At 64.5% G+C, this 461,373-nt stretch carries 422 protein-coding genes, 9 tRNA genes, 3 rRNA genes and 5 pseudogenes (1 of these 439 only partly in view); 274 read left to right on the top strand and 165 right to left on the bottom strand.

All coding sequences use genetic code 11. The features are described from left to right. From log to B4394_RS02155, 4 genes are all read left to right on the top strand, one after another. On the top strand, positions 1-455 hold the 3' portion of the coding sequence (log, locus tag B4394_RS02170; protein WP_078309646.1) for a cytokinin riboside 5'-monophosphate phosphoribohydrolase. It extends 88 nt beyond the left edge of the window; 455 of the gene's 543 nt are visible here — the last part of the coding sequence; the start codon falls outside the window, past its left edge; the stop codon is at positions 453-455. A 70-nt stretch (positions 456-525) separates the two neighbouring features. Continuing rightward, entirely contained in the window at positions 526-2,328 is a 1,803-nt protein-coding gene (fadD6, locus tag B4394_RS02165; protein ID WP_078313985.1) for a long-chain-acyl-CoA synthetase FadD6, read from the top strand. 76 nt (positions 2,329-2,404) lie between these two features. Continuing rightward, positions 2,405-4,195, top strand: a complete 1,791-nt coding sequence (fadD6, locus tag B4394_RS02160; protein WP_078309642.1) for a long-chain-acyl-CoA synthetase FadD6 — start codon at positions 2,405-2,407, stop codon at positions 4,193-4,195. Positions 4,196-4,220: 25 nt separating this feature from the next. Further along, on the top strand, positions 4,221-4,550 hold the full coding sequence (locus B4394_RS02155) for an HNH endonuclease (RefSeq protein WP_139359864.1): 330 nt from the start codon (positions 4,221-4,223) through the stop codon (positions 4,548-4,550). On the opposite strand, the gene B4394_RS02150 is transcribed toward B4394_RS02155, so the two are convergent. After that, positions 4,547-5,527: an NAD-dependent epimerase/dehydratase family protein gene (locus B4394_RS02150; RefSeq protein WP_078313983.1), complete on the bottom strand. Its 981-nt coding sequence runs from the start codon at positions 5,525-5,527 to the stop codon at positions 4,547-4,549. The two genes, B4394_RS02155 and B4394_RS02150, sit on opposite strands and share 4 nt — an antisense overlap. A gap of 183 nt (positions 5,528-5,710) precedes the next feature. Here B4394_RS02150 and folP point away from each other — a divergent pair, with 183 nt between their 5' ends. Together folP and B4394_RS02140 are read left to right on the top strand one after the other, a co-directional pair. Continuing rightward, entirely contained in the window at positions 5,711-6,535 is an 825-nt protein-coding gene (gene folP / locus B4394_RS02145; protein WP_286141891.1) for a dihydropteroate synthase, read from the top strand. Beyond that, positions 6,532-7,467, top strand: a complete 936-nt coding sequence (locus B4394_RS02140; protein WP_078309630.1) for a glucosyl-3-phosphoglycerate synthase — start codon at positions 6,532-6,534, stop codon at positions 7,465-7,467. Before folP ends, B4394_RS02140 begins: the two co-directional genes overlap by 4 nt. Positions 7,468-7,470: 3 nt before the next feature. Here the strand turns inward: B4394_RS02140 and B4394_RS02135 are convergent, their stop codons facing one another. Next, positions 7,471-7,962 (bottom strand): pyridoxamine 5'-phosphate oxidase family protein, encoded by a 492-nt coding sequence (locus tag B4394_RS02135; protein ID WP_078309629.1) that lies wholly within the window; start codon positions 7,960-7,962, stop codon positions 7,471-7,473. Between the two features lie 49 nt (positions 7,963-8,011). On the opposite strand from B4394_RS02135, the gene B4394_RS02130 reads away from it, so the two are divergent. The 3 genes from B4394_RS02130 (at position 8,012) to B4394_RS02120 (ending at position 9,195) form a co-directional block, all read left to right on the top strand. Continuing rightward, entirely contained in the window at positions 8,012-8,326 is a 315-nt protein-coding gene (locus B4394_RS02130; protein ID WP_139359916.1) for a DivIVA domain-containing protein, read from the top strand. Then, positions 8,316-8,906, top strand: coding sequence for a DNA-3-methyladenine glycosylase I (locus tag B4394_RS02125; protein WP_078309625.1), 591 nt, complete (start codon positions 8,316-8,318; stop codon positions 8,904-8,906). Before B4394_RS02130 ends, B4394_RS02125 begins: the two co-directional genes overlap by 11 nt. A 121-nt stretch (positions 8,907-9,027) precedes the next feature. Further along, complete coding sequence (locus B4394_RS02120) at positions 9,028-9,195, top strand: DUF3117 domain-containing protein (protein WP_005059648.1); 168 nt, start codon at positions 9,028-9,030, stop codon at positions 9,193-9,195. A gap of 16 nt (positions 9,196-9,211) precedes the next feature. Here the strand turns inward: B4394_RS02120 and glgA are convergent, their stop codons facing one another. Beyond that, positions 9,212-10,423 (bottom strand): glycogen synthase, encoded by a 1,212-nt coding sequence (gene glgA, locus B4394_RS02115; RefSeq protein ID WP_139359863.1) that lies wholly within the window; start codon positions 10,421-10,423, stop codon positions 9,212-9,214. Between the two features lie 91 nt (positions 10,424-10,514). Between glgA and glgC the strand changes: the two genes are divergently transcribed. Then, positions 10,515-11,729 carry a glucose-1-phosphate adenylyltransferase gene (gene glgC, locus B4394_RS02110; protein WP_078313981.1) on the top strand — a complete coding sequence of 405 codons (1,215 nt, stop codon included), beginning with the start codon at positions 10,515-10,517 and terminating at the stop codon, positions 11,727-11,729. Positions 11,730-11,757: 28 nt separating this feature from the next. Here glgC and B4394_RS02105 read toward each other — a convergent pair whose 3' ends face one another. The 5 genes from B4394_RS02105 to B4394_RS02085 form a co-directional block, all read right to left on the bottom strand. After that, a complete protein-coding gene (locus B4394_RS02105; RefSeq protein ID WP_078313980.1) occupies positions 11,758-12,432 on the bottom strand; it encodes a methyltransferase family protein in 675 nt (224 codons plus the stop codon). 12 nt (positions 12,433-12,444) lie between these two features. After that, on the bottom strand, positions 12,445-14,067 hold the full coding sequence (locus tag B4394_RS02100) for an ABC transporter permease (RefSeq protein ID WP_078313979.1): 1,623 nt from the start codon (positions 14,065-14,067) through the stop codon (positions 12,445-12,447). Next, positions 14,064-14,969, bottom strand: coding sequence for an ABC transporter ATP-binding protein (locus B4394_RS02095; RefSeq protein WP_078309617.1), 906 nt, complete (start codon positions 14,967-14,969; stop codon positions 14,064-14,066). The genes B4394_RS02100 and B4394_RS02095 overlap by 4 nt, the downstream gene beginning before the upstream one ends. Continuing rightward, a complete protein-coding gene (locus B4394_RS02090; protein ID WP_078313978.1) occupies positions 14,966-15,610 on the bottom strand; it encodes a TetR/AcrR family transcriptional regulator in 645 nt (214 codons plus the stop codon). The genes B4394_RS02095 and B4394_RS02090 overlap by 4 nt, the downstream gene beginning before the upstream one ends. A gap of 157 nt (positions 15,611-15,767) precedes the next feature. Continuing rightward, complete coding sequence (locus B4394_RS02085; RefSeq protein WP_502688509.1) at positions 15,768-16,457, bottom strand: O-methyltransferase; 690 nt, start codon at positions 16,455-16,457, stop codon at positions 15,768-15,770. Between the two features lie 132 nt (positions 16,458-16,589). Here B4394_RS02085 and sigE point away from each other — a divergent pair, with 132 nt between their 5' ends. From sigE to tatB, 4 genes are all read left to right on the top strand, one after another. Further along, the gene (gene sigE / locus B4394_RS02080; protein WP_078309612.1) at positions 16,590-17,363 is read left to right on the top strand and encodes an RNA polymerase sigma factor SigE; all 774 of its coding nucleotides are present in this window, start codon (positions 16,590-16,592) and stop codon (positions 17,361-17,363) included. Between the two features lie 110 nt (positions 17,364-17,473). Further along, positions 17,474-17,905, top strand: coding sequence for an anti-sigma E factor RseA (gene rseA, locus B4394_RS02075; protein ID WP_078309610.1), 432 nt, complete (start codon positions 17,474-17,476; stop codon positions 17,903-17,905). Between the two features lie 9 nt (positions 17,906-17,914). Next, a complete protein-coding gene (htrA, locus tag B4394_RS02070; protein WP_078313977.1) occupies positions 17,915-19,393 on the top strand; it encodes a serine protease HtrA in 1,479 nt (492 codons plus the stop codon). After that, entirely contained in the window at positions 19,393-19,803 is a 411-nt protein-coding gene (gene tatB, locus B4394_RS02065; RefSeq protein ID WP_078309607.1) for a Sec-independent protein translocase protein TatB, read from the top strand. Before htrA ends, tatB begins: the two co-directional genes overlap by 1 nt. Here tatB and B4394_RS02060 read toward each other — a convergent pair. Together B4394_RS02060 and B4394_RS02055 are read right to left on the bottom strand one after the other, a co-directional pair. After that, positions 19,800-20,936: an Mrp/NBP35 family ATP-binding protein gene (locus tag B4394_RS02060; RefSeq protein WP_139359861.1), complete on the bottom strand. Its 1,137-nt coding sequence runs from the start codon at positions 20,934-20,936 to the stop codon at positions 19,800-19,802. The two genes, tatB and B4394_RS02060, sit on opposite strands and share 4 nt — an antisense overlap. A gap of 23 nt (positions 20,937-20,959) precedes the next feature. Then, positions 20,960-22,234, bottom strand: a complete 1,275-nt coding sequence (locus B4394_RS02055) for a lytic transglycosylase domain-containing protein (protein WP_078313976.1) — start codon at positions 22,232-22,234, stop codon at positions 20,960-20,962. A gap of 316 nt (positions 22,235-22,550) precedes the next feature. Here B4394_RS02055 and B4394_RS02050 point away from each other — a divergent pair, with 316 nt between their 5' ends. Both B4394_RS02050 and B4394_RS02045 read left to right on the top strand, forming a co-directional pair. Continuing rightward, entirely contained in the window at positions 22,551-23,501 is a 951-nt protein-coding gene (locus tag B4394_RS02050) for an oxygenase MpaB family protein (protein WP_078313975.1), read from the top strand. Positions 23,502-23,522: 21 nt separating this feature from the next. Further along, on the top strand, positions 23,523-24,476 hold the full coding sequence (locus tag B4394_RS02045) for an HpcH/HpaI aldolase/citrate lyase family protein (protein WP_078313974.1): 954 nt from the start codon (positions 23,523-23,525) through the stop codon (positions 24,474-24,476). Here B4394_RS02045 and B4394_RS02040 read toward each other — a convergent pair. Beyond that, on the bottom strand, positions 24,473-25,120 hold the full coding sequence (locus B4394_RS02040; protein WP_078309600.1) for a DUF4190 domain-containing protein: 648 nt from the start codon (positions 25,118-25,120) through the stop codon (positions 24,473-24,475). The genes B4394_RS02045 and B4394_RS02040 overlap by 4 nt on opposite strands. Before the next feature lie 205 nt (positions 25,121-25,325). On the opposite strand from B4394_RS02040, the gene B4394_RS02035 reads away from it, so the two are divergent. The 6 genes from B4394_RS02035 (at position 25,326) to B4394_RS02010 (ending at position 30,939) form a co-directional block, all read left to right on the top strand. After that, positions 25,326-25,790 (top strand): YflT domain-containing protein, encoded by a 465-nt coding sequence (locus B4394_RS02035; protein WP_199340199.1) that lies wholly within the window; start codon positions 25,326-25,328, stop codon positions 25,788-25,790. Between the two features lie 188 nt (positions 25,791-25,978). Then, the gene (locus tag B4394_RS02030) at positions 25,979-27,394 is read left to right on the top strand and encodes an ABC transporter substrate-binding protein (RefSeq protein WP_078309895.1); all 1,416 of its coding nucleotides are present in this window, start codon (positions 25,979-25,981) and stop codon (positions 27,392-27,394) included. Continuing rightward, complete coding sequence (locus tag B4394_RS02025; protein WP_078313973.1) at positions 27,391-28,305, top strand: carbohydrate ABC transporter permease; 915 nt, start codon at positions 27,391-27,393, stop codon at positions 28,303-28,305. Before B4394_RS02030 ends, B4394_RS02025 begins: the two co-directional genes overlap by 4 nt. Continuing rightward, positions 28,302-29,135, top strand: a complete 834-nt coding sequence (locus B4394_RS02020) for a carbohydrate ABC transporter permease (RefSeq protein ID WP_078309598.1) — start codon at positions 28,302-28,304, stop codon at positions 29,133-29,135. The genes B4394_RS02025 and B4394_RS02020 overlap by 4 nt, the downstream gene beginning before the upstream one ends. 2 nt (positions 29,136-29,137) lie before the next feature. Then, complete coding sequence (locus B4394_RS02015; protein WP_078309596.1) at positions 29,138-30,322, top strand: ABC transporter ATP-binding protein; 1,185 nt, start codon at positions 29,138-29,140, stop codon at positions 30,320-30,322. An 11-nt stretch (positions 30,323-30,333) separates the two neighbouring features. Continuing rightward, on the top strand, positions 30,334-30,939 hold the full coding sequence (locus B4394_RS02010) for a suppressor of fused domain protein (protein ID WP_078309595.1): 606 nt from the start codon (positions 30,334-30,336) through the stop codon (positions 30,937-30,939). A 6-nt stretch (positions 30,940-30,945) separates the two neighbouring features. Here the strand turns inward: B4394_RS02010 and corA are convergent, their stop codons facing one another. Then, positions 30,946-32,040 (bottom strand): magnesium/cobalt transporter CorA, encoded by a 1,095-nt coding sequence (corA, locus tag B4394_RS02005; protein WP_078309594.1) that lies wholly within the window; start codon positions 32,038-32,040, stop codon positions 30,946-30,948. Between the two features lie 95 nt (positions 32,041-32,135). On the opposite strand from corA, the gene B4394_RS02000 reads away from it, so the two are divergent. From B4394_RS02000 to B4394_RS01990, 3 genes are all read left to right on the top strand, one after another. Then, a complete protein-coding gene (locus B4394_RS02000) occupies positions 32,136-32,747 on the top strand; it encodes a MarC family protein (protein ID WP_078297568.1) in 612 nt (203 codons plus the stop codon). An 84-nt stretch (positions 32,748-32,831) separates the two neighbouring features. Beyond that, on the top strand, positions 32,832-33,974 hold the full coding sequence (locus B4394_RS01995; protein WP_170914962.1) for an NAD(P)-dependent malic enzyme: 1,143 nt from the start codon (positions 32,832-32,834) through the stop codon (positions 33,972-33,974). A gap of 97 nt (positions 33,975-34,071) precedes the next feature. Continuing rightward, positions 34,072-34,836, top strand: a complete 765-nt coding sequence (locus B4394_RS01990; RefSeq protein ID WP_286141871.1) for a glycine betaine ABC transporter substrate-binding protein — start codon at positions 34,072-34,074, stop codon at positions 34,834-34,836. Here B4394_RS01990 and B4394_RS01985 read toward each other — a convergent pair. Next, positions 34,833-35,468, bottom strand: coding sequence for a TetR/AcrR family transcriptional regulator (locus tag B4394_RS01985; protein ID WP_078309590.1), 636 nt, complete (start codon positions 35,466-35,468; stop codon positions 34,833-34,835). The genes B4394_RS01990 and B4394_RS01985 overlap by 4 nt on opposite strands. A gap of 131 nt (positions 35,469-35,599) precedes the next feature. Here B4394_RS01985 and B4394_RS01980 point away from each other — a divergent pair, with 131 nt between their 5' ends. The 5 genes from B4394_RS01980 (at position 35,600) to B4394_RS01960 (ending at position 42,243) form a co-directional block, all read left to right on the top strand. Beyond that, positions 35,600-37,057, top strand: coding sequence for a cytochrome P450 (locus B4394_RS01980; protein WP_078309588.1), 1,458 nt, complete (start codon positions 35,600-35,602; stop codon positions 37,055-37,057). 2 nt (positions 37,058-37,059) lie between these two features. Next, complete coding sequence (locus B4394_RS01975) at positions 37,060-37,842, top strand: SDR family NAD(P)-dependent oxidoreductase (RefSeq protein ID WP_170914958.1); 783 nt, start codon at positions 37,060-37,062, stop codon at positions 37,840-37,842. Between the two features lie 23 nt (positions 37,843-37,865). Beyond that, positions 37,866-39,446: a flavin-containing monooxygenase gene (locus B4394_RS01970; protein ID WP_078309584.1), complete on the top strand. Its 1,581-nt coding sequence runs from the start codon at positions 37,866-37,868 to the stop codon at positions 39,444-39,446. Between the two features lie 106 nt (positions 39,447-39,552). Continuing rightward, on the top strand, positions 39,553-40,824 hold the full coding sequence (locus tag B4394_RS01965) for a serine hydrolase domain-containing protein (protein WP_078309582.1): 1,272 nt from the start codon (positions 39,553-39,555) through the stop codon (positions 40,822-40,824). 138 nt (positions 40,825-40,962) lie between these two features. Then, complete coding sequence (locus tag B4394_RS01960) at positions 40,963-42,243, top strand: serine hydrolase domain-containing protein (RefSeq protein WP_078309580.1); 1,281 nt, start codon at positions 40,963-40,965, stop codon at positions 42,241-42,243. A 31-nt stretch (positions 42,244-42,274) separates the two neighbouring features. On the opposite strand, the gene B4394_RS01955 is transcribed toward B4394_RS01960, so the two are convergent. From B4394_RS01955 to B4394_RS01945, 3 genes are all read right to left on the bottom strand, one after another. Continuing rightward, positions 42,275-43,111 carry an SDR family NAD(P)-dependent oxidoreductase gene (locus tag B4394_RS01955; RefSeq protein WP_078309579.1) on the bottom strand — a complete coding sequence of 279 codons (837 nt, stop codon included), beginning with the start codon at positions 43,109-43,111 and terminating at the stop codon, positions 42,275-42,277. Between the two features lie 45 nt (positions 43,112-43,156). Next, entirely contained in the window at positions 43,157-43,987 is an 831-nt protein-coding gene (locus B4394_RS01950; RefSeq protein ID WP_078309886.1) for an SDR family NAD(P)-dependent oxidoreductase, read from the bottom strand. 94 nt (positions 43,988-44,081) lie between these two features. Then, positions 44,082-44,723, bottom strand: coding sequence for a class I SAM-dependent methyltransferase (locus B4394_RS01945; RefSeq protein WP_078309577.1), 642 nt, complete (start codon positions 44,721-44,723; stop codon positions 44,082-44,084). Positions 44,724-44,962: 239 nt separating this feature from the next. Between B4394_RS01945 and B4394_RS01940 the strand changes: the two genes are divergently transcribed. Beyond that, positions 44,963-46,117: a PucR family transcriptional regulator gene (locus tag B4394_RS01940; protein WP_078309575.1), complete on the top strand. Its 1,155-nt coding sequence runs from the start codon at positions 44,963-44,965 to the stop codon at positions 46,115-46,117. 7 nt (positions 46,118-46,124) lie between these two features. Here B4394_RS01940 and B4394_RS01935 read toward each other — a convergent pair whose 3' ends face one another. The 4 genes from B4394_RS01935 to B4394_RS01920 form a co-directional block, all read right to left on the bottom strand. Next, complete coding sequence (locus tag B4394_RS01935) at positions 46,125-47,441, bottom strand: lipase family protein (protein WP_078309573.1); 1,317 nt, start codon at positions 47,439-47,441, stop codon at positions 46,125-46,127. 351 nt (positions 47,442-47,792) lie between these two features. Beyond that, on the bottom strand, positions 47,793-49,109 hold the full coding sequence (locus B4394_RS01930) for a lipase family protein (RefSeq protein ID WP_078309570.1): 1,317 nt from the start codon (positions 49,107-49,109) through the stop codon (positions 47,793-47,795). A 99-nt stretch (positions 49,110-49,208) separates the two neighbouring features. Beyond that, on the bottom strand, positions 49,209-52,934 hold the full coding sequence (locus tag B4394_RS01925; RefSeq protein ID WP_078309567.1) for a multifunctional oxoglutarate decarboxylase/oxoglutarate dehydrogenase thiamine pyrophosphate-binding subunit/dihydrolipoyllysine-residue succinyltransferase subunit: 3,726 nt from the start codon (positions 52,932-52,934) through the stop codon (positions 49,209-49,211). Positions 52,935-53,109: 175 nt separating this feature from the next. Beyond that, complete coding sequence (locus tag B4394_RS01920) at positions 53,110-53,865, bottom strand: hypothetical protein (protein ID WP_078309565.1); 756 nt, start codon at positions 53,863-53,865, stop codon at positions 53,110-53,112. A gap of 281 nt (positions 53,866-54,146) precedes the next feature. Here B4394_RS01920 and B4394_RS01915 point away from each other — a divergent pair, with 281 nt between their 5' ends. Together B4394_RS01915 and B4394_RS01910 are read left to right on the top strand one after the other, a co-directional pair. Next, positions 54,147-55,430 carry a multidrug effflux MFS transporter gene (locus B4394_RS01915; RefSeq protein ID WP_078309563.1) on the top strand — a complete coding sequence of 428 codons (1,284 nt, stop codon included), beginning with the start codon at positions 54,147-54,149 and terminating at the stop codon, positions 55,428-55,430. Between the two features lie 22 nt (positions 55,431-55,452). Beyond that, positions 55,453-56,928, top strand: a complete 1,476-nt coding sequence (locus B4394_RS01910; protein WP_139359860.1) for a DHA2 family efflux MFS transporter permease subunit — start codon at positions 55,453-55,455, stop codon at positions 56,926-56,928. Here the strand turns inward: B4394_RS01910 and B4394_RS01905 are convergent. The 4 genes from B4394_RS01905 to B4394_RS01890 are packed head-to-tail and all read right to left on the bottom strand — an operon-like array spanning position 56,878 to position 62,623. Then, positions 56,878-57,231, bottom strand: coding sequence for a nuclear transport factor 2 family protein (locus B4394_RS01905; protein ID WP_078309560.1), 354 nt, complete (start codon positions 57,229-57,231; stop codon positions 56,878-56,880). The two genes, B4394_RS01910 and B4394_RS01905, sit on opposite strands and share 51 nt — an antisense overlap. Further along, on the bottom strand, positions 57,228-58,586 hold the full coding sequence (locus tag B4394_RS01900; RefSeq protein WP_078309558.1) for an FAD-binding oxidoreductase: 1,359 nt from the start codon (positions 58,584-58,586) through the stop codon (positions 57,228-57,230). The genes B4394_RS01905 and B4394_RS01900 overlap by 4 nt, the downstream gene beginning before the upstream one ends. Positions 58,587-58,591: 5 nt before the next feature. After that, positions 58,592-62,032 (bottom strand): TM0106 family RecB-like putative nuclease, encoded by a 3,441-nt coding sequence (locus B4394_RS01895; protein ID WP_078313972.1) that lies wholly within the window; start codon positions 62,030-62,032, stop codon positions 58,592-58,594. A gap of 36 nt (positions 62,033-62,068) precedes the next feature. Further along, positions 62,069-62,623 (bottom strand): LppP/LprE family lipoprotein, encoded by a 555-nt coding sequence (locus B4394_RS01890; protein ID WP_078313971.1) that lies wholly within the window; start codon positions 62,621-62,623, stop codon positions 62,069-62,071. A gap of 90 nt (positions 62,624-62,713) precedes the next feature. Here B4394_RS01890 and B4394_RS01885 point away from each other — a divergent pair, with 90 nt between their 5' ends. Both B4394_RS01885 and B4394_RS01880 read left to right on the top strand, forming a co-directional pair. After that, on the top strand, positions 62,714-64,510 hold the full coding sequence (locus B4394_RS01885) for a DEAD/DEAH box helicase (protein WP_078313970.1): 1,797 nt from the start codon (positions 62,714-62,716) through the stop codon (positions 64,508-64,510). Beyond that, a complete protein-coding gene (locus B4394_RS01880; RefSeq protein ID WP_078313969.1) occupies positions 64,507-65,703 on the top strand; it encodes an acyltransferase family protein in 1,197 nt (398 codons plus the stop codon). Before B4394_RS01885 ends, B4394_RS01880 begins: the two co-directional genes overlap by 4 nt. Here the strand turns inward: B4394_RS01880 and B4394_RS01875 are convergent. From B4394_RS01875 to B4394_RS01850, 6 genes are read right to left on the bottom strand one after another with little or no spacing between them, the layout of a single operon-like run. Further along, positions 65,606-66,217, bottom strand: a complete 612-nt coding sequence (locus B4394_RS01875) for a TetR/AcrR family transcriptional regulator (RefSeq protein WP_078313968.1) — start codon at positions 66,215-66,217, stop codon at positions 65,606-65,608. The genes B4394_RS01880 and B4394_RS01875 overlap by 98 nt on opposite strands. A 39-nt stretch (positions 66,218-66,256) precedes the next feature. Next, a complete protein-coding gene (locus B4394_RS01870; protein WP_078313967.1) occupies positions 66,257-67,498 on the bottom strand; it encodes a cytochrome P450 in 1,242 nt (413 codons plus the stop codon). Positions 67,499-67,547: 49 nt separating this feature from the next. After that, the gene (locus tag B4394_RS01865) at positions 67,548-68,915 is read right to left on the bottom strand and encodes an FAD-binding oxidoreductase (protein WP_078313966.1); all 1,368 of its coding nucleotides are present in this window, start codon (positions 68,913-68,915) and stop codon (positions 67,548-67,550) included. After that, on the bottom strand, positions 68,912-69,745 hold the full coding sequence (locus tag B4394_RS01860; RefSeq protein WP_078313965.1) for a mycofactocin-coupled SDR family oxidoreductase: 834 nt from the start codon (positions 69,743-69,745) through the stop codon (positions 68,912-68,914). Before B4394_RS01860 ends, B4394_RS01865 begins: the two co-directional genes overlap by 4 nt. Positions 69,746-69,755: 10 nt before the next feature. Next, positions 69,756-71,027 carry an MFS transporter gene (locus tag B4394_RS01855; RefSeq protein ID WP_078313964.1) on the bottom strand — a complete coding sequence of 424 codons (1,272 nt, stop codon included), beginning with the start codon at positions 71,025-71,027 and terminating at the stop codon, positions 69,756-69,758. 49 nt (positions 71,028-71,076) lie between these two features. Continuing rightward, positions 71,077-71,496, bottom strand: a complete 420-nt coding sequence (locus B4394_RS01850; RefSeq protein WP_078314223.1) for an HIT family protein — start codon at positions 71,494-71,496, stop codon at positions 71,077-71,079. A gap of 93 nt (positions 71,497-71,589) precedes the next feature. On the opposite strand from B4394_RS01850, the gene B4394_RS01845 reads away from it, so the two are divergent. From B4394_RS01845 to abmR, 4 genes are all read left to right on the top strand, one after another. Next, positions 71,590-72,918, top strand: coding sequence for an HNH endonuclease signature motif containing protein (locus tag B4394_RS01845; protein WP_078313963.1), 1,329 nt, complete (start codon positions 71,590-71,592; stop codon positions 72,916-72,918). A 110-nt stretch (positions 72,919-73,028) separates the two neighbouring features. Next, on the top strand, positions 73,029-74,063 hold the full coding sequence (locus B4394_RS01840; protein WP_078313962.1) for a mechanosensitive ion channel family protein: 1,035 nt from the start codon (positions 73,029-73,031) through the stop codon (positions 74,061-74,063). Between the two features lie 29 nt (positions 74,064-74,092). After that, entirely contained in the window at positions 74,093-74,299 is a 207-nt protein-coding gene (locus B4394_RS01835) for a hypothetical protein (protein WP_078313961.1), read from the top strand. A 75-nt stretch (positions 74,300-74,374) separates the two neighbouring features. Continuing rightward, a complete protein-coding gene (gene abmR / locus B4394_RS01830) occupies positions 74,375-74,899 on the top strand; it encodes an ATP-binding transcription factor AbmR (protein WP_078313960.1) in 525 nt (174 codons plus the stop codon). On the opposite strand, the gene B4394_RS01825 is transcribed toward abmR, so the two are convergent. Further along, complete coding sequence (locus tag B4394_RS01825; RefSeq protein WP_078313959.1) at positions 74,896-76,791, bottom strand: ABC transporter ATP-binding protein; 1,896 nt, start codon at positions 76,789-76,791, stop codon at positions 74,896-74,898. The genes abmR and B4394_RS01825 overlap by 4 nt on opposite strands. Then, the gene (locus B4394_RS01820; protein ID WP_176138279.1) at positions 76,788-78,512 is read right to left on the bottom strand and encodes an ABC transporter ATP-binding protein; all 1,725 of its coding nucleotides are present in this window, start codon (positions 78,510-78,512) and stop codon (positions 76,788-76,790) included. Before B4394_RS01820 ends, B4394_RS01825 begins: the two co-directional genes overlap by 4 nt. 153 nt (positions 78,513-78,665) lie before the next feature. Here B4394_RS01820 and B4394_RS01815 point away from each other — a divergent pair, with 153 nt between their 5' ends. The 3 genes from B4394_RS01815 to B4394_RS01805 are packed head-to-tail and all read left to right on the top strand — an operon-like array spanning position 78,666 to position 80,301. After that, positions 78,666-79,196: a DUF3558 domain-containing protein gene (locus B4394_RS01815; RefSeq protein WP_170914961.1), complete on the top strand. Its 531-nt coding sequence runs from the start codon at positions 78,666-78,668 to the stop codon at positions 79,194-79,196. Beyond that, positions 79,193-79,750 carry a DUF3558 domain-containing protein gene (locus B4394_RS01810; RefSeq protein WP_078309524.1) on the top strand — a complete coding sequence of 186 codons (558 nt, stop codon included), beginning with the start codon at positions 79,193-79,195 and terminating at the stop codon, positions 79,748-79,750. The genes B4394_RS01815 and B4394_RS01810 overlap by 4 nt, the downstream gene beginning before the upstream one ends. Positions 79,751-79,782: 32 nt before the next feature. Further along, on the top strand, positions 79,783-80,301 hold the full coding sequence (locus B4394_RS01805) for a DUF3558 family protein (RefSeq protein ID WP_078314221.1): 519 nt from the start codon (positions 79,783-79,785) through the stop codon (positions 80,299-80,301). Positions 80,302-80,310: 9 nt separating this feature from the next. Here B4394_RS01805 and B4394_RS01800 read toward each other — a convergent pair whose 3' ends face one another. Beyond that, a complete protein-coding gene (locus B4394_RS01800) occupies positions 80,311-80,823 on the bottom strand; it encodes a SixA phosphatase family protein (RefSeq protein ID WP_078309522.1) in 513 nt (170 codons plus the stop codon). A 132-nt stretch (positions 80,824-80,955) separates the two neighbouring features. On the opposite strand from B4394_RS01800, the gene B4394_RS01795 reads away from it, so the two are divergent. Together B4394_RS01795 and B4394_RS01790 are read left to right on the top strand one after the other, a co-directional pair. Continuing rightward, positions 80,956-82,137 (top strand): metallophosphoesterase family protein, encoded by a 1,182-nt coding sequence (locus tag B4394_RS01795; RefSeq protein WP_078313957.1) that lies wholly within the window; start codon positions 80,956-80,958, stop codon positions 82,135-82,137. After that, the gene (locus B4394_RS01790; RefSeq protein WP_078313956.1) at positions 82,134-84,758 is read left to right on the top strand and encodes an AAA family ATPase; all 2,625 of its coding nucleotides are present in this window, start codon (positions 82,134-82,136) and stop codon (positions 84,756-84,758) included. The genes B4394_RS01795 and B4394_RS01790 overlap by 4 nt, the downstream gene beginning before the upstream one ends. A 27-nt stretch (positions 84,759-84,785) precedes the next feature. Here B4394_RS01790 and B4394_RS01785 read toward each other — a convergent pair whose 3' ends face one another. Next, positions 84,786-86,003 (bottom strand): acyl-CoA dehydrogenase family protein, encoded by a 1,218-nt coding sequence (locus B4394_RS01785; RefSeq protein ID WP_078309516.1) that lies wholly within the window; start codon positions 86,001-86,003, stop codon positions 84,786-84,788. A 77-nt stretch (positions 86,004-86,080) separates the two neighbouring features. Between B4394_RS01785 and B4394_RS01780 the strand changes: the two genes are divergently transcribed. Beyond that, entirely contained in the window at positions 86,081-86,452 is a 372-nt protein-coding gene (locus B4394_RS01780; RefSeq protein ID WP_078313955.1) for a VanZ family protein, read from the top strand. Here B4394_RS01780 and B4394_RS01775 read toward each other — a convergent pair. Further along, positions 86,394-87,071 carry a TetR family transcriptional regulator gene (locus B4394_RS01775; RefSeq protein ID WP_078313954.1) on the bottom strand — a complete coding sequence of 226 codons (678 nt, stop codon included), beginning with the start codon at positions 87,069-87,071 and terminating at the stop codon, positions 86,394-86,396. The genes B4394_RS01780 and B4394_RS01775 overlap by 59 nt on opposite strands. A gap of 155 nt (positions 87,072-87,226) precedes the next feature. Between B4394_RS01775 and B4394_RS01770 the strand changes: the two genes are divergently transcribed. Continuing rightward, positions 87,227-87,604 (top strand): hypothetical protein, encoded by a 378-nt coding sequence (locus B4394_RS01770; RefSeq protein WP_078313953.1) that lies wholly within the window; start codon positions 87,227-87,229, stop codon positions 87,602-87,604. 2 nt (positions 87,605-87,606) lie between these two features. Continuing rightward, positions 87,607-89,166, top strand: coding sequence for a cytochrome P450 (locus tag B4394_RS01765; RefSeq protein ID WP_078313952.1), 1,560 nt, complete (start codon positions 87,607-87,609; stop codon positions 89,164-89,166). Between the two features lie 29 nt (positions 89,167-89,195). On the opposite strand, the gene B4394_RS01760 is transcribed toward B4394_RS01765, so the two are convergent. Next, positions 89,196-90,536: a cytochrome P450 gene (locus tag B4394_RS01760; protein ID WP_078313951.1), complete on the bottom strand. Its 1,341-nt coding sequence runs from the start codon at positions 90,534-90,536 to the stop codon at positions 89,196-89,198. Between the two features lie 158 nt (positions 90,537-90,694). Here B4394_RS01760 and B4394_RS01755 point away from each other — a divergent pair, with 158 nt between their 5' ends. From B4394_RS01755 to B4394_RS01745, 3 genes are all read left to right on the top strand, one after another. Then, positions 90,695-91,261: a YdcF family protein gene (locus tag B4394_RS01755; protein WP_078309500.1), complete on the top strand. Its 567-nt coding sequence runs from the start codon at positions 90,695-90,697 to the stop codon at positions 91,259-91,261. 129 nt (positions 91,262-91,390) lie between these two features. Further along, positions 91,391-92,614 carry an MFS transporter gene (locus B4394_RS01750; RefSeq protein ID WP_078313950.1) on the top strand — a complete coding sequence of 408 codons (1,224 nt, stop codon included), beginning with the start codon at positions 91,391-91,393 and terminating at the stop codon, positions 92,612-92,614. A 112-nt stretch (positions 92,615-92,726) separates the two neighbouring features. After that, positions 92,727-93,302: a permease gene (locus B4394_RS01745; RefSeq protein WP_078309496.1), complete on the top strand. Its 576-nt coding sequence runs from the start codon at positions 92,727-92,729 to the stop codon at positions 93,300-93,302. Positions 93,303-93,310: 8 nt separating this feature from the next. On the opposite strand, the gene B4394_RS01740 is transcribed toward B4394_RS01745, so the two are convergent. Then, a tRNA-Arg gene (locus B4394_RS01740) sits at positions 93,311-93,383 on the bottom strand. Between the two features lie 120 nt (positions 93,384-93,503). On the opposite strand from B4394_RS01740, the gene argS reads away from it, so the two are divergent. The 6 genes from argS to rho all read left to right on the top strand — a co-directional run bounded on the left by argS (position 93,504) and on the right by rho (position 102,110). Further along, a complete protein-coding gene (gene argS / locus B4394_RS01735; RefSeq protein WP_078314219.1) occupies positions 93,504-95,156 on the top strand; it encodes an arginine--tRNA ligase in 1,653 nt (550 codons plus the stop codon). Positions 95,157-95,206: 50 nt separating this feature from the next. After that, positions 95,207-96,565, top strand: a complete 1,359-nt coding sequence (gene lysA, locus B4394_RS01730) for a diaminopimelate decarboxylase (protein WP_170914957.1) — start codon at positions 95,207-95,209, stop codon at positions 96,563-96,565. Then, the gene (locus B4394_RS01725) at positions 96,562-97,866 is read left to right on the top strand and encodes a homoserine dehydrogenase (protein ID WP_078313949.1); all 1,305 of its coding nucleotides are present in this window, start codon (positions 96,562-96,564) and stop codon (positions 97,864-97,866) included. Before lysA ends, B4394_RS01725 begins: the two co-directional genes overlap by 4 nt. Continuing rightward, on the top strand, positions 97,863-98,930 hold the full coding sequence (gene thrC, locus B4394_RS01720; RefSeq protein WP_043077152.1) for a threonine synthase: 1,068 nt from the start codon (positions 97,863-97,865) through the stop codon (positions 98,928-98,930). Before B4394_RS01725 ends, thrC begins: the two co-directional genes overlap by 4 nt. Next, entirely contained in the window at positions 98,927-99,847 is a 921-nt protein-coding gene (gene thrB / locus B4394_RS01715; protein WP_078313948.1) for a homoserine kinase, read from the top strand. The genes thrC and thrB overlap by 4 nt, the downstream gene beginning before the upstream one ends. 337 nt (positions 99,848-100,184) lie before the next feature. Next, positions 100,185-102,110, top strand: coding sequence for a transcription termination factor Rho (gene rho, locus B4394_RS01710; protein WP_078313947.1), 1,926 nt, complete (start codon positions 100,185-100,187; stop codon positions 102,108-102,110). A 53-nt stretch (positions 102,111-102,163) separates the two neighbouring features. Here the strand turns inward: rho and B4394_RS01705 are convergent, their stop codons facing one another. Together B4394_RS01705 and B4394_RS01695 are read right to left on the bottom strand one after the other, a co-directional pair. Next, positions 102,164-102,652: a hypothetical protein gene (locus B4394_RS01705; RefSeq protein WP_078309485.1), complete on the bottom strand. Its 489-nt coding sequence runs from the start codon at positions 102,650-102,652 to the stop codon at positions 102,164-102,166. A 153-nt stretch (positions 102,653-102,805) separates the two neighbouring features. Continuing rightward, the gene (locus B4394_RS01695) at positions 102,806-103,021 is read right to left on the bottom strand and encodes a hypothetical protein (RefSeq protein WP_078289139.1); all 216 of its coding nucleotides are present in this window, start codon (positions 103,019-103,021) and stop codon (positions 102,806-102,808) included. Positions 103,022-103,199: 178 nt separating this feature from the next. Here B4394_RS01695 and rpmE point away from each other — a divergent pair, with 178 nt between their 5' ends. The 15 genes from rpmE (at position 103,200) to B4394_RS01620 (ending at position 115,967) form a co-directional block, all read left to right on the top strand. Then, the gene (gene rpmE, locus B4394_RS01690) at positions 103,200-103,424 is read left to right on the top strand and encodes a 50S ribosomal protein L31 (RefSeq protein ID WP_078289136.1); all 225 of its coding nucleotides are present in this window, start codon (positions 103,200-103,202) and stop codon (positions 103,422-103,424) included. Positions 103,425-103,517: 93 nt separating this feature from the next. Further along, on the top strand, positions 103,518-104,588 hold the full coding sequence (prfA, locus tag B4394_RS01685) for a peptide chain release factor 1 (RefSeq protein WP_078309483.1): 1,071 nt from the start codon (positions 103,518-103,520) through the stop codon (positions 104,586-104,588). Positions 104,589-104,593: 5 nt separating this feature from the next. Further along, entirely contained in the window at positions 104,594-105,436 is an 843-nt protein-coding gene (gene prmC / locus B4394_RS01680) for a peptide chain release factor N(5)-glutamine methyltransferase (RefSeq protein WP_078313946.1), read from the top strand. Positions 105,437-105,445: 9 nt separating this feature from the next. Further along, positions 105,446-106,117, top strand: coding sequence for an L-threonylcarbamoyladenylate synthase (locus B4394_RS01675; RefSeq protein WP_078313945.1), 672 nt, complete (start codon positions 105,446-105,448; stop codon positions 106,115-106,117). Between the two features lie 15 nt (positions 106,118-106,132). Next, the gene (locus B4394_RS01670; RefSeq protein ID WP_078289123.1) at positions 106,133-107,359 is read left to right on the top strand and encodes a glycosyltransferase family 4 protein; all 1,227 of its coding nucleotides are present in this window, start codon (positions 106,133-106,135) and stop codon (positions 107,357-107,359) included. A 260-nt stretch (positions 107,360-107,619) separates the two neighbouring features. Beyond that, complete coding sequence (locus B4394_RS01665) at positions 107,620-108,057, top strand: ATP synthase subunit I (protein ID WP_176112814.1); 438 nt, start codon at positions 107,620-107,622, stop codon at positions 108,055-108,057. Next, positions 108,054-108,812: a F0F1 ATP synthase subunit A gene (gene atpB / locus B4394_RS01660; RefSeq protein ID WP_078313944.1), complete on the top strand. Its 759-nt coding sequence runs from the start codon at positions 108,054-108,056 to the stop codon at positions 108,810-108,812. The genes B4394_RS01665 and atpB overlap by 4 nt, the downstream gene beginning before the upstream one ends. Before the next feature lie 61 nt (positions 108,813-108,873). Beyond that, positions 108,874-109,125 carry a F0F1 ATP synthase subunit C gene (locus B4394_RS01655; RefSeq protein ID WP_005059842.1) on the top strand — a complete coding sequence of 84 codons (252 nt, stop codon included), beginning with the start codon at positions 108,874-108,876 and terminating at the stop codon, positions 109,123-109,125. Between the two features lie 5 nt (positions 109,126-109,130). Continuing rightward, on the top strand, positions 109,131-109,664 hold the full coding sequence (locus B4394_RS01650) for a F0F1 ATP synthase subunit B (RefSeq protein WP_078289114.1): 534 nt from the start codon (positions 109,131-109,133) through the stop codon (positions 109,662-109,664). Between the two features lie 6 nt (positions 109,665-109,670). Then, positions 109,671-111,017 (top strand): F0F1 ATP synthase subunit B/delta, encoded by a 1,347-nt coding sequence (locus B4394_RS01645; RefSeq protein ID WP_078313943.1) that lies wholly within the window; start codon positions 109,671-109,673, stop codon positions 111,015-111,017. A gap of 46 nt (positions 111,018-111,063) precedes the next feature. Then, positions 111,064-112,713, top strand: coding sequence for a F0F1 ATP synthase subunit alpha (gene atpA, locus B4394_RS01640; protein WP_078313942.1), 1,650 nt, complete (start codon positions 111,064-111,066; stop codon positions 112,711-112,713). A gap of 20 nt (positions 112,714-112,733) precedes the next feature. Continuing rightward, a complete protein-coding gene (locus tag B4394_RS01635) occupies positions 112,734-113,666 on the top strand; it encodes a F0F1 ATP synthase subunit gamma (protein ID WP_078309468.1) in 933 nt (310 codons plus the stop codon). Between the two features lie 14 nt (positions 113,667-113,680). Continuing rightward, a complete protein-coding gene (atpD, locus tag B4394_RS01630) occupies positions 113,681-115,111 on the top strand; it encodes a F0F1 ATP synthase subunit beta (RefSeq protein ID WP_078289102.1) in 1,431 nt (476 codons plus the stop codon). 34 nt (positions 115,112-115,145) lie between these two features. Then, a complete protein-coding gene (locus tag B4394_RS01625) occupies positions 115,146-115,511 on the top strand; it encodes a F0F1 ATP synthase subunit epsilon (RefSeq protein WP_046252978.1) in 366 nt (121 codons plus the stop codon). A 39-nt stretch (positions 115,512-115,550) separates the two neighbouring features. Further along, positions 115,551-115,967 (top strand): DUF2550 domain-containing protein, encoded by a 417-nt coding sequence (locus tag B4394_RS01620; protein WP_078314217.1) that lies wholly within the window; start codon positions 115,551-115,553, stop codon positions 115,965-115,967. Positions 115,968-115,984: 17 nt separating this feature from the next. On the opposite strand, the gene B4394_RS01615 is transcribed toward B4394_RS01620, so the two are convergent. Further along, a complete protein-coding gene (locus B4394_RS01615) occupies positions 115,985-116,560 on the bottom strand; it encodes a cob(I)yrinic acid a,c-diamide adenosyltransferase (RefSeq protein WP_078314215.1) in 576 nt (191 codons plus the stop codon). Positions 116,561-116,689: 129 nt separating this feature from the next. Here B4394_RS01615 and murA point away from each other — a divergent pair, with 129 nt between their 5' ends. From murA to B4394_RS01590, 5 genes are all read left to right on the top strand, one after another. Continuing rightward, positions 116,690-117,943: a UDP-N-acetylglucosamine 1-carboxyvinyltransferase gene (gene murA / locus B4394_RS01610; protein ID WP_078309464.1), complete on the top strand. Its 1,254-nt coding sequence runs from the start codon at positions 116,690-116,692 to the stop codon at positions 117,941-117,943. Positions 117,944-118,553: 610 nt separating this feature from the next. Next, positions 118,554-120,069 (top strand): 16S ribosomal RNA (locus tag B4394_RS01605). A 297-nt stretch (positions 120,070-120,366) separates the two neighbouring features. Beyond that, positions 120,367-123,481: ribosomal RNA gene (locus B4394_RS01600) — 23S ribosomal RNA — on the top strand. 80 nt (positions 123,482-123,561) lie between these two features. Continuing rightward, positions 123,562-123,678: ribosomal RNA gene (gene rrf, locus B4394_RS01595) — 5S ribosomal RNA — on the top strand. Together the 16S, 23S and 5S rRNA genes form the textbook arrangement of a ribosomal RNA operon. A 94-nt stretch (positions 123,679-123,772) precedes the next feature. Beyond that, the gene (locus tag B4394_RS01590; RefSeq protein WP_078309369.1) at positions 123,773-124,642 is read left to right on the top strand and encodes a DUF4436 domain-containing protein; all 870 of its coding nucleotides are present in this window, start codon (positions 123,773-123,775) and stop codon (positions 124,640-124,642) included. Between the two features lie 24 nt (positions 124,643-124,666). Here the strand turns inward: B4394_RS01590 and B4394_RS01585 are convergent, their stop codons facing one another. Beyond that, a complete protein-coding gene (locus B4394_RS01585) occupies positions 124,667-126,277 on the bottom strand; it encodes an adenylate/guanylate cyclase domain-containing protein (RefSeq protein ID WP_078309367.1) in 1,611 nt (536 codons plus the stop codon). Between the two features lie 36 nt (positions 126,278-126,313). Here B4394_RS01585 and nucS point away from each other — a divergent pair, with 36 nt between their 5' ends. Continuing rightward, positions 126,314-127,003 (top strand): endonuclease NucS, encoded by a 690-nt coding sequence (gene nucS / locus B4394_RS01580; protein ID WP_078313941.1) that lies wholly within the window; start codon positions 126,314-126,316, stop codon positions 127,001-127,003. Between the two features lie 29 nt (positions 127,004-127,032). After that, positions 127,033-127,338: an Rv1322 family protein gene (locus tag B4394_RS01575; protein WP_078309363.1), complete on the top strand. Its 306-nt coding sequence runs from the start codon at positions 127,033-127,035 to the stop codon at positions 127,336-127,338. Here B4394_RS01575 and mce read toward each other — a convergent pair. Then, positions 127,335-127,808, bottom strand: coding sequence for a methylmalonyl-CoA epimerase (gene mce / locus B4394_RS01570; RefSeq protein ID WP_078309361.1), 474 nt, complete (start codon positions 127,806-127,808; stop codon positions 127,335-127,337). The two genes, B4394_RS01575 and mce, sit on opposite strands and share 4 nt — an antisense overlap. 60 nt (positions 127,809-127,868) lie before the next feature. Here mce and B4394_RS01565 point away from each other — a divergent pair, with 60 nt between their 5' ends. From B4394_RS01565 to B4394_RS01555, 3 genes are all read left to right on the top strand, one after another. Next, positions 127,869-129,047, top strand: coding sequence for an acetyl-CoA C-acetyltransferase (locus B4394_RS01565; protein ID WP_078313940.1), 1,179 nt, complete (start codon positions 127,869-127,871; stop codon positions 129,045-129,047). Positions 129,048-129,109: 62 nt separating this feature from the next. Beyond that, entirely contained in the window at positions 129,110-129,463 is a 354-nt protein-coding gene (locus B4394_RS01560) for a DUF3817 domain-containing protein (protein WP_078309357.1), read from the top strand. 34 nt (positions 129,464-129,497) lie between these two features. Next, entirely contained in the window at positions 129,498-130,427 is a 930-nt protein-coding gene (locus B4394_RS01555; RefSeq protein ID WP_078309355.1) for a tetratricopeptide repeat protein, read from the top strand. 24 nt (positions 130,428-130,451) lie between these two features. Here B4394_RS01555 and B4394_RS01550 read toward each other — a convergent pair whose 3' ends face one another. The 3 genes from B4394_RS01550 to B4394_RS01540 are packed head-to-tail and all read right to left on the bottom strand — an operon-like array spanning position 130,452 to position 136,231. Continuing rightward, positions 130,452-131,906, bottom strand: coding sequence for a neutral zinc metallopeptidase (locus tag B4394_RS01550; RefSeq protein WP_078313939.1), 1,455 nt, complete (start codon positions 131,904-131,906; stop codon positions 130,452-130,454). Positions 131,907-131,954: 48 nt separating this feature from the next. Then, positions 131,955-134,162 (bottom strand): 1,4-alpha-glucan branching protein GlgB, encoded by a 2,208-nt coding sequence (gene glgB / locus B4394_RS01545; RefSeq protein ID WP_078313938.1) that lies wholly within the window; start codon positions 134,160-134,162, stop codon positions 131,955-131,957. Next, the gene (locus B4394_RS01540; protein WP_078314213.1) at positions 134,159-136,231 is read right to left on the bottom strand and encodes a maltotransferase domain-containing protein; all 2,073 of its coding nucleotides are present in this window, start codon (positions 136,229-136,231) and stop codon (positions 134,159-134,161) included. Before B4394_RS01540 ends, glgB begins: the two co-directional genes overlap by 4 nt. 75 nt (positions 136,232-136,306) lie before the next feature. Here B4394_RS01540 and glgP point away from each other — a divergent pair, with 75 nt between their 5' ends. Further along, on the top strand, positions 136,307-138,925 hold the full coding sequence (glgP, locus tag B4394_RS01535) for an alpha-glucan family phosphorylase (RefSeq protein ID WP_078313937.1): 2,619 nt from the start codon (positions 136,307-136,309) through the stop codon (positions 138,923-138,925). A gap of 6 nt (positions 138,926-138,931) precedes the next feature. Here the strand turns inward: glgP and B4394_RS01530 are convergent, their stop codons facing one another. Genes B4394_RS01530 through B4394_RS01510 form a run of 5 tightly spaced genes read right to left on the bottom strand, consistent with a single transcriptional unit; the run spans position 138,932 to position 144,955 of the window. Next, positions 138,932-140,389, bottom strand: coding sequence for a neutral zinc metallopeptidase (locus B4394_RS01530; protein WP_078309457.1), 1,458 nt, complete (start codon positions 140,387-140,389; stop codon positions 138,932-138,934). 19 nt (positions 140,390-140,408) lie between these two features. After that, the gene (locus tag B4394_RS01525; protein ID WP_078309347.1) at positions 140,409-142,463 is read right to left on the bottom strand and encodes an ATP-dependent DNA helicase; all 2,055 of its coding nucleotides are present in this window, start codon (positions 142,461-142,463) and stop codon (positions 140,409-140,411) included. Beyond that, positions 142,460-143,014 (bottom strand): isochorismatase family protein, encoded by a 555-nt coding sequence (locus B4394_RS01520; protein ID WP_078309345.1) that lies wholly within the window; start codon positions 143,012-143,014, stop codon positions 142,460-142,462. The genes B4394_RS01525 and B4394_RS01520 overlap by 4 nt, the downstream gene beginning before the upstream one ends. Positions 143,015-143,038: 24 nt before the next feature. After that, positions 143,039-143,632, bottom strand: a complete 594-nt coding sequence (locus B4394_RS01515; protein ID WP_078313936.1) for a TetR/AcrR family transcriptional regulator — start codon at positions 143,630-143,632, stop codon at positions 143,039-143,041. Between the two features lie 18 nt (positions 143,633-143,650). Further along, a complete protein-coding gene (locus tag B4394_RS01510) occupies positions 143,651-144,955 on the bottom strand; it encodes a nicotinate phosphoribosyltransferase (RefSeq protein WP_078309341.1) in 1,305 nt (434 codons plus the stop codon). A gap of 115 nt (positions 144,956-145,070) precedes the next feature. Between B4394_RS01510 and clpS the strand changes: the two genes are divergently transcribed. Genes clpS through rdgB form a run of 11 tightly spaced genes read left to right on the top strand, consistent with a single transcriptional unit; the run spans position 145,071 to position 152,454 of the window. Next, the gene (gene clpS, locus B4394_RS01505; protein ID WP_078289020.1) at positions 145,071-145,373 is read left to right on the top strand and encodes an ATP-dependent Clp protease adapter ClpS; all 303 of its coding nucleotides are present in this window, start codon (positions 145,071-145,073) and stop codon (positions 145,371-145,373) included. An 11-nt stretch (positions 145,374-145,384) separates the two neighbouring features. After that, the gene (aosR, locus tag B4394_RS01500; protein ID WP_078313935.1) at positions 145,385-145,972 is read left to right on the top strand and encodes an oxidative stress transcriptional regulator AosR; all 588 of its coding nucleotides are present in this window, start codon (positions 145,385-145,387) and stop codon (positions 145,970-145,972) included. Next, positions 145,969-146,961: a P1 family peptidase gene (locus B4394_RS01495; RefSeq protein ID WP_078309337.1), complete on the top strand. Its 993-nt coding sequence runs from the start codon at positions 145,969-145,971 to the stop codon at positions 146,959-146,961. The genes aosR and B4394_RS01495 overlap by 4 nt, the downstream gene beginning before the upstream one ends. A gap of 39 nt (positions 146,962-147,000) precedes the next feature. Further along, on the top strand, positions 147,001-147,414 hold the full coding sequence (locus B4394_RS01490) for a M67 family metallopeptidase (RefSeq protein ID WP_078309334.1): 414 nt from the start codon (positions 147,001-147,003) through the stop codon (positions 147,412-147,414). 18 nt (positions 147,415-147,432) lie between these two features. Beyond that, positions 147,433-147,714 carry a MoaD/ThiS family protein gene (locus B4394_RS01485; protein ID WP_078289084.1) on the top strand — a complete coding sequence of 94 codons (282 nt, stop codon included), beginning with the start codon at positions 147,433-147,435 and terminating at the stop codon, positions 147,712-147,714. A 6-nt stretch (positions 147,715-147,720) separates the two neighbouring features. After that, a complete protein-coding gene (locus B4394_RS01480; protein WP_078309332.1) occupies positions 147,721-148,683 on the top strand; it encodes a cysteine synthase in 963 nt (320 codons plus the stop codon). Next, positions 148,680-149,339, top strand: coding sequence for a rhomboid family intramembrane serine protease (locus tag B4394_RS01475; protein ID WP_078314212.1), 660 nt, complete (start codon positions 148,680-148,682; stop codon positions 149,337-149,339). Before B4394_RS01480 ends, B4394_RS01475 begins: the two co-directional genes overlap by 4 nt. Next, on the top strand, positions 149,336-150,190 hold the full coding sequence (gene murI / locus B4394_RS01470; protein WP_078313934.1) for a glutamate racemase: 855 nt from the start codon (positions 149,336-149,338) through the stop codon (positions 150,188-150,190). Before B4394_RS01475 ends, murI begins: the two co-directional genes overlap by 4 nt. A gap of 42 nt (positions 150,191-150,232) precedes the next feature. Then, positions 150,233-150,994, top strand: coding sequence for a cyclic nucleotide-degrading phosphodiesterase (locus B4394_RS01465; RefSeq protein ID WP_078298315.1), 762 nt, complete (start codon positions 150,233-150,235; stop codon positions 150,992-150,994). Between the two features lie 51 nt (positions 150,995-151,045). After that, positions 151,046-151,825 (top strand): ribonuclease PH, encoded by a 780-nt coding sequence (gene rph, locus B4394_RS01460; RefSeq protein WP_078288997.1) that lies wholly within the window; start codon positions 151,046-151,048, stop codon positions 151,823-151,825. 8 nt (positions 151,826-151,833) lie between these two features. Further along, entirely contained in the window at positions 151,834-152,454 is a 621-nt protein-coding gene (gene rdgB / locus B4394_RS01455; protein WP_078313933.1) for an RdgB/HAM1 family non-canonical purine NTP pyrophosphatase, read from the top strand. Positions 152,455-152,500: 46 nt separating this feature from the next. Here rdgB and B4394_RS01450 read toward each other — a convergent pair whose 3' ends face one another. Genes B4394_RS01450 through B4394_RS25585 form a run of 4 tightly spaced genes read right to left on the bottom strand, consistent with a single transcriptional unit; the run spans position 152,501 to position 154,671 of the window. Continuing rightward, complete coding sequence (locus B4394_RS01450; protein ID WP_078309323.1) at positions 152,501-153,436, bottom strand: NADP-dependent oxidoreductase; 936 nt, start codon at positions 153,434-153,436, stop codon at positions 152,501-152,503. Positions 153,437-153,494: 58 nt separating this feature from the next. After that, positions 153,495-153,854: a DUF3817 domain-containing protein gene (locus B4394_RS01445; protein ID WP_078313932.1), complete on the bottom strand. Its 360-nt coding sequence runs from the start codon at positions 153,852-153,854 to the stop codon at positions 153,495-153,497. Next, complete coding sequence (locus tag B4394_RS01440) at positions 153,851-154,219, bottom strand: hypothetical protein (RefSeq protein WP_176112812.1); 369 nt, start codon at positions 154,217-154,219, stop codon at positions 153,851-153,853. The genes B4394_RS01445 and B4394_RS01440 overlap by 4 nt, the downstream gene beginning before the upstream one ends. 47 nt (positions 154,220-154,266) lie before the next feature. Then, positions 154,267-154,671, bottom strand: coding sequence for an LAGLIDADG family homing endonuclease (locus tag B4394_RS25585; protein WP_286141868.1), 405 nt, complete (start codon positions 154,669-154,671; stop codon positions 154,267-154,269). 411 nt (positions 154,672-155,082) lie between these two features. Here B4394_RS25585 and B4394_RS01430 point away from each other — a divergent pair. The 5 genes from B4394_RS01430 (at position 155,083) to B4394_RS01410 (ending at position 162,710) form a co-directional block, all read left to right on the top strand. After that, positions 155,083-155,168: transfer RNA gene (locus B4394_RS01430), tRNA-Leu, on the top strand. Positions 155,169-155,221: 53 nt separating this feature from the next. Next, a complete protein-coding gene (locus B4394_RS01425) occupies positions 155,222-157,033 on the top strand; it encodes a fatty acyl-AMP ligase (RefSeq protein ID WP_078313930.1) in 1,812 nt (603 codons plus the stop codon). Positions 157,034-157,169: 136 nt separating this feature from the next. Next, positions 157,170-158,621 (top strand): DUF3375 domain-containing protein, encoded by a 1,452-nt coding sequence (locus tag B4394_RS01420; RefSeq protein WP_078309316.1) that lies wholly within the window; start codon positions 157,170-157,172, stop codon positions 158,619-158,621. After that, on the top strand, positions 158,618-159,352 hold the full coding sequence (locus B4394_RS01415; RefSeq protein ID WP_078288976.1) for a DUF4194 domain-containing protein: 735 nt from the start codon (positions 158,618-158,620) through the stop codon (positions 159,350-159,352). Before B4394_RS01420 ends, B4394_RS01415 begins: the two co-directional genes overlap by 4 nt. Next, positions 159,339-162,710: an ATP-binding protein gene (locus B4394_RS01410; protein WP_078309314.1), complete on the top strand. Its 3,372-nt coding sequence runs from the start codon at positions 159,339-159,341 to the stop codon at positions 162,708-162,710. Before B4394_RS01415 ends, B4394_RS01410 begins: the two co-directional genes overlap by 14 nt. Here B4394_RS01410 and B4394_RS01405 read toward each other — a convergent pair. Continuing rightward, positions 162,707-163,492: a crotonase/enoyl-CoA hydratase family protein gene (locus B4394_RS01405; protein ID WP_078313929.1), complete on the bottom strand. Its 786-nt coding sequence runs from the start codon at positions 163,490-163,492 to the stop codon at positions 162,707-162,709. The genes B4394_RS01410 and B4394_RS01405 overlap by 4 nt on opposite strands. A 73-nt stretch (positions 163,493-163,565) precedes the next feature. Here B4394_RS01405 and B4394_RS01400 point away from each other — a divergent pair, with 73 nt between their 5' ends. Then, the gene (locus B4394_RS01400; RefSeq protein ID WP_139359854.1) at positions 163,566-164,138 is read left to right on the top strand and encodes a TetR/AcrR family transcriptional regulator; all 573 of its coding nucleotides are present in this window, start codon (positions 163,566-163,568) and stop codon (positions 164,136-164,138) included. Beyond that, positions 164,135-166,369 (top strand): molybdopterin oxidoreductase family protein, encoded by a 2,235-nt coding sequence (locus tag B4394_RS01395; RefSeq protein WP_078313927.1) that lies wholly within the window; start codon positions 164,135-164,137, stop codon positions 166,367-166,369. Before B4394_RS01400 ends, B4394_RS01395 begins: the two co-directional genes overlap by 4 nt. On the opposite strand, the gene B4394_RS01390 is transcribed toward B4394_RS01395, so the two are convergent. From B4394_RS01390 to B4394_RS01370, 5 genes are all read right to left on the bottom strand, one after another. After that, positions 166,366-167,793 (bottom strand): FAD-dependent monooxygenase, encoded by a 1,428-nt coding sequence (locus B4394_RS01390; protein ID WP_078313926.1) that lies wholly within the window; start codon positions 167,791-167,793, stop codon positions 166,366-166,368. The two genes, B4394_RS01395 and B4394_RS01390, sit on opposite strands and share 4 nt — an antisense overlap. Next, the gene (locus tag B4394_RS01385) at positions 167,790-168,362 is read right to left on the bottom strand and encodes a TetR/AcrR family transcriptional regulator (protein ID WP_078309305.1); all 573 of its coding nucleotides are present in this window, start codon (positions 168,360-168,362) and stop codon (positions 167,790-167,792) included. The genes B4394_RS01390 and B4394_RS01385 overlap by 4 nt, the downstream gene beginning before the upstream one ends. A 78-nt stretch (positions 168,363-168,440) precedes the next feature. Then, complete coding sequence (locus tag B4394_RS01380) at positions 168,441-169,958, bottom strand: FAD-dependent monooxygenase (RefSeq protein ID WP_078313925.1); 1,518 nt, start codon at positions 169,956-169,958, stop codon at positions 168,441-168,443. A gap of 66 nt (positions 169,959-170,024) precedes the next feature. Further along, positions 170,025-170,741, bottom strand: a complete 717-nt coding sequence (locus B4394_RS01375) for a siderophore-interacting protein (RefSeq protein WP_078309301.1) — start codon at positions 170,739-170,741, stop codon at positions 170,025-170,027. Between the two features lie 74 nt (positions 170,742-170,815). Beyond that, entirely contained in the window at positions 170,816-172,375 is a 1,560-nt protein-coding gene (locus tag B4394_RS01370; protein ID WP_078313924.1) for a PPE family protein, read from the bottom strand. A gap of 464 nt (positions 172,376-172,839) precedes the next feature. Between B4394_RS01370 and B4394_RS01365 the strand changes: the two genes are divergently transcribed. Both B4394_RS01365 and B4394_RS01360 read left to right on the top strand, forming a co-directional pair. Continuing rightward, on the top strand, positions 172,840-173,493 hold the full coding sequence (locus tag B4394_RS01365) for a TetR/AcrR family transcriptional regulator (protein WP_078309296.1): 654 nt from the start codon (positions 172,840-172,842) through the stop codon (positions 173,491-173,493). 396 nt (positions 173,494-173,889) lie between these two features. Continuing rightward, positions 173,890-174,342, top strand: a complete 453-nt coding sequence (locus B4394_RS01360) for an MTB12 C-terminal domain-containing protein (RefSeq protein ID WP_078313923.1) — start codon at positions 173,890-173,892, stop codon at positions 174,340-174,342. Between the two features lie 21 nt (positions 174,343-174,363). Here B4394_RS01360 and B4394_RS01355 read toward each other — a convergent pair whose 3' ends face one another. Continuing rightward, positions 174,364-174,819, bottom strand: a complete 456-nt coding sequence (locus tag B4394_RS01355; protein ID WP_030094965.1) for a MaoC family dehydratase — start codon at positions 174,817-174,819, stop codon at positions 174,364-174,366. A 134-nt stretch (positions 174,820-174,953) separates the two neighbouring features. On the opposite strand from B4394_RS01355, the gene B4394_RS01350 reads away from it, so the two are divergent. Beyond that, a complete protein-coding gene (locus tag B4394_RS01350) occupies positions 174,954-175,649 on the top strand; it encodes a sensor domain-containing protein (protein ID WP_078309292.1) in 696 nt (231 codons plus the stop codon). A gap of 7 nt (positions 175,650-175,656) precedes the next feature. On the opposite strand, the gene B4394_RS01345 is transcribed toward B4394_RS01350, so the two are convergent. Next, positions 175,657-176,397: a TetR/AcrR family transcriptional regulator gene (locus B4394_RS01345; RefSeq protein ID WP_078309290.1), complete on the bottom strand. Its 741-nt coding sequence runs from the start codon at positions 176,395-176,397 to the stop codon at positions 175,657-175,659. Between the two features lie 264 nt (positions 176,398-176,661). On the opposite strand from B4394_RS01345, the gene B4394_RS01340 reads away from it, so the two are divergent. The 5 genes from B4394_RS01340 to acpS all read left to right on the top strand — a co-directional run bounded on the left by B4394_RS01340 (position 176,662) and on the right by acpS (position 190,631). Beyond that, positions 176,662-178,431, top strand: a complete 1,770-nt coding sequence (locus B4394_RS01340; RefSeq protein WP_139359913.1) for an alpha/beta hydrolase — start codon at positions 176,662-176,664, stop codon at positions 178,429-178,431. Between the two features lie 70 nt (positions 178,432-178,501). After that, positions 178,502-179,323, top strand: coding sequence for an alpha/beta fold hydrolase (locus tag B4394_RS01335; RefSeq protein WP_078309453.1), 822 nt, complete (start codon positions 178,502-178,504; stop codon positions 179,321-179,323). 112 nt (positions 179,324-179,435) lie between these two features. Next, positions 179,436-180,158, top strand: coding sequence for a DUF1906 domain-containing protein (locus B4394_RS01330; RefSeq protein ID WP_078309289.1), 723 nt, complete (start codon positions 179,436-179,438; stop codon positions 180,156-180,158). Positions 180,159-180,972: 814 nt separating this feature from the next. Next, entirely contained in the window at positions 180,973-190,230 is a 9,258-nt protein-coding gene (locus B4394_RS01325; RefSeq protein WP_078313922.1) for a type I polyketide synthase, read from the top strand. Continuing rightward, on the top strand, positions 190,227-190,631 hold the full coding sequence (gene acpS, locus B4394_RS01320) for a holo-ACP synthase AcpS (protein WP_078313921.1): 405 nt from the start codon (positions 190,227-190,229) through the stop codon (positions 190,629-190,631). Before B4394_RS01325 ends, acpS begins: the two co-directional genes overlap by 4 nt. A 101-nt stretch (positions 190,632-190,732) precedes the next feature. Here acpS and B4394_RS01315 read toward each other — a convergent pair whose 3' ends face one another. Genes B4394_RS01315 through bcp form a run of 3 tightly spaced genes read right to left on the bottom strand, consistent with a single transcriptional unit; the run spans position 190,733 to position 193,193 of the window. Next, a complete protein-coding gene (locus B4394_RS01315) occupies positions 190,733-192,334 on the bottom strand; it encodes a DHA2 family efflux MFS transporter permease subunit (RefSeq protein ID WP_078313920.1) in 1,602 nt (533 codons plus the stop codon). An 8-nt stretch (positions 192,335-192,342) separates the two neighbouring features. Further along, the gene (locus B4394_RS01310) at positions 192,343-192,714 is read right to left on the bottom strand and encodes a hypothetical protein (protein ID WP_078309285.1); all 372 of its coding nucleotides are present in this window, start codon (positions 192,712-192,714) and stop codon (positions 192,343-192,345) included. Between the two features lie 5 nt (positions 192,715-192,719). After that, entirely contained in the window at positions 192,720-193,193 is a 474-nt protein-coding gene (gene bcp, locus B4394_RS01305) for a thioredoxin-dependent thiol peroxidase (RefSeq protein WP_078309284.1), read from the bottom strand. A gap of 83 nt (positions 193,194-193,276) precedes the next feature. Between bcp and B4394_RS01300 the strand changes: the two genes are divergently transcribed. Beyond that, positions 193,277-193,513: a DUF3618 domain-containing protein gene (locus B4394_RS01300; RefSeq protein ID WP_078289077.1), complete on the top strand. Its 237-nt coding sequence runs from the start codon at positions 193,277-193,279 to the stop codon at positions 193,511-193,513. Between the two features lie 13 nt (positions 193,514-193,526). Here B4394_RS01300 and B4394_RS01295 read toward each other — a convergent pair. Both B4394_RS01295 and B4394_RS01290 read right to left on the bottom strand, forming a co-directional pair. After that, positions 193,527-194,583: pseudogene (locus B4394_RS01295) on the bottom strand (NAD(P)-dependent alcohol dehydrogenase). Between the two features lie 98 nt (positions 194,584-194,681). Next, entirely contained in the window at positions 194,682-195,512 is an 831-nt protein-coding gene (locus B4394_RS01290) for a class I SAM-dependent methyltransferase (RefSeq protein WP_078313919.1), read from the bottom strand. A 53-nt stretch (positions 195,513-195,565) separates the two neighbouring features. On the opposite strand from B4394_RS01290, the gene B4394_RS01285 reads away from it, so the two are divergent. Next, complete coding sequence (locus B4394_RS01285; RefSeq protein ID WP_078314210.1) at positions 195,566-196,192, top strand: TetR/AcrR family transcriptional regulator; 627 nt, start codon at positions 195,566-195,568, stop codon at positions 196,190-196,192. A 101-nt stretch (positions 196,193-196,293) separates the two neighbouring features. Continuing rightward, the gene (locus B4394_RS01280; RefSeq protein WP_078309281.1) at positions 196,294-196,677 is read left to right on the top strand and encodes a hypothetical protein; all 384 of its coding nucleotides are present in this window, start codon (positions 196,294-196,296) and stop codon (positions 196,675-196,677) included. On the opposite strand, the gene B4394_RS01275 is transcribed toward B4394_RS01280, so the two are convergent. After that, the gene (locus tag B4394_RS01275; RefSeq protein ID WP_078313918.1) at positions 196,674-199,577 is read right to left on the bottom strand and encodes an MMPL/RND family transporter; all 2,904 of its coding nucleotides are present in this window, start codon (positions 199,575-199,577) and stop codon (positions 196,674-196,676) included. The genes B4394_RS01280 and B4394_RS01275 overlap by 4 nt on opposite strands. Positions 199,578-199,712: 135 nt before the next feature. Between B4394_RS01275 and B4394_RS01270 the strand changes: the two genes are divergently transcribed. Next, positions 199,713-200,927, top strand: coding sequence for a sensor histidine kinase (locus tag B4394_RS01270; protein ID WP_078313917.1), 1,215 nt, complete (start codon positions 199,713-199,715; stop codon positions 200,925-200,927). Further along, positions 200,920-201,576, top strand: coding sequence for a response regulator (locus tag B4394_RS01265; RefSeq protein ID WP_078309278.1), 657 nt, complete (start codon positions 200,920-200,922; stop codon positions 201,574-201,576). Before B4394_RS01270 ends, B4394_RS01265 begins: the two co-directional genes overlap by 8 nt. 11 nt (positions 201,577-201,587) lie before the next feature. Here the strand turns inward: B4394_RS01265 and B4394_RS01260 are convergent, their stop codons facing one another. The 3 genes from B4394_RS01260 to B4394_RS01250 are packed head-to-tail and all read right to left on the bottom strand — an operon-like array spanning position 201,588 to position 204,040. Beyond that, a complete protein-coding gene (locus B4394_RS01260; protein ID WP_078288925.1) occupies positions 201,588-202,067 on the bottom strand; it encodes a DUF1003 domain-containing protein in 480 nt (159 codons plus the stop codon). Beyond that, entirely contained in the window at positions 202,064-203,353 is a 1,290-nt protein-coding gene (locus B4394_RS01255; RefSeq protein WP_078309277.1) for a magnesium transporter MgtE N-terminal domain-containing protein, read from the bottom strand. The genes B4394_RS01260 and B4394_RS01255 overlap by 4 nt, the downstream gene beginning before the upstream one ends. A gap of 60 nt (positions 203,354-203,413) precedes the next feature. Continuing rightward, a complete protein-coding gene (locus B4394_RS01250) occupies positions 203,414-204,040 on the bottom strand; it encodes a TetR/AcrR family transcriptional regulator (RefSeq protein ID WP_078309276.1) in 627 nt (208 codons plus the stop codon). Positions 204,041-204,123: 83 nt separating this feature from the next. Here B4394_RS01250 and B4394_RS01245 point away from each other — a divergent pair, with 83 nt between their 5' ends. Together B4394_RS01245 and B4394_RS01240 are read left to right on the top strand one after the other, a co-directional pair. Next, a complete protein-coding gene (locus B4394_RS01245; RefSeq protein WP_078309275.1) occupies positions 204,124-204,981 on the top strand; it encodes an SDR family oxidoreductase in 858 nt (285 codons plus the stop codon). Continuing rightward, on the top strand, positions 204,978-206,426 hold the full coding sequence (locus B4394_RS01240; protein WP_078313916.1) for a flavin-containing monooxygenase: 1,449 nt from the start codon (positions 204,978-204,980) through the stop codon (positions 206,424-206,426). The genes B4394_RS01245 and B4394_RS01240 overlap by 4 nt, the downstream gene beginning before the upstream one ends. A gap of 6 nt (positions 206,427-206,432) precedes the next feature. Here the strand turns inward: B4394_RS01240 and B4394_RS01235 are convergent, their stop codons facing one another. Beyond that, the gene (locus tag B4394_RS01235; protein WP_078309273.1) at positions 206,433-207,248 is read right to left on the bottom strand and encodes an aldo/keto reductase; all 816 of its coding nucleotides are present in this window, start codon (positions 207,246-207,248) and stop codon (positions 206,433-206,435) included. Positions 207,249-207,369: 121 nt separating this feature from the next. Beyond that, positions 207,370-207,445: transfer RNA gene (locus B4394_RS01230), tRNA-Lys, on the bottom strand. A gap of 158 nt (positions 207,446-207,603) precedes the next feature. On the opposite strand from B4394_RS01230, the gene B4394_RS01225 reads away from it, so the two are divergent. Next, complete coding sequence (locus B4394_RS01225; protein ID WP_078309272.1) at positions 207,604-208,824, top strand: L,D-transpeptidase; 1,221 nt, start codon at positions 207,604-207,606, stop codon at positions 208,822-208,824. A 23-nt stretch (positions 208,825-208,847) separates the two neighbouring features. Here the strand turns inward: B4394_RS01225 and B4394_RS01220 are convergent, their stop codons facing one another. From B4394_RS01220 to orn, 4 genes are all read right to left on the bottom strand, one after another. Next, a complete protein-coding gene (locus tag B4394_RS01220; RefSeq protein WP_078314209.1) occupies positions 208,848-209,411 on the bottom strand; it encodes a cadmium resistance transporter in 564 nt (187 codons plus the stop codon). A gap of 75 nt (positions 209,412-209,486) precedes the next feature. After that, on the bottom strand, positions 209,487-210,374 hold the full coding sequence (locus tag B4394_RS01215; protein WP_078309271.1) for a DivIVA domain-containing protein: 888 nt from the start codon (positions 210,372-210,374) through the stop codon (positions 209,487-209,489). 550 nt (positions 210,375-210,924) lie between these two features. Further along, positions 210,925-211,000, bottom strand: a tRNA-His gene (locus B4394_RS01210). Positions 211,001-211,047: 47 nt separating this feature from the next. Further along, a complete protein-coding gene (gene orn / locus B4394_RS01205; RefSeq protein WP_030095049.1) occupies positions 211,048-211,674 on the bottom strand; it encodes an oligoribonuclease in 627 nt (208 codons plus the stop codon). 127 nt (positions 211,675-211,801) lie between these two features. Between orn and B4394_RS01200 the strand changes: the two genes are divergently transcribed. Continuing rightward, complete coding sequence (locus B4394_RS01200) at positions 211,802-213,328, top strand: helicase HerA-like domain-containing protein (protein ID WP_078313914.1); 1,527 nt, start codon at positions 211,802-211,804, stop codon at positions 213,326-213,328. A gap of 25 nt (positions 213,329-213,353) precedes the next feature. Here B4394_RS01200 and B4394_RS01195 read toward each other — a convergent pair whose 3' ends face one another. Further along, on the bottom strand, positions 213,354-214,304 hold the full coding sequence (locus B4394_RS01195) for an AurF N-oxygenase family protein (RefSeq protein ID WP_078309230.1): 951 nt from the start codon (positions 214,302-214,304) through the stop codon (positions 213,354-213,356). Between the two features lie 128 nt (positions 214,305-214,432). On the opposite strand from B4394_RS01195, the gene B4394_RS01190 reads away from it, so the two are divergent. After that, the gene (locus B4394_RS01190; RefSeq protein ID WP_286141890.1) at positions 214,433-215,092 is read left to right on the top strand and encodes a TetR/AcrR family transcriptional regulator; all 660 of its coding nucleotides are present in this window, start codon (positions 214,433-214,435) and stop codon (positions 215,090-215,092) included. Here B4394_RS01190 and cmrA read toward each other — a convergent pair. Continuing rightward, the gene (cmrA, locus tag B4394_RS01185) at positions 215,089-215,892 is read right to left on the bottom strand and encodes a mycolate reductase (RefSeq protein ID WP_078314208.1); all 804 of its coding nucleotides are present in this window, start codon (positions 215,890-215,892) and stop codon (positions 215,089-215,091) included. The two genes, B4394_RS01190 and cmrA, sit on opposite strands and share 4 nt — an antisense overlap. Before the next feature lie 109 nt (positions 215,893-216,001). Here cmrA and B4394_RS01180 point away from each other — a divergent pair, with 109 nt between their 5' ends. Further along, complete coding sequence (locus tag B4394_RS01180; protein ID WP_078313912.1) at positions 216,002-217,321, top strand: MFS transporter; 1,320 nt, start codon at positions 216,002-216,004, stop codon at positions 217,319-217,321. Here B4394_RS01180 and B4394_RS01175 read toward each other — a convergent pair. After that, positions 217,318-218,049, bottom strand: coding sequence for an MmpS family transport accessory protein (locus tag B4394_RS01175; RefSeq protein WP_078313911.1), 732 nt, complete (start codon positions 218,047-218,049; stop codon positions 217,318-217,320). The two genes, B4394_RS01180 and B4394_RS01175, sit on opposite strands and share 4 nt — an antisense overlap. 135 nt (positions 218,050-218,184) lie before the next feature. On the opposite strand from B4394_RS01175, the gene B4394_RS01170 reads away from it, so the two are divergent. Further along, positions 218,185-219,564, top strand: a complete 1,380-nt coding sequence (locus B4394_RS01170) for a cation:dicarboxylate symporter family transporter (RefSeq protein WP_078309226.1) — start codon at positions 218,185-218,187, stop codon at positions 219,562-219,564. Between the two features lie 11 nt (positions 219,565-219,575). On the opposite strand, the gene B4394_RS01165 is transcribed toward B4394_RS01170, so the two are convergent. After that, positions 219,576-221,411 (bottom strand): amino acid permease, encoded by a 1,836-nt coding sequence (locus tag B4394_RS01165; RefSeq protein WP_078313910.1) that lies wholly within the window; start codon positions 221,409-221,411, stop codon positions 219,576-219,578. A 133-nt stretch (positions 221,412-221,544) separates the two neighbouring features. Here B4394_RS01165 and B4394_RS01160 point away from each other — a divergent pair, with 133 nt between their 5' ends. After that, entirely contained in the window at positions 221,545-221,886 is a 342-nt protein-coding gene (locus tag B4394_RS01160) for a DUF732 domain-containing protein (protein ID WP_078309429.1), read from the top strand. Positions 221,887-221,908: 22 nt separating this feature from the next. Here B4394_RS01160 and cysC read toward each other — a convergent pair whose 3' ends face one another. The 6 genes from cysC to B4394_RS01130 all read right to left on the bottom strand — a co-directional run bounded on the left by cysC (position 221,909) and on the right by B4394_RS01130 (position 230,732). After that, entirely contained in the window at positions 221,909-223,786 is a 1,878-nt protein-coding gene (gene cysC, locus B4394_RS01155) for an adenylyl-sulfate kinase (protein WP_078309224.1), read from the bottom strand. After that, entirely contained in the window at positions 223,786-224,712 is a 927-nt protein-coding gene (gene cysD, locus B4394_RS01150; protein WP_078309223.1) for a sulfate adenylyltransferase subunit CysD, read from the bottom strand. Before cysD (B4394_RS01150) ends, cysC begins: the two co-directional genes overlap by 1 nt. Continuing rightward, complete coding sequence (stf0, locus tag B4394_RS01145; protein WP_078309222.1) at positions 224,709-225,512, bottom strand: trehalose 2-sulfotransferase; 804 nt, start codon at positions 225,510-225,512, stop codon at positions 224,709-224,711. The genes cysD (B4394_RS01150) and stf0 overlap by 4 nt, the downstream gene beginning before the upstream one ends. Before the next feature lie 61 nt (positions 225,513-225,573). Beyond that, positions 225,574-226,950, bottom strand: a complete 1,377-nt coding sequence (locus B4394_RS01140) for a sulfatase family protein (RefSeq protein WP_139359850.1) — start codon at positions 226,948-226,950, stop codon at positions 225,574-225,576. A 186-nt stretch (positions 226,951-227,136) separates the two neighbouring features. Then, a complete protein-coding gene (locus B4394_RS01135) occupies positions 227,137-228,336 on the bottom strand; it encodes an AAA family ATPase (protein WP_078313909.1) in 1,200 nt (399 codons plus the stop codon). Between the two features lie 41 nt (positions 228,337-228,377). Continuing rightward, positions 228,378-230,732, bottom strand: a complete 2,355-nt coding sequence (locus B4394_RS01130) for a Tex family protein (RefSeq protein WP_078313908.1) — start codon at positions 230,730-230,732, stop codon at positions 228,378-228,380. A 45-nt stretch (positions 230,733-230,777) separates the two neighbouring features. On the opposite strand from B4394_RS01130, the gene B4394_RS01125 reads away from it, so the two are divergent. Beyond that, on the top strand, positions 230,778-231,476 hold the full coding sequence (locus B4394_RS01125) for a hypothetical protein (protein ID WP_078313907.1): 699 nt from the start codon (positions 230,778-230,780) through the stop codon (positions 231,474-231,476). 5 nt (positions 231,477-231,481) lie between these two features. Here the strand turns inward: B4394_RS01125 and B4394_RS01120 are convergent, their stop codons facing one another. Then, on the bottom strand, positions 231,482-232,522 hold the full coding sequence (locus tag B4394_RS01120) for a hypothetical protein (protein WP_139359849.1): 1,041 nt from the start codon (positions 232,520-232,522) through the stop codon (positions 231,482-231,484). A gap of 54 nt (positions 232,523-232,576) precedes the next feature. Further along, a complete protein-coding gene (locus B4394_RS01115) occupies positions 232,577-233,479 on the bottom strand; it encodes a hypothetical protein (RefSeq protein ID WP_078313905.1) in 903 nt (300 codons plus the stop codon). A 95-nt stretch (positions 233,480-233,574) separates the two neighbouring features. On the opposite strand from B4394_RS01115, the gene B4394_RS01110 reads away from it, so the two are divergent. Continuing rightward, entirely contained in the window at positions 233,575-234,168 is a 594-nt protein-coding gene (locus tag B4394_RS01110) for a TetR/AcrR family transcriptional regulator (RefSeq protein WP_078314206.1), read from the top strand. A 21-nt stretch (positions 234,169-234,189) separates the two neighbouring features. Here the strand turns inward: B4394_RS01110 and B4394_RS01105 are convergent, their stop codons facing one another. Next, positions 234,190-234,534 carry a DUF732 domain-containing protein gene (locus tag B4394_RS01105; protein WP_078313904.1) on the bottom strand — a complete coding sequence of 115 codons (345 nt, stop codon included), beginning with the start codon at positions 234,532-234,534 and terminating at the stop codon, positions 234,190-234,192. A gap of 87 nt (positions 234,535-234,621) precedes the next feature. Next, entirely contained in the window at positions 234,622-235,371 is a 750-nt protein-coding gene (locus B4394_RS01100) for an SDR family NAD(P)-dependent oxidoreductase (RefSeq protein ID WP_078313903.1), read from the bottom strand. Between the two features lie 192 nt (positions 235,372-235,563). Between B4394_RS01100 and B4394_RS01095 the strand changes: the two genes are divergently transcribed. From B4394_RS01095 to B4394_RS01080, 4 genes are all read left to right on the top strand, one after another. After that, the gene (locus tag B4394_RS01095; RefSeq protein WP_078313902.1) at positions 235,564-236,397 is read left to right on the top strand and encodes a helix-turn-helix domain-containing protein; all 834 of its coding nucleotides are present in this window, start codon (positions 235,564-235,566) and stop codon (positions 236,395-236,397) included. Between the two features lie 74 nt (positions 236,398-236,471). After that, on the top strand, positions 236,472-237,362 hold the full coding sequence (locus tag B4394_RS01090) for an aldo/keto reductase (protein WP_139359848.1): 891 nt from the start codon (positions 236,472-236,474) through the stop codon (positions 237,360-237,362). 4 nt (positions 237,363-237,366) lie between these two features. After that, complete coding sequence (locus B4394_RS01085) at positions 237,367-238,203, top strand: LLM class F420-dependent oxidoreductase (protein WP_078313900.1); 837 nt, start codon at positions 237,367-237,369, stop codon at positions 238,201-238,203. A 70-nt stretch (positions 238,204-238,273) separates the two neighbouring features. Continuing rightward, positions 238,274-239,293 carry a GNAT family N-acetyltransferase gene (locus B4394_RS01080; protein ID WP_078313899.1) on the top strand — a complete coding sequence of 340 codons (1,020 nt, stop codon included), beginning with the start codon at positions 238,274-238,276 and terminating at the stop codon, positions 239,291-239,293. 11 nt (positions 239,294-239,304) lie between these two features. On the opposite strand, the gene B4394_RS01075 is transcribed toward B4394_RS01080, so the two are convergent. Next, positions 239,305-239,378 (bottom strand) — tRNA-Arg (locus tag B4394_RS01075). 73 nt (positions 239,379-239,451) lie between these two features. On the opposite strand from B4394_RS01075, the gene B4394_RS01070 reads away from it, so the two are divergent. Then, a complete protein-coding gene (locus B4394_RS01070; RefSeq protein WP_078313898.1) occupies positions 239,452-241,458 on the top strand; it encodes a bifunctional copper resistance protein CopD/cytochrome c oxidase assembly protein in 2,007 nt (668 codons plus the stop codon). Here the strand turns inward: B4394_RS01070 and atzF are convergent. Continuing rightward, positions 241,455-243,065, bottom strand: coding sequence for an allophanate hydrolase (gene atzF, locus B4394_RS01065; RefSeq protein WP_078314204.1), 1,611 nt, complete (start codon positions 243,063-243,065; stop codon positions 241,455-241,457). The genes B4394_RS01070 and atzF overlap by 4 nt on opposite strands. Positions 243,066-243,251: 186 nt before the next feature. Here atzF and B4394_RS01060 point away from each other — a divergent pair, with 186 nt between their 5' ends. The 5 genes from B4394_RS01060 (at position 243,252) to B4394_RS01040 (ending at position 251,506) form a co-directional block, all read left to right on the top strand. Further along, on the top strand, positions 243,252-243,734 hold the full coding sequence (locus tag B4394_RS01060) for a single-stranded DNA-binding protein (RefSeq protein ID WP_078309188.1): 483 nt from the start codon (positions 243,252-243,254) through the stop codon (positions 243,732-243,734). 117 nt (positions 243,735-243,851) lie between these two features. Then, positions 243,852-245,525, top strand: a complete 1,674-nt coding sequence (gene ettA, locus B4394_RS01055) for an energy-dependent translational throttle protein EttA (protein ID WP_078313897.1) — start codon at positions 243,852-243,854, stop codon at positions 245,523-245,525. 227 nt (positions 245,526-245,752) lie between these two features. Next, a complete protein-coding gene (locus tag B4394_RS01050) occupies positions 245,753-250,426 on the top strand; it encodes an NAD-glutamate dehydrogenase (protein ID WP_078314203.1) in 4,674 nt (1,557 codons plus the stop codon). Positions 250,427-250,433: 7 nt separating this feature from the next. Next, on the top strand, positions 250,434-250,862 hold the full coding sequence (locus B4394_RS01045) for an acyl-CoA thioesterase (protein ID WP_078313896.1): 429 nt from the start codon (positions 250,434-250,436) through the stop codon (positions 250,860-250,862). Further along, a complete protein-coding gene (locus B4394_RS01040; protein WP_078313895.1) occupies positions 250,859-251,506 on the top strand; it encodes a DUF8185 domain-containing protein in 648 nt (215 codons plus the stop codon). Before B4394_RS01045 ends, B4394_RS01040 begins: the two co-directional genes overlap by 4 nt. Here the strand turns inward: B4394_RS01040 and B4394_RS01035 are convergent. Then, the gene (locus tag B4394_RS01035; RefSeq protein WP_078309186.1) at positions 251,503-253,092 is read right to left on the bottom strand and encodes a glycoside hydrolase family 13 protein; all 1,590 of its coding nucleotides are present in this window, start codon (positions 253,090-253,092) and stop codon (positions 251,503-251,505) included. The genes B4394_RS01040 and B4394_RS01035 overlap by 4 nt on opposite strands. Before the next feature lie 51 nt (positions 253,093-253,143). Next, positions 253,144-253,551 (bottom strand): globin, encoded by a 408-nt coding sequence (locus B4394_RS01030; RefSeq protein WP_078313894.1) that lies wholly within the window; start codon positions 253,549-253,551, stop codon positions 253,144-253,146. Between the two features lie 237 nt (positions 253,552-253,788). On the opposite strand from B4394_RS01030, the gene B4394_RS01025 reads away from it, so the two are divergent. The 3 genes from B4394_RS01025 to B4394_RS01015 are packed head-to-tail and all read left to right on the top strand — an operon-like array spanning position 253,789 to position 255,092. Further along, complete coding sequence (locus B4394_RS01025) at positions 253,789-254,340, top strand: HNH endonuclease (protein ID WP_139359910.1); 552 nt, start codon at positions 253,789-253,791, stop codon at positions 254,338-254,340. 31 nt (positions 254,341-254,371) lie between these two features. Then, positions 254,372-254,638, top strand: coding sequence for an aa3-type cytochrome oxidase subunit CtaJ (gene ctaJ, locus B4394_RS01020; RefSeq protein WP_078309183.1), 267 nt, complete (start codon positions 254,372-254,374; stop codon positions 254,636-254,638). Next, a complete protein-coding gene (locus tag B4394_RS01015; RefSeq protein WP_078313892.1) occupies positions 254,625-255,092 on the top strand; it encodes a DUF5130 domain-containing protein in 468 nt (155 codons plus the stop codon). Before ctaJ ends, B4394_RS01015 begins: the two co-directional genes overlap by 14 nt. A gap of 62 nt (positions 255,093-255,154) precedes the next feature. Here the strand turns inward: B4394_RS01015 and B4394_RS01010 are convergent, their stop codons facing one another. Both B4394_RS01010 and pepN read right to left on the bottom strand, forming a co-directional pair. After that, positions 255,155-255,994, bottom strand: coding sequence for an endonuclease domain-containing protein (locus B4394_RS01010; protein WP_078309181.1), 840 nt, complete (start codon positions 255,992-255,994; stop codon positions 255,155-255,157). A gap of 119 nt (positions 255,995-256,113) precedes the next feature. Further along, positions 256,114-258,675, bottom strand: a complete 2,562-nt coding sequence (gene pepN, locus B4394_RS01005) for an aminopeptidase N (protein WP_078313891.1) — start codon at positions 258,673-258,675, stop codon at positions 256,114-256,116. A 117-nt stretch (positions 258,676-258,792) separates the two neighbouring features. On the opposite strand from pepN, the gene B4394_RS01000 reads away from it, so the two are divergent. Next, positions 258,793-259,410, top strand: a complete 618-nt coding sequence (locus tag B4394_RS01000) for a DsbA family oxidoreductase (protein WP_078313890.1) — start codon at positions 258,793-258,795, stop codon at positions 259,408-259,410. Here B4394_RS01000 and B4394_RS00995 read toward each other — a convergent pair. Further along, entirely contained in the window at positions 259,407-260,363 is a 957-nt protein-coding gene (locus B4394_RS00995; RefSeq protein ID WP_078309178.1) for a M48 family metallopeptidase, read from the bottom strand. The genes B4394_RS01000 and B4394_RS00995 overlap by 4 nt on opposite strands. A gap of 61 nt (positions 260,364-260,424) precedes the next feature. Between B4394_RS00995 and B4394_RS00990 the strand changes: the two genes are divergently transcribed. The 3 genes from B4394_RS00990 (at position 260,425) to B4394_RS00980 (ending at position 262,450) form a co-directional block, all read left to right on the top strand. Next, positions 260,425-260,904: a ribose-5-phosphate isomerase gene (locus B4394_RS00990; RefSeq protein ID WP_078309413.1), complete on the top strand. Its 480-nt coding sequence runs from the start codon at positions 260,425-260,427 to the stop codon at positions 260,902-260,904. Between the two features lie 6 nt (positions 260,905-260,910). Continuing rightward, a complete protein-coding gene (locus tag B4394_RS00985; protein WP_078313889.1) occupies positions 260,911-261,708 on the top strand; it encodes an Fpg/Nei family DNA glycosylase in 798 nt (265 codons plus the stop codon). 79 nt (positions 261,709-261,787) lie between these two features. After that, positions 261,788-262,450, top strand: a complete 663-nt coding sequence (locus B4394_RS00980) for a TetR/AcrR family transcriptional regulator (protein WP_078309176.1) — start codon at positions 261,788-261,790, stop codon at positions 262,448-262,450. A 6-nt stretch (positions 262,451-262,456) separates the two neighbouring features. Here B4394_RS00980 and B4394_RS00975 read toward each other — a convergent pair whose 3' ends face one another. Then, the gene (locus B4394_RS00975; protein ID WP_078309412.1) at positions 262,457-263,335 is read right to left on the bottom strand and encodes a hypothetical protein; all 879 of its coding nucleotides are present in this window, start codon (positions 263,333-263,335) and stop codon (positions 262,457-262,459) included. Between the two features lie 21 nt (positions 263,336-263,356). Beyond that, positions 263,357-263,430: transfer RNA gene (locus B4394_RS00970), tRNA-Gly, on the bottom strand. A gap of 130 nt (positions 263,431-263,560) precedes the next feature. Between B4394_RS00970 and B4394_RS00965 the strand changes: the two genes are divergently transcribed. The 7 genes from B4394_RS00965 (at position 263,561) to B4394_RS00935 (ending at position 269,301) form a co-directional block, all read left to right on the top strand. Beyond that, positions 263,561-263,634 (top strand) — tRNA-Pro (locus tag B4394_RS00965). Between the two features lie 66 nt (positions 263,635-263,700). Next, positions 263,701-265,176: a trigger factor gene (tig, locus tag B4394_RS00960; protein WP_078309175.1), complete on the top strand. Its 1,476-nt coding sequence runs from the start codon at positions 263,701-263,703 to the stop codon at positions 265,174-265,176. A gap of 168 nt (positions 265,177-265,344) precedes the next feature. Next, the gene (locus tag B4394_RS00955; RefSeq protein WP_030095101.1) at positions 265,345-265,938 is read left to right on the top strand and encodes an ATP-dependent Clp protease proteolytic subunit; all 594 of its coding nucleotides are present in this window, start codon (positions 265,345-265,347) and stop codon (positions 265,936-265,938) included. After that, entirely contained in the window at positions 265,935-266,588 is a 654-nt protein-coding gene (locus tag B4394_RS00950; protein ID WP_078309174.1) for an ATP-dependent Clp protease proteolytic subunit, read from the top strand. The genes B4394_RS00955 and B4394_RS00950 overlap by 4 nt, the downstream gene beginning before the upstream one ends. Positions 266,589-266,830: 242 nt before the next feature. Further along, positions 266,831-268,111, top strand: coding sequence for an ATP-dependent Clp protease ATP-binding subunit ClpX (gene clpX / locus B4394_RS00945; RefSeq protein ID WP_078291227.1), 1,281 nt, complete (start codon positions 266,831-266,833; stop codon positions 268,109-268,111). 9 nt (positions 268,112-268,120) lie between these two features. Next, entirely contained in the window at positions 268,121-268,741 is a 621-nt protein-coding gene (locus B4394_RS00940) for a maleylpyruvate isomerase family mycothiol-dependent enzyme (protein ID WP_078313888.1), read from the top strand. A 20-nt stretch (positions 268,742-268,761) separates the two neighbouring features. After that, a complete protein-coding gene (locus B4394_RS00935; protein ID WP_078313887.1) occupies positions 268,762-269,301 on the top strand; it encodes a GNAT family N-acetyltransferase in 540 nt (179 codons plus the stop codon). 48 nt (positions 269,302-269,349) lie between these two features. Here B4394_RS00935 and B4394_RS00930 read toward each other — a convergent pair whose 3' ends face one another. From B4394_RS00930 to B4394_RS00920, 3 genes are read right to left on the bottom strand one after another with little or no spacing between them, the layout of a single operon-like run. Further along, positions 269,350-269,580, bottom strand: a complete 231-nt coding sequence (locus tag B4394_RS00930; protein WP_078309171.1) for a hypothetical protein — start codon at positions 269,578-269,580, stop codon at positions 269,350-269,352. A 10-nt stretch (positions 269,581-269,590) separates the two neighbouring features. Further along, positions 269,591-270,760: a fatty acid desaturase family protein gene (locus B4394_RS00925; protein ID WP_078313886.1), complete on the bottom strand. Its 1,170-nt coding sequence runs from the start codon at positions 270,758-270,760 to the stop codon at positions 269,591-269,593. Between the two features lie 24 nt (positions 270,761-270,784). After that, positions 270,785-271,876: a ferredoxin reductase gene (locus tag B4394_RS00920; RefSeq protein ID WP_078309169.1), complete on the bottom strand. Its 1,092-nt coding sequence runs from the start codon at positions 271,874-271,876 to the stop codon at positions 270,785-270,787. 104 nt (positions 271,877-271,980) lie between these two features. Here B4394_RS00920 and B4394_RS00915 point away from each other — a divergent pair, with 104 nt between their 5' ends. Then, positions 271,981-272,637, top strand: a complete 657-nt coding sequence (locus B4394_RS00915; RefSeq protein ID WP_170914944.1) for a TetR family transcriptional regulator — start codon at positions 271,981-271,983, stop codon at positions 272,635-272,637. Positions 272,638-272,652: 15 nt separating this feature from the next. Here B4394_RS00915 and B4394_RS24975 read toward each other — a convergent pair whose 3' ends face one another. Beyond that, complete coding sequence (locus B4394_RS24975; protein WP_139359845.1) at positions 272,653-272,814, bottom strand: hypothetical protein; 162 nt, start codon at positions 272,812-272,814, stop codon at positions 272,653-272,655. 52 nt (positions 272,815-272,866) lie between these two features. Between B4394_RS24975 and B4394_RS00910 the strand changes: the two genes are divergently transcribed. Next, positions 272,867-273,553, top strand: coding sequence for a guanylate cyclase (locus tag B4394_RS00910; RefSeq protein ID WP_176138276.1), 687 nt, complete (start codon positions 272,867-272,869; stop codon positions 273,551-273,553). On the opposite strand, the gene fdhD is transcribed toward B4394_RS00910, so the two are convergent. Together fdhD and B4394_RS00900 are read right to left on the bottom strand one after the other, a co-directional pair. Further along, a complete protein-coding gene (gene fdhD / locus B4394_RS00905) occupies positions 273,550-274,371 on the bottom strand; it encodes a formate dehydrogenase accessory sulfurtransferase FdhD (RefSeq protein WP_078309166.1) in 822 nt (273 codons plus the stop codon). The two genes, B4394_RS00910 and fdhD, sit on opposite strands and share 4 nt — an antisense overlap. After that, positions 274,364-276,700: an FdhF/YdeP family oxidoreductase gene (locus tag B4394_RS00900; protein ID WP_078313884.1), complete on the bottom strand. Its 2,337-nt coding sequence runs from the start codon at positions 276,698-276,700 to the stop codon at positions 274,364-274,366. Before B4394_RS00900 ends, fdhD begins: the two co-directional genes overlap by 8 nt. A gap of 274 nt (positions 276,701-276,974) precedes the next feature. On the opposite strand from B4394_RS00900, the gene B4394_RS00895 reads away from it, so the two are divergent. The 6 genes and pseudogenes from B4394_RS00895 (at position 276,975) to B4394_RS00870 (ending at position 283,484) form a co-directional block, all read left to right on the top strand. Beyond that, positions 276,975-278,936, top strand: a complete 1,962-nt coding sequence (locus tag B4394_RS00895; RefSeq protein ID WP_078309164.1) for a 2-oxoacid:acceptor oxidoreductase subunit alpha — start codon at positions 276,975-276,977, stop codon at positions 278,934-278,936. Further along, positions 278,933-280,021 carry a 2-oxoacid:ferredoxin oxidoreductase subunit beta gene (locus tag B4394_RS00890; RefSeq protein WP_078309163.1) on the top strand — a complete coding sequence of 363 codons (1,089 nt, stop codon included), beginning with the start codon at positions 278,933-278,935 and terminating at the stop codon, positions 280,019-280,021. The genes B4394_RS00895 and B4394_RS00890 overlap by 4 nt, the downstream gene beginning before the upstream one ends. Before the next feature lie 146 nt (positions 280,022-280,167). Further along, positions 280,168-280,476, top strand: a complete 309-nt coding sequence (locus B4394_RS00885; RefSeq protein ID WP_078309162.1) for a hypothetical protein — start codon at positions 280,168-280,170, stop codon at positions 280,474-280,476. Between the two features lie 859 nt (positions 280,477-281,335). Then, positions 281,336-281,560, top strand: a pseudogene (locus tag B4394_RS00880) (transglycosylase family protein); the annotation flags it as partial. A gap of 92 nt (positions 281,561-281,652) precedes the next feature. After that, positions 281,653-282,219: a molybdenum cofactor guanylyltransferase gene (gene mobA, locus B4394_RS00875; protein ID WP_078313883.1), complete on the top strand. Its 567-nt coding sequence runs from the start codon at positions 281,653-281,655 to the stop codon at positions 282,217-282,219. A gap of 5 nt (positions 282,220-282,224) precedes the next feature. Then, entirely contained in the window at positions 282,225-283,484 is a 1,260-nt protein-coding gene (locus tag B4394_RS00870) for a YibE/F family protein (RefSeq protein WP_176138269.1), read from the top strand. Here B4394_RS00870 and B4394_RS00865 read toward each other — a convergent pair. Continuing rightward, positions 283,481-284,173: a VOC family protein gene (locus tag B4394_RS00865; protein ID WP_078313882.1), complete on the bottom strand. Its 693-nt coding sequence runs from the start codon at positions 284,171-284,173 to the stop codon at positions 283,481-283,483. The two genes, B4394_RS00870 and B4394_RS00865, sit on opposite strands and share 4 nt — an antisense overlap. 9 nt (positions 284,174-284,182) lie before the next feature. Next, the gene (locus tag B4394_RS00860; protein WP_078313881.1) at positions 284,183-285,337 is read right to left on the bottom strand and encodes an FAD-dependent oxidoreductase; all 1,155 of its coding nucleotides are present in this window, start codon (positions 285,335-285,337) and stop codon (positions 284,183-284,185) included. Between the two features lie 127 nt (positions 285,338-285,464). Between B4394_RS00860 and B4394_RS00855 the strand changes: the two genes are divergently transcribed. The 6 genes from B4394_RS00855 (at position 285,465) to B4394_RS00830 (ending at position 294,462) form a co-directional block, all read left to right on the top strand. Continuing rightward, positions 285,465-286,079 (top strand): DUF937 domain-containing protein, encoded by a 615-nt coding sequence (locus B4394_RS00855; protein WP_078313880.1) that lies wholly within the window; start codon positions 285,465-285,467, stop codon positions 286,077-286,079. Positions 286,080-286,254: 175 nt separating this feature from the next. Continuing rightward, positions 286,255-288,903 (top strand): valine--tRNA ligase, encoded by a 2,649-nt coding sequence (locus tag B4394_RS00850; RefSeq protein WP_078313879.1) that lies wholly within the window; start codon positions 286,255-286,257, stop codon positions 288,901-288,903. Beyond that, positions 288,900-290,336 carry a bifunctional tetrahydrofolate synthase/dihydrofolate synthase gene (gene folC, locus B4394_RS00845; protein ID WP_078309155.1) on the top strand — a complete coding sequence of 479 codons (1,437 nt, stop codon included), beginning with the start codon at positions 288,900-288,902 and terminating at the stop codon, positions 290,334-290,336. Before B4394_RS00850 ends, folC begins: the two co-directional genes overlap by 4 nt. Next, entirely contained in the window at positions 290,333-290,773 is a 441-nt protein-coding gene (locus B4394_RS00840) for a DUF4233 domain-containing protein (RefSeq protein WP_078309154.1), read from the top strand. Before folC ends, B4394_RS00840 begins: the two co-directional genes overlap by 4 nt. Positions 290,774-290,783: 10 nt before the next feature. Beyond that, positions 290,784-291,194, top strand: coding sequence for a nucleoside-diphosphate kinase (gene ndk, locus B4394_RS00835; protein WP_078298456.1), 411 nt, complete (start codon positions 290,784-290,786; stop codon positions 291,192-291,194). Between the two features lie 409 nt (positions 291,195-291,603). Next, positions 291,604-294,462, top strand: coding sequence for a ribonuclease E/G (locus tag B4394_RS00830; RefSeq protein WP_078313878.1), 2,859 nt, complete (start codon positions 291,604-291,606; stop codon positions 294,460-294,462). A 7-nt stretch (positions 294,463-294,469) separates the two neighbouring features. On the opposite strand, the gene B4394_RS00825 is transcribed toward B4394_RS00830, so the two are convergent. Both B4394_RS00825 and B4394_RS00820 read right to left on the bottom strand, forming a co-directional pair. After that, on the bottom strand, positions 294,470-294,802 hold the full coding sequence (locus tag B4394_RS00825; RefSeq protein WP_078309410.1) for a heme-binding protein: 333 nt from the start codon (positions 294,800-294,802) through the stop codon (positions 294,470-294,472). A gap of 46 nt (positions 294,803-294,848) precedes the next feature. Continuing rightward, on the bottom strand, positions 294,849-295,190 hold the full coding sequence (locus B4394_RS00820) for a hypothetical protein (RefSeq protein WP_078309152.1): 342 nt from the start codon (positions 295,188-295,190) through the stop codon (positions 294,849-294,851). A gap of 314 nt (positions 295,191-295,504) precedes the next feature. Here B4394_RS00820 and rplU point away from each other — a divergent pair, with 314 nt between their 5' ends. The 8 genes from rplU to B4394_RS00780 all read left to right on the top strand — a co-directional run bounded on the left by rplU (position 295,505) and on the right by B4394_RS00780 (position 301,499). Next, complete coding sequence (rplU, locus tag B4394_RS00815; RefSeq protein WP_078291167.1) at positions 295,505-295,816, top strand: 50S ribosomal protein L21; 312 nt, start codon at positions 295,505-295,507, stop codon at positions 295,814-295,816. A 12-nt stretch (positions 295,817-295,828) separates the two neighbouring features. After that, a complete protein-coding gene (gene rpmA, locus B4394_RS00810; RefSeq protein ID WP_030095129.1) occupies positions 295,829-296,086 on the top strand; it encodes a 50S ribosomal protein L27 in 258 nt (85 codons plus the stop codon). A 53-nt stretch (positions 296,087-296,139) separates the two neighbouring features. Then, positions 296,140-297,588 (top strand): GTPase ObgE, encoded by a 1,449-nt coding sequence (gene obgE, locus B4394_RS00805; RefSeq protein WP_078309151.1) that lies wholly within the window; start codon positions 296,140-296,142, stop codon positions 297,586-297,588. A 2-nt stretch (positions 297,589-297,590) separates the two neighbouring features. Continuing rightward, entirely contained in the window at positions 297,591-298,691 is a 1,101-nt protein-coding gene (gene proB / locus B4394_RS00800) for a glutamate 5-kinase (protein WP_170914942.1), read from the top strand. Between the two features lie 140 nt (positions 298,692-298,831). Continuing rightward, positions 298,832-299,470, top strand: a complete 639-nt coding sequence (locus tag B4394_RS00795) for a hypothetical protein (protein ID WP_078309149.1) — start codon at positions 298,832-298,834, stop codon at positions 299,468-299,470. A gap of 34 nt (positions 299,471-299,504) precedes the next feature. After that, the gene (locus B4394_RS00790; RefSeq protein WP_139359843.1) at positions 299,505-300,122 is read left to right on the top strand and encodes a hypothetical protein; all 618 of its coding nucleotides are present in this window, start codon (positions 299,505-299,507) and stop codon (positions 300,120-300,122) included. A gap of 172 nt (positions 300,123-300,294) precedes the next feature. After that, positions 300,295-300,888 carry a hypothetical protein gene (locus tag B4394_RS00785; RefSeq protein ID WP_078313876.1) on the top strand — a complete coding sequence of 198 codons (594 nt, stop codon included), beginning with the start codon at positions 300,295-300,297 and terminating at the stop codon, positions 300,886-300,888. A 68-nt stretch (positions 300,889-300,956) separates the two neighbouring features. After that, the gene (locus tag B4394_RS00780; protein ID WP_078309146.1) at positions 300,957-301,499 is read left to right on the top strand and encodes a hypothetical protein; all 543 of its coding nucleotides are present in this window, start codon (positions 300,957-300,959) and stop codon (positions 301,497-301,499) included. Position 301,500: 1 nt separating this feature from the next. Here B4394_RS00780 and B4394_RS00775 read toward each other — a convergent pair whose 3' ends face one another. Continuing rightward, positions 301,501-302,367, bottom strand: a complete 867-nt coding sequence (locus tag B4394_RS00775; RefSeq protein WP_078309145.1) for a ribokinase — start codon at positions 302,365-302,367, stop codon at positions 301,501-301,503. 56 nt (positions 302,368-302,423) lie between these two features. On the opposite strand from B4394_RS00775, the gene B4394_RS00770 reads away from it, so the two are divergent. The 10 genes and pseudogenes from B4394_RS00770 to B4394_RS00725 all read left to right on the top strand — a co-directional run bounded on the left by B4394_RS00770 (position 302,424) and on the right by B4394_RS00725 (position 311,660). After that, on the top strand, positions 302,424-303,728 hold the full coding sequence (locus B4394_RS00770) for a glutamate-5-semialdehyde dehydrogenase (protein WP_078309144.1): 1,305 nt from the start codon (positions 302,424-302,426) through the stop codon (positions 303,726-303,728). A gap of 38 nt (positions 303,729-303,766) precedes the next feature. Beyond that, the gene (locus B4394_RS00765; RefSeq protein ID WP_078309407.1) at positions 303,767-304,615 is read left to right on the top strand and encodes an AAA family ATPase; all 849 of its coding nucleotides are present in this window, start codon (positions 303,767-303,769) and stop codon (positions 304,613-304,615) included. Continuing rightward, positions 304,615-306,036, top strand: a complete 1,422-nt coding sequence (locus B4394_RS00760; protein ID WP_078309143.1) for a vWA domain-containing protein — start codon at positions 304,615-304,617, stop codon at positions 306,034-306,036. Before B4394_RS00765 ends, B4394_RS00760 begins: the two co-directional genes overlap by 1 nt. Positions 306,037-306,068: 32 nt before the next feature. Beyond that, entirely contained in the window at positions 306,069-306,728 is a 660-nt protein-coding gene (gene nadD / locus B4394_RS00755; RefSeq protein WP_170914941.1) for a nicotinate-nucleotide adenylyltransferase, read from the top strand. Next, positions 306,725-307,126 (top strand): ribosome silencing factor, encoded by a 402-nt coding sequence (gene rsfS, locus B4394_RS00750; RefSeq protein WP_078309142.1) that lies wholly within the window; start codon positions 306,725-306,727, stop codon positions 307,124-307,126. Before nadD ends, rsfS begins: the two co-directional genes overlap by 4 nt. After that, complete coding sequence (gpgP, locus tag B4394_RS00745) at positions 307,123-307,788, top strand: glucosyl-3-phosphoglycerate phosphatase (RefSeq protein ID WP_078309141.1); 666 nt, start codon at positions 307,123-307,125, stop codon at positions 307,786-307,788. Before rsfS ends, gpgP begins: the two co-directional genes overlap by 4 nt. Next, a complete protein-coding gene (gene octT, locus B4394_RS00740; protein WP_078313875.1) occupies positions 307,775-308,518 on the top strand; it encodes a diglucosylglycerate octanoyltransferase in 744 nt (247 codons plus the stop codon). The genes gpgP and octT overlap by 14 nt, the downstream gene beginning before the upstream one ends. Before the next feature lie 3 nt (positions 308,519-308,521). Next, positions 308,522-309,239: pseudogene (locus tag B4394_RS00735) on the top strand (DegV family protein). A gap of 94 nt (positions 309,240-309,333) precedes the next feature. Continuing rightward, a complete protein-coding gene (locus B4394_RS00730) occupies positions 309,334-310,128 on the top strand; it encodes a ComEA family DNA-binding protein (RefSeq protein WP_078309138.1) in 795 nt (264 codons plus the stop codon). Between the two features lie 14 nt (positions 310,129-310,142). Beyond that, entirely contained in the window at positions 310,143-311,660 is a 1,518-nt protein-coding gene (locus B4394_RS00725; RefSeq protein WP_139359907.1) for a ComEC/Rec2 family competence protein, read from the top strand. 7 nt (positions 311,661-311,667) lie between these two features. On the opposite strand, the gene B4394_RS00720 is transcribed toward B4394_RS00725, so the two are convergent. From B4394_RS00720 to B4394_RS00700, 6 genes are all read right to left on the bottom strand, one after another. Beyond that, positions 311,668-312,402, bottom strand: coding sequence for a maleylpyruvate isomerase N-terminal domain-containing protein (locus B4394_RS00720; RefSeq protein WP_078313873.1), 735 nt, complete (start codon positions 312,400-312,402; stop codon positions 311,668-311,670). A gap of 6 nt (positions 312,403-312,408) precedes the next feature. Then, complete coding sequence (locus tag B4394_RS00715; RefSeq protein ID WP_078313872.1) at positions 312,409-313,824, bottom strand: NAD(P)/FAD-dependent oxidoreductase; 1,416 nt, start codon at positions 313,822-313,824, stop codon at positions 312,409-312,411. An 85-nt stretch (positions 313,825-313,909) separates the two neighbouring features. Next, positions 313,910-315,235 carry a hypothetical protein gene (locus B4394_RS00710; RefSeq protein WP_078313871.1) on the bottom strand — a complete coding sequence of 442 codons (1,326 nt, stop codon included), beginning with the start codon at positions 315,233-315,235 and terminating at the stop codon, positions 313,910-313,912. Then, positions 315,232-315,597, bottom strand: a complete 366-nt coding sequence (locus B4394_RS00705) for a hypothetical protein (protein WP_078313870.1) — start codon at positions 315,595-315,597, stop codon at positions 315,232-315,234. Before B4394_RS00705 ends, B4394_RS00710 begins: the two co-directional genes overlap by 4 nt. Before the next feature lie 18 nt (positions 315,598-315,615). Next, a complete protein-coding gene (locus tag B4394_RS24970) occupies positions 315,616-315,774 on the bottom strand; it encodes a hypothetical protein (protein ID WP_139359841.1) in 159 nt (52 codons plus the stop codon). Next, complete coding sequence (locus tag B4394_RS00700) at positions 315,771-317,636, bottom strand: hypothetical protein (RefSeq protein WP_078313869.1); 1,866 nt, start codon at positions 317,634-317,636, stop codon at positions 315,771-315,773. The genes B4394_RS24970 and B4394_RS00700 overlap by 4 nt, the downstream gene beginning before the upstream one ends. 153 nt (positions 317,637-317,789) lie before the next feature. Here B4394_RS00700 and holA point away from each other — a divergent pair, with 153 nt between their 5' ends. After that, positions 317,790-318,740 (top strand): DNA polymerase III subunit delta, encoded by a 951-nt coding sequence (gene holA / locus B4394_RS00695; protein WP_078309132.1) that lies wholly within the window; start codon positions 317,790-317,792, stop codon positions 318,738-318,740. A gap of 73 nt (positions 318,741-318,813) precedes the next feature. On the opposite strand, the gene rpsT is transcribed toward holA, so the two are convergent. Beyond that, on the bottom strand, positions 318,814-319,074 hold the full coding sequence (gene rpsT / locus B4394_RS00690; RefSeq protein ID WP_078291125.1) for a 30S ribosomal protein S20: 261 nt from the start codon (positions 319,072-319,074) through the stop codon (positions 318,814-318,816). A gap of 245 nt (positions 319,075-319,319) precedes the next feature. Between rpsT and B4394_RS00685 the strand changes: the two genes are divergently transcribed. The 4 genes from B4394_RS00685 to gplR1 all read left to right on the top strand — a co-directional run bounded on the left by B4394_RS00685 (position 319,320) and on the right by gplR1 (position 323,552). Further along, positions 319,320-320,975 carry a circularly permuted type 2 ATP-grasp protein gene (locus B4394_RS00685; RefSeq protein ID WP_078309131.1) on the top strand — a complete coding sequence of 552 codons (1,656 nt, stop codon included), beginning with the start codon at positions 319,320-319,322 and terminating at the stop codon, positions 320,973-320,975. Beyond that, entirely contained in the window at positions 320,975-321,952 is a 978-nt protein-coding gene (locus B4394_RS00680; protein ID WP_078291117.1) for an alpha-E domain-containing protein, read from the top strand. The genes B4394_RS00685 and B4394_RS00680 overlap by 1 nt, the downstream gene beginning before the upstream one ends. A 32-nt stretch (positions 321,953-321,984) precedes the next feature. Beyond that, a complete protein-coding gene (locus tag B4394_RS00675) occupies positions 321,985-322,824 on the top strand; it encodes a transglutaminase family protein (protein ID WP_078313868.1) in 840 nt (279 codons plus the stop codon). A 62-nt stretch (positions 322,825-322,886) separates the two neighbouring features. Next, complete coding sequence (gene gplR1 / locus B4394_RS00670; protein ID WP_078298529.1) at positions 322,887-323,552, top strand: TetR/AcrR family transcriptional regulator GplR1; 666 nt, start codon at positions 322,887-322,889, stop codon at positions 323,550-323,552. Positions 323,553-323,572: 20 nt separating this feature from the next. Here the strand turns inward: gplR1 and B4394_RS00665 are convergent, their stop codons facing one another. Then, positions 323,573-324,160, bottom strand: coding sequence for a type II toxin-antitoxin system PemK/MazF family toxin (locus B4394_RS00665; RefSeq protein WP_078309129.1), 588 nt, complete (start codon positions 324,158-324,160; stop codon positions 323,573-323,575). A gap of 77 nt (positions 324,161-324,237) precedes the next feature. Between B4394_RS00665 and lepA the strand changes: the two genes are divergently transcribed. Further along, positions 324,238-326,091: a translation elongation factor 4 gene (lepA, locus tag B4394_RS00660; protein ID WP_078309405.1), complete on the top strand. Its 1,854-nt coding sequence runs from the start codon at positions 324,238-324,240 to the stop codon at positions 326,089-326,091. A gap of 12 nt (positions 326,092-326,103) precedes the next feature. Here the strand turns inward: lepA and B4394_RS00655 are convergent, their stop codons facing one another. Further along, positions 326,104-326,871 (bottom strand): DUF899 domain-containing protein, encoded by a 768-nt coding sequence (locus B4394_RS00655; RefSeq protein WP_286141866.1) that lies wholly within the window; start codon positions 326,869-326,871, stop codon positions 326,104-326,106. Positions 326,872-326,926: 55 nt separating this feature from the next. On the opposite strand from B4394_RS00655, the gene B4394_RS00650 reads away from it, so the two are divergent. The 5 genes from B4394_RS00650 to B4394_RS00630 are packed head-to-tail and all read left to right on the top strand — an operon-like array spanning position 326,927 to position 331,693. Beyond that, on the top strand, positions 326,927-327,937 hold the full coding sequence (locus B4394_RS00650) for an NAD(P)H-dependent flavin oxidoreductase (RefSeq protein ID WP_078313866.1): 1,011 nt from the start codon (positions 326,927-326,929) through the stop codon (positions 327,935-327,937). Beyond that, on the top strand, positions 327,934-328,116 hold the full coding sequence (locus tag B4394_RS00645; RefSeq protein ID WP_078309126.1) for a hypothetical protein: 183 nt from the start codon (positions 327,934-327,936) through the stop codon (positions 328,114-328,116). The genes B4394_RS00650 and B4394_RS00645 overlap by 4 nt, the downstream gene beginning before the upstream one ends. A 38-nt stretch (positions 328,117-328,154) precedes the next feature. Then, on the top strand, positions 328,155-330,125 hold the full coding sequence (locus tag B4394_RS00640; RefSeq protein ID WP_078309125.1) for a glycoside hydrolase family 15 protein: 1,971 nt from the start codon (positions 328,155-328,157) through the stop codon (positions 330,123-330,125). After that, on the top strand, positions 330,122-330,889 hold the full coding sequence (locus B4394_RS00635; protein WP_139359840.1) for a hypothetical protein: 768 nt from the start codon (positions 330,122-330,124) through the stop codon (positions 330,887-330,889). The genes B4394_RS00640 and B4394_RS00635 overlap by 4 nt, the downstream gene beginning before the upstream one ends. 15 nt (positions 330,890-330,904) lie before the next feature. Beyond that, the gene (locus B4394_RS00630) at positions 330,905-331,693 is read left to right on the top strand and encodes a hypothetical protein (protein ID WP_078309401.1); all 789 of its coding nucleotides are present in this window, start codon (positions 330,905-330,907) and stop codon (positions 331,691-331,693) included. Here B4394_RS00630 and B4394_RS00625 read toward each other — a convergent pair. Genes B4394_RS00625 through B4394_RS00605 form a run of 5 tightly spaced genes read right to left on the bottom strand, consistent with a single transcriptional unit; the run spans position 331,683 to position 336,560 of the window. Continuing rightward, the gene (locus B4394_RS00625; RefSeq protein ID WP_078313865.1) at positions 331,683-332,936 is read right to left on the bottom strand and encodes an FAD-dependent oxidoreductase; all 1,254 of its coding nucleotides are present in this window, start codon (positions 332,934-332,936) and stop codon (positions 331,683-331,685) included. The genes B4394_RS00630 and B4394_RS00625 overlap by 11 nt on opposite strands. Continuing rightward, positions 332,923-333,423, bottom strand: coding sequence for a hypothetical protein (locus tag B4394_RS00620; protein WP_078314200.1), 501 nt, complete (start codon positions 333,421-333,423; stop codon positions 332,923-332,925). Before B4394_RS00620 ends, B4394_RS00625 begins: the two co-directional genes overlap by 14 nt. A gap of 17 nt (positions 333,424-333,440) precedes the next feature. Beyond that, a complete protein-coding gene (locus B4394_RS00615; protein WP_078313864.1) occupies positions 333,441-334,598 on the bottom strand; it encodes a hypothetical protein in 1,158 nt (385 codons plus the stop codon). A gap of 1 nt (position 334,599) precedes the next feature. After that, positions 334,600-335,013: a hypothetical protein gene (locus tag B4394_RS00610; RefSeq protein WP_078313863.1), complete on the bottom strand. Its 414-nt coding sequence runs from the start codon at positions 335,011-335,013 to the stop codon at positions 334,600-334,602. After that, the gene (locus tag B4394_RS00605) at positions 335,010-336,560 is read right to left on the bottom strand and encodes a hypothetical protein (protein ID WP_078313862.1); all 1,551 of its coding nucleotides are present in this window, start codon (positions 336,558-336,560) and stop codon (positions 335,010-335,012) included. Before B4394_RS00605 ends, B4394_RS00610 begins: the two co-directional genes overlap by 4 nt. A gap of 60 nt (positions 336,561-336,620) precedes the next feature. Here B4394_RS00605 and B4394_RS00600 point away from each other — a divergent pair, with 60 nt between their 5' ends. The 7 genes from B4394_RS00600 to B4394_RS00575 all read left to right on the top strand — a co-directional run bounded on the left by B4394_RS00600 (position 336,621) and on the right by B4394_RS00575 (position 341,482). Next, entirely contained in the window at positions 336,621-336,881 is a 261-nt protein-coding gene (locus B4394_RS00600) for a hypothetical protein (RefSeq protein WP_078313861.1), read from the top strand. Between the two features lie 104 nt (positions 336,882-336,985). Continuing rightward, positions 336,986-337,144 carry an Ms4533A family Cys-rich leader peptide gene (locus B4394_RS25875; protein ID WP_353615242.1) on the top strand — a complete coding sequence of 53 codons (159 nt, stop codon included), beginning with the start codon at positions 336,986-336,988 and terminating at the stop codon, positions 337,142-337,144. A 133-nt stretch (positions 337,145-337,277) separates the two neighbouring features. Next, positions 337,278-338,333 (top strand): sulfate ABC transporter substrate-binding protein, encoded by a 1,056-nt coding sequence (locus tag B4394_RS00595; protein ID WP_078313860.1) that lies wholly within the window; start codon positions 337,278-337,280, stop codon positions 338,331-338,333. After that, complete coding sequence (cysT, locus tag B4394_RS00590; RefSeq protein ID WP_078313859.1) at positions 338,330-339,229, top strand: sulfate ABC transporter permease subunit CysT; 900 nt, start codon at positions 338,330-338,332, stop codon at positions 339,227-339,229. The genes B4394_RS00595 and cysT overlap by 4 nt, the downstream gene beginning before the upstream one ends. Next, complete coding sequence (gene cysW / locus B4394_RS00585) at positions 339,226-340,041, top strand: sulfate ABC transporter permease subunit CysW (RefSeq protein WP_078309117.1); 816 nt, start codon at positions 339,226-339,228, stop codon at positions 340,039-340,041. The genes cysT and cysW overlap by 4 nt, the downstream gene beginning before the upstream one ends. 14 nt (positions 340,042-340,055) lie before the next feature. Next, entirely contained in the window at positions 340,056-341,075 is a 1,020-nt protein-coding gene (locus B4394_RS00580) for a sulfate/molybdate ABC transporter ATP-binding protein (RefSeq protein WP_078313858.1), read from the top strand. A gap of 92 nt (positions 341,076-341,167) precedes the next feature. Then, on the top strand, positions 341,168-341,482 hold the full coding sequence (locus B4394_RS00575; RefSeq protein ID WP_078313857.1) for a hypothetical protein: 315 nt from the start codon (positions 341,168-341,170) through the stop codon (positions 341,480-341,482). A 57-nt stretch (positions 341,483-341,539) separates the two neighbouring features. On the opposite strand, the gene B4394_RS00570 is transcribed toward B4394_RS00575, so the two are convergent. The 7 genes from B4394_RS00570 to B4394_RS25870 form a co-directional block, all read right to left on the bottom strand. Then, positions 341,540-341,692, bottom strand: coding sequence for a zinc transporter permease (locus B4394_RS00570; protein WP_078313856.1), 153 nt, complete (start codon positions 341,690-341,692; stop codon positions 341,540-341,542). 77 nt (positions 341,693-341,769) lie between these two features. Further along, positions 341,770-342,465 (bottom strand): sirohydrochlorin chelatase, encoded by a 696-nt coding sequence (locus B4394_RS00565; RefSeq protein ID WP_078313855.1) that lies wholly within the window; start codon positions 342,463-342,465, stop codon positions 341,770-341,772. Further along, positions 342,458-343,738, bottom strand: coding sequence for a sulfate adenylyltransferase subunit 1 (locus B4394_RS00560; RefSeq protein ID WP_078313854.1), 1,281 nt, complete (start codon positions 343,736-343,738; stop codon positions 342,458-342,460). The genes B4394_RS00565 and B4394_RS00560 overlap by 8 nt, the downstream gene beginning before the upstream one ends. A gap of 37 nt (positions 343,739-343,775) precedes the next feature. Then, positions 343,776-344,714: a sulfate adenylyltransferase subunit CysD gene (cysD, locus tag B4394_RS00555; RefSeq protein WP_078309113.1), complete on the bottom strand. Its 939-nt coding sequence runs from the start codon at positions 344,712-344,714 to the stop codon at positions 343,776-343,778. Then, a complete protein-coding gene (locus B4394_RS00550; protein ID WP_078313853.1) occupies positions 344,711-345,433 on the bottom strand; it encodes a phosphoadenylyl-sulfate reductase in 723 nt (240 codons plus the stop codon). Before B4394_RS00550 ends, cysD (B4394_RS00555) begins: the two co-directional genes overlap by 4 nt. Then, entirely contained in the window at positions 345,430-347,112 is a 1,683-nt protein-coding gene (locus B4394_RS00545) for a nitrite/sulfite reductase (RefSeq protein ID WP_078313852.1), read from the bottom strand. Before B4394_RS00545 ends, B4394_RS00550 begins: the two co-directional genes overlap by 4 nt. 103 nt (positions 347,113-347,215) lie before the next feature. Further along, complete coding sequence (locus B4394_RS25870) at positions 347,216-347,359, bottom strand: Ms4527A family Cys-rich leader peptide (protein ID WP_353647396.1); 144 nt, start codon at positions 347,357-347,359, stop codon at positions 347,216-347,218. Positions 347,360-347,448: 89 nt separating this feature from the next. On the opposite strand from B4394_RS25870, the gene hemW reads away from it, so the two are divergent. After that, positions 347,449-348,624 carry a radical SAM family heme chaperone HemW gene (gene hemW / locus B4394_RS00540; RefSeq protein ID WP_078313851.1) on the top strand — a complete coding sequence of 392 codons (1,176 nt, stop codon included), beginning with the start codon at positions 347,449-347,451 and terminating at the stop codon, positions 348,622-348,624. 6 nt (positions 348,625-348,630) lie between these two features. Here hemW and B4394_RS00535 read toward each other — a convergent pair whose 3' ends face one another. Beyond that, the gene (locus B4394_RS00535) at positions 348,631-348,939 is read right to left on the bottom strand and encodes a type II toxin-antitoxin system VapB family antitoxin (protein ID WP_078313850.1); all 309 of its coding nucleotides are present in this window, start codon (positions 348,937-348,939) and stop codon (positions 348,631-348,633) included. A gap of 121 nt (positions 348,940-349,060) precedes the next feature. On the opposite strand from B4394_RS00535, the gene hrcA reads away from it, so the two are divergent. The 9 genes from hrcA (at position 349,061) to B4394_RS00490 (ending at position 357,298) form a co-directional block, all read left to right on the top strand. Next, on the top strand, positions 349,061-350,086 hold the full coding sequence (gene hrcA, locus B4394_RS00530) for a heat-inducible transcriptional repressor HrcA (RefSeq protein ID WP_078309109.1): 1,026 nt from the start codon (positions 349,061-349,063) through the stop codon (positions 350,084-350,086). A gap of 45 nt (positions 350,087-350,131) precedes the next feature. Further along, positions 350,132-351,283, top strand: a complete 1,152-nt coding sequence (gene dnaJ, locus B4394_RS00525) for a molecular chaperone DnaJ (protein ID WP_078309108.1) — start codon at positions 350,132-350,134, stop codon at positions 351,281-351,283. 6 nt (positions 351,284-351,289) lie between these two features. Continuing rightward, the gene (locus tag B4394_RS00520) at positions 351,290-352,078 is read left to right on the top strand and encodes a 16S rRNA (uracil(1498)-N(3))-methyltransferase (RefSeq protein WP_078313849.1); all 789 of its coding nucleotides are present in this window, start codon (positions 351,290-351,292) and stop codon (positions 352,076-352,078) included. 106 nt (positions 352,079-352,184) lie between these two features. Further along, positions 352,185-353,228 carry a PhoH family protein gene (locus B4394_RS00515; protein WP_078313848.1) on the top strand — a complete coding sequence of 348 codons (1,044 nt, stop codon included), beginning with the start codon at positions 352,185-352,187 and terminating at the stop codon, positions 353,226-353,228. Beyond that, positions 353,225-353,737 (top strand): rRNA maturation RNase YbeY, encoded by a 513-nt coding sequence (gene ybeY / locus B4394_RS00510; protein ID WP_078291054.1) that lies wholly within the window; start codon positions 353,225-353,227, stop codon positions 353,735-353,737. The genes B4394_RS00515 and ybeY overlap by 4 nt, the downstream gene beginning before the upstream one ends. Next, positions 353,737-355,053 (top strand): hemolysin family protein, encoded by a 1,317-nt coding sequence (locus B4394_RS00505; RefSeq protein WP_078309105.1) that lies wholly within the window; start codon positions 353,737-353,739, stop codon positions 355,051-355,053. The genes ybeY and B4394_RS00505 overlap by 1 nt, the downstream gene beginning before the upstream one ends. Then, positions 355,046-355,384: a cytidine deaminase-like protein gene (locus B4394_RS00500; RefSeq protein ID WP_078313847.1), complete on the top strand. Its 339-nt coding sequence runs from the start codon at positions 355,046-355,048 to the stop codon at positions 355,382-355,384. The genes B4394_RS00505 and B4394_RS00500 overlap by 8 nt, the downstream gene beginning before the upstream one ends. Continuing rightward, the gene (gene era, locus B4394_RS00495; protein ID WP_078313846.1) at positions 355,381-356,301 is read left to right on the top strand and encodes a GTPase Era; all 921 of its coding nucleotides are present in this window, start codon (positions 355,381-355,383) and stop codon (positions 356,299-356,301) included. The genes B4394_RS00500 and era overlap by 4 nt, the downstream gene beginning before the upstream one ends. Positions 356,302-356,449: 148 nt before the next feature. Further along, a complete protein-coding gene (locus tag B4394_RS00490; protein ID WP_078313845.1) occupies positions 356,450-357,298 on the top strand; it encodes a PDDEXK-like endonuclease domain-containing protein in 849 nt (282 codons plus the stop codon). A 102-nt stretch (positions 357,299-357,400) separates the two neighbouring features. Here B4394_RS00490 and B4394_RS00485 read toward each other — a convergent pair whose 3' ends face one another. Beyond that, positions 357,401-358,801 (bottom strand): amidase, encoded by a 1,401-nt coding sequence (locus B4394_RS00485; protein ID WP_078313844.1) that lies wholly within the window; start codon positions 358,799-358,801, stop codon positions 357,401-357,403. Positions 358,802-358,874: 73 nt separating this feature from the next. On the opposite strand from B4394_RS00485, the gene recO reads away from it, so the two are divergent. Genes recO through B4394_RS00470 form a run of 3 tightly spaced genes read left to right on the top strand, consistent with a single transcriptional unit; the run spans position 358,875 to position 360,938 of the window. Next, on the top strand, positions 358,875-359,660 hold the full coding sequence (gene recO / locus B4394_RS00480) for a DNA repair protein RecO (protein WP_078291039.1): 786 nt from the start codon (positions 358,875-358,877) through the stop codon (positions 359,658-359,660). Then, complete coding sequence (locus B4394_RS00475; protein WP_078309100.1) at positions 359,623-360,531, top strand: isoprenyl transferase; 909 nt, start codon at positions 359,623-359,625, stop codon at positions 360,529-360,531. The genes recO and B4394_RS00475 overlap by 38 nt, the downstream gene beginning before the upstream one ends. Next, positions 360,531-360,938: a hypothetical protein gene (locus B4394_RS00470; protein ID WP_078313843.1), complete on the top strand. Its 408-nt coding sequence runs from the start codon at positions 360,531-360,533 to the stop codon at positions 360,936-360,938. The genes B4394_RS00475 and B4394_RS00470 overlap by 1 nt, the downstream gene beginning before the upstream one ends. Here B4394_RS00470 and B4394_RS00465 read toward each other — a convergent pair. Both B4394_RS00465 and B4394_RS00460 read right to left on the bottom strand, forming a co-directional pair. After that, a complete protein-coding gene (locus B4394_RS00465; RefSeq protein WP_286141887.1) occupies positions 360,935-361,327 on the bottom strand; it encodes a Fur family transcriptional regulator in 393 nt (130 codons plus the stop codon). The two genes, B4394_RS00470 and B4394_RS00465, sit on opposite strands and share 4 nt — an antisense overlap. Positions 361,328-361,362: 35 nt before the next feature. Next, positions 361,363-361,722: an ArsR/SmtB family transcription factor gene (locus tag B4394_RS00460; protein WP_005060366.1), complete on the bottom strand. Its 360-nt coding sequence runs from the start codon at positions 361,720-361,722 to the stop codon at positions 361,363-361,365. A 489-nt stretch (positions 361,723-362,211) separates the two neighbouring features. On the opposite strand from B4394_RS00460, the gene B4394_RS00455 reads away from it, so the two are divergent. From B4394_RS00455 to B4394_RS00340, 24 genes are all read left to right on the top strand, one after another. Next, positions 362,212-363,294: a hypothetical protein gene (locus tag B4394_RS00455; RefSeq protein WP_078314197.1), complete on the top strand. Its 1,083-nt coding sequence runs from the start codon at positions 362,212-362,214 to the stop codon at positions 363,292-363,294. Then, on the top strand, positions 363,284-364,450 hold the full coding sequence (locus B4394_RS00450; RefSeq protein WP_353647395.1) for an N-acetyltransferase: 1,167 nt from the start codon (positions 363,284-363,286) through the stop codon (positions 364,448-364,450). Before B4394_RS00455 ends, B4394_RS00450 begins: the two co-directional genes overlap by 11 nt. Next, a complete protein-coding gene (locus B4394_RS00445) occupies positions 364,450-365,430 on the top strand; it encodes an SDR family NAD(P)-dependent oxidoreductase (RefSeq protein WP_078313842.1) in 981 nt (326 codons plus the stop codon). Before B4394_RS00450 ends, B4394_RS00445 begins: the two co-directional genes overlap by 1 nt. Continuing rightward, complete coding sequence (locus B4394_RS00440) at positions 365,427-366,485, top strand: fatty acid desaturase family protein (protein ID WP_078313841.1); 1,059 nt, start codon at positions 365,427-365,429, stop codon at positions 366,483-366,485. Before B4394_RS00445 ends, B4394_RS00440 begins: the two co-directional genes overlap by 4 nt. Next, positions 366,482-367,837 (top strand): aminotransferase class III-fold pyridoxal phosphate-dependent enzyme, encoded by a 1,356-nt coding sequence (locus tag B4394_RS00435; protein WP_078313840.1) that lies wholly within the window; start codon positions 366,482-366,484, stop codon positions 367,835-367,837. The genes B4394_RS00440 and B4394_RS00435 overlap by 4 nt, the downstream gene beginning before the upstream one ends. Continuing rightward, positions 367,819-369,342 carry a pyridoxal phosphate-dependent decarboxylase family protein gene (locus B4394_RS00430; RefSeq protein ID WP_078313839.1) on the top strand — a complete coding sequence of 508 codons (1,524 nt, stop codon included), beginning with the start codon at positions 367,819-367,821 and terminating at the stop codon, positions 369,340-369,342. Before B4394_RS00435 ends, B4394_RS00430 begins: the two co-directional genes overlap by 19 nt. Then, the gene (locus B4394_RS00425) at positions 369,339-370,049 is read left to right on the top strand and encodes a hypothetical protein (RefSeq protein WP_078313838.1); all 711 of its coding nucleotides are present in this window, start codon (positions 369,339-369,341) and stop codon (positions 370,047-370,049) included. The genes B4394_RS00430 and B4394_RS00425 overlap by 4 nt, the downstream gene beginning before the upstream one ends. Next, positions 370,046-370,564 carry an Rv1443c family protein gene (locus B4394_RS00420; protein WP_078309092.1) on the top strand — a complete coding sequence of 173 codons (519 nt, stop codon included), beginning with the start codon at positions 370,046-370,048 and terminating at the stop codon, positions 370,562-370,564. The genes B4394_RS00425 and B4394_RS00420 overlap by 4 nt, the downstream gene beginning before the upstream one ends. After that, positions 370,561-371,313: a hypothetical protein gene (locus B4394_RS00415; RefSeq protein WP_078309091.1), complete on the top strand. Its 753-nt coding sequence runs from the start codon at positions 370,561-370,563 to the stop codon at positions 371,311-371,313. Before B4394_RS00420 ends, B4394_RS00415 begins: the two co-directional genes overlap by 4 nt. 2 nt (positions 371,314-371,315) lie before the next feature. Then, positions 371,316-372,254, top strand: a complete 939-nt coding sequence (locus B4394_RS00410; RefSeq protein ID WP_078313837.1) for an ABC transporter ATP-binding protein — start codon at positions 371,316-371,318, stop codon at positions 372,252-372,254. Next, positions 372,251-373,021, top strand: a complete 771-nt coding sequence (locus B4394_RS00405) for an ABC transporter permease (RefSeq protein WP_078313836.1) — start codon at positions 372,251-372,253, stop codon at positions 373,019-373,021. The genes B4394_RS00410 and B4394_RS00405 overlap by 4 nt, the downstream gene beginning before the upstream one ends. Positions 373,022-373,035: 14 nt before the next feature. Continuing rightward, a complete protein-coding gene (locus B4394_RS00400) occupies positions 373,036-373,278 on the top strand; it encodes an acyl carrier protein (protein ID WP_030095215.1) in 243 nt (80 codons plus the stop codon). Further along, the gene (locus B4394_RS00395) at positions 373,275-374,957 is read left to right on the top strand and encodes a fatty acyl-AMP ligase (RefSeq protein ID WP_176138268.1); all 1,683 of its coding nucleotides are present in this window, start codon (positions 373,275-373,277) and stop codon (positions 374,955-374,957) included. Before B4394_RS00400 ends, B4394_RS00395 begins: the two co-directional genes overlap by 4 nt. 35 nt (positions 374,958-374,992) lie before the next feature. Next, positions 374,993-375,823 carry an ABC transporter permease gene (locus B4394_RS00390; RefSeq protein WP_078309393.1) on the top strand — a complete coding sequence of 277 codons (831 nt, stop codon included), beginning with the start codon at positions 374,993-374,995 and terminating at the stop codon, positions 375,821-375,823. Between the two features lie 38 nt (positions 375,824-375,861). Further along, on the top strand, positions 375,862-376,680 hold the full coding sequence (locus B4394_RS00385; protein ID WP_139359905.1) for an ABC transporter permease: 819 nt from the start codon (positions 375,862-375,864) through the stop codon (positions 376,678-376,680). 4 nt (positions 376,681-376,684) lie between these two features. After that, a complete protein-coding gene (locus B4394_RS00380; protein ID WP_078313833.1) occupies positions 376,685-378,190 on the top strand; it encodes an MlaD family protein in 1,506 nt (501 codons plus the stop codon). Further along, positions 378,187-379,263 (top strand): MCE family protein, encoded by a 1,077-nt coding sequence (locus B4394_RS00375; protein WP_078313832.1) that lies wholly within the window; start codon positions 378,187-378,189, stop codon positions 379,261-379,263. The genes B4394_RS00380 and B4394_RS00375 overlap by 4 nt, the downstream gene beginning before the upstream one ends. After that, positions 379,253-380,308 (top strand): MlaD family protein, encoded by a 1,056-nt coding sequence (locus tag B4394_RS00370; protein WP_078314196.1) that lies wholly within the window; start codon positions 379,253-379,255, stop codon positions 380,306-380,308. Before B4394_RS00375 ends, B4394_RS00370 begins: the two co-directional genes overlap by 11 nt. Beyond that, positions 380,305-381,417, top strand: a complete 1,113-nt coding sequence (locus B4394_RS00365) for an MCE family protein (protein ID WP_078313831.1) — start codon at positions 380,305-380,307, stop codon at positions 381,415-381,417. Before B4394_RS00370 ends, B4394_RS00365 begins: the two co-directional genes overlap by 4 nt. Continuing rightward, positions 381,417-382,532, top strand: a complete 1,116-nt coding sequence (locus tag B4394_RS00360) for an MCE family protein (protein ID WP_078309083.1) — start codon at positions 381,417-381,419, stop codon at positions 382,530-382,532. Before B4394_RS00365 ends, B4394_RS00360 begins: the two co-directional genes overlap by 1 nt. Further along, positions 382,529-383,728: an MlaD family protein gene (locus B4394_RS00355; protein WP_078309082.1), complete on the top strand. Its 1,200-nt coding sequence runs from the start codon at positions 382,529-382,531 to the stop codon at positions 383,726-383,728. Before B4394_RS00360 ends, B4394_RS00355 begins: the two co-directional genes overlap by 4 nt. A 3-nt stretch (positions 383,729-383,731) precedes the next feature. Continuing rightward, positions 383,732-384,628, top strand: a complete 897-nt coding sequence (locus tag B4394_RS00350) for a metal-dependent hydrolase (RefSeq protein WP_078309081.1) — start codon at positions 383,732-383,734, stop codon at positions 384,626-384,628. A gap of 94 nt (positions 384,629-384,722) precedes the next feature. Beyond that, positions 384,723-386,141, top strand: a complete 1,419-nt coding sequence (locus B4394_RS00345) for a glycine--tRNA ligase (protein ID WP_078309388.1) — start codon at positions 384,723-384,725, stop codon at positions 386,139-386,141. 13 nt (positions 386,142-386,154) lie between these two features. Next, the gene (locus B4394_RS00340; RefSeq protein WP_078309080.1) at positions 386,155-387,549 is read left to right on the top strand and encodes an aspartate aminotransferase family protein; all 1,395 of its coding nucleotides are present in this window, start codon (positions 386,155-386,157) and stop codon (positions 387,547-387,549) included. On the opposite strand, the gene B4394_RS00335 is transcribed toward B4394_RS00340, so the two are convergent. From B4394_RS00335 to B4394_RS00325, 3 genes are all read right to left on the bottom strand, one after another. Further along, entirely contained in the window at positions 387,546-388,568 is a 1,023-nt protein-coding gene (locus B4394_RS00335; RefSeq protein ID WP_078313830.1) for a 1-aminocyclopropane-1-carboxylate deaminase, read from the bottom strand. The genes B4394_RS00340 and B4394_RS00335 overlap by 4 nt on opposite strands. A 48-nt stretch (positions 388,569-388,616) precedes the next feature. Next, the gene (locus tag B4394_RS00330; RefSeq protein WP_078313829.1) at positions 388,617-389,297 is read right to left on the bottom strand and encodes a GntR family transcriptional regulator; all 681 of its coding nucleotides are present in this window, start codon (positions 389,295-389,297) and stop codon (positions 388,617-388,619) included. 70 nt (positions 389,298-389,367) lie between these two features. Then, a complete protein-coding gene (locus tag B4394_RS00325; protein ID WP_078313828.1) occupies positions 389,368-391,410 on the bottom strand; it encodes a TPM domain-containing protein in 2,043 nt (680 codons plus the stop codon). A gap of 60 nt (positions 391,411-391,470) precedes the next feature. On the opposite strand from B4394_RS00325, the gene B4394_RS00320 reads away from it, so the two are divergent. Beyond that, positions 391,471-392,760 carry a deoxyguanosinetriphosphate triphosphohydrolase gene (locus B4394_RS00320; RefSeq protein WP_078309076.1) on the top strand — a complete coding sequence of 430 codons (1,290 nt, stop codon included), beginning with the start codon at positions 391,471-391,473 and terminating at the stop codon, positions 392,758-392,760. Positions 392,761-392,785: 25 nt separating this feature from the next. Next, positions 392,786-394,690, top strand: coding sequence for a DNA primase (dnaG, locus tag B4394_RS00315; protein WP_078313827.1), 1,905 nt, complete (start codon positions 392,786-392,788; stop codon positions 394,688-394,690). A gap of 7 nt (positions 394,691-394,697) precedes the next feature. Here dnaG and B4394_RS00310 read toward each other — a convergent pair whose 3' ends face one another. After that, on the bottom strand, positions 394,698-394,946 hold the full coding sequence (locus B4394_RS00310) for a hypothetical protein (protein ID WP_030095233.1): 249 nt from the start codon (positions 394,944-394,946) through the stop codon (positions 394,698-394,700). A gap of 228 nt (positions 394,947-395,174) precedes the next feature. On the opposite strand from B4394_RS00310, the gene B4394_RS00305 reads away from it, so the two are divergent. Together B4394_RS00305 and B4394_RS00300 are read left to right on the top strand one after the other, a co-directional pair. Continuing rightward, positions 395,175-395,247: transfer RNA gene (locus B4394_RS00305), tRNA-Asn, on the top strand. A gap of 736 nt (positions 395,248-395,983) precedes the next feature. Beyond that, positions 395,984-396,337, top strand: a complete 354-nt coding sequence (locus tag B4394_RS00300; protein WP_078313826.1) for a hypothetical protein — start codon at positions 395,984-395,986, stop codon at positions 396,335-396,337. Positions 396,338-396,634: 297 nt separating this feature from the next. Here the strand turns inward: B4394_RS00300 and B4394_RS25535 are convergent, their stop codons facing one another. Beyond that, entirely contained in the window at positions 396,635-396,799 is a 165-nt protein-coding gene (locus B4394_RS25535) for a hypothetical protein (RefSeq protein WP_217697762.1), read from the bottom strand. On the opposite strand from B4394_RS25535, the gene B4394_RS00295 reads away from it, so the two are divergent. From B4394_RS00295 to B4394_RS00280, 4 genes are all read left to right on the top strand, one after another. Then, positions 396,767-399,787 (top strand): methyl-accepting chemotaxis protein, encoded by a 3,021-nt coding sequence (locus B4394_RS00295; RefSeq protein WP_353647399.1) that lies wholly within the window; start codon positions 396,767-396,769, stop codon positions 399,785-399,787. The genes B4394_RS25535 and B4394_RS00295 overlap by 33 nt on opposite strands. Next, positions 399,784-400,119, top strand: a complete 336-nt coding sequence (locus B4394_RS00290; RefSeq protein WP_078313825.1) for a hypothetical protein — start codon at positions 399,784-399,786, stop codon at positions 400,117-400,119. Before B4394_RS00295 ends, B4394_RS00290 begins: the two co-directional genes overlap by 4 nt. Before the next feature lie 106 nt (positions 400,120-400,225). Beyond that, positions 400,226-400,753: a hypothetical protein gene (locus B4394_RS00285; RefSeq protein ID WP_078313824.1), complete on the top strand. Its 528-nt coding sequence runs from the start codon at positions 400,226-400,228 to the stop codon at positions 400,751-400,753. Positions 400,754-400,973: 220 nt separating this feature from the next. Then, positions 400,974-401,159, top strand: a complete 186-nt coding sequence (locus B4394_RS00280; protein WP_078313823.1) for a hypothetical protein — start codon at positions 400,974-400,976, stop codon at positions 401,157-401,159. A 619-nt stretch (positions 401,160-401,778) separates the two neighbouring features. Here the strand turns inward: B4394_RS00280 and B4394_RS00275 are convergent. After that, the gene (locus tag B4394_RS00275; RefSeq protein WP_286141864.1) at positions 401,779-402,063 is read right to left on the bottom strand and encodes a hypothetical protein; all 285 of its coding nucleotides are present in this window, start codon (positions 402,061-402,063) and stop codon (positions 401,779-401,781) included. 324 nt (positions 402,064-402,387) lie between these two features. On the opposite strand from B4394_RS00275, the gene B4394_RS00270 reads away from it, so the two are divergent. Together B4394_RS00270 and B4394_RS24965 are read left to right on the top strand one after the other, a co-directional pair. Next, entirely contained in the window at positions 402,388-402,843 is a 456-nt protein-coding gene (locus B4394_RS00270) for an SRPBCC domain-containing protein (protein WP_078313822.1), read from the top strand. A 59-nt stretch (positions 402,844-402,902) separates the two neighbouring features. Further along, the gene (locus tag B4394_RS24965) at positions 402,903-403,172 is read left to right on the top strand and encodes a hypothetical protein (RefSeq protein ID WP_139359835.1); all 270 of its coding nucleotides are present in this window, start codon (positions 402,903-402,905) and stop codon (positions 403,170-403,172) included. Here the strand turns inward: B4394_RS24965 and B4394_RS00265 are convergent. Beyond that, the gene (locus B4394_RS00265; protein WP_078313821.1) at positions 403,162-403,878 is read right to left on the bottom strand and encodes a DUF5642 family protein; all 717 of its coding nucleotides are present in this window, start codon (positions 403,876-403,878) and stop codon (positions 403,162-403,164) included. The genes B4394_RS24965 and B4394_RS00265 overlap by 11 nt on opposite strands. 59 nt (positions 403,879-403,937) lie before the next feature. Here B4394_RS00265 and B4394_RS00260 point away from each other — a divergent pair, with 59 nt between their 5' ends. From B4394_RS00260 to B4394_RS00240, 5 genes are all read left to right on the top strand, one after another. Beyond that, a complete protein-coding gene (locus B4394_RS00260; protein WP_078313820.1) occupies positions 403,938-404,669 on the top strand; it encodes a VIT1/CCC1 transporter family protein in 732 nt (243 codons plus the stop codon). A gap of 84 nt (positions 404,670-404,753) precedes the next feature. Next, positions 404,754-406,754, top strand: a complete 2,001-nt coding sequence (locus B4394_RS00255) for an ABC transporter ATP-binding protein (protein WP_078314193.1) — start codon at positions 404,754-404,756, stop codon at positions 406,752-406,754. Next, positions 406,751-407,557 (top strand): energy-coupling factor transporter transmembrane component T family protein, encoded by an 807-nt coding sequence (locus B4394_RS00250; protein ID WP_078313819.1) that lies wholly within the window; start codon positions 406,751-406,753, stop codon positions 407,555-407,557. Before B4394_RS00255 ends, B4394_RS00250 begins: the two co-directional genes overlap by 4 nt. A gap of 459 nt (positions 407,558-408,016) precedes the next feature. After that, entirely contained in the window at positions 408,017-411,319 is a 3,303-nt protein-coding gene (locus B4394_RS00245) for a glycine zipper domain-containing protein (protein WP_078313818.1), read from the top strand. 69 nt (positions 411,320-411,388) lie between these two features. Next, the gene (locus tag B4394_RS00240; protein ID WP_286141863.1) at positions 411,389-412,492 is read left to right on the top strand and encodes a DUF7832 domain-containing protein; all 1,104 of its coding nucleotides are present in this window, start codon (positions 411,389-411,391) and stop codon (positions 412,490-412,492) included. 49 nt (positions 412,493-412,541) lie between these two features. Here B4394_RS00240 and B4394_RS00235 read toward each other — a convergent pair whose 3' ends face one another. From B4394_RS00235 to B4394_RS00225, 3 genes are read right to left on the bottom strand one after another with little or no spacing between them, the layout of a single operon-like run. Then, on the bottom strand, positions 412,542-413,804 hold the full coding sequence (locus B4394_RS00235) for an extracellular solute-binding protein (RefSeq protein WP_078313816.1): 1,263 nt from the start codon (positions 413,802-413,804) through the stop codon (positions 412,542-412,544). Further along, on the bottom strand, positions 413,804-414,619 hold the full coding sequence (locus tag B4394_RS00230) for a carbohydrate ABC transporter permease (protein WP_078313815.1): 816 nt from the start codon (positions 414,617-414,619) through the stop codon (positions 413,804-413,806). Before B4394_RS00230 ends, B4394_RS00235 begins: the two co-directional genes overlap by 1 nt. Next, positions 414,606-415,472 carry a carbohydrate ABC transporter permease gene (locus B4394_RS00225; RefSeq protein ID WP_078313814.1) on the bottom strand — a complete coding sequence of 289 codons (867 nt, stop codon included), beginning with the start codon at positions 415,470-415,472 and terminating at the stop codon, positions 414,606-414,608. The genes B4394_RS00230 and B4394_RS00225 overlap by 14 nt, the downstream gene beginning before the upstream one ends. Positions 415,473-415,513: 41 nt before the next feature. Here B4394_RS00225 and B4394_RS00220 point away from each other — a divergent pair, with 41 nt between their 5' ends. From B4394_RS00220 to B4394_RS00195, 6 genes are all read left to right on the top strand, one after another. Then, the gene (locus B4394_RS00220) at positions 415,514-417,028 is read left to right on the top strand and encodes a TldD/PmbA family protein (protein WP_078313813.1); all 1,515 of its coding nucleotides are present in this window, start codon (positions 415,514-415,516) and stop codon (positions 417,026-417,028) included. Continuing rightward, positions 417,025-418,401, top strand: a complete 1,377-nt coding sequence (locus B4394_RS00215) for a metallopeptidase TldD-related protein (RefSeq protein WP_078313812.1) — start codon at positions 417,025-417,027, stop codon at positions 418,399-418,401. Before B4394_RS00220 ends, B4394_RS00215 begins: the two co-directional genes overlap by 4 nt. A 96-nt stretch (positions 418,402-418,497) precedes the next feature. Further along, positions 418,498-419,160 (top strand): response regulator transcription factor, encoded by a 663-nt coding sequence (locus tag B4394_RS00210; protein WP_078313811.1) that lies wholly within the window; start codon positions 418,498-418,500, stop codon positions 419,158-419,160. After that, positions 419,157-420,173, top strand: coding sequence for a sensor histidine kinase (locus tag B4394_RS00205; protein WP_078313810.1), 1,017 nt, complete (start codon positions 419,157-419,159; stop codon positions 420,171-420,173). Before B4394_RS00210 ends, B4394_RS00205 begins: the two co-directional genes overlap by 4 nt. Then, on the top strand, positions 420,170-421,720 hold the full coding sequence (locus B4394_RS00200; protein ID WP_078313809.1) for a DUF4153 domain-containing protein: 1,551 nt from the start codon (positions 420,170-420,172) through the stop codon (positions 421,718-421,720). The genes B4394_RS00205 and B4394_RS00200 overlap by 4 nt, the downstream gene beginning before the upstream one ends. Before the next feature lie 50 nt (positions 421,721-421,770). Continuing rightward, positions 421,771-421,844, top strand: a tRNA-Ile gene (locus B4394_RS00195). A 377-nt stretch (positions 421,845-422,221) separates the two neighbouring features. On the opposite strand, the gene B4394_RS00190 is transcribed toward B4394_RS00195, so the two are convergent. Then, positions 422,222-423,427 carry an AlbA family DNA-binding domain-containing protein gene (locus tag B4394_RS00190; protein ID WP_139359832.1) on the bottom strand — a complete coding sequence of 402 codons (1,206 nt, stop codon included), beginning with the start codon at positions 423,425-423,427 and terminating at the stop codon, positions 422,222-422,224. Positions 423,428-423,695: 268 nt separating this feature from the next. Here B4394_RS00190 and B4394_RS00185 point away from each other — a divergent pair, with 268 nt between their 5' ends. From B4394_RS00185 to B4394_RS25980, 4 genes and pseudogenes are all read left to right on the top strand, one after another. Further along, the gene (locus B4394_RS00185) at positions 423,696-424,388 is read left to right on the top strand and encodes a hypothetical protein (RefSeq protein WP_217697759.1); all 693 of its coding nucleotides are present in this window, start codon (positions 423,696-423,698) and stop codon (positions 424,386-424,388) included. Beyond that, positions 424,385-426,364: a hypothetical protein gene (locus tag B4394_RS00180; RefSeq protein ID WP_078313806.1), complete on the top strand. Its 1,980-nt coding sequence runs from the start codon at positions 424,385-424,387 to the stop codon at positions 426,362-426,364. The genes B4394_RS00185 and B4394_RS00180 overlap by 4 nt, the downstream gene beginning before the upstream one ends. A gap of 43 nt (positions 426,365-426,407) precedes the next feature. Then, positions 426,408-428,468, top strand: coding sequence for a hypothetical protein (locus B4394_RS00175; RefSeq protein ID WP_078313805.1), 2,061 nt, complete (start codon positions 426,408-426,410; stop codon positions 428,466-428,468). A gap of 87 nt (positions 428,469-428,555) precedes the next feature. Beyond that, positions 428,556-428,802 (top strand): annotated as a pseudogene (locus B4394_RS25980) (hypothetical protein); the annotation flags it as partial. Positions 428,803-428,920: 118 nt separating this feature from the next. Here the strand turns inward: B4394_RS25980 and B4394_RS00170 are convergent. Further along, on the bottom strand, positions 428,921-429,739 hold the full coding sequence (locus B4394_RS00170; protein WP_078313804.1) for an RsiV family protein: 819 nt from the start codon (positions 429,737-429,739) through the stop codon (positions 428,921-428,923). Between the two features lie 172 nt (positions 429,740-429,911). On the opposite strand from B4394_RS00170, the gene B4394_RS00165 reads away from it, so the two are divergent. Next, entirely contained in the window at positions 429,912-432,275 is a 2,364-nt protein-coding gene (locus B4394_RS00165; RefSeq protein WP_078313803.1) for an arylsulfatase, read from the top strand. Between the two features lie 3 nt (positions 432,276-432,278). Here the strand turns inward: B4394_RS00165 and B4394_RS00160 are convergent, their stop codons facing one another. Then, positions 432,279-432,548: a hypothetical protein gene (locus B4394_RS00160; RefSeq protein ID WP_078314191.1), complete on the bottom strand. Its 270-nt coding sequence runs from the start codon at positions 432,546-432,548 to the stop codon at positions 432,279-432,281. A gap of 124 nt (positions 432,549-432,672) precedes the next feature. Between B4394_RS00160 and B4394_RS00155 the strand changes: the two genes are divergently transcribed. Then, positions 432,673-433,443 (top strand): S1/P1 nuclease, encoded by a 771-nt coding sequence (locus tag B4394_RS00155; RefSeq protein WP_078313802.1) that lies wholly within the window; start codon positions 432,673-432,675, stop codon positions 433,441-433,443. A 7-nt stretch (positions 433,444-433,450) separates the two neighbouring features. Here B4394_RS00155 and B4394_RS00150 read toward each other — a convergent pair whose 3' ends face one another. From B4394_RS00150 to B4394_RS00140, 3 genes are all read right to left on the bottom strand, one after another. Then, complete coding sequence (locus tag B4394_RS00150; protein ID WP_078313801.1) at positions 433,451-434,275, bottom strand: glycoside hydrolase family 16 protein; 825 nt, start codon at positions 434,273-434,275, stop codon at positions 433,451-433,453. 66 nt (positions 434,276-434,341) lie between these two features. Beyond that, positions 434,342-434,872 (bottom strand): cytochrome b, encoded by a 531-nt coding sequence (locus B4394_RS00145; protein ID WP_078309055.1) that lies wholly within the window; start codon positions 434,870-434,872, stop codon positions 434,342-434,344. Then, positions 434,872-435,906: a catalase family peroxidase gene (locus B4394_RS00140; protein ID WP_078313800.1), complete on the bottom strand. Its 1,035-nt coding sequence runs from the start codon at positions 435,904-435,906 to the stop codon at positions 434,872-434,874. The genes B4394_RS00145 and B4394_RS00140 overlap by 1 nt, the downstream gene beginning before the upstream one ends. Before the next feature lie 50 nt (positions 435,907-435,956). Here B4394_RS00140 and B4394_RS00135 point away from each other — a divergent pair, with 50 nt between their 5' ends. Both B4394_RS00135 and B4394_RS00130 read left to right on the top strand, forming a co-directional pair. Continuing rightward, positions 435,957-436,625, top strand: coding sequence for a M15 family metallopeptidase (locus B4394_RS00135; RefSeq protein WP_078313799.1), 669 nt, complete (start codon positions 435,957-435,959; stop codon positions 436,623-436,625). A 113-nt stretch (positions 436,626-436,738) separates the two neighbouring features. Continuing rightward, the gene (locus B4394_RS00130) at positions 436,739-437,470 is read left to right on the top strand and encodes a hypothetical protein (protein ID WP_078313798.1); all 732 of its coding nucleotides are present in this window, start codon (positions 436,739-436,741) and stop codon (positions 437,468-437,470) included. Between the two features lie 2 nt (positions 437,471-437,472). Here B4394_RS00130 and B4394_RS00125 read toward each other — a convergent pair whose 3' ends face one another. Then, positions 437,473-438,420 carry a hypothetical protein gene (locus B4394_RS00125; RefSeq protein WP_286141862.1) on the bottom strand — a complete coding sequence of 316 codons (948 nt, stop codon included), beginning with the start codon at positions 438,418-438,420 and terminating at the stop codon, positions 437,473-437,475. Between the two features lie 187 nt (positions 438,421-438,607). Here B4394_RS00125 and B4394_RS00115 point away from each other — a divergent pair, with 187 nt between their 5' ends. The 4 genes from B4394_RS00115 (at position 438,608) to B4394_RS00100 (ending at position 442,699) form a co-directional block, all read left to right on the top strand. Continuing rightward, positions 438,608-440,194, top strand: coding sequence for an ABC-F family ATP-binding cassette domain-containing protein (locus B4394_RS00115; RefSeq protein WP_078313795.1), 1,587 nt, complete (start codon positions 438,608-438,610; stop codon positions 440,192-440,194). A 94-nt stretch (positions 440,195-440,288) separates the two neighbouring features. Beyond that, the gene (locus B4394_RS00110; RefSeq protein WP_078313794.1) at positions 440,289-441,323 is read left to right on the top strand and encodes a M4 family metallopeptidase; all 1,035 of its coding nucleotides are present in this window, start codon (positions 440,289-440,291) and stop codon (positions 441,321-441,323) included. Between the two features lie 10 nt (positions 441,324-441,333). Next, positions 441,334-441,597 (top strand): protealysin inhibitor emfourin, encoded by a 264-nt coding sequence (locus B4394_RS00105; protein ID WP_030095271.1) that lies wholly within the window; start codon positions 441,334-441,336, stop codon positions 441,595-441,597. Positions 441,598-441,667: 70 nt separating this feature from the next. Beyond that, positions 441,668-442,699: a M4 family metallopeptidase gene (locus B4394_RS00100; RefSeq protein ID WP_078313793.1), complete on the top strand. Its 1,032-nt coding sequence runs from the start codon at positions 441,668-441,670 to the stop codon at positions 442,697-442,699. 4 nt (positions 442,700-442,703) lie between these two features. On the opposite strand, the gene B4394_RS00095 is transcribed toward B4394_RS00100, so the two are convergent. Beyond that, complete coding sequence (locus B4394_RS00095) at positions 442,704-443,003, bottom strand: hypothetical protein (RefSeq protein WP_078290884.1); 300 nt, start codon at positions 443,001-443,003, stop codon at positions 442,704-442,706. Positions 443,004-443,078: 75 nt separating this feature from the next. On the opposite strand from B4394_RS00095, the gene B4394_RS00090 reads away from it, so the two are divergent. Then, entirely contained in the window at positions 443,079-444,218 is a 1,140-nt protein-coding gene (locus B4394_RS00090) for an acyl-CoA dehydrogenase family protein (protein ID WP_078309047.1), read from the top strand. Here the strand turns inward: B4394_RS00090 and B4394_RS00085 are convergent. The 4 genes and pseudogenes from B4394_RS00085 to B4394_RS00070 all read right to left on the bottom strand — a co-directional run bounded on the left by B4394_RS00085 (position 444,192) and on the right by B4394_RS00070 (position 449,028). Further along, complete coding sequence (locus B4394_RS00085) at positions 444,192-444,848, bottom strand: cysteine hydrolase family protein (RefSeq protein ID WP_078313792.1); 657 nt, start codon at positions 444,846-444,848, stop codon at positions 444,192-444,194. The genes B4394_RS00090 and B4394_RS00085 overlap by 27 nt on opposite strands. Then, positions 444,845-445,471: a TIGR03086 family metal-binding protein gene (locus B4394_RS00080; RefSeq protein ID WP_078313791.1), complete on the bottom strand. Its 627-nt coding sequence runs from the start codon at positions 445,469-445,471 to the stop codon at positions 444,845-444,847. The genes B4394_RS00085 and B4394_RS00080 overlap by 4 nt, the downstream gene beginning before the upstream one ends. Positions 445,472-445,526: 55 nt before the next feature. Beyond that, positions 445,527-447,993 (bottom strand): annotated as a pseudogene (locus B4394_RS00075) (glycogen/starch/alpha-glucan phosphorylase). Positions 447,994-448,050: 57 nt separating this feature from the next. Continuing rightward, positions 448,051-449,028 (bottom strand): quinone oxidoreductase family protein, encoded by a 978-nt coding sequence (locus B4394_RS00070; protein ID WP_078313790.1) that lies wholly within the window; start codon positions 449,026-449,028, stop codon positions 448,051-448,053. A gap of 91 nt (positions 449,029-449,119) precedes the next feature. Here B4394_RS00070 and B4394_RS00065 point away from each other — a divergent pair, with 91 nt between their 5' ends. Further along, positions 449,120-449,632 (top strand): MarR family winged helix-turn-helix transcriptional regulator, encoded by a 513-nt coding sequence (locus tag B4394_RS00065; protein WP_078313789.1) that lies wholly within the window; start codon positions 449,120-449,122, stop codon positions 449,630-449,632. On the opposite strand, the gene B4394_RS00060 is transcribed toward B4394_RS00065, so the two are convergent. The 3 genes from B4394_RS00060 to B4394_RS00050 form a co-directional block, all read right to left on the bottom strand. Then, on the bottom strand, positions 449,629-451,107 hold the full coding sequence (locus B4394_RS00060; protein ID WP_176138267.1) for a carotenoid oxygenase family protein: 1,479 nt from the start codon (positions 451,105-451,107) through the stop codon (positions 449,629-449,631). The genes B4394_RS00065 and B4394_RS00060 overlap by 4 nt on opposite strands. Before the next feature lie 118 nt (positions 451,108-451,225). Then, positions 451,226-451,834 carry a TetR/AcrR family transcriptional regulator gene (locus tag B4394_RS00055; protein ID WP_078313787.1) on the bottom strand — a complete coding sequence of 203 codons (609 nt, stop codon included), beginning with the start codon at positions 451,832-451,834 and terminating at the stop codon, positions 451,226-451,228. 29 nt (positions 451,835-451,863) lie between these two features. Then, positions 451,864-452,448 (bottom strand): TetR/AcrR family transcriptional regulator, encoded by a 585-nt coding sequence (locus B4394_RS00050; RefSeq protein WP_078313786.1) that lies wholly within the window; start codon positions 452,446-452,448, stop codon positions 451,864-451,866. 80 nt (positions 452,449-452,528) lie between these two features. Here B4394_RS00050 and B4394_RS00045 point away from each other — a divergent pair, with 80 nt between their 5' ends. Both B4394_RS00045 and B4394_RS00040 read left to right on the top strand, forming a co-directional pair. Next, entirely contained in the window at positions 452,529-453,689 is a 1,161-nt protein-coding gene (locus tag B4394_RS00045; protein ID WP_078314190.1) for an acyl-CoA dehydrogenase family protein, read from the top strand. Between the two features lie 22 nt (positions 453,690-453,711). Then, positions 453,712-454,920 (top strand): lipid-transfer protein, encoded by a 1,209-nt coding sequence (locus B4394_RS00040; protein ID WP_078313785.1) that lies wholly within the window; start codon positions 453,712-453,714, stop codon positions 454,918-454,920. Here the strand turns inward: B4394_RS00040 and B4394_RS00035 are convergent. Further along, on the bottom strand, positions 454,917-456,290 hold the full coding sequence (locus B4394_RS00035; RefSeq protein ID WP_078313784.1) for a styrene monooxygenase/indole monooxygenase family protein: 1,374 nt from the start codon (positions 456,288-456,290) through the stop codon (positions 454,917-454,919). The two genes, B4394_RS00040 and B4394_RS00035, sit on opposite strands and share 4 nt — an antisense overlap. Positions 456,291-456,365: 75 nt before the next feature. Between B4394_RS00035 and B4394_RS00030 the strand changes: the two genes are divergently transcribed. Next, complete coding sequence (locus B4394_RS00030; RefSeq protein ID WP_078313783.1) at positions 456,366-457,430, top strand: GGDEF domain-containing protein; 1,065 nt, start codon at positions 456,366-456,368, stop codon at positions 457,428-457,430. Between the two features lie 6 nt (positions 457,431-457,436). Here B4394_RS00030 and B4394_RS00025 read toward each other — a convergent pair whose 3' ends face one another. Next, positions 457,437-458,525 (bottom strand): S-(hydroxymethyl)mycothiol dehydrogenase, encoded by a 1,089-nt coding sequence (locus B4394_RS00025; RefSeq protein WP_078313782.1) that lies wholly within the window; start codon positions 458,523-458,525, stop codon positions 457,437-457,439. Between the two features lie 24 nt (positions 458,526-458,549). Here B4394_RS00025 and B4394_RS00020 point away from each other — a divergent pair, with 24 nt between their 5' ends. Together B4394_RS00020 and B4394_RS00015 are read left to right on the top strand one after the other, a co-directional pair. Then, positions 458,550-459,368 carry a serine hydrolase domain-containing protein gene (locus B4394_RS00020; RefSeq protein WP_078313781.1) on the top strand — a complete coding sequence of 273 codons (819 nt, stop codon included), beginning with the start codon at positions 458,550-458,552 and terminating at the stop codon, positions 459,366-459,368. 181 nt (positions 459,369-459,549) lie between these two features. Then, positions 459,550-460,083 carry a DUF3145 domain-containing protein gene (locus B4394_RS00015; protein WP_078313780.1) on the top strand — a complete coding sequence of 178 codons (534 nt, stop codon included), beginning with the start codon at positions 459,550-459,552 and terminating at the stop codon, positions 460,081-460,083. Between the two features lie 4 nt (positions 460,084-460,087). Here the strand turns inward: B4394_RS00015 and B4394_RS00010 are convergent, their stop codons facing one another. Both B4394_RS00010 and B4394_RS00005 read right to left on the bottom strand, forming a co-directional pair. Beyond that, entirely contained in the window at positions 460,088-460,474 is a 387-nt protein-coding gene (locus tag B4394_RS00010) for a DoxX-related protein (RefSeq protein WP_078309034.1), read from the bottom strand. A 59-nt stretch (positions 460,475-460,533) separates the two neighbouring features. Further along, positions 460,534-461,367: an alpha/beta fold hydrolase gene (locus tag B4394_RS00005; protein WP_139359901.1), complete on the bottom strand. Its 834-nt coding sequence runs from the start codon at positions 461,365-461,367 to the stop codon at positions 460,534-460,536. Between the last annotated feature and the right edge of the window lie 6 nt (positions 461,368-461,373).

The following is a 461,373-nucleotide window of genomic DNA, read 5'->3' as shown; positions in this document are numbered from 1 at the left end:
CCGAACGCGGATGGACCTTGGTGTCCGGGGGAGGCAACGTCTCGGCCATGGGCGCGATAGCTCAGGCTGCGCGGGCCGCCGGTGGACGCACCATCGGCGTCATTCCCAAGACGTTGGTGCACCGCGAGGTCGCCGATACCGACGCCGATGAACTCATCGTCACCACCACCATGCGCGAACGCAAACAGATCATGGAGGACCGGTCCGACGCCTTCATCACCCTGCCCGGCGGGATCGGCACTCTCGAGGAGGTTTTTGAGACGTGGACCGCTGGCTACCTGGGACTACACCAGAAGCCGGTGGTACTGCTGGACCCCGATGGGCACTACACCGGGCTGCTGCGCTGGCTCGACGAAGTGCAGGACAAGGGTTACGTGGCAGCGCCTGCCCGGGACCGGCTCTTGGTGCACACCGATATCGCCGCGGCCCTCGACGCATGTCAACCGACGGATTGACGGGACCTGACCGTTCGTCAACAATGCGGTGAGCCATTGCCTACTGGGCGGTAAGAACAGGGAGAACCAGATGTCCGCAAGCAGCACCATTCCGTCCACCGCCCGTAACCGGGTGCGGCTGACCGAGGTGCTCGCACAGCTTCCCTCGCTGGCGCTCGACCTGCCGATCATGGCGGGTGGAGTTCTCGGCGGTATCAAGGCCAACCCCAACGGGCGCCTTTCGATCGGCGCCGTGTTCGCCGACCGTGCCGCCAAGTACGCCGACAAGGTGTTCCTGCGCTTCGAGGGCAACGACATCACCTACGCGCAGGCCAACGCCACTGCCAACCGGTATGCGGCGACCCTGGCCTCGCACGGTGTCGGCCGCGGCGACGTCGTCGGCATCATGCTGCGCAACTCGCCGCAGACCGTGCTACTCATGTTGGCCACGGTGAAGCTGGGCGCCATCGCGGGCATGCTCAACTACAACCAGCGCGGCCATGTCCTGGCGCACAGCATCGGCCTGCTTGATTCCAAGATGCTTGTCACCGACGCGGAATTCGTGGACGCCATCGGCGAATCGGGCGTCAACGTGGTCTCGCAGTTGACCGCCGACGAGCTCGACCGGATGTCGGTATTGGCACCCACCACCAACCCCAGTGCCACCGAAGCGGTGCTGGCCAAGGACCGGGCGTTCTACATCTTTACCTCGGGAACCACCGGGCTGCCGAAGGCCAGCGTGATGACCCATTACCGGTGGCTGCGCGGTATGTACGGCATTGGGAGCCTGGCCTTGCGGCTCCGGTCCAGTGACGTGCTGTACAGCTGCCTTCCGCTCTACCACAACAACGCGCTGACCCTCGCGGTGTCGACGACCATCAACGCCGGAGCCACCCTGGCCATTGGCCGCTCATTCTCGGTATCCCGGTTCTGGGATGAGGTCATTGCCAGCCGCGCAACAGCTTTCATCTACATCGGCGAACTGTGCCGGTACCTGCTCAACCAGCCGCCCAAGCCCACCGATCGCCAGCACAAGGTGCGCGTCATCATCGGCAACGGGCTGCGGCCCGAGCTGTGGGGCGAGTTCACCCGGCGATTCGGCATCAAGCGGGTGTGCGAGTTCTATTCGGCCAGCGAGTCGAACACCGCATTCGTCAACGCGCTCAACATCGATCGCACCGTGGGCATCTGCCCGTACCCGCTGGCATACGTCAAGTACGACATCGAGACGGGCGAACCACTGCGCAACGACAAGGGGTACCTGACCAAGGTCGGTGCCGGCGAGGCGGGCCTGCTGCTGAGCAAGGTCACCAGCATGTCGCCCTTCGACGGGTACACCGACCCGACCGCTTCGGAGAAGAAGCTGGTGCACGATGCCTTCAAGAAGGGCGATACCTGGTTCAACACCGGCGATTTGATGCGCAACCTCGGTTGGGGTCATGCCGCGTTCGGGGACCGGCTCGGCGATACCTTCCGCTGGAAGGGTGAGAACGTCGCCACCACTGAGGTGGAGGCCGCGATCGATCACAACAACGCGGTCGAGGAGTCGACGGTATTCGGCGTGGAGGTGCCGGGGACTGACGGGCGTGCCGGAATGGCCGCCATCAAACTGCATGACGGTGTGGAACTCGATCCAAAGGCGCTGAGCGACACCGTGTATCAGAGTCTTCCTGCCTATGCACTGCCGCTGTTCATTCGGATCGTGGACACGCTGGAGCACACCACCACCTTCAAGAGCCGCAAGGTGGAACTGCGTGAACAGGCCTATGGCGACACCGTGACCGATCCGCTGTATGTGCTGGCCGGTCGTGAGGAGGGATACGTCCCGTTTTATCCCGAGTATCCGTCGGAGTTGGCCGGCGGTCAGCGCCCCAAGGGGAGCGCGAGTATCTGAGCGCTTGACGTATTCGCATCACTCGTCAACGATTCGTTAGGCCCGGACACGGTGGTCCGGCGAACTCGGAGGACACATGGTGGTGCGCGAAGACATTCCTGCTGCAGCCCGCGAACGAGTGGAACTGGCCGATGTGCTGGTCAGATTGCCTGCGCTGCTACCGGATCTGCCGATCATCGTGCGGGGGCTGCTCAGTGCCGCCAGGGCGACGCCGGGCGCTCGCACCTCCATTGGCAGCGTCTTCGCCGAGAGCGCCGCCAAACATGCCAACCGGGTATTCCTGCGGTTCGAGGGCAAGGACATCACCTACCGGGAAGCCAACCAGATAGCCAACCGGTATGCGCACACCCTGGCCGCCCAGGGTGTGCGTCGCGGTGACGTTGTCGGCATCATGCTGCGCAACTCGCCGGAGGTTGTTCTGCTGATGTTGGCGACCGTGAAGCTGGGTGCGGTGGCCGGCATGCTCAATTTCAACCAGCGCGATAACGTGCTGGCTCACAGCATCGGCTTGCTCGATGCCAAGGTTCTGCTCGCTGATTCCGAATTCGTTCCGGCGGTGCGGGACTGCGGCGTGCAGGTCGCCGCGCTGTTCACGGTCGACGAGTTCGGCGCGTTGGCGCAGGGTGCCTCGGCGGCGAATCCGCCGGCCACTGCCGAGGTGCGGGCGAGCGACAAGGCCCTGTACATCTGTACCTCTGGGACCACCGGGCTGCCCAAGGCGAGTGTGATGACGCACTACCGATACCTGCGTGCCGCCGCCGGATTCGGCAGTGTGACACTGCGATTGCGCCCCTCTGAGGTCTTCTTCAGCTGTCTGCCGCTCTATCACAACAGCGCGCTCACGGTGGCCGTCGGCTCCACGCTGACCACCGGCGCGACCTTGGCCATCGGCCGGTCGTTCTCGGCCTCACGTTTCTGGGATGAGCTCATCGCCAGCCGCGCGACAGGTTTCATCTACATCGGGGAGCTCTGCCGCTACCTGCTCAACCAGGCCCCCAAACCCGTTGATCGTCAGCACAAGGTTCGCGTGATGGTGGGCAACGGTCTGCGGGCGGAGCTGTGGGGTGAGTTCAGCCGACGGTTCGGGGTCCGGCAGATCAGCGAATTGTATTCGGCCAGTGAGGCCAACACCGGATTCATCAACGTGCTCAACATCGATCGCACGGTGGGCATCTGCCCCTCGCCGATCGCCTTCGTCAAGTACGACGTGGAAACCGGCGAACCCGCCCGCAACGCGAAAGGCTTCCTGACCAAGGTCGGTACCGGCGAGCAGGGTCTGTTGTTGAGCAAGGTGACGTCGCTGGCACCCTTCGATGGCTACACCGATGCGAAGGCAACCGAAAAGAAGTTGGTGCGCAACGCCTTCAAGAAGGGTGATGTCTGGTTCAACACCGGCGATCTGCTGCGGGACCTGGGATGGCGTCATGCCGCATTCGGTGATCGGCTGGGTGACACCTTCCGGTGGAAGAGTGAAAATGTCGCCACCACCGAAGTCGAGGCGGCGCTGGACCAGGATGATGCGATCGAGGAGTCGACGGTTTTCGGTGTCGAGGTACCGGGATGCGACGGCCGTGCCGGGATGGCCGCCGTCAAGCTCCACGGTGAGGCGGCGTTCGATCCGGAAAGGTTGGGCCAGTTGGCTTTCAAGAGCCTGCCGGGTTATGCGCTGCCGCTGTTCGTCAGGATCGTGGACAGCCTTGAGCACACCGTGACCTTCAAAAGTCGCAAGGTGGAGCTGCGCAACGAAGCATACGGCGACGCCGTGACCGATCCGCTGTATGTGTTGGCCGGTCGCAGCGAGGGTTACGTGCCGTTCTATCCGGAGTACACCGCCGAGCTCGCCTCCGGGCAACGTCCCAGGGGATAGGTGCTCGAGGAGTTACTGTTTCACGGTGGGAGTCAGTCGTCGGGTGCGCGCGTCGCGGCGCCGTCAACGTCGGGTGAAGCTTGCCGACAACGACCTCACCGAAGAGCAGTGGTCGACTCTGGTGGAGGCGTGGGGTGGTTGCGCCTACTGCGGCGCAACCGGAACCGCGCTGCAGCGCGACTGCGTGCAAGCGATCTCGCGCGGAGGCCGCTATACCCGCTCCAACGTCGTGCCTGCCTGTGCGTCCTGCAACGCGAGTAAATGCAATGCGGAAGTGACCAGCTGGATGCGGCGCAAGCGGCTTGACGAGAAGGCCTTTCTGGCCAGGTACGTGGAGATCTCGGCCGCCGGCTAGCTCGTGGTGTAGACGCCGGTCGGCTCGTCGTGGTAACCCTTCGAACCGATCTCGCGCGCCAACGGACTGCGAAAATCAGCTTCGGCGGCAAGGCAATTGAGTACGTGCCGGTAGTCGTATCGTGGGCGCCAGCCGAGTTCGTCGCGTGCCCTGGTGTTGACGTAGACGCGATCGATCGCCGGGAACATGGACCAGCCCCGCGCCGCGTACAGGTCGGGCTGCTCGGGGAAGTGCCGAGCCACCACGCCGGGAGCGTCGGTGCGCAACTGCGCGGCATCGGCGGGGCAGAACGGCGTCGTCGCCGAAACGACGTACGTGGCCCAGCCGATAGCGGGTGCGCGATCGGCCGCCAGCAGGTGTGCCTCGACAACGTCGGCCAGATCCACCCGCCGATAGAGGTATTCGTTGACCTTCGCATTCGCGTGCGGGTAACGCGCCCGCACCGCGTCGCTGTCGTCTTGTTCGGGAAAGAAGCGTGAGGTGCGCAGCACGATGACCGGCAGGCCGCTCTCCTGATGCACCACATGCGCGATGTCTTCCGCGGCCGTTTTGGTGGCGCCGTAGATGTTCTTGGGTACCGGTGTCACGTCCTCGGTGATCCAGGCAGCCTCACCTGCGCCGACCAGGGCATGCCCGAATGCGCTGGTGGTGCTGGTGTAGACAAAGCTGCTCACGCCCGTGGCGACGGACTCTTCCAGGAGCGCGAGCGTGCCCTCGATGTTGGTCGCGATGAAGTCGGCCCGGGTATGCGATCCCACATGCGGTTTGTGCAGGGTCGCGGTATGCAGCACCGATGTCACCCCCGCCATTGCCTCGCTGACGACCGCGCGGTCGGCGATCGACCCGACGATGTCCGTGGCAGACCCGGGCGCGATGTCCAGGCCGACGACGTCGGCGCCGCATCTACTCAGCGTGCGGACCAGCGCCTCCCCGAGATGGCCCGAGGACCCGGTGACCAGGAATCGATGCTCGCCCATACGCCCATACTGCTCAGGCCCGCAAGTCATTTCGTTTGCCGAGTGTGAAACGTAGGCGGGAAATAGCAGGAAATCTCGCCTAGGTTTCACACTCGGCGCAGCCGCAGGGGCCTTGGCCTGCACAATGAGGGCGTGCGCGAGACGTTTTGTGGACGAGAGGTCCGCACCGATCGTGCCCTCATCATGGCGATCGTCAACCGCACTCCGGACTCCTTCTACGACCGCGGCGCCACCTTCACTGACGAGGCCGCCCAGTCTGCCGTGCACAAAGCGGTAGACGACGGCGCGGATGTCGTCGATATCGGTGGCGTCAAGGCGGGCCCGGGCGAGACCGTCGACGCCGAGGCGGAGATCGCGCGCGTGGTGCCCTTCATCGATTGGGTGCGCGGTGCCCACCCCGACCTGCTGATCAGCGTTGACACCTGGCGTGCCGAGGTCGCGGAAAAGGCCTGTGCGGCGGGCGCGGACTTGATCAACGACACCTGGGCGGGAGTCGACTCCGAGCTACCCGCGGTGGCCGCGGCCCACGGCGCCGGACTGGTGTGCTCGCATACCGGTGGTGCGGTGCCGCGCACCCGGCCGTTCCGGGTGAACTACGGGGCTGAAGTGGACGGTGTGGTCCAGGCGGTCATCGCCGAAGTGACCGCGTCTGCCGAGCGTGCGGTGGCTCTGGGGGTATCGAAGGACTCGATACTGATCGATCCCACGCATGACTTCGGCAAAAACACCTTCCACGGGCTCACTTTGTTGCGCCACGTAAACGATCTCGTTAATACCGGGTGGCCCGTGTTGATGGCGTTGAGCAACAAGGATTTCATCGGGGAGACTCTTGGTGTGGGACTGACGGAACGACTCGAGGGCACTCTCGCCGCTACCGCGCTGGCGGCGGCGGCCGGTGCCCGCATGTTCCGGGTGCATGAAGTCGGCCCCACACGCCGCACGCTGGAAATGGTGGGCTCCATCGTCGGGACCCGCCCTCCGGCGCGAACAGTGAGGGGGTTGGCATGACCCATCAACTTGACGGAGTGGTTGGTATCGACCCGAGCTGGCTGGACACCCACAGCTGGAACCGGCCCGATTGGACCGTCGAGCAGCTCATCGCTGCGAAGAAGGGCCGCACCGTGTCGGTGGTGTTGCCCGCGCTCAACGAGCAGGAGACGGTCGCTGCGGTTGTCGACACCATCAGCCCGCTGCTGGGTGGTCTGGTGGACGAGCTGATAGTCCTCGACTCAGGCTCCACCGATGACACCGCGATCCGGGCGGTGGCCGCGGGTGCGCGCGTCGTCAGCCGTGAGCAAGCGCTGCCCGAGGTGCCGCCCAATCCGGGCAAGGGCGAGGTGCTGTGGCGATCGGTGGCCGCAACGACGGGCGACGTGATCGCGTTCGTCGACTCGGACCTCATCGACCCCGACCCGATGTTCGTGCCGCATCTGCTCGGCCCTCTCTTGCTGGGGCAGGGTGTGCACCTTGTGAAGGGCTTCTATCGGCGTCCGCTGAAGGTGAGCGGGTCCGAGGACGCCAACGGTGGCGGCCGGGTGACCGAGCTGGTGGCCCGACCCATGCTCGCCGCACTGCGGCCCGAGCTGAGTTGTGTGGTGCAGCCACTGGGCGGCGAATACGCGGGCACGCGTGAACTGCTGTCCTCGGTGCCCTTCGCACCCGGATACGGGGTCGAGATCGGGCTGCTCATCGACACCTACGACCGTCTCGGGCTCAACGCCATCGCTCAGGTCAATCTGGGTGTGCGCAGCCACCGCAATCGGCCGCTGGTCGAACTCGGAGTGATGAGCCGGCAGGTGATGGCGAGCATGCTTTCGCGCTGCGGAATTCCGGACTCCGGGGTGGGCATCACCCAGTTCTTCGCCGATGGTGACGGGTTCACCCCGCGCAGCTCCACGGTGTCGCTGGAGGACCGCCCGCCGATGAACACCCTGCGCTGACCCTCAGCTCTTCTGGATCTCGCGCTCACCGTCGGTGGGTGACCACACGGTGATGATCATGTGGCCGTCGTCGACCCGGACCGCGGAAGCGCCCTGGATGTCGGCGACGTAGAACGGCGCGAACCGTCTTCCGCGCAGATCGAATCCGATGGTGGCATAGAGATGCTCGGCGAACGCGGCGTGCAGGGCGAGATCCTGCTCATCGTGCACCGTGCCCCAGACCTTGGCATCGCCCTCGCTGACGTGCGTGTCGGTGGTGGCCGTGTGCAGCTCGAAACGGGGGTCACGGGCAAGGTCGGCGAGCTTGGCGGTACCGGGCATGCCGCCGACGATCAGCCTGCCCTCGAAGATGCGAGGTTCCATCGGGCTGATCCGCGGGGCACCGCTGCGCCGCAGCGTCGAGAGGAAGCACAGATTGCGCGTCGCGTCGTGGCGGCGGGTGAACACGCCGGCGATCCTCGGAGCCTGCCGCGTGAACCCTTGCCAGGAGGTCATGGCCCCACGCTAGGCCCGGATGTCGGACCTCGCTGGCAAGATCGGTGTCGTGACGTTCGCACTGACGTATCTGCTGGTTCTCATCGCGGTTGCCGCCGTGCTTTTTGTGCTGGGCGCGACGCTGTTCGGTCGCGGCGAGGAGTTGCCGCCGCTGCCCACGGGCACCACCGCCACCGTCCTGCCCGCCGAAACGGTGACGGGTGCCGATGTGGACGCCGTCAAGTTCTCGCTGGTGTTTCGCGGCTACAAGGCCAGCGAGGTCGATTGGGTGCTGGACCGGCTCGCCCGCCAGATCGACGAACTGCGCGCCGAGCTCGACGAGGTGCAGGGCACCCGAGTGACCATCGAAGCAAATGCCGAGTAAGGAACCTGCACGCTGTTCCTGGGCCGTGGATCCGGCCGGGTCCACGTTGTACACCGACTACCACGACAACGAGTGGGGACGCCCGCTGCACGGGCGTGACGCGCTGTTCGAGCGGCTGTGCTTGGAGGCCTTCCAGAGCGGGCTGGCGTGGATCACCATCCTGCGCAAACGCGAGGGCTTCCGGCGCGCGTTCGACGGCTTCATACCCGAGCAAATCGCCCGCTACGGCGACAAGGACGTGGCGCGGCTGATGGCCGATGCCGAGATCGTGCGTAACCGCGCCAAGATCGAGTCGGCGATATCCAATGCGCGCGCTGTCCTCGATCTGGACACCGATCTTTCGGATCTGCTGTGGTCGTTTGCGCCGAAACGCCGCGCCCGGCCGCAGCGTCTTTCCGACGTGCCGGCAGTCACCGACGAGAGCACGGCGATGGCCAAAGAACTCAAACGCCGGGGATTTCGTTTTGTGGGCCCTACCACGGCATATGCCCTGATGCAGGCCACCGGGATGGTGGACGATCACGTGCGTTCTTGCTGGGTTCCGCGAGCCGATACTGCCCCCTCCGGAAGGCCCAGTTGAGGGTCTGCTGTCCCCAGATGTCCGCGATAGGGAAGAATGGTCCAGTGAAACGGCAGCTCAGATAGGGAACAATGGTCGGAGATGCCGAACACCCTTGGCTGGAATTTGGAGGGAGCACACGATGGCGGCCATGAAGCCCCGAACAGGCGACGGTCCTCTCGAGGCTACGAAAGAGGGGCGCGGGATTGTCATGCGCGTGCCACTGGAAGGTGGCGGTCGCCTGGTGGTCGAGCTGACCCCCGATGAGGCCGCCGCACTCGGCGACGAACTCAAGAACGTCACCAGCTAGCCCCAGCCTTTGGGCGCTAGCTGCAGACTTTTTGATAGATCTGCAGCGTCATCTCCGCGATGTGCGCCCACGAGAACTCTTCGATACACCGCGCTCTGCCCGCGTTACCGAACTTGGTGGCGCGGGTGGGGTCTGCGACTAATGCGTTGACCGCGTCGGCGAGGCCTGCCTCGAACGCCGCGGCTTCGCTGCTCTCGTATGCCACCAATGTTCCGGTGACGCCGTCGGCAACCACCTCGGGTATCCCGCCGACGCGCGACGCCACGACCGCCGTACCGCACGCCATGGCCTCAAGGTTGACGATGCCCAACGGTTCGTAGATCGATGGGCACACAAAAACCGTTGCCGCGGAAAGCACTTCCCGCAGTTTGGGTGCTGGCAGGAACTCGCGTATCCAGTGCACTCCGGGCCGCACCGCCGCCAGCTCGGTGACGGCACCGGTGACCTGCTCGGCGATCTCGGCGGTGTCCGGCTCGCCCGCGCACAAGATCAGCTGCACCTCGGGGGAGGACCGGTGTGCGGCCGCCACCAAGTGCGCGAGTCCCTTCTGCCGCGTGATCCGCCCGACGAACACGACAATCGGGCGCCCCAGATCCACACCGAGTTCGGCCAGCACCGATCCCGGTTGCGTGATCGCCTCGGCCGGATCAACCGGGTACCAGGTTGTGGTGTCGATTCCGTTGCGCACCACGTGGATCCGGCTGGGATCCAGATCGGGATAGGTCGCGATGATGTCCTCGCGCATGCCGCTGCTGACGGCGATGACGGCGTCAGCAGCGTGTATCGCGGTGTGTTCCACCCACGACGACACGCGGTATCCGCCGCCGAGTTGTTCAGCCTTCCACGGACGGCGGGGTTCCAGGGAATGCGCGGTCAGCACGTGCGGAATGCCGTACAGCAGCTTGGCCAGATGTCCTGCCATGCCCGTGTACCAGGTATGCGAATGCACCACGGTTGAGCCGGTAGCCGCGGCAGCCATCACCAGATCAGCCGACAGGGTCGTCAGGGCGGGGTTGGCGCCGTCCAATGCGGGGTCGGGCCGATGCACGAAGGCGCCGTCGCGCGGTGCGCCCATACAGTGCACGTCGACATCGCACAGTGTGCGCAGCTGAGCCACCAACTCAGTGACGTGGACCCCGGCCCCGCCGTACACCTCAGGTGGGTACTCGCGCGTCATCATTGCCACCCGCGTCCGAGATGAGCCGCGTGCGAGAAGACGGTCGGTCATGCCACGACCGTAGTAGGTGGCCCCGACGACCGCAGGCCCGCCGGGGGTGTACCGCTGGCCGCTTCTGCCGAGTGCCGATAGGTTGATTGCTATGAGGGCATCGCCACACGTTCTGGGGATCGTGCTTGCCGGCGGTGAAGGCAAGCGGCTTTACCCGCTGACCGCCGATCGTGCGAAACCGGCGGTGCCCTTCGGCGGTGCCTATCGGCTCATCGATTTTGTGCTGAGCAACCTGGTCAACGCGCGATTCTTGCGTATTTGCGTTCTGACCCAATACAAGTCGCACTCGCTGGATCGGCACATCTCGCAGAACTGGCGGCTGTCGGGTCTGGCGGGGGAGTACATCACGCCTGTTCCTGCCCAGCAGCGGCTCGGCCCGCGCTGGTACACCGGCAGTGCCGATGCCATCCACCAGTCGCTCAACCTGATCTTCGACGAGGACCCCGAGTACATCGTGGTGTTCGGTGCGGACCACGTGTACCGGATGGATCCCGAGCAGATGCTCGACTTCCACATCGACAGCGGTGCGGCGGTGACGGTGGCGGGAATCCGGGTGCCGCGCACGGAGGCAAGCGCCTTCGGTTGCATCGATGCCGACGACACCGGCCGGATTCGGGAGTTCATTGAAAAACCGGCGGATCCTCCGGGCACGCCGGACGATCCGGACGCGGCGTTCGTGTCGATGGGCAACTACATTTTCACCACCAAGGAACTCGTCGACGTCATTCGTGTCGACGCCGAGGACGATCATTCCGATCACGATATGGGCGGCGACATCATTCCCCGGCTGGTGGCCGAGGGGCGGGCCGCGGTGTACGACTTCAATACCAACCTGGTGCCCGGTGCCACCGAGCGGGACCACGCGTACTGGCGCGATGTCGGGACCCTCGACGCGTTCTATGACGCGCACATGGACCTGGTATCGGTGCATCCGGTGTTCAACCTGTACAACCGGCGCTGGCCCATCCGCGGCGAGTCGGAGAACCTGGCGCCCGCCAAGTTCGTCAACGGCGGTTCCGCGCAGGAGTCGGTGGTGGGTGCCGGGAGCATCATCTCGGCGGGCTCGGTGCGCAACTCGGTGCTGTCCTCGAATGTCGTCGTCGACGACGGCGCCGTTGTCGAGGGCAGCGTGCTGATGCCCGGGGTGCGGGTGGGCCGCGGTGCGGTGGTCCGGCACGCGATTCTGGACAAGAACGTGGTTGTCGGTGTCGGAGAACAGGTTGGTGTCGACATCGACCGCGACCGCGAGCGATTCAACGTCAGTGCGGGCGGCGTCGTCGCCGTCGGTAAGGGCGTCTGGATCTAGTGTCCCGGGCGCGAGCCCGGCCGTCCCGTCACCAGACCAGTGGCACCAGACGGCTGCGGACCTTCTCGGTGTATTCGTCGTAGCCCTGAAGGTCGTGGCGCAGCATCTTCTCCTCGTCGAGGATTCGGATGACCAGTGAGGCAGCGGCAGGGATAGCTGCCAGTAGGCCCCAATACGACCCCAGCGCCAACGGCATGCCCACCATCATCACCAGGGAACCTGTGTACATGGGGTGGCGAACCAGCCCGTACAGCCCGGTTGAGGTGACGGTCTGTCCGGACTCGACGGTGATGCTCGCGCCCGCGTAGTTGTTCTGCGCCACCACCAAGGTGGCGGCACCCAATCCGGCGATGACCAACACCTCCCCGACGATGACGAGCCAGGTCGGCACGTGCGACCAACCGAACCGGTAATCGAAGGCGCTCACCACAACCAGAGCCACGAACGAGCTCAGCAGCACAGTGACCGCGACCTTCTGTACCAGGCGAGTCTCTGCGGTGGGGCCACCATGGAGACGACGTTGCAGCACCTCGGGATTGGTTCTGGCCAAGTAGATCGAGGAGACCGTGGAGCTGATGACGAAGATCGCCAAGAAGACCCACGCCTGCCAATAGTTGAATGTTCCCGCGGGCCAAAACAGTGCCGCGGCAAAGACGGCGAGGCCGATGATTCCCGAAAGAAGAGCTTGTACACCAGTTTTCATGATATTCCTTTCTCAGATCGCGTCACGACGGCGGTAAATCTCTCCCGCGGCAGTGGTGAGCCCGACACCAATCACCATGAGGGCGACCATGGTGAGCCACGGATACTCGACGGGTGCGCTGACCCGCATCACCGGGGACAGCTTCACCATCCAGGCCGGGAGCTGCAGTATTCCGGCATAGAGCATGCCCACGGAGATTGCCACCACCAGCCAGCCAATCCAGCTGTGCTGCAACGCAACCGCGATCGCGGCGATGCCGGCGACCACCAGCAGGGCGGGAATCTGTGCCAGCGCGGCAAGGGTGAGGCGCCACACCACCTCCGGATCGTGCAATGTGGAAGCCGCGCCGAGCCCACTGCCCAGACCGGCGATCAGCATGAGAAGCGCACTACCCAGCACCGTCACCGCGACCGCGGATAACAGCCAGTTCCAGCGCGATACCGCGCGCGCCAGCACCGACTCGGCGATACCCGACTGTTCATCCTTGGCGAGTCTGACGATTGCCGAGACCACATACGCGGTGATCGCGATGGCGAGCACCTGGTTAAAGGTGGCGAAGATGCTGTCCAGACCGTGTGCCTGGAATGCGCGGGCAAGTAGCGGGTTGGTATCGATCGAATCCCGCAGGCTCTTGGCCATCGATCCGAATGCCATACCGGCCAAGAAAATTCCGGCAGCCCATCCGGTGAGCAACCCGCGTTGCAACTGCAGATTGAGTCCGAACACGGAGGTGATCTCGGGGGCATTGGCGTTTTCGCCGCGCGAGGGCAGTACTCCTGCGTCGTACTGGCGACGCCCTTCGAGCACGTGGGCGGTGAGCATGAGCGCCAGGGTGGTGCTCACCAGCAAGAGGAAGGGCCACCAGCGCAGGTCGACGAACGGTCGCATCTGCTGTGCCCAGGCCAACGGTGAGAACCAACTCAGTGCGCTGCCCGTGTTGTCGATGATGTCACCGAGGCCACGAACCACAACAGCCGCTGCGAGCGCCGCCATCGCGACGCCGCTGGCTGCGCGGGAGGTCCGCCACAACTGCGAGGTGACCGCCGCGATTCCCGCGAAAACCATGGAGGCTCCGGAGATTCCGAGACTTATTCCGAGAGTGTCGGCGACATCGAATCCCGCGGCGGACAGTGCGACCGTCATGGCCAGGGCCAGGACTGCGTTCATCAGGCCCACCACGATGAGTGCCGCGTAGGTGCGTGCTTGGTGGCCGATCACCGCGGACATCACCAGCTCGGCGCCACCGGATTCCTCTTCGGCGCGGGTGTGCCGGATGACGGTCAAGATGGACATGATGGCGGCGGCGGCGATCATGACGGTCATCAGCTCGTTGGCGACCATGACACCGATATCGGTCTCGTTGACACCAAAATTCGGGCCGCCCATGATGATCCCGGCCGGGGTCTTCATCATCGTGACTCGCGCCATCCGGTCGGCGGATGTCGGATACATCGACGTGAACGCCAGCGGCGTGTAGGTCATCAGCAGGGTCAGCCAGCCAACCCACATGCAGATCCGGAATCGATCGCGACGCAGTGCCAACAAGATCAGGGTGCCGGTTCCGGCCAATGGGTGTCGTGGGCTGCCGTCCGAAATCGGCTGGCGAATGGGGAGGGTCGCGAACTCGGTATTCACCGCGTCACCCCCTGATACTCACGCATGAAGAGTTCTTCGAGCGATGCCGGTGCCACCGTGAGATCGACGATTCCCAGGCTTGCCAGCTGTTCCATAGTGCGGTCCAGGTCGCTGCGATCCACCGTGAAGGAGGCCCGATTGCCACCGATCGTGAGGTCGCGCAACTGTGGAATCGTTTTGAGACCAGAGGGATTCGCCAGTGTGCGTACCGTCACAGACGTTCGCATGACATGGCGTAGCTCGGCCAACGATCCGGACAGGACGGTGCGCCCGGCGCGCACGATGGTCACCCGATGACAGAGCTTCTCCACCTCGGCCAGGATGTGGCTCGAGAGCAGCACAGCGCAGCCTCGCGAGGCCACTTCGGCCACACACTCTTGAAAAACCGTCTCCATGAGGGGATCCAGGCCCGATGTCGGTTCGTCGAGAATGAACAGCTCGGCGTCGGAGCTGAACGCGGCGATGAGCGCCACCTTCTGGCGGTTGCCCTTGGAATAGGTGCGCGCCTTCTTGGTGGGATCGAGTTCGAAGCGCTCGATGAGTTCGTTGCGTCTCGGCAGTGAAATATGTTCGGTGCCGCGCATTCTGGTGAGGAAGTCGATCGCCTGCCCGCCGGTGAGGTTGGGCCACAAGGTGACATCACCGGGTACGTAGGCGATGAGCCGATGGAGATCGACGGCGTTGACCCACGGATTGCCGCCGAGCAGCTGTACCGAGCCGGCGTCCGCACGCAGCAGGCCGAGAAGCACCCGGATGGCGGTGGACTTCCCCGCACCATTGGGCCCGAGGAATCCTGCCACTTCGCCGTGGGCGACCGACAGATCGAGCCCGTCGAGCGCCTTGGTCTTCCCGAAGGACTTCGAGAGGCCGCGAATTTCGACGGCGAGGTTGGGGTACATCACTTCGAATCTCCTCCGTTGCGAGAGTTTTTCTGTTGCGCTGCAAAGGCATCGAGCATGGTGGAATCGGTCATCAGGCCTTCGGTGTAGATCTCGATGGCGGGGAAGATCAGCTCATCGGAGTAGCGGCGCAAGATGGTGCCCAGGTCGTCATCGGGGTACATCTGCACGTAGATCGCCAGCGCGCCCAGGCCGTTCAGGGACACCCACAGCGCCCTGCCCTTGGGATTGCGGCTCGGCTTGATGGTGCCCGCGCGTACCCCGTCGTCCAGGTATGCCTCGGCGTCGTCGATGGAGCGCTGAAGAAATGCACGGCCGGGCTCTCCGCCCGATTGCACACTGAGCAGCAGGTACCTGACCATCGGCGCGAATGTCTCGATCTCGTCGATCGCGTCGAGCCAGACCTGGGGGTCGTTGGAGGTCAGCGTGCGCGATTTCTCCGAGCGGATGTACTCGAGCAGATATTCGTCGACTGCCTGCCGGAGCCCGTCTTTGGATCCGTAGTGATGGATGACCAGTGCGGGGCTCACTCCCGCGGCTTCGGCGATCGCTCGCACGCTGGTGTTCAGCCCCTGCTCGCCCCACAACTTGATGGCGGCGTCCCGGATGCGGGCGGCGGCGGTGAGGTCATCGACTGAACGCATGTTTAGTACACTAAACATGCGTTCAGTCCAGCGTCAAGCACCATCCCTTCGAGAATGGGTGTCGTGACGAAAACGGTGCTCAGCCAGCGCCGAAAACTACGGTTTCTGCGTCATCGATGCGAGGTCCGCGCCGAACGCGGTGTATCGGGCTGGGACGTCAGTCGCGGGTGGCGGCGAGCAGGCCGTCGCCCAGCGGGATCAGCACCGCGGTAAACCTGCCGTCATCGGCGATGATGCGCGCGGCCTCGCGGACGCCGACCACATCGGGGTCATTGGCCCCCGGATCGCCCGCACGCCCCCCTGCGGATGCCCCGTGGATGACGACCGCTCCGCCCGGGCGCAGGAGCCGAATGCCCCCGGCCAGGAACTCGGGCTGATCGGCAGGCACCGCGTCGATGACGAGCAGGTCATACGACTCGTCGGCCAGCCGGGGCAGCACCTCTTGGGCACGACCGCCGATGAGGCGGGTGCGCGACGGCGCGATGGCCGCCTCCGAGAACGCCTGTTTGGCACTGCGCTGGTGCTCGGGCTCCACGTCGATGGTGGTCAGCACGCCGTCCTCGCGCATTCCTGAAAGCAGCCACAAGCCGCTGACTCCCGCGCCCGTGCCGACCTCGACGACGGCCTTGCCGCCCGAAAGGCGTGCGAAGACACTCAGGAGTGCGCCAACCGCGGGCGTAACCGGGCCCGCGCCCAGGTCAACGGCACGCTCCCGGGCGGCGGCGACGATTTCGTCTTCGGAGATGGCGCCCTCGGCGTGGCTGACCATCGCCTCGACGCGGGATCGGTCTGCGCTGCTGGTCACGATTCGATCCTGTCGAGCGGGAGTGGATATGTCCCGCGACACGCCGGACTCGTGACCGATCGGGGCGTTTTCCTGTTCCGGAACCCCTAGTGAGATCGGATCGAGACCGCTTTCTCAGGAAGAGTTAAGTTGGCTCATACGTGACCCACACCTCGGTAGTAGAAGGTCATTGCTATGTCGCGATCCATCCTGAAAACGCGCCCCGCCGCAGAGGCCCACGCCGGGAATAACACCCCTGGCCTCCGGGTTGAGCAGGCTGACAGTCTCGCCATCGTGGGTGAGGCCGCCACAACCGAACAGGAGGAACACGCGATTTCGCTCACGCACATCAGCGACTCGGCCGAATACACCGACTTTGTCGAGGTCATCGATCCCGCAGAACTATCCGGGACCGCGGTATTCGATGCCACCGGAGATCTGGCAGCCATGCCGTCTTGGGATGAGCTGGTTCGTGAGCACGCCGACCGCGTGTACCGCTTGGCCTACCGTCTGTCAGGCAACCAGCAGGACGCCGAGGACCTGACCCAGGAAACCTTCATCAGGGTGTTCCGCTCGCTGCAGAACTACCAGCCCGGCACATTTGAGGGCTGGCTGCACCGCATCACGACCAACCTGTTCCTCGACATGGTCCGTCGCCGCGGACGTATCCGCATGGAGGCGCTGCCCGAGGACTACGACCGCGTGCCGGCGACCGATCCGGATCCCGAGCAGATCTACCACGACGCTCAGCTGGGCGCCGATCTGCAAGCCGCGCTGGACGCGCTGGCTCCGGAGTTCCGCGCCGCCGTGGTGCTGTGCGATATCGAAGGTCTGTCCTACGAGGAAATTGGCGCCACGCTGGGTGTGAAGCTCGGCACCGTGCGCAGCCGCATTCACCGCGGCCGGCAGGCGATCCGCGAGCATCTGGCTGCGCGCTCCTCGACGTCCGCGCTCGCGGCCGCCGAATAGCGCACGACACCATTGGTGCAGGTTGGTACGCAATGACTACATTCGCGCGCTATCTTCGAGTTAGGTCGGTACGAGTCCGCCGGCCGTTCCGGACCGAAGGGAGCGTTGCCGTGGTGGATAGCGGCTCGTTCCGGCGAGCGTTCTCGAGTTTCTCGTCGTTCTCGCGGCTGCCATCCCCTTTCGCCTCGCAGAGTGAGGCGCCGGTCGGTGCGCCTCGCCAGTTCGGATCGACAGAGCATTTGTCCACGGAGGCGATAGCGGCGTTCGTGGATGGCGAACTGCGGATGAGCGCGCACCTCCGGGCGGCGCACCACCTGTCGATGTGCCCCGAATGCGCCCTCGAGATCGACGCACAACGCCAAGCGCGCAGCGCACTGCGTGATTCCGGGGGTATCCGGGTGCCCGGTTCACTGCTTGGGTTGCTCAGCCAGATTCCGCATATCCCGCACGAGACGGCATCGCCACAACCGCCGTCACATGACGGCGACTTGCCGCCCGCGTTAGCCAGTGATGAGGTGCGTCGTCGCCGTAAGCGCCGGTAGGGTGGGCCGGTGACCGCAAAACAGGACACCGCTCCTCGGTTGGCGCCGCGCCCGGTTGACCGGCCGCCCGTCGATCCGGCTTCGCAGCGGGCTTTTGGCCGTCCTTCGGGGGTATCCGGTTCGTTCCAGGGGTTGGACAAGTACCGGGACCAGGGGGAGTACACACCGCGAGTGGGCCCGCCCGATCCGGTGCTGGCACAGGCCTTCGGGCGACCCGATAACACCACTACTTCCCTGCAACGGCATCCCGCCGATGCCGGGAAGCTCAACGCCGCCGATGAGGGTCCGGACGCCGCCGAGGATCCGTGGCGCGACCCGACGGCACAGGTTCAGCTGGGCAGGCCCGCGGTCACCAAGGCGCCCATCGCCGTGGACGGCACGCCCGCCCCGAAGCTGGGTGTGCGCGACGTTCTTTTCGGTGGCCGGGTCTCCATTCCGGCGCTCGGCATTCTTGCGGTCATCGCACTGCTGATCGGCCTGGTCGGCGGCATTATCGGACGTAAGACGGCCGAAGTGGTTCAGGCCTTCACCACGTCGAAGGTCACGCTGACTACCGATGACAGCACTCAGCCTGACGAGTCCCGCTTTACCGCTGTCGCCAACGCGGTCAAAGGTGCGGTGGTGACCATCGAGGCCAGCTCGGACGATGAGGTGGCTCAGGGGTCGGGAGTTGTCATCGACCCCAAGGGGTATGTGGTCACCAACAATCACGTGATTTCCGATGCCGCGAAGAATCCCGGCAAGTTCAAGATCGAAGTGATCTTCAACGACAGCAAGAAGGTGCCGGCCAACCTCGTGGGTCGTGACCCGAAGACGGACATCGCGGTGTTGAAGGTGGACAACGTCGACAACCTGTCGGTAGCGCGCCTGGGTGACTCCGACAAGGTCGCGGTGGGGGCCGAGGTCATCGCCTTCGGTTCACCGTTGGGTCTGCGCAGCACCGTGACCAGCGGCATCATCAGCGCGCTGCATCGTCCGGTGCCGCTCTCGGGCGAGGGTAGCGACACCGACACGGTGATCGATGCGCTCCAGACCGACGCCGCCATCAACCACGGCAACTCCGGTGGCCCGCTCATCGACATGAAGTCCCAGGTGATCGGGATCAACACCGCTGGAAAATCCTTGAGCGACAGCTCAAGTGGCCTGGGCTTCGCCATTCCGATCAACGAGGTCGCCGACGTCGCGCAGACGCTGATCCGTGACGGCAAGGTCGTGCACGCGACATTGGGCATCAGCAGCCGCACGGTCAGCAATGCGACCGCCACCGGCGCCGAGGTGGCCAACGTGAAGGCCGGCAGCCCCGCCGAAAAGGGCGGCATGCTGGAGAACGATGTCGTCGTGAAGGTGGGTAACCGCACGGTGGCCGATGCCGACGAGTTTGTGGTCGCAGTGCGGCAGTTGAAGATTGGACAGGAAGCGACCGTTACGGTGCTGCGCCAGGGTCGTCCCGTCGAGCTCAAAGTTACTCCCGGCCCAGACGGTTCCTGATGTTCGGCAGTGTCGGCTGGGGGGAGCTGTTGGTCCTACTGGTCGTGGGGCTCGTGGTGCTTGGTCCCGAGCGGCTTCCGGGGGCTATTCAGTGGACCACTGAATCGTTGCGCAAGGTCCGTGACTACGCCAGTGGTGCGACGGCCTCCCTGCGTGAGGAGCTTGGTCCGGAGTTCGACGATGTGCGCAAGCCGCTTGCCGAACTGCAGAAGCTGCGCGGTATGACTCCGCGTGCGGTCATCACCAAACACCTTTTGGACGGCGATGATTCGGTGCTCGATTCGCTGACCAAACCGCTCGATGACGTGAAGAAGGCAGTGTCTGAGCCGATGCCTACGCCGGTGGTGAACCCCGAGCTCACCAAGCCCGCGGAGCCCGGTCCGGCCCGATTCGACGCCGACGCGACCTAGTTGCGCCGGGTGGTGTCGATGTTCAACGACATGCCCGCCAGTCCGCGGCTGCGTGTCGAGAGTTTGTCGGCGATCGCCCGAAGTGCCTGACCGGCCGCCGAATCCGGCTGGCTGAGCACGATTGGCAGTCCCTCGTCGCCGCCTTCACGTACCGCTGGGTCCAGCGGGATCTGCCCGAGGAGAGGCACTTTCGTACCCACGACGCGGGTCAGGCTCTCGGCGACAGCATCGCCACCGCCTGAGCCGAACACCTCCATACGGGTGCCATCCGGCAACACCAGCCAGGACATGTTCTCGACCACACCGACGATGCGCTGACGGGTTTGGGTCGCGATCGCCCCCGCACGCTCGGCGACCTCGGCGGCCGCCTGCTGGGGCGTCGTGACCACCAGAATTTCGGCGCCGGGAATGAGCTGTGCCACCGAGATCGCCACGTCTCCGGTACCCGGAGGCAGGTCCAGCAGCAGTACGTCCAGGTCTCCCCAGAACACATCGGCCAGGAACTGCTGCAGGGCGCGATGCAGCATCGGCCCGCGCCATACGACCGGGGTGTTGCCCTGGGTGAACTGGGCGATCGAGATGACCTTCACATCGTGGGCCACCGGGGGCAAGATCATCCGCTCCACCTGGGTGGGACGGTCGGAGGTGCCCATCATGCGCGGTACGGAGTGGCCGTAGATGTCGGCGTCGAGCAATCCAACCGATAGTCCCTTGGCCGCCATCGCCGCCGCGAGGTTGACTGTGACGCTTGATTTTCCGACCCCACCCTTACCGGAGGCCACCGCGTAGACGCGAGTGAGGGAGCCGGGCTGGGCGAAGGGGATGATGGGCTCGGCGCTGTCGCCGCGCAGCTGCTTGCGCAGTTCGGTGCGCTGCTCGTCATTCATGACATCCAGCAGCACGCGCACGGTGCCTACGCCATCGACATCGGCCGCGGCCTGGGTCACCCGCTCGGAGATTTCAGCCTTCTTTGGGCACGCGGAGGTGGTGAGGTAGATCCCGATCTCGACGTTGTGGGCGTCATCGAACGTGATGCCCTTGACCATCCCCAATTCAGTGATGGGACGGCGAAGTTCGGGGTCGATTACCCCGGCGAGTGCACTGCGCACGGCTGTGGTGAGCTCGGATGTCACTACCCGAGTCTAGGGCGTGCCGTTTATGGCTTTGGCGCTGCCGGTCCGGGCGCGGGTCCGGGGGCCGGTCCCAGCTCCACCGGCGGCGGGGGCGGAGCGAACGGGTTGAACGGCTGCGGGGCAGGAGCAGGCGCGAACGGGTTGAACGGTTCGGCAGGGGGTGGCGGGGCGAACGGATTGAAGGGCTCGGCCGGTGGCGGCGGTGCGCAGAAGAACATGCACGGTGCCTGAGGTGCCTCGGGCGCCGGCGCGACAGCTCCGGGCGTGCCCGCCATCGCGGCCCGATCCGGTGTCAGCGGGGTGATGATGGGCAGCTGGGCCAAAGGATCGTTGGGGGAGAGTGAGGCGACGTCGGTCACCGAACCCGGCCCGAGTCCCCGCGATTCGCCGCCACCGAGATGGGCCTTGCGTTCGGGTGCGACATCGGCGGCGGTCAGCGGTGGCAGATTGAGCGGGATCACCCCAGTGGCGTAGCCGGCGGCCCAGGCGAGCACGTTCTGCGCGTAGGCCACCGAATTGTTGTAGCGCAGGATGGAGGACATCACCTGTGAGCGATCCCGCAAATTCAATCCGCCGCTGCATAAATAGCGGGCGGCGGCCAGGCTCGCGTCGAAGACGTTCTGTGGATCGGCCTTTCCATCGCCGTCACCGTCGGAGGCGTAGTGGTTCCAGGTGCTCGGCAGGAACTGCATGGGCCCCATGGCCCGGACGTATACCTGCGCACCCTGGGTGCGGGTCTGCTCATGGTCGACGATGACCTCGTTGCCCGGGAGGGTGCCATCCAGGCTCGGGCCATAGATGGGCCGGACTACGCGGCCCTTCACGTCGGTGGCGCCGTTGTTGGCGTGGCCCGATTCGATCCGGCCGATACCCGCCAGCAAGTTCCAGCTCACTCCACAACCGGGTGCGGCCTTGGCCATCATCCGCTCGGCGTTCTGGTAGGCGTCCAATGCGATCTTCGGGATGCCAAGTCCCCCAGGGGCCATCACGATTCCCGGTGGCGGCGGTGCGATCGCAGCGTTCGGCGCCACGCGGTACTGCGTCGGCGGGCGCATCACGGTCACGAGATTCAGCGGACCCGTATCCGCCTGTGCGGAGACCGCCGAGGCCAGCGGGACGGGAACGGGCACCACGGCCTGCCCGCTGACCTGTGCACTGCTGGCCGCCACGGCCGAGCCGACAACCACCAAGGCGCTGAGTCCGCCGACCCGAAGCCAGGGCACGGGGGCGCCCGTGACGCGTAGCGCCACGTCGCGGGCATGTTTCACCGACGACGCAACCCAACCCGGAAGCTTCACCGCGCCCCTATCTCTTGGGCCCCTGCTCTACGCATGGGTCCCATCTGTCGGCATCCATTCTGACGTATGCAGTCGTGACGGATGTGACCGATGTGAACCGGAGCAACCATACCGGCGAGATGACGGTCCGGTTGCAAAATGGGCAAACCCCAGCGAATCGCGGACCGCCGACGAATCCCCCCTGAGGATGCCGAGTTCGGTCGGCAAGCGCCGCGGAAAATGGGCGAGTGGCTATCTCAAGCTAGGCGGATCGCGATGAACCTGACTTACAGTCAGTATCTGGACGTAAACATAATCAATTGATAGCGTTACAGCCATGACCGCTGCACCGGACGTTGCCGTCCACTGGGAACTTGGCTCCGATCGGCCCCGTGAGGACTATGGATTCTTTGGGCCAGACTCGCCGACATGGAAGGTGTGGAGCAGCCCCACCGCCCTGATCGGTTTCCAGCGCTCAGTGGTACTGGAACATTTCGAGCCCCATCTGGCCGCCGCGGTGGCGGATTCGGCGGGTATCTATCGGGATCCACGAGGACGGATGGATGGGACCCTCGCCTACTTCCTCATCGTCGCGACCGCCGATTCACGGACCGCGGTCGAGGCCTCCGAGCACCTGCAGAAGGTTCATGCGCGTTCCAAGGGAATCGACCCGGTGACGGGAAAGCGCTATAGCGCCAACGATCCGGCCTCGCAGCTGTGGATCCATGTCACAGGGTGGCACTCGGTGCTCAAGTGCTACGAGATGTATGGGCCCGGGCCGTTGAGTCAGGCCGAAGAGGACCGTTACTGGTCCGAGTGCGTGATCGCGGCGGAGCTGCAGACCGTCAATCCGGCGGACGTGCCGCGGTCGCGTGACGAAGTTCGCGAATACTTCGCCCAGATGCGCCCCGCGCTGTGCACCTCCGAGCGCGCGCAGCACGCCATGCATTACCTTCTGCGCACCCCGCGGTCGGGCAGCAATCTGCGGTTCTGGGCGGTCAGTCGGCTGATGGCTCCGGCGACCATCGCGACGTTGCCGCGCTGGATGCGGGAACTGGGCCAATTTGACCAGCCGGGAATTGTCGATGTGGCGTACCGGCCGTTGGTATCGGCAGCCATGTCGGTCGCCAGCGTTCCTGCGATCGAAGACTCCATTGCGCGATTCGCCAAGTTGCCGATGACAGCGACGACCCTGCGTGACTTCCACGCGGCCAAGGCTCCGGTGCGTACGGTCACCGTCACACCGGCCGAGGCCAAAGAGCGGTATGGCAGGCGAGCCACCGTATAGGGCGCTTTACGCTGGCTAGCTGTGACCTATCGACCGCGCCGCACCACACTCGCCGTCCCTGGCAGCAGCCAGAAGATGATCGACAAGGCGAAAACGCTTCCCGCGGATGAGATTTTCCTCGACCTTGAGGACGCCGTCGCGGCACCCGCCAAGGTAGAGGCGCGCCAGCGCATCGTCGATGCCTTGAACGCGCCGGGATGGTCGGGGCAGCTGCGGTCGGTGCGTGTCAATGACTGGACCACCGAATGGACCTATGCCGATGTGGTGGAGGTTGTTTCACGGGCCGGCGCCGGCATCGACAACATCCTGCTGCCCAAGGTTGTGGACGCCTCGCATGTCACGGCACTGGATCTGCTGCTGACGCAGGTCGAGCGATCACACGGGCTTGAGGTGGGCGCGATAGGCATCCAGGCGCAGATCGAAAACGCCGAAGGACTCACCCACATCGACGCGATCGCATCGGCCAGCCCGCGGGTGCGGTCGTTGGTCTTCGGCCCTGCCGACTTCATGGCCAGCCTGGGCATGCGCACCCTGGTCGTGGGCGAGCAGCCTCCCGGCTATGACGGCGAGGCGTATCACCACGTGCTGATGACCATCCTGGTAGCGGCGCGGGCGCAGGGAATCGATGCCATCGATGGCCCCTATCTCAAGGTCCGCGATGTCGCTGCTTTCCGGGTCGCGGCGAGCCGTTCGGCCGCACTGGGCTTCGATGGCAAATGGGTGCTGCACCCCGCGCAGATCGAGGCGGGCAACGAGATCTTCAGCCCACGCCAGGAGGACTACGACAGGGCAGAGCTCATCCTGGACGCCTATCAGTGGCACACCTCGCTCGCGGGTGGCGCACGGGGCGCGGTGATGCTGGGAGACGAGATGATCGACGAGGCCAGCCGCAAGATGGCGCTGGTGATCGCGGGCAAGGGCCGTGCCGCGGGGATGGCGCGGCAGGCGCCGCCGTTCGAGCCTCCGACGGGCTAATACGAGCTAGAGCTGCCGCCCGATGCAATGCCGATGATCATGATCAGCACCCAGAACACAATGACCGCGGCTCCGATGATGATGCCGGCGATGGCCACACCCTTGCCGTCCTGCGGTGAGGTCTTGAGCTGGTTGAGCGCGATAAAGCCCATGATGACGCCGGCGATCGATCCGATGCCGCAGAAGACGCCGACGATCGACGCGATCAGAGATCCGATGGCCAGCGGGTTGGTGCCGCCGGTCTGCCCATATGCGCCGTACCCGTACGGGTCGGCGTACCCGGGCGCCGGGTATCCGAGATAACCGCCTGCGGCGGGATAACCCGGTGGCGGGTACGCGCCCGGTTGACCCGACGGATACGGGGGATATGCCTGGCCGTATTGAGAGGGATACGCCGGCGGTGCTGTCGGGTACGGCGGAGGCGCGGTGGGATAGCCGGGCTGCGCGGTCGGGTACGTGGGGGGATAAGCAGGATAGGACGGCGGGGCTCCGGGGGTCTCCCACGCCGGTGGAATGCCCGGCGGTACCTGGCTGGCCGTGGACGCGGCATCGGCCGGTGGGGCGGACTGTTCCAGGGACGGGTACTCGTATCCAGACGAAGCGTCGGGACCGGTGCCAGAGGATTCGTTGCCCGGGGTAGTCATGGCGCAAACTTAGCGTATCGAGGGGGTTTCTGGCCGTGCTGCGGGCGGAAAGTCGCAGGTAGCGGCCAAAGGGGCACCATCTGGTGCGGTCGGGCGTTAAATGAGTGCTAGCTATGCATCACTGACTTTCTGCAGGAGGGCCGAACTCGTGGGACAACCGCTCACCCCCGGGCAACAACAGCGCTCGACGTCACCGCGCTCGCCATTGTCTTCGTCGTTGTCCCTGCCGACGCCGCCACAAGGCTGGCCCATCGGTTCGTACCCGACATACGCGGAGGCTCAGCGCGCCGTCGACTATTTGTCCGATCAGCAATTCCCGGTCGAGAACGTCACCATCGTCGGGGTGAATCTGATGCAGGTCGAGCGGGTGACCGGGAGATTGTCGTGGCCCAAGGTGCTGGGCGGGGGCATGCTCAGCGGAGCCTGGCTGGGCCTGTTCATCGGCCTGGTGCTGGGGATGTTCAGCACAAATCTGGCCGGCTCACTCGTCGTGGGACTTACCGTCGGATTGGTCTTCGGGTTGGTCACTGCCGCGGTGCCCTACGCGATGACGAGGGGCACAAGGGATTTCGCATCGACCATGCAGCTCGTCGCGGGACGATATGACGTGTTGTGCGAGCCGGCGCAGGCCGAGGCCGCTCGCGACATGTTGGCCAAGCTAGCTATCTAGGCCCCGTCGGCTGGTGCCCGGTGGCGCTGGCCTGCGGCGTTGCCCGCGCCCTGAATAATGGGACGCGCGCACCGAACATGTTGCATGTCACCTGGTTTTAGCTCTACGGTTGCCGCGCGGGACGGGTGTGCCCGCCGTGGTCGGCACACGGAGGTGCCGACAGCGCGTCAACGGACCAGGAGGCGGTCGTGCTGGAGTCGTCGGCCGGATGGTTCCGACGGAAGGGTGTGGCGCTGGGCGTCATCTGCCTGACGCTGGCCTCGCTGACGGGATGTGCGCGCTCGGACGACGGCATCGTCATCCGCTTCTATACGCCGGCCAGTGAGGCCGGTACCTTCACCGCCGCCGCGCAGCGATGCAACAAAGAACTGGGCGGCCGGTTCACCATCCGGCAGGTCAGCCTCCCGAAGCGGGCCGACGAGCAGCGGTTGCAGCTTGCGCGCCGATTGACCGGTAACGATCGCACCCTGGACCTGATGGGCATGGACGTGGTGTGGACCGCGGAGTTCGCCGAAGCGGGTTGGGCGCTGCCGCTTTCCGAGGACCCGGCGGGCGTCACCGAGGCCAACGCGCAGCGCGACACCCTCGCGGGTCCGCTGGCGAGCGCTCGCTGGAAGGACAAGCTGTACGCGGCCCCCTTGAGTACCAATACCCAACTGCTCTGGTACCGCAAGGACCTGGTACCTGAACCGCCCGAGACGTGGGATCAGACGGTGCAGGCAGCCGAAGGTTTCGCACGTTCGGGCGGGCCTGGTTGGATTGCGTTGCAGGGCAAACAGTACGAAGGCCTGGTGGTGCTGTTCAACACCCTGCTGGTCAGTGCCGGCGGCTCGGTGTTGGGTGATGACGGTACGACGGTCACCTTGACCGATACCCCGGAGCATCGTGCCGCCACGGTCACCGCATTGCGGATCATCAAATCGATCGCGACAGCAGACGGCGCGGACCCCTCCATCACCCAAACCGATGAGGGCACAGCGCGTTTGGCCTTTGAGCAAGGTAAGGCGGCCTTTGAGATCAATTGGCCGTTCGTGATGGCCAGCATGATGGAGAACGCGATCAAGGGTGGCGTTCCATTCCTGCGTCTGGATCGGCGCCCGGACCTGACCGGTGCGATCGCCGACGCGGGACGCTTCGAGCCGAACGATGAGCAGTTCACCGCCGCGTACGAGGCGGCCAGTGCCGCACTTGGTTTCGCACCATTTCCGGCTGCGGTTGCGGGGCAGCCCGCCAGGGTCACCATCGGTGGGCTGAACATCGCGGTCGCCAAGACCACGCGCTACAAGGCGCAGGCCTTCGAGGCGTTGAACTGCCTGCGCAGCCGGGAGAATCAAAAAGTGACGGCGATCGAGGGCGGGTTGCCCGCGGTGGACGCTTCCCTGTACGACGATCCCGAGTTCCAGGCCAAGTACCCGGCGTACGCGATCATCCGGGAGCAGCTGGCCAACGCCGCAGTGCGTCCGGCCTCGCCGTATTACCAGGCCATCTCGACGAGAGTGTCGGCGGCGCTGGCGCCGATCACCGCGATCGATCCCGAGCGCACCGCCGACTTGCTGACCGATCAGGTACAGAAGGCCGTGGATGGACGGGGGTTGATCCCGTGACCGTTTCGACTGCCAAGGGGGCCGACTCGGCGGGAAAGAAGGCCGAGCGGCGCCTCGGTCTGCTGCTCATCGCACCCGCCGCGATTCTCATGCTCGCAGTTACCGCGTACCCCATCTGCTACGCCATTTGGCTCAGCCTGCAGAAGTACAGCCTGGCCAGTCCACAGGATCGCAAGTTCGTGTGGTTCGACAACTACATCACGGTGCTGACCGACAGGTATTGGTGGAGCGCCCTGGTGGTCACCCTTGCCATCACGGTGATTTCGGTGGTCATCGAGCTCGTGCTCGGCCTGACCCTTGCGCTGGTGATGCATCGGACGATCTTCGGCAAGAGTGTCGTGCGCACTGCCGTGCTGATTCCGTACGGAATCGTCACCGTCGCAGCGTCCTACAGCTGGTACTACGCATGGACGCCGGGCACCGGATACCTGGCCAATCTGCTCCCTTCGGGCAGCGCGCCACTGACACAGCAGATTCCATCGCTTGCGGTGGTGATCCTGGCCGAGGTGTGGAAGACCACGCCGTTCATGGCGCTGTTGCTGCTGGCCGGTTTGGCACTGGTTCCCGACGATTTGTTGAAGGCTGCCCAGGTCGACGGTGCTGGCGGCTGGAGCAGGCTGATCCGGGTCACCATCCCGATCATGAAACCCGCGATCCTTGTCGCGCTGCTGTTCCGTACCTTGGATGCCTTCCGGATCTTCGACAACATCTATGTGCTCACCGGGGGCAGCAACAACACGGGGTCGGTGTCGATTTTGGGATACGACAATCTGTTCAAGGCATTCAACGTCGGGCTCGGCTCGGCGATCAGCGTCCTGATTTTCCTGTGCGTGGCCGTCATCGCCTTCATTTTCATCAAGGGATTCGGCGCCTCGGCGCCGACAGCGGATGACGAGGGGACGCGACGGTGACCCGCACGAATCCATCGCGCGCCGCAGGATGGTTGATCGCCGACGTTCTGGTGCTGTGTTATGCCCTAGTACCGGTGTTGTGGGTGCTGAGCCTGTCGCTCAAACCCACCTCGACGGTCAAGGATGGCAAGTTCTTCCCTTGGCCGGTGACCCTTGATAACTACCGCGGCATCTTCAGCGGGAACGTGTTCACCTCGGCACTGGTGAACTCCATCGGCATTGGGCTCATCGCGACCGTGATCGCCGTCAGCGTGGGCACCATGGCCGCGTACGCGGTGGCGCGACTGGACTTCCCCGGGAAGAAGGCGCTCGTCGGTGCGGCCCTGCTCATCGCGATGTTCCCGCAGATCTCGCTGGTGACACCAATTTTCAATATCGAGCGTTCGGTCGGCTTATTTGATACCTGGCCGGGGCTGATCATCCCGTACATCACCTTCGCGTTACCCCTCGCCATCTACACGCTCTCGGCGTTCTTCCGTGAGATCCCTTGGGAATTGGAGAAGGCCGCCAAGATGGATGGCGCCACACCGGCACAGGCCTTCTGGAAGGTTATCGCGCCGTTGGCCACGCCGGGCATCGTCACGTCCGCGATCCTGGTGTTCATCTTCGCCTGGAACGACCTGCTGCTGGCGATCTCGCTGACGGCGACGGACCGCTCCATTACCGCGCCGGTCGCCATCGCGAACTTCACCGGCAGTTCGCAATTCGAGGAGCCCACCGGATCGATTGCCGCGGGCGCCATTGTCATCACGGTGCCGATCATCATCTTCGTGCTCATATTCCAACGACGGATCGTTGCCGGGTTGACCTCCGGTGCAGTGAAGGGTTAGCGATGGCTGAGATTGTGCTCGACCAGGTGTCCAAGACGTACGCGGATGGTTCCGCGGCGGTACAGGACGTCAGCCTGAATATCGCGGACGGCGAGTTCATCATCCTGGTCGGACCGTCGGGGTGCGGTAAGTCGACGACGTTGAACATGATTGCCGGACTTGAAGACATCTCCTCCGGTGTGCTCACGATCGCCGGTGAGCGGGTCAACGAGAAGGCGCCCAAGGACCGCGATATCGCGATGGTCTTCCAGTCGTACGCGCTGTATCCGCACATGACGGTGCGGCAGAACATCGCCTTTCCGCTGACCCTGACCAAGATGAGCAAGGCCGATGTCCATGCCAAGGTCGAAGAGGCCGCGAAGATCCTGGATCTGACCGACTATCTGGATCGCAAGCCCGCCAACCTCTCTGGCGGTCAACGACAGAGAGTAGCGATGGGCCGTGCGATCGTGCGCAGCCCGAAGGCGTTCTTGATGGACGAACCGTTGTCCAATCTCGATGCGAAACTGCGGGTGCAGATGCGTACCGAGATCGCGCGGCTGCAAAAGCGGTTGGGCACCACCACCGTCTACGTCACCCACGACCAGACCGAGGCGATGACGCTCGGGGATCGGGTGGTGGTGCTGCGCGCGGGAAAGGTGCAACAGATCGGTGCGCCTCAGGAGCTGTACGACACACCTGCCAACTTGTTCGTGGCGGGTTTCATCGGCTCCCCGGCCATGAACTTCTTTCCGGCGACACTCACCGATATCGGTGTGCAGCTGCCCTTCGGCGAGGTGACACTCGAGGCGAGCGTGTACGCGAACGTCTCTGCCAGGAAGGCCGGCGTCCTGGGCAGCGATGTGATCGTGGGCATTAGGCCCGAGCAGTTCGAGGACGCCGCCCTGGTCGACACCTACAAGCGGATCACCGGGTTGACGCTCACCGTCAGCGCCGATGTGGTGGAGTCGCTCGGTTCGGACAAGTACGTGCACTTCACCACTGAGGGCGGCGCGGCGCATTCGGAAGAGCTGACGGAACTGGCTCAGGAATCCGAAGTTGGCGAGAACGAATTCGTGGCAAGGCTTTCGGCGGCGTCGACGGTCGTGGAGGGACAGCCCATCGAGCTGATCATCGACACCGGCAAGCTGGTGATCTTCGATGCCGCGTCGGGGGAGAACCTTTCCCTGCCCGCTATCGGCGAGTGAGCAGCGCTGGAATGAACTCGGACGAAATTGTCCGTCGGGTGCTCGCGCATCTGTCCGGTCATTTCGGTACTCTCGGTGCGGGGGAGCCGGATTCGGCCTCGGTCACCTTTCTTGGGTCCGAACCGTACGAGCTGCTGCGGTTTGGCCCTGATGATGCCGGGGTGTCGCATTTCGTCTCCGTGGGGGCATCGCGGTACCCGATGAGCGACCCGGGGGAGATGTTGACCTCCGAGGAACTGGGGCCGCGTGCCGAAGTGTCGATCACCCTGCGCGGCAGTGTATTTCCCGGCCTGGCCCGATCTCTTGCCGTGCTGGCGGCGTCGCCGGCGGTGGAAGGGTTGGTGCTCAGCGAGGACGGGCTGGTCGATCTCGGCCAGCCACTCTGGGACGATCCGGCACGACAGGCGTACACCGCGGTGCTGCTGCAGGACGGTGATATTCCGGATCTTCCATTGCCCGAACCGCTCTCGCCGGTGCGATTCCTGGCAGCGGTGCCCATCACCGCCAACGAAGCGGCCTGGGTGCGGCTCAAGGGAGCAGAGGCCTTGAGAGACGCGTGGCAGCAGGCCGATATCGACGTGATGGATCCGTCGCGCGCTCACGCGCAGCCGTCGTAGCCGTCGTTACAACCAGCGGTTGCGCCGCAAGGTGCGGTACACGAACGTGCAGGCGCTGACCATGACCAGCAGCACCACCGGGTAGCCCCACGGCTGATGCAGCTCGGGCATGAAATCGAAGTTCATACCGTAGATGCCGGCGATCATGGTGGGCACGGAGACGATGGCGACCCAGGCACTGATCTTGCGCATATCGGTGTTCTGCTGCATCGCGACCTTGCCGACCGCTGCGTTCACCAGGGAGGTGAGCATCTCGTCGTAGCTAGATATCTGGTCGGCGGCATGGGTCTGGTGATCCAGCACGTCACGCAGGTAGCGACGGACTTCCTTGGCGATGAGGTCGTTGTGGTCCTGGGTGAGCTTGCTCAGTGCGACCGACAGCGGGCTGATCGCCCGGCGCAGCTCCACCACCTCACGTTTGAGCATGTAGATATGTTCGATATCGGTGGCCGACCGTGGCGAGAAGACGTTCTCCTCCATGGAGTCGATATCGTCCTCCACCAGGTCGGAGACCTCGAGGTAGGAGTCGACGACCCGGTCGGAGATGGCGTGCATCACGGCGTAGGGGCCCAGCCGCATGTGGTCGGGGTCGGCGTCCATATGCGCGCGCACCTTGGCCAGACCACTGTGGTCGCCATGGCGCACTGTCACCACGAAGTCGCCGCCCACGAAAATCATGATCTCGCCGGTCTCAACAATCTCGCGTGCCGTCGAAATCGAATCGTGTTCAACGTAATTGACGGTCTTCAGGACCAGGAAAAGGGTGTCGTCATACCGCTCGAGCTTGGGGCGGTTGTGTGCGTGGACCGCGTCTTCGACGGCCAGCCGGTGTAACCCGAAGGGCCCTGCGACGGCCTCCATCTGATGTTCGTCGGGTTCATGCAGCCCCACCCAGACGAATCCGCGATCCAGTGAGCGCACCTTCTCCAGTGCGGCAGTGGGGGTGTACTTCCCCGGCAGGCGCACCCCGTCGACGTAGACCCCGCAGTCGACGATGGCACGGGCGAGCGGGACGGGGATGCGTTTGGCATCGGGGAGGGGCGGGCGCGCACGCACGGGCGAACGCAACGATGACGGATTGACCGACGGAAATCGCGCCATGATGTGGGCTCCCTGCTCGCAACCAATCGTTCTGCGTAACCGTTCCGCGCGATGGTAACCCGCGAAGCTGTGGGGCGGCCTGGGACACTGAAGTCGTGACCTTCGACATCGCGGTGTTCACCTCAGTGTTCATCACTCTGGTGGTCATCATGGACCCCCCGGGCGCGGTACCGGTGTTTCTGTCGCTGACGGGCCGCCAGCCGGCCGCCGAACGACATCGCGCTGCCTGGCAGGCGCCGGCGGTCTCCTTGACGGTCATCTCGATGTTCGCGATAGGCGGCCAGGCGATCCTGGCCTATCTGCATATCGGGGTGCCCGCGCTGCAGGGAGCCGGTGGGCTGCTGTTGCTCATCACCGGTTTGTCGTTGTTGATGGGAGGGGCCACCAGCCATGACGCGGACAGTGGGGTCAATGTGGCGCTGGTGCCGCTCGGTACCCCGCTGATGGCGGGCCCGGGTGCGATTGCGGCGACCATCATCGCGGTCCGTCAGGCGCAGGGGCAGGTGGGTACATATCTGGCCATCGCTGCCGCGATCCTGTGCGTACACCTGGTGCTGTATCTGACGCTGCGATTCTCAACGGTGCTGATCAGGGTGCTGCGGGAGGGCGGAATCATGCTGTTGGCCCGGGTGGCCGGTCTGTTACTGGCCGCCATCGCGGTGCAGATGATCGCCGAGTCGGTGCGCGGATTCGTGGCGGGCGCGTAACACGCCGCTCACAGTTCCAGAGTCGCGAGGAGTGACCTTCACGGCGGCCAGTAGTCTCACGCTGTGACCGCATCCGACGTTGTCGTGACAGATGAAGAGATTTTCGAAGCGCATATCGATGGGAAGCTGTCGGTAGAGCTCAAGTCGCCGCTGGATACTCAGCGTGCACTGTCGATCGCCTACACCCCGGGTGTCGCACAAGTGTCGCGGGCCATCGCCGCCGACCCCAGCCTGGCCAAGAAGTACACGTGGGCGCATCGCCTGGTCGCGGTGGTGAGCGACGGCAGCGCGGTACTCGGTCTCGGCGATATCGGTCCGTCGGCATCACTGCCCGTGATGGAGGGCAAGAGCGCGCTGTTCAAGACCTTCGCCGGACTCAACTCCATCCCGATCGTGCTGGACACCAAGGATCCCGACGAGATCGTCGAGACGCTGATCCGGCTGCGCCCCACCTTCGGTGCGGTCAACCTGGAGGACATCTCGGCGCCGCGCTGTTTCGAAATCGAGCGGCGCGTCATCGAGGCACTGGACTGTCCGGTGATGCACGACGACCAGCACGGCACAGCCATCGTGGTGTTGGCCGCGCTCATGGGCGCATCGCGGGTGCTGGGCCGCGACCAGAAGTCGCTCAAGGTAGTGATCTCCGGTGCGGGTGCGGCAGGTGTCGCCTGCGCGAACATCCTGCTGGCCGACGGCATCACCGACGTCACGGTGCTGGATTCGAAGGGCATCGTGCATTCCGGCCGCGATGACCTCAACGAGTTCAAAGTGGATCTTGCCGCGCGCACCAACCCGCGTGGTCTCACTGGCGGACAGGCGGAGGCACTCGCGGGTGCCGATGTGTTCCTGGGTGTTTCGGCCGGAAAGGTCGACGAGTCACTCATCGCGACCATGGCCGACGAAAGCATTGTCTTCGCGTGCTCCAACCCCGATCCCGAGATTCACCCGCATGTGGCGGCCAAGTACGCGGCGATCGTCGCGACCGGACGTAGCGATTTCCCGAACCAGATCAACAATGTGCTGGCGTTCCCCGGCGTCTTCCGCGGGGCGTTGGACGCCGAGGCCACCAAGATCACCGAGCGGATGAAAGTAGCTGCGGCCGAGGCAATCTTCTCGGTAGTGGAACCCGATCTGGCGCCCAACAAGATCGTGCCCAGCCCGCTGGATCCGCGTGTCGGACCCGCCGTGGCCGCGGCGGTCCAGGCTGTTGCACACGAGAGCGACTAGCCGTTTGACGTTTCGCGCATGGACGGCGGGGCTGCTGATTGCGGTGTCCGTTCTGGCTGGCTGTTCGGAAAACCATGGCCCAGCACCGTATTTAACGGTGGTTACGCCGAATGAACCGCAGTACCGAGTGCTCGCGCACATCTATGCGGCGGTGGTGAAGGCGACTGGTATCGACACCACGGTGCGGGAGAGTGCCGATCCGGTAGCGGAATTGGACACGGGCATCGCGAGCGTCGCACCTGGATTCACCGGCAGGCTGCTGCGCCAGTTCGCGCCCCAGCAGCGGCCCAGCGGGGACGAAGAGGTCACGTACCAGGCCATGATCGCTACCCTGCCCGCCGGTGTGGCGGCCGCCGATTACGGGACGGCTGAAGATCGCCCGGCCGTGGCGGTTCCGTCCGCTGCGACAAGTGCATCTTCCAAGCCCACGCTGGCAGGGCTCGCGCGGCATTGCGATGAACTGGCGCACGCCGGCCAGGTGGGTTCGGGGTCTGCTCCGGTAGTCCGACTTGGCTCCTGTTCAACGGGTAATCCGCGCCAATTCCCCGATACCGCTGAGCTTTTCGCAGCTCTCAAGCGTGGAGAAGTGGCCGTGGCCTGGACGTCGACCGCCAACCCGGCTCTTCCTGCCGCCGGGGTCACGGTAGTCGACGACGAGAAGAGCTGGCTTCCGGCCAACAACGTCGTGCCGCTGTACCGGCGCAATGAGCTGTCCGAACCTCAGGTGTTGTCGCTCAACAAGGTTGCCGGCGAGTTGACCACCGGAGATCTGGCAGCGATGACTCGGGAGGTCTCGAGCGGCGCTGACGCCCAGCGTGTAGTGGATACCTGGCTCATCGACCACCAGATACTGGTGCGTTAGTCAGCGGTCTTGATGTGCTGGCTCGCGATGGTGGAGGCGAGCCGGGTTACGTGGTCGACGACCTGTGCCTCGGTGAGGGCGAGTGCGCCGGAATGCCATTCGCTCAGCATGCCGGTGAATCCGTGGAGGCCGATGGTGACGTCGACCCGGAATGCGTCGGGGTCGGCATCTGCCCGCAGATGAGGGCTACCGGTGTCGATCATGAGTTCAATCAGTTCACGCTGGGAGGCCTGCCTCTTTTTCTCGAGTGCGGGACAACCTGTGTGGGCGCCCAGGAGCACGTGCGCGCGCGGAAGATCATCCGCGACCCACGTGACGAGCGTGCGGAGTGCCTGGCTGAGGGTCTCCAGCGGAGGCCGTTCCGGATCGAGGGCGACTACGTCCAGTAGTGCTGCGAGCAGTTCGGCTCGGATGCCTTCCCACACCGCGACCAACAGGTCGTCTCTATCGGAGAAGTCCTCGTAGAAATATCGGGTGTTCAGGGTTGTCTGCGCACATACTTTGCGCATCGTCACCGCTGCCCAGCCAGACTCGCGCCAGATGTCGAAGGCGGCGCGGACAAACCGTGAACGACGTTCCTGCCGTCGTTGCGCGTGCGTTTGGCCGCCGTAGAGGTCAGACGTGCGGCGCATCTGTCGATGATCGCAAATCTTGCCGACTCCTTGAAAACTTTGACGATTAACGCTCTAATGTAAATGGTCTCACATGAGATCAGATGATGATTCGGAGATCTCGGATCTCGCATACCGGAGAGGTGAAGACAATGGCGTCTGCAGCGATCAGCACAGTGGAGGCTGGGACGGCGAAGGTCGACAAACCAGTGCTCGTCTCGGGCGCGCCGGCAAGGCGGCTGAATGGTCTCGTGATGACCCTCGATGTGGCGAGGTATGGGCTCGATCCCAACCATGGCCTGGTTCGCCGGATCGCGGGACGTGACATCACTCGATGGCGTTGCGGGAATAGAAATTTCGTCGGCCTGACTCATCCCGAGTATATCGATCACGTATTTCATGCCGGGCGGCTGAACTACCACAAGTCCTTTGAGTTTGAGCTGCTGCGTGCCCTGCTGGGTCTCAACCTCTTCACCGACGAGGAGGAATCCTGGCAGTGGCATCGCACGCTGCTCAATCCCATGTTTGCCAAACGTAGATTGAATGGATTGGTCGACTTGATGATTGAGCCGATCGACGAGATGGTGGCTGACTTGAAGTCGCAGGGTGGCAGACCTGTCGAGATGAGCCTGTCGGATGCGATGGTGAGGCTCACACTCAATATTGTTGGAAACGCCTTGTTCGGCAGGCAGTTCGGCGCCATCTCCGATGCTATGTCAGACAAGGTGACCGCAGGTCTGCGGTTCGGTGTGAAGTTCTTGCGGTTGTTCCTGGTGGCAGAGCCGCCGCGCTGGTTGTTCCGTATGGTGATGCGCGGCGCGTTCTTGCCGATACCACTGCCGTGGCCATTCCGGCGTATACAGGTCGTCGCGAAAGCATTGGACAAGGCAGTCTGGGACCTGGTGCGTGATCGTAAGACCAATCCCACCGATGGAGTCGACCTCTTAAACTACATGCTCACCACTGAGGCTGAGAATGGGAAACCGTTATCGGACAAAAGAGTTCGTGATGAGTCGATAACATTCATGCTGGCAGGGCATGAGACAACGGCCAACGCACTGTCGTGGATGTGGTACTTGCTGGCGCTGAATACGGATGCCCGTGACCGGATGCTCGCCGAGGTCGATCAGGTGCTGCAGGGCCGCACGCCAAGCGCGGACGACCTCGCAGAACTGCCGTGGACGACCGCCTGCTTCCTGGAGGCGATGCGGTACTACGGGCCGGCTTGGATCGTTCCGCGAGTCGCGGTGAAAGACGATGTTATCGGTGGGCATCGAATCCGAAAGGGCACCACCATAATAATGCCGGGACATCTGGTCCACCATGACGAACGGTGGTGGAAGGCTCCGGAGGAATTCGATCCCTCACGGTTCATGCCTGGCGCGGGCAAAGACCGGCCTCGCAGCGCGTACATGCCCTTCGGTGGCGGCAAACGCATCTGTATCGGACAGAGCTTCGCAACGATGGAGTCGGTCCTGGTGGCAGCAATCTTGAGTCAGCACTTCACGTTTGATCTCAAGCCTGGGCATCCCGTCGATCCTGAAGGCACCCTCACGTTGCGTCCTCGCTACGGCGTGCAGGTTATCGCCCGCCCTCGGTGCATCGCGTGAAGATGCCACAACGCGTCGTGGTGACGGGTGCGGCCAGCGGGATCGGCGCTGCCACCGTGGAACGCTATGCAAGCCAGGGTGCCGAGGTGATTGGCCTGGATATCAACGAGGACGCACTGCAGGCCTTCGTGGGCGTTACCCGGCACGGCGGCAGGCGGGTTTTCGGATACCAGTGCGACGTGGCCCGTGCCGAATCGGTGGATGAGGCAGCCGCGCGCATCAGAGCAGAGCACGGGCCTGTCGACGTTCTGGTCAACAACGCGGGGGTCGGCGTCGGCGGTGATTTTCTGGAGACCACGGTCGAGGACTGGGTGTGGTTGCGGTCCATCAATTTCGACGGTGTCGCCCACGGGTGCCGGGCATTCGGAGCCGATATGGTGGCGCGTGGATCAGGGCACGTGGTCAACGTGGCCTCGGGCGCCGGATACATTCCCAACCGCCGAATGGCTTCCTACTGCGCGTCCAAGGCGGCCGTCATCATGTTCTCTCGTTGTCTGAGAGCGGATTGGGCGGGCCGCGGAGTTGGTGTCAGTGTTATCTGTCCCGGGGTGATCAAGACACCGATTCTGGAGCACACTCGCTTGCGCGGATCTGTCAACGAGGAAAAGGCAATGATGGCGAGGGGCTTCAAGCTGGGGCATCCACCAGATACTGTGGCCAGAGCCATCATTCGTGCTGCCCAACACAACCTCTCGATCGTGCCCGTGGGCATCGAGTCTCGGCTCGCTTACCACGCGCTTCGCGCACTGCCGGCTTCGTTCGGCAACTTGCTTGCCCGCATGTGACCTACTCGAGAACTGGAACATCTATGACAACCGTCAACGACGACGTGGCGACCACCGAACCCCGGACATCCGCTCAGTCGGCCGACAACCAGCCGACGCCCGATCACTCTGTCATCATCATCGGCGCCGGATTCTCGGGCATTGGTACCGCGATCACGTTACAAAAGAATGGCTTTCATGACCTGCTGCTGATTGACGAGGCCGACGGCGTTGGGGGAACCTGGCATTGGAACACCTACCCCGGCATTGCGGTCGATATCCCGTCGTTTAGTTACCAGTTTTCGTTCGAGAAGCAACGCAATTGGTCGCGTAGCTACGCCCCTGGCCGGGAGCTGAAGGCGTATGCGGAGCACTGCGTTGAGAAATACGGTCTCACAGAAAAAATTCGGTTCAACACCACCGTGACCGGCGCGGTTTTCGACAAGCAGGCTTGTCTGTGGAAGATCAGCACCGCGGCGGGAGAACAGCTGACTGCCCGCTTTGTCGTCAACGCGTGCGGTGTCTTGACCCGGCCGGTCTATCCGGAGATTCACGGCATCGAGGATTTCGCAGGGCAGACGATGCACACCGCCCGCTGGGACCACAGCCAAAGCGTCGCGGGAAAGCGAGTCGGAATCATCGGAACTGGGGCGTCGGCTGTCCAGATCGTCGCCGCTATCGCTCCAGAAGTGGAGCACCTCACCGTGTTCCAGAGAACGCCTATCTGGTGCCTGCCCAAACCGGACTTCTCGTTGCGCGGTACCGTGTCGCGATTCCTGACTCGGCTACCCGGCGGCCTACAAGCCACGCGGCTGGTCAGCCAGGCGTTTGTGGAAGCAACTTTTCCGATTCCGGCGCACTATCACGGGGCATTACCCGGCATGTCACCCGTCGTGGAGTCGCTCGCGCGCAGGTACCTACACGGCCAGGTTCGAGACCCCGAGACCCGTGAGAAGCTGACACCGCGGTATGGGCTGGGCTGCAAGCGCCCAAGTTTTCACAACACGTACCTTGCGACTTTCAACCGCGATAACGTCACACTCGAAACAGACCCGATCGCCGGTGTCGACCCGCACGCCGTCCATGTGTCCAGCGGTGTCGAGCACGAGCTGGACATCCTCATCCTGGCAACCGGTTTCAAGGTAATGGACCCGGACAATATGCCGACCTATGACCTGACCGGGCGCGAGGGACTTACACAGCAGGCCTACTGGGATACGCATCGCCTACAGGCCTACGAGGGCGTGAGTGTGCCCGGATTTCCCAATCACTTCTCGATCATGGGACCGTACGGATACAACGGCTCATCGTATTTCGCGCTGATCGAAGCACAGTCCACCCATATCGCTCGGTGCCTCAGGCGCGCGCGCACACTCGATGCCAAGTACGTCGAAGTCACCCAACGGGCCAATGACCGATTCTTCGCGGAGATGCTCAGGCGCAGACGACGCCAGATCTTTTGGCAAGACAGCTGCGCACAGGCGAACAGCTACTACTTCGACAAGAACGGCGATGCCCCTCTTCGGCCGACAACCACGGTGGAGTCCGCCTGGCGCAGTCGCACGTTCAACCTCGCGGACTATCGATTCGAGCCCTGGGTCCCGAGGGCCGAGAATCCCCGGTAGTGGATGGCGGCGGGCAGGGCTGCGGTTCTCTGACCTGCAATAACATCTCTATACATCAGATCGTGACTTGACCTGGTCGTTTAAGCCGTGCTACTCACGTCTGACTATGGCGATCCCTCTGGGCCCCAATGTTGCGGCCACAGCACCTGCACGTGTCGATGAGCTGTACCCGGGGGACCTGCCCGGATTGCGGCTACCGGGCGGAGTGGAGGGCTGGGCACGGCCTGAGCTGTCCGCCGTCGTTCGGACCTTCGATTGGATGTTCACCAAGTACCGCCTGGGCGGCGGTGGTCTGAGCGTCTACGTCGACGGCGAACCGGCACTGGATATCTGGGCGGGCGCCGCGGCTGCCGGGCAGGGCTGGACTCGTGACACCGGCGCCCTCGTCTTCTCGGCGTCGAAGGGCATCGCCGCCACCGTCATTCACCGTTTGATTGATCGCGGGCTGCTTTCCTATGACGCCCCGGTCGCGCGCTACTGGCCGGAGTTCGGGGCCAACGGTAAGTCGACCATCACCGTGCGCCAGGTGCTCGATCATCGCGCTGGCCTCTCTCGGCTTGAAGGAATCGCTTACCACGCAGAGGAAATCGCCGATCATGAGTTGATGGAGCAACGTCTTGCCGCGGCCTCCGTCGACAAGTTCTACGGTAAGCGCGCCTATCACGCACTGACCTTCGGATGGCTGCTCGCGGGGCTCGCTCGATCGGTCACCGGTAAGGACATGCGCGAGCTGTTCCGGACCGAGATAGCCGAACCGCTCGGGGTCGACGGGATTCACCTCGGTCGGCCGCCGCGCACCTCGCCGACCAAGGCCGCCTCGATGTATCCCTTCCTGGAGTCGGTGGCGAACAAGCCCGTGGTGGGCCGGGTACTGCCGACGGTCATCCGTGCCATCGATCGCCTTCCCGGCTTCGAAGGTGCCATCGGCACGATGTACGAGCCCGGAATGGAGCGGATCCTCGCCGACGACGGCACGGTGAATTCGGCTCTGTACGACATGCAGGCACCCGCCGCCAACGCGGTGGCCACGGCGCCCGCGCTCGCCAAGATGTACGCGGCCCTGGCGAATGGTGGCAGCGTCGACGGCCGCGAGTTCCTCTCTCCGGAAACTGTTGCCGGGCTTGCCCGTAAGACAAATCTGACCATCGACCGCACCATCGTGTTCCCCATGGGAATGCACCTGGGATACATGTCGCTGCCCATGAACGGATTCCGCGGCGGTTTCGGCCATATCGGACTCGGTGGCTCGATGGGGTGGGCCGATCCGAAGCGCAAGATCTCCGTCGGCTTCGCGCATAACCGGCTGCCGCTGACCATGGCGCTCGACCAGATCTCGTTTACGTTCTTGTGGCCCCAGATCATCAAGGCCGTCGGCTGAGGATGAGTGCTCGCGCGAAGACCGTCGGGCTGAGTCAGTGAATCACCCCCAATCGGCACCCGCCGATTGGGTATCCGTCCTGACATCTCCTCGGCCAGTCTTGTTTTGACCTCGAGTACCTGGTACTCAGTGTTACTTATGGCACAACCTCATGGCTTCGACGACGCGGCCACTGAATCGTCACAACCCGCCCCCCTGCCCTTCGCTTACCCGTCGCCGGAACGCGGTGTGGAGCTGCCACCAGGGGTGAATGGCTGGGCCCGCCCCGAGTTCCGGGGAGTGGTGCGGGTCTTCTCCCTTGCCTTCACCAGGTACCACGTCGGCGGCGGCGCCATCTGCGTGTACGTGGACGGCGAACCCGTACTCGATTTGTGGGCAGGGCTCGCGCAGCTGGGGCAGCAGTGGACGCGGGACACGGCGCCGGTGATCTTCTCGGCGTCCAAGGGAGTCACCGCCACGATCATTCACCGGCTGGTGGATCGCGGTCTGCTGGACTACTCCGCGCCGGTCTCGCGGTACTGGCCCGAGTTCGCCGCGCAGGGCAAGGGTGCGATCACGGTCGACGAGATCCTGTCGCATACCGCAGGGTTGTCACGCCTGACGGGCATCGCGCACAACTACGAGGAGATGTTCGATCCGGACCTGATGGCGGACCGGCTCGCCGCCGCGCCCGTCGACAGATACTTCGGTAAGCCCGCGTACCACGCGCTGTCTATCGGCTGGCTGATGGGCCGGCTCGCCAAGGCCGTCACCGGTAAGGACCTCGAAGAGCTGTATCGCACCGAACTTGCCGAGCCGCTCGGAGTCGACGGAATCCATATGGGGCGGCCTCCCGAAGGTGCGCCCTCCGAATCGGCCGCCCTTACACCGTATTTGGATCGGGTCGCCAGGTCGGGCTTCATTCGGCGGGCGGCCCCGCCGGTGATGGGGGCGCTCGACAAAATGCCCGGGGCCAAGGGGGCGGCCTCGACGCTGTACCAGCCCGGTGCCGAGATGCTGCTGGCCGACGACGGGCATGCGAGTGCCCCGGTGATGGATCTGCGGTGCGGCGCCGGCAGCGCCTGCTGTACCGCGCCCGCGCTGGCCAAGCTCTACGCCGCCCTGGCGGGGGATGGCAGTGTCGACGGGATACGGCTGCTCTCGCCGGAAATCACCCAGGGACTGGCCCGTAAGAACAGCTACCGGATCGATCACACGCTGGGGCTGCCGATGGGGTGGCACCGCGGGTATCACTCGTTGACGGTGCCGATAATCGGTGGCGGTTTCGGGCACATCGGAGCCGGCGGTTCGTTCGGGTGGGCTGACCAGAAACGCAATATCTCGGTGGCGATCGTGCACAACCGGCTTCCCAGCACGATGGTCTTCGACCAGGCCATCATCGGAACCTTCCTGCCGTCGATCATTCGCGCTGCGCGATAGCCGGGCAGCGCGAATGATCAACCCCGGGAAGCTACTTCTTCGTGGGCTTGGGTAGCACGTAGCGGGTGACCAGGGAGAAGATGTCCTGGTAGCGCGCTCCGGTGACTCGAACGATCACATCGAGGATCTTGGCGTCGGGGCCGACGAGCACACGGGGCTTCTTCTTGCGGACCGCGGTGAGAATGATGCGTGCGGCCGCTTCGGGACTGGTATTCGCCAGGTACTTGTCGAACAACGCGGCCCCGGCCTTGACGTCGTAGCCTTCCGCGGCAGTGGAATTGCGTGCGATCGCGGTCTTGATGCCACCGGGGTGCACGCAGGTGACCGCGACCGGCTTCTTGCCGATGATCATCTCCTGGCGCAGCGACTCGGTGAACCCGCGTACCGCGAATTTGGCTGAGTTGTAGGCACTTTGGCCGGGCATGGACAGCACGCCGAACAGGCTGGAGACGTTGATGACGTGGCCGTCGCCGGAGGCGATCAGGTGTGGCAGGAAGGCCTTGGTGCCGTTGACCACACCCCAGAAGTCGACGTCGATGATTCGTTCGATGTCCTTGAACTGGCTTTCCTCTACCTCGCCCTGATACGCGATGCCGGCGTTGTTGTAGATCTGGTTGACCTTGCCGAAGTGCTCCTTGATCGCATCGGCATACAGCAGGAAGGCTTCGCGCTCAACAACATTGAGGCGATCGGAGCGGACCTCTGCGCCAAGGGCCTTGACCTGGCGTTCGGTCTCGGCCAGACCTTCGGCGTCGACATCGCTGATGGCCACTTTGGCGCCCGAACGTGCGAGTTCCACCGCCAGTGCGCGTCCGATTCCCGAACCCGCGCCGGTCACCACGGCGACCTTGCCGTTGAAGCCTTCCATAGATGTCTCCTTGTTAGACGACTGTCAAATAGTCAGAGTAGTGGGTCAGTGGGAACGTTTGGGCATCAGGAACCGCTCGCCGAGAAGGAACAGATCCTGGTACCGCGAGCCCGTCAGTCGGACCAAGACATCGATCACCTTGGCATCCGGCCCGACGAGTACGCGTGGCTTCTTCTTGCGGACGGCGGTGAGGATGATGCGTGCCGCCGCCTGTGGGCTGGTTCGTGCGAGCAGATCGAACAACTTCGCGAACTCGGCATGGTCGTAGCCTTCGGCGACCGTGGCGTTGCGCGCCACATTGGTCTTGATGCCGCCGGGGTGCACGCAGGTGACCGCGACCGGCTTCTTGCCGATGATCATCTCCTGGCGCAGCGACTCGGTGAACCCGCGTACCGCGAATTTCGCTGCGTTGTAGGCGCTTTGGCCGGGGCATGCCATGATGCCGAAGATGCTGGAGACGTTGATGACGTGGCCGTCGCCGGAGGCGATCAGGTGTGGCAGGAAGGCCTTGGTGCCGTTGACCACGCCCCAGTAGTCGACGTCGATGATGCGTTCGATGTCCTTGAACTCACTGATCTCGAAGTCGCCGTGGAAGTCGATGCCGGCGTTGTTGTAGATCTGGTTGACCTTGCCGAAGTGTTCCTTGACGACGTCGGCGTAGAGCAGGAAGGCTTCGCGCTCAGCGACGTTGAGGCGGTCGGAGCGCACCTCTGCGCCGAGGGCCTTGATCTGGCGTTCGGTCTCCGCCAGGCCCTCGTTGTCAATGTCGCTGATGGCCACTTTGGCGCCCGAGCGTGCGAGTTCCACCGCCAGTGCGCGTCCGATTCCCGAACCCGCGCCGGTCACCACGGCGACCTTGCCGTTAAAGCCGTCCATGAGCACTCCTGACAGATTTACGTTGTGAGGCTGACGTCAATCAGTGAGGGTAATGGATGGCGGCGCGGAGTTGTCAGGGCGGCGGTGGTGACGGTCAGGTCTTGAGGCCGACGCAGATCCAGTCGACGGAAATTAGGGGTGGTGTGATCGGCCGCGCCACCGGGCGGTGCACGACGACATCAAACCCGGCACGGGAGAACAGCCGCTCCATTTCACCGGCTGTAGGGAAGTGCGCCGGTCCACGTTCGCCGGTTCCTCGACGCAGCCACCGGCGCTCCTTTGGGCAGATCGTGGCGACCGAGGCCATGCCGCCCGGGGCGAGCACGCGGTAGAACTCCGCCAGCGCGGCCGGCTGGTCGAAGAAATGGAATGCCGATGTTGTCACCACGGCATCGAGGGTGCCGTCCCCGAACGGGAGCTGTTCTGCGGGTGCCTTCTTCCAGTGAACCTCGGTGGACCGGGCCCTTGCCTTGGCGAGCATGCCGTCGGACATGTCGACGCCGAAAACCGATGCCGGACTCAGCTCGGCCTGGATTCGGGACGCCAATATTCCTGTGCCACAGGCGATATCTACGATTCGCTGGGCGTTGTGCTCGCGTAGTTGCCGGATGGTGTCGTCTTGGGCCGGGCTGTAGACATGGCGTTGCACGAACGGGAAGTTGTAGACCTTCGACATCATGGTCCAGTACCGCGTGACCAGCTCATTGAGTGAACGCCGTGGGGCGATGGCAGTCATCTGTGAAACCTAGGAGCGGCGCGGGGGAAAGTCCGTGACTCGGCCTGATCTTTGTGAAAGATACGAGGCCCATGCCCGAAAGCTATGACTGGCCCCAATAACCCCCGTGTCGTGCCATGAACCTGTGAGCAAACCTCCGAACTCAACTGCGGGACGGTAGGGTGCGCAGGGGTCTAGCGGATGTGGTCCGCGAGGGTACGGGTATTCCACGGTGCAGTGGGAGAAGTTGGAGTCCGCTGATGACGGCGTCGCTCAGTGATCGGTTCATGCGTCGGCTGCCGGAGACGGCACGCCGCGCGGTGGACTGCTTCGCTGCCGAGGTGCCGTATTACGGGATGCTGCCACGCGAGGTCCTCGACGGTGAGATCACCGAGTTCACCAAGCAGCACTTCAGAATCTTCTCCCGGGTCATGGTGGAATCGCGGGCACCCACAGAAGACGAGTTCGCGGTGTCGATCCTGGCGGCGTCACGGCGGGCACAGGAAGACATTCCGCTTCCGGCGATCCTGGCGGTGTACAACGTCGCCGCGCGGGTCGGCATAGAGACGCTCCGGGAACTGGCCACCCCCGACGAGATCGATGAGGTGCTGGCGGTCAGTATGCAGGTGCAGCGATATCTGCAGCTGATGTTACCTGCCGTCACTGCCGCGTATCTTGAAGAGCGACAAGGCCTTTACAGTGCGACGACGGAGGCCCGGCGCGACCTTTTCGACGCGTTGGTCAAGGGGACTCCGTGGACGGAGGCCGCCGAACGCGCCAGTGTCACGTTGGCGCTGTCCTACAACGTGCTGTTCCTGTTCATGCCGGAACCCGCGGCGAACACCGTGGTGGCACGACGGCGTGCCCATCTGGTGCAGGACATCCTCGACGAGTACGCGCGCGAACCTGTCCTTACTTCGTTAGACGGCCGAGGCGGCATCATCTTGCTGCCCGCGGTGGGCAAGGTGGAATCGCTGCTGCCCTTGTTCTCCGAGGTGGCCGGGGGGCCGGTCATGCTCGGCGTCTCCGATGCCACCGATCCGGGTGAGATAGCCGCCGCTGCGGACGAGGCGCGTGAGTTGGCCATACTTGCACTAAGACTCGGTCGGGCACCGGGCGCTTACCGGCTCTCCGATCTGCTCTTGGAGTATCAGATCACCCGTCCGGGCAGAGCCCGAGATCTACTCGCCGCGACGGTCCAGCCACTGGCGGCACATCCACATTTGCAGCAGGCGCTCAGCGCGTACCTCCAGCACGAGCACGGACGGCAGCTCGCGGCCAAGTCGCTGCACGTGCATCCGAACACCCTCGACTACAGACTGCGCCGGGTCGCCGAACTTACCGGCCTGGATCCCGCGCAGCCGTCGGCCGCGCGCACTCTCGCGGCCGCGCTACTGGCCGTGAAGGCGCACTGACTCAGGTTCAGAGCCGCCCGGCGAGGAGCTTCACGATGGCCACAACCTGCCGGACGTACATGATCAGGGCGCGTGGTGAGAGGATTGTCGACAACACCGTTCGGATATCGGGTCGCGTCGGTAATGTCTTGCCGCGCATACGTTCATCGAGCCAGCCAAGGGCATCATGACCGCCGGACAGTAGCAGGAAGACGCGCTCGCTGGCACGGTCGCGCCGGTAGGTGACGTGCGCGCCACCGGCGATGTAGTCCTCGGCGAGTTGGTCAGTGCTGGAAACCGGCAGGAGTACGTCGTGGATTGAGTGGTAGAGGTAGATCGGCGCGGTGGGGGTGCGTAGCCCCAGCGTCATCGCGTCGGTGAGGGCAGCGATCTCTGGTGTGTCCATCACCTCTTCGAGGGGACGGTCGAAGATCCTGTTGAAGTTGAGAAATGGCCAATACAGCAGTGCCTGGATGACGGTAAGGCGTTCGGCCTTCTCGACCATCCGGCGGCCTCTTTTGGTGAGGTGCTTCTCCAGGAGGTCCTGGATAGATGGACTTACCCGCATCATGGCCGCCAGCACGATGATGATGAGCCCCGAAGAGTATTGGCCACTGAGATGGTGCATGAGGGGGCCGGGTTGGGGGGCGGGCGCGCCGATCAATGCCCCCACGAGGTTGAGCTCGGGCGCGTACTCACCGGCGAGCTCGGCCGCCCACGCGGTCGCATTGCCGCCGGCCGAGTAGCCCCACACCGCTGTCGGAGTGCGGATGGACAGCTGCGGGATGCGGTCCTCGCCGGAGGCCGCAATCGTGGCGCGCAGTGCGTCCAGCACGTGATAGCCAGGTTGTTTAGGCGCCATCCAGAGGCCCTTCGGCCCCTCATGGTCGCTGATGGTGACTATCCACCCTCGTTGGAGTGCCGCCACTGCGAGCAGAAACTCGTTTTGTGACTGGTTAATGCCAAAGGTTCGGTGCTGCAGATAGTAGGAGGGAAATCTCTTGGGGGTGACGGCGTCGATCGCACTTTGGAAGGCCAGCAGCGGCGCCGCCTCCGTGGCCTTCTTCGGGACGAGCACCGTTGTCACGGTCGTCTCGGGGGCCCCATGTAGGTCGGTGCTGCGATAGAGCACCTGCCACGCGTGCAGCCTCAGGGGGATGAGCCCGAACAACCCAATCCGAACTCGCCTGCGCCGCAGGGGTGTGCCGGGTGCGGTTTTGTCCCAGCCGTTGGGTGGGACAAAGAAGGGGTCGTCTGGGGACGGTAGCGGTTTACCAAGTTGCATCGGCCAGTCCTCGATCGACTGAGTCGCCGGGGTGGACGTGGGCGCAGTGCCGGCAGTCATCTGGCTCCTGTCCTTGCTCTTGTCGCTCTTATCTTCCCGGGCGACCTTGACTGGCCGTGGCGATGTCCGTAGAAGAATCTGAGGATTCGCGCAGCGTATTCAACAAGAATGATCCGTGGTCACGAATCGGCGCTGAATCGGGGTTAGCCACTAAGGCGCCAGTTCGACCTTGTGGTTCATCACCGATTAGGCAAACGGCCGAAGTGAACCTCGAAACTGTTCTCAGAATACATGGGCCGCCATCATCGCTGCCCAGACGGTTACTGGCCGGTAGTACCGGCGGCAAAAATGAACACAGTGTTCGCTCTTTGGTTAAGTTCTCGCGAGAAGGATTGGCCATTGTTGCGGTACCTACAGGCGGCCGAGGAGCAGCTTCAGGATCCCCCATTGCCAGTGCAGGTGGCTCCATGCCGCGCGGCGGGTCAGAGATGTCGAGATCACGGTCCGGACGTCCGATGCCGGCGGTAATGGCTTACCCGCTAACCGCGCCGCCAACCAGCCGAGGGCGTCGCTGCCGCCGAGCAAGGCCAGCAGAATATGTTCGGTGCTCCGGTCGCGGCGGTAGGTGACGTGAGTGCCGCCCGCGATGTAGTCCTGCGCCAGCTGATCGGAGGCCGCGATTGGTAGTAGCTGGTCGTGGACGGCGTGGTACAGGTAGACCGGCGCGCTGGGTGCGCGTTGCCCCAGTTCCATTTCTTCCGTGACGCTGGCGATTTCGGGCGCTTTCATCAATTCTTCGATGGGCCGATCGACGAGGGTGTCGAAGTTCTTGAATGGCCACCGTAAGACCGATTCCGCGAGACTTACCTCTGCTGCCTTGGCGATGATCTGACGACCGCGCTGGGTCAGGTGCCCACTGAGGAATTCGAGTGTGCCCGGATGCGCCCGCGTCATCGCGGCCAGCACCGGTGGGATGAGTCCGGACGCGAATCTGCCGCTGTGCTTCCGCACAAGCGCGCCTGGCCGAGCCGCGGGAGCGCCAAGCAGCGCTCCGACGACATTGAGTTCCGGTGCGTAGACGGGCGCCATCTCGGCGGCCCAGGTGCTCCCTGTCCCGCCTCCGGAGTACCCCCAGAATCCGACGGGGGCATTGGCCGGGAGGCGGGGTATGCCATGCGCGCCGCCTGCGTTCAAGGTTGCGCGCACTCCATCGAGGACGTGATACCCCGGCTGCCTGGCCACCATCCACAGGCCATGCGGCCCTTCGTGATCGCTCACCGAAACCACCCAGCCTCGGGCGAGCGCGGCCACCATCAACATCAGTTCGTTCTGAGTCTGGTTGAGGCCGAATGTTCGGGGAAGCAGCCCATAGGAGGGGAAGGCTCGTGGAGATACCGCATCGATGGCGCACTGATAGGCCAGGACTGGTGACGTCTCGCGGGCATCCCGGGGCACCAGCACTGTTGTCACTGTGGTCTCGGGGGCGCCGTGGAGATCGGTGGTGCGGTAGAGCAGGTGCCAGGCCTGCAAGCGCAGGGGGGCTATGCCGAACAGGGCGATACGAATTCTCCTGCGCCGCAACAGACTTCCCGGCAGCGTGTTCTCCCAGCCGGACGGGGGCCGGTAGAAAGGATCCTCGGGCGAGGGCCTGGGCTTGCCGGTAAGCGGTGGCCATTCCTCGACCGGTAGCGTGATCGGTTCGATTGCGGGTGCGGGCTTGGCCGTCATTGGTGCAGCGTATTGAACACGCGCGCAACGAGGCAGGGGTCCGGTAATGAATCAGGCCCACCCCCTAAGGGGCGGGCCTGACCTTGGGTTCGCTCACTCCTACTCGGATGTGGGAGCGAATGCCTCGTCGATGATCTCCTGCTGCTCGACGGCATGCACCTTCGAGGAACCGGAGGACGGTGCCGACATGGCCCGGCGCGAGATCTTGGTCAGGCCGGTCAGGCGCGGTACTACCTCGGGCAGGTTTAAGCCGAAGGTCGGCCATGCGCCCTGGTTCGCAGGCTCTTCCTGCACCCAGATGTACTGCGTACCATCCGGATACCGGCCGAGGGTCTCCTCCAGCCGGTAGCGCGGGATGGGATACAGCTGCTCGATGCGCACAATCGCGACGTCGTCGCGGTTGTCGGCATTCTTACGGGCCAGTAGGTCGTAGTACAGCTTGCCGCTGGTCAGCAGGATCCTGCGGACCTTGCTGCGATCGCCGACGCCATCCTCGTAGGTGGCCTCTTCCAGAACCGAGCGGAACTTGCGGTCGGTGAAGTCCTTGATGTCGCTGACGGCGGCCTTGTTGCGCAGCATGGACTTTGGTGTGAACACCACCATCGGCCGGGTGATGCCGTCCAGCGCGTGTCGGCGCAACAGGTGGAAGTAGTTGGCAGGTGTCGACGGCATTGCCACCGTCATCGACCCCTCGGCGCACAGTTGCAGGAACCGTTCGATGCGGCCCGAGGTGTGGTCGGGGCCCTGTCCCTCGTGGCCGTGGGGGAGCAGCAGCACCACTTCGGAGAGCTGGCCCCACTTGGCCTCTCCGGAGGAGATGAACTCGTCGATGATGGACTGTGCGCCATTGACGAAGTCGCCGAACTGCGCCTCCCACAACACCATTGCGTCGGGATTGCCCACCGAATAGCCGTATTCGAAGCCGACGGCAGCGTATTCGGACAGTGATGAGTCATGCACCACGAGACGCCCGCCGGTGGGGTTGCCCGTGGCGTCGACGCCGACCAGCTGCAACGGACTGAACTCGTCGCCGTTGTGGCGGTCGATGATCACGGCGTGGCGCTGGGTAAAGGTGCCGCGCTTGGAGTCCTGGCCCGTGAGCCGCACCACCTTGCCCTCGGCGACGAGGGTGCCGAGGGCAAGTAGCTCGCCGAACGCCCAGTCGACCTTGCCCTCATAGGCCATTTCGCGACGCTTCTCCAGCACCGGCTTGACCCGCGGGTGCACGGTGAAATCCTCCGGCAACGACACGAAGGCGTCGCCGATGCGTTGTAGGAGTGCCTTGTCGACGGCGGTGACCAGCTTCTGCGGCAGCTGCTGGTCCTCTTCTACCGACTCGCTGGGCCGCTGCTGGTACTTCTCCAGATCGCGGACCTCGTTGAACACCCGCTCCAGCTGGCCCTGGTAGTCGCGCAGGGCGTCTTCGGCTTCCTTCATCGAGATATCGCCGCGGCCGATCAGGGATTCGGTGTAGGTCTTGCGCACACCGCGCTTGGTGTCGATCACTTCGTACATCTGCGGGTTGGTCATCGAGGGATCGTCGCCCTCGTTATGGCCGCGCCGGCGGTAGCAGACGAGATCGATGACGACGTCTTTGTTGAACTTCTGCCGGAAGTCGACGGCGAGTCGTGACACCCACACGCACGCCTCGGGGTCGTCTCCGTTGACGTGGAAGATCGGTGCGCCGATCATCTTCGCGACATCGGTGCAGTACTCGCTGGATCGCGAATGCTCCGGTGCGGTGGTGAAACCGATCTGGTTGTTGACCACGATGTGAATGGTGCCGCCGGTCCGGTAGCCGGGGAGGTTGGCGAGGTTCAGGGTTTCGGCCACCACGCCCTGTCCGGCGAATGCGGCGTCACCGTGCAGCATGAGAGGCACCACGGTGAAGCGGCCACCGTCGGTGCCGACATCGAGGACGTCCTGTTTGGCGCGCACCAGGCCTTCCAGCACCGGGTCCACGGCCTCCAGGTGCGAGGGGTTGGCCGTCAGCGACACCTCAATGTCGTTGTCGCCGAACATCTGGATGTAGGTGCCGGAGGCGCCCAAGTGGTATTTCACGTCACCGGAGCCGTGCGCGAGCGCCGGGTTCAGGTTGCCCTCGAACTCGGTGAAGATCTGCGAGTACGGCTTGCCGACGATGTTCGCCAGCACATTCAGACGGCCGCGGTGCGGCATGCCGATGACCACCTCGTCGAGGCTGTGCTCGGCACTCTGGTCGATGACGGCGTCCATCATCGGGATGACACCCTCGGCACCCTCCAGCGAGAACCGTTTCTGTCCAACGTATTTGGTGGCCAAAAAGGTCTCGAACGCCTCGGCGGCATTGAGCTTGGAGAGGATGTACTTCTGCTCGGCGACTGTCGGCTTATCGTGCTTGACCTCGATGCGCTCCTGTAGCCACTTCTGCTGTTCGGGTTCCAGGATGTGGGTGTATTCCACCGCGGCGTGCCGGCAGTACGCGTCGCGCAGTACCGAGAGCACGTCGCGCAGCTTCATGTACTCCTGGCCCTTGAACCCCGAGACCTTGAACTCGCGGTCCAGATCCCACAGCGTCAGGCCGTGGGTGAGTACATCCAGATCGGGGTGGCTGCGGAACCGGGTCTTGTCCAGGCGCAGCGGATCGGTATCGGCCATCAAATGGCCCCGGTTGCGATATGCCGCAATCAGTTCCAGCACCCGAGCGTTCTTGTCGACGATCGAGTCCGGGTTGTCGATGCGCCAGCGCACCGGCTCGTAGGGGATGCCCAGCTCGCGGAAGATGTCGTCGAAGAAGTCGTCGGAGAGCAGCAGCTGATGCACCGTGCGCAGGAAGTCGCCGGATTCGGCACCCTGGATGATGCGGTGGTCGTAGGTGGACGTCAGCGTCATGAGCTTGCCGATGCCCAGATCGGAGATGCGCTCCTCGCTGGCGCCCTGGAACTCCGCGGGGTACTCCAGTGCGCCGGCACCGACGATGGCACCCTGACCGCGCATGAGGCGGGGCACCGAGTGCACGGTGCCGATGGTGCCCGGATTGGTCAACGAGATGGTGACCCCGGAGAAGTCCTCGGCGGTCAGTTTGCCGTCCCTGGCCCGTCGCACGATGTCCTCGTAGGCGGCGATGAACTGGCCGAAAGCCATTGTCTCGCAGCCCTTGATGGCGGCGACCACGAGTGTGCGGTTGCCGTCCTTGCCGGGCAGGTCGATGGCCAGGCCCAGATTGATGTGCGCGGGCGTTACGGCAGTGGGCTTCCCGTCCACCTCGGCGAAATGCCGGTTCATGTTTGGGAAGTCCTTGACGGCCTGGACGATGGCGTAGCCCAGCAGGTGCGTGAAGGAGATCTTGCCGCCACGGGTGCGCTTGAGGTGGTTGTTGATGACGATGCGGTTGTCGATCATCAGCTTGGCGGGAATGGCCCGGACGCTGGTCGCGGTCGGGATCTCCAGCGAAGCCGACATGTTCTTGACGACGGCCGCGGCGGCGCCGCGCAGCACCTGACTCTCGTCACCTTCGGCTGAGGGCACCGGCGGAAGGGCAGGCTTCGGGGCGGCCGCCGGCGCAGCTGCTGGGGCCGCGGGAGCTGCGGGTGCTGCGGGTGCTGCAGCTGCCGGCGCCGGTGCCGGTGTGGCAGGTACGGCTGGTGCTACAGGCGCGGCTGCCGGGGCAGGAGTGGGTGCCGCGGCGGCGTGGCCGTTGCCGGCGTCGGTCGCGGGCTCGGCCACGTAGTCGGCGAGAAATTCGTGCCAGCTGGAGTCCACCGAGGACGGGTCTTCCTTGAATCGCTGGTACATCTCCTCGACCAGCCATTCATTCTGCCCGAATTGGGGATTTGAACCGTTCACGGCAGTCTTCGCCTCGCTCCGTCTCGTTCGATATTCAGTCCGTTTAGCGACCGGTACCAGGCTAACGCGTCGCCAACGGGGGTGAGGTGTCACGGTGATATGACAGAGGCGACATCATCGGCGCCACTGATGGCCGAAGGGTGGCCGCACCGTGAACAGCCACCCCCGTGCGTTGCTAGCTTTTGGGCGCGACCAGGCGCAACTGCACCGGCCATACGGCCGGGGGAGTCCCAAAGGCATGACGTGCGTTGGTGATTATCCGTTTGCCGATGAACCGGTTACCGCCAGCGCCGATGACGGCGCCGATCCCGGCCGGCAACAGCTTGCCAAACGCCATCGCACCGCGTTTCACCGCGAATTTCTTGGTGAACCGCTTGAGCAGGGTGGCATTGAGATGGCTCAGCGCGGGCACCGGCAGCGTTGAGGTGGCCTCGGCCAGCCAGCCGCCTCCGACAGTGCGCTCCTTGCCCAGCACGTCCGACACCGTCGTCTCGCCGTCCTCACCCAGCAGGACAGCGAGCACCAGCGTGTGCCGGTGTTCGATCTTGGCGAGCTCGATGTCATGGACCGCTGCCAGCGCCAGCGTGAACAGCGATGTCGCCTCCAGGAACAACACGGCCTCTCCGGCGGTGGCCGACAATGCGGCCAGAGTGCCAACCCCGGGGAACGCGGCGGCGGCGCCGACAGCTGCACCACTGCCTATCACTGTCGCCAGGTAGCGCTTCTCCAACATGGTGATGATGTCGCTGGGTGTGGCGCCGGGATGGGTGGCGCGTAGCTTCTGGACATACGCACGGACCGCGGGTTCCTGAACCTTGGTGCTCTGGTCCAGGATGAGTGAGAGAAGCTTGCCGGAAGCCCCGAGTTTGGGTTCCTTGCCCTTACCGCTCAAGGCGAGCTGCCGCTGCGGTTCGGTGATGCGAGTGCTCATCGGCGTGTGTTCCTTCAGTGCGGTGGGCTGGATGGGGTCCACATTGTTGTGAGCGAATATTTGGCCTCACAGTAGTGAAGACGAATGACGAGCGCTTTTCGTTCCTTAACAGGTAGCCCGGCGGGTGTGTTTTCGATAACTGGCAAGCTGTAGTTCGTTGACGGCCGTCGGTCTCGTGTGACAACGGCGGGGTGGATCCGGGGGACGCGATCACATTCTGTCGCGGGGTGGAGTCGGTGAGATGCAGCTCACATTTGTTAGGAAAGGGAAGGTTTTGTCGCGTGCGCGCGCTGAAGACTGAGGTGACTGCTGCCCGGAGTGAGACGACCACGGAGGAACCGGTGGGCGTTGCGGCACCGGCCGATGCGATCTCGCCGCCCGCTACCCGGCTGGGCAAGGCGTGGCTCATCACCGTGCTGGGCGCGATGGTTGCCCTGGGGCCGCTCACCATCGACATGTACCTCCCGGCCTTGCCCGATATCGGGACGGATCTGCACGTTAACTCGACCCTGACGCAGCTGACGCTCACCGGAACGCTGCTGGGGCTGGGGCTGGGGCAGCTCCTGGTAGGTCCGCTGTCGGATTCGCTCGGCAGGCGCCTGCCGCTGATCGCGGGGGCGGCCCTGCATATCGCGGCGTCGCTGGCCATCACCATCGCCCCGAACATCGTGGTGCTGGGTGTGCTCCGCGCGATTGAAGGGGTGGGTGCCGCGGCGGCCATGGTCGTGGCGATGGCCGTGGTACGGGATCTCTATACCGATAGGGCGGCCGCCACCGTGATCTCCCGGCTCACACTGGTGATCGGCATCGCGCCGATCCTGGCCCCGTCGCTGGGTGCGGCCGTGCTCGTACACGGGTCATGGCAGAACGTGTTCGCCGCGTTGTCGTGTCTGGGGGTTCTGCTTCTTATCCTTGCGGTAGTGGCACTGCCGGAAACCTTGCCTCCGAGTGCGCGGCGTCCACTGCGGGTGAGGGGAATTCTGCAGACCTATCGCGATCTGCTGCGCGACAAGGTTTTCGTGGTCTTGGTGCTTGTTGCCGGGCTGTCGTTGTCGGGTCTGTTCGCCTACATCTCGGGTGCGTCCTTCGTGCTGCAGGGCCAGTACGGCATGAATCAGCAGGTGTTCGCGATCGCATTCGGCGCCGGCGCCATCGCGTTTGTCGCGGCCTCACAGTTGAACGTGGTGCTGCTCAAGCGGTTCGAACCGCAACAGATCGTGCAGTGGTGCCTGTCGCTGGCCCTGATTCCGGCGGTGGTGCTGCTGGTACTGGCCGGGCTCGGTATCGGTGGGCTGGTCGGCTTCGTGGCTCCGGTGTGGACACTGATGGCGTTTATGGGCTTCGTCATTCCCAATGCTCCGGCCTTGGCCCTGTCTCGTCATGGCGAGGCGGCCGGCACCTCGGCGGCAGTGCTGGGCGCCTCGCAGTTCGGCGTGGGAGCGGTGATCGCGCCGTTGGTGGGGGCATTGGGCAACAACGCACTCGCCGTGGCTGTCGTCATGACGATCGGGGTTGTGCTGGCTCTGGTGGGGCTGGCCGTCGTGAGAAATCGTGTCACCACCTGAACCACGACGAGATTCCGTAGCCGTGCAGTCTGAGTATCCGCGACCGTGGACGACGTTGTGGGTGGTGCTGTTCGGCCTGTTCATGATCTTGCTCGACTCGACGATCGTGTCGGTCGCCAATCCCGCCATCAAGATCGCTTTCGGTGCCGACTACTCGGCGACGGTGTGGGTCACCAGCGCCTACCTGTTGGGCTACGCGGTGCCACTGCTCACCACCGGGCGACTCGGCGATCAGTTCGGCCCGAGGTCCATGTACTTGGCAGGGCTGGCCGTCTTCACCGCCGCCTCGCTGTGGTGCGGGCTCGCCGGATCGATCGGCTGGTTGATCACGGCGCGCGTGGTGCAGGGGCTCGGCGCGGCGATGCTGACCCCGCAGACACTCACGGTGGTGCAACGGGTGTTCCCACCGCAGCGGCGCGGGACCGCCATGGGGGTGTGGGGCGCGGTCGCCGGGATCGCGACGCTGGTCGGCCCGGTCGCCGGCGGCGTGTTGGTCGACGGGTGGGGTTGGCAGTGGATCTTCTACGTCAATGTCCCGGTGGGGGTGCTAGGAATCATCCTGGGCGCCATCTATATCCCGCGCATGCCGACGCACCCTCATCGACTGGATCTCGTGGGTATCGCGCTCTCCGCCACAGGCATGTTCGCGTTCGTCTTCGCCTTGCAGGAAGGGGAGAGCTTCCACTGGGCGCCGGGGATATGGGGCATGATGGCGGCCGGTCTGGCGGCCCTGGGCGTGTTCGTGTGGTGGCAGTCGGCGAATCGGGGTGAACCGCTGATTCCGCTGCGGCTGTTCGCGGACCGCAACTTCTCGCTCGCCGGTGTGAGCATCGCCTCGATGAGTTTTTGTGTGATCTCCACCGGTTTACCCATGATGTTCTATACACAATTGGCGCTGGGATTTTCACCGACCAAGGCGGCGCTGACGCAGGCCCCGACGGCGATCGTGAGCGCGATCTTGGCGCCGGTGTCCGGCTGGCTTGTCGACAGGGTGCGTCCATCGGTGTTGATCGGCGGCGGCATCGCGTTGATGATCGCCTCGACGTTGTGGTGGACGGCGATGATGCGGCCGGAAACTCAGATGTGGCAGCTCATGCTGCCCGCAGCGGGTATCGGTGCTGCCATGGCGTGTATCTGGGGGCCCTTGGCCACCACCGCGACGCGGAACCTGCCATCCGCGGTGGCCGGTGCCGGGTCCGGCGTCTACAACACGCTGCGCCAGGTCGGAGGAGTGGTGGGCAGCTCGGCGATGGGCGCGTTGATGACGGCGCGGCTGGCTGCGAACATGTCCGCAATGCCGTCCTCTTCGATCGATTCCGCGCCAGATGGGGTGCTGCCGCCCGGGTTGCGCGCGCCGTACTCGGCGGCGATGTCCCAGTCGATGCTGCTGGGTGTGGCTGCGTTGGTGATCGGTTTGGTGGCAGCACTGTTCATGCGGCCGACCGGTTCACAGGTACGTGCCGTGTCCCTCGATCACGCTGTCGCCGTCGAAGATTAAGACCTCGTTGACGAGGCCGCCCTTGTGGTTTCGGTAGTTGATGACCATAGCCCTTGCGCCCACGTAGGTGCCGACGGGCTCGAAGTGCAGATCCGGGTTGCGGATGAGGGCTTCGGCCCAGTAGTCACGGATCGCTTTCTTGCCCCGAAAGATGCCCCCGGTCTCTGGCGCTATCTCGGCGCCATAGGCGGAGGTAAAGACCGCGTCCTCGTGGAAATGCGCCAGCACCGCCTCGATGTCGTGTGCGTTCCACGCCGCGTACCACTCCCGGCTGAACTTCTCGGGGTCAACGGTGAGCGTCATGACTCTCGCCCGGCAGCACCGTTTCCCTCCGGGCCGCGCCCGAACAACACCGCGGGGTTCAGGAACCCAGTGGGATCGAAAGCTGCCTTGACGGCCCGCATAGCGGCAATGTCGCCGGGGGTACGGGCCATGCTGAGGTAGTCGCGTTTGATTGTCCCGACTCCGTGCTCTGAGCTGACATTGCCGCCCAGCTCGGCGATGAGCGTCATCATGGGCTGATACAACGCGGTGGAGTCAGGGCAGCGCAACACATTTAAGTGCAGATTGCCCTCCCCGACATGACCGAACAAGACAGGTATCGCGTCGGGGACCTTCTCCGCGATCAGTGCGGTGGCACGTCGCTCGAACTCTCCGATGTGTGTCAGCGGCAGTGCTACATCGAATTTCAGCGGCGGCCCGTACGTTCCCAGCGCCTCGGCGATGGATTCGCGTACCTGCCAAAGGCGTTCACGGGAGTTGGCATCCAAACCGACGGCGGCCCGCTCGGCCACACCGGCGGCCTCGAGGGCTTCGGCGAGATCTTCGGTGGGGTCGCTATCGCGGGCGAGTTCGATGAGCAGCAGCCATGGATTGTCCACGGGGCTTGGAATGCCCAACCTGGCGTCCATGAGCTCCAGTGCGGCAATTCCGCTGAGATCACGGAAGATCCGGCTTGCCTCGACCAGCTGATCCAGGTGGTCGAACCCGGTGATCGCCGCGACGCTGTGTTTCGGGACCGGATGCAGGCGCAGTTCGAGCGCGGTGATGACGCCTAGGGTGCCCTCGGCGCCGACGAACAGGCTGGTGAGGTCGTAGCCCGTATTGTCGGCACGAACATCACTGTGGCGCTGCATGATTGATCCGTCGGGGAGAGCGACCTGCACGCCGATGACCTGCTCGCGCATGTTGCCGTAACGCACCGTGCGCAGGCCGCCGGCGTTGGTGGATGCCATGCCACCCAGAGTGGCCGAGTCGCGTGAGCCGATGTCGACGCCGAATTGCAGGTTCTCCTTGGCGGCGGCTTGTTGCAGTGCTGCCAGGGTGACACCTGATCCGGCGCGGATCCGGCGGTCGACGGTGTCGATGGCGCCGATCTCGGTGAGCCGCTCGGTGGATAGCAGAACGTCCTCATGCTCGGGAACGGTCCCGGCGACCATCGACGTGCGGCCGCCCTGGGTGGTGACGGGGTGGCCGTGCGCCTTGCAAGCCTTCAAGATTGCGCCGACTTCCTCGGCGGAGCCGGGCCGGATCAGGATGCTCGCGGTGCCGCGGTAGCGGCCGGTGTGGTCGATCGTACGGCCGGCCAGCACGTCGGCATCGGTGCTGACGTACCGATCGCCGACTATCTGGACGAGGTCATCCACAAGCGAGGACATGGACCTCAGTGTGGCACGGCGTCATTGGTCCGGTCTGGACTTAGGGCCAAGAACGCTCCGAGCTCGACGAGTCCGTCGGGGGTGGCCGGCAGATACTCGGTCAGTGCCGGCGACCTGACGATCACCGCCTGGAACTTCGCTCGGCTGATCGCCACGTTCAGCCGGTTCCTGTTCAGCAGGAACGACATACCGCGCGGCACGTCATCGACGGCCGAGGCGGTCATCGACACGAACACAACCGGCGCCTGGCGCCCCTGGAACTTGTCCACGGTCCCCACCAGCACCTCGCCTAATCCGGCAGCGGCCAGCGCGGCCCGCAAAGCCAACACCTGCGCGTTGTACGGAGCCACCACCAGCACGTCGGACTGCGCCAGCGGCCGTGTGCCGGATTCGTCGGTCCAGTCCGCCCCGATCAGTCCTGCGATTTCTGTAGCGATCGCCTCGGCCTCCTGTGGACTGCTGGTCGCGTTCCCGTCATGGTCGACCAGCAGCGTCCGTACTCCGGGATCCTGTCCAGCCAAGGTGCGTGCCGGCGCAGCGGACTCAAGTTCACCGTCGTAGGAAAGCTCCGAAACCCGTTGACATAGTGCGGGATGCATCCGGTATGAGCGCTCCAGGAAGTACCCACGGTCGATGGACAGCGCGCCATGACCTTCCACGAGCCAGCCCAGCGCGGAGGTGTCCACCGGCTCCGGATGCACACCCTGCGACACCTGCGGCAGCTGCTGCGGATCGCCGAGTAGCAGCAGGTTCTGCGCTCCCCGTGCCACCGCTAGCGTATTCGCCAGGCTGAACTGGCCGGCCTCATCAATGACCAGCAGGCGTAGCACCCCATCGGCGACACGGGTGGTGTTCGCGAAATCCCATGCGGTGCCTCCGATGACCGCGCCTTCGCGGGCGTGGGATGCGATGAAGCCCGCATAGTCGCTATCCCGAATCTGAGTCCACGCGGCATCACCGCTGTATGGCGATGCCTTCTTCGCGACTCGCTCGGGCGGTACGCCCGCCGCGACGACCTGGTCCAGGAGATGTTCCACGACGGCATGAGACTGGGCTACCACGCCAACAAGCCAGCCCTCCCGCGTCACCAGCTCGGCGATGACGCGTGCCGCGGTGAAGGTCTTACCGGTCCCCGGCGGGCCATGTACGGCAAGGTATGACGAGTCCAGATTGCGCAAGGCGGAAGTGATGGCTCCCGCATACCCGTCGTCGCCTACCGACGGCAGCGGCCCGCCACGTGGGTTGCGGCGCAACAGAATATCGAGGGATGCGGTATGGGGAAGCTCAGGGAGACGGTGGGCAACGTCCAGGGCGACTTGCTCGATCGCGGCTTCCAATGCCTTGGTCATCACCGGCGGGCCCGGTGCAAGAGCCATCGGCATCTCGGAGAACACCTCGCCGTTCTTCGGGGTGAGCTCCTGGATCGTCACCTCTACGGGTACCCCGCCGGATTCGGTGACCTCCACCACCGTCGCCGATCCAGACGCCCGCCGATCGGGGTCCCCGTCGCCGAGCCCCATCGGTGCCGGCGGTTCATAGAGCGCGTAGACGCTGTCGTCGAGGACACCCCCTGCGAGGTCGCCCGTCAGTTTCACATGTCGTCGGAGCTTGCGCTGACTTCCAGATTTATGCCAGTCCTCGACCAACTGGGCGCCCTCGACGATGAAAACCCCAGCGGTATCCGCCCATTCGTCGACTGGGTTGTTCAGTCTGTCGAAGTGGCTCCACCAGAATGGTTTTCGCTCTCGAGCGTGATATCCGCGTGCTGCCGACACCATGGCCGCCGCGGTTTGTTCGGCGCTACGATCGGCCGGACCGGCATCTCCCACGAATGCCGCCAGCGCCATGCCAATCTCATCGGGCTCCGGCTCCTCCTTGTCGCCGACAGCGGCAGAAGAGGATAGGTGGGTAATGCCGTGCTCAAAAGCCCGCACCAGTAGCCAATCCCGGAGCTTGCGCGTCGAAGCGCAGTCGTAACGGTTGTACTCGGCGATGGAGTCCAGTACTTCCTGCGCCGCCGGGTCAGCGCTATCGCGCAGTGCGCAATAGCGCGCGTATTCGTTGATCGAATCCACCGCAGTCGTGACGTCCCCGGAGCGCTTTCCGGATTCGATGAACAGCGGCTCCAATGCCTTGAGCCCGTAGCCGCTGGAACCTGATCGAATGCTCTTGCGCACCACGGGATAGAGATCGACCAGTACGTTGTCGCGCAAGAGCTCATCGATCTGTTCCTCGCCGACGCCGTACCGGCCGGCAAGGCGCAGCAATGCGGTCTTTTCGTACGCCGCGTAGTGGTAGACGTGCATCCCCGGATAACGGCGGCGGCGTTTGGCCACTAGATCCAGGAAGGTGATCAAGGCCTTTCGCTCGCTGTGGCGATCGTGAGCCCACATCGGCCGGAATTTCTCCTTGCCGGACCGGTCATACTCGAGCACGCCGAACAGGTACTCCAGCCCCCACTGCACGCCGTCCTCGGTCCACAGCGGATCTCCCTCGAAGTCGAAAAAGATGTCTCCGGGATTGGGGGCGGGCATTGTGCCCAGCGGAATCGGATCAGCAACCTGGAACTGTGGTGTGCCACTGTCTCGTTGGTGGACCTGCAACTCGGCCTGTGCCACCAATTGCTGGAGGCTGCGCGCCGACATGTCGGCGACGGTGCCGGGGCCCGCGGCAAGCTCCGCGACGGTGCTCACCCCGGCGTCCAGCAGTGCCGCCCGCTGACTGATCCGCATGCCCGCGACAAGCAGCAAGTCATCGGTGCGCTCGACCTCCGGATCGCACACGGGACAGCGAAAGCAGGCGCGGACGTGCTCATCGGACCACTGCACCGGAACACCGCCTGCCAGATGGCGATCAAGCAAGCCCTGCAATTGGATTCGCCGCTGGCGATACACGCCGACCAGATCGGCCACGGGATAGTCAACGGCGGAACGGTCGCCCAGGATCAGCCGCACTTCCGGGGACACCGGCACACCTGTTGCCATCAGGCTGTCGGCGTATGCCGCCAACTGCAGCAGGGCCGTCACCTTGGCGCTGCGGGCCAGTTTGGTGTCACAGACGCGATATGTCTGGTCCTCCCGGACCACGAAGTCCGCGAAACCGAGGAACCGGCCGTCGAACATCGCGGCCTGGTACACCACCGGAATCCCGTCGTCGAAGGCCCGTTTCGTCGCAGCGGCGACCGCATGGAGTCCGTCGAGCGTGAAGGTGGGGGGAAAGGGAATGCTGGCCACCCCGGAACCGAAGCGCTTCCTCAGCTCGGCAAGGTGGTGGGCCTCATGGGCGTCCCCCAAAATCGCGGTGCGCGCCAGGAGTTCATCATCGCGAGGGGGAGCCGGTCCCCATCCGAGCTTGGCGTCGAACGCCCGCAACAGGGCGTATTCACAGCGGGCCGCGGAGGCAAGATCCGAAGCGCTGTAGACGACCCGGCCGTCGAGGACGAACACCCGATCACTGTAGGTGCTCGCACCGACGAAGACGCCCTACTGTGCGGCCTGTTGCACCTTTTCCACGCCAGATCCGTTCCAGCGGAAGGACACCACACTCTCCAGTCCGGGGATGCCGTTGGAGAAGTTGAGCACCACGGTGTCCAAGGTGCTCGCCGATAGATCGATGGCGTTGTATCCGTAGGTGTCGGGGACACCGTGCGAGATCACGCCGCCCAGGTGGAAGAACACCGCGCGGGTAGGGGGCGCGGGCTCGTGGGTGTCCGCGGCGACGATGACTGCCGACAACGGGGCGCACTTGTTGTAGTTGCCCGCCACGGGCACCGGATTCCAGGTGGCCTCGCTATTGGGGCCGGGGGGTAGGACCGCGACGGCGGCCGCGACGGCCGGATCCTTCAGGTTGATCGCGCAGTCGTCCTTAGTTGAGGGCGGGGGTTGGGGCTTGGTCGCGGAACCCAACGGTCCGGGAGGTGGCGAGGGGGATGTGATGGTGTTGGCCGGCGTCTTGGACACCGTGCTGTCGCCGCCGGTGCAGGCCGAGGCGAGCACGATCACGGCCGGCAGCACAGTCAGCGCGCCCACCAAATCCATCCTTCGCACGGCCCCGCACACTACCGACATTTACCAAAGATGCGCTGGAGGCGGGAGTTGAGCGCGCTAGCGCCTAGACTTCTTGACGCCATGACCTCTACAGATATCCCCACGCCCGACACCGGCGACTCGACTGCACCACGCGCGGATGACGCCGTCACCTTCGCGGACCTACAGATTGCCCCCGAGGTGCTGCGTGCGGTGTCCGACGTGGGGTACGAAACACCCTCGGCGATCCAGGCTGCCACCATCCCGCCGCTGCTCGCAGGCTCGGACGTCGTGGGACTGGCGCAGACCGGTACCGGGAAGACGGCGGCGTTCGCCATCCCTATCCTCTCGAAAATCGACCTGACCTCGAAAAACACTCAGGCACTGGTGCTTGCGCCGACGCGCGAGCTGGCCCTACAGGTTGCCGAGGCATTCGGCCGATACGGGGCACATATGCCCCGGCTGAACGTGCTGCCGATTTACGGTGGCCAGTCGTATGTCGTCCAGCTATCGGGTCTCAAGAGGGGCGCCCATGTGGTGGTCGGCACGCCCGGGCGTGTCATCGATCACTTGGAGCGCGGCACGCTTGACCTCTCGCACCTGGACTACCTGGTGCTGGACGAGGCCGATGAGATGCTCACCATGGGCTTCGCCGAGGATGTCGAACGCATCCTGGCCGACACCCCCGAATACAAGCAGGTGGCCCTGTTCTCAGCCACCATGCCCGCGACCATCCGGCGACTGACCAAGAAGTATCTGCATGATCCGGTGGAGATCAAGGTCGAGGCGAAGACCTCCACTGCCGAGAACATCAGGCAGCGCTTTATCCAGGTGGCCGGGCAGCGCAAGATGGACGCCCTTACCCGGATCCTCGAGGTCGAGACCTTCGAGGCGATGATCGTGTTCGTCAGGACCAAACAGGCCACCGAGGAGGTGGCCGACAAGCTCAAGGCGCGCGGGTTCGCGGCGGCTGCGATCAACGGCGATATCAACCAGTCGCAGCGCGAGCGCACCATCAACGGGCTGAAGAGCGGTGCCATCGACATTCTGGTCGCCACCGATGTCGCCGCGCGTGGCCTGGACGTCGAGCGCATCTCCCATGTGCTCAACTACGACATCCCGCACGACACCGAGTCGTATGTGCACCGCATCGGCCGCACCGGTCGCGCGGGCCGCTCGGGTACTGCGGTGTTGTTCGTCTCTCCACGGGAACGGCACCTGCTCAAGGCCATCGAGAAGGCCACCGGGGCCAAGCTTGTCGAGGAGGCGCTGCCCTCGGTTGACGATGTCAACGCCCAGCGGGTGACGAAGTTCCGCGATGCCATCACGGCCGCGCTCTCGGCACCGGAGGTCGAGCTCTTCCGTCGGCTCGTCGAGGACTACGAACGCGATAACGACGTGCCGGTGGCCGATATCGCCGCGGCGCTGGCGGTGCTGTCGCGCGACGGCGAGCAGTTCCTGCTCAAGCCCGATCCGCCCCGTGACCCGCGCCAGGAGCGCGGGGAGCGCCCCGAGCGCGGGCCCCGCGAGGCACGTCCGGGAACTCCTGGGCTGGCGACGTACCGCATCGCCGTCGGCAAGCGGCACAAGGTGATGCCCGGCGCCATCGTGGGGGCGATAGCCAACGAAGGCGGTTTGCACCGCAGCGACTTCGGTCACATAACGATCCGGCCTGACCACTCACTTGTCGAGTTGCCCGCCAAGATGTCGCCCAAGACGCTGAAGGCGCTGGAAAGCACCCGGATCTCCGGTGTGCTCATCGAGCTGCGCCTCGCAGGCGGGGCCGACGCTGCGCGTCCCGCCCGTAAGTTCACGGATCGCAAGCACCCAGACCATAAGCACACGGACCACAAACGGTCGGAGGCGAAGCGTCCCAAGCGGTCCCCCAAGAAACCATGACGGCGGTCCCCGCGACTGACAGTGCCCCCGTCGTCCACGGTCCGGGACGCGTCGCTGCGCTCACGGGTATCCGCGCGGTGGCCGCGACCCTCGTGGTGGCCACCCATGCGGCCTACAGCACGGGGAACTATGTCGTCGACGGTGTTTCCCCGTGGCGTGCGTATCTGCACCTGATGCAGGCCCGTTTGGAGATCGGTGTACCGATCTTCTTTGTGTTGTCGGGTTTTCTGCTGTTCCTGCCGTGGGTGCGGGCGGCCGCCGACGGTACCGCCTCACCCTCGGTGAGACGCTATGCCTGGCACAGGTTTCGGCGCATCATGCCGGCCTACTGGATTCTCGTGGCCATCGCGTACATCTGGTATCACATCCGGGACCAGTATCCGAACCCCGGACACACCTGGTTGGGCTTGCTTCGAAACCTCACGCTCACCCAGATCTACACCTCTAACTATGGATATCGCTATATCCACCAAGGCATGACGCAGATCTGGAGCCTTGCCGTCGAAGCGGCGTTCTATGTCGCATTGCCGTTCTTGGCATGGCTGTTGATCAAGAAACTCTGTGGGGGACACCGGCGTCCGGTGCGCCTGCTGGTCGGTTTGGGCGCCCTGGTGTTGGTGACTCCGGGGTGGATGACCGTGGTGTACACCGTCAGTGCCTTGCCTGACGGAGCGAAACTGTGGCTTCCCGCCTACCTGTCGTGGTTCGTGGGCGGCATGATTTTGTCTGTTCTGGCCGTCATGGGCGTGCGCTGCTATGCCTTGGTGACGGTGCCGCTCGCGATCATCTGCTACCTCATCGTGTCCACGCGGATAGCAGGAGACCCGACTACCTCGCCGTGGGCGCTGCCGCAAGCGCTGACCAAATCCATCTTCTACGTTGTGATCGCGACGTTGTTGGTCGCGCCCGCCGGGTTGGGTGACACCGGCTGGTATGTCAGGTTTCTCGCATCGCGGCCCATGGTGTGGCTGGGTGAGATCTCTTACGAGCTGTTCCTCATCCACATGATCCTGATGGAGATCGTGATGGTTGATCTGCTGCACTACCACGTCTACACCGGGTCGGTGGTGATCGTGTTCCTGGTGACGATGGTGGTCAGCGTGCCTGCGTCGTGGCTGATCCACCGGGCTGCGCAGATGCTGCTGGTGTGGGGTTCACGTCTACGGAAATCATTGGCGCAACGAACTCAGTGATGAGAGTGCGCTCGTCCCCGGGGTTGTCCTCGGGGTAGGAAAGCAGCGAGATAATCATCCGGACATACCATTTGGCTCGCAGGTGAGATTCGGAATCCGCCGCTGTGCCGTTGACAAACGCCGACACCATGGCGTTCAGCACCTCCGAATGCAACGCCAGCGAGCCGCCGACATATTCGCCGGGGCGGAACCAGGCCGATAGGGCCGGGTTGTCACGGACCAAGCCGAGGCTGATGAGCACGGCGCTGACCAGACGCTCTGTCGGATCGTCGATGTCGGCGACCGCTGCGGTGACCTGCCCGGTGATGGCCCTGGCCTCGCGGTGCACATAAGCGATGTGCAGCGCCTCGCGATTCTCGAAGTACCGGTACAGAGTCGCCCGGGAACAGCCGGCGGCCTTGGCGATCTCGTTCATGCCGACAGCGGCGACGCCGTCACGCACGAACAGCTCGGCGGCCGCGTCGAGAATTTTCTCGGCGGCCACCGATGTCCTCGTGTCGGCCAACCAGCTCATGCTGGTTCGCGCTCTTCGCGCAATCGGCTCATCGCAAGATCATCGCACGCGGATGGGTACCGTCAGGGGCCTTCGCACATACGAGCCGCCCGCCCAGGTGACCCCGTCGAGGTCGACCTCGAAATCCGGTATGCGGGTGAGCAGTTCCTCGAGAGCTACCCGTGACTGCATACGAGCCGCGGCGGCTCCCAGGCAGTGGTGATTCCCGTGGCTGAAGGTGAGGATGTTGCGTGGCTTTCGGAGCACATCCAATTCGCCCGCATCTTCGCCGTACTCGCGCTCGTCCCGGTTGGCGCTGCCATAGAGCAGTAGCGCACGCCGCCCCGCGGCAATGGTGGTGTCGCCGAAGGTGACGTCGCGGGTCGCGGTTCGCGCCAGACCCTGCACCGGAGATGTCAGGCGCAGAAACTCCTCGACTGCCCCCGGGATGAGTGAGGGATCGTCGATCAGTTTCTGGCGTTGATCGGGATTCTGGTGCAGCAGTTGTATTGCACCGCCGAGCATTCCGGTGGTTGTGTCGTTGCCGCCGGTCACCATGGTGAACGCGAATCCGAGGATTTGGAGCGTTCCGCTGATGTCTCCGTCGGCTCCCACTCCGGCGGCAACGAGGTGGGACACGGTGTCGTCCTCGGGTTCGGCGCGCCGCCGCTCGATGAGTCCGGTGAAGTACATCATCAGTTCACCGATGGTCTGAGCGACCTCGCCCTGCATGGTCTCGATGTCGATCGCACCGCCGGCCGCTGCCGCGACGATGCCGTCGGTCCAGATGTCGAACTGTGCGCGGTCCTCTTCGGGCACCCCGAGATAGTGCGCGACGACCATCGAGGGCAGGGGCTTGAACAGCTCGACGACGATATCGCCCTCGCCGCGCTCCTTGAGGCGCTCAAGGCGCTCCACCACGAACTCGCGCACCTTGGGCTCCACGGCGGTGACCTGTCGCGGTGTGAATCCGCGGGAGACGAGCTTGCGGAAGTCGGTATGCGTGGGCGGGTCCTGCATGACCATGGGCGGGTTGTCGCCCATGCCGGTCTTCTCCAGATCGCCGTACATGACGGTGAGACCCCGCGCCGAGGAGAACGTTTCCCAGTCACGAGCCGCTTCGTAGACGTCGGCATGCCGGGTGAGCACGTAATAGTCGTCGGTGGGCGTGTGCTCGGGCACCACATGGTGCACCGGGTCGTGATCACGCAGCGCCGTGTACATGGGCCAGGGATTGGTCCAGTTGTCCGCGGCTCCGGGGACATAACGCGGCACAACCGTATGAGACACATCGAGTGACATGTCTTATGTGTAAGGCATGTCACCTAATGTGTCAATATCCAGTGAGGAACTAGATCAGGGTGCCGGGGTTGAGGATGCCCTCGGGGTCAAGTGCCTGCTTGATTCGGCGGTTGACCTCCAGCACCTCCGGGCCGACCTGGCCGCCCAGCCATGGCTTTTTGAGCCGCCCCACGCCGTGCTCGCCGGTGATGGTGCCTCCCAGTGAGATCGCCAAGTTCATGATCTCGCCGAATGCGGCATGGGCACGCTGTGATTCGTCGGGGTCGCTGGGGTCGTGCACGATCAGCGGATGGGTGTTGCCGTCACCGGCGTGTGCGATTACCGAGATGAGCAACCGGTGTTGTGCGGCAATGGCTTCCACGCCCTTCACCAGTTCGGCCAGCTTCGGCAGCGGGACGCCCACGTCTTCGAGCAGCAAGGTGCCCTTTGCCTCCACGGCCGGAATGGCGAATCTTCGTGCCGCGACGAATGCCTCGCCCTCGTCCTGGTCATCGGTGGAAAAGACCTCGGCGGCATGATGATCGGTGAAGATCTGTGCGATGAGCTCGGCATCCTCCGCGGCGGTTTTCCCGCGTTCATCGGAGCGGGCGACGAGCATGGCGGCGGCCTCGCGGTCCAGTCCCATTCTCAGTTTGTCCTCGACCGCGTTGATCGCCACCGAGTCCATGAACTCCAGCATGGAGGGCCGGATCAGCGCGGTGATCGCGAGCACCGCGTCGGCGGCCTCGGTCACCGAATTGAATGTCGCCACCACGGTGCACGGCGGCGGTTGCGGGGGCAATAGCCGCAGAGTGACCTCGGTAATCACGCCGAGTGTGCCCTCGCTGCCGACAAAAAGTTTCGTAAGGCTCAGTCCAGCAACATCTTTCAGACGGGGCCCACCCAGTCGCAGGATCGTGCCATCGGCTAGTACGATGTGCATACCCAGCACGTAATCGGTGGTGACTCCGTACTTGACGCAACACAGTCCGCCGGCGTTGGTCGCGATGTTGCCGCCGATGCTGCAGATCTCGAAGGATGATGGATCCGGCGGGTACCACAGGCCATGTTCGGCAGCAGTGGCCTTGACTTCCGCGTTGAGAGCGCCGGGCTGGGCGATCGCCACACGAGTGGTGGTGTCGATGGAGATGGCGCGCATCCGCTCGGTCGACAACACGATGGCGCCGTCCTGGGCGGTGGAACCGCCGGATAACCCAGTTCCCGCACCGCGGGGAACGACGGGGATGTGATGCGCGCTGGCCCATTTCAGGGTCGCCGAAACCTCTTCCGTGCTGCTGGGACGTACCACCGCGAGAGGTGTTCCGGCGTCCGGATCGAAGGCGCGGTCCTGTCGATAGGAGGCGGTGATATCGGGGTCGGTGATGACCGCGCCCTCGCCGAGGGTCGTCGCGAGCTCGTGGAGGGCGGTCTGGCTCATATCATCCGTGCTGTCGCGCCGGCGTCGATCGGCAGCACCGTGCCGGTGATGTGTGAACTGGCCTCGTCGGCCAGGAACAACACGGCACGGGTGACCTCCGCGGGCTTGAGGAAGGGTGCATACTGCAGGTGCAGCGACGCGAAGACGGATTCGACGTCCTTGAGTGTGGGCTTCTCCAGGTCAGGCCGCATGGTGCCGAATACGAAATCATTTTGGGTCATGGGAGTTTCGACGTTTCCCGGTGCGACGGCGTTGACGGTGATGCCGTAGCCGACGAGGTCATGTGCGGCGACCTTCGTCAGCCCGATGACACCCCACTTGGACGAGACATAGGACGCCTGAGCCCATGTCGCGCTGTGCCCGAGCATTGAGGAGACCGTGATGATGCGGCCGTAGTTCCGCTTGATCATGCCGGGCGCCACAGCCGCGATGGTGTTGAAGGTGCCGGTGAGATTGGTGCCGATGACCTCGTCCCACTGAGCGGAGTCAACCTCGGGCAGCAGCGCGATGGTGCTGATACCGGCGTTGGTGATGGCGATGTCGATTCCGCCGAGTGAGTCCTCGGTTTCGGCGACAAACGATTCCAGTGCGGCGCGATCCTTCACGTCGACCTTGGCCGAGATGCACTGGCGTCCGGTCTTTTCCACCATGGCGACCGTCTCGGCGAGGTCATCCTCGGTAGCCAGCGGGTACCCGACGACATCGCTGTTCTCACAGCGATCACAGATCGCGATATCGGCGCCCGCCTCGGCGAGCGCCAGGGCGTGTGAACGACCCATGCCGCGTGCGCCGCCGGTGATCAGTGCAATTCTTCCCTCGAAGTCAGCCACGGAGCCGACCCTACCGAGTTGGATCCTTGTGGGGCTGCTGTTCCTCGCGGTCCAACTCTCGTAAGACGGGCATCCGAGTGCTGGCGACGGCGATCAGGAGCATCGGTATGCCGATGATCGTCAGGGTCGAGGCAACGCCAAACTTGTCGGCGATGGGGCCGGCGAGCATGAACCCGAGCGGCCCGGCGCAGTATGCCGTGGACGTCATGACGCCCACCACCCGCCCGCGCAAGTGCTCGGGGGAGCGGGTCTGCATGACGTAGTTGGCGATCGGCGCCACTGGTCCGTAGATGAAGCCCAGGCATGCTCCGAGCATCAGCAGGACCGCGATGGGTGGCAGGAAAGACATGCCCAGCGTGGTGATGCCGGCGGTGAAGGTGGCACACAGCATGATGGTGCGGCGTTGGACGTGGCGCACCATGGTGGCGTACCCGAGAGCACCGAGCAGCCCGCCGACCGAGATGAACATGAGTATCCAGCCGAGCTGCTGGGGAGTCCCGGCATCGCTGAAGTGCTTGGGCAGCAGCACACTTTCGATGGGCAGATAGAGCGCTGTGATGGCCATGTCGATAAGCGCCAAGGTGCGCAGGATCTTGACGTTCCAGACGAATTTCAATCCCTCGACCACACCGCTGATGACGCCGGTGGGCTTGGTTTCGGCGGCCGGTTTCCCGCCACCCTCGACCTTGAGGAAGGCGATTGCCGCGACGGACACGACGAAGGTCGACGCGGTGGCCCACATGGTGTTGACGCCGCCGATGGAGGCGATCAGCAGACCGCCCAGACCCGGGCCCACGATGTACGCGACGTTGAACACCGCCTCGTACATGCTGTTCATCCGGTCGAGCGACCAGCCGGCAGCCTTCGCGGCGGCGGGCAGCATCGATTCACGTGCGGTGATTCCGGCGGGGTCGAAGATGGCACCGACCGCGGCGAGAGCCGCGAGCAGCGGCACGCTGAGTCCGGTGGTCATGGCCAGAATCGGTATGGCCGAAACGGATAACAGAGACAGGACGTCGGAGATGATCGACATCTTGCGGCGTCCGAAGAAGTCGACCGCCGTTCCCGAGATCAGGGTGGAGAAGACCAGCGGCAAGGTTCCGGCGGCGGCAACGATTGCGGCATCCGCGGCAGAGCCGGTGCGCTGCAGAACTAGCCAGGGGAGCGCGACGATCGACACACCGTTGCCGATGGCGGCCACAACAGATGCGAAGAGCAGCAGGAATACCGGCCGGCGATTCACCTGATCAATTGTCGGCGAATCCGCCGTCGGAGTGGACATGTCGCCGAAAACGTATCAGCGGATAGTGCGGGTGGTCGAGTGATTTTTGCTAGTTGGCTTGCACTGCCTCGCGAACGATGCGAGCTGTGGATTCCAGGTCGGGATCTCGACGGATCATGAATCCCTTTGCGAAGGCAAGTTTGTCGCCTCCGCGTCGTGGCACCACATGCAGGTGCGCGTGCATGACCGTCTGGAACGCGACGCGGCCGTCATTGAGGGCCAGGTTGGTGCCTTCGCTCTGCAGCTTCGAATCGCGCATGGCGTTGGCGATTCGCTGTCCCACGGTCATGATGGCGGCGGCATCATCGGGCTTCAGATCCGTGAGGTCCTGAGCGTGGGACTTCGGGATTACCAAGGTGTGTCCACGGGTGATGGGGCGGATATCGAGGAAGGCGAGTGTCGTCTCGTCCTCGTATACGGGGAACGATGGCGACTCGCCGGCAACAATGGCGCAGAAGACACAGGACATGAGCACACCGTAGCGGGTCCGCAGTGAATTCACTTCTGTCACAGTTGTTTCAGGGTGCGGTTAGTTGTCGGTGGGCACCGTTAGTATTCGAACATGAGTTCGATTGTGGTGTTGGAGGCGGCGGTTGATGCCTTCTGCGCTGACGTCTTTGATGGGCTCGCTAACCCCGAACTACTTGCGGTGCTGGCCCGCCTTGAAGTGGTTCAACGCCGGCTCATGTCCGTCTCGTTGTCCGGTACGGCCCAGCTCGTGCAACGCGGTGCGCCGATCGAGTTGGGTGGCACTTCGCATGCCGATGTGTTGTCGCGGCGCCTGCATATCAGCAGGGGTGCGGCCCGGCGCCGGATCGCCGATGCTGAACAGCTGGCGCCGCGGCAGGCGCTGACGGGTGAAGCGTTGGCGCCGCGGTTGCCGAAGGTGGCCGCCGCGCTATCTCGCGGCGATATCGGGGACGAGCATGTGCGGATCATCCGCACGTTCTTTGACCGGCTGCCGGTGGTGGTGGATGCCCCGACCCGCCAGGCCGCCGAGGCGCAACTTGCGGCTATGGCTACCGGGTTTGGGCCCGAAGCACTGCGGGTGGGCGCCGACCGGATGATGGCGTTGTTGAACCCCGACGGTGAATTCTGCGATATGGATCGGGCCCGGCGCCGAGGAGTCACGATCGGGCAGCAGGGCTTTGACGGCATGTCACCCATCTCCGGATTGTTAGATCCGGAGACGCGCGCCTACCTGGATGCGGTGCTGGCCAAACTCGCCGCACCCGGCATGTGCAACCCGAACGATCAAACACCGATGGTCGACAGCGAACCGGCACCCGAAGCCGCCGAACGAGATACCCGAACATCGGCGCAACGCAACCACGACGCGCTGCGTACCTGCCTGCGATTCACCCTGGCCTCCGGACAGCTCGGCTCCCATCACGGACTACCGGTCACCGTCGTGGTCACCACCACCCTCAAAGAGCTCGAAGATGCCGCCGGAATCGCCACCACCGGCGCCGGCACCCGGCTACCGATGCGCGATGTGATCCGCATGGCCACCCACGCCCACCACTACCTGACGATTTTCGATGACGATGGCCGACCGTTGTATCTGGGACGTTCTAAACGCATCGCATTGGCAGATCAGCGGATTGTGTTGCACGCCCAAGACCGCGGCTGCACCCACCCCGACTGCACTGTCCCCGGATACCTCTGCCAGGTCCACCACATCAACCAATGGGCCGATGGCGGCCCCACCGACATCGACAACCTCACCTTCGCCTGCGCACCCCACCACCGCCTCCTCAACCACGGCTGGACCACCCGAAAACACCCCAACGGCACCACCGAATGGATACCCCCACCACAGCTCGATCTTGGTGACCCAATCACCACCAACCACCACCTGCAGGAGACGCCTTATTCTCCTTTGCTGTAAGGGTTTTGGTGTGCGTGTTGGGATCCACGTTGAGTTCCCCACGGGGCAAACAGTTTTGGAGCCGCGCAAGGCGGCCTCTGTGCCTTTGCCCACTCGCGGGATCGTTCTCAATGGGTACCCTCGGGGTGGTGTCAGACCTAGCAATCCAATTGTCCGAGTCCGGCCGGGATTGGCTGATCCACAAGCCGGTCGACATCGCGATCTACGTCGTTCTGGCGCTGGTGGTGCGGTACGTATTTCACCGGGCGATCGATCGGCTGGTTCAAGGCGCCGAGCGGACGGATCAGTCGGAGAGCCGCAGCCGATGGTCGCTCTTCACGCGCCGCGCACCGGATACGGCGGAGAACGCAGCTCTCGACGAGGCCGAGCGGCGGCCCTCGGTCGTGCGCACACTGCGGGGACGCGCTCAGGACCCGGCCCGTGACGCGCGCAGGCGCAAACGCCGAGCACAGCGTGCGCAGACCCTTGGCTCCGTTCTCAAGTCGGCCGTCTCGTTTCTCGTGCTCGTGTGGGTGATTCTGCAGTCGCTTGCGATCCTGGGAGTGAACGTGGCTCCCTTTATCGCATCTGCGGGGATCGTCGGTGTCGCGCTTGGTTTTGGCGCGCAAAACCTGGTGCGGGACTTCATCACCGGAATATTCATGTTGTTTGAGGACCAGTACGGCGTCGGCGATGTGGTGGACGTCGGTGATGCGGTAGGCACCGTCGAGAGCGTCGGTATGCGTATCACCACGGTGCGCGACCTGCACGGCACTCTCTGGTACGTGCGCAATGGTGGGATCGCACGCGTAGGCAATTTCAGTCAGGACTATGCGGTGGCCTTCCTGCAACTGCCCGTGTCTTACAGCGCCGATGTCGACCTGGCCTGCAAGGTGGCGCTCGAGGCTGCTGAGCGGGCGGTCGCCGACGATGCGCTACGGCGGGAGGTCCTCGGAGCTCCGGAGATGCTGGGGGTGGACGCAATCACCACCGACGCGATCAGTCTGCGTTTGACGGTCGCCGTTCGTGCGAATGCGCAGTGGGCGGTGGAGCGCGAGCTGCGGCGCCGGATTCTCGTCGCATTCGACGAGAACGCTATCCGCCCGCTCTATCTCGACGGGTTACTGCGTGCAGATGCCGAGATTCTGGAGAAAGTAGACCGCTGACTGCCGCCGATGCGCAGTACGCTGGTGATATGGCTGGTAAGGAAATCGACAAGCAGCGGGCAAATGCCGCGCTGGCGGTGATCCGTCAGCACCCGGGGATGGCGCTGTTCGTGGCTGCCCCGGTACTGGCCGCTCTCGGCGCCGTGTGGTGGCTCGCCGGTCTCGGATGGGCGTTGGTCCTGGCAGTGGTCATCGTGCTCGCCGGCGGTGCCGCGGTCGTCATGCGCCGCAGCTGACGTAGCGGTCGCCGCCCCCACATTGTTCGCTGTAAGCGAACACTCTGAATTTTGTAAGCGTGTAATTTTGTAATCATGAAACGAGATCAACAGTCCGACGCCTCCGACGCCGCGGATTGGTTCGCCGGGCGCCTGCCCGACGGCTGGTTCAGTGGTGATCCCGAAGTCGTCGTCGACCGCGAAGAGATCACCGTCATCGGTCGGCTACCCGCGGATGAGGGTGACAACGAGAGCGAGGCGCGCGCCGCAGGCCGGGCCTCGCGTTTCCGGGAAGAGACCCGCTCCCATCGAATGCGCATCGCCGACGAGGCGCAGGCTCGGTACGGGCGCAAGGTTTCCTGGGGTGTCGATGTGGGTACCGCCGACGAGTCCGAGCGAATTCTGTTCACGCACATCGCGGTTCCGGTGATGACGCGGCTGCGGCAGCCCGAACGTCAGGTACTCGACACCCTGGTGGAGGCCGGAGTTGCCCGCTCCCGTGCCGATGCGCTGGCGTGGGCGGTGCGGCTGGTCGGTGAACACGCCGAGGATTGGCTGGACAAGCTGCGCGGTGCCATGACGGAGGTTCGGGACCTACGGACGCAAGGTCCGCAGCTCTAGGCCTGTGTCATCGCGAAGTAGGCGCCGCGGCGCGCCAGCAGTTCCGTGTGAGTGCCGCTCTCGACGACGCAGCCGCCGTCCATCACGACAATGCGGTCCGCATCGCGAATGGTGGAAAGCCTATGGGCGATAATGAAACTCGTTCGGTCCCGGCGCAGCTCGGCCATGGCCCGCTGGATTCGTAGCTCGGTGCGGGTATCCACCGAGCTCGTCGCTTCGTCGAGAATCAGCAGCTGCGGGCGTGCCAGGAATGCACGGGCGATGGTGATCAACTGCTTCTCTCCGGCGCTGATGTTCTCACCGTCGTCGGCGATCCTGGTGTCGTAGCCGTCGGGAAGTGTGCGCACAAATCGGTCCACGTATGCCGCACGCGCAGCCTCGCGGACCTCGTCGTCGGAGGCCTCGGGCCGCCCGTAGGCGATGTTCTCGGCGATAGTGCCGCCGAAAAGCCAGGTGTCCTGTAGCACCATCCCCATCCGAGACCGCAGATCATGTCGGCTCATCGTCGAGATATCAGTGCCGTCCAGCAGTATCCGCCCGGAGTCGATGTCGTAGAAGCGCATCAGCAGGTTCACCAGGGTGGTCTTTCCGGCCCCGGTCGGCCCGACGATCGCTACCGTTTGCCCCGGTTCGACGCGCAGCGACAGCCCTTCGATCACCGCGTTGCCGGGGGAGTAGCTAAAGCTGATGTCATCGAACTCGACACCCGGGGTCCCGCCCGGGACCGTCGCCGGAGATGCCGGATCGGGCGGCTCCTCGTCCTCGTCCAGCAGCTCGAAAACCCTTTCGGCGCTGGCGAGTCCGGACTGCAGGGTGTTGTACATCGCCGCGACCTGTGTCAGGGGCTGATTGAACTGCCGCACGTATTGCGTGAACGCCTGGATGCCGCCGAGCGTCAGGTCGCCGGAGGCCACCTTCATGCCGCCCACCACCGCCACTGCCACATAGCTCAGGTTTCCAATGAACGCCGTGGCGGGCGATACCAATCCCGAGAAAAACTGTGCCCCAAAGGCGCTGCTGTAGACCTTGGCGTTCCGATCGGCGAAGATTGCCTCTGCCTCGGCGCGGTGTCCGTAGGTCTTGACGATGGTGAAACCGCTGTAGGTCGCCTCGATGTGTGCGTTGAGTTTCCCGGTGTTAGACCACTGCGCCACGAACAGCTGTTGGGAGCGGCGGGCGATCGCGCGCGTCACCCATAGCGACATGGGCACGGTCGCGAGTGTGATCAGTGCCAGCAGCGGCGAGATGCTGAGCATCATGGCAAGTACGGCAACCAGGGTCAGCATTGAGCTCAGCAGCTGGTTGATGCTCATCTGCAGTGACGTCTGGATGTTGTCGACATCGTTGGTTACGCGGCTGAGGATTTCCCCGCGCTGTCGGGAATCAAAGTATGACAAGGGAAGCCGATGCAGTTTGTCTTCTACATCGGCACGCAGCGCCACCACCGTGCGCTGCACGGTGACGTTGAGAAGCCGTGCCTGTACCCATGCCAGTAACCCGGCCGCCAGATACATACCCAAGGCCAGGGCCAGCGTCATCCCCACCGCGTGAAAATCGACACCCGTCCCGGGGGTGACGTTCATGCCGGAAAGCATCTGTGCGAACTGGCCGTCCCCGCGGGCCCGAGCCGCCTCGATGGCCTGTTCCTTGCTGAGCTCGGCGGGCAACTCCCGTCCGATGACCCCGTTGAACAAGAGATCGGTGGCATGCCCCAGGATCCGGGGCCCGATGACCCCGATCGCGATACCGGTCATGGACAGAGTGATCACCATGGCGGTCAGAAAACGTTGCGGAGCAAGTCGTCTCACCATCCGTACGGCGGTGCCGCGGAAGTCCCGGGAACGTTCTGCCGGCCCTTGTTGCACACCTCGAAAGCCGATCGTCCCAGTCATACCGGCAGCACCGCCTGCGAATCGCAGATCTCCTGGTACATCCCACAGCGGTCCGCCAGTTCGGCGTGGGTGCCCACCGCGGCCACTCGGCCGTCCTCCAGCACCACGATCTGGTCGGCATCGACCACCGTCGATATCCGTTGTGCCACAACAATCACGGTGGCGTGCGCGGCGACCGCACGCAGCGCCTCCCGTAACCGCGCATCGGTATGCACATCCAGCGCGGAGAACGCGTCATCGAACAGGTAGACGCCGGGGCGGCGAATCACCGCCCGCGCGATCGCGATGCGCTGACGCTGCCCGCCCGAAAAGTTGATACCGCCTTGCGACACCGGCATCTGCAGCCCCGAGGCGTGCGCGTGGACAAAGTCCGCCGCCTGCGCGACGCGCAACGCATCCCACATCTCATCCTCGGTGGCATCCGACTTGCCGTAGCGCAGGTTGCTTTCCACCGTTCCGGAGAACAAGTAGCCCCGCTGCGGGACCAGACCCATAACCATCCAAAGGTCCTCAGGGTCGTATCGGCGAACATCGTGACCGCCCACACGTACCGAACCTGCGGTCACGTCGTGCAAGCGGGGGATCAAAGACAGCAGCGTGCTCTTACCGCAGCCCGTCGCGCCGACCACGGCGGTGACCGTCCCTGGTCGCGCCGTGAACGAAACCCCTTCCAGCACCGCACGCTCGGCACCGGGATAACGGAACCCGGCATCGGTGAACTCGACGGTCGGGTCGAGTGCGTCCACATGCACCGGATCGGCCGGTGCTGTAATCGATCCCACCGTTTCGAACACCTCGGTGATCCGTTCGGCACACGCTGATGCGCGCGGCACCATGACGGCCAGCATGGTGAGCATCATCATCGACATGAGGATCTGCAAGAAGTAGGACAAGAAGGCCACCAGCGAGCCCACCTGCATCTGTCCCTGGTCGATCCGCAGCCCGCCGAACCAGATCAGCGCCACGCTGGAGGTATTGATGACCAATGAAGTAGTGGGCAGCATCAGGGCCTGCCATCGTCCGGCGGCCAGCGCCGTGTCGGATACCTCGGCGACAGCGACGCTAAATCGTTTGCGCTCCACTGCTTCCCGTGTGAATGCGCGGATGACCCGAATACCGGTCAGTTGTTCTCGCATCACGCGGTTTATGCCGTCGATGAGTCGTTGCATTCGGCGGAAGATCGGCAACATCGAGCGCACGATGTACCAATTGGTCACACCGAGCGCGGGCATGCTCACGATGAGCAGCCAGGACAAGCCCGCATTCTGATGGACCGCCATGGCGATTCCGCCGACGCACATGATCGGCGCCGTCACCAGCATGGTGCAGGTGATCTGCACCAGCACTTGTAATTGCTGAACATCGTTGGTGGTGCGCGTCAGCAGGGTCGGCGCGCCGAATCGGGCGGACTCCTCGGCGGAGAACCCGGTGATGTGATGGAACAGCGCCGATCGCATATCGCGGCCGAACCCCATACCTGTTCTGGAACCGAAATACACCGCGCCGATCGAGCAGGCGATCTGCACCAGCGTCACGGCGAGCATCACCATGCCGAGCCGCATGATCATTCGGGTGTCGCCCTGTGCCACACCGTCGTCGATGATCGCGGCGTTGACGGTCGGTAGGTACAAGGAGGCCAGCGTGCTGAGGGTCTGCAGGATGACGACCACCGCGACGAGGCTGCGGTACGGGCGGACGTAGCGTCCCAGAAGGGCCCGCAACTGACCCTGAGGCATGGGCACCACTGTCGCACACCAGGCCCGCAACAAAGCCGCAGCTCAGTGGTTGACTCCGGTTTGTGCCGCTACAGTGCACATGTGAGGTTGGGCTTGGATTCGCGCAACGTGTGGGGCAAGTGTGCTGTCGCGCTGGCGATGGTTGCACTGGTGTTGGCGGGCTGTTCGGGCGGTGATAAGTCCGATGAGCCCAATGGCACCGCGCCGAACGCGACGGCGCCGGCGCAGACGAAGTCCAAGGGCGTCGAGGGGCCGATGTTCACGGAGTGCGGCGGCATCAGTGACCAGGCGATGATGCAGATGACCAAGGTCGTGGGCCTGGTCGGCACCGCCAAGAACTCTGTCGGTTGTGTCTGGCTTCGCGGTGGAAGCATCGTGGGACCGCACTTCTCCTTCAACTGGTACCGCGGCAGCCCCATTGGCCGCGAGCGCGCGACCGAAGAACGGACGCGCCCGAGCGTCGAGGACATCGAGATCGCCGGGTACAAGGGATTTATCGCCACCGACGGCTACCCGGGCACCGTGACCAAGCTGTGCGAGATCGGCATGGACTTCGGTAACGACTTCATCGAATGGTCCATCAACTTCGAGCCCGGATCAGGTGCGCCCGACCCCTGCGATGTGGCTAAGCAGCTGACCGAGACGTCCATCAAGGCGGCCAAGAAATGACGCATCGGAAAACGAAATCGCTGTTCGCGGCGGCCTGCATCGCACTGGTCACACTCACGTCGGCAGGCTGCGGCGGCACGGTCGACGGTGAGGCGGTCATGCCCGGCAAGGGCGATCTGGGTGACGGCACGCCCGCTGAGCAGAAGTACCCCAACCTGCTCAAGGAGTGTGACGTTCTCACCACGGACGTCCTGGCCAAGGCCGTCGACGCCGATCCAAGGGACATTCAGAGCACCTTTGTGGGGGCGCTATGCCGGTGGCAGGCCATGAGTAAGAGCGGCGGCCTCGTCGACATCACCCGCTTCTGGTTCGAGACCGGCAGCCTCGACGCCGAAAAGGCCACAGCGAACAGTCTGAAATACAACGTCCAAGAACGGGCGATCCAGGGCATTCCGTCGATTGTGATGAAGCCGCCGGACCAGCCGGGCGCCTGTGGAGTTGCCAGCGACGCCGCAGGTGTTGTTGGATGGTGGGTCAACCCGCAGGGCCAAGGCGGAGACTCATGCACGCAGGCAATCAAATTGATGGAGATGACGCTGTCAGTGAATATCTGACAGGTCGTGTTCGCTCGTCCCGTATCGCCGGGATACTGCTGTGTCTTGTGGTGGCCTCGGGAGTCATGTTCAGCGCCGGATGCTCTAGCCACCACCGTGAACTCGGCGGGCACGACGTCACAGCCGGGCATGACATTCGGGTCGGCCCGGTGTACTCCGAGTGCGGCAGCCTCACCACACCCGATATCTCGGCCGTTGTGCGCCGGACTGACCTCAAGCTGATTGCAAAGACCCCCGCCGGGTGCACGTGGTCTCCGAACGGATCCTGGAGTGCGCTCCCCAACGTCACACTCTCCTGGTATCGGGGCAGCCCGATCGGCCGCGAGCGGGAAGGAGAGGAACGAACGCGCGACGAGGTCAAGGACTTCTCGGCCGGAGGCAAGAGCGGCTTCATCAGTTCGACCTACGGGATGTGCGTCACCGCGTTGGAGTACGGGGACGACCAGTTCTTCGAATTGGCGGTCACGCTGCTTGGCGCGGGTCACGGCACGTCGTCGGATGCGTGCCATTGCGCGATGAAGCTGTCCACCCAGGTGGCGGAGAAGGTCTGAGGCAGCCCGCTAGCGCGGTACGTGGAACTTGGTCAGCGATCCGCCTGCCAGTTCGAGCCGTGACCACGGTGAGCGAGTCGTCAGCACCGCGATCGCCGAGGTCGGAAACTTAGTGGAGATCCGATTCGCGGCCTCGGCGTTGCTGGTGCCGGTGTTGGCCAGCGCCAGTGCTAACTGCGACGTGGTGGGCTCATGCCCGACGACGAGCACGGTAGTCGCGGAGTCCGGTACCCCGTTGATCTCGCCGAGGGTGATCCCCACCGTCGAGTCGTAGAGCTTGTCGCTGAATCTGACGAGCTGGCTGTGGACCCCGGTCTGCGTCAGCGTCGCGCGGGTCCGGGTGGCGGTCGAACACAGCACCGCGTCGATCCGATTGAAGTTGTCCTGCAGCCAAGTCCCAGCCTGGGTGGCTTGTCGGGTACCGCGCAGATTCAGCGGACGCTCGTGATCGTCGACACCGGGTGGATACGCCGACTTCGCATGCCGCATCAGGATCAGGGTGCGCTTGGCGTCCTCCGACATGATTCGTACGGTAGCCGGGGTGTGCGACGAGCGCCGGGCAAATGCCAGACCTGTGGATAAGTCATCTGGCGGGTCGCGGGGATGAGGCGCGGCGTCCCGGAGGTTGTCGGTAGACGGCCATAGACTTCGCGTGTGAAGTTCTTGCACACCGCTGATTGGCAGCTTGGCATGACACGGCATTTCCTTGCCGGTGAAGCCCAGCCGCAGTATTCAGCCGCGCGTCGGGAGGCCATCGCGTCTCTCGGCGAGGTTGCCGTGGCACAGGGTTGCGACTTCATGGTGGTGTGCGGAGACGTCTTCGAGTCCAATCAGCTGGCCCCGCGAGTCATCAGCCAGGCGCTGGAGGTGATGCGGGGCGTTGGTGTCGACATCTATCTGCTTCCTGGCAACCACGATCCCCTGGACGCCGCCTCGGTGTACACCAGCGAGCTGTTCCTGGCAGAAAAGCCCGCGAACGTCCACGTGCTCGATACCGCGGGCGTCCATCAGGTGGCCGCAGGCGTCGAGCTGGTCGCGGTGCCGTGGCGATCGAAGGCGCCCACGCATGATCTCGTGGCCGAACAACTGGAGGGTCTACCCGCCGATGGCACACGGCGCATCGTGGTGGCTCACGGTGGTGTCGACATTCTGGACCCCGATCCGACGAAGCCTGCGCTTATCTCGTTGAAGGCTGTCGAGGACGCTCTTGCCCGGGGTGCCGTCCATTACGTAGCGCTCGGAGACAAGCACTCCCGAACTCAGGTGGGTTCCAGTGGGCGGGTCTGGTACTCGGGCGCGCCGGAGGTCACCAACTACGACGATGTCGAATCCGATCCGGGGCACGCCCTCGTGGTGAGTCTGGACGAATCGGGTGCGCTACAGGTTGATGCTCATCACGTGGGCAGATGGCGGTTCGTCACGCTCCGGCGGTCGGTGGACAACGCGCGCGACATCGCCGATCTGGGGCTCAACCTGGAACTGCTGCCCGACAAGGAGCGCACCGTGGTGCGCCTGGCCCTGACCGGAACGCTGAGCGTGACCGATAACGCCGTGCTGGAAGAGTGCCTGGACAAGTACACGCGGCTTTTCGCGAGTGTGCGGACATGGGAGCGGCACACCGATATCGCGGTAGTACCTGCCGATGGAGAGTTCAGTGATCTCGGTGTCGGCGGTTTCGCCGAATCCGCGATTGCCGAGCTGAAGGAGATGGCGGCCGCGGATGGAGAATCCTCCGCGGATGCTCAGGGCGCGTTGTCGTTGCTGCTGCGTCTCACATCGAGTGCAGGGCGCGGCGGTTCGGCCAAGGGCTCATTGGCAAGAGGGTCGGCGGCGTGAAGCTGCACCGCCTGTCGGTGACCAACTATCGCGGAATCGCCCATCGCGACATTACCTTTCCTGATCGCGGGGTTGTGGTGGTCAGCGGGGCGAACGAGATCGGCAAGACGTCCATGATCGAGGCGCTCGACCTACTGATCGAATCCAAAGACCGCTCCACCAAGAAGGATGTCAAGCAGGTCAAGCCAACTTTTGCGGATGTCGGCTCCGAGATCGAGGCCGAAATCAGCTGTGGAGCTTTTAGATTCGTGTACCGCAAGCGTTTCCACAAGCGCGCCGAGACACACCTGACTGTCATCGAGCCGCGCCGCGAACAGCTCTCTGGCGATGAAGCGCATCAGCGGGTGCTGGACATGCTGGATCAGTCCATTGATATGAACTTGTGGAAGGCGCAACGCGTCCTGCAGTCGGCGGGCGCGGGCGTGCTCGACCTGTCCTCGAGCGATGCGCTCACGCGTGCACTGGATCTGGCTGCCGGGCAGTCGGTTGCGCTTTCGGGTAGCGAGCCTGATCTGGTGGAGCGGATCGATGCGGAATACGCGCTGTACTTCACCGCGACCGGGCGCCCTACCGGCGAGTGGGCCAAGGCCGGTGCGCGACTGACCGCCGCCGAGGACGCCCTGGCCGTCGCCAACGCCGCGGTGACCGAGGTCGATCAGCAGGTTCGCGAGCATGACGAGCTGACCCGGGATCTGGCCACCGTCATCGCCGATCGTGCCGAGGTCAGTCGCCGTCTGGCTCCGTTAGAGCAAGCCTCCCAAGCTGTTTCGATGCTGCTACAGCAGCGCGATAACGCGACGGTGGTCGCGGAGGCAGCGCAAGCCGCGGCGGTAGCCGCCCAGGCGAAACGCGATGAGCGGGCGCAGCTGATTGCCGATATCCAGGCGCGCAGGGCGTTGATCGCCGGGCTCGCAGAGCAGGCATCGGCCGCCAAGGAGGCGCACGAAACGGCACGGCAGCTGTCCGAGGCTGCCGAGTCCGCCGCGACCCAAGCGACTCAGGCGATAGACGGAACCCGCGCCCAATTGGAGACGGCCCGAGACACTTTGGACCGCGCGCTCGCCCGGGACGAGGTAGACGGGTTGGCGGCCAGGGTGTCGCGTATCGACCTCACGACCCGCCAGTTGACCGCGGTCGGCGCGGAGCTCTCCGGATTGGTCATCACCGCGCAGTCGCTTGGGGCGATCGAGTCCGCCGCGCGCGCTGTCGGTATGGCAGAGGTGGCTCTGGACACCGCTTCGGCGCAGGTGGAGGTCCGGGCACTCGCCGATGTCGACATCACTGTCAACGGTGAGCAGCGGCGGGTCGAGGCCGGAGAGCAGTGGGCGAGTGCGGCCACCGACACCATCGAGATCACCGCTCCCGGCGTGGCGGTCACCCGAATCATTCCGGGGGCCAACGCGGCCCAACTGCGTGGCAACCTCGACGCCGCCCGCGCGGCGCTCGCCGCCGCATTGGCCACCGTTGGTGTCGCCGATATCGGGCAGGCGCAGAAGCAGTATGAACGGCGTACCGAACTCCATGCCGAACGTGACCGGTTAACGGCGTTACTCGACGGGCTGATGGGTTCGGAGAACCTTGACATGTTGCGTGAGAAGCTCAGCCGATTGCGCGAGCTCGCGCCGGAGGCCACCGGCTTATGGGATGCGATTGATCCGGCGCAGGCGCGCGCCGAGGTCGCCCGGCTGGTGACCGCGGTCGAACGGCTACAGGCCGAAGAGGCCACGCACCGCCAGGCGGTCCAGGTGGCCGCTCAGCGGCTCGTCGAGAAGTCCACTGAGGCAACGGTATTGCGGGAAAAGCAAGCCGCGCGCGCCGAAGAACTGGCCGCTTCCGAGCAGCGTCTTGCCCAGGTGCGGGCGTCGGCATCCGACGATCTGCTGACCGAGCGCCATGAGCAGGCGGTCCAGGCGGCCGACCTGACCGCGCGCCGCGTCACCGATCTCGTGAATCAGCTGGCCGCGCTGGAAGCCGACCGGGTGCGCGCCGAGCTGGCCGAAGTCTCGGTACTGGCGCAGGGGCTGGATCAGCGGCACGAGGAGTTGCGGCATCGGCTGCGCGACATCGCGGTGCGGCTGGAGGTATTTGGCAGGCAGGGCCGTAAGGATCAACTGGATGCCGCTGCCTCTGAACGAGAATATGCGGCAACGGAATTCACGAGGATAGGCGCCAAGGCGCGGGCCGTCGACACGCTGCGATCGGTGATGTTGCGGCACCGGGACGGCATGAGGCTGCGTTATGTCGACCCATTCCGCGCGGAACTGGAGCGGTTGGGGCGCATGGTCTTCGGTCCGACCTTCGAAGTGGATGTCGACAGCGATCTGAGCATCCGCAGCCGGACGCTGGAGGGCCGGACTGTTCCCTATGAGTCGCTATCGGGCGGCGCTAAGGAACAGCTGGGCATCGTCGCACGGCTGGCAAGTGCCGCGTTGGTGGCGCCGGAGGACGCGGTACCCGTGATCATCGACGATGCACTGGGCTTCACCGACAGCGACAGGCTGGAGCGCATGGGTGAGGTGTTCGGCGCGGTGGGTACCGAGGCGCAGGTGATCGTGCTGACGTGCAGTCCCGACCGTTATGACGCGGTCTCCGGGGCGCATCGAATCAGCCTGTCGGCCTGAGCGACTCGGCAGGACCTGCCGATACCCTTAAAAATAGGCGTTCGCGGGAACCGGCGTGCCGTGCAGCAGGTTCTGGCCGATCACCCGGGCCTTGTAGTGCACCGGATTGTGCAGGCTGATGGTCCGGATGTTGCGCCAATGCCGGTCCAGGTTGCGGCTGCGGCTCGAGGCACTGGCGCCGCCCAGATCCAGCAGCTTGGTGGCGGCGTCGAGCGCGACGGCGTCGATGTGCACCTTGGCCTTGGCAACCGCCAGCTGTGCTTCCTCGGCCAGCTGCGCGTCGGGGACTCCATCGCGCACGGATGCGGTGGCGGCGTCAATGGCATCTGCCGCGGCGAGAACCGCTGCCTCGGCCGCGAAGGCGGTCGCGCTCAGCTCGCCGAGGGTGCGTTGCAGCAGGGGATCGTCGACCGGACGTTCAGTGAGGGCATGGCTGAAATTGCGTTGCCGGGAGCGCAGCAGCGCCGCACCGTCGTCCACCACCGACCGCAGCACACCGGCGATTATCGCCAGGATGTACAGCTGTAACGATGCGTACTGCGTGGTGGGCACCGGGGCAGCGTCATACGGTGTCTCGGAAAGGATTTCGTCCTCGGCGACGTCAACCTGAGTAAAGATCGTGGTGCCGGTGCCGGTACGACGCTGGCCAAACCCGTCCCAGTCGTCCACCAGCCGCACTCCGTCACGGTCACCGGGGACGATGACCGATGCCACCGAGTCGCGCTCGGTGGTCGCGGTGACCGTCAGGTAGTCCGCGAACAGTGTCCCGGTGCTGTAGAACTTCTCGCCGGTCAACCGATATCCATGCCCGGCCGGCAACAGCCGCGTGTTGAATACCAGGCTGCCGACGGCCAACACACCCTTCTCGCTGAACGCATTGGCGAAGAGGTTACCCTCGTTGACCTTGGTCAGCCAGGCGGCCGACGTCGGATCCGATAGCGTGCGCAGTCGCTCCTCGACGAACCAGAAGTGGGTGCGGAAGATGTGCGCGACGATGGGGTCGGCTTGCGCCAGATCAATGATGGTGGAAAAGAGCTGCCGCACAGAGAGTCCCGCACCGCCGAGCTCGACCGGGATTCGCAGCCGTCCGATCCCGGCTTCTTTGAGCAGGCGAACCTGGTCAAAGGGGTTCTCGTCGGCGAGGTCGCGATCCCGCGCCCCGTTCGCCACCTGGGCGAGCAGATTCCGATAGGTCTCGGTGCCGGGCAGGGCGCGGATGTCGAGGACTGACGGAGCGGAGGTCATGTCTTCGTTCTACGCAGCATGCCCCTTGGCGGCATCGCTTTGAATCAGCCAGAACCGAAGCGGCAATATGGGTCACGATGATTCGCATAGTTCAGTCCTGGTCTTGGTGCCTTCGCTGGCTCACGCTGCTAGGCGCCTTCGCGGTCGCCTGCCTGTTGCTGTTCACGCCAGGTGGCACCGTTCCGTCGGGCCCGCCCGGGGCGGACAAGGTGGTGCACGTTCTGATCTTCGCGATGTTGGCGGTGTCCTCGCGTTTTGCACGGATCGGCGAGAAAACCACGCTGGCTTGGGTTCTGACCTTCGCCGCGTGTTCGGAGGTGATTCAGGCTCTGTGGGTTCCGCACCGAGACGGGAGCCTGCTGGATCTGCTGGCCGACGCGGTCGGACTGTTTACGGGCCTGTGGTTGTGGCAGAGGATTCATGGTGAGCCTCGGCCGGTTTCGGAATGACGGTCGTGATGGTGCCGGTGTGCGCCAGACCACGGGTGACCAGGTCCAACTGGCGTAGCGCCCGATTGAGGGCCGCTTGCGCATCGGCATCGGTGGGGTGATCGGTGTCCACCAGCATGCCGATCGTGCTGAGGATAGAGCTCGCGATGAGGTCCGCCGCGATCTCCAGATCCTCGGTGGGGTGATGGTTCGTTGCGGGATTGCGCGCCAGCTCGACCACGACATCGTTGGTGAGCATGCGCATCTCGTTGTTGATGGCACGCCGCACCTGAGGTGAGCCGCCATGGCGTTCACGTACCAGAAACCGGAAGTTGTTCGCGTGCTCGCTCACGCGGTCGACCATGAGGCCGAGAATCTTGGCGGGGTTGTCACTGCCCACCTCGCGTCGGGCCTGACGAAAGGTGTCACGAAGCGCGCGAACGCTCTCCTCGGCCAGGACCGTGCCCAGGTCCTCCATCGATTCGAAGTGCCGATAGAACGCAGTGGGAACCAAACCCGCGGATCGGGCCACCTCGCGCAGACTCACGGCCGCGAAGCCACGCACCTTGAGTAGATCCAAGGTCCCGTCGAGCAATGCGCGGCGGGTGTGCAACTTCTTCTCAGCACGACTATGGCGCATACCTGTCAGTGTACGGGCGTGCTCTTATCGATCGACCAGTTTCGTTCGAAACCGCGTTGATGTCTGGTATTGACAGGTTCATCTACGTTACGCACACTGATCTCAGTGCACGATTGTTCACTATTTGGCCACCGAATTCGAAGGGGCAGTGCAGCATGGTGGGACCTGTTGAGCGCAACGTCAACGTCGTCCAGGAAGTCGTGGAGTCGGTCGGGTCGCGTGTCGGCCGGATCATCCGCATCATCACGCGGACGGTGGGGGAAGTTGCACGCGAGGTGAGCGGTGTCGTGGCTGACGGGTTCGAAATCGCAGAGGCCAGTAAGCGGGCGCGTGCTGATCAGGAACGGTGGGACGCCAAAGACCTGGCCGAGGATGACGATGTCGACCTCGTCGACGAGGATCTCGGGGCCGCTGACGACGCCGATGACGATGACACGGCCGAGGGTGAGATCGACGCCGTGGTGGAAGAGGTGACTTCCGGGCCAGAGGTTGACGAGGCGCGCGACGGCGCCTCTGAGCAGGAACGGGTCTAATCGTGTCGGCTCCAGCGGTGCAGCCAGAATCCCTCTCCGCGCCTCCCGGCGCGGCGGTCGGTGAATGTCCGGTCAACCACGACCTGTACCCGGGCGGCCCAACGTTCCTGCGGTGGCATGACACCAAGGTCGGCTATCTGAAGTCGTGGCGTATGGCTCTGGGTGCGGTCTGGTCCACATACCGGCACACCATCTCCGAGTACATCGCGGACCTGCCCGGCCAGGATGATGTCATCGTCGCCCGCGCACCGATGCGGAAGATGGTCATCGTCCGAAACCCCGAGTTGGCGCGCTACGTCTTGGTGGCGAATCAGGACAACTACATCAAGAGCGCCGAATATGACCTACTGGCAGTGGGTTTCGGCCGGGGTCTGGTGACCGACCTCAACGAAGGGCTATGGAACCGGAACCGGCGGTTGGTGCAGCCGATCTTCGCCAAGCGCCAGGTCGACCTATTCGCCCCCCAGATGGCTGAAGCGTCAGCGCGTACCCTGGCGCGTTGGGACGCTCTATACGAGCAGGGTAAGGCGGTCGATGTCACCGCCGAGATGAACTACCTCACCATGGATATCGTCGCGCAGACCATGTTCGGCATTGACCTGGCCGGTGATATGGCCGAGAAGATGCGGATCAGCTTCGCGCGGCTGCTCAAGCTCTTCGGCGTGGGCTTCATCGTCGGGGCCTCACCTCCGTTGCGCTGGCTGGTGGACAAACTGGCCACTCACGGACCCGATGAATTGTCAGCGCACACACCGCGTCTGGCGATCCGGGCATTGCGTATCGGGGCATCGGTCGTCGCGCCCCGCACCATGCGGGGTCTGCGCTGGGTTGAGCACACCATCGATCAGCTCATCGCCGATCATCACGCCGGCCGAATCACCCGACAGGACAACCTACTGGCCCTGTTGATGGCCGCCGAAGATCCCGAGACGGGCGCCAGATACACCGATCTCGAGATTCGTGATGAGCTGCTGACCTTCCTGGGCGCAGGGTTCGAGACGACGGCTGCGGCGCTTGCCTGGACCTGGTATCTGTTGTCCCGCAACCCTGATGCTCGCGCCAAGTTGGGCGAGGAAGTTGACAGGGTGCTCGCGGGCCGGCTGCCGACGGCCGCTGATGTGGAGAACCTGCCGTGGACCATGGCGGTGATCAACGAGGCGATGCGGGTCTACCCGCCGATCATCGGCCTGGCGCGGGCCGCGAAGGCCGATGACGTGTTGGGTACATATCCGATATCCGCTGGGACGACAGTCGCGATTGTCATCGACAGCATTCACCACAACGAGCGGGTGTGGGAGAACGCCAAGACCTTCGACCCCTCACGCTTCCTCAAGGAGAACCTGCAACCCGAACAGCGCAAGGCGCACATGCCTTTTGGTGCGGGCAAGCGCATGTGCATCGCTTCGGGGTTCGCCAATCTTGAAGCCGTCATCGGGATTGCTTCGCTGGCCCAGAGATATGAATTGGAGCTATTGCCGGGCCAGAAGCCGCGCCGCGAGGTGACATTCACCGGCGGCCCTGAAGGTGAGATCCTCATGCGGCTGCGTAAACGGCATCCCTGACCTGTGATGTGCAGGCGTGTCTGACGGTGTCAGCGCCGCCGCACCGTCACCAGCCCGTTGTTCTTCGGGCACGAGGCGACCCCACGTGAATGCCACTTTTCGTTGGGTGCCGTCGTGGTCTCAATGGTGAAGTGCCGCAACACGGTCCGTAGCACGATGTCCATCTCCATGTTGGCGAAGGCCGCCCCGACGCAGCGCCGGGTGCCGCCGCCGTAGGGAACCCACGAATTGCCGGGCTTGGCGCCTGTGAAGCGTTCGGGGTCGAAGCGTTCCGGGTGGGGGAAGGCGGCCGGGTCATCGTGCATGAGGTTGATACTCACGACGAGGGAGTGGCCCTGGGGGATCCGGTACGGCCCGATGTCGACGTAGGGTGCCAGCACGTGGCGGCCTGCGAAGTCGATGACCGGCCGACTGCGCTGCACCTCAAGGATTGTCGCCTGCCGGTACTCGCCGCTCTCGGTCTGAGCCTCCTGGGCCAGGCGCGACAGCACTTGAGGGTGCCGGGTGATCCGTTCGAAAGCCCACGCCAGGGTGGTCGCGGTGGTCTCGTGGCCGGCTGCCAGCAGAGTGAGTAGTTCGTCGGAGACATCGCTGCGCGACATGGTGGTGCCGTCGTCGTAGGTGGAACGCAACAGCAGGGCGAGGATATCGGTGCGATCCTCGAAATCCGGCGCGGCGAGCGCCTTGTCGATGAGTAGTGCGATCACTTCGTCGTAGCGCGCACGGTAGGCCTTCAGCCGGCCCCACGGGCTGAAACGTCCATAGTCGCGCTTGGGCTGGGGCACACGAGTCGTCAGAGAGGCCAGTACCACCCACGGTGGGATCAGTGTGCGCAGCTGGTCCAGCTCGGCTCCGTCGGCGCCGAAGACCGCGCGCAGGATCGCGTTGAGCGTGATCCGCATCATCGGTTCCATGGTTTCGAACTGCTGATCCTCGGGCCATGACGCGCACTCGCGCAGCGTCTCTTCCTCGATGATCTGTTCGTACTGGATCATGGCCTTGCCGTGGAACTTCGGTGCGAGCAACTTACGGCGGTGCCGGTGCTCATTGCGCTCCAACGCGAAGACCGATCCGGGTCCGAGCTGCTGGCTCAGGTTGGGCTGGATGTTGCCCAGAATCTCGGTACTGGTGGTGAACACCTGCCGGGTGAGATCCGGGTCGGCCACCACGACCGTGTATCCGAACTTGGGGATATTGATCGTGTAGACCTTGCCGTACTTCTTGGCCAGCCGGCTTGTGGTCCAGCGCCGGGAGGCCACGAAGGCGATGCCCTGGGCCAGCTTGGGAAGTGTCACGAGCGGGGGAGCGATCGGCTCGGGTGTATCGGCTTCTCGGTCGATGGTTGAGACCTCGGTCACGTCACCCTCCACGGCGTTGTGGTGTTAGTAGACATGTGTCTGATAGCACACTTTACATCTGTCATGTCGGTCACACCAGAGGGAATCGCGGGAGATTTGACCGGCGGGTCGACTTGACAGGGGTAACTCTGGCACCATGTATCTCGTCCGTCTCAGAAGTCACTTGGGTCTTGGAGGACGCATTGATCACTCGATGGACGACCGCGATGGTCGTCAGCGCTGTCCTCACGCTGACTACTCCCGTGACGACGAACGCCGAACCCATGGCGATGGGCAAGGACTTCTCGAAACCGGCGGTCGTCATCCTCGGGTATGGGCTCAAGCCCGACGGCTCAATGCGGGACAAGCTCTATCAGCGAGTCGCGACTGGTAGGGCGATCGCCAATATGTTCCCGAATTCATTCATCATCGTCACGGGCGGTAATCCGCAGAACGGCATATCGGAGGCCGAGCAGATGCGGAATATGCTTGTCGGCCTGGGATATCCGTCCGACCGGATCGTCGTGGAGCCGCGTGCTAACAGCACAGTGCAGAATGCGCAGTTCTCGGTGCCGCTGGCCAAGCAGGCCGGCGCCTCCGGAATCATCCTGGTGACGAACTCGACCCACCAGCAGCGTGCGGACCGGAACTTCGCCGACGCGGGCGGCAATGTGCTGGCCACCGCGAGCTTCCCTGACGGGGACGCGCCCACCAATATCGGTCAGCTCATGCGCGACATCATCAGCCCGTTCCGCTGACGACTGCTGACAACTGTGGGACGACCACAGTTCGCCTGAAGGGAATGAACCCGGCAGAATCGGTGGTTGACCGATCAGGGCGCTCATCGATGTGCGCATCTAGCCGCATATCGCACAGGAGCCCTATTCATGACTGCCGTCGTCGATTCACGCGCGCAGCCCGGGGCGCCCGTGTCTGCGCGGGCTCGCCGAGGCGCGATTCTCGCACTGGCCATAGGCGGATTCGGGATCGGGACAACCGAATTCGTGGCGATGGGGCTGCTGCCCAATATCGCGCACGGCTTCCACGTCACCGAGCCTGAAGCCGGGCACGTCATCAGCGCCTACGCGCTGGGTGTGGTCGTGGGTGCACCGGTCATCGCATCGCTCACTGCCCGGGCCTCGCGTCGGACCCTGCTCATCGCGCTCATGATCGCCTTCACCATCGGCAATGCGGCCACCGTCTTCGCACCCGGCTACGCGGCGCTGATCGCGTCCAGGTTCGTCGCCGGGCTGCCGCACGGCGCGTACTTCGGTGTGGCGGCCCTGGTGGCCGCCCACCTCGCCGGTCCCGGGGAACGCGCCAAAGCCGTGGGCCAGACGATGCTGGGTCTGTCGGTGGCCAATGTCGTGGGGGTTCCTGTGGCTACCTGGCTGGGCAACACCGTGGGCTGGCGTTCGGCCTTCGCCGTCGTCGCGGTCATCGGACTGATCACGATCGGGGCATTGCTCAAGTTCCTGCCGGGGCTGACGGATATGAAAATCACGAACCCGCTGACCGAGCTCGGCGCGTTGCGCCGCTCGCAGGTGTGGTTCACCCTGCTCATCGGCATCGTCGGCTTCGACGGCATGTTCGCCTTCTACACCTACATCAGCACCACGCTCACCAGCGTTTCCGGACTGCCCAAGGCCGCCGTCCCGCTGGCGTTGGCGCTCTACGGAATCGGCATGGTCACGGGAAACGTGCTGGGCGGGTGGATGGCGGACCGCAGTGTGGTCCGGGCCATCGCCATCAGCCTGGTGCTGGTCGCGGCGATGTTGGTGGTCTTCGTGGTGGTATCCGGAAACATTTGGGCCGCACTGGCACTGGTGTTCGCGGTAGGAGTTTCGGGAACGTCACTGGTACCCGCGTTGCAGACCCGACTGATGGATGTGGCCGATGACGCACAGACGCTGGCCGCCGCGCTGAATCACTCCGCACTCAACATGGCCAACGCCGGCGGGGCCTGGCTCGGTGGTCTGGTCATCGCCGCCGGGTATGGATACCGTGCTCCGTCTCTTGTCGGTGCGGTGCTGGCGGTCGCGGGGCTCGGGGTGCTCGCGGTATCGCTGTTGTACGCGCGGCGGCGGCCCATCGCACCGCCAGCAGGCTGAATCGGATCGATGTACGCGGATCGGTGCCCCACACAGCATTAATGCCGTACCGATCAGAGCGATCGCCGCTTTCTGGCGCACGAAGTCAATTCTCTTGGCCTAGCCTTTCGGTATGGCTGGGAGCGGCGAGGCAAGGCCTGCGGGCAAGGAGTCGTTCTGGGCGAGGTGGCGCGGGCGCGTGATAGGTGTCATCGCCTTGCTGCTGGCGTTGGTGGCCGTGTATTTCGCGCTATCGGCCTTCATCCCGCGCTGGTGGGCCCAACGCATCGCCGATATGTCGGGCCACGGCAGCTTCACCAAGGGGATAGGCAGCGGGCTCACGCTCGGGGTGCTGTGCACCGGAATTCCGCTGTTGCTCGTGTTGTGGGCGTTTCTGATGCGGGGCCGCCGCGCCGGGAAGTTCTTCGCCGGGGTGTTGACGCTGCTGGCCGTCATTATCGCGGTGCCCAACCTGATGACGCTGACGATCGTGCTGGGCACCAGTAATTCCGCGCATGCCGGTGAACGAGTGCTCGATGTCGAGGCCCCGGGATTTCGCGGAGCGACGGCCATCGGCGCCATCGTCGCGCTGTTGATCGTGCTTCTCGTTGCGTATTTCGTCGTGCGCAACTGGAGGCGGCGGGTGAAGGTCGAGAAGCAGCAGCTCCGTGACGCTGCCGCCGTGGCGGAAGCTCCTACGACCGAATAAATCGTGTGTGCCCTCGGCAGGAATCGAACCTGCGGCCTTCTGCTCCGGAGGCAGACGCTCTATCCCCTGAGCTACGAGGGCATCAGGGCTTGGAAAGACTAGCCGACAGCCTAGCGCATCCCGATCAGCGCCCCGCACACCGTTTCGGTCGCGCGTATAAGGATTCGGGGCCTGGATACCCCAGCCCATAGGATGATCGCCGTGACTCCCGTCGACCTTGCCGACCTGCTACGTTCCGCCGCTACCACGGTGCTGGACGAGCGAGGCCTGGACACGTCGGCGCTACCGGCCACCGTGACCGTCGAACGCCCCCGTAATCCCGAGCACGGCGACTACGCCACGAACGTGGCTCTGCAGGTCGCCAAGAAGGTCGGTGTCGCCCCGCGTGACCTGGCCACCTGGCTTGTCGATGCGCTCGTCGCCAACGAGGCCATCGCTGCCGCCGAGATCGCCGGGCCCGGGTTCGTGAACCTGCGGATCGCCGCCGATGCGCAGGGCACCATCGTCACGAACATCCTGGACGCGGGTCACGCCTACGGCAATTCCGATGCGCAGGGCATGCACACGATCAACCTGGAATTCGTATCGGCCAACCCGACGGGGCCCATCCACATCGGTGGTACCCGTTGGGCAGCGGTCGGCGACGCGTTGGGTCGCCTGCTGACCCGCCAGGGCGCCAAGGTCACCCGCGAGTACTACTTCAACGACCATGGCGCGCAGATCGACCGGTTTGTCCGCTCGCTCATCGCCGCGGCCGAGGGAAGGGAAGCCCCGGAGGACGGGTACGCCGGCGATTACATTGCCGATATCGCCAAGCAAGTACTCGCTCAGCGTCCCGATGCGCTCTCGCTGCCGGAGAGCGAGGCCGCTGAGGTCTTTCGGGAAATCGGCGTGGACTTGATGTTCACTCACATCAAGGAGTCACTGCACGAGTTCGGCACGGACTTCGACGTTTTCACCCATGAGGACTCGATGCACACCTCCGGCAGAGTGCAGGAGGCCATCGCGCAGCTGCGCAAGACCGGCAACATCTACGAGAAGGACGGCGCGTCCTGGCTGCGTTCGAGCAACTTCGGCGACGACAAGGACCGGGTTGTCATCAAGAGTGACGGCAACCCCGCCTACATCGCCGGTGACATCGCCTACTACCTCGATAAGCGTGAGCGCGGCTTCGACCTGTGCATCTACATGCTCGGCGCCGATCATCACGGGTACATCGCGCGCCTGAAAGCCGTTGCCGCAGCACTGGGTTACCAGGCCGATAGCGTCGAGGTGCTCATTGGCCAGATGGTCAACCTGGTGCGCGACGGCCAGCCGGTCCGGATGTCCAAACGGGCTGGCACCGTCATCACCCTCGATGACCTGGTCGACGCGATCGGAGTCGATGCCGCTCGCTACGCGTTGATCCGGTCCTCGGTGGACACCTCGATCGACATCGATCTACAGCTGTGGGCCTCCGCATCGAGCGAGAACCCGGTCTATTACGTCCAGTACGCACACGCACGGCTCTGCGCTCTGGCCCGCAATGCCGCCGAGCTGGGCCTGCAGCACTCGACCGATCATCTCGAACTGCTCACCCACGAGAAAGAGGGTGCGCTTATCCGGGGGCTCGGCGAGTTCGGCCGCATCCTGCAGAATGCCGCGGTGTTGCGTGAACCGCACCGTGTCGCACGCTATTTGGAAGACATAGCCGGTGACTACCACCGGTTCTACGACTCGTGTCGGGTGCTCCCGCAGGGTGACGAAACACCTGGGGATCTGCATGCGGCACGCCTAGCGCTATGCCTTGCCACCCGGCAGGTCATCGCCAACGGCCTGGATATTCTCGGCGTGAGCGCACCGGAGCGGATGTGAGCGCACACCCGGCAGGCCCCCGCCACGCAGAAGGGGAACAGCACACCGCCATGACCAGTGCACCACCGGCCAACCCGACCGAGTTGGCACCGAACGTATGGCCCCGCAATGCTTCTCGCGGCACTGGCGGTGAGGTTACCCTCGCGGGCCTAGCCGTCTCCGAGCTCGCCGAGAAGTACGGAACGCCGCTGTTCGTGATCGATGAGGACGATTTCCGTTCACGCTGCCGGGATATGGCGGCGGCGTTCGGTGGCGCTGAGCGCGTGCACTATGCCTCGAAGGCGTTCCTGTGCACCGAGATCGCGCGCTGGATCAAGGACGAGGGCTTGGGCCTCGATGTCTGCTCGGCAGGTGAGCTGGCCATCGCGCTGCGTGCCGAGTTCCCCCCGGAGCGCATCGCGCTGCACGGCAACAACAAATCCGAGGCGGAACTCGCGCAAGCGGTGCAGGCCGGCGTTGGGCACATCGTCGTCGATTCGATGATCGAGATCGAACGGCTGGACGCGATCGCAGGCAGCGCCGGTGTGGTGCAAGACGTTCTGGTGCGCGTCACCGTCGGTGTCGAGGCGCATACCCATGAGTTCATCTCCACCGCGCACGAGGACCAGAAGTTCGGGTTGTCCCTCGCGGGTGGGCAGGCGCTGGAGGCTGTGCGTCGCGTCTTCGCCACCGATAACCTGCGACTGGTCGGGTTGCACAGCCATATCGGTTCGCAGATCTTCGATGTCGACGGGTTCGAGGTTGCCGCGCACCGGGTGATCGGGCTGCTGCGTGACGTGGTGGCCGAGTTCGGCACCGAGAAGACCGCGCAGCTCAACATCATCGACCTCGGTGGCGGCCTTGGTATCAGTTACGTGCCTTCCGACGATCCACCCCCTATCGGGGATTTGGCGGCGAAGCTCGGTGTGATCGTGCGCACCGAGTCGGCGCTGGCAGGTCTGCCCGAGCCGCGTTTGGTGATCGAGCCGGGCCGGGCCATCGCCGGTCCCGGCACCGTCACCTTGTACCGGGTGGGCACCACCAAGGACGTGATTCTGTCCAACGGTCAGCGCCGGTACGTGAGTGTCGACGGCGGCATGAGTGACAACATCCGCACCTCGCTGTATCAGGCTGAGTACCACCCGCAGCTGGTTTCCCGTGATAGCGATGTCGCTCCGGTTCTGTCCCGGGTGGTCGGAAAGCACTGCGAAAGCGGCGATATCGTGGTGAGGGACGCGTGGTTGCCCGAGGACGTGGCCCCCGGAGATCTGCTGGCGGTCGCCGCGACGGGTGCGTACTGCTACTCGATGTCCAGCCGGTACAACCTGCTGACCCGTCCGGCGGTTATCGCCGTCAAGGACGGGGAGGCCCGGCTGATCCTGCGGCGCGAGACCGTCGAGGATTTGGTGAGTCTGGAGGTAAGTGAATGAGTGATGCGATAGGCGTAGCGATCCTGGGCCTGGGCAATGTCGGCAGCGAGGTAGCGCGGATCATCGAAAGCAGCGCGAGCGATCTCGCTGCCCGCATCGGTGCCCCGCTGGAGATCCGGGGAATCGGTGTGCGCCGTGTCGCCGACGACCGCGGGGTCCCGGTGGAACTGCTCACCGACGATATCGACGCCCTGGTTTCTCGGGATGACGTCGACATTGTGGTCGAGCTCATGGGTCCGGTCGAGCCCGCCCGGCGCGGCATCCTGGGTGCGCTCAACGCGGGTAAGTCCGTAGTCACCGCCAACAAGGCGCTCTTGGCCCAGTCTGCCGGTGAGCTCGCCGAGGCCGCCGAAAGAGCAAGAGTCGACCTCTATTTCGAGGCGGCCGTGGCGGGAGCCATTCCCGTCATCCGGCCGCTAACTCAATCGCTGGCCGGAGATTCGGTGATCCGGGTGTCCGGGATCGTCAACGGCACCACCAACTACATCCTGTCCGCCATGGACAACACCGGCGCAGGCTACGACACGGCACTGGCCGAGGCGGGGGAGCTCGGGTACGCCGAGGCCGACCCGACCGCTGATGTCGAGGGCTACGACGCCGCCGCGAAGGCGGCCATTCTCGCGTCCATCGCCTTCCATACCCGGGTCAGTGCCGACGACGTGTACCGCGAGGGCATCACGAAGATCAGTGCCGACGATTTCGAGTCCGCGCGTGCCCTGCGTTGCACCATCAAGTTGCTTTCCATCTGCGAGCGAATCACTGACAAGGAAGGCCGCCAACGTGTTTCGGCACGCGTCTACCCGGCCTTGGTGCCGTTGGCCCACCCGCTGGCAAGCGTGAATGGGGCATTCAACGCTGTCTTCGTCGAGGCCGAGGCCGCCGGCGAGCTCATGTTCTACGGACAGGGCGCCGGTGGTGCACCGACCGCGTCGGCAGTGCTAGGAGATTTGGTGATGGCAGCGCGCAACCGCGTCCAGGGTGGCCGTGGGCCGCTGGAGTCCAGGTACGCACAGCTGCCGATCGCGCCGATCGGGCTCATCCCGACGCGCTACTACGTGCGGATGCGGGTCGCGGACAAGCCGGGCGTGCTGGCCACCGTTGCCACCGAGTTCGCCAAGCGCGAGGTGAGCATCGCCACCGTGCGCCAGGAGGGCGAGGTCGACGAGACGGGTGCTCGCCTGGTGGTGCTCACTCATAAGGCGACAGACGCTGCGCTCTCGGAAACCGTTGCCGCACTTGCTGATCTCGACGTGGTGCTGGGTGTCGCGAGTGTCATCCGGCTGGAAGGAACACAAGAGTGACCGTTCACACCCCTTGGCCCGGCCTCATCGCGGCGTATCGGGACCGCCTCCCGATCGGAGAGAACTGGCAGCCCGTGACCCTGCGCGAGGGCGGCACTCCGCTGCTGCCCGCGGCGCGCCTGTCCGAGCTCACCGGTTGCACGGTGCATTTGAAGGTTGAAGGGCTTAACCCCACCGGCTCGTTCAAGGACCGCGGCATGACCATGGCGGTCACCGATGCGCTGGCTCGCGGTCAGCGCGCGGTGCTGTGCGCCTCGACCGGGAACACCTCCGCCTCTGCCGCCGCCTACGCCGCCAAGGCGGGCATCACCTGTGCGGTGTTGATTCCGCAGGGCAAGATCGCGATGGGCAAGCTGGCTCAGGCCGTCATTCACGGTGCGCGGATCATCCAGGTGGACGGCAACTTTGACGACTGTTTGGAGCTCGCACGCAAGACCACCGCGGACTACCCGACCATCGCCCTGGTCAACTCCGTGAATCCGGTGCGCATCGAGGGACAGAAGACCGCCGCCTTCGAGATCATGGATGCCCTGGGTACCGCTCCGGATATTCATGCGCTGCCTGTCGGTAACGCGGGGAACATCACGGCGTATTGGCGCGGGTACAACGAGTACTACCGTGATGGTCTCTCGGACCGGCTGCCCAAGATGCTCGGTGCGCAGGCCGCGGGTGCGGCGCCGCTGGTCAACGGGGCACCTGTGGCCAATCCGGAGACCATTGCCACCGCAATCCGTATCGGTTCGCCGGCATCGTGGTCGGGTGCTGTTGCCGCACAACAGGAGTCGGGTGGCAAGTTCCTGGCTGTCACCGATGAGGAAATTCTCAACGCCTACCGGTTGGTCGCCTCCAGCGAGGGCGTGTTCGTGGAGCCCGCGTCGGCGGCCAGTATCGCGGGCCTGCTGAAGTCGGTTGCCGACGGCTGGGTTCCGAAGGGCTCCACCGTGGTCTGCACCGTGACGGGTAACGGCCTGAAGGATCCCGATAACGCCCTGAGCGGAATGCCTGAGGTGACTCCCATTCCGGTGCAAGCGAGCGCGGTCGCCGAGGCGCTGGAACTCGCGTGAATGAGCGTCTGCCCGCGGGGTTGACCACCACCGTGGTGGTGCCCGCGTCGAGTGCGAACCTGGGGCCTGGTTTTGACAGTCTCGGTATCGCGCTGTCGCTGTATGACGAGATTGAAGTCAACACAACCGAATCCGGCCTCAAGGTGGCCGTCGAAGGTCAAGGCGCCGGTGAGGTTCCGCTCGATGGCAGCCACCTTGTTGTGCGTGCGATCGAGCGCGGTCTCACCGCCGGGGGATTTGTAGCGCCTGGGCTGATTGTCCAGTGCCACAACAAGATTCCGCACTCGCGTGGATTGGGTTCATCGGCCGCCGCGGCGGTGGCCGGCCTGGCGGTCGCGAATGGACTGCTCGTCAAGGCCGGGCGCCCGGTGCTTTCTGACGATCTGCTGGTGCAGCTGGCCTCGGAATTCGAGGGGCATCCGGACAATGCCGCGGCTAGCGTCCTCGGGGGAGCGGTGGTGTCCTGGTCGGAGACGTCGGGTGCGGCCCCCGTCTACGCCGCCACGCGTCTCGAGGTGCACCCCGATATCAAGATCGTCGCCGCGATCCCGGAGGAACAGTCGTCCACGGCGCATACTCGTGTGTTGCTGCCCGAATCTGTCACCCATGTAGATGCAAGATTCAACATTAGCCGGGCCGCGTTGCTCACCGTCGCGTTGACCGCACGGCCGGATCTGCTCATGACCGCCACCGAAGATCGTCTGCATCAGCCGCAGCGCGCCGCCGCGATGCCGGCCTCCGCCGAGGTTCTCGGATATCTGCGCCGTGAAGGGGTTGCGGCGGTACTTTCCGGTGCTGGACCTGCGGTGTTGGCGCTGACCACGGGCGATCTCCCCGATTCTGCGGTGAAATACGCTGAAGATCAAGGTTTCTCACTCGTGGCGTTATCCGTATCGGCGGGTGTGTCGGCTCGATAGCTGACGTTATGGCTGGTGAGCGGGGGACTCGCCGGGGGGGTGCTGGTTGCTTGATGCTCACCAGGGGGTTATCCTCGGTATCAGTCCCAGCAATTGCAGCTTCTGCGCACCTGCGCCGAGAACGAGGACGATCACAAATTCTCCTAGTTCTTCCCGATGTCTCCGTCGTCCTAGACAGGCGGCGATATTGCGCAAGGTCGATGGTCAGCTGCTATTTCTCCGGACCTCGCGTGGCCCTATCTCTGTGGGCCCGCAGCATGAACTTCGCGGCCAGCAACCTGACTGGCCGAAGTGAGACCCCTCGCCCCATGTTTGGCGGGGGAAGGAAAGGAAATCCGTGACCGATACGGACCTCATCGCGACCGAAGCCGCCCCGGAAACTCCGGAGGCGCCCACCACAGCCTCTTCCGATCGCTCCACCAAGGAGCGGCGGGGTGATGGACTGGGTGCGCTGTCGACGATGGTGTTGCCGGAGTTGCGTGCGCTAGCCAGCCAGGTAGGCGTCAAGGGCACCTCCGGAATGCGTAAGGGCGATTTGATCGCCGCCATTCGTGAGCATCAGGGTGCGCTCGGCGCGCCGAAGAACAACAACCAGGCTGCGCAGAGCCAGCAGCCGCAGGCCTCCTCGGCACCGGCCGAGGCCGCCCAGCAGGAATCGGGCAAGAAGGACCAGCAGGAATCGGCTCGTCCCGAGTCGGCCCAGACCGCTCTAGAGCTGCCTGTCGAGGCGCCGAAGTCCACCCCGGAGACCGGCTCCGCCGAGGTCGCCGAGGGCAAGGATGCCGAGAACAACGGCGCGCCCCGCGAGGGCCGCGGCGAGCGGCGCCGCAACCAGAACCAGAACGCCGACGGTGAGCGCAAGCAGCAGAACGGCGGCCGCGCGAATGCCGAGAACTCCGAGAATTCGGGTCGCGAGGGCGGCTCGGGCGGCCAGAACTCGGACAACCAGAACCAAGACAACAACCAGAACCAGGGCAACCGTGGTGATGACGGCGACGGCCGCGGCCGTCGTGGTCGTCGTACCCGTGAGCGCCGCCGCGGTCGCGACCGCACCACCAACGAGGGTGGCGGCGAGACCGAGCTGCGGGAGGACGATGTCGTCCAGCCCGTTGCCGGCATTCTCGACGTGCTCGACAACTACGCGTTCGTTCGGACGTCCGGATATCTGGCCGGGCCGAACGATGTATACGTCTCGATGAACTTGGTGCGCAAGAACGGTCTGCGTCGTGGCGATGCCATCACCGGTGCGGTCCGGGTGCCCCGCGACCAGGATGCCGCGAACCAGAACCAGCGGCAGAAGTTCAACCCGCTGGTGCGCCTCGATTCCGTCAATGGCGGCCCGGTTGAGGACGCCAAGAAGCGTCCCGACTTCACCAAGCTGACCCCGCTGTACCCGAATCAGCGGTTGCGGCTGGAGACCACCACCGAGAAGTTGACGACCCGTGTGATCGACCTGATCATGCCGATCGGCAAGGGACAGCGTGCGCTGATCGTGTCCCCGCCGAAGGCCGGTAAGACCACGATCATGCAGAACATCGCCAACGCGATCTCTGCGAACAACCCCGAATGTCATCTGATGGTGGTGCTGGTCGACGAACGACCCGAAGAGGTCACCGACATGCAGCGCTCGGTCAAGGGTGAGGTCATTGCCTCTACCTTCGACCGCCCGCCGTCAGATCACACCCAGGCTGCCGAGCTGGCCATCGAGCGTGCCAAGCGCCTCGTGGAACAGGGCAAAGACGTCGTGGTGCTGCTCGACTCCATCACCCGCCTGGGTCGCGCGTACAACAACGCCTCGCCCGCTTCGGGCCGCATCCTGTCCGGTGGTGTTGACTCGACCGCGCTCTACCCGCCCAAGCGATTCCTGGGCGCGGCGCGCAATATCGAGCACGGCGGCTCGCTGACGATCATCGCCACGGCCATGGTCGAGACCGGGTCCACCGGTGACACCGTCATCTTCGAGGAGTTCAAGGGCACCGGCAATGCCGAGCTCAAGCTCGACCGAAAGATCGCCGAGCGCCGGGTCTTCCCGGCCGTCGACGTCAATCCGTCGGGTACTCGTAAGGACGAGCTGCTGATGAGCGGCGATGAGTTCGCGATCGTGCACAAGCTACGCCGCGTGCTCTCGGGCCTGGATTCACATCAGGCCATCGACCTGCTGATGAGCCAGCTGCGCAAGACCAAGAACAACTACGAGTTCCTGCTCCAGGTCTCCAAGACCGCACCGGGCGGGATGAATGCTGACGAACCCCAGTACAGCTAGCACTTGGCGCGGCGTTCACCGGTAGGGACCGGTGAACCTTCGGCGCCGAACCGCTAACCGATCGACGCGAGCGGGATCCAAATGCCGAACAGCCAGAATCCCCAGGTCCGGAATCCGTCATCCCAGATTGGCTGGACCCGATATCCCCAGTAGTCGAAGGCACGGGGAGGCGGACCCCAGCGGTCGGGCAGTGGCCCGCGCCATTCCGCGCGAGGCGGCGGAGCCCAGCCCCAGGGCGGGCGCTGGTCGTAATGCCACGGATTGTCGCGCCACTCCCGGCGATCGTCCCGTCCCCTGCGGTCATCCCGCCAGTCCTGGTCGCGATCACGCCAGTTGTCATTTCCGCGCCAGTTCCCGTTGTTGCGCCAGCCGTCGTGGTCGCCCCAGTCATCGTCGTCGTCGTGCGGACGATTTGGATGATCCTGGGTGTAACCGGGCTGGCCTGCGGGCTGTGCGTACGCCGGAACGGCGCCCAATCCCACCGTGCCCATCGCCAGTGCTCCAAAGATGACACCCTGGCTCACAAGACTTTTCAGATTCATGTGCGACTCCTGTCCGATTATCTCGGCGGTTCGCCCCGACTCAACCGAATGTATTGAGATCCAACAGCGGCACGGTGTTCGTTATGCCGTGGCTGCCGTTGGGGATATCGACAGGATGTCAATGCCCGTTACATGCCCGAGCTCGGGCCTACGTCAAGGCTGCGGGATCGCCGGAATCTGAGGAATCGGCGGTGCCTGGGGAATGGGCGGTACCCCCGTCCCCTGAGGAATCGGTGGAGCCTGGGGGATGGGCGGCGGTGAGGGGGGAGTGATCGGGTCGGCGTTGGCCAGGCCCGGTGCACCCGCGAAGGCGGCTAAGCCCATCGCCGCCGCGGATGCGCTTGTCACGATCAATCTCTTGATGTTCATGCGTTTTCCCTTCCGAATCGGCGTTCCTCTCCCAACGTACGCCGGTGGGAATAGTGAGCAGGTCGGCGCCGTTTAGGTTCTACGTAACTGAGCTGGCATAATGGCCTCTCAGCCTTTTGAAGGGTTCCGGTTCACGCCTACAAGCGACCCGGCGACCACAACACGCAGAGGAAAAGCAATGAAATCGGGTATCCACCCCACCTACGTCGAGACCAGCGTGGTCTGCGGCTGCGGTAACACCTTCACGACCCGCAGCACCAAGGACAGCGGCCACATCGTGGTCGAGGTCTGCTCGCAGTGCCACCCCTTCTACACCGGTAAGCAGAAGATCCTGGACAGCGGCGGTCGCGTCGCCCGGTTCGAGGCCCGGTACGGCAAGCGCAAGGCCGCAGCCGACAAATAGCTTCCTTGCCGACGCCCGGATTTGCCTTTGTGCAGTCCGGGCGTCGGTTTTTTTGTATGACGACTGAGCGTATGAACATTGGGAGGAGGGCGCATGGGCGAGACGCCGCTGATCGACGCGATGCTGGCCGAGCACGCTGAGTTGGAGAAGCGACTGGCCGACCCGGCACTGCACGCGGATGCGGGTGCAGCACGCAAGGCCGGCCGCCGGTTCGCGATGCTCTCGCCGATCGTGGCCACCCACGGCAAGCTGGTCGCTGCTCGTGATGATCTCGCCACCGCCCGTGAGCTGTCCGAGGACGATCCCTCATTCGCCGATGAAGTGACCGAATTGGAATCGTCGGTCGCCGAGCTGGAAACGCAGCTGTCGGACATGCTGGCGCCCCGCGATCCACATGACGGTGACGACATCCTCCTCGAAGTGAAATCTGGGGAGGGAGGCGAGGAGTCGGCGCTGTTCGCTGCCGATCTGGCTCGCATGTACATCCGCTACGCCGAGCGGCACGGTTGGAAGGTCACGGTTCTCGACGAGACCGAATCGGACCTCGGCGGGTACAAGGACGCCACCCTGGCCATCGCGAGCAAGGGGGACACCGCCGACGGTGTCTGGTCGCGGCTCAAGTTTGAAGGTGGGGTGCATCGCGTCCAGCGTGTTCCCGTCACCGAATCCCAAGGACGCGTGCATACGTCGGCTGCGGGTGTGTTGGTCTATCCAGAACCCGAAGAGGTACAGGAAGTCCAGATCGACGAATCGGATCTTCGGATCGACGTCTACCGTTCCTCGGGCAAGGGTGGCCAGGGCGTGAACACCACCGACTCGGCGGTCCGCATTACCCACCTGCCCACCGGGATCGTGGTGACCTGCCAAAACGAGCGCTCTCAGCTGCAGAACAAGGCGCGCGCCATGCAGGTGCTGGCGGCGCGGTTACAGGCTCTCGCCGAGGAGCAGGCGCAGGCCGACGCGTCGGCCGGTCGTGCCAGCCAGATCCGCACCGTGGACCGCAGTGAGCGAATTCGCACCTACAACTACCCGGAGAACCGGATCACCGATCACCGCGTCGGGTTCAAGGCGCACAACCTGGATCAGGTGCTCGACGGCGACCTCGATGCGCTGTTCGATGCGCTGGCCGTGGCCGATCGGAAGGCGCGCCTGCAGGAGGCGTGAGTTAGATGAGCGGGTTGCGTCAGCTGATCGCCGAAGCGATCGAATCGCTCTCTCGGGCAGGGGTTTCCAGCCCGCAGGTGGATGCCGAAGAACTCGCCTCACATCTGCTCGGGATCCCGCGAACACGGCTGCGTTTTGCCGAGATCACACCAGGTTTTCCCGAGAGATACCGTGATCTCGTAGCCGCGCGGGCGCAGCGGATTCCCTTGCAGCACTTGACCGGTAATGCCGCCTTTGGCCCTGTTGAGGTGTTCGTGGGTCCCGGTGTGTTCATTCCCCGCCCGGAGACGGAGTCTCTGTACGCCTGGGCGACAGGGGAATTGACAACTCGCGCAATGGTTGTCGAGTTGTGCGCCGGATCGGCGGCGCTCTCCGTCGCCTTGTCGCATGACGAGCCGGCCGCTCGCATCGTCGCGATCGAGCTCGATGAGCAGGCGTTGGTCTACACGAGGCGCAACACCGAGGGAACTCCGGTCGAGGTGATCCAGGCCGATGCGACCTCGCCCGTGCTGCTGGCGGAGCTGGATGGAATGGTCGACCTGATCGTCGCCAACCCGCCCTACGTCCCTGACGGTGCCGAACTGGAGCCCGAAGTGGCGCAGCACGATCCGCCATTGGCGTTGTTCGCGGGTCACGATGGACTGGCGATCATCGCGGCCATCGTGACGACGGCCGGCCGTCTGCTAGCTCCCGGGGGCCGCATCGGTATCGAGCACGATGACACCAATGGTGAGGGAACGTGCGAGTTATTCACGGCCAGTGGTCTATTCGATGAGGTTGTGCAGCGCTACGACCTGGCGGGGCGGCCGCGATTCGTCACCGCTCGCCGGAAATCTCCGACCCCATAGACTGGGTACGTGACCGTCGTCTACGACTGCCAGGACGCTGCGACCCGCCAAGAGGGTATCGACGCGGCAGTGAGCGCGCTCAAGGCGGGTGAACTGGTGGTCATGCCCACCGACACCGTCTACGGATTGGGTTGTGACGCCTTCGATTCCAACGCCGTATCGGCGCTGCTGGCGGCCAAGGGGCGCGGCCGGGACATGCCCGTCGGAGTGCTCGTCGGGTCATGGCACACGATCGACGGGCTGGTGTTCTCGGTTCCGTCGGCTGCCCGCGAGCTCATCGAGGCATTCTGGCCGGGACCACTGAGCATCATCGTGAAGCACGCGCCGTCGCTGTCCTGGGATCTCGGAGATGCGCAGGGAAGCGTCATGCTTCGGATGCCCCTGCATCCGGTGGCCATCGAGCTGCTGCGCGCTGTCGGTCCGATGGCGGTGTCCAGCGCCAACGTATCGGGGCAGCCCGCGGCGCTCACGGCCGCTGAGGCCCGCGATCAGCTGGACGACAAAGTTGCGGTGTACCTGGACGGTGGCACGGCAGAACTGGGCGCGGCGTCGACCATCGTCGACCTCACCGGGCCGGTGCCACTGATCCTGCGGGAAGGGCCGATCACCCGGGAACAGATCGTCGATGTGATTGGCGGCGACATCGGGCCCGGCGAGTCGGGGGAGCCCACAGGATCTTGAAGTACGGTCGGATGCGTGAGTGAGCTGCTGGCCCTCGCCGATCGCGGCGCGGGCGTCCCTCTGCGTGAGCTTGCCCTGGTTGGGCTGACGGCGGCTATCACGACGTTCTTCTGCACCGGTGGCGTGCGGATGTTCGCAACCCGAGTGGGTGCGGTGGCCTATCCGCGCGAGCGTGACGTGCACCTGCAGCCGACCCCCCGGATGGGCGGTCTCGGCATGTACTTCGGCGTATGTGCGGCGATCTTCCTGGCCTCGCAACTGCCCGCCCTGACAAGGGGTTTCGTCTACTCCTCGGGTATGCCTGCCGTCGTCGTCGCGGGCGGCATCATCATGGTCGTCGGGCTCATCGACGATAAATGGGGCCTGGACGCGCTCACAAAGTTCGCGGGCCAGGTCACGGCCGCCAGCGTCCTGGTCACCATGGGGGTGGCCTGGAGCATGATCTACATCCCCTTTGGCGGGGTGGGGACCATCGTCTTGGACCAGATGTCCTCCATCCTCGTCACGCTCGCGTTGACGGTGTCGATCGTCAACGCGATGAACTTCGTGGACGGCCTCGATGGGCTGGCCGCCGGTTTGGGGCTCATTACCGCGGCTGCCATCTGCATCTTCTCGATTGGGCTGCTGCGCAGCCACGGCGGTGACGTCCTGTATTACCCGCCTGCGGTGATCTCGGTAGTGCTCGCCGGGGCGTGCCTTGGTTTTCTTCCGCACAACTTCCACCGGGCCCGGATCTTCATGGGGGACTCAGGATCGATGCTGATCGGCCTGATGCTGGCGGCCGCGTCGACGACGGCCGCGGGCCCCATCTCGCAGAGCTCGTACGGCGCCAAGGACATGTTCGTCCTCTTGTCGCCGTTCTTGTTGGTGATCGCGGTGTTGCTGGTGCCCGCGCTGGACGCGCTGTTGGCGATCATCCGGCGCACCCGGGCGGGCCGGAGCCCCTTCAGCCCAGACAAGATGCACCTGCATCACCGGCTGCTGCAGATCGGGCACTCGCATCGCAAGGCGGTGCTGATCATCTACCTGTGGGTGGCGATTATCGCGTTCGGAGCCGCCAGCACCATCTTCTTCGAGCCCCGATATGCGGGAGCGGTGGTGGTTGGTGCCATCGGTATCGCCATCGTCGCGACGGTCGTTCCCCTGTTGCGTCGTGAAGAACTCGATCAGCTGTCGGGAGCCGAATCAGGGCTCAGTCCGGCCACCGTTCCGACCGAACCGTCGGTGTACGACGAAAAGTAGTAGGGGTGCATTAACGGTCTCTACCATGTGATACGGTTCTGCCATACCCGAAAACTCACGGGTGCCGGCCACACCGGAGCGGCGGAATTTTTGGAAAGTCGGTCTAGACATTCCAGGGTCCGCCGGACCGATCAACTGACCGACAGGGAGCTGCCCATTGAGGTGAGTTCAGCGAGCCCTCCGACCTCCTATAAGGTCTGGAACCGACGAATGCAGTTTTTGTTCCGCCACCCCGACAAAGATGTGAGGTGACACTCCAGGTGACCGTGCCCCAGGCAAGCTCCGATGCTCCGCTGGTTCTTCCGGCATTGGCGTTTCGCCCGTTGCGTCTGGCGGTGTTGTGTGGCGTTCTCGGTGCCTTGGCTCTGTTGGCCTCCGCCCTGCTGGGGAATTGGCAGTTCGGCGTCTTCTTCGTTACTGGGCTTGGACTCGGATTGGTGAACGCTCTCCTCGTTCGCCAATCTGCGGAAGTGATTACCGCGCAAGACAATCCAAGCAAGCAAAAGATGGCCATCAATTCCGCGGCGCGGTTGATGATCATCACCGTCCTCGCCCTGGTGATCGCCTTCGTGTTCCGTCCCGCTGGTCTTGGGGTGTTCTTCGGAGTTGCGTTATTCCAGGTGCTGCTGGTGTTGACCACCGCTGTGCCGGTGTGGAAAGGGATCCGTTCAGTGAGCAGTGAGCAGGGCGCAGCATGATTACGACATTCCAGGCAGAAGCCGCCATCGAGGTTGGCCATCACAAGCACGCACACTGGGGCTTTCTCGGTGAGGTCAACGTCGACACCATCGTCGCCACCGCCCTGGCCGCGGTGGTCGTGATCGCGCTGGCATTGTTCCTGCGCGCGAAGGTCACCTCGACCGGCGTGCCCAACGGCGTACAGCTGTTCTTCGAGGCGGTCACCGTTCAGTTCCGCAATCAGGTCGAGGCCGCGATCGGCATGAAGATCGCGCCGTTCGTGCTGCCGCTCGCGGTCACCATCTTCGTCTTCATTCTCGTGTCCAACTGGATTTCGGTGCTGCCTGTGCAGTACACCGACGACACAGGTAAGACAGCCGAACTGCTCGCGCCGCCGGCCTCGGATATCAACTACGTGCTGGCGCTGGCGCTGTTCGTGTTCGTCTGCTACCACATCGCCGGCTTTGCGCGCCGCGGCCTGATCGGTCACCCCATCAAGCTGCTCAAGGGTCATACCTGGGTCACCGCGTTCATCAACCCGATCGAGGAGCTGGCCAAGCCCATCTCGCTGTCGCTGCGGCTCTTCGGCAACATGTTCGCCGGCGGCATCATGGTCGCGTTGATCGCGATGTTCCCGGCATGGATCATGTGGGCGCCCAATGCCATCTGGAAATCGTTCGACCTGTTCGTCGGCCTGATCCAGGCCTTCATCTTCGCTCTGTTGACTGTTCTGTACTTCAGCCAGTCGATGGAACTGGACGACGAACACCACTAACTACATAGACCAAATTGAAAGACCCTGGTAGCGCAGCTACCACTTAATAAGGAGGAAGAAAATGGCGGACCCCACAATTGTTGCTGGTGCCCTCATTGGCGGTGGGTTGATCATGGCTGGTGGCGCCATCGGTGCAGGTATCGGTGACGGTATCGCCGGTAACGCTCTGATCTCCGGTGTGGCCCGTCAGCCCGAGGCTCAGGGCCGGCTGTTCACCCCGTTCTTCATCACCGTCGGTCTGGTTGAGGCTGCGTACTTCATCAACCTGGCCTTCATGGCGCTCTTCGTCTTCGCGACTCCCGGCGCCAGCTAATCGGCATGGGTGAATTGCACAGTGTCGCCACTGCCGTCACGGCAGTAGCGGCGGAAGCAGCCGAAGAGGGTGGGAAGCAGAACAACTTCCTCATCCCCAACGGCACCTTCTTTGTCGTCTTGGCGATCTTCTTGATCGTCCTGGCGGTCATCGGAACCTTCGTGGTGCCGCCGATCCAGCGTGTGCTCAAGGCGCGCGAGGACATGGTCACCAAGACGACCGAGGACAACCGGAACGCCGCTGAGCAATTCACCGCCGCCGAGGCTGACTACAAGGATGAGCTGGCTAAGGCGCGCGGTGCCGCAACTGCGGTGCGTGACGAGGCCAGAGCCGAGGGACGCGGAATTCTCGAGGACATGCGTCAGCGGGCCAATGCCGAAGCGACCGCCGTGAATGCGACGGCCGCCGAAGAGTTGGCCCGTCAGGGCGAGGCAACCTCCGGCGAGCTGGCGGCGAACGTCGACAGCTTGTCCCGGACCCTCGCCGAACGTGTTCTCGGCGTGAGCCTTTCGGAACCAGCGAGCGCAGGGCGAGGCTAAGTACAGATGTCGACATTTATCGGACAGCTCATCGGTTTCGCTGTCATCGTGTTCCTGGTGGTCAAGTTCGTGGCGCCTCCGGTACGCACATTGATGGCCAAGCAGCAGGACACGGTGCGTCAGCAGCTTGCGGATAGCAAGACCGCGGCGGACAAGCTGGTCGGGGCCGAGGGCGCGCATGCCAAGGCCATCGAAGATGCCAAGGCCGACGCCGCCGAGATCGCCGAGGAAGCCAAGGCTGATGCCGTGCAGATCTCCAAGCAGTTGCGTGAGCAGGCCGACGCCGAGGTCGCGCGGATCAAGGTGCATGGCCAGGAGCAGATCCTGCTGCAGCGTCAGCAGCTGATCCGTCAGCTCCGCGGTGACCTCGGTGCCGAATCCGTGAACCGCGCAGGCGATTTGGTGCGTTCGCATGTCAGTGACCCCGCGGCGCAGTCCGCCACCGTCGACCGATTCCTCGATGACCTGTCGCAGATGGCCGGCAGTGTCAACACCGAACGCCGACCGCTGGCGGCCGGGGGAGCGGGATTGCACGCCGCTAGCCGCGAATCACTCGCGGAGCAGGTGTCGGCCTTCCAGGCCAACGCTGTCTCGCTCGATAGCCTGACGCTCAACGCGCTGGCCGACGACCTCACCGCGGTTGCCGAGCTCCTCATCAAGGAATTGGTACTGCGCAAGCACCTCTCCGAGCCGGTCGATGCCAGCGAGCAGTCTGCCAAGGTCGCCCTGGTCGACTCCGTGCTCGCGTCCAAGATCGGACGGCCGGCACTCGAGGTCGTGCGTGCGGCCGTGACGGCCCGGTGGTCGGCCTCCAGTGACCTGATCACCGCGATCGAACACATTGCCCGCCTCGCGCTGCTGGAACGGGCCGAGCGCGACGGCCAGATCGACGATGTCGAGGACCAGCTGTTCCGCGTCAGTCGCATCCTCGACGGCGAGCCCCAGCTGGGCGCGCTACTGAGCAACACCGCGGCGCCTGCCGCCGATCGCGTGACGCTGCTGAAGAACGTTCTCGCCGGCCGGTCCAACCTGATCGTGACCAGCCTGCTGGCCCAGACCGTGCGCCTGCTGCGTGGCAAGCGCGCCGATGTCGCCGTACTTGAGGTCGCCGAGTTGGCGGTTGCCCGCCGCAACGAGTCCGTCGCTCATGTGAAGGCGGCGGCTCCGGTCAGCGATGCGCAGATCACACGGCTGGCTCAGGTGCTCGGACAGATTTACGGACGCACCATCGCGGTGCAGCTGGATGTGGATCCCGATCTGCTGGGCGGTCTCGTCGTCAACATCGGTGACGAGGAAATCGACGGCAGCCTGTCCACCAGGCTCTCCGCGGCCGCCCTCCATCTGCCCAATTAACCCCATTAGACGCATCACCTAAAGACGAGCAGGAAGACGAAAAGCCATGACAGAGTTGACGATCTCCTCGGCCGATATTTCCGGCGCGATCGAGCAGTACGTCGCGACGTTCTCCGCCGACCCCACCCGCGAAGAAATCGGCATCGTCTCCGACACCGGTGACGGCATCGCCCACGTCGAGGGTCTGCCTTCGGTCATGACCCAGGAGCTCCTCGAGTTCCCAGGCGGCGTGCTGGGTGTGGCACTGAACCTCGACGAGCGCAGCGTCGGCACCGTTATCCTCGGTGACTTCCACGGCATCGAAGAGGGCCAGCAGGTCAAGCGCACCGGCGAGGTGCTCTCGGTACCTGTGGGCGACGCCTTCCTCGGTCGCGTCATCAACCCGCTGGGTGAGCCGATTGACGGCCGCGGCGACATCGAGGCCGAGGCCCGCCGTGCTCTCGAGCATCAGGCCGCCAGTGTGGTCGAGCGTCAAAGCGTTTCGGAGCCACTGCAGACCGGCATCAAGGCCATCGACTCGCAGACCCCGATCGGCCGCGGCCAGCGGCAGCTGATCATCGGTGACCGCAAGACCGGCAAGACCGCCGTGTGCGTCGACACCATCCTGAACCAGAAGCAGGCCTGGGAGACCGGTGACCCGGCACAGCAGGTGCGCTGCATCTACGTCGCCATCGGCCAGAAGGGCTCGACCATCGCCGCGGTGCGCCGCACGCTGGATGAGGCCGGCGCGCTGGAGTACACCACCATCATCGCCGCCCCGGCCTCCGACGCCGCCGGCTTCAAGTGGCTTGCGCCCTACACCGGTTCGGCCCTCGGCCAGCACTGGATGTACCAGGGCAAGCACGTCCTCATCGTGTTCGATGACCTGACCAAGCAGGCCGAGGCCTACCGCGCAATCTCGCTGCTGCTGCGCCGTCCGCCGGGCCGCGAGGCATACCCGGGTGACGTCTTCTACCTGCACTCCCGTCTGCTGGAGCGTTGCGCGAAGCTCTCGGACGCACTCGGTGCCGGCTCGTTGACCGGCCTGCCGATCATCGAGACCAAGGCCAACGACATCTCGGCCTACATCCCCACCAACGTCATCTCGATCACCGACGGACAGTGCTTCCTGCAGACCGACCTGTTCAACCAGGGCGTGCGCCCGGCCATCAACGTGGGTGTGTCGGTGTCGCGCGTGGGTGGTGCCGCACAGATCAAGGCCATGAAGGAGGTAGCCGGCTCGCTGCGTCTGGAGCTTTCGCAGTACCGCGAGCTGGAGGCCTTCGCGGCCTTCGCCTCGGACCTGGATGCGACCTCGAAGGCTCAGCTGGAGCGCGGTGCGCGCCTGGTGGAGCTGCTCAAGCAGTCGCAGAACTCGCCGTACCCGGTCGAGGAGCAGGTCGTGGCGATCTACCTCGGCACCGGTGGGCACCTCGATTCGGTGCCGGTCGGCGATGTCATCCGGTTCGAGCGGGAATTCCTCGACCACGTGCGCGGCTCACACGCCGACATCCTGGCCGACATCAAGGAGACCAAGAAGTTCTCCGAGGACACCGAGAGCAAGCTCACCAACGCGATCAACGTGTTCAAGAAGAGCTTCGCCGCTACTGACGGCAGCTCGGTGGAGGTCAAGGACGTCGCGGCCCAGGCTCTGGACGAGTCCGAGGTTGGCCAGGAGACCGTCCAGGTCCGCAAGCCGGCTCCGGCAAAGAAGTAGAGCAGTAGGACCTCCAGAAAATGGCTGCACAAATCCGAGAACTGCGCCGGCGGATCAAATCCGCCGGGTCGATCAAAAAGATCACCAAGGCGCAAGAGCTGATCGCGACATCGCGTATCTCCAAGGCGCAGGCTCGCGTCGTGGCGGCGCGTCCGTACGCGACCGAGATCACCAACGTGCTCACCGCACTCGCCGACGACGCCGCACTGGACCACCCGCTGCTAGTGGAGCGGGCCGAGCCGAAACGGGCCGGTGTACTCATCGTGTCCTCGGACCGCGGCCTGTGCGGTGGCTACAACGCCAACGTGCTGCGGGTCGCCGAGGAGCTGTTCGCGCTGCTGCGTGAGCAGGGCAAGACCCCGGTGATCTACGTGGTCGGCCGCAAGGCGCTGAACTTCTACAAGTTCCGCGGCCGCAAGGTCACCCAGTTCTGGACCGGGTTCTCCGAGCGACCCGAGTACGCGCACGCGCAGGAGATCGCGGGTGTGCTGGTGGATTCGTTCCTGGCGGGTGCCGACGACGACGGCGACGACCCGGGTGCCGACGGCATCCTCGGCGTGGACGAACTGCACATCGTCTACACCGAGTTCAAGTCGATGCTGACCCAGGCGGCGGTGGCCAAGCGGATCGCGCCGATGGAGGTCGAGTACGTCGGCGAGGCCACCGGACCGACGACCCAGTACTCGTTCGAGCCTGACGCCACCACGCTTTTCGCGTCGCTACTGCCTCGTTACCTGGCCACCCGGGTGTACGCGGCACTGCTGGAGGCTGCAGCCTCGGAGTCGGCATCCCGTCGGCGCGCCATGAAGGCGGCCACGGATAACGCCGATGAGCTCATCAAGGGACTCACCCTGGAAGCCAACCGTGCTCGCCAGGCCCAGATCACCCAGGAAATCAGTGAAATCGTTGGCGGCGTTGACGCGCTTGCCTCGGCCGCCGCAAGCGAACATTAGGAAGAGACGAGTAGATGACCGCACCAACTGCTAACAAGACCGTCGGGCGAGTTGTTCGCGTTACCGGCCCGGTCGTTGACGTGGAGTTCCCGCGTGACGCCGTGCCGCCGCTCTTCTCCGCCCTCAATGCCGAGATCACCTATGAGTCGCTGGCTAAGACGCTGACTCTCGAGGTGGCGCAGCACCTGGGTGACAACCTGGTTCGCACCGTGTCGATGCAGCCGACTGACGGCCTGGTGCGTGGCGTGGATGTCACCAACACCGGCAACACCATCGCGGTGCCGGTCGGTGACGGCGTGAAGGGCCACGTCTTCAACGCCCTGGGCAACTGCCTCGACGAGCCGGGCTACGGCAGCGACTTCGAGAAGTGGTCCATCCACCGCAAGCCCCCGGCCTTCGATCAGCTTGAGCCGCGCACCGAGATGCTCGAGACCGGCCTCAAGGTCGTCGACCTGCTGACCCCGTACGTGCGAGGCGGAAAGATCGCCCTGTTCGGTGGTGCCGGCGTGGGTAAAACCGTTCTGATCCAGGAGATGATCAACCGCATCGCCCGCAACTTCGGTGGTACCTCGGTATTCGCCGGCGTGGGTGAGCGCACCCGTGAGGGCAACGATCTGTGGGTCGAGCTCGCCGATGCGAACGTGCTCAAGGACACCGCCTTGGTGTTCGGCCAGATGGACGAGCCGCCCGGCACGCGTATGCGCGTCGCGCTCTCGGCGCTGACCATGGCGGAGTACTTCCGCGATGAGCAGGGCCAGGACGTGCTGCTGTTCATCGACAACATCTTCCGGTTCACCCAGGCCGGCTCCGAGGTGTCGACCCTGCTGGGCCGCATGCCTTCCGCCGTGGGTTACCAGCCGACGCTGGCCGACGAGATGGGCGAGCTGCAGGAGCGCATCACCTCGACCCGCGGTCGCTCCATCACCTCGATGCAGGCCGTCTACGTGCCCGCCGACGACTACACCGACCCGGCGCCGGCCACCACGTTCGCGCACCTGGATGCCACCACCGAGCTCTCGCGCGCGGTGTTCTCCAAGGGCATCTTCCCGGCCGTGGATCCGCTGGCCTCGTCGTCGACGATTCTGCTGCCGTCTGTGGTGGGTGAGGAGCACTACCGCGTCGCGCAGGAAGTCATTCGCGTGCTGCAGCGTTACCAGGACCTGCAGGACATCATCGCCATCCTCGGTATCGACGAGCTGTCGGAAGAGGACAAGCAGTTGGTGGGCCGCGCGCGTCGTATCGAGCGCTTCCTGAGCCAGAACATGATGGCGGCAGAGCAGTTCACCGGTCAGCCCGGATCGACCGTGCCGCTGAAGGAGACCATCGAGGCGTTCGACAAGCTCACCAAGGGCGAGTTCGATCACCTGCCCGAGCAGGCGTTCTTCCTCATCGGTGGCCTGGACGACTTGGCGAAGAAGGCCGAAAGCCTCGGCGCCAAGCTGTAATTCGTCGCTAGCGATTTTGAAGGAGGTGCATTGAATGTCCGAGATTGACGTCGAGATTGTCGCCGTCGAGCGTGAGATCTGGTCGGGTAAGGCCACATTCGTCTTCACCCGCACGACCTCCGGCGAAATCGGCATCCTGCCGCACCACATTCCGTTGGTGGCGCAGCTGGTTGACGATGCGGCGGTGAAGATCGAGCGCGAGGGTAATGACGATCTCTGGTGGGCGATTGACGGGGGATTCCTCTCGATCACCGACACCAAGGTGAGCATCCTGGTCGAGTCCGCACAGGCACGTGCGGATATCGACGAGTCCAAAGCCAAGACCGATTCCGGCTCTGAGGATCCACGAGTAGCCGCGCAAGGACGCGCGCGCCTGCGTGCTCTCGGCCAGACGGTTTAGCACTACCTACAAAGGAATACCGCTTTGAGCGTGACGGCGATGATCGAGATATCGGTCATCGCCGTCCTTGCTATGGCGGTGACCGCCTTGAGCTTTCGTCTGCTCAAGTTGCGACATGGCGGTACCGCGGCTCTGCTGCGTGACATACCGGAGGCAGGGGAGGGGCGCTGGCGCCATGGCGTCATGCGATACCGCGAATCTCAAGCCGAGTTCTATCGGCTCTCCAGTGTGCGGCTTTGGGCCGATCGCCGGCTGTCGCGGCGTGAACTCGAGATCATCGACCGGCGGATTCCGCGCGGCGACGAATACGACATCATGACCGCAGAGATCGTGGTACTGCAGCTGCGCGACGGCGCACGCGTGTACGAAATGGCGCTGGATCGTGGCGCGTTGACCGCTTTCATGTCCTGGGTCGAGTCGCGACCCTCGCGGCGTGCGGAACGGCGAACCCGCTAGCCGATCGCGTCCACCCGTTAGGCGGGCTGTGCGGGTCCGCCGGGCTTCCAGAGCGTGTCCTTACCGTCATTGGCGACTCGCGACAGGATGAACAACAGATCCGAGAGCCGATTCAGGTACTTGGCGGTCAGCACGTTGGTGGTGTCGGGATAGGCCTCGATGGCGGCCCAGGCCGAACGTTCCGCCCGACGTGCCACGGTGCGCGCCACATGCAACAGCCCGGACAGTGCGGTACCACCCGGCAGCACAAAGGAATTCAGCTTGGGCAAATCCGCGTTGTACTCGTCACACCAGCCCTCGAGACGGTCGATGTAGGGCTGGGTGATCCGCAGTGGCGGGTACTCGGGATCGGTTATCACCGGAGTGGACAGATCCGCGCCGGCGTCGAACAGGTCATTCTGGATCTGTAGTAGCACGGCGCCGATCGGCCGACTAGGGTTCCCGAGCACCATCGCGACTCCGATGGCGGCATTGGCTTCGTCGCAATCTGCGTACGCGGCGAGCCGCGGATCGTTCTTCGGTACGCGCGAGAAGTCACTCAGTCCTGTGGTTCCGTCGTCTCCGGTCCGGGTATAGATGCGAGTGAGATGCACGCCACTCGACGCTCCCCGCTCGCGCTGCGGGTGCTTGCCGACCGCCGGTGCCTCGTCGTTTCCGTTGTCTGATCGCCCGAGTGGCTCATCGGTCATGCGTCGAAACGTTACCCGGCTACGCTGTCGGGCGTGAGCGAGCATTTCTTGGTGACCGGCGGCGCCCGGCTTACAGGCAACGTGGCGGTAACCGGCGCCAAGAACAGCGTGCTCAAGCTGATGGCGGCCACTCTGCTCGCGGAGGGAACGAGCACCATCACCAACTGTCCGGACATCCTCGACGTCCCATTGATGGCGGAGGTGCTGCGGGGATTGGGTGCGACGGTGGAGCTGGAGGGTGATGTCGTCAGGATCACCTCACCCGATGAACCCAAATATGACGCCGACTTCGCGGCGGTACGCCAGTTCCGCGCCTCGGTATGTGTCCTGGGCCCGCTGGTGGGCCGGTGTCGACGGGCCAAGGTGGCGTTACCGGGCGGCGACGCCATTGGTTCCCGTCCCCTCGACATGCATCAGGCAGGCCTGCGCCAGCTCGGGGCGGAGTGCACCATCGAGCATGGATGTGTGGTCGCAGAGGCAAAGGCGTTGCACGGAGCCGATATTCAGCTCGAGTTTCCGTCGGTGGGCGCCACCGAGAACATCTTGATGGCAGCGGTGCTTGCCGACGGTGTCACGACCATCCACAACGCCGCGCGCGAGCCGGATGTGGTCGACCTGTGCACCATGTTGGTGCAGATGGGCGCCCAGATAGAAGGTGCCGGCACGTCGACATTGACGGTAATCGGCGTTCCCAAGCTTCATCCCACCGAGCATCGCGTCATCGGCGACCGAATCGTCGCTGCCACTTGGGGTCTCGCTGCCGCGATGACGCGTGGTGACGTCACTGTTACGGGAGTCGATCCGGAACATCTGCAACTGGTGCTGCACAAGCTGCATGATGCCGGCGCCACAGTTACCCAGAACGACAACGGGTTTCGCGTCGTCCAGTACGAGCGTCCCAAAGCCATCAACGTGGCAACATTGCCGTTCCCGGGATTCCCAACTGACTTGCAGCCCATGGCAATTGGGCTCGCTGCGATAGCAGACGGCACCTCCATGATTACCGAGAATGTCTTCGAGGCCCGATTCCGCTTCGTCGAGGAGATGATGCGGCTGGGGGCGGATGCGCGGACCGATGGGCACCACGCGGTGGTCCGGGGTATTCGTCAACTGTCCAGTGCGCCGGTGTGGTCATCGGACATCCGGGCTGGCGCGGGGCTGGTACTGGCAGGCCTAGTGGCGGATGGCGTCACCGAGGTATACGATGTCTTTCATATCGACCGCGGTTACCCGTTGTTCGTGGAGAACCTCCAGAGCTTGGGTGCCGAAGTCGAGCGGGTCAGCTAGCGCTGACCACCCCCAGAACCCGAAGTTGACTCAAGTTCACTGGACTTGGTACAGTGGTCGGGTTGCCCTGAAAGAGCGAGGCCGGGACAAGGAAGCAATTCCGAAATTCCGGTCTTAGGTTTGGTGCGCAGTTGACCAGCCAAAACCCGGAGTTTGACTCAAGTTCACCGAACTTGATACGGTTCCCGGGCCGCTTCCAAAGGGCGAAAGCCGAAATAGAAGAAGAAATTCAGATATCTCGGCGATCGGATGGTGCGCAAGTGACCAGCCAAAACCGGGAATTTGACTCAAGTTCACCGAACTTGATACGGTTTCCCAGCCGCCCGAAAGAGCGGAAGTCGAGATAGAAGAAGAAATTCAGATATCTCGGCGATCGGATGGTGCGCAAGTGACCAGCCAAAACCGGGAATTTGACTCAAGTTCACCGAACTTGATACGGTTTCCCAGCCGCCTGAAAGGGCGGAGGCGAGAATAAAGGAAGAAATTCCCGAATTCATAGCCACAACAAATAAATGTGTTGTTTGAGAACTCAATAGTGTGTCAGTGTTTATATAGACATTTTATGTCGATAACAATTCTTTTGACAGTTGTTTTGTCGGGATTAAATTTTTGTTTGGAGAGTTTGATCCTGGCTCAGGACGAACGCTGGCGGCGTGCTTAACACATGCAAGTCGAACGGAAAGGCCCTTCGGGGTACTCGAGTGGCGAACGGGTGAGTAACACGTGGGTGATCTGCCCTGCACTCTGGGATAAGCCTGGGAAACTGGGTCTAATACCGGATAGGACCACACACTTCATGGTGAGTGGTGCAAAGCTTTTGCGGTGTGGGATGAGCCCGCGGCCTATCAGCTTGTTGGTGGGGTAATGGCCCACCAAGGCGACGACGGGTAGCCGGCCTGAGAGGGTGACCGGCCACACTGGGACTGAGATACGGCCCAGACTCCTACGGGAGGCAGCAGTGGGGAATATTGCACAATGGGCGCAAGCCTGATGCAGCGACGCCGCGTGAGGGATGACGGCCTTCGGGTTGTAAACCTCTTTCAGTAGGGACGAAGCGAAAGTGACGGTACCTACAGAAGAAGGACCGGCCAACTACGTGCCAGCAGCCGCGGTAATACGTAGGGTCCGAGCGTTGTCCGGAATTACTGGGCGTAAAGAGCTCGTAGGTGGTTTGTCACGTTGTTCGTGAAAACCCACAGCTTAACTGTGGGCGTGCGGGCGATACGGGCAGACTAGAGTACTGCAGGGGAGACTGGAATTCCTGGTGTAGCGGTGGAATGCGCAGATATCAGGAGGAACACCGGTGGCGAAGGCGGGTCTCTGGGCAGTAACTGACGCTGAGGAGCGAAAGCGTGGGTAGCGAACAGGATTAGATACCCTGGTAGTCCACGCCGTAAACGGTGGGTACTAGGTGTGGGTTTCCTTCCTTGGGATCCGTGCCGTAGCTAACGCATTAAGTACCCCGCCTGGGGAGTACGGTCGCAAGACTAAAACTCAAAGGAATTGACGGGGGCCCGCACAAGCGGCGGAGCATGTGGATTAATTCGATGCAACGCGAAGAACCTTACCTGGGTTTGACATGCGCAGGACGTATCTAGAGATAGGTATTCCCTAGTGGCCTGCGTGCAGGTGGTGCATGGCTGTCGTCAGCTCGTGTCGTGAGATGTTGGGTTAAGTCCCGCAACGAGCGCAACCCTTGTCCTATGTTGCCAGCGGGTAATGCCGGGGACTCGTAGGAGACTGCCGGGGTCAACTCGGAGGAAGGTGGGGATGACGTCAAGTCATCATGCCCCTTATGTCCAGGGCTTCACACATGCTACAATGGCCAGTACAGAGGGCTGCGAAGCCGCAAGGTGGAGCGAATCCCTTAAAGCTGGTCTCAGTTCGGATTGGGGTCTGCAACTCGACCCCATGAAGTCGGAGTCGCTAGTAATCGCAGATCAGCAACGCTGCGGTGAATACGTTCCCGGGCCTTGTACACACCGCCCGTCACGTCATGAAAGTCGGTAACACCCGAAGCCAGTGGCCTAACCTTTTGGAGGGAGCTGTCGAAGGTGGGATCGGCGATTGGGACGAAGTCGTAACAAGGTAGCCGTACCGGAAGGTGCGGCTGGATCACCTCCTTTCTAAGGAGCACCATTTCCCAGTCGAATGAACTGGGAACATAAAGCGAGTATCTGTAGTGGATACATGCTTGGTGAATATGTTTTATAAATCCTGTCCACCCCGTGGACAGGTAGTCGGCAAAACGTCGGACTGTCATAAGAATTGAAACGCTGGCACACTGTTGGGTCCTGAGGCAACACATTGTGTTGTCACCCTGCTTGGTGGTGGGGTGTGGTCTTTGACTTATGGATAGTGGTTGCGAGCATCTAAACATAGCCTCGCTCGTTTACGAGTGAGGCTGGTTTTTGCAATTTATTAGCTAAGTTCTTAAGGGCGCATGGTGAATGCCTTGGCACTAGAAGCCGATGAAGGACGTAGGAGGCTGCGATAAGCCTCGGGGAGCTGCCAACCGAGCTTTGATCCGAGGATGTCCGAATGGGGAAACCCAGCACGAGTGATGTCGTGTTACCCACTGCTGAATATATAGGCTTTGGGAGGAAACGCGGGGAAGTGAAACATCTCAGTACCCGTAGGAAGAGAAAACAACCGTGATTCCGTGAGTAGTGGCGAGCGAAAGCGGAAGATGGCTAAACCGCATGCATGTGATACCTGGTAGGGGTTGTGTGTGCGGGGTTGTGGGAGTTGTACTTGCCGGTTCTACCAGACCGGCGGACAGTAAAAAAGTGTCGTGATTAGCGGAAGTGGTCTGGGACGGCCCGCCGCAGACGGTGAGAGTCCGGTACGCGAAAATCCGACACCTGTCTCGTACTTCATCCCGAGTAGCAGCGGGCTCGTGGAATCTGCTGTGAATCTGCCGGGACCACCCGGTAAGCCTAAATACTCTCTAGTGACCGATAGCGGATTAGTACCGTGAGGGAATGGTGAAAAGTACCCCGGGAGGGGAGTGAAATAGTACCTGAAACCATGTGCCTACAATCCGTCAGAGCCTCCTCGTGGGGTGATGGCGTGCCTTTTGAAGAATGAGCCTGCGAGTCAGGGACACGTCGCGAGGTTAACCCGTGAGGGGTAGCCGTAGCGAAAGCGAGTCTGAATAGGGCGCCCATAGTGGCGTGTTCTGGACCCGAAGCGGAGTGATCTACCCATGGCCAGGGTGAAGCGGCGGTAAGACGCCGTGGAGGCCCGAACCCACTTAGGTTGAAGACTGAGGGGATGAGCTGTGGGTAGGGGTGAAAGGCCAATCAAACTCCGTGATAGCTGGTTCTCCCCGAAATGCATTTAGGTGCAGCGTCGCGTGTTTCTTGTTGGAGGTAGAGCTACTGGATGGCCGATGGGCCCTACTAGGTTACTGACGTCAGCCAAACTCCGAATGCCAATAAGTTAGAGCGCGGCAGTGAGACGGCGGGGGAGAAGCTCCGTACGTCGAGAGGGAAACAGCCCAGATCGCCGGCTAAGGCCCCTAAGCGTGTACTAAGTGGAAAAGGATGTGTAGTCGCGAAGACAACCAGGAGGTTGGCTTAGAAGCAGCCACCCTTGAAAGAGTGCGTAATAGCTCACTGGTCAAGTGATTATGCGCCGACAATGTAGCGGGGCTCAAGTACACCGCCGAAGCCGCGGCATTCATGCAATACATTCCCTTCGGGGCAGTGGCATGGATGGGTAGGGGAGCGTCCTGCACCCAGCGAAGCTGCGAAGTAATTCAGCAGTGGAGGGTGCGGGAGTGAGAATGCAGGCATGAGTAGCGACAGGCAAGTGAGAAACTTGCCCGCCGAATGACCAAGGGTTCCTGGGCCAGGCTAGTCCTCCCAGGGTAAGTCGGGACCTAAGGCGAGGCCGACAGGCGTAGTCGATGGACAACGGGTTGATATTCCCGTACCCGTGTGTGCGCGCCCATGATGAATCATCGGTACTAACCACCCAAAAGGTTCTAGATCAATCTCTTCGGAGTGCGACGTGAACCCGCTGCGTGGGACCTTCGGTGGTAGTAGTCAAGCGATGGGGTGACGCAGGAAGGTAGCTGTACCGGTTAGTGGTTATACCGGAGCAAGCCCGTAGGGCGACGTCTAGGTAAATCCGGATGTCATTAAGCCTGAGAGGTGACGCATAGCCGATTGAGGCGAATTCAGTGATCCTATGCTGCCAAGAAAAGCCTCTAGTGAGTTCACACACGGCCCGTACCCCAAACCAACACAGGTGGTCAGGTAGAGAATACTAAGGCGTACGAGATAACTATGGTTAAGGAACTCGGCAAAATACCCCCGTAACTTCGGGAGAAGGGGGACCTCGCTTGGTGACCGGACTTGCTCCGTGAGCTGAACGAGGTCGCAGAGACCAGTGAGAAGCGACTGTTTACTAAAAACACAGGTCCGTGCGAAGTCGCAAGACGATGTATACGGACTGACGCCTGCCCGGTGCTGGAAGGTTAAGAGGACCCGTTAACCCTTGGGTGAAGCGGAGAATTTAAGCCCCAGTAAACGGCGGTGGTAACTATAACCATCCTAAGGTAGCGAAATTCCTTGTCGGGTAAGTTCCGACCTGCACGAATGGCGTAACGACTTCTCAACTGTCTCAACCATAGACTCGGCGAAATTGCACTACGAGTAAAGATGCTCGTTACGCGCGGCAGGACGAAAAGACCCCGGGACCTTCACTATAGCTTGGTATTGGCGTTTGGTTCGGTTTGTGTAGGATAGGTGGGAGACTGTGAAGCAGGCACGCCAGTGTTTGTGGAGTCATCGTTGAAATACCACTCTGATCGTATTGAACCTCTAACCTCGGACCGTATATCCGGTCCAGGGACAGTGCCTGGTGGGTAGTTTAACTGGGGCGGTTGCCTCCCAAAATGTAACGGAGGCGCCCAAAGGTTCCCTCAACCTGGACGGCAATCAGGTGTTGAGTGCAAGTGCACAAGGGAGCTTGACTGCGAGACCTACAAGTCAAGCAGGGACGAAAGTCGGGACTAGTGATCCGGCACCTCTGAGTGGAAGGGGTGTCGCTCAACGGATAAAAGGTACCCCGGGGATAACAGGCTGATCTTCCCCAAGAGTCCATATCGACGGGATGGTTTGGCACCTCGATGTCGGCTCGTCGCATCCTGGGGCTGGAGCAGGTCCCAAGGGTTGGGCTGTTCGCCCATTAAAGCGGCACGCGAGCTGGGTTTAGAACGTCGTGAGACAGTTCGGTCTCTATCCGCCGCGCGCGTCAGAAACTTGAGGAAACCTGTCCCTAGTACGAGAGGACCGGGACGGACGAACCTCTGGTGTACCAGTTGTTCCACCAGGAGCACGGCTGGATAGCTACGTTCGGACAGGATAACCGCTGAAAGCATCTAAGCGGGAAACCTATTCCAAGACCAGGTTTCTTACCCTTTTAGAGGGATAAGGTCACCCACAGACTATGGGTTCAATAGGCCAGACCTGTAAGCGTAGTAATACGTTCAGGGAACTGGCACTAATCGACCGAAAACTTACTAATAAATCGCAACCACTATTCGTCGTCATTTGACGACCACACTCCACCACCAGATAACTTGTGTGTTAATCACACGAAAGAGTTACGGCGGCCACAGCGAGAGGGAAACGCCCGGTCCCATCCCGAACCCGGAAGCTAAGCCTCTCAGCGCCGATGGTACTGTTCTTAACACGGAACGGAAGAGTAGGACACCGCCGAACATAAATTGGAAATACCCCCCAGGAAACTGGGGGGTATTTTCATATTCTGGCTGCTAGATTTCTGAAATAGCGAGACGGTAGAGATAGGAATCCTGTGCAGGCATTCAAGGGGCGCTTCAAGCTGAAGCCGGCTGCCACGACCGTGGGTGCAGTGATACTGGTGTTGGTCATCTACGTGGGTTTTCTCCTCATCTATCGCCTGCTGGATCATCATTCCGGCCCGCCGTCGGCCGATCTGGACCTGTCCCGGGACAACGAGACTGTTGTGGTCATCGACCTCCAGGACCTGCGCACGGTAAACAACCGGCTGGACGCCGAGGTAGTGGTGTTACCGGCGAAGACAACACTTGATGCCTTCGGGCTGTTGAACGCGGACATGTCCGTGCGGTTAGTGTCCTCCCTGGATTATGGGGAGCGACATTTTCCGCGGGGCACCGTCCCTGCCGCGATGGACGACACTTTGGTCGCAACGGGTGACGCTCAGTCATGGCCGTTCGACGAGTACTCCACCGGCAATTTGCGCGCAGAAGTCATGGTGGGTAATGGCGAAGGTCGGCGTCCGGTACCGGCGCGCATCGAAGTGATCGGCAGCCTGGGCGGATGGCGGGTGTCGACGGATACGTCGCCGGCACCGGCTGGCAAGGGCGATCAGACCACGGTCACGCTCGTACGGGCGCGCGGCACCCTGGCATTCGATGTGGGCATCTGCCTGGTGTTGATCACACTTCCGACGATGGCCCTGATCGTGGCGATCGAGACGGTGAAGGGTAGGAAGAAGTTCCACCCACCGCTGACGACCTGGTTCGGAACGATGTTGTTCGCGATCGTCCCGCTGCGCAATATCCTGCCCGGTGCGCCGCCGCCGGGAGCCTGGATAGACCAGGCATTGGTGCTGTGGGTGCTTATCGCACTTGTGGTGGCGATGGTGCTGTATGTCGAAGCCTGGTGGAAGCAGTCCGACTAGATTTGGGCCGCGGCCGCAGCCGCGTCAGGCCACAGGTACGGCAAGTTCGGTGGGCTCGATCCGGCCACGCAGCGTCACGGTATCGCCAGAGCGCCAGTGCAGGGCCTCGCGATGGTGTGCACGCAACACGGTATCGAGCGAGGCCACTAAGCGTCCGGGCACTGTTTTGGAGAGCTCGCAGAGCCGAGCCGCTTCGTTGACTGGATCGCCGATCACGGTGTATTCGAAGCGGTCGTGGGCTCCGACGTTTCCGGCCACCGCCTGCCCCGAGGCGACGCCGATGCCGGCCTGGCATTCGGGTACCTCGGTCCGAAGCCGCCGGGCGATGGCCCGGGCGGCAGCGAGTGCCTGGCTTTCGGGACGGTCCTGCCGGACCGGCGCTCCGAAGACCGCGAGGGTGGCGTCGCCTTCGAATTTATTGACCATGCCCTCGTATCGGTCGATTTCTTCGACCACGACGGTGAAGAATCGGTTCAGCAGCGCGACCACCTCGATGGCGGGCCGGGTGGCTGCCAGCTGGGTCGACCCGACAATATCGGCGAAAAGCACAGCGACGTGGCGTTCCTCACCGCCGAGCGCAGGTTGTTGCAGTTCGGCGGCCGCGGCGACTTCTCGGCCGACATGCTTGCCGAAGAGGTCCCGGACCCGCTCGCGTTCACGCAGGCCCTCCGCCATGGTGTTGAAGCCCGCCTGCAGCTCGCCCAGCTCGGTGCCGTCATAGACGACGAGGTTGACGTCCAGATCGTTCTGTTCGACGCGCTTGAGCGCGGCCTGCACCTCTTTGACGGGCGCGGCCGTCATCCAGGATGCGATCCAGATGAGGATCAGACCAAATACCACCGGGAATGACGCGAGGATGATGACGGCCACGGCGAGCTGGTTGACCGTGAAGTTGCCAAAGATCAGCGCTCCGACTCCAGCGAGCATGATGCCGACAGCGGGTACCCCAGATCCCAAGAGCCAGGCCAGCATCGTGCGCACCATGATTCCCGAGGCGAGCCGCCTTCGGCGATACCCCGCTTCGAGTGCTCGTGCGGCGACGGGTCGCATCGCGAACTCGGTGAACAGGTAGTTCGCCGCGCAGACCACCACACCGCTGAACCCCACCGCGAAGAAGATCTTGGGGATGTAGAGCGGATCCTGCAGCCCGTAGAGCGTGGTGAACAAGGCGGTCCCGCCAGCCCACAGAATCGCCTCGACGACGGTCAGTCGCCGGGGGACCGCGAACGCGTTGCGCTGGTCCTCCTTGGTGGGCTCGCGTTCTTCGATGGCCCACCGCACCACCTTGAAGATCCGGCGGGTACCCCACACTGCGCCGATGAGCACCGCGAGCGTCACGTACACCGGAACGACCACGAATTGGATCCACCAGGGTGCGTCGAAGACGTTGGGATCGGGCACCGCGACGAGCACCAACAGGATGACGACGGCGACACCAATCAGGTTGGCGGCCACCACGAACACGGTCAGCATCAGCTGGATCCGGATGCGCTGGACGAGCGTGCTCTCGTCATAGCGGCCCAGCAGCCACGAGCCGTACCCGTCGCCGGCCTCGAGTCGGCCGGTCTGCCCGGTGATCGCGGCCAGGGCACGGCCCACTCGCAGCGACACTGCGCGAATCGACTCGTTTGCCATAGTTGTGGTCAGCCTAACGCCCTATACAGTGAGCCGGTGCGTCTCGTCGTAGCTCAATGCACGGTTGACTATGTCGGCCGGTTGACCGCCCACCTGCCATCTGCCAAGAGGCTCTTGCTGATCAAGGCCGACGGCTCGGTGAGCGTGCATGCCGATGACCGGGCCTACAAGCCGCTCAACTGGATGAGCCCGCCATGCTGGCTCACCGAAACCGAGGGTGAGGGCTCGGAGGAGAGCGGAGCGCCGACCGTATGGATCGTGGAGAACAAGGCCGCCGAGCAGCTGCGGATCACCATCGAGAACATCGAGCATGACTCGGCACATGAGCTCGGCGTCGACCCCGGACTGGTCAAGGACGGTGTGGAGGCGCACCTGCAGGAGTTGCTCGCCGAGCATGTTGCGCTACTCGGCGAGGGATACACACTGGTGCGTCGCGAATACATGACTCCCATCGGGCCGGTGGACCTCCTGTGCCGGGACGCCGACGGTGCGACGGTCGCGGTGGAGATCAAGCGCCGCGGCGAGATCGATGGTGTTGAGCAGCTGACCCGCTACCTCGAACTGCTCAACCGTGACACCACGCTGGCGCCGGTTGCCGGTGTCTTCGCGGCGCAACAGATCAAGCCGCAGGCTCGCACTCTTGCCGAGGATCGAGGAATCCGTTGCCTCACACTGGATTACGAGGCCATGCGGGGAATGGACTCAGACGAATTCCGTTTGTTCTGAAATTGCACCGCGGCTCATAGAATCACCGCATGGGCCGCCGACATCCGCCGCGCCGCGCCGCCGCCGATCGTGCCGTTGCGTTGCCGCTCGGCGGGCATCAGGTGGAACAGGGGACCGACGGTCTGGATTACCAGGTGCGGCGCATCTCCGCAGCGCGCGCGATCAAGGTATATCGCTGCCCCGGGTGTGATCACGAGATCGCGGTGGGGGTAGCGCATGTGGTGGCCTGGCCTGCCTCGGAGGGGCAAGACAGGGGAGCCGAAGACCGCCGCCACTGGCATACGCCCTGCTGGAGCAACCGCGCGAATCGAAGCCCGACGCGGCGTTGGAGCTAGTGCGACTGCGTCGGCTGGACGAGCTCGATGAGTACGCCGCCGGTGTCCTTGGGATGCAGGAAGTTGATGCGTGAGTTCGCGGTGCCGACGCGCGGCTCCTCGTAGAGCGCACGCACTCCTGCGGCACGCAGCTGATCGGTCAGCGCGTCGATATCGGTGACGCGATAGGCCAGCTGCTGCAGTCCCGGGCCCTTCTTGTCCAGAAACTTGGCGATGGGCGAGGACTCATCGAGCGGGGCCATCAGCTGAATCTGGGCGCTGCCGGGTTCTGCTCCGGGGAAAGACAGCATCGCCTCGCGGACGCCCTGGCTCTTGTTGATCTCCTCGTGCACCAGGATCATGCCCAGGTGCTCGTGGTACCACTCGATCGCGACGTCCAGGTCAGGCACCGCGATACCCACGTGGTCGATCGCGGTCACCAGGCCGGTCGATAGGATCGAGGGAACATCAAGCGGAGACGATGTCGTCATAACGCAACGGTAACGCGTTCCAGAAAACGGCGTCCACTCGAGCAGCATTAAGGAGACTCAATGACCACGTCCGTGATTGTTGCTGGAGCGCGTACACCCGTTGGCCGCTTCCAGGGATCTCTGAAGGACTTCTCGGGCGCTCAGCTGGGTGGCATCGCCATCAAGGGCGCCCTGGAGAAGGCCAAGGTGGCGCCGTCCGCGGTCGACTACGTGATCATGGGCCAGGTTCTCACCGCTGGTGCCGGCCAGATTCCGGCGCGCCAGGCGGCGGTTGCCGGCGGAATTGGTATGGACGTCCCGGCGCTCACCATCAACAAGGTGTGCCTTTCCGGTGTCGATGCCATCGCCCTGGCTGACCAGCTGATTCGGGCCGGTGAGTTCGAGGTCGTCGTCGCCGGTGGACAGGAGTCCATGACCAACGCCCCGCATCTGCTGCCCAAGAGCCGGTTCGGGTTCAAGTACGGCGACGTGACGCTTGTTGATCACATGGCCTTCGATGGTCTGCACGACGCCTTCACCGACCAGGCGATGGGCATCCTCACCGAACAGCGCAACGTCTCCGACAAGTTCACCCGCGAGGAGCAGGACGAGTTCGCGGCGCGTTCCCATCAGAATGCTGCCCGCGCCTGGAAGGACGGCGTCTTCGCCGACGAGGTGGTCTCGGTTCAGATCCCGCAGCGCAAGGGTGATCCGATCGAGTTCGCCGAGGACGAGGGCATCCGTGCCGACACCACTGCCGCGTCACTGGCCGGCCTGCGTCCGGCGTTCAGCAAGGACGGCACCATCACCGCGGGGTCGTCCTCGCCGATCTCCGATGGTGCCTGTGCGGTCGTGGTGATGAGCAAGGAGCGCGCGGAGCGCGAGGGGCTGGAGTGGATCGCCGAGATCGGCGCACACGGTGTTGTCGCCGGCCCCGATTCCAGCTTGCAGCTGCAGCCGGCCAACGCCATTCGGAAGGCCTGTGAGCGGGAAGGGATTTCCCCCGATCAGCTCGACCTGGTCGAGATCAATGAGGCCTTCGCGCTGGTGGGCTTGGCCTCGATCAAGGACCTGGGAATCGATCCGGCCAAGGTCAACGTCAACGGCGGCGCGATCGCTATCGGGCACCCCATCGGGATGTCCGGTGCCCGGATCACCCTGCATCTGGCGCAGGAGCTCAAGCGCCGCGGCGGTGGAATCGGTGTGGCCGCACTGTGCGGCGGCGGCGGTCAGGGTGACGCCTTGATCGTGCGGGTGTGATTTACGACGCGCTGTAGTAGGTCCGCTGAGGTGTCGGGCACCGCATCGGGCAGACTGAGGGCATGACACAGCTTTTCGACCTGCGCAGCACCGCCAGCAGGTTCCGCGCCATCGCGTTGCTTGAGGCCGTCAGCTGGGCGGGTCTGCTCACCGGGATGTTCTTCAAGTACGTGCCGGATCCGGGCAATGAAATCGGCGTGAAGGTCTTCGGCTGGATCCACGGCGTCGTCTTCATCGCGTACTTAGTGGTGGGGTTCCTGGCCGGGCGCGAGTACCGCTGGAACCCGCTCACCTGGTTGCTCGCACTGTTAGCTGGGGTTGCCCCATTGTGCAGTGTGATCTTTGTCATATGGGCTGATAGGGCGGGTAAGTTGCCCGTCGCGGGGGCGGCGCCGACAGGTGACGCAGCACCGTAGTGCGGAAGCCGCGAGCCGTGACAGACTGGAGAGCGTGACCCGACCACGTCCCGCGATGGCTGCGGCCATGTCCGGAGCTGTCGACCTTTCCGCCCTCAAGCAGCGCGCGCAGGAGTCCGCAGTACCCCGCGAGCCCTCGGCCGGGGGTGAATGGACCGTCGAGGTAACCGAGGCGAATCTCGAAGCCGAGGTGCTGGCGCAGTCCAATCGCGTGCCGGTCATCGTGCTTCTGGGATCGCCGCGCAGCGAGGCCTCCGCGGCGCTCGCCGCCACACTGGGCGACCTGGTCGCAGAGGACAACGGCACGTGGACCCTCGCCAGGGTCAATGTCGACACCAGCCCGCAGATCGCGCAGGCCTTTGGCGTGCAGGCTGTGCCCACCGTGGTGGCAGTGGCGGCGGGGCGGCCCCTCACCAGCTTCGCGGGACCGCAACCGGCCGATCAGCTGCGGCGTTGGCTGGACTCGATTATTGACGCCGTCGCCGGCAAGCTGCCCGATGCCGCTGGGCCGGAGGGTGGGGACGTCGACGAGCCCGAAGACAACACGGACCCGGCGCTCGCGGCCGCGCGTGATGCTTTGGACTCCGGAGATTTCGAGGCGGCCAGCGCCGCCTATCAAGCCCTGCTGGACGGCGGCGCCACCGGTGCGGTGGCGGCCGAGGCGGCCGCGTCGGTGCGCCAGATCGAGTTCCTGATCCGTGCGACGACCCAGCCTCAAGATGCGGTGGCCGTCGCCGATGCCGCGCCCGGCGATATCGCGGCGGGGTTAGCCGCCGCGGATGTGGAAGTGCTTTCGCAGCAGCCAGATTCGGCCTTCGACCGGTTGGTCGCGCTTGTTCGTGCGACATCCGATGATGATCGGGCCACGGTGCGCGCCCGCCTGCTCGAGCTGTTCGAGTTGTTTGACCCCGCCGATCCTGCGGTGGTCGCCGGGCGGCGCAAGCTCGCTAACGCCCTGTTCTAGCTCAGTGTTGACGGGCCCCCGTAACTACGGGAAGCGCTTGGCGCAGGTCTGGTCATTGCCCAGTACGCCTATCCGATAGGCGTCGATACGGGAGAATCCAGCCGGCGCCGTCTGGCCCTTCACGTCACTGGAAGCTCTACCGCTGGAAAGCAATTCGGAGACGGCCTCGTCGAGGTCGCCGCCGGAGAGGATGACCGGCGCGCGGGGAGTCACGATGCCCCTGCCCGCGGCGCGCGAGGTGAAATATCCCGTCAGGCATGCGGTGCGCAGCCCCGTCATGATGCCTTCGGTTTCCAGCCCCGCGGCCTTCTGCGCCGCCAGCGCATAGCGCGAGACGATCACACTGAACGCCGAATAGTCGCCGTTCACTTGCGCGGAGAACAGCGCCCGGTCCGATGACGGGGTGGCCATCTTCTGCAGGGCCTTCGGGTCCAGGGCAATCGTGTTGTCCTTGGGGCAGAACGAAGCCGGTGCGGTACCCGAACCGTCCGGGCATTTCCCGTCGCCATAAACCGTCTTGGGCGGATTGTCCATGGGGAACACCTGCGAAGCCGCGGCGAGCACCGCGTCGATGGTGTCCGGGTTGATCGGCCAGTTGTCGCCGTTCGGACCCACGCCCAGCCCCTTAGGCAGTTCACCGCGGCGCTTGAGAATCTCTTGGGAATCGATGCGCTTGCATGCCATCGGGCCGTCGGTGAAACCGAACTGGAAAGCCGACACCCGTTCGAATGCCGAGCCGTGGATGGCCCACTTCTTGCTGGTGTCGTTGTCGCGGATCGCGATCATCGCGGCCGTTACCTTGTTGAGCCCGTCGGCGGTGTTCAGGGTGAACCGCGGCGAATCGCCCTGAGTGACCCAGCGCAAGTAGGCCCCGGCGAAGCAGTCGGCCTGCTGCTCCTGATTCAGGTCCATGAGGTACTCGACTTGGTCCTTGCTCATCTTCGGATCGTCGATCGGCTTGATGAGCTGGGCATGGAACTGGATCGAGTGTCCGTACTCGTGGGCCATGACGGTGTTCATGGCCATATCGCCCATTTGCTTGCGCAGGTAGGGGAACAGCTGACCGCGATCCCAGGCGAATGAGTTGTCCAGTGGGCAGAACGCGGCGTTGATGAAGTCGGTCAGGTTGCCCCCGCAGAACTCGAGGTCGCGGTTGTTCTTGCGCGAGTCGGCAGAGATGAGGCGGGACACGGGCCGGAAGTTCGCGAACGAATCGCCGTAGAACTGCGTCCAGAAGTCCTCGATGTCCGCCAGGGACACCTTGACGTAATCATCGATCTCGCCGTTGTCGGTGTTCTCGATCTTGCGCTTGGGGACCTGCACTCCGGGTTTCATGCCGGAGGGGCCATCGACCGCGGGCATGCCCGCCACACGCAGCGGATCCGCGTAGATGGATTGAGGTTGCCCACCGAGCGGACGGCCACACGATGTGATCACCAGCACCAGCCCCACCAGCAGTGCCATCCAGCGTTTGGACATCGAGCCCCCCTCGTACGCGAGTTTGCGTTTAGCGCATCCTAATGTTGTCTACAGGTCCTCTGAGACGGGTTCCAGCCAGATCGCGGCGGCGGGCGGCAGTGCCAGCGTGGCCGAGGCCGGGCGGCCGTGCCACGGGTTCGCCGCGGCGATCACCTCGCCCAGATTCCCGACCCCGCTGCCGTGGTACTGCAGTGCGTCGGTGTTGATGACCTCACGCCAGCGACCGGTCAGCGGCAACCCTACCCGGTAGCTGCTGTGCTCTACGCCCGCGAAATTGAAGATGCATGCCAGCACCGAACCGTCATCACCGAAGCGCAGGAAGCTCAGCACGTTGTTCGCCGAATCGTTGGCATCGATCCACGAATAGCCTTGGGGTGCGGTGTCTTGGGACCACAGCGCGCGGCGCTGTCGGTATGCGGAATTCAGATCTGCCGTCAGCGCCGCGATTCCCGACGAATACCCGTCTTCGCCCAGCTGGAACCAGTCGACACCGCGTTCATCGGACCATTCGGCCCGCTGACCGAACTCCTGCCCCATGAACAGCAACTGCTTTCCGGGATGTGCCCACATGTAGGCCAGCAGACAGCGCAGTCCGGCGGCCTTGGCGTGGTCGTCACCGGGGATGCGGGTCCACAGCGTCCCCTTGCCGTGCACCACCTCGTCATGGCTGATGGGCAGCACGAAGTTCTCGCTGAAGGCGTACAGCATCGAGAAGGTCATCTCGTGGTGATGGAAGCTGCGGTGAATGGGATCGCGCCCGAGGTAGCCCAGGGTGTCGTGCATCCACCCCATGTTCCATTTCATGGAAAAGCCAAGGCCGCCAAGGCTGGTAGCCCGGGTGACGCCCGGCCACGACGTGGATTCCTCGGCCACCGTGACAATTCCGGGATGCAGCTTGTGGACGGTGGCGTTCATCTCCTGAAGGAACTGCACCGCTTCGAGGTTTTCGCGGCCGCCGTGAATGTTGGGCGTCCAGCCGCCGACGGGCCGTGAATAGTCGAGGTAGAGCATCGATGCGACGGCGTCCACCCGCAGCCCGTCGATATGGAACTGATCGAGCCAGAACAGGGCATTGGCGACCAGGAAGTTGCGTACCTCCGGGCGCCCGAAGTCGAAAACATATGTGCCCCAGTCTAACTGCTCGCCACGGTGCGGGTCGGCATGCTCATACAGGGGTGTCCCGTCGAAACGCGCCAGCGCCCACGCGTCCTTGGGAAAGTGCGCGGGTACCCAGTCGACGATGACGCCGATTCCCGCCCGGTGCAGAGCATCGACCAGGTACCGAAAGTCGTCGGGCGTGCCGAATCGAGAGGTGGGAGCGTAGTACGAGGTCACCTGGTAGCCCCAGGATCCACCGAAGGGATGTTCGGCCACTGGGAGCAGCTCGACGTGAGTGAACCCTTGAGCCAGTATGTATTCGGTGAGCTCGTGGGCTAGTTGGCGGTAGGAGAGTCCGGGGCGCCACGATGCCAGATGCACCTCGTAGGTGCTCATCGGTTCGAACACGGGATTGCGGGTGCTGCGCCGGGACATCCATTCGCCATCCTCCCAGGAGTACGACGAGGTGGTGGCCCGCGAAGCGGTGGCCGGTGGCAGTTCGGTGGCGAACGCGAAGGGGTCGGCGCGATCGGTCACCGACCCGTCGGCGCCGTGCACGCGGAACTTATACAAGGCGCCGAGCGTCATGCCCGGCCAGAACAGTTCCCAGACTCCGGAGGATCCCAGGGTTCGCATGGGGGCGTCGTTGCCGTTCCACCCGTTGAAATCGCCGATCACCGAGACTCCGTGCGCGTTGGGTGCCCACACCGCAAAGGAGATGCCACTCACCTCGCCGTCCGCGGTGACGAATGAGCGCGGATGCGCGCCAAGGATTTCCCAGAGACGCTCGTGGCGCCCCTCGTTGAACAGGTGTAGGTCCACTTCGCCGAGCGTGGGCAGGAATCGATACGCGTCGGCGGTGATAAGCGACGTGCCGCCGTAGTCGACGCCGAGGCGGTAGTCGAGGAGATTCAGGAAGGGCAACGCCACCACGAATAATCCCGATCCGAGGTGGGTCATCGGGTGGAGTTCCTCGCCCACTACCGCGGCGACCGCGGTCGCGCCGGGCTTGAACGCTCGAATGACGGTGTGCCCCTTACCGCGCGGATTCGAATACTCGTGCGCCCCGAGGACCGAATGCGGGTTGTGATGGGTTCCGGCCACTAATCTGGCGATATCGGCGGCGTCGGGCTTCGCGAAGGTCGCGGGCATGGTCATGGTCGGAACACCAGGTGCGCTCGGGCCTGTTCACGAACGTGCGGCAGGTTGAGAATGTGGGCGACGGCTTTGGGCGGGTCGAGTCGCACGTAGTTGGCCTGTCCCCATCGATACTGCTCACCGGTGAGTTCGTCACGCACCCAGAAGGTTTCGTGCCAGTCCAGGCCCAGCGCGGGCAAGTCGAGCCAGATGGTGCCGTCCTCGGGGCCGAAGGGGTTGAGATTCACGATGACCAGGACGGCGTCGCCGGTTACCGGGTCGAACTTGGAATACGCCAGCAGAGCCTCGTTTTCCACGTGGTGGAAGGTGATGTTGCGCAGCTGATGCAGGGCGGGATGCAGTCGCCGGATCTCGTTGAGTCGAGTAATGAACGGCTCCAATGATTCGCCGCGCGTGACGGCGCCCTTGTAGTCGCGGGGGCGCAGCTGATACTTCTCCGAGTCCAGATATTCCTCGCTGTCCTCGCGCAGCGGAACATGTTCGTAAAGCTCGTATCCGGAGTACACGCCCCAGGTGGGGCTCAAGGTTCCGGCGAGGACGGCGCGGATGGCGAACATGCCCGGTCCGCCGTGTTGGAGGCTGGCATGCAAGATGTCGGGGGTGTTGACGAAGAGGTTCGGGCGCGCCACATCTGCCTGCGCGGCGATCTCTCTGCCGAAGTCGGCGATCTCGGATTTCGCGGTGCGCCAGGTGAAGTAGGTGTACGACTGGGTGAAGCCGAGCCGGGCCAGGCCGTAGAGCCGGGCTGGGCGGGTGAATGCCTCGGAAAGAAACAGGACATCGGGATCGGCCGCCTTGACCTCACCGATCAGCCACTGCCAGAAGTCGGGGGGCTTGGTGTGCGGATTATCCACCCGGAATATCTTGACGCCGTGGGCAATCCAGTACTGCACCACGCGCAGTACCTCGGTATATAGGCCCGCTGGATCGGTGTCAAAGTTCAGCGGATAGATATCCTGATACTTCTTCGGAGGATTTTCCGCATAGGCGATGGTGCCGTCGGGGAGCTCGGTGAACCACTCGGGATGCGCGTCCACCCAGGGATGATCTGGCGCGCATTGCAGCGCCAAGTCCAGTGCTACTTCCAGGCCCAGTTTGCGTGCCGTGGAGACGAATCGGTCGAAGTCTTTGACGGTTCCGAGCTCGGGGTGGATAGCGTCGTGGCCGCCTGCGGCGCTGCCGATGGCCCACGGTGAACCGACCTCACCGGGCTCGGCGACCGGATTATTGTTGCGGCCCTTACGGTTTATCTCACCGATCGGATGAATCGGCGGTAGATAGACCACATCGAATCCCATGGCGGCGACCCGTGCCAGATCCGCGGCCGCCGTCGCCAGAGTGCCATGCATGGCGCGTCCGTCCGGCCCCACTCCACCGGTGGAACGCGGGAACAGCTCGTACCAGGAGCCGTACAACGCGCGGGTGCGATCGACCCAGACGCCGTACTGGGTGCCGCGCGTGAGCAGGTCGCGCAGCGGGAACTCAGCGAGCAGCGCCTGCACCTCATCGGAGAGCGCGTGTTGGAACCGTGCTCCTGGATCGTCCTGGGTGCGCAGCGCTTCCGCCGAGTCCAGGAGGGGCTTGCGGCGCTTGCGCGGCACTCCGGCCGCCGCACGCTCGAACAGTCGCGCACCGATCTCCAGGTCGTTGGCCAATTCGGCGGCCCCCTGCCCGGCCTCCAGTTTGGCCTCGACGTTGTGGCGCCAGGTCGCGATCGGGTCACCCCATCCGTCGACCCGGAAGGTCCAGAGACCCTCCCGGTCCGGGACGAAGCTGGCGTGGAAACGATCGAGTGCGCCGCCCGGCCGCATCTGAACATGCAGCGGTTTGATGCGCGTCGCGCTTGTGTCCTTGTCGCGAGGGGCCGAGATGCGGCGCAGCGGGCCCTCCGCGAGCTGCGGATAGCTGGGGCCCAGACAGCGCACCACCAGGGTCGCGGCAACCGCCTCGTGACCTTCCCGCCATACGGTTGCCGCCACGGGCACGACCTCGCCCACGACTGCCTTGGCCGGATAGCGTCCACCCGAGATCGCGGGGGCGACATCGTCGATGCCTATGCGTCCGGTCACCACGTCCACCGTAGTAGACGGCCTATCTCGCCGCCGGACATGCGCTCAACCGAAATCTCAGTAAGGTTCTGAAGGGTGAAAGCCCTACGTCGATTCACGGTTCGCGCCCATCTTCCGGAGCGGTTGGCGGCGCTGGGTGAGTTATCGAACAACCTGCGCTGGTCGTGGCACCAGCCGACCCGCGATCTCTTCGCTGATATCGACCACCAACTGTGGGACCAGACCAACCATGATCCGGTCGCGGTGATGGGGTCGGTCCCGGCACAGCGGCTCGACGAACTGGCGGCCGACGACGGGTTTGTCGACAGGGTGGCCGCGCTGGCGGGTGATTTGCATGACTACCTGAACCGGCCGATGTGGTACCAGCGTCAGCTGGAGCGAACCGGCGACGACCCCGCCGAGACGTTCGACCTGCCCGCCGCAATCGCCTACTTCTCGATGGAGTTCGGCGTCTCTGAGGTGCTGCCGAACTACTCCGGCGGTCTGGGCATTCTGGCCGGCGATCACCTCAAGGCCGCCTCCGACCTGGGTCTGCCGCTCATCGCGGTCGGACTGCACTACCGGTCCGGATACTTCCGGCAGTCGCTGACCGCCGATGGCTGGCAGACCGAGCAGTATCCGTTGATCGACCCGGCCGGTCTGCCGCTGCGGCTGCTGGCGCATGAGGATGGCACCCCGATCTTGATCACGGTGCCGATGCCACAGGACAGAGTGCTCTCGGCACGGATCTGGGTTGCTCAGGTGGGCCGGATTCCGTTGTTGCTCTTGGACTCAGATATCGCCGAGAACGATCGGGAACTGCGTTATGTCACCGACCGGCTGTACGGCGGTGATCAGGACCACCGCATCAAGCAGGAGATTCTGGCCGGTATCGGCGGTGTGCGCGCCATTCGTGCGTACGTCGCCTCCGCCGGGGTGCCGGCTCCGGAGGTGTTCCACACCAATGAGGGCCATGCCGGGTTCCTGGGGCTGGAGCGCATCCGTGAGTACATCGGGCAGCACGGACTGGATGTCGAAACAGCCTTGACGGTGGTCCGGTCCAGCACCGTGTTCACCACGCACACACCGGTTCCCGCGGGCATCGACCGATTCCCCGTCGACTTGGTGCGCCGGTACTTCGGGGAGTCCGGTGATTCCACGCTGCTGCCCGGGGTACCGGTGGATCGCATCCTTGCCCTGGGCGCGGAGGACGATCCGTCCACGTTCAACATGGCCCATATGGGACTGCGCCTGGCACAGCGCGCCAACGGCGTATCGCTGTTGCACGGCCAGGTGAGCCGGTCGATGTTCAATGGATTGTGGCCGTCCTTCGATGCCGCGGAGGTCCCCATCGGGTCGATCACCAACGGCGTGCACGCGCCCACGTGGGCATCGCCGCAGTGGTTGGAGTTGGGGCAGCAGCTCGTCGGCGCCGAGGCGTTCAACGATGCCAGCGGATGGGAGCGCATTCACGAGGTGGATCCCGGGCACATCTGGTGGATCCGGTCGCAGCTGCGCGAGCAGCTGATCCAGGATGTGCGGCGGCGGATACGCGCATCGTGGCTGCAGCGAGGTGCTGCCGAGGCCGAATTGGGCTGGGTGGACAGCGCCTTCGACCCGGCTGTGTTGACCATCGGCTTCGCGCGTCGCGTCCCGACGTACAAGCGGCTCACCCTGATGCTGCGTGATCCGGAGCGATTGCGTGAGCTGCTCCTCGACGAGAAGCAGCCGGTGCAGCTGATCGTGGCAGGCAAGTCGCATCCCGCCGACGACGGTGGCAAGGGGCTCATCCAGCAGATCGTCAAATTCGCGGATCAGGCCGATGTGCGACACCGGATCACCTTCCTGCCCGATTACGACATGTCGATGGCCCGCTACCTGTACTTCGGCTGCGATGTGTGGCTGAACAACCCACTTCGTCCGCTGGAGGCATGCGGGACCTCCGGGATGAAGAGTGCGCTCAACGGCGGGCTCAACCTGTCCATCCGCGATGGCTGGTGGGACGAGTGGTACGACGGCGAAAACGGTTGGGAGATACCGACGGCCGACGGGGTCACCGACGAAGCCCGACGCGATGACCTGGAGGCCGCGGCGCTGTACGAGCTGCTGGCGCAGAAGGTCGCGCCCAAGTTCTACGAACGTGATGAACACGGCACACCGCAGCGCTGGGTAGAGATGGTTCGTCACACCCTGGAGAAGCTGGGTCCCAAGGTGTTGGCATCCAGAATGGTTCGTGACTACACCGTGGGCTACTACGCTCCCGCGGCAAAATCGCTGCGCGCCACCGTCGGTTCCGATTCTTCGTTTGCCCCGGCCAAGGAGCTGGCGCGTTATCGGGAGCGGGTGCAGCAGGTGTGGCCGTCGCTGGTCATCACCGACGTCGACAGTTCGGGACTGCCCGACACTCCGCTGCTGGGATCACCGTTGACGCTCACCGCGTCGGTTCAGCTGTCCGGGCTGGCCCCTTCGGAGGTCGCGGTGCAGGCCGTGATCGGTCGAGTTGACCTGGACGACAAGCTCTCTGACTCGGAGATCGTCCCGATGACGCACACGGGCAGCCGCGATGGAGGCGTGGAGACGTTCTCCGCCACGACCACGTTGCCGGTCTCTGGATCTGTGGGCTACACGGTGCGGGTGCTTCCGCACCATCCGCTATTGGCCGGCGACAGCGAGCTGGGCCTCTCGGTGCTGGCGGCCAGCGATCTGGAGCACTAGGAGCGGTCAGACGTAGCGCTTGAGGCAACGATCCGCCGATCCGGCCACTCCGTCGCGGAAGGCATCGATCCGGGAGAAGCCGGCCGGGATGGTGGTTCCGTTGACATCACTGGCCACGACGCCATTGGTCAGCAGCCCCGATACGGCCTCGTCAAGATCCCCGGCGGTGAGCACCATCGGGTTAGGTTTCTGGGTTGGCGTGATGGGTTTGGCCATTGCTGCCGAAGCGACACCGGTTAGGCAGGCGCTGCGTAGCGCGCTCTGCCCGTTGTCGAGCGGCAGGCCCCGTTGTTTCTCGATCGCCAGCGCATAACGGGAAATAACCATCGAATAGGCGGTGAAGTCGCCGGTTATCCGTCCCTGATCGTGGGTGGGCAGTGCCAGGTCGGCCAGTCGCGGCAGATCGAGAGCCACCGTGTTGGAGTCCGGGCAGTACACCGCAGCCGCGGATTGCCGGCGATGACCGGGCTCATCGCACGCGGCCCCCGATACCGACAGTCGCGGCGGTGCTGTGTTTCCCGCAGACGCGAACACCTCCCGGAGCACGCTCATCAGCGTGCGCAGGGTGTCGACGGTGACGGGCGTGTCTCCCGATTCGCCGGACGGCAGATTCTCGGGGAGCCCGCCGCGGCGCTTGGCGATCTCCGCCATGTCGATTCGGGTGCATTCGACCGCGCCGTCCATAAATCCGCGCTGGAAGGCCGACACCCGCTCGAATGCGGATCCATGCGCATCGAGGAGGGCGCCCGCCTCGACGGGATCGTCCCGGAAGGCGATGAGCGCCGCGATGACCTTGTTGAGACCATCTCCGGTGCTCAGCGTGAAGCGCGGTGAGCTGCCCTGGGCCACCCACCGCAGGTACGTTCCGGCGAGGCAATCGGCCATCTGCTCACCCACCAGCGTTTGGGTCCGAGAGTCAACCATCTCCGACTGGTGCGCGACGGCATGCCCGTATTCGTGGGCCAGCGTCATGGGTACCGCCATGGCGCCGAACATTCGCACCAGCCTGGGCAACAGCACGCCACGATCCCACCCAAGGCTGTTCTGGCTGATGCAGTACCCGGCATTGTCGAAGCCGGTCGTCGGGTTGCCACAGAAGTCCGCGCCACCGGGGCCCTGGCTGTTCCAGGACATCAATGATCCGACCGGATGAAACGTGGCCCAGAAGGTCTTGGGATAGGCCTCTTGCCAGAAGTCTTCGATGTCAGCGACGGCGCTTACCGCAAGCCGGTCCATCTCGCCGTCGTCGGTGCCGTGTACGGCCTTGTCGGCCGGTTTGGGATTGGAGCGTAACCCGGACGGACCGTCGACGGCAGGGAGTCCGGCGACTTGATATGCGTTGCCTAGCTGCGAAACCGGCGCGCCCTCAACGATATTGGCGCAGGCTGATAAGGCCAGGGCGGCAAGGGCGCAGCAGGCCAGGATTCGCTCCGGGGTGCGAAACCACCTGACCGGAATCGACATGGCCATCTCTCTGTCGGGGCTATCCCCGTGTGCGGGAGCCCTCTCCAGCATAAGTCGCGCTGTGCTTAGTCGTGAGCCGTTGTAGCGCCGCGGTGACCACCGACAAATCGTGTGTCGACCAGAACGGTGGCAATGATGCCCGGAGGAATCCGCCGTACCCGGCCGTCGCCATCCGTGAATCGAGCACCGCGACAACGCCTCTGTCCTGCGCGCTACGCAACAGGCGGCCGGTTCCCTGCGCCAGCAGCAGCGCTGCCTGGGTGCCCGCCACCGCCATGAACCCGTTGCCGCCGCGTGCGCTGATCGCTCGCTGCCGGGCCGCCCGGAGTGGATCGTCAGGGCGGGGGAAGGGGATTCGGTCGATGAGAACGAGCGACAACGAGGGGCCGGGTACGTCGACGCCCTGCCACAGCGACAGGGTGCCGAACAGTGAGGTTTCGGGCGCCGCACTGAATTGTTCGACCAGAACCGATGTCGCGTCGTCACCCTGGCACAGCACGGGGGTGTCGAGCCTGGAGCGCATCTCTTCGGACGCCTCCTTGGCGGCGCGCATCGAGGAAAACAGTCCTAGCGTGCGTCCCCCTGCCGCGCGGACCAGGGTCTCGATCTCATCAAGCGTCGCCGCGCCAAGTCCGTCACGTCCCGGGGCGGGAAGGTGCCGCGCGAGGTAAAGAATGGCGGACTTCTCATGCTGAAAAGGAGACCCGACATCGATGCCATGCCAGACGGTCTTGGTCTCGGTGCCAGAGTCTGTGCTGGGTTCGCGGGCGGGCAGGCCCCAGGATGCGGCCATGGTGTCGAACTTCCCCCCGAGAGCCAGGGTGGCCGAGGTGAGGATGACTGTGCGCTGTCCGAACAGCCGAGTGCGCAGCAGCCCCGCCACCGACAGCGGGGCAACCCGCAGAACTGGGCGCACCGAGCCCCGGTTGTCCTCATGATCGAGCCAGACCACGTTGGGGCGGGCCGTGATATCCGGTTCGCCCCAGCAGGCCAGCGCTAAGGAAGCGGCATCGACGATATCGTCCAGTGCGGCAACTGCTTCCGTACGTGCCGCGGCGGTGGCGGGGTCGGTGGACTGGCCTGTGGGGATCTCGGTGCGGGCCGCGGCAGCGGCGTCGCGCAGTGCGGTCAGATAGGTGACGGTTTCCTCGTCCGCGCGGTCGATGGTGCCGGGCTTGCTGTCGTGGATCAATGAGGAGAACGTTGCCGAGCTGGCCTCGAACCGGCTCGCTGTCTCGGGGGATACCAGTCGGCCGATACGCCGGATGGTGACGGTGAGGCCAACTGCCGAGAGTTCTTGGGTGGCAACGCTTGTTACCCGGTCGACGAGATCGTGCGCCTCGTCGACTATCACCGCGTCATGCTCGGGCAGGATGTTGATGTCGGCGATGGCATCGATGGCCAGCAGCGCATGATTGGTGACCACGACATCCGACTGTCCCGCGTCGAGCCGGGCCAGCTCGGCAAAGCACTCTGTGCCGAACGGGCACCGCGTAGCGCCGAGGCATTCGCGTGCCGACACGCTGACCTGTGACCACGAACGATCGGGCACGCCGGGCTTGAGCTCGTCGCGATCCCCGGTCTTGGTGGTATCCGCCCAGTCATTGAGCCGCTGTACGTCGCGTCCCAGCGCGCTGGCCGCGAAGGGTTCGAACAGCGTGTCGGGCGCTTCCTGGTCGGAAGCCGCTCCGTTATGCAATTTGTTGAGGCACAGGTAATTTCCCCGGCCTTTGAGAATCGCGAACGTTGGTTTTCGGGACAGCGAGGGGGTCAACGCCTCCGCTAACCGGGGCAGGTCGCGATCCACGAGTTGACGCTGCAGCGCGATGGTGGCCGTCGAGACCACGACCGGGGATGACTCCTCGATGGCGTGGGCGAGGGCAGGCACCAGGTACGCCAAGGACTTCCCGGTGCCGGTGCCGGCCTGGACCACGAGGTGCTCACCGCTGTGTAGGGAGTGTTCGACGGCGGTGGCCATCGTGAGCTGTCCGGCGCGTTCGGTTCCGCCAAGCGCTGTGACGGCGGTGGCAAGCAGACCTGTGGATGTGGATGCGCCGCTCGATTTCTCGTTCAGCGGATCACCTCGACGCCGGCGTCCCGGAGCTCATCCAGGGCGCGATTCACCGATTCTTCCTCAATGCCAACGGAATACTCGGAGAGCACACGAACACGAAGCCCCTGGCGAGCGGCGTCGCGGGCGGTGGCGGCCACGCAGTACTCGGTAGCGATACCCACCACGTCGACGCTGTCGAGATCCCGGGCCCGCAGCCAGGACCCCAGTGCGGTGCCCTCGGTGGAGATGCCCTCGAAGCCTGAATATGCGGCGGAGTAACCGCCTTTGGAGAACACCGCGTCGACAGGGCCAAGATCCAGGTCCGGATGGAAGTCGGCGCCGGGGGTACCGACCCTGCAGTGTGGCGGCCAGCTTGTCGCGAAGTCCGGTGTCGCGGAGAAGTGATCACCGGGGTCGATGTGAAAGTCGCGCGTCGCGACCACCGCGTCGTAGGCGCCGGACGCGGTGAGGTTGTTGATCGTCCGGGCGAGCGCGGCGCCACCGGGCACGGGCAACGAGCCTCCTTCGCAGAAGTCATTCTGCACGTCGACGACGATAAGTGCCCTGCCCATGGATCGACGGTACCCGGCCTGTGCTCAGTCGAAGATCGCCGACACCTGGCGGCCCATACGTGAGATGTAGTCGATGAGCTCGTCACGGCTGATGCCTAGATCTCCGCGCAGATAGTCGATGATGGCGCCCGAGGCCGCACCGACGAGCGATACCGACAGAAATCGGCGGCGTCCGGGATCGCCGACGTCCACCAGCGCTTTCTCCGCGAGCGAGGCGAACGCCATCGACCCCGCGAATCCGACGCTGCCGAGTGTCGGCTCGGTGAAAGGAGCCAACATCATGATGCGGCCATATTCGGGGTTGTCGACGGTCGCCCCGATGAAGGTCTCCACCGCGCGGGTTTCCAAATCGTCGCCATCGGCAGCGAATTCGGTGACGACACGCATCACGGATTCGAGGACGTCTTGGTACACGGCACGCACGAAGTCGTCTCGATCGCCGAACTCCTCGTAGAAGTTGCGTTCCGAGACACCGGAAGACCTGCATACGGTGCGGATGGTCAGCGCCGGGCCGTCGATGGCGCCGAGCGCCGCGATGCCCGCGTCGAGCAGCGCGCGTCGACGCGTCGCCCGACGCTCCTCGGGAGTGGTTCCCGCCCATTGCCTTCTGGCTGCCATGTGTCCTCCGGGCGAGAATTATCCCACCAGGCGGGTGGTAATCGCAGGATCCCCGTGGGAAAGGCCCAGTCCTTCCCACGGCAGGCTCAGCAATCCCGCGTGTACGCGGCCCCTGGCGTCGTCGAGTGAGTCGGTGGTGATGGGCGTGCCGCCACGCGCCAGTGGGGTGGTCAGCGTCCGGTGCGGCTCCTTCAGCGCAGGCTGGCCGCTGGCCGCGCGGTACACCACTTCCTCGGTAATGGTGCCGGTCGGCTTGGCGGTGCGCAGGGCGCATTTGTGACCGCCGTGGGATTCCTTATGACTGCTGCGTTTTGCCACAGGGATGCCGTCGATCTCGACGAGTTTGTAGACCATGCCGGCCGTGGGGAATCCCGAGCCGGTGACCACCGAGGTACCCACCCCGTAGATGTCGACGGGCTCGGCGCGCAGTGCCGCGATGGAGTACTCGTCGAGGTCTCCGGAGACCACAATGCGGGTTCGGTGCGCACCGAGGGCGTCGAGTTGTGCTCGAACCTGCCGGGCCAGCATGCCCAGATCTCCGGAGTCGATGCGCACCGCTCCGAGCTCGGGGCCCGCGACGGCGATCGCGTTCTCGACCCCGCGGGTGATGTCGTAGGTATCCACCAGCAAGGTGGTGGATACACCCAGCGCCTCCACCTGTGCGCGAAATGCCTCGCGTTCGGCCTCGCCGGGGCTCATGCCGTCCTTGGCGTGAAGCAGGGTGAACGCATGCGCGGCGGTGCCGCGAGCGGGCACGCCGTAACGGCGTTGCGCCTCCAGATTGGACGTGGATTCGAACCCGGCGAGATAGGCCGCCCGGGCGCAGGCCACCGCCGCCAGCTCGTGAGTGCGGCGCGATCCCATCTCGATGAGCGGACGGCCTCCGGCCGCCGACACCATTCGGGCGGCGGCAGAGGCGACGGCACTGTCGTGGTTCAGAATCGACAGCGCCAGGGTTTCGAGGATGACGCATTCAGCGAAGGTTCCCCGCACGGTCAGCACCGGGGAGCCCGGGAAGTAGAGCTCACCCTCCGGATAGCCGTCGATGTCGCCACCAAATCGATACCCGGCGAGGTACTGGAGTGCGTCATTGTCCAAAAAATCGGATAGTGACTTCAGTTCTTCGGATCCGAACCGGAACTCGGCAAGCGCTTCGAGTAATCGAGCGGTACCGGCGACCACGCCGTACCGGCGGCCGTCCGGCAACCGTCTGGCGAACACTTCGAACGTGGCTTGACGTCCCGCGGTGCCGTCGCGCAGTGCCGCGGCGAGCATGGTGAGCTCGTACTTGTCGGTGAGCAATGACGTGCGCGAGTGCGTCATGTGCGCCACGTTAGCGGGATACCGGGGTGCATGACCGGCTCCGACAGGCTTCGGGCCGACGGCGGAACTCCGAACTTCATGCTGACAGAGTTGGCGGTCCCGGTATTCTGGGGCCATGGGTGCGCCGGCGCGAGCCTTGCCAGGGACTACTGCGGAGAGGTCTGTCGAACATGTCGACCAGACCCAGTCGCCGTGGGTCACCATCGTCTGGGATGACCCGGTGAACCTGATGAACTATGTCGCCTATGTGTTCCAGCAGCTGTTCGGCTACAGCGAGAGCGAGGCCACCAACCTGATGCTTCAGGTTCACCATGAGGGTAAGGCTGTGGTGTCGTGCGGCGCTCGCGAGTCGATGGAGATCGATGTCAGCAAGCTGCACGCAGCCGGTCTGTGGGCCACTCTGCAGCAGGATCGCTGAGCCGCTGATCCGTGCGAAAGTGGAAGCGTGTCAACGCGTCTGATGGGACTCGGCTGCGTTCGGAAATGGAGCCGCACGAGGCAGCGCTCGTACAGTCGATGGTCACGTCGATGTTGGCGATGCTGGACGAGCGCGAATCGTCGGCGCCTAGTGACGAATTGGCGCAGCTGACCGGTATTCGGACGGGAAACTCCGAGGCCCCCACCGATGTCACCTTGGGGCGGCTGCTCCCGGACTTTCACCGTCCGGACCAGGACGGTACCAGCAGCATCGAGGCGGTCAGTGGACTCAACAGTGCGCTACGCAGCCTCTATGAGCCAGAGATCATCGATGCTAAACGCGAGGCGGGACAACGGTTGTTGCGCACGCTTCCTCCTGAGGGCGGACGGTTCGAGCTGACCGAGGACGACGCGCGCGCATGGCTTACCGCGCTGAATGACGTGCGATTGGCGCTGGGAGCGATGCTCGGGATCGACAGCGACGGCCCGCAGGAGCTGCCCGCCGACGATCCCATGGCCGGGCACATGGACATCTATCACTGGCTGACGGTGATGCAGGAGTTGCTGGTGCTCGCGTTGATGGGGAAATCGGCGGTATGAGTCAGTTCTCTGGGGCGATCACGGATGTCCCGGGAATACTCGTGGGGCATCACCAGCGATTGGACGCCGATGCCGCCCTTGGATCGGGCTGGGCCACCGGTACCACCGTGGTGCTGGCGCCACCGGGGACCACCGGCGCGGTCGATGTGCGTGGCGGGGCTCCGGGAACGCGTGAGTCCGATCTGCTCGATCCGGCCAATACGGTCTCGACGGTCGACGCCATTGTGCTCACCGGGGGAAGCGCCTACGGGTTAGCCGCCGCCGACGGAGTGATGCGCTGGCTGGAGGAACGAGGCAGGGGAGTGGCGCTGCCGGGCGGCACTGTTCCCATTGTCCCCGGCGCGGTCATCTTCGACCTGCCTGTGGGCGCCTGGAAAAATCGGCCCGACGCTGAATTCGGATATCGCGCAGCAGAAGATGCCCATGACGCGCCGAGTTGGGGTGCGGTGGGCGCCGGTGTCGGAGCCCGGGCCGGAACCCTCAAAGGGGGCGTCGGGTCGGCGAGTGCGGATCTGGGCAACGGGATTGTGGTGGGAGCTGTGATTGTCGCCAACCCTGTTGGGCTGGTTATTAATCCGTCGACAGGGCTGCCCTGGGACCCTGCGTGTGTGCCGGAACTGGGCGCGCCCCCGGCCAGCCAGATCGCAGCGCTGGCCGCGTTGCCCGACAAATCGGTGTCGTTGAACACGACGATCGGCGTGGTGGCGACCAACGCCCCGCTGACCAAGGCGCAATGTCGCCGAGTAGCGATCGCCGCCCATGACGGGTTGGCACGGGCGATCAGGCCCGCGCACACCCCGATGGACGGGGACACGTTGTACGTGCTTGCGACCGGGACTGGCGGGGGCGATGCCGTAGCTCTGACCGTCTCGGTGGGGATCGCCGCTGCCGACTGTGTCGAGCGGGCCGTCGTGCGCGCGGTGGTGGGCGCCGGGAGCGTCGCCGGAATACCCGCATATCGTGACGTGTTGCCAGGAGCGTTTTCGTAGTGCTCCGCCACGGCGCCAGAGGGAAGGGAAGGACTGTTGGTGCTTCGTATTCGTGCTGACCTGGTCGACGCCATGGTCAAGCATGCCCGTGCCGACCACCCCGATGAGGCCTGCGGCGTGCTGGCGGGTCCGGAGGGGTCCGATCGTCCCGAGCGCCACGTGGCCATGGTCAACGCCGAGCGGTCTCCGACTTTTTATCGCTTTGATTCCGGTGAGCAGCTTCGCGTTTGGCGCGAGATGGATGGCGCCGACGAGGTACCGGTGGTTGTCTATCACTCCCACACCGCGACCGAGGCGTACCCCAGCCGTACCGATATCAACTTGGCCGCGGAGCCCGATGCCCACTACGTCTTGGTGTCCACTCGCGATCCGGAGCAGCATGAGCTGCGCAGTTACCGGATTATCGACGGGGTGGTCACCGAAGAGGACATCACCATCGTTGAGCAGTACTAGAGAAAAGGAATGTCCACAGTGTCGATTGAAGTATCGATTCCCACGATCCTGCGTACTCACACCGGTGGCGAGAAGCGCGTCACCGCAACGGGTTCTACCTTGCAGGCGGTGATCACGGATCTGGAGTCCAACTATTCCGGGATCTCCGACCGACTCGTCGATCCCGCTTCTCCTGGCAAGTTGCACCGTTTCGTCAACATCTATGTCAACGACGAGGACGTGCGGTTCTCGGGTGGGCTGGACACCGTGATCGCCGATGGCGATTCGGTCACCATCCTGCCCGCCGTGGCCGGTGGCTAGCGGCGCATGACCCGCTACGACTCGCTGCTGCAGGCCCTCGGGAATACGCCGTTGGTCGGGTTGCAGAGGCTGTCCCCGGCCTGGAACGGCGATCCGCACGTGCGGTTGTGGGCCAAGCTGGAAGACCGCAATCCGACCGGATCCATCAAGGATCGGCCCGCGCTGCGCATGATCGAACAAGCCGAGCAAGACGGGCTGCTGGAACCGGGAGCCACGATTCTCGAGCCCACCAGCGGTAACACCGGCATCTCGATGGCGATGGCCGCCCAGCTCAAGGGCTACACGATGATTTGCGTGATGCCGGAGAACACCTCCATCGAGCGGCGTCAGCTGCTTGAGCTCTATGGCGCCCGCATCATCTTCTCCCCGGCCGAAGGCGGCTCCAATACCGCCGTCGCCACCGCCAAAGAACTTGCCGCGCAGAACCCTTCGTGGGTGATGCTGTACCAGTACGGCAACCCGGCAAATGCTGCCGCGCACTATCACGGCACCGGCCCGGAGATTCTGGCCGATCTGCCCGAGATCACGCACTTCGTCGCCGGGCTGGGTACCACCGGCACCCTGATGGGTACGGGACGGTTCTTGCGCGAACGAGTGCAGAACGTACAAATTGTTGCCGCCGAGCCGCGGTATGGCGAAGGTGTCTACGCGTTGCGCAACATCGACGAGGGATTCGTACCCGAGTTGTACGACCCCGAGGTGCTCACCACACGCTTTTCGGTCGGGTCGTTCGACGCGGTGCGCCGCACCCGTGAGTTGGTGCAAGTTGAAGGCATCTTCGCGGGCATCTCGACCGGTGCGATTCTGCACGCGGCACTCGGCATGGCCGCCAAGGCGGTCAAGGCCGGCGAGCGGGCGGATATCGCCTTCGTGGTGGCCGACGCGGGCTGGAAGTATCTGTCGACCGGTGCGTACGCCGGTACCGTGGATGACGCAGAGGACGCGCTGGAAGGGCAGTTGTGGGCATGACGGGATATCAGGGTGGCCCGGAGGGGTTCCATCCAGCCCGTCCCGAGCGGTCCGGACGTCCACAGTGGGTCACCGGGGGAATCCTGGTGGTCGCGTTCGTCGCGCTGCTCTATGTCGTCGAGGGCATCGATTCGGTCTCCGGACACCGTCTCGATGAGAACGGCATTCGCCCCCTGGAGGCGGACGGACTCGACGGCATCCTGTTCGCCCCACTGCTGCATGCCAACTGGGGGCATCTGGTTGCCAACACGGTGCCTGCGCTCGTACTGGGTTTCCTGGCGGCGGCCGCCGGGCTCGGACGCTTCCTCCTGGCAACCGCGATCATCTGGGTTCTCGGCGGAGTCGGCACGTGGCTCATCGGCAACCTCGGCTCGCCGTACGAGACCAACCACATCGGGGCTTCGGGCCTGATCTTCGGCTGGCTCACCTATGTGATCGTCAGAGGGTTCTTCAACCGGAAGGTGGGTCAGATCCTCATCGGTGTCATCGTCATCGTTCTCTACGGCGGTGTGCTGTGGGGTGTGCTGCCCGGACAGTTCGGCGTGTCCTGGCAGGGGCACCTGAGTGGGGCTATCGCCGGCGTACTCGCGGCCTATTGGCTCTCGGGTAGGGAACGCAAGGCGAAGGCCTCATCGCCACCGAGGCTGACGACATGACGAGCCCGAGCGCACCCATCGGGATATTCGATTCCGGCGTCGGAGGATTGACCGTCGCGCGGGCCGTCATCGATCAGCTGCCCGACGAGGACATCGTCTACGTCGGCGACACCGGTAATGGTCCGTATGGTCCGCTGACGATTCCGGAGATCCGCGGACATGCGCTGGCCATCGGGGACGATCTCGTCGGGCGCGGGGTGAAAGCCCTGGTGATCGCCTGTAATACGGCCTCGGCGGCATGCCTGCGCGACGCCCGCGAGCGCTACGCTCCGGTGCCGGTCATCGAGGTGGTCCTGCCTGCCGTGCGACGGGCCGTGCACACCACGCACAACAACAAGATCGGCGTCATCGGCACCGCGGCGACCATTGCGTCGGGTGCGTACCAGGACGCGTTCGCGGCCGCGCGCGATACCGAAATTACGGCCGTGGCGTGTCCACGGTTCGTCGATTTCGTCGAGCGCGGCATCACCAGTGGGCGGCAGGTGCTGCAGCTGGCCGAGGGCTATCTGGAGCCGCTGCAGCGGGCTCAGGTCGACACCGTGGTGCTGGGCTGCACGCACTATCCGTTGCTGTCCGGGTTGATCCAGCTCGCCATGGGCGAGGACGTCACGTTGGTGTCCAGTGCCGAGGAAACTGCCAAGGACCTGCTGCGGGTGCTGTCGGAGAGGGATCTGCTGCGGCCGCATCCGGATGACCCGAGCGCCTCGCGTCCGAACCGTATTTTCGAGGCAACCGGTGACCCCGACGCGTTCCGCGCCCTGGCGGCCCGATTCCTCGGCCCGGCTGTGACGGCAGTGCAAACTCGAGCTAGCGGTGTTCCGGGTTACACCGAAATTGCAACACCTCTCTAGCCCTCTGCCGAGACGCTTGCCAGGCGTGGCAAGCTAGGGGCTGTGCGAGTCACCGTGCTCGGCTGCTCAGGCAGTGTCACCGGACCGGATTCACCGGCGTCTGGTTACCTCCTGACGGCACCGGATGCGCCACCGTTGGTCATCGACTTCGGTGGCGGTGTCTTGGGCTCTCTGCAACGTTTCGCCGATCCCGGATCAGTGTCCGTTCTGCTGTCGCACCTGCATGCCGACCACTGCCTCGACCTGCCGGGTCTGTTCGTGTGGCGCCGCTATCACCCGAATCCGCCGAAGGGTAAGGCGATCATGTATGGCCCCGCCGACACTCTGGTGCGCGTGGGCGCGGCCTCCGCTGAGATCGGGGGCGAGGTCGACGATTTCACCGACATCTTCGACTTGTACGCATGGAGCGAGGGCGTGCCCGTCGAATTCGGGTCGCTCACCGTGACACCCACTCGGGTGGCACACCCGCCAGAGTCCTATGGGCTGCGGATCGAGGACACGTCGGGCGCCGTGCTGGCCTACAGCGGAGACACCGGCATCTGCGATGCCGTGGTCGAGCTGGCTCGCGATGCCGACGTGTTCCTGTGCGAGGCGTCATGGACGCACATGCCGGGGCACCGTCCGCCGGACCTTCACCTGTCGGGGACCGAAGCCGGTCAGATCGCGGCTCGAGCGGGTGTGAAGGAACTGCTGCTGACCCACATCCCGCCGTGGACCTCGCGCGAGGATGTCATCGCGGAGGCCAAATCGGCGTTCGACGGGCCGGTGCGGGCCGTGGTCGCCGGGGAGAGCATCGACCTGTAGCTCTGCCCCACTCACACTCGGCACTCCGGCGGAGACGATAAGGTCGAGGGCGTGTCCAGACGAGAAGACGGCAGACAAGACGACGAGTTGCGCCCGGTAACCATCACGCGGGGATTCACTTCCCACCCGGCGGGTTCGGTACTCATCGAGTTCGGCCAGACGCGGGTGATGTGCACCGCCAGTGCCACCGAGGGTGTACCGCGCTGGCGCAAGGGTTCTGGACTTGGTTGGCTGACAGCCGAATACGCGATGCTGCCGGCCTCTACCCACACCCGCAGCGATCGCGAATCGGTCAAGGGGCGCGTGGGTGGTCGTACCCAGGAGATCAGCCGCCTGATCGGGCGTTCGCTGCGCGCGTGTATCGATTTGTCGGCATTGGGGGAGAACACCATTGCCATCGACTGCGATGTGTTGCAGGCCGACGGCGGAACCCGCACCGCGGCCATCACCGGCGCCTACGTGGCACTGGCCGACGCGGTGACCTACCTGGCCGCGCATGGCAAGCTGGCCGATGAAGAGCCCCTGTCCTGCGCGATTGCCGCCGTGAGTGTCGGCGTCGTGGACGGCCGGGTGCGGGTAGACCTTCCGTACGAAGAGGATTCGCGCGCCGAGGTTGACATGAATGTGGTGGCCACCGACACCGGTACGTTGGTGGAGGTGCAGGGCACCGGCGAGGGTGCCACCTTCCCGCGCACAACGCTGGACAAGCTGCTTGACGCCGCGGTGGGAGCTGCCGAGCAGCTATTCGTTCTGCAGAAGGAAGCACTCGCGTTGCCCTACCCGGGTGTACTGCCTGACGCGCCACAGAAGAAGGCGTTCGGTTCGAAGTAGGCGGGGGGATGAAAATACTTGTCGCAAGCCGTAACCCAAAAAAGCTGGCGGAACTGCATCGGGTTCTCGAGTCTTCGGGGGTTACCGGGGTCGAACTGGTTTCGCTTACCGACGTCCCCGAATACGAGGAAGTGCCCGAAACGGGTGCCAGTTTCGAGGACAACGCGCTGATCAAGGCGCGTGAGGGTGCGCGACAGACCGGATTGGCCTGCGTTGCCGATGATTCCGGGATTGCGGTGGACGCGCTGAACTGGATGCCGGGCGTGCTGTCCGCGCGTTGGTCTGGACGGCACGGAGACGACGCCGCGAACACCGCACTGTTACTGGCCCAGCTTTCCGAGGTGCCCGATGAACGTCGCGGGGCGGCGTTCGTTTCAGCGTGCGCGCTCGTGACGCCGCAGGGCGAAGAGGTCGTCGTGGAGGGACGCTGGAAAGGCTCCGTCGCACGGGAACCCGCGGGACAGAACGGCTTCGGCTACGACCCCATCTTCGTACCGCGCGGGGGTCTGCGGACCGCGGCGGAAATGACACCCGAAGAGAAGGATGCGGTATCGCATCGCGGGCGGGCGCTGGCGGCGCTGCTCCCGATGCTGCGCAACCTGGTGAACCTCGGCCGCACCGCGCCCTAGCCTCCTGGAGAGCAGTCCCCGCACGCCGGGGACTGCTCGCGCAGGGTTATGGCTGCAGGATGATCTTTCCGCGGGCGTGGCCGGTCTGCACGTACTCGTGGGCCTGGCGCGCTTCGGCCAATGGATAGGTGCGGTCGACGGTGACTTTCAGTTCGCCGTTGCTCGCCAGTCGAATCAGCTCGGGACGGGAGGCGAGCCGTATCTCGGTGCCTGCGTCGGCGCCCGGGGCGCCGCCCAGCGCCTTGAAGCCATCGCTTGCGGCACGGCCAAATCCGGCAATCGTCGCGATGCGGTCTTTGTCGGCAACGAGTGCCAGGGAGACGTCGGCAGCCTCGTCGGTGCCGACGAGGTCGAGGGCGGCGTCGACGGATCCGATGGCGCTGACACGATCTTGTAAACCGGGGCCGTACTCGACGGGAATCGCGCCATATCCGCGCAGCTGGTCGTGGCGGGCAGCGCTCGCGGTGGCGATCACCGTCGCGCCACGGGCCTTTGCGAGCTGGGTGGCAAGCAGCCCCACACCGCCCGCGGCACCGTGAATCAGGACGGTGTCGCCCTCGGTGACGTTGGTGGCTTCCAGGAGGTGAACCGCGGTCTGCCCGGTGAGGAGGAACCCGGCAGCTTCGGCAAAGGATAGATTCGCAGGCTTCTTGAACACCTCATCCGCCGAGGCGATGATCTGCCCGGCGTAGCCGCCGATCTGCCCGGCGGCGATGACGTCGTCGCCGGGTTTGAGCCCGTCGACACCTGAACCGACAGCTGCGACTGTTCCGGACACCTCGAGACCGAGGCGCATCGGGAGATTCGCAGGGTCGGTACCGAAAGCTCCCGAGTACAACTTCCAGTCGATCGGATTAACGCCGGCGGCCTTGACGTCGACAAGGACTTCGCCCTCGCCGGGACCGTCGATCGGCACTTCGCGGAGTTCGAGGACATCGGATGCGCCATATGCGGTGGCGACAACTGCATGTGTAGTGGTCATACCGCTATCCAAGCCGCATCGTCATGTCAGTATTCCTGACATTGGAGATTTCTTTCGGCTAGACGCCGAACTGTTCCTTGACCTGCTTGGTGCGGTAATGCTCGACGATGAAGCCGAGCAGCGGAATCGTGCCTGCGAGCAGCGTGCCAGCGGTGCGCGGCCACGGCCAGCGCACCTTGATGGCCAGATCGGTGGTGAAGATCAGGTACACGAAGTAGATCCAGCCGTGCACGATCCCGATCCAGCTCGGCGGATGCGGAACGTGCTCAATGTATTTGAGCCACATCTCCCAGCACAGGGCGATCAGCCAGACACCGGTGGTCCACGCCAGGATGCGATAGCGCCACAGTGCGCCGCGGATCTTCGCGACCGGCGTGGTGACTACGGGCGCGTCGGACGTGGCTTCATGCTCGGTCACGGGGCGGGCTTCCTATCTTCTTCGGCCAGGGCGGCGAGGTAAGCGTTGTATTCGGTGAGTGTGCGGTCGGCGGGGTCCGGCTTCGCGGCGGCGGGGCGCTCGGGCAGCAGCCCCTCAGGAATCTCGGTCACGCGATCGATGGGCGGCGGGGGCGGACCCTCGTCCTCGTACTGGACGAAGCGCCGGTAGGCCCAGATCACAAATGCCGCGAATAGCGGCCACTGCAACGCATAGCCAAGGTTCTGGCCGTCACCGGTCACCGACTCGAAGCGCTGGAACTGCCAGTAGGCCAGGCCCAGGAACGCGAGCGCACTGACGCCGACCAGCACGATCAGTGCCGGTCTCCGACGCCGTGTAGTGGACACCTTCTGACGGTACCGCGTGAGGTGGACGCAGATGCCAATGCCCCTGGTCAGCGCTTCGGTCCGATGAACTCGTCGAGACGCGCGGTGGCCGCCTTGCGGTAGATGGAGACCACGTACTTGGTCGATCGGCTCCAGGGAATGTCGAGACTGTCGAGTGCGTTGGTGAAGAGCCCGAGGATGTCTTCGGAGCGGTTGGTGAAGTGGTATCGGATGCTGGCGACCCCGCGGTCGTTGGCGATCACCCGGCAGCCGTCGCTGTGTATCAGGCCGCGAAGAAAGTCTTCGGTGGCCTGATCGACGAGGTCTTGCTGCCACGGTTCGAGGGCGATCTTGCGATGGTGCTTGCGGCCGGGGCCGTGCTGAGGGAACAGGCAAGGCCAGTGTTTGGAGTAATGAGAGACCTGCACACATCCCTTGGGGCACTGAACAATCGCGGCATGCTGTCCAGGCATCAAAACATCGATTGCGGCTCGACACTGCTCGATGATGACCGGATAATTCCGGTCCAAGGTGATCCTGAGACGCCAGGTACGTCTGTCCCGTGAGATGCAGCCATCGCCTAGATAGAGGCCTAGCAGGTAGGCGTAGCTTGCTGCATGTAGCGAAGACTGATCGTGAGCTGCCCCACAGGCTGTCACGTTGGTAGATGCCCTAATGAGGACTCCAGGCCGGCAGCGCCAATCTCGCACCGTCGGTCGAGGTATCCCTGTGTGACGTGCGATGGCACAGTCGTTCATCCCGGTCTGGATGAGCCGTTGGACTCGACAAAACTCGTCTGCGGATCGCACGGGAACTCCTCAAAAGCAATGTGTGATCGAACATAACCGGGGTCTCTGACAGCGACGAGGTACGATCGGAGCCCTGCGGGCGTGGCGAAATGGCAGCCGCGCGGGCTTTAGGTGCCCGTGTTCGTAAGAACGTGTGGGTTCGACTCCCTCCGCCCGCACCAGGGGTCTCGTGGGCGACCCGGTGCAATCTCCATCCGCGCCTAGACTTGAAATCGTGGTTCGCGCTGACGGTTTGCTTGATATCGACGATTGCCTGGATGCCGACGGAAACGTCGCATTGCCACCCGGCACCACCCTGATATCCCTCATCGAGCGCAACATCAGGAACGTCGGTGACACCGTCGCGTATCGCTATCTGGACTTCACCACCTCCGAGGACGGCGCCCGCATTGAGCTCACCTGGTCCCAGCTCGGGGTGCGCCTGAAGGCGGTGGCCGCCACGCTGCAACGCCACATCGAACGGGGTGATCGGGTAGCGATCCTGGCTCCGCAGGGTCTGGACTATGTCGTCGGATTCTTCTCGGCGATCAAGGCCGGCGCCATCGCGGTGCCACTCTTCGCCCCCGAGCTGCCCGGCCACGCCGAGCGTCTGGACACCGCGCTGCGGGACTGCACGCCCACGGTTGTCCTGACCACGGCCTCGGTACGCGGAGCCGTTCGTGAGTTTCTCGACGGCCTCACCGAGATCCCCGCGCCGACAATCCTGCTCATCGACGAGATCCCCGACGACGCGGGGGACACCTTTGAGTACGTGCATCTCGTGGATGACGACATCTCACATCTGCAGTACACCTCAGGCGCCACGCGCCCGCCGGTCGGAGTGGAGATCACTCATCGCGCCGTCGGTGTCAACCTGACCCAGATGATCCTGTCGATCGATCTGCTGGACCGAAACACTCACGGCTGCAGCTGGTTACCGCTGTACCACGATATGGGTCTGTCCATGATCGGCTTTCCGACTGTCTACGGCGGCCACTCCACCCTCATGTCGCCGACAGCCTTTGTCCGTCGCCCGCAACGCTGGATCAAGGCGCTTTCCGATGGATGCAAGGAAGGCCGCGTGATCACCGCCGCGCCGAACTTTGCCTACGAGTACACCGCGCAACGTGGTGTACCCAAGGCCGGCGCGGACATCGACCTGGGCAATGTCGTGATGATCATCGGGTCCGAGCCGGTGCGTATCGACGCCATCCGTACGTTCGAAAAAGCCTTCGCGCCCTTCGGATTACCGGCGACCGCGTTCAAACCGTCCTACGGTATCGCCGAGGCGGTCCTGTTCATCTCGAATATCGCCCCGGATGCCGAACCCTCTGTCATCTACCTCGACCGCGACCAGCTCGCCGAAGGCCGGGCGGTGCCCACCGCCCCCGATGCGCCCACTGCCACCGTCCATGTGTCCTGTGGCCAACTTGCCCGCAGTCTCGCGGGTGTCATCGTGGACCCCGAGACGAGCAATGAGCTCGCAGACGGTCGCATTGGCGAAATCTGGTTGCGGGGCAACAACGTTGGGCGTGGGTATTGGGGGCGCCCCGAGGATACGGCGAGGACATTTCACGCCCGGCTCGGCGAGACGCTCGCGACGAGCCATGCTGATAAGGCCAAGGCGGGCGGCGACTGGCTGCGCACCGGTGATTTGGGCTTCTACCTCGACGGTGAGCTGTACGTGACCGGCCGCATCGCCGACCACCTCACCGTGGATGGGCGCGGCCACTACCCGCAGGACATCGAGGCCACCGTCGCTGATGCCTCGCCGATTGTCCGCCGCGGATACGTCACCGCGTTCACCGTCGATGACGGTCTGGTCATCGTCGCCGAGCGGGCCTCGCGTACCGCCAAGGCCGACCCGCAGGAGGCCATCGACGCGATCCGTGCGGCGGCCCACGCCCAACACGGCCTGGAACTCTCCGACGTGCGATTGCTCCCTGCGGGTGCCATCCCGCGGACCACCAGCGGAAAGCTGGCGCGATGGGCATGCCGCCGCCAGTACATGGACGGCACCCTGGGTGTCCACGGAGATCCCAGCTAACTCATTTGCCTCATTTGTCCCACGTCAGCGAGCCCATTCGCCACGCCCCCGTCGGCCCGGTAGGTTTTCCGGGCCAGCGGCTATGACGGCCGCGCTGGCCGGGGAACAAGCGCGAGCGATGTGATGGAGGTGTGCGGTGAATGACCTGACGATCGACGAGCTGTTCGCGCACAACGACGACGTGCAGAAATCCCGTGCGGTCAGGCTGCTGGCCGCCAAGAATCTGGCGCCGTACATCACGCTGATGGAGCGCCACCTGGACCGCAGCGCCAAGGTTTCCGAGCCCCAGCTGGTGGCCAAGCTGGACCGGGACGTGGTCGCGGTTGGACTGGGTGAACAGTCAGGACTCGCCCTCATCAAGAGCTGGGCAAGCGACGGCTGGCTGCACCGCGCGTCGGACGGAGCTGGTCCCGACGCCGAGAACGTCTGCTCGCTGACCGAGGATGCCCGCAGCGCGCTGGCCTTCGTCCGCCGCTTACGCCGTGCCGACAGCGTGGCCACCGGCGGATCCATCGCGGGTATCGCCGCGGGCCTCAAGAGGGTCGCCACCCAACTGGACGGCGACCCGGCCCGCCTGCGTTCCGATATCGAAGCCCAGATCGCCGAGCTGCAGACCCAGTTGCACGCCATCGATGAGGGATATCGGCCCGAACCGGACATCGTCGATCTTGAGGACGAGACCCGAGCCATCGCCTATCAGATGGAACAGGTGATCACCGACATCGTGCGTTATGGCAGCATGCAGAACGAGATCACCGCCGGACTCATCGATGCCGCAGAGGACTCCGACACCGGGTTCCGGGACCGTGCGCGACGGATGTTCGCCGACTATGACACCCTTTTCGACTCCCGGGAACGGGCCTCCTACGCCGCTTTCACGCGCACCATCCAAGACCCCGATCAGCGCGCCGCCCTGCGCGGTGATATCGCTTGTGTGGCTGAGGGATTGCCCGAGCTCGATCCGGGGCTGCGTGATGTCATGAAGAATTTCTTCAAGCTGGTGTCGCAACAGGTCGCGGAGGTCTCCCGCATCGAACAGCGCTGCGCGCAGCGCATCCGGCGATTCTTCGCCGCCGGCACCACGGAGCAGGCGCGTGGGCGCGCCCGACAGCTCAACGACGCACTGGCCGCTGGGCACGCTCTGCTCAAAGTGTCCACCGCGGACTCGCTGATTGACGCCGAGCTACCGATCGGCCGCTCGGCCGCGGCCGCCATTGGTGCTCTCTCGTTCACGATCAAGGACACCGCGCCGCCGGTGCTTGCGCAGGATGCGCCGTCCGGGCCGCTCGATTTGAGCGGGTTCTCGGCGCTGGCCACCCAGGTGGATATGGCCTCACTGGCCGAAACCGTGAACAACGCCGTCGCCAAGGGGCCAGTGTCGTTGCCCGACATGATTTCTCACGTCGAAGCGCCGTACCTGGGTGATGTCATCGTGTTGTGGTCGCTTGCCCTCAAGCAGGACAGCACTGCCGACCGCGAATCGGTAAGAGTGAAATTCCGGTCCCTGGACGGGCAGGACCGGGTGATGGAGGTGCCGCAGTTGATGTTCCGTGAACCAGTGCTGGCGAGTGTCGAGGAAGAAATATGAGCGCTGTGACCACAGGTTCCCCCTTGGGAAACATCAACTTCGATGATCTTCCCGGTGTCGAACCCGATGCTTCGGCGCCAAGAATTGTCAAGGGACCGCGGTTCGACGGCGATACCAGCGAGCTGCCGGACAAGGCGTGCTGGGCGCTGCAGAACCTGGTGGCCCGGCGTTATCTGAGCAAAGATGGCCAGCCCGAGCTGTGGGCGTCGATGATCGAGCACCGCAAGGTGCTGGCCTCGCGCCTGTCCGAATTGGACCTGCGGTTGCGGGTTTTCGACGATCTCGAGGTCGCGTACGCCGAGCCGGCTCCGCTGGAGAATCCCAGCGCATACGGCGCCCGGGTGTTGCGCCGCGAACCCCTGGGCACCTACGCATCGATCGTTGCCCTGCACCTGGCCAAGATCGCACGGACCGCACACGACGAGCACGTACTGGTGAGCCGCGACGATATCCACGAGCTCTTCGCCAACGTCAGTCACGACATCGACCGCGATGAAGCGATGCTGCGCGACCGTGTCGACGAGGCCATTAAACGACTGTCCAAGGCCGAGATCCTGCAACGCACCCGCGATGACGAGCACAGCTACACCATCAGCCCGGTCATCAATGCGCTGATGTCCGCGCAGATGATCGAGGCGTTGCAACGCCAGTACGAGCAGCTACAGCGGGGCGGCACCGCCCCAGAAGACTCCACCGACGAAGAAGATGGCGATACCGATGACGACGAATGACGACCTGAATGGCAGGCCGAGTGGCGCAGCCACCCAGCAGTTCTGGCTGTCCCGGCTGCAGGTCATCAACTGGGGTGTCTTCGACGGGTATCACAGCATTGAGTTCAGCCGCCGCGGCACGCTGATCACCGGCTCCTCCGGCAGTGGTAAATCCTCGCTGCTGGACGCGATCTCGCTGGCGTTTCTGTCGTCAAACCGCCGTAACTTCAACGCATCCAGTGATACCACTGCCGCGGGCTCCAATATGGGCAAGCGCACCGTCGATAAGTACGTGCGGGGTCTGTGGGGTGAGCTGAAGAACCCGGGGGAGCGGCCCAAACAGATGTTCCTGCGCGGTAAGGGCGGGGCATGGTCGGCGATCGCGGTCACGTATGCGGGCACCGACGGCCGGGTAATCACCGGTCTGGTACTCAAATGGCTTGCTCCGGGCTCAGATTCGGACTCCTCCAGTCGCTACTACCTGATTGACGCCGACGCCGATATCCGAGACCTGTGCAATGCCTGGGCGAGTAGGGGATATTCCGCGGCGGTCTTCGAGGGCGCGGGCTGGCGTGGACACAAGAGTGAACGCTGGTACCTGGAGCAGCTCTATGCCGCCGTCGGCATTCAGGGCTCGTCGGCGGCGCAGCAGCTGCTGGGCAAGGCCAAGTCGCTCAAGAGTGTTGGCGGCCTGGAACAGTTCGTGCGCGAATACATGCTCGACGAGCCAGAGTCCATGGCCGCGATCTCCGAGGCGCTGGGGCAGATCACCCCGCTGGTCGACGCGCGCGCCGCGCTCGCGGTCGCACAGCGCCAGCGGCAGACCCTGGGCGACATCGAACAGATCCAGCAGACGTACGCCAGCGATGCCGCACAGCTGGCCACCGTCGACGTCGTGGACCACCACACCGTGCGCGACTATGTAGACCAGCAGCGGCTTGCCCTGGCAGGGCCTGAGATCGATCTGTTGGACACCGAGATCACCCGGCTCGGCGGTGAATGCGATGAAATCCAGTCGCGCCAGGACATTCTCACCGGTGAACGGGACAAGCTGCTCGGCCGGATCGCCGCCGCCGACAGTAACCTGGCACCGCTCAAGAGCGAGTTGGCTCATGCCCGTGCCCGTGCCGAGGAGGTGTCGCGCCGGCGTACCGCCTACGACAGCGCGCTGGGGGATCTCGGGCACGATGAGGATGTCGAATCCGCCGAGGAATTCGAAGCCATGCGGGTGGAGAGCCTGCGCGCGGTCACCCGGATCAACGCGGAGCTCGAAGCCGGCCATGACGCCTACGTGATGGCCGCCGGTGCTCTGTCGACGGCGCGCGATCAATTGCGGGCGGCTTCCACCGAGCTCAAGCGCGTCGAGCATCTAGGCACCCCGGTGCCTCCCGACGAGGACCGCATGCGTGGCGAAATCGCGGCAGCGCTGGGCCTTACCGCCAAGGACCTGCCCTACGTCTGTGAACTGATGGATCTGCGTCCGGGCCAGGAGCGGTGGCGCAAGTCTGTGGAAAAGGTGCTGCGGTCCACCGGCCTGTGTCTGCTGGTACCGGACCAGCACCACCGGCAGGTGCTGCGATACGTCAACGAGCACCCGATGCGCGGTTACCTCCAGATGGAACGGGTGATTCCGTCGGGGTCGCCTCGACGCGCCGAACCCGGCACCCTCGCCGACTGCCTGCGACTCACCAACCCCAATCACGAATGCGCCAGTGCCGCCATGAATCTGGTCGCCGGCGTGGGCGATTACGTGCTCGTGGACACACCCGACGAGTTCAGTAAGCACCGCCGCGCCGTCACCGATCAGGGACTGCGCAAGGACGGCGACCGGCGCGCGGTCAAGGATGACCGGCGCGAACTGCGCGCCTCGCAGTACATCTATCAGGGCAATGCCGGCGACAAGCGGGCGGCGCTCTCCGATGATGTGGTCGAGGCTCAGCAGGCCGTCGGTGACGCCGAGAAGTTCATCGGCGAAATGGATACCAAGCGCGAGGAACTGCGCTCGGAAGTGGTGCGGTGGTCCAAACTGCACAGCCAGTACGAGTATTGGAGCCAGATCGACACGGACTCGGCGGAAGCCGCCGTGGCACGGCTGCAAGACCAATACGAGACGATGCTGGAGGCCAACCCCGACCTCACCGGTCTGCAGCAACAGGCCGATTCATATCTCGACGAGATCAAGAAGCTCTCGGAGCGCATTGGTGCATTGAGAAGACAAGAATCTGAACATGACTCGCGTCGTACCCGCCTTTTGGATCTGATGGACAACTTGAATCCGCGTGAGGTAGGCGGGCACACCAGATCCGGTATCGAGACGTATGTTCCACAGCTCTCGTCAAGCCTGGACGTGCTGGAGCCGGACTCCTACCGACTGGAGCTGTGGCGCCAGATCGAGAAGGACCAGTCGGTGCTGCGCGAGAGCGTCACCCGCTCACGAAACGAGCTCAACCGAATTCTCAACGCCTATGACCGGGACTTCCCGGACTCGATTCCCAATGACAGTGAGAACTTCGACGAGAAGATCCACGACTACGTCGCCTTGTGCCGCCGGATCGACGAGCGTGATCTGCCCGCCGCCTACGAGCGGATGCTGCGGCTGATCACCGAGCAGGCACCCACCGCGGTCCTGCGGCTGCACCAGCTCGCGGAGGAGGAGGCGCACCGCATCACCGACCAGATCGACCGGGTAAATAGCGGTTTGGGCTCGGTGGAGTTCAACCGCGGGACGCGCTTGACCCTGCGAGCCGAGCCCAAGGCGCTCGAGGCGGTGGGTGAGCTGAATGAGCGGGCCCGGCGCATCTCGGGGCGAGCGGTGGCAGTGTCGATGGGAGACGAGAAAGCCATCCACGACCAGTACCAGGACATTCTGCAACTGCGGAACCTGCTGGCGGCCGAGACTCCCGAGGCCCGGCAGTGGACGCGCGACGCGTTGGATGTACGCAACCGCTTCGTGTTGTACTGCGAGGAGCGCGATGCCACGAGCGGCGAAGCGATCCGCACCTACAGCAATGCGGGTGCGAATTCCGGTGGGGAACAAGAGAAGCTGATGGCGTTCTGCCTTGCCGGTGCGTTGAGCTTCAACCTGGCCAATCCCGAGACGGGGGATAACCGGCCGGTGTTCGCGCAGCTGATGCTCGACGAGGCGTTCTCGAAGTCGGACCCGCAGTTCGCGCAGCAGGCGCTGTCGGCATTCCGCAAGTTCGGGTTCCAGCTGGTGATCGTTGCCACCGTGCAGAACACCACGACCATTCAGCCCTATATCGACAGCGTGGTCATGGTGTCCAAGCCCGACGGCCCGGGTGTGCGGCCCGTGGCCTCGACACGCACCGTGCCCATCGGCGAGCTCGGTGACGTGCGCAGGGCGGTCACCGCGCGCTAGCGACCCACGAACTCGGCGGCGGTGCGGGTCAAGAATGCCTGCACGCCCAAGGCGGCGTCCTCGGTGGTGAACAGCTCGCGGATGGTGGGCACAAGCTGAACTTCGGCAGCGGCCTCGCCCTCGGCGAGAGCCAACCGAGCGTTGCGCAGGGTAGCTTGCACACCCAGCGGCGCTTGGCGCGCGATGGTGTGGGCGATCGCGATCGCCTTGTCGACATGCTCGCCGACAGGTACGACCTCCTGCACGATCCCTATGCGATGAGCCTCGGTGGCGTCGAAGGGCTCCGCCGTCAGCATCCACCGCATCGCGTTGCCCCAACCCGCTGTACGCGGGAAGCGAATGGTGGCGCCACCGAACGGATAGATGCCACGGTTGATCTCAAGCTGTGCGAACGTCGCTGTCTCGTCCGCGATCACGATATCTGCGGCGAGCGCGAGCTCGATGCCCAGCGTGAGTACCTTGCCATGCACGGCGACGACAAGCGGCTTGGACAAGTGCGTACCGTCGACCTGCCACGGGTTGATTCCGTTCTCGGCGGTCAATGACGCGCCATTCTGAATCTCGGCCGCCACGCTGGCCAGGTCGAGGCCGGCCGTGAACATCGTCCCCTCCCCGTACAGCACGGCGGCCCGCAGCTCGGCATCCGCATCGAATTCGCCGAACGCCCGTGATAGCTCCTGCAGCATCGCCTTGTCGAACGCGTTGCGCTTGGCGGGTCGGTTTAGGCCGATCACCAGGACGTATCCGTCGCGCCGGATGCTCAGGGTTTCGTACTCAGACATTGACTTCTCCGTGTCGTTAGCGGATTATGTAGAGCAGCATACATAGCCATGTGCACCTCGGGAAGGACGACGATTGAGCACCCCGCGTGAACGAATGGTGACCTCGGCCGCCCTGCTGATTCGCGAGCGTGGTGCCCACGCGACGGCCATCTCCGATGTGCTCGAACACAGCGGCGCGCCGCGCGGCTCGGCGTATCACTACTTTCCCGGCGGACGCACTCAGTTACTTGGCGAGGCAGTGGATCTGGCCGGTGAGTACATTGCCGGGATGATCGACTCCACACCCTCGGGGGTGGAGGCTCTGGACACGCTTGTCGCCTCTTATCGGAAGCAGTTGGTGCGCAGCGACTTCCGTGCGGGATGCCCCGTGGTGGCGGTCGCGGTCGAGGCAGGGGATCCGGAGAGTCCGGCCAGTAATCAGAAGCTTATCGAGCACTCGGCGGCCGTCTTCCAGCGTTGGATCGGCATCATCGCGGACAAGCTGGCCAGTGCCGGCGTCGCCCGTGCGCGTGCCGACGAGCTGGCGATGCTGATGACAACCTCGTTGGAGGGGGCCATCATCGTCGCGCGATCGATCCATGACATCACACCAATCGATGTGGTGCATAAGCAATTACGCACGCTGATCGAGGAGGCTTTGTCATGACCGCCACCAACTGGCTGCCCACCGCCTGCATCCTGTGTGAGTGCAACTGCGGCATCGTTGTCCAGACCGAGGGGCGAACACTCGCCAAGATCCGTGGCGACAAAGACCACCCGGCATCCCAGGGGTACACCTGTAACAAGGCATTGCGCCTGGATCATTACCAGAACAATGCCAACCGGCTGACCTCACCCATGAGGCGGCGCTCCGACGGCACATACGAGGAAATCGACTGGGATACGGCGATCGTGGAGATCGCCGAGGGCTTCAAGCACATCCGTGACAGCTATGGCGGCGACAAGATCTTCTATTACGGTGGCGGCGGTCAGGGCAATCACCTGGGCGGCGCTTACAGTGGCGCCTTCCTCAAGGCCATCGGGTCCAAGTACCGCTCTAACGCACTGGCGCAGGAGAAGACGGGCGAGGCCTGGATCGACAAGAATCTCTATGGCGGGCACACCCGCGGTGAGTTCGAGCATGCCGAGGTGTCGGTCTTCGTCGGGAAGAACCCATGGATGTCGCAGAGCTTTCCGCGGGCGAGGGTGGTGCTCAATGAGATCGCCAAGGATCCGCAGCGCTCGATGATCGTCATCGACCCGGTGGTCACCGATACCGCCAAGATGGCCGACTTTCACCTGCGGGTGCGCCCCGGTGCCGACGCCTGGTGTCTTGCGGCGCTCGCCGCGGTGCTGGTGCAGGAGAGCCTCTGTGATGAAGCATTTCTCGCCGAGCATGTCACCGGCACCGAGGAGGTTCGGGATGCGCTGCGTGCGGTACCCATCAGCGACTACGCGCAGCGCTGCGGTGTAGCGGAGGACCTCATCCGCCGGGCAGCCCGCCGTGTTGCCGCCGCCGAGAGCGTGGCGGTCTTCGAAGACCTCGGGATTCAGCAGGCCCCCAACAGCACCCTGAGTTCCTACCTCAACAAGATGCTGTGGATTCTCACCGGAAACTTCGCCAAACGCGGTGGCCAGCACCTGCATTCATGGATGGCACCACTCATGGGCGGGTTCTTCGGCAAGACCCCGGTGACCGGAGCCCCGATCATTGGTGGCCTGGTGCCCTCCAACGTGATCCCCGAAGAGATCCTCACCGATCATCCCGACCGGTTCCGCGCGATGGTCGTCGAGAGTAGCAATCCTGCGCACTCGCTGGCGGATTCGGCGCGGTGCAAAGAGGCGTTCCAGGCCTTGGAGCTCCTGGTGGTCGTGGATGTGGCGATGACAGAGACCGCCCGTCTTGCCCATTACGTGCTGCCGGCGGCCACCCAATTCGAGAAGGTCGAGGCGACCTTCTTCAATCTTGAGTTTCCGCACAACACCTTTCAGCTGAGGCACCCACTGTTCGAACCGGAGCCTGGGACCTTGCCCGAGCCCGAGATTTGGGCCCGATTGGTGCGAGCGTTGGGAGTGGTCGACGACGCGGAGCTGCAGCCGCTGCGCGAAGCCGCCGCACAGGGACGGGATGCCTACTTACAGGCCTTCTTCGCGGTGTTGGCCAATCCGGCACTCGGTCCGCTGGCACCGTATGTCCTGTACGAAACCCTCGGACCGACCCTGCCCAAGGGCTTGGAGGGTGCCGCCGCACTGTGGGGCCTGGCGCAGAAGGCCATGATGACCTATCCGCAGGCGGTGGCGCGGGCCGGGCACCCGGATGGCAACGCGCTCTTTGACGCCATCTTGAACAGTCCGTCCGGTGTGACTTTCACGATTCATGAGTACGAAGACGACTTCGCTCTCATTACGCACGCGGACCGTAAGATCGCGCTTGCGATCCCTGAAATGCTGGACGAAATACGAGGATTGGCATCCCGTCCGGCGCAGCTGACGACACCGGAGTTTCCGATCGTGCTGTCGGCGGGAGAGCGGCGGGCGTACACCGCCAACGACATCCTGCGTAATCCGTCCTGGCGTAAACGGGACCAGCAGGGCGCGTTACGGATAAGCCCGGAGGACGCACATCGGCTCGGCATCGCTGACGGCGACCGGGTTCGCATCTCCACCGCGGCGGGTAGTGCGGAGGCCACCGTCGAGATCAGCGACATGATGCAGGCCGGACACGCCTCACTCCCGAACGGGTTCGGCCTCGATTACACCGACGAGTACGGCGAAACGCACGTGCCGGGTGTGGCGCCGAACGCGCTGACGTCGTCGGCCTGGCGCGATGAATATGCGGGCACCCCATGGCATAAGCATGTTCCTGCGCGTATCGAACCGCTGGCGGTCAGCGTCTAGCGCACGCGGGCGAGATACGCGCGCAGGGTCTCTTCGGATTCGGTCATGACTCCGATGTACCCGTCTGGGCGCACTAAGACGAGTGTCGGCTCCGTGACGTCGTAATCGGTTGACGGCGTGATCCGCTGGACGCGCACGTCGTCGATGTCGATGGTCCGATCGTCGACCGTGAGCACGGTGAAGTGTGTGCCGCGCAGGACGTCGAATAGCCGATGGCCTTCCCGCAGTATCGCATCCGGTGCGCGGTCGCCGGCACGTAGCGCCCCGGGACAAGGGCGGTCGTCGACGGCCAATGATCGGCCGCGATACGTGATGTCCAGCTGATGTAGTTGTGGCGCAGGGTCCTCTGAGGGCTCGAAGTTGCGGTGATGCAGATCGGTGCTCAGCCCCAGCACCGATGCGGCGACGGGCATTCGCTCCTCTTCATAGGTGTCCAGCAGCTGCGCGGAGGCGCCTGCGATGACTGCCGCCAGTTTCCAGCCCAAGTTGTAGGCATCCTGCACGCTGGTGTTCAGGCCCTGGCCGCCTGCCGAGGAATGCACGTGGGCGGCATCTCCGGCCAGCAAGACCCGGCCCTCTCGGAACCTGTCCACCATCCGCGCGTTCACCCGATACAGCGATATCCACCGGAGGTCGGTCAGCACAATGTCTTCGCGTCCGGACCGGTGGTTCAGAAGGGTCTGTACCGCCTCAAGAGTCAGGGGCGGAACATCGTCGGTCGCCATGCTCGCGACGAACTGATAGTGAGCACTGCCCGGCAAGTTCCAGAGCGAAAAGCGTTCCGCCACCTGACCGCCGCGTGTCAACACGTGACAGAACGTGCCATCCAGCCCCTCGGCCCGAACGTCGCCGATCAGTGTTCGTTCACTCTCGAAGCTCTCGCCGGCGAATCCGGCACCGAGAACCTTGCGTACGGTGCTGCGCCCGCCGTCGGTGCCGACCAGGTACGCGGCACGTATCCGATCGGGAGTGCCGTCCCGCATCACCCTAACGCTCACTCCGTCGGCATCTTGCTCAAAACCTGCTATTTCACAGCAGAATTCCACATCCGCGCCGAGTTCACGCAATCGGTTGAGCAGGATCTCGTCGGTCCGCCATTGCGGCACCATCCAAAACCCCGGGTAGCGAACTCCCGGTCCGGACGGGATATGCGAACCCAGCATCTCGAGAAGCGTTCGCTCGGCGATAATCTCGCTTCCGGCGTAGATACGGAATGGCGGCATTTCCATACCGCCCGATCTGATCGCCTCTGCGACGCCCAGATCGTCGAAAACCTCCTGGGTGCGCGGTGACAACCCCTTGCCGCGGGAGCCCGGAAATAGGCTGGGCGCCTTGTCCAATACCCTGCACGGGACACCGCGACGTGCCAATTCACAGGCCAGCGTTAGGCCAGTGGGGCCCGCGCCGGCGATCACCACGGTCACGAGATCGTGCTCCGGATAAGCACGATCAGCACGTCGTCGACGAGTCGATCGATGAATGCGGTATCGACTGCCGCCTTCACGGTCAATCGGTGCGCGAGCATTGCCTCGGCGACATCATGAACCAGCGCGCGGTCGATTTCCGGAGATGTTTCACCGCGTGCGATCGCCCGAGACAGGGGAGCGTCGAAAGGAGACAGGCCCGGATCTGCGAGGTGCCGGTTGATGGCGTCGGCCAGCTCCGCGTCGTGCTCCATCGCGCGGATGAGATCCACGTACAGACTTGGTGGAACCGCTTCGGTTTTGCGGTGCAGCATGGTCAGCGTTGCGACAAGATCGCCCCGCAGCGAGCCGGTATCGGGAACCTGTTCGTTGTAGCCCGCGTCGTGTGCATCGAGGGCAGCCTTCACCAGTTCAGCCTTGTTTCTCCATCTGCGGTAGATGGTCGTCTTGCTGGCATGTGCCTGCGCCGCAACGGAATCCATGGTGAATCGTTCGTATCCTTCACGGACTAACACGCGTAAGGCGGTATCGAGTATTGCCGTGGTGCGTGCGACACCGCGTGGAACCATGATATTAAGTGTACGTCATACGTACACTTGAGTCATGCTCTGAATATATGAATGTCGCGTAGGCGGCTCGATCAACTCTTAGCCGCTGACGTCGGAGTGCAGGGCGTTTCCGAACCACTGGCTGAGCGCATCGGCCAACCCAGTCATGCTCGCATCCTGGCTTACCCACGCCACGTACCCGTCCGGCCGTACCAGCAGGGCCGTGACGCCTAAATCTGCGTTGTCTAGACGCACCACTTGTACTCTGCCGTTTTCGGCGACGAACTTGTTGAGTTGTTCGCGGCCAGTCAAATCCACTAGGAGGAAACGGCCGTCGCGCATATGTAGCGCTGCCAGGGGCAGCAATTCGCTCGGTACGAATCGGCCGACCATCGGATGGGCCGAGTCAGGTGCATAGTCTTGGTCCGCGCCGCTCGCCAATGCGGCGAAGTATTCGTGTGCGTCCGGGATCGCGAGCACCTCCGCCAGGATGTCCCGGAGCGCGTCAACTTGTGGACCAGGGCGCATCAACGCAACCTGGGCGCGCGTGCTGCGCAGTACGCGCGCAGCGGCGGGATGTCGCTCGGTGGTGTAGGTGTCGAGCAGCGAGTCAGGGCCGCGACCGGTGACTACGAGGGCCAGCTTCCAGCCGAGGTTCGCGGCATCTTGTAGCCCGAGGTTGAGTCCCTGCCCGCCGATCGGGGAGTGCACGTGTGCGGCGTCACCGGCCAGCAGTACACGTCCGCGCCGGTAGGTGTCGGCTTGCCTGGTGTTGTCACTGAACCGCGTCCCGGTGTGCAGGCTGTGCACTGTCACCGAGAGGCCGCCGGCCCGCAGCATGCTGTCTTGCAACTCGTCGGGAGTCATCGGCGCATCACGGTCGATTGGACCGGTGCCGTCGAACTCGACAGTCGTGATCTCGCCGGGCACCATCAAGCTGTTCACCAGGCCGTTGGGGCCGCGCAGAATCGCGGTAGGTGTGTCCCGGCTAGAAAGTTCGGCCACTGCAACCCGCCCCGTCATGGTGGGCGGTGTGCCGGGGAAGGCAAAACCAGCAGTTTTGCGAGCCACGCTTCGGCCACCATCGCAGCCAACGACGTAACTCGCGCGTATCGAACGCCCGTCGGCCAGCTCTGCCACCGCCGAATTCTCCTCGTCCCGAACGACAGTCACCCTGGTGTCAGGCTCGATGTGCACTCCCAGTCCGGTAGCCCAGTCGGCGAGGACGTTTTCCAGCATGTGTTGCTTCATCAGGTAGCAGCGACCGCTGGCGGCGGCGTCGGCCGTCAGCGGCAGTCCGCCGAAGTGGCCTGCCGCGCGTCCGTCACGCATCAGGTGAAGCACCGTCGACAGCTGGTCTGTATCGCTTGCCTGTTGTCCGGCCTCAGCCAAGCAGTCAATCCAGGCCGATTGCGCGGCCTCTAGCGCGGGAACGAGTCCGCGTAGGGACAGCGTGCGAGAGCTGCGTCCATTGACTGAGCGCTGGCCGAAACTCCTTGTGCGGGACTCAGTTCCGTCGGAAGCTTCCAATACCAGCGGTCGCGCCCCGCCGAGGATCAGTTCCCCAGCCAATAACAGTCCGACAGGGCCTGCCCCAACGATCAGTACATCGATCATGACATCTCCTAGTTAGTGCATTCGCGAATCTGCTGTTGCCTGCCCGACGGCTACTTCGGCGCAGCATTAACTCAGTCCCGGCCGCCCATGCGCCCAGTACGCGCGTGCCTTGATCCGTGGTGCAATGTCGGGCCACCGGCGCACGGCGCGGCGCACGGCGTTCACCGTGGCTGCATCGCCACTGACGATGAGGTCTTGTGGCCCACTCGCGGATTCCATCGCTTCTCGCAGCTGTTCAAGCAGTGCGCTGCGATCCTGGGATTTGGTGACGACTCGGGTGTTGTCGTTCAGCTTCAGCATGGCAAGTAGTGCACACAACGAAGCGAGATCCGTTGCCTCATAAATGCATCGGGCCGATGGGTTAACGGTGCGCAGTGCATGAGCCAGTGCGACGCTAGTTTCATCCCCGACAAATACTGTCGACTCGGCCGTTTTCGACAGATCTAGGGAGCGGCTCGGCCCGAAGGCTTCACACTCGGCGCCGATGGTGATGTTGCCGAACCAATCGGCCGCGGGGCCGCTGCCGTGAAGGAAGGCAATCAGCTCTGTGGAGCCCGCGTGATGGTCCCAGCTGATTGGCGTGTAGGCGCGCATTTGAAGAGAGCCGCGCCGTGTCCGAACCTGCATCTTGTCACCCGGGGTCCATTGTGCGCGCTGGAATGCCTGGCTGGTGATGCGAATCTTGACGAAACACGATGCTAGATAGGTGACTTCGGCAACCTGCACCGGCGTGAACAAAACATCGGAAAGCATGTCGGACAGGCGTGAGGTAATGGGGACCATCGTCGTCGCTTTCTCCGCGGTGCAGCACCGGCGGGGGGGTAGGGGTCTGGCATCTGCTGAGCATGTAGCGCCCGTCATGGGGTGTCGTCACCTGGCGGCCAGCCGCCAGGTATTAAAGGCTGCGTTGCGATCCGCTCGACAGGCCGGGCTGTGTCACGGTCCGCGTAGCCGCGAGGTGCCGCGGTCTGCTGCGTGTTGATACCTGAGCGACCTGATACGACCATGCTGCGGCGGGACGTTGGGGTCATGGTGTGGGTTGAGTCGGCAGGCGCGGATTGCGCCGGGAGTGGGCCCAGTTCGGCAGGCTCGTGCAGAGGCTCGGTGACATACATCCGGCGGTCTGCTATGCCGGGGTGCCGTTGGCGCCGCCGCCTTGCCGCGGCGGGAGCTTTCCCGGCGGTCTGGGTAGATGCTGCGGCATCAGTCGCCTGCGGCAGGGGGCTCCCCGTTCGATCTTTGATCGCGGGGCTCTCGGGCGGGCGCGGGCCGGCCGCAGCGCCGTACACGGCGTACCACCCACCCGCTGGCGCAGGGGGGCTCGTCGCCGCGGGCGTACCCGTGGCTGCCGGTGCCGCAGTCGCCGCCGGTGCGGTGGCGGGCGCGGATGCGGAGCCAGGTGCTGGAAGAACTGCCAGTGCGAGACTGCGGGGGTGGGAGGCAGGGGCAACACCTGTCGATGTATGCGGGGGTGACGGCGTCTGCCCGATGGTCGCGGCCAGCCACTCGGGGGAGGCAAACGCTATGGCCAACGGAAGGGCGATGGCAGGGGCGAAAAGCAGCAGTGCCGAACCGATCTGCAGTGTCCACAACAAAATGCTGGTGGCCACGAACTGGCCTAGCCCCAGCATCGCTGTGAGCAACGGGGCAAGTGCGCTCAGCGCCGCCGCGGGGTGGGTGATCAGCAGTGTCAGAAGCTGCCGAAGATCGAGTTTGAGGAACTCTTTGAGAACGTCAGTGAACCCCGGCGGAAGCAATGCTTTGAGGATCTCCTCCAGAAGGGACTGAACGGTGGATTGACTGTTGTCCAGCGCTATTTGACCATTAGAGGCCTGCATATGTGCTGTGGCAGAAAGGTTGGCAGTCCCGAACGGCGGCGGGGCCAATATCGGCGGCGCGGGCAGCGGGCGCGGCAGCGCCGCCGAGGCAGCCTCTGCGATGCTGGCGTAGGTCGCCATGGCGGTAGCCGCCTGAATCCACATACGCACGTAATCGGCCTCGTTCAGAGCGATCGCAATGGTGTTGATCCCGAAGAAGTTCGCGCCCACGAGGGCCCCGTGGACGGCATGGTTGAGCGCGAGTTCCGCCAGAGTGGGCATTTCCGCCAGGGCGGCCGTGTAGGCGGCTGCCGACTGTTCGAGCTGGGCGGAGTTCACAGCACTGCAGTCTGCGGCTTCCTCGAGCCAGCTCAGATAGGGCTGGTGCCCGGCGAAGTACTGGTCAGCGCTGGATCCTTCCCATGTGCCAGCGCGTACCTCGGCCAACAGTTGCCCAATTTCGGTTGCCGCCGCGCGATATTCGACGGCCAAAGAACTCCAGGTTGCGGCAGCCGCCAAGAGCGCGCCGGGCCCTGGGCCCGCAGAGAGCAGCGCCGAGTGCACCTCTGGCGGAGAGGCAAGCCAAATTGACCCGGTCATGGCCGCCGCCCCTCGTTGCCAGTCGAAATTGGCGCGGAAGGTGGGACACGCATGTGTGGACTCCTCGCTAAGGGGTGCCGAGTAACTACGGCATTTGTGGGTGGGCGGGGACCCAGGACAGCTGAAAGTCACAACAAAGAGAGCTTTAATCCATGTCCTGGCTCATCGCGCACTACATCACTGATGTAGTGGAACACTGCCAATTATCCTGCCGCAGTGAACTATTCGCTACTCGCGTTCGGTGGCGACGTTGTTGTCGGCTGCGGCGCAAGGTCTTTATCTGCGCAATGCCTGCTAGTCGTCGCGCAGCCGTGTCCGGTGTCACGCACCTGACTCAGCTTCGTCGAGCCCTACTCGCGTTTCGGCCACATCTGCGGTAGCCCCACGCAGCGGAGGACACCCGTTTGTGGCGCACCGCAGGTCTACGCTGGCGTGGCGATCAGTCAGCGAAAGGCCCGGTCACGATGAGCCAGCACCAGCTCCATCCACGTAAGCAACCCCGCCAGCAGCGCTCGGAGCGGACACGCGAACGTATCCTCGAGGCGGCCATCGCGGTATTCACTCAGTACGGCTATGGGCGAGGCACCACGAACCGGATTGCGCAGTGGGCAGATATCTCCATCGGCTCGCTGTATCAGTACTACCCCAACAAGGACGCCATCGTGGTGGAGCTGGCGGCGCGCCACCTCGATGCGGGTATCGCCGCAGCTAACGAACGCCGCCGCGCGGGGCCGGCGGAGTCCACAGAGGATGCCATGCGTTCCATAGTGGCTGCCGCGGTGAGCAACCACCTGCAGGATCCAGAGTTCCTCAGAGTTCTTATCGAACAGGCGCCGCGCTCAAGTGAGCTCATGGCCAAGGTAGCGCATGTTCAGCGTGCCGCTGTCGATGACATGTGCCGGCTCCTCGACAGATGTCCTGACGTAGCCGTCGCCAACAAGGACGCGGCGGCCCGGCTGGTCGTCACGACGATTGAGTTGGTGGTGCACCAGATGCTGTCCGCACCTGATCCCGCAGGGATTGCTGATTTCGAGAACGAACTAGTAGCGATGCTCACGCGCTACCTCACGGCGGGAGTCGGCCAGGCCGCCGCGGTAATCGATTGCCCCGCAGAATAATAAGCTCACATTGGCTGCGTCTGGCCTAGATGATGCAGCGGCCGGCGATGACTACGCGTGCGCACCGCTGCCGGACTCGATGTAACCCTGCTGCCGTGCAACGCGGTCGCAGGGTGGAAGGCGAGTATCCGATGGTGCCGCGGCTATTGGGTTCGGGCGCCAAGCCGACGTACTGGCACATCAGAGCCTGCTCGTCGGGCCCATCTTCGGTGGCTCGATAGCCCTCCAAAGACGAGTAGAAAAACAGGGTGATCTAGTTGATTATTTCCAGGTGAATTAATCGAACATGACTGGCAGCCAGCGGATTTAGAGAGCTATTGGCGAGAGTGGACGAGCTTCTGCCAGCGCTGCTCCGCCTCTCATGAGACGAACAGATCCTGAAAGGGCGAAACAACGATGTATACCGTCATTCACCGGGCCCTGGCAGCTGCGGCCGCTGGCGCCTTGACCGCCGGATTGGCTCTGGGCGCAGGCAACAGTTACGCCGAGCCGGCTCCCGCGTTGCTATCCGCCGACCAGTTGACTAGGCGGCTGGCGGTCATTTTCGACACCAATGCCGGTGCCGCAGAACGTGCCGCCTACCTTGAGGGCGGCCAGGCAGCGCTGCCGACGGCAGACGAGATCGGGGGACCGATCGCCCAGCACCGCTCAATGGTGTCCTTGCGCGTTGAGAATCCCGCACTCGAAGGCAACCACCTCACCTCCCAACTCGTTATGTCGGTGATAGGTATGGGTTCTCAGCGCCGAACCCTGGACTGGGTCGAGAGTGGCGGAGCATGGAAGCTCTCCAACGGCTCCCTTTGCGCTCTCTTCGATGAGACGGCCAAAGGTAACGGCTGCACGCTATGACGGGCGCTTGACGAGGCGTGACTACTGGTACAGGTACACGCTTTCGGCAGCGCATGGCGGCCGGTCCTTGCCCTCGATCTCGTACTTGATGCCATAGGTGGCCTCGACGGTGCCCTTATCGCGCAACTTGGCCGACAGCAGCGTGACGTGTCCGCGAACCCGCGCCCCCACATGCAGCGGCGCCGGGAACCGCACCTTGTTCACGCCATAGTTGAGCACCGCATCGTATGACGCGATCTCAAGCACCTCGTCCAGGAATGCCGGGGCGAGTGCGAGCGTCAGGTATCCGTGCACGATGGTCCCGCCGAACGGGCCGGCCTTGGCGCGTTCGGTATCGGTGTGGATCCACTGCCGGTCACCGGTCGCGTCCGCGAACTCGTTGACCTGTTCCTGGGTGATCTGAACCCAACTGCTGGTACCCAATTCGACTCTGCCCAGCGACAGCAGCTCCTGTGGTGTTGCCAGCTTGGTGGACATACCGCGCACTCCTCTTCGGGTCGTGGTGCCTGATCGCATTACCGACTTGTCGTGTCGACTGGACCCTTCTTACCCGAGATCGCATGCCTGCCACGGGACAATGCCGAAATCCGGGAGAGCGGTAGATGCGGGTAATGTTTGCCAACATGAGGTGGTCGGTGCCGGTGCTGGTCGCGTTGTTGCTCGTGGTGACGGGCTGTCAACGTGGAGTCGACGGGGAGGCCACGGCGGAGAGGGGATCCGTATCTGCCGGGCCGATCCAGCCCGCGCAGCTCGACCAACTCCTCACTCCGGCGCAATCGTTGAGCGTGACGCCGGGAAAGCCGCTGTTCGAAACCGATATGCAGTCGATTCTGTGGATCGGTGCCGAGCCCGCTGAATGTCAGGGGGTCGTCGGTTACGGCCGCTATCCGCTCTTCCCCACGAACTACACCGGACGAGAAGCGCGGACGCAGACCGATAACCAGTACCCGAATCAGCATCAGCTCCTGGAGGTGTCGGCTACCTATCCCGGCGATTTTCAGGCGGCTCGGTTCCTCGAATCGATGCGCGCGACCGTATCCAAGTGTCAGCTTCCGGTCGCTGCCTGGGGCGATGACCAGAAACGCCATACGGTCACGCCCGGTCCAGTGGTTCCTGGCTCGCCGGACATGGTCCGTTGGTCGACGAATCTCGATGGTGATCAATGGATTTGCGAGTTCGCCGTGATCGCCAAGGCGAATGTGATCGCGCAGCTGGTCACCTGCTCGGCGGATCGGTCGATCGACAACACCGCGCTGTCGAACAATCGACTCGAGAAAATCGAGGAGCTGCTCAACTCCAAGGTCTAAGCGCCGGTCAGGACGCTTCGCGTGCCGCGATGTCCTGGGAGAGCAGATGCTCGGCTCGTTCGATGATGGCATCGACGGTGAAGTCGAAGTGGGCGTCGGAGATGGACGCGATCGAATGACCGCGAGACGCCAGATCATGCAGGGTGGGGGCGAGCGTGGCGTTCGGTACCAGGCTGCGGGCCTCACCGGACGCGGGCATGACGGTGTCCATGTGCTCAAGCACCACGATGCCGCGAATATGCAAGGACAGGGCGAAATACACGTCTAGCGCGTTGTCCGGGCTGAAGCCGACACCGATCAGGGTTTGGACAAGCGATTCCAGGTTCTGAATGCTCGCCTGTAATGCCTCGTTGCTGAGCTCGCTGGTGCGCATCAGGATGAGTTCAACCAGCACTGGGCGTTCCCGAAATGCCTCGCGCATCCGGCGGGTATGGCTGCGCAGCGCGTCCTGCCAGGTTTCGTCGCCAATGAAGGGTGCAGCGAAGTGATACTGCTTGGTGGCGCGGTCGGTCATCGCGTCGAGCAGCTCGCCCTTTTTGCGGAAGTACCAGTAGATACTGGTCACACCGACATCGAGATGCTTCGCTAGCAGCGGCATGCTCAGCCCACAGATCCCTATTTCCTCGGCGAGCTCGAAGGCTCCGGCGATGATGTCCTCGGCGGTGATGGACCCGCGGCGCCGTCGTTCCCGCTTAGGGCTTTGTGCGCTGGTCGTCCTGGCCTCACGGCCGACACCGGCATGTCGCATGTGTAATCCTCGTCGTGCCCCCGTTGCATCGATCTGCCCCGCCCCACGGACAAAGAGCCCTGATAGCAAGTTCGCAGGATACCGCAGGGACCTGTGAGAGCGGTCGGCTCCCTGTCGCGCACAATTCGCTGAGCCGGTGAGATCCGGTCCGCCTCGGGGATTTGCGCAGCGCGGTCTCAGGTGGTGGTGGCGTCGCAGTGACCCACCGCACCACGTCGCCGATCTGGTAATACCTCTGTGCGGTGTGGCGACGTGCGGGCACCATTGACACGCGCAGCTGGCGGCATCAAGAAGGGTGTGGCGATGGCAATCGACAGGGATATCGACAGCGATATCGAAAAGGAACCGGCACCGGACGCCAACGAGCTGGCACCGGAGGCGTCGGTACTGAAGCCAGAGAAGACGCGCTGGTGGGTGCGGCACTATACCTTCACGGGCACCGCCGTGGGCCTGGTCTTTCTCTGGCTGTCGATGACTCCGTCGTTGCTTCCACGGGGGCCGCTTTTTCAGGCGCTGGTGAGCGGGGGCTCAGGTGCCATCGGCTACGCGCTTGGTGTGCTGGCGGTGTGGCTGGTGCGGTACATGCGGTCGAAGGATTCGAGTCCGAAGGCGCCTCGCTTCGCCTGGTGGGTCCTCATCGTGGTCGGAATCATCGGCACCGCCGCGATGATCGTGTGGTTCCACTTCTGGCAGGACCGTGTGCGTGACCTCATGGGTGTGCCGAGGCTAAGTTTCTGGGCGCACCCGCAGACCGCTGTGCTGTCGATCATCGTTTTATTCATCCTGGTCGAGATCGGACAGCAGATCCGTCGGCTGATTCTGTTCCTGATCGAACGGCTCAACCGCGTGGCCCCCAAACGAGTCTCGGCTGTGGTTGCCGTCACGCTGGTGGTGGTTCTTGCGATGGCACTCATCAACGGCGTTGTCGTCAGGGTGGCAATGGATTTCTTGAACAACACCTTCTCGGCGGTCAACAACGAGGAGAACCCGGACAATCCTGCGCCAACGACATCGCTGCGTTCGGGCGGGCCGGGTTCGCTGGTCTCCTGGGCGTCGTTGGGCAATCAGGGCCGTGCCTTCATCGGCGGCGGTGCCACCACACAGGAGCTCTCGGCGTTCAATAAGGCACGGGCGACCGAACCGATCAGGGCCTACGCGGGCCTGGAATCCGCCGATGGAATCAAGGCGACGGCCGAGCTCGCGGCCCGTGAACTGGAACGCGAGGGTGGTCTGCACCGCAAGGTGGTGGCGGTGGCCACGACGACGGGAACCGGCTGGATCAACCAGGCCGAGGCGGACGCCCTCGAATACATGTACAACGGCGACACCGCCATCGTCAGCATGCAGTATTCATTCCTGCCCAGCTGGCTCTCGTTCCTGGTGGACAAGGAGAACGCGCGTCAGGCGGGGCAGGCGTTGTTCGAGGCCGTGTCCGCGCGGGTCCGCGCCATGCCGGAGGGTGTGCGGCCCAAGCTTGTGGTGTTCGGGGAGAGCCTCGGATCGTTCGGCGGCGAGGCACCGTTTCTGTCGGTGAACAACATCGTGGCGCGCACGGACGGTGCGCTGTTCTCCGGCCCGACCTTCAACAACTCCATGTGGCTGGAGGCCACGCATAACCGCGATGACGGATCGCCGGAGGTGCTGCCCATCTACGACAAGGGACGAAACGTTCGATTCGTTTCGCGCCCAGAGGATCTCAAACGCCCCGCCGCTACCTGGGCGCGCCCGCGCATTGTGTATCTGCAGCACGCATCGGATCCGATCGCCTGGTGGAATCCCGACCTCATCCTGAGTAAGCCGGACTGGCTGCGCGAGCCCCGCGGCTATGACGTGCTGCCGAGCATGGAGTGGATACCGTTCGTGACGTTCCTGCAGGTCTCTGCCGACATGGCGGTCGCGGTCAACGTCCCCGATGGGCATGGTCACGTCTACGTACAGGCGGTCGCCAACGCGTGGGCAGACATCCTGCAGCCACCTGGATGGACAGCGGAAAAGACCGAACGGCTGCGCCCACTGCTGCACTCAGGGGCGTAGCGGGCCGACCTCATGGGCGGTTGTTCCGTACGGTGGCTGGGTGAACCACACCCTGGGGTCGAGTAACTATGTGACCACCTCCGACGGGCGCGCGTTGCATTACATGGTCGCCGGAACTGGTGATCCGACCGTGGTCTTCGAGTCCGGAATGGGCTTCTCGCGGTCGGCGTGGGGGCTCGTGCAACCCCTTGTCGCCCAGCGTTTTCGGGCGGTGGTCTACGACCGGGCGAACTTGGGGCGCAGCGATGACGATCATCAGCCGCGCACGCTGGAGCGAATCACCGAGGACCTTGGTGCCCTACTGGCGGCGCTCGGTTCGGGCCCCTACATCCTGGTGGGCCACAGCTATGGCGGAACCATCGCACTGGCCTCGACTGTGGCTGATCCGTCACGTATCGCGGGCATCGTTCTGGTCGATCACTCCGACGAGAACCTCGACGCCTACTACCGCCCGGCTTCGCCTGGCCTGCGGCTCCTCGGCGTGATCCATCGTGCGGTGCTCGACGTGATGGGGCGGGTCGGTCTGCTGCCGTATCTCATTCGCCGCATGATGCCCCGGATGCCACGCGACGTCGTCGATGACATCACGTCCGAAGATCTGACGTGGCGAGCGGGGCGTGCCGCCAACGAGGAGGACCGCCGCTTTGTCGCCGGGGTGACCGGGTTGCGCGATAACCCGCCCGTGATCAACGGAATCCCCATCACCGTCATATCGGGAGCGCGTGCGGAGTTTCTCAATGAGGAGACACGGTCAGAGCTGAACGCTGCCCACCAGTTGACGGCGCATCGGCTCGGTGCGCGTCACGTAGTTGCTCGCAAATCCGGACATCAGATCGTCCTCACGGAACCGCGATTGATCGCCGATGAGGTGTTTCGGATGGCGGACAGTTAGGTAGCGCTGTGCCGTATGTGACACGCGTGGCTGCCGTGCTTATTGAGGTAGCTGTCGTAATCTGAGGTTTGAGTTATTCAAGCGCTCGGAACGGCCTTGTGAGGTAGCAGTCGTGTCACTATCCCGTCGGGATGTCCTCAAATACGCCGCGGCCATGCCCGCCGCGGCGGTGCTGGGTAGTGCCGTCTCTTCCGCGCTGGCACCCTCGCAGGCCAACGCGGCCTCGTTGGGGACCCTCATCGATTACGCGGGCGGAGTACCGACTCCCGAGTCGATCAAGGCCGCAGGACATCTGGGAGCTATTCGGTACGTCTCCGATCCGCGCAGCCCGGGACTGTCGGCCGGTAAGCCCATCAAGCTCGCCGAAGCGCGCGATCTGTATCGGGCCGGTTTGAAGATCGTCTCCAACTATCAGTACGGCAAGCAGGACACCGCCGATTGGCTTGGCGGCCAGGAAGCCGGGATCAAACACGCGCAGCGTGGTTGGCAGCTGCATATCGCGGCCGGCGGCTCCTACAACGTGCCGATCTACGTTTCGATCGACGACAACCCGACACCTGAGCAGTACAAGAATCAGGTGGCGCCCTACCTGAGGGCGTGGGAATCAGTGGTGGGGCATGCCCGTACTGGGCTGTACGGCAACTCCAAGACCATCGATTGGGCGCTGCAGGACGGGCTGTGCTCTTACTTCTGGCAGCACAACTGGGGCAGCCCCAAGGGCTTCGTTCACCCCGAGGCACACCTGCACCAGTTCGAGATCGACAAGCGTCAAGTCGGCGGAATCGGCGTCGATCTCAACGACATTCTCAAGCCCGCCTTCGGGCAGTGGGTCTGACACCGGTCTGAGCGCAGACCTCACCGGCGCTGCGGCGCCTCCCGTGTGGATGGCAACGCCCTTGCAGTAGCCCGCGCTTCAATTCCACATCACGTGATATGGCCACTTACTCCGACCGCGATTGAGCACAGCGAACGCGTGGGTGAACTCATAGGCGGCGTCATGCGGTCATGGCGCGCCGCCCGCGGGACGGCCGACGTCCTTCGCGGTGTGCTGAAAACGGGTGGGGGACCACGGAACCACCACGCCGGGCGATTCGTGGTCTGGCGGTAGTGGGATGTCGACATTGATCCCGACATCGCGGGATAGTGGCGAGGTTCCTGCGCCCGGAGGCGTAGCTGGACAAACCTCATTGGCCACACGCGTCACAGAAGGGGGAGCCGCTCTGCAATATCAGCAAACATGTGGCACGTATTCTGGGAATTCGCGGTCTGGATGGCATTGTTGCGGCTGCTGGATGCGACACGCGCGAGCGTCGGCGGTACTATCGAAATCAAACATAACGATTCGATAACAATCGATGTCTGATCTGCGATGTTATACCTACTCGACCGTAACCACCTGCATGCAGCGCGTTTGATTCGGCGGTCAGTTGCCAGCGCCTGGCCTGCTGTTACGTAAGCGGTGGTTACTCTCGCGTAGAACTCGGCAGTAACTATTACGCCAGAAGAAATCGTCACCCCTCTTATGACACTCTTAAATCCAGACCTGCGGTGATGGTGCATATGCACGTGCCTCAACGCCCCCGATCGACAAGGACGACGACACGGGTGCGGCTGGACTCACGACTGACGGAAAGACGGGTAGCGGCGACGTGACGATCAACGAATACGACAAGGTGACCAGCGCTGAGGATCCCGACGCGAACGGCGCGGTCGATCCGGGCCCCAGTGCGGGACCCGCGCTGATCGACCGTCTGGAGTCTGGTGAGCCCTACGCAGTGGCCTTCGGAGGTCAAGGCAGCGACTGGCTGGAATCACTCGCAGAACTGGCGGCTTCGGCCGGTATCGAATCGGAGCTGGCCACCCTCGCTGGTGAGGCCGAGCTGCGGCTGGAGCCTGTCGCCAAGGAGCTCGTGGTCGTGCGTCCGGTCGGTTTCACCCCGCTTACCTGGGTGCGTGCGCTGACCGCTGAGGAGCCCGTACCCGCCGCCGCGCAGCTGACCTCGGCCGCGGTGTCCATGCCGGGTGTACTGCTGGCGCAGCTGGCCGCGGTCCGCGCGCTGAAGATCCAGGGCCTCGATGTGGCCCAGCTGCCACCGGTCGCCGTCATCGGGCACTCGCAGGGTGTGCTGGCCGTCGAGGCGCTCAAGGCCCATGGTGCCCGCGATGTCGAGCTGCTGGCCATCGCTCAGCTGGTCGGTGCCGCTGCCACCCTGGTCGCGCGCCGCCGCGGCATCGTGGTGCGCGGCAACCGCACTCCCATGGTGTCGGTGACCAATGTCGACCCCGAACGCATCAAGGCACTTCTTGACGAGTTTGCCCAGGATGTCCGTACTGTTCAGCCGCCCGCGCTGTCCATCCGTAACGGTCGCCGCTCGGTCGTCATCACCGGTACTCCCGAGCAGCTGTCGCGTTTCGAGTTGTACTGCGAGCAGATCGCCGACCGCGAGGCCGCCGAGCGCAAGGACAAGGTGCGCGGGGGCGCGGTCTTCAGCCCGGTCTTCGACCCGGTCAATGTGGAGGTGGGCTTCCATACCCCACGCCTGGCCGACGGCGTCGAGATCGCCGGTCGCTGGGCGGCGGCCGCAGGGCTCGACGTCGAACTGACCAAGGCCCTGACCGAGTCCATCCTCGTCACCCCGGTCGATTGGGTGAACGAGGTGAACCATGTCGCTGACGCCGGCGCCCGCTGGATCCTCGACCTGGGTCCCGGCGATCTCCTGACTCGCCTGACCGCCCCGGTCATCCGTGGCCTGGGGATCGGCATCGTGCCCACCGCCACCCGCGGGGGACAGCGAAACCTGTTCACCCACGGTGCGGTTCCCGAGGTCGCCCGCGCCTGGACCAGCTTCGCGCCCACCGTGGTGTCACTGCCCGACGGTTCGGTGAAGCTGTCCACCAAGTTCACTCGCCTCACCGGCCGTTCACCGATTCTGCTTGCGGGCATGACCCCGACCACCGTCGATTCGAAAATCGTTGCGGCCGCGGCTAATGCGGGTCACTGGTCCGAACTCGCCGGTGGTGGGCAGGTCACCGAAGAGATCTTCAATGCCCGCATAGAAGAGCTCACCGGTCTGCTGGAGCCGGGACGCCAGATCCAGTTCAACTCCTTGTTCCTGGATCCCTACCTGTGGAAACTGCAGGTTGGCTCGAAGCGTTTGGTGCAGAAGGCCCGTCAGGCCGGTGCGCCTATCGACGGAGTCGTTGTGACCGCCGGCATCCCCGAGCTGGAAGAGGCCGTCGCGCTCATCGACGAGCTCACCGAGATCGGCTTCAGCCATATCGTGTTCAAGCCGGGCACGGTCGAGCAGATCCGCTCCGTCGTGCGCATCGCCGCCGAGGTCCCGACCCGTCCGATCATCATGCACGTCGAGGGTGGCCGCGCCGGTGGACACCACTCCTGGGAGGATCTCGACGACCTGCTGCTGGCCACCTACTCGGAGCTGCGTTCGCGCTCCAACATCACCGTATGTGTCGGCGGCGGCATTGGCACGCCCGAGCAGGCTGCCGAATACCTCAGCGGCCGTTGGGCATTGAAGTTCGGATTCCCGTTGATGCCGGTCGACGGCATCCTGGTCGGCACTGCGGCCATGGCCACTCTGGAGGCCACCACCTCGCCCTCGGTCAAGCAGATGCTGGTCGAGACCCAAGGCACTCCTGAATGGGTTCCCGCCGGAAAAGCCCAGGGCGGCATGGCTTCCGGGCGTAGCCAGCTGGGTGCTGACATTCACGAGATCGACAACGCGGCCTCCCGCTGCGGTCGTTTGCTTGATGATGTCGCCGGTGATGAGGATGCGGTGTCCAAGCGCCGCGACGAGATCATTGCCGCGATGGAGCTGACCGCCAAGCAGTATTTCGGCGATGTCGCCGAAATGACGTACGCGCAGTGGCTGAATCGCTATGTGGAGCTGTCCATCGGTGACGGTGACAGCACCGCCGATACCGCGGTGGCGCACTCGCCGTGGCTGGATATCACCTGGCGCGATCGGTTCGAGCAGATGCTCAAGCGCGCCGAGGCCCGGTTGCATCCCAAGGAATTCGGTCCTGTCGAAACGCTGTTCGCCGACGAGTCCCTGGTGGAACGCCCGGCCGATGCCATCGCGGCACTGCTGCAGCGCTACCCCGATGCCGAGGCCATCAAGCTGCACCCGGCCGACGTGCCCTTCTTCGTCGCGCTCTGCAAGACGCTGGGTAAGCCCGTCAATTTCGTGCCCGTCATCGACAAGGATGTGCGCCGCTGGTGGCGCAGCGACTCGCTGTGGCAGGCCCACGACGCGCGCTACACCGCCGAGCAGGTATGCATCATTCCCGGCACCGCCGCGGTCGCCGGGATCACCCGGGTCGACGAGCCGGTGGGCGACTTGCTCAACCGGTTCGAGCAGACCGCTATCGACGAGGTTGTCGCCAGCGGTGCGGAGCCGTTGCCGGTGCGTTCGCGTCTGCGTCGCCGCTGGGATGTCGAGGGTCCGTTGGCCAGCGTGCTGGACGCGCCAGATGTGCTGTGGTCCGGACGCATTGCCGTTAACCCGGTGCACCGGATCGCTCCCGATGGCGCTTGGCAGGTCTTCGAGGACCGCACCGCTTCGCATCCGTCGACCGGCGCACGCCTCGAGGTCACCGGTGACGACTCGGTGCGTCTGAGCGTGCCGCTGTCGGGTATCTGGGTCGACATCGACCTGACCCTGCCTGTCACAACTCGCGACGGTGGTACCCCGGTGGTGACCACCGAGGCCGCGGCCGCCGCCATGCGGACCGTGCTCGCGGTGGCCGCCGGCGCTGAGGATCAGGCAGGCCTTCCGGCCGTCCGCAATGGCGCGGCACGCGTTGTCGCGCAGTGGGATCCGGAGCGTGTCGCCGACCACACCGGCGTCACCGCGGTGCTTCCGTCGCCGCTGGCGCCAGGGTCGTCGATCGTGCCGGATGCGCTGGTCGGCCTGTGCTGGCCCGCGGTGTTCGCCGCCATCGGTGATGCCAAGACGGAGGACGGCACGGGCGTCATCGAGGGTCTGCTCTCGCTGGTGCATCTGGATCACGCCGCCCACCTGGTCTCCGCACTTCCCGCAGAGGCCGCTGAACTTACTGTCACCGCAACGGCTTCCACGGCCACCGATACCGAGGTGGGTCGCGTTGTTCCGGTTGAGGTCACCGTGGCGACGGCCGAGGGCACGGTGCTGGCCACACTCCAGGAGCGGTTCGCGATTCTGGGCCGCACCGGGGCAGCCGAACTCACCGACCCGGTGCGTGCCGGTGGTGCGCTTTCCGAGCACGAAGAGGACACCACTCGTCGCCGTCGCCGTGATGCCAAGATCTTCGCGCCGACCGACATGCGGGCGTTCGCGGTGGTCTCGGGTGATCACAACCCGATCCACACCGACAAGTCGGCAGCGCTGCTGGCCGGGCTGGGATCGCCCATCGTGCATGGCATGTGGCTTTCGGCCGCCGCGCAGCACGTGGTGACCTCCGCCGACGCTTCCAGCACTCCGCCGCGCACACTGGTCGGCTGGACCTCTCGGTTCCTGGGCATGGTGCAGCCGGGCGATGAGGTTGACGTGCGGGTCGACCGTGTGGGAATCGATTCCGGCGCAGAGGTTGTGGAGGTCCAGGCCAAGGTCGGTACCGACCTCGTGATGTCGGCGACCGCCCGGCTCGCGGCCCCCAAGACGGTGTACGCCTTCCCGGGGCAGGGCATCCAGCACAAGGGCATGGGCATGGACGTGCGTTCACGCTCCAAGGCCGCTCGCAAGGTCTGGGACAAGGCCGACAAGTTCACCCGTGAGCGTCTCGGTTTCTCCGTGCTGCACGTGGTCAAGGACAACCCGACAAGCCTCATCGCCGGTGGTGTCCACTACCAGCACCCCGAGGGCGTGCTGTACCTGACGCAGTTCACCCAGGTGGCCATGGCCACGTTGGCCACCGCGCAGATCGCGGAGATGAAGGAGTCCGGCTCGTTCGTCGAGGACGCCATCACCTGTGGTCACTCCGTGGGCGAGTACACCGCGCTGGCCACGGTCAGTGGCGTCATTCCGCAGGATGGTCTGCTGGAGGTGGTGTTCCACCGCGGGTCGGCGATGCACGACATCGTGCCGCGAGATGAGCAGGGACGCAGTAACTACCGCCTGGCCGCGATCCGCCCGTCGCAGATCGGTTTGGAGGACGCCGACGTCCAGGCGTTCGTCGCGGGGATCGCCGAACGTAGCGGTGAGTTTCTTCAGATCGTGAACTTCAACCTGCGGGGCTCGCAGTACGCCATCGCCGGAACGGTGCGTGGCCTTGAGCTGTTGGAGGCCGAGGTCGAGAAGCGTCGCGAAGAGTTCGGCGGCCGTCGCTCCTTCATCATGGTGCCCGGCATCGATGTGCCGTTCCACTCCGAGGTGCTGCGGGTCGGCGTCGCCGAATTCCGCCGGTCTCTGGAGCGGGTGCTGCCCATGGATGGTGATCCGAACCTGATCATCGGCAAGTACATCCCGAACCTGGTGCCTAAGCCGTTCACCCTGGACCGTGAATTCATCCAGGAGATCCGCGATCTGGTTCCCGCCGAACCGCTCGACGAGGTGCTCGCTGATTACGACACCTGGCGCAACGAGAAGCCGGTGTTGTTGTGCCGCAAGGTTCTTATCGAGCTGCTTGCCTGGCAGTTCGCCAGCCCGGTGCGGTGGATCGAGACCCAGGACCTGCTGTTCACCGAAGAGGCCGCCGGCGGCCTCGGCGTGGAGCGGTTCGTCGAGGTGGGTGTGAAGTCGATGCCGACCGTCGCCGGTCTGGCCAACAACACCCTGAAGCTGCCCGAATTCAGCCATAGCTCGATCGAGGTGCTGAACGTCGAGCGCGATCACGCGGTGCTGTTCGGAACGGACAGCGATCCGGAGCCCGAGCCTGAGATTGAGGAGCCCGCGGAAAGCACTGCGGCCGCCTCCGGTTCCACCGAGGCTGCTGCTCCGGCTCCCGCTGCCGCCCCCGCGGCGCCCAGCGGTGGCCCACGGCCGGAGGACATCGGGTTCGACGCCTCCGACGCGACGCTCGCGCTCATCGCGTTGTCGACGAAGATGCGCATCGACCAGATCGAGCCGGTGGATTCGATCGAGAGCCTCACCGACGGTGCCTCGTCGCGTCGCAACCAGCTGCTGGTCGACCTGGGCTCCGAGCTGAACCTGAGCGCCATTGACGGTGCCGCAGAGGCAGATCTGTCCGGATTGCGGACGCAGGTCACCAAATTGGCGCGTACCTACAAGCCATTTGGTCCGGTGCTCTCGGACTCGATCAACGATCAGCTCAAGGCGGTCTTCGGGCCGTCGGGTAAGCGTCCGGCCGCCATCGGCGAGCGCCTCACCAAGACCTGGGAACTCGGTCCGGGCTGGGTCAAGCATGTGACCGTCGAGCTGTCGCTGGGTACCCGTGAGGGCACCAGCGTCCGTGGCGGCGATCTCGGTGGCCTGGCGCCCAGCACGCTGGCGGACGGGAACGCCGTCGACGCGGCGATCGACGCGGCCGTTGCCGCGGTGGCCGCGCGTCGTGGTGTTGGTGTGTCGCTGCCCTCGGCGGGTGGTGCCGGCGGCGCGACCGTCGACGCCGCCGCACTGAGCGAGTTCACCGACCAGATCACCGGGCGTGAAGGCGTTCTCGCCTCGGCCGCGCGTCTGGTGCTCGACCAGCTGGGTCTGTCGGCCCCGATCGTCACCCCCGAAGGCGCCACCGACACCGAGCTCGTCGAGCTGGTTTCCGCCGAATTGGGTTCGGACTGGCCGCGTTTGGTAGCGCCGACATTCGACGGCAAGAAGGCTGTGGTGTTCGACGACCGCTGGGCCAGTGCTCGCGAGGATCTGGCGCGGTTGTGGATCACCGAGGAAGACGAGATCGACAGCCAGTGGGCACAGTTGGCAGGCCAGTTCGAGGGCGCCGGGCATGCCGTTGCCACGCAGGCCAATTGGTGGCAGGGCAAGTCGTTGGCGCAGGGCCGCAATGTGCATGCCTCGCTGTTCGGACGGATCGCCGCCGGCGCCGAGAGCCCCGAGCAGGGCACGTGGGGCGACGAGGTCGCGGTGGTGACAGGTGCCTCCAAGGGCTCGATCGCCGCGGCCGTGGTCGCCGAGCTGCTGTCCGGTGGTGCGACGGTTGTCGCCACCACCTCGCGTCTTGACGAGGATCGATTGGCGTTCTACCGCAATCTGTACCGCGAGAGCGCGCGGTTCGGCGCCAGGCTGTGGGTGGTACCGGCCAACATGGCCTCGTACGCCGATATCGATGCACTGGTGCAGTGGGTGGGCACCGAGCAGTCCGAAAGCCTTGGGCCGATGTCGATCCACCTCAAGGACGCCCAGACCCCGACACTGTTGTTCCCGTTCGCCGCACCGAAGGTGGTCGGGGATCTGTCGGAGGCCGGTTCGCGTGCCGAGATGGAGATGAAGGTGCTGTTGTGGGCCGTGCAACGGCTCATCGGTGGTCTCTCGGCCATCGGCGCAGAGCGCGATATCGCCTCGCGTCTGCACGTGCTGCTCCCCGGTTCCCCGAACCGCGGCATGTTCGGCGGCGACGGTGCGTACGGCGAGTCCAAGGCGGCTCTCGACGCACTAGTCACTCGCTGGAAGGCGGAGTCGTCGTGGGCGTCGCGAGTCAGCCTGGCGCACGCGCTGATCGGCTGGACCCGCGGCACCGGGCTGATGGGTCACAACGACGCCATCGTCACCGCTGTCGAAGAAGCGGGAGTCACCACGTACTCCACCGCGGACATGGCATCCATGCTGTTGGCGCTGTGCTCACCCGAAGCACGCGTGCAGGCCGCACAGGCACCGGTGGAGAAGGACCTCACCGGTGGGCTGGCCGAGGTTGAACTCGACATGGCTGAGCTGGCCGCCAAGGCCCGCGAGGACATGGAGGCCAAGGCGAAGGCCGAGGCCGCTGCATCCGCCGATGAGGAGGACGATCCAAACCTCATCGCGGCACTGCCGTCTCCGCCACGGGGATACATCTCGACGCTGCCTCCGGAATGGGCCGACCTTGACGTCGACCCGGCCGATCTGGTGGTTATCGTCGGCGGTGGCGAGCTCGGTCCGCTGGGCTCCTCGCGTACCCGCTACGAGATGGAGGTCGACGACGAACTGTCGGCGGCCGGCGTGCTGGAACTCGCCTGGACCACCGGACTGGTCAAGTGGGAGAACGACCCCGAGGCCGGCTGGTACGACACCGAATCCGGTGAACTGGTGCCGGAATCGGAGCTGGTGGAGCGGTACCACGACAAGGTGGTCGGCAACATCGGTGTCCGCGAGTTCGTCGACGATGGCGCGATCGACCCCGATCACGCTTCGCCGCTACTGGTGTCGGTGTTCCTGGACAAGGACTTCACCTTCACGGTGTCGACCGAGGCCGAGGCTCGCGAGTTCGTGAAGTGGGACCCCGAGCACACGGTGATTCAGCCGTTGGCCGAGGGCAGCGACTGGCAGGTGACTCGCAAGGCGGGCACCGAGGTTCGCGTGCCGCGCAAGACCAAGCTGTCGCGGACTGTCGGTGCGCAGATTCCGACCGGTTTCGATCCCACCGTCTGGGGCATCACCCCGGACATGGTGAGCTCCATCGACCGGGTGGCGCTGTGGAACATGGTCGCGACGGTGGACGCCTTCCTGTCGGCGGGCTTCACCCCCACGGAGCTGATGCGTTGGGTGCACCCGAGCCTGGTGGCCAACACGCAGGGCACGGGCATGGGTGGCATGACCTCGATGCAGACCATGTACCACGGAAACCTGTTGGGCCGTAACAAGCCGAACGATATCCTGCAGGAAGTGCTACCGAACGTCGTTGCCGCGCACGTGGTTCAGTCGTACGTCGGCTCGTACGGCTCGATGATCCACCCGGTGGCGGCTTGCGCCACCGCGGCTGTCTCCGTCGAAGAAGGTGTCGACAAGATCCGCCTGGGTAAGGCGCATCTGGCATTGGCCGGTGGATTCGACGACCTGACACTGGAGGCCATCATCGGCTTCGGTGACATGGCGGCGACCGCTGACACGGAGATGATGCGGGCCAAGGGCATTGCGGATAAGCGATTCTCGCGTGCCAACGACCGTCGTCGCCTTGGCTTCGTCGAGGCCCAGGGTGGTGGCAGCGTGCTGCTGGCGCGCGGTGACCTGGCGCTCAAGATGGGTCTGCCGGTGCTCGCGGTGGTCGCGTACGCACAGTCGTTCGGTGACGGCGTGCACACCTCGATCCCGGCTCCGGGCCTGGGCGCGCTGGCGGCCGGCCGCGGTGGCAAGGATTCGGATCTGGCGCGCTCGCTCAACAAGCTGGGCGTCACCGCCGACGACATCGCCGTCATCTCCAAGCACGACACGTCCACGCTCGCGAACGATCCCAATGAGACCGAGCTGCATGAGCGGCTCGCGTCCTCGCTGGGACGCTCGGATGGTGCGCCGCTGTTCGTCATCTCGCAGAAGAACCTGACCGGCCACGCCAAGGGCGGTGCCGCGGTGTTCCAGATGCTGGGCCTGTGCCAGGTGCTGCGCGACGGCGTTATTCCGCCGAACCGCAGCCTGGACTGTGTCGACGACGAGCTGGCCACCAGCCAGCACTTCGTGTGGGTACGAGAGTCGCTGCCGCTCAAGGAGAAGCTGCCGCTGAAGGCGGGCCTGGTGACGAGCCTCGGCTTTGGCCACGTATCGGGTCTGGTGGCGCTCGTGCACCCGCAGGCGTTCATCGCGTCGCTGCGTCCCGAGGATCGTGACGACTACGAGAAGCGTTCGCGTGAGCGCGTTCTGTCCGGACAACGTCGCCTGGCCTCGGCCATGGCCGGCGGTCGCCCGATGTACGAGCGGCCGGACGGACGTCGCTTCGACCACGACCATGACGAGTCGGAGAAGCGTCAGGAAGCTTCGATGCTGCTGGATCCGGGTGCGCGCCTGAGTGAGGACGAGGTCTACCACCGGTGATTGTCGGTATCGGGATCGACCTAGTCACCATCTCCGAGTTCGGAGAGCAACTAGCTAGTCCCGGAACGGCTTTCGGGTCCGCGTTTACGCCGGGGGAGCGGCGTGACGCGTCCTCGAAGACCGGTGGTGAGGCGCGGTACCTGGCAGCCCGCTGGGCGGCCAAGGAGGCCGTCATCAAGGCGTGGTCGGGTTCGCGGTACTCGCAGCGGCCGGTGTTGCCGGAGAACATCCATCGCGACATCGAGGTCGTCACGGACACCTGGGGCCGCCCGCGTATTCGGCTCTCCGGGGCGATTGCCGAGTATTTGGCGGATATGACGATGCACGTGACCCTGACCCATGACGGTGATACCGCGGCGGCCTTCGTCGTGCTGGAGCAAGAAGGCGGGACCGAGTCCTAGCGTGGCCTCCCTTTCCGTCGAGTGCGAGTCTGACGCGGAATTTGGGTCAAAATTCCGCGTCACGCTCGCACTCGCTGCGCGCGCCTAAAGGACCTCCGGGGCTAGCGTGGCTTCTGCTCCGTGGTGAGCGTCGTGGCCGGTGTGATGAGGAATGTCGCGGCGAGTCCGGCCACCAGAAACGCGGCGGCCAAGTAGCTGCCCAACTCAACACCGTGAGCCATCGCCTGGCGTGCGGCGTCGGCGATTCCCGCGGTCTGTGGTTGACGGGCGAACTCGTCGATGGCGGCACCTGCGCTGCGGACAACCGCTCGGGTGAGTGCATCGGATTGTCCGGGAGGGATGCCCGCGGCGGCGAGAGTGTCGCTGAGCCGTGCGCTGATGGCGCTGAAGAAGGCTGTGGTCAGCACAGCGATCCCGAGGGCCGAGCCGAGCTGCCGGAAAACGCTCTGGATGCCGGAACCCTGGCCGGAGCTGCGCTCGGGAACATCGGCGAGCACCACGTTGGTCACCTGGGCGGTGGCGAAGCCGATGCCGATCCCGTACACGAACAGAGCCACCGCGAGGGCCCACCACGTGCTGTCCGGCCGGGCGATGTAGCCGAGCGCCGCTAACCCCACGGCCTCGAGCGTCAGCCCGATGCGGACCAGTCCCAGTGCCGAGATTCGTGACGTCATACCGAAACTCGCGCCGCTGGCCGCGAAGCTGCCGAGTGCAATGGGTACCAAAGCCAAGCCTGCTTGAACCGCGCTGTACCCCAACGCGAATTGCAGCCAGAGGGGGATCACGGCCACGATCCCGAATTCGCCCATCCCGATGATCAGCGTTGCGATGTTGCCGTTGCGGAAGGAGTCGATGGAGAAGAGCCGCACGTCCATCAGCGCCGCGGTCGGCTGCGCTGGATCGATATCGCGGGTCAGGGTGATCTGGCGGATGACAAAGGCGGCGAGGGACAGCACTGCCAGGACAAGTGCGGCGAACACCGGTGACAGGTCGAGCGTCCAGCGCGTGCCCAACAGCTCGAAGGGCTCAGTGGTGTGAATCCACCCGTACGTACGACCGTCGATCAGCCCGAAGGCAAGCAATCCCAGACCGAGGATCGAGAACACGGTTCCCGCGACATCGACGCGTGCCTGCGTGCGCGGTGAGCGTGGGATGAACACCATCGCACCGACGCAGATGACCGCGACGAGCGGAATGTTGATACCGAAAGCCCAACGCCACGAGGCATGTTCGGATAGCCACCCGCCGAGCAGGGGGCCCAGCGCCGTCGCGGCACCGATGGTCGAACCCCAGACGGCAAAGGCCTGGCCGCGCGCCTTACCGGTGAACTGCGCGTTGAGCAGTGCGAGCGACGTCGGCAGGATCAGCGCGGCCCCGGCGCCCTGCAGAAAGCGGGCCAGTATCAACCAGCTGCCGGTGGTGGCGATACCTGCCAGCAGGCTCGTCACGCCGAAAATCACTACCCCGGTAAGGAAGACGCGGCGGGCACCGAGAATGTCGGAGACACGTCCGACGAGCAGCAGCAGTGCCGCGAAGACGATCGCGTATGACTCCTGCACCCACTGCGCCTGTGCCGATGTGACTCCGAGATCGCGCACGATCGAGGGGATGATGACATTGACGATCGTCGTGTCGACGACGATCAGCGCCACCCCCAGCGAGATGGCGGCTAAGCCCAGCCACTTGCGGGCGGTCTCTGCCATGGGAGTCCTCAACGGTTAGGGGCTTCGTAATCGCTTTGGTCCCATGCGGCGACGGGCAAGGTCAGATACACACCCGCCGTCTGTCCGTCTTCGAGGGCGTTTCGCACCGCGTCGTGGATCGCCTGGGCGCGGTGCTGACGGTCCTCCGCTCGGTCGCTGAACCACTTCGACTTCACCTCGACGAGGACGTCGATATCGAAACGGTCGAATGGCCCGACCTCGTGGAATCGGATCAGCACATCGCCGGGCTGGAGGTGGTGGTCGTAGGGCTCGTCCGCGCACTGCACCGCCAGGGAGACCGCGTGAGGCAGAACTTCGGCCAGCCTTGCGCGGGTGCCATTTGTGACCGCGGGGCCGCAGGTGATGTCGATCAGTGGCATCTGATCTACACGGATATGTCGCGGCGCAGTTTGGCGACGTGTCCGGTGGCCTTCACGTTGTACTGCGCCACCTCAATCTTGCCCTTTTCGTCCACGACGAAGGTCGATCGGATGACGCCCTCGACGATCTTCCCGTACAGCTTCTTCTCGCCGAAGGCGCCGTACGCGGTCAGCGTCGTCTTGTCGGGGTCGGACAGCAACGGGAAGTTCACGCCATCGCGCTCCCGGAACTTCGCCAGCTTCTCGGGCTTGTCGGGCGAGATGCCGATGACGTCGAGGCCCGCGCCGTTGAGTTCGGCGAGGCTGTCGCGGAAGTCGCAGGCCTGTTTGGTGCAGCCGGGCGTCATGGCGGCCGGATAGAAGTAGATGATCACCTTGCGACCCTTGTAGGACGACAGGGATACCTTCTCGCCGTCGGCGTCGAGCAGGGTGAACGCCGGGGCCTTATCGCCAACTTCGAGCCGCTTGGTTTCCGCCATGACCGGTGCCTTTCTGTTGACCCGTACAGTTGTTGCCCTAGGGTAGTTGCTTGAGTGTCAACCGCGGACGTGGAGGAGTGCAGGTGGCCAGGGATCCCGAGGCAATCAAGGCCGATATCGACAAGGCCCGCGACCAGCTCGCGGCAACAGTCGACACCCTGAGCGACCGCGCCAATCCGCAGCGCCTGGCCGAGGACGCCAAGGCGTCGGTGCTTGCGACGCTCAACAAGCCGGCCATCAAATTCACCATCCTCGGTGTCGGCGCCGTGGTTGCCGCACTGGTGGCGCGCAAGGTTCTGCGCAAGTTCCGTCGCGACTGATTGCGCGCCTTACTCAAGCCGTAAAGCTGGCTCCGTCGATCACGAACCGGTACCGCACATCGCTCTTGAGTACCCGTGCATAGGGCCTCGTTGATCTGAGGCGCCTCAATCTTCTCTACCAGCGCTGCGATGCCCTTGGCCGCGCAGAAGTCGAGCATTTCCTGGGTTTCGGCGATTCCGCCGATTGGTGAGCCCGCCCAGCGGCGGCGTCCGAAGACCAGCGGCGAGGGCTTGAAATTGATCGGGTCCTCCGGCAGCCCCAGTTGAACCAGCGTCCCGTCCTTATCCAGGAGCCACAGCAGGCCTTCGACGTCGATCCCGTCGGAGACCGTGTTGAGGATCAGATCGAAGGAGGACGCGAGCTTGGTGAAGGTGGCCGGGTCGCTGGTTGCGTAGTAGTGGTCTGCACCGAGGCTCAGGCCATCCTCCTGCTTGCGCAGTGATTGGCTCAGCACCGTCACTTCGGCGCCCAGCGCGTGGGCGATCTGGACACCCATATGGCCAAGGCCCCCAAGGCCAATGACGCCGACACGAGTGCCGGGGCCGGCCCCCCAATGGTGCAGTGGGGAGTACATGGTGATTCCGGCACACAGCAGCGGAGCGGCCTGATCGAGAGGAAGCGCGTCCGGAATCCTCAGCGCGAATGCCTCATCCACCACGATGAGGTCGCTGTACCCGCCATAGGTCGGCCGTCCGTCCTTGCCCACCGCGTTGTACGTGCCAACAAAGCCGCCCTCGCCGTTGCAGAACTGCTCTTCGCCTGATTTGCAGTTGGCGCACTCGCCGCACGAGCCGACCATGCAGCCGACACCGGCGCGGTCGCCAACCTTGAACTTCTCGACCTCGCTGCCGACCTGGGTTACCACACCGGCGATCTCGTGCCCCGGCACCACGGGGAAGCTCGCGGGTCCCCAATGGTTGCTTACCGTGTGGATGTCGCTGTTGCAGATTCCGGCCCAAACGATATCGATGACAATGTCTTTCGGGCCGGGTTCGCGACGCTCGACCACAGTCGGGCGAAGTGGCTCCGTCGGGGAGAAGGCGGCATACGCGGGGACAGACAACGTCACGAGGAACTCCTCGCATCATGGTCGTTTGTGAATATGAGAAGCCTAGGAACTGGAGTGCGCTCCAGGTCAAGTTGGGAGCGTGCGGTGTTGCCGCAGGTCTAGAACTCGAACCGCAGAATGCGCGCGGAGCGTCTCATCGACGCGCTGTACCGCGCCAGCCGCGACGATATCCGCAGCCAGGCCGGAAACAGTTCCACCTCGGAGGCATCCACCAGGCTGAACTCTTCGACGAATCGCAGCTTGGGGTTCCAGCGCTCCGGGGTGCGCGGATCGTCGTAGCCCTCAAACCCGCGCAACTGGTTGACCTTCTTGAACATCTTCTGCGGGAACAGCTTTGAAATCCACACGCCCACCACCATGCGGCCGTAGTCGTTGAACGCCAGCTGTCCGGCGGGGAAGTGATCGGTGACAGCCCGCATGGTGGAGATGATCTGTTCCTTGGTCAGGAAGGCGAAGAACCCGTCGGCGACCACCATCGCCGGACGATCCGACGGTATGTCGGCAATCCACGCCGGGTCGGTGATGGACACCCCGATGGTGTGCTCTGCCGGGCCCGGAGGCATGACCTCATCGCGCAGTCGAGCCATCCCGGGTAGATCGATGCTGTACCAATCGACGGTGGCCGGCGGCTGGATGCGTCGATACCCATCGTCCAGACCCGCACCGAGGTCGACGACCACCGCGTTGGGGTGCTGGGTGATGAACCTCCGCACGCGATCGTCGAGAAGCTTTGCGCGTAAAGCTGATTGGCATGCTACTGGAGCGAGCACCCCCAGTGCGTCGAAGTCGTAATCGATCTGGTCGACGGCGGCCGTCGCGCCTGGATCCGGCAGGATCGGTCGCGGCCAGCCGTCGTTGACGGCCCGTGCCTTCAGGGTGAGAAAGGCGGTCTCTTCCTCCGGGGTGATGCCGCTGGTGTCAATGCCCATGCGTTCGACTATACAAGCGTGTAGTCAATTGTCCATTCGTGTAGCCTATGGCGATGAAGAGCCCGGATCCTGACGACCTCACCGCCCGCGCCCGGATTCGTGACGCGGCATTGCATGAGTTCGGTGAGAAGGGATACGACGGCGCCACCATTCGGGGCATTGCCGCACGAGCCGGAGTGTCCTCTGGGCTGTTGCGCCACCACTTCGGGTCCAAGCAGGAGCTGCGGGACGCGTGCGATGAGTACCTGGTCAAGACGATGCGGGACATCAACGAGCAGGTTCAGGCGAACGTGGAACGCGGTGACGTGCACTATGTTTCGGCCCGCATTCCGATCGGTCAATACCAGGACTACATCAGCAGGGCGCTTGTCGACGGTTCCGCGGGGCAGGTGTTCGACGAGCTGGTCGCGATGACCGAGGGCTGGCTGGCGAGTGCCGACCACAACCGCGTGTTCCCGGCCGATGTCGACGTCAAGTCCCGGGCGACCGTTATCACCGCGATGGCCTTGGCTGTGCCGCTGCTCCAGCAACATGTTTCGCGGGGGCTGGGCATCGACGTCAATTCTCCCGAGGGTGACCTGAAGATGGCGGCGACCCTTGTCGACGTCTACGCCAACCCCTTGTTGACTCCGGAGCAGGCACAATCTGCGAGGGAGGATCTCGCGCGCAGAATGAGGTAGCTATATCTTATTGAGCAATATTCGCTGCATAGGGTGGCAAGTATGTCTTCACCTGGTTACTCTGAGCGCGTGCCAGGTTTCCGTGAGCGGGCGGTACTCCGATGATTATTGTCGCTGGTCTGCGGGTGGACGCGACTGCGATGAAAGCGACAGCGATGCTGCTCTACGTCGTCGGATTCGCGTTCACGGTGTTTTTTGGCATCGACAGGGTGCGGCTTGCCGTGGTGCTTCTCGTTGGTATCGCAGCGACGTTCTTGCACTACTGGCCGGTGCGCGAGAAGTTCGACCGAATCTCCCTTGCGGTTGCGCTCGGCCTGGTGATCGCGTTCGTGCTCGACGCGTGGTCAACCAGGGTTATCGAGCAGACGATGGTGCCCAGTATCGGAATCGGCGTGGTGCGCCTGCTGGCCTGGCTGCTGTCGGTGGCCGGGATCCTAGCGTTCCCTCGTCGCTTGATCGACAGGGACGACGCCCCGGACGCCTAGGCTCCCGTTCTTTCCAGCCGCGACGGCCGCGTCACCAGGTATGAGAGCACACCGGCGGTGCGGGGCGAGCGCGCCTTTGACCATCGGAACAGCAGCCCGTGCAGCAGCGGTACCGGTGACCACCAGAACCACGTGCCGAGCAGCCCTGCCACGGCAGGTACGACGAACGTTCTGACGATGAGCGTGTCGATGATCAGCCCAACGCCAATGGCGGTGCCCACCTGCTCGATGCTCAGCACATCGCTGGAGAGCATCGCGAACATGGTGATGCCGAAGACGATTCCGGCCGTGGTGACCACGCCGCCTGTGCCGCCGAAGGCGCGGATCATCCCGGTGCGCAGGCCGGCGCCATCCAGGAATATCTCCTCACGCATACGCATGGTGAACAACAGGTTGTAGTCGGCGCCCACCGCCACCAGTGCGATGAGGGCGATCGACGGGACCGACCAGTGCAGGTCGCGCCCTAACAGGTCATGCCAGATCAGGGTGGTGATCCCGAGTGCGGACGCGTACGAGATGACGACGGTACCGATGACCACCGCCGCTGCCACCGGACTGCGCAGCATGACCAACACGATGAGGAACACCAACGCGAGCGCCACGGCCGCCAGGAGCAGGAAGTCGTCGCTGACGTATCCGCGCAATTCGGCAGTGCCGGTACCGAATCCGGCGATGTTCACCGAGCTCCCCGCGAGGGTGCCCTCCTTGGTGGCCTCACTGACCGCGAGGGTGATCTGCGGAGATCGATGTGCGCCGTCGGCGCCGAACACTTTGCCGTCTCCGAACACCAGCATGCGGGTCGAGCGGCCGTCGGGGGCGAAGTACAACCCGGCGGCCCGCTGGAAGCGCGGGTCCTGCCACGCACGCTGCGGTAGATAGAAGCCACCCTCGCCGCTGCTGCGAAAATCCTCGCGCATCGCGCGCAGGTACTCGGTGAGTCCGGAGAACATGGTGCGCGTCTCGCCGACCGCCCTGGTGAGTTGATCGGTGATCGTGCCCAGCTGCGCCACCGTCGCCCGCATGTTCTTCACCGAATCCACGGCGCCGGAGAACGATTTCTCCATTCCCTGAGCGCCGGTGCCGAACTTGGCGGTGCTGGAGGTCAGCGAGGCGGTGGCCGCCACCACGGAGTCCATCGGCTCGACGGCCTTGAGTACCAGGGAGCAGATGCCGTCATTGGCACAGTTGGGATTGCCGTTGGTGTAGTTGCGCAGCGGATCCATGTATTCCGATACCTGAGACACATTGTCCTGCAGCGCTTTCATCCCCGAATGCATGTCGCCGACGCCGCTGTTGAGCTCGCCGAGTCCGCTCACGCCGCCTGCCAGGCCCTTCTGCAGCTGCGCGATCGCCTTTGAGAACTGGCTCAGCGTCGCCGAGAGTTGGTCGACGGCTCCCAAACGCTGGCTCATGTGGGTGGTGCCGTCGTCCAGCTGATCGGCGATGATTCCTGCTTGTTCGGTCAGTGTCGCCTGTTCGGGGATGGCACCCGCCGGGCGGGAGGCCGATTGGACCATCCGAATGCCGGGAACCTCCATGAGCTTCTTGGTCACTCGCTCGATACCGATGACTCCCGCCGGGTTGCGCAAATCATGATCGGCTTCGATCGAGACGATCTCCGGCAGCAACCGGTTCGGCGGGAAATGCCTGTCCATGGCCTGATAGCCGCGGTTCGCGTGCGTGGAAAGTGGCTGCGAGGCAAGCTCATCGAAGCCAAGGCGCAGGCCGGCGACGGGCAGGGCGCACACGATGAGCGCGAGTACCGAGCCGACCAGCACCGGACCCGGCCAGCGGGCGACCATGGTACCGACTCGGCGCCACCGGCGTCCCGGCTGCCCGCGCAGCGGCCGCGGCTGGGCCAGCCCACGGCGACCGGCCAGCCCGATGAGCGCGGGGAGCAGGGTCAGGGAGGCCGCCATGCCGGTGAGGATGCCTATGGCACACGGCAACCCGGCGCTGCGCAACATTCCGACCTGGGCGAACATGAGGCAGGAGAGGGCGGCGGCGATGGTCAGGCCGGATGCGGCGATGACCGGCGCCACGCTGCGGTTGGCAGCGGCGAGCGACTGCTCGTGCTCCAGCCCCGAACGGCGCTGTTCGTGATAACGCCCGAGCAGGAAGATGCCGTAGTCGGTCGCTGCGCCGAGCACTAAGGCGGCGAGCAATGCGACCGAGAAGATGGAAACCTCAATGAGATTGCGTTCGCCCAGGAAGGCGACGATGGAACGCGCCACGCCCAGGCCCATGCCCACGGTGATCAAGGGGATCGCGGCGGTGATCGCCGATCGGTACACGGCGAATAGCAGCAGGGCGATGAGCACCACGGTGACGCCGGTGATCATGAGCATTTGCGTATCGATGGAGGTGAGCTCATCGGCGATGGTGGCGCCGGGCCCGGTGACCCATGCGTGCATGCCGACGGGCGCGGGCTCGCCGGCAACGAGCTGCCGGACGGCGTCCAGGGAAGCGTTGGCCTGCGCGCCGCCGAGCTCGCCGGTCACGCGCAGCATCGTGTACGCGGCTTTGCCGTCCGCACTGAGTGCGCCCTCGGCAGTCATGGGGTCGGCCCACAGATCCATCGCCGAGTCCAGATGGGCGGTATCCGCGCGCAGTTTTGTCAGCAGCCGATCGTGATACTGATGCTCGACAGGCCCCAGTTTGTGGTCGCTTTCCAGCACCAGGTAGTTGAGGTTGCCACCGTCGCCGTCCTGGAACTGCCTGCCCATGACGGCGCCTGCGGTATTCACGGGGGCGCTCTGCGGCAGGAAGCCACGGGCGTGGTTGTGCGCCGTGCTTTCCACCTGTGGCACAAGCAGGTTGCCCGCCGCAGCGGCGAGTATCCACACCCCGATGACGAGAATCGCGTATCGGCTGCAGAACCTTGCGATGGCTTCCCACATGCTCAGTGAAGTTACGGAGCATGTGCGGCGGCTGTCGTCGTGCTGTGGGCGAGACTTCTCCTCCTACCGTGGTAGGAGAAGAACATCCGCGCCGAGCATGATGTGCGGCGGGGCAACCGCCTCTACGCTGGCACTATGGATTGGTTCCGAGAGACCGCGTTGCAGCGCCGTGCTCTGGTGCCGTACGAATTTCCGTGGGCGGTGCCGCTGGTCATGTACAGCAGCACGCTGCTCATCGTGGGTTGTGCTGTCCTACAGCGAGGTTTTACGCGTCCGTGGCTGTTGGCCTTGGCGGGCCTGCTTGCGCTGACTCCGATATTGACGTTCATCATCGCTGGTCGCAAGCTGAACGCATTCTGGACAGTGGCGTTCGCTCTGGCGGGGGTCGGGTTGTTTCTCACCTGGCCGCCCAATGTCGTAGATGCTGCGCCCTTTCTCCTGATGTTCACGCTCGGTGAAGTGGGAGCCATTGCGTCGGTGCGTGCCGGACTCGCCGCGGTCGCCTCCTGTGTGGCGTTGCTTGTGGTCGCCGAACAGCTGCATCACCTCGGAACCTTCTCGCTCTACATGGTGTTCTTTGTGGCCTGCGGGTGGTTGATAGGGCGCATCATGCAGCTGCAACAACGTCTGCTCTTACAGGAACGCGCACAGCAGGCGCGCATGCAGGAACAGGCCGCCTCCGATGAACGGCGCCGCATCGCGCGCGAAATCCATGACGTGATAGCGCATTCCCTGTCGGTGACCATGCTTCATCTGACCGGCGCGCGGCGGGCGTTGCAGGAGGATCACGATGTCGACGACGCCGTTGCTGGCTTGCTCGATGCCGAACGTCTTGGACGTCAGGCGATGTCGGATATCCGCGGTACGGTGGGATTGTTGAGCACTGGTCCCGCCGGGGCCGAGCCGCTGCGGCTGTCTCCAGAACCCGGTATCTCCGATATACCTGATCTGGTCGCCGATTTCACGGCGGCGGGGATGGCAGTGGAGTCACACATCTACGGGTCAGGTGAGTCCGTCAGCGCTGGAGTGGGTTTGGCGTTGTACCGAGTGGCTCAGGAATCTTTGGCCAACATCGCCAAGCATTCGCCTAGGTCATCGGCTGCGGTACTCCTTGATATCAACGGGTCGGCGGCGAGTCTGACCGTGAGCAATGACCTGGCCGCGGGATTGTGTCCAGATGTGTGCTCGGGAGGCGGGCTCGCGGGCATGCGGCAGCGCATCGAGATGCTCGGCGGGGAGTTCCGTGCTGGGTGGGCGGAAGACGGCTGGACAGTTTCGGCCAGCGTCCCGTTGGAATCCCATGGGACACCGTGCCGTGCGCGGCGAAAGGTGTTATGGCTTCATGACTGACATCGAGGTGGGCGTGCTGCTTGTCGACGATCAGGAGCTGGTACGCACGGGGTTGCGCCGGATTCTGCGTCGCAAGGACGGATTCTCGATCGTGGGGGAGTGCGCCGACGGTAGTGAGGTAGCGGCGGCGGTGACGTTGAGGCGGCCCGACGTGGTGATCATGGACCTGCGCATGAAGCAGATGAGCGGGATCGAGGCGATCCGATTGCTGCACGCCTCCGATGGGCCGCCCGCGTTGGCGCTCACCACATTTGACGATGACGAACTGCTTTCCGGGGCGCTACGTGCCGGCGCCGCGGGGTTCATCCTGAAGGACTCGCCCGCCGAGGAGCTGGTCCGCGCCGTGCACGCCGTGGCCCGCGGCGAGGCATACCTGGATCCGGCGGTGACGTCGCGGGTGCTCAGCGCCTATCGGCGCGCGCCGGCCGCCACTACTGGCCATGCCGAGGAGAAGCTCACCGTGCGGGAGCTGGATGTGTTGGGGCTCATCGCTTCCGGTGCCACCAACTCCGAAATCGCTGAGCAGCTGGTGATATCCGAGGTGACGGTCAAGAGTCACATCGGACGGATCTTCGTCAAACTCGATCTACGCGACCGGGCCGCGGCCATTGTGTACGCCTATGACCACGGCATCGTGACGCCCAAATAGACCTACTGGGTTTACTTCTCGCGTAGCGCCGCGATGGCCTCGTGGAGCTCTTCGAGCTCGCGCCGCAGATAGTCGCGGGTGGTGACCTCACCCACCGCGAGTCGCAGAGCCGCCAGCTCCCGCGCCAGGTACTCGGTGTCGGCCTTGGTTTGTTCGGCCCGGCGCCGGTCCTCTTCCAGCGACACCCGGTCGCGGTTCTCCTGGCGGTTCTGAGCCAGCAGGATCAGCGGCGCGGCGTAGGCGGCCTGGGTGGAGAACGCGAGGTTGAGCAGAATGAACGGATACGGATCCCATTGCAGGGTCACCGCGGAGAGATTCAGGATGATCCACACGATGACGAACACTGTCTGCATGGCCAGGTAGCGTCCCGTGCCCAGGAACCGGGCGATGTTCTCGCTGACCCTGCCGACCGCCTCGACATCGAGACCGAGGGACAGCCCGCGGGAGGTGCGCGGGGTATCGAGCCGTTGTCGTGCCGATGCGTCGCTCATGAACGGTCACCCCCCGACACGCTTTCGGGTTCGTCGGCGCGCCAGCCGTCGGGCATCAGGTGATCCAGCACGTCGTCGACCGTAACGGCGCCGAGCAAGTGGTTCTCCCTGTCGATCACAGGACCGCACACCAGGTTGTATGCGGCGAAGTAGCGGGTTACCTCGGCCAGTGGCGCCTCGGCATCCAGATATGGCAGGTCGGTATCGAGAATGCCGCCGACTATCGCATAAGGGGGTTCACGCAGCAGCCGCTGCAGGTGCACACATCCGAGGTAGCGGCCGGTGGGTGTCGCCGTGGGCGGCCTGACCACGAATATCAGTGAGGACAGTGCCGGTGTCAGGTCCGGATCACGTACGCGGGCAAGGGCTTCGGCGACGGTGGTATTCGGGCTCAGGATCACCGGCTCTGGAGTCATCATGCCGCCGGCGGTATTGGGGGAGTGAGTGAGCAACCGTCGGACAGGTTCGGAATCTTCCGGATCCATCAGTGCCAGAAGTGATTCGGCCTCCGCGGGGGACAGTTCCCCCAGCAGGTCCGCGGCGTCGTCGGGGTCCATGGCCTCCAGGACGTCTGCGGCGCGTTCATCTTCCAGCTTGGTGAGTACCTCGGCCTGATCGTCCTCGGGAAGTTCCTGGAGGATGTCGGCCAGCCGTTCGTCGTCGAACGCGGCCAGTACCTCGTCGCGCCGCTTGGCCGGTAGTTCACGGATGGCATCGGCCACCGCAACCGGCCGCATGCCCTCGAACTGGAGCATCAGCTGGGCGACGCCCTGTCCGGGCAGGTTGAGTGCCGACGGCGTCAACCCGTGGATGTGATTCCAGCCGGTGACTTGCACACCGCTGCGCCGTCCCAGCCGCCGAGGGCTCCGCACGGCCACGCGGGTAACCACCCAGTCGCGGGTGCGCGTCTGTTCCAGGCCCAGGTCCACCACGGCGAGATCGACACCATAGAACTGTTCGAGCTCAGGGTCGTCGGTGCGCACGGTGGTGTCGAGGACCTGTCCGAGCACCAGAGCCTCGCTGGGACGCTGTTCGAAGCGGCGCAGTGAGACGTTTCCGGTGTTGAGCGTCACCGACCCGGGCTCGATGGCGGTGACCCGCAACATGGGTACGAAGATCCTTCGGCGCGTGAGCATTTCGACGACAAGGCCGATAACCCGTGGCTGTTTTCGGGTAACACCAATCGCGATTACGACATCGCGCACCCGTCCGATCGACTCGCCGTCCGGACCGAGAACCACCAGGCCTGAGAGCCTGGCTGCGAACACCTTGCTCACTGCGGCCATGACAGCAAGGTTAGGGGGTAGGCCTGTCGGCCCCCTCCGCCGGTGTCGCGCGTTGGGTGGTTAGGAGCCGATTCCGCCGTACATGAGGGCGATGACGGCGGCCGAGAATCGCTCGCTGTCCTGCACCTCGCCGCCCCGCGAGGCGTGCAAGCCGGTGGCCAGGATCATCCCGGTCACTGCTCGGGCTGTGTACTCCGTGTCGAGATCGCTACGGAGGTAACCTCTTTCGACCCCGTGGCGCAGGTAGGCCTCGGTCAGTTGGTCACTTGTGGCGAGCATTCCGAAGACGCGTTCGCGTAGCTCATTGTCGACCGACCCCGCTTCCAGCAGAAGCAGCGGCAAGTTGGGGTTATCCCGGAACAGGTCCGCGAGGGCGGCGCCGATGCGTACCGACTGCTGGCGGTACTGCTCGATGTCGTCGGCGAGCCCGGCGGCGTTCTCCGCGCCGATCGCGTGAAAGATCTGCCCGGTGACGTCGTCGATGACATGCTCGATGATGTCCCGCTTGCTCTTGAAGTACCGGTAGAAGGTCCCATGGCCGATCCCGATCCGACCGGCGATATCCGCGACGCCTGTGGCGTGGTACCCCTGCTCGGCGAAGCACGCAAAGGCGGCATCCAGGATCTCTTGCCGCAGCTCGAGCTTCTTGCGCTCGGCGCGACTAAGTGTGGACGGGCTGGACGTCATAAGCGGCGATCCTACCGACCTTGACACCCGTCGAGAATGACATATCATTCCGAAACTGACAAGCCATTCCCTTGGAGGTTGATGTGAGTCGTTACCCGAAGATTGAGCTGCCCGGCGCGGTGGTCGTCATCACCGGTGGAGCCAGGGGAATCGGTGCCGCTACCGCGCGCCTTTTCGCTGACAAGGGGGCCGATGTCTGGATCGGTGACGTCGATGATGTGGTCGCCAAAGAGACCGCGAACACGATCCCGCGTGCGCAGGCCGGCGCCCTCGATGTCACCAAGCCCGAGTCCTGGGCGTCGTTTCTTGAGCGGGTCCGCGCCGAGTCAGGTCCCGTCGACATCCTGATCAACAACGCGGGCGTGATGCCGCTGGGTGGATTCGTCGAGGAGAACGAGCGGACCACCGATCTGATTCTCGATGTGAACGTGCGCGGCCCGCTCAACGGCGCGCGAGCGGCGTTGCCGGAGATGGTGGCGCGCGGCCGCGGACACATCGTCAACGTGGCCTCGATGGCCGGCAAGCTCGCCGTTCCCGGCATGGTCACCTACAACGCGTCCAAGTTCGGTGCTGTGGGGCTTTCCGTTGCGCTACGCAAGGAGTACGGCGACAGCGGCGTGAGCATCAGCTCCGTGCTGCCGAGCGCCGTGCGGACCGAGTTGGCCTCGGGTGCGCCGCTGGGCAAGGGCATGCCGACCGTCGACCCGGAGGACGTTGCCGCCGCGATCGTGCGCAGCGTCGACACCCGCCGTGCGCAGATCTCGGTGCCGGGCTGGCTGGCGTTCGTGTGGGGACTGGTGGATCTGTTTGTGCCCGAACCGGTTGAGCGACTCGGCCGCCGACTCATCGATGATCGCCGGGCATTGACGTCGCTGGATCTGAACGCGCGTGGTGCCTATATCGAACGCATCGAGCGTCAGAGCCAGGAGCACCAGAAGTGAGTGAGCAGCGCAGCCCGAAGGTCGTCGTCGTCGGTGCGGGCATGGCTGGAATCGCGGTGGGGCACAAGCTCAAAGATGCGGGATTCGAGGATTTCACCATTCTGGAGAAGGGCGATGACGTCGGTGGCGTCTGGTACTGGAACCGGTATCCGGGGCTGACCTGCGATGTGCCCTCGCAGGCCTATCAGTACCCGTTCGCGCCACGCACGGACTGGCCGCGGCTCTTCGCCACCGGCAGCGAGATTCAGGCGTATCACCGTAAGGCCGCCGAAGATTTGGGCGTGATGGCGCATATTCGCTGCGGGCAGGAAGTCACGGCGGCGGAGTTCACCGGGGCGGGCTGGCAGGTGACCACCGCGGCGGGGGAGACACTGGAGTGCGATTTCCTGATCGCCGCCACCGGCGTACTGCACCATCCGAACATTCCCGACATACCTGGCCTCGATGGCTTCCAGGGCAAGGTGGTGCACACCGCACGCTGGGACGATTCCGTGGTGCTGGAAGGAAAGCGTGTCGCCGCGATTGGCACGGGCTCTACTGGGGTACAGGTGGTTTCGGCAATGCAACCCGTTGTCGATCAGGTGACGTCATTCATCCGGACCCCGCAATGGGTGCTGTGGGCACCGATGGCGATGCGTCAGCCAAAGTTCGTGGCCAAGTTGTTGGAGGCCCTACCCACCGAGCGCATTGTGCGATTCAGCGCGTTGACGGGCACCGATGCGCTGGTGAACATCGTGACCCGGCCCAGCTGGGGGCGGCGTTTGGTGCAGCAGTACGCGCGGGCGTGCTTGCATCTGATTCGCGACAAGGAGCTGCGTCAGAAGCTGACCCCGGACTATGAGCCGCTATGTAAGCGGCAGGTCTTGTCGGGGTCGTTCCATCGCGCCGTCCAGAAGCCGAACGTTGAGATCGTCACCGACCGCATCGACCGAATCACTCCCACCGGGATCGTGACGGTGGATGGCGTCGAACGCGATTTCGATGTGATTGTGCTGGCCACCGGATTCCAGGCGCATAACTACATGCGGCCCATGAATCTGATTGGCAAAGACGGATATTCGATTGACGAGGCGTGGGAGAAGGGGCCCAAGGCCTACCGGATGACCGCCATCCCCGGCTTCCCGAATTTCTTCACCGTGCTGGGCCCCAACTCGCCGACCGGATCGATCTGGCTTCAGCACACGGCCGAGCGCACCGCCGAGTACATCATCAGCTGGCTGCATCGCTTCGCCCGTGGCGAGATCACCACGGTGGAAGTGAGCCGTGAGGCCACCGATGAGTTCAACGACCAGGCGCGCGAGGCGATGAAACCCACGGTGTGGGCCACCGGCTGCAACTCCTGGTATCTCACCGAAGACGGATCGGTGGACCTGTGGCCCTTTGATCGAAAGACCATGGAGCGCATGCTCGCATCGCCCGAGGAGAGCCACTACATCGTGCAGTGATGCGCGTTAGCGCAAATTGAACGTCTCAGGATCCGGGCCGATGCGACCGTCGGCGGCGTCGAGCCCGGTGATGCGCTCGACCTCGTCGGTGCTGAGCTCGAATCCGAACACGTCGAAGTTGGCCGCGATGCGTGCCGGCGTCACCGATTTGGGGATGACGACATTGCCCAGCTGAAGATGCCACCGCAGGATCACCTGCGCGGCGCTCACCCCGTGGGCTTGAGCGATGGCGCCGATGGCCGGGTCGTCCAGGATGGTGCCCTGGCCGAGCGGTGACCACGCCTCGGTGGCAATGCCGTACTCGGCGTGGAAGGCCCGCAGCTCGGGCTGGGTGAACCGGGGATGCAGCTCGATCTGGTTGAGAGCAGGAACTTCTCCGGTCTCATCGATGAGCCGTTTGAGATTGTCTACGGTGAAATTGCTGACCCCGATGGCCTTGGCGCGACCGTCGGCCTGAATCCGCTGCAGAGCCTTGAAGCTCGCCACGTATTCGTCGAGCTCGGGTACTGGCCAGTGGATGAGGTACAGATCCACGTAGTCAGTGCCCAGGCGCCCCAGGGAGGCGTCAAAGGCGCGCAGGGCATTGTCGTAGCCCTGATCGGCATTCCACAGCTTCGTGGTCAGGAAGATATCGCCACGGGCAATCCCGGACTCTGCGATGGCGGCGCCGGTGCCTTCCTCGTTCTCGTACACCTTCGCTGTGTCGATGCTGCGGTATCCAACCTGTAGCGCTGTCGACACGGCCGAGCGCGCCTCGTCGTCGGGTACCTGCCAGACCCCATAGCCGAGCTGGGGAATCGTGGTACCGGAATTGAGCGTCACATTGGGAACTACCTGGGGAACCGTCACGGTCAACCCAACACGAGCCGCCGCCGAGTATTCCCGGGGACCTGGTGGTAATCGAAACGCCCCGCTCCCAAACCTGGGAACGGGGCGTTTCAGATGGTGCGCCGTCAGGGGCTCGAACCCCGGACCCGCTGATTAAGAGTCAGCTGCTCTACCAACTGAGCTAACGGCGCGTGAACGTGCGTGGAAGACCTTAGCAGCCTCAGAGCCCGTAACGAAAATTGTCATGCCCGCGATAGCCCGGTCGCGTTGATTGAGGTGGTCGTCGACCTTCACGAGCCCGTACAATCATGGCTGAAATCGCATGCACGAGATTCAAAGGGAGCAAAGCATGACCCAGGGTCGTCCACGCCTGTTGGTTGGCGCGCGTCGGCGGTGGGCGTCCGTGCTCGTTCTCCCGCTCGTGGCAATGGCCGTGCTGGCCGGATGCTCAAGTACCGCATCCCAGGAACCGCCGAAAGTCATTGACAAGGCAACGCCTTACGCGGATCTGCTGGTGCCCAAGTTGGCGATGTCGGTGAAGGATGGTGCCGTCGGCGTCCCGGTCGATGCTCCGGTAACCGTGACCGCGGGCGAGGGTGTGCTCGGAACCGTCACCATGGTCAACTCCGATGGCAAAGAGATCGCCGGGGAGGTCGGCTCCGACGGTGTGAGTTGGTCGACCACAGAGCCGCTCGGCTATGACAAGCAGTACACGTTGACCGCTGACGCCCGAGGCCTCGGCGGCGTGGCCCGCACCAATGCGACGTTCCGCACCCATTCACCGGACAACATGACGATGCCGTACGTCATGCCGGGCGACGGTGAGGTAGTCGGGATCGGTCAGACGGTCGCCATCCGGTTCGACGAAAGCATCCCGAATCGGGCCGCGGCAGAGAAGGCCATCAAGATCACCACGAACCCGCCCGTCGAGGGTGCGTTCTACTGGTTGAACAACCGTGAAGTGCGTTGGCGCCCAGAGGCGTTCTGGGAGCCCGGAACGTCCGTCGACGTGAAGGTCAACACCTACGGCGTGGATCTGGGCAACGGCGTCTTCGGGCAGGACAACGTGACGTCCCGTTTCGCCATCGGCGACGCGATCATCAGCCGCGTGGATGACAACAACAAGGTCGTCAACGTCGAGCGCAACGGCGAGATCATCAAGACCATGCCGACCTCGATGGGTAAGGACAAGGCGCCCACCAACAACGGCACCTACATCATCGGCGAGCGGTTCAAGGATCTGATCATGGATTCCTCGACCTACGGCGTCGCGGTCAATTCACCCGACGGATACCGCACCAAGGTGCAGTACGCCACCCAGATGTCCTACAGCGGGATCTACGTGCATGCCGCACCGTGGTCCGTGGGCGCGCAGGGACGTACCAACACCAGCCACGGTTGCTTGAACGTGAGCACCGCGAACGCAAAATGGTTCTACGAGAACACCAAACGTGGCGACATCGTGATCGTCTCCAATACCGTTGGCCCGGTGCTACCCGGTACCGAGGGCCTGGGTGACTGGAACATCCCGTGGTCGCAGTGGAAGGCCGGAAACGCCCGGCAGCATTAGTGGCATCGCGTCTGCGCGCGGAACTATAGGCCGAACGCCCCGCCGTCGATCAGGATCGTGAGACCTATCCCGATCAACACCAGCGGCAAGACAACATGACCCCAGCGGGTCAACAGTGCTGCGACTGCCCGACGTGACGCAAAAAACCAGCCTGCCAGGCACCACAGCGCCACACCGCACAGGAACACCACCGCATACCCGGCCATCCCGTCCGCTCCGGCAAGGGCGAACACGGACACGTACACGCCGATGTTGTCGCCGCCGTTGGCGAACGTCACCGCTGCTACCTGGAACACCCCAACGCCGCCGGATTGCGCAGGAGTAGCGGTATTCTCGCTGCCGCGATCGCGTCGCAGGTTCCAGGCTGCGCGTAGTCCGAGTATCAGAGGAAGCAGGCCTAAGTAAGGAATCGCCTTCTCCGGCAGGAGATTAGCGCCCAACGCTCCCACCACCGACACCGCCAGAATCGCGGAGAACCCCAGACATTGACCGATAACAACCCGGGCCACCGCAGAACGGGAGCGCCCGGCCCGACCGAAGAAGACTGCCAGCACCACCATGTCGTCGACGTTGGTCACCGCGAACATCGCCGCGGCGCGGCCTATCAACGCCCAATCCACCAGCACGCCAGCGAGCGTACGGGGGTTTTCCGGAGTGCAGTTTTAGCCTTCAATGACCTTCTGGTCGAGTACTCGCTTGGACGGCACCATGATGATGGACTTGGAGTTGTCGCGATCGCGGTAGGCGGACTCCAGGATCGACGGGATGCTCTCGAGCTTGCCGTGCACGCTCATGAGCTGCTCCAGAATCGAGATGCGCTGCTGGCCAACCTCTTCCACTGAGCGACGGGCCTGGTCCAGGCGGCGTTCGATCTGCTCATCCGCCAGGCGCAGACGGCGATCTGCTTCGTCCTTGGCATCGGCGAGGCGCTTCTCGCACTCGGCCTGGGTGCTGCGCCGCTGCTCATCGACGGTCGACTGCGTTTCGGTACGCAGCTTGGTCAGCTCTTCGTCCAGCTCCGTCTCGGCCTTTTCACGCCGCTTTGCCTCTGCCGAGCGTAGCCGCTCGGACTCGCTGACCGCCTGGGCGACAATCTGATTGGCTTCCTCGCGGGCCCGCGCCATGACCTCGGTGTACTCGGTCTCCAGTGCGCTCTGCCGCGCCGCCATATCGGCGAGCATTTCCTTGTGCTTGGTGCGCATGGCTTCGGCGTCGGACTTGGCGGCGGCGACCAGCGCGGCCGACTCGGTGCGTGCCTCGCTCTGCATCTCGGAGACTTCGTCGACGGCGATGCGGAGCATCTTGGCCATCCGGTCGGTCATCGCGTGTGCGGACGGGGACGTGTCATTCAGGTTCGATACCTCGTCCTTGAGGGACGCGACCTGCTTGGTGGTTTCCTCGAGGCGAGCCTTGAGCGTCTCCACGTCGTTCAGTCCGGACTGATGCATGATCGTCAGTCGGCTGATGTACTCGTTGACCTCAATCGGGTCGTACCCGTTACGGGTCCTGGTGAAGTTCCGAGTGGACTCATTGGTGGTGGTCACGGTCACTGGTACCCCTTGGAAACAGGTGTGGAAGTAGTGGGAGAGCGTTAGCCCGCGAAGAGTATGACACGCGTTACCAGTTCTCGTATACAGGTGTTGGTAAATACTGGGTCGTGACGTAACCAGATTGTCCACATCCGACGCGCCTGGTCACAGCGTCTATTTTCGCAAGTGTTGCTGCCGCCGATCGATGACAGCACGCTCGCAGCGGGTTCGCCTCAGCCGTGCCCGAATGGCTGCGGTGTTTGCTAACGATCCCCGTTGGCATCACTGCAGACGTACTGGTTGCCGGCCGTGTGATTTGCCGTAGGCGGAATCATGGAACGTATTGCCTATAGACGGGGTTTCCTGAAACTGATCTTGATTGCGCAAGTTCAGGTAGCGATGACGAGAACTACCGGGTCGCGGTATGGGGTATCTGGCTCGCGGCGGGGGTTTGGGCTGCCACCGTGTCACGGACCAGGAGGAAGAACGGAACGGCGGTGCCCGCCCCGACGCCGAAGGTCACCTCGAGAAACGGAATCGCCGCCTACTTGTGTAGACGGCGATTCCGATATGGGGTGGCTGACGGGACTCGAACCCGCGACAGCCAGGATCACAACCTGGTGCTCTACCAACTGAACTACAGCCACCATTGCCGCGTGAAGCGGCGTGAAAGATCTTAACCGGTGATGGCGCCTTAGGCCGAATCGGTATCCGCAGCGTTGTCCAGGTTCGCCACGATCGCGACAAGGTCACTGGTAGACGGCCCGGGGTCGGGAACGAAGGCCGCGCGCCGGTAGTAGCGCAGCTCGCGGATCGACTCCTTGATATCTGCCAGCGCTCGGTGGGCCAGGCCTTTGTCGGGCTGGCCGAAGTAGATCCGCGGGTACCAGCGGCGGCAGAGTTCCTTGATGGAGCTGACGTCGATCATCCGGTAGTGCAGGAACTCGTCGAGGGCGGGCATATCCCGTGCGATGAATCCGCGGTCAGTGGCAATGGAGTTCCCGGCCAGGGGAGCTACCTTGGCTGAGGGCACGTGCTGGCGGATGTAGTCGAGCACTTGCGCCTCGGCCTCTTCCAAAGTGACCGTCGACTTGCGGACCTCATTGGTGAGCCCGGACTTGGCATGCATGTCCTTGACCACCGGAGGCATCGCGGCCAGCGCCGCGTCATCGGCGTGAATGACGAGGTCAACGCCTTCGCCGAGGATGTTGAGGTCGCCGTCGGTGACGAGGGCGGCGATCTCGATCAGTTTGTCTGAACCGAGGTCGAGCCCGGTCATCTCGCAGTCGATCCAGACCAGTTCATCGCGTGGGGCACTCACAGTCTGACCACAGTAGCGGTACGTGTGATCCGCGAGTGTGACGTCAGCACGGAATTTCGCGAGCAATCCCCTGCCGACGCCACACTGAGCGATGACGGAGTCGCTTCGGGGCATTAGGGTCGTGGCCATGGCCGAGCAGACCACCGCGGGAGCCACGCCCGCACAGCAGATCGCCGCCGGATATGCCACCACAGGTCAGGCACTTGAACTGGGGTCGGTCGTGGTGGACGGCACCGTCGACCCGGCGGCGCGTATCCGCATTCCGTTGGCGACCCTCAACCGGCACGGCCTCATCGCCGGCGCGACCGGTACAGGCAAGACCAAGACCCTTCAGGTGATCGCCGAGCAGCTCAGCGCCGCGGGAGTGCCTGTGGTCATGGCCGACGTCAAGGGCGACCTGTCCGGCATCTCCAAACCCGGCGAGGCCAATGACAAGACCGCCGCCCGCGCCAAGGACACCGGCGACGACTGGGCGCCGACGGGCTTCCCGACCGAGTTCGTGTCCCTGGGCACCAACGGAATCGGTGTGCCGGTCCGCGCCACCATCCGCAGCTTCGGGCCGATCTTGCTGTCAAAGGTGCTGGGGCTCAACGCCACCCAGGAATCCACGCTGGGGCTGATCTTCCACTGGGCAGACCAACAGCAGCTACCACTGCAGGATCTGAAGGATCTGCGCGCGGTCATCACGCACCTGACCAGCGATGAGGGCAAGGCGGACCTGAAGAACCTCGGTGGCGTGTCAGCGGCGACGGCGGGCGTGATCCTGCGAGCGCTGATCAATCTGGAGGCCGACGGCGGCGACACGTTCTTCGGCGAACCCGAAATCGATCCGAACGATCTGATGCGTACGTCCGGAGACAAGGGCATCATCACGCTCATCGAGCTAGGGACGCAGGCTGCGCGGCCGGTTCTCTTCTCCACTTTCCTGATGTGGATTCTGTCCAACCTGTTCACGAAGCTGCCCGAGGTCGGCGACGTTGACAAGCCCAAGCTTGTGTTCATCTTCGATGAGGCGCACCTGCTGTTCGCCGACGCGTCGAAGGCGTTCCTGGAGCAGGTGGAGCAGACCGTCAAGCTCATCCGGTCCAAGGGTGTCGGCGTTTTCTTCTGCACCCAGCTGCCCACCGACGTGCCCAACAACGTGCTCTCGCAGTTAGGTGCGCGCGTTCAGCACGCGCTGCGTGCCTTCACGCCCGAGGACCAGCAGGCCCTTGCCAAGACCGTCAAGACCTATCCCAAGACGGATGTGTACGACATGGGCACGGCGCTGACCTCGCTGGGCATCGGCGAGGCGATCGTCACGGTGCTCTCTGAGAGGGGCGCGCCGACGCCGGTGGCGTGGACCCGGATGCGTGCGCCGCGTTCGCTGATGGCCGCCATCGGTGACGACGCCATCAAGGCCGCCGCCGCGTCCAGCCCCCTCCAATCCAAATACGGCCAGACGGTCGATTCGCGATCCGCCTTCGAGGTTCTCGCCGAGAAGGCAGCCCAGGCAGAGCAGGATGCCCCCGTCGGGCAGGCTCCCGCCAAGAAGGGCGCCAAACCGGTACCTGAGAAGCCCAGCTGGTGGCGGCGTCTGCTCAGCAACAGGAGCTTTCAGAGCTTCCTCAGCGCGCTGGGCAAGCAGCTCATCCGGAATATGGGTAAGAAGTAAGACCGCGCGTAATCGCCGCTGAGATCTAGGCGTCTGCCGTCCGTTTCGACTGTGGCACGAAGCCTTCGGGCAGCATTCGGGATCGCTGCCAGAGGTACTCCACCAGTCGGCCTTCGAGCATGTTGGCCTCATCCATGACGCGGACCAGACGCTCGCCGAAGAACCTCAGATTCGCGTGGTAGTGCGGATTGCGTAGTGCCGTCCATGCGGCCCGCAAGGGCGGAAGTCCGGCATCGCGATACACGGCCGGTTGCACCATGACCAGCGGTACCACCGCCGCCCCGGCCGCAACGATCAAGCGCTCCACGGCCATTCGGGTACGGCCGGTGCGTGCGACGGCACGGTTCAGTGCCACGCGCGCATAGCTGATGTGCCGGGCCTCCTCGACGACGTGGATTTTGGCGATCGCCCGGGTGCGGGGCTGGAGGGTTTCGTCGTTCATGGTCTGACGCTGCAACCGGTCCAGTATTTCCTCGACCATGAGCATCATCGAGAAGATGGTCGCGGACAGTGGGGCGAGTGCGGTGATGCCCACCAAAGCCCGGGCAATCATGGGCGGGTCATAGCTTCGATCGCTCAGCGTGTTGATCTGGCGGCCGAACATCACCGAATGGCGGCACTCGTCGGCGACCTCGGTCAGTGCGTATTGCGCTGTGGCGCTGCGGGGATCGCTGACCGAGGCCAGCTTGAGCATGGGGTGCATGAGGGCGCTTTCGGCGAGAATGCCCCAGCTGGCCAGGGCCGATGCTTCCAGGCGCCCGAGCCGAATCTTCTCGTCCTCGGTCATCCGGTCGAAGATCTTTGTGCCGTACAGGGAGATGTATTTGTCGGGCACATAGCGCAGCCCCGGAACGTCGGGCGCATCCCAATCGACGTCGACCTCCGGGTTGTAGGAACGCTCGACCGACGAACGCAGGAGCCGCACGGCCGTGCGCTCGATAGGTGAGTCGCTCTGGGTGATGGGCGTTTGTGACATGACATGCCTTCCGCTGTTCAGTCCGCCAATTCAGTAGATGGTACTGAAAAGTACCGGGTACTTGGAGTAGCGTCAATGGTATGGCGGATCGCAGTGATGCCCGGCGTGAACGTTGGGTGCAGCACAAGGTGCGGGTGCGCCGAAAGTTCGTCGCTGCGGCAGTGGTCGCGATCGAGAGAAATGGACCGTCGGCCACGGTTGAGGATGTCGTCCGGGTGGCGCACTCCGCTAAGCCCAAGCTGTACAGGCATTTTGAAGACCGCAACGATCTCTTTGACTCAGTAGCGCAGGCCATGGTGGCGGCCGTACGGCGGCAGCTGACCGCGGCTGTGGACATGCGCATCGCGCCGCGACAGTCCGCACAACGCGCTGCATCTCTCTTCCTCGAGCTGGTGCAGCGGTTCCCGCAATCGACCCGCTTCCTCTTCGAGCATCAGATGGTGAGCGTGCGCGGAAAGCCGGCCCCGGCTGTGCGTGACGACGGTGCGATCGCCGAACTCGCCGCGGTGATCTCGTCGTTTCTGGAGCGCGTCAACGTGCACCCGGCCGGCGCGGATCAGCTGGCGGCCGCGCTGATCGGCACGGCCGCGACGACGGCACTATGGCGAGTAGCTCGGGGTGCCGCGCCCGACGAGGCCGCCGGAGAACGCCTCGCTGAAACATTGTGGGCCTCGGTCGACGTGTTTCTGCGGTCGAAGGGTGTCATCATCGACCCGCAGCGATCGCTCGATCCGGGGAAGCTCGAGACGGCCCGCGCGGCGCTACTGGACTTGCGGGGCGACGGCTAGTCGCCGAGCTTCTTGTAGAAGCTGCCCACTATCGGGGCGACGATGGCGCGCGGTGCATAGCCGGCGGCCACCGACATCGCCTTCGACGTGATTCCGGGGACGACGCGCATCTTGTTGCGCTCCAGTGCATTCAGGGAGACCCGCGCGGTGTACTCCCCGTTGATCCACAGGAAGTCCGGAACCACCTTGTCGACGATCGACGCCTCGGCGGGGTCGGGTTCGACGGTGCGCACCGGTCCCGGTGCCAGCAGCGTGACATGCACCCCGGTGCCCTTGAGTTCACCGCGCAGCGACTCGGAGAAGGTGTTCGCGAATGCCTTGGTCGCCGCGTAGGTGGCGTTGTTGGGAATCGGGGAGTTTCCGGCCGCCGACCCCGAGACCAGGATGCCGCCGGCGCCACGCTCAAGCATGCCGGGAAGCACCGCCAGCGTAAGGTCATGCACCGCAACCGCGTTGAGCTGCACCTGCTTGCGTTCGCCCTCGGGGTCCAGGCTGCGTATCGGACCGAAGGTCGCGGTCCCCGCGTTGTTGCACAAGATCGAGATGTTGCGCTCGGAGAGCTCCTTGCAGAGGGCATCACGCGCGCCGGGGTCGGCGAGGTCCACCGCACGCACCTCCACGATCACACCCGTCTTCTCGGTCAGGGTGTTGGCGAGGTCACTGAGGATCTCGCCGCGACGGGCGGTGATGATGAGGTTGTGGCCGCGGGCGGCAAGCTCTTCGGCGAGTGCCGCTCCGATCCCTTGGGAGGCTCCGGTGACAACGGCGCGGGCATCGGGACTTGGTGCGGGTATCGGCATGGGGCAATGGTAAAGGTTGCCCAGCGCGCGCCAGGTTACGCTGGTGGGAATGAGCATGCCTGGGGTCGAGGAGCCTGTGGGGCGTCAAGACCCAGGACCCGGCCGACAATTGAACACCCCTGTCTCACGCAGCCGGATAGCTGCCTGGGCGGCGTTCGACTGGGGGTCTGCGGCCTTCAACACCGTCATCGTGATGTTCATCTTCACGCCGTATCTGACCGGCAGAGTCGGCGCGGGGATGCCCGATGGCGTCCCGCAGGGCCTCCTCGGCTGGATGATGGGTCTGGGCGGTGTTCTTGTTTTTCTGCTCGCGCCGGTGATCGGGGTATGGGCAGACACGCCGAGGCGGCGCCGTGTCGCGCTGGGCACCCTCACCACATTGGTGGTGTTCGTTGCGAGCACGATGAGCCTGGTGCGCGAGGACAACCGCTACCTGTGGCTGGGTCTCGGGTTGTATTGCGCGGGTTCGGTGTTCAACGAGCTGGCCCAGGTTCCGTACAACGCGATGATGCATGGGCTCACCACGCCCGCCAACGCCTCGCGGGTCTCCGGCCTCGGCCTGGCGGCCGCGTACATCGGCGGTGTCGTTGTCCTTCTGGTGTGCTATCTGGGCTTCATCTCGGGGGATGGACCGACCCGCGGGCTTTTCCACATACCCGCCGCCGACGGATTCGACGTGCGCGTCTCGGCGTTGTTGGCGGCGGCGTGGTTCGCCGTGTTCGCGCTGCCGCTGGTGTTATCCCGGCCGGTACCTGATCCGTGGGCCCCACCGCCCAGCTCACCCGGATTGTTGGGGGTGTACCGGGAGTTGTGGCGCGACCTCGTCGAGCAGTGGCACATGGACCGGCGCATCATCTACTTCCTCATAGCGAGTGCGATCTTCCGCGATGGCATGGTCGCGATGTTCGCACTGACTCCGGTCATCGCCAGCGGGGTCTTTCACTTATCCGGCGCCGACATCACACTGTTCGGGGTCGCCGGGAACGTGATGGCGGCAGTTGGTGCGGTGCTGGGTGGGTTAATCGATACCCGCTTGGGTTCCAAGGGAATCATCATCGGCTCGCTTGCCGCGATCGTCACCCTCGGCGTCCTGATGATGTGCCTGTCGGGTCAGTCGGCGTTCTGGATCTGTGGGCTTGCCATCGCGGCGTTCGTCGGCCCGCCGCAATCAGCGGCCCGAACGCTGGTGCTGCGGATGGCGCCAGCAGGCCGGGAGGCGTTCGTCTTCGGTCTGTACACCATGACGGGGCGGGCGGTCTCTTTCGCAGGCCCCTGGCTGTTCGCCACGTTTGCGTTGCTGTTCCATGCCACCCGTGCGGGAATCGCGGGGCCGGTGTTGATGATCGCGCTGGGACTGGTGGCGGTGATCTTCGTCAAGGTTCCCCGGTATGACCCGGTGACCGGCGAAAACGTCAGCGGCTCAAGTTAGCCCATACCGCTACAGGTCGCCATCTTCCCGGACGTGGTGCTCTTCTGCGTTCCGTTGACGAGCAGGGTGCAGGACACGTCGTGCGAGAAGTCGGCCGCGATCACCACGGCGTTGGTCACCTGCTCGGCGTTCAGCTTGACCTCCTTGCGCCAGGGCAGCTTGACGTTGAACTCCATCTGCAGGGATCCGCTGGCGTCGAAGTAGGTGACGTTCAGGGCGGGGCCGCGGCCGCCGACCTCGTAGACCACCGTCTCGGTGGCGGCCTGGCTGCCCTGCGTCGGAGGGTTCACCGGGATCGGCGGAATGGTGAAACTCGGTATCGGCGGCAGGCTCGGCATGCTGGGTGCGGTGGTCGTTGACGTCCGGGTGGACGGGGTGGCAATAACTGCGGGGGGCCGGTCATCTTCGCGTTGAATAAGGACGACGAGGGTGATGATCAGCGCGACGATGACGACCAGCGCACCCACACCGACGACCCACAGCCAGAAGGTGTTCGATCGGCGTGGGAGCTCGGGATCCTGTGGGGGAGGTCCGTACGACCCGTATTGCTGCGGCAGCACGGCCGTTTGGTTGGGCTGGGCGGTGCTGGAGAGCGCGGGATACTCGAACGCCTGCGAGGCGTAGGCCGGGTCCTCGGGGTAATCCAACGGTTGGCTGGACTGCGACCACGGACCGTATGACGTGGAGCCGCCGGGGGCGGCCGCATCGTCGCGGCGGTTGCTGTCCATGGCCGCCAGGGTACCCGCCAAGCCATCAACGCAGGTGAAAGCCGGTCAACCGTGTTTTCGGTGGATCGTCGCCGGACGTGGGTAGATGGTGGGGTCGTGCTGTGATCCCGGTCACGGTACGGCACGATAGGGGCCATGACTGCGACCGAATCAACGGCTACCGACAGTGTTCCACCGAAGAAACGCAAGGACCGCACGCATTGGCTCTATATAGCGGTCATTGTCGCGGTGGTGCTCGGTGTGATCGTCGGCATGCTGTGGCCGGGATTCGGAAAATCGGTGGGCGTACTCGGTGAGATTTTCGTCAGCCTCATCAAGATGATGATCAGCCCGGTGATCTTCTGCACGATCGTGCTCGGCATCGGATCCGTGCGTAAGGCCGCCAGCGTGGGCCGGGTCGGCGGATTGGCATTCGTGTACTTCCTGGCGATGTCCACCGTCGCCTTGGCGATCGGGCTTGTCGTCGGCAATCTGCTCGCGCCCGGCACCGGGTTGCATCTGTCCGGGGCCAACCAGGGGGCGGGCGCCAAGTACGCCGACCAGGCCCATGCCGCAGGTGGAACCTGGCATTTCATCAAATCGATTGTGCCGGAGACGATGTTCTCGGCATTGACCTCCGGCAGCGTGCTGCAAACGCTGTTCATCGCGTTGCTGGTCGGCTTTGCGGTGCAGGCCCTCGGTTCCACCGGTGAGTCGATCGTGCGCGGTATCGGGATGCTCCAGAAGCTGGTCTTCAAGGTTCTCATCATGGTGTTGTGGCTGGCGCCCATCGGTGCCTTCGGCGCCATTGCCAATGTGGTCGGTCAGACCGGCTGGAACGCCGTGAAAGAGCTGGGCGCACTGATGCTCGGCTTCTACACGACGTGCGCGATCTTCATCTTCGGTGTGCTGGGGGCGTTGCTGTGGGCGGTGGCTCGGGTATCGATCTTCAAGCTGGTGCGCTACCTGGCACGCGAATACCTGCTGATCGTCTCGACCTCGTCCTCGGAATCGGCACTGCCGAGATTGATCGCGAAGATGACCCACCTCGGTGTCGAGAAGTCGACGGTGGGCATCGTCGTCCCGACCGGCTATTCGTTCAACTTGGACGGGACGGCGATCTATCTGACGATGGCCTCATTGTTTGTCGCCGACGCGATGGGAAAGCCGCTGTCGATCGGCGAACAGATCTCACTGCTGGTGTTCATGATCATCGCCTCTAAGGGTGCGGCCGGGGTGACCGGTGCCGGAATGGCCACGCTGGCAGGTGGACTGCAGAGCCATCGGCCCGATCTTGTCGACGGTGTGGGCATGATCGTCGGCATCGATCGGTTCATGTCCGAGGCGCGTGCGCTGACCAACTTCTCCGGCAATGCGGTGGCCACGTTGCTCATCGGAACGTGGACCAAGACGACGGATCGCGAGCGGATCAAGACGGTTCTTTCGGGTGCTGATCCGTTCGACGAAACCACCATGCTCGACGACCACACCGATACGGCCGCGGACGAGAAGGTGTCCGTGCCGGCCGTCAACTGACGGCGGCATCGTCAGTTCATGCGGTATGGATAGTTGGCGACGATCGCGTCGGTGCGGTCGATGAGGCTGGCTGTCAGCACAATTCCGGTCTGGTTGTGCAGAATCTGGTGCCAGCGCCGCGTGGTCTTGATCTCGGTGATGAGCACGGTCACCTGGCGACCGTCGGCCTGCCGCTTCTTGACGTATTCCACCAGCGGGGTCACCAGGGATCGATGCGCGGTTGGCAACACGATGAGCTCAAGTCCCGGGTTCCACTGATCCCAGCGCTTGGTCATCGCATGCGCCTTCTGATCCGTGCGGCTGATGGTGACGGGCACCACCTCGCCACCCAGGTGCAGTGCCGCCTCCAACAGCTGGACCGTGCGTTTGTTGATGTCGTCGATCGGCACGATCACCAGCGGTGTCTGGTCCGGGGGATTGGGTGTGAGCGTGGGCAATTCCTCGAGGGTCAGTTCGCGTTTGACGCCTAGGTAGTAGTTCTCGGTGCGCCCGAAAAGCAGAATCAGCAGGGGGATGACGATGACGAGCAGCCACGCACCTTCGGTGAACTTACTGGCGAAGAACACCACCATGGCGACGGCCGAGAGCGCCGCACCAAACCCATTGAGTACGGCCTTCCCATGCCAGCCGGATGTGCGGGCGCCGAACCAGTGCTTGACCAAACCGACTTGGCTGATGGTGAATCCGATGAACACCCCGATCGCGAACAGCGGCAACAGGCGGTGGGTATCGGCGTCGCTGGCGATGAGGATCAGCGCGGAGAATGCGGCGAGCGCGGCGACGCCGTAGCGGTAGACCGGCTTCTCTGCGCGCAACGCGAACAGATGCGGCATCCGGTCGTCCTTGGCGAGCAGACTCATCAGCACCGGCAGTCCACCGAAGCTGGTGTTGGCCGCGAAGCCCAGGATCAGTGCCACGGTCACATTCGTGATGTAGAACGGTATTCCGGTGCCGAAGGCCGCCGCGGAGAGCTGCGCCAGAATGGTGACGTCGCCGCGGGGAACCACATGGTGTGCCTTGATGAGAATGCTAAGGCCGATCAGCATGAGGCCCAACAGAATTCCCAGGGCGACCTCGGTGTGCTGGGCCCGTTTGATGGCGGGTGTCTTGAAGGCCGGGACGCCGTTCGCGATGGCTTCCACGCCCGTCAGCGACGAACACCCGGCCGCGAACGCCTTCAGAACCAAGATGATGCCGAGCGCACTGACCGGCTCGACCGGGCCGAGGTCCTTGCCGATAACGGCCACCGGAGTGGAGTGCGCGAGTCCGAAGACGATGACCGCCAGGATGCACGCGATGAACAGGAAGGTCGGCAGCATGAGCACCTTGGCCGACTCGCTGATGCCGATGAGATTGAGGATTGTCAGGATCGCCAGGCCGATCAGTGTGATGGACAGCAGATGCGGGGCCAGCGCGGGAAAGGCGCTCGCCAGGCTCGCCGCCCCGGCGGCCAGGCTCACCGCGACCGTCAGCACGTAGTCGACGACCAGACTCGCGGCGGCCAACAGGCTCGCACCGCGGCCGAGGTCCTTCTTGGCCACGGCGTACGAGCCCCCGCCTTCGGGGTGCACGGCGATGACCTGGCGGTAGGAGAACACCAACACAATGAGCAGCACTGTGATCGCGATGGCCACCGGCAGGGTGAAGGCGATGGCACCGACTCCGCCGGCGATCAGGGCCAGCACGATGGCCTCCGGACCGTAAGCCACCGAGGACAGCGCGTCCAGGGACAGCGCCGCGAGCCCGCCGACCGAGGTCAGTTTGTGCGCGTCGTCCTTGAGGGCACGGCGCAGGCGCGGGTCGGCGACGCGCGGCGGTACGGGAGGGGAGGGAGGCGCAGAAACCACCGAGGGAGAGTAGGCACAGACGCAGGGGTTTTCGTGGTTCTTTACGTGATCTTGAGGTCTCGGCAGTGGTGTCAATCACGATGACATCTGCGAACCTATGTCCCTTGAGGTCAACGGATGTAGACTCACCGGCATGAAGGGACTCAGTCTTACTGCGATGATCGCGATGGGTGCGGGTGCTGCCGCGATCGCCATGGCCTCCCCGGCACATGCCGATGACGTCAGCTTCAACGAGACACTGCACTCATACGGCATCTATGCGCCGCCGGACAAGACTGCCTATCTCGGCAAGATCGCGTGCCACCGTCTGGACACGGGCCTGGATAAGGACGCCTACCAGGCGACCAATTTCCTGACCAAGAACCTCGATCGCACCACCTCCACCGAGCAGAAGTGGCAGTTCCTGTCCGCTTCGATCGACGAGTACTGCCCCGAGCAGCGTCCCGTTCTGGAGCGCGCCGCCAGCCACACCTAGGCCGGTTCGTTCTTCACCGCGCTCAGCGAGCGCGGTGAAGAACGTCGAGAACCTGCGCCACCAGTGCGTCGATATCGGCACCGGTGGTGTCGAGGACGAGCTCAGGATTTTCCGGGGCCTCGTAGGGCGCCTCGACACCCGTCAAACCCTTCAACTCCCCTGCGCGGGCCCGTGCGTACAGACCCTTGGGGTCTCGTTTCTCGCATTCGGCCAGCGGGGTGGCGATATACACCTCGATGAACGGCAGCTTGGCTGCGGCGTTGATGCTGCGCGCGGTCTCTCGATCGGAGCGCAGCGGCGATACCAGCGATGCCAGCGCGACCACCCCGGCGTCGGCGAAGAGCCGTGCCAGATGCGACACCCGGCGGATGTTCTCGGCGCGGTCGCCAGGAGAGAACCCGAGGTCATCGGAGAGCCCATGGCGCAGGTTGTCGCCGTCGAGCAGGTACGCGACCTGTCCGGATTCCACGAGTGCGCGTTCCACCGCCACCGCGATGGTCGACTTGCCGGATGCGGGCAGACCGGTGAACCAGATGATCGCACCGCGCTGAGTAGTACTGTCCCAACGGTATTCGCGGTCCAGCGCCGAGGGATGCCAGCGGATATCGGTGCGTGAGTGCGTCTCCGGTTTGACCTCACGCGCTTCGGTGATGGTTCCGGCGCCGACGGTGTCGTTGGACGCCTCGTCGATCAGGATGAACGCGCCGCTGTCTCTGCTGTCGGCATAGGAATCGGCCACCACGACCGAGCTGGTGCGCAGGGTGACCGAGCCGATGTCGTTGAGCGCCAGCTCAACCGGGCCATCTAGCTCGTCCAGGGTTTCCGGATCCAGCCGGGTATGCAGAGCCTGAACGGTGGCCCGTACCGTCCGGGTGCCCTGCTTGAGTGCGAGCCGGTCACCGGCCCGCAACGGACCGTTGGTGAACCAGCAGACCGTGGCGTCAAGCTCGCGGGCCAGTACCGGCAGCACCGCATCTTCTGCGCCGCTCACCAGCACGTCGCCGCGGCCCACATCGATATCGTCGGCCAATTCGATCGACACCGAAAGCGGAGCCACACCGGTGGAACGGTTTTCGTCCAGAGTGTCCACCACCGTCACGGTCGACCGGGTTCCCGACGGCAGATTCACCACCGGATCTCCGACGCTGAGGGTGCCGCCCGCTAGCCGGCCGGTGTACCGGCGGCGCTGATCGGCCGTGGGGCGCGAGACCCACTGCACGGGTAGGCGGAGCTTGGCGGGCTCGGGCTGCGGGGGCGAAAGCTCAATGGCCTCTAGGTATTCGAGCAGGGTCGGCCCGCCGTACCACGTGGTGTTCTCGGAGCGGTGCACCACATTGTCGCCGAGCTTGGCCGCAATCGGGATGACCGTGATGTCCACCTTGCCCAGCCGGTCAGCCAGCAGATGCAGCTCGCGTTCTACCTCCGCGAACCGCTGCGCGTCGAAGTCGACCAGGTCGATCTTGTTGACTGCTGCCACGAAATGCTTAATACCCAACAACTTTGCGATGCGAGCGTGGCGACGGGTCTGGCGCAGCACCCCGGCACGTGCGTCGACCAGAAGAATGGCGACATGTGCGTTGGAGGCGCCGGTGAACATGTTGCGGGTGTAGCGCTCGTGACCCGGAGTGTCGGCGAGGATGTAGCTTCGGCTCTCGGTGGAGAAAAAACGGTAGGCGACGTCGATCGTGATGCCCTGCTCGCGTTCGGCGCGCAGACCATCCGACAGCGCGGCGAGGTCGGCGTTCCCCTCGTCGTCGGTGACGGCCTCCAGATGGTCGACCGGCAGGCTGTCGGTGTCATGGAGCAGTCGCCCGATGAGCGTGCTCTTGCCGTCGTCCACCGAACCGGCGGTGGCGATACGCAGCAGTTGGCGGGTGTCCACCGCGGTCTGGGTGCTCATCAGAAGTAGCCCTCTCGTTTCCGGTCTTCCATGGCAGCCACGGATGTGCGGTCATCGGCGCGGGTCTCGCCGCGCTCGGACACAGTGGCCGCGGAGATCTCCGCGATCACCCCTTCGATCTCGGTGGCCTGGGAGCGGACCGCGCCGGTGATCGTCATGTCGCCGACGGTGCGGTAGCGCACCCATTCGGTGGCGGCAGTCTCGTCGCCCGTTGGGGTGGTGTATTCCGAGGTGGCCAGCAGGATGCCGTCACGCTCAAACACCTCGCGTTGATGGGCGTAGTAGATCGAGGGCAGCTCAAGGTTTTCCAGCTGGATGTAGCGCCAGATGTCCAGTTCTGTCCAGTTGCTCAACGGAAAGACACGAACCTGCTCGCCCTTGCGGATGCGTCCGTTGTACAGCGACCAGGGTTCGGGGCGTTGTGCCCGCGGATCCCACTGGCCGAACTCGTCCCGGAAGCTCAGGATGCGCTCCTTGGCGCGGGCGCGTTCCTCATCGCGCCGCGCGCCGCCGAATGCCGCATCGAAACCGCCGGCCTCCAACGCGTCCAGCAGGGTTCGGGTCTGCTGACGGTTACGTGAGGCACCCGGGCCCGGATCGGCGACCCGCCCGGCATCGATCGTTTCCTGCACGGAGGCGACGATCAGTTTGTGGTCGTGCCCGATGGTTCGGCGATCACGGAACTCGATCACCTCGGGGAAATTGTGTCCGGTGTCGACGTGCAACACCGGGAACGGCAGCGGTGCGGGCCGGAAGGCCTTCTCGGCCAACTTCAGCAAGACGATCGAGTCCTTGCCCGCGGAGAAGAGCAGCACCGGGCGCTGTAGCTCGGCGGCCACCTCCCGGATGATGTGCACCGCCTCGGCCTCCAGCAGCCGAAGCTCGTTGACCTGCAACAGATCGGGTGTCGTCGCGGTGTCGCTCATAGTGGCAGCCCCTCTCTTTCCGCGTCGGTCCGGTATCGATCCACCCAGTCGTCAGACCGCTGGTCTGCCTGCCGTTCCAGCACAGGTGGTGGCGCGAGCCGGGGGTCTTGTCCCAGTGCCTCCAGAACGGTGGCGACCACCTGGGTCAGGTTGCGCCAGAGGTACGGATACGAGACGTCGATGGGTTCGATGTTTTCCTCGGCGAACCAGCGGCGCCAACCCGCCTCCTGCGCCTGCAGCATGGTGATGACATGGGCAATGGCCCCGGCGTGATACTCGGCGCGGGCATCGCGCCCGGGATCCGGACGTCCGCGCCACACCCGGGTCTGCACCGCACGCCAGAACGAAACCGCCTGGGACACAACGTCTGGCCGGTAAACGTGGACCAGCACCGGGTTGCTGCCAACCACATCCCGGATGCCGGCGAGCAATCCTTCACCGGAACGATCGGGCAGATCCTGCGCGCGGTCCAAGAGCAGCGGGGTCTGATTCCACATGAGCTTGCCGCCCCAGATTCCGTTGGGGGTACGGCCCACGGTGCGGATGTAATCGCGCCAGATGCTCGCGGGCGCCAGGTCGGGCTTGCCTGCGTCCAACGGATCGAGCAGACGCAGTATTGACTCGTCCTGTACATCGGCGAACCATTCCCGTGGCTGCGGAGACATGCTCGTGGTGGGCAGGTACTGGAAGAACTCCTGTGGTTCGCCGGCCACGCCGGTCGCTCGCAGGGATTCCACCAGTAGGGTGCTGCCACTGCGCTGCGATGCGAGCACCAGATATGCGGTGGGATGGTCGGGCATGCGCAGTAGCCTAACCGCAATTGTTTTGTATTCGACTAATTGGGTTCGCCGTGAATTGCAATCATGGCGAACGTAACTGTTGTTCGATGCCACGCTCGTCGGCGATGGCGGAACGGTTGGCTCCGGGCCTGCCATGGATGCGCAGGAATGTCTCGGTGTAGCGCTCGGAAATGCGTGTGCCCGCAAAATCGGAGGGAATGACGTCGAGAGTCTTCTCTCGCCAATCGTTGAGGCGCAGTGCCAGATCGTCGGCGATGGACTGGGACTCCTCGTCGGCATCGAGTCCCAGCAGGTTGTGCGCCTCGCCCGGATCGTTCACGAGGTCGTAGAGCTCGCGATGCGGGCGAGGATTGGTGATGTGTGTGGCGACGGCCCGGCCCGGCGGGCTGTCGGCAATGTCCCACGGCAGGTCCAGCACCGGCCTGGGCGCATAATTCTCTATATAGCTGTAATCCTTTGTTCGAATGGCCCGAATGGGATCAAAAGAATCGTGGTATGTCTTCGCGGTGAATAACTCGGAGCGGACTTGTTTCAGTTCGCCCGTCGGCTTCAGGATATTGTCGGCATGTGAAATTCCCTGAATCTCCTCGGGAATGTCGACACCGAGCAAGCCCAACAGGGTGGGCAGCAGATCGACCCCGCTGAAGAGCTCGTCGTACCGGAGCGATTCAGTAGTGCGGCCCCGCGGTGGGCGCACGATCAATGCGATGCCGGTACCGGCGTCATACAGGGTGGACTTGGCGCGTGGCAACGCCGGGCCATGGTCGGTCATGAAGACGACCCAGGTGCTCTCATCGAGGCCCGTCTCGGCCAGCACGTCCAGTAACTCACCGACCTTGGCGTCGGCCACCGCGATCGAGCCATAGAACTCGGCGAGATCGTCGCGTACCTCCGGGGTGTCGGGCAGATAGTCCGGGACATTCACCGTGTCGGCGTCGGACGGTTCATAACGCTCCCGAGGAAAGGGGCGGTGCGTTTCGAAGAATCCAGCGGTCAGCAGAAACGGCGTGTTGGGGGAATTGCGCAACCAGCGGCTCGCGTGTTCCACCACGTATTCGCAATACGAGTTGGATACGTCGTACTCGTCGAATCCCAGGGTGGCCGGATACGCCGTTTCATGCTGCATTCCGAACAGTGCTGTGTACCAGCCCGATCCAGACAGAATGTGGGGGAGTGTGCGCACCCCGGCGCGGTATTCCCAGCCGTGATGAGCCAGGCCGATAAGGCCGTTGCTCTGTGGGTACCGGCCGGTGAAGAGCGAACCACGCGACGGTGAGCACAGCGGCGCCGTGGCGTGCGCGCGGGTGAACAGGATGCCATCGGCCGCCAGTTGGTCCAGGTGTGGGCTGGATACGTCGGGATGCCCGTAGACGCCCAGGTAGCGGCCGAGGTCGTGCCAATGCACGATCAGAACGTTGTCTCGTGACGCTTCGGTCACTGCGCTCCCTTCCTGGGGTTCGACGGTCCACCCAACAGTGTGCATCCGTTGTCTGGCAACCCTTTGGCTCACCACGAGAAACTAACTCTCAGGCTGCGCCCCGAAGTCCCACGATATGACCGAGTAGGCCACGGACGGCACCGGCAGACCCGCCAGAGCCTCATCAGGTGGTGACGCGATAGACGTCTAGCGAGAACCCCAATGCCACGACGGGGCTTTGAGTGCGTCGAGCCCCACGATCTGCGTCTCGCCCCAGTCCTTGACAAGTTCGAGCCGTACTGCCGAACCCGCGTCGTCGAATCGGTCCTCATCGCCAGCGAGGATCTCGCACAACGACCGCGCGGCAAGATGATCTACCAGAGCGTTGGCGTGGGTGATCACGACCACCTGGGTTTTCCCGGCCGCCGCGCGAATGAGCGTCGCCAGCGGAGCGATGAGATCGGGATGCAGCGAGGTTTCTGGCTCGTTGAGCACCATCAGCGGCGGCGGTTCGGGACTCAACAGCGCGGCGGCCCACAACAGGAAACGCAGGGTGCCGTCGGACAACTCCGCGGCGCGCAGTGGCCGCAGCATCCCGGACTGCTGAACCTGAAGATCGAAGAGTCCCTCGCGCACGCCCACGGCCACCGCGGCGCCGTCGAAGGCGGCCGCGACGGCCTTGTCCAGCGTGTCGCTGCGAGTCTCGATGATTGTCTGGATGGCGGCGGCCACGTCGCTGCCGTCATTCGATAGCACCGTCGTACGCGTGCCGATCTGAGGCTGCCGGGCGGGCGCGAGCATATCGACACGGAATCCGTCGTAGAACCGCCAGCCGCGCAGGGTGTCCCGGACGGCACCCAATTCCGGGAACCTCCCCGCGAATTCGGAGAGCATGCTGCGGTAGGTCGGTATCGAGCGACTGAAGCCCTCAAACCCACGTCCCGAATCGGCGCGTGCTTCAACCACGGGACGGGTTCGCCGGACCAGGGTCGCGCTGGGGCGAAGCGATGGTCCGGTGAACACGGCCTCACGCTTGATTTCCGGGTCGCGGCCGAAGGCGGAATCGCTGGGAATCGGCAGACCTAGATCTACCAGATAGCCAAAATCCGTTGATGCGTAACCTAGTTCGATGGATATGGGCCGAGTGCGGACCGTGGGCTCAACAGTGCCGGTTCGCCGTGCGCCTTTGAGATTTTCCGGCCCGGCCCACATTGCCGATTGCAGTCCGCCCTGCCGCGCCAGCGAGCCGATGATCTCGCCGCGGCCGCAATCGGCCAGTAGCTGCAGCGCCCGGTACAGCGAGGACTTTCCGGTGCCGTTAGCGCCGGTGATGACGGTGAGTTGGGCAAGCGGGAGTGCAAGATCACGTAGTGATCGGTATCCGCGGATGGCGACGGTGGTGAGCACGGCGCCACGCTAATCAGTGGCACCGACAACCCAGGGTGCGCCTACCGCCCAAACCCCCCGTTACGCAACGCGTCCGCCATGGAGCCCGTCGCCCGAGTTTCCTGCTGGCGCCCGGAATTCTTGCTGCGGTTCTGGTTTGGTCGTCCCTGATTCTTGTTGTCGCGTCGGGGGGCGCTGGCGTTGGCTCCCTCGGGGCGCTTGCCCTGCTGCGGATCGTCGGTGAGGCGCAGGCTCAACCCGATGCGCTGACGCGGAATATCTACGTCGGTGACCTTGACCCGCACCACCTGGCCAGACTTGACCACCTCATGGGGGTCGGACACGTACCGGTCCGACATCGCCGAGACGTGCACGAGGCCATCCTGATGCACGCCGACATCAACAAATGCACCGAAGGCGGCCACGTTGGTCACCACACCCTCGAGCACCATGCCGACCTTCAGGTCCGAAACCTTTTCGACACCCGCGGCGAAGGTGGCCGTGGTGAACGCGGGCCGCGGGTCGCGTCCCGGCTTCTCCAGCTCGCCGAGAATGTCTGTCACGGTGGGAATTCCGAACCGATCGTCGGCGAAGTCTGCGGGCTTGAGCGAGCGCAGTGAACGCTCGTTGCCGATCAGCTCGGCGAGGGTGACACCCGAACGGTCCAGAATCTTGCGCACCACCGGGTAGGACTCGGGATGCACGCCGGACGCGTCGAGCGGGTCGTCGCCTTCGCGGATGCGCAGGAATCCGGCGCACTGTTCAAAGGCCTTGGGGCCCAGTCGGGGAACCTCCAACAGTCCCTTGCGGCTACGGAACGCGCCCACCTTCTCACGGTGCGCGACGATGGACTCGGCCAAGGATTCCGTCACCCCGGATACGCGTGCGAGTAGAGGTACGGAGGCCGTGTTCAAGTCGACACCGACCGCGTTCACGGCATCTTCGACGACCACGTTGAGACTGCGCGCGAGCGTGCCGGGAGTGACATCGTGCTGGTACTGCCCAACGCCGATCGACTTGGGTTCGATCTTCACCAGCTCTGCCAACGGATCCTGCAGGCGCCGTGCGATCGAGACCGCACCCCGCAGCGTCACGTCGAGGTCGGGAAGCTCGTGCGCGGCATAGGCGGAGGCCGAATAGACCGACGCGCCCGCCTCACTGACCATCGCCTTTGTCGGGGCCTTAGCGCCAGCGGCCTTGATATCGGCGATGAGTTCGGCCGCCAGCGCGTCGGTTTCGCGTGAGGCGGTGCCATTGCCGACGGCGATCAGCTCGACACCATGGCGCGCGACGAACGCCGCGAGAGTGGCCTTGGCCTCATCCCACTTCTTCTGCGGCTGGTGCGGGTAGATGGCGCAGGTGTCGACGACCTTGCCGGTGCCGTCCACCACGGCCACCTTGACACCCGTTCGGAACCCGGGGTCCAGGCCGAGTGTGGCGCGCGTGCCGGCGGGGGCCGCGAGCAGCAGATCCTTGAGGTTGCGCGCGAAGACGCCGACGGCATCTTCCTCGGCGCGTTGGCGCAGCTTGAGGCGGGCATCGACGGACGCGGAGAACATGAGCTTGGCCCGCCAGGCCACCCGAACGGTACCGGCCAGCCACGGCGTGGCCGGGGTCTTCGCGGTCAGGTTGACGCCGAGCGATTGCGCGACCATGGCCTCATACGGCGCGTCCTCACCGCCGTCGAAGTTGAGGGCGAGCACCTGCTCCTTCTCGCCGCGCATGACGGCCAGCACCCGGTGCGAGGGCATGGTCTCCAGGGATTCGGAGAACTCGAAGTAGTCGCGGTACTTCTGTGCCGCTTCGGTTTTCGCCGCATCCTCTGACCATGGGGCGGTGCGCAGCGCGCCGTCTGCCCAGAACTTGGTGCGGGTGGCGCCGACGAGCTCGGCGTCCTCGGCCGCACGCTCGATGAGAATGTGCCGCGCGCCGTCGAGGGCGGCGTTGGCATCGGCGACATCCTCGGTGAGGAACTCGGCGGCCGCCTCGTCGGGCACCAGACTCGGGTCCGCGAGCAGCCGGTCGGCCAGCGGTTCCAGCCCGGCCTCCCGGGCGATCTGTGCCTTGGTGCGCCGCTTGGGCTTGTACGGCAGGTAGATGTCCTCGACACGCGCCTTGGTGTCGGCCGACAGCAGCGCCGCCTTGAGGTCGTCGGTGAGCTTGCCCTGTTCCTCGATGGAGGACAGCACCGCGGCGCGACGCTCGTCGAGTTCCCGCAGGTACCGCAGCCGTTCTTCCAGAGTGCGCAGCTGGCCGTCGTCGAGGCTGCCGGTGACTTCCTTGCGGTATCGCGCGATGAACGGGACCGTCGCACCCTCGTCGAGCAGCCGCACAGCCGCCGCGACCTGGGCCTCGGCGACCTCCAGTTCCGCAGCGAGGCGGGAATTTACAGATTTCACGGTCACGCTCTGAGTCACGCCGAGGGACCCTACCCAATGCAGAGGACAAGCTACGCTCACCGGGTGCGTGTCTGGAGCGTGTTGGCCCTGATCTTCCTGGTCACGGGTTGTGTCGCACACACGCAGCAGGGTTCGCCGATCTCATCCACCACGCCGTCCGTCAGCGCACCGTCCCAGGTGCCAACGACGTCGACGACCACGACAACCGCGCGTGCCCCCGCACCGCGGCCACGCGCGTCCGTGGAGTCGGTGACGCGCTGGATCGAGGCGGGTGATCCGGCCGATGTCGAGAAATTTCGCACGGTCGATCAGGACGGCACGCCAGGCCAGCTGTCCCAAGGTGAGGTGGCGTTCCGTGCTCCCGGCGACTTGGGTCCTCGGGTCATCGGGGGGTGCATCACGGCGTTCAAGTACCAGGTGCCGTTGTCGTGCCTGCCGGGGCTTCGTCACGCGCCGCCCCGTCCTCCCGATCTGCCCGGCCAGTGGATCGCGGGCTGGGTTAGCTTCGACGGCGCGACCGTTACCGTCGGTAGTCGTCACGGTGACCCGGGGCCGTTCAGTGAGGGTGTGGGCCTGCCGCTTGAGTACGGGAAACGTCTGAAATTCGGCGACTACCAATGCAGATCGGATGAGATGGGTCTGTACTGCGTGAACTACGCGCATCACTCTGCTATCCGAATGAGCGACGAGCTTGAGGTCTACGGATGCACCAAGCGGGCAACTCCGCCGCGCGGTATCGGAGTGCAGTACGACTGTGGGTGAGTGCCCTAATGCCGGTAGCAGGTGTCCTGGATGGCCCCTGATTCATCGAGTATCTGATTGATCAGGGTGAGGTAGGCGACCCGCCGACGGTTTTGATCCTCTTGTGTTCCCGGCGATTCACGTATTTGGTGTACCAGCAACACTGCATTGTCGGAGAGTACGGAGATGTGTTGTGCGCGCTGCGCAACATCTGGGCGCGTGACCCGGGTGGCGACATCGTGAAGATGCGTGGACCAATCTTCAAAGACCGAGAGGCCTGGACCGCCGGACAAGACTGCTTCGGAGTTGAGGAGATCCTCGTGGTCCAGAACAATAGTGACGGATTTCAGAGCAGCCCGGCACTCGCGGTATGGGCGCCCGGTCACGTACGTGCCGATACCGATGCCGACGGCCACAATGATCAGCACACCTACCGCGCTCAGCCATATCTTGAGCGACGGCATCGTCGGCGGGAATTCGTGCTCTGCGAGGACAGGGATAGTGCCGAGAATGGGACCTGCGGCCTCGCGCAGCTCCGTCAGACGTTTCTGTTGTCGCTGCGCCTGATATGTGTCCCACCAGATGCCTGCCGCCACGAGGAGCGACAGGCAGAGCCACAGGACGCCGCGCCGGGTGTCATGACCGATGAAATAGGCGATCGCGGTGACGAGCCATAGAACGGTCGCGCCCGGCAGAAACCACCGGGCCCAGCGTGGAGCCCGCAGTCTGGTGCCGACGACGAGATCGCAGAGTCGAAGCGCCGCCGACAGAACCGCTGGATCGGATGGGATGTCGCCACGCTGGCTTGCCCGGATGGCATAGCGCCGCTGAGGCCCGTCCAGATCGGCAAGGATCGCGAGGAATGATCGGCGGAATCGCTGCTGCATCAATGCCAGCAGTATTGCCGTGGCGATACTGAACACCGGCGCCTGGTTGGCGCGGACCTTCCAGCTTGACCCGTCGTCTGGCATGAGTAACAACCAGAGTGGAACCGCGACGATTGTCATCGCCGCTACCAGCACAAGCCAACGCGCCCACCACGGCGCCAAGAGCAGTCGGATCCCCACAGCAAACATTATTACAGACGCGTAGACCGTCTGGGCGCCGGTGGTGCTGCTGTATTAGCCGATTTGTTCCTGCTCCAGCAAGGCGGCCGTGAAGCGATACAGAGACAACAGCGAGATGAATCCGAACATGAACAGGATGACGCTGCCGACGGAGTCGTTCACGGGGTTGAGGAACAGCCCGAAGGCGTACGCCCCGATGACCACGATGGGCGCAGCGTCGACCCAGCTGAGTGGACGCCGTTCAGATCGCGCGAGCGCATCCTTGCCGAGGAAGGGGAGGAGCACGAACGAGATGATGAGTGTGATGAGGAAGCCCCAGATCGCCCACCCGATGGGCAGCGCCGGGTCGCCGAAGAACGAGTCCTCCGGGGCGAGCGCCCTGGACTTGCCGACCCATTCGTAGATGCCGAACTTCGTGCAAAAACCGTTGGCCAGGAACGCGATCCAGGCATGCAACATGCCGTAGAGCACGCAATGCCAGACGGCCTGCCATGGTCGCAGGGTGCGCGGGTTCACCACGATCTTCCCGTCGAGTATCACGTTGATGATCACGTAGATCGGCCACAGCAGCGCGACCATTCCTACGGGAACAAGCAGGGGAACGCTGCCAATGTGCGGTCCCATCATCGGAATGTCGCCGTAGCGCAGATCGCCCCAGATGAATCCGCCGAAGCTGATGTTGGCCTGCTCGAATGCCCACTCCACGATGGAAGCGATGACGAAGTAGGCCGAGGCGAGTTTCACGCCGAGGTGTTTGAGCATGTGCCCAAATACCGCGATGACCAGCGCCAGCGAGGTGATGGTCTGTGCGATGACCGGAAGACCGGCGCCGCCGGTGGAGATGCCCGACCACAGCGTCATGGCGACCCACACCACGCAGGCGATGCCGAGGGCCGCGTCGAGCGGACTTGCCTTCAGCGCTTCATTGTTCGTGCTGTTGTCGGTCCCCGTGCTCATGGGACATAGTCCTTCCATCACTGAGATCGCCGATTGAATGGAAAATTATTCTAGAACAATGCTCTAGTCAAGAGGCGGTTCAGTATTGTTCGGTGGTGCCCACTGCCTCGAACGCCGGCGTTGCCCGTCGGCGCGCCATCCTCGACGCAGCGCTCACGTCTTTTCTGAAGAGCGGGGTGGCCGGAGCCACTGTCGAGTCGCTGCACCGCGAATCCGGGGCCAGCGTGGGCAGCATCTATCACTTCTTTGGGAGCAAGGAAGGCGTGGCGGCCGAGCTCTACCTGGAAACGCTGCGCGATTACTATGATGCGTATCTTGCTGTGCTACAGGCAAGTTCACGTGTGCGCAGTGGGATCGAAGGCGCCGTTCGTTTTCATCTGGAGTGGGTGGCCGCCCACGAGATGCGGGCGCGGTTCCTGTTTCATTGCCGCGAGTTTGAGGTCATTGAAGAGTCGCGCGCGACCATAGTCGCGCTGAACGAGGACTTCTATGGCAAGGCGAGTGCGTGGCTGCAACCGCACGTGGACAAGCGGCGCATCAAACCCTTGCCGCCCAGGCTGTGTCAGGCCGTGTGGATGGGGCCGTGCGTCGAGTACGCCCGGCTGTGGCTGGCCCGGTCGGTCGAGTTCGACATGCTGGCCGCTGCGCCGGTTCTAGGACGTGCGGCGTGGGATGCGGTAAAGGCGTGATCAATACCGGCGCGTGAGCGGTTATGCCGGTCGGGGTGGTGCGAGGTTCAGCGCGTTCGGGCATAGCTCGCTTTGCAGAATGTCGAGGTACACGTTGGGGGCGGGCGCGGGAGCGACGCCGGAGCCCACGGGGAACTGCGAGCCCACTTCTTCGGGCGGGACGCCGTTGCGCAGATCGCGGCATGCTTGGTGCCCAGCCTGGATTACGTACGGCTCGGCGTCTTTGTGGATGAAGACCCCGGCGTTGCGCAGGCTGTCCAGGAACGTGTGGTCATTCGCGTGGGCGATGCCGGCGCCGAACGGGCCGCCCACTGATATGCCTGCGGCAGCGATCCCGACGACGATCCTGGTACGGAGCTTGTCCATGGTTGTTTCCTTCCAGCCATCAGCATTATTGCCAGGGGAACGGGCCCGGCAATGGCGAATTGCAAACTGGACAGGGGTTGGCGGGCTTTAGTTCAGGCCGCCGCCGATGACCAGGATCTCTCCAGTAATCCAGGAAGCACTGTCCGAGGCCAGGAATGTCACCGCGGGTGCGATGTCCTCGGGGATACCGATCCGTCCCAGTGGGGTTATGTTCTCGATCTCGGTGCGGAACTCGCGGCTTGAGAAAGCGCTGGACCGCATGCCGTCGGTCACGGTCAACCCGGGATTGACTGAGTTCACCCGGATGCCCCGTGGGCCCAGCTCCTTGGCGAGGGTGCCAGTGATCGCGTCCACGGCCCCCTTCGAGGCGGTGTACACCACGGAGTTGGCCGGTGTGAAGCTGGTGACACTTGACCCGATGTTGACGATGCTTGAGCCGGGCCGAAGGGCGCTGCTGAGTGCTTCGGTGATGGTGATCGCCAGGCCGAAGACGTTCAGGCCGAACTGGCGTTGAAGTTCATCCGCGGTCACCGATTCAATCGCGCCCATGTTGTACACCCCGGCGTTGTTGACCAGGATGTCCAGCGTGTCGAGCCGAGTGCTGAGTTCGGCGAACAGTCCTTTGACGCTGGCTGGGTCAGAGATATCAGCTTGGATGGCAAAGGCTTGGCCGCCAGCATCATGAATCGACTTCACCACGTGGTCAGCACCGCTCTTGCTTGATGAGTAGTGGACCGCCACGTGCGCTCCCGCTGACGCCAGGTCGCGTGCAATGGCCGCGCCGATTCCCTTCGACGCACCCGTAACGAGTGCCGTCTTACCTGTCAAAATGCTCATAGAACTGTCTCTTTCCTTTGGCCGCAATATTTTTCGACCGCATCTCGTTGCTTCTTCAGCGTAGGTTTGCGCGCGCAGTCGAGGAAGGGTGCGCTACTCCTACCTGGGCATCCCTTGTGGCTGAGGCGATGTGCCATTGGGTGGGTGTATTACACCCTGGTTGGAGGGAGTTGCCGTGAGTATGTTGAGGACATGGATCGGCGAAATGAGTTGGGCGACTTTCTGAAGGCCCGCCGTGCTCTGGTGTCGCCGCGGCAAGCGGGGCTGCCGGAGGATGAGCCGCGCCGTGTTTCGGGCTTGCGCCGGCAAGAGGTTGCCGCTTTGGCCGGAGTGAGTGCCGACTACTACAGCAGACTTGAGCAAGGGCGTGAGCGTCATCCCTCAGACCAGGTATTGCGGGCGATTTCCCGTGCACTGCAGCTGGATACACATGCGGCCGAACACCTCGCCGGACTAGCGAGGCTGTCTGGGGCGGTACCCGCCGTCGGCAGCCAGCGCGATGCCGGCGAGGGGACTATGAGGATTGTCAATAATGTGGTGCACGCCCCGGCGTTGATCATCAGCCCGGCGCTGGACATTCTGGCCATGAATGCCCACGCACAGGCCCTTTACGGTGACTTCTCCCGCGCGGACAACTTGGCGTACATGGTGTTTCTTGACCCTGTGGCCAGCGATTTCTACGCGGAATGGGACGAGATTGCGCGGGATACCGCCCGAAATCTGCGTGCGATGTCGGTGTCGTTTCGCGACGACCCGCGCATAGCAGAAGTTGTGGGTGAGTTGACGATTCAAAGCGATGTTTTCACGTTCGTGTGGACGCAGCACGACGTTCGGCCCCGAACAAGCGGGACTAAGCGATTCCGCCACAGCGAGGTCGGTGAGATCAGCCTCCAGTACGACACCTTCACGGTCGGTGGGGCACCCGGGCAGCAGCTGCTCATCTACTCGGCCGACCCTGACAGTGCCGATGCCGATGGGCTCGAGCTGCTGGCCCGGCTTGCGCTGGATCAGCGACCAGAATCGTAGAAATCACATCCAAATCCATTTGAGGCGAGCAATATTCGCTCACCTCATGAGTTCAGATTGCGCAGGATCGAATCATGACATCGACACGGCCCGCTGAAGCAGGAACGCTTACACTCGGCGGCGACATCACCGTCAATCGGCTTGGTTACGGCACAATGCAGCTGACCGGCCCGGGCGTGTGGGGTCCGCCTCGGGATCCAGCATCGGCGGTGCGGCTGCTCAAACGCGTGGTTGAGCTGGGAGTGAATTTCCTGGACACCGCCGATGCGTACGGCCCGCAGACCGTCGAAGACCTGATCGCCAAGGCGCTACACCCGTATACCGGTGATCTCACGATCGCTACAAAAGTAGGTATCGCACGCACTGGCCCGGCCGAGTGGGGCTGGATTCCGCTGGGGCGGCCTGAATACTTGCGCCAGCAGACGGAAATGAGCCTACGGCGCCTGAAGCTGGAGCGCATCGACCTGCTCCAGCTGCATCGAGTCGACCCCACCGTTTCCTTCGAAGACCAAATCGGCGAACTCAAGCTCCTGCGCGACGAAGGAAAGATTCGGCATATCGGGCTCTCGGAGGTCTCAGTGGACCAGCTGCACGCGGCACGGCAGATCGTGCCCATCGCCTCCGTGCAAAACCTGTTCAACCTCGCCAATCGGTCAGCAGCCGACGTGGTGGACTACGCCACCGCCCACGGCATCGCCTTCATCCCATACTTCCCGCTGGCTACTGGAGGCTTGGAAGGCGCTGGCGGTGCTCTGGATCTCATCGCGCCTGCCCACGGCCGAACCCCTGCGCAGATTGCCCTGGCCTGGCTGCTTCGCCGCTCGCCGATTGTGCTTCCGATTCCGGGAACATCGTCGGAAGCGCATCTCGCGCAGAACGTTGCCGCTGCGGACATCGCGCTGAGCGACGCTGAGTTCGAGGCCCTTTCCGCAGCGGTGCCGTTGCCCGACGATAAAGACGTTTAGCTTCATGCGGATTGGTGTTTTCGCCGCGCTTACCGACGAGGGCATGGAGCCCGGTGAACTAGCGGTCGAGATCGAGACGCGCGGTTTCGAATCCCTTTTCGTGCCGGAGCACACGCATATACCGGTGACGATCGAAGCAATCCATGCCGGATGGGATGAGATACCCCGCGACTACTGCCGCAGCCTCGATCCGTTCGTGGCGTTGTCCTTCGCGGCGGCCGCGACGAGGGACCTCCGCATCGGTACCGCTGTGGCGCTGCTGGTCCAGCGAGATCCGATCACGTTCGCCAAGGAAGCTGCGACCCTGGACAGGGCATCGGGTGGGCGGCTGGAACTGGGAATCGGCGTCGGATGGCTGTGCGAGGAGATACGAAATCACGGCACCGACCCGCGCACACGGGTGGCGCTGCAGAGCGAGCGGATCCGGGCGGTCAAGAAGATCTGGACAGAAGAACAGGCCGAATTCCACGGCAAGTACGTGGCTTTCGACCCGATCCGTTCCTGGCCCAAGCCTGTTCAAAAACCGCACCCGCCGGTGTGGCTAGGGGGCTGGGGCCCGTCCACCCACGAACGGGTGCTCGACCACGCCGACGGCTGGATGGCGCCGACAATGCTTGGGGTGGAAGAGCTTCAGAAGGGGATCGACGAACTCAATCTGCTGGCAGCACACCAAGGCAAGCCGCCGGTTCCTGTGATAGCGACCATCCTGGAGCCGCAGCCTGGAGATATCGAACGCCTCGCCGACCTTGGCGTGCATCGTGTGCTGTTGGGCCTGCTGCCGGTGGAGTCTCGCGACGCTACATTGCGCAAGCTGGACCGGTTGGCTGCATTGATGGCGTAAGGACGCCAGGTGGGCCGGCTCGCATGTGGTTCCGTCAATAAGCTGATCGGGCGTGACGGCGATGACTACCATGCGAACAGACTCAGCTGTTCGAGCGAGGGCGGTGCACATCGTGGGTGTCGATGCCGCCGATCTCGCAGAGTTGGAGTTCTTCGGAGGCAATCCGCTCAGTGTGCTTGTTCCGCTGGCCGAGCTGCTCTCGCCCCTTGAGGCGGCTCCCGGGCAGGTACTCATGCGTCAGAGCGAACCGGCCGACTGGTTCCTGCTCCTCGGCTCGGGTGGCGGCGAGATTCTTCATGCCGGAGAGAACGGGGATTTGGTCGTCGCGCACGTGGTGCCCGGCATGGTCGTCGGTGAGATAGCGCTCCTGCGCGGGACCGCCCGGACGGCGACCGTCGTCGCGACCGAACCGCTTCGAGGCTGGGCTGGCAGCAGTGATGCGTTCACCGCGATGCTTGAAATACCTGGCGTGTCAGAGGCATTGGTGTCGACCGCGCGTCAGCGGCTAGCTACATTCGTTACCCCGATTCCGGTGCGGCTGCTGGACGGGGCTGAGTTCTACCTGCGGCCCATCCTGCCCGGTGACAGGCGGCGGCTGGCGAGGATGTCACGGCGCACGGTGTACCGCCGTTTTTTGGGGGTCCCCAGTAAGCGGATGATCACGTATTTGTTTGAGGTGGATTACCTCGATCACTTCGCGTGGGCCCTCACCGATCAACGCGACGGCGTTGACGGTCTCGTCGTGGCTGATGCTCGATTCATCCGCCACCTCGACGAGTCCGACAGTGCGGAGCTGGCCTTCACGGTCGGTGACGACTATCAGGGCCGTGGGATCGGAACACTACTGATGGAGGCGCTATCGGTGTCGGCGCATGCCGACGGGGTACGCCGATTCACGGCCTCGGTGCTTTCGGAGAACTATGCGATGCGCAACATTCTGAACCGGTGCGGCGCGCGCTGGGAATCGGATGGGCCGGGAGTGGTCACCACGGTCATCGATGTTCCCCATGTGCGGGAACTCGGTCTTTCTTCGCAGGTATCTCGGCAGATCCATGTCGCAACGCGCCAGGTGGTGCAGACGTTGTGTTGACGAACGGTAAGCGCCCCCGGCAGGAATCGAACCTGCGACCTAGGGATTAGAAGGCCCTTGCTCTATCCGACTGAGCTACGGAGGCATGTGGCGCTAGCCGGATGGGAGTCTATCGAACCGGTGGCGGTGCGGATCGCATCTCGCCATACCCTTGACTGGTGACGACGATCCCCACCGCCAGGAAGACCGATTCGCCGATCTGGACGATCGTCGTCGGCCTCGCGGTACTGGCGGGCCTGGTCGCGGCCGCTATCGGCGCGCTGTCACTGACGGAGGCCCTGCTCGCGACGGGTCTGCCCAACCCCGGCCCCGTCACCTCCTATGGTCTGCCGTTCGTGCGCGCGGCCGCAGAAATCTGCGCCGTCGTCGCCGTGGGCGCCTTCCTGGTCGCGGCCTTTTTCGTCCCACCGCAGTCCAGCGGCGTGCTCGATGTGGACGGTTACCGCTCACTGCGTGTCGGCACCGCGGCATCGACCGCGCTCGCGGTGCTCTCGGCGGCCATGGTGCCACTGTCGATATCCGATGTGGCCGGTCAGCCGATCGGTGATTTCGGGCCAGGGGAGCTGTGGACGCTCGCCGGCGACATTGAGACCGTGAACGCATGGCGCTGGATGGCCTTCATCGCCGCCGGCGTCGCGATCGCCAGCCGGGTGGTGCTGCGCTGGTCGTGGACACCGCTGCTGGTGCTCGGATCCATCGCAACACTGATGCCGCTGGCCCTGGTCGGGCATTCGGCCACCGGCGGCGCACATGACCTGGGCACCAACAGCCTCATCATCCATCTGGTGTCCGCGGCGCTGTGGGCAGGTGGGCTGGTCGCGCTGTTGATCCACGCGCTGCGCGGCGGCGGCTATCTCGATGTGGCCGCACGCCGGTTCTCCACGCTGGCGCTGTGGTGCTACGTCGCGATCGGGCTCAGCGGAATCATCAACGCACTTATCCGGGTGCAGCTTTCGGACCTGTTCACCACCCGCTACGGCTGGCTGCTGGTGGGCAAGGCCACGGCGCTGCTGATCCTCGGCGTACTGGGATATCTGCAGCGGCGTTCGGCCATAACCGCATTGGACGAAGAACCTCAGAACCGTCGACCACTGATTCGACTGGCAGGCATTGAAGCCGTCATCTTCGCGGTCACCTTCGGTATCGCCGTCGGGTTGGGTCGCACCCCGCCGCCGCCGGTCAACCTCAACCCCTCACCGGTCGAGGTCGCCATCGGTTACACGTTGGACGGTCCGCCCACCCCACAGCGACTGCTGCTCGATTGGCGCTTTGATCTCATCTTCGGAACGGCCGCCATCGTTTTCGCGGTCGCTTACCTGGTCGGTGTGCGTCGGCTGAAGAAGCGCGGCGACGAATGGCCGGTGGGGCGCACCATCGCCTGGCTGTCCGGCTGTGCCTTCCTGCTCATCGCGACATCGTCCGGTGTCGGCAGGTATGTGCCCGCGATGTTCAGCATGCACATGGCCGCGCACATGATGCTCTCGATGCTGATACCGGTGCTGTTGGTCCTCGGTGGCCCCATCACACTGTTGCTGCGGGTGCTGCCTGCCGCGGGCAAGGGCGATCCGCCGGGGCTGCGTGAATGGGTGCAGATCGTGTTGCACAGCAAGTTCTCTCGCTTCCTGACGCATCCGCTGGTGGCGACCTCGTTGTTCATCGGCGGGTTCTACGGCCTGTATCTCAGTGGGCTCTACGACGCCGCCGTTGACGTGCACGCCGCGCACCTGGCGATGAATGTGCACTTCCTGCTCAGCGGATACCTGTTCTATTGGGTGGTCATCGGCATCGACCCGTCGCCGCGGCGCCTGCCTCCGGTGGCCAAGCTGGGCATCGTGCTGGTCTCGCTGCCCCTGCACGCCTTCTTCGGTGTCATCCTGATGGGCACGAAATCGATTCTCGGCGAGAAGTTTTACAGCAACCTGGCGCTACCGTGGCGGATTGATCTGGCCGCTGATCAACACATGGGCGGCGCGATCACCTGGGCGACCGGGGAGCTGCCGCTGCTGGTGGTCATGATCGCTCTGGTCATCCAGTGGTCGCGTTCGGACGAGCGGCTGGCCCGCAGACAGGACCGCGCTGCCGATCGTGACGACGACGCCGACCTGGCCGCCTACAACGCCATGCTCGCCAAAATGGCCCAGCACGACGAGAAGACGCGCAGCTAGAAGGCGCCAGCGGCGATGGCCGCCGGCCAGCTGCCGTGCTCGCTGATATCGATACCGGCCTGCGCGGCGGCGCCGTCACAGCCAAACCCGGTGCGCCACACACCGTCATCGCATTCGACCTTGCCCAGCAGCATCGGCTCGGGTAGCTGCGCGAGGAAGGTACCCAGTGCGGCGGGGGACAGGCGCCAGATTTCGCCGCCGATGCTCACCCCATCCTCTTCCGAACGAGTGAGCCCGGGTTTGGGAGGTGTGGTGCGCAGCGCCGCCATCCGATACTTCGGCGCGGTGCGCACCGGGCCGACCCAGCGCGCGCCCAGATCGGTGAGCTGAAACTCCAGCGGGCCGCCCTTGAGATGCGCGCCGAACACCGCGAGCTCATGAGACAAGGTGATCGCTGCCGGCCAAACATCTTGTTCTGCAGCATCTCCGGTGACCAGTGCGGCGATGTCGAAGGCCACCGCGTCATCAAAGGCGCGCGCCAGCACGGTTACTCCGAACTGGGCCTCACCGGCGGTTCCCGCGGGTACCGCCACCGCGCACAGATCGAACAGGTTGCAGAAGTTGGTGTAGGTCCCCATCGTCGCGTTGACGCCAATCGGGTCGGCCTGCACCTGTTCAATCGTTGGGTGCAACGGCGCGGTGGGCACTAACAGTGCGTCCGCACCCGCGAGGGCAGCCATGGCCTCCTCTCGCAGACGCTGCACCTCGGCGCGGTCGCGCACCAGGCGATGCGCCGGGATATCGCGTGCACCCGAAACGATCTGCGCGACAGTGGGATCAAGCGCTGCTTCGGGGTTGGCGTCGATGAACTCGCCGACGGCGGCATAGCGTTCACTGACCAACGCGCCCTCGTACAGCAGTTTCGCGGCGGCCAGGAACGGCGCCAGATCGATCTCGACGATCGTCACTCCCGTTGCGCGAAGATGCTCTATGGCCGCGTGAAAGGCGTCACGCCACACCTCATCGAGTGCGGGCAGCTCGCGCGGGACGGCGATGGTGGGCTGTGGGGGCGCTGCCAGCCGAGTGTTGGCGGGCCACAGGCGGGGTCCTGCCGCGGCACCCATGGCGGCCATCGCCAGGTTGGCGGTGGCCAGCGTGCGGGCGAAGATGGTTACGCAGTCATAGGATTCGCAGGCAGGGACAACGCCCTGCGTGGAGACGACGCCGACGGTGGGTTTGATTCCGACGATGCCCTGCAGTCCCGCGGGTACTCGCCCGGATCCGGCGGTGTCGGTGCCGATCGCGATCTCGACCTCGCCCGTGGCGACGGCCACCGCGGATCCCGAACTGGAGCCGCCACTGATGTATTCGGGACGCCGCGAGTCCGGCACCGCGCCGTACGGGGAGCGCGTGCCCACCAGCCCGGTCGCGAATTGGTCGAGGTTCGTCTTGCCGACCACCACGGCACCCGCGGCACGTAAGGCCGCGACCACCGGTGCGTCGCGCTCGGGAACGTATGCGTACTCCGGGCAGGCGGCGGTGGTGGGCACGCCACCGACATCCACGTTGTCCTTGACCGCGAGCCGAACACCGGCCAACGGCCCTGATGAGGCCTCCAATTCGGCAGCGATGTCGTTCTCGGGGCGGCGCATGATCCAAACCGTCATGTCAAGCAAGGTACGGGTGGCCGGACGCATCGGCCAGTTGTCCCCAATCCGGAACTCATCCACAGCGACCGCCCGAACGCGCCCGCATGTCGTCGCGGTGTCGGTGCGTGCCGGGTTACTGGAGCTGCCAAGGGCGCCGGATTGGCGGTGCTGAGAACAGATATAGCGATAGGAAAGGCACGAACCATGTTTGAAACTCCAGTGACTGTGATCGGCTCCATCGTCGGAGACCTCAAGCGGCGCCAGGTCGGCTCCGACGAAATGATCAAGTTTCGCGTCGCCAGTAATGCGCGCCGGCGGCGTGAGGACGGCAGTTGGGTGAATTCGAACTCCCTCTTCATCAACGTCACCTGCTGGGGACGTCTAGTCACCGGGGTGGGTGCTGCGCTGGGGAAGGGAGCGCCGGTGATCGTGCACGGTCATCTGCATACCAGCGAGTTCGAGGACAAGGACGGCAACCGCCGTCAGGTCACGGAGATGAAGGCGATCGCCGTTGGGCCAGATCTGTCGCGGACCATCGCCCGGATAGAGAAGGCCGGGTACACCGGCAAGCAGGAGGATGCCGAAGCAGCGGAGCAACCCGATCCGGGGCCCGAACAGTCCACGACGGACCTGCCGGAAACGGACGAGAGCAGCGAGGAGTCGGGAAACCTGCGCTTGAGTGCGTGATCCCGAGCTGACACCGGCGACCGCGCGGTCGCCTCTCACCTAGGATGGTTCGGGCGGCTCACAAGAATGGTCGTGAGCTGCGGCTAAAGAACTTAGAGGAGAGGCGACAGCGCGGCAATGGCTGAGTACATCTACACGATGATGAAAGTCCGCAAGGCGCATGGCGACAAGGTCATCCTCGACGATGTCACCCTGAACTTCCTGCCCGGCGCCAAGATTGGTGTGGTCGGTCCGAACGGTGCCGGTAAATCCAGCGTCCTGAAGATCATGGCCGGGCTCGACAAGCCGAACAACGGCGAGGCCTTCCTGGCCAATGGGGCCAGCGTCGGCATCCTGATGCAGGAGCCGCAGCTAGACGAGACCAAGACGGTGCGCGAGAACGTCGAGGCCGGCGTGGCGCTCAAGGGCAAGCTCAATCGGTACAACGAGGTCGCCGAGTTGATGGCCACCGACTACTCCGACGAGCTCATGGAAGAGATGGGCAAGCTCCAGGAAGAGCTGGACGCCGCCGATGCCTGGGATATCGACTCGCAGCTTGAGCAGGCCATGGACGCGCTGCGTTGTCCGCCCCCGGACGAGCCGGTGACGTATCTGTCCGGTGGTGAGCGTCGACGCGTCGCCTTGTGCAAGCTGCTGCTGTCCAAGCCGGACCTGCTGCTCCTCGACGAGCCCACCAACCACCTGGACGCCGAGAGCGTGCTGTGGCTGGAGCAGCACCTGGCCAACTACCCGGGCGCCATCCTGGCTGTGACCCACGACCGGTACTTCCTGGACAATGTTGCCGAGTGGATCCTCGAACTGGACCGCGGCCGCGCGTACCCCTACGAGGGCAACTACTCCACGTACCTGGAGAAGAAGGCCGATCGCATCGCCGTGCAGGGGCGAAAGGATGCCAAGCTGCACAAGCGCTTGCAGGAAGAGCTCGCGTGGGTGCGTTCGGGCGCCAAGGCCCGGCAGGCCAAGAACAAGGCACGGCTCGGGCGGTACGAGGAGATGGCTGCCGAGGCGGAGAAGACGCGAAAGCTGGACTTCGAGGAGATCCAGATCCCCACGGGCCCGCGGTTGGGCAATGTGGTGGTCGAGGTCAGCCATCTCGACAAGGGCTTCGAGGAACGCGCCCTCATCAAGGATCTGTCGTTCACGCTGCCCCGTAACGGCATCGTCGGCGTCATCGGCCCCAACGGCGTCGGTAAGACCACCCTGTTCAAGACCATCGTCGGGTTGGAAAACCCCGATGGTGGCGAGGTCAAGGTGGGCGAGACCGTCAAACTGAGCTACGTCGACCAAAGCCGCGCCGGCATCGACCCCAAGAAGAACGTCTGGGAGGTCGTTTCCGACGGGCTCGACCACATTGTGGTCGGTCAGAATGAAATGCCTTCGCGGGCTTATGTTTCTGCGTTCGGATTCAAGGGGCCGGATCAGCAGAAGCCAGCGGGCGTCCTGTCCGGTGGTGAGCGCAACCGTCTCAACCTGGCGCTTACCCTCAAACAGGGCGGCAACCTGATCCTGCTCGACGAGCCCACCAACGACCTCGACGTCGAAACCCTGAGTTCACTGGAGAACGCGCTCGAGCAGTTCCCCGGCTGCGCGGTGGTCATCTCGCACGACCGCTGGTTCCTGGACCGCACCTGCACGCACATCCTGGCGTGGGAGGGATCCGACGATAACCCCGCCGCATGGTTCTGGTTTGAAGGCAACTTCCAGGCGTACGAAGACAACAAAGTTGAACGTTTGGGTATCGATGCAGCCAGACCTCACAGAGTTACCCACCGCCGCCTGACTCGCGACTAGGGTGAGATTGCGTGCCGAAACCCGGCATGCAAACTCGGCCAGGAGCGTTCTGCGTGACTGTTAAGACAGGGACCACAACTCCCGAAAACACGCCATCTACCAATGGATCTGGCGTGCCGACCATTGAGGCGCTGGAGGCTGCATTCAGTCACTCCCGATTCCTGGGCGACCAGGAATGGGACGAAGCGCTCGATGCTGACGGCCACGCGACACCGCCGGCGCCGCCCGTGCGTGAGGCACTCATGCGGTCGCTGCTACGGCTGGCAGCGCAACGCCCGCCGCACGCGATTTCGATGGCTGTTTACCGCAACGGAGACGATGCGGGGCTCGGAACCGCCTTGCAGTTGGTCACGGACTACACGCCGTTGCTTACCGACTCCGTCACCGTGCTGCTGCGCCGTTTGGGCGTCGCGATAGTGGACCTGATGGACCCGGTCTTTACGGTCGACCGTTCCGCCGACGGCACCCTGCTCTCCGCGGTACCGGTCGACAACCCTCACAGCGATACCGCCATCGGTGCCGAGTGCTGGATCCATCTGCAGCTGCCGCCCTCCATCGACGCCGAGCGGCTGGCCTTCATCGAGACGCAGCTGCCGCACACCCTCGAAGACGGCAGCCATGTCGCTGCGGACACCGATGCCATGCGTGACGCGGTCATCGAGCTGGCTGCCGACCTAGACGCCTCGGCGGGCACGGCACGGTTCTCGTCCGCCGAACTCACCGAGGTGGCGAACCTGCTGCGCTGGCTCGTCGAAGGCAACTTCACGGTGCTCGGATATCAGCGGTGCACCGTCGCGGACGGGCGGGCCACCGTCGACGAATCGAGTCGGCTCGGCCTGCTCAAGCGGCGCGAAGAGGTGCTTCCGCAGCTCACCCACAACGACGAGCTGCTGGTCCTGGCTCAGGCCACCGTGCCGACCTATCTGCGTTACGCGATTTATCCGAATATCGTGGTGATCCGGCAGGACGACGGCAGCGGTCCCGCCATCGAGCACCGCCTCGTGGGCGTGTTCACCGTGGCCGCCATGAACGCCGACGTACTGGACATCCCGGTGATCTCCGATCGGGTGCACCAGGTTCTGGCGCGCTCGGACGCCAACCAGGACACGCTGGCCGGGCACATGCTCATCGACATCATGCAGAACCTGCCCCGCGCGGAGCTGTTCGCGGTGGGCGTGGACCAGCTGCAGAACATCGTCACCGCCGTGAGGAACATTGGTGCGCACCCGGGTTCGCTGCTGTTTCTGAGATCCGACGAGCTCGGCAACTTCGTGACCGCCCTGGTGTACCTGCCCCGCGACCGGTACACCACGACCGTTCGACTGGCCATGCAGGACACCCTGGTGCGTGAGCTCGGCGGCACGGGTATCGATTACACCGCGCGCGTCAGCGAATCACCCTGGGCATTGGTCCATTTCACGATTCGTATGCCCGAGGACAACCTGTCCACCAGTGTCGATACCTCCGAGGCGAACCGTATTCGTTTGCAGGGACTGCTCACTCAGACCAGCCGCACCTGGAGTGACCGTCTGGTGAGCGCGGTGCGGCCGGACTCGCCGATCGATCGCGCCTGCGCCGAGCGCTACTCGGTCATCCTTCCCGAGGTCTTCAAGACAAACGTCACACCTGTGGATGCCATTGATGACATCGCGAGGATCGAAGGGCTCCAGGATAATTCGCTGGATCTTGCCTACGATGCGGCCGAAGAGCCGGCCACCGGTGTGCTCAGCATGTACCTGGGCGGACGCTCGGCGTCGCTGAGTCAGGTGCTGCCGGTTCTGCACAGCATGGGCGTGGATGTGATGGAGGAACGCCCCTATCACTTCACCCGCCCCGATGGGCTTGCCGTATCGCTGTACGCATTCCGCATCGTGGTGCACCCGGCGATCGCACGCACCTTTGATGCCGAGGGTGTGCAGCACCGCGCGCAGCTCTTCACCGACGCGATCGACGATGTGTGGAATGGCCGCGTCGAGACGGACCGATTCAACGAACTGGTGCTGCGGGCCGGGCTCACCGCCGGTCAGATCACCATTTTGCGCGGATATGCCAAATACCTGCGGCAGGCCGGCTTCCCCTACAGCCAGGCACATATCGAGACCGTGCTCGCCGACAATTCCGCCACCGCGCGCGACTTCGTGGAACTCTTCGAGGCGCGTTTCGATCCGGCCATTACCGACAACACGCTGGCCGACACCAAGGCGGAGCGGGTTCTGGCCGAGATCGACAAGGTCGTCAGCCTCGATACCGACCGAGTGCTGCGCGCCTTCTTCGCGCTGATCCAGGCCACCCTGCGCACCAACTACTTTGTGACGGAAGAGAACTCGGCCCGGGCCAAGGGGGTGCTCGCCTTCAAGCTCAATCCCCGTGAGATCGAGGAGCTGCCCGAGCCCCGGCCGCGGTTCGAGATCTTCGTGTACTCGCCACGTGTTGAGGGTGTGCACCTGCGCTTCGGCCCCGTCGCTCGCGGCGGGCTGCGCTGGTCGGATCGCCGCGAGGACTTCCGGACCGAGATCCTGGGCTTGGTCAAGGCGCAGGCCGTGAAGAACGCCGTCATCGTCCCCGTCGGGGCCAAGGGCGGATTCGTCGTCAAGCAGCCGCCGGCCACCACCGGCGATGCCGCCGTCGACCGGGATGCGTTCCGCGCCGAGGGCGTCGAATGCTACCGGCGATTCATCGGTGGCCTGCTTGACCTCACCGACAACCTGGACAGCGCCACCAACGCCGTCATCCCGCCGCAGGGGGTGCGCCGCCGCGACGGCGATGACACCTATCTGGTGGTAGCGGCGGACAAGGGCACCGCGACGTTCTCCGATATCGCCAACGATGTCGCCAAGTCGTACGGATTCTGGCTGGGTGACGCGTTCGCCTCCGGCGGGTCCGTCGGGTACGACCACAAGGCCATGGGAATCACCGCCCGCGGTGCCTGGGAGAGCGTCAAGCGTCACTTCCTGGAAATGGGGATCGACACCCAGACAGAAGATTTCACGGTCGCCGGGGTTGGCGATATGAGCGGCGACGTGTTCGGCAACGGCATGCTGCTCTCGCAGCACATCAAGCTGGTGGCCGCCTTCGACCACCGGGACATCTTCCTGGACCCCAACCCCGACCCGGCGTCGTCGTGGGCAGAACGCAAGCGGATGTTCGCGTTGGAGCGCTCCAGCTGGGCCGACTACAACCCGGCGCTCATCAGCGCCGGGGGCGGCGTGTACAGCAAGGAACAGAAGTCGGTGCCGATCAGCCCGGAGGTGCGTGAGGCCCTCGGCATCGACGGCGATGTCACCGAGATGACACCGCCGCAGCTCATCCGGGCCATCTTGCTCGCCCCGGTCGACCTGTTCTTCAACGGCGGTATCGGCACCTACGTCAAAGCCGAGAGCGAATCGCACGCCGAAGTGGGGGACAAGGCCAACGACCCGGTCCGTGTCAACGGAAACCAGATGCGCGCCAAGGTGATCGGCGAGGGCGGCAACCTGGGTCTGACCTCGCGCGGCCGCATCGAGTTCGAGCTCAACGGTGGTCGGGTCAACACCGACGCACTGGACAACTCCGCCGGGGTGGACTGCTCCGACCACGAGGTCAACATCAAGATTCTGGTCGACTCGCTGGTCAGCGCCGGCAAGGTCGAGGCTTCCGAGCGCACCGCGCTCCTGGAGTCCATGACCGACGACGTCGCAGCACTTGTATTGGCCGACAACGAGTCCCAGAACAACCTCATGGGTACGAGCCGGGCCAACGCGGCCTCGCTGCTGAGCGTTCACGCGCGACAGATCGCCCATCTGGTGGCCGATCGCGGTCTGGATCGTGCGCTGGAGGCATTGCCCTCCGAGAAGGAGATCGAGCGTCGCGCCGCACTCGGGATCGGTTTGACGTCCCCGGAGTTGTCGACACTGATGGCGCACGTGAAGCTGGCGCTCAAGGCGGACCTGCTGGCCAGTGACGCCCCCGAGCAAGAGGTCACGCAGCGGCGGATGGTGCATTACTTCCCGGACGAGCTGCGTGAGCGCTTCGATGCGGAGATCCGCAAGCATCCGCTACGTAAAGAGATCTACGCGACCATGCTGGTGAACGCGGTGGTCGACTGCGGCGGAATCACGTATGTGTACCGGCTTTTCGAAGACGCCGGGACGGGTTCAGTCGACGGACTCAAGACCTATGTGGCCGTGGAGGCCATCTTCGGGCTGCGCTCACTGTGGGACCGAATCCGGCATGCCGATGTACCGGTGTCGGTTTCGGATCGGCTGACCCTGGACATGCGCCGCCTGCTGGACCGCGCATCACGGTGGCTGATCAGCTACCGGCCGCAGCCTCTGGCGGTCGGTGCCGAGATCAACCGCTTCGCAGAAGGAATCGCCGAGCTGACCCCGAAGCTCACCACTTGGCTGCGCGGTCACGACCTGGAGATCGTCACCAAGCAGACCGAAGACTTGGTGGCGCTGGGCGTTCCGGCCGATCTCGCCGGCGATGTTGCCGGCTGCTTGTACGGATTCAGTCTGCTGGACGTCATCGACATCGCCGATATCGCCGACCGCGATGGCGCGGAGGTCGCGGATCTGTACTTCACCCTGATGGACGACCTGCGGGTGGACGATCTACTGACCGCCGTCTCCCAGCTGGAACGCAATGACCGCTGGCATTCCCTGGCTCGGCTGGCGATCCGCGATGACATCTACTCCTCGCTGCGAGCGCTCACCATGGATGTGCTTTCGGTGGGCGAACCCGATGAGACGGGCGAGCAGAAGATCGCCGAGTGGGAGTTCACCAATGCCTCGCGTCTGGAGCGCGCACGCAGCACACTCGCGGAGATCTTTGCCTCGGGTGAACCGGACCTGGCGACGTTGTCGGTGGCAGCGCGCCAGATCAGAGGGATGATCAGGAGCAGCATCAGCGGTCCTGCATGATGGTGCGATGAGCGTTAGCGAGAAGCCCGGCTATGTCGCGGCGGTTCCGGTCCGTTGGTCCGATATCGACATGTACCAGCATGTGAACCACGCGACGATGGTGACAATCCTGGAAGAGGCGCGAGTGCCCTTCCTGCGCGATGTTTTTGGCGCAGAGATCACCACTACGGGCCTGCTCATCGCCGATGTCCACGTGAAGTACAAGGGGCAGGTGCGACTCGCGGACTCACCGCTGCGGGTGACCATGTGGGTGTCGAAGATCCGGGCGGTGGACTTCACGATCAACTATGAGGTGCGCTCGGTGGACGCGGCTCCGGATTCCAAACCCGCCGTGATCGCGGACACCCAATTGGTGACGTTCCACCTGGACAGCCAAACCCTGCTGCGTCTCACCGACACCCACCGCGAGTACTTGCAGCGGTGGTCGCGACAGTGAGTGAAGCCGCATTACGGGTGCCCGACGCCTCCGACCGCAAAGACCTGGCGACCTTTCTCACCCGTGTTTCCCGCCTGGACGAGTCGGCGGTGGTGCGGTTGCGCGCTCGAGAAGATGGTCGGGTAGTTGTCTGGACCGCAACACAATTCGATGTGCTGGCCTGTCGTGCGGTGCGCGGTGAGCTGAGGACGCCCGATATCTCCGCCACCGTCGATGAAGTGCTGCGTGGCCTGCAGGCCCCGGATGCGAACGGCTACGTGCACACGGGGTTCCCCATGGACTCGGCGTGGCGGGGCGCGCTGCCCGCCGATAGCGGCTTCGAGTATCTCGACGACATCCCGGCGCGGACGGTGCTCGAGCTGGCACAGCGCGGGGGAGAGCTGGCTCGCGAACACGGCAGCGCCCACGGTCCGCCCGTGTCACTGCTGGATCAGTCCGTCGTCACCGTCGAAGGAACCGACGGTAGGCCGGTTGATGTTCCCATGCGATGCGTATTCGCTTTGGCCGCATTGGGATTTGTTCCCACGAGCCCGCCCGAGGATGAACCGGTGCGAGTGCGTGCCGTGCCGGCGTGGTTGCGGCTGGATGCCCGATTCGGATCGGTGTATCGCCGCCGGACCGATCTGTCGCTACGGGTCCGTTAGACGATCCAGGCCGCGGTATTGCGCGGCAGTTTGCCATTGACGAGGGGCCCGCTGGCCAGGATGACTTCGCCCGCAGGCAAATCCACCAGATCACTGCTGACGTTCAAGGCGCAGGTCAGGCCGCCGCCCTTGACGCGGAAGGCCAGCGCACCCGGCGGGCTGCCGTACCACTCCAGGCTGGTGCCGTTGAATTCCCCTCGGTTCTTGCGTAATTCGATGGCACGCCGATACAGAGACAGCGTGGAATCGGTGCGCTCCAACTGACGTTCGACCGTGAAATCGGCCCAGCCGTGCGGCATCGGCAGCCAGGTCTGATCGTTGGTGGAGAAGCCATAGGGCGGATCGGTGCCCTCCCAGGGGATGGGCACCCGGCAGCCGTCGCGACCTCGCTCGGTGTGGCCGGAGCGTTCCCACACCGGATCCTGCAGAGCCTCGTCGGGCAATTGCACGTTGGGCAGCCCCAGCTCGGAGCCGTTGTAGATGAACACAGTTCCCGGCAGCGCGAGCATCACCAGGGCCATGGCACGGGCTCGCCACTGGCCGATCGGACCATCGCCATAGCGCGTCACCTCACGCTCCACGTCGTGATTGGACAATGTCCAGGTAGGCATCGCTCCTACGGAATTCACTGCGGTGAGCGAGTTTTCGATGGCGGTGCGGATCTTGTCCGCGTCGAAGTCGGCCTCTACCAGTTTGAAGTTGAATCCGAGATGCAACTCGTCGGGCCTGACGTATTCGGCGAAGCGGGTGTTGTCGTTCACCCAGATCTCGCCGACGGCAACCACATCGCGGTACTGGTCGAGCACCTTGCGGATCTTGCGGTGGTACTCGTGTACGCCCTCGTTGTTGAAACGCGGGTCCTCGTCGTCGATATGCAGCATCGAGGTGTCGGTGTCCTCGAGATCGGGGAGGCCTGGGCGCTTGGCCATGCCATGGGCCACGTCGAGGCGGAACCCGTCGATGCCCCGGTCGAGCCAAAAGCGCAGGGTCTCTGCGAAGTCGTCGAACACTTCCGGGTTGTCCCAGTTGACATCGGGCTGCTCGGGGGCGAACAAATGCAGGTACCACTGGCCGGGGGTGCCATCGGGTTCAGTCACCCGCGTCCAGGCCGGGCCGCCGAACACCGAGGGCCAATTGTTGGGTGGCAGTTCGCCATTGGCGCCCTTGCCGTCGCGGAAGATATAGCGCGAGCGGGCGTCGCTGCCCGGCGTCGCGGCCAGCGCCTCGATGAACCAGGGATGCTCGGAGCTGGTGTGGTTGGGGACCAGGTCCATGATGACCTTGATGTCGTGCCGGTGCGCAGAGGCGATGAGCCTGTGCATCGCGGTCAGCCCGCCGAACAACGGATCGATGTCCCGCGGGTTCGACACGTCATAACCGTGGTCGGCCATCGGAGATCTGGTAACAGGATTTAGCCAGATTCCCTGGATGCCAAGGAGGTCAAGGTAGCCAAGTTTTGCTGAAATACCGTCGAGATCGCCGACGCCATCGCCGTCGCTGTCGCCGAACGACCGCGGGTAGATCTGATAGAAGACGGCCTGCGACCACCAAGGGTCGTCATGTTGGCCCAAGTCGGCGGCGGTCACGGTTGATCATTCTGCACCACGACGGCCCTGGCCCCGAATCGCGATCGACTGTCAGAAGGGCGAGTTGACCATCGACTGCGCCGCCATCTCCAGGTAGCTCCACAGCTGGGCGCGATGGTCGTCGTCAAGGGTGTTGCGGTCGATGGAGTCGACGGCGGTCCGCATGCAGCGCAGCCACGCGTCGCGTTCGATAGGACCGATCCGAAACGGTGCGTGGCGCATCCGCAACCGGGGATGTCCGCGCTGGTCCGAGTAGGTGCGCGGCCCGCCCCAATACTGTTCAAGGAACATTCGGAGGCGATCCTCGGCGCCGGTGAGGTCTTCCTCCGGATACAGCGGGCGCAGCACCTCGTCATCGGCGACAAGCTCGTAGAAACGGGCCACTATCGCGTGGAAAGTGGCAGCGCCACCGACGGCGTCGTAGAAGTTTTCAGGGGTAGGGGCTGCCACGTACGCCATTGTGCCGGTACACGCTTCGACCGCTCAGCCGGGTTGGTTACGCGATGTTCATTGGATTGACCTGCGAACACGGCATAAATTGTCGTGCGAAGACCGCGGAATCGTGGTGCACTGGGTGCAATGGTGCAACACAAGAAGGGCCGCGGGCACCGGCATAACAGTGCCAGCGCTGGGCCGACCCAGAACGGGTCGGCCCGAATACTGCACAGTGTCTCAGGGACGAGGGTCCCCGGGGCCATTCCCCCACAGCACTCCAACGACGCCGGTTCCCTATGGGGCCGGCGTCGCGTGTTATTGCTGAACTCCACATATGAGCCGCTCACAGCGCTGCCGATGCGTCGCGCCGTGATCATGCTGCTGTGCGGTAAGGCCGATGTGGTGCACGACGACCCGGGTGCTCCCGTTATTCATGCCGCCACGACGTCCGTGGCGGTTCCGTCGGTGATCAGGCTCAGGACCTTTGTGCGGGTGCCGTACCGGGCGCGGGTTCCGATGACGCGCGCCGCGCTGATGCATCGCGACCGGTTCCGCTGTGCGTACTGCGGTGGCCGCGCCGACACCATCGACCACGTCATTCCGCGCAGCAAGGGGGGCACGCACTCCTGGGAGAACTGCGTGGCCTGCTGTTCGTCGTGTAATCACCGCAAGGCGGACCGGATGCTCTCGGAGCTGGGCTGGTCGCTTCACATCACGCCGATGCCGCCCAAGGGGCAGCACTGGCGACTGCTGTCGTCGGTCAAAGAACTCGACCCGGCATGGGTGCGATATCTAGGGGAGGGCGCGGCGTGAGTTCCAGGCGCGGTCGGCTACGGTTTGCATCGTGAGCTTTCTCAACAGCCCCACATACATCGGGATGCCGGTCTGGGTAGCCCTGATCACGCCGGTCTTCTTCGTGCTCGTCGGACTCTGGACGATGCGTAAGAAGGGGCCGCACCCCGCGACCTACAACATGAACGATGGCTGGACACACGCCCCGATCCTGTGGGCCGCAGTCGACGAAAACGTTGGCGATGCCCACGGGCACGGCCACGGTCATGGGCATGCTGGCACCGAGGCGATTGGAGGGTCCGCAAGTGGCAAGTGGTGAGGTCACCAAGACTGCTCCCGCCGAATTGCCGCGCGGCTGGGCCGAGACCATCAGCGGACGCCTCTCGGGGGTTACCGAGCCGGGCGCGCTGTCGGTTGAATTCCCGTTCCCCAACTACGAGCTGGCGACGCTCGACGACGCCCTGACCTACGGGTCTCGTCAGTCGAAGGCGCGGTTCTCGGTGTACATCGGCGACCTGGGCTCGGATACCGCCGCCGGAGCGCGGGACGTGTTCCTCAAGGTGCCGACGCCGGATGAGGCCGTGCTGATCGCTGTTTCGCCCAACCAGCATGTGGTTGAGGTCGTCTATGGCGAGGGACTCAGGGGGCGTGGCGTCGAGTCGGCTGCCGACCTTGGTGTCGCCGCTGCCGTGGCGTCGTTCAAGGAAGGCAACTTGCTCGACGGGATCATCAGCGCGGTGCGCGTGATGAGCGCCGCCATCGCACGCCCCTGATCTTTCTTCCTGCACCGAGTGTGAAGTCTGGGCGGGAAATCGGGTGAAATCCCGCCACGGATTCACACTCTGCGGGATAGGGCCTCGCGCACGCGGCGAATGATGTCGTCCGGATGGTCCTCGGAGACCACCCTGATGATCAGCCAGCCGAGACCTTCGAGCATTTCCTGCCGTTTGATGTCTTTCACGTATTGGCGACGATCGCTGCGGTGTTGGTCGCCGTCGTACTCGATACCGACCATGACGTTCTCCCAGCCCATATCGATGTAGGCCAGCGGGACATAGTCGCCGTTGTGTACCAGGATCTGGGTTGTCGGGCGTGGGAGTCCGGCCCGGTAGAGCAAGAGTCGCAGCCATGTCTCCTTCGGGGACTGTGCACCGGAGTCCACCAGTTCCAGTGTTGCCCTTGCCTTTCTGATACCTCGTCGTCCTATCGCGCGTGCCGCGAGCTCGCTGACCTCGACGATCTTGAGTTGTGTCGCCCGGCATAGGGCATCAATGTCTGCGACGGCCTGGCCCGTGGAACAACGGCACGCCAGATCTAGCGCCGTGCGTGCCGGCGTGGTCACTTCCATGCCATCGATCACACAGATTTCATCGTCGGCGATTGCGTCGGCCCACACGGTCACCCCAGGTGGGCAATGCCTATTCCTGTACAGCACCTCGGTATCCCGGCCCGGATCGACCCAACGTGCGCCATGTAGGGCGGATGCTGAGTGGCCGGCGAGCACTCCGCTGCGCCCGGACCACAGCCAGGCGGCCTTCGCGCGCAGAGTGGCGGTTATCTCGATGTCCCGCTCGACAAAGACTCCTGGATAGATCGCACGATGTCGTGTTCGTAACGAATGCCGGGTCAATAGGCCGCCCTGAAGTGCTTCGCTACCGATGAATGGTCCCCCCATGCGCGTAGTGTGCGCCGGGCCTCCGACACGACGCCGAGTGTGAAGTCTGGGCGGGAAATCGGGTGAAATCCCGCCTCAGATTCACGCTCGGCGCGAAGGGTCGTGCCGGAGGGGCCCGCCTATTGGGCGTCGAACTCGCGGGCCTTGAGCGACCTGACGATCCCGGCGCGCCCCTCGGAAACCAGTCGGCGCAGCGCCGACGGAATCTCCTTGGCCAAGAAGCCGTCTGCCGACTCGACAGCATGCTGCGAGATGTCCCACGAGGGGTACAGGCCGATCACCACGGTCTGGGCCACCTCGCTGGAACGCCGTGCCCACACATTCTCGATGACATCGAAGTAGCGACCCGAGAAGGGCGCCAGCAGCGCCGCCTGTCCGGGCTGCACGATTCCCGCGATCACCGAGCGTGCGGTGATGTTCGGCAGCGCGTCATCCTCGATGACCTGCTTCCACGCGGCCTCTTTCACCTCGGCGACCGGACGGGCCGCACGAGCCTGGGCCGCTTGACGCTTACCCGCCGCGGTCTGGTCGCGCTCCAGCTCCGCGTCGATGAACACCGAAGCGTCGGGCTCTAGTGCCCCGGAGGCCGCCAGCGCGTTCACGATTCGCCACCGCAGGTCGGTGTCGACCGTCAGGCCGGGCAGGCCCAGCGATGCCGGATCGGAGTCCAGCAGCGCCTGCAACACCACGGTATGTCCTGCCGACAAGACCGAACTGGTGAAGGCGTTCACGAATGCCAGCTGATGATCCGAGCCCGGCCCGGCGGCACGTGCCAGCTCCAGCAGTCGGTCGGCGAACGCCGGCCAGCCGTGCTCACGCGCCCACTCGGGTTCCACGTATGAGCTCAATGCCGTCTGTGCCTGCAGCAGCAGACGTTGCGCCACACCGACTTCGGACTCGGCGTGCACACCGGAGGACACCAGCGCCACAAAGTCGCGCGCTCGCAGCTCTGCCTCACGAGTCATCTCCCAGGCCGCCGACCACGCCAGCGTGCGCGGCAAGGGGTCGGCGATGTCGGCCACCCGTGACAGCACGGTCTCCAGTGACTCGTCATCGAGCCGCAGGGAGCAGTAGGTCAGGTCGTCGTCGTTGACCAGGATCAGCTTGCCGCGCGAGATACCCCGCAACGCAGGAACGTCTGTGGACGGCCCTTCGACGTCCAACTCCTCGCGGTGCACGCGGACCAGTTTGCCGTCCACGTCGTCGTAGATCCCGACGGCGAGGCGGTGCACCCGCGTCTCCCCGGCACCCGGGGCCGCCCCGGACTGCTTGACGGCGAAACGCGTGAACTTTCCGTCGCTGTCCACCTCGAAGTCAGGCGACAGTGTGTTGAGCCCGGTGGTCTTAAGCCACTGGGTGCCCCAGTCCGACAGGTCGCGTCCCGAGGCCTCCTCCAGTGCGCCCAGCAGATCGTCGAAGGTGGCGTTGCCGAAGGCATGTGCCGCGAAATACGCGCGCAGGCCCGACAGGAAGTTCTCCAAACCGACATACGCCACAAGCTGTTTGAGCACGCTGGCGCCCTTGGCGTAGGTGATGCCATCGAAGTTCACCTCGACGGCCGCCAGGTCCGGGATATCGGCGGCCACCGGGTGAGTGGACGGCAGCTGGTCCTGGCGATACGCCCACGACTTCTCGACATTGGCGAAGGTGGTCCACGCCTCGGTGTACTCGGTGGCCTCCGCCTGGCACAGCACCGAGGCGAACGTCGCAAAGGACTCGTTGAGCCACAAGTCATCCCACCAGCGCATGGTGACCAGGTCGCCGAACCACATGTGCGCCATCTCGTGCAGCACGGTCTCGGCGCGGCGCTCATAGGAGTACTTGGTGACCTTGGAGCGGAATACGTAGTCCTCCAGGAATGTCACCGCTCCGGCGTTCTCCATGGCGCCCGCGTTGAATTCGGGGACGAACAGCTGGTCGTACTTGCCGAAGGCGTATGGAGTGCCAAAGTTCTTGTGGTAGAAGCCGAATCCCTGCTTGGTCTCGGTGAACAGCCGATCGGCGTCCATGAACTCCGACAGCGAGGCGCGGCAATAGATGCCCAGATCGATGGTGCCGTGGTCATCGGAATACACGTCGTTCCATCGCGCGTAGGGACCGGCGATCAGCGCCACCAAGTAGGTGCTCATCTTCGCGGTGGTCGCGAACGTGTGCACGCCATCGGCCACCGACAGTGGCGCACCGTTGGAGATCACCTGCCAATGGGCAGGGGCGGTCACCGTGACATCGAAGGTGGCCTTGAGGTCGGGCTGGTCGAAGCTGGCGAACATCCGCTTGGCATCGGCGGTCTCGAACTGGGAGTAGAGGTATACCTCGTCGTCGACCGGATCCACGAAGCGGTGCAAACCCTCACCGGTGTGTGAGTACTCGAAATCTGCCTCCACCACCACGGTGTTGGTGGCAGCCAGTTCCGGCAGCGTGATGCCGTTCTCCTCGTCGTACCCGCTGACGTCGATCTCAACGCCGTTGAGCTCGACGCGTCGCACCGTGCGGGCGGCGATATCGATGACTGTCGAGGCCCCCGGCTGCGCTGTGAAGGTGACAGTGGTCGATGAGTGGAAGGTTTCTTCGCTGGGACCGCCCTGACCATCGGTGAGGTCGAGGGTGATCGCGTAGTGCTGGACGTCGATCGCAGCGGCTCGGGCCGCGGCCTGGTCACGGGTGAGGTTGGGAAGTGCCACGTACCCAACGTAGCCGGTAGACGGTCATTCGTGCGGGATGGGAACACGGGGGCAGGATCGTGAGTTGGGTTAGACGTCCCCCTTTAGGCCGGCCACATCACATCCGAAAGGCGCGTTATGTCTGCAGACAAGAAGGACCTCGCCGAGTTCTGGTTCGATCCGCTGTGTCCGTGGTGCTGGATCACCTCGCGGTGGATTCTGGAGGTCCAGAAAGTTCGCGATATCGACGTGAAGTTCCGGGTGATGAGCCTGGCCGTCCTCAACGAGCGACGCGATAACCTGCCGGAGCGCTACCAGGAACTCATGAAGACAGCCTGGGGACCGGTGCGGGTGGCCATCGCCGCCGAGCAGGCGAAAGGCCCCGAGATCCTGGAGCCGCTGTACACCGCCATGGGTACCCGGATTCACAACCAGGACAACAAGGACCTTCCGGCGGTCATCGCCGAGTCGCTGGCTGAGGTGGGCCTGCCGGCCGAGCTGGCCGACGCCGCCGAGTCCACCGAGTACGACGAGGCACTGCGCGTCAGCCACCACGCCGGTATGGACAAGGTGGGCCCGGATGTGGGTACCCCGACGATCCACGTCAACGGTGTGGCCTTCTTCGGCCCGGTGATCTCCAAGATCCCGCGCGGCGAAGAGGCCGGGAAGCTGTGGGATGCGTCGGTGATCTTTGCCTCGTATCCGTACTTCTTCGAGCTCAAGCGCACGCGCACCGAGGCACCGACGTTCGACTAGTAACGCGGGGGCGGATTACCGAACGTGTACGCCTGGTGGGGCGGTAGGTAGCCGTGGGCGATCGGCGGTGGCGCCGGAGGTAGCACCGGCGGCACCGGAGGAATGGGAGTCGGCGGCAGCAGCTTGGGTCGGAAGAACAACGACCCAGCCTGCTGCCGATTCCGCAACGCGGCCGCCCGCCAGGTGTGCACGGGATGGCTGGACAGCATGTTGACTAGCCACACGAAGAAGCCCGTCTCCAGGGTGGCCCGATTGGCCAGGGTGTCGAACTCGACCCGCTTGAGTAGATACTTGCCCGCCGCCATCACGCCGATGGCGCCCTGAATGCCGGTGGGGCGCATGGCGTATCCGTGATTGTCGGCGGTGTATTCCATGGACCGCGACAGCGAGGTGCCGAGGAACGGGACAAAATTCATCGCGGTCTGGGCGAACTGCCGCCAGTAGGACGCGTGCCCGGCGGCGATGTGACCGACCTCGTGGCCGATGATGAAGGCCAGTGCCTCCGGATCGCGTGCCTCGCCACCGATCTCGAACAGGTCGCTGTAGACGACGACGAACCGGCGGAAGCCATGGCCACTGGCGAAGGCGTTGATCTGGCCGTTGCCCAGTACGACATAAGCGTCGGGAAGTTCCTGCAGGCCGAAGCGCTGCGCTGCCTCGACGACCATCGCGTACCCCTCGGGGAACTGCGTCGGCGACATCTTGACGCCGTTCACGCGCTGCTGCCCGTAGAGGATGCCTCGACCCAGGAACAGGGTCAGGGGAGTGGCGGCCAGCGCGACGATGAGGATGTTCAGCTGGACGTGCTCGGGGTCGGCGAGATATCCGATGATGCCGAAAATCGCACCGATGTAGAGCAGCACTGTGAACAGGATCACGACGACGAGCAACCCGATCTCCCAGGGATGTCGACGTGGGGGATAGGTGTACTGGGGCAGTCCGACCGGGTACATGCGCGCCACGGTAACCGACCACGGGGCAACCTGGCACAACACGACTGTCACAATTGGGGCCATGCGCGTCTATGTGGGAGCCGATCACGCCGGATACGAGTTGAAGCAGAAGATCATCGAGCACCTTCGTGGTCGCGGCCACGAGCCGGTGGACTGCGGTGCCTTTGAACTGGATCCGCAGGACGACTACCCGGCGTTCTGCATCGATACGGCGCGGCGCACCGTCGCCGATCCAGGCAGCCTCGGCATCGTGCTCGGTGGTTCGGGTAACGGTGAGCAGATCGCCGCCAACAAGGTCCCGGGTGCCCGCTGTGCGCTGGCGTGGAGCCTGGAGACCGCGGTGCTGGCGCGCGAGCACAACAACGCGCAGCTGATCGGCATCGGTGGCCGCATGCACACCGTGCCCGAGGCGCTCGCCATCGTGGACGCGTTCCTGGCGGCCACGTGGTCAGAGGAGCCGCGGCACCAGCGCCGCATCGACATCCTGGCCGAGTACGAAGCCACCCACGAGGCGCCGCCGGTACCGGGCGCCGACGCGTAAACGTCTGTGCCGGAGGGGCATACCCTGCACCGGTTGGCCCGGTTGCACCAGCGCCGGTTCGCCGGTTCGCCGGTGTCCGTCAGTAGTCCGCAGGGACGGTTCACCGAAGGTGCGGCCGCGGTCAATGGGCGCATCTTCGTGAAGGCGCATGCCTGGGGCAAGCACCTGTTCCACGATTACGGCCCCGCCGGTGTGGTGCATGTTCACCTTGGGTTGTACGGCACGTTCATCGAGCTGCCGGTCCCGATGGGTCTTCCCGTCGGGCAGGTGCGGATGCGTATCGAGGGAGCGCAGTTCGGGACCGATCTGCGCGGCGCGACGGCGTGTGAGCTCATCGACGCCGCACAGGTCGATGCGATCCTGGCTCGCCTGGGCCCCGACCCGCTGCGACCCCGGTCCGACCCGGCGACGGCCTTCGAGCGGATTACGAAGTCGCGCAGGCCAATCGGTGCCCTGCTGATGGACCAGAAGATCATCGCGGGCGTGGGCAATGTCTATCGCAGTGAGGTGCTGTTCCGTCAGCGGATCGACCCGTACCGGGAGGGCGCCCGGCTGGATTCCGGCGAGCTCACCGCGCTCTGGGGTGACCTGGTGGACAGAATGCGCGTCGGACTGCGGGTCGGAAAGATCGTCACCGTCGATGCCGAATTCGACCATGGTGACCCGTCGTACGCGCCGGACCGCCCCCGCACCTACGTGTATCGCCGGGCGGGTGCGCCCTGCCGGGTGTGCGGCACGCCGATCCGCACCGCGGAGATGGATGCGCGAAATCTGTTCTGGTGTCCCTCATGTCAAATAGGCTGATGAGAGCTGCAGCGACGTGTGAGGTTGCTAGAGTGGCCCAAGTGGGACACCATGTACCAGGTACAGCGTAGGAGATTGCGTGACAAGACCGGGCGCGCCGTTGGGAAAACTTTTCGCGCGCGCTGTTCGCGGACTTGGTTCGCACCCGGAACCTGACGACATTGACACCAGATTGCTGGACGCGGCCATCGAGGTGCTCGCGGAGCGGGGCACCCAGTCCGCGACCATTGACGAAGTAGCGCGGCGGGCGAAGGTGGGCCGTGCCACGGTGTTTCGACGCTTCTCGAGTAAAGACCAGTTGTTCGAGAGGGCGCTTGCCCAAGAAATGCGAAAGTTCCTGGACGAGCTACAAGAGCGTGCGGGCGGTTTTGACGACATTGACGAGCGGGTGGCCGAGGGGTTCGCTGTCTGTATCGAAGTTGTGAATCATCCTCTGCTGCGCGGTGATTCAATCGTGGCGAGGATGACTGCGATAGAAGCAATCACGCAGGGAGACCCGGCGCCAATCGAACTGGCGCGACACTATCTCACTTCCCAGATCGATCAGATGCGGGAGGAAGGGCGTATCCCGCCGGGAGATTCGAAACGGCAGGTCGATGTCTTGATCCACTTGGTGCTGGGATATCTCGCTGCGCCCACGACAACCATTGACCTCGGCAACACCGAAGAGGTGCGTGCGCTGGCGCGCGAGACGTTTGCACCCATCTTGCTTACTCCGAATGTGCCGCTCGACGCGCGGTAGGTGCGCCTAGAAGTCTCCGAAGTCGCCGCCGAAGTCGCCACCGCCGCCACCATCCCAGCCGCCGCCGTCCCAACCGCTGCCACCGCCCTGATCCCAGCCACCGCCGCTCTGGTCCCAACCGGAGCCGCCCTGGTCCCAGCTCCCCTGGTCGGCCCCGCCTGCACCTTGATCCCAGCTGGCCTGGTCCGCGCCGCCGTCGTTCCCGGCATTCGCCCCGGCGTCATATCCGTCCGAATAGCCTTGGCCGAAACCGCTTTCGAAGCCGGAGGCGCCGTATCCGACGCCGTGCATACCGGAGAAGAGCGAGTTGAACAGCAGCGCCGAACCCACACCCCATGCCCCCGCCACGAGCGCGGGCTTCCACCACGGCTCGGAGTACCAGCCGGCGGGAACCGGTCGTCCGGCGACCGTGCCGCCGGGGTAGTAGTTGGGGGTGCGGCCGGAGGGCTCCGGAGAGGCCTCGATCTCGCGCCCTTCGAAGTTGATGCGCCGTTCCTCACTGACGGAGCCGGCCTTGCTTTGTCCGGTGGTGGAGGGGAGTTCGGGTCCGGGATCCATACCCATGGCGAGGCGGGCTGCCCGGACGTAGTACAGCCCCTCGATGGCGCTTTCCTTGGCCAGCGTTGCCTGTGCCGGGGTCCGGGCCTGCTCGATCGCCGAAGATGCGGCGGTGAAGCGCTCAGAGGCGTCGGCGAGCGCCTGGCGGGATGCATCGTCGTTGCCGGTCAGGCCCAGTACCTGTCCGCCGAGGCGCTCGGTGAGGCGGCGGGCGTCGGCCTTGGCGTCCTCGAGTTGGTCGCCACGGCGGCGGCTCGATCCCTGTGTGTAGATGATCGCGCCACCGACGATCACGCCGAGGAGAAGCAGGCCCAGGATGATTTCCATGGCACCCACGGTACTGATGTGTGGAGCGGGTGACGGGAATCGAACCCGCGTAGCTAGTTTGGAAGACTAGGGCTCTACCATTGAGCTACACCCGCATGCGTGCGAGGTTGTCCCGCACGCGCTGACGAATGTACAGCGCCGGGGCGGATCAAATCCAATTCATACCGTTGCATGGTGAGGCCGTAAGATCGCTTCGTCTTGCCGGAAGTGTGGACGCAGGTCCGACGGGGTGTAGCGCAGCTTGGTAGCGCATCCGCTTTGGGAGCGGAGGGTCGCAGGTTCAAATCCTGTCACCCCGACAGCACGACAGCACGAAGAACCGCAGGTCACGACGATCTGCCGCGAACTATAAAGGAGCACTGCACGTGAAGAGCACCGTCGAAAAGCTGAGCCCGACCCGGGTTCGCATCAACGTCGAGGTTCCCTTCGCAGAGCTCGAACCAGATTTTTCCAAGGCATACAAGGAGCTGGCCCAGCAGGTCCGCCTGCCCGGCTTCCGTCCCGGCAAGGCTCCCGCCAAGCTGCTTGAGGCGCGTGTCGGCCGGGCCGCCGTGCTGGAGCAGGTCGTCAACTCCGCCCTTCCGGGCCGGTACAGCGAGGCTGTCACCGCGTCCGACGTCAAGCCGCTCGGACAGCCCGAGATCGAGGTCACCAAGATCGAGGACGGCGAGGAGCTGACCTTCACCGCCGAGGTGGATGTGCGCCCCGAAATCGAGCTGCCCGATCTGAGCACGGTCGCCGTCACCGTCGAGCCGGTCACTGTTGAGGACTCCGAGGTCGACGCTGAGCTGGACTCGCTGCGTGCACGGTTCGGGACCCTCAAGGGTGTCGAGCGTGCCGCCGAGGACGGCGACTTCGTGTCGATCGACCTGTCGGCCACCGTGGACGGCAAGGAGGTCGAGGATGCCGCGACCACCGGCCTGTCCCACGAGATCGGCTCCGGACAGCTGATCGACGGCCTGGATGAGGCCATCATCGGTCTGAAGGCCGGCGAGGAGAAGGTGTTCACCACCAAGCTGGCCGCCGGTGAGTTCGCCGGACAGGACGCTGAGGTCACCGTCAAGGTCGGGTCGATCAAGGAGCGCGAGCTTCCCGCCGCCGACGACGACTTCGCCCAGCTGGCAAGCGAGTTCGACACCATCGGCGAGCTCAAGGACAGCCTCACCGAGCAGGTGAAGGGGCGCAAGCGCATCGCGCAGGCCGACGAGATCCGCGATGAGACCATCACCGCACTGCTCGCCACGGTCGAGATCCCGGTGCCCGAGAAGATCCTCGAGGAGCAGATCGGTAACAGCCTGCACGAGGCCGTTCACGGTCTGGATCACAACGAGGAGAAGCTCAACGAACTGCTCGAGGAGCAGGGCACCTCGCGTGAAGAGTTCGACAAGGACCTGCGTGAGTCCGCGACCAAGTCCATCAAGACCGAGCTGCTGCTCGATGTGATCGCCGACAAGTTCGACATCAACGTCGACCAGCAGGACCTCACCGAGCGTCTGGTTCTCATGTCCCGTCAGTACGGCATCGAGCCGCAGCAGCTGGTGCAGTACCTGACCCAGCAGCAGCAGCTGCCCGGCCTGTACGTCGACGTGCGCCGCGGTAAGGCCATCGCCGAAGTCATCCGTCAGGCCAAGGTGACCGACTCCACTGGCGCCGATGTCGACGTCGACGCCGTGCTGGGGCCGCGTCGTGGCGGGGCTGACGAGGCCGGCGCAGATGCAGCCGCCGAGGAGAGCGCGGACAAGGGCAAGAAGAAGGGCAAGGACGACGACAAGTCCGAAAAGTCCGAGAAGAAAGCCAAGAAGAAGAGCAAGGACGACGCCGGAGAAGCCGCCGACGCCTAAATGACGACGTGATGAGCCATTGTGGCGAGGAACATCACGCTCTGAGCGAACTCGCCCGTTGTGGGGAGTGCGCAGCCGCCGATGTTGGTTAATGTCGGCAGTACACGGAATTGGTTCTCAAGCGAAATCCCGAAGTGCTAGACGAAGGCAGGTTGCACAGTGACTGAAATGCGTTCGGCGACAGCCGGGCTCAACCTCATCGACTCGGTGTATGAGCGCCTGCTCTCCGAGCGCATCATTTTCCTGGGCCAGCAGGTGGACGACGACATCGCCAATAAGCTGTGCGCGCAGATTCTGCTGCTGACGGCCGAGGACCCCACCAAGGACATCCACCTGTACATCAACTCACCGGGTGGGTCGATCAGCGCCGGCATGGCGATCTTCGACACCATGGAGCTGTCCGAGTGCGATATCGCCACGTACGCGATGGGCATGGCGGCATCGATGGGCGAGTTCCTGCTCGCGGCGGGCACCAAGGGCAAGCGGCACGCGCTGCCGCACGCCCGGATCCTGATGCACCAGCCTCTCGGTGGTGTGACCGGTAGCGCCTCCGATATCGCTATCCAGGCCGAGCAGTTCACGGTCATCAAGAAGGAAATGTTCCGCCTCAACGCTGAATTCACCGGCAAGAGTGTCGAACAGATCGAGACCGATTCGGACCGCGACCGCTGGTTCACCGCGGCGGAGGCACTGGAGTACGGGTTCGTCGACAAGATCATCACCCGCGGCAATCTCAACGGCAGCAAGGGAGCCTCCAAGTGATCTCGAAGCACCTCAACCCGGAACTGGCTCCGCAGGCGCGCTACATCCTGCCCTCGTTCATCGAGCACTCGAGCTTCGGTGTCAAGGAGTCCAACCCGTACAACAAGCTGTTCGAGGAGCGCATCATCTTCCTCGGCGTGCAGGTGGACGACGCCTCGGCCAACGACATCATGGCCCAGCTGCTGGTGCTGGAGTCGCTGGATCCCGATCGTGAGATCACCATGTACATCAACTCCCCGGGTGGCTCCTTCACCTCGTTGATGGCGATCTACGACACCATGCAGTACGTCCGCTCGGACATCCGCACGGTGGTGCTGGGCCAGGCCGCCTCGGCCGCGGCCGTGCTGCTCGCAGCGGGCACTCCCGGAAAGCGGATGGCGCTGCCCAATGCCCGCGTGCTGATCCACCAGCCCTCGCTGTCCGGTGTGATCCAGGGTCAGTTCACCGACCTGGAGATCCAGGCCAAGGAGATCGAGCGCATGCGCGTGCTGCAGGAGACGACCCTGTCGCGGCACACCGGCAAGGCCGCGGAGATCATCCGTAAGGACACCGACCGCGACAAGATCTTCACGGCCGAGGAGGCCAAGGAGTACGGGATGATCGACGTCGTTCTGGAATACCGCAAGCTGTCCGCACAGGCCACCTCGTAGCTGCCGGGCGGCGAGTCCGGATAACAGTTGCAACACACCGGTCCTCGGTGCGCGTCATCGGCGGCCTAGGTCGGTGTGAGGCGATATGTTCTCCAGCACGGCAGGGCGTAAATGCCGTCGGTGCTATTCGGTTTATCGGTCGCGGGGTGTCCGGTATAGCGGGTAGCGTCGGGACCAACAGGTCAGCGGACGTGTTGACACCACGATCCACCACCGTGTGACAGGAAGTAGGACTGGCCACCATGGCACGTATCGGAGACGGCGGCGACCTGCTGAAATGCTCGTTCTGCGGAAAGAGCCAGAAGCAGGTTAAGAAGCTCATCGCCGGCCCCGGCGTGTACATATGCGATGAATGCATCGACCTCTGCAACGAGATTATTGAAGAGGAACTGGCCGACGCCGACGACGTCAAGCTCGATGAGCTGCCCAAACCCGTGGAGATCCGCGAGTTCCTGGAGAATTACGTCATCGGCCAGGACAACGCGAAGAAGACCCTCGCCGTCGCCGTCTACAACCACTACAAGCGCATCCAGGCCGGAGACAAGGCCCGCGATGCCCGCGGTGAGACCGTTGAGCTGGCTAAATCCAATATCTTGATGCTCGGCCCCACCGGCTGTGGCAAGACCTACCTGGCCCAGACGCTGGCCAAGATGCTCAATGTGCCGTTCGCCATCGCCGACGCCACCGCCCTCACCGAGGCCGGCTACGTGGGCGAGGATGTGGAGAACATTCTCCTCAAGCTGATTCAGGCGGCCGACTACGACGTGAAGCGTGCGGAGACCGGCATCATCTACATCGACGAGGTCGACAAGATCGCTCGCAAGAGCGAGAACCCGTCCATCACCCGCGACGTCTCCGGTGAGGGCGTGCAGCAGGCGCTGCTGAAGATCCTGGAAGGCACGCAGGCTTCGGTGCCCCCGCAGGGCGGCCGCAAGCACCCGCACCAGGAGTTCATCCAGATCGACACCACCAACGTGCTCTTCATCGTGGCCGGTGCGTTCGCGGGCCTGGAGAAGATCGTGTCGGATCGTGTCGGCAAGCGCGGCCTGGGCTTTGGCGCCGAGGTCAAGTCGAAGGCCGATATCGACACCACCGACCACTTCGCCGAGGTCATGCCCGAGGATCTGATCAAGTTCGGTCTCATCCCCGAGTTCATCGGCCGTCTGCCGATCGTCGCCTCGGTGACGAACCTGGACCGCGAATCGCTCATCACGATCCTGTCCGAGCCGAAGAACGCGTTGGTCAAGCAGTACACCCGCCTCTTCGACATGGACGGTGTCGAGCTGGAATTCAGCCAGGATGCGCTGGAAGCCATCGCCGATCAGGCCATCCACCGTGGCACCGGCGCCCGCGGTCTGCGCGCCATCATGGAGGAAGTGCTGCAGCCGGTGATGTACGACATCCCGAGCCGCGACGATGTCGCCAAGGTCGTGGTGACCGGGGAGACCGTCATCGACAACGTGCTGCCGACGATTGTGCCGCGCAAGCCCTCGCGTGCCGAACGGCGCGATAAGAGCGCCTAGTTCGTCGCGATGAGCGCCATAGCGCTGGCGCGGGCTGAGCGTATCGATCTCGCCAACCTCCTGGCCGGGCTTACTCCGGAGCAGTGGGATGCGCCGTCCCTGTGTACGCAATGGCGGGTGCGTGACGTGGTCGCGCACATGATCGGGTACGAGGATCTCAGCGGTACCGAGTTCTTCCCCCGCGTCGTCAGGGGCGGCTTCAATCCGAATCGCATCAACGCCAACCGTCTCGCCGAACTCGCGAACCGAACCCCCGAGCAGCTGCTGGCGATGGTCCGGGCCTCGGAGACGCCGCGCTCGCTGACATCGGGATTTGGCTGCCGGATTGCCCTATTGGACGGCATCGTCCATCAACAGGACATCCGTCGCCCGCTGGGGATCCCGCGCGAGATTCCGGGAGAACGGATGCGCGTCGCCATGGATTTCGCGCGGTGGGCGCCGCCGGTACGGGGCGCGCTGCGCGCCCGCGGTGTGCGGCTCGTGGCTGCCGACCTTGACTGGTCTCGGGGGAGGGGGCCCGAGGTCACCGGACCCGCCGAGGCGCTGCTGATGGCGATGGCCGCACGTCCCTGCGTTCTGGCGGATCTCGATGGCCCGGGTAAATCGACCCTGGCGCAACATATTTCGTAAACCCTCGTAAGCTTGTAGTGATGTCCACCGAGTTCATGAGTCAACCGACGCTAGAGGGACCAAGGCTCACCCTGCGTCCGTTGGAAGACGACGACCTTGAGCCGCTGTACCGTGCTGCCAGCGATCCGCTCATCTGGGCGCAGCACCCAAGCACGGACCGTCACCAGCGGCCGGTCTTCGAGAAGTGGTTTGTGGAGGCCCTCGCCGCGAAATCGCTTGTCATCATCGATCATTCCACCGGGGAGATGATCGGCTCTTCTCGGTTTTACGAGTGGGATCCGGATAGGCGCGAGGTTGCGATCGGGTACACGTTCATCACCCGTGAATACTGGGGCGGCACGGTGAACGCCGAGCTCAAGACGCTCATGCTGGATTATGCGTTCATCAACGCCGACCTGGTGTGGTTCCATGTGGCCGCGGACAATCTGCGGTCGCAGCGTGCGCTCGCCAAGATCGGTGCCCACGAGCATCACCGTCAGAAGCGGGAGATCAACGGCGCGCTGGAGGACTACGTCTACTTCACGATCACGGCCGCAGACTGGCGAGAAGCCTCCGACTGAGCGCCACGTTGTCCGCGAAGCAGAACGTGGCGCCCAGTCCTCGACCAATCAGCGTGTAGCTGGATCTTCGTCGACGTCCACATCGGACCGAGCGCTGTCCTGCTCGGCGCGCTGGGCCGCCTCACGCATCTCGAAGGCGTCCGTAGCGATCTCGCCGAGCTGCCGGGTGACGTCCACCACCGCGTTGGTGATGATCTTGGCGATCTCACCCACATGCTCGGCGGTCGACGACACGACCTCCTGGGCCAGGTCCTTATTGCGTTCGAACTTGCTCACCACGACACCTAACCTACGCGTCTACCAGCTCACCGCGCTCGTCAACGACCACGACCTCGGTCGGCTTACTTCTGCTCTTGTCCCGGTCTATGTGCACCACGAGCTCCTCCTCGCCGCGGAACCAGCCGTTAGGCAGGGACAGGCGAGCGATCTTCTTCCAAGTGGACGAGAGCTGGGCGAAGAGACCACCCGTGTTGTAGGGCAGGCCGTACTTCTGGCACAGCTCGCGCACCTCGGTGGCCATCTCCGGATAGCGATTGGCGGGCAGATCCGGGAACAGGTGGTGCTCGATCTGGTGGGACAGGTTGCCGCTCATGATGTGAAACAGCCTGCTGCCCTCGATGTTCGCAGAGCCGAGCAGCTGCCGGACATACCACTCACCACGTGTCTCGTTGGCGGTCTCCTCCTTGGAGAAGGTCTGGGTGCCGGACGGGAAGTGTCCGCAGAAGATGATCGAGAACGTCCACACATTGCGCACGAAATTGGCTGACATATTGCCCAGGAAGGTGATCGGAAACAGCGGGCCGGTGAGCGCGGGGAAGATCACGTAGTCCTTGAGAACCTGCTTACTGGCCTTGTGCCACATGCCTTTGATCAACGGCTTCAGGTCGTACCATTTGCGCTTGCCCTTCACGATGTTCTCGGCCTCAAGCTCGTGCACCATGACGCCCCACTCGAAGAACACCATCAGGGCGGTCGCCCATGCCAGGTTGCCCAAGTAGTAGGGGTTCCACTTCTGTTCGGGTGCCATGCGCAGGATGCCGTAACCCACGTCGCGGTCCATGTCGACGATGTTGGTGTAGGTGTGGTGCAGGTAGTTGTGCGAATGCCGCCACTGGTCGGCGGGGCACACGGTGTCCCATTCGAAGTCGCGTGAGTTGAGGCCCTTTTCACGCATCCAGTCGTACTGGCCGTGCATGACGTTGTGGCCGATCTCCATATTGTCGAGGATCTTGGAGACGGACAGCGCGCCCACCGCGGCGAGCCACACCGGCGGGATGAACCCCAGGTACATCAGGGCGCGTCCGGCGGCCTCGCAGCCGCGCTGCGTCTTGATGATCGAGTAGATGTACTCGCGATCACGGTCGCCCAGGTCGGCGACAACGCGCTCGCGCAATTCATCGAGATCCTTGCCCAGCGCCTCGATATCGGCTGCGCTGATGGTGATTTCGTTGCTTGGCATCGGACTGCTCTCCTTCAGGGCTGTTTAGAGGTTGATTGAGACGTCGCCGACGGGGGCGGTGATGCAGAGCTGGATGTGCTGATCGGGGTCGTCATTCTCGTCGCCGGTGCGCAGGTTCCGGGTGCATCCGGATGTCTTCACCGCCGTGCAGGCGAAGCAGATTCCCATTCGGCAGCCGAACTCGGGCTGCAGTCCGGCGGCCTCGGCCTGTTCGAGGATGGGCCGGCCGTCGTTTTCGGCGGTGATATCGGAGGTGGCGAATCGCAGCACGCCCCCGGCCTCCCCGGTGGTGCCCGACGTGGTGAGGGTGAACTCCTCGGTGTGCAGGCGGTCGGAGAGTCCGCGCTCGGCGAACAGCGTGCTCACCGCCTCGTGCAGCGAGGGCGGTCCACACAGGAACGTCTGAGCGTCCGCACTCCAGGGCGCGATCGCATCGAGCTGCGCAGCACTGAAGTGCTGGCCGCCGTCGCGCGTGTACTCCGTGTGCACGGTGACCGAGGGCACCTCGCCGAGGGCGGTGAGCTCGCGTGCGTACGCGTTGTCCGCGGCTGTCGGCGCGTAGTAGAGCACCGCGAGCTGGCCCGGGTACCCATTGCCGATGAGTGTTCTCGCCATTGAGAGCACGGGTGTAATCCCACTACCGGCCGCGATCAGAACTGTCCGAATGGGTCGCGGCGAGGGGAGGACGAAGGTGCCGGAGGCCGGGGTGATGCTGTACACGTCGCCGACCGCGGCGTGTTTGTACAGGTGGTTGGACACCAGCCCGTCGGGCCTGCGGGCGATGGTCAGCTCGATGATGTCGCGGGCGTCGTCCGCGCAGGACGGCGAGAAGCAGCGGACATGCCGGACGCCGTCGATGACGACGCCCAACTGTACGAATTGACCTGCGCGAAAGCCCCTGAACTGGTGGGTGGTGCGCAACGTTAAGGTCACCGATCGGGTGGTACGGCGCTGCACGCGAACGACGCGGGCGCGAGCCTCTTCCCAGGTGATCATCGGGTCGACGAGCTCGAGATACCGGTCGACCGCGTGCGGGGTAAGTGCGGCTGTCAGCAGCCGGCCCAGTGAGGATTCAGGAGTCAGGATGCGTCGGGTGGCTTTAGTTAGAAATGTCATTCGAACTCCCTCCATTAGGTTAACGAATGTACACTGAAATTGTGAACCAACAGGCCCCCACTCAGTCAAGCCGCAATCACCGTGTCGGTCATCACAGCGATACAGTGACCGCTATGACCAGTCGTCGTGAACGGGGACCGCATGCGGGTGTCTCCACGCGGCGTGAATCGGTTCGGGGTGAGCAGAAACTGCGCACCAGGACCTCGCTGATCGAGGCGGCTCTCGAACTTTCACGAACCCAGGCCTTCTCCGGGCTCAGCCTGCGCGATGTGGCCCGTGGAGCGGGGATCTCGCCGACGGCCTTCTATCGCCACTTCTCGTCGCTCGATGACTTGGGCGTCGCGTTGGCGGAGGAAGGGATGCGCATAGCGCGGGGTATCGCGCGGGAAATCCGGCGACGTGAACCGGCGTCATTGGCGGAGGCCATGCGGATTCTTGCCGAGCAGGTGCAGGAAAACCCTGATCAGCTGAGGTTTGTTGTCACCGAGCGGTACACCGCACCCACCGAGGTGCGGCGGGCCGTGAACATCGAGATGCGGCTGCTCGCGGGGGAGCTGGCGATCGATCTGGCGCGCCGCGACCAGATGCGCCTGTGGGATTCCGCCGACCTCACGACGGCGGCCAACCTGATTTTGTCGATCGCCGCCAACGCGGTGGCCGAGTTGGTGCAGCCCGACGCCGAGACCGACGACGTCGTCGAGAGCGCTACCAGCGCGCTGACGATGGCCTTTGTCGGCCTGCAGAACTGGCGCTCCCAGTAGTCGAGAGTTCGCTCGCTAGTCGCGGCGCTCCGCTTCGCCGAGTCGCTGATGCAGCCGGTCGCGGATCTCATCCACCGTGTACGCCTCGCGTTTGCGTTGATCGCGCACGACTAGCACGCCCCCTGCTGCCACCCCGACGGCCCCGGCGAGCCCGAGCCACTTCCACATGTTGGCCATCGGACCAGGTTACGGTGCGGGGATGAGCCGCTTGCGTGATGACGGTCGGGCCGTGTCGATCGATGAGGCGCTCGATGCGACGCGCACCGGTGACATCTGGGTGTTCCGCGGACGTTCGGGCCCCGATCGACTCATCCAGACGTTGTCGAACAGCCCGGTCAACCACGTCGGCATGACGGTGGCGATCGACGATCTGCCGCCGCTCATGTGGCACGCCGAACTGGGCAACAAACTCACCGACGTGTGGACCGGCGACAACCATCGGGGAGTGCAGCTCCACGATGCGCGCGCGGCGATCGAGCGATGGGCGCACGTGTATGGACAGCGGTGCTGGCTTCGGCAGCTGAGCCCGCGGGTAACCCGCGAGCAGGAGGACGCCGCACTGCGCGTCGTGGCCAGGATGGACGGGACGCCGTTTCCAGCCACCGCGCGATTGACCGGTCGCTGGATGCGTGGACGGCTTCCCACGGTTAGCGACCTCACCCGCGGACTGCCCTTCGTGCACAAGAAGGTTCGCGAGGTGGCCGAGCGGGACATCACAAAGCAACGGCAGGCTGGACTGGAGACAGCGTTCTGCGCCGAGACGGTGGCGATCACCCTCGAGGAGATGGGGCTGCTCATTACCGAGAAGCGCTCGAACTACTTCGACCCGGGATCGTTCTGGAGTGGCGACGACTTACCGATAGCGCCGGGGTACTCGCTGGGCAGGGAGATCGCGGTTGAGGTGCCGGAGGGTTAGATAACCCGATCCATCCGGGTGTAGACGTTCATGCTGTCCTCGCGCAGGAAGGCGACGAGCGTCATCCCCGACTGCGCCGCGAGGTCTACCGCCAGCGAGGACGGCGCCGACACCGCGGCCAGAATCGGAATTCCCGCCATGGTTGCCTTCTGCGCGAGCTCGAAGGAGGCCCGCCCACTGACCAGCAGCACGGTCGCAGCGAGGGGCACGCGGTCGTTTTCGAGGGCCCACCCGATGACCTTGTCCACCGCGTTGTGCCGGCCAATGTCCTCGCGCACCACCAGCATGGTTCCGTCCACGGTGAACAGCGCCGCGGCGTGAAGCCCGCCGGTCATCGCGAAAACCTTTTGCGCTGAACGAAGTTTGTCGGGCAGTCCCACCAGTGTGTGCGAGTCGATGGTGGAGGGGTCGTCGCCGGGGGAGAAGCGGCTGATGGTGCGCACCGCCTCCAGTGAGCCCTTACCGCAGACGCCGCAGGATGAGGTGGTGTAGAAATTCCTCGTCACCGCCGGGTCGGGTGCGGGAACCCCGGGCGCCAGGGTGACATCCAGAACGTTGTAGGTGTTCAGGCCGTCGGGTCCGTCGCCCTGGCAGTAGCGCACGGTCAGCAGGTCCTCGCGGCTGTCGATGACACCCTCGGTGAGCAGGAACCCTTGGGTGAGTTCGACATCTGATCCGGGGGTGCGCATGGTGACGGCCACCGCACGCCCATTCACCCGAATTTCCAGGGGTTCCTCGACGACGAGCGTCTCGCTGCGGTCACCTCGTCCGACACCTTCGATACGCCGGATCTTGCGGTTGTCAGTGACCCTACCCACGGGCCACCAATCGAATCACGACCGCCTTCGACACCGGGGTGTTGGACCTTTCGGCGACATGGTCAAGGGGGACAAGCGGATTGGTCTCCGGATAGTAGGCGGCGGCATTGCCTCGCGGGGTGGAGTACGGCACCAGGAGAAAGTCCTCGGCTCGGCGCTCCTCCAGCACCCCGTCAGCGTCCAGGTACTCAGATACCAGATCAACCCGCGCGCCCTCGCTCAACCCGAATGCCGCAAGATCTTCCGGGTTGACGAAAACCACCCGACGGCCGCCCTTGACGCCTCGGTAGCGGTCGTCCAGGCCGTAAATGGTGGTGTTGTATTGGTCATGGCTGCGCAGTGTCTGCAGCACTAACCGGCCCGGGGGCACCGGCACCCACTCCAACGGTGCCACTGAGAAGTTGGCTTTACCTGTGTGGGTGGGGAACTGGCGCTCGTCGCGAGGCGGGTGTGGTAGCGCGAACCCATCCGGCCGGCGAACCTTGGTGTTGTAATCGGCGCATCCGGGCACCACCCGTGAGATGGCATCGCGGATGGTGTCATAGTCGTCGACAAACCGGCCCCACGGCACCGGGTGTCCGGGCCCCAGGATGGTGTGTGCCAGTTGGCATACGATGGCTACCTCGCTGCGCAGCATTGTGCTGGGTGGATGCAGGCTGCCGCGCGACAGATGCACCATGGACATCGAATCTTCCACGGAAACAAGCTGTTTACCGGATTCTTGGATGTCTCTGTCGGTGCGTCCGAGGGTGGGCAGGATAAGTGCGGTGCGTCCATTCACCAGGTGACTGCGGTTGAGCTTGGTGGAGATCTGCACGGTCAGTGCGCAATTGCGTAGTGCGGCCTCGGTAACTGCAGTGTCCGGGGTGGCCGACGCGAAGTTGCCGCCCATGCCGATGAACACCGAGACCTTGCCGTCCCGCATGGCGCGGATCGCATCAACCGTGTCGAATCCGTGCTTACGGGGGGTGGTGATGCCGAACTCGGAATCCAGTGCGGCCAGGAAGGTTTCGGGCATTTTTTCCCAGATGCCCATGGTGCGGTCGCCCTGGACGTTCGAGTGACCGCGCACAGGGCACACTCCGGCACCCGGCTTGCCGATCATGCCGCGCATCAGCAGCAGATTCGTCGCTTCACCGATGGTGGCAACCGCGTGCCGATGCTGGGTGAGGCCCATGGCCCAGCAGAAGATGGTGCGTTTCGATTCGGCTAAGAGTGTGGCAACCGTTTGTAACTGGGCCATCTCGATACCCGTTGCCTGCGTGACGGTTTCCCAGTCGACCGTCCGCGTCCGCGCGGCCCATTCCTCGTAGCCTGCGCAATGCTCATCGATGAACTGCCGGTCGACGACGCTCCCGGGGTTGGCGTCTTCGGCCTCCAGCAGCAGTCGGCCCAGCCCTGCGAAGAGCGCCATATCGCCACCGAGGCGGATCTGCACGAACTCGTCGGCGATCGCCACGCCATGGCCGATCACGCCGTTGACCTTCTGTGGGTCTTTGAATCGGAGCAGCCCGGCCTCGGGGAGTGGGTTGACGGCAATGATCTTGGCGCCGTTGGCTTTCGCCTTCTCCAATACTGACAGCATGCGGGGATGGTTGGTACCGGGATTCTGGCCGGCGATGAGAATGACGTCGGCGTGCTCGATATCGGGCACGGACACCGAGCCCTTACCGATGCCGATCGAGTCCGTTAGCGCGGTGCCCGACGACTCGTGGCACATGTTGGAACAGTCGGGCAGGTTGTTGGTGCCCAGGCTGCGGACCAGCAGCTGGTAGCAGAATGCGGCCTCGTTGCTCGTGCGCCCCGAGGTGTAGAAAACCAGGCGGTCCGGGTCGGTGGTGGCCTTGATCTCGTGGGCGATGAGCTCGTACGCGTCGTCCCAATCAATCGGCCGGTAATGCGATTCGCCCGGGCGCAGCACCATCGGGTGGGTCAGTCGACCTTGCTGGCTGAGCCAGTATTCGGGCAGCTCGCGGAGTTCCTCCACGGAGTGCTGGGCGAAAAATGCCGGGGTGACTGTGCGCTTAGTCGCTTCTTCCGCAACCGCTTTGGCCCCGTTCTCGCAGAACTCGGCAAGTTTGCGGTGACCCGGGGTTTCGGGCCACGCGCAACCTGGGCAGTCAAAACCGTGGCGTTGATTCAGCTTGGCCAGCGTTGCGGCAGTGCGCAATGGCCCCATTTGTTCGAAACCGCGTTGCAGGGAAACGCCGACGGCGGTCATCCCCGCGGCAACGTCCTTGGCTCCCGTGACGTCGACGTGGGATTCGCCGTTTTCGCCCGGTTCGCGTTCTGCGCCTTGAACAACCGTCGGTATCCGGTGCCCGGTCATAGTTCTCATTCTGGCCCTGTCGCGGGTGTCTGGGTGCCACAACCCCCGAATGCTGGTCCCCGGTGGCGGCGCAGAGAGGCAACCAAGCAGATGCTTGGCCCATCCTTGTGATTTGCCTCACGTCTACTGGCGGGTAGTGAGGTAACGGCACAGGCCAGGCCGCAGGTGGCGACTCGACACGTGTCAAGTTTCGCGCCTGCGGGTATGCCCTCGTCAAGGTCAGCGGTGTGAAAGTGCAATAATCGGTACCGAGAGTGACAGAAAACTCTGCTGAATGGTGGCGTACGTACCGTCACCGCCAGAGTTCGTCGTGAAAGGTAGGTCACCGGTGGGCGACGGAGCCGTATCGGAGAAGCTGGAAAAGGTCGTCATCCGGTTTGCTGGAGACTCTGGCGACGGTATGCAGCTCACCGGAGACCGATTCACTTCCGAGGCTGCCGTCTTCGGCAATGACCTCGCAACCCAGCCGAACTACCCCGCCGAGATCCGGGCGCCTCAGGGCACGCTCCCCGGTGTTTCGTCTTTCCAGATCCAGATTGCCGACTATGACATCCTCACCGCGGGCGACCGGCCCGATGTGCTGGTGGCGATGAACCCGGCCGCACTCAAGGCCAATATCGGCGATCTGCCGCGCGGCGGCATGGTGATCGCCAACTCAGACGAGTTCACCAAGCGCAATCTGGCCAAGGTCGGCTATCAGTCCGATCCGCTGGAGCACGACGACATGTCGGACTACGTGGTCTATCAGGTTCCGATGACCACGCTGGCGCTGGGCGCTGTCGAGTCCGCCGGGGTCTCCAAGAAGGATGGCGCGCGCACCAAGAACATGTTCGCGTTGGGGCTGTTGTCCTGGATGTACCACCGTCCGCTCGAGGGCACCGAGCAGTTCCTGCGTGAGAAGTTCGCGAAGAAGCCCGATGTGGCCGAGGCCAACATCCTGGCTTTCCGGGCGGGCTGGAACTACGGCGAGACCACCGAAGCCTTCGGCACCACCTACGAGGTCGCCAAGGCGTCGCTTCCCGCGGGCGAGTACCGCCAGGTCTCGGGTAACACGGCATTGGCCTACGGCGTTGTCGCTGCGGGCCAGCTCGCCAAGACTCAGGTGGTGCTCGGTACCTACCCGATCACCCCGGCATCGGACATCCTGCATGAGCTGAGCAAGCTCAAGAACTTCGGCGTGCTGACCTTCCAGGCCGAGGATGAAATCGCGGGAATCGGTGCCGCCCTGGGCGCTTCGTTCGGCGGGGCCCTCGGTGTCACCAGCACCTCTGGTCCCGGTGTGGCGCTCAAGAGTGAGGCGGTGGGTCTTGCGGTGATGACGGAACTGCCGCTGCTGGTGATCGACGTGCAGCGCGGCGGACCGTCGACAGGCCTGCCGACTAAGACCGAGCAGGCGGACCTGCTGCAGGCCCTGTACGGCCGCAACGGCGAGTCGCCCATCGCGGTGCTGGCCCCGCGTTCGCCCTCGGACTGCTTCGATATCGCCGTCGAGGCGGTGCGGATTGCGCTCACCTACCGGACCCCGGTGATGATCCTGTCCGATGGTGCGATCGCCAACGGTTCTGAGCCGTGGGCCATCCCGGATATCGCGAGCTACCCGGCGATCGAGCACACCTTCGCCACCCCCGATCAGGACTTCGCGCCTTACAACCGCGATCCGGAGACGCTGGCCCGGCAGTTCGCCGTTCCGGGTACTCCCGGTTTGGAGCACCGCATCGGTGGTCTGGAGAAGGCCAACGGTTCGGGCAATATCTCGTACGACCCGGCCAACCACGACCTCATGGTGCGGTTGCGTCAGCTCAAGATCGACGGAATCACGGTGCCGGACTTGGAGGTCGACGATCCGACCGGTGATGCGCAACTGCTGATGGTCGGGTGGGGCAGCTCTTACGGCCCCATCGGTGAGGCATGCCGTCGCGCTCGCCGTAAGGGACTCAAGGTGGCTCACGCCCACCTGCGCCATCTCAACCCGTTCCCGACGAACCTGGGTGAGGTGTTGCGTAAGTACCCGAAGGTCGTTGCGCCGGAGATGAACCTCGGACAGCTGTCGCTGCTGCTGCGCGGAAAGTTCCTTGTGGATGTGCAGTCGGTGACGAAGGTGCAGGGCATGGCCTTCCTCGCCGATGAGGTCGAAGAAATCATCGATGCGGCCCTGGATGGGTCGCTCGCCGAAAAGGAAAGTCAGAAGGCTGTTCTCGCGCGTGAATCCGCGGTGGCCGTAGGGGATCGAGCATGACCGACGTACTCAATGGAACTGGCAGCCTCAACGGTTTGGAGCTTGGCCTGACCGCCAATGCTCTGGTACCGACTACCGATGTGGAGCAGAAGTCGAAGGACTTCACCTCCGATCAAGAGGTGCGCTGGTGCCCGGGTTGCGGTGACTACGTCATCCTCAACACCATCCGTGGCTTCCTGCCGGAGCTTGGCCTCAAGCGCGAGAACATCGTGTTCATCAGCGGTATCGGCTGCTCCAGCCGGTTCCCGTACTACCTGGACACCTATGGCATGCACTCGATCCATGGGCGCGCACCGGCCATCGCGACCGGCCTGGCGCTGGCTCGCGAGGATCTTTCGGTGTGGGTGGTGACCGGTGACGGTGACGCATTGTCCATCGGCGGTAACCACCTGATCCACACCCTGCGCCGCAACGTGAACCTGACGATCCTGTTGTTCAACAACCGGATCTACGGCCTCACCAAGGGGCAGTACTCGCCGACCTCCGAGACCGGCAAGGTCACCAAGTCGACGCCGATGGGGTCGCTGGACTACCCCTTTAACCCGGTGTCGCTGGCGCTGGGTGCCGAGGCCACGTTCGTGGGACGGGCCCTGGATTCGGACAAGAAGGGTCTCTCGGAGGTGCTGCGCGCCGCAGCCGCCCACCGCGGTTCGGCACTCGTGGAGATCTTGCAGGACTGCCCGATCTTCAACGACGGGTCCTTCGACCTGTTGCGCAAGGAAGGCGCCGAGCAGCGCGTCATCAACGTGAGCCACGGCCAGCCGATCACCTTCGGGGCCGAGGGCGAACTCTGCGTCATCCGTTCGGGTTTCGGCCTTGAAGTGGCCAAGACCGCGGATGTGAAGGCCGAGGACATCGTGGTGCATGACGCGCATACGGATGATCCGGCCTACGCCTTTGCGTTGTCGCGGTTGTCCGAGCAGGACCTTGAGCACACCGTGATGGGTGTGTTCCGCAGCGTGCAGCGCGCGACCTATGACGATCTGGCCCGTGAGCAGCTGACCGCTGCCGCGGCCGCCAAGCCGAGTGACACCGCGGCATTGCAGGCGCTGCTGACCGGCCGGGACACCTGGACCGTCAGCTAGACCGAGAGCCCAGGTATTCGGATGCTTCGGCGTCTCCTCGCGCGCGATGGGCGGTTGCTCTCGTAGGATGCAGGGACGTTGATGCTTCCGGGCCACAGCCGGTGCGGGACACAACCTTCATGCCCTAGATACGAGGTGAGAAGGCCGTGAGGCAGTCGCTGATTGCGGTAGCAACAGTTGTGGCGATGATCGGTGTCTCGTTGGGTGGTGCCGATACGGCAGCGGCCGCCCCGGGGGGCGGCAACGCCAACGATGTCATCAACGAGCTCAAGGCCAATGGGTACCGGGTGATCATCACCAGGAGCGGGGGCGGCGACTTGAGCAAGTGCACGGTCACCTCGGTGGAAAAGCAGTCCCCGGTGACGGATGTGGGCGCGGGGCGCGATGCGCAGAACTATCCGACTACCGTCCCGGTGACCTCGCGCAAGATCGCGGTAGTCGCGCTGCGCTGCTGACCGAAATCCTGAAATACCTTCTACCGCAAATAGTTCTGCGCGCCGGCCGGAGAACGTGATCGCTGCGTCCTTGGCATCACGTACGGCGCTCGTGCGCTGCCTTTGTCGTGTGTGACCGGCGAATCGGTCTGTGTGCCAACTTTTTTCGCTCGAAGTGCGTAAGGCGACGCGGAATGGTTGCATTGTTTCTCCGGCAATCATGTGTCGCGATTGATAATTGGCAAATAGTGTTACGCCTGATATCAGAGTGAATAGAGTGAATTTGTCAATTCGCCACGCCGTATGTTGTTGAAGTTCCTATTGTTACTTGAGTGATTTGCCGCAATGGTGGCCGGGCTCACAAATTCGGCGTGATCTGACTCACTTATCGCAGGTAGGGCCAACCCTAAGGGAACCTGAGAATTTCCTAAGTGACCTGGGGTTAGTCGCTGGCAATTGGCTCTGTAATCGTTTCGTTATTGGTTTGGGATGTGCGTGTCGTGAGGTGACTTTCGCTGAATGGTTCCGTACGGTCCGACACGTCAACAAATCGGAGCAAAACTCCGAACCGTGAACCCTGTGTGCAAATGGGGCCAGGAACGCTGCGAGGCGGTCTGGCCGCCGGCCACCACAAGCCGGTGAGGCAGCAGCCGCCTCCCTTGTCGCGCCCGACCGAGACGGCGCGATCCGACGACGATGTCCACCTCGCCTGGAGGTGTGCCTGAACCCGCTGCGGTATCCGCAAGCGGGTGGTGTTCGGTGCGTGCCCGGCGAGAGGAACGACATGAATTACATCCGCAAAACGCTTACCGCAGCAGCCATCACCGGCGCGCTTGTCGCGGCTCCGATGGCGCTGGCTGGAACAGCGAGTGCGGATCCGGTCAACTGGGATGCCATCGCGAACTGCGAGTCCGGTGGCAACTGGGGAATCAACACCGGAAACGGCTACTACGGCGGTCTGCAGTTCAACATGGGCACCTGGCGCTCCAACGGCGGCTCCGGCTCCCCGCACCTTGCTTCGCGCGAGGAGCAGATCCGGATTGCCGAGAACGTGCTGGCCCGTCAGGGCATCGGCGCATGGCCAGTCTGCGGACGGCGCGGCTAGACCCGAGAACCACAGCTCGACCACATACAAGCCACCAGGGGCGATGACATTCCCCTTGGTGGCTTGTGTGGTTCTGTGCGTACCTTTCTTCCATGGACCAACTCGCGGCAGTGGTGCTCACCGGCGGGGCGTCGCGCCGCATGGGGCGCGATAAGGCGGCCATCCGCTGGGGCGGGCAGACATTGGCCCAACGCGCGGTGCGAACGGTGAGCTCACGCTGTGCTCCGGTGATCGTGGTCTGCGCGCCCGGGCAGGACATCGGGGATCTGCAGGCGGTCATCGTGGATGACCTTCAACCCGGCCAGGGGCCACTGGTGGCGCTGGGGCAGGGGCTACGGGCCGCCGGGGACAGAGGGGCTGGCAGAGCTTTCGTCTGTGCCGTCGACATGCCCCTGATCTCTGCGGCACTTGTCGAGGAACTCGCGACCGGCAGCGGTCGCATCGTCTTGGCCGCCGCCGTCGGCCGGGATCACTACCTGGCCGCCCTCTATGACGTAGGCCTATGCGACACCATTGATGAGTTGACCTCAGCGGGGGAACGCCGGATCGGCGCACTGATTGAGCGCGTTGGTGCGCAACGAATTTCGATATCCGACCCGACATGGGTCGTGAACGTGAACACAGAGGCGGATCTGAACGCCTTGCCGCCTCTACCCTGACAGGCGTGTCGCATTCTCATAGTCATTCCCACGCGATGCCGACGGGTCCGGCACCTCTTGGATCCAGCGCAGCCCGGATCGTGGTGGGTCTGCTCGCCGCGATGGGGGTCGCGGTCCTTATCGGGCTGGTGACGCTGTGGCCCGAGCATCGCACCGTGGACATTCCGCTGCCGTATCAAAACGCCCACGGTGGCGCGGTAACCACGGAGTCGGGCACGGTGCTGTCGACGCGCCTCGGCGAATGCGGCAGCCCGTCTACCGGGCAGGTGCTCACCGCCGACCCCGCAGCGGGGCAGACACCCGAATCGTCCTGTGCGCTTGACCTCATCGCCATCACCTCCGGCCCCAACTCGGGGGCCAAGACTCAGCTGGAGTTCACTTCCGGTGGTGGGCAACCGACTCTCGCTGCCGGAGAACACATCCGGATCACCAGACAGGTCGACGCGCAGGGCGCCACCACCTACAGCTTCTACGATTACGAACGCACCTGGCCGTTGATCGCTGTCGCCGCGGCGTTCGCGATAGTCATCTGTCTGGTGGCGCGCTGGCGTGGATTGCGTGCACTAGTCGGTATTTTTGTGGCCTTCCTGGTGCTGGCCGTCTTCCTGCTTCCGGCGCTACGCGACGGCGGCCCTGCGCTACCGCTGGCACTGATCGCGTCGGCCACGATCCTGTTCGTCGTCATCTACCTTGCCCACGGGGTCAGCATGCGCACCAGCGCGGCGCTGCTGGGCACGCTCACGGCGATGCTTTTCGCCGCGGGACTGTCCTGGGCCGTCATCGAGGTGACGCACCTAACGGGCCTGTCCGACGAGCAGAACAACGAAGTCGCCGCGTACATGGGGGGAGTGTCGATATCCGGGCTGCTGCTGGCCGGATTCATCATCGGATCGCTCGGTGTTCTCAACGATGTGACCGTCACTCAGGCGTCCACGGTGTTCGAACTGGCAGAGCTGGGCGATGGCTCCACCCGTAAGGACGTGTTCCTGGGTGCCATGCGGGTTGGGCGCGATCACATCGCCAGCACGGTCTACACGCTCGTGCTGGCGTACGCGGGGAACTCGCTACCGCTCATGCTGCTGTTCAGCGTCGCCAACCGCTCCCTGGGTGACGTGCTGACAAGCGAAGGTGTGGCCATCGAGATCGCCCGGTCCGCGGTGGGCGGTATCGCACTGGTGCTCTCGGTTCCCCTGACGACGGCCATCGCGGCGGCCCTGGCGACCCCCCGTCAAGCGCGTGTCGCCGAAGGCGGGCACGCGGCCTAGCCGAAGGCGCAGAACTCGTTTCCGTCCGGGTCGGTCAGCACGGTCCAGCGGATGTCGGTATCGGGGCCGCGCAGTGCGCGGGCACCGTCGTGCACCAATTCGGCGGCGTCGGCGCGCACATCCCAGTGCCAGCGGTTCTTCACCACGCGCTCGTCGGCAACCCGGACGAATTTCCAGATGAGGTCACCCCATCCGGCGCCATCGCGCAGCCACCGCAGGGTGCCGTCGGAGCCGGGAGTAAGTGTGCCGCCGACGAGACCCTGCCACCACCGGGCGAGTTCCACCGGTCTGTCGCTATCGGTGCACACTGCGAAGAGGCTTGCGGGCGTCTCGCTTTCGAGATGGGGGTCGAGGAACGCGCAAAACTCGTTGCCCTCGACGTCGGCCATCACGACCCAATCGGGTTCGGCTGTCAGTACCGTCGCGCCCAGCGCGGTGAGGTCCTCCGGGGCGCGCGCATACACATCGAAGTGCACACGGTTCTTGACAGACTTGGCCTCCGGGACGCGATTGACCCAGATGTCGACATCTTTGCCGCGCCGGATCAGGGCCTCGCCGGCCTCGTCGATATCGATCTCGCCGCCGATGGCCGCGGCCCAGAACTTGGCCACGGGCACCGGCAGTATCGCGTCGATGCAGAAGTCCTTGAGACTGGCGCTGGGCGCGGGCTCCGGCCCGGGAAGGGACACAGGGAGATCCTAGGGGTGAACCGCTATGTCGCACGCGTCATATCCGGCAATGCCCTGGAGCTGCCGCCAGAACAACGAGGCGGGTAGTCGGCCCGAAGCGCGTACCAGCAGCCCGCCCAACGCCGCGGGCCGTGCAAAGGTCGCGTGCCCGATCTGGCGGCTTCGATTGACTACCACCCGGGTACGGGACTTTCGCCGGCGCGCGTACTCGCGGAAAGCGCTTGGCAGAGAGGAACGTTCAGATATCGCGGCGCCGAGTACCGCGGCATCCTCGAGCGACTGGCATCCACCCTGGCCCAGGTGTGGCCGCATCGGATGCGCGGCGTCACCGACCAGTACCACCCGACCGCCGGTGATCCGGCGCAGACGTCCGCGGTCGTAGATATCGCCGCGGAGCACCGATGACTCGTCGCTCTGGCCCAACAGGTCCGGTATGGGTTCCGCCCACTTGCTGAACTTTCTTGCCAAGTAGTCGATTTCGCCGTCAGATGCGCGCTGCGCCTCGTGGGATCGCTCGCCGGCGAACCAGTAGGTGCGGCCGCCAGGCATGGGCAGGTGGCCGAATTCGATCCCCGGTCCCATGGTGACCCCTGCTAGCTCATCCGGAATCGCAACCTCGGCGATACCGCGCCACGCGGTGTATCCGGAGTATCGGAACGAGAGGGGTCCGTTGAGATATTGGGCGGCCAGCGATCCGATCCCGTCCGCTCCGATGACCGCGGCGGCGGTGAGCGACACGCCGTCGGACAGCTCGACAGAGGTCCCGTGCAGCCCATCTCGGACGTTGCTCACTCGCGCGCCGTAGCGCACGGTTCCCGGTGCGAGCCGGGTGGCCAGAATCGCCAGGAGTTGATTGCGTTCGGTGACCGCGACAGGTTCGCCCACTGCCTTGGTGAGTTGTCCGTTCGGCGGTTCCCGCAGTATTCGCCCGTCGTGCCAGCGCACCATGCCTGCCTCCACGCGTGCGCTGGCGTCACGCACATCGTCGCCGACACCGAGGGCATCGCATGCCGCTAATGCATTGGGCCACAAGGTAATCGCGTATCCGGTGGAGGTGCCGTCCCGGTCGTCGAGAACGATGACATCACGTCCTGACTGTTGTAACGCGACTGCGGTGGCCAGGCCGGCGATACCGGCACCAACCACGACGATGTGGCCGCTCATAGCTTGACGTTATGGGTGGACCCCACAGGGGTAAAGGGTCTGAGGTTGTGATGTTCGGCATTCGTTCACTCGGGGCTGATCTGCTTGGCTAAGGTTTACCAAACCCCAGTTATCTAGGAGGAGACCCATGGCCACACTCGACGAGCTGCTCAACGAGATTCCCACCGACCAGATCGCAGCGAAGCTTGGGGTCGACAGCGAGACCGCCGACAAGGCGATCAAGTCCGTGGTGCCGCTGCTTGTGGGCGGATTCCAGGCCAATGCCGACGACCCGGATAAGGCCGCTGATCTGCAGGCCAATGTCAGCAGCGCACCCAGCACCCTTCTCGACGGCGGAGTGAATGTTGAGGATGTCGATCAGAGCGCAGGCAACGCGGTCGTCGCTTCGCTGTTCGGCGACAACAACGCCGACGATGTCGCCGCGAAGCTGGCCGGGGCGGGCGCGGGTAGCAGCGACCTGATCAAGCAGCTGCTGCCGATCCTTGCTCCGATCGTTCTGGCCTTCGTCGCCAAGAAGCTCACCGGCGGCGGCGCGCAGGCCGCGCCCGCAGAGGCGCCCGCGGCCAGTGGCGGCGGTATCGGTGACATCCTGGGCAACATCCTCGGCAGCGCCGTCGGCGGCGGGGCGGCCTCGGGCGGGAACAACCCGCTCGGCAGCATCCTGGGCAGCGTGCTCGGCAGCAAGGGCGGCAGCGACGCCCTCGGCAGCATCCTTGGCGGACTGCTCGGCGGCAAGAAGTAGCCACACGGCAGAAGACGAAACCACCCGGCGCCTCACGGACCGGGTGGTTTTGTCGTATCAGGGCCCGTCTTGTCTGACGGATATGGCCTCGGTGTGGCGCGCGGTCCCCAACCGTGCGGTGGCGTCACGCTCGGCGCGTGAAAAGCCGTGGACCGGCAACCCTAGAATCTGATGGGTGACCCAAAGCCCTGATACGAACGCCGCCAGCTCCCTGCCCACGTCATGGGACCCGGGCGCGGTAGAGGCGGACCTCTATCAGGGCTGGGTGGACGCCGGATACTTCACCGCCGATCCCGCCAGCGCCAAGCCTGGCTACTCGATCGTGCTGCCGCCCCCGAACGTCACCGGCAGCCTGCACATGGGCCACGCGCTCGACCACACCCTCATGGACGCACTGACCCGCCGCAAACGGATGCAGGGCTACGAGGTGCTGTGGTTACCCGGTATGGATCATGCCGGTATCGCCACCCAGAGCGTGGTGGAAAAGCAGCTTGCCGTCGACGGCAAGACCAAAGAGGACTTTGGTCGCGAGCTGTTCATCGACAAGGTGTGGGACTGGAAACGCGAGTCCGGCGGCACCATCGGCGCACAGATGCGTCGACTCGGCGACGGTGTCGACTGGAGCCGCGACCGTTTCACCATGGACGAGGGTCTGTCCCGCGCGGTGCGCACCATTTTCAAGAAGCTGTTCGATGCCGGGCTGATCTACCGCGCGGAACGGCTGGTCAACTGGTCACCCGAGCTGCAAACGGCGCTGTCCGATATCGAGGTCAACCACAAGGAGATCGAGGGCGAACTGGTCTCCTTCCGGTACGGCTCCCTCGACGACAACCAGCCGCACCTGGTGGTCGCGACCACTCGTCTGGAAACGATGTTGGGTGACACCGCCATCGCGGTGCATCCCGATGACGAGCGCTACCGGCATCTCGTGGGCACCGAACTGGCGCACCCGTTCCAGGACCGATCGATACCGGTCATCGCGGACACCCATGTCGACCCCGAATTCGGCACCGGAGCCGTCAAGGTCACTCCCGCCCACGACCCGAATGACTTCGAGATCGGGCTGCGGCACAACCTGCCGATGCCCACCATCATGGACACCCACGGCAGGATCGCGGACAGCGGAACGCAATTCGACGGGATGGATCGGTTCGAGGCGCGGGTGAAGGTGCGTGAGGCGCTGGCCGAGCAGGGTCGCATTGTCGCCGAGAAGCGCCCCTACCTGCACAGCGTTGGACACTCCGAGCGCTCGGGTGAGCCCATCGAGCCACGACTTTCGATGCAGTGGTGGGTCAAGGTCGAGCCGCTGGCCAAGGCCGCGGGCGATGCGGTCCGCAACGGTGACACCGTGATTCACCCGGCCAGCCTGGAGCCGCGCTGGTTCGCCTGGGTTGACGACATGCACGACTGGTGTATCTCTCGTCAGCTGTGGTGGGGCCACCGCATCCCCATCTGGCACGGTCCAAACGGCGAGATCGTGTGCCTGGGACCGGACGAGACGGCGCCCGAGGGTTATGAGCAAGACCCTGATGTGCTCGACACCTGGTTCTCGTCGGCGCTGTGGCCGTTCTCCACGATGGGGTGGCCCGACGCCACCCCGGAACTGGAGAAGTTCTATCCCACAAGCGTTCTCGTCACCGGATACGACATCCTGTTCTTCTGGGTGGCCCGGATGATGATGTTCGGCACCTTCGTGTCCGGCGATCCCGCGCTACCCGGCGGTAAGGTGCCCTTCGAGAACGTCTTCCTGCACGGCCTGATCCGCGATCAATTCGGTCAGAAGATGAGCAAGTCCAAGGGCAACGGCATCGATCCACTGGATTGGGTGGAGGGTTTCGGCGCCGACGCACTGCGCTTCACCCTGGCCCGGGGTGCCAGCCCCGGCGGTGATCTGTCTGTGGGGGAGGACGCCGCGCGCGCCTCGCGCAACTTCACCACAAAGCTGTTCAACGCCACGCGATTCGCCCTGATCAACGGTGCGGCACTGGGCGAGCTGCCCGCCGCCGACAACCTGACCGATGCCGACCGTTGGATCTTGGGTCGCCTCGAGCAGGTGCGGGCCGAGGTGGATGCCGCGCTGGATCGTTACGAGTTCAGCGTTGCCTGCGAGGGGCTGTATCACTTCGCGTGGGACGAGTTCTGCGACTGGTACCTGGAATTGGCGAAGGTTCAGATGACCGACCGCGCCGAGGGAACCCGCATTGTGCTGGCGACCGTGCTGGACACCCTGCTGCGGCTGTTGCATCCGGTGATCCCGTTCGTCACCGAGGTGCTGTGGAAGACGGTCACCGGTCAGGAGTCGGTGGTGATCGCGGCGTGGCCGACAGGCTCCGGTGTTGCCCTGGACGGCTCCTATGACGTTGCCGTGCAGCGCATTGCCGATATGCAGAAGCTGGTGACCGAGGTGCGGCGGTTCCGCAGCGATCAGGGTCTAGGTGATCGGCAGAAGGTCGCGGCTCGTCTGGCAGGTATCCCTGAGGCCGGTCTGCAGGGACAGCTGGCCGCCGTGACATCGCTGGCCTGGCTCACCCCCGCCGAGGACGATTTCAGTCCGACGGCCTCGGTGGAGGTGCGGTTGTCCGGTGCCACCGTGACCGTCGAGGTGGACACCTCCGGCACCGTCGACCTTGAGGCGGAGCGCCGGCGGCTGGAGAAGGATCTCGCCGCCGCGCGTAAGGAACTCGACGGCACCACAAGTAAACTGGGCAACGACGCGTTCCTGGCGAAGGCACCGGATGCTGTGGTCGAGAAAATTCGTGCCCGCCAGCAGGTGGCCACCGAGGAAGTCGAGCGGATCACCGCCCGTTTGGCGGGGCTGGCGTGAGCGAGTCATTGCTTCCCGAACCCTCGCCCGACGAGATCGCGGCGCTGTTACAGATCGAGTATCTGCTCGACCAGCGTTGGCCCGAAACGAAGATCGAACCGTCGACCGACCGCATCGTCGCGTTGATGGAATTACTGGGTTCGCCCCAGCGTGCGTATCCGTGCATCCACGTCGCCGGTACCAACGGCAAGACCTCGGTGACGCGGATGATCGACGCGCTGTTGACGGCACTGCACCGGCGCACCGGCCGTACCACCAGCCCGCACCTGCAGTCGGCGGTGGAGCGCATCGCCATTGACGGTCAACCGATCTCGCCGGCGAAGTACGTGGAGATCTACTCCGAGATCGAACCGTTCGTGGAGTTGGTGGACAAGCGGTCGCAGGAGCAGGGCGGGCCCGCGATGAGCAAGTTCGAGGTGCTGGTCGCCATGGCCTTTGTAGCCTTCGCGGATGCACCCGTCGATATCGGCGTGGTGGAGGTCGGGCTGGGTGGGCGTTGGGATGCCACCAACATCGTCGACGCTCCGGTCGCCGTGATCACCCCGATAGGTATCGATCATGTCGAGTTCCTGGGCCCGGACCTCGCATCCATTGCCAACGAAAAGGCCGGAATCATCAAGCGGCACAAGCTTGATGAGATGACCGGTGAGGCAGGACCCGATACTGTCGCCGTCATCGCCCAACAGGCCCCCGAGGCGATGGAGGTGCTGCTGAGCCAAACCGTGGAAGCGGATGCGGCCGTGGCGCGGGAAGGTTCGGAGTTCTCGGTCCTGTCCCGTCAGGTGGCGGTCGGTGGCCAGGTGCTCGAGTTGCAGGGGCTGGGCGGGGTATACCCGGAGATATTCCTGCCCCTGCACGGTGAGCATCAGGCCCATAACGCGGCGGTTGCGCTGGCCGCGGTCGAGGCGTTCTTTGGTGCGGGTGCCGAACGTCAGCTCGATATCGATGCGATACGAGCGGGATTCGCGTCGGTGATCGTTCCCGGGCGGCTGGAACGCGTCCGGAGCGCCCCCGCCGTCTTCCTGGATGCCGCCCACAACCCCCATGGCGCTGCCGCTTTGGCGGCCACTCTGCAATCAGAGTTCGACTTTCGGCGTCTGGTGGGTGTCGTCAGCGTGATGGGGGACAAGGACGTCGCCGGAATCCTCGCCGCGCTCGAGCCGGCATTCGACGAGATCGTGGTGACGCACAACGGTTCGCCCCGTGCATTGGAGACGGACGCGCTGGCGGCCATCGCCCTCGAGCTCTTCGGCGAGGACCGCGTCGTCGTCGCACCCACGTTGCTCGACGCCATCGAAACCGCCACGGCAATGGTGGAAGAGGCCGCCGAAGATGGCGGAGCGGAAGGCTTTCTGGGTACCGGCATCGTGATCACCGGATCGGTTGTCACCGCGGGCGCCGCACGGACACTGTTCGGAAAGGACCCGCAGTGAGCAGTCCGGAGGATGGAATCGAACCCGGCGCGGACCTGAATGTCGCCGGCGGTGCGGCTCCGCCAGATCCTTGGCGGGGTTTTCGCGGGGTGATGGCGGGCACGCTCATCCTGGAGACGATCGTGGTGCTGCTGGCCATCCCGGTGGTGAAGATGGTGGGCGGCGGCCTCTCGCCGTTATCGCTGACATACCTCGTCGGGGTCGCCGTGGCGATGGTCCTGCTCACTGGCATGCAGGGTCGGTCGTGGGCGCTCCAGGCGAATCTGGCACTCCAGGTGGTCCTGGTGGCGGGATTCTTGGTGAACGCCGCGATCGGCTTCGTCGGCCTGTTGTTTCTCGGTGTCTGGTTGCTGATCTGGTACATGCGCAACCAGGTCCGTGACCGTCAGAGCCGCGGTGAGCTGCCGGGTCAGCAGGGGCGTACTACCGACCAGTAGGCTGTCGCCCGTGACTGAGCGGACGTTGGTTTTGATCAAGCCCGATGGTGTGCGGCGGGGACTTGTCGGTGAGGTGCTGAACCGTATTGAGCGGAAGGGCCTGACGCTGGCTGCCCTTGAGCTCAAGAATGTCGACGAGTCGCTGGCAAGCGCGCACTATGCCGAGCACAAGGAGAAGCCGTTCTTCGGCTCGCTGTTGGAATTCATCACCTCGGGGCCCGTGGTGGCGGCCGTGCTGGAGGGGCCGCGTGCTATCGCCGCCTTCCGTCAGCTCGCCGGCGGCACCGATCCCGTCGAGAAGGCCGCGACCGGCAGCATCCGCGGTGATTTCGCCCTGGAAACTCAGGAGAATCTGGTGCACGGATCCGACTCACCCGAGTCGGCGGCGCGCGAGATCGCGCTCTGGTTCCCGGCCCTCTGACCCCATCCACCTGATCTGACATCGCGAGTGTGCGGTTCGCGTCGATTTCCTGCGAAATCTCGACGTAAACCGCACACTCGCTTGGTTTTGCGGCCGTGCGGATCGCGCGGGTTCACGTCCTTGGTGCCCGTCGTCTGATTCGTATGGGATACTGAGTGTGGGCCACGGCACTTCGACTCCAATAGGGGCCGGCCGGAAACCCGAATGACGACACGGCGAGCGCGATTACCATTGCAGCACGTCAAGCCATCATTCCAGCCAGGCACCGGGTGGGTTCGGAACTGCGGTATCGCAGCGACGGATCGCTCGGAGCAAGACCACCACAAACCCGGACATCCCCGGGTACATAGAGAGAAAGCCCTCGCGTGGCCGCGTCCGAAGGACGCGCCCGGGGGCTTGAGGAGAATAAGTGGCCGACTATGAGCTACCAGAAGACCTACACACCAGCACTCCTGAAGGGGACTCCGCCGCGTTAGCGCCGGACACTCCGCAACTCCCTGCTGAGCAGGGAGAACTACCCGAGAAGCTGAGGGTGCACAGCCTCGCGCGCGTCCTCGGGACCTCCACCCGTCGCGTGCTCGACGCGCTGTCCAAGCTGGATGGGCGCGCCCGTAGCCCCCATTCGAATGTCGACAAGCAGGACGCCGCGAAGGTGCGTGAGGTGCTTGCCGGCGAGGCGGAACCCGCCACCCCGTCAGCGAGTGAGGCCCCGGCCCCGGTAGTTGCCGAGGAGCCCGCCAAGGTAGTCGCCCAGGATCCGGCCGAGGACGCTGACGCCCCGCCGACCGGGCCGATTCTTGTCGCGGAGCCGACCGTCATCGAGGCTGCCGCGGTACCGACCCCGGCGGCGGCGGGACCCACCGCGTACGACTACGGACCGCTCTTCGTGGCACCACAGGCTCCCGAGCCGCAGGAACGCCCCGCGCCCGTCGTGACCGTGACGGACAGCGCTGAGGACCCCGACGAGGACTCCGGTGACGGGGACTCCGGTGACGGGGACGATTCAGACGCCGAGGATGACGGCGACCGTCCCGCGGCACGTCGCAGGCGACGGGGACGTCGTGGTCGCGGACGTGGCCGCGGCGAGCAGGCGGGCGCCGATGGGGCAGAGGAATCCGATGCCGAGGGTGGCGAGGCCACCGATGGTGAAGATGCTGCCGAGGACGCCGATGCTGACTCCGCCGCCGAGGGTGACGAGTCGAACGCTGAGGATGGCGACACGCCCGAGGGCGCCAGCCGCCGTCGGCGCCGCCGTCGCAGGCGCAAGGCCGGAAGTGGTGACGACGGCGATAGCGCCTCGGATGACGATCCGCCGAACACCGTTGTGCATGAACGCAAACCACGCGCTGAGCGCGCCGAGCGCGGCGACGAGATTCAGGGTATTTCCGGATCTACCCGTCTGGAGGCCAAGCGTCAGCGCCGCCGTGACGGACGTGATGCCGGACGGCGCCGCCCGCCGATCCTGACCGAGGCGGAGTTCTTGGCCCGGCGTGAGGCCGTCGACCGGGTGATGGTGGTGCGGGACAAGACCCGTACGGAACCGCCGCACGAGGGCGCCCGGTACACGCAGATCGCCGTCCTGGAGGACGGTGTGCTCGTCGAGCATTTCGTGACGTCGGCCGCGTCCGCGTCGCTGGTGGGCAACATCTACCTCGGTGTCGTGCAGAACGTGCTGCCGTCGATGGAGGCCGCCTTCGTCGACATCGGCCGTGGTCGCAACGGAGTGCTGTATGCCGGTGAGGTCAACTGGGAGGCCGCCGGTCTCGGCGGCTCCAACCGCAAGATCGAGCAGGCACTCAAGTCGGGCGACTACGTCCTGGTCCAGGTCAGCAAGGACCCGGTGGGGCATAAGGGTGCCCGACTGACCACGCAGATCTCGCTGGCGGGCCGTTATCTGGTGTACGTACCGGGTGCGTCGTCGACGGGAATCAGCCGCAAGCTCCCCGACACCGAGCGGCAGCGTCTCAAGGAGATTCTGCGGGATATCGTCCCCTCGGATGCCGGTGTCATTATTCGCACCGCGTCAGAAGGTGTGCGAGAAGACGACATTCGCGCCGATGTGCAGCGCCTGCAGGAGCAGTGGCAGGACATTGAGCAGCGTTCCACCGAACTCACGTCGAAGGCATCCGGGGCCGCCATGGCGCTCTACGAGGAGCCCGACGTACTGGTCAAGGTGGTTCGTGACCTGTTCAACGAGGACTTCTCCAAGCTCATCATCGAGGGCGATGTGGCCTGGGGCACGATCGACGATTACGTGAAAAGCGTTGCCCCCGATCTTCTTTCGCGCATCAATCGATATGAGCCGACCGACGGTCCGGACGTTTTCGCGGTGCATCGCATCGACGAGCAGTTGGCCAAGGCGCTCGACCGCAAGGTGTGGCTGCCCTCGGGTGGCACCCTCGTCATCGATCGCACCGAGGCCATGACGGTTGTCGACGTCAACACCGGCAAGTTCACCGGTGCCGGCGGCAACCTGGAGGAGACGGTCACCCGCAACAACCTGGAAGCCGCCGAGGAAACCGTCCGGCAGTTGCGCCTGCGCGATGTCGGCGGAATCGTCGTCATCGACTTCATCGACATGGTGCTCGAATCCAACCGGGACCTGGTGCTGCGGCGGCTCACCGAGGCGTTGGGACGCGATCGCACGCGCCACCAGGTATCCGAGGTGACCTCGCTGGGGCTGGTGCAGCTGACCCGCAAGAAGCTCGGCACGGGCCTGATTGAGGCGTTCTCGTCGACCTGTGCCCATTGCGCGGGCCGGGGCATCGTGCTGCATGTCGACCCCGTCGATAACGCGGGCGCGGCTGCAGGGGGAACCAAGAAGGCCGAAACCGGCCGCCGTACCAAGCGTTCCCGCAAGGGCAAGGCGGATGAGCCCGAAGTGGTGGTCGTCCGCACTCCACCCCACCCGCAGGGTGAACACCCGATGTTCAGGGCGATGGCCGCCGCCAATGGCCACCACGAAGATGGGGAAGACGGCGACGTGGCCGAGGACGTGCTGGACAACGACGTGATCGATGAGGTCGACGAGATTGTCGAGGCCGTCCGGAGCGCGGAGACTCCGGATATCTCGAATGGTGAACCCGAGCCCGCCGACGGTGATGCCACACCGGAGATCGAGGCCGAGAACGCACCCGAGGTGGCCGCGGAAGAGTCAGACGAGCCCGTAGCACCGGTCGCCGACCCTGAACCGGCCGCCAAGGCGCCCACGCGTCCCCGGCGGAGACGGTCGGCCGCGCGCGCCGCGGGGCCTCCGGTCGACCACTAGGCCGCTGCTAGTTGCAGCGTTCCCGGAAATCCCCAAGCGGTCGGCGGATCTCCTGTAGATCGGCCTTCACCTGGGGATTCTCGTCCAGATATTGGCGGGCCTTCTCGCGTACCTGGTCTTTGGGCTGGCCCTTGAGGCCCGTAAAGAAGTCGTTCACCTCCGGATGTGTGAACAGGTACGTCGAGGTGGCCGCGGAGACACCTGTCGCGACACCCGCTAGATCCGCGGCCGTGCAGTTGGGCAGGGGATCGGCGGCGGCCGTGACGGCTCCGTTCAGTACCAGCGCGGCGGCGACGCCGAGCAGTCCAGCGGCCATCCCGCGAGCGGCCCAAGCTGTCATCATCACTCCTCTGTAGTCGAATTGATCACTGCTGGAACGGTATTGATCAGCGCGGCCCACCGATGCCGCCTCCACCACCTGGACGACCCGGACGCCCGAAATCGGGCGGTGGCGACGGGTTGACGGTGGGCGGTGGCGGCGAGTCGTGACTAGATCCGAGGATGACGTCCATTCCCCAGTTGTCGCAGTACCAGTCGTTCTCGCAGGGGTACGGAACATACGGCGTCGAGGACGTAGTACTGCCGCCTCCTCGGACATCACCCTGCGCGCACAGGGTGGTTCCGTTGGCGTTGACGCACTCGGCCGCCGACGGCGGGGCGGCGATGACGCCGAGCGCCGGTAGCAGGATCGCCATGCTGGCCGAGAGGACGCACCGAATCGTTCGCACCGCCGTACCTCCGCACGTCGAGGAGTGGATCGCCCGCCGATCTGTACGGTTATCTGCGGATGTCCAGGCTCAGTGAGGCGAGTGTAGTTCCGATCACACCCGGCACGAGTGCGATTGGGGTTCCGGCATCGCCGAACAAGGGGTGCCGGTTTGACCCTTAGCCCGCTGGTCACGTAGCCTTGAGCAGTTGTCACGAGGCTTCCGGCCCGCGACATGCGGGCTAGCGGAAGAACCGAGCGGGCCCACCCACGATCCAGATGCGCCAGCCGACCTGGTTGCGCGCGTCCGAAGAGCAGAGCAGAGGTAGCGCAACGATGGCGACGTACGCAATCGTCAAGACCGGTGGCAAGCAGTACAAGGTTGCCGTCGGTGACGTGTTGAAGGTCGAGAAGATCGAATCGGAGCCCGGCTCCTCGGTGCAGCTGCCCGTCGCTCTGGTCGTGGACGGTGCCACCGTCACCACTGACGCAGACAAGCTGGCCAAGGTGGCTGTGACCGGGGAGATCCTCGAGCACACCAAGGGCCCGAAGATTCGCATCCACAAGTTCAAGAACAAGACCGGCTACCACAAGCGGCAGGGTCACCGTCAGCCGTTGACCGTGCTCAAGGTCACCGGGATCAAGTAGAGGATTTGACTCATGGCACACAAGAAGGGCGCGTCTAGCTCGCGCAACGGTCGTGACTCCGCCGCACAGCGGCTCGGCGTCAAGCGGTTCGGTGGCCAGCTCGTCAAGGCCGGCGAGATCCTGGTCCGTCAGCGCGGCACTCACTTCCACCCCGGCGTGAACGTCGGGCGTGGCGGCGACGACACCCTGTTCGCGACCTCCGCGGGCACCGTCGAGTTCGGCGCCCGCCGTGGCCGCCGGGTCGTCAACATCCTCCCGGTCGACGCTTAATTGGTGTTCTGTGTTCGGTATGACCGAGCACAGAACAGTGTGAAGGAGGCTTAATGCCTCGTTTTGTTGACCGTGTTGTCATCCATGCCAAGGCAGGTACCGGCGGTCATGGCTGCGCTTCGGTGCATCGCGAGAAGTTCAAACCACTCGGTGGCCCCGATGGCGGCAATGGTGGTCGTGGCGGCAGCGTGATTCTCGAAGTGGACCCGCAGGTGCATACCTTGCTGGACTTCCACTTCCATCCCCACCTGCAGGCACCCAACGGTACGCAGGGCATGGGTGGCCACCGCAGCGGTTCCAACGGCGACGACCTGATTCTCCGGGTGCCCGACGGCACCGTTGTGCTCGATGACGACGGCCGGATCCTTGCCGACTTGGTCGGCGCCGGTACGCGTTTCGACGCGGCCGCCGGTGGCCGGGGCGGACTGGGCAATGCCGCGTTGGCATCTCGTGCCCGTAAGGCCCCCGGATTCGCCTTGCTCGGTGAGGCCGGAGCCGAAGCCGACCTCACTCTCGAACTGAAAACCGTCGCCGATGTTGGGCTGGTCGGGTTCCCGTCGGCGGGTAAATCGTCTCTGGTCTCGGTGCTTTCGGCCGCAAAGCCGAAGATCGCCGACTATCCGTTCACGACATTGGTACCCAACCTGGGCGTGGTGACCACCGGCGAGCACTCCTTTGTGATGGCCGACGTCCCCGGTCTGATTCCCGGTGCGGCCGACGGGCGCGGGCTGGGTCTGGAGTTCCTGCGTCATATCGAGCGCTGCGCGGTGCTGGTTCACGTTGTCGACTGCGCGACGCTGGAACCCGGCCGCGACCCAGTTTCCGATATCGACGCCCTGGAAAATGAGTTGGCGCGGTATCAACCGACGTTGCAAGCTGATTCTGTGTTGGGTGACCTGGCCGACCGGCCTCGTGCGGTGGTGCTCAATAAGGTCGACGTGCCGGAGGCCGCCGAGCTTGCCGACTTTGTCACCGAAGAGGTCTCCAAGCGCGGCTGGCCGGTCTTCAAGGTGTCCACGTTGACCCGGGATGGGTTACGGCCGTTGACCTTCGCTCTGTGGGAGATGATCCAGGCGGCCCGCGCCGCACAGCCCACACAGGTGAAGACCCGTGCGGTGATTCGGCCTATCCCGGTCGATGAGAGTGGCTTCACCGTGATCCCCGACGCGGAGAACCCCGGCGGATTCGTGGTGCGCGGAGTGCGCCCCGAACGCTGGATTCGTCAGACCAACTTCGAAAACGACGAGGCCGTGGGCTATCTCGGCGACCGGCTGGCACGCCTGGGCGTCGAAGATCAGCTGCTCAAGCTGGGTGCACAACCCGGCTGCGCGGTCACCATCGGCGACATGACCTTCGATTGGGAACCGCAGACTCCGGCGGGTGTCGATGTGACCCTCAGCGGGCGCGGCACCGATTCACGTATCGACAAGATCGATCGTGTGGGTGCGTCCGAGCGTCGCCAGGCCCGGCGGGTGCGCCGCGGGCAGGTAGAGCCGGAGTGAACATGGGTGCGCAGGCACGCCAAGCAATTCAGGCGGCACGCACCGTCGTTGTGAAGGTCGGCACCGCCGCCCTCACCGATGCGACCGGAACATTCAGTGCCGACCGGATGGAGTACCTCGTCGAGGCCATCGAGGGCCGGATGAAGGCCGGGTCCGATGTGGTGATCGTGTCTTCGGGAGCGATCGCGGCCGGCATGGTTCCGCTCGGATTAACCAAGCGCCCCACGGATTTGGCGACCAAGCAGGCAGCCGCCAGCGCGGGCCAGGTCGCGCTCATCAGTGCCTGGAGCGCGGCCTTCGCGCGTTATCAACGCACCGTGGGCCAGGTGCTGTTGACCGCCCACGACATCTCCATGCGTGTGCATCACACCAACGCCCAGCGCACTCTCGACAGGCTGCGGACATTGCACGCGGTGGCCGTCGTGAACGAGAACGACACCGTGGCCACCAACGAGATTCGCTTCGGGGATAACGACCGCCTGTCGGCGCTCGTCGCTCATCTCGTGGGTGCTGACGCACTGGTGTTGCTTTCCGACATCGATGGGCTGTACGACTCTGACCCCCGAAAGGGAAACGCGCGCTTCATTTCCGAGGTAGGTGGACCGGCGGATCTGGACGGTGTGATCGCCGGGCCGGGTGGTTCCCGCGGCACCGGGGGAATGGCATCGAAGCTCTCGTCGGCGCTGTTGGCCGCGGATGCCGGTGTCCCGGTGTTGCTGGCTTCGGCGACCGAGGCTGAGGCGGCCTTGGGGGACGGCTCCTGCGGAACAGTCTTCGCCGCGCGACCGCAACGCATGTCGGCACGCAAGTTCTGGGTGCGCTATGCGGCCGAGGCGACCGGCTCGCTGAGCCTCGACGCGGGTGCCGTGCGCGCGGTGGTGGCATCGCGCCGTTCCTTGCTGCCCGCCGGAATCACCGAGGTGTCCGGGCGCTTCCACGGCGGCGATGTCGTCGAACTTCGCGATGCCGAGGGCGCGATGGTCGGCCGTGGCGTGGTGGCCTATGACGCCGCCGAACTGGCGACCATGCTGGGCCGTTCCACCAGCGAGCTTCCCGAGGATCTGCGGCGCCCCGCAGTGCATGCCGACGACCTCGTCACCTGAGCGCTTCGCGCCTTGCCCGAAAGAGTGGCGCATCGCCACGGCGCCTGATAGAAATTGTCAGCTGGTTCACAGCTTGGGGTAGATTCCCCAATTTCGACGCGGCGTGTACTTTGCGCTGGTCCGGCACGGAGGGGGTATCGATGGCAGGGCGGTCGATCGGGTTTGTGAGTGCGGTGGCGATTGCGCTGGGGGCGGTGACATCGTCAGCCGTCGCCGCGGCGACATCGACCGACGAAAGCCAGATCCGGCAGGTGGTTGCCGCCGAGCTGACCGCACTGCGGGCGCTCGATCCCGCTGCCTACGCACAGAACTTCTGTGCCGAGTATCGCGACGCCTACGAGGCGTGGGTGCAGCGGAACATCACGCCGCCGCCTTTCGAGGATCTTGAGGGAGCCAATCCGAAGCGACTGACTTCGGTGCTGCGCAAGAACTTCCCCACGGTGTCGGCTATCGCGATCCAGGCTTTCGTCAACGCCGCCGCCGAAGGTGATCGGGATGCGTATCACCAGGCGTGGCTCGGGATTCTGCGGGAAGAGTTCTCCCACTACTCATATCGAGTGCGGCAGGTGCAAGTCACCGGCGACCAGGCCGATGTGACCGTTCAGGCCACACTGGCCAAGGCGTCGGGCACCGTCCAATGGCAGTTCCTCCGTGAGAGCGGCGACTGGATGGACTGCACGCCTCCTCCGGCCGCATCCGATTCCGCAGCGCCCTCCCTGAAGGGTGAGGTGCCCCAAGGACTTCTCGGTGACATCGGTGATGTGCGTGCAGCGGGGTAGCGACGATGAAAATCTGGATCGAAGGAGAATGACCGTGTCAAAGAATGTCTTCGCTTGGTTGGCGGCGCTTTTCGTGGCCATCGGGCTGCTTTCGCAGACTGCTGTCGCAAGCGCCACCGCAGCAGATGAGGCCGAGATCCGGGATGTCACCGCGGGACGGCTGTCGGCGCTGCAGGCTGTGGACGCCGTGCAGTACGCGTCGTTCTTCTGCGGTGACGTTCGGGACAAGGTCGAATCGGATTGGGGGCAATCGTTCTCCCCGCCCGAGGTCAGCCGTTTGGAGGGCGCGAACCTGAAGAAGCTGCGTGCGAAGGTTCGCGAGGTGTTTCCACTGGCTTCAAACGCTGCCGTTGAGGACTTCGTGACCGCCGTGGACAACCAAGACCAGCAGGCGTTGTCGTCGGCGTGGCACCGTTTCTGGGTGGAAACCTTCGCGCACCTGACCTTCAAGGTCAGCAAGGTGACGGTGACCGGCGATACGGCCAACGCGACCATCGCGTTCCGCAACACCGGCGGACGTGGAAACGAGCCGCGGAAGTTCGTGCGCGAGGACGGCTTCTGGAAGGACTGCACACCCGAAGCCACGCAAACTGAAACTGCCATCGGCAACGATGAGCCGCTGCTGGAGGCCCTGACCGGAGCAGAGAGCTAACGGATCTCGCGGCCGGCAGCGCCATCACGAGCGCGATCTCCGCACGCCCGTTGGCTGGTAGGTTTGCTCGGTCAGGGTGCACGAGCTGATCTGTACTGATAGAAATTAGCTCGGAGACGAGTGGTCGATACGAGCGAGGGTTGTCATGGTTTGCCGGAGATGGGCCGGGGCGGTGCTGCTGGGGGCGCTGCTGTTCGGTGGGGTGGGTTGCACGCAAACCGTGGAGGGTGACGGTCAGCCCAATGCTGAGGCGCTCGCGACGGCGCGCGACGAGAATCAGATCAAGGCCCTGATCGAGAAGCAGAACACGTATACCTTGAGCTTTGATTTTGCGAAGCTGGCCGAGACCAAGTGTGCGAAGTATCGGGATGCCACCGCCCAGAGCGGACCGCCCATTCCGCCGATGAGCGACATCGCGCCGCCGGAGATCGCCACGGTGCCGGGCGCCGGTGATGCGCTGAGGGGGTTGCTGGCCCAGAAATTCCCCACGGTGCCGCAAGACGTCATCAATGCCGTGGTCGACAGTCTCGTCGCTCAGGACGAGCAGGCGTACCAGACGGCGATGCGCAATCTGCTGAAATCGCTCATCACCGTCAAGGTCACCGATGTGCAGAACATCGAAATCAAGGGTGACCAGGCCACCGCGGATATCACGATCACCACCACGTCGGGGAACAAGACCCCCTCGGAGGAGAAGCAGACCGTCAAGTACGTCAAGGAAGACGGAAAGTGGCTGGACTGCGCGCCGCCGGGCGGCGGGGCGTAGTCCGAACGTAACGGACGGTGTCCTGCGGCGATAACGTGATGAAGCACTGCCAACCAGGGGAGGGAACCGTGAAGCGAGCGTTCGCAGTCGTCGCAGCGGTCGCTACGCTGGCCACACTCGGGGCCCCCGGTGCGGGTGCGGCGCCCAACCGTGACGCGGTGACAGAGCATGTGCGGGCCTGGGAAAAGGCATACAACGACGTCGACACCAACAAGATCGGCGACCTGACCTGCGATAAGTATCGCGACCGCGAAATGGCGAACAACGAGTCGCGGATCCCGACATGGGACGACTTCGTCAAGCCCTCGGATCTGTATGCCAAGTTCCCCAAACTCACCCAGGGAACGCTGGATCAGCTGCTTGACGCCGCCAAACGCAAGGACGCCGCCGCCTTCCGGCAGGCCTCGGTGCAGGTAGTGCGGGAGAACGCGCATCTGACGGTCACCACCATCGACAAGGTCAATGTCATCGAGGCCAAGAACGCGACGGCCACGGTGACCACGTCATCGGTGTGGGGCAACGATTCGCCCAAGACCACCACGTCCGATTGGTACCTGACCTACGAGCGTGATGCCTGGCGGTACTGCAACCCGGTCCTGACGGTCCGCTGACTCAGGCCCCCTTGAGCGACAGCTCGATCCTGGCCGCCGAGGGAGCACAGTTTCCGGCGCCTGTGCGCAGTGTGGCGAGCGCACCGGCCACATTCGCCCGCCGTAGGGCCGTCTCGGCTCCGTGCGGCCACCACGCCGCCAGCACGCCGGCGAACACATCACCGGCGCCGGTGGTGTCGATCGGCCGCACTGGATACGACGGAACCGTGATCTCCCCCTGAGGGCTGCGGTAACGCGATCCCTCGTCGCCCAGCGTGGTCACCAGGTGCCGCGACGGATACAGCCAGGATTTGGCCTCGGTCTCGTTCACGATGACCACGCTCGCGCGAAAGGCCAGCTCCGCCAGGTCCGGTGAGCGCTCGGGTACCGGGGAAGCGTTGAGTACGAATTGCTTACCGGCCTCGGCGGCCCACCGCGCCGCTATCAGAGCGACCGGAACCGGGATCTCCAACTGGCACAGCAACACATCGTGCGAGCAGATGATGTCCTTGTGCACCTTCTCGTCCAAGGTGAAGGCACTGTTGGCGCCGGGAGCCACCACGATGGAGTTCTCCCCGGAATCCTCCACGGTGATAGTGGCCATTCCACTGGGCCCGTCCACCTCGACGAGTCCGTCGAGGCCAATGTTGTTGTCTGCCAAGTGGGATCGCAGCATCGGTGCGGCGCCATCGGATCCCACCGCTCCGATGAACTGCACTGAGGCGCCCGCACGCGCCGCGGCGACGGCCTGATTGGCGCCCTTGCCTCCTGGAGAGGGCAGGGCCGACGTCGCCAGCACCGTCGCACCTGGGGCGGGCAGCTCCTCCACCCGCAACGTCAGATCCATGTTGACGCTGCCGAGGACACATACTGTGGCTAACTCGGTCACCCGCCTAGGCTAGTCCTGGCGCAGCTACATTTCGGGCACCCGGATACCCTGACACGATGAGCGTTTCAACCAACGAGTTGGCCGCACCCACGGCGGACGTCTCCGGTGCCGCCGCAGATCTGCGCGCAGACGTTCATGATGCCGCCCGGCGGGCGCGGGTCGCGGCCCGCGATCTGGCCCGGCTCACCGCGGACACGAAGAACATCGCGCTTGGTGCGGCGGCCGATGCGATTGTCGCCGCCACCGATTCGATCATCACGGCCAACGCCGATGACCTGCAGCGAGCCCGAGACGCCGGTATCGGTGTGGCCATGCTCGACCGTCTCGCGCTGGACGAGCGCCGGATCGCCGGGATAGCCGATGGGCTGCGTCAGGTCGCAGGTCTGCCGGACCCCATCGGGGAGGTGCTGCGCGGTTCCACCCGGCCCAACGGATTGCGGTTACGTCAGCTCAGGGTGCCGCTCGGCGTGGTCGGCATGGTGTACGAGGGGCGACCGAACGTCACGGTCGACGCATTCGGGTTGACCCTCAAGTCGGGCAACGCGGTGCTGCTGCGCGGCAGCTCGTCGGCCGCAACCTCCAACACCGAACTCGTGCGGGTGCTGCGTGAATCGCTGCTCGCCAGCGGGCTGCCCGCCGATGCCGTCCAGCTGCTCGACAGCCAGGACCGGGTGACGGTGACCCATCTCATCCAGGCACGCGGCCTCGTGGATGTCGTGATTCCGCGCGGCGGTGCCGGCCTCATCGACGCCGTGGTCCGCGACGCGCAGGTGCCTACCATCGAAACCGGGGTCGGCAATTGTCACGTGTATGTGCATGCCGATGCCGACCTCGAGCTGGCCGAGCGGATCCTGTTGAACTCCAAGACCCGTCGCCCGAGCGTGTGCAATGCCGCCGAGACGCTCCTCATCGACCGTGAGATCGCGGAGGCCGCGGTGCCGCGACTCATCGGCGCGCTGCAGGCCGCCGGGGTCACCGTGCACGGTGACCTGGCAGTGCCCGGCGTTGTTCCGCTGACCGAGACGGACTTCGGCACCGAATACCTGTCGTTGGATATCGCGGCCGCCGTCGTCGACGATCTCGACGCCGCGGTTCGCCACATCGAGCAGTACTCCAGTGGGCACACCGATGCCATCGTTACCGCGAATCTTGGTGCAGCCCAGGAATTTACCGATCGTGTGGACAGCGCGGCCGTGATGGTCAACGCCTCCACCGCGTTCACCGACGGCGAGCAGTTCGGCTTCGGCGCGGAGATCGGCATCTCGACTCAGAAGCTGCACGCCCGTGGCCCCATGGGGCTGCCCGAACTGACCACAACCAAGTGGATCGTCTTCGGAGACGGTCAGATCCGTCCCGCCTAACACCTGGAGAACGAGTGGACCGAACCGAGACCGCGCCGATGTTCACGAGCATCGACGACGTCATCGCCCGGCTGGCCGAGACCGGATACCTCGCTGACACCGCCACGGCGACAGCGGTATTTCTTGCCGACCGGCTGGGCAAGCCGCTACTGGTGGAAGGTCCTGCGGGCGTCGGTAAGACCGAATTGGCCAGAGCCGTAGCACAAACCACGGGCTCGGGCCTGGTGCGTCTGCAGTGCTACGAAGGTGTCGACGAGGCGCGTGCGCTGTACGAGTGGAACCACGCCAAGCAGATCTTGCGTATCCAGGCCGGGTCGGGCAACTGGGACGAGACCAAGACCGACGTCTTCGCCGAGGAATTCCTGCTCTCTCGGCCGCTGCTCACCGCGATCCGCCGCGAGGATCCCACGGTTCTCCTCATCGACGAGACCGACAAAGCCGATATCGAGATCGAGGGCCTGCTGCTGGAGGTGCTCAGTGATTTCGCGGTCACCGTCCCGGAGTTGGGCACCATCCAGGCGAGCCGCAAGCCGTTCGTTCTCCTGACCTCTAACGCCACCCGCGAGCTGTCCGAGGCGCTCAAGCGTCGCTGCTTGTTCCTGCACATCGATTTCCCCGATGCCGAGCTGGAACGGCGCATTCTGCTCAAACGGGTGCCGGAGCTGCCCGCCGCCCTCGCAGAGGAGCTGGTGCGCATCATCGGAGTGCTGCGCAGCATGCAGCTCAAGAAGGTTCCCTCGGTGGCCGAGACCATCGACTGGGGGCGCACCATTCTGGCGCTCGGCCTGGACACCCTCGACGATGCCGTCATCGCGTCGACGCTCGGCGTGATTCTCAAACATCACTCCGACCAGCAGCGGGCCGCAGGAGAGCTGAGGCTGAACTAATGCCCGCGCGTAAGCCTCCCAAGCCGACCCTGCCCCTGGCGCCGCATGGTCTGCCAGGGCATCTGGTGGGTTTCGTGGAAGCACTGCGCGAACAGGGCATCTCGGTGGGTCCGTCGGAGACGGTGGACGCGGGCCGGGTGATGACGGTGCTAGGACTGCAGAGCCGCACCGAACTCCGTGAAGGTCTGGCTTGCGCGGTCTTGCGTCGCGCCGATCATCGGCCCACCTTCGACGTGCTGTTCGACCTGTGGTTCCCGCCCGCGCTGGGCGCCCGTTTCGTCGAGGTCGACGAGGACGGCATCGACATCGACGATATCGAGCAGGTGCGGGAGCAGCTGATCGACCTGCTGGCCTCCGACGCCGGCGACCTGCCATTGAATTCGTTGATCGCGCAGATCGTGGAGGCGTACGGGAAGTACAACTCCACCCGGGGGACGTCCTACTCGGCCTACCAGGCCATGAAATCGCTGTCTTTGGACCAGATCGAGGCCAAACTGCTGATGGGCCTGCTCGGCAGTGGCGACTCCGATTCCCCAGCGTCACCAACGGACCAGGCCGTCGCGAAAGCGATTGCCAAACAGCGCATCTCGAAGGTGCGCCAGCTCGTCGAGGCGGAGACCAAACGCCGCACGGCCGAACAGCTGGGGCGGGAACGCGTGACCGCGTATGGGGTGCCGCAATTGGCCGAGAACGTGGAGTTCCTGCGAGCTTCAGGGGAGCAGCTGCGCAACATGCAGCGGGTGGTGCACCCGTTGGCGCGGATGTTGGCCAGCCGTCTGGCGGCCCGGCGCCGCCGTGCCCACACCGGTCAGATCGATCTGCGCCGCACCCTGCGCAAGTCCATGTCCACCGGCGGTGTGCCCATCGACGTCGTACAGAAGAAGCCCCGTCCGGCCCGCCCCGAGCTGGTGGTGCTCTGTGACGTGTCGGGATCGGTGGCCGGGTTCTCGCATTTCACGTTGCTGCTGGTGCACGCACTGCGTCAGCAATTCTCGCGGGTGCGTGTCTTTGCGTTCATCGACACCACCGACGAGGTGACCCACCTCTTCACACCCGACACCGATCTTGCCGAGGCCATCGTGCGGATCACCCGGGAGGCGGAGGTGTTCACCGGCGACGGACACAGTGACTACGGGCACGCGTTCAAGACGTTCGTCGAGAAGTTCCCGACGGTCCTTTCCCCCCGGAGTGCGCTGCTCATCCTGGGTGACGGACGCACCAACTACCGCAATCCCGCGGTTGAGGTGCTCACCTCGATGGTGTCCTCCAGCAGGCACGCACACTGGCTCAATCCCGAGCCCAAGAACCACTGGGGAACCGGTGATTCGGCCGCCACGCGCTACCAGGACGCCATCACCATGCACGAATGCCGATCGGCGAAGCAGTTGGCCTCGGTGATCGACAACCTGCTGCCCGTCTAGCGCCGGTCATCACTCCAGTAAGCTGGCAATTCGTGCAATCTGTCCCCGACACTCTTCGCGCCAGCGGCTCAGCGCAGCGCCGCCGACTTGGCGTGATGGGCGGGACGTTCGACCCCATCCATAATGGTCACCTGGTTGCCGCCAGCGAGGTTGCCGACCGGTTTGAACTCGACGAGGTCATTTTCGTCCCGACGGGAGAGCCGTGGCAGAAGCAGGGGCGCAAGGTCAGCCCGGCCGAGCATCGGTACCTGATGACCGTCATCGCGACCGCATCAAATCCGCGGTTCACCGTCAGCCGGGCCGATATTGACCGTGGCGGGGCGACCTACACCGTCGACACCCTGGTCGACCTGCGCGACGCGCATCCCGACGCGGACCTGTACTTCATCACCGGCGCAGACGCGCTGGCATCGATCCTGTCGTGGGAGAACTGGGAGCAGCTGTTCACCTTGGCCAAGTTCATAGGGGTCAGCCGACCCGGATACGAACTGAGTTCCGATCACATCGCCCATGCCGAGCTGCCTCCTGACGGGCTCTCGCTCGTCGAAGTGCCCGCGCTCGCCATCTCGTCGACCGACTGCCGGATTCGGGCGGGCCAGGAGCGGCCGATTTGGTACCTGGTACCGGACGGGGTCGTGCAATACGTCGCAAAACATCAGCTTTACAGTCAGAACCGAGGGGACGCCGCATGACCGCCACCGCAGATGCCGTCGAGCTAGCGACGCTGGCCGCACAGGCAGCCGCAGCCAAGCTCGCCACCGATGTCGTCGTCATCGACGTCTCCGAACAACTAGTCATCACCGACTGCTTCGTGATCGCCTCGGCCTCTAACGAGCGCCAGGTGAACGCGATCGTCGACGAGGTGGAAGAGCAGCTGCGCCGGGGCGGTCACAAGCCGGTGCGCCGCGAAGGCGGACGCGAGGGACGCTGGACGCTCCTGGACTATGTGGATGTGGTTGTCCACGTCCAGCATGAAGACGAGCGCAATTACTATGCGCTGGAGCGGCTTTGGCGTGACTGCCCGACCATCCCGGTGGACCTGGACGCGGTACCGGTCGACGCCCCGGCCGACACGGAGGACGGCGCATGATCCGTCGGTTAGTGCTGCTGCGACATGGGCAGACGACCTTCAATGCCGACAGCCGGATGCAGGGACAGCTGGACACCGGACTGTCGGATCTGGGCCGGGCGCAGGCGGTTGCGGCCGCCGAAGTGCTGGCCAAGCGGCTGCCACTGGTGATTGTGTCCTCGGATCTGCAGCGGGCGTATGACACCGCGACGGCGCTGGCGGATCGCTGCCATGTCGGGGTGTCGGTCGATGAGCGGCTGCGGGAGACCCATCTCGGCGATTGGCAGGGGTTGACCCATCACGAGGTCGACGCCATTGCCCCCGGCGCCCGGGCCGCGTGGCGCGATGATGCGACACTGGCGCCTCATGGCGGAGAGAGCCGCATCGACGTCGCCAATCGCAGCGTGCCCCTCGTCGCCGAACTCGTTGACTCGGTGACGGAATGGGGAACCGACGAGCGCGATCACCCGGTGGTCCTTGTTGCCCACGGCGGTCTGATCGCCGCGCTCACCGCCGCGCTGCTGCGTCTGGATATCAGCAACTGGCCGGTGCTCGGCGGGATGGGCAATGCGAGCTGGGTCCAGCTGGGCGGACATTCGGCGGACGGTGCCGGATTCGACGACATCCGGTGGCGCCTGGATGTGTGGAACGCCTCGGCGCAGGTGACCAATGACGTCCTCTGAGGGAGGCTCAGAGCGCAAGAAGCTGCTGATCTTTGCGGACTCGCTGTCCTACTACGGCCCAACCGGGGGTCTGCCGGCCGACGACCCCAGAATTTGGCCCAATATCGTTGGGCGGCATCTCGGTTGGGATGTCGAACTGATCGCCCGAATCGGCTGGACCTGCCGGGACGTGTGGTGGGCGGCCATCCAGGACCCGCGGGCGTGGGCGGCGGTACCGCACGCCGGTGCCGTCATCTTCGCGACGAGCGGCATGGATTCGCTGCCTTCGCCGCTTCCGACGGCCTTGCGGGAGTCGATCAGGCTGATTCGTCCGCCGAGGTTGCGCAGCTGGATCCGCGACGGGTACGGCTGGTTGCAGCCCCGGCTTTCGCCCATCGCGCGGGTGGCATTGCCCCCCAAGCTCACGGTGGAATATCTTGAAAAGACCCGTGGCGCACTGGATTTCAACCGCCCGGGGCTGCCCATGGTCGCCTCGCTGCCGTCGGTGCACATCGCCGAGTCGTATGGCCGCGTGCACTCGGGCAGAGAAGCCACCGCGTCCGCCATCCAGACCTGGGCGTCGGAACACAAGATGCCGGTGGTGGACCTGAAGGAAGCCGTCGGCGAGGAGATCTTCTCGGGACGCGGGAACCCGGACGGAATCCACTGGAACTTTGTCGCGCATGAGCGCGTTGCCGAATTGATGATCGACGCGCTGCGGTCCGTGCTGCCCGAGCTCGGGGTTCGGTGACCCATGCCGGTTGTGGTGGTGACGGACACCGGGGCGCGGCTGCAACCGCAAGACGCCGAGATGCTGGGCATCCGGCTGGTGCCGCTGCATGTGTTGACAGGCGACCTGGACCTGCGTGACGGCGTGGATCCCATCCCCGCCTCGGTGTACGAGAAGGGCCGCGCCACCACCGCCGGTGCGTCGCCGGCCGAGCTGACCGAGGTGTACCGGCAGGCCCTGATCGACAGCGCCGGCGACGGCGTGGTCGCGGTCCATCTGTCCGGCAGATTGTCGAGCACTTTCGAAGCCGCCGAACAGGCGGCCCGTGAGTACGGCGATCAGCTGCATGTCGTTGATTCACGGTCGGCCGCGATGGGCAGCGGCTTCGTCGCGCTGGCCGCGGCCCGGGCCGCGGCCGCCGGTGCCGATCGGCACCGCGCTGGCCCTCAAGCCGGTGTTGCAGATCGACGATGACGGAAAGCTCGTTCTCGCGCAGCGCGTCCGCACCGCCACCAAGGCGATCGGCGCGATGGTCGACAACATCGTCGACTTCGTGGGGGAGCGTCGCGTCTCGGTGACGATCCACCACGTTGACAACACCGAAACCGCGGAGAAGGTCAACGAACTGGTGTGCTCACGGCTGAATACCGCGCATGATCCGGTGATCTCAGAGATGGGGCCGGTACTGGCAGTGCACGTGGGGCCTGGCGCTGTCGGGGTATGCGCCGAACCCGTGGAGTGAGGTAGGGCGTTCGGAGTTCTCCACAGCTCTGCATTGATCCACAGATGCCCCGTCACCTCTGGCCGGATGGTCCGGCGCTTTCTAGCGTCGGGATATGGAATCCGAGCTGCTGCACCGACGCCTTGCGCCGCCCGGGCGTGAGAGTGATGACGATGACGACGACGTCGCGGGGGCGGCCGGTGCTGAGCCGGATTCCGCCTTGCGCTGGCTCCCGGATTCACTGACGCCCGGCGGTCCGCGCGGGTGGCTGGAGTCCGTCCGCACCGACCCCGGTCGCGCCGGGATTGTCGCTCTGGGCGCCATTGGCGTGCTGGCGGTGTTGGTCACGATCTTCACCGTGATGCGGCAGCCTCCACCGCCGGTGAGTGCACAACTTCCTCCGGTGCAACCGGTTTCATCGAGCTCGGCGTCCGCGCCGAGTTCCTTGGTCATCAGTGTGGCCGGCCTGGTGAAGCGACCGGGTCTGGTCACCTTGTCCAGTGGTGCCCGGGTCGCCGACGCGGTGACAGCGGCCGGGGGTGCGGTCGACGGCGCCGATGTCGTGACGCTCAACATGGCTCGGCCGGTGACGGATGGCGATCAGATAGTGGTCGGCCTGGCTCCGGCGCCCGGGCAGCCCGTAGGGATGACGAGCTCGATTATCGCCGCCGGGCAGCCACCTTCCGCCAGTGCGGGCGCCAGGGGGCCGATACCGCCGGGACGGATAAACCTCAACACGGCAACCGAATCCGAACTGGATACGCTGCCCGGCGTGGGGCCGGTCATGGCGGCGTCGATTGTGCGGTGGCGTTCTGAACATGGCAAGTTCACCAGCGTCGATCAGCTCTCGGAGGTCGACGGGTTCGGCCCCGCGCGGCTGGACAAGCTGCGCGCCCTTGTCGTGTTGTGACCCATGCCGATCTCGTGAATGTCGGCCGCGACGATGAGTCCCTTCTGGATCTGCGTCTGGTACCGCCAGCGCTTGCCGCCTGGGCCGCTACCGCGGCGGGAATCCTGTGGCCGGTAGGCTATTTCCTGGCGGCGGTGCTGGCGCTGGGAGCGCTGATCGTGCACCTATCTCGTCGTCGGCTGAACAAGGCCTTCGGCACGGCGGTGCTCGTCGTCCTCATCGCCGGTATTGGATTCTCGGTCGCTGCGGCCATCCGACGTGACGGGGTGCAGAGTCATCCCTTGCGCTCTCGCGTGGGACACGTTGTTGCCGTACAGCTGCGGGTCACGGAGGACCCGCGATCGATCACCGGCGGGCGTGCGATGGTGCGCGCCGATCTCGTCGCGATGGGTGATCCCGCACAGCCACGTGGTGGCTCCGTCATCATCTTCGGGTCGTCGTCATTGCTCGGCACCGTTGCGGTCGGCGACACGGTGGCGGCGCGTGTGGTGGTCAGCCGTTCCGCGCGGCATGATCTGACCGTCGCCACGCTCACCACCGTGGGAGAACCCACGGTCATGGGCCACTCGCCAGTTCATGGCGCGGCCAATGGCATTCGTGATCGATTTGTCGAGGTCGCGCGAAATGCGCTGCCTGCCGACCAAGCCGCGCTGCTGCCGGCGTTGGTACTGGGGGATACCAGTGCGCTCGACGAGGGCACCGTCGCGATGTTTCGAGCGTCGGGACTCACGCACCTCATGGCGGTATCGGGGGCCAACGTGTCCATCGTGTGCGGGGCCGTGCTGCTCCTCGGGCGATTGGTGGGCCTGCGGGCATCGGTGATGTTGGCGGGGCTCGTTTTGGTCGGCTTCGTCATCCTCGTCAGACCCTCGCCGAGCGTGTTGAGAGCGGCGGTGATGGGTGCGATCGGACTGCTTGGTGTGTTGACCTCGCGGCGTCGACAGGCAGTACCGGCCCTGGCGGCAACGACTTTGGTGCTGCTCGCCATAGCACCGGGTCTAGCCGTTGACATTGGGTTTGCGTTGTCGGTGGTCGCCACGGCGGCCCTGGTGGTGCTCGCGCCGCGATGGTCGACGCGCCTGACCGCCCGGGGCTGGCCAAAACCACTGGCCGATGCCGTATGCATCGCGGTGGCGGCGCAGGTGGTCACCGCGCCGCTGATTGCGGCGATCTCTGGAAGCGTCAGCGCGGCTTCCGTCGCCGCGAACGTGGTCGCGGGCATCGTGATCGCGCCCATCACCATCCTCGGTACCTCGGCCGCGGGGCTTGCCATGATCTCACCGCTGAGCGCGGGTCTGCTGGTGCGGTTCTGTGGCCCGGAACTGTGGTGGCTTCTCCACGTCGCCGACTACGCGGCCGCCGGTGGATCGGCAGCGATTTCTGTGCCATCGGGTGTCATCGGATTCCTGACTGTGGCCGTCGCACTGGCGCTTTCGGTGTGGTTGTGGCGCCGGCGGTGGTTCCGCGCGGTGATCTGGTTCGCGGCGCTGTGCGTGCTCGCGTTGGTTATCTCGGCGAGACTGATGGGTTAAGTGGGCGTCATTCGATCAGATCGTTCCGCGGTGGTCGGATGGACTCGTTACCGAGAGTGGGCAGCAGATCGGCCGGATCTCCACGCCACGGGAGGGCCGACAGTTGCCGCACACTGCGTCGTCCGCCAAAGGCGCGCAGCGTCTCGAAGTCCGAAATCGATAGGGCGAGAAGATCTGTCGCCGTCGCGGGTTCACCGAGCTGGACAGAACCGGTGGTAGGGGTGTTCAGCATGAGCACCAGTAAGCCATCCTGTCGAGCCATGCCGTCAAGTCTCGTCATCAAGAACTCCACGGCGACTGCGAAGGCCGGATCGTCCGTGCGCGTGCCAGGTTGGCCGAGTGCGCCGCGAATGTCATGTTCATGGGTGAGGGAATCGAAGACGAGTTGGGCGGCCGGTGCTTCGAGGCCGTCCTGGCCCACCCGCTCGATCACCGTGTCGATCGCCTCGCTCCAGAGGTCGAGCAACTCATCGACAGTCTTTTCCGCCAGGCGATCAACCTGCGCGCGGGTCCACGCCTCGGTACCTATGCCGTCCAGGTTGAACGACACGATGTCTTGCGCGAGTCCGGTGAGATGAGCGAGCGTCTCGCGCACGGTCCAGGCGGGGCACGCGGGCACAGCTAATTCGGCGATCTGGTCGCGATCGCGAAGAAGTGCGTCAATACGTTGGTAGACAAGGTGGTACGCCGCCACGGCCTCGCAACCAGGCCGTAGTACCGGCTGTCGCTCGTAGCCGGGCACTACGGGCTACGTCCTGGAAACGGCGAGTTGGCGGCGCGGTGATTCCACGGGTGCGTCTCGCCGACGCCAGCCGTGGCGCAGCACCCGCAGCAGGAATGCGGGCCGCCGCATCTGGGATGGTGAGTCGTGCAGGTGGTTGACGCGCAGGATCGTTTCAGTGATGCGAATGTCCTCACGCGCCGCGGCCATCATCGCGAGCGCCCACCAGGCCAACAACCGCCAGGCGATGCGTTGCGTGACAGAAGCATTCGCTGGTGCTCCGGTGAATAGAGGTGCCGCCAACTTGTTCTGTTGCCACACCGCGTTGATGCGTCGGCCGACGGCGTCGAAGTACCGGTGGGCGAGCTCGGCATCGCCGGCGATGAGGCAGTCCCTCAGTATCAGCGCCTCTGTGAGGGCCATGGTCATCCCCTGGCCCTTGATGGGATCCAGACTGCAGATCGCGTCGCCGATCACCAGCAGCCCCTCGGGGAACTGCTGAAGGTGGTCATAGCGTCGCCACACGGCTTCGTGATAGCGGTAGGTGTGTACGTCGTCGATCGGCACCCCGGACCGGATGGTCTCCACCAACTCGGTCGGTGCGAATTGTTCGGCGAATGACATCATTTCGTCGAAGGTGGTGGGCGGTTCCTCCATATCGAACCTGCCCAGCGTCACCATGACGGTGCCGTTCTCGCAGCGGGCGATCGCTCCACCATGCGGGTGTTCCGGTGCCGGGTTGAAGAAGGTCAGCTTGTCCATCGCGACGTCATCGGACACGTGCACGAGCTGGCTGGCGTACGTCACGGGCGATGCCATGCGGACCTCGGCAGGCCTTTCGCATCCGAGCCGATCCAAGAACGTTTGCGTCCGTGGAGTCCGTCCGGTGGCGTCAACCACCAGGTCTGCGATGAGTGTTGTGACCAGCCCTGTGGATCGTCGCGCTACGCGTACGCCGGTGACCCGGTGTTCCTCGGTCATCGGTTCGATGACATCGTGCCCATCGAGGAACCTGACGTTGTCGATCAGTCGAACATGTTGTCGTACATGGGACTCCAGAAAGGGGCGGGTTGTGAGATAGAGCTTGAACGTTCCCGGGTCACGGAACTTGTCCGATCGGTTGAACATCTCATGTGGTCCGATCAGCATCTTGATGCGCGAGAGGTCACCCTCGTCGCAGACGGTGGCTCCGTCCGCCCGGAGCTCTCCGAGAATGCCGGGGAACAGTTGTTCCAGCGCTTCGGTGCCCGAGCTCATGAACATGTGAATGTGCTGGCCCTGCCGCACGCCGCTGCGCGGGGTAGCGCCCACGCCCAGTTCGTCGCGTTCGACCACCGTGACCGATTCGTAAGACTCCGACAGCACCCTGGCTGCCAGTAGTCCGGCCATCCCAGCCCCGAGGACTACCGCGTGATCTCTGTGTTCCCGCTTTTCAGGTGTCATCGCCGATCCTTTCGTCTCGATGCACCCTACTCTTACTAATCTCTTAATTTCTTAGAAAAGCCTTAGATTTGAGACGGTGGTGTCGTCAGCCGCCAAAGAGCAGGTACAGCCCGGTGAAGGTGTACCCGACCATCACCAGCATCATCGCCAGCTGGCCGGTCACCTGGTGTCTCCGGGGCAAGACCCGCAGGGCGCGGTCGTGCGCGGCCATGACGCCCGCGATATGCCCGGCCAGCACGAAACCCACCTTGAGCGTCGCAAGCACCGACGGGTGCATCGACAACACATACGAGACGTCGACCGTGGAGAACCATCCGCGCCCAAGGGGGTCGGCGAGCCGCAGCAGTGTCTGCTGGCCGCGCTCCACGAGGTAGGTCAGATAGTGGGCGAATACATAACCGATGACGATCGGGATCAGTGAGTGTGCCAGCAGGCCAGGCAGTTCGCGCCGGGTGCCAGGGGTGACACCGCCGGTCGCGCGCGCGGCCAGACAGAAGGTGGTAGCGACCGTGGCCACGAAGACCGTCAGCCCCGCGGTGCGGATCGCGATGGCCGCCACTGTCGAGCCACCGGCGAGTTCGTCGACGAACGCGCGCCAGCCGGGCATGGCCGAGAAACTGTCGAATGCGGTCGAGCCCAGCAGGACCGCGAGCACCGCCACGACGCCCGGACGAATCGGCAGCGACGGCAGATGGTCGAACGGATTGCCAAGTGCGATACGGCCGTCGGTGTTGCGCCGCACGGGTGACAGCCGCGAGGCCACCATGCTGTAGATCTCGAACGGATCGGCCCGTGCACACCAGCGCGTGCCACATGCCAGCGCGCCCGCGAGAGTTATCGCCGCGTACGCCAGGAGCCAGATCTTCACCGCGCGAAGCGATCCGGGGTCCGCGCTGGCCAGCTCCAGCCACACGAACAGGTACAGTCCGGCGGCCGCGGGCCAATATCCCCACCGGCGTGGGTATTCGACCGGCGGGGGCCGTCGCGAGAAGGCCAGTAATCGGTACACGGCGCGCACGGGCGATAGCGCACGCCCCACTGGCCCGAACAGTAGCGACAACGCGACCACGCCGACCCACAGCAGTACGTAGAAGACGCCCGGTAGCGGGTTCCCGCCGTCCTGTGGCCCGCATATCGCCGCCACGGTGACCCACGCGGTCGCCAGGAGTACCAGTGCGGTGCCGGCCCAGCGCGCGGCCGGACGGTCGGCGACGGCCGTGATCCAGGCCGGCAGTGGTCGCCCGGGCCGGGCTGCGTCGAACCGGGGCTTCTTCCAGGCCAGCGCAACCACGGCGAAGGTGAACGTCAGCGCCCACGCCGCGCCGATCAATGCATAGGTATAGGGGATCGGAAGATCGGATGACCCGCCCAGGCCGTGGGCGAGTACGGCCGTCGACCGGCCGGCGGTCACGGCTGTACGGAGATCGTGGCGATCGTCTTCTTGAGTTTGTGGAGCTCGACGTCGACCTTGCCGGGCACGGTGACGCTGAACTGGAACGTCTGGCCGCTCTTCGGCTCGATCTCGAAGCTGTGGTCGGGAGTGGAGTGAACGTGCAGCTCGTCGGCAGCATCGCTGTCCACGCGGATCACGATGGGTTCGGAGACCCGCGTGTGCACTGTGGCGTTGCTCGGCGTGACGACCCCGCCCTTGATGGTGACATCGATGGTCAGTTTGGGCGCCGGTGTGCCGGATCCGGTGGCGGCGCTATCCCTTGATGTGGCACAGCCGGCGCAGATCAGCGCTGCGGCGGCGATCGCGGTCAGGGCTCTCATCCTCATCCTTGATTCCTCCTAGTCCCGGTGTTCCTCTTCGCCGACGGGATCGTCCCCGTCGTCGTGACGGCGGTCTCGCAGCGCCACCCAGATGACCACGCCCGCCACCAGGACGGCGGGCGCGAATGCGGGCAATGCCAACAGCAGTGAGTGATCGGCCAGATATTGGACGGTCATGGGCCGTGCGGCACCGGCTCCTTGGGGCCCGGTTTAGGTCCCGGGGTGGGCAATGCATCACTGGCGCTGTGTGTTTCGGTGCCATTGATGCGTCCGGCGCCCCAGCTCAACGCCGCGATGAGCGCCAGCGTGCAGAACAGCACCACCAGTGACGCCACGGTGAAGAGCCAGGATGGATGGTTCTGGTTGCGTTCGCGCTGCAGGATCGTCAGCTCCTGGGTGAACGGCCGGGTGCTGGAGGCCAGTGCGGGTGTCTCCGGTGCGCCGATGCCGGGGTCGGCGGGTAAGAAGATCGGCACGCCGGTCATTGTGGTGCCATCCTGCACCCGCAGCAGCGTCTTCCACGAGCCGGAAACCGGGATCGGTTGAGTTGAACGGTAGTGGCCCTCACCGACCTTCTGTAGCCGGTCGATCGACAGCCCGCGGTTGTTGGCCAAGCCGCCCTGCCAGGAAAGGATTGTCACCCACTCGGGATCGTCACTGATGAGGTCGCGCGGATTGATCACGACATCCGCCGACACCATGCGCTTGCCGTCCTCATTGGATAGCTCGCTCAATGCGATTGTCGCCGTGGCATGTTCAGGAACCTCGGTGCGCAGGCCATTGGCCACCGCCCCACCGATGATCAGCACCGTGATGACGACCGCCGTGATGCTCAGGGCGGGTCTGGGCAGCTGCCGCCCCGTGAGCACCATGCCCAACAGTGCGCCACAGACACCCATGGCAATCGCGACGGGCACCGCCATCGCAAGGGCCTCCGGCCACATGCTCACCGGCCACGGGTACCGGTAGACCGCACCGATCCAGAGCGACTCCAGCCACAGCCCGGCGGTACCTACGCCCAGGCCCGCGATTGCGCCGAACAGTATGGGGCGCTTGATCAAGGGAGTCAGCGCGATGAGTTCGACGACCAGAGCCGGCCCAAGATAGAGGGCGAACCAACTCGTCGGTCCGCCGAGAATCGGGCCGACGAGAATCGAGACGGCACCGCGCAACGCGATGGCGAGTAGCGCGCCGATGATCGCGGCGCCGCGGCCCATCACCATGCGTGCGCTCACCGCGGCGAAGGCGCTGGCCGCTGCGATCATCATGGGCTGCTGCACCAGCCGGAACTGTTCGACGCCAAAGTCGTACTCGATCTGGAACACCGAAAGGCCGATGAACAACCCGCCAAAGGACATGTAGCGCAAGAACTTCACGAAATTGGTGTCATCGTCTGGGTTGAAGCCGATGGCCCGCCTGCCCTCGTATTCAAGAATCAATACGGAGAGCAGGGACAGCCCGGCACCGCCGATCAGCATCAGGTGGGTGGGACCCCAGAGCGTGACGTCTTGGCCGAAGATGCGGTGCCAGATATCGTCCAGCGGAAACCCGATCAACGCATAGAGGCCACACACCGCCATCAGCAGACCGCCGACCGGCGCGTACCAGGTGCGGGTGATGCGCACCGCCGCCGAACCGGGCCTGTCATAGGGCAGAACGATCGCGAGTGTGCCCGCGATGAACAGCAGGAACAACCCGAACAGAATGAAGTAATGCGCGGGATTGGCCAGCGGCCCCGCGTCGCGGCCCTTGCCGATGTGCAGGCTGACATCCCAGATGAAACCGAACAGCGCGGCCACGATCGTCGAGACGAAGAGGCAGATCTGAAGCGCCACCCAGGGCGGGCGATTGAACTTGTTACCCACCCGGTCTGCGAGGTTCTGTAGCCAGGTGATGCGTCGCTGGCGGTGCAGGTAGCCGATCCAGAGCAGGCCACCCGAGACGATCGCGGCGACCACCGACATACCGATCACCTGGTCGAGCGCGGCGCCACCGCCCTCGTCGGCAGCAGCGATGATGTGCAGAGACTCCGTTGTCATTGGCCGGCCATCCTGTCCGCTGAGTGGGGGAGCAACAGTGCTACTGGTCGGTAATGTTTCCAGAATCTCGCGGCGCAAACAGGGGTACGTGCTAATCACTCGCCCGGTCGGCGGTGGAATCTCCGTGTCCCCGCGGCATGGGACGATCGTCGGGTGACCGATGCGCTGCACCTGATCCTGGGCGATGAAGAACTACTGGTCGAGCGTGCGGTGACGTCGGTGCTCCATGCGGTCCGCGGCAAGGCGGGTGCGGATATCCCCGTCAATCGGCTACGGGCAGGGCAGGTGGACGTGGCGGAGCTGGCCGAGCTGCTGAGCCCCTCGCTGTTCTCCGACGAAAGGGTCATCGTCGTCGAGGCTGCCGCAGAAGCGGGGAAGGACTCTGTCGCCCTCATCGAGCAGGCGGCCTCCGATCTGCCGCCGGGAACCTTTCTGCTTGTGCAACATTCCGGTGGTGGCCGCGCCAAGGCGCTGGCCACCACATTGCAGAATCTCGGCGCCGCGGTGCATAACTGCGCACGGATCGCCAAGGCTGCCGAGCGGGCCGACTTCGTGCACAAAGAATTCCGCCGACTGGGGCAGAAGGTGGACGCCGAGGTGGTCGCCATCGTGATCGACGCCGTCGGCTCCGACATTCGTGAATTGGCGGCGGCGTGTTCGCAATTGGTATCGGACACCGACGGCAACGTCGACGAGGCCGCGGTGCGCCGCTATCACTCCGGACGTGCGGAGGTGTCCGGATTCGATATCGCCGACAAGGCGGTGGTGGGTGACATTGCCGGCTCGACGGAGGCGCTGCGCTGGGCGATGCAACGGGGTGTCCCGCATGTGCTGTTGGCCGATGCGCTCGCCGAGGCGGTGCACACCATCGCGCGGGTGGGGCCCATCAAACAGAACGCCTACGCGGCGGCCTCCGAGCTCGGGATGCCGCCGTGGCGCATCGAAAAGGCGCAGAAACAGGCGCGCCGGTGGTCGCGTGATGCGGTGGCCGAGGCCATCCGGGTAGTGGCCGCGCTCAACGCCGATGTGAAGGGGGCGGCGGCCGACGCCGACTACGCCCTGGAATCGGCGGTGCGCAAGGTGGCCGAATTGGTGAACACCTAACCCGCCGGAGCTACCTCGAGACGCGAAAAACGCCGAGCACGCTCGCGCGCTCGGCGTTGATCGGAAATCTAGATCAGAGCTTGTTCAGCGCCAGGGCCAGCGCCGACTTCTTGTTGGCGGCCTGGTTCTTGTGGATGACACCCTTGGTGACAGCCTTGTCCAGCTTGCGGCTGGTCGCGACGAGCAGCTCGCCCGCCTTGTCCTTGTCACCCTCGGCGATGGCATCGCGGAAACCGCGGACTGCCGTGCGCAGAGACGACTTGGTCGCCTGGTTGCGCAACCGGGCACGCTCGTTGGTCCGGATGCGCTTTTCCTGCGACTTGATATTGGCCACGCGTCTAAATCCTTCGGTAAATCGTCTGGTAGGGCGGCGGGCCTCCAGATCATTGGATCCAGGGCAGCTGAGCAGCACCGCAAGGGAAGAGACTACCAGGGGTGCGACCGAAACCTGAAACCGGCGGGTGGGCCAACAACGTGAGATTGCGTCCAGGTAGCCAGCAAGTATCGGCGATCCGCGCGCACGCACTGCCGAATCCGGAGAGTTGGTGCAGCATAGGCAAGGTGAGCCTGCGAACAGTGATGCCAAACTCGGGCCGACCCACACGCACGGCGGCAACGCCACGGCTAACCCGGCGTGATGACCAGATCTTTGGCGGATACCGCGCACTGGTGTCCGAGAAGGGCGCCTACTCCAAAGCCTTCGATGAAATGTTCGACGCGGATGGCAACGTGCGCGGACCCTACAAGGGGATCTACGCCGAGCTCGCGCCCACCGACGCCGCCGACCTGGCCGCGCGTGCCGACGCGCTGGGCAGGGCATTCGTCGATCAGGGAATCACCTTCTCGCTGTCGGGTCAGGAGCGGCCGTTCCCGCTGGATCTGGTGCCGCGCGTCATCGCCGCGGCCGAGTGGTCACGGCTGGAGCGGGGCATCGCCCAGCGGGTCAAGGCGTTGGAGATGTACCTCGCCGACATCTATGGCGATCAGGAGATCCTGCGCGACGGGGTGATCCCGCGTGCCTTGATCACCTCCTGCGAGCACTTCCACCGCGAGGCGGCCGGGATCAACCCACCCAACGGGGTGCGCATCCATGTCGCGGGTATCGACCTGGTGCGCGATGCGCAGGGCACCTTCCGGGTGCTCGAGGACAACCTGCGCTCTCCGTCCGGGGTGTCGTACGTGATGGAGAACCGCCGCACCATGGCGCGGGTCTTTCCGGACTTGTTCACCTCGCACCGAGTGCGCGCGGTGGACGACTACGCCTCGCATCTGTTGCGTGCCCTGCGCAAATCGGCGGCCACCAACGAGGCCGATCCGACCGTGGTGGTTCTCACACCCGGTGTCGCGAACTCCGCATACTTCGAGCACTCACTGCTGGCGCGCCAGATGGGTGTCGAACTGGTCGAGGGCCGCGACCTGTTCTGCCGCGACAACCAGGTCTATATGCGCACCACCGAGGGGGAGCGTCAGGTCGACGTCATCTACCGCCGCATCGATGACACCTACCTGGACCCCATGCAGTTCCGTCCCGATTCGGTACTCGGGGTCGCTGGGCTACTGAACGCCGCGCGCGCCGGGAACGTCGTCATCTCCAGCGCCGTCGGCAATGGAGTGGGCGACGACAAGCTCGTCTACACCTATGTGCCGACGATCATCGAGTACTACCTCGGTGAGAAACCCATCGTCGCGAACGTGGACACCTACCGATGTTGGCTCGACGACGAGCGCGAGGAAGTCCTCGACCGCATCGATGCGCTCGTCATCAAGCCGGTGGAGGGGTCCGGTGGGTACGGCATCGTGTTCGGGCCCGACGCCTCGGAGAAGGAACGCGCCGCCATCGCCAAGAAGATCAGGGCGGACCCGCGCGGGTGGGTGGCGCAGCCCGTGGTCCAGTTGTCGACGGTGCCTACGAAAGTCGGCGATCAGCTGGTGCCCCGGCATGTGGATCTGCGCCCGTTCGCGGTCAACGACGGTGATGACGTGTGGGTGCTGCCGGGTGGTCTTACCCGGGTGGCGCTGCCGGAGGGCTCGCTGGTGGTGAACTCGAGCCAGGGTGGCGGATCCAAGGACACCTGGGTGTTGGCCTCGCGGGCCTCCGTCGCCGATCGTGAGTTGTCGGGGGCTGAAGTGGTCCCCGAACTGCCGCAGGCGGCAGAGGTTGAACAGGGACCTGAGGCGGCTACCGCAGGTCTGCAAGTGCAACAACAGCAACAACAACAGCAGGTGATGTCCTAATGCTGGCGCGAAACGCGGAGTCGCTCTACTGGATCGGCCGGTACGTCGAGCGTGCCGATGACACCGCCCGCATCCTGGATGTCACGGTGCACCAGCTGCTCGAGGACGCCAGCGTGGACCCCGACCACGCCTCCCGGGTGCTGTTGCGCGTGCTGGGTATCGACGCGCCGGACATCGTGCTCGACGTGTGGTCACTGACCGAACTTGTCGCGTTCAGCCGCGGAGTGCAGGGCGGCTCGATCGTCGACTCCATTTCCGAAGCGCGTGAGAATGCCCGCGGCGCACGCGAAGTGACGTCCACCGAGATGTGGGAGTGCCTCAACACCACCTACAACGCGCTGGCCGATCGTGAGCGCGCCGCCCGCAGACTCGGACCCCACGAGTTCTTCACCTATGTGGAGGGGCGCGCCGCGCAATTCGCGGGGCTCGCCGACTCCACGCTCAGCCGTGACGACGGGTACCGATTCCTGGTGCTGGGCCGGTCCATCGAGCGGGTGGATATGACGGTGCGGCTGCTGCTTTCGCGCGTTGGTGACCGTGCGTCCTCGCCCGCCTGGGTGACCCTGTTGCGCAGCGCTGGCGCCCACGACACGTACCTGCGTACGTACCGTGGGGTGCTGGATGCCAGCCGGGTCGTCGAGTTCATGCTGCTGGACCGGCTGTTCCCGCGTTCGGTGTTCCACTCCCTGCGCCAAGCCGAGCTGAGCCTGGAGGAACTGGATCACCAGCCGCATAGCCGGGTTGGTGCGCGTGCCGAGGCGCAGCGCCTACTGGGCCGGGCCCGCAGTGAGTTGGAGTTCATGCGTCCCGGCGTGCTGCTGGAGGACCTGCCGACACGTCTGGCCGGCCTACAACAGACCTGCCGGGAGTTGGGTGAGGCGGTGGCGCTGCAGTATTTCCACGCCGCACCGTGGGTGGCGTGGAGCGATGCCGGTGGTCGCCACGATGTGGATCCCATCGAGGAAGGCGAGATCTGACGATGAGCCGCTTGCGCGAAGGGGAGAAGTAGATGTGGCGCCTGCGAGTCGTCCACGCGACCGGTTACGCCTACAAGACGCCGGTGACCGCCTCCTACAACGAGGCGCGGTTGACGCCGCGCAGTGACGGTCGTCAGAACGTCATCCTCAATCGTGTGGAGACGGTCCCGGCCACCCGCTCGTACCGGTATGTCGACTACTGGGGTACCGCCGTCACGACATTCGATCTGCACGCACCGCATACCGAGCTGGAGGTGACGGGTCTGTCGGTGGTCGAGACCGACGTCGCGGAAAGGCCAGAGGAATCCATAGGCTGGGATGACATCCACGCCACGGCCGTCCTCGACCGATTCGACGAGTACCTGTCGCCCAGTGCCTACGTCCCGCACAGCAAAAAGGTGCAGGCGGTGGGGAAGCGGATCGCCAAAGATGCCACACCCGCCGAGGCCATTGTGGCGGCATCGCAATGGGTGCACTCGGAGCTTGACTACGTGCCCGGAACCACCGGCGTGCACTCGTCGGCGCTGGACGCGTTGCGCGAAAGAAAGGGCGTGTGCCAGGACTACGCGCACCTGACCTTGGTTCTGCTGCGCAGTATGGGGATTCCGGCGCGCTATGTGTCCGGCTATCTGCACCCCAAGGGTGACGCGGCCGTGGGCGAGACGGTGGATGGACAGAGCCACGCCTGGATTCAGGCCTGGGCCGGCAGCTGGTGGGATTACGACCCCACCAACGACAGCGAGATCAACGAGCAATACATCACCATCGGCATCGGCCGGGACTACTCGGACGTCAGCCCGCTCAAGGGCATCTACTCGGGGGGCGGCTCGACCGATCTGGACGTCGTGGTCGAAGTCACACGACTCGCCTAAACATCGCAGAAAAGCCGGTTATTGCACAGGTGTCTGGCAAGAAGAGTAATAATGCGTAGACCATGGTGACCAAACAAGCTACCGGGCTATACGGCGGACGAACGGCAGATGAGCGCCGCGCGGAGCGGCGGCGACGCCTCCTTGAGGCGGGGCTCGAGGTGATGGCCAGCTCAGGCTGGGCAGCGACAACGGTTCGGGAGATCTGCAAGACCGCCGGACTGAACACGCGTTACTTCTACGAGTGCTTCGACGGCCTCGACGAGCTGCTCGTCGCGGTCTTCGACTGGATCATCGAAGACAGCATCGCCACGGCGGGTTCGGCGATGGCCGCTGCCGACAAGGACTCCCGCTCGCAGGTGCATGCCGGCGTCGTGGGCGCGGTGACCGCGCTGACCGCCGACCCCCGGCGCGCCCGCGTGATCGCCACCGAGGCGATGGGAAGCCAGCGACTCACCCGTCGTCGTATGCGGTTGACCCACTACATGGCGTTGATGCTCGGTGCCGCTCGCGCCGAGTTCGATCCGGATGCCGATCCGAACTACACCGCGGTGCAGGCCGAAGCTCTGGCCGCGGGTGTTGCCGGCACCGTCTTGGCATGGCTCGACGGACGGCTGCGTCTGGAGCGTGAGGAACTGGCCGAGTACACCGCTCAGTTCATCGATCAGGCCATGTTCACGCCGTCACCGGTGCGCAACTCCGTAGAACTGCGTAACTCCGTAGAACACTGAGGCCGCGCGGATCGATTGGATCAGCTCCAGGAGAACCGCGTGCGCAGATGCGTTGCGACGATGTTGAATCGCTCCACGTCCAGAATGGCGCCCTCGCGCCGAATTCCCTCTTCGGGAACATCAAGCACTCGATCGAGGCGCACCCAGCTGGGGCGTCCGTCGTAATCCCAGCTACCACTGCCGAGCCCCACCCAATCCAGATCGCTCTCGTGGCGCTCCTGGCTCGACAGCATCAGGCCCAGCAGGACCGTCCCGTCCCGTCCCACGACGAGCACCGGACGGTCCTTCCCCTGTGAGGGGTCATCCTCGTAGACCACCCACGTCCACACGATCTCGCCGGGATCGGCGCGACCGTCCAGGTCGGGTGCGTATTCGATGCGCCGGGCACGATGGGCTGTGGGCACACTGCGGTTGGTCACCGGACGGCCTGGAATGGCTGTCTGCTGCTCGGTTTCTACGACACCGATCGCCTCGAGTCCGCGCTGCAATCCACGCTGGACAAGTTCGGACCCCTGTAGTTGCCGCAGCACCTTCGGGCCTTCGCGGAACACGATGGTTTCCGCGATCTTCCCGAGCCTCCGCCCGAGCGTCTGCCACTGTGACGCCATGCAGCGAGCATACTGACCGGTAGCCCTCGGCGACGTGTGTGTCAGGAGCACGTCTGTCGGCATGGGAGCATGGTGCGGTGCCAAGTTTTGCCGACACGACGTTCACGGACCCGGCGCGTATCCGTAACTTCTGCATCATCGCCCACATCGACCACGGGAAGTCGACGCTGGCCGACCGGATGCTGCAGCTGACCGGTGTGGTCGACGCGCGGTCCATGCGCGCCCAATACCTGGACCGGATGGATATCGAACGCGAACGCGGCATCACCATCAAGGCCCAGAACGTGCGGCTGCCCTGGAAAATCAGCACCGACGCCGATTCTGCCGAGTACGTGCTGCATCTCATCGACACCCCCGGGCACGTTGACTTCACCTACGAGGTGTCGCGCGCCCTAGAGGCCTGTGAGGGCGCCGTCCTGCTGGTCGATGCCGCACAGGGCATCGAGGCGCAGACACTGGCCAACCTGTACCTGGCGCTCGACAAAGACCTGACGATCATCCCGGTTCTCAACAAGATCGATCTGCCCGCCGCCGACCCCGACCGCTACGCGCAAGAAATCGCGCACATCATCGGCTGCGAGCCCTCCGATGTGCTGCGGGTATCCGGCAAGACCGGTGAGGGCGTCGAGGCGCTGCTCAATGAGGTGGTGCGGCTGATTCCTGCGCCGCAAGGTGATCCGGACGCGCCGGCGCGCGCGATGATCTTCGACTCCGTGTACGACATCTACCGCGGTGTCGTCACCTACGTCCGCGTCGTCGACGGCAAGATCACGCCGCGCGAGAAGATCGCGATGATGTCGACGGGCGCCACCCATGAACTGCTGGAGGTGGGCATCGTCTCGCCTGATCCCAAACCCTCTGTGGGCCTTGGGGTCGGTGAGGTGGGCTACCTGATCACCGGCGTGAAGGACGTGCGCCAGTCGAAGGTCGGTGACACCGTCACCTCCGCACGTAAGGGTGCGACCGAACCGCTGACCGGTTATCGCGAACCCCGGCCGATGGTGTACTCCGGGCTCTACCCGGTGGACGGATCCGACTACCCGAATCTTCGTGAGGCGCTGGACAAGCTGCAGCTCAACGACGCCGCACTGACCTACGAGCCGGAGACCTCGGTGGCGCTGGGCTTCGGATTCCGTTGTGGCTTCCTGGGATTGCTGCACATGGAGATCACCCGTGAGCGGCTGGAACGCGAATTCAACCTCGACCTCATCTCGACTGCGCCGAACGTGGTGTACCGGGTGGTCAAGGAAGACGGCACCGAAATGATGGTGACCAACCCGTCCATCTGGCCCGAGGGCAAGATCCGGTCGGTGTTCGAGCCCGTGGTGAAAACCACCGTCATCGCGCCGAGTGAGTTCATCGGTTCGATCATGGAGCTGTGCCAGTCGCGGCGCGGAGAACTCGGCGGCATGGACTACCTCTCGCCGGAGCGTGTCGAGCTGCGTTACACGATGCCGTTGGGCGAGATCATTTTTGACTTCTTCGACTCGCTGAAATCACGCACCCGCGGCTACGCCAGCCTGGACTACGAAGAGGCGGGCGAGCAGGAGGCCGACCTGGTGAAGGTTGACATCCTGCTCCAGGGTGAGGCGGTCGATGCGTTCAGTGCCATCGTGCACAAGGACGGCGCCTCGGCGTATGGCAATAAGATGACCGTCAAGCTCAAGGAGCTTATTCCGCGCCAGCAGTTCGAGGTGCCGGTGCAGGCTGCCGTCGGGTCCAGAATCATTGCGCGCGAGAACATTCGGGCTATCCGTAAGGATGTGCTCTCCAAGTGCTACGGCGGTGACATCACCCGTAAGCGCAAGCTGCTGGAGAAGCAGAAGGAGGGCAAGAAGCGCATGAAGACCATCGGACGGGTCGAGGTGCCACAGGAAGCCTTCGTGGCGGCGTTGTCCACCGAGTCCGCGGCGGACAAGCCCAAGAAATAGCGCGGTTCAGGCTCAGTGTTCTGGGCATTCCTGACTCGGCATCCCGACGATCGCCCCGCCCTGCGGCCAGCCAGCGGGTGAGTCCTCCCAGGGTTCTTGACGTCCATACGGCGTCAGATCCTGGAACGGATAGCCGACCGCGGAATGGTCCAGCCCGCGCGCGAAGGCCGAATAGGTATGAAAGACCTCATCGTCGCGACGCAGAAAGACACTGGCGCCTGGCCAGTCCCCGCGCAGGTCCTCGTCGCTGAATCCGTCGGCGCGCAACTCATCGAGCGACCGGTAGTTGTACTCGACCGGAACGCGTGACGGGTCGAGCGTCACATGGAAGTCGTAGCTGAAATCGCCGTCATTGGTGGAATACCACGGGAATGTCCACCCGTGTTCGTCGCGGTAGCGCGCGATGCTTGCGTACGGCGCGCGGGATACGCAGGCGAAGGTGACGCCCTTGTCGGTCAACAAGGTGCGGTCTCGTTCGGTGAACGTCATGTCGGCTGCCCCCGTGCAACTGGGGCAGCCGCGGTCGATGTCGTCCAGCCACATGAAGTGGTGGATGTAAAGCGTGTGCCGTCCCTCGAACATGTCCAGGAGCCGCACCTGTCCGTCGGGGCCCTCGAATACGTAGTCCTTCTCGACCTTCACCATGGGCAGCCGTCGACGTTCGGCGTTGACGGTGTCGCGGAGATGCGTGGCCGCGCGCTCGCGGGCCAACAGGTGCTTGCGGGCCGTCAGCCATTCCTCGCGGGTGACGGCGGCGGGGTAGGCGGGTGAGCTTGTCATATCCATACCGACCCGCCCCAGCCGGAAAACTCATCGCGTCGATACGCTGAGGGACATGAGTACCGTGCTTGCCGGGCTTCGTCTTCCCATCGTCGGCGCCCCGATGGCCGGCGGTATCACCGTCCCGGCGTTGGCGCGCGGTGTGAGTGCGGCAGGCGGTTTCGGCCTGCTGCCCGCGGGGTACCGCACCATCGCGCAGTTGGATCAGGACCGCGAGGCGATGGGTGATCTGCCCTTCGGCTTCAACGTTTTCGTCCCCACACCCGATCAGGGTGCCGACCTGCGGGAGTATCTCGACAAGCTAAAGGTGTGGGCCGACAAGTTCGAGGTCGCTCCCGGTGACCCGGTCTGGCATGACGACGCGTATGCCGACAAGATCGAGTATCTGGTCACCAGCCCTGTCCCGGTGGTGTCGTTCACCTTTGGGGTGCCGTCCGCGCAGGATGCGCACAGGTTGCGCGCCGCCGGATCCGAGGTATGGATCACGGTCACCAGTGCCGCCGAGGCCACGATCGCCGAGGGGATCGGCGCCGACGCGCTCGTGGTGCAGGGCCCGGAGGCCGGCGGTCATCGCAGCAGTTTCGACGCCGGGGCTCCCGAGGAGCCGCTGGTGGACCTGATCGCGAACGTGCGGGCGGTCACCGCGTTACCGCTGGTTGCCGCGGGCGGAATCATGGATGGCGCCGACATCGCCCGGGTGCTTGCCGCCGGAGCCTCGGCCGCGCAGCTGGGTACCGCGCTGGTGGTGACCGACGAGTCGGGAGCCAAGCAGGTCTACAAGGACGCTCTGCTGCAACCGGCCGAGACGGTGGTGACACGGGTGTTCTCGGGCCGACCGGCGCGGAGCATCTCCAACGCCTTCCAGCGAGACATGGAAGCGGTTGCCCCGGTGAGCTTCCCGGCGCTGAACTCGGCGACCAAGGAGCTTCGGGCGAGCGGGGACCCGGACGTGATGTCGTTGTGGGCGGGTACCGAACATCATCGTGCGCGGGCGCTGCCGGTGGCGGAATTGATGTCCGTATTGGCTGCCGAGCTGGGCTCGGCTGCCGGTGAGGCGACGACATGAAGCCGACCGCTCTCATGTGGACCATGGTCATCGCCGCATGCGTGTTGATCGGCCTCGACCTGGTCATCTACCTGGCGGGGCCGCGCAGTGGAGGCTCCACCGGTGTCCTGGTGGCGCTGTTGGTCTTCAATCTGCTGCTGTTCGGCGGTCTCGGTATCTATCTGCGCCGCCGCCGTTAAATAGCCGGTGCGTCCCGGGTCGCACATACGATGGTCCGATGGTGTCGTCTCTTGATCCCGAGTTGTCGCTAGAAGGACTGATTTCGAGTCAGTCTCCTCCTCAGCGCCGTGGCCCCTTCCCGCCGATCGCCGACTACGCGTTCCTCTCGGACTGGGAGAACACCTGCTTGATCGCTTCCAACGGGTCAGTGGAGTGGATGTGCGTTCCGCGTCCGGACTCACCGAGCATCTTTGGCGCCATCCTCGACCGCGGCGCCGGCCACTTCCGGATTGGACCGTACGGACACAACGTTCCGGCCGCGCGCCGTTACCTGCCGGGCAGCCTCATGGTGGAAACCACCTGGCAGACCAAGACAGGATGGCTCACCGTCCGCGACGCACTGGTGCTGGGGCCATGGCATGACGTCGATTCGCGGTCGAAGACACACAAGCGCACGCCGACCGACTGGGATGCCGAACACATCTTGCTGCGCACCGTGCGCTGTGTCAGCGGCACCGTCGAAGTGATCATGAATTGCGAGCCCGCCTTCGACTATCACCGCGAGGGGCTCACCTGGGAGTACTCCGGCGACGGATATGGTGAGGCGATAGCCCGGGCGGCCAAGAACCCCGAGACCAACCCGACTCTCAAGCTCACCACGAATCTTCGGCTGGGATTGGAGGGCCGCGAGGCACGGGCCCGCACCCGACTCACCGAGGGTGACAGTGTTTTCGTCGCGCTCAGCTGGTCCAAACACCCTGTCCCGCAGACCTATGCGGAAGCCGCCGACAAGATGTGGAAGACCGCCGAAGCCTGGCGGCAATGGATCAACATCGGCGAATTCCCCGATCATCCATGGCGGTCGTACCTGCAGAGCAGCGCGCTGGTCCTCAAGGGCCTGGCGTACTCGCCGACCGGAGCGCTGTTGGCGGCGTCGACCACGTCTCTACCGGAAACCCCTGGGGGAGTGCGTAACTGGGACTACCGCTATTCCTGGGTGCGGGACTCGACCTTTGCGCTGTGGGGCTTGTACACGCTCGGGCTGGATCGCGAGGCCGACGACTTCTTCGCCTTCATCGCCGACGCGTCCGGTGCGAACAACGGGGAGAGACATCCGTTGCAGGTGATGTACGGCGTGGGTGGAGAACGCACGCTGACGGAGGGGGAGCTGCCGCACCTGTCCGGGTACGACGGGGCCCGGCCGGTGCGGATAGGCAATGGCGCGTTCGATCAGGTGCAGCACGACATCTGGGGCACCATGCTCGATTCGGTGTACGTGCACGCGAAATCGCGCGAACAGATTCCGGCGACGCTGTGGCCGATTCTGAAGAATCAGGCAGAGGAGGCAGCGCGGCACTGGCGTGAACCCGACCGTGGCATCTGGGAGGTCCGGGGCGAGCCGCAGCACTTCACCTCGTCCAAGATCATGTGCTGGGTCGCGATGGATCGCGGCGCCAAACTCGCTGAGCTGCATGGTGAGAAGAGCTATGCCCAGCAGTGGCGTGAGATCGCCGACGAGATCAAGGACGATATCCTCGAAAACGGCGTCGATGAACGCGGGGTGCTGGTACAGCGTTACGGCTCAACGGCTTTGGATGCCTCACTGCTGCTGGCGGTACTCAACCGATTCCTGCCGCCCGACGACCCGCGGATCCGTGCGACAGTGTTGGCGATCGCCGACGAACTGACCAACGACGGTCTGGTGCTGCGCTATCGGGTGGAAGAGACCGACGACGGGCTCTCGGGTGAAGAAGGTACCTTCACCATCTGCTCGTTCTGGTTGGTTTCGGCATTGGTGGAGATCGGCGAGGTGCGCCGGGCACGGCACCTGTGCGAGCGGCTGCTCTCCTTCGCCAGTCCGCTGCAGCTCTACGCCGAGGAGATCGACCCGCGCACCGGTCGGCATCTGGGCAACTTCCCGCAGGCATTCACCCATCTGGCATTGATCAACGCTGTCGTGCACGTCATCCGGGCCGAGGAGGAGGCGGACGTGAGCGGTACCTTCCAGCCGGCGAACGCACCCACGTGAGGGCCCGGGGCGGCATCGCCGCGGTCGTGGTGATGATGTGTGTGATCGCAGCTGGTTGCGGCCGCACCACCGACCACGCCGAGCAGACGTCCACCACGACGGAGTCCTCCTCGGGGACAACGTCGTCGGGCTCTGCGGTGAACACCGCCCCGGCCTTTGGGTACACACCCCTCTCGGAAACGGTCAAGGGTGCCGAAGGTCTGGTCACCTACGACGTGCAGGTGCCGCAGCTGTCCGGTGGAGTACCCGCGGTTCGTGATCGATTCAACGAAGGCACGCGCGCCGCGCTGCGGGAATTGATCGAGGCGTTGCCCGGTCCCGGCAATAGCCAGCAGGTGTCGATCGGTAACGGTGATGTCGGGCCTGGCCTGGAGGCCACCGGTGTCGCCATGATCGGGCCGCACGTAGTCGCCGGCATCCAGGTGTATCTCTGGTACGCCGGCGGTGCGCACCCCAACCAATCAGTGTCGACCACCGTGATCAATGGCGATACCGCCCAGCCCATCACCTATGACGATCTGTTCCCCAACCAGTACGCGGCCCTCGAACGGCTGAGGCAGGTATTACCCGATCTCGATCCGACCGGACGAGTGCGCCAGGGGAACGTCAACGGGCGACTTGAGCAGTGGGTACCGGCACCGACGGGGTTGCGGTTCTACGTGCCCGTGTCGCATGCCGCCGGTGATTTTGTTCCGATTACCGTGCCGTGGGAGCGGATCCGCGATCAGGTGGCGCCTGAGATTCTGCCGATACTGAGTCAATAGTTGGGGGCTGTGCTTGTGAAGTCGCGTCTTGTGGTGATGCTGGTGTTGATGTGTGGTGCTGTCGCCGGATGTCTCAAACCACCGGAACAACCCGCGCAGCCCTCGGAAGCCCCGCCGTCCACCAGCACAACACCGGCCAAACCGGCTGTGTCCCTTACCCCGGCGCAAGCACCGCCGACCGCGAAGCCCGCCTTTGGCTTCAACCCAACGCTGGAGCAGGAGGCCGGCAAGCAGGGGAAGGTTGACTACAACGTCAAACTGCCTCAAGTCACCGGCGATAAGGCCGGCGCTCGGGACAGATTCAACGACGGCATGCGCACGGCGCTCAAGGACGTGGTGCGGATCCTGGACGATCCGAAGAATACGAAGCCCGCGACAATAGGCGATGGACAGCTGCAGCCACGGGAATCGAGTCGGGTCTCTTTCATTGGCCCGCATGTGTTGTCGGGAGCCGCTGTGTTCCTCGCGAACAGCGGTGGACCGTATCCCAGTAATACGGTGGCAACCATCACCATCAACACCGATACGGCGCAGCCGATCATGTTCGGTGACGTCTTCGCGGACCAGGGCGCGGCTCGCGAGCAATTGCGCACGTTGGCGCAGGAGCTGGGGCCGCCAGATCGCATCAAGGCAGCGGGGGACATGAAGTCCGAGCAGTTCCTGCACTGGCTACCCGTGCCCAACGGGCTGACCTTCTACGTCTCCGTCCCGCACGTCGCGGGAGACTTTGTGCCCGTTACCGTGCCGTGGGAGAAGATTCGTGACCGGGTCGCGCCCGGGATGCAGAAGGTGCTCAGCCCGTAGGAAAGCGGCGTGCGAAATCGGGCGCGTGCTCGGGTAACGGTCCGATCGCCACGCCATAGGCCGGAATCGCCTGTAACCATGGGTACTTGGTGGCCACCGACAGCACCGACGCGATTTTGGTGCTCGGGGTGACGGTGGTCGTGGAGTCCACCGCCGAGAACACCCGTCGGTGTACGGCCCGCTGCACCCGCTGGATCAGGGCGGTCGGTCCCCATCGGCGCACCTGTACCTTGCGAAGGTCGGCGGTGGTGAGCGTTCCCTGACGCAACGGCTCGGCGAGGATGCGTGCGGTGGCCACGGCGTCGGCGATGGCGAGGTTGATGCCGACGCCGCCGACCGGAGACATGGCGTGCGCGGCATCGCCGATGAACAGCAGCCCCTCCCGGTACCACTTGCGGAGCCTATTGAGCTGCACATCAAGCAGTTTCACGTCATCCCAGCTGGTGATGGCATCGGTGCGGTCGGCCAGCCAGGGCACCATTTCGGCGATTCTGTCCCGGAGCACCTGTACATCGCCGCTGCGCATCTGCGAGTCGGTGCCCTTGCCGATGAGGTAGCCGCATTGAAAGTAGTCGCCGCGATCGAGCATCACCATGAATCGGTTGGCGCCGACCCGTGCGCGCGGTCCCTGAGGGTCATCGGAATGCTTGGGGAGGCGGAACCACCAGACATCGATCGGAACACCGAACTGTCGCGGCCGCATTCCGGCTGCGGCACGAAGCACCGAGCCACGGCCATCGCAGGCGACGGTGAGGTCCGCCTTGAGCTGGCCGGTTTCTCCTGCGGCGGTGCGGTATTCAACACCGGTGATGCGGTCGCCCGCTCGTAGCAGCCCGGTGACTTCCGTGCTGCGCAGCAGCCGGAAGGTGGGTTCGAGCTCCGCGGCACTCGCCAGCATTTCCAGGAAGTCCCATTGGGGTGCCATCGCGATGTGTTTGTGCGGTCCGGGAAGCCGATTGAGATCGCCCAGCCGATACGTCTGCTCGCCCAGGTCCACCGTTACCTGCTGAACCAGGTTGTGCGGCATGGCCGCGAACTTCGCACCGAGCCCCAGCTCGTCGAGCAGGTTGAGCGTGCTGGCATGCACGGTGTCCCCGCGAAAGTCCCGCAGGAAATCGGGATGCTTCTCCAGCACGGTGACGTTGACGCCGGCGCGTGCGAGTAGTAGCGCCAACATCATCCCGGCCGGTCCTCCGCCGGCGACGGCACATGTGGTGCTTTGCGACAGCTCAGGTTTGGTCACGAGTCCTCCTCCACGCCACGATCAAAACCCCGGCCAACGCGAACACGGGTATCAACGACAGCGTCCAACTCAACGCCAGCGGCGGCCCGGGCTGGGGCAGCACGTCCAGGTTGAGTGTGCCCTTCCCGGGCCCCTGCGGTCCGGCGATATCGAAGATGAACTGGTAGTGCCCCTCTTCCTGCAGCGCCCGGACGTCCAAGCCCCAGACCTCACGCTTGCGTGGGTGGCGCGCCAGCGGTTCGGCACGCCCCTGCTGGCCGTCGGGCGACACGATGGTCAGGGTGCCCGACTTTCCGGTGATCCCGTCAACGGGAATGAACGTGAAATCCAGTGATTGCATGGCGCGCAGCGGCCACGTTGAGAACCCGACAGTCACCGGATACGGGCCTGCCGTCACCTGTTCGGTATGCACCACATTCACCGGCGCATAGGCGTGGGCGGGAGTGCTGAGCCCGAGGGATATGCCGATGACGGTTAAGAGCGACAACATGATTCGGGTGTGTCTCACGCGATGGTCTCCGCGGTGTCGACGTCGTTTCCGGGCATCCGCAACATCAGTGCGATGCGTTGTGCCAGGAATCCGGCGATCGCACCCAGCACCAGACCCGCCAAGCCGACGGTGACGTAGCTGCTCACCGTTTCGGAGCCCTGGCGATACAGCATCGCTCCCTGCAGCAGATATCCCGTGCCCGCGACCGATCCCAGAATCGCACCGATGGCGGTCATCGGCCACCGTTGCCATGTGCGATCACGTGCCAGAGACAGCAGCCCCGTGGCGAGCGCGGCGAAGACCGCGAGAAACATCGGCATCATTCCCGGGATCGTGGGTGGGCCGCCCCATAGGTCATCGCGTAGCGGCAGTCCCACCGCCGCGGCGTATTCGTGTGCGGCCCAAGGGGAGAACCACCAGAAGATGGCCTGAATCGCGCCCATGATCGCCGCGACGCCGAGCGGTGCCAGCGTTGACCGCAACACGCCCGCGATGAGCAGCAGCACGAGCGGAACGATGAACGCCGAGCCGAGAGAAATCGGGTTGAAGTCGAACTTGAAGAGGAACAGTGCGGTGAACGGAATGGCGGTCATCGCCGCCACCAGAGATGCCTGCGTCATCAATCCGACTGCACCCCAGCGGAATCGGCGTGCTGCCGCGAAGGTGACGACACTGCCGAGGTCGGTGACCGTCCCGGATACGAACAGTGCGAAGTGAGGGGGCGAGGCCAGGACCGCGTCGAACCCGTAGACCGTGTGCCACCACAGATCCAACAGCCCATACATGAGAAATGACGCGGCGCCACAGCCGGAGAGCAGGAAGCCCAGGGGTGCGGTGAATCTGCCGCCGAACACGCGAATCGGCACACCACCCACCCAGCGCGGTACCTCTTCGCCCGCGCGCTGAGCGGCCGTGACCATCAAAACCATGACGAGGCTGGTGATTCCACTGATCGCACTGCCGGAGTACAGGAACAGGTGTGGCAACGTAAAGAACGTATCGGGGCCCACATCGTCATGCCATTCCACGTCCCAGGTGGTCCCCACCGCACCCACAACGCTGCCCAGCAGTACTCCGTACGCTCCGAGCGGCGCGTACTTCTCGACGGTGGCGCGGGTAACTCGCGGCGCCTGCTGGGCACCGGTGCTCACGGTGCTTGTCTCGGGGCTCATCTCAACCTCCACTCACCCATAGTGGCATTGTCGTGCGTTCATCCGGATCACCCGATGGCGGCGTGACGGTCACGACGATGTCCCAGGGCCCGGCCATGGACAGCATCACCTGGTCGAATTTCGTCCGGCAGGACACCACCTCGCGCAGCGGTGGCATGGCGTGGCCCATCAGGGGCATCACCAATTCGACTGACACCGATTCGGATTCAGGAAGGTTGCCATCTTCCCTGCTGGCGACGGCGAGCTCCAGCGCGGTGATCCCAACGCGGGGATCGTCGACGGTCACCGTGATGACGTAGTGCTCGGTACCGGAGTAGAGGGTGACGGCCTGGGGTGCGCTGGGCCAGGCAATCCATGCCAATCCCAACACCGCGGCAACTATCACCGCGAGCCCCGCCCACACCTGACGTGTCATGAGATGTCCAGTCGTACCGGGATTGTCAGCACCCGATAGTCACGCTGTGCCTGAATCCAGGCGAGGTACCGGCCCGGCTTGGGGAATGTGAAGGTGAACGGTACATCGGGCCCGAAGGCGGCCACCGTCTCGTCGGGAGGACTGTCACCGTTGAGTGGTGGGGCCCCCACCATGGGTGGCATCGAGTCGTCGTGAGTGGGCGAGTGGCCGGCGCTGTGTTCCATGCCGGGCATGTTGGTGCCGCCGTGGCCGCCCATGGAATGAGCGTGGGCCCAGACCGCTGAATCCTGCACCGCAGCGCCGAGATCGCTCGCGGAGGTGTCGCGGGGAATCGGTCCGGCGATCACCAGATGACCGAGCATGCCCAGCCACGGCTGCAGGACTGGGTCGGCCCCGACCGTGGCGGAGAGCGTCGTCGGCCGCCCCGCACGCAAGCCGGTGGCGCTCACGTGCACGTGCAGCCCGTCGATCATGCGCATCCCGGGTCCGTCGAATGCTGCCGGCGGTGCGGGCTTCCCGCCACGCGCTGTGAGTCCACCCGGCAAGCGCACTGTCTGCACGCCGCCGCCACGCCGCACGAACTCGGCCGAGACCGCGTACCGGCCCGCGACCGCGGGCAAGAGAGGTAACGAATAGCGGCCCGGTGCAACCCTTATCGGATGCAGATGGGATAGCCGCCCGTCCGGGGCCACCACCAGCAGGTGGATCAACGCGCTGTCGTGGATGACCAGGTCATCAGCGGGGAGACCGGTCGCCGTGTCGATGAGTGAGAAGTAGATGTCCGTCGCGCGATCCGAATCCAGCTCGGACTGTTCGGCGATGAGCGCGGCCGAAGGCCGGGAGTAGTCAGTGACGGCGGGACGATCCAGCCGGTAGGGGTTGGCGGTGTTCTCGACGGTCGGGTCCCGTTGCGGGCCAGGCTCGGGCGGCGGCGGCGCCGATATGGACAGCACCGCGCCGGTGATGGCGACCGCGAGGGCCGTCACCGTGGCGGTCACCGGCACCGCGATCCACACACCACGACGGACCCGGGTCGCCACCACGAGTGAGACGACCAGAAGCAGCCCCGTGGCGGCCAGACCCAGATAGGCCACTCGTTCAGGTGGTGACGTCGCCTGACCGATGAGGACCAGCGGGATCCGGGCGGTGTGCACACCGTCGCTGATCGTCAGGTCGGTGGGCCCCGTGCGGTCGACATCGAGCGTCGCACCGTACGGGCCGGGCTTCTCACCGAGGACCACCATCGCCGTCGAGGTGGGGACCCCCGGAGCGGGTTGATAGTCATCGGTGCTGGCGCCGGCGGGCACGATCTGCGCCCGGAGCGGGCCGGCCGCGGTACCGCGGTGGGTGATCACGTCGACGCGCAGCGGGCCGGGAATGCTGGTCACCCGGCGGGCCACCACGGTGAGTTCACGCTCGCCCAGACTCAGCGCCACCTGCACATCGGCGCCCGCTGCGGCCGAATCCGCCGCCGCGACGGGGGCCCCGCTGAACAGTGCGGAGAATGCGAGCACCAGGAACAGGCACATCGCGCGCAAGTGGCTCATCGGTGTCCAGTCTGCCCTGCGCCGGACGGGCCGCGGGATGGTCCGCCTAAACTGGCCCGCGTGAACAGCGACAGCGTGATCGGCCTCCTGAGTTGGTGGGATGGCGTGGAGCTGTGGCTCAGCGGACGCGGGTTCATCCTTCAAACGATCATCGTGATGCCGGTTGTATTGGTCTTGGCGTACGCGATGGCCGTGGCGGGTGACAAGGTCTTGTTTCTGCTGATCAGCGCGGCGAATCGGCTCGGCCGGTGCTATCAGGCGGCGCGCCGCCACTTCATGGAAAATCGGGTAGCCGCGGCCACCCCGGTGGACCTCCCATGAGCGGTTTGCCGCAGTCGCGCGTCACGTTGGCGCTGATTGCGCTGGCCATTCTGGTGATAGTCGCCTGGCTGTTGAGCCGGTAGTTACTGGCTGTTGACGTAATAATGCTTCTACCTGCCGGTTCGGCCGTAAAGACGGCGTCAAAGAGCTCTGCTACGCTTCCGCTCATGCATTCCGCCGCCCCGGTTATCCGCGTGCGCCACATCCTGGCGCTCATTGCGGTCGGTACATGCGCGGTTGCAGACGTTCACTGTTGTCGCTAGACCCATCCCGTCCGCGGTTTGGTGTCGGTAGCGGCTAGTTCGAAGCCCACTGGCTGTTTCGCTGCCTTTCTGTCGTCACGGGATTCCATGAGATATCCGTCCCAGGTAATCGTCATCCCACGAAAGGCATCGCATGCTCGGCTCCAGGATCAACATCGCGAAGACGGCAGGCGCCCGCCGGTGGCGCCACATCGGAGTTCTTGCCACAGCGGCAACAGTTCTCGCCGCCTGCGGTGGGGGATCTAGCGATGTCGCCGGTGGCGAGTCGCACTCCGATGCCGACACCACCTTGACGCTCGTCGCCTATGCCGTGCCGGAGCCCGGCTGGAAGAAGATCATCCCGGCATTCGCGAACACCGCCGAGGGCAAGGGTGTTGCGGTCACTACCTCCTATGGCGCGTCCGGAGATCAGTCCCGGGCTGTCGTCGACGGCAAGCCGGCCGATATCGTGAACTTCTCGGTGGAGCCCGACGTGAGCCGTTTGGTCAAGGCGGGCAAGGTTTCCGAGGATTGGAATGCCGATGCCACGAAGGGTGTGCCCTTCGGTTCGGTGGTCTCGCTGGTCGTGCGCAAGGGCAACCCCAAGAACATCAAGGACTGGGACGACCTTCTGCAGCCGGGAGTCACGGTCATCACCCCCAGTCCATTGAGCTCGGGCTCGGCCAAGTGGAACCTGTTGGCGCCGTATGCGGCCAAGAGCAACGGTGGCCGCGATGACCAGGCGGGCATCGACTACGTCAGCAAGCTCGTCGGCGAGCACATCAAGCAGCGCCCCGGTTCCGGGCGCGAGGCCACTGACGTGTTCCTGCAGGGCAGCGGTGACGTGCTGATCAGTTACGAGAACGAGGCGATCAACGTCGAGCGTCAGGGCAAGGACGTCGAGCACGTCAATCCGCCGCAGACGTTCAAGATCGAGAACCCGGTTGCCGTCGTCAAGGGCAGCGCGCACCTGGACAAGGTGAACGCCCTGAAGAACTTCCTGTACACCCCGGAGGCGCAGAAGCTCTGGGCTGAGGCCGGTTTCCGTCCCGTCGATCCAGCCGTTACGGCAGAATTCGCCAAGGACTTCCCGACACCTGAGAAGCTGTGGACCATCGCCGAACTGGGCGGCTGGAAGACAGTTGACCCGGCGTTGTTCGACAAGGAAAACGGCAGCATCACCAAGATCTACAAGAAGGCCACCGGATGACAGCCTCTACGGAACAGTCGACGGAACCGGCTTCCGAGCCGAAATCGACTGCCCGGCCCGACCGTGAGGTCGGTGCCGGGCGGCCGGGGGGCCTGTTGAGGCGCCGATACGGCAGTACCTCGCTGCGGGTCGGCGCGGCATCGATCTGGCTCAGCATCATCGTGCTGTTGCCGCTGGCCGCGATCATCTGGCAGTCCGCCGGTGGCGGGTGGACCGCGTTCTGGAACGCGATCACCTCGAATGCGGCGGTGAGCTCGTTCCGGGTAACCCTGGGAGTCTCGTTCGGGGTGGCCGTCATCAACCTGTTTTTCGGGCTGTTGGTGGCCTGGGTGCTGACCCGTGACGACTTCCCCGGAAAGCGGCTGGTCGACGCCGTCATCGATCTGCCGTTCGCCCTTCCGACGATCGTGGCCAGTCTGGTGATGCTCGCGCTGTACGGCCCGGGCAGCCCGGTGGGCATCCACATCCAGCACACCAGGTGGGGGATCGGGATTGCCCTGCTGTTCGTCACCCTGCCGTTCGTGGTGCGATCCGTGCAGCCTGTCCTGTTGGAACTCGACCAGTCCGTCGAGGAGGCTGCTGCCTCGCTGGGAGCTGACAACTGGACGATCTTCCGCGCGGTGATCCTTCCCGCGCTGCTCCCGTCACTGTTATCGGGTGCGGGCCTGGCCTTCTCTCGGGCGATTGGTGAATACGGTTCGGTGGTGCTGATCGGTGGTGCGGTGCCCGGCGAGACAGAAGTGTCTTCGCAGTGGATCAGGACGCTCATCGAGAATGACGACCGCACCGGCGCCGCGGCGATCTCGATTGTGCTGCTGATTATTTCGTTTGTCGTGTTGTTCGTCTTGCGCACTATCGGGTCGCGCGCGGCCAAGCGAGAGGAGCTGGCGCAGTGACGCCGTCACCGCTGGTCAAGTATGTGGCGCGTTACGCGGCGCTGCTGTACATCGGCATCCTGGTGATCGTTCCGGTGGGCCTCATCCTGTGGCGCACGTTCGAGCCCGGGGTGGGGGCGTTCTTCGAGTCGATCGCCACGCCGGCCGCGGTGTCGGCCCTACAGCTGTCGCTGCTGGTGGTCGCGATCGTGGTGCCGCTGAACGTCATCTTCGGCATCCCCACGGCATTGGTACTGGCACGGAACAAGTTCCGCGGCAAGGCCGTGCTGCAGGCGATCATCGACCTCCCGTTCGCGGTCTCGCCTGTTGTGGTGGGTGTGGCGCTGATCCTGTTGTGGGGATCGGCGGGCGTGTTCGGGTTCGTCGAGAACGATTTCGGGCTCAAGGTCATCTTCGGATTCCCGGGCATCGTGCTCGCGAGCATCTTCGTCACGATTCCGTTCGTCATCCGCGAGGTCGAGCCGGTGCTGCATGAACTGGGCACCGAGCAGGAAGAGGCAGCCGCGACGCTGGGAGCCACTGCCTGGCAGACGTTCTGGCGTATCACGTTGCCATCCATCCGCTGGGGGCTGACCTACGGCATCGTGCTCACCATCGCGCGCACACTGGGTGAGTACGGCGCGGTGATCATGGTGTCGTCGAACCTGCCCGGGGCATCGCAGACCCTGACCCTGCTCGTGTCCGATCGTCATCAGCGTGGCGCTGAGTACGGCGCCTATGCCATCTCAGCGTTGTTGATGGCTGTTGCGGTGATCGTCCTGGTGGTCCAGGTGGTCATTGATGCGCGACGAGCAAAAGCCAATAGTGAATAGCAAGGAGCCACAGAATGACTGACGCGATTACCGTTCGCGGCGCGAACAAGCATTACGGCGACTTCGCCGCGCTGGACAACATTGATTTCGAGGTGCCCTCAGGCTCGTTGACCGCGCTACTGGGCCCCAGTGGTTCGGGCAAGTCGACGTTGTTGCGGGCCATCGCCGGGCTGGACCAGCCCGATACCGGCACGATCACCATCAACGGGCGTGACGTCACCGGTGTACCGCCGCAGCGGCGCGGTATCGGATTCGTGTTCCAGCATTACGCCGCCTTCAAGCACCTGACCGTGCGCGAAAATGTCGGATTCGGGCTCAAGATTCGCAAGAAGCCGAAGGCCGAGATCAAGGAGAAAGTCGACAATCTGCTGGAAGTAGTGGGGCTGAGCGGTTTTCACGCACGCTATCCCAACCAGCTTTCCGGTGGCCAACGTCAGCGCATGGCGCTGGCGCGGGCGCTCGCCGTCGACCCGGAAGTGCTGCTTCTGGATGAGCCCTTCGGCGCGCTCGATGCCAAGGTGCGCGAGGACCTGCGGGCCTGGCTGCGCCGACTGCACGAGGAGGTGCACGTCACCACGGTGCTGGTGACCCACGACCAGGCAGAGGCTCTCGACGTCGCCGACAGGATCGCGGTGCTCAACAAGGGGCGCATCGAGCAGGTGGGTTCTCCCGACGACCTCTACGACCGCCCGGCGAACAGCTTTGTGATGTCGTTCTTGGGTCCGGTGGCCAAGCTGAATGGAATTCTGGTGCGCCCGCACGATATTCGTGTGGGACGCAACGCCGATCTGTCCCGTGCTGCCGCGGAGGGCACCGGCGAGACCACCGGGGTGACCAAGGCGACGGTGGGGCGGGTCGTGCATCTCGGTTTCGAGGTACGGGTGGAGTTGACCAGTGCCGCCACCGGGGAGCAGTTCACCGCGCAGATCACCCGTGGTGATTCCGAGGCACTCGGGCTGCACGAGGGTGACCAGGTGTACGTGCGTGTCACACGGGTTCCTGACCTGGGTGACCTCGCGGAGGTCGCGTCCTAAGGCGTTTTCCGCGCCTTTCGGAGCGCACCTGCAAGTGCCCGGCTATGAGCGACACGCGTCGTTGTGTCGGTGGCGTGTGCCACCGTGCGGTCATGACGGCGAAAGTTCGGGTACGTGGGATTGAGCTGCGATATCTGCTGACGTTGTACGTGCATCGGTTCGGTACGACGACCGTGTCGGAACTTGTGAACATGTTGGACCACAAAGGTTTCGGCACCGATGGGCGCACGTCAAAGGCCGTGTCCGATGCGTTGCGTTGGGAGGTCCGCCGAGGTCGGCTCAGTCGTGTTGGCCGGGGCTGTTACGGCCTCGGGGAGCGGCTTCTGCGCGGGACCGAGCACCGCATGCTTCTTCGGGAGAAGGCGCTTTTGTCGCTCGTAGCCGGGCATGACGAGGAATGCCTCTGAAACGCACCTGACAAGAAAATGGCCCCCGGTTCTCCGGGGGCCATGTGTTATTGCGTTCTAGTGCTCGTCGTAGTGATCGCCGTGCGGGGCGTGGCGGTGCCCGTCGTGGATGTAATCCACGTGGTCGTCGTGAGCAACTGCCTCGTGGCCGCAGTCAGGGCCGTGAACGTGGTCGGGGTGGTCGTGGGTCTTGTGCTCGGTGCTGGTCACGCATTCGACCCTACGGCAGACATGCGCATATAACAATGCGTTCGTCGGGGTACTGCGCGAACGTGCGGTGGGTTTGGTCAGTGCGCTACCGGGACCGGTGCGGCGACTGCCGACGCGTACCGGTGCACCACTACCTCGGCGACCAGCCGGTCCGCGCCCAAAGGTGCCGCCACCTGGAAACCCGCCTGTGCGGCTTCGGCGCGGATCTGGTCCAGCAGCAGTCCGGGGGACAGGAACCACGGTGCGATAACGATTTCCGTGGCGCCCCGAGATCGCAGCGCGTCTGCCGCGTCGGCGATGGTGGTCGACTCTCCGGTGGCGAAAACCGTCGTCGAGAGGGCCCACTGTGCGGCCAGCGCCCGGGTGCGGGCGTTGGCCGTGGAGTCCGAGGATCCGACCGCGGTGAGAATCACCGCGGGATTGTCGACGCCGAGTTCAGTCACGCGACGCCGCGCCAGCCGCAGCAGGCGGTCATCGGCGCCGAGCACAGGCGCTTGCATCACCCGCAGTCCCGACGGTGCCGAGCACAGCACGGTCGGCAGATCGATCCGTGCGTGGTAGGCATCCGACAACAGCAGCGGCACCACAACCGCCTCACCGCTCAGATCATCCAGCACGTCAGCGAGATTCGGCTCGGACAACTCAAGGAACGCCAGCCGGACATCCAGCTCCGGCCGGAGCACCCGTACCTGCGCGACCAATCGGCGCGCGTTCTCCGCGAACCGTGGGTCACGGCTCCCGTGCGCGACAGCGAGAAGCGTGGGACTACGCACGATTCAGTTCGACGGCGCGCAAGGCATCGCCGACCAGTCCTGCCGCCAACGTGTTACCGCTCGAGGGATCGATCAGCAGGAAGCTCCCCGCCATCCGGTCGTCGACGTATTCATCGACGCTGATCGCCTCGGCCAGGCGGATGCTTATCTGACCGATGTCATTGAGTTCCAGCGATTCCGGTGCGGGGTCGGCCGACAGGTTCTGCTCGTCGAAGCGCTCCACCAGCTCGCCGACGATCGCCGGAACGGTGCGGGTGCCGTGCTTGAGCAGCAGGCGCGCACCGGCCTTCAACGGCTTGTCGGCCAGCCAGCACACCGTGCCGTCAATCTCCGAAACCGGTTCTGGCACATCGGTTGATGCGATCAGATCGCCACGCGAGGCATCCACGTCGTCGGCCAGGATCAGCGTCACGCTGCGGCCCGCCTCGGCGACCTCAAGCGGCCCGTCGGCGGTGTCGATGCCCGCCACTGTGGTGCGTTGCCCGGCGGGGGAGATGACCACCTCGTCGCCCACCCGCACGACACCGGCGGCAACCTGCCCGGCGTAGCCGCGATAGTCGGGGTATTCGGCGGTGCGCGGCCGGATCACATACTGGACCGGGAAACGCAGGCCAACGGTGCTCGACTCCTGGTGCGCCGGAATCGATTCCAGATGCTCGATGAGGGTCGGCCCGCTGTAGAAGCCGGTCCGCTCGCTGCGGGTGGCGATGTTGTCGCCGTGCAGTGCGGACACGGGGATCTCCACGACGTTCTCCGGCTTCCAGCCCAGCGAGCTGGTCAGCTCGTTGAACTCGGCGCTGATCGCCTCGAAGATGCGGGCGCTGTCGGCCACCAGGTCGATCTTGTTGACCGCCAGCACCAGCCGTGGCACGCCCAACAGTGCCAGCACCGCCGCGTGTCGACGGGTCTGCTCGATGACACCCTTGCGCGCGTCGACGAGAAGGATCACCAGCTGCGCGGTGGAGGCCCCGGAGACGGTGTTGCGGGTGTACTGCACATGCCCCGGGGTGTCCGCGAGAATGAACGAACGCTTCGGGGTGGCGAAGTACCGGTACGCCACGTCGATGGTGATGCCCTGCTCGCGCTCGGCGCGCAGTCCGTCGACCAGCAGTGACAGGTCGGGAGTATCGAGCCCGCGTGATTCGGAAGCCTTTGCCACGGCGTCGAATTGGTCGATGAGCACCGACTTGGTGTCGTACAGCAGCCGACCCACCAGGGTCGACTTGCCGTCGTCGACGCTGCCGGCGGTGGCAATACGCAGAAGATCGCTCATGATCAGCTCTGCCCCTGTTTCTTCGTGCAAGCCCTCATCAGAAATAGCCCTCTCGCTTGCGGTCTTCCATCGCCGCCTCGGATACTCGGTCGTCGCCGCGGGTCGCGCCCCGCTCGGTGATCCGCGATGCGGCCACCTCGGCAAGTACCGCGTGGACGTCGGCGGCATCGGAGAGCACGGCGCCCGTGGTGGAGCCGTCGCCCACGGTGCGGTATCGCACCGAAAGTGTTTGCAGTTCTTCACCGTCACGCGGTCCGCCCCACGGGCCCGGCGTCAGCAGCATGCCGTCACGGTTGAACACCTGGCGCTCATGCGCGTAGTAGAGGTTGGCCAGCTGCACATCTTCGCGAGCGATGTAACGCCACACGTCCAACTCGGTCCAGTTGCTGATAGGGAACACCCGCACGTGCTCACCCGGGGCATGCCTGCCGTTGTAGAGACTCCAGAGCTCGGGACGCTGCTTCTTGGGATCCCACTGGCCGAAGGCGTTGCGCAGACTGAAGATGCGCTCCTTGGCGCGCGAGCGCTCCTCATCGCGACGTCCACCACCCAGCACCGCGTCGAACTTGTTGTCGGTGATGGCTTCGAGCAGCGGGATGGTCTGCAACGGGTTGCGGATGCCGTCGGGCCGCTCGGTCAGGCGGCCGTCGGCCAGGTAGTCCTCGACATTCGCGACGACCAGGCGCAAGTTGTGGCGTTCGACAATCTCGTCGCGGAAGGCCAGCACCTCGGGGAGGTTGTGCCCGGTGTCGACATGCAGCAGCGCGAAGGGAAGCGGTGCGGGCCAAAAGGCCTTGAGCGCGGTGTGCAAGAGCACCGTCGAATCCTTGCCGCCGGAGAACAGCAGCACCGGGCGCTCAAACTCGCCGGCCACCTCACGGATGATGTGAATCGACTCGGATTCCAGGTCGGTGAGTGTATCGGTCTGATTCAACACGGCGTCCGTTCTGATTTCCGGTCCAATGTGTGTCGTCATGAGGCGTGCAACCCGCATTCTGTTTTGGCCATGCCCTGCCAGCGTCCGCTGCGTGCGTCGGCGCCGAGTGCCGGCTTGGCCGTGCACGGGGCGCAGCCGATCGACGGATATCCCTCGTCGACAAGCGGATTCACCAGGGTCCCGTGATCATCGATGTACTTCTGCATGTCCTCGTCGGTCCACGCGGCAATCGCGTTGATCTTCACCAGCCCGAACGCCTCGTCGAAACTGATCAGCGGTGCGTTGGCCCGGGTCGGTGCGTCGACACGTCGCAACCCGGTCACCCACGCCGAGTATCCGGACAGCGACTTGCGCAGCGGCACAACCTTACGAAGCCGACAGCATTCGCCGGGATTGCTCGCGAACAGATCCTTGCCCACCAGCTCGTTCTGCTGGGCCACCGTCTGCTCGGGGGCCACGTTGACGATGTGGATGTCGTACACCGATTCCACGGCATCGCGGGTGCCGATCGTCTCGGCGAAGTGATAACCGGTGTCCAGGAACAACACGTCAACACCCGGACGCACCTGTACGGCGAGGTCTATGAGCACAGCGTCCTGCATGTTGGAGGCGACGACGTACCCCTTGGGGTCATTGCCGAAGTTCTCTTCGGTCCACCGCAGCAGCTCCTCGGCGGAGGCATCCTGCAGTTCGGCGGCGCCGCGCTCAGCCAATTCACGCAGCTGGTCGGCGTTCCTGTGGCCCTCCAGAACGCTCATCGCAGATCCGCCTCCTCAGCCCGAACGGCCCACTGCGCGAAGCGCTCTCCGTCGGTGCGCTGCTTGACGAAGTTCCGCACCACCCGGTCGATGTAGTCGCCGAGCTCGGTGCTGGTCACCTTGTGCTGACGCAGCTTGCGGCCGAACCCACTGTCCAGGCCCAGGCTTCCGCCCAGGTGCACCTGGAAGCCCTCGACGCTGTTGCCCTCGCCGTCGTCGACCATCTGACCCTTGAATCCGATGTCTGCGACCTGCGAACGCGCACACGAGTTGGGGCATCCATTGATGTTGATGGTGACCGGAGTGTCCAGCTGTGCGTTGAGATCGTCCAACCGCTTGTCCAGCTCTGGCACCAGATCCTGTGCACGCTTGCGGGTTTCGGTGAACGAGAGCTTGCAGAACTCGATGCCGGTGCAGGCCATCAGATTCTTGCGCCAGTGCGACGGACGCGAGGGCAGCCCGAGCGCATCCAGCCCCTCTGTCAGCTCACCGAGTTTGTCGTCGGGAACGTCGAGGATGATCAGCTTTTGATACGGCGTGAACCTGACACGGTCCGAGCCAGCCTTCTCGGCAAGATCGGCGACCGCCGACAAGATGGTGCCGGACACCCGGCCGGCAATGGGCGAGACGCCAACAGCGTTGAGCCCGTTCTTGAGTCGTTGCACCCCGACGTGGTCGATGGGCCGCGGCGGCTGTACCGGAGCAGGCCCGTCGATAAGCGGCCGCTTCAGGTATTCGGTCTCGAGAACTTCGCGGAACTTCTCGACACCCCAATCCTTGACCAGGAACTTCAACCGTGCCTTGGCGCGCAGACGGCGGTAGCCGTAATCACGGAAGATGCTGACGACGCCTTCCCAGACGTCAGGCACTTCGTCGAGTGGCACCCACACCCCGAGACGCTGCGCCAGCATCGGGTTGGTGGACAGACCCCCGCCCACCCACACGTCCAGACCCGGACCGTGCTCCGGATGCACCACGCCGATGAAGGCGACGTCGTTGATCTCGTGCACCACGTCCTGCAGGCCGGAGATGGCCGTCTTGAACTTGCGGGGAAGGTTCGCGTACTCCTTCTTTCCGATGTAGCGGCGCACGATCTCGTCGATGGCCGGTGTCGGATCGAGTACTTCATCCAGGGACTCACCGGCGAGCGGCGAGCCCAGGATCACGCGGGGGCAGTCGCCGCAGGCCTGTGTCGTGTGCAGCCCGACCTCGTCGAGACGGCGCCAGATCTCCGGCATGTCCTCGACCCGGATCCAGTGATACTGCACATTTTCGCGATCGGAGAGATCGGCCCTATCCCGTGCGTACGTGGTGGACAGATCACCCAGGGTGCGCAGGGCACCGACCGACAACGCGCCGCCGTCCGAACGCACGCGCAGCATGAAGTGCTCGTCTTCGAGCATGTCGGTGTTCTCATCACCGGTCCAGCTGCCGTCGTAACCAGGCTTGCGCTGGGTGTACAGACCCCACCAGCGGAAGCGGCCACGCAGGTCGGTCTTGTCGATGCTCTCGAAGCCCTTATGGGCGTAAATGGTTTCGATGCGCTCCCGCACGTTCAGCGGGTGGTCGTCCTTCTTCGCCTGCTCGTTGGCGTTGAGGGGTTCGTGATAGCCGAGTGCCCATTGGCCCTCGCTGCGCTGTTGCTTCGGGCGAGCGGGCCGGGTCTCGCTGGTTGTCATGGTGCTCCTCAGAAAGGCAGGCACAGTCGTGGGCGACACACCGGGGGCTGACCGGAGGCGCAGATCCTCACGACCGTATGGGTGGCAGACGGGTAGGACTACGTCAGTAAGGGAGACAACACGCGCTACAGACACGCTTCAGGTCGATGTGTCGCCGCGCGACAAGTGGGACCTGATGTGTGCTCACCCGGCCAATTGTGCCATGCGAAACTGGCACCCCGTACGACCGGGTCGTAATTCTGCTCATTGTGAGCAAAACCTCTATTCGGCGTGGGGGATTCCCGCTATTGACCGGACAGATTTTTTCTGCTGCCGCCCCTGGCACACACTTGACCGGTGAGACCCGAAACCACTGCCACCCTGCCGCCTCTGGTGCCGGCGGTGGGACGCCCGTTCGGGATCTACGTACACGTTCCGTTCTGTGCCACACGCTGCGGATACTGCGACTTCAACACCTATACCGCCGACGAGCTCGGTGACGGCACCTCACCCGCGGGCTGGCTGGAGGCGCTGCGTGCCGAGCTGGAGCTGGCCGCGCGGACTCTAGACGGAAAACCGCCGGTGGAGACCGTATTCGTCGGCGGCGGGACGCCCTCCCTGCTGGGCGGTTCCGGGCTCGCAGAGGTGCTCGACGCCATCGGTGCGCATTTCACCGTGGCGCCGGGCGCCGAGGTGACCACCGAGGCCAATCCGGAGTCCACCTCGCCGGAGTTCTTCGAGACGATTCGCGCGGCCGGATACACCCGGGTCTCGCTGGGTATGCAGTCCGCGGCCCCGCATGTGCTGGCCACGCTGGATCGTGTGCACGCGCCCGGGCGGGCGGTTGCGGCGGCGCGGGAGGCGCGTGCGGCCGGTCTCGAGCATGTGAACCTGGACCTCATCTATGGCACCCCTGGGGAGACCGATGACGACCTGCGCCGCTCCATCGATGCCGTACTCGACGCCGGGGTAGACCACGTGTCGGCGTACGCGCTGGTCGTCGAGGAGGGCACCGCGCTAGCTCGGCGTGTCCGTCGCGGCGAACTGCCGAATCCCGACGAGGACGCCCTGGCCGACCGGTACCAGCTGCTGGATGCGGCGCTGTCGGCGGTGGGGCTGGACTGGTACGAGGTATCCAACTGGGCACGCCCCGGCGGGCAGTGCCGGCACAATCTTGGCTACTGGGCCGGCGGTGACTGGTGGGGTGCGGGACCCGGTGCGCACGGACATGTCAACGGCGTGCGGTGGTGGAACGTCAAGCACCCCAACGCCTATGCCCAGCAGTTGGGGCAGGGGCAGCTGCCCGTCGGTGGGCACGAGATCCTCAGTCCCACCGAACGGCACACCGAGGATGTCCTGCTCGCGGTGCGGCTGAACACGGGAATCGCCTTGGCGGACTTGACCGTCGAGGAACGCGGCCGGGTACCCGCCGTGGTGGACGGGGGGCTGGGACGGCTGGTGGATGATCGGCTGGTGCTCACCGATCAGGGGCGCTTACTGGCCGACGGCGTGGTGCGCACGATCCTGGATTGACGCCGCCTACAGCCCGCGCAGCTGATCCATATCGAAAACCCTGGCGTGCAGCACAACCCGATTACGCAACGCGGCTCGCACGGCTCGGTGCAGTCCGTCCTCCAGATAGGTGACGCCCTGCCACTTCACGGCGTGCGGGAACAGGTCCCCGTAGAACGTCGAGTCCTCGCTGAGCAAGCGGTCCAAGGCGAGCACCGTGGTGGTGGTGACGAGTTCGTCCAGACGGATCTGCCGGGGTGGGATGCGCGACCAATCCCTCGTCGATAGCCCATGTTCTGGGTACGGCTTCCCCTCGCGAACACCCTTAAAGATCACTGCAAATCACTCCGGGATGATCCCTGCATAACACCTGAGGTTAGCGTGGACTGCCATGGTGGCGGGTTGACGCAGCGTGGCCCCGTAAAATAGGGCCAAATCACGCGTGAGGGAGGTGACCATGGCCAGTGCCGATGATCGGCGCTTCGAGGTACTGCGGGCCATCGTCGCCGACTACGTCACCACCAAGGAACCGATCGGCTCCAAGGCCCTGGTCGACAGGCACGGCCTCGGGGTTTCCAGCGCCACCGTCCGCAACGATATGGCGGTCCTGGAGGCCGAGGGCTACATCGCCCAGCCGCACACCAGCTCAGGACGCATTCCGACGGAAAAGGGCTACCGCGAATTCGTCAACCGGCTTGAAGACGTCAAACCGCTCTCGGGCGCCGAGCGCAAGGCCATCCTGAATTTCCTGGAAGGCGGCGTCGACCTCGATGACGTGCTGCGACGTGCCGTGCGGCTGCTGGCGCAGATGACGCGTCAGGTCGCCGTCGTGCAGTATCCGACGCTGTCCTCCTCCAGCGTGCGCCACCTCGAGGTGGTGCTGCTGACCCCGGCCCGGCTGCTGCTAGTGGTGATCACCGACTCCGGGCGGGTCGATCAGCGGATCGTCGAGCTGGGCGATGTCATCAACGACGAGCAGCTCGGCCGCCTGCGCGTCCTGCTGGGCGCGGCGCTGGAGGGCAAGAAGCTGTCGGCGGCCTCGGTGGCCGTCGCCGAGCTCGCCGAGCAGTCCGACGATGACCTGCGCTATCCCCTCACGCGCGCGGCGACGGTCCTGGTGGAGACGCTTGTCGAGCATCACGAGGAACGCCTGCTGCTCGGTGGCACGGCCAACCTGACGCGCAATGCCGGCGACTTCGGTGGTCAGCTGCGCACCGTGCTGGAGGCGCTGGAGGAGCAAGTGGTGGTGTTGCGCTTGCTCGCCGCACAGCAGGAGGCAGGCCGGGTCACCGTGCACATCGGTCACGAAACCGCTGCTGAGCAGATGATTGGCACCTCGGTCGTCTCCACCCCGTATGGTGCGGGCGGAGCGGTGTTCGGCGGCATGGGTGTGCTGGGGCCCACACGGATGGACTACCCGGGAACCATCGCGAACGTCGCGGCGGTTGCCATGTATATCGGCGAAGTGCTAGCCAATCGCTAGCAGTTATGTGAATTAGACAGATACCAACGGAGCGAGATCAACACAGTGGCGCGTGATTACTACGGCATCCTCGGGGTCAGCACGGGTGCCAGCGACAGCGAGCTCAAGCGGGCGTACCGCAAGCTCGCCCGCGAGCTGCACCCCGACATCAACCCCGACGAACAGGCCCAGACGCGGTTCAAGGAGGTCAGCATCGCCTACGAGGTGCTGACCGACCCGGAGAAGCGGCGCATCGTCGACCTGGGTGGCGACCCGCTGGAGAACGGCGGCGGTGGCAACGGGTTCGGTGGTGGTTTCGGTTCGGGCTTCGGCGGCCTGGGCGACGTCTTCGAGGCCTTCTTCGGCGGATCGGCCGGCGGCTCGCGTGGTCCGCGCGGCCGCGTGCAGCCCGGATCCGACTCCCTGCTGCGCATGCGGCTCGAACTGCTGGAATGTGCGACCGGCGTCAGCAAGCAGGTGACCGTCGATACCGCGATTCTGTGCGACGGATGCGCCGGCAAGGGCACCCACGGAAATTCGGCGCCGAGCGCCTGCGAGACCTGTGGTGGCCGTGGCGAGGTGCAGACGGTGCAGCGCTCCCTGCTTGGCCAGGTGCTGACATCGCGCCCCTGTCCGACGTGTCAGGGGGCCGGAGAGGTCATCACCGATCCATGCCACAAGTGCGGAGGCGACGGCCGGGTGCGCGCGCGTCGCGAGATCACGGTCAAGATCCCGGCCGGTGTCGGCGACGGTATGCGCGTGCGCCTGGCGGCCCAGGGGGAGGTCGGTCCCGGCGGTGGGCCGGCAGGCGACCTGTACGTCGAGGTGCATGAGAAGCCGCATGACGTGTTCATCCGTGACGGGGATGACCTGCACTTCACGGTTCGGGTCCCGATGGTGGAGGCGGCGCTGGGCACCAGTGTGTCGGTTGACGCCATCATCGATGGACCGACCGTCGTCAAGGTCGAGCCGGGATCGCAGCCGGGTTCGGTGGTGACGATGCGCGGGAAGGGCATGCCGCACCTGCGCACCGGTGTCCGCGGAAACCTGCACGCCCATCTGGACGTGGTGGTGCCCACCCGGATGGACGCCAAGGAACGCGAGCTGCTGAAGGACTTCAAGAAGGTCCGGAACAAGGAAGCCGCCGAGGTGGTCTGGGCGGAATCTGCGTCGGGCGGGGTGTTCTCGCGGCTGCGCGAGGCGTTCACGGGCCGGTAGATCCAGATGGCGGCCGCCACGATCTTCTACGTTGACCAGATTCCCGCTGTCGGGGAACAGGTGAGCCTGCTCGGTGACGAGGGACATCACGCCACCCGGGTGCTGCGCATGCGTGTCGGTGAGCCCGTCATGGTGTGCGACGGTGCGGGCGAGGTCGGTGACGGCGTCGTCGCCTCCGTGGACCGCGCCAGCCTGTCGATCGAGGTGACCGGACGCTGGAGCGTCGCCGTTGCGTCCCCCACAGTGACTGTGGTGCAGGCACTTCCCAAATCTGATCGCTCCGAGCTTGCCGTCGAACTGGCGGTGGAGGCGGGCGCCGACGAGATCGTTCCGTGGCAGGCGCAGCGATGTGTGTCGCGCTGGGACGCGCAGAATGACCCGGACAAGGCGGCGAAGGGGCGGCGGCGCTGGGAGGCGGTGGCCCGGGCGGCGTCACGACAGTCCCGGCGGGCCTTCGTCCCGGCGGTGTCGACACTGCACTCGACGGCGCAGCTGGCCGAGCTGATCCGTCGGCGGGTCGCCGACGGGGCCGTCGTGCTGGTGCTGCATGAATCGGCGGACTCCGGGCTCAGCGCGCGGGGCGAGCGGCTGTCCGCGGCGTCGTCGGTGGTGCTGATCGTGGGGCCCGAGGGCGGTGTCGCAGACGATGAGCTGGGGGTTTTGACGGCCGCGGGCGCGGATGCGGTGCGTTTGGGGCCGACGGTGCTGCGCACCTCCAGCGCCGCTGCCGTTGCGCTGGGTGCCCTCGGGGCGCTCACCGACCGGTGGGCCGACGGTCCGCTGGCGCACCGATGAGCGCTCGCGTGCAGAGACGGCGACACTAATCGCGTGGAGGCTGACGGTTGCCAGCGGTAAACTCGAGGCAACTTCACAACCCAAGAAAGCAGGCGACCTTAACCACGTGACGAGCCGAGAAGAAGATGCCGCTGTGCAGTCCAGGGAAGTACGCAGCAGCGTCGAGATTCCGAACGATCTCATCATGGGCCTGCTGGGTTCTGCTGATGAAAACCTGCGCGAGCTTGAGGACATGTTGACCGCCGATGTCCACGCCCGCGGAAACACCATTACCTTCACCGGCGAGCCCGGTGATGTGGCGTTGGCTGAGCGTGTGGTCTCCGAGCTGATCGTGATCGCGCGCCGGGGCCAGCAGCTGACGCCCTCGACGGTGCGGCATACCGGCGCCATGCTCGCCGGCGACGACGATGAATCGCCCGCCGAGGTGCTGAGTCTGGACATCCTGTCTCGGCGTGGCAAAACCATCCGCCCGAAGACGCTGAACCAGAAGCGCTATGTGGACGCGATCGATGCCAACACGGTGGTTTTCGGTATCGGCCCGGCCGGTACCGGCAAGACGTATCTGGCGATGGCCAAGGCGGTCAACGCGTTACAGAGCAAGCAGGTCACCCGGATCATCCTGACCCGTCCGGCGGTCGAGGCGGGGGAGCGGCTGGGCTTCCTGCCCGGCACCCTGAGCGAGAAGATCGACCCGTACCTGCGGCCGTTGTACGACGCGCTGCACGACATGATGGACCCCGAACTCATCCCCAAGCTGATGTCTGCCGGGGTCATCGAGGTTGCGCCGCTGGCATACATGCGGGGCCGGACACTCAACGACGCGTTCATCATTCTCGACGAGGCGCAGAACACCACCGCCGAACAGATGAAGATGTTCCTCACCCGGCTGGGGTTCGGTTCCAAGATCGTGGTCACCGGTGACGTGACACAGGTCGACCTGCCGGGTGGCGCCCGTTCCGGGCTGCGTGCCGCGGTCGACATTCTGGACAATATCGACGGAATTCACTTCTCGGAGTTGACCAGTGCCGATGTGGTTCGTCACCGATTGGTGTCGGAGATCGTGGATGCGTATGCACGTTTTGAGGACTCAGATCTGACAGGCAATCGCGCGCAGCGCCGCGCATCGGGGAACCGGAGCCGGCACCGATGAGTATTGAGGTCGTCAACGAGTCGGGTGTCGACGTCGCCGAGGGTGAGTTGGTCAGCGTCGCACGATTCGCCATCGCGGCAATGGATGTCCATCCGGCAGCGGAACTTTCGATGATGCTCGTCGATCTCGCGGCCATGGCGGACCTGCATATGCGGTGGATGGATCTGCCCGGCCCCACCGACGTGATGTCCTTCCCCATGGACGAGCTGGAGCCTGGGGGCCGCCCGGACGCACCCGAACCCGGTCCCTCGATGCTCGGCGATATCGTGCTGTGCCCCCAGTTCGCGGCCGAACAGGCTGAGGCGGCGGGGCATTCGCTGGCACACGAGCTCGCGTTGCTGACCGTGCATGGCGTGTTGCACCTGCTCGGTTACGACCACGCCGAACCCGAGGAAGAGCGCGAGATGTTCGCGCTGCAGAACCAGCTGCTGAAGGACTGGTACGAGCAGCAGGCCCAGCTGTATCGGGATAGTCGCCTGCTCGACAAGTCGCGCAACTTCGACGAGTGATGTCTGGCATAGGGCTGCTGCTGGCGGCGATCGTCCTCGTCGGCCTGGGGGGTGCGTTCGCGGCCATCGACGCGGCCATCAACACCGTGTCCTCGGCACGCATCGACGAGCTGGTTCGTGAGGAAAGGCCGGGCGCGGTAAGGCTTTCCGCGGTGATTCGGGACCGTCCACGCTATGTGAATCTGGTTGTCCTGCTGCGTACCACGTGCGAGATCTTGTCGACGGTGTGCCTGGCCGGATATCTGACCGCGCGGATGAGCCTCGGTGCCGCGCTGACGATCTCGGCGATCGTCATGGTGGTGACGAGCTTCGTGGCGATCGGGGTGGGTCCGCGTACGTTGGGGCGCCAACATGCGTACTCGATAGCACTGGGTGCCGCCGTGCCGCTGCAGGTGATTTCGGTGCTGCTGGGCCCCATTTCGCGGCTGCTCATCCTGCTCGGTAACGCGGTGACGCCCGGGCGCGGCTTCCGCAACGGCCCGTTCGCCTCCGAGATCGAGCTGCGCGAGGTGGTCGACATGGCCCAGCAGCGTGGCGTGGTGGCCGATGACGAACGTCGAATGATCCAGTCGGTGTTCGAGCTGGGCGATACGCCCGCCCGCGAGGTGATGGTGCCGCGCACCGAGATGGTGTGGATCGAATCTGACAAGACGGCCGGCCAAGCCACCTCGCTGGCGGTGCGCAGTGGCCACTCTCGGATTCCGGTGGTCGGGGAGAACGTCGACGACGTCGTCGGGGTGGTCTTTCTCAAGGATCTTGTGCAGCAGACGTACTACTCGGTGAACGGTGGCCGCGATGTCACCGTGGCACAGGTGATGAGGCCGGCGGTGTTCGTTCCGGACTCCAAGCCGCTGGATGCGCTGCTACGTGAGATGCAGCAGCACCGCAAACACATGGCGCTGCTCGTCGACGAGTACGGGGCCATTGCCGGGTTGGTGACCATCGAGGACGTGCTGGAGGAGATCGTCGGGGAGATCGCCGACGAGTACGACCACGACGAGGTCGCTCCGGTGGAGGATTTGAAAGACAAGATGTTTCGTGTCTCCGCCAGGTTGCCCATCGAGGACCTGGGGGAGCTGTACGGCATTGAATTCGACGAGGACCTGGACGTCGAGACCGTCGGCGGACTACTGGCACTGGAGCTGGGGCGTGTTCCGCTGCCGGGGTCCACGGCCGCCTCGCACGGACTTTTGTTACAGGCTGAGGGTGGCCCGGACACCCGGGGCCGGGTGCGCATCGGCACGATCCTGGTGCAACCCGACCCCGAAGGCGCCGCGGTGGCAGATGACGAGAAAGCGGAGGAAAGAGATGAGTGAATCAGACGCCGGTCTGAACGATGAAGATAACAAGCTCGTCGTGTTGGCCCGTGGAGCGATGGGGCGTGCCGAGGCGACGTCAGGAGCGGCGGTGCGCGACGGCGACGGGCGCACCTATGCGGGTGCGCCGGTGTCGCTTTCGGCACTGTCGCTGACGGCGCTGCAGGCGGCGGTGGCAGCGGCGGTCTCTAGTGGAGCGTCGGCCATCGAGGCCGCGGTGCTGGTCGGTGGCTCTCACGAGGATCCGGGTATCGCGGCGGTGCGAGAGCTGTCGCCGTCGGCGACGGTCATCGTGACCGACCGCACCGGTGTGCCTGCGGGGCAGTTGTGAGCGGATCCGATGAGGAGTTCCGTTCCGGCTTCGTCTGTTTCGTCGGACGGCCGAACACCGGTAAGTCGACGCTGACCAATGCGCTGGTGGGGCAGAAGGTCGCCATCACCTCGAACCGGCCGCAGACCACCCGGCATACGATTCGCGGAATCGTGCACCGCGAGAATTACCAGATCGTCCTCGTCGACACTCCGGGGCTGCATCGGCCGCGCACGCTACTTGGGCAACGGCTCAACGACCTTGTGCGCGATACGTATTCCGAGGTCGACGTGATCGGCCTGTGCATCCCGGCCGATGAGGGCATTGGGCCGGGCGACAAGTGGATCTACGAGCAGATCAAGCTCATCGCGCCGCGCACCACGCTGATCGCGATCGTCACCAAGATCGACAAGGTGAGCAAGGAGCGGGTGGCCGAGCAGCTGCTGGCAGTATCCGAGCTTGTCGGGCCGGATGCGGACATTGTTCCGGTGTCCGCGGTTTCCGGAGCCCAAGTTGAGGTGCTGACCGAGGTTTTGGCGTCCAAGCTGCAGCCCGGGCCCGCGTTTTACCCCGACGGTGAGCTGACCGATGAGCCCGAAGAGGTGCTCATGGCCGAGCTGATCCGCGAGGCGGCGCTCGAAGGTGTGCGTGATGAGCTGCCGCACTCGCTGGCGGTGGTGATCGACGAGGTGAACGAACGCGAGGGTAGGCCCGAGGGCTCGGAGCTGATCGATGTGCACGCGATCCTCTACGTCGAGCGGGACAGCCAAAAGGGCATCGTCATCGGCAAGGGCGGATCGCGGCTGCGCGAAGTCGGGACCAATGCGCGCAAGCAGATCGAAAAGCTGCTGGGCACCAAGGTTTTCCTGGATTTGCGGGTCAAGGTGGCCAAGAACTGGCAGCGCGACCCCAAGCAGCTCGGCAAGCTGGGGTTCTAGCTCCACCCCTTGCGCGCCCCTTTGCGCGCCCCCTTGCCCCGATTGCCCCCCTTTGCGCCGACACGCCGCGTTTTGCGTCGGCTACTCGCGAAATGCGTCGAAACCGTAGTCTCGTCGACTTGTCAGAGGGGCATGCAAGGGTCCTGCCATGGGTGGGCTCATCGTTGCAAGCGAGGGACTGGCGTCGGGGGTGCTGACACCGCAGATGCTCCGTAAGGACTACGCGAAGGTGTTCCAAAACGTCTATCGGCGACGCGATGTCGAACTGACCGCAGCGCTTCGCGCCGAGGCGGCCTTCTTGTGGTCCGGGCGCAAGGGTGTGGTGTCTGGAGTGTCAGCCGCTGCGTTGCACGGCAACTCATGGATATCGGCGGATCGACCGGCCGAGCTAGTGCGTCGGCGACACGATTCACCACCGGGAATTGTGATCCATAGCGACAGATTGCTGCTCGCGGAGGTGATGACGGTTCGTGGGATACCAGTGACCACACCGGCCCGCACGGTGTTCGATGTTGGCCGCCGTGTCCGGCTAAACAGAGCTGTCGAGCTTGTTGATGTGCTGCTGCGGCTGTGCACAGTTGAATCGGTCGCGCGAGTCACCGAGCGGCGTCGCGGGGCGCGAGGGCTGAGGCAGTTGGAACGCGTGCTGGCACTGGCGGATGCAGGTGCGGAATCGGTGCAGGAAACTCGACTCCGTATGTGTCTCATTGGCGGCGGATTGCCCGAGCCAGAAACTCAGATCGAACTGCGCGGTCCCGACGGGCGGACCGTTCGCCTCGACATGGGCTGGCGGGAGCAACGGGTGGCCGCCGAATTCGACGGGGCGCAGCACTGGGGCGATTCTGACCAGCATCGCCGCGATATCGAACGGCACGAGATGATCGCTTCGATGGGCTGGCGGCTGGTGCGCGTCAGTCGTGATCAGCTGGCGCACCGGCCCGCCGCGGTGATCGAGCGCGTGCGAGCGGCACTGACCGCCGCGCAGCGCGCCGCCTAGTCATCGAAGCTACGGTTTTCGACGCATTTCACGAGTAGCCGACGCAAAACACGGCGTGTCGATGCAAAGGGACGGCCGAGGGGAGCGCGGCGAAAAGGCCCGTCACCACCAGGGGTCGGGGGTCTCCGCTGTCCAGTTGTTGATCGATTCGAGCTGCGCCGCAAGGGAAATCAGCAGTGGCTCGCTGTTCGCCGGGCCCATCAGCTGTACGCCGACCGGCAACCCGTCCTCGGTGAAACCGGCGGGCACGTTGACCGATGGCCACCCGAGCACATTCCATGGCCAGGTCATGGGGCAGGCGCCGATTTGTCCGCGATCCGTTGCGATGCTGCCGATATCGTCGAAATCGTAGATACCCGTTGGCGGTTGGGCTGTCGTTGGCGCCAGCACGACATTGAAGCTGCCGAAGATCTTGCCGACGCGTGCCTGCAGCCTCGGCTCCGCGGCACGCGCCCGCCGCAGCGCCCAGCCCGCCAGGCGTCGGCCCGTGCGCATGTTGGTCACGGTGCGGTGATCCCAATGCGCGCCGGCATCGAGCCGGTCCTGCCAGGGCAGCAGCCCGGCGGTCGCCCGCGGCAGGAAGTTCAGGCCGAGCCCGACGCCGTAATCCGGATCGCCCTCGGACACCATGTGCCCGAGCGAACGCAGCTGATGGGCCACATAGCGCGTCGCGGCTTCGATCGTCGGATGAATGTGTGCGGGAAACCCTGAGAAGGGAACCTTGAGCGACAGCGCGATACGCAGCTGCCCCGGGTCCTCCTGGACGGCGTCGAACACCCGCACATGGGGTGGCTTGTGCAGATCTCCGGGCGTGCTCCCCGAGGCGGCGTCCAATAACAGCGCGGCATCGGCAACGGTGCGCGCCAGGGGCCCGTGCACCGTAATCCCGTTGAACGCCTCCGCCAGTGGCCAGGTGGAGATCCGTCCACGCTGCGGCTTGATGCCGACCAGGTGCGTCCATGCGGCCGGAATGCGGATGCTTCCGGCCCCGTCCGAACCGATTGCCCCGGCGACGAGGCCGGCCGCCACCGCGGCGGCGCTACCCCCCGACGATCCGCCGGGGGTGTGAGCGCGGCTCCACGGGTTGCGGGTGTGCCCGAAGCCGGGACCGCTGGTGAAGCCCCACTGGCCGAGCTCGCAGGTATTGGTTTTGCCGACGATGATCGCGCCCGCTGCCCGCAGCCGTCGCACCAGTTCGGCGTCCTCGGATTCCGAGCCCACGGCCCCGGCGGTACCGAATGCGGTGGGGGTGCCCGCCAGGTCGGTGTCGTCCTTGATGGCAATGGGAACCCCGAGCAACGGCAGCCGCTCGCCCCTGGCTAATCGCTTGTCGGCCTCGGCAGCATCGGCGAGGGCGCTCTTGGTGCACACCACCCGGAACGCGTTGAGGGTCGACTGGCTGGATTTGATCGCGTTGAGCGCCGCGAGGGTCAGGGAAACGGAGCTGGCCGAACCCTCTACCAGCGCGGAGGCCTGGGAGGTGAGCGTAGGAAAGCCCGACATGACCAGAAGGGTAGGCCGTCGAAATAGTGCGTCAATGCGGGGATTCGTCGGTACCAGATGGAAAACTGTTCGCATGCGGCTTTATCGGGATCGTGCTGTCGTGCTGCGGCAGCACAAGCTCGGTGAGGCCGACCGCATCGTGACCCTGCTGACCCGCCAGCATGGCCTGGTCCGCGCGGTAGCCAAGGGGGTGCGCCGCACCCGCAGTAAGTTTGGGTCGCGGCTGGAACCGTTCGCGCATATCGATGTGCAGCTGCATCCGGGACGCAATCTGGACATCGTCACGCAGGTGCAGGCCATCGACGCCTTCGCGTCGGACATCGTCAGCGATTACGGCCGGTACACCACCGCCTGCGCCGTCCTGGAGACCGCTGAGCGGATCGCCGGTGAAGAGCGCGCCCCAGCCCTCGCTCTGCACCGCCTCACCGTTGGCGCGCTCAGGGCCATCGCCGATCAGCAGCGCTCCCGCGAGCTGGTTCTGGATGCGTATCTGTTGCGCGCCATGAGCATTGCCGGGTGGGCACCCGCCATCAACGAGTGCGCGCGCTGCGCCACCCCCGGCCCGCACCGGGCCTTCCATGTGGGGGCGGGTGGCAGCGTCTGTGTGCACTGCCGTCCCGCGGGTGCGGCGACTCCACCGCCGGGTGTGCTGGAGCTGATGGCCGCACTTCATGACGGCGACTGGGCGGCCACCGATGACGTGCCGCAGACCCAGCGCACGCAGGCCAGCGGATTGATCGCGGCGCATTTGCAGTGGCATCTGGAGCGCAAGCTGCGGACACTCCCGCTGGTCGAACGCGGGACCAGGTTAAATATGACCCATGGTGAAGAGCAGCCAGCCCGATCCGCAGCAGGATAAGTACTTCACGGATTGGGCCGACGTCCCGCCCGGCTACGCCCCGACGTTCCCGGACAAGACGGTTTTTCCTGCCGTTTTCCCCAAGCTGCTGCCCGGTTCGGGCCCCGATGGCACCCGTCCACATCCCGCGCCCAAGCATCCGTCGGGGGCGATACCGCCGGCCATCCCCAAGGAGCTGGTTCCCCGGCACGTCGCGGTGGTGATGGACGGCAACGGGCGCTGGGCGCGCGCCCGCGGGTTGCCACGCACCGAGGGACACAAGATGGGCGAGGCCACCATGATGGACATGGTCTGCGGTGCCATCGAGATGGGCATCCCGTGGCTTACCACCTACGCGTTCTCGACGGAGAACTGGAGAAGGCCTGCGGACGAGGTTCGATTTCTCATGGGCTTCAACCGCGACGTGGTCAAGCGTCGCCGCCACGACCTGAACAACATGGGCGTGCGGTTCCGCTGGGCAGGGCAGAAGACGCGGTTGTGGAGCAGCGTCTACAAGGAGCTCGAGATCACCGAGGAGCTCACCAAGAACAACAGCACGCTGACGTTGACCACATGCATCAACTACGGTGGCCGGGCCGAAATCGCCGAAGCCACAAGGAGAATCGCCCGGCTGGTGGAGTCCGGACAGCTCAAGCCGGACCGCATCACCGAGGAGACCGTTGCCAAATACCTCGACGAGCCGGATATGCCTGACGTCGATCTGTTTCTGCGGCCCTCGGGTGAGTTTCGGTCTAGCAACTTCATGATGTGGCAGTCGGCATACGCCGAGTTCGTGTTCCAGGAAAAGATGTACCCCGATTTCGATCGCCGCGACCTCTGGGCGGCTTGCCTGGAGTATGCGCAGCGCGACCGGCGATTCGGTACGGCGTAGTGACCGACCCCGATAACGGAGCCGACGAGATTCTGGACCGGGTGCACCGTGTGCTGCACCCGGTGCTGCCGGTCACCAGGGAAGCCGACGGTGCGCTGACCGCCGATTACGAGGGCACGCTCACCTCGATCCGCGCTGTCACCATCGCACCGGGTCTGGATGTGGTGTCGCTGTCGCAGGTGCTGGCCTGGGATGTGGCCGTCAATGCGAAATCGCGGCATCTGGTCGACGGGCTCGCGCAGAAGTCCCTGTTTGGGAACATTCTGTTGATCACCAAGGGGCGCAAGGCGGATGTGTTGTTGCGTTACAACTTTCCCGCCACCGAAATCACGGATGAGGCATTGGTGACACTGCTGCTGATGGTGTTTTCGACGGGCGCTGACGCGAGAAAGGCGTTGGGTAACTAGGGGACCGGGTTGGCGGCGCTGCAGCGACTGCACAGACCGAAGACTTCCACCGTGTGGTGGACTTCGGTGAAGCCATGCTCCACGGCGATGTCGGCGGCCCACGCCTCGACCGCGCCTGCCTGTACCTCGACCGCGAAACCGCAACTCTGGCAGACCAAGTGGTGGTGGTGGCCGTCCGAACAGCGCCGGTACACCGATTCGCCCGTATCGTTGCGCAGCACATCGACCTCGCCCGAGGTCGACATCGACTGCAGGGTCCGATAAACGGTGGTCAGGCCGATGCCTTCGCCGGTGCGCTTGAGTTCGTCATGCAGTTCTTGTGCGGACCTGAATTCGTCGGTCCGTTTCAGCAGGGCGGTAATGGCCGCGCGCTGGCGGGTGGAACGCACGGTTCCCGGCAAGACCGGCCGCTCCTCGCGGACGCTCATCGCTGTTCCTCGGTGTGCGCAACGGCGTCGACGACGATATGAGAGAGGTGATCGTCGACGAGGCGGTACATCACCTCGCGCCCCTGGCGCTCTCCGGAGACCACGCCGGCAGCCTTGAGTACCCGTAGGTGCTGGCTGATGAGCGGCTGGGCGACACCGACCGCGTCGACCAACTCGTGGACGCAGCGTTGCGATTCGCGCAGCTGTAGCACGATGGCGATGCGCACCGGAGCGGCAAGTGCACGGAGCAGCTCACCGGACTGTTCGAGGATCTCGCGCGGGGGCAGCGGGCCGGGCGGCGTGAGTGGAGCATGCGGTGGTTCGTCATGTGCGGAACTAAGCACGGTGTTCACCACGGCGCTTCACCTCAACCTGAATCACGCCCCGGCCTGTCCGGAGACCCAACATACGGTCCGGCGGCAAACCGGGCCCATCTCTTGAGGGTAGTGGCCGATTGCCGATCTGGTTATCAGGGTGTGGTCGTGGCGGCTGGGAACCAGTGGGGACTCGGGTCACAGCAGGACGCCACCCCTGACTCTCTGAAAGTTTGCTGTAATGCCTGGATTCGCCGGCGTCGTGGGTGGCGAGTGGAGCGGAAGGGCCTGTAAGCCCGGTCACGCTCGGCGACTTGACCATGGCGGCCTGGTGTTCACTCCAGGTCGGCGTGATCGGGTTTCTGATCTGTCGCATCGTAATTTATGCACCTTAACCGGCCAATTGTGGGTGAGCAGCGTCACAGCCTGCTCACAGGTCTCGGCGTTGACACGTGGCCGCTACGTCTCTACGTTATGAAAACGATAATCATTATCAATTAATGTTGTGACGTCTACCTGAGGATGATCGCCATGGCCACCTTTGCTACCGGCACCGACGAGCTGAAGAACACCGACGGTGTGAACCGGCCGGGGTGGTTTGTCAGCAGACGCGTCGACATCCTCTTCGTCTTCGGTTTGGGCGCGTTGTTGTCGGCAGTGCTCTTCGCGGCCGACGGGCACAAGGGGGTATTCCTCGTCGGTGCGGTGGCCTTCTCCCTGCTTTCCGACCTCCCGCATGTGCTGACCACGACGGCGCGTGTGTGGATGGATCCCCGCGAGCGGTCCCGGTTCTGGGCGCACTATGTGATCAGCTTCGTCGTGGTCGCCGCGATCGTCGGCACGTTGTGGTTCGGCGGCTGGATGGTGCCGCTGCTGGCCATCTGGGCCTATTGGCAGGTGTTCCACGTCCTCAAACAGCACTTCGGCATCATCAACATCTACGCCGCGAAGAATGGCTACAAGGGCCCGCGCAACCGGATCAAGTACGCGCTGTACGCCGTCTGCCTGGCTCCGGTGCTGTACCGGGCGAGCCAGGGCCTGAACTTTTCCGAGTACGTGGTCTTCGGTCACCGACTGCCCTTCTCGAACCTGAGCGTGCCGGTGCCGCCCATTCCCGGATTCTTGGTTATCGCTGGATTCGTCTGCGCCGCAGTCATGTTGGGTATCGCCGTCTGGGAGCAGGTGCAGCTGAAGCGGGCCGGACAGCGCGCACTGCCGGCCATGTCGGTGGCAACCTTCGTCATCGCGGCGCTGTCCTACAACCTGTCCTATCTGCTGGTCTCGGACCTTTTCGCGCTCATCCTGATCGCGACGACAACGCATAGTCTGCAGTACCACCTGATCAACTGGACGCGGAACAACACCCGCTTCGCGCGCACCGAGGATCCGGGCGAGAAGAAGCTGCTGCTGGCACGGCTCTCGACGCGTAGGGCGCTGCCGCTGTACGTCGCCTTCTTCGGAGGGCTGGGCATCCTCGCAGGGCAGCTCGACACGGTCATCTTCGCGGTCCCGCTGACCTTCGTGCTGCACCACTTCTACATGGACGGCGCGCTGTGGAAGAGCAAGGGCAATCCCGAACTGGCCTACGACCTGGGAATCGTCCGTGCTGGATAGCGGACTGATCGAGCAGCGACAGGCTCGCCTGCCGGTGTCGGTGCGGCGCGTCGCGTCGCACCGCGAGGCCAAGCAATTCGTCGCGATGCCCTGGCGCATCTATGGTGACGACCCCAACTGGCGCCCGACGCTGCGCCGCGTCATGCACGCGAAGATGAACTCCAAGCACAACCCGCTGCACCGCGAGGTGCAGATCGAGAACTTCGTCGCCTACCGCGGTGACAGCCCCGTGGGCCGCATCTCCGCCAGCATCGACTCGGCGTACGTGCAGCGCTACGGCGAGTGCGCATTCTTCGGATTCTTCGAGAGTGAGGATGACGACGCGGTGGCGGGCGCCCTGCTCGGGGCGGCCGAGCAATGGGCCGTGCGCCGGGGCATCACCAAGATGGTCGGCCCGTTCAGCTATACCTCGCGCGAGGAAGTCGGCCTCCTGGTCGCCGGGTACGACAGGCCGCCGGCGGTCATGCAGCCCTACAACCCCCGGTACTACCCGGCGCTGGTAGAGGCGGCCGGATATCGCAAGAAGTTCGATACCGCCTCCTTCCGCTGGCATGTCGACGGCAGCCGGGAGGTCCAGCAGCGCCTGCTCAAGCGGGCCGACGCGGTCATGCGCGACCAAGGGGTGACGGTGCGCTCGGTGCGGATGCGCGACTACGGCGACGAGCTGGAGATGTTGCGCGGTCTCTACAACGACTCCTTTGCCCACCACCCCGAGAATGTCCCGCTCAGTCGTGACGCGTTCTCGGGGATGGCCGCGGAGATGCGGCCCCTGATCGACCCGAACATCGTGCGCATAGTCGAATCCGCTGGCAACCCAGTGGGATTCCTGTTGATGCTCCCCGACGTCCACGAGGTCGTCGGACGCTCGGGCCGGCTCACGCCGGCGCTGCTGGCACGGCTCGCGGCCCGGCGCGACGGGCGCATCCGCGGAATCGACACCGCCGTCGTGGTGCTCATCGGCGCGGTGCAGACCCAGTTCGGTGCAGGGATCGGAAGGATCCTGGCGGGGGAGATCGTCCGGACGATCACCGGCAGCGGCTACTCCTCGGTTGCCACCACCTGGGTGCATGAGGACAACGTGTGGTCGAATTCGCTCACCGCCCAAATGAAGACGGACCCGGAGAAAATCCATCGGGTCTACCAGAAGGCGCTGTGATGGGCAGCCGGATACTGGTCACCGGGGCCACCGGGTACCTGGGTTCCACCCTCGTCGCGTCTTTGGTGCAGGCGGGCGAACGGGTCACCGTCCTGACGAACCCGCACGACTCCGCCGTTCTCGGCAGCGAACTGCGTGCGCACGTCGATACGGTCTGCGCCGACATCACCGATGCGCAGAGCATCGATGACGCGATGCGCGGTGTGTCCCACGTGTATCACCTCGCCGGTATTGCGTCACCGAATGCCCGTCTGGGACACAAGATTTGGCAGACCAATGTGCTCGGCACCTACCAGGTGGCGCGCGCCGCGCTGAAGCACGATGTCCAGCGCGTAGTGCATGTGTCGTCTACCGCTGCCGTCGGTTACCCGCCCAACGGTGTGGTGGCGGATGAAGAGTTTGATCTGCGGGATTCGGTGCTGGACAACGTGTATTCGGCGTCCAAACGTGCGGGTGAACGGCTGGTGCTGGACTTCGCCGAGCGCGGTCTGGACGTTGTCGTCGTGAACCCCGCCGCCGTGTTCGCGCCGGGCGCGGGGCCCGCCCGGTCCTGGCAGGGGCTGTTGGTCGCCGCCCGCAAGGGCCTGCTGCGCGTGGTGCCGCCCGGCGGCACGGCAGTGTGCTCGGCACGGGATTTCGTCGTGGGCACTACCGCGGCAATGGCCAAGGGGGACAAGGGTCGCCGATACATCCTGAGCACCGTGAACCTGTCGTACCGGCAGATCGGGGAGCTGCTTGTGGCCGCGGTGGGGCGCGATCACCCGGTGCGGTCCGCGCCCATGGGGCTGTTCCGCGCGGTGGGCAAGGGCAACAGGCTGGTGCGTGATGTCTCCATGCGCTTCGACCCCGACGATGCGCTGATTCCCGAGAACGTGGAACTGATGGCCCGTGAGGTGTATTACGCGCCCGATAGGGCAGTGCGAGAGCTGGGAATTCCTCAGGTGTCTACCCACGAATTGATAGCGGAGTTTGTGCGATGACGGTCGAGGCGCGGCAGACGCAGGGTGGCTCCAAGGAAGCGCTCGGCATATCGATGGCCGATGCGCGGGCACTGGTGGCAGACCTGACCGCACGCCGTCAATGGATCTACTGGCTGGACCTGGCTGCCTGCGTAGCGATCGGTTACACGGCATTCCTGTTGTGTCCGGCCGATGATCTGCTGTCGGTGCCCGCGGCGGCGTGCATGGTGGTGGCGGCCTTCGCGTTCTATCGTGCCGTGTTGTTCGTCCACGAGCTCGTGCACGCCGAGCGCGACCTGCGCTGGTTCTCGATGGTGTGGCACGCGATATGCGGAATCCCGCTACTGACACCGAAGTTCACCTTCGAGTTCCATCATGAGCACCACGCGTCGCGCACCTATGGCACCGCCGAGGACGGGGAGTACGTGGCCTACAGCAGCGAACCGCGCTGGCGCATCATCCTCTTGCCGTTCACAGCGCTGGGCGGGCCATTGGCATTTGTCTTCCGGTTCCTGGTGCTGGCCCCGTTGAGCTGGCTGATTCCCGCGATCAGGCCCGTCGTGCTCGCCCGGGCATCATCGCTCATGATCGACGCCGATTTTGAGCGGCCGTTGCCGCCGGAAGGAACGCCCCGCTCCTGGCTGGTGCAGGAAATCGCTTGTTTCGCCTACACATTGGCCTTGCTGGTATTGCTGCTCCTGGGCGCCTACTCGCCGTACCGGCTGCTGGAGGCGCATCTGGTGGTCGCCATGGCGTTGTTCGTGAACTGGCTGCGGGTGCTCGCGGCGCACCGGTACGAGGGCACGACCGAGCGGATGACCTTCCCGGAACAGGTTCTCGATTCCATCGACCACCCCTCGGTTCCCGTGCTGGGTTCACTGTGGGCGCCGGTGGGGTTGCGCTTCCATGCGGTGCACCACTTCTTCCCCCAGTTGCCCTACCACCAGTTAGGTGAGGCGCGCCGTCGGCTCATGGCGGCGATCCCGCCGGATGCCGGGTACTGGTGCACCGAAGACCGTTCACTCGCCTCATCGCTGCGGCGTCTACTCGCTCACCCGCGTAAGGACACGGTATGAACACCACCCAATTGACGTCCATGGCAAGAGAATCCGGAGCCGCCACCTACTCCCGCCGCCTGCCGATACGGCCGGTGGAGGCGCGGGGTGCCCGGGTGCGCGCCGATGACGGCCGCTGGTACGTCGACTGCCTGGCCGCTGCCGGGGCCATGTCATTGGGCTGGAATCACCCCGTCGTCAGTGAGGCCGTCATGAAGACGGTTTCCTCCGGAGAGCCATTGCTGTCACTGGACTTCCACACGCCGTCCCGGGACCGATTCGTCGAGGAGCTGCTCGCCATCCTGCCGGTGCGGCTTGCCGCCGAGGCCAGCATTCACTTGTGCTCACCGAGTGGGGCGAGCGCGGTGGAGGCGGCGCTCATGCTCGCCGAGGTGGCCACCGGCGGGCGCGAACACGTGGGCGTGCAAGGCGGGTTCCACGGCTGCACGCGGGCCGCACGCGCGGCGAGCTCCGGCGGGGGCTTGCGCCAGCAGCCGGTGGTGCTGTCGCCGCACGCGAGCTTCCTGCCCTACCCGCAGGAGTACCGCAGCCCGTTTGGGGTGGGCGGGGAAGAGGGTATCGACCTGGCGATCGCAGCGGCCGAAGGGCTTGCGCGTCCGCACAGCGGCGTGACGGCGCCGGCGTCGCTGATCGCCGAGTTTGTGCTGGGTGAGGGTGGGGTGATTCCCGCTCCGCCCCGCTGGGGGCAGGCATTGCGCCGGACCGCGTCGACGCTTGGGATACCGCTGATCGCCGATGAGGTGCAGGCCGGTATGTACCGCACGGGTCCGGCATGGGCGTTTCAGCACTGCGGCATCGAACCCGACATGGTGGTGATCTCCAAGGGGCTCGGCTCCGGTATCCCCATCGCTGTCCTGGTGGTGCGTAAGGAATTCGACGTGTGGGAGCCCGGTGCGTTCACCGGGACCTTCCGCGGGAACGCGATGGCCTTTGCCGCCGCCAGCGCCGTGATGCGCTTCGCGCGCGAGAACGGCCTGCGTGGGCAGGTTGCCGCCCACGGCAAGGTCTTCCTGGATGGCTTGAATGCCATCGCATCCCGCTCGAACCTGGTTGGTGATGTGCGCGGAGTCGGGCTGATGCTGGGCGTGGAGATCGTGGACCCCGATCTGCCGTGGCCGCACGACGCCGGAGCGCCGGCGCCGGAGCTGGCCGCCGACATTCAGCGTGCGTGCCTGCACTACGGCCTGATTGTGGAGACCGGGGGCCAGTACGGCAACGTGGTGCGATTCTTGCCACCGTTGACCATTGAGGAACCCGATATCGCCGCGGCGCTCAACGCATTCGAATCGGCCCTGGTGGCGGTGGAGCGCACGCGGTCCACCAGCGAGCGCGTATGGGCAGAATCCTGGTGACGCCCAATCCGAGTCCCTTCGTGAGTGACTTCCTCACGGGGCAAAGCAAAACCGCGTATCGCGAAGCCATCGGGCTGGCGGCGGACCGAGCGAGCGCTGCGCTGGGTGGAGCCACCAGGCCCGGCCTGGTGGACGGTTACGCGGCGCTGAAAAGTGATGCCGGGCGGCTCGATCTCGACGATCCCGAGGGCGTTGGACTGAGCCGGGCCTTGGACGAAGCGGCCGGGCTGCTCGCGGAGAAATCGGTGGTGGTGACCCACCCGGCATATCTGGCACATCTGCACTGCCCGCCGGCGCTGCCGTCGCTGGCTGCCGAGGTACTGATCAGTGCGTTCAATCAGTCGATGGACTCCTTCGATCAGGCGCCGGCCGCCACTGCGATCGAGCAGCAGGTTGTCGAATATCTTTGCGCCAGAATGGGGTACGCACCCGGCTCGGATGGGACCTTCACCAGTGGGGGCACCCAGTCGAACCTGCAGGCGCTGCTACTCGCGCGGGACCTATTCGCCCACAACACCTACGGCTGGGATATCGCGGCACGGGGTTTGCCGCCGCAGGCCAGTTCGTGGCGTGTGCTGTGCACCCGGCAGACGCATTTCTCGGTGCGGCAGGCACTCCGGCTACTCGGGCTGGGGACCGACGCCGTCATCGAGGCGCCCACCGACGAGGCCGGGCGCCTGCGGGTCGAGGAACTTGCGGGAATCCTGGACGGGGCAGACCGTGCCGAGACGCCCGTGTTCGCGCTCGTGCTTACCGCGGGCACCACAGATTTCGGGGCGATCGACCCGCTGGAAGCGCCCATCGCCCTGGCCCGGGCGCGGGGGATCTGGAGCCACGTGGATGCCTGCGCGGGTGGGTGCCTGATCTTCAGCGAACAGCACCGGAACCTGCTGCGCGGTATCGAGCTGGCGGACTCGGTTGCACTCGACTTCCACAAGCTGCTGTTCCAGGCGATCAGTTGTAGCGCCCTGTTGGTCCGCAGCCGTGCGAGCTTCGATGTGCTTGCCGCGCATGCCGATTACCTCAACCCGGAGAGTGACGCCGAGCACGATGTGCTCAATCTGGTGGGCAAATCGCTACAGACCACCCGCCGTTTCGACGCGCTCAAGGTACTGGTCACGCTCAGGGCGATGGGCCGGCGTCACGTCGCGGCGATGATCGATGCCACCTGCGCCGCGGCGCACTCCGCGGGTCACGCGGCGGCCGAACACCCGGACCTGGAACTGGCGGCACCGGTGTGCACCAACACCGTGGTGTTGCGCTGGCGGCGGCCTGGCCTGGCGGTCGAGGTGTGCGATGGGATCAACGACACGGTTCGCGCCGAGCTGGCGCACATCGGCAGGGCGATTGTGGGCCGGTCCAGTGCGGCGGGAGGACGGGCGATCAAGCTCACCTTCGTCAACCCCTTGGTCACGGCTTCGGTGGCAGCCGCGATGGTCTCCGAGATAGCCGCCCACGGCAACCGGATCTGGTGTGCCCGTATCCCGGAGGGCAGCGCCGTATGAGCAATCCCGTGGTACGCGTCGAACGCGTGTCGGCCTCCGATGCCCGGTTTGCCTGGGCGAAGAATGTCGAGTTCTCGATTTTCGGCCTGGAGAACGATTTTGCCGACGATGTCGATATCGCGGCGGGGGAGATGGCGCACTACCGCCCCTGGGAACGGTCGTCGGAGATCTACGTCGGGTTTACCGAAGAGTCGCGTGAGCACCCCGTGGGCGTATTGCGTTCTCTGCGTCACGATCCCGAGCTTGGATTCGACAGTTTCAGCACCTTGCGCGACGCCCGGAGCTTCCGGGGCGACGGTGGACCGGCGCGCAATTATCTCTATCCGCGGTGGGATTCGTTCTTCGGCGAGGTGGCGCCGGAGCGCATCGCGGAGCTGGCCACCCAAGGGGTGCGCAAGAGGTACCGGCGCGCCGGAATGATCGAGCAGATCTGGCAGGCATTCTTCGGCAGTCTGGCCGCCGACGGCGTCCAGTTTGTGACAGTGGCGCTGGTGGTGCCGCTGTTCGACTGGTACCACCACCTGCTGCCACAGCGGCTACATCAGATCGGCGACATCTTGCCCAACTACATCGGTGCGGACAGCGTGCCGGCCGTCCTCGACATCAGCGGCTCCTTTGTCCCCGACGCCGCCGACGCCGTTCGTGACGGCTCGCTGCTGACCGCCGCCACCGCACGTCCGTCCCCCGATAAAGAAAGAACCAGATGAGATCTATTCACACCGAAGAGCATGTTTTCCGCAAGGTCAGCGAGATCGACTGTCCCGTAGACAAAGTGTGGGAGCGGGTCACCTCGCAAGAGGGCATCAACGATGAGATGGGCCCTTACATGAAGATGACCATGCCCAAGCAGTTCCGGGGCAGGTCCATCGCAGATGTCACTCCGGGCACCCGGATTGGCAAGAGCTTCCTGCTGTTGTTCGGCGTCCTGCCGTTCGGGTTCGACGACATCACCGTGGCGCGGCTCGAGCCCGGCCGGATGTTCCGTGAGGAGTCGCTCATGACCGGTATGCGGGTCTGGGTTCACCACCGCACCCTGGAGCCGGTGGCGTCCGAGACGGGCGAAAAGACCAGGGTGACTGACGAGATCACGCTGGCCCCGCAGGCGCCGCTGGGACTCATTCCCGGGTGGGGCAGGCTGATGAGCAAGATTCTGGCGGCCTTCTTCGCGCATCGGCACCGGCGGCTGAGCCGGACCCTGTCTGCCACCGGAGCCGTGCGATGAGACGCCTCGGGGCGGCAGCGACCGCGGTGCTCTCGGTCGCGGTGGCCGCCGCCTGCTCGCCCGTGAACGAGGAGGCGGGAAAGCCCGTCGGACATGCCTTCGCACTCTTGAAGTACTCGGCAGCACCAGGGGAACCGGCCTCCGAGCCGCAGGGAAAATCGCCCTTCGGTGACTATGCCCAGGAGGTCTCCGGCTCGGTGACGTATCTCGGGGAGACCACCGCGCTACCCGGTGCCGGTGTCATGACCGTCGGCCCGGGTCCCCGGCGCGGCGAACTGAAGATCGAGCAGTACTACCAGGGGGACCGATTCCCGTACGAGACCGGGATTGTCTCCGGCGGTGAGGGCAAGCCCAGCACCCTGGATGCCATCACCATCGTCAACCCGCTGGATTCGCGGGTGACGCTGCAATGCACCATCGACGGCGGAATCTCCCTGGCGGACATCGACAGTGAGCGTGAACTCAACGGCACCTGCGGCGGCGGAGCCAAGGCACACGGTCACATCAGGCCCGAGGGCAGTCGCAAGGCGAGCTGGCGCGACAAACCCGTCGAGCTGGTGCGCACCGTCATGGATCTCACCGTCACCGGTGCCAGCAGTGGCCAGATCCACCAGACCAACGAGGTTCCCAGGGACAGCACGGTCGCCAGCTTTCCCTTGTTCACATCGATCGACGTGAACATGACGGCACAGGGCATCAGCCTCGCCGAGAAGCTGGAACGCCACGTCCTGCCGAAAGTGAAGGGCTGAGCATGACCACAGAGGAGAAGACCCCGGCATTGCGCGCGGCTGATCTGGTCAAGGCCTACCCCGGTGCGGAGAATCGCGCCGTCGACGGGCTGAATCTGACTATCCCGCAAGGCATCGTCTATTGCCTGCTCGGCAGGAACGGTGCGGGCAAGACCACGACCATCCGCATGGCGACGACGCTGCTGGCCCCCACCAGCGGGGAGCTTGAGGTGCTCGGAATTCCCGTCGACAAGACTAAGGAATTGCGTCCCCTGATCGGCGTGGCCCTGCAAGAGGTGGCGCTGGATCTGTGGATGTCGCCGGTGGAACAAATCCGGATGAGCCTGGCCATCGCAGGCTGGCCCAAGGGGCAGCGGAAGGCGCGCGAGGACGAGCTCGTCGAGCAGTTCGGCCTGGGCAGTTACTTGAACCGGAAGGTGGGCGCGCTGTCGGGCGGCATGCGCCGCCGTGTCGATGTCGCGCTGGCGGTCGCCCACAACCCACAGATGTTGTTCCTCGACGAGCCGTCCAGTGGGCTGGATATCGAAGGCAAACAGGAGGTGTGGAATGCAATTCGGCTGCTGCGTGCCGAAGGGCGCACCGTCGTGCTGACAACGCACGATATGGACGAGGCGGTGTCGCTCGCCGACGAGGTCGGCATCGTCAAGAGCGGTCAACTTGTCGCGTCGGGCTCCACTCAGGAGTTCACTCGCAGCCACGGTTACGCGGTCGACATCTCGGCCGACGGCGGCGTATCGGAAGACACGGCCAAGGAGTTGGTGGCCGCGGGCTACGCCGTGCAACGCACGGAGACCGGGACTTTGTCGGGGACTTTGGATTCCGCGTCGGCATCGGATCTGGGGACGCTGAGCGCGGAACTGGGCCGGGTCGGGTTGGGCGCGGCCAGTATCGAAGTGCGATCCACCTCGTTGCGCGACGCATTCCTGGAGGTAACCCAGTGACCGCCTTGTCCAATACCGCGCGGCTATTCCGTCGCTACGTTGTCGTGGGCCTGCGCCAGCCGGTCTTCGGATTCATCTTCCCGATCGTCTTCCCGGTCGTTCTCGTGATTTTTGTGCGGTCGATGTTCCAGCGCGTCGCGGACCTGCCCGGATTCCCGCTCTCCTCCTACACCGCGTACATCGCGCCCGGGCTCATCATGCTTATTCCGATGCTCGGTGCGGGGTACGGGGCCGGGACGCTCATCGACGAGATCAGATCGGGGTTCACCGATCGGCTGCGGCTGTATGGCGTCTCTACCGGGCAGATCATGGCGGCCAAGATCGGTTTCGAGATGTTCCGCATCCTGCCGGCCGCGGTTATCGTCATCGGACTGCTGGCCTTTCTCGACGCACCACTGCGGGCGGGGCTGTTGACCGGGGTGTTCCTTGTGCTGGTGATGTTCCTGTGGTCGGCGGCCTACAGCTCGCTGTTCTACCTCGTGGCGCTGCGCACCCTCAATCCGCAAGCGCCCGTGGCGATGTTGCCGCTGGCATTGCCGGTGCTGTTCGTCAGCCAGGCGCTCATGCCCTCGGTGTTCCTGTCCGACTGGCTCAGGATCAGCATCAACGCAAACCCCTTCTCGCACATTGTGTCCGCCGCCTCCACGATCATGTACGGCGAATTTGACGTGACGCTCGTCGTCAAGGGTGCGCTGGTGGCCATTGGCATGTTTGCGCTGTTGCACATACCCATCCATCTGGTGATCCGCCGAAAAATAGGCAAGTAGAGGCTGCAAAGAACATGGAAACTACGTCCGAAGTCCGTGAGTTCCTCATCGAGTTCATCGCCGAGGAACTCGAGATGCCCACCGGAGATGTCAACGACTTCTCGGAACTGGTGGGCGATCTCGGGTTCGATTCACTGTCGTTCGCGGTTGGGGTATCGGAAATCAAGGGCCGCTTTGGTATTCAGCTGACCAAGGATGATGTCTTCGAGTGCAAGACGCTCGGGGCGTTGATCGAACTGGTCGAGAGCCGTTTGTGATGAGCCGCTTGCGCGAAGAACGTCCGTTGATGAATCCGGTGCTCGACAGACTGCGCACCAGCGCCATCACCGAACGCGGCCTCACCTCGGCGCCACTCGGAGTCGAGGGCACATCACGGTTGGCTGAGCTGCGCACCACGGCCTGGGCCGATGTGCACCAGCAGGGGCTGCGTATCGCGGGCGCCCTGCACGCAGCGGGCGTGCGCCCCGGTGACGCTGTCACCGTATTGGCCGGTAGCCCCGGTGAAATCGCACCATTGGTACAAGGCATCTGGATGTCGGGTGCCTCCGTGACCATGCTGCACCAGCCCACGCACCGATCCGATATGCAGGTGTGGATCGACGACACCCGCAAGGCAATGGCCGCGGTGGGCTCCTCGACCGTGGTGGTGGGGGACCCGTTCCTCGCGGCCGCCGGGCAGTTCGCGTCGGTCGGTGCTCGCGCCCTGCAGCTTCCGGGCCTGTTGTCCGGCGCGCCGGGGGAGATCGTCGATACCGACCCAGACGCTATCGCCTTCCTGCAGTTGACCTCCGGGTCCACCGGCACGCCGAAGGCGGTCAGCATCACCTATCGCAATATCGAGGCCAATCTACGGGCGATGGTCAGCGCATCGGGCGCCGATCCTGAGTCCGATGTGGTGGTGAGCTGGCTGCCGCTGTTCCACGACATGGGCATGATGGGCTACCTGATCGTCCCGATGTGCCGTGGGATGAACACCGTCAGTGTGACTCCCATGGATTTCCTCGGTGATCCGCTGCTGTGGGCGGAGCTGATCAGCAGGTACCGCGGCAGCATGACGGCCGGCCCCAATTTCGCGTACTCACTGCTGGCCCGCAGGCTGCGCAAGGCACCCGACGGCGCATACGACCTGTCCCCGTTGCGGTTCGCACTCAGCGGCGCCGAGGCCATCGATGTCGCGACCCTGGAACGATTCGTCACTGAGGGTGCGCGTTTCGGTATGCGTGCGGATGCCATCGTTCCCGCGTATGGCATGGCGGAGGCCACCCTGGCGGTCTCGTTTGTGCGGCGTGGCGAGGGCTACCGGGTGTGCCCGCCGCATCCCGATCTCCTCGCCGCCCAGGGTGACGAGGCCAGCGCCCGTGTGGCACTGGGTCTTCCCCTGCCCGGCTGTGAGGTGCGGGTGGTGTCCGATGACCGCTCGGTGCTGCCCGTGGAGACGATCGGTGAGCTCGAGATCCGTGGGGAGAATGTCACCGCCGGGTACCGCACCGCGGCGGGGTTCGAGCCGATGCTCGACGCGCAGGGCTGGCTGTCCACCGGCGACATCGGGTACCTCACCGAGGATGGGCAACCGGTGATCTGCGGCCGCAAGAAGGACATCCTGATCATCTCCGGTCGTAACGTGCACCCCGAGGACATCGAGCGGTCGGTCGCGGGGGTGCCGGGAGTGAAGTCGGGCGGTATCGCCGCGGTACGTCTGTCCACCGCCGCGGCGGGCGAGGGGTTCGCGATGGTGGCCGAATCGGCGCTGCACGCCGACAGTGCCGAGAGCGCACGCATCCGTGCCGAGGTGGCTGACCGTGTCTACCGCAGCCTGGGGGTGAGTCCGCGCGATGTCCACGTGGTCCCGGCCGGGTGGATCCCCAAGACGTCCTCGGGAAAGCTGCGCCGGAGAGCGACCAGTGACCGGCTGAAGAGGTGTGAACCGACCCGATGACGACACGGGAACAACTTCTCCGTGTCCGCACCTGGATGCCCGAAGGGCTTCGCACGCTTGGTGATCGCGGTGCGCGCTATCTGCGGCACCATCCGATCGCCGCGCTCACCACCGTCGGCGAGCAGTTCGTTCTCGGTGCGCACACGCTGCGGTACTTCGCGACCGACCTGGTGACGGGCCGGTTCCAGTGGGCGGAGTTCGTGCGGCAGGCGGCGTTCATGGCGGGCACCGCGGTGATGCCGACGGTGCTGGTGGCACTGCCCATCGGGGTGACGCTTTCCATCCAATTCGCGCTGCTGTCAGGTCAGGTCGGCGCTACCTCGCTGGCCGGCGCGGCCAGCGGGCTGGCCGTGGTGCGGCAGGCCGCCTCGTTGGTGGCTGCCATATTGCTGGCCTCGGCGGTCGGATCGGCGATGACCGCCGACCTCGGCTGCCGGACCATGCGGGAGGAGACCGCGGCCATGGAGGTCATGGGGGTGTCGGTGGTGCGGCGGCTGGTGGTGCCGCGCTTCGCGGCGGCGATCGTCGTCGGTATCGCCCTGACCGGTGTGGTCTGCTTTGTCGGGTTCCTGGCGAGTTATCTGTTCAACGTATATGTACAGGGCGGTGCCCCAGGAAGTTTCGTCGCCACCTTCGCCTCGTTTGCGACCACGGGAGACCTACTGCTGGCGTTGGTGAAGGCCGCGGTGTACGGCGCCATTGTGGCGGTGATCGCCTGCCAGAAGGGGCTGGCGGCGCACGGTGGACCGACCGGGGTGGCCAATTCGGTCAACGCGGCCGTCGTGGAGTCCGTCCTGCTGCTGATGGTCGTCAACGTCGTGGTCAGCCAGGTCTACACCATGTTGTTCCCGCGGGGGGTGCTATGACCGCCACGCTGCCGACTCCTCGGGTGATACTGCGGCCCATGGTGATCCGTGCCGACACCGCGATGAGGCCACTGGCGCGGTTCGGTCATATGGTCACCTTCTTCCTGCACGCCTTCCTGGCGATCCCGATCGTCCTGCGCCGGTACCGGCGTGAATTCCTGCGCCTGCTTTCCGATATCACCTGGGGCAACGGGTCGATCGTTGTCGGCGGGGGCACCGCCGGTGTGGTGCTGGTGCTCGGTGTTACCGCCGGAGCCCTGGTGGCGATCGAGGGCTACAACTTCCTGGAACTGATGGGCCTGGGCCCGGCCACGGGGGTCATCTCCTCATTGGTGACCACCCGCGAGCTCGCGCCGATCATGGCCGCGCTGGCCTTCGCCGTGCAGGCGGGATGCCGCTTCACCACCCAGCTTGGGTCGATGCGCATCTCCGAAGAGGTGGACGCGATGGATTCCCTTGCCATCCGGCCGATTCCCTATCTCGTGACGACGCGCCTGATGGCGTCCGTGGTCGCCATCATCCCGCTGTACGTGGCATGTCTGACGATCAGTTACTTGTCCTGCCAGGTCATGGTCGGCATTGTCAGCGGCGGCTCGCTGGGTCCGTACCTGCACTACTTCACGCTGCTGTCCAGCGGCACGGACATGGCCTACTCGGTCCTCAAGGCCATCGTCTTCGTCTGGATAGCCTCGGCCGTGCAGTGCTATTACGGGTTCTGCGCCGACGGCGGACCGGAGGGTGTCGGTATTGCGGCGGGGCACGCGATGCGTGCCAGCATCACCGCGGTGATCGTGGTCAACATGCTGCTCACCATGGCGCTGTGGAGTATCGACTCGGGCGCCAGGTTCGGGGGATGATCTGATGAATCAGCTTGGCACTCATTACGACCTGGACGGGGTTGTCTTCTCGCGACGCCAGCTGCTGGTGCGCGGGGGCGCCGCGCTGGCCGCCGTCGCGGTCATCACGTCCGCTCTGCTGATCAAGTCGACGGGGGTGCTGGACCGGTACGTGAACGTGGTCGCCGAGCTCCGCAACGTCGGTGACGGACTGCCGCCGCGCTCGGATGTGAAATATCGCGGCGTACTCGTCGGTGCCGTGGACAGCGTCGTCCCGGGGGCCGGTGTGCAACCCAACCGGGTGCATCTGCGGCTTAAACCCCTGTACGCCAACTCGATCCCCGCGACCGTCACCGCCCGGGTGGTGCCCAGCAATGTCTTCGCGGTCTCGGCCCTGCAACTCGTCGACCACGGCTCCGGTGCACCCGTGCGCGACGGCGGGCGTATCGCCGAGGACACCCGGCTGCCGACCGTGCTGTTTCAGACCACGGTGAACAAGCTGCGCCAGATCCTCTCCGCGACGGGCCGCGGCCGCGAGGACAACACCGTCGGGATCCTGGCGGCCGTTGGTGCGGCCACCGATCACCGCCGTGCCGAACTGCTGACAGGTGCGGCGCAACTCGACCGCATCCTGGACCAGCTCAATGCCATCGTGGCGACGGACCAGGGGCCGTCCACGGTGTCGGCGCTGGTGGATGCGGCGCGTGGGCTCTCGCAGACCGCACCGGACTTGGTGGATGCCCTGCACCAAGCCGTGGGGCCCATGCGCACCCTCGCCGAGAAACGGGATCAGTTGCGTACGTTCATCGGGGCCGGGGTGCACACCACCGGGACCACCGTGGAGTCGCTGCGCAACCACACCGATCAGCTCATCCAGATCACCACCGACCTGACGCCGGTGCTGGGCGTGCTGGCCAATAACGCCCAGCACTTCGTGCCAATCACCCGGCGCATCACCACGTTCTCGGACACCTTCTTCCAGGAGGTGTGGGACCCGGAGCTGGCCACCCCACGCGGGCGGGTCAATCTGTCGTTCACCCCGTCGTACACCTACACCCGCGCCGACTGCCCGCGCTACGGAGAACTCAAGGCGCCCAGCTGTTTTACCGCTCCCCAGATCGCGGTCCGGCCCGACCTTCCCGAGGTCCTGCTGCCGCAGAATTACCACCCTCCGGCCACCCTGGCTCCGCCGCGGGGCACGGTGGTAGGTCCCCATGGCAATCTCGTCGCCGTCGGGCCGCCCCTGGTCAACCCCAACCCGGACCTGCGTGATCCCAATCCGCCGGTGCCGTCGTGGCTCAGTCCGGCTCCACCGGTACCCGGAAGCGCGGTCCCGGGCGAAACCGCTTTCGCCCCGGCGTCATTCGGGGGAAATGTGGGACCTGTCGGCAGTGCCCAGGAACGGAGCCAGTTGGGCCGAATGCTCGGCGAGCCCGCGACGGCGGCGGATCAGCTGATGCTCGGGCCCATCGCCCGCGGCACCGCCGTGACCCGAAACCAGGACGCAGACAACAAGGAAGGCACACGATGAGGCGCTCAGCGGCCGGGAGCGTGCGTGGGCCCGTGACTGGCCTCGTCATCTTCCTGGTGATCGCCACGGTGCTGACGTGGCTGGTCTACGTCACATTGCGGCGCGACGTCAAGGGCACGACGGTCTCCTACGGCGCGATGTTCACCGATGTCTTCGGGCTGCGCGAGGGCGACGACGTGCGGATCGCGGGGGTTCGTGTGGGCAGGGTGCAGGGCATTGAGCTCAACGGGACCCTCGCGAAGGTGCGCTTCGCGGTCCAGGACGGCCAGCGGCTCCCCGACAGCACTACCGCGGCGGTGACCTATCAGAACATCGTCGGCCAGCGGTATCTCGCACTGGCGCAGGGACACTCGGGGCACGGCGGCCTGCTGGCCCCGGGCGGGGTCATTCCCGTCGAGCGCACCGAGCCCTCCTTCGACATCGGCGTTCTACTCAATGGGTATGAGCCCCTTTTCGCGGTGCTGGACCCCGCGCAGGTGAACAACCTCACCCAGGCCGTCATCGGCTCCCTGCAAGGGGACACCGCCGCGTTCGCGACGCTCGTGGATCAGACATCGACATTGGCCAAGACATTCACGGGGCGCGACGACGCCCTGGATCACGTGATCGGGAGCCTGGACCGGGTAGTGGGCAGTCTGGCGGCGCAGAACCGGGACTTCGAGGAGGCGATCGCCGCGACCCGAGCGGTGGTCGGCCAGTTCGACGGCCGCAGACCCGAGCTGGTGTCTTCTGTGGGCAAGATGACCACGGTGGTCAGGAACCTGTCGCGGATTGCTCACGATGTGAACCCGCCGTTGCACGAATTGCTCACGCGCGAGCCCGGTTACACCCGGCACATGCTCGACATCGAGCCGCAGATCGCGTACACGGGACTGAACACGCCACTGTTCCTCAAGGGCCTGGCGCGCATGTTTGGGGAGGGCTCCTACATGAACGCCTATGCCTGCGACGTGAACGCGTACGGATTCTTCCCCGGCCTCAACGATGTCGTCCCGATCATCGTCAACGCGGCCACTCCGGGCGGCAAGGCCAAGCACACCGCGCGATGCAGGAATGCCGGCGATGGCGGCTGACGTGATGCGGCCGCACTGGCTTGCCGCTCTTCGTAGGCCGCTGGACTCCTACAACAAGACCTGGCTCGGCGTTGTCGCCGTGGCGGTTATCGCGGTGCTCATCGGCGCACTGCTCGTGGTGAAGGAGCTGGGGATCGGATACCGGCAGTTCACCGCCGAATTCCTGCAGGCCGCCGCGTTGCGGCCGGGAAACATCGTCACCATCGCGGGAGTGCAGGTCGGGTCGGTGACCGGTGTCCGGCTGGCCGGTGACCGCGTCGAGGCCACCTTCCGGGTCCGTGACCACATCCCCGTGGGCGGTGAGACGCGAGCGGCGATCAAGATCACCACGCTGTTCGGTTCCCGGTATCTCGACCTGCGTCCCGCGGGCACCGGCACACCAGCGGGGCGGCTGATCAGCCTGCAGTACACCGAGGTTCCCTATGACCTGCAGGCAGCACTGGCCGATTCCACCCGCACCTTCGAACAGGTGGATGCCGACAGCATCGCCTCCTCGTTGAACGTCCTGGGCTCCCAGCTCGGCGGCCTGCCCAACGTGGTGCCACAGGCCATGGAGAACGTGCGGGCGCTGTCTTCGGTCATCGCGCAGCGGCGCGATCAGCTCGGCACGCTGCTGGCCAGTACCGAGCAGGTCACCGGCATGCTGCGCCGCCAGCAGTCCGATATCGGCACGTTCATCCGTCAGGGGCAGGAGCTCGTGGGGGAGTTCGTGGCGCGCTCGGCCGCCTTCCACGCGATGATGCGCTCACTGCAGAGCATCGTGGACTCCCTGCGCAGCATCGTGGTCGATGACCACCGGGTACTCGACGGTGTCATTCACACCATGGAGGAGCTCAGCGGCAAGCTCGCCGAGCAGGATGCCTTGCTGCGCAACCTGCTCCAAATCGCGCCCGTGACCGTCCGGGAGATCGCCAACGCCACCGGATTTGGCAATGCGGTCGAGGGCAACCCGCCCGGGGGCGCCCTCATTGACTCGTGGATGTGCGCGATCAGCGGGCGCGCCAAGCAATTCGGGATGATCGAGTATTTGAAGGACTGCCAGTGACCAAGATTCGCCAACTGCTCCTGGTCGGGTTGGGGCTGCTCGTCGTCGCCGCGACGACGGTGGGCGCGGCCTGGTCCGTCACGGGCGGCGGCAGGACCATCACCGTGACGGCTCAATTCGATAGTGCCGCAGGTCTTTATCCCGGAAATGTGGTCGCCGTGCTCGGTATGCCGGTGGGGCAGGTCGCTAAGATCACCGCGAGAGGCGGATACGCCGAGGTGGAGTTCACCGTCGACAGGCAGGTCAAAATCCCTGCCGATGTCCAGGCCGTCACCCTCTCGACCTCGATTCTGACCGACCGCCAGATCGAGCTGTCGCCGCCGTATCGCGGCGGGCCGGTGCTGCGTGACAATGACACCATCGGCCTGAATCGGACCACGACGCCCGTCGAATTCGACCGGGTGCTCGGCATGCTCGACAAGCTTTCCGGCTCCCTACATGGCGATGGCACCGGCGGCGGTCCCATCGCCGCGGTGCTCAATGCCGGTGACGGTGTCGCGTCCGGCAACGGCGATCGCATCAAGACGGCATTGGACGAGCTGTCCCGGGCATTGCGTCTCGGTGCCGATGGTGGGGCGCGTACCCGTGAACAGATGACCGCCATCGTCAAGAATGTCAGTGGCCTGCTGGACGCGGCGGCCCGCAACGATACGAGTCTGCGGCAGTTCGGTTCCACGGTGCGTCAGCTCAGCGACATCCTGGCCCGCGAGAGCTTCGGTTCGGGGAGCACCGGCCGGCAGTTCAATGAGGTGATCGAGCAGACCGGCAACATCCTGCAGTCCAACCGGGATGCCATTAGCCGTGGTATCGCCAACGGCAACAAGAGCATCCAGACGGTGTACGACCGCCAGCGCGAGCTCGCCGAGTTCTTCGACGTGCTGCCACTGATGGCCGACAACTTGTACAACGCCATCGACCAGCGCAACGGTGCGATCCGTGCACACTTCCTGGCCGACCGCATGGTCTTCGACGGGCAGATGGCCAAGGAAATGTGCAATCTGCTGGGTCTGCGCCAGCTTGGCTGCAGCACAGGGACATTGCAGGACTACGGTCCCGATTTCGGATTGACCTACATGCTCGACGGTCTCGCGGCGATGGGGCAGAAGTGATGAGGCGCAGGCTATCGGCGCTCACGGCGGTGGCGTTTCTGTGCGCGGGGTGTTCCACCAGCGGCCTGGCCGACCTGCCACTGCCTGCGCCCGGATTGGGCGCCGGGGGATACCGGCTGACCGCGGTCTTCGCGAATGCACTGAATCTCCCCGAGCGTGCCAAGGTGAAACTCGCCGGCGCCGATATCGGCGAGGTGGAATCCATGGCGGCACGTGATTTCAGCGCGGTGACCACCCTGCGCATCCGGCACGACGTCACGCTTCCGATCGGCAGCACAGCGCAATTACGCACTGCCACACCACTTGGCGATGTGTTCGTGGCCATCGCGCCACCGGAACAATCCGCCGGCGGCATGCTTGCGGACGGCGACACCATCCCGATCGACCGGACCGGGGCGGCCGCGACCGTGGAGTCGGTGCTCAGTTCGGCGGCGATTCTGGTGAACGGTGGCGCGGTGCATAACCTCACCAACGTCGTCAACGGCACCGGCAGGGCTGCCGGGCCGGACGGGCAGGCCTTCGGGCGCATGATCGGGAAGTCGAATGAGCTGCTGGGCAAGCTCAATGCGCGCTCGGGACAGCTGGATGCCGCGATGACGGAGACGGCGCAGCTGGCCGAGGCGCTCGACGGCAAGAGCGACACACTCGCCGAGGTGCTGCACGCGGCCGCACCGGCCACCGCGACCCTGCGGGACAATGCCGATCAGATCTCGAATCTGGTACTGCTGCTGGGCGATACCGCCAGCGAGCTGAGCAAGTTTCCGTCCGTCGCGGGTACCGATGCCAGCGGGCGCAGCGTTGTCGCCGATGCTAATGCCATCTCGCGATCCTGGAATGACGTGGTGCTGGACCCCGAGACCAGCCTGCTCGCGCTGAACCGGCTATACGCGCCGTTCATCAAAATCACTGCGGGCTCAGCCATATCCGGCAGCGCCGGTATCGACCGCCTGGTGCTGGGTGCTATCCCGGACGCCGGATTCGGGGGGGACCAGGGTTTTCACGGACCTAAGCGGTACGACTGGGCCAAGCTCGTGGGGACCTTCAAGTACACGCTGTGGCGGCTGCAGGAACGTGTGGTGGGTCAGGGACCCGCTGCGCAGGAGGCCCCCCGATGAGCCGCGCCTGGGTCAGCGGCCTGTCGCTGGTGCTCATGTTGACGGTCTCGGTGACCTATCTGCTTGTCGGGGTGCTGCACGTGCGGCCGCTGGCGTCGAGCTATCCGGTGACCATCCAACTCGCCGAATCCGGTGGGCTGCTGCCCAACCAGGACGTGACGCTGCATGGCGTGCGCATCGGCTCGGTCGATTCACTGAGCTTCACCGGCCAGGGTGTGAACGCGACGGTCAGTGTGGACGGTGGTGTCCGCGTTCCCGCCTCCAGCACGGTGCGGGTCTCCGGGCTGTCTCCGGCCGGTGAGCAGTACCTGGACTTCTCGTCGGGATCGGACGCGGGCCCGTTTCTGTCGGCGGGGGCCGTGATCACCCGGGACCGCACCGCCATCCCGGTCACCCCGGCGCAGCTGCTGGTCCATGCCGACGGTGTTCTCGCCCAAGTGGATCCGGCCAAGATCGAGCGCATCAAAAACGAACTGAGCCTGAGCGCGGAGGGGCCAGGCAAGCTCACGTCGATAGTCGACGGCGGGGTGTTCCTGCTCGCGACCCTCGATTCGGTACTGCCCGAGACGGTTCGCGCAATCCGGGACAGCAGGACGGTGCTGTCGGCGGCCGTGGATGTCAATGGCGGCATCGCGGCCACCGCACGAAACCTGCGTGGCACGCTCGCGGGCATCAACAGGATGGACGGCGGCTACCGGAAACTCATCGACCAAGCCCCTCGGGTGCTGGGGGCCACCGACAATCTGTTCACCGATAACTCCGACACCATGGTGCAGCTGCTGGCCAACCTGTCCACCAACGCCCGGCTGTCGTATGTGCGGGTGCCGGCGCTCAACGCCCTGTTTCCCGACTATCGGGGTTCGGCACTGGAGGCGTTCATCAGCACCATGCACGAGCACGGACTGTGGGTGACCGCCGACCTGTACCCGCGTTATGCCTGCGACTACGGCACCCCGCGGCGCCCACCGTCTTCCGCCGATTACCCGGAGCCGTTCCTGCACACCTATTGCCACGACGACGATCCGGCCGTCCTGGTGCGCGGCGCCAGGAACGCCCCGCGCCCGGCGGGGGATGACACGGCCGGGCCGCCGCCCGGTGCGGACCTAGGCGCCACCTCCGACCCGACACCGACGGGCCGGTACACCATCCCGACGCCCTACGGCGGTCCCGCGCTGCCCATCGAGCCACCGAGGTAAACCATGCCGGCCAACAGTGCGCACGACCGTCCACAGTCCGCTGCCACGCGGGCGGTGAACACCCGCCGGATCGCGTTCACCTTTAACGGGGCCTCACCCGCGCGGCGGCATTTCGTCGCGGGCGATATCGCGATGAGCCATCTAGTCGCCCTGTTGTCCGGCTTCTTTCCCTCGGGTGAGGAGTTCTTCATCCAGTCGGTGCGGCGCTATGACAGCCAGATCGTCGATCCGGTGCTCAGGAAGCAGGTGGCCGGATTCATCGGGCAGGAGATGACCCACGGTATCCAGCACCGGGAGCTCAATACGCAGCTGGTTGACCGCGGCTACTGGGCCACCGGGCTCATGGATCGGGTGGGCACGCGGCTGGTTAAGCGGATGAAGCAGAACAGAGACCGGCTGCCGGATAGGGTGGCTCGGTCGGCGCTCGCGGTGACGGCCGCGGTGGAACATCTCACGGCGATCCTCGGGGAGCAGGTGCTCAGCGTTCCGTGGATACAGCAGCAGCTGACCGATCCCGAGGTGCGCGCGATGCTCAACTGGCATGCCATCGAGGAGATGGAGCACAAGTCCGTCGCCTTCGATGTGTACCGCCACGTTGGGGGCACCGAGCGGATGCGGATCGGGGCGATGGCCGTCACGCTTGCTCTTTTCCTGAGCCGGACGCTGATCCTGCTGGCCTCGATACTCACCGATCCGTGGGCGTGGCGCCATCCCGCGGCGACCCTGCGCAGCATCATCACGCTGCCGCGCACGCCACTGTTCGCCGGACTCGGGGCCAAGATCCGGTGTTATCTGCGCTCGGGTTTCCATCCCGACGACATCGACCACGGGCCCCTGCTGGAGAAGTGGCGCGACGAGTACTTCGGTCCCGAGGGCATCCTGCTGGACCATCTGAAGTAGCTGCTAGAAGCCACCGAGGTAAACGGTGCTTTGCGCGGCCCTTAGGCTGTTCAGGTCAATTACTGCAGTCTTGCAAGAGGAGCCTGAGCAGATCGTGGCCGCCAAGCCGAACGCCGCCGGTAAGAAGATCGAGGCCGTCGTCAACCTCGCCAAGCGCCGGGGACTGGTGTACCCGTGCGGCGAGATCTACGGCGGTACCAAGTCGGCATGGGATTACGGCCCGCTCGGCGTGGAGCTCAAGGAGAACATCAAGAAGCAGTGGTGGCGCTCCATCGTCACCAGTCGCGACGACGTCGTGGGCCTGGACTCCTCGGTGATCCTGCCTCGCCAGGTCTGGGTTGCCTCCGGTCACGTCGAGGTCTTCAACGACCCGCTGGTCGAGTGCCTGAACTGTCATAAGCGCCACCGTCAGGACCACCTGCAAGAGGCGTACCTGGAAAAGAAGGGTGCGAAAGAAGGCCTCACGGACCCCGAGTCGGTTGCGATGACCGAGATCGTGTGCCCCGACTGCGGCAACAAGGGTCAGTGGACCGAGCCGCGCGACTTCAACATGATGCTCAAGACCTACCTGGGTCCCATCGAGACCGAAGAGGGTCTGCACTACCTGCGTCCCGAGACGGCGCAGGGCATCTTCGTCAACTTCAAGAACGTCCTCACCACCTCGCGCCAGAAGCCCCCGTTCGGCATCGGCCAGATCGGCAAGAGCTTCCGCAACGAGATCACCCCCGGCAACTTCATCTTCCGCACCCGCGAGTTCGAGCAGATGGAGATGGAGTTCTTCGTCGAGCCGTCGACGGCGCCGGAGTGGCACAAGTACTGGATCGACACCCGCCTGCAGTGGTACATCGATCTGGGTATCGACCCGGAGAACCTGCGGCTCTATGACCACCCCAAGGAAAAGCTGTCGCACTACTCCGACGGCACCGTCGACATCGAGTACAAGTTCGGTTTCAGCGGCAACCCGTGGGGCGAGCTGGAGGGTGTCGCCAACCGCACCGACTTCGACTTGTCCACGCACGCCAAGCATTCCGGTGAAGACCTGTCGTACTACGACCAGGCCGAAGACCGGCGCTACACGCCGTACGTGATCGAGCCCGCGGCCGGTCTCACCCGCTCGTTCATGGCCTTCCTCGTCGATGCCTACCAGGAGGACGAGGCCCCCAACGCCAAGGGCGGTGTGGACACCCGCACCGTGCTGCGTCTGGATCCGCGTCTGGCCCCGGTCAAGGTCGCGGTGTTGCCGCTGTCGCGCAACGCCGACCTGAGCCCGCGCGCCAAGGAGCTGGCCGCCGAACTGCGCCAGAGCTGGAATGTCGACTTCGATGACGCCGGTGCCATCGGTCGCAGGTATCGTCGACAGGACGAGATCGGCACCCCGTTCTGCGTCACAGTCGATTTCGACTCGCTCGAAGACGACTCCGTCACCGTTCGCGACCGCGACGAGATGACCCAGCAGCGTATTCCGATCGGCGGCGTGGCCGATCATCTCGCCAAATCTCTCAAGGGCTGCTAGCCGAGGAGCAGAAATGACTGACGTCCAGAATCACATCGGAATCGATCCCGCCAGCGCGCCCGTCGAGGCACCGGCGGCCGAGGCGCAGGTCCGCGCCGACGACCGTGGACATGTGTTCCACTCATGGTCTGCCCAGGCGGCCATCGACCCGCTGCCGGTCGCTGGCGGTTCGGGTGCGACGTTCTGGGATTACACCGGCAAGGAGTACCTGGACTTCGCCTCGCAGCTGGTGAACCTCAATCTGGGACATCAGCATCCGCGTTTGGTCGAAGCCATTCAGCGTCAGGCCGGCCGGCTGTCCACCATCGCGCCCGCCTTCGCCAACGATGTGCGCGGTGAGCTTGCCCGGCTGGTCGCCGAGCGTGCACCGGGAACCCTCAACAAGGTGTTCTTCACCAATGGCGGCACCGAGGCCGTGGAGCACGCCGTGCGCATGGCGCGCCACCACACCGGTCGCCGCAAGGTGCTTGCCGCATACCGCAGTTACCACGGTGGCACCACCACCTCGATGTCGCTGACGGGTGAGCCGCGCCGCTGGGCGAATGACCCGGGTGACAACTCGGTGGTGCGCTTCTTCGGCCCGTATGCCTACCGCTCGGTCTTCCACGCCACCTCGCCCGAGGAAGAAACCCAAAGGGCGCTGGAGCATCTGGAGCAGGTCATCAATCTGGAGGGTCCGCCCACCATCGCCGCGATCATCCTGGAATCGGTGGTCGGCACCAACGGTGTGCTGGTTCCGCCGCCGGGCTACCTGGCCGGGGTGCGCGAGATCTGCGACCGGTACGGCCTGGTGTTCATCGCCGATGAGGTGATGGTCGGCTTCGGGCGATTCGGGGAATGGTTCGCCATCAACGCCTTTGACGTCACGCCGGACCTCATCACCTTCGCCAAGGGCATTAACTCCGGTTACGTCCCGCTGGGCGGTGTGGTGATCTCCGATGCCATCGCCACCAGCTTCGATCATCGTCCATACCCGGGCGGGCTGACGTACTCCGGTCACCCGCTGGCCTGTGCGGTCGGCGTCGAGACCATCAAGGTGTTCGAGGACGAGAAGATCCTGGAGCGGGTGCGCGACCTCGGTGAGCGCGTGGTGCGTCCGGAGCTTGAGCGCTGGGTGCAGACTCACCCGAGCGTCGGCGAGATCCGTGGCCGTGGCCTGTTCTGGGCCGTGGAACTGGTGCGCGACAAGCAGACTCGTGAGCCGCTGGTGCCGTTCAATGCCAGTGGTGAGGCGGCAGCGCCGATGAACGCGTTCGCGGCGGCGTGCAAGAAGGATGGCCTGTGGCCGTTCACGCACTTCAACCGCACGCATGTGGCGCCTCCGCTGATCATCAGCGAAGAGGATCTGCGCCGCGGGCTGTCGATCATCGACGAGGCACTGAACGTCGCCGACGGGTATGCCAACTAGCCGGTGAAGACGCCGCTGTAGGCGTTCAAGGCCGGTTGCCCGCCCAGGTGGGCGTACAGGACGGTGGAGCCCGGCTCGATGGTCCCGTCGGTGACCAGGTCGATCAGGCCTGCCATCGATTTGCCCTCGTACACCGGGTCGGTGATCATCGCCTCCAGGCGCCCGCATAGCTCGATCGCCTCGATGGTGGAAGCGACAGGCACGCCGTACTTTTCGCCTGCCCACCCCTCGAGCACGGTGATCTCCTCGGTGCTCAGGTCGCGTTCGAGGCCGATCAGGCCCGCGGTGTGCCGGGCGATGCGGGTGACTTGGTCGACGGTCTTGGGCAGCGTGGCCGACGCGTCGATACCCAGTACCCGCCGGGGAGGGCCGCCGGCATCGGCGAGTGCGGCGAATCCCGCGATCATGCCCGCATGCGTTGACCCGGTCACGGTGCACACGACGATGGTGTCGAAGAACACGCCCAACTGTTGTTCCTGTGCGGCCACCTCGTAGGCCCAGTTGGCGAAACCCAGGCCGCCGTACTTGTGCTCGGATGCTCCTGCCGGGATGGGATAGGGCTTGCCGCCGCCCTTTTCGACCGCGGCCAGGGCGTCCTCCCAGGACCCGCGAATACCGATATCGAAGCCCGCTGGGTCCAGCTGAGTCTGGGCTCCCATGATGCGCGAGAGCAGGATGTTGCCCGCCTTGTCGTTGACCGGATCGTCCCAGTCCACCCAGCGCTCCTGCACCAGGTGACATCTCAGCCCGAGCACCGCCGCCACGGCGGCCACCTGCCGGGTGTGATTGGACTGGTAGCCGCCGATGGATACCAGGGTGTCGGCGCCGCTGGCCAAAATGTCCGGAACGATATATTCGAGCTTGCGTGTCTTGTTGCCGCCGAAGGCAAGTCCGGAATTGCAGTCCTCGCGTTTGGCCCAGATCTGGGCGCCGCCGAGGTGTCGGCTCAGGCGTTCCAGCGGGTGGACGGGGCTGGGCCCAAAGGTCAGCGGGTAGCGGGGGAAATCGTGAATCGACAAGGCACTCTCCTGGCGGTGTTCGGGAATCGCGTTGTGGGGGAGCGGCGTTCAGCTAGCACCGCGTTCTTCGTGCTCAGCACCTTCCGGTGCGGCGATGAGGGTGTGCCAATTGGCGCGTGCGGCGTGACCCGCGCCCTCGCCGTCACCGGCCTCGCACCGGGCGATGATCTGCTCGTGCAGGGCCACGGAGTGGCGCCCGTCGCGGCTGGCGAACCGGATGCGCTCGAGGCGGCGCAGCACGGGGGTGACCTGCTCGAGCACCGCCGCGATGTACGGGTTGGCACTCGCTTCGACGGCGATGGCGTGGAACTCGTCATCCGCGGCCAGCGCGGCATCGGGATCGTGGGCGTCCAGCGCGGCGCCGAAACGCGCGTTGGCGTGCCGCATCGCGGCGAGGTCACCGGCGGAGATGTTGGTGATCGCCTCCCGCACGGCGAGCTCATGCATCGCCGCGGCGACGGACTGGGCCGCGCGTGCCTCCCGAACGTCGACGGGGCTGACGATGGTCTGCCGGCCCGGTTGGGTCTGCACCAGACCGGCCTGCTCCAAACGGGCGAGGGCCTCGCGGATCGGGGTTCGGCTCACACCGAGCCAGCGACTCAGCTCGTCGTCCCGTAGCCGCTCGCCGGGGGCGAGGGTGCCGTCCACGATGGCCTTACGCAGGGCTTTGTAGGCATCGTCGCGGAGCAGGGACCGTGCGACGACACCCTCGGAGGGCGGTACTGGCATGCAATATATTGCACATCGATAGAGGCGTGCCGTCAAGTGCTGAGGGAAATTTTCGGGAAGAGGTGGCCTGCTAGAAGCGGCCGCCGCCGCCCCGGAAGCTCGAGCCCGAGGACCGGGACGATCCGCCGTAGGACGACGACCCGGACCCGGACCAGGAGCTGTGGTGACTTGATCCGCCGCTGAGCATGCCGCGCAGGATGCCGCCGATGACGGCACCCGCGACGTTGCCGGCGACATCGCCCGCGACGGAGTATCCGGCGGAACCGCCGTAGTTGCCGTACCCGTTGCTGTAGTAGGACTGGGCCGCGCGTACCTCTTGGATCGCGCCGCCCTCGGCCCGCGTCGCCAGTTCGGCTGCCCGGTTGGCCCACAGAATGGCGTTCGAGGGATCCGACTGGCGGGCGGACTCGGCTGTGGTGATGCTGCGCTCGGCCTCCGCGAGGTATCCCCGTGCGGCGGCACCGACGGCTCCGCGGTGCAGTCCGATGTACTGGCCCACCGCATTCACCTTCTGGCGGGCGGTGCCGATCGCTTGATCAAGTGCACGGGCGCGGCGTTCGGCGGCGTCCTTCTCCTCTCGCACGGCGGCCAGGAGCTTGTCGAGCTCGGCATCGGCAGTGGCGAGGTGTGTGAAGGCGGTCAGCGGATCGGTGGACCCGACGCGCTCGGCGTCGGCCACGGCGGCCACGGCGGTGTTGTGGGCCTTCGTCAGCTCGTCGGCGCGCGGCACCGAACCCTGCCGCTGGAGTTCTTCGGCCTGGGCGATACCCGACTTGGTGTCCGCGATCGCCGCGGGCAGCGCGTCGGTGGCGCGCCGGATGTTGTTGGCGGCGTTGTCTACCGCGTCCAAGAGGGCGGCGGCCTGGGTCAGTGCTGATTCGGCGCCGCGCACGGCGTCGACGAGATTCATCTGCTGGCCCTCCAGGGGGCGGGCGGCCAGTTCCCGGCCGTGGGTAATCCGGGAGTCGGCGAACGTGATGCGTTCGGTGGCTTCGGTGATGTTGTCGGCAATGGAGGCCAGCGCCGCGGCATCGAACTGGGTGCGCAGTTGTTCGAGGACACGCTGCGACTCGGGCACCCGGGCGGTCGTGGCGACCACCTGCTGGGTCAAGGTGTCTAACTTCGTGGGGGCGTTGATCACCAGGTTGCGCAACGTGTCAAAGGCATTGGACTGATCGTCGAGGGTGCGGTCGGCGCGTGCGGCCGCGGTGATGACATCGATCAGCAGGCGGCGCTGCTCCGTGGGTGTCTCGGGGACCGCGTCATCGAGCTGCTTGCGCACGGAGAATGCCTGAGCCAGGGCCTTTTTCGCGGAGTCGACGGCCTGCTGGAAGGGTGCGGTCTGGTCCGTGCCGAACTCCTCGACGGCCAGCGTCAGCTCGGCCTCGCTCGTACGGACGGCGTTGTCGACGTTCACCACAATCGATTTCGACAAGCCATCGAGCGCATCGACCGATTGTGCGGCGAGAGCCTCGGCGTTGGTCGGATCGATCCCCTTGGCGGCCTCGATCTCCGCGCGGCGCCGGGATCGACTGCGGAACCAGGAGTACAGCATGAAGGCGCCGACCACGACGGCGCCGAAGGCCAGCGCGGCCAGGATGGGCTTCCACGGAATGGAGGATGACGATGCGGCGGCCGACTCCAGGCCGTTGGCGGTGTTGATGGCGGCGCCATCCCAGTCCGATGCGCGCAGCGCGGGTTCGATCGTGTTGGTGCGCAGTTCCTCGATCTCGGAGTCGCTGACGTTCTTGATCTCCGACGCGACGAGGAACGCGTAGCTGCGCTCTTGGGTTGCCACGGCCAGCAGGGCGTCGCGATCTCCCAATCCACTTGTCTTGAGGGTCTTGTTCGCCCACGTCACCGGATCGGTGCCGTCGAAGTCCTTGACGTAGACCACCCAGAGCCGCACATGCTGCTTGTCGTAAAGCTGATCGATGGCGGCGCGCACCTTCGTGGGGTTCTTGAGCGCCCCGGCCCGATCGGTGACATAGCCCGGTATCCGGAAGGGCGGGTCGGCGCTCGCCACTGGTGCCAATAGCAGGGTCGGGGCAAACACCGTGAGCACCGCGAGCATGACTCCCAGCAGGCCCCCGAGGGCACGCAGCAGACGCATGGTCGCCAATCTAATGCCTCGCGAGGCGCGTGGACCCGTCCTGGCAGACTGGTGCCCACGATGCGTACTACGGATGCCTACAAGGACGCCTACACCGATTCCGACCGTGAACGCGTCGTCACCGAGACACCGAAGACGGCGGCGATCGTCGAGATTCCATCGTCGGAGCACCGGACCGACTTCGCGCGTGACCGGGCGCGGGTTCTGCACAGCGCCGCGTTCCGGCGTCTGGCCGACAAGACACAGGTGGTGGGCCCGCGCGAGGGTGATACGCCGCGCACGCGGCTCACGCACTCGGTGGAGGTGGCGCAGATCGGCCGCGGTATCGCCACCGGGTTGGGTGCCGACCCGGACCTGGTGGACCTGGCCGGGCTGGCGCATGACATCGGCCATCCGCCGTACGGGCACAACGGTGAACGCGCGCTCGACGAGGTGGCGGTCGACTGCGGCGGGTTCGAGGGCAACGCCCAGAATCTGCGCATCCTTACCCTGCTGGAACCCAAAGTGGTTGATGCCGAGGGCAACAGCGCCGGGCTGAACCTGACGCGGGCGGCCTTGGATGCGGCGACGAAGTACCCGTGGCTACGCCCGCCGGGCGGCGGAAAGTTCGGCGCCTACGTCGAGGACGCGAAGGCCCTGGACTGGGTGCGGGCGGGGGCGCCGCCGCGGCGGCGCTGCCTGGAAGCGCAGATCATGGACTGGTCCGATGACGTCGCCTATTCGGTGCATGACGTGGAGGACGGTGTGATCTCCGGGCGCATCGACCTGCGGGTGCTGGCCTCGCCGGGGGAGGCGCAGGTGCTCGCGGAGCTGGGGGTGAAGTCCTTCGGCGGGCTGGAGCAGGGCGCGCTGGAGGAGGCTGCCGCGCGCCTGGCCACGCTGCCGGTGGTCGCGGCCATCGGCCCGTATGACGGCACCTTGAGTGCGTCGGCGGACCTCAAACGGCTGACCAGCGAATTGGTGGGCCGGTTCGCCTCGGCCGCGATCGGCGCCACCCGTGAGGTGGCCGGGGATGGGGCACTGGTCCGATTCGAGGCCGAACTGACCGTGCCCGAGGTGGTGGCCGCCGAGGTGGCGGTGCTGAAAATGCTTGCGCTGCAATTCATCATGTCCGATCCGCGGCATATCGCGGGACAGGCCCGTCAGCGTGAACGGATCCATCGGGTGGCGCAGTGGCTGGCGGCGGGGGCTCCCGCGACGCTGGATCCGGTGTTTGTGCCCGCGTTCGAGGCCGCTGCGGACGACGCGGCGCGCACCCGGGTGGTGGTGGATCAGATCGCCTCGTACACCGAAAGCCGGCTCGAGCGGGTGGACCGCGATAGCCAGGGTGTGCAAGCCAGCTGGGCCTGACGGCGCGGTTGGCTAAGCTGACTCAGTGGCCGGCCGGATTCCTGATCGCGATGTCGCGGCGATCCGTGAGCGCACCCGGATCGAGGACATCGTCGGCGACTACGTTCAGCTCAAGCGCGCGGGTGCCGACTCGCTCAAAGGGCTGTGCCCCTTCCACGACGAGAAATCGCCGTCCTTTCATGTGCGGCCCAATCATGGCCAGTTCCACTGCTTTGGCTGCGGTGAGGGCGGCGACGCCTACACCTTCATCCAGAAGATCGAGCACATCACGTTTGTGGAGGCCGTCGAGCGGCTGGCCGACCGCATCAACTACACCATCAACTACGAGGGTGGCGGCACGGCCGCGCAACGTGACCGTGGCACCCGGGCGCGTCTCGTCGCCGCCAACGCGGCCGCGCAGGAGTTCTACGCCTCCGCGTTGGATTCACCCGAGGCGGCACCGGCGCGCCAGTATCTGACGGAGCGCAATTTCGATGGTGTCGCCGCCAAGCAATACGGTTGCGGATACGCGCCGTCCGGGTGGGACACCCTGACAAAGCATTTGTTGCGCAAGGGCTTCGAATTCAAGGAGCTCGAAGCCGCCGGGCTGTCCCGTGAGGGCCGCCGCGGTCCCATGGACCGGTTCCATCGGCGGCTGCTGTGGCCGATTCGTGCCAGCAGCGGGGAGACGATCGGCTTCGGAGCCCGCAAGATCTTCGAGGACGACACCATGCCGGGCAAGTACGTGAACACCCCGGAAACCATGTTGTACAAGAAGTCCTCGGTGCTGTTCGGTCTGGATCTGGCCAAGCGCGATATCGCCAAGGGGCATCAGGCCGTGGTCGTCGAGGGCTACACCGACGTGATGGCGATGCATCTGGCCGGGGTGACTACCGCGGTGGCGTCCTGCGGTACCGCCTTCGGTGACGAGCACCTCTCGATGCTGCGGCGTCTGATGATGGACGACTCCTACTTCCGCGGTGAGCTCATCTACGTGTTCGACGGGGATGCCGCCGGGCAGGCGGCCGCGCTGAAAGCCTTTGAGGGAGAGCAGAATCTCGCCGGCCAGTCGTATGTCGCGGTCGCACCGGACGGAATGGACCCGTGCGATCTGCGGCTCAAGTCAGGGGAGGGGGCGCTGCGGGATCTGGTCGCGCGCCGCACCCCGCTGTTCGCCTTCGCGATCCGGACGGCGCTGACGGATTCTGATCTGGAGATCGCCGAGGGGCGCGTGGACGCGCTGCGACGGTGTGTGCCGATGGTCGCCAAGATCAAGGACCCGACGCTGCGCGACGAGTACGCCCGGCAGCTCGCCGGATGGGTCGGGTGGGACGACGTGGCCCAGGTGCTCGCGCGGGTGCGTGAGGAGGCCGGTAAGGCGGCGAAGGGCGGTTCGGTGTCCCCGGACCGTCGTCCCCGTGGTTCTGAACCTGCCCCGGCGCCCAAGGTCGCCATGCCCGACGCCAAGGACCCCACGTTGTGGCCGCAGCGTGAAGCGCTCAAGGCCGCGCTGCAGTTCCCGGCCTTCGCCGGACCGGTGTTCGACTCGCTGACCCCCGACAGCTTCACGCACCCCGGATACGTGGCAGTGCGCACCGCGATCGAGACGGCTGGTGGCACCGGGGCGGGGATTGTCGGTGCGGAGTGGATCGACAAGGTGCGCCAGAGCGCGTCATCGCAGAACCAGGTGATGCTGATCAACGCTCTGACCGCCGAGGCCATCCAAGTGGACAACGATGAGCGGCTGCCCCGGTACATCGGCTCGGTGCTGGCCAAGCTGCAAGAGGTGTGGGTCGGACGGCAGGTAGCCGAGGTCAAGTCCAAGCTGCAGCGGATGTCACCGGTGGACAACGCCGACGAGTATCACGCGCTGTTCGGCGATCTAGTGGCGCTGGAGGCGTACCGGCGCAGCCTGGTGGAGCAGGTCAGCGGGGACGATCCGTCGGTGTAGCGGCGCGCTACTTGTTGTCGAGCTGGGGCTCGGGCTCCAGGATCATGGTCGTCTCATCGATCGGTGTGAGTTCCACCATGTGCGGATCGGGAGACAGCGAGTTGGCCAGGCGACGACGGCTGATCTCGATCAGCTTCTTGGTCGCGGGGCTGCCGGTGACGGCCTGATACCCGTTGACGATCTGCTCGTATCGGCGACGACCAGCCTTCGCGCCCAGCACGTAGCCAGCGGCCAGCACCAACAAAACCCGAATCACGAACCCTCCACCAACTAACGAAGTTCTCCCTATCCTGCCTGACGCACCTGTGAACGGCTGAGCCAGGACACTTCCTTGTGCCCGACTATGAGCGACAACACCCTGTGCACCCCGTCTTTGTCGCTCGTAGGCGGGCGATACGGCCTGGCGGCCGGTTTGGCTTTCACCCCTACCCGTAGGCTAAAGTCATGCCTCGGTTCGCGGTACAAACCGACGCGATCCGGATAGTCCCCTGTAGCTCAATTGGCAGAGCTTCCGACTGTTAATCGGACGGTTCTTGGTTCGAGTCCAAGCGGGGGAGCACAGCAAGTTTTGCGCCTTGAACTCCGTCTCCTTCTGGAGGCGGAGTTTTGCATTCACCGGCCAGCAGCAGCGTGAGCCGCCGCCGCAGGATCCCGGGCTGGACCGATGCGAATGCCGCGAGTGCGGCGAGCAGCGCGATGAATCCGAACCAGGGCGCGGAGGGCTGTTCGCCGGGGAGTGCAAACCGCACGAGACCTGTTAATGCGGCGAACCCGGCGACAAGCACCCACACTGTGAGCGGGCTCAGCGCTCGGCGTTGGCGTATCTCTATGAACCGCACCGCGGAGGACCGTACGTACGGATCAGTGGGCACCGCGCCGAAGTAGGAGGCGCGCAGCGCCTCGCCGTATGAGCTGGGCGGCACGCCCCACAGTGCCCACCGATACTCGGTGAGGCGTTCACTCTGGACACGGCTCATCAGCAGGCCAGCCGGGTAGGCGGCGAGCGCGAGCAGGGCGATGTGGAACGCGTAGGTGTAGCCATTGTCTTCCCAGGTCGCTACGTCTATGACTGCGAGGACGATGGCCATCGAGACGAACTGTTGCAGGGCATGGCCGACTGCCCGCCGTCGAGGCGAACCAACGAGTCCCTCTGCCCACCATTGCCAGAATGATCTTGCTGGACCCGCATTCTGCATGTTCAAACCATATGACATGTTGCTGGCTGCTGTGGCAATGTCGTTTCCTTGGTCGCGACAGGCAGTCGCACGAGAAGCCGCGCCGGGAAGGGGAGCTATGAACAGCGCCCGCAACGAAATCCTCATAGACGGCCTTGACGACTGGGTCGAGTTTTACCGCGTGCACTGGCTGGTCAAGCAGGCCAATCCCGATGCCGCCCTTGGAGATATCCAAATCGAGGCTCTCGACACGGTTCGTGATCTGGTGAGCGCTGGGCTGTACGAAATCGGGAAGGTTGAACGCGGAGTCGGTTTCGTCCCGTCGACTATCTCGCTCGACGGAGGCATTGAAGAAATCCGGTCGCAGTATGTCGACCACTACGGCGAAGAAGGCACCTGGGACTACTGCGCTTGGCTTAACCTCACCGACCAGGGGAAGCGGATCGCTGAGTTTCTTCTGTCCAAGGCCTAGGCAGCGGAAGTAGCTAAACGGACCAGCGCGGGCGATCCACCGCTCACTGGAGCTGTTGTGAACTCCTAGAACGGTGTCGTAGCCAATCTTGACGAGAAGTCTCGGAGAAGGTGACTCATCGTTGGCGGAAAGGTGAGGCCGGGGGCCAGATGGGCGGTCGCTCATGGCTTAGCTGAAAGTTTGCTCTTCTGGTGGACGATTGTCTGTCCGGGCCTGTACCGTTGTCTTCATATTCTTTGCTTGAACTTGACGGGGGCGATTGTGGCCAGGCACGAATTACCGGCAGAATACCTAAGATTAGGCGTAGACAACCGCGATCTTGCCACGCAACCCGTCGCGACCAAGCAGTTTCCTGCGCGCGACGCTGAGTCGCAGTCCGATGCAGCCAAGGAGAGCGGCCGACGTGTCGCTGCTTTCGCTGCTGGCTGCATTCTGGTAGTCGGTGCGGTCGCTGCGCTGCATAACCTGTACCGCAGTGGCGACGGCACCGCTGACCTGATCGGCTGGGCGGGGCTTTTGCTGCTGGCAATGACCGCGCTGGGTGGCGGGATCAAGCTTGCGTTGTGGGGAGCGAAGCCGGTGACCGATGCCGGATTCGCGGCCGCCAAGGCCAGGGTGCCTGAGCCGGTGCAGGCGGTGGCCGCGTCAGGGGTCGTCATCGCGGGGGCGTTGGGTATGTGGTGGGTGTTCCGCGGCGGATACTCCGGCTGGTGGCAGCACCTCACCGGCGAGAGCCGGTGGACGCTATTGCTCGGGGTTGGCCAGATGCTGGTGGCGGTGCTCGCTGGGGCCGCGCTGTTCACCGGAGGCAAGTACCTGACTGGTCTAGCCAAAGAAGTATTAACCGATGTCGGAGTGCTCTTGGAGCGTGACCGCACGTCAGGCAGCGGTGCAGCATCAGAGAGTGTGTGGCATCCCGGCCTGGTGGCTGCGCTTGTTGGGGGTGGTTTGGGGTTGGTGCTGCTGACTGCCGGGATCACTCCGCGGTTATATGTGTGGATCACTGGCCCGGATGTGCTTCCCGCGGTGGGTGCTATCGCCTTTGTGTTGTTGTGGGCGATCGGGTCCAATCTGGGGTGGTGGAAAGGCCTTGGCGGGCTCTACACCTGGGCCACCGACGCTTCGCAGAAGGCGGCTGCGACTGCGGGTGTGGTGTCGGTGTTGATGTTTTCGGCAAGTGGTCTGGGTTTGGGTTGGTTTACGCCTGCGACGGTTCCGGTGGCGCGTGCGGCGTGCCCGCCGGATTGTGGTGGGCCGAGCGGTAGTGATGGTCCGCCTGGGGGTGGGCAGATGTTTCAGCCGCCGAGCCAGGGTGGGCCGCAGATGCCGGACTATCAGGGCGGTATTAACCAGCCGCCGATGGATCAAAATGGCTCGGTATCGATTTACAACACTCAGGCACCCTCGGTCAGTAACAACGGCGCCAACGGGTTCAGTGGGCAGCAGGGTTCTCAGCAAGGCTGGGATCAGCCTGCGCACGGCACTCAACCCCCCGACTATCAGAACGCGACCCCGTACACGCAGGGACCGGGGCGGCCGAATCCGGATTTCAATCCAGGATCTCAAGGTGGCCAGGCCAATCCGGGCAGCAATGCGGGATCGCAAGGTGGTCAACCGAATCAGGGTGTGCAGCAGCCGGCGCAACAGCCGCAGCAGGCGCCCCGGAATCAGCCGCCACAGCAGAACACCGGCCAGCAGCCCAATCAGCGGTCGGATCAGCAGAAGATCGACGACCTGACGCGCCAGCTGCAGGAGAAACAGCAGCAGTCCAGCCAGGATCGGCAGCGTCTGGATGACCTGACCAAACAGCTGCAACAGAACAAGCAGAACCAGAAGCAGGACTTGCCGCGATTCCCGTCCAGGGACGACAAGAAGGACCGCGATCAGCAGGAGCAGCAGGACCGCGACGAGCAGTCCGGCAGTACAGACCTGGCGTCGCTTCTGCTGGGTGCGGCCTCCACGCGTCGCCGCAAGCAAGAAGATCAGGAGCGTGGCCCGGAAACGCAGGCACTCGGCCAGGACACATCGCAAGCGGCACAAAGCCTTCCGGGCGACATCCAGACCTACGTACAGTCCGGGCAGCAGATCGGCCAATCATCCGGACAGGCTGCCCAAGGCTTCGGATCGGCTACACAAGCCGGTGCCTCACTCGCGTCATCCGCACAGTCCGGAGCGGTGAACCCGCAAGACGCCATCACGCTGGTTCAGGGTGTCTCACAAGGCATCCAAGGCACCGCAGATGCCGTCAACGCGGGCTCGCAGATCGTGAAAACCGCTCAGGGAGAAGCCGATCAAGTCGCCCAGGCGGTCGGGGACGCTAACCCACAACTGAAACCGCAGACAGAACAGTTCATCCAACTCAACGACACCGTGTCCAAGGGCACAGAGGGTGTCGGACAGATCGCCAGCGGCGTCTCCCAGGTATCCGGAATGGTCAACACCGCTTCAAGTCTCGGCACATCCGGCATGCCCGACACCTCAGGTGCCACCGACGCACTCTCGGGCACTGCAACTGCCGTGGATGTCCCCAAACCCACGCCACCGTCACCGTCTGCGGGCAGTCTGTCATCGCTCCCCGGGGTGGGTGAGACCCAGACGCTGCCGCAGCAGCTGGCGCCGACATTGCAGCCCGATCAGGTGGATGCGTTTAGGGCTATTACTCGCCAGAATCTGGTGAACCAGCATGTGCCTGCCGACCAGATTGATCAGCGGGTCAACGATGCTGTGAAGCAAGCGCAAACCCCGCGGTTCATGCCCGATCCTGAACCGATGCGCACGCCCGGGGCGGTGCCTTTGGATAGGCCGCTTGGAGACCGGTTCAACGACGTGATGGGGCGCGCGAACGATCGGGCCTCTGATGATGTCGACGGGCTGGGGCAACTCGGCAAAAACCTCACAGGGCAAGGCGGCCCTGGTGCTCCTGGTGTAGCTGAATCGTGGAAAGACCTCGGGAAAGGCACTGGCGAAGCGGCTCTGGACGCGCTTTCCAACCCCGGTGGTGGCTTCGTCAAGGACGGTAAACGCCTCGTGGAGGAACCAGGAAACTTCATCGGGGACAAGATAATTGAAGCGCCCTTGATGGGTGCCACGCTGCCCTTTGGTGGAGAAGGTGCAGCCATAGGACGCGGCGCACTAGGTAAGGTTGCCCCCGGGGCCGAGGCGGCGGCTAGTCGTTTGACTGTCGATGAGGTCATTGCAAATCCGCAAATGCTCGCGGGCAAGACGCCGCAACAAGTTCAGGCCGCTCTCGGGGATGTACCTGGTTGGCAAGTGGAGTCATTGGGAAAGGGATCCCAAGCCGGCAATGGATGGGTCTTACGGCAATACAATGAGAAGGGGAACCCCACGGGTCCGCAGATTCGTTGGCATCCCGGTGGTGGGCATCATGGGCCTGATCCTTACTGGCGTGTTGTTGGTCCGCAGGGCGATCTAGGAGGGGTAATCCGATGACATCAGGTATCGACAACTGGCGTAACAGTTTCGTGGAGCTTGTTGCGCGAATGGCAGCTTCGCCGGAAATTCAGATCGGTTACCTACAAAAGCTTGGCGTGGGAACTGATGAACTGGCGCTTGAGTTCGACTCTTTGTATGTACCAGAACGGCTTTCGTTAAATGATCAGCAGAGTGTGTGTGCGCTCGACGTTGATCGTCTTTTGACCGCGATGTCAGAGGCTCCGGATGTCGGCCAGTGGTCGTATGAGGGGCTGCAGTCGGATGATCGATGGGCTGAAGTTCGGCTTCTCGCCGCCAAGCTCCTCACTTCCTTGAGAGTCCCCCAATGAGGCCGCCGGTCCGGTTCCGGCTACCTCGATGACAGCCACGTACGGAACTCGATGTGTTAACGAAGGCCGGTTAGGCAAAGGTCGGTGACTACTTGGTTCCTCCGTCATGAGCGTCTTGATGGTTCTCAAGGGAATCCCTCCGATCGGTTCGTCGATGCCTGAGGGTGATTGGTTCGCGCGTATCGAGCAGTCGCTGGAGCAGCATCCCCAAGACTGGGTTGCCGCTGCGACGCAAATGAGCGAAGACGATGCTTGGAGTTTGTTGTCATGGGCAGAAGTTGCTGCCAGCCATGTCGTTCGGACTAAGTCGCGTCGAACGCTCATAACTTCCGCGTTCGCGATGAGTATCGTCCTGCAAAGTGGTATCGACTGGCGCGAATGTTCACTGGTGGCGTCGCTTCTTCATCGCGCAGCCGACTTGTCAGACCTCGACTTTGCCGCCTGTGCTACAGAAGGCTGCGCGTTGGAGGGGGCAACAGGCGAGCAAGCGCTGCCATTACTGCTCGGCGCGGAGGCAAAAACTCCTTCGACTTATGTCGAGTCGGGCACGCAGAGCACCTTCTCGTTTACTCGGCGCGCTCCTGACTTCGACGTTCATGATCTCATGCGTCGGCTGGGTGTATCTGAAGGATGAGAACCTTTGGCATGCGCCCGCGGATGCTTTGACTTCTGTTCTGCCATAATCTATTACAGGTTTCGGCGCTATCCGGATGCGTGTCTACGTGTAGCTGATCTCAACGAGAAGCCGACCCACCGCCAGCGCGAGCGTAGGAGCATCAAGACCTCCACGATGTCTGCGCTACTTCCTGACTGCTCAATGAAGGCGCTCGAGGCTTGATAGCAATCAGAATCCGTTGCCGAACGATCCATTCCTGTCCAGCGCCACCAACCAGTTCCTGCCGCCTTACGGCCCAGAAGTCATCTCGGTGGTCCCCGACGGGAACGGTTCGACGCTGACATTCCTGGCCAGTCAATGGCTCACTGACCCAACCCGTGCGTACCGCACCATCCTGTACACCGTGAACATCAGCCCGTCTTAACAAAACGCAGGAGCACACCGATATCACAGTCGTGAAGCGAATCAGACACCTCACCATGGTCACTGCCGCAGCCGCCGGTTTTGTTCTGGCGCCAGCGAATGTGGCCCACGCCAAACCGGTCGGTTTCCCCGACGTATCGGGTTTCGTTTCGGCCAATCCGGCCGAATATCCTCTACCGCTTTCGCGTTCGACCGACGAGGCGGTGCGATTTTCGACCCCATTCGGATATACCTGCGACATGGGGCAAGGCCGGTTTATCCATTGCTACGGTAAGCAGCTTCCTGGTTATCGCAACCAAACGGAGTTACCTGATGTCTCTTGCGGACAGCAGGTAGGCACGGGCGCGGCTCCCGAACGTCCGGCCTATTTTCAGCCAGCCGGGTTTACTGCAGTGACCCTCATGACCCGGTCCTGTCGCAAGGACACAAGATCGAGTTTCGTGGAGAGTTGTGTGCGGTCGGACCCGATTTCACCGCGTGCAGGGACAACAGTCAGCCCGAACCCCGGGGTTTCGTACTGCGCCAGGACGGCAACAGCCATCTCTTCTAACTCCCATTGAAGAGCTCTGGCCTGACAAAGAGGTCGGGGGTTGTTGCGTGCTTTTTTGATGAGTCGTTGACTACGGCGCAGGTTTCGTCCCGTCCTTGGGATCGTTCGGCGGCCACACCGTATTGCGTATCGCCGGAAACCGTTGGTGCAGTTGCTTAATCAGCCGTTGCGCTTCGTAGATGTCCTTGCGCATGGCGGCCACGCGGAGTCGGTGGTGCCGGTGTGGGGAGCTGTGGCGCGGGGTATGTCGGATCAGGTGTTCGGCCTCGGCCATCGACTGCGCTACTTCGTCGACATGCTCGTAGAGCGCGACCAGCAGTGTCCGTGCTTGCGCCACGGACGAGTCCTCCGACACCACAACATGCTCTCATACTTATTTGCTCATCCTACTTTCTTGAACTCTGGGAAAATTGTGTACGGTCGTTCTGAAAACAGTGAGCTGATCGGAACCTCGTTACCAGCGGGTCCTTCATGTGAACGTTCTCCATCATTAATACAGCTTTTAGCTGGTAGCTATCGGGTGGCACTGCGATCGACGGCCCGGCATCTAGATAGCTACGTCGAATCCTTTCTGTTGCGTAGCGAAATAGTGGTACTGCTAGTACGGTAACTTGGCCATGGTTGCTAGCCGATGGCCACACGCAGGCGGTCTCGAGGCTGTCCGGGGGAAGGGGAGTAGGTGGTACGCGCCATATGGGAGTTCGAACATCCGCGCACACAGGTGTGGGACGCCATCACCGATCCAGACCAATGGCCGGTGAGCGTGCGGGGATTCCGCCCAGAGCTTGGCGCGAAGTTCGTCATCGGATCGATGCCGGCGGTGGGGACGGGATACGCGGGCACTCTGGAATGTCACGTTGTGGAATTGGCAGCGGGCGAATTCATCTCGGTTGATTCTTTCGCGCCCAAGAACTGTGGACCCGGTACCCATTGGCGGTTAACCGGCGAGCTGTATGAGCGCGACTGCGGTACGTCAGCGGTCACCAACATCTATGGGGTGGATACGCAGGATCCTGAGCAGCGGATCCTGCTGCACCTCGTCAGCCGCGTCATCTTCTGGATATACGGGCAGGCGGGGGAGGATTTGGACGAAATGAAACGGCCAACGCGCAGCCTCCCCAACGCGGTTCGATAGGCGACGAGGGTCACGTCAACGCTGCGTTCATCGCACGTGGCCAGAGCTATCCTGGAGATATGAAGCGACCACGAAATGTGGCGCGAACTCTCTGCTCGGCACTCATTGTCGGAGCTCTGGCTTCAGCGCCATTGATTTTGCCCAGCCCCGCAGCGGGCACCGCCCAGGCGACTGTCTGCGCCTCCGCCGGAAGCACCTCCCAATGTGAAGGTGTGCCCAGCTCGGCCTGGTACGGCTACGGCTATTACCCGCCCGGCGGGTACTGGGGAGCGCCCGGGTACCCGCCCCTTGCTGCGGGGGCGGGCATCCCGGTACGACCTATCCCTTAACGGCGTTGACGGCCTTCACGAAGACGTCGGACAGCTCGTTGCGGTCGACATCACCCATGCCCGACACCGACACGGCGTGGTGGTCATCGAGCTGAGCGGAGTAGGCGATCTGCACCATCTCCTTCTCCATGCCGGGCGCGCTGATCTTGATATTCGTTGACGTACCCGTCGTCTTCACGCCATCGATGGCAGGCGCGTCGATCTTCTCGCCGGTGCCCTCGGCCATGCCGGCGATCGACAGGCTGAACTTGTCGCACGCTCCACCGGTGGTGTCCTCGGGGATCGCGCTGACCGTCTCCATGGCCGCGGCGATGATCATCGTCTTGGACATCGGGTCGCCATTGCCCTTGGCGCCGGTAACGCCCTGCATGGACGTGCCGGTCACCTGAGGGAATGCGCCCAGCATCTTGTCGGCGCATTCCTGTGGGGTGAAGGTGGCCTTGTCGAAGATGCCCTTCATCTGATCGAGCATCTCTTGGGTCACCGTGGTCTTGGGCTGTACCTCGACGGTGTACCCGGCGGGGAACTGGTCCTTGATGGCATCGATCTTGGCGATGTCGAAGGTGCTTGCGGCCGCGGCGGAGGTGGTGGCGCTGCTGCTGGCCGAAGAGCTCGCGGACTCGTCCTTCTTGTCATTGCTCGAACACGCAAGCATCAGCCCGCCGGCCAACACCGCGGTGCCGAAAACAGTCAGTGAACGCTTCATATCGGTAATTCCCCTCTGAGCAGTGCGTTTTCAGCAACCTGGAAGTAGATTCATTCATCGTGGCACTCGACGGCTCTGCGGGATCTGCCGAACTACCGCATGAATTTGACCACACGCACCCGGACGTGTCCGGGGGATGGTTGCGTGCGGCCACGTTCGGCGCCATGGATGGCCTGGTTACCAACACGGCTTTGGTCGCTGGCGTGGGTGCCAGCGGACTGGACACTCAGGCGATCGTGCTGACCGGGGTCGCCAGCCTGGTGGCGGGCGCGTTCTCGATGGCGCTGGGCGAATTCACCTCGGTATCGACGTCCAATTCGCAGATCGAGCATGAGGTGGGCGTAGAACGTCGCGCCATCCAGCTGCACCCCGATGCCGAGAAGCAGGAGCTCATCGCCATGCTCGGCGATATCGGGCTCTCGCCGCAGACCGCGACCGCGGCGGCCGACGAGATCCACCAGGACGAGAACACGGCGGTGACGATTCACCTCACCCGAGAGCTCGGCATCAATCCCAACGACACTCCGTCGCCGTGGGTGGCCGCGATCTCCTCATTCGTGACGTTCTCGGTGGGCGCGGTGGTGCCGCTGATCCCATTCCTGCTGGGATTCGCGTCACTTCTGGCCGGTCTGGTCTGCGGAGGAGTGGGTCTGCTGATCGCCGGATGGGTCGCCGGGCGCTTCACGGCCCGAGCTCCGTGGCTGAGTGCCTTGCGGCAGTTGGCGTTTGGTGCCATCGCTATCGGCGCAACGTATCTGATAGGTCATCTGATCGGCGTCGCAGTGAATTAGCGGTGCGCCGGGCGAAGCTGAGAATGTCCTGAGAGTGGGCAAACCTGCTGGCAGAATTGTGAAGTGAATTTCACCAGGGTGCCCCTGAAACCCGATGAACTGGCTCAGGCGGCCGTCATGGCCGCGCTCACCGCCGCCATGGTCATCGTGGGGGTCGCCCTGCCGATTTTGGGCGCCGTGCAACTACTCGGTGCCGTACCCATGGGTCTGCTGGGATATCGCTACCGCGTCCGGGTGCTACTGGCCGCCGCCGTGGCCGGCGGTGTCATCGCGTTTCTGCTTGCCGGGCTCGGCGGTCTGATCGCCATGGGCAACTGCGTCTACATCGGTGGCCTTACTGGCGTCGTGCGCCGACGCGGACACGGCATGCCCCTGCTGACGGTGCTCGGGGTCATCTGTAGCGCGATCATTGCGGCGCTGGCGGTCGGTGCGCTGGCCCTGCTGGACCGCATGCGCAACCTGCTCTTCGATGCGCTGCGCGCCTCGCTGGAGGGCCTGTTCAAGATGATCGCTCACCTCCCGCATCTGGAAGTGGTCGGTGTGAACGCGACGAGCGCCATCGACTTCGCGATGCGCAACTGGGTGTGGTTCATCGGTGGCATCGTCTTTGTCTTCGTGCTGTTTAACGCGCTGTTCGGCTGGTGGGTGCTCTCTCGCGTGATCCAGCGCTTGGCGGTGATTCCCGATGTGCACCAGCTCGATCCGCCGACGCCGGCAGGTGCGGTGGGTCCGGTGCCCGCGCGCCTGCGGGATGTGCGATTCCGGTATCCGCGTGGTGAAGCCGATGCGCTGGCGCCGCTGTCGATGAGCATCGAGGTCGGCGAGCATGTCGCGATCACCGGTCCCAACGGCTCGGGTAAGAGCACCCTGATGCGCATCCTGGCCGGGCGCGAACCCACGTCGGGGGAGATCGAGCGGCCAGGTTCGGTGGGGCTCGGCGCCATCGGCGGCACCGCAATTGTCATGCAGCACCCGGAAAGTCAGGTGCTGGGTACCAAGGTCGCCGACGATGTGGTGTGGGGTCTGCCCGCCGACCACGACGTCGACATCGAGGGTCTGCTGCGCGAGGTCGGTCTGGAGGGGATGGGCGAGCAGAGCACCTCCTCGCTCTCCGGCGGCGAGCTGCAACGGCTGGCGGTGGCCTCGGCCCTGGCGCGCGACCCCGCGCTGTTAGTGGCCGACGAGATCACCAGCATGGTCGACCCGAAGGGGCGCGAGGACCTGCTGGGCGTGCTGTCACGGCTCACCGCGCAGCACCGGATGTCGGTGGTGCACATCACCCATTTCCAGTCCGAGGCCGCCGCCGCGGACCGTGAGATCGCCTTGCGCGCGGTCAACGGCAAGGTGGCGCGCACGGCGATACAGACAGTGCCGGTGCCCACCACGACGGCCGCGCGGCCCAATGTCGAGGCGCCCGTTGTTCTCGAGTTCGATTCGGTCGCCCATCAGTACGCCAGCGGAACTCCCTGGGCGAAAACGGCATTGCATGACGTGTCGCTGGCGGTGCACGAGGGCGATGGTGTGCTGATCCATGGCGGCAACGGATCGGGCAAGTCGACGCTGGCCTGGATCGCGGCGGGGCTCACCAAACCAACCTCGGGGCAGTGCCTACTGGACGGCAAGCCGGTATCCGATCAGGTGGGGTCGGTGGCCATCAGTTTCCAGGCCGCCCGCTTGCAGCTGCTGCGCAGCCGTGTGGACTACGAAATATCCTCGGCAGCAGGGTTTTCCGCCCGTGAGACCGATCGGGTGGTGCACGCCCTCGCCAGTGTCGGTCTGGATGCGGACCTGCTTAAGCGCCCGATTGATCAGCTCAGCGGAGGCCAGATGCGCCGCGTGGTGCTGGCCGGGCTGCTGGCGCGCTCACCGCGTGCCCTGATTCTCGATGAGCCGCTGGCGGGTCTGGATGCCGAGTCGCAGGCCGGTCTGCTGCGGCTGCTGGTTGAGGTGCGCGAGCGGGAAAGGCTCACCATCGTCGTGATCTCGCATGACTTCGATGGCATGCAGGAACTGTGTCCGCGGACCGTGCATCTGCAATCCGGGGTGCTGCTGGCCGAATCGGTGGGGTCGGGGAATCGCTCATGACGACGACACGTGCACCGCGCCGCCCCGTTGTACTGCTGCGCCCTGTCCCCGGTACCTCGCCGATCCACGAGCTGTGGGCCGGAACCAAACTTGTTGCGGTCTTCCTTATTTCGGTGCTGCTGACACTGTTTCCCACCTGGACGGCGATCGGCGCGGTGGCGGTGCTGGTGGTCCTTACCGCGTGGTTGGCCCGTATCCCGCGCGGTGCGGTGCCCACCATCCCGATCTGGATGGTGGCCCTGGTGATCGGTGGCAGCCTCACGGTGTTCTTCAGCGGCGGGCCGCCCTTCTGGCATATCGGCGGGATGACTATCGGGTTTCACGGAGTGCTGGCGGTGGCGCGCACCACCGCAGTGGCGGTTGTGCTGCTCGGTACGGGAGCCATGGTGTCGTGGACGACGAATGTCTCCGAGATCGCGCCGGCTGTGGCCATGCTGGGGCGGCCGTTGAAGGTCTTCGGGATTCCGGTCGACGAGCGCGCCGCCACCCTGGCGCTCGCGCTGCGCTCCTTCCCCATGCTGTCTGACGAGTTCCGGGTGCTCATCGCGGCGCGCAGGTTGCGTCCGCCGCAGGTGCGCGAGGGCAGACGCGGGTTGCGATGGGTGGCCGAGGTGGTCGACATGCTGACCGCCGCGATCACCGTCGCCCTGCGGCGTGCCTCCGAGATGGGGGATGCCATCACCTCGCGTGGCGGCACCGGGCAGATCGCGGCGCATCCGACGCGGCCGGGCCTGCGTGATGCGATCGCGCTGCTGATCATCCTTACGATCGGGACGGCGGTCGTGTTGTTCGAGGTGCTGTAGCGCGAGGCTTAGCGTTTGGCGGCGTTTAACGCCTTTGTTGAAGTGGTCCTTGATATTTCGATGGCAAGCCACGTCGTCGTCGGTGGGTGCCGCGTCGATGTCTGGTGCCCCAAGATGGCGTCAGAAGTTGCGTCTTCTGGGTGGTTGTCCACCACGGTTGGGCACCTTCGACAGACGATGCCGTCGGACTAGGCGTTCCTCGGGGCGAAGCTCGACGGTGAGCATTGAGTCGGCCGGTACCGGATTCATGACCGTCGCTACCTGTTCCGTCCTGTCATGATCTTGAATTTGCTGCTATCTCCATCTGGTCGATGTTTCATCCGCTGTGCTGGTAGATGGGTGGCGAGATCCAAGTTGTTTATCTCAGCTCATTGTATTTGCCCCATGTCTCGACAGTCGTGATATGCAGGCGTATTGTCCTCATCAACTAGTTGCCATACATGGCTGGAGGGGTCAGTGATGCGTGCAGAGTTGGACGAGAAGCCTATTGTTAGGGCGGATTCTGTCACCAATAGAGAGTTCGCTAAAACAAACTGGTCGGCGAGCGTCACGAGTCGCCGGGTCGCTGCGGCGATCGCGGGTGTGATCGTCGCAACGGGTGCCGTCGCAGGGCTGCACGCTCTTCATCGGGTCGGTGAAGGGGCGGGAGCTTGGCTTGTTTGGGCAGCTGAGTTGTTGATGCTGCTGATCGCTTTGAGCGGCGGGATCAAGTTGGCTGTTTGGGGGCGCCAGCCGATCATTTCGGCGATGTTCAGTGCGGTCGAGACTCGAGTCGGAGAGCCGACGCGGGCGGTACTCGCCGCCCTGAGTCTGCTTGCAGGTGCTGTTGGCACATGGTGGGTTTTCCGGGGCGGTTATCTCGCCTGGTGGGCGTCAGCGACAGGGCAGGGCACGTGGTCGATCGCGATGGGTGCGGGTCAGCTACTTGTGGCGGTCGTGTCGGGTGCCGCGCTGTTCACCGGCGGCCGGTATTTGTTCGGGCTTGCCCGAGAGGCGTTAGTCGATGCCGGTTTGGCTGGCGTGCGTTCCCGGCAGGGACGAGCCACCAAGCAAGATAGCCGGAGCTGGCACCCGGGGTTGGTGGGTGTTTTGGTGGCAGGCGCGGTTGGCTTGATCGCGCTGGCGGCCTGGCTCGCCCCCACGTTGGCGCCGGTGGTGACGGGACCGCAGCTCCTTACCGCAGCAGGGGCGATCGCGGTCATGCTTGCGGTGGCAGTGTGTTCGAATGCCGGTCTCTGGAACGGTCTTGCAGGCCTGTATGGGTGGGCCGCGGGCGGCTCGCAGAAGGCCAGCGCGACCGCGGGTGTTGTTGCGGTGCTGATGTTTTCCGCAGGCGGTCTGGGCTTAGGTTGGTTTACCCCGGCAACGGTGCCGCAGGCTCATGCTGCGTGCCCGCCAGATTGCGGTGGCAGCCCTGGCGGTAACGACGGTCCGCCCGGGGGCGGGCAGATGTTCCAGCCGCCTCAGATGCCGAATCAGATGCCCGACTACCAGGGCTCAAATTCGGGCATGCCAGGTCTGGACCAGAACAACGGCATCAGCATCTACAACCAGCAGCCCGCTCGGGGCGCGAATGCCTCGAGCCCAAGCAACAGCGGCTCGCCGCAGCAGGGGTTGTCGCCTGGACAGAACGCTGATGGCTCGTGGCAGCAGGCGGCCCATGGTGAGCAGATCCCGAACTATCAGAACGCCACCCCCTACACCCAAGGGCCCGGTACGCCGAATCCGGAGTACAACGGCGGGCAAGTCAACCCTGGCACTAATACGGGATCGCAAGGTGGGCAACCGAATCAGGGGATGCAGCAGTCCGCGCAACAACCGCAGCAGGCGGGGCAGCAGAACTCTGGGCAGCAGCCGAACCAGTCGTCGGATCAACAGAAGATCGATGACTTGACACGTCAGCTGCAAGATCGGCAGCAGCAGTCCGGCCAGGATCGTCAGCGTCTGGACGATCTCACCAAGCAGCTGCAACAGCAGAAGCAGAACAAGCAGCAGCAGCCGCCGAAATTCCCGTCGAAAGACAAAAAGAGGGACGACAAGAACGACGAGCAGGACCGCGACCAGCAGTCCGGCGATAACGATCTGACCGCGCTGTTGTTGGGTGCGGCTTCGACGCGCCGCCGCAAGCAAGATGAGCAAGAAGGACCGGACACCGAGGCGCTGGGGCAGGATGCATCGCAAGCGGTGCAAGGGCTTCCGGGCGATATTCAGACATATGTGCAGTCGGGCCAGCAGATCGGGCAATCATCTGGGCAGGCCGCTCAGGGATTCGGCTCAGCCGCCCAGGCCGGTGCCTCGTTGGCTTCCTCGGCGCAGTCCGGTGCGGTGAATCCGCAGGATGCGATCACGCTGGTGCAGGGCGCTGCTCAGGGAATCCAGGGCACGGCCGATGCGGTCAATGCGGGCAGCCAGATCGTGAAAACCGCTCAGAAGGAAGCTGATCAAGTCGCTCAAACGGTCGGCGATGTCAATCCGCAACTCAAACCCCAGGTCGAGCAGTTCACGCAGCTCAACGACCAAGCATCACAGGTCACCGATCTTGTGGGGCAAGGCTCCCAGCTCACCTCGCAAGGAGCTGGTGCGGTCCACTCGGTCTCTAGTCTCGGCGCAGGTGGGGTTCCCGCTGATCCCGCATCTGGACTTGATGATGCGGCGACAATTCCAGATGCCTTGTCCAGGGCCACTAACAGCACCGATCTCGTCAATGCGGCTACCGATCCGACAAGCGGCGTGGTGGACACCCGCTCACTGGCCAGCATGGTTGTCGACGCGATGGGCCAGGACCCTTCGCAAGCGAATACCGCCTTCGCAGATATTGGGTCGGTCTTGGCGCAGAACAGTCCCGCTGATGCGGATCGTTTCACCAATGACGTTGTCGAACAGGCCTCAGCCAACCCAGTTCTGTCGACCAGTGCTACTGGGATCGCGCAGGGCTGGAAGCATGCTGGATACAAGACGCTGGTTAACAATCCGCTTCTGACGGTGCGTTGGGAATCGACAGTGAGCCCGTGGACCAACCAAGGCGGGTTTAGCCAGAGCTTGGTTGACGTCCTTAAGGGCCAGGGGATTGAGGTGGCACCGCAGATCAATCGGGCACCTGCTGGCGGTGTCAGCAAGGCTCCTGGGCTTGTTCCACAGAAATACACCACTAAGAACGGCAATCTCGCACGAGATGCGATTGCTAACCGCCTACAAGGGCAGGGTTACGACATCACCAAAGAGGTGCAGGTGACCGCTGACGGCACGCGAACTCCACTGCAGCCCGGTGAGAAAGCCGCGCCGGGTTCGCGTGTCGTCGACATACAGGCCGACAAACCTAACCCCGCCGATCCGCGCAATGCTCAACGCCTGGATGTCGAGTCCAAGGCGGGGGCGCAAGGCCCCAGCAAGACCAACGTCGCCCAGGCGGTGAAAGACGGTGAGCGTATAGCCGACAACAAGCTGTTACGCGGAGCAGGTCAAGCGCTCGAAGATGTCGGCAAGGTCGCGCGCCCCATTGGGGTGGTAGTCGATGCGGTGCAGCTCGGCGAGGCGTTCCATCAAGACGGCAATCGTATCGGCGAGAACACGGTGCAGGCCGGCGCCAACCTGGCCGGTGGTGCGGCTGGGGCGTGGGCTGGCGCCGAAATAGGTGCCTCGATCGGATCCATAGTCCCCGGAGCCGGCACCGTTGTGGGTGGGATTGTCGGCGGTGTCGTTGGCGGCGTGATCGGCAGCGGTGCTGCCAGCAAGGCCGTTGACTGGGTCAAGAGCCTGTGGTGATGGGATATCAATATGTTCAGATTTTCTCGTCGCGCTGGCAAGGACGAACCTGGGCGGCATCGTGGCCGTTTGCTTGAGCTACTGGTGGACTATCCGCCGTATCTGACGCCGTTCCCGGGTCAGCCCCGCGCTTTGAGTCTGGCGCAGTGCGAGGAGAACCTGCATTACCTTCTCGAGCAGCGCCCGCGGCGGCTTGAGATCGTGGCGAACCTATTGCGGCAGTTCGATATCGACCTGTCCGCGGGCTTGTCCGCCGATGATCCGCGTCCATTCCTAGAGTCACTGGATGTCTGGGCACGCGCCCATTGGCCCGCCGCGTACAGCACCGCGTTCTCGGCTGACAGAAGGGTTTGGCTGCCACGCCTCAAACAGGGCGAACACATCGTCCTGGCGATGCTCATGGATATTGCCATCGTCTTGGGCGAGGTTCTGACAGGTAAGCGCCCTGACTACCAGTGGCGACTTGATCTCGCCCCGGAGAACTGTGACATGGACAGCTACCGGCGTGTAGTTATGGCCAAGAACCCTGAAGATCCGCGCTGGACACCTGTGTCGCTTGACTTCGAATTCGAATGCATCAACAGCTTCGATGAACTCGGTCGCGACGTGCCAGGTGGTTATCCACTCGGATACACGACCATTGCGGCAATCGAGGGCGGCTACGACCCTGTTAGCAACCAGTCGATCGATGCCGTCACAGCTGAGACTTCTGCGTCCCGCGATCCACACGTCTATGACAAGGCGGAATACCATGTCGATGCCCTTGTGCACGACTACGGTTTCGACCTGGATCAAGCCGACGAACAAGCTGCTGTGCCGGGCGCACTGTTCTTCGGCTGGCTTGCGTCACGTGACTTGCTCAGCAAGAGCCAGCTCAAACACTTCCGCAAGGAGATTGCCGCTTACAAGACGGCTCGCTTGGCGGCACCGGCTCTTTGGGAGCTGTTTGACCGTTCGTTGATCGACTACATGCTCGATGAGAAGGCTAACGCATTCGCGCGCAACTACTTCGGTAGCGCAGAGAACGGCTACTTCAGCGACCTCACTGCGACCCTCGCCCCAGATTTGCCATCGTGCTTTCACGTGCCTTACACCTTGGAGAACCAAGCACGCATTGATGCAATCCTTGACCAGCGCTACTCGCAGTGGGCAGATGGCCACTCATTGGACTAGTCGGAGCTCCAAAACAGGTACGAGAGCGCTCTAGAGTGCTGTAGCGGCGCTACCGCTCAATCGCCTTATTCGCCGCCTGCTGCGCCTGTTGTAACGCGGTCTGCACATCGAGGCGTCCTAGGAACATCTCGGCGAAATACGGCTTCAGCGCGGCGAATCCGGCTCCGAAGCCTTGCCCGCCCGGTGCGGCGATCTGTGCACCGTTCAGCACCTGGAAAAACGGGGCGACGTCGACGCCACGGGCAGTCCAATGCTGGAAGTACGGCTCACGCGCACCCAGCACGGCGGGGATCGCCGAGCCGCTGCGGCCCAGGAAGACGTTGCCGTCGGTGCTACCCATCCAGGCCAGCACCCGCTGGGTGGCCTCGGGGTGGGGCGAGAACGAATTGGCGGCGGCCACAATGCCGTTGGTGACGCTGACCCGCCCCTCGGGCCCGGCCGGCATCATTGCCACACCCCACGGGAAGGTGGCGTTCGCCTGGATCTGGGCCAGGTTGTAGGTACCCGATTGAAACAGCGCCATCCGCCCCTGCAGGAACTGGTTGCGCGAGAAGTCGTTGTTGGCGTTGGTGTCGGCGGCCGACGGCGCCACCTTGTCGACGTTGATGAGGTCGACCAGGTACTGGAAGGCCATCTCGGCCCGAGTGTTGGCGAACGCGAATTTTTCGCCGGTCTGGAAGACGGCCCCCGCCGATCCGAGGTAGTTCAGGTAGATGCCCTGTAAGTCGTTGGCGGCGTTGTAGGCCCAATGCCCGGGCCCGGTGAGCCGGTGCAGCATCGGGCGCAGGGTATCGACGGCAGGGTCGGGGTCCCACCGCAGCTCCGCCAGGTCGGCCGGGTCCACCTGCGCCTGGTCGAGAAGATTCTTGTTGTAGTACAGCGCAATCCCGGCGTCGCTAAGCTGCGGAACACCCCACAGCTTGCCGCCGCGGGTGAACTGGGCGACGACCGACGGATCCCAATCCTCTTGCGAATCAACAGAGACGAGGTTTCCGGTGTCGGCGTAATCGGACAGGTAGGCGTTGCTGAGCCAGAAGATGTCGTCGGCGCCGTGCCCGGCCACATCGGTGCGCAGGCTGTTGAAGTAGCTCGCATACGACGTCACTGTGACGGCGACCTGGATCTCGGGATCGCGGCGGGTGAACTCGTCGAATGAGCTGCGGTAGGCCTCGGCCACCCGCTCATCCCACACCCGGACCGTGACGACCGTTTTCCCCTGCGGTGTCTTCGGAATCCCGAGCCATCCCGCGATGCCGAACAGCAGCAGGGCGACCAGCCCGAGGGTCAGCGCGGCGCGGGTGGAGGATTTCACTACTTGAGTCCGCTCAACGTGATGGACCGGACGATGTACTTCTGGAACGCCACAAATAGGATCACCAACGGCACGATCGCCACGGTGGTCGCCGCCATCACGATGGGCCACTGCGCGTTGAACTGGGATTGCAGCCCGGCGGTCGCTACGGTGAGCACCCGCCAGTTGCTTCCGCTGGTGATCACCAACGGCCACATGAAGTTGTTCCACTGCGACACCACGGTGATGAGAGTCAGCGTGATGAGGATGGGACGGCTGACCGGCACCACCACATGCCACAGGATGTCGAGCGTGTTGGCGCCATCCAGGCGGGCCGCGCGGATCAGGTCATTGGGAATGGTGCGGAAATGCTCACGCAGCAGGAAGATCGCGTAGGGCGATCCGAACATGAACGGGATGACCAACGCCCAGAACGTGTTCCGAAGACCCATCTGCGTCAGCATCAGATACATCGGCACCACGGTCACCGTCGCCGGAATCATCAGCGTGGCCAGATACACCCAGAACAGTCCGTCGCGCCCCGGGAACTGCAGTCGCGCAAAGGCATACGCGGCCAGCACCGAGAACGTCAGCTGGCCGATCACGATGATGGCCGTCATCAACACCGTCACCAGCGCGGCGCGCCCGAACCCTGCGTCGGCCAATCCGGTGTAGTTGGCGACGGTGAAGGGATTGGGCGGTGCCAGCGGAGAATCGGTCGCGAATTGTCGCGTCGACTTCAGCGATGCCGACAGCGCCAACAAGAACGGGCCCAGCGTGAGGAGCGCGCCAAGGCTCAGCAGCAGGTAGACCGCGCCGTTTCTACACCAGGTCATAGCTCACCCGCGTCCGGAAGTAGCGGTGCTGAATCACCGTGACGGCGACCAAGATCAGAAACAGGATCAGCGACATGGCGGCCGAGCGTCCCACGTGGGCGGACTCGAACGCCTCGGCGTACACGCGGTGTGCGGCCAAGTCGGTGCGGTTCTGCGGGCCACCGCCGGTGAGTGCGTACACGGTGTCGAAGGTCTGCACCGCGCTCACCACTCCGGTGACCAGGACGAAGAAGAAGGTGGGCCGCAGCATCGGCAGGGTGATGCGGCGGAACCGCTGCCAGGCCGTCGCACCGTCCACCCGGGCCGCGTTGTGCACATCGCCGGGGATGGCCAGCAGACCCGCCATGAAGAACAGCGCCACGTAGCCGACGTTCGTCCACACACTGACCGCCGCCACCACCGGCAGCGCCAAGGTGGGGTCGGTGAGCCATTCGATGCGCTGCCCGAGCAGAGCGCCGATCGCTCCGTCGGTGGGTGCCAGCATCCAATGCCACAGCACGCCGATGGCCAGGGGCGCGCAGATCCACGGGATGACGTAGATGGTCCGGAACAGCACGGTGCCAGGCAGGCCGCGTACCAGCAGCGTCGCCGCCAACAGTCCAAGGGCCGTCTGCACCGGGATCACCAGCGCCACAAAAAGCAGCGTCACCAGCAGGGAGTGGCCAAAGGCGCCGTCGGTGAGCACCGAGCGCCAGTTGTCCAGGCCGATGAATTCGATGGGGCCCAGCAGATCCCAGCGGCACAGGCTCAGCCACACCACAACGAGGATGGGCAACAGCAAAAATGCGGTGACGCCGAACAGGCTCGGGGCCAACAGCCCATATGCGAGCGCTGTCTGCCGGGAGCGTGTCACGGGGACATTAAACCGTGGACGCCACCGGTAGCGTTGAGCGCGTGACTCGGTCCGTAGATCCCGATTTCCTGGCGCTGCCTCGCGCCGAACTCGCCGACGCCGCCCTGAACGCGGCGCGCGCCGCCGGTGCCAGCTATGCCGACCTGCGCATCCACCGGCTGATCAACGAGGAGCTGGTGCTGCGCGACGAGCAGGTCGAGACCGCGGTATCCGGACGCACCATCGGTTTGGCGGTGCGGGTGATCGTCGACGGTACCTGGGGATTCGCCTCACATGTGCAGCTCGACACCACCGCCGCGGCCGACACCGCACGCCGGGCCGTGGCCGTCGCCCGCGGGCTGCGCAGCCTGAACCGCGAGCGCGTCGAGCTGGCCGATGAGCCCGTCTATGCCGACGTGCAGTGGGTGTCCGAATACGAGATCGATCCGTTCGGGGTGCCGCAGGCCGACAAGATCGCGGTGCTGCAGGAGTATTCGGGGCGCCTGCTGGCCTCCGACGGGGTGGACCACGCCTCGGCGACCCTGACGGCGGTCAAGGAGCAGACCTTCTACGCCGACACCTTCGGCTCGTCCATCACCCAGCAGCGGGTCCGGGTCATGTCGCAGCTGGACGCCATCGCCGTCGACGCCGCCACCGGGTCCTTCGAGACCATGCGCACCCTGGCCCCGCCGATGGGCCGCGGCTGGGAGGCCATCGGCAGCGACGGAGTGTGGGACTGGAGCGCCGAGCTGCGCGAGATCCCGGAGCTGCTCACCGAGAAGGTGAAGGCGCCCAGTGTGGTCGCCGGCCCCACCGACCTGGTGATCGACCCGACCAACCTGTGGCTGACCATCCACGAATCCATCGGCCACGCCACCGAATACGACAGGGCCATCGGCTACGAGGCCGCGTACGCGGGCACCTCGTTTGCGACCCCCGACAAGCTTGGCATCATGAAGTACGGCTCGCCCGTCATGAACGTCACCGCCGACCGCAACGAGGTGCATGGGCTGGCCTCGGTCGGATACGACGACGAGGGGGTGGCCTCGCAGCGCTGGGATCTGGTGCGCGACGGCATCTTCGTCGGCTATCAGCTGGACCGGGTGTTCGCGCCCCGGCTGGGGCAGGAGCGTTCCAACGGCTGCTCGTACGCCGACTCGCCCCACCATGTGCCGATCCAGCGGATGGCCAACGTGTCGCTGCAGGCGTCCCCGGATGAGCGCAGCACCGATGATCTGATCTCCGGCGTGGAGGACGGCATCTACATCGTGGGCGACAAGTCGTGGTCAATCGATATGCAGCGCTACAACTTCCAGTTCACCGGGCAGCGGTTCTACCGCATTCGCGGCGGCAAGCTGGACGGCCAGCTGCGCGACGTCGCCTACCAGGCCACCACCACCGATTTCTGGGGGTCGATGGAAGCCGTTGGCGGCCAATCGACCTGGCGGCTGGGCGGAGCGTTCAACTGCGGTAAGGCCCAGCCCGGACAGGTGGCGGCGGTGAGCCACGGCTGCCCGTCGGCGCTGTTCCGCGGCGTCAACGTTCTGAACACCAAGCAGGAAGGTGGTGCCGCGTGATTCCCGCACAGCAGATCGCCGAGGATGTCCTGGCTGAGGCCGCGCGGCGCGGCGGCGCCGATGACACCATCGTCTTGATCCAGGACAGCAGCGAGGCCTCGCTGCGCTGGGCGGGCAGCTCCATGACCACCAACGGCGAGTCGATCAAGCGCGGCATCGCGGTGGTATCGATTCTGCGGCAAGGAGATCAGACCCGGGTCGGCTCGGTGCTTACCGAGGACGCCGATCCGGCCGCGCTCGCCGATCTGGTGGCAGCCAGTCAGGCCGAGGCCGCGGCGGCGTCTCCGTCCCGCGATGCCATGCCGTTGCTCGGACCCGGCGAGGGTGCGGGGGAGAGCTGGGACGCGGCGATCTCACCGACCAGCGCCGACGTGTTCGGGTCGCTGGCCGCCGATCTGTCGACGGGCTTCGACGGCCCCGACACCCTGTACGGATACGCCCGCCATGAACGTCAGACCACGTTCCTGGCCTCGTCGACCGGGCTGCGCCGCAGGTTCACGCAGCCCACGGGCCAGGTGGAGATCAACGCCAAACGAGGAGTGGGTAGTGCCTGGGCCGGGGTGTGCACCCCCGAATTCGTGGATGTGCCCACCGAATCGCTGCTGCGCCAACTCAATGAACGGCTCACGGCTGCCCAGAATCAGATCGAGCTCAAGGCCGGTCGCTACGAGACGCTGCTGCCGCCGTCGGCCACCGGCGACCTGATGCAGTACCTGGTGTGGACGATGGGCGGGCGCGGCGCGCATGAGGGCCGCAACGCCTTCGCCGGGCCCGGTGGCACCCGGATCGGGGAGCGGCTCACTGAGCTGCCGGTCACGGTGTACTCGGACCCGTCGTACCCGGGGCTGGAGAGCAGCCCGTTCGTGGCCACGCCCATTTCGCGGGAGTCGTTGTCGGTCTTCGACAACGGCGTGGGCATCGAGCGGGTCGACTGGGTGCGCGACGGTGTCATCAACGCGTTGAGCTACTCGCGCGCCGACGCCGCCGAATTCGGTGCCGCCCCCACGGTGGGCGCCGACAACCTCATCATGACCGGCGAAGGCAGCGCGACGCTGGAGGAGATGATCGCCGCCACCGAGAACGGGCTGCTGCTCACCACGCTGTGGTACATCCGCGATGTGGACCCGACGACGCTGCTGCTGACCGGGCTCACCCGTGATGGCGTGTACCTGGTGCGCGACGGCCAGATTACCGGCGCCGTCAACAACTTCCGGTTCAACGAGAGCCCGATCGATCTGCTGCGACGGGTGACGCAGGTCGGCGTTACCGAGTACACGCTGCCGCGCGAGTGGAGCGACTACGCGACGCGCCAGGCCATGCCGGCGTTGCGGATCCCGGACTTCCACATGTCCTCGGTCAGCGCCGCACAGTAGGTCGCTCCCAGCACCTCCACAGAACCTTCACAAAAGGCTCCAGCGATCACCACAACCGTCAAATAGGCTGTTCATGTGCCCAGTCAGCGAAGAATCTTGGTTGTCGATGACGAGCCCACGATCTGTGCGTCCATTTCCGCGCGGCTGCGCGCGGAGGGGTATGCCGTAGACACCGAGGACAACGGCCTGGACGCGGTGCGGCGTTGCCGCGAAAACCCGCCGGATCTGATGGTGCTGGACGTCATGCTGCCCGGGCTCGACGGCCTGGAGGTCTGCCGCCAGGTGCAGGCGCACGTGCCGATCCCGGTGCTGATGCTCACCGCGCGCGGCACCGAGACCGACATGCTGGTGGGCCTGGGCGTGGGTGCCGACGACTACCTGCCCAAGCCGTTCAGCATGCGGGTGCTGGTGGCCCGGGTGGCGGCGCTGCTGCGGCGCACCGAACGGGTCGCGGCATCGAGCACCGATGTGCGGGTCGGGCAGGTGCGCATCGATGTGTCCGAGCGCCGCGTGTACCACCGTGACGACGAGGTGCACCTGACCCGCACCGAGTTCGATCTGCTGGCCTATCTGGCCGATAACCCGCGGGTGGCGATCAGCCGGGAGCGCCTGCTCGATCAGGTGTGGGGCTGGAGTGAGGGGCTGCCGTCGGGGCAGCGCACCGTCGATAGTCACATCAAGGCGTTGCGCCGCAAGCTCGGCCAAGAGCTGATCCGCACGGTGCACGGCATCGGATACGCGTTGGAGGTACCGCGATGAGCCCACTGCTGGAACTGCTGCCGCGACCACTGGATCCGTTGCGCTCCTTCAAGTTCAAGACGGCGGTGCTGGTGGGGGTGGCGCTGCTGATCGCCACCTGCCTGCTCTGGATCACCGCCGAATGGAAGCTGCGGTACGCGCTCACACTGGCGTTGTTCGTGTCCTTCGGGGTGACGTGGTTCCTCGCACACGGCATGACCTCGCCGCTGCGCGATATGACGGCGGCGGCGCGTTCGATGGCCCACGGCGACTACTCGCGCCGGATTCGTTCGACCTCTCGCGATGAAGTGGGCCAGCTGGCAACGGCTTTCAATCACATGGCTGCCGAGCTGCAGTCCGCCGAGAATTATCGGCGCGAGTTAGTCGGCAATGTCTCGCACGAGCTGCGCACACCGATCACGGCGCTGCAGGCGGTGCTGGAGAACATTGTCGACGGAGTAGCCGAGCCCGATCCGGCGACGCTGAAAACCGCACTGGCGCAGACCGAACGGCTGGGTCGGCTCGTGGACGACCTACTTGACCTGTCCAAACTCGAGAACGGATCGGTTCCGGTGCAACGCGAACCGTTCGGGGTGCGCGAGTTCGTCGACGGGGCGGTGGCCGAGGCGAAGACCACCGGACGTCAGGTGCGTTATCACGTGACGGTCGAGCCGTTCGACCTGCAAGCCGTCGCCGATACCGCCCGGCTGCATCAGGTGGTGGCCAATCTGCTGGACAACGCCTCGCGGCACAGCCCGCCCGGGGGTCAGGTGTCGGTGTTCGCGCGCACCGAGAACGACGCACTGCTGCTGGAGGTCGCCGACACGGGGCCCGGTATCGCACCGCATGAAAGATCACGAGTGTTTGAACGATTCACCCATGGGGGGTCGCGCGACGGTGGCACCGGTTTGGGGCTGGCCATCGCGCAGTGGGCCGTCGATTTGCATGGCGGCCGCATCGAAATCGTGGACGCGCCCGGCTGCCGGGTGCGCGTCACGTTGCCGCAGTTCGACAACGAGGAGGGGAATTCATGACCACAGGTTCGATAGTGCCGCCGCCATATCCGATTCCGGGGGCGCCGGCCGAGGCTTCAGTGCCGCCCGTGCCGCGCCCGCCGGTGCCGATCTTCGGGCCGCCGACGCGGTTTCTGACGGCCTGGCCCCGGGACATCCGCTCGAAGATGACGCAGGGTGCGCTGCTCAGCGGTATCGGGGCGGGTCTGGTGGCGGCGCTGTGCTGGCGCTCCTCGCTGCCGGGGCTGGGCTGGACGCTGACCGCGTTCGCGGTGGCCCTTGCCGCCTTCGCGACGCAGAAAGTGCAGTGGACGCCGACGCGTATCGGTGCGCTGGTGCTCGCGCTATGCCTGGCGGTGGTGCCGACCGTGCGGGATGCGGGATGGCTTGTCGCGCTGTGTGTCCTGACGTCGGGGGCCTTGTTCCTCTACGCACTGGCTCCCGCGCGGACGTGGACGGGGCTGGTGTACGGACAGTTCGTAATGCTGAGGGGGCCGTTCCGGGTGGCGGGGTGGATGCGGCGCGGCACCCGCACGATGTCGCGGGGTCGCAAGATCAACCCGGACCGTGCGGCCATCGTCGTGCTGATCACGCTCGGCTTGGTGGCGGCGTTCGGGGCGCTGCTGGCCGACGCCGATGCGCGGTTCAAGGCGTTGATCAGCGGGGTCTTGCCGTTCGTGTCCTTCGGGGATGTGCTCGGGCGGGTTGTCGTCGGTGTGCTGGTCGGCGGGTTCGCCTTGGGTGCCATTTACGTGCTGTCTAGGCCGCCGAGCTTTGACCGGTTGGCACCGACGGAACCCAAGAAGCTGCCGCGCTGGGAGTGGAGCCTGCCGCTTGCCGCACTGAATCTGCTGTTCATCGCGTTCGTGGGCGTGCAGATCTCGGTGCTGTTCGGGGGAGATGAGCACGTGCAGGTCACTGAGGGGTTGACCTACGCAGAGTATGCGCGCCAGGGCTTTTGGCAGCTGCTGTTTGTCACCATCCTGGTGATGGGCGTCATCGCGGCGGCGATCCGGGTCGCGGGGCGCGAGGATGCCCGCGACCGGCTGTACCTGCGGGTGCTGATTGGTGGGCTGTGCCTGACCACGTTGGTGATCGTGGCCTCGGCCATTCACCGGATGTCGTTGTACGAGAAGGCCTACGGGTTCAGCGTGGAGCGGCTGCTGGTGCGCTGGATCGAGCTGGGCATGGCCATCGTGTTGGTACTGATCCTGGTGGCGGGGATTCGGATGAGCGCGCGGTGGCTTCCTACTGCTGTGGTGGCAGTCGGCGCGTTCGGGATGCTGGGGCTGGCGATCTTCAACCCGGAAAGCTACATCGCGCAGCGCAATGTCGAGTTCTTCCAGCAGACCGGCAAGATCGATCAGTGGTACATGGGGAGCTTGTCGTCGGATGCATTCGCGGCGACGAAGTCGCTGCCCGAGGATGTGCGGGACTGCGTGCAGGGCAAGATTGCGTATCACTTGCGGGACACGGCGCCCTGGTACGAGTACAACGTGAGCCGGGCGAAGCTGAGGTCTGCTGAGGTCAAGCCGACCTCGTGCAACGTGGACTACGACCACAGGTGACCTGGGTTCCCGGGGCGTGGCGGGGGATCGGCTAGAGTCGTGACCTGCTGGGGGCGGTAGCTCAGTTGGTTAGAGCCGTGGACTCATAATCCATTGGTCGCGGGTTCGAGCCCCGCCCGCCCTACTTTTAGAGGCTATTTTTCAAGATTAGATTTATGCGGGCCGGTTGGCTTGTGTCCAGGTGTCCCGCACCGTGCGCAGCGCGTCCCTCGCCGTAACCGTGAGGCGTGTTTGGCTGGCGGGCTGGCCCAGCTATTCGGTTTGCGTGGGCGCTTTCGTGAAGTCGTTCTGGGCTGGTGACTGGTTGGTCGACCATCGCGCCGGTAGAGATCCTCGGCCGCGGCGCCTGTCCGGCCGCTATGAGATTTTGGCGACGACAGCTCTCCTGAGCAGCCGAACCGCACATCACAACCGGCGAAGAGTGCGAACCATCTTTACTGGTATCAAGGCGATCCGCCAGTACTTAGTGCCCAATGGATGGGGTCGCTCCCAGTGCGATCGTTATCCCTCCGACGGAAGTTCACCGCGTCTAAGCAGGGCGCGGCCAGCGGTGAGCGCCGAGTGGATCATGGGGGCAGTAGTCGCTATCGACGCTTCGCCGCGTCGGCGGACAATGCTGATGAAGAGACCCTCTTCTTTCCCATCTACGATCGCTCCGTGTACGAGGAATGGCTTCAGTTCTTCGGGCTGGGCCGGCACGATGACCAAAATTAGTCCGAGCTCCCCGGTTCCGATGTGCTCGATTGACAGGCGATCAGGCGGGGGATAGAGCCGATGTTCGACCGCTTGTTGGTAGCGCCGAAGGAGACGACCGCTGAGCGGAACTGGGCAAACACGATGGATTACTTCCCCTCCAGGGATCTTCTTCCCAGCCATTCCGATCACCAGGATTCCCCCAAGTTCAGAGTTCGCAAATTTGGCAATCGATTGGGCTAGCTTGATCTGCCCGAGTCCGGTGTTGAGGTCGAAGTTCTGGCTCTTTACCTCCAGCCACTGGCTCTCCGATTGACCGATGAGAGCGCGCGCGTGGCCCGCCCGAAGGAGATTGACGGCGATTTCTTGGGTAAGTCGTCTGGTTTGTCCGAATGCCTCGACAAGCGCGATGGCGTTTTCGCCCAGCCGATAAAGATCGTCGAGCTTCCGTCCGCGGGTGTTCATTTTTGCCACCGCACTCCACCACCATGGTGGGGATCGATAATGATCATTCGCGTCGACTTTGATCAGTCGACCGCGGTTGCGTTCGAACAGCGGCGCGAGAATCTTCTCTAGCACCTGGGAGCCGGCGGCGTCTGCGTCGAAGTACACGTCCTCGTCTTGGCCGTCGCTCGGATCGAGCGCACTAACCTCGTCCCAAATCCATTGACCGGTCGAGAAGGTGAAAGACAGAGCCAGTGTGTCATCGACAAGGCGGAAGGTGATGGGCTCGATTGGGCTCTCTTCGTCGTCAAAGTAGCCTTCGTCGTCCATACTCAGCTCGAGCCTCGGGTCGTCGCAGCCCGCGCTGGTCTCGCTCCTCATCACGCGCTGAAGTTCGCTCGCGGAAGAGTCCTCTAGGTCGGCGACTCGCCCAACAAAGACGTCCGTGTACACCGCGTTCTTGCGAAGCTTGTCGCCGAAGTACCAGCCTCGTCCGCCAGGATCACGCCGGATTCGCCTCTGAGTTGCTCCGCGTGGACTTTCTTGCGCCCCACCATCGTTGTCGACCACTGCATCATTATCGCTGTTGCAGGGAGGACGTGTGGGCGGCTTCGTTTGCTTGGAACGGTCGGCTATCCGGGCGGCCTAGGCCCAACATCAAGTTGTAATCATTCGGATTCGCCTCCAAGGCCTTCTCGGCCAGAGGGATTCTCCACCGACCGCTCTAGTGTCTTGTCTGGCGGGGCAATGGCTTATCCGGGAGCGCCAGCTCGACGAAAAGCAAACACGTCAGGCGAACGCATAACCTAAACCTGTTGTAGGGCCTAATCTAACCATCGTGGATGGGGACGGCGGGGGCCAAGGTAACGCAACTAGTCGTGAGCAGGACGCGGTTCGACTCCTATTGTTAATTGATGGTGCGGCGGAGGCGTTGCCGGGTGCGATTCCCGATGACGATGCGTTGGCTGACGCCGTTGGAGTCGTTGAGGGACAAACGCGGCTGCAGAAGCTTGACTTCTGGCTCCGCAACCCAGATTACCTAGCCGATGAATTGCTCAACGATTATGAGACAAGTGGCGAGCCGCGACTTCTCGAATTGGCAGCACAGATCCTGGACTCCGAAGAGCCTGAAGTGCGCCGGTACCCCATGCTTCGCCACCATTTCGGCGCATACGAGCCACTGGACGACGCTCTGGCGGTGCTCCGCAGTGCAGGCTTGGTTGTCCGGCGCCGGCGAGGCCAGGTTGGCCACACCTCGCGCCATGACTACTACTTGCTTAGCCGCGGACGTGACGTAGCTCAGACGGTTGTCGCAGAGGCGCCGCCATTTCGGTACTACGTAGACCGGGTGCAGTTGGTGCTTGACTTGGCTGATGGGCGAGGCGGAAACGACTTGAAGAAGCGGCAGTACCTTCAACTGGAGTACGCGTCCACAGAGTTGGGGACGGTCATCGGCAGTATCAGCTCTCGCGCGCGTGATCGACTATCCCGGCTCCGAGTGGGCTCCACAGCTGAAGGGGTTAGCGCGTGACCGATTCGGAGTCGAAAGGAACACGGCAAACGGGCTCGCTGGTTGCCCGGATTGCGGCTACGGCGCATGCTTCGGAGGACGACGTATTAGAGGTCTTCACGACCTACGGAATCCCGTTGACATACCCGCCATCCCGTCCAAGGCACATGCGCGTTCACCGGTTGCGGCTCCATGGAGTTCGTACCGGTACCGGCCACGACGGGCCATTCGACCGCGCATTCGTTTTCAATAACGACTTCACCGCATTGGTAGCCTCCAACCTGCGCGGCAAGACGAGCGTGCTGGAACTGATCACCTGGTGCCTGCGGGGATCGCCCCGGGACAGATTGCAGGCGGATGTTCGCCGGTGGTTGGCCGGAGTCGAACTCGATGCGACTATTGCTGGGCAGGCTTTCGGGTTCCGACTTTCGCTGGAGGGTGGCGGCCTAACCCGAGGTGTCGTGCTCACGGCAGCCGACCTCGACGCCCTTGGTAACCAGGCAGCCGCGGTTCTGATCGACACTGATGAGGCCGACGACTTCGCTTCGCAGGTCGCGACTTTCATGCTTGATCGGCTCGACTTGCAGCCTGTCGTCAATTCGGTCACGAGGGGCGATGAGGTGGGCACGCAGACTCACGGGTGGCCCGCCTATTTTTCTGCGATCAATCTGCCGGCGGGCCCCGATAAGCCGCTAGTTGGCGAGCAGTCAATGGGCGGCTTAGCTGGCCGACTGCTGCAAGTATTTCTTGATCTACCGGCCGCCGCGGTCCTTACAAGGGTGAAAGCGGTACGTGATGTCCTACAGGCTGAGCAGGACCTCCGAGGAGAGCGCGTCCGCGCGTCCGCAGAGCAACGGACTGCTGATCGGAGGCGCGTAGAAGAGGCACTCACTGCGGCTGAGAATGAGCTCTCTCGACTTGTCGACCAGTCGCCTGGCCCTTCGTTAACGGACTTGGCTGATACCGCAAGCCGCCGTGCTCGCGATGTCGCCGACGCCCAAGACGAACGGGACGAGCGAAATGGCACCTATCGAGAAGCCCGACGGCAGCGACAATCAGATGAAAAGGCGTTGAACGATCTCAAAGAAAGTGAGGTGGCGCGCGTCCTGTTTCATGGACTGGACCCGCGCGCTTGTCCTCGATGTGAAACGCCAATCACTAAGCAACGCCGCGAGAATGAACTCAATTCCCACTGCTGCGCCGTGTGCACGGCCGAGGTAGTTGGCGAAGCGGGAGATCCGCAGGAGGTCGTGGAGGAGGCAGCAACACGGTTGGATGCCAGTCGGTCCGCTGAGCGTCAGACGCAGCAAGACCTCGAATCGGCTGAGTCGACACTGCAGCGGCTCACCGAGCAGTTGGCCGCAGCGCAGCAACAACTGCGAGGTGACAAGACTGGTGATTCGGTTCGTGAGCGTATTAGCGCGGAACTCGAGATCGCCCGATGGAACGGTGCGCTCGAAATGCTGCCTGAGGTCACAGGGGTGGATCTCGGGGAGCAGGACACCGTGCTGAAAGTCCTTGTCGCAGCGGATAAGGTGCTTGATCAGGACAGCAAGTTCGCGGCGTCCGACCTGCTAGCTGAATTGAATACCGAGATAGCAATACTCGCTCGTCGATTTGGCATGACTGCGCTCGAAAGGGTGGAGATCGACCGCGCTGCCCGATTGAAGGTCGTCAAGGGCGGTGGAGCGCAGTCATATTTCGGTAAGCAGAGTCCGGGTGAACAGGTACGACTACGAATCGCCGTCGTTATTGCATTGCTGCGCATCGGAGCTCGCCGGGGGATCTCGACCCATCCTGGCCTCATTATGCTCGATAGCCCGAAGGCCGAAGAGGTTCAAGACCTGGACGCAACGGCACTATTTTCCGAGCTCGCTCAGTTGTCTTCGGACGACCACATCCAGGTGTTGATCACGACGGCTGACTTCGACGTTAGCCAGGTGGCATTGCCCGCCCATTGTTTGATAACGGCTGAGGAAGGCGTTCCTCTATGGTGACAGCACGCAGTTCGCGGCCGTCTTCGCTCAACGGGTTGTAGACGTGACACCCCTTACCAAACACCTTCTGGACGCATCGGCCGCGGGCGTGGTGCCGGGGCTCACCGAGATCCGCGCGAGTGCAGTCGACCAGGAAGCTGCCGAGATCGCTGCTGGCTCATACGCTCCGATACTGGCGGAAGCATTGGCTGCGGCCCTTGAAAAGGGCTTAGATGAATGGCAGCCCGTTACTGTCAGATTCATCGAAGGGTTGTCACGTCAAGAAAGTCTGCTCGCGCTCGTGGGAAGCGTGGACGCTCTTCTTGGCGGCGCGCGGACGCTCAAAACATATGGACCGCAGTTGTCTAATGCGCTGCTGCACGAACTCACCACTGTGATTGACGCTCGACCATTGCTGGCCGCTGTCCGGCTAGAGGGAGCGGTCCGTCTTGCGATTGCGGGGGCTACCGGGCCGTTCGCGGTGCTCGGCTACCTGACAGAACTGCCCAAATCGGCACCAGAAGAATTCGCCGAACGTCTTCCACGATTACTCGGGGCGGCAAGCGATTGCTGGGCGAGCGATGGTGTGATCGCGGCGGCATTGCACGCTGCCTTGGAACAACTGCGCCACGATCCCGCAGCGAGCATAGACGCGGTATTTGAATTGGGCTGTTGTGGAATGCGTTCCGCGCTCACTGCAGCAACCTTGCCCTCGGCAATGGATGCGCTCACCGCCGCGCGTACGAACTTCGCGACTGTCGATTTTGCCGAGGAGAGTCGTCACGACGCGCGAGCGTATGCCGCAGCATGCGACGCACTGCTCGCGTTCGCAGCCCAGGACAAAATCCGTCTAGCAGATGCTGTCGCACGGCTTAGCGACTCGCTGAGTCAACGAAATGCGTGGCTCAGAGGTATGCATGCGCCGACCTGGCTGCAACCCAGACGTGCCGCGGAACTACCGTGGCGGCGACTTGTATTGTTATTACAGGCAGCTGCGAATCGCTTATCTGAAACCGTGTGGTTGGACGTCTGGGATGCGCTCGCCACTGTCCTCGATGCCTACGCACAATCACGGGCCGTCCGTCCATTACCCGACATCGGCGCGTCACCCGGACTGGCCGCCGTCGTTGAGCCGACGATCGAAAACGCGATATTGGGAAAGCAGAGTCTGCTTGCAGCGTTGCGGCGCTCGTGCCTTGAGTTGCCCGATACGTACGTAGGATCATTTGATCGGGTCACTGCGGACCTGCTTCTCGGTCGAATCGAGGTCGCAGCGGCAAGATCGCACGAAAGCCGCACACGCTCGTTGGTATTAAGTGACGACAGTACCGAAGGCGATCCACAAGAACCCGTCGATACGTCTCGGCTCTATCTTCTAGCCCCTTCGCTCGTTCACATCCTTGGCGAGCCGCAGGCGTCCGATATCGGAAGAGAGTTAACCGACAGCAATCTTAGAATGCTTGAAGGAGTTGTGCATAGCGCAGTGCTCACCCGATCACGAACCTCGCATCCGGTTCTGGATAGCCTTCTCGAGGACCTGCTTCAGCAGCTGGCTCAGTCTGAGGACTTTGTGGGTGACACGCGAAGTAACTTTGGTCTGCTGCTGGAACAGACCCTGTTGTTTCTCCTTAGTCGCGCTGACTTGACCACCAAGACATGGGGATTGGAAGAAAAGGACAAGGACTACCGCCGAGCGTTAAAAGACGGCCAGTCGCGGCCAGTTGAAGCTGACCTGCAGCATGACTTCCACCAATGGCTTCAAAGTGGCCCGTTGAGTGGACTGGTCGCGGTTGAACGGAACGATATCGCAATGGGCCGCGCGGACGTCATCGTCACCTTTGGCACCGTTCGATACCTCACGGAAATCAAGCGGGAACTTACCGACTCCGATCCGAAAGGTCTGGAAGAAAAATACCTCCAACAGGCCGCCGAATACGGCAATGCGAACGTGCCCTTCGGTCAACTGCTCGTCCTCGACTTGACGCCACACCCCGATGGTGCTTTGAGGCTTGACGAGTCGGTGTGGCTGGCCAAACATTGCCCGCCTGGTGCCAATAAAGAGCGCATGGTCGTCGTTGGGGTCGTTGCGGGCAACCGCCTCACTCCAAGCGGTCTCTCAGCGTAGTCGTATGGGTCCGATCTCAGCTCCATATCTCAATCGGAGTGAGATCATCGGGCACGTCAAGTTCTCTTATAGCCCTGATGATTTCGCTTGTTGGGATCCCATGATAGAAGGCGGGGGCAAGCGTCTTCTCTTCCAGTTCGACCACCCGAGTGCCCAGATCTGAGATATGTTCCGGAACTGACCCCGGTCGAGGTGCACTCATTCCTGGATGACACCGGCATAGCCACGTGGCATTGCCTCGGGAGCTTGGTCGAGATGCCCGCCATGTGCCGCATCGCAGAGAGGCATGCGTCTCTCACAGTTTCACGCCACCGCACTCAGTTTGTCGGCCAGAACGTTGCCACCCTCGGTATGGCCGCGATGTGATGGAATGCCCTGCTGTCCAGCCTGATGCACCACACACCACCAGTTCGCCGAAGAGGATTCTCTCTGCGAACGAGAGTTTGAAACGCCTACGCAATCATGGGGTCAATCGCCGACCGGGGCACCAGCACCTGCAATGCCCCGTATGAGTCGGGCAAAATCGCGCCCTGGTCGAAGAAGAACATCACTCCGTCGTTGAGCACCGCGAAATTCTGGTAGTTCGAAGGGTTGTACAGCGACGCGGGTGAGAACGGCAGCGGCGGGGGAGGTGGCGTCGTCGTCGAAGTCGTCGCCGACGTGGTGGTGGTGGTCGGCTGCCCGGAGGTTGTCGTCGGTGTGGGAGTCACCACCGGCGGCGGAGCCAGCTGCTGCTGCAGCTGAGCCTGGACAATCGGCGCCACGGTCTTCAGTGGATCATCCACCCGCCACAGCGGTGCATCGTCTTTGTCGTCCTTTGGGATTGTGTAGAGAATCGGCTTGCGATAGCTCTGGTCCCAGTTGTACGCCTTGAACGTCGTCGTCGCGCTCCCGGTGTTTTGGTACACCTTGAACACCACCGTCTGCGTGCCACGCGGGGGAATAGCCGAGGTGTATGCCGTCGGCTTGATGCTCAGCTGATACGGCGTGCTGCGGGCGGTATTGGACTTGGCCGTGTTGAGGAACGCGTCGCGCGTCTTGGCGACGTATTCGGCGATTGGCTTCTGTTCCGGGTAGTTCAGCGGAATGGTGATGTCGACGCTGTACCCGGGGTCCGAGAGGCGGATCTCACACGTGGTGCCGGTGTTATTGCCCTTGAGGTCGGCGCAGTAGTCGTGTGGCGCCGCCCCCGCTACGCCAGAAAAACCGAAGATGGCGGCAGCCGTGGCCAGTACGGACACGCTTACCGAGCGTATGGATAAGTAGGGCACGTCTGCACTCTAACTTCGCAAGGTGAACCAAGTGCCCGGACTGCAGAACTGACGATCGGACTGAACTGCGCCTTTGAAGCTCCTGACAATCGGATGGAAGCCCCTCAGTGGCCCCGGCACCTCGCTACGATCACTGCGTCCTTGGATCTTGAACCCCTACGAGGGAGTAGCCATGACGGGATCGCCAGAATCCGGATTCAACGGCAAAATCGCCCTGGATATCAGGGATTCCGAACCGGACTGGACCCCGTACGCCGCATCCACCGCGCCCGAAGGCGCACCCAATGTTCTGTACCTCGTCTGGGATGACACCGGCATCGCCACCTGGGACTGCTTCGGCGGACTGGTGCAGATGCCCGCCATGAGCCGGATCGCCGAGCGTGGTGTGCGTCTCTCGCAGTTCCACACCACCGCGCTGTGTTCACCCACCCGCGCCTCGCTGCTTACCGGCCGTAACGCCACCACGGTCGGCATGGCCACCATCGAGGAGTTCACCGACGGCTTCCCGAACTGCAGCGGCCGCATCCCCTTCGACACCGCGCTGCTCTCGGAGGTGCTGGCCGAGAAGGGGTGGAACACCTACTGCGTCGGCAAGTGGCACCTGACGCCGCTGGAAGAGGCGAATCTCGGTGCCACCAAACGGCATTGGCCCCTCAGTAGAGGTTTCGAGCGCTTCTACGGATTCATGGGCGGCGAGACCGACCAGTGGTACCCCGACCTGGTCTACGACAACCACCCGGTCGAGCCGCCCGTCACTCCCGAAGAGGGCTACCACCTGTCCAAGGACATCGCCGACAAGACCATCGAATTCATCCGCGACGCCAAGGTAATCGCCCCCGACAAGCCCTGGTTCTCCTACGTGTGCCCTGGCGCCGGGCACGCCCCGCATCACGTCTTCAAAGACTGGGCCGACAAGTACGCCGGCAAGTTCGACATGGGCTACGAGCTGTACCGCGAGATTGTGCTGGAGAACCAGAAGAAGCTCGGCATCGTTCCGCCCGACACCGAATTGTCGCCCGTCAACCCGTATCTCGATGTCAAGGGACCCAATGGCGAACCCTGGCCGCTGCAAGACACCGTGCGCCCGTGGGACTCGCTCAACGACGAAGAGAAGCGCCTGTTCTCCCGCATGGCCGAGGTGTTCGCGGGCTTCCTGAGCTACACCGACGACCAGATCGGCCGCGTCCTGGACTACCTCGAAGAATCCGGCCAGCTCGACAACACCATCATCGTGGTGATCTCCGACAACGGCGCCAGTGGCGAGGGCGGACCCAACGGATCGGTCAACGAGGTCAAGTTCTTCAACGGCTACATCGACACCGCCGAGGAGAGCCTGCGCTTCTACGACAACCTCGGCGGCACCGACACCTACAACCACTACCCAATCGGGTGGGCGATGGCCTTCAACACCCCGTACAAGCTCTACAAGCGCTACGCCTCGCATGAGGGCGGCATCGCCGATACCGCAATCATCAGCTGGCCCAAGGGAATCGCCGCGTATGGCGAAGTCCGCGACACCTATGTGAACGTCAGCGATATCACCCCGACCATCTACGAGCTACTGGGCATCACCCCGCCGGGCACCGTGAAGGGCATCGCCCAGAAGCCGCTCGACGGCATCAGTTTCACAGCGGCGCTACAAGATCCAAAAGCCAACACCGGTAAGGACACTCAGTTTTATACGATGCTCGGCACCCGCGGCATCTGGCACAAGGGCTGGTTCGCCAACACCGTGCACGCCGCCACACCCTCGGGCTGGTCGCACTTCGACAAGGACCGCTGGGAGCTGTTTCACATCGAGTCCGACCGCAGCCAATGCCACGATCTCGCCGACGCTCACCCGGACAAACTCGAAGAGCTCAAACAACTCTGGTTTGACGAGGCCGCCAAGTACAACGGTCTGCCGCTGGCCGACCTGAACATCCTGGAAACCCTGACCCGATGGCGGCCGTACCTGGCGGGGGAGCGCACGTCCTTCACGTACTACCCGAACACCGCCGAGGTCGGACTCGGTGCCGCGGTGGAGATTCGGGGACAGTCGTTTTCGGTGCTTGCCGAAGTATCCGTCGACACCGCCGATGCCGAGGGCGTCATCTTCAAACAGGGCGGCGCCCAAGGTGGGAATGTGCTGTTCGTCCAGGACGGGAAGCTGCACTACATCTACAACTTCATGGGGGAGAAGGAGCAGAAGGTGTCCTCGCCGGGCACGGTGCCGTTGGGCGCGCACGTGTTCGGGGCACGCTTCGCCAAGACCGGCACGGTCGCGGGCAGCCACACCCCGGTCGGCGACGTGACGCTGTTCATCGACGAAGAAGCCGTCGGCTCACTCGCCGGAGTTGAAATCCACCCGGGCACATTCGGTCTCGCGGGTGCCAGCCTGTCGATCGGGCGCAACAGCGGATCGGCGGTGTCCTCGGATTACCAGGTGCCGTACGCCTTCACCGGCGGAACTATCGCGCAGGTGGTCGTCGATATCTCGGGGGAGCCGTACGAAAACCTGGAGAAGAAGCTCGCGATCGCCTTCGCGAAGGACTAAAGGTTAGGCGGGCCACTCGGTGAGCTGTTCCCACTCACCGAACGGTGGCTTCTTCGCCGCCTGGATCACGATCTGTCCGGTGACCGCCGACCCAGGGTGGTACTCGTCGATCGCGAACCCGCCCTGCCGGTTCTCGGGCGTGGCGCCGTCCCAGATGTAGATCGGACCGGGCGCCGCTGCGGCGGCCTCCGCGACTTCCTGACCGCACTCGGCGGCAGGCTCGTCGCGACCCACACCGGTGTGCTTGCCATCGATACGCCGCCAGATGCTCACGAATCGGATGCTACGCGCCACCGCGCGCTCTGGGCAGCCACAACTTGACCAGGCGGTGAACTCACAGAACGAGTAGGTGTCTACTTGCGCCATTGCGGCCACACTGTGTCACCGTGGGGTGGTGATGAAAAAGTTTGGCGTGTTGGTGGTTGCCGCCGCGCTGCTGCTCGTGACCGCACCGCTGGCTTCCGCGTGGGGCCCGCAGGGACACAGCATCGTGGGCGCTGTCGCCGATGCGCAGCTCACGCCCGCCGCCCGCGCCGAGGTTTCGCGCCTGCTGGCCGGGCAGGCCACCCCGACGCTCGCGGGTGTGGCCAACTGGGCCGACCAGGTGCGTCCCAGCCGGCCCAACACCGCGCCCTGGCACTACGCCGATATCGCCGAGAACAACTGCCAATACGTGCCCGCGATCAACGGCGACAACGGCAACAACGTCATCGAGGCCATTCGCACCCAGACCGCGATCCTGGGCGATACCTCCAAAACGGACGCCGAACGCCAAGAGGCGCTGAAGTTCGTCGCGCATTTCGTCGGCGACATTCACCAGCCGATGCACGACGCCTACGCCCGCGACCGCGGCGGCAACGACATTCCGCTGACCTACAACGGCCGCTCCACCAACCTGCATTCGGTGTGGGACAGCGGATTACTGAACACCCGCGGCCTCAACGACGCCCAGTACACCCAGGTGGTTCAGGCCCTGCCCGCACCCGATCTCGGCAGCAGCGATCCCGTCGACTGGGCGCAGGACACCTGCCACATCGCCGTGGGCGCGTACCCGAACACCTCGACCATCGGCACCGAGTACACCAACCAGTACCGCCCGATCGCCGAGGCGCAGCTGCGCCTGGCCGGTGATCGCCTGGCGCGGTTGATCAACGAGACGCTCAGTTAGAGCCGAACTACCAGACCCGCACGTAGTCGACGAGCATCTCCGCGGGGTAGGAACCGCCCGACGGATCGCCACCACCAGAGCCGGAAACAGCCAGGTTCAGCATCGGCTGCAGCGTGTAGCCCGGGTCGTTAAACGGCCAATCGTCAAGGGAATTCGCGTCGACCGTCAGGTACGGCTCCGCGCCGTCGTGGTAGTCCATCCAGAAGTACAGCCCGGCCTCGGTCCAGGTGCAGCGCCAGGTGTGCCAGTTGCTGTCCACCGGCATCGGCAGCGTCTCAAACGAGGTGCCATCCAGACGTGCGTGCACCGTGGTGCCCGAGGGCCAGTCACGGTTGCCGTACCACTCCGCGAGGTCGATCTCGCCGCCACGCTCGGGGTTGTCGTTTAGCAGCCACCACGCCGGCCACGCACCGTCGGTCAGGCAGTTGAACTTGATGCGCGCCTCGAAGGTGTGGCCGATGCCGCCGCGGAAGGTGCCGTGCAGCTTGCCGCTGAAGTACTTGTTGCCTTCCTTCGTCGCACGGATCACCAGGTTGGAGTTACCGTCGAGGAAGATGTTGGTACGGCTGTCGCGGTACTCGCCCATGTTCTCGGGCCGATCCCAGAACACCGGGTTCTTGATCTTCTCGCGGAACTTCGCGGCCACCCACTTGGAGCCGTCGGGGGCAGAACCGGCGGGGCCGTCGAACTCGTCGCGGAAGACAAAACCGGCCGTCTGGGCATCGGGCGGCGCTGCGGGCTGACGTCTCGGGTCGGCCTGAGCCGTGGCGAGGGGCAGGGCAGCTGCGGCAATGCCGAAGCCCATGGTCAGTATCAACTTACGGCGATCCATTTCGGGCACCCCGAAACGATAATGGTTGTACCTGGGTGATTGGCGCAGCCCCGGCCATTTTGGCTGCTAGTGGCGCGGAAGCATTCTGGCCAGCAGTCCGTCCCGCAACCCGATCGTGTGAAACAGCACCGCGCTGACATGGGCAACTATGCAGGCGAGCAACGCGTACGCCACCCACGCGTGTGCCTCGCGCAGCACGCCGTACCACCCGATGCTGGTGGGCACGATCGACGGAAAATGCAGTCCGGCGACCTGGACCGGGACCCCGGACGCCGACACCAGCGCCCAACCGATCACCGGTTGCGCCAGGAACAGCGTGTACATGGCGAGCTCGGAACCGGCCGCTATGAAGCGCTCCGGCTGGGCGAGGGATAGCGGCGGCGGCTTGTGCCAGATCCGGTTCCCGAGGCGCAGTACCGCGAGCACCAACACCACCACGCCCACAGCCTTATGCCAGGCCAGCACCATTGGATAGTCGCCCAACGATCCGACGAGCAGCGCGCCCAGCACCAACATCGTGATGATCGAAACCGCCATCAGCCAATGCAGAAGCTGCGCCGCCAGTCCGAAACGCTCGACACCCGTGGATTCAGTCATCAGATGTCCTGCCCGAACTGCTCCACCGGCGCCGGGGTCTCGCGCGCGCGGCGCCGGAACGACTCGGCATAGATGGCCGCGCGGGCCGCAAGGATCGGATCATCGGATATCTCAATTCCGTTGGGCAGCACTGTCGGATCGAAGTTGATATCCCGGATGCGTTCCTGCTCTTGGGCTATCGCGTGGCCGAGCACCAGTGTTCCGGCATCGATCTGCTCGCGGTCGGCAGGCCAGGGCAGTGTTGGGTCATGTGTCTGATCCACGCCCGGCATACCGATCTGAAGCAGCAGCCGGTACCGCAGCTCACCGCGACGCACCCGCTGGGCCAGCGCATCGAACATCCAATGGGGCCCGTTCTTCGACGGGGTCCCGGCCTCGTCCCCGTCGGGAATTACCCGCCACCGCACCGGAGTCCGGGCGCCATCCTTGGTGACGAAGATGAAGGTATTGAGGCTCGAATAGCTGGCCTGCGCGAACGACGAGGCCTTGGGTGCCGCCTCGATCAGCTTCTGCGCGGCCGCCGCGGCGGGGTTATCCCGCAGGAACGCCGCCACCTTCTCCTTGTCACCCGAGGTCCGTGCCGAGATCAGCCCGTAAAACATCTCCGGTGTCGGGGCCATGAACACCGGCGCGGCGGCCATCGCGGTGCGCCATTGCTGCCCGCCGGGAAGTGAAAACTCCAGAGCCAGCGCCTGTCCTGCGCCGGTATCGGGCTGGTGCGGATTCTGGCCGCCCACCGAGAACCGCCCGACGACAGGATGCACGCCCTTGACGAACACCGATGCCGACGAGACTTCCGCTCCCGCGCCGTTGCTTTCGAAACGGCCCGACACCGCAAGAGCTTTGGCGTGGTTGCGTCGATACCCGACGAATTTCCCTCCGGTCGACTCGAACAGGTCGATGAAGGAGCGCCCGGTCAGTCGTACGCCGCCCCGGCCCTCCAGGGCCAAGAAGCCGCCCAGTCCCGTCACGGTGACTGCCCCGGCGGCGGCCAGTCCCAGGAACATGCGGCGGTCTAGCTTGTGTGCGACCACGAAACGAGCGTAATACGCGAATCTGTGAGCGCACCGGGGACAATGAAACGATGATGAAGCGTCTCATCCTCGGTCTCGGATACGCCGCCCTCGGTCTCGGGTGCGCTCTGAGCCAGTTCGCACCCGCCAGCGCCGATCCCGGAGTCCCGCCCGTGAGCGAGGCCGCCCGCGCCGCCGGGCTGCTAGACGTGCGCAGCGTCGTCCCCGACGCGATCATCGACCTGCGCTATGCCACCACCAACAACTTCACCGGTGTGCAGCTGTACCCGGCCGACGCCCGCTGCCTGGTGCACGAGTCGATGGCGCCGGGCCTCAAGACCGCCGCCGACACGTTGCGCGCCAATGGCGAGCGGCTCGTCTTCTGGGACTGTTACCGCCCGCACGATGTGCAGATCCGCATGTTCCAGGTAGTGCCTAACCCGAACTGGGTCGCCAAGCCCGGCCAGTATGCCCGCAGCCACGAGGCCGGACGCTCGGTGGACGTCACCCTGGCCAATGCGCGGGGCTTGGTCGATATGGGTACCGGATTCGACGATTTCTCCCCGCGCTCCCTCGCGTACGCGACCGACGGGGTCAGTGCGGACCAGCAGGCCAACCGGGCCCGCCTGCGCAGCGCCATGCAGGCCGGCGGACTGCAGGTGTACTCGGGTGAGTGGTGGCATTTCGACGGGCCCGGAGCGGGTGTGGACCGCCCGATTCTGCAGGTGCCGGTCAACTGACCAGACGGTTGTTCCATTGCCCGGGAGAAATTGAGTAGTCCAGTACCCGGTGCGATGGCGCTCTACCGGAGTAATTTCCCATTCGGGTCGAATGATCCTGCTGGGAGGTTGCCATGCCTGCATCGCCGATTCCCCTGGGGACAGTGCGCCGCTGTGCCCCTGTCGCGGTGCTTGTCGGCGCCCTCGTGGTCGCCTGCGGCGGCGCCGGTGAATCTGTCACGCGCACCGTCACCCAGACCGTCACCGATCAGACGACAATTACCCACGAGGGCGGCGGTGGTTCGCACGAAAGTACCAGCGGCGGTGGGTCGTCCACGTCCGGCAAGACGCCCAAGGACGAGGGGCTCGCGTGGGTGCCGTACGGCCCTAAGGACCCTGCCTTTCCGACACCGGGCTGGGATGTCTACGTCTACTTTCTCAAGCACGACTGCGACAGCCTGAAGAATGTTCAGAAACCCGAGGGCAATCTCTACGAGGCGGCGGTGGGTGTATGTCGTGCCGCGGTGAACGGCGAAGAGAGCCAATGGGATGTGGCGGCCAAGGCCTTTGCGGCGCGCGGCGGGGGGGTCGAGATCGGCCCGGCGCAGTGCGTTGACGACACCATCGCGGCCATGGTCACCAAGCTCCTTGCCTGGCATGAGGAACACCCGGGCAGCCAGCCCGAGCTGACGTTCCCGCAGACCGACGGCCGCACGGCATGCTCGAAGGACAACAACAGCTTTGTGTCACCGGACGAGACTGATTCCTCCACAACAAGTTCCACGACCTCGAGCACCACCACATCGAGTACGACCTCCACCACGACCACCTCGAGCACGACAACCACCACCACACCGACGCGGTGAGGTCAGTGCGAGAACTGCCAGTGCACCGAATCGTCCTCGTCCAGCACGATGATGCTGCCGTTGCGGACGGTCCACCCCTCGGTCATCAGGAACAGCCGGCCTCCGGACTCGGCGAGCAGCCGTAATCCCGTGGTGCGGTAGAGCGTTTTCGGCCCCGTGGTGATCTCCTCGGTACGCACGACGGGCGAGTCGATGCCCAGCGGGCTCTCGCTGACCGCCGTCGCCCGGGGCAGTGACGACACCGAGTCTTCGTAGCGCTGCGCATACCCTCGCCCGACGATATCGGCGTACCCCTGCACCGCCCAGAACATCGCCGCCGCAATCACAATGCCGACGAGCACGGCCTCGAGCACATCTGGGGGGCGGGCAATGGCTGAGCGTGGCCGCGTGCGTTCCTGCCCCTGGCGGCTCAGATGTCTGCCGTAGACCGCGAGCGCCGTGCCGATCGCGATCATGAGCGGCCACACCACGGTCCCGGGTTCCCAGGTGCGCGTGAGTGCGGGCAGCACCACACCCAGGATGGCGACGCCCAGCCCGCCGAGCATCGTCACCCGGCAGATCACCCGGATCGTGTCGGTCATGCCGTCACGCTCGATCTTCTCGGTCAACGCGCGATGCGCTGCCAGCCAGGCGATTCCGATGACCGCTGTCGCCAGGATCGGCAGATACAGCGTGCTGATGCTGCGCAGCACGTAGTCCTGGGTGGTGAAGCGGAACAGGCTTACCTCGATGCCCATCCACTGCGACTGCGCGTCGCTGCGCGCCCAGCCGAAGTACAACAGCAGGGCGGTGATCATGGTCAACGGTGTTCCCACCGTGGTGATGACGGCGATGACGGGGCGAAGGACCGACACCGGATCCGGAGAGTCCTGGGCAGCCGGAGCGTCGAGCTTCCCCGGCGCGTCGGCAGATTGACGCGCTGGCTCCTCCGACGCTTCTTCGGCCGGCATGCGAGCATGCTACGCGCGGGGCCCTGACCAGGGAGGAAAATCCCCTTGCCGCCCCGTCCCGCGGCGCCTACCCTGGCTGACGTCCTCGTCCCCGACGAAAGGTACGACATGGATCTGTGAGGCCTGGCAATCCGCCGACGCGCCCTCGCGCGTTTTCGGCGACCCCACCTCACAGGAAGTCCTTTCCATGTCTGCTGTCATTTCCTCGAACGCCCTCACCTACGTACATCCCGACGGTTCCGTCGTTCTCGACGGGCTCGACATGCTGGTTCCGGCAGGGCGATCCGGGCTGGTCGGCGTCAACGGCTCCGGTAAGTCCACACTGCTCAAGCTCATCGCGGGCGAGTTGCCGCCTACCTCGGGGATGATCCATGCCTCGGGCCATATCGGTTATCTGCCACAAGATCTCACCATCCGCGCCGACCAGTCGGTACCCGATCTGCTGGGTCTGACACCGGTGCTGGCGGCCATCGCGGCCATTGAGAACGGCTCCACCGACCAGGCCGATTTTGACACCGTCGGCGACGACTGGGATCTGGCCGAGCGGGTGCGCGCCGAACTGGATCGTCTGGGCCTGCCCGCCGCGGTGCTGGAGCGCACGCTGGGCGATCTGTCCGGAGGCGAGGTGATCCGGCTCGGTCTGGCCCGGCTGCTGTTGCGGCGCCCCGACATACTGCTGCTGGATGAGCCCACCAACAACCTCGACGGCCAATCCCGCCAGCACCTGTACGACGTGGTGTCGTCCTGGCCGCGCACGTTGCTGGTGGTCAGCCACGACCGCGAGCTGCTGGAACACGTGGAACGCATCGGGGATCTACGTGAGGGCGCCGTCGCGTGGTACGGCGGCGGCTACAGCGAGTACGCGGCGGCGATCACGGCCGAACAAGAGGCTGCCGCGCAGGCGATCTCGACGGCCAAGGCCGGGGTGCGCCGTGAGCGCCGCGACCTCGCCGAGGCCGAACGGGTGATCGCGCAGCGGCGCCGCTACGGCGCCAAGATGCAAGCCAACAAGCGTGAGCCCAAGATTGTGATGGGGCTGCGCAAGCGATCCGCGCAGGAATCGGCGGCAGCGCTCAAGCAGACGCAGACCGATCGGCTGGACAAGGCCCGCGAGAATCTGGATGAGGCGCAGACCCGGCTGCGCGCCGACCGCTCCATCCGCATCGACCTGCCGGGCACCGAGGTGCCCGCCGGGCGCGTGGTCTTCACCACCGACAACCTGGTACTTCGTCACGGAGTCGCCGCGCACCTGGAGCTGCGCGGGCCGCAGCGGGTGGGCCTGGTGGGGCCCAACGGCTCGGGAAAGACCACGCTGCTGCACACCCTCGCGGGAAGCATCCCGGCCGCCGAAGGCACTGTGACGGTGCATGTTCCGATGGGCCTACTCCCGCAGCGCCTCGACCTTCTGGACGATTCGCTGAGTGTCGCCGACAACGTGGCCCGCCGTGCTCCGCACGCCGATATGAACACCATCCGCGCCAGACTGGCGCGATTTCTGTTCCGCGGCAACGCCGCCGACAGGCTGGTCAGCGCGCTGTCCGGCGGCGAACGGTTCCGGGCGACGCTGGCCGCGGTACTGCTGGCAGACCCCGCGCCGCAGCTGCTGCTACTGGACGAACCCACCAACAACCTGGACTTCGCCTCCTACGACGCCCTGGTTTCGGGGCTGGGGGAGTACCGGGGAGCCGTGGTCGTGGCCAGCCACGATCTTGGATTTCTTGAGGACATCGGGGCCGCGCAGACGGATTGGAGGACGGAACCGGAAATCGGGTAGTGCGGTACGCACGTCCGGAGGGTTGCTTCATGCGCACGCTGAGCTCGTCATGTTCCCACCCCGCGTACGCGCGGCCATGTCAAGGAGACTCACGATGTGTTTCATTATCCCCCAAGATGTCCTGCTGCGATTGGCCGACGATGACAGCGTCGCCGACGATTCGCGGACGGCCCTGGCGGCCACGGCCGCGTCCGAATCGGCCTGGCGCACACTGCGCGACGCGCACACCGAGGCCACCCAGGCCGGATTACTGGCTCGCGCCGATGCGTTCGCCGGAGTGGCCAAGGCGCTGGCCACCGCGCCCGGCACCCCGGTGTTCGACTGCAAGCACACCACTTCGCTGCCCGGTATCACCATCGCGAATCCAGGCACCTCCACCGATACCTCCGCCAAGCACGCGTTCACCGAAACCGCCTCGGTGGCAAAGTTTTACAAGGAATGCTTCGGGCGCAATTCGGTCGATGACGAAGGTATGACGTTGGTGTCCTCCGTGCACTACAGCGTCAACTACTCCAACGCGTTCTGGAATGGCTCGCAGATGACCTACGGCGACGGTGATGGCGAGATCTTCGTCGACTTCACCGGATCCAATGACGTGATCGGCCACGAGCTGACGCACGGCGTCACCCAGTACACGGCGGGCCTGCTCTACAAGAACGAGGCCGGTGGCCTCAACGAGAGCATGTCCGATGTATTCGGATCGATGTTCCGGCAGTGGAGCGCCGGACAAACGGTCGACCAGGCCGACTGGCTGATCGGCAAGGACATCATGGGTCCGCGGGCCATCGCCAAGGGCTTCACCTGCCTGCGCGATATGGCCGATCCGGGCGCCCGGCATTGCCTCGCGCCGCAGCCGTCGCACTATCGCGACTATGTGCCCGGCAGCGACCCGCATGAGAGCAGCGGCATCCCCAACTACGCCTTCTACCTCGCGGCGACCAAGCACGGCTCGTACTCCTGGCAGGGCGTGGGCACGGTCTGGTACGAGGCTCTGACCAGCCCGAAAGCCCGTCCGAACATGAAGATGAAGGCCTTCGCCAACCTGACGCGCGAGATCTCCGCAGCCAACACGGCCGCCGAATCTGTACATAAGGCGATAGACGACGCGTGGACCGCGGTCGGGCTGTAGCGTCGCCGTCATGGTGGAGTACCTCATCGACAGACGGGGCGGATTCACCGGGCTTCCGGCCAGCGGTACGTGTACTGACCAGAGCTTGGACCCCGAGGCGCGACGCGCACTGGATGGATTGTTGGACAGCCCCGGGTCGCTTCCGGGCGACCCGGGTGCTGACCGCTTCACATACACGGTGACCCGGGTCAGCGGGTCCGATCGGACCACGCGGGCCATCCCGGAGAGTCTGCTGCCCGACGCCGTCCGTCAGGTGGTCAAAGAGCGGATCTGACGGCCGGACCTGACAGTTCACCGCTCACGAGCCGAGCGGGCATGCACGCTGCCGGGTAGGGTGAATCGTAATGTGCACGCGTTTCATCATCCCGCCGGCCGTACTGTCGCGACTGGCCGAGGATGGTGACATCGCCGAAGACTCGCGGGTCGCGCTCCTGGACACCGCGGCATCCGAATTATCTTGGCGTACCTTGCGCAATGCGCACACGCGAGCTACCCGGGCGGCAACTGGTAACACCATCAGTGCAGCCGCCATGGCGTTGGCCAGGGTCCCCGAAACGCCGGTGTTCGATTGCCGGCAGACTACCTCACTGCCGGGCGTGGCCGTCGCCGATCCGTCCGCGTCCAGGGACGCCACCGTCCAGCGGGCATTCACCGAAACGGCCGCGGTCGTGCGTTTCTACCGGGAGTGCTTCGGGCGCAACTCCGTTGACAATGCGGGCATGACGCTGATCTCGTCCGTCCACTATGGCGTTAAGTACACCAACGCCTTCTGGAACGGTTCGCAGATGGCCTACGGCGATGGTGACGGCCAGATCTTCCTGGACTTCACCAAGGCCAACGATGTGATCGGTCATGAACTGACACACGGGGTTACGCAATTCACCGCAGGCCTGAACTACGAGAACGAGGCGGGGGCGTTGAACGAGAGTGTCTCGGATGTCTTCGGATCGATGTTCCGGCAATGGCAAGCAGGGCAGAGCGCGGGCACGGCCGATTGGCTGATCGGCAAGGACATTCTGGGGCCGCGCGCGCTCGACAAGGGGTACACCTGCCTCCGGGATCTCGCTGACCCCGGTGCCGCGCACTGCCTTTCGCCGCAACCGGCTCACTACCGCGACTATGTTCCCGGCAGTGACCCGCACGACGGCAGTGGCATCCCCAACCACGCGTTCTACCTCGCGGCGACCACACACGGCTCAAAGTCGTGGGAGGCCGTGGGCACGGTCTGGTATGAGGCGCTGACCAGCCCGAAGGCAAGAAAGAACATGACGTTCAAGGCTTTCGCGAAACTCACCCGGCAGATCGCCGCGGCCCGGACCGGTGCTGAGTCACCCAAGGCGGCCATTGACGAGGCATGGACCGAGGTCGGGCTCTAGCGGCTTAGTCGCCGGTGTCCCAGTAGTTGGGGCAGGAGACATCGACGTAGACGGTCGTGTTGGCCTTGACCTGTGTGCCTGAGCGGTCGGGATTGTTGATGCCGTTGACGGTGCAGAACTCCAGCGGGGTCAGGGTGTTGCCGTTGACCCAGTTGATCTGGACCTCGTACCCCTGGCTTTCCAGTTCCGAGATGGTTTCGCTGGCAGAGCCGGATCCGGCGATCGGCCAGTTGGGGTCTGCGACGGCCATCGGCGCAAGTGAGAGCGCCATCACTGCCGATGCGAACACTGCCGCGAACCTCATGGGAGACCTCCGCCACCATGTTAGCTCGCCGGGCTGAGGCAAGATGGCTCCCAACACCGATACAAGGAGAGACCGATGACGTTCTCGTCCGAGCACGACGACTTCCGCAGTACCGTCCGCCGGTACATCGAGGAGAAGATCAACCCTCACGTCGACGAGTGGGAACGCGAGCAGATGATGCCGCTGCACGACGTGATCGCCGATATGGCCAAACTCGGATTGGTCGGCCTCGAATACGACCCCGAGTACGGCGGGCAGGGCGCCGATCACCTCTTCACCCTGGTGCTGGCCGAGGAACTGGGTCGGGTGGATCATGGCTCGTTCCCGATGGCCTTCGGCGTTCACGTCGCGATGGCGACCCCGTCGCTGCACAAGCACGGCACCGATGAGCTCAAGCGTGAGTTCCTGGCTCCGGCGTTGCAGGGCGAGCAGATCGCCGCGATCGCGGTGACGGAGCCGGACGCCGGATCCGATGTGGCCGCCATCAAGACCCATGCCCGCCGTGATGGTGACGACTGGGTGATCAACGGCTCAAAGATGTTCATCACCAACTCCGTTCAGGCCGACTGGCTGTGCGTGCTGGCCCGCACCTCCGATGAGGGCGGATACGCGGGGATGAGCCAGATCATCGTGCCGACCAAGACTCCCGGATACCAGGTTCGTAAGCTCGACAAGCTCGGCATGCACGCCTCCGACACGGGCCTGATCACGTTCGACGATGTGCGGGTGCCGGTGTCTAACACCATCGGCGAGGTCGGCCGCGGGTTCCAGCAGCAGATGTCCCAGTTCGTCATGGAGCGTATGTTCGGCGCCTACGGAATCCCTGCCAGTGTGAACAGGGCCTTACAGCGCACTAAGGAATACGCGTTGGCGCGCCAGGTGTTTGGCAAGCCGCTGACCAAGAATCAGCATCTGGCCTACCAGTACGCGGGCTTTGCCGCGCGGGCCGACATGCTGGAGGTCTACAACCGCGATATCGCCGGTCGGTACATGGCGGGGGAGAACGTGACCCGCAAGGTGACCATCGCCAAGCTCACCGCCGGACCGCTGGTTCGCGAGGCCGGCGATTGGTGCCTGCAGGTGCACGGCGGCATGGGGTACATGACCGAGACGTGGACGTCGCGATTCTTCCGGGATCAGCGTCTGCTCAGCATCGGCGGCGGCGCCGACGAGGTGATGATGCGGGTGCTATCCCAGATCGACGGATTCTCCTGAGTGCGCCAGCTCCTGTTCCACCGATGCCACATCGGTCACGTTCACCCCGATGAGCGTGAGATCGTGCAACCGCTCCGGGGTGACTTGCGAGGTGGCGTCCTCGACGATCACCGCGCGGTAGTCCCGCTCGGAGGCATCGAACAGGGTGGCGCGCGGGCAGTTCGGCAGGTTGCAGCCCGCCACCACCACCGTGGTGACGCCCCGCGCGTGCAGGTGTTCCTCCAAGTCGGTCCGGTGAAAGGCGCTCCAGCGCGGTTTGAACAAAATGTGCTCCGCGGGGCCGATCTGCTGGAACCCGCCCGCCAACAGCAGCTCTGAATCAAGCCGCTCACCGTGCGGCAGCAGCTCGGCGGGGATCTGCGCACCGTCACTACCCGGTGCGGCGACCTCGCGTCCGGCGAGAATCTCTGCGCGACGCGGCAAATCGGTGTCGGTGCCGCCCGGAACGTAGAGCCGCACCACGTGCACGATGGGCCGGCCGGCCGTGCGGAACGCCGCGATCAGCCGACCGAGCGCGGGTATCCGGTCAGCGGTTCCCGGTACCGTCATGGCGCCGGAGACGAACTCCGTCTGCACATCGATGACCACCAGGGCTGAGCTGTCCCATTCGGGGGCGATGAAGGTTGTCACGCCACCACAGTAGGGGCCCAATCCGGCGCGCGCCCGAGGTGGCGCAGGATGCGGTCGATGTCGTGCTCGCCGTCGACTTCGTCGAGCGCCCGCGCGAACGGGGACCCCTCGGCCGTCCGGAAGTCGCCGTCGGGCACACCCAACGCGATCGGAACCGCTGCGGCGATCACGTCGTCGGGAAGGGCGAACGGAGCATCGATGCTGCGCGCCGCATCCCACCCGTGCACCACGTAGTCGATGAAGTGGAAGCCGATGGCCATCGAGCCGGGAAATGAAGCCTCCGCGCCGAATTCGGGTAGCGCAAACATCGCCTCCAGCACCCCGTCGGCGGCAAACGCATCCAGTACATCGTCCACGGCGGCGCGATAGACGCCCGCGGGATCGGTCATCACCACATCGGCGACGGTATCGGGATTCCAGATGGTCGGGTCGCCGCCGGCACCACGAGCGGCGGCCGCGAAACCGCGATGTTGGACGGTCATGTGAGCCAGCAGGTCGGCCAGCGTCCACCCGGTGCACGGGGTGGGGCGTCGCAGGTCATCCACGGTGATGGTCGAGACGATATCGGCGGATGCCGATACCGCCGTTCTGTGCGCGGCATGAAGATCAGATTGCGTGTTCATGTACACATCATATGCACATGCATATGATGTGCCAAGGTGTATATCCGGGGAATGGCTACACCTGCACGGTGACGGGCTGCACACCCCAGATCTCGTCGCAGTACTCGGCGATGGCGCGGTCCGAGGAGAACTTGCCGCCGCGCGCGGTGTTCAGGATCGACATCCGCGTCCACGCCGTCACGTCGTGCCAGGCCTGCGACACCCGCTCCTGGCACTCGATGTACGAGGAGTAGTCGGCCAGCACCAGGAACGGGTCGTGACCGCGCAGCGAGTCCACGATCGGTGCGAACACCGACGGATCTCCACCCGAGAAGCGGCCACCGGCAATCAGATCCAGCACGGTGCGGAGTTCTTCATTGAGCCCGACGAAGTCCTCGGGCCGGTATCCTTCGTGCACCAGGCGCTGTACCTCATCGACCGTGAGCCCGAACAGGAAGAAGTTCTCGGCCCCGGCCTCCTCGAGCATCTCGACGTTGGCGCCGTCCAGCGTGCCGATGGTGAGTGCCCCGTTGAGCATGAACTTCATGTTCCCGGTGCCCGACGCCTCCTTGCCCGCCGTCGAAATCTGTTCGGACAGATCGGCGGCCGGGTAGATCAGGTGCGCGCTCTTGACATTGAAGTTCGGCAGGAACGCCACCTTGAGGAACTGGCTGACGTGCGGGTCGTTGTTGACGGTCTCGGCGACCGCGTTGATGAGCTTGATGATCCGCTTAGCCATGAAGTATCCGGGCGCGGCCTTACCGCCGAAAATGAAGGCGCGTGGTGCGATCCGCAGATCCGGATTCTGCTTGAGCCGGTGGTACAGCGTCACGATGTGCAGCACGTTGAGGTGCTGGCGCTTGTACTCGTGGATTCGTTTGACCTGGATGTCGAACATCCAGGTGGGGTCCAGATCCACCCCGGTGCTCGCGAGCACATACTCGGCGAGCCGGGCCTTGTTGAGGCGCTTGACCTCTCGCCACTGCATCCGGAAGGACGAGTCCTCGGCGTAGGGCTCCAGCTCGCGCAGCCGGGTCAGATCCGCCACCCAGCCCTCGCCGATAGCGTCGTCGAGTAGCTCTCGCAGGCCCGGATTGGCCAGCGCCAGGAACCGGCGCGGCGTCACCCCGTTGGTCTTATTGCTGAACCGCTCGGGCCACAGCTCGTAGAAGTCCTTGAGCACGCTCTCTTTGAGCAGCTCCGAATGCAGTGCGGCCACACCGTTGATGGCGTGGCTGCCGACGGTGGCCAGGTGCGCCATCCGCACACTCTTGCCGCCCTCTTCGCCGATGAGCGACATACGCCGTACCCGCGCGTCGTCACCGGGGAAGCGCGACCGGACCTCGTCCAGGAACCGGCGGTTGATCTCGTAGATGATCTCCAGGTGCCGCGGCAGCGACTCGGCGAACAGTCCCAGCGGCCACGTCTCGAGGGCCTCGGGCAGCAGGGTGTGGTTGGTGTATCCGAAGGCCGCCACGGTGATCTCCCAGGCCTCGTCCCAGCCCAGGGCGCGCTCGTCGAGCAGCAGCCGCATCAACTCCGCGACACCGATGGACGGGTGAGTGTCGTTGAGCTGCAAGGCGAATTGTTCGGCCAGCTCGTTGACGGGGCGCTCCGCCACATCCTCCAGGATGTGCAGCACGCGCTGCAGTGAGCAGGAGACGAAGAAGTGCTGCTGCAGCAGCCGCAGCCGCTTACCGGCCTCGGGCTCGTCATTGGGGTAGAGCACCTTGGTGACGGTTTCGGAGGACACCTCGTCCTCGACGGCCTTGTAGTAGTCGCCGGCGTTGAAGGCGTCCAGCTCAAACGACTGCACCGCGCGGGCGCTCCACAGCGTCAGGGTGTTGCAGGTGTTCACGCCGTAGCCCTGGATGGGCGTGTCGTACGGAATGCCCTTGAGGAAGCGCTGCGGGATCCAGCGCGCCCGGAAGTTTCCGTCCTCATCCAGATACTGCTCGGTGTGGCCACCCCAGCCGACGAGGAAGTTGAGATCGGGTTTGGCGATTTCCCAGGGGTTTCCGTTGTCGAGCCAGTTGTCGGTCTTCTCGACCTGCCACCCATCGCGGATCTCCTGGTCGAAGATCCCGTACTCGTACCGGATGCCGTAGCCGATTGCCGGACGATCCAGGGTGGCCAGCGAGTCCATGTAGCAGGCCGCCGTTACCCAGACCCGGCTCTTCCTCGCACTCGAGCACCTCGTCAAGGTCCTGGCCTAACGCCGAGAGGGCATCGCGAGCCTGCTGCTCGATCTGCAGGTTGAGCAGGTTGTTGCCCAGCTGCGGCCCCATCAGGAACTCCGCCGACAGATACACCGCCACCTTGCGGCTCAGATCCAGATAGGTCTGCATGCTGGCAATCCAGCGCTGCTGCATGCGATCTCGGACCGCGAGTGCCAGGGCGCGGTAGTAGTGCGCGGGCGTGAGCACGCTCGCCGGACGCCCAATCGAGTACCGCAGATGATCGATGATGGCTCTCTGCAGAGTGTCGGCATTCAGGCCGGTGCGGGAGTGCTCGTCATGGTCAAGCTCGGCGGAGTGCGTCATGTCCATACCGTGCCATCGAATGGCGCACGGGAAAACCGGAAATAGGCGACCGGCAGGTTACTGGGGGGTGACCACCACGCGCACCCCGGACGGCTCCTTTGCCGCCCAGACGGTTTCGATATCGGCCAGCGGCCGGGCCAGCGTCTGCAGCTGCAGGTCTCCGCTGTCGACCATGGCGAACAGCTTCGGTAGGGCCTCGGAGCGTGCGCTCAGCAAGGCCTCGGGCGGCACACTGCCAATCCCGACACCGGACAGGGTGATGCCGGTGCTGCGCAGCGTGGAGGCGCTGACACTGACCGTCTCTCCGGTCATCGCGCCGATCTGCACGAAGCGGGTGGCGTGGAAGTGTGCCGACGGGTGGCTGGCGGCCAGCGCGTTGAGGGTTTGTTCGGCGGGGGAGCCCCACAGGTAGTCCAGCACCGCGTCGAACGGGCGCGCCGCGTGTCGCGCGGTGATGGCCTCGGTGAGGTCGTCGCTGCCCAGCGTGATGACATCGTCAGCCCCTACGGTGCGCAGCCAGGCCAGCCGTTCGGCGCTGCGGCCTGCGACCGTCACGTGCGCGGCGCCGAACACCGATTTCGCCAGCTGGACCGCCAGCGAGCCGGTCACTCCGGTGGCTCCCAGCACCAGCACATGCTGGCCGGGCTGCACCGAGGCGCCATAGGACAGGGCCAACCAGGCCGATATTCCGGGATTGGGTATCGCGGCGGCGGTCACCGAATCGACGTGCTCGGGCACCTCGACGGCGCCGGCGGGGTACACGACGGTGCGCTCGGCCATCAGGCCGTGCGGCGCGATAGACCCGGTGTACACCCGCTTGCCGCTGGCCAGCCGGGCGACACCGTCGACACCGGCAATTGCCGGAAGAGTGATTTCCTTGCTGCTGTAGTGCTTTCCGGAGATGACGGCGCGGGTCAGGTTGGTCAGGGCCGATGCCTCCACGGTGGCGATCTCGGCGTCCTCGGGCGCCTGGGGGTCGGGGAAGTCGGTGTAGACGGGCTGCTGCCCCCACGCGTGCACGACTGCTGCCTTCATGGCGTGCTCCTCAAGTTTCTGTAGAAATGGTTTCCATCGAAACCATACAAACAATGTACGGCGCGAGTCGCCGGATGGCAATATGGTTTCCATGAAAACCAAGTCGGCGTTGATCGGCAGCATCAACACCCTGGTGGGCGCCGTGGGGGACAAGTTCGACCCGGACGAGGATGCGGATGCCGAGCGCGATTTCCTGGCCGAGCGGCTCCCGCGCCGGATGGAACACCTCATCAGGACACTGCCGACGCTGTCGCTGCATCTGTTGGCCGCGATCGCCGACGGGCCGGTCAGTGTGGTGGGCCTGGCCGCGCGCTCGGGTCAGCTCAAGGGCACCGTGTCCAAGCATGTGCAGCGCCTGGTGGATGCGGGCTGGGTCCAACGTGCGCCGATTCCTGGTAACCGCAAGGAGATCGAGCTCATTTTGACCGACGATGGGCGCACTGTCGTCGATGTGCACAGCCGGCTGCACGAGGAGATGGAGCGCGGCGTGCGCGACTTCCTGCGGCGCTACAGCAATGCCGATCTGCAGGTTGTCGAGAAGGTACTGCAGGATCTGCTGGCGGCGGGCAGGGACGGGGTGCGGATCGTGGCCAAGGGCGGTTAGGCCGGGATCCAGTTGCCGTGGAACTGAAACGGTATCCGTGCTGGAAGATGAATGGTGGCAAGTTTTTCCATCGACTGAGCGTCGAGGATCAACATATTGCTCAGCAGGGTACTGCGATCGTGTTCATATCCGATGAGCACCCCGTCGCCTTCCTCGGCGTCCTCGGAGCGGGGCACGGGGGAGAACTCGCCCGGTATGTGTCCGGCCTCCAGCTTGTGTTCGGTGGTGCCGCCGTTGGTGAGGTCATAGCGAATCAGTGAGGCACGGGCGTCATCGAGGCTTTGCAGGGTGTCGATATCGGTGTCGCCGACGCTCGTGGTGAATCCATACCGGTGCGGCAGGCTGACCCGGCGCGGGTCGACCATCGGGAACTCCTGGAGGCGTTCGTCCGTCCATGATTCCTTGACCACGCCGGTCTCCAGGTCGACCTCCCACCGGTGCAGCCGTGGGCGCCCGGAATCGAACACATTTGCGATCTCGTACTTCGCATCGTGGTCGGGGCCGGTGATTCGGCAGGCGTCGACCACGATGGTGCCGTTCTCCTCGTGGGCGTTGAGGGTGTGGAACACGTAGCACGGTTCGATGTCGAACCAGCGAATCGTTGCCGGTCCCCGGCGCGGGATCACTCCAATGCGGCTCGGATGCGCGCTCTTCCACTGCAGCGGCACCTCCGCCGTCTTGGGCAGGGGCGCCCGGGCCATCACCGGACCGAACAAAGCGGGCGGCTCGAACCGGGTCAACAGCACGGCGGCTATGCGGCCGATGAGTGGCGGTGCGATACGGCGGGTCAGCAAGCTGAGGTCGATCACCAGCGGGCAGTCGAAGATCATCACGTAGTTCTCGCTCAGGGCGATGTCGTGCAGTAATGGCCTGCCTGGCACGTCGAGCGGCACGCTCTTGCGCACCGTGCCGTGGGGATCGATGACCACATAGCGCGCCACCGCGGGCCCGACGAGTTGGTAGGTCACAGCGTGTAACTCGCCGGTCACCGGATCCAGCTTGGGATGTCCGGTGTATCCGCCCTCCAGTGTTCGGCCGAAATCGCAGGTTCCGACGGTCTCCAGTTCATCGTTCAACTCGTAAGGCGCGAGACCGCCCTCGGCGCTGACGATCGTCTTGCCGGCGAAGCCGTACACATTCGTCTGCGGGGACACGGTGGTTATACCGGCGCGATAGTTGGCCGGCTTCGGCTTCTCGCCGAGCAGTCTGGACACCTTCGGTGTGCGCACCCACCGGCTGCGATACCACTCGGCGCGGCCATCGCGCAGCCGCACTCCGTGCACCATGCCATCGCCGGTCAGGCCGAACACCGAGTAGTTGTCGGGGTCATATTGCCCGGGAAGCGGATTGGGGCCGGTACGTACGTAACGGCCGTTCAGGAATTTCGGTATCTCACCGGTCACCCGCAGGGCGGTCGCTGTTGTCTCCCGATCGACCGGGAGCACATGCTCGTCGGCAAGCAGATCTATATCCATGTCAACATCCTTTGGCTGCATCATCGAAGCTAGAACATAGAGTCAAGCTCGACGGTAGACCGCATGAATGGGTATGGCAAGAGCCAAATTCGGTGGCGCGCCGCGAGAGGGATGTGGGTTAGGTGGGCTCCGGATAGGCGGCGCTGATGCCGGCGACGATGTATGCCGCGCAGGTGCGTACCGAAACCTCGGGGTCGATGTGGTGAGCGATGGCGGTCAAGACCCCCGACCTGATGGCTTGCGCGCTCATGGTCGACAGCAGTAGGCGCCGGTGCGTCTCGGCCTCGTCATGCACCGGTTCCCAGAAGTCGAGGATGCTCATGATCCGGGACACGGCATCGGTGAGCACCTGCTGATCAAATCCCGGGACATGCGGCGCGGTGGAGTCGGCCAGCAGCCGCATGCCCAGCGGGCGGGTGGCGGCATGGATGAAGAATGGCTTCAGGGCATCGCTTAGCGACGCCGCCGGGTCATTCAGGTCGACGTTCTCCGGCATCGATACGTCGTCGAAGATCGCGCGCATCAGGGTTGCCTCGCGCCCGACGAGTCGGATGAGCAATCCATCCTTGGAGCCGAAGTGTGCGTAGAGCGTCTGTTTGGTCACCTGGCCGGACGCCGCGATCTGGTCCATAGTGACTGCCCCGCAACCCTGTTCGGCCACAACGGGTAACACCAAGTCGAGTAGATCGTCATCGGTGGGCCGATAGCCAGGGCTGCGTGATGTCACGTCAGTACCGTAACCGCTGGCGGTTGCGGTTAGTCGAGCACTTTGATGGATAGCGTGGGTTTCGGGGTGTCCCCGTGCTCCAGGCGGTCCCACACCGCGTCGATGAGTGGTTGTAGCAGCAGGGCGCCCATCTGCCGAACCATCACGGACACAACCTGAGTGGACTCGGCACGATCAGTGGGGGCCATGCCCTCCTCGCGGAGGGTGGCCACCTCGTCCCGCGTCAGCTGAATCAACGCATTCAGCATGCTCAGTTGCTCTTCGGAAGGCTCGAGCACGGCCCGGCGCACGTAGTTGACGATCGGGGGGTTCGCCTTGAGCATCGCGACGACGGCGGCATCGCGGGCCGCGGCGAGCTTGCGCGGGTCCGTTTCTGCTTCGACCGATCGCAGTGCCTCGACGTGGTAGTCGACGACCAGCTGATCAACGGCCTCGCGCAGACCAGCCTTGGTCTTGAAATGATGTTGCACCAGGCCGAGTGTCACCCCGGCCTCGGATGCGACCGCGCGCAACGAAATTCGTTCTTCACCGTACTGGGCATACAAATCCAGTGCGGTGTTGCGAATGCGCGCCTTCGCGGTCAAGTCCTCGTCGGCCGCGCGCGGGTTTGCCATACGCCGCATCGTACCGCACCCCTTTACAAACGAATCTGAAACGATACACTTGTATCGTCTTGACGAGGAGGTCAATGAAGATGTCCGCACTATTCCCGTCCTATCGCGCGTCCTGGGAGACCGATGCGCACCGCGACCTGCGCAAGCACGCTGCCGAGTTTCTGCGCAAGGAGTCCACGCCCAACCAGGAACGCTGGAGCGCGCAGCACCAGGTGGACCGCGAATTCTGGAATAAGCTGGGCGACGCCGGTCTGCTCGGCCTGGACCTTCCTGAGGAATATGGCGGCGCTGGAGGCGATTTCGGATTCTCCGCGGTGGTGGCCGAGGAACTTGCGCTTGCCCAGGACACCGCGACGGGCTGGGGCGTGCACTCGCCGATCGTCGCGCACTACATCAACACCTACGGCAACACCGAACAGAAGGATCGCTGGATGCCGGGCATCATCAGCGGCGACCTGGTCCTGGCCATCGCCATGACGGAGCCCGGGACGGGATCCGATCTGCAAGGGGTACGCACCAGTGCGGTCCGGGATGGCGACCACTACGTGATCAACGGCTCGAAGACATTCATCTCCAACGGCACACACTGTGACCTGCTGGTGATCGTGGCCAAGACCGATCCATCCCAGGGGGCGAAGGGGATATCGCTCATCGTCGCCGAAACCAAGGACCTGCCCGGGTTCGAGCGAGGCCGGGTGCTCGAGAAGGTGGGGCAACACGGGCAGGACACCCGCGAGCTGTTCTTCAGCGATATGCGGGTGCCGGTGGCCAACCGGCTCGGCGAGGAGGATGGCCAGGGGTTCATCCAGCTCATGACACAGCTGGCGCGCGAGCGCCTCATCATCGCGTCGGGGAACGCCGGAATGGCCGAGGCCGCGGTGCTGGAGTCGATCAAGTACACCAAAGAGCGTGAGGCATTCGGCCAGCCGCTCATCAAGTTTCAGAACACCAGGTTCCAGCTGGCCGAGCTGAAGGCCGAGGTGCTGTCGATCAAGACAACCGTCGACTGGTGCATCCAGAACTACATCGACGGCGCCAATGACCCCGCGACGGCCTCCATCGCCAAGCTGGTGGCCACCGACAAGGGGGTTGCGGTGGTCGATCGGTGTGTCCAGTTCTTCGGCGGATACGGATACATGATGGAGTACCCGATCGCCCGGGCGTACGCCGCCGCACGCGTCAACAAGATCTACGGCGGCACAAGCGAAATCATGAAAGAACTCATCTCTCGGTCTTTGTGACCAGACGCGATAAGGAGCGACAATGAAGCAGCAGAACAGGGCGTTTGTCGTCGGCGTCGGCATGACGAAGTTCGAGAAGCCGGGGAGTCGTGAGGGCTGGGATTACCCGGCGATGGTCAAGGAGAGCGGAACCAAGGCGCTCGACGATGCCGGGGTCCGATACGAACAGATTGAGCAGGCTTTCGTCGGAAACGTCTATGGTGACTCGTGTTCCGGGCATCGTGCCCTCTACGAGCTGGGCCACACCGGCATTCCGATCTACAACGTCAACAGCAACTGTTCGACGGGATCGACCGCACTGTTCATGGCGGCCAACGCCATTCGCAGCGGCCAGTCCGACGTCGTCATGGCCGCCGGGTTCGAGAAGATGGAGCGCGGCTCGCTGAGCATGAAGTTCACCGACCGCGAGTCGCCGTTGATGCCACAGATCAACCGACTCCGCGAACTGACCCCGCCGCAAATGCCCATGACTGCATGGATGTTCGCCGCCGCGGCCGAGGAGTACATGCGCGAGTACGGCCTGACCGCCGAGCAGCTGGCGTGGATTGGCTACAAGAACCACAAGCACTCGGTGAACAACCCGTACAGCCAATTCCAGGACGAGTACTCGCTGGAAGACATCCTGTCGTCGCGGAGCATCGTGGCGCCGCTGACCAAGCTGCAGTGCTCACCGACCTCCGATGGGTCGGCGGCAGCCATCGTGGCCAGTGAGGAGTTCGTCGACAAACACGGACTCGCGGACCAGGCCGTCGAGATCGTCGGGCAGGCCACCGTCACCGACCGGGCCGACACCTTCGACGGCACCGCGGCGGGCATCGTCGGCGCGCACATGAACAAGGCGGCGATCGCTGCCGTGTACGAGCAGGCGCAAATCGGCCCCGAGGACATCGACGTAGTAGAGCTGCATGACTGCTTCTCGGCCAACGAAATTCTGGTGTACGAGGCGCTCGGCTTCTGCGAGCAGGGTGAGGCAGGCAAGCTGATCGACAACCAGGACACCACCTTCGGCGGTAAATGGGTGGTCAACCCGTCCGGCGGCCTGATCTCCAAAGGACACCCGCTGGGCGCCACCGGCCTGGCCCAGTGCGCGGAACTGAACTGGCAACTGCGCGGGCAGGCCGGCAAGCGTCAGGTCGCCGGCGCAGCCACCAAGGACGGCGTGGCCCTGCAGCACAACATCGGGCTCGGCGGTTCGGTGGTCGTCACGGCGTACCGCCCGGCGCAGCGCTAAGCGGCGCGCACCAGCCCGGACCGGGCGAACCGGCCGGCGGGGGAGAACCGCTCCAGGATGGCGTCGGCGGATTCCCCCGCCCACTCGGTGATGAGCTCCTTGGCGGCTTCGATTGAGGTGACCCTCTCGAAGGGCTTCGGATCGTCGAGCAGGCTGAACAGTTTGGATGCGAATCCCTCGTGGACGTGACCCGCCGCGAAGAACAGGTCGCCGTAGTCGTGCAGCTCGTCATCGCCGAGGTAGAGCCTGGTGACCAGCTGCGCGGCGCGTGCCCGCCGGTCGTAGAACTCCTCGAAAGCAGCAGTGAGCCAGGCGGTGTCGAAGGGGCCGTCATGCGCGGCGGCCTTGTGGACCAGTGCTGCCGCCTGGACCAGGCCGCCCTGCGCGCCCTGCCCGGCGATCGGGTCATAGGCCACGGCGGTGTCACCGAGGGCCGCCACGGGATGTCCGCTGGCGGTGTGCCCCGCGCCGTGCCGCACCAGCTGGGTGACCGCGCCGGTGATCCACGAATGTGGGTCTTCCTCGATGACGTTGAGCGACAACACTTCCGGTAGATCCCAGTCGATGTACTCGCGATGCACGTCGGTGACCGCTTCCAGTGCGGCAGCGGCGCTGTCGACGGCGGCATAGCGTCGTTCCCAGTCGCTACCGGGCTTGGCCCAGGTCAGAAACGACCAGGACGGTCCCGCGTCCTTGTGTAGGTACGGACCCCACCACGCCTCGCCCTGATCGGTAATGAAGGAGAACGCGCTGTGGCGCCCACCGGCCGGTCCCCGATGGGCGAAGACATCGGGCCCGTGTCCCAGGCCCGCGACCGTCAGCATCAGCAGCCGCCGTTGTGGGCGGTCGTACACCGTGCGGGAGGCATCCACCGGGAACAGCGAGGACAGCCCGCCGCGGCCGGTCGCCACCAAGGTCAGGTCATGCGCGGCGGCGATCGAGTCAAGCTTTTCTGGGTCCACCTGTTCCACGACGAAACGCCCACCGCGTTCCTGGAACTGGGTGAGGCGATCATCGGCCTTGAGCCGGGTGTCGACGGCGACGCCCTGGGTACCGCCGTCGAAGTCGGCGTCGAAGGCGATGACCTCGGGGCGGCCGGGCTCGTTGCCGTCGACCAGGCGCACACTGAGCCCGGTGGAGGTGGGGCCCGGTTCCAGGTAGTTGGTCAGCCCCAGGCCCGCCTCGGCACGCTGCGCTTCCCCGAAGATCAGCGCGGTGCCGGTCGCGGGCACGTCCTGCCGCAAACTTCTCTGATCGCGATCGCTGTAAACGGTGACGTCAAAACCTTTGTCCAGCAGTCCCAGTGCAGCCGTGGCGCCGGTCTGTCCCGCACCGATGATTGCCGCCCTGCGCCCGTGTCGTGTCGTCATGCCCGCCACTATCGGCGTACGGCCTTGTGTGGGAAAGCCACCTGCTCAGGGTGATTGCAAGGGCCATAATCGAGTGTGCAAAGTCGGCAGCAGCTAGAGCCAGGGTTTCAGTACCTTCTGGTTACCGATGCGCTTCGCGACGCCGGGCAGTTGAGGCAGCTCAAGGTGGGCATCGGGCTCCTGTGCTTTTCCATCGTGGTTCTGGCGGGAGCCACCCAGTTCAACCCATTGGGGCCGCAGGGGGTGTGGCCTCGCACGATCCAGGCCATCGCGGCCGTGATGGCGGTGATCGTCGGTCTGTGCTGGATCTTCTTTCCCTGGCCGAACCGGCGCGGCATGGTCGCGTTCGTGGCGTGGGCGGACGTGACTCTGGCGATAGCGGCAGCCACGTTTTCCGACCCGACGGCCAGGATCTGCGCGGTCGTGTACCTGGGCCTGGTCGGCCTTCTTCCCACCTTTTTCCTGGGTAGACGCGCGTTGGTGACGCACTGCGGGTTCGCCCTGACGTTGTTCGGCGCGCTGGTGGTGATGAACGTCGTGGTCGACGGCGCGTCGTTGTCGGCGCAGTTCACCTATGGAGCACCCACGCTCGCCGCGGTGGTGTTGATGCCGACCATCATCCAGCTGGTCCTCGAAGGCGGCCGGGACTCAATCCTGGCCGCGGCGGTCTCGGCAAACCGCGATCCGCTCACGGGTCTGTTGAACCGTCGAGGCGTGACCACCGCGATTGACTTGCTGCACCGCGGCCGCATCGACGCCGTCGACGTCGTCGTGGTCTTGATGGATGTGGACGGGCTCAAAGAACTCAATGACACCCGCGGTCACGGCGCCGGCGATGCGATGTTGAAGGCAGTGGCCGCCATGCTCACGGCGAGCACGCGTGTCGGCGAGATCGCCGCGCGCATCGGTGGCGACGAGTTCTTGGTGGTGGCCTTCCCCGGCCGTGCCGAGAACATCGACACCACCATTCGCCGCGTCAGCACTCCGCGCGCGGGGATTGACACCTGGAGCGTCAGCGTCGGCGCCGCCTGGCAGTCCCAAACCGGCGGCAAAGTCGACTTGGATTCGCTTGTCCAACAGGCAGATTACGAGTTGTACAAGGTCAAAAGCTCTCGCGGGATGCTAGATCCCCAGCACTGAGTGCGGTTACAGCACGACGACAGAGCGCAGGACCTGTCCGTGGTGCATCTTGTCGAAGGCTTCTTCGATGTTGTCGATGCCGATGCGTTCGGTGACGAAGCGGTCCAGCGGCAACCGGCCCTGCTGATAGAGGCTGACCAGGGTGGGGAAGTCGCGTTCGGGCAGGCAGTCGCCGTACCAGGAAGACTTCAACGATCCGCCGCGGGAGAAGAAGTCGATCAGCGGCATCTCAAGCTTCATGTCGGGGGTGGGGACTCCGACGAGCACCACGGTGCCGGCCAGATCGCGGGCGTAGAACGCCTGCTTCCAGGTTTCCGGGCGCCCGACCGCATCGATCACGACATCCGCGCCGAACTCGTCCGTGAGGTCCTGCACCGCGGTGATCACATCGTCGACCTGGCGGGCGTTGATGGTGTGCGTGGCACCGAAGTCCTTGGCCCACTGCAGCTTTTTGTCGTCGGTGTCGATGGCGATGATGGTGCGGGCCCCGGCGAGTTTGGCCCCGGCGATGGCGGCGTCGCCGACTCCGCCGCAGCCGATGACCGCGACGGTGTCATCGCGGCCCACGTTGCCGGTGTTGACGGCCGCGCCCAAACCGGCCATCACCCCGCACCCCAATAGCCCGACCACGGCCGGGTCGGCAGAGGGGTCGACCTTGGTGCATTGCCCGGCGTGGACCAGCGTCTTTTCGATGAACGCGCCGATGCCCAGGGCGGGGGTCAGCTCGGTGCCATCGGTGAGGGTCATCTTCTGGGTGGCATTGAAGGTGTCGAAGCAGTATTGCGGGCGGCCGCGCTTGCAGGCCCGGCACACCCCGCACACCGCGCGCCAGTTCAGGATTACGAAATCACCGGGCTCCACGGTGGTTACTCCGGCGCCGACGGTTTCGACGATTCCGGCGGCCTCATGGCCGAGTAGGAAGGGGAACTCGTCGTTGATGCCGCCCTCGCGGTAGGTCAGATCGGTGTGGCATACCCCGCACGCCTGCACCTTGACCACAACCTCACCCGGGCCCGGATCGGGCACCACGATGTCCACCAATTCCACCGGAGCCTTCACCGACCGAGCGATCACACCGCGCACCGTTTGAGCCATGCGCCAGACACTATCGTCATCCGTGTGAGTGCCCTCGACCTCGTCGCCGATTGGCCAGTGCCCACCGTTTCCGCCGCCGTGGTGGGGCCGGAGGGGATTAGGGCCCACATAGGCCCGGTGACGCACCAATTCGCCCTCGCGTCGGTCACCAAGCCCTTGGTGGCGCGGGCCGCACAGGTGGCGCTCGAAGAGGGGGCCGTCGATCTCGCCACCCCGGCTGGGCCTCCCGGCTCGACCGTCGAGCACTTGCTCGCACATGCTTCGGGGCTGTCGCTGCTCTCTGACGCCATCATCGCCAAGCCGGGCACGCGTCGCGTGTATTCGAACTACGGATTCGCCGTGGTGGCGCATGCGGTGGCCGCCGGGGCCACCATCGAGTTCGGTACGTATCTTCGCGAGGCCGTGTTGGAGCCGCTGGGTATGGGGGACACGGTGTTACCTGGCGGGGCAGACACCGCCGGGTACGGGGGAGCCTCCACGGTCGTGGACCTCGCGGCCTTCGCCGGTGACCTGTTGCGGCCGCGTCTTGTCACGGCCGAGACACATCATCGTGCGACAAACGTCGTGTTTGCGGGGCTGGACGGAGTGCTGCCCGGGTATGGCGTGCAACGCCCCAACGACTGGGGGCTGGGTTTCGAGATCAAGGGCACCAAGCTCCCGCACTGGACCGGCAGCGAGAACTCACCGGCCACCTATGGCCACTTCGGGCAGGCGGGCACCTTCCTCTGGGTGGACCCGAGCGTCGACCTGGCGCTCGTCGTGCTCACGGACAGATCTTTCGACGGCTGGGCCAATCAGGTGTGGCCACAGCTGTCCGACGCGGTGCTGGCCGAGTTCGGATAAGGGCTCACCACAAACTCTCAGGAAGCCGTTACCTCAAATTGGCCCCTAGGACTGGCGCAACACGCGCATCAGAAGGCACAATGGTGTCACAAGGCACATAGGTGTAATTCAGTAACACGCTCTAAAAGCTTCGCGAGCCGTTGGGGAAGACGTCCTCGTCGAAGACAAAGGAGCACTACGAATGCACGCGTCGCCTCAGTTCGCCGACTCGACAACCGGCGTGGTGTATGTCCATGCCTCACCGGCCGCAGTGTGCCCGCACGTCGAGTGGGCTTTGTCGTCGACTCTGTCGGCGATCACGTCCGGCCGCACCGCTGACGCGGTGAAGCTGCGCTGGCAAGCGCAACCGGCCATGCCGGGGCAGCTGCGTGCCGTCACCAACTGGGTTGGCCCGGTCGGTACCGGTGCCCGCCTGGCCAACGCCCTGCGCTCCTGGCCGGTACTTCGTTTCGAGGTCACCGAGGATGCCAGCGATGGCGTCGACGGTCAGCGCTTCAGCCACGTCCCGCAACTCGGCATGTGGAGCGGCAGCACGAGTGCCAACGGCGACATCATGGTCAGCGAGATGCGGTTGCGCGGCCTGATGGACGCCGATCCCGGCAGCATCACCGCCGAACTCGACACCATGCTGGGCAGCGCGTGGGATGACGCCCTGGAGCCGTACCGCAGCGGCGGCGACGGCGCCGAGGTCACCTGGCTCCGCGGAGTCGGTTAGAGCCTCAGCTCTTGTTGGCGTTGGCGACCAGGCGGCTCACCAGGAAACCGATGTAGGCAAGGCCGCCAAGGCTGCCCACGATGCGGGTACGCCGGAACGCCAGCGCGAGTCCGAGCAAGAGCTCGGTGAAGCCGTTCTGGTAGACCCAGCGGCGGGTGTCCTCCGGGAAGGCGACCTTGGAGAGAGACTCGAACGGCTGGGGCGCGACGAAATGCGCAACGCCGGTGGCGGCCAGGCCCGCACCGCCCGCCCGGAATCCGATGCGGATCAGGTTGGCGATGAGCACCGAAAGCCGCTGGAACAGGCTCGGGCCGACCTTGGTCGTGACGAGCGTCGCGGTCGGCTGACCGTCGACAAGCAACTTGAGTGCCTTCTTACGCCGCAGTGCCATTCCCCAGACTCCCTTGTCGATTATGTGAATGAAACGTCACTCTAACAGTAGGGGGGTGGCTAGGCATCGGCTTGTCGAGCGGTGACGTCGATGCCGAACGTCTCCACCAGGAAACTCACGATCGCGGGTGTCACCCGGCGCGGCCAGAACCGCAAGGTGGCCAACGTTCCGGCCGAAATCACTTGTGCACCAACGATATCGATGGCGAGGTTGTGCGCGTCGGCCGCGGGATGCAGCGGGTCCGCGGTGAGCGCGAGAATCATCGTGGGCGCATTCACCGCGCGGCGCACCGCACGCGGCGGCGCCATCCGGCCCACCAGCATGCCCTTCATGAATGCCGCGGAGCGCGACGGGGGAGCCGTCAGGAATTCGCGCAGCAAGCCGAGGGTGGGTTGTTCGGTCTCGGGGAAGGATCGGGCCACCGCGCCGACCAGCCACACCAGCGGCCGCCCAAGGGTGAAGAGGGTGAGCCCGGCAGACCACAGATAGCCGGCCGCACCGATACCCCGCTCCAGGAATGGTCCCTCCAACAGCAGACCGGCCACTCGTTCGGGTGCCCACGCCGCCGCCTCCACCGAGATGTTCGCTCCGATGGAGGTGCCGCCGAGCACCGCGCGTTCGATACCGAGAGCGTCCAGCGCGCCAATGAGCTGGCGCCCCAAAGCCTGCGAGTTGTAACGGTCAGGCTCTAGCGGGTGCTCATCGGCGGTGGTGCCGAGAAGATCCAGGCAGATCACCCGAAAGCCGCGCTCGGCCAACTCCTTGGCCCACGCATGCTCCAGATAATGCGAGGTGAGGAAGGCGTGTGACAGCACCACAACACGGTCCCCGGAACCGAACTGGCGATATGCCAGCCGGTGTCCGTCGACGGTGAGTGTGGTGCCGACTGTCACAGGGGG

The organism is Mycobacterium sp. D16Q16 (assembly GCF_002013745.1).
In the GTDB taxonomy this organism is placed as follows: Bacteria; Actinomycetota; Actinomycetes; order Mycobacteriales; family Mycobacteriaceae; genus Mycobacterium.
This window is presented reverse-complemented; position numbering and strand designations above follow the sequence as displayed.

Coding starts and splice junctions, on each gene's coding strand:
- B4394_RS01810 (WP_078309524.1), top strand. CDS start 79,193: ATGACGCATCGGAAAACGAAATCGCTGTTCGCGGCGGCCTGCATCGCA.
- B4394_RS00430 (WP_078313839.1), top strand. CDS start 367,819: ATGGGCAGAATCCTGGTGACGCCCAATCCGAGTCCCTTCGTGAGTGAC.
- B4394_RS00060 (WP_176138267.1), bottom strand. CDS start 451,107: ATGGATATAGATCTGCTTGCCGACGAGCATGTGCTCCCGGTCGATCGG.
- B4394_RS00665 (WP_078309129.1), bottom strand. CDS start 324,160: ATGGCGTCACAGTGGCAGACGCTCGGGCGGAGGCTCGGGAAGATCGCG.
- B4394_RS01775 (WP_078313954.1), bottom strand. CDS start 87,071: ATGCGCCATAGTCGTGCTGAGAAGAAGTTGCACACCCGCCGCGCATTG.
- atpB (WP_078313944.1), top strand. CDS start 108,054: ATGATTACGACATTCCAGGCAGAAGCCGCCATCGAGGTTGGCCATCAC.
- B4394_RS00995 (WP_078309178.1), bottom strand. CDS start 260,363: ATGTACCCGGTCGGACTGCCCCAGTACACCTATCCCCCACGTCGACAT.
- B4394_RS00700 (WP_078313869.1), bottom strand. CDS start 317,636: ATGACAACGGAGTCTCTGCACATCATCGCTGCTGCCGACGAGGGCGGT.
- clpS (WP_078289020.1), top strand. CDS start 145,071: ATGGGTGCGCCGGCGCGAGCCTTGCCAGGGACTACTGCGGAGAGGTCT.
- B4394_RS01170 (WP_078309226.1), top strand. CDS start 218,185: ATGACTGCGACCGAATCAACGGCTACCGACAGTGTTCCACCGAAGAAA.
- stf0 (WP_078309222.1), bottom strand. CDS start 225,512: ATGCCCGACCATCCCACCGCATATCTGGTGCTCGCATCGCAGCGCAGT.
- B4394_RS01880 (WP_078313969.1), top strand. CDS start 64,507: ATGACGGCGGTCCCCGCGACTGACAGTGCCCCCGTCGTCCACGGTCCG.
- B4394_RS00435 (WP_078313840.1), top strand. CDS start 366,482: ATGAACACCACCCAATTGACGTCCATGGCAAGAGAATCCGGAGCCGCC.
- B4394_RS00155 (WP_078313802.1), top strand. CDS start 432,673: ATGAAAAAGTTTGGCGTGTTGGTGGTTGCCGCCGCGCTGCTGCTCGTG.
- B4394_RS01940 (WP_078309575.1), top strand. CDS start 44,963: ATGACGGCGTCGCTCAGTGATCGGTTCATGCGTCGGCTGCCGGAGACG.
- B4394_RS01270 (WP_078313917.1), top strand. CDS start 199,713: ATGGATTGGTTCCGAGAGACCGCGTTGCAGCGCCGTGCTCTGGTGCCG.
- B4394_RS01395 (WP_078313927.1), top strand. CDS start 164,135: ATGACCGCCACCAACTGGCTGCCCACCGCCTGCATCCTGTGTGAGTGC.
- murI (WP_078313934.1), top strand. CDS start 149,336: ATGACGAGCCCGAGCGCACCCATCGGGATATTCGATTCCGGCGTCGGA.
- B4394_RS00380 (WP_078313833.1), top strand. CDS start 376,685: ATGAATCAGCTTGGCACTCATTACGACCTGGACGGGGTTGTCTTCTCG.
- B4394_RS02040 (WP_078309600.1), bottom strand. CDS start 25,120: ATGACTACCCCGGGCAACGAATCCTCTGGCACCGGTCCCGACGCTTCG.
- B4394_RS00550 (WP_078313853.1), bottom strand. CDS start 345,433: ATGAGCGTTCTGGAGGGCCACAGGAACGCCGACCAGCTGCGTGAATTG.
- rpmE (WP_078289136.1), top strand. CDS start 103,200: ATGAAATCGGGTATCCACCCCACCTACGTCGAGACCAGCGTGGTCTGC.
- B4394_RS01115 (WP_078313905.1), bottom strand. CDS start 233,479: ATGAGCACGGGGACCGACAACAGCACGAACAATGAAGCGCTGAAGGCA.
- B4394_RS00770 (WP_078309144.1), top strand. CDS start 302,424: ATGAGCGTTTCAACCAACGAGTTGGCCGCACCCACGGCGGACGTCTCC.
- clpX (WP_078291227.1), top strand. CDS start 266,831: ATGGCACGTATCGGAGACGGCGGCGACCTGCTGAAATGCTCGTTCTGC.
- B4394_RS00040 (WP_078313785.1), top strand. CDS start 453,712: ATGAAGCAGCAGAACAGGGCGTTTGTCGTCGGCGTCGGCATGACGAAG.
- B4394_RS01510 (WP_078309341.1), bottom strand. CDS start 144,955: ATGACGCACTCGCGCACGTCATTGCTCACCGACAAGTACGAGCTCACC.
- B4394_RS01980 (WP_078309588.1), top strand. CDS start 35,600: ATGGCGTCTGCAGCGATCAGCACAGTGGAGGCTGGGACGGCGAAGGTC.
- B4394_RS01935 (WP_078309573.1), bottom strand. CDS start 47,441: ATGACTGCCGGCACTGCGCCCACGTCCACCCCGGCGACTCAGTCGATC.
- B4394_RS00795 (WP_078309149.1), top strand. CDS start 298,832: ATGGCAGGGCGGTCGATCGGGTTTGTGAGTGCGGTGGCGATTGCGCTG.
- B4394_RS00705 (WP_078313870.1), bottom strand. CDS start 315,597: ATGAGAGCCCTGACCGCGATCGCCGCCGCAGCGCTGATCTGCGCCGGC.
- B4394_RS01520 (WP_078309345.1), bottom strand. CDS start 143,014: ATGGGCAGGGCACTTATCGTCGTCGACGTGCAGAATGACTTCTGCGAA.
- B4394_RS00070 (WP_078313790.1), bottom strand. CDS start 449,028: ATGAAGGCAGCAGTCGTGCACGCGTGGGGGCAGCAGCCCGTCTACACC.
- B4394_RS01800 (WP_078309522.1), bottom strand. CDS start 80,823: ATGTCGGAGGACGCCAAGCGCACCCTGATCCTGATGCGGCATGCGAAG.
- B4394_RS00035 (WP_078313784.1), bottom strand. CDS start 456,290: ATGACGACACGACACGGGCGCAGGGCGGCAATCATCGGTGCGGGACAG.
- B4394_RS25875 (WP_353615242.1), top strand. CDS start 336,986: ATGCTTCTACCTGCCGGTTCGGCCGTAAAGACGGCGTCAAAGAGCTCT.
- B4394_RS00330 (WP_078313829.1), bottom strand. CDS start 389,297: ATGCCAGTACCGCCCTCCGAGGGTGTCGTCGCACGGTCCCTGCTCCGC.
- B4394_RS01370 (WP_078313924.1), bottom strand. CDS start 172,375: ATGACCGGGTCAATTTGGCTTGCCTCTCCGCCAGAGGTGCACTCGGCG.
- B4394_RS00415 (WP_078309091.1), top strand. CDS start 370,561: ATGAGACGCCTCGGGGCGGCAGCGACCGCGGTGCTCTCGGTCGCGGTG.
- B4394_RS25870 (WP_353647396.1), bottom strand. CDS start 347,359: ATGAGCAGAATTACGACCCGGTCGTACGGGGTGCCAGTTTCGCATGGC.
- B4394_RS01705 (WP_078309485.1), bottom strand. CDS start 102,652: ATGAATCTGAAAAGTCTTGTGAGCCAGGGTGTCATCTTTGGAGCACTG.
- B4394_RS00200 (WP_078313809.1), top strand. CDS start 420,170: ATGACCACAGGTTCGATAGTGCCGCCGCCATATCCGATTCCGGGGGCG.
- glgB (WP_078313938.1), bottom strand. CDS start 134,162: ATGACCATGCCCGCGACCTTCGCGAAGCCCGACGCCGCCGATATCGCC.
- B4394_RS00935 (WP_078313887.1), top strand. CDS start 268,762: ATGTCCACCGAGTTCATGAGTCAACCGACGCTAGAGGGACCAAGGCTC.
- B4394_RS01945 (WP_078309577.1), bottom strand. CDS start 44,723: ATGACTGCCATCGCCCCACGGCGTTCACTCAATGAGCTGGTCACGCGG.
- B4394_RS00250 (WP_078313819.1), top strand. CDS start 406,751: ATGACGACGACACGTGCACCGCGCCGCCCCGTTGTACTGCTGCGCCCT.
- B4394_RS01655 (WP_005059842.1), top strand. CDS start 108,874: ATGGCGGACCCCACAATTGTTGCTGGTGCCCTCATTGGCGGTGGGTTG.
- B4394_RS01850 (WP_078314223.1), bottom strand. CDS start 71,496: ATGTCCTGTGTCTTCTGCGCCATTGTTGCCGGCGAGTCGCCATCGTTC.
- B4394_RS01625 (WP_046252978.1), top strand. CDS start 115,146: ATGTCCGAGATTGACGTCGAGATTGTCGCCGTCGAGCGTGAGATCTGG.
- B4394_RS01550 (WP_078313939.1), bottom strand. CDS start 131,906: ATGTCCAAACGCTGGATGGCACTGCTGGTGGGGCTGGTGCTGGTGATC.
- B4394_RS00390 (WP_078309393.1), top strand. CDS start 374,993: ATGCCCGAAGGGCTTCGCACGCTTGGTGATCGCGGTGCGCGCTATCTG.
- rsfS (WP_078309142.1), top strand. CDS start 306,725: ATGACCGCCACCGCAGATGCCGTCGAGCTAGCGACGCTGGCCGCACAG.
- B4394_RS01480 (WP_078309332.1), top strand. CDS start 147,721: ATGACCCGCTACGACTCGCTGCTGCAGGCCCTCGGGAATACGCCGTTG.
- B4394_RS01280 (WP_078309281.1), top strand. CDS start 196,294: ATGATTATTGTCGCTGGTCTGCGGGTGGACGCGACTGCGATGAAAGCG.
- bcp (WP_078309284.1), bottom strand. CDS start 193,193: ATGGCGGAAACCAAGCGGCTCGAAGTTGGCGATAAGGCCCCGGCGTTC.
- B4394_RS00150 (WP_078313801.1), bottom strand. CDS start 434,275: ATGGATCGCCGTAAGTTGATACTGACCATGGGCTTCGGCATTGCCGCA.
- B4394_RS01885 (WP_078313970.1), top strand. CDS start 62,714: ATGACCTCTACAGATATCCCCACGCCCGACACCGGCGACTCGACTGCA.
- B4394_RS01030 (WP_078313894.1), bottom strand. CDS start 253,551: ATGGCGTACGTGGCAGCCCCTACCCCTGAAAACTTCTACGACGCCGTC.
- cysC (WP_078309224.1), bottom strand. CDS start 223,786: ATGAGCACCCAGACCGCGGTGGACACCCGCCAACTGCTGCGTATCGCC.
- B4394_RS00410 (WP_078313837.1), top strand. CDS start 371,316: ATGACCACAGAGGAGAAGACCCCGGCATTGCGCGCGGCTGATCTGGTC.
- B4394_RS00400 (WP_030095215.1), top strand. CDS start 373,036: ATGGAAACTACGTCCGAAGTCCGTGAGTTCCTCATCGAGTTCATCGCC.
- B4394_RS00320 (WP_078309076.1), top strand. CDS start 391,471: ATGCGTACTACGGATGCCTACAAGGACGCCTACACCGATTCCGACCGT.
- B4394_RS02140 (WP_078309630.1), top strand. CDS start 6,532: ATGACCCATCAACTTGACGGAGTGGTTGGTATCGACCCGAGCTGGCTG.
- B4394_RS01970 (WP_078309584.1), top strand. CDS start 37,866: ATGACAACCGTCAACGACGACGTGGCGACCACCGAACCCCGGACATCC.
- B4394_RS01260 (WP_078288925.1), bottom strand. CDS start 202,067: ATGAGCGACGCATCGGCACGACAACGGCTCGATACCCCGCGCACCTCC.
- corA (WP_078309594.1), bottom strand. CDS start 32,040: ATGGCGCGATTTCCGTCGGTCAATCCGTCATCGTTGCGTTCGCCCGTG.
- B4394_RS01955 (WP_078309579.1), bottom strand. CDS start 43,111: ATGGAAGGCTTCAACGGCAAGGTCGCCGTGGTGACCGGCGCGGGTTCG.
- tatB (WP_078309607.1), top strand. CDS start 19,393: ATGTTCGGCAGTGTCGGCTGGGGGGAGCTGTTGGTCCTACTGGTCGTG.
- B4394_RS00640 (WP_078309125.1), top strand. CDS start 328,155: ATGGTGTCGTCTCTTGATCCCGAGTTGTCGCTAGAAGGACTGATTTCG.
- B4394_RS00645 (WP_078309126.1), top strand. CDS start 327,934: ATGAAGCCGACCGCTCTCATGTGGACCATGGTCATCGCCGCATGCGTG.
- cysD (WP_078309113.1), bottom strand. CDS start 344,714: ATGACGACACACATTGGACCGGAAATCAGAACGGACGCCGTGTTGAAT.
- B4394_RS00355 (WP_078309082.1), top strand. CDS start 382,529: ATGAGCCGCGCCTGGGTCAGCGGCCTGTCGCTGGTGCTCATGTTGACG.
- B4394_RS00370 (WP_078314196.1), top strand. CDS start 379,253: ATGGCGGCTGACGTGATGCGGCCGCACTGGCTTGCCGCTCTTCGTAGG.
- B4394_RS00730 (WP_078309138.1), top strand. CDS start 309,334: ATGGAATCCGAGCTGCTGCACCGACGCCTTGCGCCGCCCGGGCGTGAG.
- B4394_RS01220 (WP_078314209.1), bottom strand. CDS start 209,411: ATGTTCGCGGTGACCAACGTCGACGACATGGTGGTGCTGGCAGTCTTC.
- B4394_RS01405 (WP_078313929.1), bottom strand. CDS start 163,492: ATGTCTGAGTACGAAACCCTGAGCATCCGGCGCGACGGATACGTCCTG.
- B4394_RS01875 (WP_078313968.1), bottom strand. CDS start 66,217: ATGAGCTGGTTGGCCGACACGAGGACATCGGTGGCCGCCGAGAAAATT.
- B4394_RS01565 (WP_078313940.1), top strand. CDS start 127,869: ATGACCACGTCCGTGATTGTTGCTGGAGCGCGTACACCCGTTGGCCGC.
- B4394_RS00115 (WP_078313795.1), top strand. CDS start 438,608: ATGTCTGCTGTCATTTCCTCGAACGCCCTCACCTACGTACATCCCGAC.
- B4394_RS01080 (WP_078313899.1), top strand. CDS start 238,274: ATGCGAACAGACTCAGCTGTTCGAGCGAGGGCGGTGCACATCGTGGGT.
- B4394_RS00105 (WP_030095271.1), top strand. CDS start 441,334: ATGGTGGAGTACCTCATCGACAGACGGGGCGGATTCACCGGGCTTCCG.
- B4394_RS01770 (WP_078313953.1), top strand. CDS start 87,227: ATGGTGGGACCTGTTGAGCGCAACGTCAACGTCGTCCAGGAAGTCGTG.
- B4394_RS01780 (WP_078313955.1), top strand. CDS start 86,081: ATGATTCGCATAGTTCAGTCCTGGTCTTGGTGCCTTCGCTGGCTCACG.
- B4394_RS01365 (WP_078309296.1), top strand. CDS start 172,840: ATGAGCCAGCACCAGCTCCATCCACGTAAGCAACCCCGCCAGCAGCGC.
- fadD6 (WP_078313985.1), top strand. CDS start 526: ATGTCCGCAAGCAGCACCATTCCGTCCACCGCCCGTAACCGGGTGCGG.
- B4394_RS01265 (WP_078309278.1), top strand. CDS start 200,920: ATGACTGACATCGAGGTGGGCGTGCTGCTTGTCGACGATCAGGAGCTG.
- B4394_RS00580 (WP_078313858.1), top strand. CDS start 340,056: ATGACTGACGCGATTACCGTTCGCGGCGCGAACAAGCATTACGGCGAC.
- B4394_RS00130 (WP_078313798.1), top strand. CDS start 436,739: ATGCCTGCATCGCCGATTCCCCTGGGGACAGTGCGCCGCTGTGCCCCT.
- B4394_RS00900 (WP_078313884.1), bottom strand. CDS start 276,700: ATGACCGGGCACCGGATACCGACGGTTGTTCAAGGCGCAGAACGCGAA.
- rplU (WP_078291167.1), top strand. CDS start 295,505: ATGGCGACGTACGCAATCGTCAAGACCGGTGGCAAGCAGTACAAGGTT.
- B4394_RS00420 (WP_078309092.1), top strand. CDS start 370,046: ATGAGATCTATTCACACCGAAGAGCATGTTTTCCGCAAGGTCAGCGAG.
- B4394_RS00825 (WP_078309410.1), bottom strand. CDS start 294,802: ATGACAGCTTGGGCCGCTCGCGGGATGGCCGCTGGACTGCTCGGCGTC.
- B4394_RS00940 (WP_078313888.1), top strand. CDS start 268,121: ATGAGCGCCATAGCGCTGGCGCGGGCTGAGCGTATCGATCTCGCCAAC.
- B4394_RS00475 (WP_078309100.1), top strand. CDS start 359,623: ATGGTGAAGAGCAGCCAGCCCGATCCGCAGCAGGATAAGTACTTCACG.
- B4394_RS01530 (WP_078309457.1), bottom strand. CDS start 140,389: ATGTCGATTCCGGTCAGGTGGTTTCGCACCCCGGAGCGAATCCTGGCC.
- B4394_RS00025 (WP_078313782.1), bottom strand. CDS start 458,525: ATGGCTCAAACGGTGCGCGGTGTGATCGCTCGGTCGGTGAAGGCTCCG.
- B4394_RS00760 (WP_078309143.1), top strand. CDS start 304,615: ATGCCCGCGCGTAAGCCTCCCAAGCCGACCCTGCCCCTGGCGCCGCAT.
- B4394_RS00385 (WP_139359905.1), top strand. CDS start 375,862: ATGGTGATCCGTGCCGACACCGCGATGAGGCCACTGGCGCGGTTCGGT.
- B4394_RS02105 (WP_078313980.1), bottom strand. CDS start 12,432: ATGAAAACTGGTGTACAAGCTCTTCTTTCGGGAATCATCGGCCTCGCC.
- B4394_RS01160 (WP_078309429.1), top strand. CDS start 221,545: ATGAAGGGACTCAGTCTTACTGCGATGATCGCGATGGGTGCGGGTGCT.
- B4394_RS02010 (WP_078309595.1), top strand. CDS start 30,334: ATGAACTCGGACGAAATTGTCCGTCGGGTGCTCGCGCATCTGTCCGGT.
- B4394_RS01585 (WP_078309367.1), bottom strand. CDS start 126,277: ATGGCAAACGAGTCGATTCGCGCAGTGTCGCTGCGAGTGGGCCGTGCC.
- B4394_RS00375 (WP_078313832.1), top strand. CDS start 378,187: ATGAGGCGCTCAGCGGCCGGGAGCGTGCGTGGGCCCGTGACTGGCCTC.
- B4394_RS00685 (WP_078309131.1), top strand. CDS start 319,320: ATGCCAAACTCGGGCCGACCCACACGCACGGCGGCAACGCCACGGCTA.
- B4394_RS01380 (WP_078313925.1), bottom strand. CDS start 169,958: ATGATCGATGTACTGATCGTTGGGGCAGGCCCTGTCGGACTGTTATTG.
- B4394_RS00135 (WP_078313799.1), top strand. CDS start 435,957: ATGATGAAGCGTCTCATCCTCGGTCTCGGATACGCCGCCCTCGGTCTC.
- B4394_RS00615 (WP_078313864.1), bottom strand. CDS start 334,598: ATGAGCCCCGAGACAAGCACCGTGAGCACCGGTGCCCAGCAGGCGCCG.
- B4394_RS00990 (WP_078309413.1), top strand. CDS start 260,425: ATGCGCGTCTATGTGGGAGCCGATCACGCCGGATACGAGTTGAAGCAG.
- B4394_RS01290 (WP_078313919.1), bottom strand. CDS start 195,512: ATGGGCATTGACACCAGCGGCATCACCCCGGAGGAAGAGACCGCCTTT.
- B4394_RS01000 (WP_078313890.1), top strand. CDS start 258,793: ATGTCTGCAGACAAGAAGGACCTCGCCGAGTTCTGGTTCGATCCGCTG.
- gpgP (WP_078309141.1), top strand. CDS start 307,123: ATGATCCGTCGGTTAGTGCTGCTGCGACATGGGCAGACGACCTTCAAT.
- B4394_RS02150 (WP_078313983.1), bottom strand. CDS start 5,527: ATGGGCGAGCATCGATTCCTGGTCACCGGGTCCTCGGGCCATCTCGGG.
- B4394_RS00605 (WP_078313862.1), bottom strand. CDS start 336,560: ATGAGCCACTTGCGCGCGATGTGCCTGTTCCTGGTGCTCGCATTCTCC.
- B4394_RS02120 (WP_005059648.1), top strand. CDS start 9,028: ATGGCGGCCATGAAGCCCCGAACAGGCGACGGTCCTCTCGAGGCTACG.
- B4394_RS00680 (WP_078291117.1), top strand. CDS start 320,975: ATGCTGGCGCGAAACGCGGAGTCGCTCTACTGGATCGGCCGGTACGTC.
- B4394_RS01865 (WP_078313966.1), bottom strand. CDS start 68,915: ATGAGCCAGACCGCCCTCCACGAGCTCGCGACGACCCTCGGCGAGGGC.
- rdgB (WP_078313933.1), top strand. CDS start 151,834: ATGAAAATACTTGTCGCAAGCCGTAACCCAAAAAAGCTGGCGGAACTG.
- B4394_RS24965 (WP_139359835.1), top strand. CDS start 402,903: ATGAAGCGACCACGAAATGTGGCGCGAACTCTCTGCTCGGCACTCATT.
- atpD (WP_078289102.1), top strand. CDS start 113,681: ATGACCGCACCAACTGCTAACAAGACCGTCGGGCGAGTTGTTCGCGTT.
- folP (WP_286141891.1), top strand. CDS start 5,711: ATGGCGATCGTCAACCGCACTCCGGACTCCTTCTACGACCGCGGCGCC.
- lysA (WP_170914957.1), top strand. CDS start 95,207: ATGACCAGTGCACCACCGGCCAACCCGACCGAGTTGGCACCGAACGTA.
- B4394_RS01975 (WP_170914958.1), top strand. CDS start 37,060: ATGCCACAACGCGTCGTGGTGACGGGTGCGGCCAGCGGGATCGGCGCT.
- mobA (WP_078313883.1), top strand. CDS start 281,653: ATGGACCAACTCGCGGCAGTGGTGCTCACCGGCGGGGCGTCGCGCCGC.
- B4394_RS00490 (WP_078313845.1), top strand. CDS start 356,450: ATGGGTGGGCTCATCGTTGCAAGCGAGGGACTGGCGTCGGGGGTGCTG.
- B4394_RS00090 (WP_078309047.1), top strand. CDS start 443,079: ATGACGTTCTCGTCCGAGCACGACGACTTCCGCAGTACCGTCCGCCGG.
- B4394_RS01645 (WP_078313943.1), top strand. CDS start 109,671: ATGTCGACATTTATCGGACAGCTCATCGGTTTCGCTGTCATCGTGTTC.
- B4394_RS02090 (WP_078313978.1), bottom strand. CDS start 15,610: ATGCGTTCAGTCGATGACCTCACCGCCGCCGCCCGCATCCGGGACGCC.
- B4394_RS01965 (WP_078309582.1), top strand. CDS start 39,553: ATGGCGATCCCTCTGGGCCCCAATGTTGCGGCCACAGCACCTGCACGT.
- B4394_RS01825 (WP_078313959.1), bottom strand. CDS start 76,791: ATGACTGGGACGATCGGCTTTCGAGGTGTGCAACAAGGGCCGGCAGAA.
- B4394_RS01920 (WP_078309565.1), bottom strand. CDS start 53,865: ATGAGCACTCGCATCACCGAACCGCAGCGGCAGCTCGCCTTGAGCGGT.
- B4394_RS01845 (WP_078313963.1), top strand. CDS start 71,590: ATGAGTTCGATTGTGGTGTTGGAGGCGGCGGTTGATGCCTTCTGCGCT.
- hrcA (WP_078309109.1), top strand. CDS start 349,061: ATGGCCAGTGCCGATGATCGGCGCTTCGAGGTACTGCGGGCCATCGTC.
- atpA (WP_078313942.1), top strand. CDS start 111,064: ATGACAGAGTTGACGATCTCCTCGGCCGATATTTCCGGCGCGATCGAG.
- cysD (WP_078309223.1), bottom strand. CDS start 224,712: ATGAGCGACACCGCGACGACACCCGATCTGTTGCAGGTCAACGAGCTT.
- B4394_RS00595 (WP_078313860.1), top strand. CDS start 337,278: ATGCTCGGCTCCAGGATCAACATCGCGAAGACGGCAGGCGCCCGCCGG.
- B4394_RS00095 (WP_078290884.1), bottom strand. CDS start 443,003: ATGAGGTTCGCGGCAGTGTTCGCATCGGCAGTGATGGCGCTCTCACTT.
- abmR (WP_078313960.1), top strand. CDS start 74,375: ATGAAACGAGATCAACAGTCCGACGCCTCCGACGCCGCGGATTGGTTC.
- mce (WP_078309361.1), bottom strand. CDS start 127,808: ATGACGACATCGTCTCCGCTTGATGTTCCCTCGATCCTATCGACCGGC.
- B4394_RS01950 (WP_078309886.1), bottom strand. CDS start 43,987: ATGGACGGCTTTAACGGCAAGGTCGCCGTGGTGACCGGCGCGGGTTCG.
- B4394_RS00360 (WP_078309083.1), top strand. CDS start 381,417: ATGAGGCGCAGGCTATCGGCGCTCACGGCGGTGGCGTTTCTGTGCGCG.
- B4394_RS01090 (WP_139359848.1), top strand. CDS start 236,472: ATGACATCGACACGGCCCGCTGAAGCAGGAACGCTTACACTCGGCGGC.
- B4394_RS01870 (WP_078313967.1), bottom strand. CDS start 67,498: ATGTCACTCGATGTGTCTCATACGGTTGTGCCGCGTTATGTCCCCGGA.
- B4394_RS00500 (WP_078313847.1), top strand. CDS start 355,046: ATGAGTGAATCAGACGCCGGTCTGAACGATGAAGATAACAAGCTCGTC.
- B4394_RS00100 (WP_078313793.1), top strand. CDS start 441,668: ATGTGCACGCGTTTCATCATCCCGCCGGCCGTACTGTCGCGACTGGCC.
- ettA (WP_078313897.1), top strand. CDS start 243,852: ATGGCTGAGTACATCTACACGATGATGAAAGTCCGCAAGGCGCATGGC.
- B4394_RS00855 (WP_078313880.1), top strand. CDS start 285,465: ATGGCCACACTCGACGAGCTGCTCAACGAGATTCCCACCGACCAGATC.
- B4394_RS01560 (WP_078309357.1), top strand. CDS start 129,110: ATGACACAGCTTTTCGACCTGCGCAGCACCGCCAGCAGGTTCCGCGCC.
- B4394_RS01355 (WP_030094965.1), bottom strand. CDS start 174,819: ATGTCCACCAAGCTGGCAACACCACAGGAGCTGCTGTCGCTGGGCAGA.
- glgA (WP_139359863.1), bottom strand. CDS start 10,423: ATGACCGACCGTCTTCTCGCACGCGGCTCATCTCGGACGCGGGTGGCA.
- B4394_RS00925 (WP_078313886.1), bottom strand. CDS start 270,760: ATGCCAAGCAACGAAATCACCATCAGCGCAGCCGATATCGAGGCGCTG.
- B4394_RS01695 (WP_078289139.1), bottom strand. CDS start 103,021: ATGAACATCAAGAGATTGATCGTGACAAGCGCATCCGCGGCGGCGATG.
- B4394_RS00895 (WP_078309164.1), top strand. CDS start 276,975: ATGGTGGCGTACGTACCGTCACCGCCAGAGTTCGTCGTGAAAGGTAGG.
- B4394_RS00080 (WP_078313791.1), bottom strand. CDS start 445,471: ATGAACACGCAATCTGATCTTCATGCCGCGCACAGAACGGCGGTATCG.
- B4394_RS00455 (WP_078314197.1), top strand. CDS start 362,212: ATGGCCACCTTTGCTACCGGCACCGACGAGCTGAAGAACACCGACGGT.
- obgE (WP_078309151.1), top strand. CDS start 296,140: ATGCCTCGTTTTGTTGACCGTGTTGTCATCCATGCCAAGGCAGGTACC.
- B4394_RS00610 (WP_078313863.1), bottom strand. CDS start 335,013: ATGACACGTCAGGTGTGGGCGGGGCTCGCGGTGATAGTTGCCGCGGTG.
- B4394_RS01835 (WP_078313961.1), top strand. CDS start 74,093: ATGGCTGGTAAGGAAATCGACAAGCAGCGGGCAAATGCCGCGCTGGCG.
- B4394_RS01225 (WP_078309272.1), top strand. CDS start 207,604: ATGACCCAGGGTCGTCCACGCCTGTTGGTTGGCGCGCGTCGGCGGTGG.
- B4394_RS00015 (WP_078313780.1), top strand. CDS start 459,550: ATGCACGCGTCGCCTCAGTTCGCCGACTCGACAACCGGCGTGGTGTAT.
- B4394_RS01495 (WP_078309337.1), top strand. CDS start 145,969: ATGAGTCAGTTCTCTGGGGCGATCACGGATGTCCCGGGAATACTCGTG.
- B4394_RS01275 (WP_078313918.1), bottom strand. CDS start 199,577: ATGTGGGAAGCCATCGCAAGGTTCTGCAGCCGATACGCGATTCTCGTC.
- B4394_RS00520 (WP_078313849.1), top strand. CDS start 351,290: ATGGCGGCCGCCACGATCTTCTACGTTGACCAGATTCCCGCTGTCGGG.
- B4394_RS00975 (WP_078309412.1), bottom strand. CDS start 263,335: ATGGAAATCATCCTGGGCCTGCTTCTCCTCGGCGTGATCGTCGGTGGC.
- prfA (WP_078309483.1), top strand. CDS start 103,518: ATGGGCGAGACGCCGCTGATCGACGCGATGCTGGCCGAGCACGCTGAG.
- B4394_RS01890 (WP_078313971.1), bottom strand. CDS start 62,623: ATGGATTTGGTGGGCGCGCTGACTGTGCTGCCGGCCGTGATCGTGCTC.
- cysT (WP_078313859.1), top strand. CDS start 338,330: ATGACAGCCTCTACGGAACAGTCGACGGAACCGGCTTCCGAGCCGAAA.
- B4394_RS00110 (WP_078313794.1), top strand. CDS start 440,289: ATGTGTTTCATTATCCCCCAAGATGTCCTGCTGCGATTGGCCGACGAT.
- B4394_RS02015 (WP_078309596.1), top strand. CDS start 29,138: ATGGCTGAGATTGTGCTCGACCAGGTGTCCAAGACGTACGCGGATGGT.
- B4394_RS01985 (WP_078309590.1), bottom strand. CDS start 35,468: ATGCGCCGCACGTCTGACCTCTACGGCGGCCAAACGCACGCGCAACGA.
- B4394_RS00560 (WP_078313854.1), bottom strand. CDS start 343,738: ATGAGCGATCTTCTGCGTATTGCCACCGCCGGCAGCGTCGACGACGGC.
- B4394_RS01815 (WP_170914961.1), top strand. CDS start 78,666: ATGGTTGCACTGGTGTTGGCGGGCTGTTCGGGCGGTGATAAGTCCGAT.
- B4394_RS01725 (WP_078313949.1), top strand. CDS start 96,562: ATGAGTGATGCGATAGGCGTAGCGATCCTGGGCCTGGGCAATGTCGGC.
- B4394_RS01620 (WP_078314217.1), top strand. CDS start 115,551: ATGATCGAGATATCGGTCATCGCCGTCCTTGCTATGGCGGTGACCGCC.
- B4394_RS00765 (WP_078309407.1), top strand. CDS start 303,767: ATGTTCACGAGCATCGACGACGTCATCGCCCGGCTGGCCGAGACCGGA.
- B4394_RS01450 (WP_078309323.1), bottom strand. CDS start 153,436: ATGACCACTACACATGCAGTTGTCGCCACCGCATATGGCGCATCCGAT.
- B4394_RS00230 (WP_078313815.1), bottom strand. CDS start 414,619: ATGACCTGGTGTAGAAACGGCGCGGTCTACCTGCTGCTGAGCCTTGGC.
- B4394_RS00145 (WP_078309055.1), bottom strand. CDS start 434,872: ATGACTGAATCCACGGGTGTCGAGCGTTTCGGACTGGCGGCGCAGCTT.
- B4394_RS00290 (WP_078313825.1), top strand. CDS start 399,784: ATGACATCAGGTATCGACAACTGGCGTAACAGTTTCGTGGAGCTTGTT.
- B4394_RS01650 (WP_078289114.1), top strand. CDS start 109,131: ATGGGTGAATTGCACAGTGTCGCCACTGCCGTCACGGCAGTAGCGGCG.
- B4394_RS01905 (WP_078309560.1), bottom strand. CDS start 57,231: ATGACGCTCACCGTTGACCCCGAGAAGTTCAGCCGGGAGTGGTACGCG.
- B4394_RS00265 (WP_078313821.1), bottom strand. CDS start 403,878: ATGAAGCGTTCACTGACTGTTTTCGGCACCGCGGTGTTGGCCGGCGGG.
- B4394_RS01785 (WP_078309516.1), bottom strand. CDS start 86,003: ATGACCTCCGCTCCGTCAGTCCTCGACATCCGCGCCCTGCCCGGCACC.
- B4394_RS00675 (WP_078313868.1), top strand. CDS start 321,985: ATGTGGCGCCTGCGAGTCGTCCACGCGACCGGTTACGCCTACAAGACG.
- B4394_RS01575 (WP_078309363.1), top strand. CDS start 127,033: ATGGGCCGCCGACATCCGCCGCGCCGCGCCGCCGCCGATCGTGCCGTT.
- proB (WP_170914942.1), top strand. CDS start 297,591: ATGGGTGCGCAGGCACGCCAAGCAATTCAGGCGGCACGCACCGTCGTT.
- B4394_RS02125 (WP_078309625.1), top strand. CDS start 8,316: ATGCCGAGTAAGGAACCTGCACGCTGTTCCTGGGCCGTGGATCCGGCC.
- fadD6 (WP_078309642.1), top strand. CDS start 2,405: ATGGTGGTGCGCGAAGACATTCCTGCTGCAGCCCGCGAACGAGTGGAA.
- B4394_RS00890 (WP_078309163.1), top strand. CDS start 278,933: ATGACCGACGTACTCAATGGAACTGGCAGCCTCAACGGTTTGGAGCTT.
- B4394_RS01375 (WP_078309301.1), bottom strand. CDS start 170,741: ATGGTCCCCATTACCTCACGCCTGTCCGACATGCTTTCCGATGTTTTG.
- B4394_RS00575 (WP_078313857.1), top strand. CDS start 341,168: ATGACGGCGAAAGTTCGGGTACGTGGGATTGAGCTGCGATATCTGCTG.
- B4394_RS00340 (WP_078309080.1), top strand. CDS start 386,155: ATGACTGACGTCCAGAATCACATCGGAATCGATCCCGCCAGCGCGCCC.
- B4394_RS01085 (WP_078313900.1), top strand. CDS start 237,367: ATGCGGATTGGTGTTTTCGCCGCGCTTACCGACGAGGGCATGGAGCCC.
- B4394_RS01315 (WP_078313920.1), bottom strand. CDS start 192,334: ATGGCAGAGACCGCCCGCAAGTGGCTGGGCTTAGCCGCCATCTCGCTG.
- B4394_RS02135 (WP_078309629.1), bottom strand. CDS start 7,962: ATGACCTCCTGGCAAGGGTTCACGCGGCAGGCTCCGAGGATCGCCGGC.
- B4394_RS00485 (WP_078313844.1), bottom strand. CDS start 358,801: ATGTCGGGCTTTCCTACGCTCACCTCCCAGGCCTCCGCGCTGGTAGAG.
- B4394_RS01635 (WP_078309468.1), top strand. CDS start 112,734: ATGGCTGCACAAATCCGAGAACTGCGCCGGCGGATCAAATCCGCCGGG.
- B4394_RS01200 (WP_078313914.1), top strand. CDS start 211,802: ATGGCCGAGCAGACCACCGCGGGAGCCACGCCCGCACAGCAGATCGCC.
- B4394_RS00650 (WP_078313866.1), top strand. CDS start 326,927: ATGAGTACCGTGCTTGCCGGGCTTCGTCTTCCCATCGTCGGCGCCCCG.
- B4394_RS00505 (WP_078309105.1), top strand. CDS start 353,737: ATGTCTGGCATAGGGCTGCTGCTGGCGGCGATCGTCCTCGTCGGCCTG.
- B4394_RS01415 (WP_078288976.1), top strand. CDS start 158,618: ATGAGCGCTGTGACCACAGGTTCCCCCTTGGGAAACATCAACTTCGAT.
- B4394_RS01010 (WP_078309181.1), bottom strand. CDS start 255,994: ATGGGGGGACCATTCATCGGTAGCGAAGCACTTCAGGGCGGCCTATTG.
- B4394_RS01250 (WP_078309276.1), bottom strand. CDS start 204,040: ATGACGTCCAGCCCGTCCACACTTAGTCGCGCCGAGCGCAAGAAGCTC.
- B4394_RS01100 (WP_078313903.1), bottom strand. CDS start 235,371: ATGAGCATTTTGACAGGTAAGACGGCACTCGTTACGGGTGCGTCGAAG.
- B4394_RS02050 (WP_078313975.1), top strand. CDS start 22,551: ATGACCGCTGCACCGGACGTTGCCGTCCACTGGGAACTTGGCTCCGAT.
- B4394_RS00955 (WP_030095101.1), top strand. CDS start 265,345: ATGCGTTCGGCGACAGCCGGGCTCAACCTCATCGACTCGGTGTATGAG.
- B4394_RS01410 (WP_078309314.1), top strand. CDS start 159,339: ATGACGACGAATGACGACCTGAATGGCAGGCCGAGTGGCGCAGCCACC.
- octT (WP_078313875.1), top strand. CDS start 307,775: ATGACGTCCTCTGAGGGAGGCTCAGAGCGCAAGAAGCTGCTGATCTTT.
- B4394_RS01750 (WP_078313950.1), top strand. CDS start 91,391: ATGACTGCCGTCGTCGATTCACGCGCGCAGCCCGGGGCGCCCGTGTCT.
- B4394_RS24970 (WP_139359841.1), bottom strand. CDS start 315,774: ATGACCGTCCAATATCTGGCCGATCACTCACTGCTGTTGGCATTGCCC.
- B4394_RS01095 (WP_078313902.1), top strand. CDS start 235,564: ATGGATCGGCGAAATGAGTTGGGCGACTTTCTGAAGGCCCGCCGTGCT.
- B4394_RS00445 (WP_078313842.1), top strand. CDS start 364,450: ATGGGCAGCCGGATACTGGTCACCGGGGCCACCGGGTACCTGGGTTCC.
- B4394_RS00245 (WP_078313818.1), top strand. CDS start 408,017: ATGCGTGCAGAGTTGGACGAGAAGCCTATTGTTAGGGCGGATTCTGTC.
- B4394_RS01960 (WP_078309580.1), top strand. CDS start 40,963: ATGGCACAACCTCATGGCTTCGACGACGCGGCCACTGAATCGTCACAA.
- B4394_RS00715 (WP_078313872.1), bottom strand. CDS start 313,824: ATGACACCTGAAAAGCGGGAACACAGAGATCACGCGGTAGTCCTCGGG.
- B4394_RS01475 (WP_078314212.1), top strand. CDS start 148,680: ATGACGGGATATCAGGGTGGCCCGGAGGGGTTCCATCCAGCCCGTCCC.
- B4394_RS00325 (WP_078313828.1), bottom strand. CDS start 391,410: ATGCGTCTGCTGCGTGCCCTCGGGGGCCTGCTGGGAGTCATGCTCGCG.
- atzF (WP_078314204.1), bottom strand. CDS start 243,065: ATGACGGTTTGGATCATGCGCCGCCCCGAGAACGACATCGCTGCCGAA.
- B4394_RS00125 (WP_286141862.1), bottom strand. CDS start 438,420: ATGCCGGCCGAAGAAGCGTCGGAGGAGCCAGCGCGTCAATCTGCCGAC.
- B4394_RS24975 (WP_139359845.1), bottom strand. CDS start 272,814: ATGGCCAACATGTGGAAGTGGCTCGGGCTCGCCGGGGCCGTCGGGGTG.
- glgC (WP_078313981.1), top strand. CDS start 10,515: ATGAGGGCATCGCCACACGTTCTGGGGATCGTGCTTGCCGGCGGTGAA.
- B4394_RS00425 (WP_078313838.1), top strand. CDS start 369,339: ATGAGCAATCCCGTGGTACGCGTCGAACGCGTGTCGGCCTCCGATGCC.
- B4394_RS01840 (WP_078313962.1), top strand. CDS start 73,029: ATGGGTACCCTCGGGGTGGTGTCAGACCTAGCAATCCAATTGTCCGAG.
- B4394_RS00010 (WP_078309034.1), bottom strand. CDS start 460,474: ATGGCACTGCGGCGTAAGAAGGCACTCAAGTTGCTTGTCGACGGTCAG.
- gplR1 (WP_078298529.1), top strand. CDS start 322,887: ATGGTGACCAAACAAGCTACCGGGCTATACGGCGGACGAACGGCAGAT.
- B4394_RS25535 (WP_217697762.1), bottom strand. CDS start 396,799: ATGCAGCGCAGCGACCGCACCGACTACCAGAATGCAGCCAGCAGCGAA.
- B4394_RS01345 (WP_078309290.1), bottom strand. CDS start 176,397: ATGCGACATGCCGGTGTCGGCCGTGAGGCCAGGACGACCAGCGCACAA.
- B4394_RS00440 (WP_078313841.1), top strand. CDS start 365,427: ATGACGGTCGAGGCGCGGCAGACGCAGGGTGGCTCCAAGGAAGCGCTC.
- B4394_RS00050 (WP_078313786.1), bottom strand. CDS start 452,448: ATGGCAAACCCGCGCGCGGCCGACGAGGACTTGACCGCGAAGGCGCGC.
- B4394_RS01930 (WP_078309570.1), bottom strand. CDS start 49,109: ATGACGGCCAAGCCCGCACCCGCAATCGAACCGATCACGCTACCGGTC.
- B4394_RS01745 (WP_078309496.1), top strand. CDS start 92,727: ATGGCTGGGAGCGGCGAGGCAAGGCCTGCGGGCAAGGAGTCGTTCTGG.
- B4394_RS01900 (WP_078309558.1), bottom strand. CDS start 58,586: ATGTCCTCGCTTGTGGATGACCTCGTCCAGATAGTCGGCGATCGGTAC.
- B4394_RS00165 (WP_078313803.1), top strand. CDS start 429,912: ATGACGGGATCGCCAGAATCCGGATTCAACGGCAAAATCGCCCTGGAT.
- B4394_RS01385 (WP_078309305.1), bottom strand. CDS start 168,362: ATGGTTCCACGCGGTGTCGCACGCACCACGGCAATACTCGATACCGCC.
- B4394_RS00920 (WP_078309169.1), bottom strand. CDS start 271,876: ATGACATTTCTAACTAAAGCCACCCGACGCATCCTGACTCCTGAATCC.
- ybeY (WP_078291054.1), top strand. CDS start 353,225: ATGAGTATTGAGGTCGTCAACGAGTCGGGTGTCGACGTCGCCGAGGGT.
- B4394_RS01195 (WP_078309230.1), bottom strand. CDS start 214,304: ATGTCACAAACGCCCATCACCCAGAGCGACTCACCTATCGAGCGCACG.
- recO (WP_078291039.1), top strand. CDS start 358,875: ATGCGGCTTTATCGGGATCGTGCTGTCGTGCTGCGGCAGCACAAGCTC.
- B4394_RS00285 (WP_078313824.1), top strand. CDS start 400,226: ATGAGCGTCTTGATGGTTCTCAAGGGAATCCCTCCGATCGGTTCGTCG.
- prmC (WP_078313946.1), top strand. CDS start 104,594: ATGAGCGGGTTGCGTCAGCTGATCGCCGAAGCGATCGAATCGCTCTCT.
- B4394_RS01060 (WP_078309188.1), top strand. CDS start 243,252: ATGTTTGAAACTCCAGTGACTGTGATCGGCTCCATCGTCGGAGACCTC.
- B4394_RS01855 (WP_078313964.1), bottom strand. CDS start 71,027: ATGTCCACTCCGACGGCGGATTCGCCGACAATTGATCAGGTGAATCGC.
- B4394_RS00065 (WP_078313789.1), top strand. CDS start 449,120: ATGAAAACCAAGTCGGCGTTGATCGGCAGCATCAACACCCTGGTGGGC.
- B4394_RS01175 (WP_078313911.1), bottom strand. CDS start 218,049: ATGGACAGCAACCGCCGCGACGATGCGGCCGCCCCCGGCGGCTCCACG.
- B4394_RS00045 (WP_078314190.1), top strand. CDS start 452,529: ATGTCCGCACTATTCCCGTCCTATCGCGCGTCCTGGGAGACCGATGCG.
- B4394_RS01255 (WP_078309277.1), bottom strand. CDS start 203,353: ATGGCCGCAGTGAGCAAGGTGTTCGCAGCCAGGCTCTCAGGCCTGGTG.
- B4394_RS01285 (WP_078314210.1), top strand. CDS start 195,566: ATGAAGAGCCCGGATCCTGACGACCTCACCGCCCGCGCCCGGATTCGT.
- B4394_RS00205 (WP_078313810.1), top strand. CDS start 419,157: ATGAGCCCACTGCTGGAACTGCTGCCGCGACCACTGGATCCGTTGCGC.
- B4394_RS01360 (WP_078313923.1), top strand. CDS start 173,890: ATGTATACCGTCATTCACCGGGCCCTGGCAGCTGCGGCCGCTGGCGCC.
- B4394_RS00300 (WP_078313826.1), top strand. CDS start 395,984: ATGAACAGCGCCCGCAACGAAATCCTCATAGACGGCCTTGACGACTGG.
- rpmA (WP_030095129.1), top strand. CDS start 295,829: ATGGCACACAAGAAGGGCGCGTCTAGCTCGCGCAACGGTCGTGACTCC.
- B4394_RS01310 (WP_078309285.1), bottom strand. CDS start 192,714: ATGCCACTGATCGACATCACCTGCGGCCCCGCGGTCACAAATGGCACC.
- sigE (WP_078309612.1), top strand. CDS start 16,590: ATGTCGCGATCCATCCTGAAAACGCGCCCCGCCGCAGAGGCCCACGCC.
- B4394_RS00350 (WP_078309081.1), top strand. CDS start 383,732: ATGCCGGCCAACAGTGCGCACGACCGTCCACAGTCCGCTGCCACGCGG.
- B4394_RS00545 (WP_078313852.1), bottom strand. CDS start 347,112: ATGACAACCAGCGAGACCCGGCCCGCTCGCCCGAAGCAACAGCGCAGC.
- B4394_RS01045 (WP_078313896.1), top strand. CDS start 250,434: ATGAGCGTTAGCGAGAAGCCCGGCTATGTCGCGGCGGTTCCGGTCCGT.
- B4394_RS25585 (WP_286141868.1), bottom strand. CDS start 154,671: ATGCCTGGACAGCATGCCGCGATTGTTCAGTGCCCCAAGGGATGTGTG.
- B4394_RS01515 (WP_078313936.1), bottom strand. CDS start 143,632: ATGGCAGCCAGAAGGCAATGGGCGGGAACCACTCCCGAGGAGCGTCGG.
- B4394_RS01350 (WP_078309292.1), top strand. CDS start 174,954: ATGTTTGCCAACATGAGGTGGTCGGTGCCGGTGCTGGTCGCGTTGTTG.
- B4394_RS00655 (WP_286141866.1), bottom strand. CDS start 326,871: ATGACAAGCTCACCCGCCTACCCCGCCGCCGTCACCCGCGAGGAATGG.
- cmrA (WP_078314208.1), bottom strand. CDS start 215,892: ATGCCGATACCCGCACCAAGTCCCGATGCCCGCGCCGTTGTCACCGGA.
- B4394_RS00860 (WP_078313881.1), bottom strand. CDS start 285,337: ATGAGCGGCCACATCGTCGTGGTTGGTGCCGGTATCGCCGGCCTGGCC.
- B4394_RS01105 (WP_078313904.1), bottom strand. CDS start 234,534: ATGGACAAGCTCCGTACCAGGATCGTCGTCGGGATCGCTGCCGCAGGC.